Genomic DNA, 461,373 nt, shown 5'->3' with positions numbered 1-461,373 from the left:
TAATTAACACACTTGTAATCATCGTCTTAAACGCCTTTTAAAAGTGCTAAGTTACAGACAGTCAATTGTTAAATAATTATGAACTTTTAGTAATTCCGCTCACAATACACTCCAATTTAAATCTTTGTCAATCATTTATAGTCACACACAATGCTTAAATTGAGGTTGCATGACATCAAAAGGGGCTACGATTATATGCTAGCGTTGGCAGAAAAATCGTTGCCTGGATGTTGTAAACAGGCACAGTTTAAAGTTTAAAAACGCAATTTTATTTATACTTACATAATCATTTGATTCTCTAAAATAACTGGGTTAACGGCACCCAGTCACTCAAATCAAGCAATTAGAATATTAATTAAACAGCTAGCTTTGTTCAGTAGCCGACAAGCGCCTTTTCAACCAAAATGATTCAAGATGACTGACCTTGACTTTTAATGACTTTAATGGTGTTATGCTTGTGTTATTTATGTAAGCACTGAGTTAAGAAAATAAACTGTGTGAACGATTTTAATCAGTGTCACATATTCAAGAGAAGTCGCCAAAATATCTAGAACAGGAAAGTATTCATGCAAATGAAATTTAAGTTACCTTTACTTGCGTTAGCCGTGAGTACAGTATTAATCGCTTGTTCTACCAAGCAAACTGACAATGACGCTCAATTAACAGCGAACAAATCAGAAGTTAAAGCCTATGCTCGCTTTGTACCAGAGCGCCGAGATGACTTTGCGTGGGAAAATGACCGCGTAGCCTTTCGCGTTTACGGCCCCGCGGCTCCACTTAAAGGACATTCAAGTGGTGTAGATGCCTGGTTTAAAAAAGTAGACTATTCGATTATCGATAAATGGTACGAAAACTATGTGAATGGTATTTCATACCATGAAGATCGTGGTGAGGGTTATGACCCGTATCATACCGGAATTAGTCGTGGTGTCGGTGGTACAGCTATTTGGTTAGATGGACAAGCCTATACTGCTCACAGTTTCAAACGCTACAAGGTAATAGAAAGTGGTAATGACAAAGTTGCTTTTGAACTGGAATATGAATGGTACACCCCACTTGGAATAGTGAAAGAGATAAAAACGATTTCATTGCCAATGGGGACGCAATTATTCCAAGTCGATTCCGTTTTTACACTTGACGGTAAACCTAGTGCCCTACCCATCGCGATTGGTGTTGCCACACATGACGAAAAAGCCAAAGTGTCTTACAACAAAGAAAAAGGACGTATTTCTGCTTGGGAGGTAATTGATGATTTGGGAGTCGGTACAGGCGCGTTACTCGATCCTTCTAAGGTTGAAGATATTAAACATCTTCCAAGCGACGTTAAAGACGAAAGCCACATTTGGATGTTTACCACAACGGACCAGCAAGGGAGATTATCATACAAAGCAGGATTTGCTTGGGAAGGCGCGGGTAAAATTACGAACAGTCAAGCCTGGCAAAAGTATTTAGATAACGTCAACAATTAAACGGTATAGCAGACCTGCCCTCGGGCAGGTTTTATTAGATAATAATGAGAAGCAAAAAAATGGAAAAAGTCGCATTTGTTATGACCTTACTACCAGGATTTGAGGCTGAATATGAAAAACGACATGATGAAATTTGGCCTGAGTTGGTAACAGCCTTAAAAGAGGCAGGCGTGTCAGACTACTCGATATTTTTAGAAAAAGAATCGAACAAGCTATTTGCTGTGCTAAAACGAACATCAAATCACAAAATGGACGAATTACCACTTGAGCCAATCGTAAAGAAATGGTGGGCATATATGGCTGACATTATGGAAACCAATGAAGATAACTCGCCAGTAGTTAACTCAATTCCGTGTGTTTTTCATCTAAATTAACAACTGTGAATTTGTCTTTTCTGTTTTAGAACCAAAAATTACTCTATCAATTTACTTCAAAGACTTAAACAAAGAAGATATTACGCCTGCTTCACTATCTTTAAAAGCGCAATGCGTTGAGTAGATAGTAGATGGCCCCATCTAGGTGTTTAATAAATAGTAAACCTCAACACTATTGTCTGTATCCGTCAATCACAGAATTAGTGCACAATTAAATTCCAATTGCAGACTGAGGTTCCTCTATACAGGCTATTTTTTGATGTATTAACTCGTTCTATTATTTTAATTTTAAACTAGATCGTTATTGTTTTACTTCAATCACATGTTTACCTGGTGCTAAGATTGCTATCGTGATTGGGCCTAGCTGTTTAGGTATTTGTTTACCGTCAAGGTAAATAGTATCGCCTATCGATTGTGTCGCTTTTCCCTGTTTATTAGTATGCGTTTTAAAGAATTCAGTGGGTATTTCAACCTGCGCTTGCGTATTAGGTGGTACAAGAATATCCAACACCATACCATTTTCGGTCCGTTGCCATTTTGAGCGAATTAAGCCATGCTCAGATGCAAAAGAACCTTCAACATAAGATAAGTGTTCAGTGACCAAGGGAGCAATACGAATGGTTTTATATCCCGCAGTCAATGGACTGATCCCAACTAAGCGATCATATAACCACTGGCCAATAGCACCATAAGCGTAATGATTGAGCGATCCTGCTTTGTCGGCATAACCTTTATCAAAGGTAAAACCATCCCAACGCTCCCACATGGTGGTTGCGCCCTGTGACACTGAATATAACCAAGATGGATAGGTCTGTTTAAACACTAGGTCAAAGGCGATATCAGCACGGCCGATTTTGTCTAATACCGGAGCGATTAAAGGAGTACCTAAAAAACCGGTACGTAAATGACCTTTAGCGGCATCAAAAGTCGCTAATAAATGAGGCACAGATTTTTCGGTCATCATGGGATCTAACAAGTCAAAACCAATGGCTAACAAGTAAGCAGTCTGAGCTTGTTCGCCTACTTTTAAACGGCCATTATCGGCAAAGAAGTGTTGCTGAAAGTTAGCTTTGATTTCAGCCAATAACTGAGTATATTTTGCAACATCGGCTTCTTTACCTAATACTTTGGCGCTGTTGAGGGTTAACTCGACCGAACGGGCGTAAAAAGCTGTGGATATTAAACTATTGTCGGTTTCACCTCGGCGTGAGTCTTCACGGGTAGAATAAGGTTGCAGCCAGTCACCCACGGTCCACATTACGCTAACACCGTCTTTCAGTTGGGTTTGATGATATTTGATCCAACGGGTCATCATTTCATAATTGTCAGCAAGAATATTCTTGTCGCCTGTGCGCCAATAAACGTCCCACGGAATAGTAACTGCTGCGTCTGACCAACCTGCTTGGGCTATGTCGCCCACTTCATTGGGCACAACAACGGGTATACCATGATTTTCAAATTGTTCTTCACGAATCGATTGCAACCAAGCTGACCACAAAGCGTGTACATCAGCTATGTATAAAGAAGTTGGAGCAAAGGCTAAGGCATCACCTGTCCAACCCAAACGTTCGCTGCGTTGCGGACAATCAAGAGGCACGTCAAAAAAGTTGCCTTTTAGCCCCCATTCAATATTCGATTGTAGTTGGTTTAACTCTTGGTTTGAGCTGGTAAAGGTGCCGGTCAGCGCGAAGTCAGTATGTTGTACCACTCCGCTAACCCAATCTAGTTGTGGCTCAAAAGCGGAGTCAAATCCACTGATTTCAACAAAACGAAAGCCATGAAAAGTAAACTGCGGTTGCCACTCAATCACACCATCTTGTTTAGCGGTATAAAAATCTAATTGTTTGGCACTGCCTAAGTTTTTGGTAAATAACGATCCGTCTTCATTTACCCCTTCACCAAAACGTAAGTTGAGTGTTTGACCTTTTTTCATAGGGACTTTGATTTTAGGCACACCAACCATGTTTTGACCTAAATCAAAGATGGTTTTACCGTCAACTTGGTTTACCCATAAGGCGGGTAATAACTGTTTGTTTTTAGCCGTAAAGTGGCGTTTAGGCTGTAATAATACATCTGTGTCTAAGTCAGTGGTTTTCACCCCAGACCAGCTTGAGCTGTTGTATCCCACTTGATGCCATACCCTGCCCTCTTTAGTTAGCTGGTAATTAGCATCATAACGCTCACCGTCATATAGACCAGCTGTGCGTATTGGCCCATTTTGTGTTGCTTGCCAATTATCGTTGGTTAGCACGGTTTGTTTGCTGCCATCAGTATATTCAATTTCCAGTTGAGCCAATACTTTTGGCGTTAGCTCTAACTTTTTATGCCAATGACGTTTTGGTCCAAAACGGCCGGCATACCAACCTTCAGCCAGTTGAATACCAAAAGCATTGTTACCCTGTTCTAGCTGCGCGGTTACATCATAAGTTAAGGTCTCAATACGTTTTTTATAAGGGGTATAACCCGGCGTTAAAATATCATCACCAATTTTATGACCATTTATAAAGGCTTCAAAAACCCCCTTAGCGGTGATGTATAAACGCGCTTGTTTAATTGGTTTATCAGTTAAAAATTCGGTACGTAAATGTTGTGGCACATGAATACGAGTATCAAAATTATTGAGCTTGATAGGCTTATCCGAGTCAACCTCAATCCACTGGGCTTGCCAATCTTTGTTGTTTAATAAACCAAGTTCAAAAAGGGCAGTATCACTCCACTTGGATGCTTGATTGTTCTGATCCCAAAAGCGCACTTGCCAATAGACTTTTTGTCTTGAAGTCAATTCTTCACCTTGATAGTCAACAAAGGTGCTTTGATTACTGGGTACAGTCTGGCTATCCCATAAGTCAGGATTATGGGGTAATAACTCTGGTGTCGTTGCCACCACAATTTGGTATTGGCTTTGTTGATTAACTTTTCCATTACCAGTGTTATGAGTAGGAAGTTGCCATGAAAAATTCGGTTTTGCGTCATAAAATCCCAGCGGATTAACAAAACCTTCGTTGATCTTTAAAGTATGAGGTTTTAACCGAAGCGATTGTGCAGCACTGGCACTAGTCCCATCATTTTCAAGTAAGCCACAGGCTTGCAGTGTTAACATAAAACTTATTACCGCGCCTAAACAAGCGAAGTTTTTTATTACGGTTTTCATAGGATCACTTTACTAATTGATTGAATTGTCGTTGTTTGTTTATACACTTGCCTACTTATTTAGCTTTAAGCATCCAATCGCCACCAATAATTTCAAACTTCAGAAATTTGTCGTCTTCACCGGCAAATTTGATAGCTGCATGTTGATCCGTTTGTGATCCAGTTGCTTGGTACACCAGATCACCATTTAGGCTCACGGAACTAATGACAAAGTACTCTTTGGGAATACCAACCACAGCGTTTGTACCTACTGGTGAAGATAACGCTAGGTTAATTTCACTATTCGTTCGGGTAATTTCAAAATCAATATCCCCTTGCACGCTAGGAACCAGTTGCTTAACCCGCTTCATGTGCGCCATATTGGGTAGTATTTGGAATGTTTTCCACGCCACAGATGTGGGTTTAATACCTGCAATATATTGGCTTAATACAGTACTCGGGGCATTCCAAGCATGATTTTCTGTACCCCCTTTAGGTAAATATTCAGCCAAGGTAGATAAAGCAGGGTTATCCACTTGCAAGCCATAGCGGGATTTCATTCGGGTTAACGCATCATCATAACGGCCAGCTTTGGCCATTGCGTTATACACCATCCATTCAAAGTGGGGACTGGCAAATTGATTTGGAATTAATACATTATCGACGATTTGTTGATATTGCTCTGGCTTTGCTAAATCAAATAAAATCGCGATAGCGTTCGCGCGATCGTCTTTGAATTTTTTAGGATTACTGCTGAAAAAACCATCTTGCCAGAATGTTTCTTGGTAGGCCTGTTTCAGCTCATCAATACGTTGGTTATAAAACGCCATGTGAGTGTCGTCACCTATCGCCACCGCTATTTTACGAGCGGCTACTAACGCGCTGTAATATAATGCATTGTGAATTGCATCATAATCCACAGTTTCCTGTGGGCCCCAATCGGTCCAACGCCAGTGACCATTTCTGAGTACGATCAAACCGTTTTCTTGTTTTTTCCATAACGATAAATATCTATGTACAAATGGGTATGCGTATTTAACTGTGTCTAGATCACCGGTATTGAAATAATAATGCCAAACCCCTTGCTCAATAAATTGCAAGCTTTGCGCGGGTAATTCACGAAAACGACCTGGTCCTAAACCAGCAAACACACCATCTTCAGTGTCACTAAAGGCCATAGTGACTTTAATGGCTTTTTTGAGTAAATCACGACCGGGTTTGTCCATTGAGTAAAATAAATAGCTGGCTTGGTCGGCCACATCGCCAATCCACAAACCACGTTCTCTATCCGGTGTATCCATGAAGTTATCACGGGCACAAATGTACAAAGTATTTTCAGCCATTTGCCAGATACGTGAATACCATTCATCGTCAGACTCAAAATGCCCGGGGGTTGAACCCACACCAGTCCAACGGTATTTTAACCCGTGAACTTTTATCCCTTTTGGTATGGTATATTCGATAACACGAGCGTTCATCCAAGACAAAGATTCAAACTGCTGTCGACCTTGTTTGGTGGTGTAATAAGTTTGAATAGTGTTTAAGCGCATATTTGATTTCACATGAAGCTTTAATCCAGCATCAGCTTCAATATCAAAGTAAGGGGTGACATTCTTATTAAAATCTAACTTACATTTGAATATTTTACCGTCACTGATGAACGGAAATTTAGACGCTGGGTAATTGCTACAATTGGCTAATCCAAAGTCATTTAAAATTGGGATTTCACTTGGAAATAATTGATTAAAAGGCTCGCGTGGAGGGCGATGCAAACTCTTTGCTGTTTCCCAGCTAGTGTCGTTATAACCTGGCATATACCAAGCATCAACACTCCAATCGTTCATGTCTTTTCGAGCATCATAATTAACACTCCATGCAGCAACACGCCTGTGCTTTTCTTTCTCAACAGGTTGATAAGCATTGTGCTCTTTGGCTTTCCAAGATGCGTCAGAAATAATGGTTTGTTCACCAACCTTAGCTTGAAAAATAAAACCTGCGACTCTAGCCGAGATATGCGTGCCTTTATCGCCATTGGCGCCGTAATACCAACCTAATGCGGCAATCGTGTTTTTACCCGGTTTTAAATATTTGCTGATATTGACGCTATCATAATATTTATGAGAGGCGAGCGGGAAGTAATCCACTCGAGGTGAGGCTTTTACCGGTGACGGACCGCCGGTATAACTACCTTCAAACACCACCATCTCACCATTGATCCACAACCAATATTTAGTATCGGCACTGATATAAGCAATGACCTTTTGCTCATTATCATTGCTGTTGAAATCGTTAAGTTCAACTTCTTTTCGCAGCGCCACCCACGTATTGGGATTACCAATTTTTTGTGGTGTCCAAATCCACTCAGCCTGCCAATTAACAGCACCAGCAGTAATTGGTATAAACCCAATTAAAGGCAAAAAAAGGAATAATAAGGTTTGTATTTTTTTCATGGTTTACCTATTAATACTGTTAATTAAGCGCACCGGACCTAATAACCCAGAAGTTTGTAATATTTTTGATTTATCAGTTTTAAAGAAGTTATATCCAGTAAAGGTCACTCGCGCGCTTTTAGGTGGTTTTTGGTTAGCCTTTAACCAAGCAACGGTATCGCCCACCATGCTATAACCGCTAGTGTCGGGTAGTGCTTCGTCACCAATTAAACGATTCACCCAAGTATTTGTAATCGCCACTTCTAATTGATTATCCCCCGCCACCAGCGCGCTGCTCACATCTAAAGCAAAAGGTGGTTTCCACAAGGTACCTAATTTTTTACCATTCACTGTGACTTCGGCTACTTGCTGTACTTCGCCTAAATCTAGATAGATAGGTTGATTACTTGCTACTTGAGCTTGGCTAATGGTAAAGGTTTTCGCATAGTTGGCAGTGCCCGAATAGTGTTTAATACCCTCTTCAGCGCGAGCGGTCCAATCTTGTAAGTTATTAAAAGTGACAACTCCAGGCCCTGCCCACGCTGGATCAAATTCGACTTTCCAAGGGCCAGTTAATTCACTTACCTGTGCTTCGTTGTCACTGTTTTGGTATATGTCTTTAACCAGTTTTGAGTGCGTGCCGTTGTAGATTGGTGTTTTATTATCACGACGGAGCAAAATAAAACGACTCGCGTAAGGTTCAAGGGCTAAATCAAAGGTAATACGATTGCCTTCTCGACGATAATTTTGGATTTGCTCAATGGTGCCATCGGTATTATTCCAAATTTCAGGAATACCTTTACTTTCACTTTCGCTTTCATCATCACGAATATCGACTGTGATTTGTCTAAACTCAGGCTTTTCACTATGGAAGAAATATAAATCGTTACCATCAACACGGCGTTTAGCAAACACTTCCACCGATTCATCGTCTATCAACAACGCGGGTTGGAGTTTCAACTGCGTAATCGTTTCTTCAAGACTAGCGTTACTCACAACCCCTTTTTGGTATACTTTGATGGTATTTGGAGTTTCAGCCCAAAGCTCATCTGCAATTTGTTTAAATTCAGTTTTATTTTTCCACTCACTATATCCAATCACCTCTTTGGGTTTGTTACCAATAACAGTTGCACCAGCGGCCACTAAGGCCTGTAAACGTTTTAAAGTTTTAACGTGCAAGTAATCCGTTCTGGTTAAATACAAGGCTTTATAGCGTGTACCCTCGGGTAGCACTAACCAGCCATCTTTTACGCTGAGTCGATTCAGTAATACATCTGTGTTAGTAAAGTCATAACCAAAACCAGCGGGTATTTTAACATTGCTGCCACCACGCACTGGCGCTACATCGCCCAAATGCACTAAAAGATCAGCGTCTGGTACGCCTTGTTGTAATAAATACGAGCCCCGTGCTAAATACTTAAACCACTCAGAGCCCCCGTTATTCCACCAAGTTTGAGTACGATCAAAGTGTGAGCCGATCGAGTCCATGGTCATGCCCGGTTTAATATGGTTATTGGGTTGATGAGCAAATCGGTGGAACATGGTTTCGTTTATACCCCGTGCCCACATATGATCACCATGATGTTTATAATAATACGGGTGACCTTTCCAGCCTAAACCGGTTGAGGTAAATGATTCGGCGGAAATGATTTTTTTACCGTATATATGACCCGATGAAATAGCAGCACTGGTGCGGCCATGATAAATTCTATTATTGGGTAAATTAGATTTAACCCAAAACTCACCCATTAAGCGGTCAGCTTTACCTCCAGAGGCCAACTCATCAAAGGGCCCCCAGCCATACGGTTCGATGTAAGACTCTAAACCATATTTATTGGCTAATCGGGTAAATTCACCAAAATAGTTTTCAACCATAAGATCTGACAAGTGCTGGCGAAACTCTTGTAATATGGCGCCTGAATGTTCAGGCGATTCGATGACGCGGCCTGTCAATAATGGTAGCCAAGGTATAAAATCATAATCAAATTTTACTTTAAAACTTTGATCTACATCTTTGGTCCAGTTTTGTCCACCTACTTCATAACTGTCGATTTCAGTGGTTTTAAGTGAGTTAATGCCTTGTTCTCTGGCTTTTTTAACGAGTTTCCCAACGTACTGATCAAAGTGAAATTGCAGCGCTTTCGCGTCAAATTTATCAACCTCTAAGCCTTCACCTTCTACGGTTGCTGGCACGTTAAAAGCCCCTGTACTGGTGTAGCCAAAACGCAGAATTCGCCAATCACCTTTTGGCAATGTAATCCCGTTTTGAGACAACTGCCCACGATTTAACACCAAAACATCTTTTGCTTGGGTAATGGCTTGCGAAGGCACTTCCGGGCTGAGACTTAAACGTCCACGCTCCATAGCATTCATAGAAAACCAATCATCAAATCTTGGAATTGACCATAAATCAAATCGTTTAAGGGTTATCGGTTTATCAAATACCAAGCGAAAATACTTGGCTTTAAAGCCTTCGGTTTTGTCATTCACTAATTGAGGACTAAAGGCCCATAACCGGGCACCTGGCCTAGGACGTCTTAACTTTTCAACCACAGTGGTAAAATTAACGCCATCATCAGAAATTTGTAGCGCGGCGTCACCATGTCGATTAGGCGTTTCAATGTGTAAACTGCGCAGTGCGGTTGGCTCATCAAGCTCAACTTGCACCCAATAGTCATTTTCTTTATTTGGATTAAATGTAAGCACGCTATCCCAATCATTATCGCTGAGTAAGGCTGCATCTAATTTAGGATCTGAAACCGTTACTTTTGCATTAGCAAAGGCGTTACTTTGGTTATATTGGTTAGCAGGAAGCGCAATAACCGCCACGTCTCGATAATACTGCTCATAATAACCCGGCTGTGACGGTAACACCTTAGTACCATCTTGCTTTATTTGCACTGCTTGCTCTGACCAAGTAATACGTTTCATCGACATTTCAGGTGTTACCCAAGGTCCACCACTTGACGTCCAACCGTCAGCATTATGAATACCAAATTCGATATCGTTTTTTTCAGCTTCCGCTGCGGCATGCACTAAGGTGTTTAGAAATTCATCGGTATTAAATCGAACGGGCCCTCTTGATGAGTAGGGCATATTGCGACGATGAACATGAAAAAAAATAGCTCCACCAATACCTGCTTCTTTCATTGCTTTAAAATCTTCAGTAAAACCTAGTTTACTGAGGTTTCCATTCATGGCATGCATCCAGGTTTTAGGTAAGTACTCTGCTGCTGGGTTTTCAAAGTTTTGCGGGGAAATAGTATCTACGTTTGCCCTTTCGTTTACATTCGCGTTTGCACTAGTCAAGCTGACTATTAGAAACATTGAGGCCGTTGAAACAGCTTGTATTTTAGTTACCATCTTTTTATTACCGTAGAATATAGGTTTATAATCTTTAAATGGTGTCAATCCCACATCACTTCATCATGAATAGTTCCATAGAGTCAGCCATTTTTCTGGAAATTTGATACCTCATCCCTAGTTGTTCGATATCAATGTTTCCTAACTCAACAAAACAATAACAACCACCTATAGTCATTTGCAATCATGTAATTGTCAAATATAATCGCGAGATAGTCACTAGCCATAGATGACTAACGTAAATTTGTGAAAACACATTAGAAATGCCGCCAAAAGTTATAGTTCGCATGACGTTTTGAAGGTTCATCAAATTAGGAATATTTATGCAACTTAGCAACCGCGCTCAAGGTTTGAACCTCGCAGGCATTGTAAAAGCACTATTTACGCTCACAGTTTTTACAAGTCTGGTATCTGCTTCGGTGAGAGGAGCTCAATTATTAAGGGCATTAGCATGTTAATTACAAAAAATAAAAAAACTTGGCTGCGTTCACTTACATCGGTTATAAGTATAAAAGATGTGTTAATGGTCAGTGTATGCTCATTGAGTTTCAATACATTGAGTTTTGCATCGCCAAATCAAACAACAGAATTTGAACGACCTTCAATATGGGTTAAAAACTCAGAACGAGCTGCTATTTTAGAAAAAATACAAAGCGAGCCATGGGCACAATCTTTATTTGAAGAGCTTAAACATCGGGCTGACTCGGTTGCGGTTGAGGGCAATAAAAAACGCCGTAAAAGCCTACAAGAATTGCCTTTAGTTTGGTCTAAAAATAAATCTTTGCCACCTACCTTACCCACCTTTCGTCATAAAGAAGGCGGGAGCAAAGAACAATTAACTCAAGTGGTTAAAACCCTGCAAGACGGTGTGGATTGTGGCGTGTTGTATTATTTAACTCAACAAACAAAATATGCGACTTGTGGCGCGGACATTTTGTTTACGTATATTAACGCCCTCAAACAAATGAAAGTACATAAAGAAGGGGCAATGAATTCAGGTTGGATGTTCCCTACCGATCATTTATATGAAGCCCGGGTAATTGGCGCTCAGTTGCCCATTATTTATGATTTTGTTTTCCCTTACTTAACCTCAGGCGGTCAGGTGTATGACTTAGCCTCAGATAAACTGACAGATTTCAACTTTAGCGCTGCTCAAGAGGTGTTTGGGACATATGTATGGTTGGCGTTAAACAAAGGTTTATTGGACTCAAACTGGCCAGTATTAGAATCATCAAGCTTAGTACATAATATTTTAGCCCTCGATGATAGGCAACAAATCAAAAAATACATTCCTTACTACACCCATATCGACACTAAAAACCAAGCATCGCTAAAAACGGTCACTAAGCACTTCGTTAATGAAGGGGATATTTGGCCTGAATCATTCCAATATTCTCGCCATGTTGCTGGTTTTACCGTTTATTTGATGACCTTATTAGATCGTTACGATCCATCGTTAAAATTAGGTGCAAAATACCCGAATATTCCAGGGGCGTTTACCTCGTACTACAATTTAGAGTATCCAAACGACGAATCCCCTTATATTGGTGATGGCCACCGTACTTATAAAATTGATTATGCCGATTTAGAAAATTCCTTGTTGTTAGCCAAGTTAAATAATAACCAGCAACAACAAGAATATTTTACTACTTATTTGTCATCTAGCATCAAAAGCGGCTTATATGACCGTGGCCATCTTCATAGCCGTTCTTACGGCGCAAGCCCCTACTTTACGCCATTGCAGTTATTATGGTCGGTGAATAAAATTCGAAGTGAAACTGATATTGACGTGACCCCAGAACGACCTCGCACCCTGCGTTTAGAATACGCCGGGATGAATATTCAGCGTAATATCAGCAATGTTAACCCAATCAAAAATAGCTTAATGGCCTTTGTTGCCGGCGGCTCTTATATTCACGGCCATGCCTCGGGTATGGATATGGAATTATATGGCCAAGGCCATGTTCTGGGTGTTGACGGGGGTAAAGGTACTTACCGAACAGACATACATGAGAACTACTACCGTTTGTTTTCGGCCCATAACACGGTTATTAGTAATGGTGCTTCTGCCTCAAAAGGCGACTGGATAAACCTAGGTATTAATCGGGTGAAATCTGAACTAATGGAGCCAGCAGCAGGAGATGCCGGTGTATCACCTAAGCATTCATTTTCAACATCGTCGTTTTTTGATGAGTTTAACCTAGTAGCGCCAGCTCAACATGAAAGAACCCTAGCGTTAATTAAGCTTGATGAAACCAAAGGTTATTACCTTGATATCTTCAGAGCGAAAAGTGACACATCAAATCAGTACCACGACTATGTTTATCATAACATTGGCGATGAGCTAACCATCACCTCAAACCAGCAAGCTGTTAATTTAGAGCCTGATCAAGATCGCTATCAAGACTCTGCTAAATTGGAATGGATAACCACAGGACAACGAGGCTATAGACACCCAGGTTGGCACTTTTTTGAAGATGTAAAAACTAAAAGTAGCTCTGCTCAGCAATACGAAGCGACCTTCACTGCGAGTAAGTTAGGTGATAAAAGCATTTCTATGCGGGCGTTAATTCCTGCTGGACTCGACATTGAAATTAGCCAAGTAAAAGCGCCAAAAGCTTATGGTGGTTCAGCGCCTTATAATAAAAAACCCTTACCCACCTTTTTATTACGCCATCGAGGCGAAGCTTGGGATAACCCCTATGTAGTTGCCTACGAGTCGATTACTGAAGGTGAAAGTTACGCAGTACAATCCGTTGAACGCATTCTGGTTGACGGCTTATTTAAAGGCGTAAAAGTAGATATTAAGCTCAGTGGTAAGGCATTAACCCAATACATTTTAGTCCAAGAAAAAAACGATGATCATTACCAAGATAAAAATCTAGGGATCGACTTTACAGGTCGTTTTGCGATTATCACGCTAGATGATAAGCAGCAACTAACAGAGATGTACTTAGGTAACGGCAGCTACGTGCAGTATAAACAACACAAAGTAACAGCCAAACCGCCTACCAACAGCGCTTATAAGAGGTTCTAACCAGCCTCTTTTTCTAATAAGGTAACCATTGAGCATCAATTTAAAAACCGGAGTGAATATTCGCCAGCGACATATAATGATGACTTTCTAAACGGTAAGCTCACATTTGCGCTGGTGTTAATCCCTCAACTAAATTGTGACCCGTAAAATTAGGCACTTTTAAGGTTTTTCCTGTAAAAATCGCTACTTCTAACCATGCTTTAACCGCTTATTCATTTTTAGAATCGGCTAGATTGGGGGCGCTAGGTGAATAACTGGTAATGCCCATGCCCTGCTCTTTTGCTCTTTGCACTATCAATTCAGGCTTCTTGCCACACTTAGTTTGTACTGGATTCCACATTTCAACCCCAGTATAGCCAAGGGCTTTAGCAGCATTGATACGCTTCAAAAGATAAAATATCCATTGTATCTGCAGTTGTATTGCTAGTTTTGAGCATGGCACACGAAACCACGCCAGCGCCAGCAATACCGGCGACAATTGAACGACTAATAAATTTACGTCTATTCACTATAATATACCTTCATTCATTAACTTGACGGCATAGTCCGCCGCACGTGCTGTTATTGCCATATAGGTCAATGAAGGGTTTTGCGTCGCACAAGACGACATACACGCACCGTCAGTCACAAATAAGTTTGCAACGTCATGAGATTGAGCCCACTTGTTTAATACTGAAGTTTTAGGATCTGCTCCCATGCAGGCACCGCCCATTTCATGAGTTCTATTTCCTACTGTAATATGTTTATCATTAGGCGTTTCAATAATTTTAATTTTATTACAGCCACCAACTTCTAATATTTCCTTAATATCTTTAGCCGCTTGTTTGATCATTTTACGTTCATTGTCACGAATCTGTGCATCAATATGTAGTTGAGGGATGCCCCAAGCGTCTTTTTTCGTTGGATGTAAACTTGCTTGGTTTTCGTAGTAAGGTAAAATCTCACCATACATAAACGCTCTAAAGTACCAAGGCTTAGGCTGGTTAGCTTGAGCTTTTACTTCTGCGCCGATGCCAATTTTTTTCGCGGTTGTTCCACTATTTGGTCTACCTGCGGCAACGGTTTGATAGCCGTAGCCTCGAGTAAAATCGACATCGTCAGTCTTGTCTTGACGATAATTAGGAATATAAGTACCAATTGGTCGCCGTCCGTAACTGAACTTATCTTCCAAGCCCGGTACTTCGCCCATACCAACCGCGCCTGTGAAGTGATCCATAATATAATGCCCGACTGCACCACTTGAATTAGCCATCCCATTTGGAAAGGTCTTAGACTTTGAATTCAATAATATTTGAACTGAGCCTAAAGCTGACGCGCATAAAAAAACCACGCGTGCTTTGTAACTGCGCTTCTCTTTTGTGTGGGCATCTACAATAGTAACTCCACTGGCTTTACCTGTTGCTTCGTTGTAATCAATGGAAGAAGCAATAGCGTCAGTAACTATGGTCAAGTTGCCGGTTTTTCTAGCTGCCGGTAATGTTGCTGATAAAGAGCTAAAATAAGCACCAAAAGTACAACCTCGTGCACAATAAGCGCGCGCTTGACACTGAGTTCTTCCTAACTCATGTTGTTCTTTTGATGGTTGTGTCAGATTGGCTGAACGCCCTATAATCAGGTGCCTATCGCTGTATTTTTTAGCCATATTATTTGAGATGAATTGTTCAGCACTACTCATTTCCCAAGGTTTTTGAAAGACACCATCGGGTACTGAGTCAAGTCCATCTTTATTGCCAGCAACGCCAATAAATTCTTCAACATAATCATACCAAGGGGCTAAGTCATCATAGCCAATTGGCCAAGGTACACCATGACCATCTTTAGCATTAGCTTCAAAGTCTTTCTTGCCCCAACGTAATACTTGTCTGCCCCAGGTCAAAGAACGACCACCAAGCTGATAACCGCGCGTCCACATAAAAGGGCGCTCTTTAGGAAAAGAGTATGGGTATTCAGAGTCATCAGAATAAAATTGAATAGAATCAGACTGTAACACTTTTTTCTTTGCGATTAGCTGCGAATATCGCCCTTGCTCTTTTAAGGTTTCAGGGGCAAAACCAAGATTATCAAGCTGCCAAGGCGCTTTCATGTCATTGTATTTTGGACTTGGATGATCAAGATGGCGACCACGTTCAATAACCAAGGTTTTAAAGCCTTTTTCACAAAACTCTTTGGCTGCCCAACCGCCAGTAATACCAGAGCCAACCACTATCACATCAAAAATTTGCTCGGTGTTGGACGTTGTAACTTGTTCGCTACTCTTATTAACGGTTTGACTCATAAGTAACCTCGCTTTTTAATTGCATCTAACTCTGTTTTGCTGAGATCACCGCGATAGCCACCTGGAATTAAAACAAAATCAGGATTTGCGTGTTCAGAAGTATAATAAACATGAAAAATCATTTCTTTAAGATGACGGTAACTCGCAGACAAGTCAGTTTCCTGATTAACAAAAGCTGTTTTGTCCAACTCAGTTATTAACTGCTGTCTTTGTTGCAAAGATAATTGATGATAAGCACCTTGATAAGTTGCTTTAGCGATCACTTTAATTTGTTGGATAATACTTGTGTACTGCTGTTTTGTTTTAGAGCCTGCCCATGTCACCATTAACCCGTCTAACACAGAAGCAACATTAGCATCTGTCGCGCCAGGCGTATCTGTTTTTGGGATCATAATTTCAGCAACATCCGACAACACTGTTAACGCATCTGCATCAAAAAATTGACCATTATTAACCACTTTATGCATATCTATCTTTTTATTGAAGATAGATGCTAATAAAGGTGCAGACACAATATAAGCAGTAGCGCCGATAAACACTCTTCTCGTTATTGTTTTAGTAAGTATGCATTTATTCCTGCTATATTTTTAGTAAACGGCCTGCAAATGTCGTAGGCATATAGAGCTTTACATTGATATCCGTTATTACGGGACCGGCTCGATACAAGCTCACAGCTACCCTATTAATCAGCCTGACCATTACGTAAACATTTCTAATTGGCATTTCATCGATTATTTCTCCACAGTTAACGAATAGCTTCCGGCAGTGTACAAATTGCTAACTTCATTCGGTAACGTGACGACAGCGGTACTATTGTTTGGAACAACAAACTCCCATTTCACGGTATTGTCTTCCCTCCACCAACGACTTTGAATCGTTCCGTAACCGCTTTTATATGAGACATCAACAGAATCTAGTCCCTTAGCAAATACAGGTCTAAGTTCGAAATCCTGATACCCTACGCTGTCTTGCTGCAAACGAATGCCGCCTAAACCTTCATAAAACCAACCATCATAACCGCTGTGGAAAGGATGATTTAGAGAGCGGCCGGGGGAATTTCGACGCTCTAGATCTAAGCTAGGATCAATCACGCCTTTTCGTTCCCACAAGGTAGTGGCATTTAAATGGTCAAATTGCCATTGGTAGCCCGGGTAACCCTCTGCGGTAAAAATATTAAATGCGGTATCACCATATCCGTAATCACTTAATGACTTATACAAATAGGTCTGCCCTAGTGCGCCTACAGAGCCATGACCATTCCAATTTTCAAGCACATCTTGATTCAAGCCGTCTGCAACTTTTTGACGCAATTCAACAGGGGTTAGCTCAAATTGTATTGCCATAGCGCCTGCTGTTTGACTACCATAGCTCCCCGTTTTGGGGTCATAAAACTCTTTGTGATATTGCTGGCTAATAGAGGAAAACAACTGACCAAAATGCTTAGCTTGTTGAGGTTTGTTTAATAACCTAGATATCTTAGCCATTAAATTTGCTGAATGAGCAAATAGTGCTGAGGTTGTTTTGACTGGTAACGTGTATTCTGAGTTACAGCGTTTACGCTCCATACCGGGCTCACGTACAGGATCACACCAATCACCATAACTATAACGATCATCACGTATTAAGGCATTATCCAGAATCGCCTCTCCTGCAGTCATATACTCCATCATACTTTCATATTGGGACGCTAATAACTGTAAGTCACCATAGTGTCGATAATGCTCCCACGCTATCATCACTTCTGCAGCCGCCCAATCAAACTTACCACCATGACTACGCTTACCCGGGACAACCGCTGGTGCAACATGGTCAGATGTTTTAAAGTCCCCTAAATACTTATTCCAAAAATTCTGCATATTATAGTTGTAGTTACCGGTGATCAGCGCTGCATGAGCATCACCTGTCCAACCTGCTCGTTCGCGAATAGGGCAATCCATTGGCACGGCCATCAAGTTACTTTCATAACTCCATAAAGCCATATCATGAATACGATTGATCAAAGCGCTGGCGCTTTTAAACTGCCCCACTTGGGCCACATCACTTCTGACTAAATGCGCGGTCACAGCATCAAGCGCTGGCGCGGTGTCTAAACCGGTAATTTCGATATACCGAAAACCGTGCCAAGTAAAAGTAGGACGCCACGTTTTAGCATCATTACCCGAAGCAACATAGCTATCGACTTGTTTTAATAGCGGCGCGCCCCCGCCTGATTTTTGGCTGATATTTCCATCTATGTCAGCCCATTCGGCATAACGTAAAGAAATAGTTTGATGTTGTTGCAAACCAAGCTTATCTAAATGCAAAGTGGGCACTCCAGTAAAGTTCTGACCAAAATCGAGTACCCAAACTTTATCTTTTGGTTGATAAAGTTTTTTAGCTGTCATTTTCACATTTGCTCTAATAGGCGGTAAGAGTTGGGGTTCGAGCGCCTTAGTTGGCCACTCATCCAATACTTTAACGGGTTCCCATGATCCATCTTCGCTCATTTTGCTATTGCTATTCCAAGCTTTTACTATTTTATTTGCGTCAAAAAACTCCCCCGAAAAAAGCCCCTCTTTCAACACGGGAGATGGATGACTTAACCAATGTTTGTCTGACACAACAACTTGTTTGGAGCCGTCTTCAAAGCTAAGCTCTAGTTGCGCAATAAATTTAGGTTGTCCATAAGCTAATGATTTAGAAGGCTGATTATTTGGTTGGGCGTCTGGGTTAGGCCATTTACTAAATGCAATATTTTCGGCATACCAACCACTACCAAGATGCACACCAATACGATTTACGCCACCAGATAGTAGTGATACGACATCATCTGTATTGTATAAAATGCGCTTGTCGTAATCGGTTTGGCCTGGATCAGCCAAGCGGTCATCCACCTTGTTTCCATTAATAAAAATCTCGTAGTAACCTGCTGCGGTGCTATGCAAACGCGCTTTTACTACTTTTTTATCATTTGGAATGACAAAGGTATGATGAAATAAACTAGCGCTAGCTTGAGCCGCCAATTGCTCTAATACTCTTTGTTGTGTTTGCTGTTTACTCTTAGATAGTTTATCACTAACACTTTCATGTAAATTAGCCGCAAATAACATCCAGTTTGTAACAGATGTTGTCACTTCACTTACAAACGGCTTTTCAACTTGTATCCATTTAGCTTGCCAATCACTATTATTGATTAAGCCCATTTCCCACTTTTCAGCCTCGCTCCACGCATGTGCCTGCTCATTGCTATTGCTCCAAACTCTTACTCGCCAAAATACTGTTTGGCCACTACTGAGTGCTTTTCCTTGATACGCAATATTGAGCGATTGTCTTGCTTTTACCTTTGTGCTATCCCATAAATCTGGCTTATCGGCACTTAATAATTCCTTCGAACTGGCAACTTGTATTTGGTAAGCCTGTTGTGCACCCACATTTGCATGCCAAGATAATCTTGGTGTTAAGTTATGTACATTAAACGGCGCATCAACACCTTCGACCAATAATTGTGAGGGGGGCGGTACTTTTTTGTCTGAATAATTGCTTGCCAAATCGTTTGAGCACGCCCCCATTAATATGCAAAGTAAAGCAATAGACATTGTTTTTTTCATAAATTTTTGACCTAATTTTTTATCATTGAAGACACATAAATAGTGGGTTAAAAGGCTCATGGTATTGTGCGTATTTCTATTTTTTGTACAGCAAACGAACCCATTTCAGAGACTATTTGAATAGTTGAAGTTTTATCGTCTTCACTAAGGATTTTAGCGGTTTGCCAGTCACTCCAAATGATCATATTTGACTCTTGATATTTGTGTTTATTAGATAGGTAAACTTTCATTCCTTCAGGATTCAGCCCCTTCACACTAGACGCTGTGGGATGAATACTGTTATCCCACCAACCTCCGTTTGCTGTGGATATTCTGGCTCTGGGATAGGCGGCAATAAACATTTCTTCAGCATTATTGCGCTTGTCTATAATTCCGATACGAAATTCATATCGAGTTGCCTTTGGCTGAGGAACCTTGACGGCAATACGCGTTTTTTCGGGTGAGGCATGAGCTAAATTGTGACGATTGAAGTTAAATAAAAGCAAATCGAATGCGGACGAATTTGGCCTCTTACTAAAAATCCCATCAATACGATTACCTTCAATCGATGGTAATCCCGACACAGTATTATTATACAAGTCGTTACCTACCATTGGCAATAAGGCGTATTGCGTTAGCGCTTCAGCTGCATAATCACCATTTCGACCTGTTCCCCATTGGAATATTTCTTTGATATTTTTGTTGAGCATCAACTTAGCTAACATGGCAAAAAATGCTGAACCATGTGATGTGCTTACGCTGACAAACCCTGCCCGCTGCATTTCTGAAATGAGTTTAAATTCGTGAATTTCTAAACTAGCATTTGTATTCCAATCAGGATGTTGCTGTATAGGTGCAAAATCGTGTTTATAAACATGCTGCATGTCTAATTCTTTGGATTTATGAATATGTGGATAATAAGATATGGCCACAAAATCGTAGGGGACATTATTTGCTTTAGCCCAGGCAATAAAGTGCGGAGCATAGGCATCTTCAGTATTGCCAGTATAATCTACGTAACGCCCTTTAAAAGAGGCCTCTCTAAAATGCGCGCCAACTCTAGCAGTGGGTAAAACGCTATGTAGCGCACTCACGGTATTTTGGTAATGATCAAAAAACTGTTGCCGTGTCCCTACCCAGTGTTGTGGTCGCGTATCTATTTCTGAGCCTACGCGAAAACGCCATGTTAAGACTTTCTCTTTACCGTATTTTTTTACTAGGTGTTTGCTTAAGTCGACTATAAATTTATGCCAAGCTTTAGAGTCATTTGGCGGTAAACCATTCCCATAAACACTGTTCGCATCTTTTAGTAAATAATCGCTTCCATTAGGCTTTTCGACAAACGTTAAGCCTCGTTGAAACGCCCATGGTGGATTATCTAACACTATCTGAAAGATATCCCATCCATTGTTTATCCAGTTGTCGATTCTATTGGTGACTTTATCAAAGTCATAAACAAAATTTTGCCCGTCCCATTTGTACGCATCACCGTTTATGTCTTTGGACGCCCATCCTCCCAACATTCTAACGGTATTTACTTGTGGTTTTTGGCCAAAGTCAGCTGGTTTGGAGTTTGGTGAAGCTTTATCGGTTCTTACTGCGACATCAAAAAAATTGTATATTGTTCCTATTCTATTGTTTTCATCACTAAAGTCAGCTTGCAATGTGATAGCCGTCGGCTCTGAGCTTTGTCTGCCCTCACAGTGAGTAAAACCGCTAATAACGCTTAGCAATAGAAAAATAAACACTTTATGTTTCATAATAATTTAGCCTTACGGATTGCTACTTTTGCAGACCCGTATTCACCAGCATTCTTTCTGCTATTTAATAACATGGTATCCATTGCGCTCTTATTTTCTTTTTACGTCTTGAACTATTATCAACTTATGCCCAGTTGCCCTTGACTCGGACTCGTTAACAATAAGAAACAATCTAGCAACAAAGTTGTCACCCCCCAGCTTATTATCAAAACAGATTAATTTAAAGCATATTACGTCAAAAAATTAAATTTGTAACGCCATCAGTCATCACATGGGTTAATAATTTGCCGTATTAGCAACTTAAATTGGATATGGAAGAGTGATTATTGTCAGCCTGTGTTGATTAAATTTTTAGCCAAACAGGTAGTCGAAAACTAATCGACTTATTGTGAATTACCTATGGTTCGTAATCTTCGACAAGCTAAAATTTAAAGCCTATATGTAGCCACAACAAGAATGTGAAACAACCAATGATTTATTTTGAGTTTATTTGCTCTAAAATGTCTGCTATTGTTATTGGATAGTTAAATAGGTGTAATATCTTTGAACTGGATATCGGAATTAAGTATCTGGGTAGGGCTTTCATGCTCAATAAGCGAACTAAGCGCCAAGATCGTCATCTTTAGCCAAGCCTAAGAGCCATCAAAATGAATTTATCGACTAAAATTTATCATAAACTTGAAACATCTCTACAATACCAATTGATGGTAGTGATGCTCGTACTCACTACTTTAACAATTATCAGTGCTTGCACCAGCAACACTGTCCCCCAAAGTTTAACCACATCAAAACCTAATATATTGTTTATTTTAGCTGACGACCATCGGTGGGATATGTTGGGCAAATACCACCCTATCGTTAAAACCCCTAATTTGGATGAGTTAGCTGATAAAGGCACACTATTTAAAAATGCTTTTGTAACAACCCCTATTTGCGCTACAAGTAGAGTCAGCATATTGACGGGGCTAACTGAACGAACTCACGACTTTACTTTTGGACGCCCTAAAACCGGTATAGAAGAGTCTGCAAATATGTACCCGGCAGTGTTAAAACGAGGTGGTTATCTTTCTGCGTTTGTTGGTAAATATGAAATAGGGCTTTCTGGAAAAGACAAAGATAGGTTTGATTTTTTTAAACCTTTGTTGCAATCAAAAACAGAACAGTATCAGGGTAAAAGCATGCCGCAAACATATTATATTGCGGAATTGGCGAAGGATTTCATTGAACAATCAAAAGACTCAAATAAACCTTGGACCATGTCAGTTAATTTTTGGAATCCTCACGCCCACGATGCAGATTTAGAAGACCAGTACCATTACCCAGAAGAATTTGAAACCATGTATGCAGACGTCACCATACCACCTGCGAAGTTTTCAGATGATGCTACCTTCCAAGCTCTACCTGAGTTTTTGAAACGCTCCATTGGCCGTGAACGATGGCAGTGGCGTTACGATACGCCTGAAAAATATCAAAGAATGGTGAAACGTTATTACCGCGCAATTAGCGCGGTTGATAAAGCAGTGGGCATGATCTATCAAAAATTAGAAGAAACAGGTATGGCCGATAACACCGTAATTATTTATATGGGTGATAACGGTTACAACCTTAACGAGCGCCAATTAGCTGGTAAGTGGTTTGGCTGGGAAGAAGATCTACGAATACCGCTAATTATCTATGATCCAAGAAACAAAAATGAACACATTCCTGAAGCGGAAAAAATGGCGTTAAATATTGACATTGCTTCCACTATTGTTGATTTAGCTGGCCTTGATGCTCCGTCAAGTTACCAAGGTAAAAGTTTGCTTCCACTGTTAAGTGAACCCAATGAAATTGATTGGCGAGAAGAATTCTTCTTTGAACACATGTACCAACCTAGAAGAACCTTTATCCCCCCTACCGTTGGTTTGCGAACTGAGAAATGGAAATATATAGACTTCTATAAAAATGGATTTCAGCAACTGTATGATTTAGAAAAAGATCCGCAAGAAGAATTCAACCTTATCGATTCTATACAACATAAAGATGTGGTAACAGAACTGAGTCAAAAGGTTGACCAATATATCAAAACCTATGAACAGCAAAGAACTCAAGAAGTAAAACAAAGAAATAACTTTATCAATATTCGCAATCAAGCCGAGCCTAAATATGGACAGTAGCAATAATATTAGACAAGTATCTAATACAAAAACGTTGATGACATAGGCAGCAATGCAAGCAAAGTAAATTATTTCGATAAACAAATAAAAGTGAAACACGACAACGAGACATATTATGCAAAACCTCAGTAAAACGTTAGCAATATTACCCTTAACAGTTAGTTTGTTATTAGCTGGATGCGACAATGAGCAATCAACCACTAGATTAAATAAGGACGAACCATCTCAAACTAGCACTAGTATTTCCGCTCAAACTATTCCTGCATCGGCTAAAAATATTGCCGACCGAGCAGCTCAATGGCAAATCGAGCAATTAGGTAACTTAAGTTACATTCCAGAATCACATAGAGCGAAATCTGAAAATGCAAAATTTTGGATCCAAGCAGCTTTTTATATTGGTTTAACTCGCTGGACAGAAACAACGAAAAATCAATCGCTTCTAGAGTTTATGAAAAATATGGCCAAACAAGAAGATTATGAATTGTTGTTAGATCGCCCCTATCACGCAGATGACCATACAATAGCCCAAACCTACCTATGGTTAGCAGAACAAACAGATAATATGGATGCAATCAAACCTACTCAAGCAGTATTCGATATGATTTTGGCCAACAAGCCACAAGTAGGTTTGGAAATGTTAGACGAAACCGCTTCTGGCTCAGGAAAAGTTCACTTAGAAGGTAACTGTCAACTTCGCTGGTGCTGGGCAGATGCACTATTTATGGCACCTCGCGCATGGTTGCAAATGACCAATATTACTGGCGACCCTAAATATTTTGAATATGCAGATAAAGAATTCTGGGCCAGTGCTGACTATTTATTTTCTGACAAATACGGATTGTTTTTCCGAGATAGTCGTTATTTTGATTTGAAGAGTGACAATGGCGAACCGGTCTTTTGGGGACGTGGGAATGGTTGGGTGTTTGCTGCGATTCCGTTAATCATTGATGAATTACCTGACGATCACCCATCTAAACCTCGCTACATTGAATTATATAAAAAGAATGCAGCGGGGTTACTTAAGTTACAGACAAAAGAAGGTTATTGGCCGGCTTCGTTGATGGATCCGAACAAGGTGAAAACTCCGGAAGTCAGTGGCACTGGGTTTATCACATTTGGGTTAGCCTGGGGGGTTAATAATGGCATCTTAACTGATGAAAAAACAAAACAAGTCGTTGAGAAAGGTTGGGCTGCGATAGAAAAAGCGGTCGCAGCAAATGGCCGAGTAAACTGGGTACAACACGTAGGTAAATCACCTGATCCGGTAAAAGAGACAGATTCACAACTTTATGGTGTCGGAGCCGTATTACTAGCAGCATCTGAAATGATTAATTGGGAAAAATAGTGCGTAGCAAATTAACGCTATGTGGATTAACGGTGCTTATCGCATTGGCTGCCAACGGATGTGGTTCTGCTTCTAACACGTACACCAATCAGACGATAGTTGGTACGCCACAAACGATAGTCAGAACCTCACAACAAATACAGCAATCTGCTCAATCACTTGGGCAGAAAGTTGCTCAGTGGCAAATTAAACAGCTTGAAGATGACAATTATGATTATCTAGCTGAGCGATATCACAACAGTTCGTCAAATCCATTGGGATGGATCCAAGCCGCATTTTATATAGGCTTAACACGCTGGGTTGAAACCGTGAATGACAGAAACGCTTTCGCTCATATTGAAAAAATGGCGCAAGAACAAGATTATCAATTGTTGTTAAAGCGACCTATGCACGCTGATGACCATGCCATAGGTCAAACGTTTTTATGGTTAACAGAACAAACAGGTAATCAAGAAGCGTACAAACCGACCAAAAAGATGTTTGACAAAATATTGGCCGCCCCTCCCAAAGTGAGTTTGGAAATGATCGATGAACAACCGCGACGTCGGGGCTTTGAAGGAGCATGCCAAGACCGATGGTGTTGGTCTGACGCCTTGTTTATGGCGCCACGGACTTGGTTAAAACTTAGTAATATTACCGGCGATAACAGATATTTCGATTACGCTGACAAAGAATATTGGGCCACAGTTGACTATTTATTTTCAGAAAAACACGGCTTATTCTTTCGTGATAGTCGTTATTTCGATAAAAAAAGTGACAATGGCAAACCAGTATTCTGGAGTCGAGGAAATGGTTGGGTTTTTGCAGGTTTACCATTAATTATTGATGACTTATCCAAAGAACACCCTTCTCGCCAACGCTATATCGAACTGTATAAACGTTATGCTGCGGCTTTACAAGCTATCCAAAAACCTAATGGTTATTGGTCGCCTTCACTACTTGATCCTAATAAGGTGAAAACTCCGGAAACGAGTGGCACGGCATTTATCATCTTCGGCTTAGCATGGGGTGTTAATAATGGAATCCTTACTGACGCTAAGTACAAAACATCAGTGTTAAAAGGCTGGCAAGCGATAGAAAAAGCGACCCAAGCCAATGGCAAGGTCAATTGGGTACAACAAGTAGGTAAGTCACCCGATCCGGTTTCAGAGCATGAAACTCAATTTTACGGTGCAGGAGCTGTATTGCTTGCCGCATCAGAAATGACGAAGTGGAAAGAAGAGCAATAGATATCAATCAGCATGAGGAAATCTGCCATGGCAAAGCAAGTTAAGTATATATTTTTTGTGATGGCAGTTTTAATGCTATCGATGAGTCTGTCAATTCATGTAAATGCCTCACAAAAACAACCTAATGTAGTCATTTTTTTAATCGATGATTTACGTGTAGATCTAGGTACTTACGGTAATAAACATGTGATTAGTCCTAATATTGACGAGTTAGCAAAGCAAGGAGTGAAATTTACTCGAGCTTATGCACAACAAGCTATTTGCGGTCCCTCCCGTGTTAGCATAATGACTGGGCTGCGCCCCGAAACCACAGGTCTATATAGTATAGATAAAGCGGGGCGTCTAAGACCCAATCAGCCGAATATCGTCTCGATGCCCCAGTTATTTAAAGAAAACGGCTATCAAACAATTAGTATTGGAAAAGTTTACCACAGTGTTACCGACGATCAGGAAAACTGGACTACTCACATAAAAAAACTCGATAACTTTTATGCCAATGACGGAAATAAAGAAAGGAAATTTGCCTATGAAGCTGGAGAAGTCGAGGATGATTTTTATAAAGATGGCAAAGTAGCTAACGATGCAATTGCGACGTTAAATAAAGTAAAAGACGATAAGTTCTTGATGGTAGTTGGATTTAGTAAACCGCATTTACCTTTTAATGCGCCTAAAAAATATTGGGATTTGTACGACCGAAATGAATTTACTGTACCTAGTCGAAAAAAGCCTGACAACATGTTCCGTTTAGCCTTAACTAATTGGAATGAATTAAGAATGTACGGCGGCATTCCAAAAGACGGTGATGTTAGTGACGAATTAACCAAGACATTGATCCATGCTTATTACGCGTCAGTAAGTTATATGGATGCGCAAGTGGGTAAAGTAATGCAAGCGCTTGACGACCTAAAACTGCGCGACAATACAATGATAGTGTTTATGAGTGATCATGGTTACAAACTTGGTGAATATGGTGCTTGGAACAAACACACTAATATGGAACTAGATACGCGCGTACCATTAATTATCAGTCGCGAAACCGCACATAAAAATCGTAAAGCCAACGTCACGTCTGCCGCGCTAATTGAAAATATTGATATATTCCCAACCATCGCCGAGGTCGCAGGGCTCTCGCCCCCAAAAACGGATGGCAAAAGCCTCACCACCTTATTAGATAATCCAGGCATGTCATGGGATAAGGCTGCTTATAGTCTATTTACACGCGGTAAAAAACTTATGGGTATTAGTGTGACAGATGGAATCTGGCGATATACTGAATGGCGAAATGCTGATAGCCAGGAAGTTTTGTTTAAAGAGTTATATCTCCATGAAGATAGTCTTGTAACGTTTGAAAATGTTGCGGGACAAACAAAATATAAACTCGTGGAACAGAATTTAAAAAATTTGTTAGATGAGAATTTCCCCACCCATGCGCCCTCTTTTCATAATAAGCCAAAGTTAGCAAATAATGCTGCTTCGCCTACGACAAAAAACGATTAAAAACTTTAATTACGTGGGAACGATGGGTAATCAAATTAAAGAAAAGCTTAATGATTTTGGCAAATTGCCTTTTTGTTATCATTAAGCTTTTAACTCTAATTTAGCGCGAATATTTAAAACGTATAGCTAGCAAAGATTTGATACTGTCGGCCCGAATAACGAACTCGATGTATCGCATCTTCGTTTCCACCAATAAAGTCATACTCTTGGCGGTTGTTGAGGTTGAACGCATTCAGGTTCAGCTTCAAGTTTTCACTCCATTTATAGGCTAAAGCTGCATCTAAACGTCCACCAGATGTTTGTGACCGAGCATCACTACCAAGAAAATTCGGATCACCGCCACCAGCACTCAGGAGTTTCTCATCTTGCCAATTGTAAGAAAAGCGAATTGAAATCCCGTCGTTTTCCCAATACGTGATGATATTATACGAACGTGGTGCTATGCGTGTCATAGGAGGAGCATCGTCACCCTCATCTGTTTTAACGTAAGTGTAGTTAAATACACCACCAAATCCATTCCAAGGATAAGGCAAAAAGTCGAGGTTTTGTTGTATTGCCAATTCATAACCGTTTACGTCAATCGTTGCATCAATATTTGGATATTCTTGAATTACAACTTCACGATTTTGTGTAATTTCGCCTGTTTGGGGATCTGTGAAAGAGCCTGCTTCCTGACAAATAAAGCCACCATCTGGTTGATCTATTCGTTCGAGTTGTCCAACGAGACCATCAAATTGTGCTTCTGCTCCAACAGGGCAAACAGTTTGTCTGTCACCAAACAAATTGGTTATTTCTTTTTTAAAGTAACCGAAAGAAATAGCGCTTCCTTCTCGATTGTACCATTCTAGAGATATGTCATAACTTTTTGATGTGTAAGGTTTTACATCGCTCCTAGGGTTCTCTATGGTGACTCTGTTGGGTGTAGAGTTGATAGTGCCGCTCGGTGTTTGGGCGCGCAAATTAGGCCGTACCAATCCTTCTGCATAAGCGGTTCTTAATATCAGGTCTTCTTGAAGTTCCAACGAGATATTGAGTGAAGGAAGCGTATGTTTATATTCATTGCTAGTAATGAATGGTACGTCCTCTCCCTCAACAAAGCCTGAACCTATAAGATCATTTTTCGTCTGAACATGTCGAACGCCCAAATTACCTGAATAAAAGATACCCGCTAATTCACCTTCAAAATCTGCCATGACATAGGCTGCATTAATCTGCTGTTCAACTGAAAAGTTGTTAGTGTAAAATTGGTTGAGACCGTTAGCGGTACGAATTAACCAGCCAGTATCACCTGCAAACTCAGCCCCTTCTGGTATATCCCTATCAGTTTGCAGCATAGTTCTTAGGTTTTCAGAATCAAGCACTCGCCAACCATTGTTAATCCCGTAATAGCCAGGAAAGTCGCCATTAAAATATTCAGCTTGACTATCTGATGTAAGCGAATCTAGAAAGATGGTGTCCTCCGACAGCCCTTCGGTATTTATCCCGCCAGCGCCAATTCTGAAGTCATCGTTTATTAACTCCTCATTAGACTGACGAACCCCAAATTTAACAGACGAAAGTTTAGCGACATCAGTACCAAAATCGATATAGCGTCTAAAGTTGGCTTCAAAGCTATTAAAGTCTCGTTCAGGACGGTCAACACGACCATTTATATAAAGTCGAACGTCTCTTCCACCATTCACAGATTTATCTAAACGAGTGTCGAAATTTGAAAGCGGAACACTGCTCCAATCGCCTGAATAGGTAAACGTATCCCAACCTTGTAAGGTAGATGATGCTTCGCCTAAGTTACCGTTGCCAGTGTTGATGGTACCTGTAATTCCTGTGGGTTCAAAACCATTATTATTTGCCGATGTAAGATGACGTATATCAATCCCTTCATTGATAAATTGGTTACTTGAACTAGATGCGCTGATTGTACTATCGATTAACCAGTCATCGCTTACGTAATCACCATATAAAAAAATTCCTTTTGCTTCTTCAGTGTAAGAAAACAGTCGATTGGCAGGCGCCCACGTAACGTTAGTTAATTCAACTTGATCAACCGTGTAAATTGGCGAACCATCTTCGGCATCATTTAAACGTACAGGGTTACCAAGCAACTCTACAGATTGCATTACTTCGCCAGCATTAGGACCTCTGGTATAACGTGAATCGAGTTGAGAACGAATGGAAAAATTGACATCTTCCATATTGCTCTCGTCAAGAACACGTTTGGTATACAAAATATTCGCACCGAGTTTAATACTCTCGCTTGCCTGCCACTCGATATTACCAGTAGCAGATATTCTATCTCCGCGTGCATTTTCAGTAATCTGCCTAGCGCGAACTGGTGCATAAATACTCGCATTCTCTTCTAACCCATGTCTTTCGATAAACTCAGCAACATTTGCGACATCTTCGTTTACAAAGGCACGATCGTCCCAGTTCGCCGTATCACGACGGAAATTTTGTTCTGAGCCAGCAACTTTAACAGCTACAGCTAATTTGTCTTTTATTAGGTGTTTACTACCTGAAAATCTAAACTCATTGTCCCAGGATTGTGCGAGCTCTTCATAGCGAGACCCGAGACTCAAAGTATAACGTCCATCCGGCTTTCCTAATGCGCGCTGTAGTGTTTTATCAACCACACCAGCAATACCACCTTCTTGAATATCTGCTGTTGGACTTTTTATGACAGTAATACCATCAAAGACACTTGCTTCGAACGAACCAAAAGGATTCGTACTTCCCACTAGATCAGAAGAACGACTAGGTGTTGCAAAAGATTGCCCTTCAGCAGTAGTGAGTACGAATCCACTACCTAAGCCTCGTAAGCTTATCTCAGAATTTCGTTGCGCATCTTCGGTATTCAATTGTACACCCGGCAGCAATTGCAGCGCTTCACCTAAATCTAAAGCGGGGAGAGAATCGATATCGGTAGCAGATATAGCATCTACTATTGAGCTTGCATTTCGTTTGACATTTAATGCATTTTCTAGAGAACTTCTTACACCAGTAACTTCAATGATTTCAGTGTCATCTTTTAAATCTGCTTGCAAGGCGGCATTAACCTCTTGGGCAATAATTGAAGGAGAACTAACTGATAACAATGCTCCAGTGAAACTGGTAGCGAGTATTGAACGTTTGCAACTAACTTGATTAAACAATATTTTTTTCATCATAAACCCCTAAAATCCTAATGGTTGGGTTAATAAAATTATGTGTTTTATTTCACATATCTTTTGTAGCTGTAGCCAAAAGATGTTTAATAAATATCAATGCTTAATTATCATACTTAAGCAATCACAATTAATCACCAAAGCACTCACCATCAATCATTTGGCGGCATTATGCGCCGAAAAAAACTTTAAGCAACAAAAATGTTAACGTTTTGTTTGTATTTTTTTACAAGTTAAAACTTAGCCTATGAAAAGCGTATAGCCAAGCGAACAAACTGGCTAAAAACACCACCAGCATTGACGTACAAGAAGTTTAATAAATTGATACTCAGCGATAATTTTGAGGAAGCTAACTCGAAGTTGGCGCGAAGTTCATGCAATACCAAAAATTTTTCTAAAAAATCAATAACAAACCGACTGACCCAAAACGATCCATTAAGATTGTTATTGAAATGTTATGATTATTTAAATTAATTTGTTACCATAACTACGTTTTATAGCGTTAAGACACTAATATTCACTGCTAAAGTTATCTGAATATTTGTTTTAGCATCACTAACACCGCAATTAATGACCTATATTGATTTGATATGACATGTACTTTTGATAATAGTGGACTGTATTGCGTATCGTTTATTTTTAAAACAGAGTAAAAACTATGTCTATAACAAACAAACGCAGCCCTCTGCTCAAATGCTTATTACTGTTGACATCAACCATTGGAATGTCAATTCACAGCGTGAAAGCAGAGGTAACGTTAGAAAGCCAAGTAAAAATTACTGATCAAGGATTGCACTTTGACGGTCAAAAAGTGGGTTTTAATGCTCCGAATAATGGAACAGAAGTGTACGATTATCATTTTGGTAAAAACATTTCAGCTCATGGTGATAGCGTTAAAACATTTAAACACTATGTCTTTGTTACCTGGTACCGAGGTGGTAAAGATGACCGGCATGTCATGTTGTCCCGATATAACACTCAAACAGGCTCAGTGAAAACCATTGAATTTCCACATCGTCATACTGGTTTTAGAGGAGACTGGTGGATTGGTGAATCTCATAACACCATCGGTTTAGCAGTAAGCCCAATAAATGGCACCATTCATATGGTTTATGATATGCATGCCTATGACAACAACAAATTTGATGGCAAATTTGAGAACGATTACTTTCGTTATAGCTATTCGGTTCCTGGAGCAGCTGAGGTGGCAGACGAAGATTTTACACTTGAGCAGTTTGTAGAAGATACCAGCGACATCAGCCAGACAGACGTAAACACAGGATATGTTGATTATAAACATCTTGTGATGACCGGAGACTTAGCCGATAGAGATAACTTTTCAGCATTGACTTACCCTAAGTTTTTCGAGACCAAAGACGGTACGTTACTGCTTTATATGCGCTGGGGTGGAAATAATAACGGTGCTTATTATTTTAATCGTTATGACGCAACCGCACAAAAGTGGTCAACGTTCACTCCGTTCAACCATAAAAATCAAAAGACAACACATGGAAATGCCTATAACTGGGGATTATATGGCAACATGAAATACGTAAATGGCAAGCTGCGAGTAGGTTTCCAACAACGAAGCAATGACAACAACGATCGATACCTATATCAAAATGGTGTTTATTACGCTTATTCAGATCATCCAGAGGGATTCGGAGATTGGAAAAATCATAAAGGCGAACCAATGACATGGCCTTTGGTTAACTCTGACGAAATTAAAGTATTTGAGCCAGGTGATTATATATCTCACCAAGAACCAAACTCAGTTTATATTGTTGGCAGCTTTGATTGGACAGTAACCGAAAAAGGTGATGTGCATATTATAAGTCTCGTGCGCTCAACTGACCGCAATCGCCCAGACTACGAACAAGTTTATATCCACTCTTACAAACCAGCTGGAGCAGAAGAGTTCATTATTGATACAGACTTTGTTGGTGCATCCAATATCTACACAGCTGGTGACAATATTTATATTATCGGCCTGAAAAATGGTCGCCCTTTTGTCGAAAAGGCAGTTGGAGGTTCAAGTGATTTCGAGCGAGTTTATGAGCAAACTGAGGGACCAGTATTTGACCATGGTACGGTTTATGTAAAAAACGGGAAAGTTTATTACTACTTGATGGAAAGTACTTCGGGCAGTGCAATGCCACTCCATGTACAAGTCATTGATTTAGATATTGAAGCGGATGCTACTCGTCCACATGTTTCATTTCCGCAATCATCAATGTCCGTTGAACAAGGTTATGAAAAATTAGCCATCACGATTGATGCATCGAGTCCTGTTGAAGGTCGTACAATTGAGTCGGTTACTTTGTACATCAATGATGAATTAGTGCGTGTAGATGATACTCCATCATATTTATTCGGTCACGGCTCCAAGCCACATGAAACCGGAGCCATGGGGTGGCGAGAAGATCACGCGCCAAACCCAAATCCTTTAGGTCCGGGTGTACACACGTTTAAAGCGGTTGCCCTTGATAGTGAAGGTCAAACCGCTACCGCGTATATGCGGTTAACAGTCAACTCAACTGTACCAACAGTTTCTTTTCCGCAATCATCAATGACAGTTGAGCTTGGATATGAACAACTAGGCTTTACAATCGATGCTCAGCCGTCGAGTGAAGATCGAACCATCGAATCTGTTACTTTATATCTTAACGGTGAGCTAGTCCGTGAAGATACTTCAGTGCCATTTAACTTTGGACATCAACATAAGCCACATGAAACAGGCGCTATGGGTTGGATTAGCTGCGACCAAGATCCTGTGCCTAGCCCATGCCATACTCCAAACCCTAATCCGCTTGGAGAAGGCGAGCACACTTTCACCGCTGTAGCACTTGATAGCGCGGGTGAAACCAGTGAAGCAACTATGAAACTTATAGTCAATGGCTTACCAAAACCGCCTATTGTCTCATTTCCACAAGATGTTTACGAAATGACAGAAGGATATGAAAAATTCGGTTTAACATTGAGTGCGGAATCACCTGTTGTAGGTCGGTCGATAGTATCAGTAACTCTTTATCGAAATGGCGAAATTGTGCGTGTCGATACACGTCCAGTATGGAACTTTGGACATGCTTATGCACCATACGAATTAGGCGCTATGGGCTGGATTAGCTGCGATCAAGATCCTATTCCAAACCCGTGTCATGAACCAAACCCTAACCCTTTACTTGCCGGAGTGCATACCTTTACTGCTGTCGCTGTTGATAGTGAAGGATTAGAAGGTGAAGCAAGCATGACATTAATTGTTAATCCTTCTCCGGTTCCCACTATAACGTTCAATGAATCTGACATTTCTCTGCCTGGGGGTTATGACAGCTTCTCATTATCTGTTGACGTCACTACCACCGAAGAAACCGATGAAGTGATAAGCGTAGGTTTATACATTGATGGCGCTCTTATCCGTGAGCTATATGAAGCCCCCTATGTATGGGGCGGTGAATTGTACAATAGTGAATTATTAAATCTGTCTCAAGGTTCCCATATAGCTAGAGCGGTTGTTATGGACAGTGAAGGACGGACAAACGAAGCATCTTTGAATTTTGAAGTTGGCCTTTTCGGTGACTTAAATAACGACGGAGACGTCGATAAATTCGATATGCGAGCATTTACCATTAAAGTTAGAAACGGAGAAATAACGAATTTAAATTTCGACTTTAATAACGATGGCGCAGTAAACAGTCGCGACGTTAGGGGCTTCACTAGCTTGTGTTCACGCGCTCGATGTAAAGTAAAACCCGATGCATAACAGACTGATACAAACTGACGTAAAAATGCAGTAAAAGTTTAAACAAGCAAATTGGGTCGATGATTGAACAGGTTTAAAGATTAGTCTCAACCAAATTGACGATAACTGAATCAAAAACCCGCAATAAATATGAAAAGGTTTAAAAAATGAAATTTTTAATATTGATATTTTCCCTAACGTTAACGATTAACGCTAATGCCGGATTAATTAGCTCAGAGACTGACCAAGCAAGTTATAATATAGGTGACACCGTCATAGTTGACGTTTTTGTTAATCACATAAATCCTTCACTTGATTTTCTAGAGTTAGATTTTAATTTCAATGATTCGCAACTAGCGTTTGTTGAGAATAGCTGGCTTGACTCTGCTGACATATTTAACTTTGGTGCGTTTGCTGATGCTTTTACCTTTTTACCAGATACGCTTATTATTCAAGCCTCTTTTTTAAACGGAATTACCGATGTCGTTGGTACGTCATTTCAATTAGGAGAATTGCAGTTTACCGCATTAACGAATATCGATACGCCATTATTTAGTGCTGCAATTGTTACTGCTCAAGATGTGGACTTTAATGATGTTGAAGCTCAAATCGAAGTGCCTGAGCCGGCAGGAATTGCACTGTTTTCAATTGCGGCTTTGTTATTAATACGTAGACGCCATTTAAGCATGTAGCACTCAAGATTGATAACTGCATAATTCGACAGCAAAGGCATACACCTGAACCTATGTGTATGCCTTTTCGCTTTTATCTGAACTTGAATTTTCCAGCTAAAATTCGCTGCGACTTCGCAACAATTAATAACGCTAAGAACCGAAGGGAAAGCCATGATAGTTAAGCACGTTTCACTCTCTATTTTTTTATTAGGTCTACTATGTACATCCGGAATAAAATACGCTGAAAGCAAGATAGAAAAGAACTTTTTTGCCGAAAATGGTTGGGGGGAAGGAGTAGCCGTTGTACAACACCCAGCGGGAGAACATCACAATGGTATTACCTATATTGCCTACCAAGGTGCACTTGAAGACCCCTACGTAGCGGCATACGACCACAATAAACATGAATGGATTGGTCCGTTTAAAGCAGGCTCTAGCATATTAGGTAAAGATCCTAATAAAAAAATAGACAGTCATGGCAAGCCAACCCTTATTATTGATAATGCCGGTTATATTCATATATTTTATGGAGGCCACGGCGGTGTTGAAGCGCTACATGGCAAAAACCCGCTCGGAGAAGGAACTCATTCTGGAGAAAACAAGCATTCCGTATCAAAGAAACCTTTGGATATTTCGCGCTGGGAAGACCTAGACAACATCACTCCGTTCGGAACTTATAACCAAGCAATAAAAATGGATAACGGTGATATCTATCTGTTTTATCGACATGGTGCACATCGAAGTAATTGGGTTTATCAAAAATCAAGCGACAATGGACGCACTTTTGACGAACCTATTTCCTTTTTACAATCTAAACGTCGCGCTGACGATATTGGAAGTGACAGCTGGTATGCTTATGTATCCAAAGGTTTAGATAATGAAATAGTAGTTGGTTTCGACTATCACTATTGTTGGGATAGAGACGCGCCTCGCAATAATCGCGGTGGACATTCAACCGAGAGAAAAAACTTATATTTTGCAAAATTTAACCCTAAAAAAAATACGTGGAGCAATGTTAAAGGTGAATCACTAACGATACCTATCACTAAAGAAGTAGCTGATGAGAAAGCCCTCGCTATTAATACTGGTGATTTATGGACATTTAACGGTTCAACTAAAGTGGACAAACAAGGCAATCCACATATTGCTGCATACATTGGAGAAGATATTGGCTGGCAAATCGGTGGTCCCAAACATGCCTCTCACTTCACATGGGATGGACAAAAATGGATCGGTAAGTTTAAAAGCGGTTTACCTATTGGACGCGGTGATTTTTTAACTGATGGTGATAATGTGCGCTTTTTATTAAGTGGTATTGACCCAGTAATAAACAAGACAAAAGTGGGTTGGTGGGAAAGTCATGATTCGGGGGTAACCTTCAAAAAAGGAGAGGAATTACTACACTTTGGTGATTATCTTGGCACATCTGAGGAACAAGAACTCAAACGTCCTAAATCATTAAGTAATCTCGATAGCCCGGGTTCAGCCGCAAGCTCATTTATTCGAAATGCCCATGCCGATGCTAGGCTAATTGTGGCAGAGAAACCAAAGAACAGTAATTGGCGTCGTATGTATTTGATTGGCGATAACGGACCGATAGTGAGAGTTTATGAGGAAAAATAGCGAGCTATATTTGTTCTTCAATATTTGTTTAAAGAAACAAGTAAGCTCGCTCTATACTTATTAGTTTGAACCGCGCGCACAGCAATAAGCTCTTTTCGTGTCGTGTATTTAACCAGTAAAATGTAAGCGAAGCTATCTAGTCTAATCGATTAGCTGGATTTACAGGTGCGACAGTCTCATAGCTGGCATTGGCATCATCAGTCATTCTTATCGCATCAAGATACAAATAGTGGTCGTTTTTCATCACACTTAGATCGCCGTTAAAGTACATTCCCCAAGATGGATAAATACCTTTGTCATCGTTATAGCCGAATTGGATTTTGTGTTTATTTAACACCTTACTGCCATCAACCCATAGTTCAACGAGCCCGTTTTTTTCCTCGGAATAATCCACTTTGACATGAAGAACAAAATCAACCCATCTATCCAGATAATCAATTTTTTTACCTGGAATTTCAAAATACTCTGTGCCGTCACCATTCCTTGTGGGGCTCAATTCGTGAGGATCCCATTTCCAGTTTCCACGCAAGCCTTCTTTGGAAAGAGTTAAACTAAATGGTGGGTTACGCGAATGCTCTTTTAGGCGTTTATCGGCACTACCATGAATTTGAAAAAACAACCAAGGGTTTAGCTCATCTTTAGTGCCTTCAGTCGGAAAATAAACACTAAATCCATACCAAGCTTCAGCGCCCTTCACTTTTTGTGTTTTATAGCCATGAAACATGGCCTTTCGGTCGACGTTATCGATTGTATTTTTGTCACCGTTAAAGGCTTCTGGACGCTGGTGATACCATACAAGTTTGGCCGCGAGATTACCTTCACGTACAATTTCACGTTCTAAACTAAAAGAGTGGTTGCCTTGAAGTTGATTAAACATGAAGTTTTTTTCCAAATTAGCAATCAAACCCGGCGTAAAGCCTCGTGGAGATGCCGCATTCCAACCACCACTCTCAAATGATTCATAAATCAAGGGCATATAATTCTGAGTTTCAGTATGCTGCTTTGTGTCTGCATCTTTACTAAAACCATCGTTTGAATTAATTTTATTGTTATCGTTACCACACGCCGCTAATAAGCAAGCGAGTAAAACATTAAGACACTTCATTTTTAACATGCAAATTTTCTCTTGTTTAATTACTCTAGAAGCCTCAAAAAAATGAAATTTAGTCTATAAGAGGCGTTCTAAAAGTACCTTCGTGCCACAAATACAAACGTTGTGAAGCGCCCTTTTTAAGGTTCAATACTACAGCAACTGTGTCGCCTAAACGGTTTTTAACCGCTTCCATTTGGATACGAACATTTTCTAATTTCAAATGTTTTTTTGTTACGTGCCAATCCCGGCCGTTGTCACTCTCAGCCTCTGCAAATATCGTTTTGCCATTGCTGTCTTTGTAAACAACTAGCGCCATTGGCGACTCATTCGAATTGTCTAATATTTCAAGGTTAACAATTTCAACATCATTACTGTCGCGCAAAGTTCTGTTAACCGTTTCAGGTATCGGAAGACTGTGAATCCATTTACCATTTTTAAAGGCAGTCATTCGCCATTCGCGAAAATCATCTGTAAGTGCCTCATAAGCGACCGCGGGAGTGCCGCCTTTCAATATGATTGGTTTAGTATTAAATGGGGTTTCTTCACGCCTAGTTGAATCAAATGCTAATGTTTTAGCATTCGCTTGTTTTAATGTGATGGGTAAACTCAACACTTCATTTTGTGCGTTATAGAAGTTACCACTTTCAGTATCTAGCTTCATGAAGTAAGCGTTAACCCTTCCATAATTCGTTTTATTATGAACTTCGTTAAAGTTACATTCATGCCATAGAAAACTAATGGCAATTTCAGTATCTGAGATCGCGACAGGATTGATATAAAAGGTATCTACATTGATCGGGGTATCTTGCTGTGGGGTTGGCCAAGTAATAATGACCGGGTCTTCAAAATGTTGCTGACCATTCTTCATTTTATAATAAACCCAAGGAGACTTATGGGTACCAGCTCGAGTAAACAAATATATGTCTCCATTTCCCATTTTATAGCTTTTCGTATACGAGGCAAACGGAGAGATATCGTTCACGTAAACGAAACTGCTTATGTCATAAGGTTTTTCAGACATCACATGCAACATTCTGCCACCAGCATGAGGAGTATCAATAGAAAGCGGATTTAGTCCGTCTTCTCTCTCACCGCCGTGACCGCCGTAGACAATATGCAAATGGCCGTTGCTATCTAGTTCAATAATAGGACGACCGTGACTATCGATTTTTCTGTCCCCCTTGGACAGCGTGCTTTTTGCTGCTCTGTTAGGACCGTGCCATTGATGAGTATTGAGGTTGTAACTGGCAATATAAGGGTCGGTTAAATGGCCTTGATAAGTAATATACACAGTATCACCCACCACTGTATGCCAGCCTCGATGAGGGTTTCCTGGCAAATTTTCGGTAAAGTAGCCATGTGGTAGTGCTGGCATATTGTCGGGTAATGGAGTTTTAGGTCCCAAATTTTCCGAAGATAATCCGTAGATTTGATTAAATGTTCTGCCTTGCCTAAAAGAATCGTAGATTACTTGATATTCAGGATACTGTCCGTACATGTATTGATCGATACGCCAGCGCCAATAATCACTACTTTCTAGATCATTCGAATCTATCTGCCCGTGCAATGTCGAAAATACGTTATCTTTCTCCGAATATTTTTCGATTAGCATTTTCCGTTTTTCTAAAAAGTCATGCTTAGCCGTATCTTCTTTGAGGGTATGGTTAGAAACACATCCAGCACACACAAGACTCAACGACACTAGCAGAGGCGCTAAAACAGGGATGGTGGATTTATAAAACCCATAACCAAATAATTGGTTAGCAAACTTCATAGCAAACTTCTCCTTCGCCTCTGTTCAGCATTAAGTGATTTGCTAAAACGTTAAGAGACAACAAACAATCGAACATCACCTCAGATTACACCAAAACCAATACACTTTAAACATTAACAATCATTTCAAGTCACACAAAAATGAACCTATGATCATGAAAAATAAATTTCCACTTTATAATTTCCTATTGGAGTGAAATTTGGAAAGTAATTGGCTGTCTGCTGATGCATTTTATTTGCAGTGTGTCGAGGCTGCGTTAAAGCAAATATGGGCTATCACACACGCCGCATTAGGTTTATTTCAGTATGCGTTTATGCTCAGTAGTCTGTAATCGATAAATATGTATAAACTAGTGGGGCACCAAAAAGCAGTATATGTCTGCTTCTTGGTTTGTTAACGACGCTATTTAACTAAGTTAGCATCTTGCATATTACGTTTTACAGGTCCATTGTCTCCTAGCAAATATAATTTATGCCAATTACTCCCCTTTTGTTTTTCCGCCACAATCAACCGAGCGTCAGGGTGCGCATTATCAATAATGGCAGTTAACGCCCAGTTGGCACCTTCGCGTCTTAATAATTCTTTCCTTTTATTAAACGATTTGCCGCCATCAGCACTAGTAAAATAGGCAATCACCCCATCCTCTTGTTGTTGATAACCGAGTGCAAATGTCACTTCGTTTGCGGAATTAAAGAAAAAGTCACCACGAGTATCAGTATTATCGTCACGGGACTGGGGATTAACGTAATTGCCGCCTACCCACTCGTTCCCAGTCCAACGAAAATAGCTAGTCTGTTTAGGACCCCCTGTTTTTTGTCCCAAATCTTTCCCAATGTTAGTGGCAATATGAGGATAACCTTCGTTATCTATATGTGCAGAGCCGTTAAAAGTCCAATCGTCCCCAGTCCTAGCAACTAGAGTTTGATCATTAGCAACTTCCCGAGTAACCGGGAGGTTCACGTTTTCGTTTTTAATATTGTGCCAAGACCCTTGTTGGGTATCAAAAACCATGTAATAAGCATCATGACGTTCTGTTGTATGTCCTCTGCCATTAATACCTGCACCGTTATTCCAGCAAACATGGTAATCATAAGACACAATGATATCGTCACCTTCTCCTTTGCTTACCCAAGCGTACCAACTATCGTCGGCCTTAATATCATCACGTTTTTTATGTTTTAAGAAAGATATTGGCGCATCAAATGTCCGGCCATGATCGGTAGACTTTTGATAAACCCAATCACTGCGGTGAGCTCCGTGGCGATAAAAGAGATAGATATCACCGTTATCCATTTTAACCGCTTGATTATAGGTACCAAAAGCTGGAATGGTGTCTAACTCTTGCCACTGACTAATGTCACCTGGATTTTTTGTCACCACATGTTTATTGCGACCGTAATGATGATTTCCCAAAAGATTTTTACCGTGCTCAGGCGTGCCTCCGTGACCACCAAAAAAGACATGAATGTAACCAAGATCATCGATTAACATAGTAGGTTTACCGTGGTTATCGATTTTAGGACGAGATGGATCCTTACCCATTTCGCTAACTCCCGCTTTAAATGGACCGTACCACTCACCTGTTTCGTGGTTATACGAAGCCACATAAGGATCTTCTAAGGGCCCTTGATAAGATACGTACGTAATGCCATTTGCGTGCACGCCGGCGGGATGCTGAACAATAGCGAGTGGGTTCCCAAAAGCATTATCAGCAAAATAATCTACTTTTTGCGTTGTGATATTATTGGTCGTTGTTTGATTACTGCATGCTGCAAGCAAACCACAACTCATAGCAAAAAACACGAACCTAAAATTCGAAATCATCGTTTTCATAGTAATTTTCTCATAGACTGTTACACCTCTTATTTCTTAATTGAGCGCGTGCTCAACTGTTATTGCAATACTGTGCGTTTATTCACTGGATACCAACTCTTTAGCTTTTCAGACAATCGAGCCACCACATCTGGATGAGCGCTGGCTAAGTTGTTCGTTTCGTGTTCATCCTCTAACAAGTTGTACAAACGCGGCCCTGACAACACATCCTCGTGATATTTCTGATAACTCACGTTTTTGCCGTCATAACTTAAAATTAGTTTCCATTTATCTTCGATCACCCAGCGATACAACAAGGTAGATTCAGGATCGTTTAGATCGTCCATATCATGAGCAAAACCTTCACCAAAAATCTTAACACGGACAATCGGGCTCTCGTTTTTCATGTTGGAAAATAAATTTTCACCGGGCAAATCGTTAGGAACCTCTATTCCTGCAGCGCCTAAAATGGTGGGAACGATATCAATGCTACTGACAACTTCAGTTCGCATTTGTGCGTTTAATTGGCTTGGTAACGAAAACATTATTGGTGTACGAACACCGCTTTCTCCCGGACTTTGTTTTGAGCGAGGTAAAAATCGTCCGGTTTGAGTAGGATTAGCTACCCACCCATTATCTGAAACATACACAATTAGGGTATTGTCTTTCAGACCTTTCTTTTCAAGATGATCAAATAGCTGCCCATTGGTTTCATCAAACCATTCAATCATCGCATAATATTTAGCTATCGATATAGGTAGCCCTTTGTTTTCATACTTTTTCAAAATACGCTGGGGGGGGTTGTGGGGGGCATGAGGCATATAAGGCGCATACCAAACAAAAAATGGTTTGTTCGCAGCACTTGATTCATCGATAAAGTCTGTAATTGTGTTAACCCCCTCACGACCTATCTTGAGCCCATCATCACCATGACGCCCACCTTCTTCGGGAAACCCTCTGGTCATTCCTTGATCAAATCCTCCACGCTGAAAACTTCCTTCCCACCATTTGCCCGTTTGTAAAGACACATACCCTTTGGTCTTAAGCAATTGGGGCAAAGTCGCCACGTGATCAATTTTTGCGATGATTTGAGCGCGCTGTGTTTCATATAATTCGCCACCCTTCCCACCTGGTAATTCACGAGAAGGATCGTTACCGGTAATGCCATGCTGAAAAGCATAATAGCCAGTAGCAATTGTAGCCAGAGATGGTCGACATAGTGACGTAGGTACATAACCTCGCTTAAAGGTCACTCCCTCACCGGCTAAGTTGTCCAATGAAGGAGTGTTAATGATGTCATGCCCCATAAACCCATAATCATTCCAAGCATGATCATCAGATAAAATTAATAAAATGTTAGGCAGTGCGGCATTATTATCGAGCGAATTTACTTCATCAACTGCTTCAGTCTTTGCATTGCTACAAGCTACAACTGAAGCAAGAACAAAGAGTACCAATGTCAACTTTCGTTTATTGACTGCAAATTTGTATTTATTTAATTTCCATAAAAAAAACATGCTTACTCCTGATATTCATTTCTTCCATAAGCTCGTTTTACAATATTTATATATAGCTCTTGGTGTATTGTGATTAATAGTCAACTAATGAAAATCTACAGTTGAATATTCCCGGTTATTTGATAAGTTCCAGGCCCTAAATTAGTAAGCTTATTTAGAGCTGTACTTTTTTCATTTAACGCCATAGTTAAATTACTAACTTGGGGCAACACAAAATCTGCTGTTGTGTTTTTAGGCACGATTACATTCATGATTAGTTGCTCATTTTTAATAGTCCAATCAACCTTAACCTCTCCTTGGGGAGTGATGTATCCGCCTTTTGCTTGGCTTAATTCATGGCCAAACTGAGGGGCAATTCGGATATGTGAGAAGCCAGGTTTTGCTGGCGTTATGCCCAATATTCCCTCATAAAACCAGCGAGACACAGTGCCATAAGCATAGTGATTTAGTGAGTTCATTCCTTGCGGGTTAAAACCATCTTCGAGTGAATACGAATTCCAACGCTCCCATGTCGTAGTAGCGCCGTTATTAATTGAGTAAAACCAAGAAGGGTATGATTCTTTAAATAGCAATTCATAGATGACATCACTGCGACCGGCATCCTGTAGCACTTTGGTTAATAAAGGCGTACCTAAAAATCCCGTACGTAAATGAGAATCGGCTTCTCGGATTAGTTCTATCAACTTCTCTAAAGCAAGGTCACGCTTTTCCACTGGAAATAAATCATAAGCTAAACCTAATAAATAAGTGGTTTGTGTAGGTATTGCGTCTTCTTTTTTAAGATTTAACTGCTGATCAAAAAACTGGGCCATAAACGCAGCTTTAATTTTGCTATGTAACTTAGTTAACGCAGCCACATCGCCACTCTTATTTAACACTTTTGCTGCTTTAAGAGTTAACTCTGTGGAATGTGCAAAATATGCAGTTCCTATGAGACTAAAATCAGTATTACCACGATTACCATTGTCACCTTCTTTTAAATTTTGAGGAAAAGGCTGTAACCAATCACCAAAAGTATTCATATTAGAAATCAGGTTTTCACTTTTCTTTTCATGGTAACCGACCCAAGCTTTCATCATTTCGAAGTTGTCTGACAGGATAGCTTCATCACCTGTTGCGGTGTAAAGTTCCCATGGAATAATCGTTACTGCATCTCCCCAACCTGAAGATGCAAAGTTAATCCACTCAACGAAAGGAACGTATAACGGTATTTTTCCGTCAGGCCCCTGCTCTTCACGAATGCTTTGTAACCATGCGGACCAGAAACCATAAACATCTGCCATATACATGGAAGGAGTAACGAATACTTGTGCATCACCAGTCCACCCTAAACGCTCATCCCGCTGTGGACAATCTAATGGAATGTCGAAAAAGTTACTTCTCATGCCCCAAATAATATTTTCAGATAGCTTATTTAACTTAGCATGCGAACTTTTAAAGCTAGCATGTATATTCACATCAGAATGCTGAATCATTGCTGTAGCCCAGTCTTTGCTGGGAGTTTGCTTAGCATCCAAACCAGAAATTTCTATATAACGATAGCCGTGATAGGTAAAAGTTGGCTGGTATTCAATCACCCCGGTTTTACTAGGAAGGAAGTAGTTAGTCGATTCAGCACTACGGTAATTGTCGGTATAAAACTCCCCCTTGTGTAACGCTTCTGCATAACGCACCTTTACTTCTTGTCCGGCTACAACAGGTATATTAAGCTTCGGCACTCCCACCATATTTTGACCAAAATCAAATATAACCACCCCGTCTTGGCTACTAACAATATCTTGAATTGGTAACTCTTCTGTTATGCGGATCGGTGCATGTCGCTTAGGGGTAATAGAAACGTTATTATCTAAAGGTTCTTCAATTGCATCTGACCATGCCTCATGCTGAAAATTTGCACTTGTCCATCCTTCCATTTCAAGAGCTTGGTCGTATCGCTCGCCGTCGTAAATACTGGCGAATCGAATAGGACCTGACTGTGAAGCCGACCAACTGCTATCTGTAACGACTACCTGACGAGAACCATCTGCATAGATTATTTCCAGTTGTGCTAACAATCGTGCCGGTAGCCTATGATCTTTGTCGGTAAATTTATACACACGGCCAGCGTACCAACCACCAGCGATACTGGCTGCAATAACATTGTCACCCAACTTTAAGCTATCAGTAAGATCATAGGTCAGAGATTCGATACGTTTAGCGTAAGGCGTCCAACCTGGGGTCATTACATCTTCGGTTGATACTTCAGTTCCATTAACGTAAGGCTTAAACAATCCTTTTGAGGTTATATATAAACGTGCTTGTTTAACGTTGTCTTTAACTTTGAAAACTTTACGCAAATACTGAGGTGTCGCCAATGTAGATTGGGATGGTTTTTTGGTTAAATTGGTGTCAGCGTGTCCAATCCATTTTGCTTGCCAATCTTGATTATCAAGCAGGCCTAACTCTATTGATTGAGGCTCACTCCATGAGGATGATCTATCTTGCTCATCCCAAATTCGAACTCGCCAAACAATTTGTTGACGAGATGACAAACGCTTACCTAAATATCTAATCCAAGACGTTTGGCTCGATTCAATTTTTTGGCTATCCCATAATGTGTCATTGTTTGCAAAATCATCCGCATTAAACGCAACTTGAATTTGGTAAGCTGTCTGGAATTTTACATTAGAGTCTTGTCCAATTTTCCAAGAAAAACGAGGCTGTTGTTCGTAATAACCAATAGGATTTACAAAGCCTTCTCCAACCTCAAGAGAGCTAGGAGCGCTCAATGAAAAAATATCTGCTCCATTTACTTCTAAACGTGATTCAACTTTTCCTGATTCACAAGCAACAATTAGAAACAAAGTAAAAATGGCACATAGTGTCATTGGTTTACTCACTGTATTTCGTCTTTCAGACATAAGTACTCCACTTAAAAATAAAACATAAGAAGCCAGCGTAATTCTCGCTCATTATTTATTGTTGCTGTTCACCAATACGAGGTTTTGTATTTCACTTTCTTGATAGCCAATTCTTTGTGCGACGATTTTAAGCCTCGCCATTTTGGGTAAAACAAAAGGCTGCTGATAGAGCTTCCATGCCACTGGTTCGTAATTATTTTCGATGATTTTGTAACTTATCGACGCTCCTTCTGTCGTACTCGAAAGGTAAGCTTTACCCTGCTGAATGTTGAGTACCGGATCGGCCGTCTTTGGCTGAACTTTGCTTCCTTGCCACAATGTAGTTATCAACTCTCTTTCTGACATAAGTGGGTTATCACCGACCTCGGCTAGCCATCTATCCATTTCACTACTTAAGCGATTTAACACTTTTGCATAAGCTGGATTACTAGCTAAGTTATTCAATTCATGTGGATCATTCAAAGTGTCAAATAATTCATTTTGTTGTTTTGACGGCCTAAACCATTGCGCTTGATGGGGAGTCAACTTTTTCGCTTTTTGCAGTCTCAACAACTCTTGCATAGTGGGTATTTTTTCTCGGTAGACGACCGGTAAATAATAAGCTTGTTCAGGTCGGTAATTACGTATGTATTTGAAGCGCTTATTTTTTACAGCTCTTATTACATCGGTGAAACCATCAAATCGGTCCGCTGCCGCATGTATATATTCGCGCTGCTTTGAGCCATTTTGCATAAAGCTCTGGCCATGCATGTGACTGGGAGTTTCCATACCAGCTAATTTTAGAGTGGTGGGTGCAAAATCTATAAAGCTAACTAATTGGTCATCTGTTTCTCCAGCTCGTTTTAAATTAGGAAAGCGGACGATAAGTGGCACTTTCAGCCCACTGTCGTAAATCAAGCGTTTCTGGCGAGGTAATGGGCCCCCATGATCGGAATAGAAAAAAATAATCGTGCTATCTAAAAGCCCATCTTGCTTCAACTGCTCAAGCACCGCACCGACTTGGCGGTCAGTTTCTGCCAAATTATTATACATTTTCCATAAATCCCTTCTTACTAGAGGTGTATCTGGTAAATAAGGGGGAATAGGAAAATCTAAATTTTCTGAGATGTGAAGCGGAGTATCTATTTGACCCGTTTTTTGATTTGGATTTGTAGACAATGTTGCAATACGCTCGGGATTATCAGCAAAATAATGCCTAGACTCAATTTCCCGAATACCATAAGGCTCAAACAATCCCGACTCATGAGTAGTAGTAAAATTTACCACTGCAAAAAATGGTTTATCTGCTGGACGATTACGCCAATGTGCGTAAACACCGCTTTCATCCCAAGCATTTTTGGGCGCTTCAAATTGATAATCGGTTTTATAATTGTTGGTGGTGTAATAGCCCAACTCTCGCATATATTGGCTAAGCATCTTAGCTTCTGGTGGCGGCACAGCTGCATACGAAGGTAAGCCCGTCTCATCCGTGTTTGAGGTGGTTCGCATGTGATTAGCGCCAACAGCAGAGGGATACATTCCTAACGCTAGGGCAGCTCGACTCGGTGCACACACTCCAGAAGTAGAATAAACATTGACGTATTTTACTCCTTCTTTTGCAAGCCAACTAATATTAGGAGTGCTTATGGTGTTATCGCCATAATCAGGCAATATAGGGCTCATATCTTCTAACACCAGCCACAATATATTTGGTTTTTTCTCATCCTTACCTTTTTCTGTTGCCGCAACGGGGTTTATACATACAAAGGCTAAATGCAAGCAGCTTAGTAATATAGTAAGGGACTTCATCATACTAAAATTCATAAAAACTCTTTACCAAAAAAGTTAGACTTACTAGCTAACACAAATCGTATTTATCTTGCGATAAAATGCCTAGCACACTTCAACTTCACTCAAAATATCAATGTTTAAATTAATAAAAATCGGTGACTATAATAACAACTGAAAAATCATTTACAATCACTTTACGTCATTTTCACTTTATTTTAATTTACAAACAATCATTTAAAACACTCCTTTTACTCACCTTCTCTTATGGATTGTATCTACTACCACATAGCCAAATCTCAGCAGAACAATTCGCAAACTTCATGCTTTAGCTAAAAAATAGATTTAGTAAAGAGGCTTAATACATAATATTAATATAGTTCGAAATTTTTATGTGCTCTCCAGTTTACTTAGTATCAACACCATTTTTCACCAGTATTTTCAACGAAAAAGATAATTAGAATGAGTTGAGATAAAGGCGTTTTTCTAACCTAGAAGAGCTAACAAAATTAACCTATCCGGTGACGCTACAACCGAAATGCGCGCGCGTCATGGGCTATTGACGTCTATATGAACTCAATAAGGTTTGGATTAAAGACGACTCAACTTAGAGAAACGACTAAACAGAAGCATCGCGATGAATTACTTCTAACAGTAGCAAAACGGCCGAGAGTTACCAGATAGTGTCATGCCATAGTCAGTGACAAAATTTGATAAAGCGGCTTTTACCTTTATTAGTAAATTAATGAATACTTCCTATGAAAAAATAGCAGCAAACATTTTCAATCATAACTAAAACAATCATTCACCTTTAGTATGTTAAAAAGACACATTTTTAGTGTTTCCTTTTAACCTCAGTTAAATAAATGTTATTTATTGATTTTTTGTTAACATTTTTTAGTGTTAAATTTCAATAACTTAAAAAATCTATTGATTTTTTCTGACCAAATAAAGACCTAAAATGACCGAAAGTGCTTCAATTGTATTTTTTAATCTGCTATTCTTCTTTACAATTCATTTACGTTTGGTTTCTTTTCGAAGAAATTTATAACTATTTGAAAACAATAATCTCCGAAGCTGAGGAAAAACACATGCGACACAGCAAGACACAAATCACAACAAGCAATTTGAAAAATAGATTCTTAATAGCTGGTTCTTCGGCCATATTGATGGCGGTTAGTTCACCAACGGTTATTGCACAGCAGGTTAATGACGCGCTAAATAATAGCGGGCAACAACAAGAAAACCTTGAGGTAATCGAAGTGTCAGGCGTACGTGCCTCTTTGGAGAATGCACTTAATGTTAAGCGCGAAGCTCCTTCTATTGTCGATGCAATATCAGCAACTGATATTGATGCTTTACCGGCATTGGATCTAGGTGAAGCGCTACAAGCGATACCAGGAATCCAATTAGAACGGTCAGGTGAAGGGCGTCAATCTGAGATTAGCTTGCGTGGTTTAAGTGGTGGTTTTGTTAAAACCACTGCATTTGGTCAAAGTTTCGCGACGCCAAGTCGGAGTAGCAGTGCAGAAGGCGCAGCAAATCCATTTTCTGCATTCGAAGCCGGTATTTTTGATGGCGTTACCGTTGTCAAAACGCCAACAGCCGATATGCAAGCAGGGGGAATTGCAGGTATCGTCGATAAACAACTACAACAAGCCTTATCCAAACCGAGCGGTAAATATTCCGTTAGTGTCGGTGGCCGTTACGAAGAACTAACGAGTAAATGGGATCCGTCATTTAAAGTATCGGGTACTCAACATATTATTGAAGACAAATTGGCGGTAGCTTTTAAATTTGCTGGCTCTGGACAAACTTTCCGTCGCGATACAGCCAACTTTGTTAACTACGAAACACTTGGTTTAGAGCATCCTCGAGGTGGTACCCGTGGCACTAACTCAGACACTATCGACGCCTATAAAGAAAAATGGGGGATTGCTGATGACGCCGAAGTGCGTGGTGTAGCTGAATCAAGAAACGTATCCGAATTTAGCGATGGAGATCGTATTTCTTTCCATGGCAATATCGAATGGAAGCCCGTTGATTATCTAAAGTTAGGTGCTCATCTACTCTATACCAAACGTAACCTCGATAGTGGGACTAAGCAAGATGGTGGTTACTTTTCTGGTATGAACGCTAGAAACGCTAATAACAATGACATGTTCCATAAAATCGAACCCGATATGGATACCGCACCTTTTCTTTATGACGTAAATAGTGCTGGCAATGATGTATATGGCGTTTCTAAAGTTCATATTACCGATGGGAGTTGGCAAATCACTAACCGTGAAACAACGTTTTTGGAAGAATCTAAAGGCTTGATGCTTTATGGTGATTATTTGGTTGATGATTGGAAGCTTGATGGTGTGATTAGTCACTCTGAATCAACTAACCAATTTATGAATATAGGTTTAGATTTCAGAATCCAAGGACATCACAGCCCGACTCAGCGGGTGAATGGTGTGAATGGTGACGTTATCCCCACGGGCATTGATGTTACAATTGATACCGCGGGTGGCAATATGGCTCATGCGATGACATCTGGTACTGGTTGGGAAGATATCAATTGGGGGACAGGTTGGGTTCCAACCAACAATTTAAGCGCAAACTGTATTTCAAATCGAAGTGAGGTTAATGACAATCGGAAAATTGCGTTTTGTTTAACGGGTCGTATTGATGAACCTAAACGTGAATACTCCAGCGGCGAATTTAATGCCTTGCGATATACGGATTTTGGTTTTGGCGATACGTTACGTTTTGACAGTATTAAATTTGGTGGCCGTTACACTAAAGAAGTATTAGAGAATCGAGATCAACAATTAACAGCAGCAGGCGCAAATGTTGCCAATATTACTCAAGATACTTTAGTCGGCAATCCTTTGCTATCTGGCGGTCAATCTAGCTATTTCAACGGACATTATCCTGGTGCATTTGGTGCAGATGGTGGTTGGTTAACCGTAGATAATGCAGCCTTTGCAGCTGACCTTCAAGACGGTTTAGCGCCAATTGATGGCGCGATCATTGCTGACCCTTCAGGTTTTTATGAGAGATTTGTAGGTCCCCACCCGCAACGTTATGCAACAAATTTTTCTGCTGAGCAAAATATCATCGCGTTATATGCAATGACTAATTTTTCTGGTGAATTAGGCTCCGTTCCTTATACAGGTAATATTGGAGGGCGTTATATTAGAACTGATAACACCTTTGATGGACAAGTTCGCGATAGAAACAACGAGTTAGGAGATATTCTTTTACCTACTACAGTTAAGCACGACTATGATCATTTCTTACCTTCAGCGAACATTAGCTTTGAAGTGCACGAAGATGTAATAATACGTGCTGGATATTCTCAAGGTATTGTGCGTCCAAACTTGCGTATTATGACACCTTCAACCGACTTACGAAGTAATGATACTACTGCAACGATTAACTTACCTAGTGCTCTTGTTGAACCATATGATGCGGACAACTATGACCTATCGGTAGAATGGTACAACCGTGAGGGAAGTGCTATCTCTGTTGGCATATTCAAAAAGAATATATCTAACTTCTTTGGTAATGCAGTTGAAGTCTGCCCCGAAGGTGACCCGCTTATCACCAATATTTTAGGAAGTGATATCACGCGCAATGATATAGGTAATGGTGATTTTACCTGTACTCAAAACGAACAGACATCTACTCTCGATGGTGAATTGGTTAATCGCGACGTAACAGTTAATCAAAGAATGAATGCACCAGCAGAAATTCAATTAACCGGTGTTGAATTTGCAATTCAGCAAAAGCTAGACTTCTTGCCCTACCCTTGGAATGGATTTGGTGGTGTATTTAACTACACCTATATCGACCAAGATTCTGATGACGACGTAAATGACGATATCAATCGTTTATATAAAGTAGCACCAGAATCATTCAATATTATTGGTTACTATGAAAACGATGGATTTTCGCTGCGTGTAGCCTATAACTGGAAGGATGATTCACTACTAAGAGCAACTAACACCTACTTAGGGTTATTGCCACGTGTACAAAAAGCATCTGGTCGCTTAGATGCTGTGGCTGCTTACAAAGTTAATAGTAATCTCAAAGTATTCTTACGCGGTTACAACCTAACTGACGAACAACGTGTAGAACATTGGGGATTTGATGAAAAAGCTGTTGCTCGTGTTGATTACACTGGAAAAGTATACGAGTTAAGTGTGAATTACACTTTTTAATTTCTTGTGAGGAAAGTTGGAGGCTGGTGAGCCTCCATAAGCATAAGCCCAAGAGAGGTTTTGATAACTTTCTTGGGCTTTTTTTATGTATCGAAAATGAGAGGTTAGCCAAATCCGACAGACGGCTTTGTATGTATAGCCACTGTTCAGTGTTTTAGAGTTGAGTAAATGTTTTGTGTTGACTTGCTTGTCAAAATTCGCTCAATCTGATTTTTGGTAGTAAGATCGATTTACGGGTTTCTTAGAGGGAGTTTTCAAAGTGCGTAACCTGATTACTGCTGCAAGTGTTGTGTTTGTTGCCACAATGTGTGGCTTCGCACTTGTCTACGTATTAAGTGAGATTTACTTAAGTGACGTAACCTACAACTCTACATTCGACTACTCCATACCCGATGATGCTGGCAGTATCGAACATGGCCGATATATCGCGCGCACACGAGGCTGCTTTGGCTGCCATGGTCAGCAGTTAGAAGGCATGAACTTTGATAAGCAATGGGATTGGCCAGAGAGAGCAATCGCACCAAATCTAGCACACTTAGCAAAGGTTAATAATGCCGCAACATTGGAGATGGCAATTCGACAGGGTATCGGGTCAAATGGCAAGGCAATGGTCTCCATGCCCTCCTATAACTTCACCCGTTTGTCTGACAAAGACACCGCGGCATTGATTGCGTTTCTGCGATCAGCACCAGTCGTTGAGAAGGACTTACCGCCACCCAAATTGGGTTGGCGGACGCGTTGGGATTTAGTTGTCGGTAATCAAACCCACTATGCATGGTGGGCCGAACTAGTGCCATTGCTAAGTCTAGACAGCAAACTAGAGCCAGAACTCGCTCATGGAGAGTACCTTGCTATGACCATGTGCAATGAGTGTCACGGTCTGGATCTGCGCGGCTTTCAATTTTCTGGAGAATATGTGCCAGACTTGGCCATTATCGCGAATGTGGAGTTCGACGAGTTTGAACGCATAGTGAGAACAGGTCGTGGATTTAATGGACGACATCTAGGGTTGATGACGTTAGTAGCTGCAGATCGGTTTTCAACCTTAACAGATTTCGATATTAAATCGCTTCACCTGTATTTGTCTTCGTTGCAAGGCCAGCCCGTTTCTTCGCCTGTATTTTGGCGACAGTAGAAGAGACCTCATCAGATAGCGGTAGGTCAACACGTAAGTACCTTCGGACAGTCGCTTAATCGCTCGTTACTGACCTTCAGAAATAGCCCAAACCTGGGCTTATAATATATTAGTTACTAGACTTACTTGTGCCCTATTTCTTCCCATGATTACATCCTAAACGTTATGTCTAAATTTCAAATCAGAGGTATTACTTTAAAGCTCAACTCTGCTCTGTGCATCAACTAGGGAGCTTAGCTTTGGCTAGCGGCTCATTTAACTTGGGATTACAATTTGGAACTGAATTACTTCTATAGAAATTCTTGAACAGTTCACCAGCCTTTCCTAGATAACGAGCTTAATAGGTTTCAAATCCGTTGTTTTAAACGAACGTTAAACCTCATTAATCTTTTATTTAGGGCACTAAAAGTTTTACTTAGACAACTGGCAATGTTTAGACGTGGACTCTGATTGAGGAAATAAATGCAGAAAATTGCGAATCTGTAGTATGGAAAATTGTTCTTTAAAACTAAAACGCTTCGTGCTGACTATTAACATCAAATCATCACGAAGCTATAGAATTAAAAAAAGACTAAACAATCTTTAATTACAATGTTTTACAGCGAGTTAGCGCCTCTAAATAATAGTAATCGCCATAATTAAGAGATGCGTTTAAGTCTAAATCTTTAGGATAATTACCAGTTGCCTGTTTCAGTAAAAAATGACCATTTTCACCTTTGCCAGCTAAATAATCAGGTGAAGCTAAACTGCGTAACATCTTTATTGCCGCTTTTTGATAGCGCTGAGCTTCATCTTTATCAACATAATCCGACAACTCTAACAATGCACTGGCTAATAACGACGCAGCGGAAGAATCACGATAATTTGTTATTGATGGTTCATCCGGCGCATCGTAATCAAAATAAGGCACTAAATCGTCTGGCATATTTTTATGGGTTAACACATAATTGACGATATTTTTAGCATGTTTTAAGAATTTTTCGTCTTTGGTGTAACGGTATACCGTCGTGTAACCGTACGCCCCCCAAGCTTGCCCTCTCGACCATGACGAGTCATCAGCTATTCCTTGAAAAGTTTGCTTACCGATTGGCAATCCAGTGTCACGGCTATAATTGACTAAATGATATGAACTGTAATCTGGTCTAAAGTGGTGTTCCATCGTAACCGTAGCGTGGCTAACAGCGGCATTATAAAAACTTTTATCTCCACTTAATAAAGAGGCATTAAATAGCAACTCCAAGTTCATCATGTTATCGATGATGACCGGAAACTCCCACGTTCCCCAACTCCAAGAATATGTCACCCCAATATTAGGATTAAAGCGTTCCATTAGGGTTTTAGCCGAGCTTACTAAGACAGGCTCGTAAGCTTTATCGCCAACTAACCGCAAACCGTTACCAAAGCTATTGTTCATGATGAAGCCAATATCATGAGTTTTACGATTAAATTGCATTTTTTCTAAAGCGTTAGTCCAAGTCTTAGCCGTTTTTAGCCAACTAGCATCTTCGGTGTGTTCATATATATACCAAAAACTCCCGGCGACAAAACCACTAGTCCACCCCATAGGATTGGTATATTTCACCTCGTCTTCACTAAAAGATGTAGGGATCTTTGTTGGGTCAGTATAGGCTTTTCTAAAATCATCAAGTTGTTCTTCAGCTTTATCTAAGGCGGCATTGCAAAAAGCCACATTATTTTGCGGCCATGCGACATTAGTAGCGTTGGTGTTCGCGAGTGAATAACTCGTAGCACTCACGGTCAATGCTAAAGAAGCAGATATCGATAGGAAAACTTTATTCAATCGAGTTGACATATTGAAACCTTCTAAAAGTGTAAAGTGTGGATACAAAGGCGACTACTAAAGCTAACGACTCAGATTAATCTTTGTATTTTTCAAATAATTCAAAAAATTCCCTAGTTAATTTAGGGTATTGAGCGGCTAAATTATTTGACTCATCTGGGTCTTGAACGATGTCAAATAGCTGCATATCACCTTCAACTGTATAACGTACAGCTTTCCAATTGCCTCTTCGAGCCGCTTGAAAGGTATCACCGATAACCCCTGAATTAGGGTCTCCGACTTGCTTTGCAAACTCCCAATATAAAATACGTTCCTCCATTTTTTCAGGAGAATCATTTAACAGACCAGCAATTGACACACCGTTAGTGCGTACGCGTGGAACAATATTCAAATTAACCTCAGCAATATCGGCGAAGGTAGGCAAAACATCTGCAAACAACCAAGGAGTTTGGTCGACTCTTGCTTTTTTAATTTTAGCTGGCCATTGCACTAACATAGGTACGTGAATTCCACCATCATATAAGTCACGCTTTTGACCTTTATAAGGTGCCGATGCCTTAAAAAACTCAGGATCAGCTCCACCTTCATCGTGAGGCCCGTTGTCAGATGTAAATATAATTAAGGTATTTTCTAATTGTCCTTGCTCTTCTAATACCGCCGTTATACGACCAACATATTCATCTAGAGCCGTTACCATTCCGGCTAACGTAGCGTTAGGTTTGTCTACAGGCTCTGGATAATAAGCTGCATACTTGTCAGCGGGCACCCCTCCCTTCATACCGGTATAAGGGGTTTCCGCTAATTCATATTGCTTACTATATTTTTCAGGTACTGCTAATTCAGCATGGGGAGATGAAAATGTGAGCATTACAAAAAACGGATTTTTTCGTTCTTGCTTGATGTAACTAATTGCTTCTTCGGTAAATAATTCTTGGGCATAGGCACCTTTGCGCCCGCCTTCGTTTTCTGTTATCCGAATTTTTTTACCATCACGCCACATTATCTGAGGATATTGTCTATGCCCCTCCAAAATAGAGTACATTCCGTACCAAGTATCAAACCCCATAGCTAAAGGATCTGTTACTCCCATTTGCTGTCCGATGGAGTATTTACCAAATAATGCAGTGTCATAATCAGCATATTTAAGGACATGCGCTAGTGTGATATCCATGTGAGACAATTCTACAGTGTTAGAATTATTACTCATGTAACGACCATCTCGACCGGTAAATAAAGAAACCCGAGAAGGAGAACAAACAGTATTTCCCGCATATGCTTGATCAAAACGAATACCGTTATTGGCCATTTTATCTAAATTAGGAGTTTTAATTGGAGTATTGCCATAAGCGCCAATTTGGTTAAAGCCTAGATCATCAGTAAGGATAAAAATAATATTTGGTTTATCTGCTGCATAACTCATTGTTGCCGCGCTAACACTTAGCAGTACAGTAGATACCCCTCCCAACAATTTTCGACGTGCATTTTTAAATCTCATTTTTATTTCCAATTTTAGTCCAGCAATAATAATGACAGCTATTACTCATAACAATAAAGTACATTTAGAGTACAAGTTGATAACAATTTGCACCTATATTAACTGAATATACTCGCCACAAGAAGACTTATTGTGATTTTTTTTGACTATTTATGACAGGTAATTGAAATTTTATAAGAATTGAGATTGAGGCAATACATTTATTGCGCTTTATTCGTAGTTAGCAACATCATTAACTCATGCACCTTAATAAAAAAACAACACGAGATGGTTAATCACGAAATGCAATAACTAAAGTGAACCAGCATCTTAGAACAAAATAGGTAAAGCAGACTAATGTAAATAAAAAGTAAATTATACCCACCTATTACTTATTCATATATAATCACATCAAATCACTTTAACTCACCTTTAATAGATATGAAAAATTTGAATAAACGTTTCCTGTCCATTTCTATTTCTTGCCTTTTAGTACCATCTACGATTATGGCCGCGGATATTTTCAAGGCAGATAAGCATTTTACTGCTGCAGAATATAAGCTCGCCAAACAAGGTTATTTGGAAGCGACTAAAATTGGTAATCCCCACGCTTTTTATCAACTAGGAAATATGTATCAAAAGGGTCTAGGCGTTGACAAAGATCCACTACTTGCACTGATATATATTTCAATGGCCGCGGACTATGGCTTAGATAATGCGCAAACAACTTTGACAAATATGCTAGCCGCTTTGAGTGATGAACAGAGACAAACGATACAAGAAGTATTAAGCAATAATTCTAATTCAAACCGTAAAGAGCTTATTCAGCAAACGTACTTCCCTGTGATTAAGCAAGAAACGTTAAATACTAAAATTAGCTTTGAAGGCCAAGAGCGATTAGATACACAATATTTTGCTGACGATTACCAGCAGGATTTTGAAGAGAATGGAGCAGGCCAATTTACCGATGAGTTTGGAGATGATGAATCAGATGATTTTTACACATTAATATCGACTCCCAAAAAACCATATTTAATTGTTGATCATGATGTCGCCATTGATGGTTCAAAACGTAATATTACAGATGTACAAAAAGTGGGAAATTCACGCTCGTTGTTAAATGAATACTCATTATTCCCCACATTAAAACCAACGTTTCAATCGCAATCTGTTGAGTTTGTACATCGTGTTTTTATGGGAGCTGCGGTATACAATAAATTCACCTTAATTGAAGAAGATGAAGCCTTATACGCCAGTATATATCGTCGCTATAAAAAACTAAAAAGCGGAAAAAGTCTAAATGACCAGTACCAATTTGCAATGACTCTTCAAAATTTTCCTTGGCTTGAACAAGAACGAGGAGAAGTAGCGAACCGCATGTTATTCTTAGCTAAACAAGGCCATCCTGGCGCCATGTTTGAATATGGTTACATGTTATTAAGAGAACAAAACGATATTCAAGAAGCCATTAAGTGGATTGGTGTAGCCAGTACATACGGTCTAGCCCGTGCCGAATATAGATTGGGTAAACTACTTACAACTAGCCCTTGGGTAAATTACGACGAAAAGAAAGCGCTATTTTGGTTTGAATCTGCGGTTGAAAAAAATCATGTGCCGGCAGCATTGAAGGCCGCTGAATTAAAATTGACAGCTAATGATAAATCGCTCCATGACGTCAACGGCGCAATAAAATTACTGAACAAAATTGAAGCCAAGCAACATACTAATCCTGAGTTTTACTATCTATTGGCCTTATCCCATAGAAACCGAGAAAACCGCGATTACACTCAGGTAATAAGCAACTTAGAAAAAGCTATATTCATGGGATCAAATGCCAATTGGGACGTGACAGAATGGCAAAATATACTAGCTAAACTCACTGAAGGTACGGTATATATTATTGAAGATGATTAATAAAATTACGCTTTTTATAACTCAGTAATCATAATATTGCGAAAATACACAAGATTGTCAGTTTTGCCGCTTTCCCGTAATTTTTTACTTCCGTGATGCTGCAAACCTATGAAACCCTCTGTGTGTTTAGTATCAGTAATATGCGTCGTCAACACCCCATTTACAAACACTTTTATATCACTATCAATGGCTTCTATTCGATATTTGTTCCACTGAAGGTGTTTGTAGGCATTTGCCATTTCTTCAGACCATTCGGGTAGATAGTTATGTTTAAAATCTTCATCAGGCTCAGAGCGAGTAGGGTGTAATGGATGTAACCATTTTCGCCCTGCTTGATGATATATTCCCCCACTCCACTTACGTTCACTTGGATCTATTTCGGCTTGTAAACCTTCAGCTTCAAATCCATTGCCTTTTACTTTAGCGCGGCCGCGAAACATAAACCCGGAATTACTATATTCTTGTACATCAGGCATTAATACTTCGCCTTCTAGAATAAAGTTTTTGTAGGTCTTTTTAGTGACATAAAACCAGTTCGCAGTGGAGATCAACTCTAATACATCGCCTACCATGCGGGCACTACCGTAATCGTAGATATTAGTAAACTGAGTTAGCTCTGGATCTAATAAACTCTGAGGCTGCGGCTTGCTCAAGCTTGTGCAACTCGCTAGTAGAAAAGTCGCACCCCATAAAATTAGAAAATTTTTCATTTACACTCCAAAACAAGCGCGCATCGACTGCAATTTTTATAAGGTCTACTTTTCGTTATCTTTTGCCAAATAAGCATAAGTTGCAGTTACAAAATAAATTAATGTCGGCACAATTAACCAAGTAGTAATCGTCTCTATGTCTTTATTAATATAGGACATTCCTCCCATATACAAACAAGCTAAAAGCGCAGTCCAAGATATATACTTAGCGATTGTCGCGATAAGAGGAGTATTTTCGACTGAATCTTTAAGTTCCGGTGCCTGAGCTAGAAAAGCGACTTCAGCAGCTTTACGTTCACTTTCGCTCTGTTCGGCTACTTCCGCTTGTGCATAGGTTTGTTTTGCTCCCATAGTGGACGCCAAACCAATATATAACAGGGTCGAAAATATCCATAGCGGAACTAAGATAAAGAATAAATGTAATAAGCCTGATTGCTCTACTAAAATGCCTACAATCATAGAAACAATCCAAGTAGCAAATGCGGCGACGTTTGTGGTGTTACCTTTGAAGAACGACCAATATCGAGTAAAGCCAATTCTAGGAAATATCCAGTGTTCGGTTACAATTATCGCGCCAACTGGAGCCAAAAGTAATCCCATATAGCCTACAAACCCTAACAAGCCCGAAAACACAAATGGTGAACAGGCAATAATCGTGGTAATAATACCCACTACGATAGTGACTTTGGTTCGCCCCCATGTGTGATTTAACGAACTAAACGCCAGCCCTGCACGGTAAATAGTTGGGTTAGAGGTTGTCCATCCGGCAATAATAACCGCTAAAATACCTGATGCACCTAATGCTGTGTAGGCTACTGAACCAGGGTCAATCGCTGTGATGCTCGTGTTAAGAATAATGGCTGCCCCTGCTCCCATAATTCCGGCGCATACCCACGCCATATAGTGACCAATAAACATACCTAACGCAGAAAAATAGCCATATTTAGGGCTCTTCGCAAAGCGCAACAATGTCATGTCGCCAAGGCTACCGTGCATGGCCAAATTAGCCACCCATGCAAATGCGATGACATGCCAAATTCCAATTTCGCCTTCAGTGTCTTGCCAAATCGATTCACTTGCTACTTTTAAAAAGTCATTAAAGCTTCCAATACCATCTACCCCAGCTGTGGCGGCTATCGTAGTTGGCAACATCACAAGTGCTCCAATAAAAAACATCAATATCATCCAAGGCGCGCACACTTCGGCAAATGCAGCAAGTTTTTTAAAGCCTTTCACTGCCATATACACAACCACTGCACCGACACCTAATACCACTAAGACAAAGCGCAAATCAGAAGGGAAATAACCAACTTGATCTTCAATACCAAACAGTATTCTAACCGCTGAGGCTGACACGGTAATCATCGCCCCAGCCAGCACACAAAACAAGATACCATTGACCACGCTATATAACTTGATAGTGCCTGGGCCTGCGATTTTTTCCAAATAAGCGTACAAGGTTAAGCGGGTATCGGTAGCGATAGGCGCGGTTATTAATCCCCATGTTAACACCGCCAACAAATTACCAAACAATAAGCCAACTAATACATCCGCGGCACCAACTCCCCAAGATACAAATAAAGCGCCAATGACAAATTCGGTCCCAGCTACGTGTTCACCAGCATAACTTGCTGCGAACGTCTTAGGTCCTTGTAATTGTTTGGGAGTAACCGGTTTAGTTTCAAATTCTTCTGCTGTCGACATCTTGCCTCCGAAATATCGACAATTTGTTTTTCACAGAACAAAATAATCGACATCAATACTTATTATTCTTGTAATATTTAAAAGCAGCAATGAAACATAGGTTTCGTTGCTGCTTAACTTGTAGCCTATTCTATTTTTTAAACGATGCCTGAACCGTTACCGCCACTATTTGGACGCTCCACGCCCGCTTGCTTGCGGTAGCCTGACTTACGGTATACTGCAATGGGATCAATCGCCCCACCTTTGCGCAACCTTGCCATTTCTAAAATAGGTGACACGTCTGTGGTAAACGCTTTTTTAAGTGTATTGCTACACATTAATGCATCGTTACCTGTTTGGTATTCAGTCAATTTTTCACGATCTACGATTAGCGCTGCAACAAACGAGCGCTGTACGCTAGCGGCCGAATTAACTAAACTTTCAATCGGGTCTGTTACATTGTGTGACTGATCCAACATATAATTAGGACCAAATCCCTCTTGCTTGCGGTACTCAGCATCTACTAATTCATTAAAGATCAAGAATTGCTGGTACGGATGCAAACTACCACTATCTAGGTCATCATCCCCATATTTTGAATCATTGAAGTGGAAGCCACCTAATTTCTTAAATTGAATTAACCGCGAAACGATCATTTCTATGTTAACGTTTGGCGCATGGTGACCTAAATCAACTAAAGATTTAGCCTGAGGTCCCAATTCCATTGCTGCTAATATGTTACTGCCCCAATCTTGGATGATGGTTGAATAAAATGCAGGCTCAAACATTTTGTGTTCGATATGCAATTCCCAATCTGACGGTAAACCCGCATAGATTTTTTTCATGCTTTCCAAATAACGCTCGAAAGCATGTTGAAAATGCTGCTGACCGGGATGGTTAGAACCATCACCTACCCAGACAGTTAGCGTTTTTGAGCCCAACGCTTTGCCATATTCGATACAATCTAAGTTGTGTTGAATCGCTAAGTCCCGAGAAGCTTGGTTAGTGTTACTTAAGCTACCGTACTTAAAACTATGTTCTTGACCAGCTTGATCTTGAAAAGTATTCGAATTTATCGAATCCCACTTTAACCCTAAACTGTCAGATGTTTGTTTAAGCTCAGAAAAATCATCAACTTTATCCCAAGGGAAATGTGGAGAAACACGCTCTGTACACTGCGACAAATCGTTGATAACAGCACTATCTTCTAGTTTTTCCCAAATGTTGCGCGGCTCGCCCTCACCTGGAAATCGAGCAAAACGCGTCCCACCAGTGCCAGTTCCCCATGAAGGAACGGCAATTTGGAATTCTTGCGCTTTGCTTGTGATGTCTTCAATGTTAATACCATCGCGCGCTAACTTGTTTCCTAGCGCTTGATAATCTTCGTTTAAGTTGGCTTCTAATTTTGCATTTTCTTCTGCAATTAGCCCTTTATCGATACGTTGGGTCATAATATTTCCTAATTCGTTCTTATCTTAGCGTAAGAAAGCTTCGTGCAAACCACCGTCCACACTTATAATTTGGCCAGTTGTTTTACTTAATTGACCAGAAATCAATAGGTAAGCAGCCTCTGCTTGATCTGCTGGTGTTATTGGTTGTTTTGTTAATGTACGTTGAGCGTAGAACATCGCTAATTTATCTCTGAGTTCGTCATCTGAATCTGACTCAGAATAATCAACATCGTATTTGCTTAACGATGCAATTACTCTGTCACGAGGAAACATCGTACTTCCTTTTACTACCGTTGCCGGTGCAAGACCATTGACGTTTACTAAAGGCGACAATTCCACGGCTAACTCGCGAACTAAATGATTAGCTGCTGCTTTAGATGTGTCATAAGCAAGTGAACCTTTTTTAGCGACTGCAGCATTAACACTAGTCGTTAATACAAAGGATCCTTGAAGACCTTGAGCTTGCCAAATTTCATTGGCTTCTGTACCAACTATATAGCCTCCCTTCACATTGACTGCAAAACTCATATCAAACATTTGGTCATTTGTCATACCTGATTGACCTGGCGCTAAAAATACACCAGCTGTGATAATCACGTTGTCAATTCCACCGTAAGCTAGAATGACTTGTTCAAACATCTTTTGTACGCTTTCTCGATCGGTGATATTAACTTCTAGAGCAATAGCCGGACCACAACCAGAAATCCCCGTACCAGCAACCCCGATACCTTGTCCGTAAATTGCAGTAAGTTCATCAGCTGTTTTTTGTGCTGCATCATGGCGTAAATCGGCACACACTACATGAGCACCTTCTTTAGCCACTCTAAACGCAGTTTCTTTGCCTATACCGTCACCTGCACCAATAACAACAACGACATTACGTGCCAGTGGGGCTTCTTTAGGCATCCGCTGTAATTTTGCTTCTTCCAATGCCCAATACTCGATATCAAAAGCTTCTTGTTGAGGTAAGGCAGTGTACTCACTTATTGCTTCTGCTCCGCGCATAACTTCAATTGCACAGTTATAGAATTCAGTAGTAACACGAGATTCACTTTTATTCTTACCCCAACCAATAATACCTACGCCAGGAATCAAAATAACGGTAGGACTTGGATCCCGCATAGAAGGAGAATCTTCACGTTTACAATTATTGTAATACTCTGCATATTCAACACGGTATTGCTCAATTCCGGCATTTAATTTTTTAACAAGTGCATCAAAATCATCCGTCTTTGGATTATAATCAACATACAAAGGTTGAATTTTAGTGCGAAGGAAATGATCTGGACAAGAGGTACCTAATTTGGCTAAACGAGGAGCATCTACGCTGTTGACAAACCGTAAGGCTGTTTCATCTGACTGTACGGTAGCAATAAATTTGACTTTATTAGATAAAACACCACGAGCAACCGGTAAAAACTTAGTTAATAAATCTGTTCGCTCTTTCTCAGATAAACTTTCTACTTTAGCTCCACCAAAGGTTTGTTCTCCTTTGTCGTGTTCTTCAATATATCGAGCTGCCGTTTCAATCACCCACAGCGATGTTTCGTAGCAACTCTTGCTTTCAGAATTCCAGTTTGTATGTCCATGTTGACCTAACAAAATGCCCACACTATCAGGTTTTTGTGCATATGCTTCTTCGCATACTTTAGCGGCTTCCCAACCTGGGCGCATCCATGGCACATATGCCAATTTACCGCCCCATACTTTTTCTGTTAAAGCTTCTTGGTCTTTACAAGATGCAATAGCAATTACCGCATTTGGATGTAAATGATCGACATGTTTATCTGCAATCATGGAGTGTAATGGTGTGTCTATTGAAGAGGCTCTGGGGTTTAAACAAAAGTTACAATGCTTGTACATGCCAATCATGGCATCTTCTCCAGCCTGCTTGTAACCTTTATCTTCTCGAGCTTGGTAAGTTGCATCTAAAGCGTTTAATTTACCTTGATACAATGATGAAAAATTCTCTACTTTTGCGGTCCGCAAATCGCCACCGGAACCTTTTACCCATAATACTTCTACTTCTTCACCGGTTAGTGGATCTTTTTCCATCAGTTTTGCAGAGGTATTGCCTCCTCCGGTGTTAGTGATACGTTGATCTGCCCCTAATATATTCGAACGATATACTAGATTTTCAATAGGCGATAATTTGTCGGCAACCGCATCTTCCCAACTATAATTAACGTGTTTAAATTCACTCTTTTTACTTGCCATCTTTTTTTTAACTCCGGTGATTGATGCAATAATCGCACTTAGGTCAAAGTTGTTAATTTAATTTTACATCTTTGTGAAACACAGTCAAGCAAATTCAATCATATTCACTCAAAAATAAATCACTGTACTTATCATCCACTTCAGAAACCCAGTTAACCATTTGAAAAATTTAATTAAATATAACTTTTATAAGTTATTTAACTCAACTTAGTTAAAAATTTCACTGAACAAAAATCAATGAATTATACGAATAGAATAAAATTTAATGCTGAAACTTTGATTGTTAGCGATACAATTTGATTAAAAACGCTTTAATATTGCTATTTTAAAGAGTGTTGTGGTGTATATCCGGAAATCATCAATGAAAAACAAGATGTTGGTTGTAATGATGTAGATTGGGCGTGTGCAAAAACTAGCACTACCGACCTGTGGACCGGGTCATAGACAGCGGTAGTGCTGAACACGAATACGCAAATTGCAGCCACATTCTAGGATCAATATAAAGTGCATAGTAGTAATTAAAAGATCTGAATGAAATTGGTGCGTCCGAGTAGACTCGAACTACCGACCTTTGGACCGGGTCATAGAAAGCGGTAGTGCTGAGCACGAATACGCAAATTGGAGCCATATAAAAGGATCAATATAAAGTAGATGATTCGAATAAATTGGTGCCATATAAAAGGATCAATATAAAATAGATGATTCGAATAAATTGGTGCGTCCGAGTAGACTCGAACTACCGACCCCTACCATGTCAAGAGAACGCACATAGTAATCTGAAATATCCCTTTGTAACCCAACGTTAAATCATTTCACCTAAAACCCTTTATTTTATTGACCTAAATGCCTATTATTTGTATGTGGTCGCTGACTGGTGTTATCTGTCGTTGGTGGTCACACCAAAATATTGTGCGACACCCGTGCGACATTAAAAATAGGAAACGTGCGACATGGCAACTTTAAAGGCAAAGTTAACTGATTCATTGTTGAAGAATATAGATCCTGAAATAAGGCGGATTAGCGATACTGAGGTGAAAGGGTTTCACCTCAGGTTGGGGAAACCTAAGCCCGATGGTACCCGTTCGGGTGCTTACTATCTTTACTACAGAATCGGGGGCCGTGAAGGATTTGAGCGCAATTATAAGATAGCTAGCCTTGATGAAAAAAACATTACACCAGCTAGAGCCCGAGACGATGCGAAAATTTTACAAGGACGTATAAAAACAGGTGTTGACGTTTTCGCAGAACGTGAAGCCAGAGAGAAAGAATCAGCAGCACAAAAAAAGCTCGCTGACATGGCTGAATTAGAGCAAGCAAAGCAAGATTCTGAAACCGTCGAGTATCTATTATTAGAGTTCACAGAGCGGTACCTAAAACGCGAGCGTAAACGTCCTGAGAGCGCAATCAGCATATTCAACAATGATGTTATTCCACAGATAGGCAAAGTCCCTCTATCGAGCGTTACTAGCCGTTTAATTCTCAATGACTGCATCGATTTAATTGTAGATAGAGGCCACAAGCCACACGCACGTAAAACCCTAGCCCTAATCAAACAAGCATTTCAGTTTGGCGTTGATAGAGGCTTGATAGAAATTAACCCTATAGCTAATACTTCGGTGACATCAAACACCGGCAAAGAGATTGCCCGCGATCGCTATTTAGACGATGACGAGTTGAAGCAACTATTTATAGACTTGCCAAAAGTCGGGATCTCAAGGCAAGTTCAGTTAGTAATAGAATTGCTCTGCTTGACTGGATGCAGAGTTCAGGAGTTGACCCTTGCCGAATGGTCGCATATCGACTTTGAAAAACGTATGTGGTACTTCCCGCCTGAGAACACCAAGAGCCGCCGCGGTGAAGAAAAGCCGCACTATGTGCCAACCAATGACGAAATCATTAAACGACTTAAAGAGCTATCAGTTCAGTTTGATTTTTTAGGCAGCAAGTATATTTTCCCTTCGGTAACGAATAGAACCGGCTTACCTGGCACACAGCCCATTGATAAGCGCAGCGTTGCCCGGGCTATCAAACGCCATATTAGGCCTGATGACGTTGACGAACCTAAAGGCAGGTTTATCAATGTTGCTGCATTCACGCCGCACGACTTTAGAAGAACGCTGCAGACGCACCTATCAAAAATGAAGGTCGACACCATTGTCACTGAAAAATTACTCAACCATGAGCTAGCAGGAATGATGAGAGTGTATAACCAGCACGATTACATGGAAGAACGCAGGGAAGCGTTAGAGTTATGGGCTAACAAAATTAAGGAATTGACCGCATGACCAATTTAAATAAAGCTAGGAAGTATGAAGATAAATGGAATTCTAAATCAATCTCTGGTGGCCTTGTCGACTCATTTAAATTTACAGACCAGCAAACGATAAACTTAAGTAAAATAGTAAAATTTGATTGCGCTGACCGCTTGATTAAGCAAACTGAAAAAATTATTGAAGCTAAATTAGCTAATGACGATATTCCAAGAATCAATAGAGCAAGCGAGACCAAAAAGTCATTAGAATTAGTCAATGGTCATTTATTGAACGCTATGAAGTATTTGAATGAACTAGATCCATTATCCGCAGAAGCTTTGCCCGTGCATATTTTTCTTGCTGAAAAAAATGAACACGGATATGCAGATCAACAATTATTAAATGAATCACCGCTGCGGAATTTAACCGTTTTAATTGCTGGTATTGAAAAATCCATGAGCACACTAACAGGATATGCGAGAAAAGATGAAATTAGCTTCTTGATTGTAGAGGTCGCAAAAATATTTCGTTCGCATGGACTGAAAGCTGCCTATACACCAGAAAGTAAATTCCATAGGTTTTTAATCGAATGCCTAGCTTCGATAGGTATTGAGAAAAAAAACATATCTGACAAAATTAAAGAGTTATTAGACCAAGGGTAAAGTTGCTGAAAAGAATAACTTTACCCGTTATTTATCCCCCCACACACAAACTAATATATTTCCAGCGATTAACGCTAACCACTAATTACTGGAGATATACCGATGTCATACTTAACCACTATCGAACTAGCAGCACAGCTTAAAATTTCAGAAGTCACGCTTAGACAGTCAAGAGTTACCGGCAAGTTATTGGGAGCGAAAGCGCCCAGATATTTAAAGCTAGGGAGACAGGTACGATACTTGAGCTCTGATATTGAGCAATGGATTAATGAAACCAATCAAGAGGAGGCAGCGTAAATGAAAAAAGCCGCCACCCAAACGAGCAACGACCTTAGACCTGAGAATCAAAAGGTTAAACTAAATTTAATTCCATATAAAGAAGAAATTTGCCTTGTTGAGTTTTTGAATCGAGGTAGTGCAGGAATGTTTCAAAAAGAAGCAGACTGGGCCTATGGTGAATCGTGCTTACATACGATGGTAAGTAACTTTCGCCAGCACGGGATTTTGTTTGACAGAAAGCCTAACCCGATTACCCACAGGCACGGAGGCAAAGCAACCTATACCCGCTATAGATTGCTAGATGATGTATCAATCGAGCGAGCAATATTCCGGGTTAATAAATTGCGCTCTCAGCGTGGTTTAGAGCCGTTAAAAGGATTACCTCCCTACTCCATTTATAGCCAAGCAGCATAGCCCTTCGGGGCTATTTGGGGGACTTGATGGCTAAACCTCAACCATTTGCAGGCATACCAAACAGAGTGATAGATCATCCAGATTTCAACAAGTTGTCTGGTAATGAAATACGCTTACTCCTTTGGTTTGCCTATCAATATAAAGGTAAAAACAACGGTAAATTGTGTGCTGTATGGTCTCAAGTAAAACATAGAGGTTTCAAATCTCAAACAACACTAAGTAACGCAATAAAAGGTTTAAGGCAAAAAGGGTTTATTGAATTAGCTAAAGGAAACTCGCTCACCCAAACAGGCAGGACTCCAAATTATTACGCTGTAACTTGGGAAAAGGTTGACGAGATAAGAGGCTTTGAAATGGATATACAGCCAACACGAACAGCATTGCGAACTTTTATCGACCATATAGACAATGCTAAACGTTAAATTTTCCATGCTCCAGTTTCTGGAGTGTAAAGGCTTTTTATACTCCAGTTTCTGGAGGATGCGAAACTTTTATACTCCAGTTTCTGGAGGATGCAGAAAAAACCAAATTTAGGAAAAACAATGACTTATCAATTTATCAACCAATCTCGCATACTCCAGTTTCTGGAGACCTTAATAGTAAGCCATACATACAGGTTTAAAGAGTGTTTTAATTCGTTCATAAAACCATTAAAAAGAGGCTTGAAAGGAACGAGCGCGAAAAACAAAGTTCACAATACAGTGAACAAAAGTACACAAGGTACTGAACTTAAGAAGAATAGTCAGAAACGACTAGGTTTTAGTCAAATACGACTATTGTCAAAAGATTGCTACTTACCCAGCTTTTTCCAACAAGCATCTTTAACCCATTCTGAAAAACCTAGCTTCGGAATTTTATCCTTTGTGTTGGGATCTGGATTGTCTGGCAATTGTTCGCTGATAGCCTCAATCAGATTGTCCTCAAAACGGATATTTTTACGTACTGAACCTTTGCGTTCATCTGACCTTTTAACTTTTTTTTCCGATTCTTCTTGCATTGGGTGTGTACCACTATTATATTGTAAGGGTGTGTACCACAGTTTACAACAAGATGACGATCTTGCATAACTTTAAATTGGAGAACGATATGAACAATCTAGATAAAGCCAGCATTAAATTGGGTAAAGCACATAGCATTTTAATGATGATGTCTTCCCACTATCAAACAGGTGATCAAGAATTGCTAAACGGTGATATGGATTTAATCGCCTGTACCGTTGGAGATTTAGTAGATGATGCTAAAAAGCTAATTACAGAAAATGGTCACACTGACTCACCATTAATCCAAAATAACCCAACAATCCAAACCAGCGGAATGTAAAAGGAGATATGACCATGGCAAGACGTAAAGCTTTAAGATCAGTTAAAGAACTAAGATTTATGGACACAGCTACAATGAATGTTGATAAGTCTTTAGCAATTCTTAATTTAACAGGCCCCAAGGTATTGGAAGAGTTAGGCAATAGCAACGCAGCTAAAGACTACAGAAATGCAATGTGGGCTGTAACGGACCTATTATTTGAAATTCAAAAAGCGGCTGATGATATGGCCGGTGAACCAATCGAGTATGCAGATACATTAGAAGAGTTCCAAGCTGCGGAACGAGCGGAAAAAGCAGCTCAAGAACAAGAATTGAGTAACTAAAATCAGAAAGCAGTCAATCAGCCGGATTAATTTCCGGCTTTTTTTATGCGCTAAAAACAACGCTATACCCCAAGCCACAACGGCACACAAACCCCTTTAAAATCATAAACTTAAGCGATTTACAGACCTTTTCAAATGGGTTATATTGAAATTGCTCACTACTTTTAACAGTTTTGGGCAACTTTCTAGTTTTAAACGTGGATAGCTCTAAAAGCCAAGATTCCATTAGTATAGACCTGCGAGACGTAGGCGAGTACAGATTGAAAGGGGTTTCTGAATATCTTTTTCCCTTTCTGTCTTATTCCCTAGTCAGTTGCCCGATTTTTTATCAATTGGAATACTAGACTATGAAAAAACTACTAGAACTACGCTCTACAAAAGCTGAACTGCACAAGCAGATGAAAGCAATCGTTACAACTGCAGAAACAGAAAAGCGCTCATTAACTAATAATGAGTCAACCAAGTTTGAAGAACTGCAAAAGCAAATTACCAACCTAAATCAAAAAATTGAATGTGAAGAAGTTTTGGCAGACAACGAACGTTCACTTATCACGGGCGAAACGCCAGAAAGTAAAATCGACAAGCCAAGCAATGAAGAACTAAGAGCTTTTGTTCAAACAGGTGATCAACGAAGCCTAAGTGCTGGTACGAACGCTGACGGTGGTTACACTGTTATTCCGGCCATTGATAAAGAAATTACAAAGGTTTTAAAAGAAACTTCAGTTTTTCGCCAAAACGCAACGACTAAAACCATCTCTACTGAAAAGTATGAAAAGTTGGTTAGCGTTGGCGGCACAAGTGCTACGTGGGCCGATGAAGGCGATACACGAAGCGAAACGAACACCAGCCAACTAGAAAAGGTACAAATAGCCGTACATTCTCTATATGCCTACCCTAAAACAACCCAAGAGCTTTTAGATTGGTCTGACTTCGATGTATCAGGCTGGTTAAGTTCAGAGGTGGCAGACGAAACCGGACTAAAAGAAGAAGCAGCATTTTGGACTGGAGACGGCAGCAAAAAGCCTAAAGGTCTTTTAACTTACACGCGCGATTCCGCAAATGACGCTAGCCGAACTTTTGGGGAATTACAGGAAATTGAGTCCTCTGCAACCGGAGTGATTGACGGAGACGATTTAATTACCTTATCTCACACACTAAGAACCGCATATCGAATGGCAGCAAAATTCTATATGAATGATGCAATGTTAGAGAAGGTTCGCAAGCTAAAAGACAATGATGACAATTACCTTTTTAGAGCTGGAATCGTAGAGGGAGCACCAGACACCCTACTAGGCAAACCCATCGTTATCGCTGAAGAAATGTCAGACGACTTAATAGGCTATGGCGACTTAGCCCGAGCTTATTACGTTATTGACCACACTAGCGGCACACGAATGATTCGCGACAATATTACATTGCCAGGCTGGGTTAAGATGCTAACAACTCGATATGTTGGTGGTGGATTGGTTGACTCAAACGCATTCAAATTCTTAGTACCAAAAGCAGCATAAATAATTAGGGGCGTTTCAAGCCCCTTTTTTATCGAGGTTTATATGAATCAAATTGAAATCAGAGCAGCAGCAGACCTAAGCCTTAAGGGTAAAAAAATCATAGGGAGACCTGTTGTTTACAACTCCCCCTCTCAAGACTTAGGTGGTTTTGTTGAAGTCATTAAAGCAGGCGCTTTCGGTAACAGCTTAACCAACGATATTCGCGCTTTAGTCGAACATGACCATAAATTAATACTTGGCAGAACGGCCGCAGGAACCATGGAAATCAAAGAAGATGATCAGGGTTTGCTTGTTGAGATTGACCCGCCAAACATACAAGCAGCCAGAGACTTAATGACGAGTATCGAGCGCAAAGATATTAGCGGCATGAGTTTTGGCTTTACCGTCAATCCTGAGGGCGCACAGTGGGACTTTGAACAAACGCCAGCCCTTAGAACAGTGACAAGCGCTAACTTGTTAGAAGTTACAATAACGGGAATGCCAGCATACCAAGCAACAAATGTTGAGGTGGCCATGCGCTCACTTCAAGAAAAGCAAAAATCAAATGACATTGACTTGATGCTTGCTAGATTGGAGATGATGAGATTATGAACTTACTAAAAATGTTTAAACGCAGCGAGCCGGTAACCGATACCTACGAATTGCTTAAATCACTGGGCATAGGCTCACCCACTGCCAGCGGGCAACACGTTAACAGTGAAGTGGCGCAAACCCTACCCGCAGTATATTGCGCAGTTTCAACCATTGCCGAATCGGTGGCAAGCTTACCAATCCACGTTTACAGACGAACCGATGAAGGTAAACAGCGACAAGGTAGACACCACGTTGAACGCTTATTGAATCAGGCGCCAAACGCTTACCAAACTGCTTATGACTTTAAAATGGGTTTGCTAAGATCCGTTTTACTTCGCGGCAATGGATACGCTCACATCACATTCGATGGTACGGGCAAGCCTAGCGCTTTACATTTACTGCATCCCGAATCAATACAAGTGGAGTTACTTTCTACTGGGCGACTTGGTTACAAACACACGAACGCTAAGGGTAAGCAGTTCAAGTATCTGCAGGATGAAATATTGCATATTCGCTACCACTCAGATGATGGAATATTAGGTAAAAGCCCTATTCAAGTTTGCCGAGAAAGCATAGGTCTAGGATTGGCTCAGCAAGAGCATGGAGCCAGCCAGTTTAAGAATGGTATGCGAGTTTCAGGCGTATTAGAAACGGACGGGAAACTCACTGATGATCAATTTAAAGCACTATCTGAAATGTTCGATAAGTACAAAGGCTCAGCAAACAGTAATAAACCATTATTACTGGAAGGTGGCTTAAAGTGGAATCAAATTGGCTTAGCTAACAACGATGCGCAATGGCTAGAATCTAGATTGTTTACCATCTCTGATGTAGCCCGAATGTTTAAGATTAGCCCTATCTTTCTAATGGACTATTCTAACAGCACATATAGCAATTTCAGTGAAGCAAGTAGAGCATTCCTTACTCAGACGCTTAGGCCATGGCTCAGCAATATACAAGAAGGTTTAGCAAGCCGCCTCATTAGTGATAGTAACAGAGCTAACACCATCATCGAGTTTGAAACTAAAGACCTGCTAAGAGCCACAGCAGAAGACAGGTTCAGCGTGTATGACATAGCCATTAGAAATGGAGTAATGAATCCAAATGAATGCAGAGCAGCAGAGAACATGCCACCGAGAGAAGGTGGTGAACAATACAGCCAAAGTTGGATGCAGCAAGACCAGGCACAAACAGAATCAACAGAACAAGAGACGGATTAGGTATCACTTCGGTGCATAGGGTACGGGGGTATTTTAAGGACTAGAGTCCTAGTTTACCAGTACCGCCGCCCAGTTTAATTTACCCACCGTCAGTTGAAAATTTGAGACATAAACATGTAGGAATGGGACATGACACAATCAAAAACAGCAATTGAGAAGTTACTCGAAGGTACACACAGAAAAGACAGAGAAACGCCCAAGCTCAGTGTTGAAGGGGCTTATAGCTTTCCCCACTGCCCGAAACACCTTAAAGGTGAACATCGTAAAATATGGGGTGAAGTGAACAAGGCAATGACACAATACAAGCTTATTACCACGGCAGATAAACCACTTTTAGAACAATATTGCTTTCTTTTGGCAAAGCTTAGAGGTGATTCTGACGGCTTCACAGCGTCTTTACACGCCCAATTAAGAGGATTGGCATCAGACTTATGTTTAACGCCTGAGAGTCGAGCTAAAGCGAAATTAGAGCAAAAAGACCCAGACCAATTAATGATCGACAAGTATGGACTTTAATCAATTCATTATATCCTCCATAATGAAGTTTCATTGAACGAATACAAATAAAATGGAATTGATATGGATGTGAGTGAAAATATAAAAGGCGCAATAGAGTGCGATGAAGTATTAACCATTAAATATAATGGTGGCAGTAAGCCAGGTTCGGTGCGCCAAGTTCTTCCGTTACAAATACTTGAAGATGGAAAGGTACGAGCTAAATGTCTTGTAACAAACAGAGCAAAAGTATTCCTAATCGATAAAATTGAAATTGTTGATCATGAATTACGTAACAGCGAGCAATCTTGGGAAAATACGAAGGTAAAATTTTACTCAAATATTGAAGAAGTTTACTTTGAGTTTAAAAATAAATTGGAGGCTCTAGGTTGGCATGTTGTTTATGAAAATGAATTGGAAAACGGTAATGCGCTGCATGTTTATGATAGATTTAAAAATGGGAATTTAAAAAAATCTCCCGCTGGGACGTTAAGTTTCTCAGAATATGTGATTGAGTACGACGATGAAACTGGCAAACCTTATTTAACAAGTAAAAAACGTAAAATTCCTTACACTTTTTATGCACCAAATGGAGATGGAACAAGACTCTCTTCACTGGCTAAATGTGTAGATAGATTTATAGCAGGAGCTATAGAAGAAGCACCAAATAATAAATAGAATAACCAAAGTTCATCCAGTTAATTTGGTCGTTTATCATTTTATGGTCAGAATAGTTTGTATATTATCCTTAATAGAAAACAAATCATTATGAATCATGAAGAAGCTAAGAAATTTGTAAATAGCAAGGAATATTCCGGCCGCTATTTAAGTATGGTGAATTAAGCCAAAGAGACTGTTAAATTGAAGAACTATAGCCCCGACCCAGAAATAATATTTTCATCACTTGAAATCCAAAAGTTTATCAAATCGTGCAAAAATGCGATTGAAGGACTAAAAGCTAATCCATCTGACAAAAGAAAGCTTTTGCTTATGCAATTTTCTTTAAGGGTTTTGTACAACACTAGCGCTTCTATTCAATTATCAACTGCAAATCATAATGGTGCGGTGGCTTGTCTCATGCGGCCCACTTTCGAATTATTATGCAGAGGGCTTTGGTTAAATCTATGCGCCACAGACTATCAGATAGATTATTTTATTAGAAAGGATAAGTTGACAGCAAAAAAACAATTCGGCGAAACAGGCAAAGCTAAAGAGATGAATTTAGGTAGATTAGCCAAGGAAGTTGACAACCGAATGGGCCAATATGGTTTTCCGAATAAACTATTTGATATTTTTGAACAAAACAAAACAGTTTTTAATAGTTTAACTCATGGAGGTTTGGTGTTGTTGAACAACACTTTTGATGGGCAATATGTAACTAATTCATTCAGCAAAGAAGACGTATTGCGCCAATGTTATTTTCAATTATTAATGTCCGCTTCCTCTACAAGCTCGCTATTGAACGCTTTCAAAAATTTTGATGAAGCAGAAAAAATCATTTTTAAATTCAATCCAATTCACGACACCTTACGCGAAACGATAGAACTCCAGGAAACTTTTACCTCTAATTAACTGCACTAGCACTTAAACTCATACATAAATATATTACTATATACAGAAAAAAAACAAGTGCGACATCAGTGCGACACACAAAGCTTAACAAATGATTAGGTTAGTATTTACTATGGCTGAATGCCCTTTAAAGTGGTGCGTCCGAGTGAACTCGAATCACCGACCCCTACCATGTCAAGGTAGTGCTCTAACCAACTGAGCTACGGACGCACTGTATAAAGATGCTTAACACGAATGTCTCAAGCGGCGCGTATAATAACGATGCTTTTCGCTATCTTCAAGGAGTTTTTCAGCTTTGTTGCCACAAATGCACAATTTTTCCCCATAACGCCGAGTTCCGCGGAAATTTAGGAGTGCCAGCGAGTGAATTTTCCGTAGCAGCGCCGAGTTATGCATTTTGTGTCACTTTTGTAATATTGAAACCTTCCTCTGATGTTGGCGCTACAAAATATTTTGTAACCTGCTCAAACATATCTGCTGTATCAGTTGCAGCTCTTTCTGGCTGCTCTTTGCGTCTTTTTCCAATCTGTTTTAGGCAGACTTCATTTGGCAAGTCGATGTATATCAAATTATGTGGCGCTTCGATCTCGGAGAAAATACTCCGAAACCAATTTCTTTGCGAAAGAGTGTTTGCCGGAAAATCCATAACCACATTAGTTCCCGCAGACAGTATGGATTGAACAAGTTTTTTAATCTGCGGCTTAAGTAGATTTGAATATTCAATATAATCATTTAGCGATGAAATTCTATTTGCATAAAGCGACGAAAGCCATTCATCTTCTGAAAGCAATACTGCGTTACTTTCCTGCGCGATTTCAGCAGCTCTTGTAGACTTTCCTGAACCCATTTTTCCACAGAAAAAAGTCAAAGATCCTTTGTTCATAGTTTCTCTCTACTTTGATGCATAACAGTTAAAAGTTAAAGGGTTTCACTTTATTTGCTACGTCTTGATCTTGGGTTAAATTAGCAAATGCCTCCCCTAACCTGTCACTTTGCTGAATCACTGTCTGCCAATATTCGATACGTTGTTGAGCAGGCATTGTTTCGAAATCTTTGCGGTCGGGAATTTTTTGATAAGGTAAAGAAGCGACAAACTCATCCGATGGAACGGCCATCACCACTTTGTCATAGCTGCTTTTGTGAGGTAAACGTCGCTTCAATGATTTATCAAACCAACCTGGAATCGGCTTAGGATAAAAATGTGGATAAAATACCAAGCCATCATGGGGTCCGAAGTTTAAATCAAAATGATAGTCTATGATGCCGCCGTCTCGATACATGCCTTTAGGCGCTCCATTTATATTCGATACACCTTCAATCACTAGCGGAATAGAACCTGAGGCCATTAATGCTTGTGCTAAGTTGCGTTTTGACAACGGCACGTAACGAGTTGGCATTTTATTAGGATCAGATATCTGTAGTTCACTTGTAGGGGAAGCAAAAACATAGCGTTCATAAAATCGTTGCAAAAAGCGCCGCTGTACCGCGTTAGCACCTGCACTGGCTAAAAGGCCGGTTAATTGCAACGGTTTAGCTTCAAACTGCGTGAGTCCTTTACATCGCGCGACAATGAAATGCGCTTTAATAATAGGATTGTGAATAATTTCCTCAACCCCATTATCCCCTAATACATAGTCTAATAATTCTAAACCAGATAGGGTGATTTCTTTGGCTGTGGGCTTGTCGCTGTATTCTGTGTGTGAATAACGATCTGCTAAACGGTTAATTGCAGCTAAGGGATCTTGTTGGGCAAAACACGCAAATCTAAACGCTCCAGCTGAAGAACCAATAACCTGCAGCGGTGTTTTACGCTGAGCAAAAAAGGTAGAAAAGACATACCTATCTAACCCTGCTAACACGAACCACTTCGGCCCGCCAGAAGCACCTAACATGTAATCAAACATGTGTTGTTTTAGACCATGCTGCTGAATTTCCTTCAAAGCAGTTGGACCTGCATATAAATCAAGTACTTGCACTAACTTTAAACCCATAAAATAATTGAAGTTTAATGTACCAATCAATAAGTTATTTGCAAGTATCAGAAATATTTTAGTTTTTAATAGTTATCTACAAGCACCTAGGTTAAGTGTTTTCCTCAAACAAGGCACATACCGCGCCAGCAGGATCTTGGATAATAATGTAGCGACTCGTTGAACCATATGACTTCACTTTCGATAATAATTGACCTCCGCGAGCTTGAGTCTGCGCAATGGAGTCATCTAAATTAGCCACTTTAAAATAAAGCAGCCACTGCGCAGGGAGGCCTGCATTGCTGTCTTTTGCATGACAAATCCCCACAACATCCTGATTATTACTTGGTAACTGCATGGAAAAATCTTCATAATCTCCCATGTTGATGGAATTAGCTTGCCAACCTATAACTTGTGCATAAAAATCTTTTACATCCTCTGCGTTTTTAACAGTAAGGTCGCTCCAAACCACTGAACCTACGGGTGCTGTAGACATATTCATTCACCTTAACTTAAAACGGTTTAATTTTAACCAAAAATGTCACTTGATGGATTTCTGGACAGCGAAATATAACCCATATATTTCAACAAGTTAAGTGACATATAAAGTTTCCTCAACAAGGTTATCCACAGAAACAGTGGATAACATTTAATAAAGCGACTTTCACACTAACACTTGACTTACAGCTTAGCTAACGCAAAATAAAAGACCAATTAAAAAGGAATGCAAATGGCCACTCAGACATTAGCTGCTCTGCCTGACACTTATACAATCCATAGCCTTCCGTTACACGCTCAGATCCCTTCTCAAATGTTTAATGCGTCTTCGTATTTATCGTTGGTGTGTATTATGACGCAAATAGGTAATGTACTGGTGACTGCCAAAATCAGTAGATTTGTTGTATCTAATTTTGAAACCGATAACTTTCTGATTAAACAAAACGATATTGATTCTGCCGCTAATGCGCGTGAAAATCACGGCTATAAAGTTGTATTCTAATGCGCCTTTTCAATCGACTACTAGACAATCCAGAACTCACTGAGCATAAACGTAAAATTGATATTTTGAGCCCCGTTAGCGGCAGTATCAATTTACTTGATTCAGCCAGTAACCTGTTATTCAAACAACGATTATTTGGTGAAGGAGTGGTTATCGCGCCAACCGGCTTTCAAATATTGGCACCATTTGACGCAATCGTTTTAGAAATAAGTGAAACGGCCCACCGAGTGCGCTTAAAAGACAGACATGGATTGAAACTACAGATCCATTGCGGTTGGGGTGCACAAAATCTAAATGGTGAAGGATTTAAACGAAAAGTTGTTGTTGGCCAAAAACTTAAACTAGGACAACCCATATTAGATTTTGACGCTCGTAAATTGAAACTCGCATTAGAGGATAACGCTTTTTACATAACCCTTCTCAATAGTGATAAAGTAAAAGGGCTTATAGTTAATCCTCGTAAGGTTACGGCATGTGAAGATCCTGTATTTTCTGTGTTGATCTAAACTTTAAGGATTGGTACAACATCGTTTACTTGGCAATGACATTATTAAGCCTTTAATAATAATCATTTATTTTCATTTCATAATTAACAAACAAGAACCATTTTTATGACTCAAATGTTCGGCATCAAAAATTGCGATACCATTAAAAAAGCCAAAAAGTGGCTGGAAGAGAACAAAATAGAATTCACTTTCCACGATTACCGTGTCGACGGTTTAGAACGTGATTGGCTTGAAAAAACAGAATCTCAGTTGGGTTGGCAAAAATTGCTAAATCAACGAGGAACGACTTTTCGTCAGTTACCAGATGAACAAAAACAAGATTTAAATCGGGAAAAAGCCATCGAATTGATGCTGGCATCTCCTGCCATGATAAAACGTCCAGTGTTAATCCATGATGATAAATACATTTTAGGTTTCAAGCCGGCAGATTATGAAGTGGTTTTTAACTAATGATGGACTCAATTGCACTGACTAAAGAACTGATAAATCGTAAATCCGTCACCCCTGAAGATGCTGGTTGCCAACAGCTAATGGCTGATATTTTAGCTCCCTTGGGTTTTGATATAGAATCAATGGTTTTTGACGACACCACCAATATGTGGGCAAGAAAAGGCAAACAAGGTCCGCTATTTTGTTTTGCCGGACACACTGACGTAGTACCATCAGGCCCTGCCGAAAAGTGGCAAACACCGCCTTTTGAAGCAACCCAAATTGGCGAATATTTGCATGGCCGAGGTGCCGCAGATATGAAAGGAAGTTTGGCTGCTATGTTGGTGGCGACTCATCGTTTTGTAACAGCTCACCCAAATCATAATGGTGGCATCGCGTTCCTTATTACCAGCGATGAAGAAGGACCATTTATTAATGGCACAACCAAGGTTATTGATACCCTCGAAGCCCGCAATGAAAAAATTGACTGGTGTTTAGTAGGCGAACCGTCAAGTACCGAAGTAGTTGGCGATGTGGTTAAAAATGGTAGACGGGGATCACTTACAGGCGATCTAATTGTGAAAGGAATACAGGGTCACGTAGCCTATCCTCATTTAGCTAAAAATCCCATTCATATTGCTTCACCAGCGCTTGCGGAACTGGCTAAAACTCACTGGGACGATGGCAATCGATATTTCCCCCCCACCAGCTTTCAGGTATCTAATATCAATGGTGGCACGGGTGCCGGCAACGTCATACCAGGTGAACTTCATGTGTGTTTCAACTTTCGATTCTCAACCGAAGTTACCGACAAACAATTAATAGAAAGAGTGTATGAAGTTCTCGATCGTCACGGATTAGATTACGACATTAAATGGACGTTTAACGGACAACCTTTCCTAACGGATCAAGGCCCTTTAGTTGAAGCTACGCAGCAAGCCATAAAGGCAGTAACAGGCAAAGATACCGAGTTATCCACTGCTGGTGGCACTTCAGACGGTCGATTCATAGCGCCAACAGGAGCTCAAGTGATTGAACTAGGTCCGGTAAACGCAACTATTCATAAAATAGACGAAAAAGTGAAATCTGCTGATCTGGAAATACTCACAGATATTTATCACGATATATTATGTCGACTGCTCCTCTAATGCCTGCAACAAAAATGTCTGCACCGAGCTGGATGGGCTTAACTGATGCCCATATCCAGTCAATCGGTAAACATCACGGCTTAGTTGCCGATGTAAAAACAGCGTTTGAAGCTATGCAGTTAGCTGCACAAAAAGACGGCATTGACATTCAGTTGGCTAGTAGCTTCCGCAGTTTTGACCGCCAATTAGCTATTTGGCAAAAGAAGTGGTTAGGAACCTTGCCAATAAATGATATCCATAGCCACCCCATAAATACCTCTGAGTACACTGAATTAGAAAAGATACATGCCATTATGACCTGGTCGGCTCTTCCAGGAGCAAGCCGTCACCATTGGGGAACAGACTTGGATGTATACGATAAAAAGGCCATTGAACGCTGCGGGCAGCCCTTGCAGTTGGTGAGTGCTGAATATGAACTAGCCGGCCCATGTTATGAACTGCATTGCTGGCTTGAAGAAAATGCAGATAACTTTGGCTTTTATCGTCCCTATAAAACCTACAATGGTGGAGTTGCCCCCGAAGCATGGCATTTAAGTTATGCCCCAATCTCGAAGTCAATCATTAATCAACTAGAACTGAGTCAACTCGCCAATCAACTCGCCAGTGTCAATATTGGTGGAAAGCAAACTATCTTAAGGCACTTAGACAAGCTATTTGAGCGTTATACATTAAATGGAATAATACAATGAATATATGGCTGATAGTGACCTTGTTGATTGCTTTAGGCTTGGTTGTAGGCAATATTTTATTACTGAAAATGAGTGCTAAAATGACATTCGAAAAAACCAAAGCAAAACCAGAAGATGAAATTCTAGATTCCAAACCTATTGATAAAAAGCAAACCAAAATAAAAGAACCAGAAGATACAAACAAGCCTTAATTGGAGTACTGAGCGGTGCGGATAACTCTTCTTGCCAATCGAGATTTAGCCAGCAACATGGCAATAAACTTATTACTTCAACAACTCCCTGAACATCATTATTGTATTTTTCTGTCTGCAAAAGTGGGTAAATTAGACAATGTCCCTGAACCACTGAAAAACTTGGCCTTTATCGAGCAAACCTTGTTTAATCAAATTGTTTTTCCAGTGCTTGCAAGCCAACAACACTGCAAAGCCAAGATTTCAACGCCACCAGCTCGACAATCAAGCCGATTTAAGAGTTTTCAACAAATGGCTCATGACTCAGTGCCGGTCAGTGATATTAAAGACATTAATAGCCTGGCAGGAATTCAACGCATTGCAGAGCAAAAACCTGAACTGATCATTTCAATTCGATTTGGTCAAATATTAAAAGATCCCATAATCAGCATTCCTAGCTTAGGTGTCATAAATCTTCATTCGGGTAAATTACCGGATTATAGAGGGGTAATGGCCACATTTTGGGCAATGTTAGATAACAAAGAGGAAATAGGCACAAGCTTACATTTTATAGATTCATGCCAGATAGACGCAGGAAAAATCATTTCTTCGACTCAACAAAAAGTGAATTATAGTCAGTCTTATTTACTCAACGTTTTAGCCTTATATCCACAAGGTGTGAATAACATTGTATCTGCGGTCAACAGATTGAACCGCGGCGAGACGTTGGACACAAGAAGTATGGATCTCGCGTCGGGTAACTACTATAGTTTTCCAGACTCAACAACCCTTAATCAGTTTATTGAACAAGGAAAACAACTCATTAACTATGATGAAATCCCTTCAATCATTGAAAAATATCTGTAGTGCCGCTCAACTAAATTAAGTGAATAACATTTTACTTTTGAATATTGCAAATCTTGCCTATCAGAAAACGCTTAAACGTCACCAAGGTTAAAAAGGCGTCCCTAAGTTATGCCCTTTACTCATATACAAATCATCATATTTTAAGCCACCATTTCCATAAGGTTGTTTTTTAGGACCGGTATTACAGTTCATTAAAAAATGCGTTAAAGGCAACTCCCGTTGCATTCGGAAGGTGGCATCACTATACACTTTTTGCTGTTGAGGGAACTCATCACCGCCCTTTACATAAACATCGTAGCTTTGACCGCCATCGCGGCTTTTACTGTTATTAACCACATACCATATTTCATACCATACTCCGGGCACTAGAGGTTTGGCGTCTTTTCCTGTGCTGTTATTTTGAGTATTAGCGTATCCGTCCTGAGTCTTAACCATTAAGGCACCAGTATTTTTATGGCCGTTTGATTCTATTTTATCGGTTACCCTCAAGGTTGCTTCAAATGCATTGTAATCGTTTAACTCAATACCTTCTGGAGTCATATTGCTAATACCAAATGCGTGGTTATTGGGGAAGGACTCCACATTTATGCGGGTATAAAACGTATAGGTGTCCCCCACCTTGACCGTTTGGGGAAGAGCAGCATAAGTTAACGCCTTTCGATTGCCAACGATTCCCTCAGCCGCCGGTTTTTTAATTAAATAGAAATTGCTTTTACTGGCAAAGTCTTCCTTACGGCGTTCGCTAATTTGTGGGGAATGAATTTTTGGTGAAGTGTCGTTTTTGGTATCCGCTTTAGTCCATTTATCTAAACTGTTGGCCGCTTCAAAGTTATCTATCAGTATCCAATCTGTCGCCCGAGCCTTATTTGCAGTAAAAATACTTAACGTCACTGACAAAATGAGTAAACTAAATTTAAGCACACTCATGAATTCACCTGCAAAACTAACTGGATATGATGTTTTTTTAAGAATCATTATAGAAACCTCATGGATAAGATCACTTTAAACGATGCACCAACTAGTGGGCTCTTTGCAACGTTAACCGATTCTTTGACTATAACGCAAAATCATTTTATTTTGTTAGTAAACCAATGCCACTGCTTTCATCGCAACATGATATTGCACATCGAATAAAAGCAGTGTTGTTAAGCAAATTTCAGCGCTACATGAAAATCAATCTAAATTCCATGCTAGCTGAAATTCAATATTTTATTAAAAGGTTAAAACATACATTTGGCTTGTATCAAACTTACCTTTCAATCCATCTAAGTATATTGATTGGATTGCATTTACTCCAACTATGTTAGTAGTGCTCAACAAAGGCTCCATCTGTTTCGAAAATCCCCCCCAAGCCTCCGCGTAGCGCAGCATAAACCCTTTCCCACCCCACTCTTTCATGCGTTTATTGACTTGCGTTGGCGCAAAAAAGAACTCTCCATGCAACTCGCCGGCGTAAGACTTTGCTTGTGATTCAACATCGGTAACACCAATATAAATCATCTTTTGCAAACTAGCGGCTAAATGAGCTTGAATATCCAATAGCAATGGTTTGTTTCCAGAAAAGTCTAATACGATAGTTTGCGCATTTTTATCTAGCGAGGAAAATTCTTGGTAATCGAGTACCTGATCGTAACAAGACGTCTTTTCGGTAAATGCTTTGTTGTTTGCAGATGTAAGACCCACAACTTTGTAATTTAATCCGCGATTCTTACAATGATGCTTCAAAAGATAAGCAGCTCCGTATGCAGTTTTACTGGATGCACTAGTTAACACAATGGTCGCAGTATCAGAGGTTGCAATTTCGCCGACAAAATCATCCAACACAAAAGACGTCATGAATAATGGACGAAAGTTGAGTTGCCAATCTTCTTTATTAGGGTCATACGCTGGATCTGCATTGCAACGCACATATTGGTCGTAAACGCTGGAAATACTTTTGCGTAAAGGGCTAACATCGTAAAAATCATTGGATGTTACTTTTCCTGCGGTAATCACTAAATGCGTAGCAAAAGGTAAATACCCAAAAACTTTTTCTCCGACAACGAGATCTGGACTATTTGAATACTCGACTGTAGCGAAGCCCCATATGGGCATAATACCAAAGCCATCCTGCGCTGGGAAAAATCCCCAATACCCCATTTTTTCACCAAATAACGCATAAGTAATGTTGTTGGCCGAAAAGCCAAAAGAATCAACTTTAAGAACCACTTCGTTCGTTTCTAACGAATCTGTATCAATTGAACTACTTACAACATCGAGTTTACTGAGATCGGATTTATTGGTTTGGATCTGTTGAAGATTGAAGACTGACATTTAGCATTCCCCTAACACTTGAAGTTATTATTAACGTTAATAATAACGCTAAGCTGCTAACAGATTTATCATCCTTTTGAATAGAAGAGAATAACACCCCAAAATATTTAAATCATTTAGCATAATGAGCTACCAAGCATCTAAATTGTCAAAAGATTGATGCACTAGAGGGACAAACCAACTTTCAAATAACTTCACCTTTTGCCACTCGAAATTCTGCGCAGGCGCGACCAAATACAAGGAGTACGGACTAGGGTAACTAAATTCTAGCAAAGCCAATAATGAACCGTTTTGTAAGTGATCTGCCACTAAACTTTTGTTCACCAGTGTAAACCCACGCCCAGCCACTGCATTTTCAATTAACAGAACTGAATTGCTTGCACGAATTGACGGTGTTAACCCATGTATGTCCGCTGCATAGGTTTGACATAAGGTTTCAAAAACAGTCGCCACATCCGGACTAGTATCTTCAATCCAAGGCAATTGAAATACCACGTTCGGGTTATTTATTTGCTGTTGCGCAATAACGTCGGGGCTTGCCACTAGAATAAGTTGATCGTTAACTAGTTTCTTCTCAGCGAGGCCTTTATATCCGCCCTGCCCCATTCGTATGGCTAAATCAATATCGCCGCGATTAAAGTCGACTAAATCATTACTTGGCGCTAATTGAACCATCAGCTCAGGATGTAATTTTTGAAACTGGAGTAATCGCGGTAATAACCAAAGTGAAGTAAAAGAGTGAATGGTGGAAATTCTCAATATATTAGGGTTTGCATCGCCTGAAATGACTTTTAAGCCTGTTTTGAACTGGGAAAACCCTTGTTGAACATAGGGAAGTAATAATTCACCGGCATGAGTCAACTGAGTTTGTCGATTCGAACGTTCAAACAACCTTTGCTCCAAAAAGCTTTCCAGTAACTTTATCTGCTGACTGACTGCTGCCTGGGTTACAAATAATTTTTCCGCGGCTAATTTAAAACTTGATAACTCTGCCGCCACCATAAAAAAATGCAGAGATTTAAGTGGTGGAAGATTTTCTCGCATAATTAGGGACTTCCCTTCAACTCAAACTCAATTAAGTTTTTCTTAATCATAGTTAATTTTTAATCGTTTGTTCAAGTTGTATTTCAACACTAATCTAACCTTGAAACATCCACTAAAAAAAGGAATCAACATGAAAAACTTAATCTTAATAACTCTAGTTCTATTGAGTTTAAATCTAAATGCGAAAAATAGCGAACAACTAGAAACTAAGTATTCAAACCAAGGATACCCTTACAAAATGTTAATTGACCGCTCAGATTCAATAAAGATTTTATTTACTGAAAAAAGTGAAAGCGTTCGTTGTGCAGTGCGCTTTAATCAAGGTGATATAGAGCAACAAACAACTTATTTAGATGTGAATAAAACAGACTTTAAAAAACAGCCGTTAGTTAGCTGTTTACCAAGGTTCCAAGCTAAAGCTTGGTTGAAACGAACTTTCGAGTGATTAATAGGTTTTATACTGATAGCAAAATCACTAAATATAAATATCTAAGTGCTTTCTTCCCTGTTCATCTACGGATGGAAGTTCAGGGTCTACGGCCTCTTGATCTTTTGCCTGCTTTTCAGCTTTTTGTTCCTTTTGGCTTTTTTTATCCGACTTGCTTTCTTCTTTATCATCAGAAGATTTTTTAAAATACTTTTCCCGCGCGTCTCTCTCCTCGGTGTTCAGCTCCTTTTCTTCGTCATTCAATTCACGAAGTTTCGCCTCTTTTTCGACTTGTTTAACTTTGAGCTCATCTTTTTCAATGGCCACTTTACCTTCACGGGGTAAAACAGAAAAAATCAAATCACTCGTCATAGGATTTACTCACTCTATTTTCAACTGAAAATGAATTTTGTAGGTATATACCCACAAACCATGCATTTGCGCATTTATTTAGCTATCGTATTGATTTTGACTTACTTTAACACTTTTCGTTCAATATTTGAGCTAGATTGCGAAATTGCATGATGCTAATGCCTTTTAGTTTTAACTAATACAATCTTAAATTATCACTTTTAGGTGTTTGTACTTGCATTATCTTTGTGGTTTGGATAATGTTCTGCGCATCAACACGAGAAACCAAAGCGAACAAGAGAAGCATATGATTTTTTTCACCAATAAAGCACGTCTAAACTGGCATCATCATCATATAGCATAACCTTTCAGGTTCGTGCTGGAAGGTTAATTGTCCTTCCAGTGGTACAGAATTTTTCTAAACCCCCGGAAGGAAACTTCTGGGGGTTTTTCGTTGTTATGGCAACGATTTGAAATTTAACTTTATATTGAGGCAACAACATGAGCGAGAGCAAACGACTACGTATAGCGGTTCAAAAGAAAGGGCGATTAAGTGATGAAAGTATTGGATTGCTTAAAGCTATTGGCATTAAATTACAAATACGTGATCGCCTTTTAATCGCTCATTCTACCAATCAACCGATTGATCTATTATTGGTGCGTGATGACGATATCCCAGGTTTGGTTATGGATGGCGTGGTCGATTTAGGCTTTATTGGCGAAAATGAACTTGAAGAAAAAATGCTAGAGCGCCAACAATCAGGTAAACCTCACGAATTTAAAACCTTACGTCGTTTAGATTACGGTGGTTGCCAATTATCCATTGCCGTTCCTACCGAATTTGATTATCAGGGGTTAGAGTCCATTAACGGTTTAAAAGTAGCAACGACTTATCCTTTTCTTTTAGAGCGGTTCTTCAAAAACAATAACATTGATGCTCAGTCAGTTATGTTAACCGGCTCTGTGGAAGTTGCCCCCCGAGCAGGTGTAGCAGATGCGATTTGTGATCTAGTATCCACAGGCGCAACACTGGAAGCAAACGGTTTACGTGAAGAAGCGGTAATTTTCAAATCTAAGGCTGTGTTAATTCAACGTGCTGGCGAACTAACAGATGATAAACAAGCGTTAATTAATCGTCTGTTACCTCGAGTCGATGGCGTTATGCAGGCCAAAGAAAGCAAATATATTATGTTGCATGCGCCTAAGGCTTATTTAGAGCAAGTGAAAAGCTTGTTACCGGGCGCTGAAAACCCAACGGTTTTGCCGTTAGCAAACAATGACGATACGGTTGCAATTCACGTGGTTAGTTCAGAGACACTTTTCTGGGAAACGATGGAAAAGCTGAAGTCACTCGGTTGCAGCTCAATATTAGTTATGCCAATCGAAAAAATGATGGGCTAAACATATGACCACGCAGATTCAAAACTGGGCAAATTTGTCAGATTCTCAAAAACAAAATATTTTGAGTCGCCCAGCTCAGGCTGACAACGAAAAATTGACTAAAATTGTTAGTGATATTTTACAGCAGGTAAAAGAGCGCGGTGATGACGCTGTCCGAGAATTAACCGAGCAGTTTGATGGCATTCGATTAACGAAATTGCGTCTGAGCAATGAAAGCCTAATCAATGCCGCGAACGAGATCAGCGATAACGTGCGAACTGCCATCGATTTAGCATATGCAAATATCAAGGCGTTTCATCAAGCTCAGTTTCCTACTGATGTAAAAATAGAAACTCAGCCAGGCGTGCTGTGTGAGCTTAAACATTCAGCCATTGATTCGGTTGGTTTATATATTCCCGGTGGGAGCGCACCATTGCCATCAACAGTGCTTATGTTAGGCGCCACGGCTCAAGTTGCCGGTTGTGAACGCAAAGTGTTATGCACTCCCCCCGATGCGAAAGGCAATATCGCCGCAGAAATTCGCTATGCAGCACAACTGTGCGGCATTGATGAGATATATTTAATTGGTGGTGCCCAGGCGGTCGCAGCTATGGCATTTGGCACTGATTCTATCACTAAAGTGGATAAAATCTTCGGCCCCGGCAATAGTTTCGTTACCGAGGCTAAACAACAAGTTAGTACTAAATCAGATGGTGCTGCTATTGATATGCCTGCCGGTCCTTCTGAAGTTTTAGTGATTGCAGATGAATCAGCGGACCCAAACTTTGTTGCCTCAGATTTGCTTTCGCAAGCAGAACATGGTGCTGACTCGCAAGCGGTTTTGGTAAGCAATAGCCAAACATTGATAGAAGCGGTGCAATTAGCCGTAGAAAAACAATTGCAGCAGTTATCTCGCAAGGAAATTGCCGCAAAAGCGATGCAACATGGGCGATATATATTAACCTCTGACGTTAACGAATCAATTTTGGTCAGCAATCAATATGCACCTGAGCACTTAATTGTACAGGTCGAAAACGCTCGGGATTTATTACCGAAGCTAAAATATGCCGGTTCTATTTTTATCGGTAAGTGGTCTCCTGAATCTGCAGGCGATTACGCTAGTGGGACGAATCACGTATTACCCACTTACGGATACTCTAGAAATTACTCAAGCTTAGGTTTGGCAGATTTCATGCGTCGTTACACGGTTCAAGAACTCAGTTACCAAGGGCTTTCCAATATTGGTAATGCAATTATGGACCTTGCCGAAGCAGAGGGGCTTGATGCCCATAAACGTGCGGTTTCAATTCGTTTAAATGGAGATAGCGTATGAGCAATTTAGTCGAAAAGCTACTCTGCGATAACGTAAGAAGCTTGAAACCTTATGAATCTGCGCGCCGGTTATTTGCAGCAGGTTCGGGGGAAGTTCAACAAACGTGGCTAAATGCTAACGAATCCCCCTTTGCAAACAATTACGATGTCGATAGTGAACGCTTTAATCGATACCCAGATTGCCAACCCACCAGCGTTATTAATTCCTATGCAGCGTATTCAAAAGTGGCGGCAGAAAACACCTTGGTTAGCCGAGGTGCCGATGAGGGTATTGAATTGCTAATTAGAGCCTTCTGTACCCCTGCAAAAGATGCCATTTTAATTTGTCCTCCAACCTACGGTATGTATGCAATCAGCGCAGAAACATTTAATGTAGGCGTGCACAAAGCACCACTAAACGATGATTTTAGTTTGGACGTAGAAAGTATTTGCGCACACAAAGACAAAGTAAAATTAGTCTTTATTTGTTCACCTAACAACCCTACGGGGACGAGTGTTGATTCAGCACAATTACAGCAAGTTGTTGAACATTTTGCAGATTCAGCCTTAGTGGTGGTAGATGAAGCTTATATTGAATTTGATTGGCACAGCACTTGGGCAAACAAGCTAGCTACTTATCCAAACTTGGTAATCTTGCGAACGCTCTCAAAAGCCTTTGCGCTAGCCGGTATACGATGTGGCTTTACCTTAGCGGCTCCAGCGGTGATACAAGCATTGTTAAAAGTCATTGCCCCGTACCCGATTCCAGAACCTGTCGCGCAGATTGCTAAACAAGCGTTACAGACACCAGGTATCGACAGAATGAAGCTGCAGGTAAGTGAATTAAATGCGCAAAGAGCGTTACTTAAAGAACGTTTGATGAGCATTCCAAGTGTTGAATTAGTTGGCGACGATAAAGCGAATTTCATTTTGTTCCGATGCGAACAAAAACAAGAACTTATGCAGTATTTAGTTGATAATCACACTTTAATTCGTGACCAATCAAAACAAATAAATCTACAAAACTGTCTGCGCATAACCGTTGGCACAGCTGAGCAAAATCAACAGCTAATGGATTTAATCTTTTCATTTTTCAAAAAACAGGAATCGGCACAATGAGCGCCCTACCGATTTTATTTATAGACAGAGACGGCACATTAGTAGAAGAACCCCCTATTGATAAGCAACTCGATCGTTTAGACAAATTAGTTTTCGAGCCGAATGTAATACCTGTGCTGTTGAAACTACAACATGCTGGTTATCGTTTAGTCATGGTTTCAAATCAAGATGGTTTAGGAACTGATTCGTTCCCACAAGCAGATTTTGATGCTCCTCATAATATGATGATGGATATTTTTTCTTCACAAGGTGTGATTTTTGATGATGTGTTAATTTGTCCGCACTTTGAAGAGCAACAATGTAGCTGTCGTAAACCCAAACTTGGTTTAGTAAAAGACTATCTGCAGCAGGGTAAAGTCGATTTTAGTCGCTCTTTGGTCATTGGTGACCGACAAACTGATATTGGCTTAGCTGATAACATGGGTTTAAAATCTCAGTTGTATAATCGCGAATCAAATAATTGGTTGGCAATTGAAAAAAGTATTTTAAGCTCAAGCAGAACAGCGACTGTGACGCGAAATACATCGGAAACGCAAATTAGCGTATTTGTTGATTTAGATAGCACGGCCAAGTCTACTATCGATACCGGATTAGGCTTTTTTGATCATATGCTCGATCAAATATCGACTCACGGTGGTTTTGAATTACGTTTATCAGTCAATGGCGATTTGCACATTGATGATCATCATAGTGTTGAAGATACGGCGTTAGCCTTAGGTGAAGCAATTAAGAAAGCGCTAGGCGACAAACGCGGCATCGGTCGTTTTGGTTTTGCGCTACCTATGGATGAATGTCGTGCTGAATGTATCATGGATATTTCTAATCGACCTCACTTGAAGTTTGAAGCCGAGTTCAGTCGCGATACAGTTGGTGAAATGGCAACTGAAATGGTGCCACATTTTTTCTATTCCATAGCCCAAGCAATGGGATTATCTCTGCATTTATCCACCACAGAAGGTAATGCTCATCATCAAGTAGAAAGCCTGTTTAAAGTGTTCGGGCGAGCATTGCGTCAAGCGATTACCAAACAAGGTGATATGCTACCCAGTAGTAAGGGAGCATTATAAGCATGTCAGTGGCAAGTTCTTCACAAAACACCGTTATTATTAATACTGGGTGTGCAAATATCTCTTCGGTAAAATTTGCACTGCAAAGGTTGACGCAAAATGTAACAGTATCGGATGATCCAGCTATTATCGGTGCTGCAGACAAACTTATTTTGCCTGGTGTTGGTAGTGCTAATGCGGCGATGGAAAGCATTGCAAACAAGCAACTAGCTAGTTGCATTCAATCTCTGACTCAACCTGTTTTGGGGGTTTGTTTAGGGATGCAATTAATGGTTACCGATTCCCAGGAAAAAGCCCATCAAAGCGACCTTGGAAATACCCCTTGCTTAAATTTAATACCTGGGCAAGTAAAACGCATGCAAGTAGGTGATTTACGCTTACCTCATATGGGTTGGAATACGGTGGACGCAGTTGAACAAAACTCAATATTTAAAGGAATTCCGCAAGGAACTTATTTTTATTTTGTACACAGCTTTGCGGTAGATGTTTACTCCCATACTTTGGCTGCTAGCCAATACGGAATGCCTTTTTCTGCGGCAATACATAGAGACAACTTTTATGGTGTGCAATTCCACCCAGAACGTTCTGGAGATGCCGGAGCTACCCTACTGGAGAACTTTTTAAACTTATGATTATTCCAGCAATAGATTTAATTGACGGTGCGGTTGTGCGTTTATATCAAGGCGATTACGATCAAAAAACCCAATACAAACTTGATCCTGTTGACGTTGTTCATAGCTACGCTGATCAAGGGGCAAAATGGTTGCATATTGTCGATTTAACTGGCGCAAAAGATACAAGCAAACGTCAACTCGAATTAATCAAGCGTATGGTTGATACTCAACGTATGCAGTTTCAAGCCGGTGGTGGTATTCGTTCTGAAGCGGATGTTGCGCAACTGCTGGAAATTGGAGTTAAACGCATTGTAATTGGCTCATTAGCAGTTAAACAACCAGCAGTAGTTAAACAGTGGGTGACTAAATATGGACCAGAAGCCATTGTTTTAGCATTAGACGTCAATATCGATGAAAACGGCAATAAATTTATTGCCACCCACGGTTGGCAAGAAAGCTCTGGAGTTGCACTAGAAGGGTTGCTAGATGACTTTTTAAGTGTCGGAGCCAAACATGTGTTGTGCACTGACATCAGTCGAGACGGCACCCTACAAGGGGCCAATCACCAGTTATATACAGAAATGAAACAGCGTTTCCCAAATGTAATTTGGCAGGCTTCTGGTGGTATAGGTTCATTGGCAGACATTGAAGCATTAAAACCTAGTCATGTTGATGGTGTGATCTTAGGGCGAGCGCTTTTAGAAGGTAAGTTTACCCTTAAGGAGGCTATCCAATGTTGGCAAGGAGAATAATTCCCTGTTTAGATGTCCGAGATGGCAAAGTAGTCAAAGGTGTTAAGTTTCGCAATCACGAAATAATTGGTGACATAGTGCCATTAGCTGAGCAGTACGCACAGCAAGGTGCCGATGAGTTAGTATTTTATGATATTACCGCATCCAGTGACCAACGAGTTGTCGATAAAAGTTGGGTAAGCCGAATAGCACAAGTAATAGACATTCCGTTTTGCGTGGCTGGAGGCATCAAATCAGTAGAAGATGCGGGACGTATTTTAGAAATGGGAGCGGATAAAATATCTGTCAACTCCCCCGCTCTAGCCGATCCAGAATTGATCACACGATTACATGATACCTATGGTCAGCAATGTGTTGTTATCGGTATTGACAGTTACTTCAATGAACAAAGCCAACAATACGAAGTTTATCAATTTACCGGTGACGAAAAGCGCACGCAAAATACTGGACGCTTAACAGCTGACTGGGTAGAAGAAGTGCAACAACGCGGCGCAGGTGAAATTGTGCTTAACTGTATGAATCAAGATGGTGTTCGTCAAGGATATGATATCGCGCAATTAAGCCTTGTGCGTAAGGTCTGTAAAGTGCCATTAATTGCCTCTGGCGGTGCAGGTGAAAAACACCATTTTTACGATGTTTTCAAACAAGCCGATGTTGATGGTGCTTTAGCTGCCTCAGTTTTCCATAAAGGCATTATCCCAATTCCAGAATTAAAAGACTTTTTACGTGCACAAGGCGTGGTCATTCGCGAAGATTTTGTGCAAATGACACCCTAGCAGCGCAACTGAAAAAACAGAGAACTCGATGATTATCAATCAACAAACAATAGACCAGTTAAGCTGGGATAAAATGCAAGGTTTAATCCCATGCATTGTGCAAAACGCAGTAAGTGGCAAAGTATTAATGCAAGGTTATATGGACCAAGCGGCGGTGATGACAACTTTAGATAGTGGTCACGTCACATTTTTTAGTCGCTCAAAACAGCGCTTATGGACCAAGGGGGAAACTTCCGGCCATACTTTGGACTTAGTAGAATTAACTGCTGATTGTGACAAAGATTCAATCCTCGCTTTGGTAACACCAAACGGGCCCACGTGTCATTTAGGTACAGAATCTTGCTGGGCATCCAGCGAAAGTGCAGACTTTACCTTCATTGCCGAACTTGAAACCATCTTGGCGGCAAGAAAAACAGCCGATCCCGAGTCCAGTTATACTGCGAGCTTGTACAACAAAGGCATTAAACGTATTGCCCAGAAAGTTGGCGAAGAAGGCGTTGAAACAGCCCTAGCTGCAACAGTCAAAGATTTGCAAGAATTGAAAAATGAATCCGCAGACTTACTCTATCATTTAATTGTTTTATTACATGCTTCGGATCTGTCATTGAGCGATGTGGTTGACATCTTGAAGTCTCGCCACAACAAAAAATAAGTATAGTGTATGGCTTGGCATCACATTGCCAAGCCAAACACAGTTTTATCTCTACATATCCCGCGTTTCTGCCGCCAAATCTCGCGTCTTTAAAGTTCAAGTTATTTTATCTACTTGTTGTTAGAATAATCTCCTAACAGCTTTGAGTTTCATCCAAATGAAAGGACGACTAAATCATGCAAACTTCTCGTGCCACTTTGATATTTAGTGCTGCTTTAATCATTAGTAGCGCAATTTTAGGCTATTTCTTAGAACAATCTGTTGAGCGCTTTCGAGCCTTCGAACGTACTATCACAGTAAAAGGCTTATCAGAACATGAAGTACCTGCCGACACTGCCATTTGGCCTATTCAATATAGTGTGATCAGTGATGATCTAGCGGATTTGTACAAGCAACTCGAAATTCAACAAAGCATCGTTGAGCAGTTTTTATTAGAAAATAATTTTTCAGAAGAAGAGATAAGCGCATCAACTCCCACGATTAATGACAAAAAAGCGCAAAACTACGGAAGCTACAATCCCAATGATACTCGCTTTACTGCAAACCAAACATTCACTGTGTACAGTGAAAAGATTGACACTGTGCTGCAAGCACAAACCAAGTTATTAGAGTTAGGTAAACGAGGCCTAGTGCTTAATGGCAATAGTTATGAAAACCAAACTCAGTTTTTGTATTCGGGATTAAATCAAATAAAGCCTAATATGATTGAGGATGCCACTCAAAAAGCCCGTGAAGTAGCCGAAAAATTTGCGGCTGACAGCAATAGCCAATTAGGAAAAATAAAGCAAGCCAGACAAGGTCAGTTTAGTATTTCCGATAGGGACAGTAATACACCACATATTAAACAAGTAAGGGTGGTTTCCACCATTGAGTATTACTTAATAGATTAATGCCAATTTAATTGTTTTCGTCAAATCTAATAAGGGGTATTCACAATGCGCACAATTGGTTTAATCGGCGGTATGAGCTGGGAATCAACTGTAAGTTATTACCAAGTGATTAATCGACAAGTAAAATTGCGTTTAGGTGGTTTTCATTCTGCAAAACTCATCCTGCACAGTGTTGATTTTGCACAAATTGAACGCTTACAACATCTGCAAAAGTGGCAAGAATTGGCTGAACTTCTAGCCGATGCAGCTCGTGGACTTGAACTGGCGGGGGCTGAATGTGTAGTGATTTGTACCAATACTATGCATAAAGTCGCTGATAAGGTTGAACAAGCGACAAAACTCCCGCTTATACATATTGCCGACGCAACGGCGAAAGAGTTGGTCTCAGACAAGATCCAAAAAGTAGGATTATTGGGTACAAGCTTTACGATGGAACAAGATTTTTATCGCCAAAGAATACAAGACAAATTCGCAATCGAGGCATTAATCCCTGAACAATCAGATAGAGATTTTGTGCATCAAGTCATTTACGATGAACTATGCTTGGGAAAAATTAACTCATCGTCACGAAAAAACTACCTTAATATTATACAAAAGATGTATCAACAAGGTGCACAAGCAATTATTCTAGGTTGCACTGAGATTGCGCTTTTAATCAATCAAAATGATACTGACATTCCGCTCTACAACACCACGGATATTCATGCTTTAGCTGCTGTGGATTTTTCCTTAAATAATTAGCTTTTGCCATCTAACTAGTCACATTTAACTCGCTACTTTTACGACATAAATATTTACATACTAAGTTTGAACTATGAAATTCACGGTTATCTAATAAGACAATCAGTAGTATTACAACGGACTATCACTTAGGAATATGATGATGATAAAACAAAAGTTAGTGGGTGTATGTAAGCAGAATTGGGGATTCTTACTGTTTATTTTTCTCATGTTTGCATCACGAAGTAGTTTAGCCGATTGGTATCATGTGCCTTCTGGTTCGATGTTACCCACCATCGAAGTAGGTGATCGCATTTTAGTTAACAAAATGGCCTATCGCATAGAATTACCCTTTACAGATATCCCTTTAATTCAAACAGGCGCACCAGAACGAGGGGATATAGTAACTTTTAACTCGAAAGTTGCACAAGAAAGATTGGTAAAACGCATTGTAGGAATACCCGGAGATCATATTTCAATGGTCAATAACCAATTAATAATTAACGGCCGAATATTAGCCTATACAAGTCAACAACAACGGGATTTTTATCAAGAAGATCTATTGGGCAAAAAACATTTGGTGCAATTTGTAGCCGTTCCTCACAGTAAAGACAATTTTAACAATATTGAAATTCCAGTGGGGTACTATTTTGTGATGGGTGACAACCGTAATAACAGTGTTGACTCCCGTTATATTGGCTTAGTTAGTGAACAGGAATTACAAGGTAAAGCCACAAAAGTGATCGCCTCTTTTGATAAAGATAATTATTATCTACCCAAAACAAACAGAAATTTATTAAATTTAAATTAATATAAATCAATGAGTTATAAATTATTTTTATTTTTTTAAATTTTTTTCATTGAAAATCTATTCCTCCACCACATATTTATATTGTCGACGCCGAAAGGGTCGACAAATAAAAACGCCGCCGAATACTCGGGGCACAATTTGAAAATTTAAACATATTGCTTAATAGCGAGGATATGACTATGCGTAACATCGACTTATCACCACTTTATCGTTCTTTTATTGGTTTTGATCACTTAGCATCTATGATTGATGCCGCTTCACAAAGTGAAAAACAAACAACCTACCCTCCATACAATATCGAGTTGTTAGAAGAAGACAAGTATCGAATTACTATGGCAGTGGCAGGATTTTCCCAAGAAAATATAACCATTGAGACTCAGGAAAATACCTTGAAAGTCTCTGGTACGCTGCCAGGAAAAGAAAGCGATCGTAAGTTCCTTCACAAAGGTATTTCCGAGCGAAATTTCGAAAGAAAATTTCAACTTGGAGATCACGTGAAAGTATTAACAGCGGATATGCAAAATGGTCTGCTGCATATAGAACTCGAACGCGTGATTCCTGAAGCGAAAAAGCCTAGAAAAATTGAAATAGGTAGCAAAACTAACAACTATATAGAAAATAAACCTGAATAGTTAGTTACTATTGATAATTTAAAACGGCGTCCTCGGACGCCGTTTTTTGTCTTCTTCACCAATAAAAACCTGATGACTTTTGTATCAATTAATATAACGCCAGGATATTCAGTACTGACGCACCAACAAGTGATGCAAACGTCATTAACATGCCCCACAACCGTTGCCAACTAACGCCAGTGTGATGACGCAATCCGTAGGCATGAATTATTCGACCTAGTAATAATAATGAACCTATTGCATGAAGAATAAGATGATTACCTTGATTAAGCTCTGCCACCAACAACAAAACAAGTATTAAAGGTACATATTCAGCAAAGTTACCATGTGCTCTGATGATACCTAGGAAATGGCTATCACCACCATCACCTAAACTTACTTTGCGACCTCGCCGCTGTTTTATTACTAAGATAGAAAGATAAAAGAAAGTTATCCCTAAAAGACCAGCGTAAAAAGCTGTTATCGGTGTGCTCATATCGCATCCTAAATTAAAAAGCCCACAATATTGTGGGCTTTAGTCTAAACTATTTGCATAGAGTTTCCAGTGCGGGATTACCCTAACTTTTCAGCTAACTGGCTACTTACCGTTTCAACTGCTTGGGTACCATCGATTTTAATGTATTCACAGTTGCCCGCCTGGGCTTCAGTTGAATAATAATCAATTAACGGCTTAGTCTGTTCATGATAAACAGTCAAACGTTTACGTACAGTTTGCTCTTCATCATCAGGTCGTATAACGAGTTCTTCACCCGTCACATCGTCCTTACCTTCGTTTTTTGGCGGATTATATGAAACATGATAAACACGGCCTGAACCAGGGTGAACACGTCGACCAGCCATTCTTTCGACGATTACATCATCAGCTACATCAAATTCGATACAAAAATCGACTTTAATACCTGCTTGCTTCATGGCATCGGCTTGCGGAATAGTGCGAGGAAAGCCGTCCAATAAAAAGCCGCGTTCGCAATCCGGTTGGGTAATACGTTCCTTTACTAACCCTATTATCAGTTCATCGGAAACAAGTTTCCCTTCATCCATGACTTTTTTTGCAGCAAGACCAAGCTCGGTACCTGCTTTTATAGCTGCTCTGAGCATATCGCCTGTAGAGATCTGTGGAATCCCATACTTACCCATTAGAAACTGGGCTTGTGTGCCTTTGCCAGCACCAGGCGCGCCTAGTAGAATAATGCGCATGCCGTGTCCTCTCATAGTTAAAATTCAATCCAACCGCAACTTTACACATTCATTTGCTGGTATACAAGAATATCAAAGCAGACTCCCCCTAAAGTCTTATAAAAATTAGATATAAGTATGTAAATTTTTCAATTGCTTCTAGTTCCGGGAGCTAAATGGTTGAATTTTAACCTTTTGCTTCAATTAGTTTGAGCCAATGCGGCAATACACCAATTTGCGCAATAGTCAGTTTAATACAAACGAGGATTGGCACTGCTAGTAACACGCCTAGGATCCCCCATAACCACCCCAACATCAGTAACCATAGAATAATAACCAAGGGATTTACTTGCATATTACGTCCTAAAATCGCCGGAGTAATAAATTGTGACTCAACAATATTCAAAATTAAAAACACAGCACTTGGCATTAAAGCGATTAACTCAAAGCCAAATTGCACGGTACCAGCCAAGCACAAAATAATCAGACTGATGAGAGAGCCTACATAAGGTACAAAATTGAGCAAAGCCACTAAGGAGCCCCACAGCAATGCATCTTGAACGCCTAAAAAATGTAGGATAGCGGCGGTAGATAATCCTAACGCAGAGTTGATGATACTAATCGTCACTATATACTTCGATAACGTTTGTTGAATTTTAGTCACTAAAAACACGGTTCGTTTTTTGTTTTTAACAATTGGGAAATCTTCTATAAAAACGGTAAACAAAGACGGTCCAAAAATGAGTAAAAATAAAATCAATATAAGACTTGCCAGAAGCTGACCGATAAACGTTGGTGTCGCTCCTAAAACAGACAGCAACATCTCGATGCTGCCTTGTTTAATATGTTCTTTAACTACATTTTGTTCAAGGTTTGGAGTGGGTTCGGGTGTTTCTTCTTCAAACCAGCCAAAAAAACTAAAACCACTCTTTTCGTTATTTTCATCGACTTGTTTTTTAGCAAGGGTTTCGTGTTTTGAAAACGCTTCACTCATACTGTCAATCTGTTCACTCAATTGAACAGAAAGCTTTGGAACTAACTGTGCCCATTTTTGTGCAGGTTCAGCAAGTTGCGCTCCTAAAAAGCTAAAAGGAGCCACTAACATCACTAGCAGCACAACTGCAGAGATGGGACGCGGAATATGTACTTTTTTAAACAGAGTGACCAAAGGACTCAACAATAACGCTGTTAACACTGTAAAAACCAAAGGGATCAATAAAGATTGCGCAAAATATAGCGTATAAAATACGGCTAATATTAACAGCCAATGCAACGATTTCACCGCCGTTGGTGTTGTTAAATTTGTGCCTCCATCAGGAGCTTGTTGACTACTAGTAATATTGTCAGACACTGTTCAACCTTGGTTATTTTTATTTGTCACTTAGAATAGTGCGGCGAATAGAATTTTACCATCTATTCATTGGCAACTAATCCCGTGTAATGCCTTTCTAATCCTTCAAACATAAAAAATCCGATGAGAAACTCTCACCGGATTTTTCAAACGCTTACTATTCTAGAAAACCAAGCAAACGCATTTAGCTTGCTTGCACTTTATCTAAAATTTACTTGGCTAGATCAATCAATAGCTTATTCAAGTTTTGGACAAAACTCGCAGGGTCTTTAAGACTTCCCTGCTCTGACAACGCAGCTTGATCGTATAACACATCAACCCATTGCCCAAACTGACCTTCATCCTGTAAATCAGCAAGTAATTTCACCAATTGATGCTCGGGATTCAATTCAAAATGATATTTTGCTTCAGGTACAGGTTGTCCCGCAGCCTGCATCAGTTTAATCATTTGCGTAGACATACCCTGCTCATCAGTTACGATACAAGCAGGCGAATCAGTTAGTCGATGAGTAAATTTAACGTCAACGACTTTATCGCCTAGAGCAGTTTTCACGCGTTCTAATACGCCTTCAACTTCTTTTTCAGCTTGCTCTTGTTCTTTTTTGCTTTCTTCATCTTCTAAATCACCAAGATCAAGTGCACCACGTGCTACAGACTGGAATGATTTTTCATTGAATTCAGTTAAATGAGACATCAACCATTCATCAATGCGATCACCCATTAACAGTACTTCAATTCCTTTTTTACGGAAAATCTCTAAGTGTGGGCTAGATTTAGCTGCTTGGTAACTATCTGCAGTAATGAAGTATATTTTTTCCTGACCTTCTTTCATGCGGCCAATATAGTCTTCCAATGATACTGTTTGCGCATCACTGTCATTGTGAGTGGATGCAAAGCGCAGCAAACCAGCAATTTTTTCTTTGTTTGCATGATCTTCTGCAGGGCCTTCTTTTAAGACACTACCAAACTCTTTCCAGAATAACTGATATTTTTCAGCATCATTTTTAGCCAGACGCTCAAGCATTTGCAGAACGCGTTTTGTACAACCTTGACGAATAGCCTGAGTTATTTTGTTATCTTGCAGAATTTCACGAGAAACATTTAGAGGTAAATCGTTTGAATCTAACAAGCCTTTAACGAAACGCAGGTAAACTGGCATAAACTGTTCTGCGTCATCCATAATGAATACACGTTGAACATATAATTTTAAGCCATGATTCTGATCGCGGTTCCACATATCAAACGGCGCTTTTGAAGGAATATACAGTAAACTGGTGTATTCAGTTTTACCTTCAACTTTGTTGTGGGAATGCAGTAAAGGATCGGTGAAATCGTGAGAAACATGTTTATAGAACTCGTTATATTCTTCATCACTTATTTCTGACTTATCTCGAGTCCACAGTGCGCTGGCTTTATTGACGGCTTCCCATTCTCCAGGTTGAGCAGGAATTTTTTCGCCATCAGGGCCTTCAGACTCTGCAACTTCTTCTTTCCACATTTTAACTGGAATACCAATGTGTTCAGAGTACTTAGTAACGATTGAGCGTAGTCGCCAGTCATCCGCATACTCTTTTTCTTCATCGCGCAAATGCAGAATGATTTCCGTCCCGCGATCTGCCTTTTCGATATCTTTAACAGTAAATTCGCCTTCACCGGCAGATTGCCATTCAACACCTTTATCTGCACTGTCACCTGCCGCACGGCTGCGTACAATGACGTTATCAGCAACGATAAAAGCAGAATAGAAACCAACTCCGAATTGACCAATTAGCTGCGAGTCTTTTGACTGGTCTCCAGATAAATTATTAAAGAACTCTTTGGTACCAGATTTGGCGATTGTACCAAGATGTTCAATAACGTCTTCTTTGTTCATTCCAATTCCATTGTCTGAAATTGTAATGGTTCCGGCTTCTTTATCTGCACTGAGCTTAACGCAAAGATCACTGTCATTTTCATATAATGAAGGATCAGAAAGTACTTTAAATCTCAATTTATCTGCAGCATCAGCAGCATTTGAAACCAATTCACGAAGGAATATTTCTTTGTTGGAATAAAGTGAATGAATCATCAATTGAAGTAATTGCTTTACTTCAGTTTGAAAACCATGAGTTTCTTGGTGAGCTGTTTCAGCCATAAACAAATTTCTCCTATAAACCGTTTTGCTTCTAGGCTTAGGAGATAAGGTCGTTTACTTTCTTTTCAAGCAAACAAAACAATTTATTATCAATAATTATTAAAAAATTAGAACGAAGATTTAAAAATTGGATGCTATTTGCGCAATTAAAGTAAACTGTTCAAACGCGGGTGGTGTTAAGTAAAGTGATTAATTTAAATAACTCTTCTGCCGGTAAATGCGTGCATCAAAGTATTACCGTCTACATACTCAAGTTCTCCGCCTACAGGCATTCCATGCGCCAACCGTGTGGCAGAAATTTCATTGGATTTGCACATTTGAGCGATAAAGTGAGCTGTAGCCTCACCTTCCACTGTAGGGTTTGTGGCTAAAATAACCTCTTTAAATTTGTTTGATTTGAGTAAAACTTCAAGCTCATTCAAGCCAATTTCATTAGGTCCAATTCCATCAATAGGTGACAAATGCCCCATTAAAACAAAATAGCGTCCTTTAAACTCTGAGGTTTGCTCAACAGCAAGTACGTCTTGCGGAGACTCAACAATACACAGTTGTCCAGACTCTTCTCGAGCAGGATCACTGCAAATTGAACACAAGCTAGCTTCTGTAAAGGTTCGACAAGACTGACAGTGTTGGATGTGCTCCATCGCATTATGCAGTACTTGACTCAGTTGCAAAGCCCCTTCTCTATTACGCTCTAACAAATGAAACGCCATACGCTGAGCACTCTTCTTACCTACGCCGGGTAAGTGAGTTAATGCGTCTATCAGTTCAGTAATGAGGGGGCTATATTGCATCTATTTCTTCTTAAAACGGCATCTTGAAGCCAGGAGGTAGGGGCATTCCCCCTGTTACATCACCCATTTTCTCTTTAGTTGTTTCTTGAACACGACGTACAGCATCATTAATCGCAGCGGCAACAAGATCTTCAATCATCTCTTTATCGTCTTCCATTAAAGATGGATCGATATCTACTCGTCTGACATTATGATTACAAGTCATGGTAACTTTAACTAGGCCAGCACCAGATTCTCCGGTGACTTCAATTGTCGCTAATTCTTCCTGTGATTTTTGCATGCGCTCTTGCATTTGCTGCGCTTGCTTCATGATATTACCCATACCACCTTTAAACATAACACTCTCTCTTTATTGGTAAATTAAATTAGCGAGGCTTGATACTAGACTCTATCACCTGCGCAGAAAATATATTTTTAATCCTATTTATTTCAGGATTCGTTTCAGCAACATTTTTTGCATGCTGCATTCTTACCTGATTAATGGTTTGCTGCACTGCAAATGGTGTACTTATTGGCTGACAATGCTCAATACGTAATTCAATTTGTTGCTGAAAAAGTTCACTTAAAGCCTGTTGTAACTGACTTCTAGCTGTATCAGTATCTAAATGTAGTTTCGAATCTAACAACTTCAAGGTCACAAGGTTATCATTTTTTTCATAAGACGAGTGCAGCGCTAATTGCTTAGTTAACGCGGTGACCTGCATTTGTTCGATTAATTGACTCCAAGTATCTAACTGACTGGAATGTATTACCTTTTCGCCATTTTCTAGAAATGCTGGCACGTCAAAATCCACATTCACTTCTACAGGTTCATTAAGATGAGCCATTGGATCGAACTCTTCTTGTATTTCCTCGTCATTTACAGCGACTTGCTCAGTGTCTGTAATACTTTGTGAATTTGCTGCAGTTTCACGTAGCCAGGGTGGAGTATCCTGATTGTGTTGTTGTTCAGCATAATCACTATCAATACTAGCTTGTGATTTTGCATCTTCGTCTGCTAAAACGTCAGGGCTAACCGCCTGTTCGGATAAATCAATATGGCTATCAGAATCAGATTCTATTGGAATAATTTCGTTGCTAGGGTTAAATTGCGTCTCTGAGTTTTCAGAATTTGTAATTTGTGTACCAATCTGATTTTGAGCATCTATTTCTTGTTCTGAAATATCTTGGCTTTTTTCAATGACTGCAGAGTCTTCAATTATATTATTTGACTGAGGCTTGAAGCGCGAAGGTAGAAAATCATCTGTAGACTTTACTTCCTTTTTCTCTTCTTCATCCGAAGCCACTTCTAACTTAGAAAGTCTATCTTTTAGAGCAATGAGACTTTCAGTTGCTGATAACGAATTAGTCTGAACAGCAATATCATTGTGGCTTAGTTCAGTTGGCGAAATCTGTTGTTCCGCCTTAGGTAAATTATTAACTTCATTTGTATCTGAATTTTGAGCAGTGTTGTCCGCATGGAAATCTGCTAAATTGCTCTGCTGTTCAAAATATTCCTGATGGTAAACATCGGAATTTTCGTAATTTTGTTGGTTCTCATGGTTCTTCTGAGAATCCATATCTACAGGATTTTGAGCAACATTATCAACCTTAGTTGCTTGGATTTCCTGATGTAAATCATTTGCATTTGAACGTTCAGAACCTCTTGCTTGGGCTCCCACTAAGGAATTGGCTTGACGGATAATATCACTTTGTTGTTCAACAAGAGTTTGTTCTATTTCGTTTCCATTAAACTCAGCTTTTTCAACCGTTTTTTTTTCTCCAGTATCACTATGAATGGGAATCGATGATGTACTGGCTTTTGTGGTCAAACTGTTAGTTTCATCAATCGTCAAAGAAATCGGCGAAGGGTTGAATGCTAACATACGTAAAAGCGTCATTTCTAAACCTATGCGAGCATCTGCAGCATGGCTTATGTCTTTTTTGCCCTGCAAGGCAATTTGATACGCTAATTGAACTTGCTCAGGCGGCATCATTTTAGCTAATTGGTATACAGCCCGTGCTGCTACGGTTTCGAGCTTACAAGCTTCTGGTACGAATTGAGTCAGAGCAACTTGATGTAGCAAACTCATTAGCTCTGATAACACCTGTTCATAATTTACTGATTGTTGCGACATTGTTTCTATTTGCGCCATGACTTGTGCCGGCTCATTACTAAAAACAGTATGCAGTAGTTTGATTATTTGGCCTTTATCCATTAGGCCTAGCATATCGGTAACTATGACATTTGATACTTTGCCATCACCTTGAGCGATGGCTTGATCTGTCAAACTTAAAGCATCTCTCATGCTTCCTTGCGCAGCTCGAGCCAATTGCGATAATGCCTGAGGCTCGCTAAAGATATTCTCTTCTTTAAGTATATAACTTAACTGCTGAGTAATTTGATCCCGTGATAACGCTTTTAAATTGAACTGTAAACAACGAGACAGTATGGTCACAGGTAATTTTTGTGGATCGGTGGTTGCGAGCAAAAACTTCACATGTGGAGGCGGCTCTTCAAGGGTTTTTAAAAGTGCATTGAAGCTATGTTTAGACAACATATGCACTTCATCTATTAAATAAACCTTAAACTGTCCACGTGTTGGTTTGTATTGAACATTGTCGAGAAGCTCGCGCGTATCTTCAACTTTTGTTCTTGATGCTGCATCAATTTCCAACAGATCAACAAAACTGCCATTTTCAATATCCAAGCAAGTATGACACTTACCACAAGGATTAGCGCTTAAACCAGTTTCACAATTTAAGCTTTTAGAAAATATTCGTGCAATTGTTGTTTTACCAACTCCTCGCGTCCCCGTAAACAGGTAAGCGTGATGCAGTCTATTATTATCTAATGCGTTTGAGATCGCTGTAACAACGTGCTCTTGGCCAACCAATTCAGAAAATCGATTAGGACGCCATTTACGAGCAAGTACCTGATAAGCCATTAGACGTTATTCACCATCAAAATCGCATAAAGCATGACATTGAACGCCATGCTCATTTAGTTTAGCTTCGCCACCCAAGTCAGGAAGAGAAATGATAAAGCCAGCATGTTCAACTATTCCACCAAGTTTTCTAATCAAATTGGCAGTAGCAACCATAGTCCCGCCTGTAGCGAGCAGATCATCTATCATCAATACTTTTTCACCAGGCTTAATTGCATCAGAATGAATTTCTAACGTATCCATCCCATATTCCAGTTCGTATGATTCAGAAATGGTTTCCCGAGGTAACTTATTCGGCTTACGAACCGGAATAAAGCCTATCCCCATTTCTATTGCTAGAGGCGCGCCAAACAAGAACCCTCTAGCTTCAGTTCCAGCAATTTTATCAAATTTTAGTGGTGCAAACTTTTCTAGTAGTAAAGCAATACTGCTTGAAAAAGCGGTATGGTCTTCCAATACTGAGGTAACATCACGGAACAAAATTCCTGGTTTTGGATAATCAGGGACGGTTTTAACGATTGATTTTATATATTCAGCTGACACAGACTTCCTCTTAGTGGCTCGCTTAATTATTGGGATTAAAGGTAAAACGTTAGCCAACCAGCGATAGCAGGTAAAAGAGGAAGTGCCAATAAGACAACAAGGGCCACTAATAAATATGTCCAGCTAAAAGGGTCTTTTTCAAAACTATGATCTTGCATTTTAAAACTCCAATAAATCCTATTTTAGAAGCGCCAAATAGTAATGCAAACAAGCTAAAATTAATAGGCTTAATCAGCTTTGATCGACAATTGTTACCTTTAAAGTAAGCTGCCAGTTAATATTCTCATCACTTATTAGAAATAGTATGAACAATTTTTAAACATAGATGGAAAAACAGATTACTTTAAGCCAATGGTAGCGTTAAATTTAGATTCCACGGGCTGAAGCCCGCGCTACGGAGTTGTAAATGCATTTTCTCTCACATGGGGGTGAAGGAGGCTGTTCTTAGTTGCGCAGCAACGTTAGCCGACTGAACGACTCGCATGGATGCGAGGCTGGACGAAGCACCAGGGACGGTTAACACCTAGATGCCTATTACATGAACAGCTATTGCATGACACTCGCTGGGTTAGGTTTCTCTGCGGGATATTTCTTGCGCGGTAGCGTTTAGAAGGAATGCTACCTATCTCGATGCTCATAAAGGTGCTTCGTTAGGTAAATCAACATTCCACGGGCTGAAGCCCGTGCTACAGGTTTGCGCGTTTCTTTGTTCTCACATGGGGGTAAGCGAGGATGTTTTAGGAACGCAGTTCCGCCCGAGTGCACGACCGACATGGATGTCAGGCTGGAGGTAGCCACATGGATGTGTGACACCTAGCAGTTTATTACAGGGACAGGCATTGCATAACACACCGATGGGTTAGGTTTCCCTGTTAATAGTTCTTGCGCGGCAGCGCTTAGAAGGAATGCTACCTATCTCGATGCTCATAAAGGTGCTTCGTTAGGTAAATCGCAGGCATAAAAAAAGGCTACCTAAATAGGTAGCCTTTCTTCTAATGGGAGTCCCGTTCCGGCAAGGGACAATGTGCTACTCTCACATGGGGGTGAAAACGGGGCTCTCTGGAGCATCGCTCCAGCCGTTTGAACGACTCAAGCTGTGCTTGAGGCTGGGAATCCACTTTGTGACGGTTGACTGCGGAGTAGATTTCGCGCGGCAGCGCTTTAGAGTAAGGGCTATCCACAACATGTATTTCATATTGTCTATGTTTTAAAGTCACAAATGCAAAAAAGGGCTACCCTTTCGGATAGCCCTTTCTCTAAATGGGAGTCTGGCGATGTGCTACTCTCACATGGGGAAACCCCACACTACCATCGCCGCTAACACGTTTCACTTCTGAGTTCGAGATGGGATCAGGTGGTACCGTGTCGCTAAGGTCGCCAGACATAAATCGTGCAAACTCATCTTTTCAAGATGACATTTGCGCAAGATGACTATCATTACCTACATTCGTTTAGGTATGTCCTCACCTTGTTAATAAACATGTCGTTTTTAACAAACTTGGAAGCTGTGTAATCAAAGAGTCTGCGTACTCTGTGCTCTATCGAGCTAATTTTGTGTTGTCTTGTCACTCTTACAACACCATGCTTCTTACGAAGACATTTGGGTGTTGTATGGTTAAGCCTCACGGGCAATTAGTACAGGTTAGCTTAACGCCTCACAACGCTTCCACATCCTGCCTATCTACGTCGTAGTCTTCAACAACCCTTTAGGACAGTTAAACTGTCAGGGATGACTCATCTTGGGGCTCGCTTCCCGCTTAGATGCTTTCAGCGGTTATCGATTCCGAACGTAGCTACCGGGCAATGCCATTGGCATGACAACCCGAACACCAGCGGTTCGTCCACTCCGGTCCTCTCGTACTAGGAGCAGCTCCCCTCAATCATCCAACGCCCACACCAGATAGGGACCGAACTGTCTCACGACGTTCTAAACCCAGCTCGCGTACCACTTTAAATGGCGAACAGCCATACCCTTGGGACCGACTTCAGCCCCAGGATGTGATGAGCCGACATCGAGGTGCCAAACACCGCCGTCGATATGAACTCTTGGGCGGTATCAGCCTGTTATCCCCGGAGTACCTTTTATCCGTTGAGCGATGGCCCTTCCATACAGAACCACCGGATCACTATGACCTACTTTCGTACCTGCTCGACGTGTCTGTCTCGCAGTTAAGCTAGCTTATGCCATTGCACTAACCTCACGATGTCCGACCGTGATTAGCTAACCTTCGTGCTCCTCCGTTACTCTTTGGGAGGAGACCGCCCCAGTCAAACTACCCACCAGACACTGTCCACAATCCCGATAAGGGACCAATGTTAGAACATCAAATATACAAGGGTGGTATTTCAAAGGCGGCTCCACACAATCTAGCGACTGTGCTTCAAAGCCTCCCACCTATTCTACACATGTAGATTCAATGTTCAGTGCCAAGCTGTAGTAAAGGTTCACGGGGTCTTTCCGTCTAGGTGCGGGTACACAGCATCTTCACTGCGATTTCAATTTCACTGAGTCTCGGGTGGAGACAGCGTGGCCATGATTACGCCATTCGTGCAGGTCGGAACTTACCCGACAAGGAATTTCGCTACCTTAGGACCGTTATAGTTACGGCCGCCGTTTACCGGGGCTTCGATCAAGAGCTTCGCTTGCGCTAACCCCATCAATTAACCTTCCGGCACCGGGCAGGCGTCACACCGTATACGTCATCTTTCGATTTAGCACAGTGCTGTGTTTTTAATAAACAGTTCCAGCCACCTTTTCACTGCGGCCCTCGTTCGCTTAGGAAGCAAGTTCCATCACAAACAAGGGCGTACCTTCTCCCGAAGTTACGGTACGATTTTGCCGAGTTCCTTCACCCGAGTTCTCTCAAGCGCCTTAGTATTCTCTACCTGACCACCTGTGTCGGTTTGGGGTACGGTTCGATATACCATAAGTTTAGAGGATTTTCCTGGAAGCATGGCATCAACAACTTCGTCACCTTTGGTGACTCGTCTCGTGTCTCAGGTTAGTGTTGAACCGGATTTACCTAATTCAACGCCCTACGCACTTTCACTTGGATAACCAACACCAAGCTTGCCTAGCCTTCTCCGTCCCCCCTTCACTGATATACCAAGTACGGAAATATTAATCCGTTTCCCATCGACTACGCATCTCTGCCTCGCCTTAGGGGCCGACTTACCCTGCCCTGATTAGCATGGGACAGGAAACCTTGGTCTTCCGGCGTGGGGGTTTTTCACCCCCATTATCGTTACTCATGTCAGCATTCGCACTTGTGATATGTCCAGCAAGCCTCACAGCTTACCTTCAGCCACTTACACAACGCTCCCCTACCATGTTTACAAAGTAAACATCCGCAGCTTCGGTATATTGCTTAGCCCCGTTACATCTTCCGCGCAGGCCGACTCGACTAGTGAGCTATTACGCTTTCTTTAAAGGGTGGCTGCTTCTAAGCCAACCTCCTAGCTGTCTTAGCCTTCCCACACATCGTTTCCCACTTAGCAATATTTTGGGACCTTAGCTGGCGGTCTGGGTTGTTTCCCTCTTCACGACGGACGTTAGCACCCGCCGTGTGTCTCCCGGATATCACTCATTGGTATTCGGAGTTTGCAAAGGGTTGGTAAGTCGGGATGACCCCCTAGCCTTAACAGTGCTCTACCCCCAATGGTGTTCGTCCGAGGCGCTACCTAAATAGCTTTCGGGGAGAACCAGCTATCTCCCGGTTTGATTGGCCTTTCACCCCCAGCCACAGGTCATCCCCTGACTTTTCAACGTCAGTGGGTTCGGTCCTCCAGTTGATGTTACTCAACCTTCAACCTGCCCATGGCTAGATCACCGGGTTTCGGGTCTATACCTTGCAACTAAACGGGCAGTTAACCCTCGCTTTCACTACGGCTTCCCTATACGGTTAACCTTGCTACAAAATATAAGTCGCTGACCCATTATACAAAAGGTACGCAGTCACAGAACAAGTCTGCTCCCACTGCTTGTACGTATACGGTTTCAGGTTCTATTTCACTCCCCTCACAGGGGTTCTTTTCGCCTTTCCCTCACGGTACTGGTTCACTATCGGTCAGTTAGGAGTATTTAGCCTTGGAGGATGGTCCCCCCATCTTCAGTCAGGATAACACGTGTCCCGACCTACTTAATATGGCAAAAATAACGCTTAGTGTACGGGACTATCACCCTGTACCGTTGTGCTTTCCAACACATTCCACTACGTCATAATTACTCGGCTGCTCCCCGTTCGCTCGCCGCTACTAGGGGAATCTCAATTGATTTCTTTTCCTAAGGGTACTTAGATGTTTCAGTTCCCCTCGTTTGCCTCTACAACCTATGTATTCAGTTGCAGATAGTGCATAAATGCACTGGGTTCCCCCATTCGGACATCTGTGGCTCAAATGCGTTTTGTCAACTCACCACAGCTTTTCGCAGACTTACACGTCCTTCATCGCCTCTAACTGCCTAGGCATCCACCGTATACGCTTAGTCACTTAACCATACAACCCCAAACACCTTCGTTATCCCGTTAAAGACATGAATGATTAACGGTTACCTTGGTTTGATTTGCGCCTTTTTATTCACAAATCATAGGTGCTCATTAAAGAGCTCGTGTATGCGTGACAAGTACTAATCACAAAATCAGATAGAGTACGCTCGAAGATTGCTCTTCAATTATTACTCTTTATTTTTGATTACTTTTATCAGCTTTCCAAATTGTTAAAGAACATTGACTTGGCGCTTCGCGCCGCGTCTTAAGGTTTAAAAAACCCTAATCAATAACTTTTATTGATTAGGACTCTTGCCTATTCTTCACATTAACAACAAAACAATCTGTGTGAACACTGCATCACAAAAGTGATACCTATAGTGTAAGGAGGTGATCCAACCCCAGGTTCCCCTAGGGTTACCTTGTTACGACTTCACCCCAGTCATGAAACACAAAGTGGTAATCGTCCTCCCGAAGGTTAGACTAACTACTTCTTTTGCATCCCACTCCCATGGTGTGACGGGCGGTGTGTACAAGGCCCGGGAACGTATTCACCGCAACATTCTGATTTGCGATTACTAGCGATTCCGACTTCATGGAGTCGAGTTGCAGACTCCAATCCGGACTACGACGAGCTTTAAGGGATCCGCTTACTCTCGCAAGTTCGCTTCCCTCTGTACTCGCCATTGTAGCACGTGTGTAGCCCTACTCGTAAGGGCCATGATGACTTGACGTCGTCCCCACCTTCCTCCGGTTTGTCACCGGCAGTCTCCTTAGAGTGCCCAACTAAATGCTGGCAACTAAGGACAAGGGTTGCGCTCGTTGCGGGACTTAACCCAACATCTCACGACACGAGCTGACGACAGCCATGCAGCACCTGTCTCAGAATTCCCGAAGGCACTGAGGCATCTCTGCCAAATTTTCTGGATGTCAAGAGTAGGTAAGGTTCTTCGCGTTGCATCGAATTAAACCACATGCTCCACCGCTTGTGCGGGCCCCGTCAAATTCATTTGAGTTTTAACCTTGCGGCCGTACTCCCCAGGCGGTCTACTTAGCGCGTTAGCTTCGCTACTCACGTATATAATACACAAACAGCTAGTAGACAGCGTTTACGGTGTGGACTACCAGGGTATCTAATCCTGTTCGCTACCCACACTTTCGCACATGAGCGTCAGTCTTTGGCCAGGGAGTCGCCTTCGCCACTGATGTTCCTCCAGATATCTACGCATTTCACCGCTACACCTGGAATTCCACTCCCCTCTCCAAGACTCTAGTCTGCCAGTTCTAAATGCTATTCCCAGGTTGAGCCCGGGGCTTTCACATCTAGCTTAACAAACCGCCTGCGTGCGCTTTACGCCCAGTAATTCCGATTAACGCTCGCACCCTCCGTATTACCGCGGCTGCTGGCACGGAGTTAGCCGGTGCTTCTTCTGTTGCTAACGTCATAGCTAGCAGGTATTAACTACTAACCTTTCCTCACAACTGAAAGTGCTTTACAACCCGAAGGCCTTCTTCACACACGCGGCATGGCTGCATCAGGGTTTCCCCCATTGTGCAATATTCCCCACTGCTGCCTCCCGTAGGAGTCTGGACCGTGTCTCAGTTCCAGTGTGGCTGATCTTCCTCTCAGAACAGCTAGAGATCGTCGCCTTGGTGAGCCTTTACCTCACCAACTAGCTAATCTCACTTAGGCCACTCTTTGCGCGAGAGCCCGAAAGCCCCCTTTGGTCCGTAGACGTTATGCGGTATTAGCTATCGTTTCCAATAGTTATCCCCCACACAAAGGCATGTTCCTAAGTATTACTCACCCGTCCGCCACTCGTCATCTTCTAGCAAGCTAGAAATGTTACCGTTCGACTTGCATGTGTTAGGCCTGCCGCCAGCGTTCAATCTGAGCCATGATCAAACTCTTCAATTAAACTTCTTTCGAAATATGAACTTTTTTTGGTAAGCACTCTTATAATGAGTGCCCACACAGATTGTCTTGTTGCAAATTGTTAAAGAACGTTCAGTGTCGTTACCCGAAGGTTTTTAACACTAGGTCACTGCCTCTTGGCGTTACCTTTAAAATCTTTCTGCTTAGTGAGTCCGTTAGGTCTCTCTCAAGCGGGAGGCGTATTATACACTTCCGGTATTTGATGTCAACGTTTTTATTTAGTTTTTTTGAATTTATTTCAAATCGCTAAATCGTCTCCATCCCGCTTCACACTTGCCTTGCGGCTTGCTCTTAATATTCTTATAAAGGCTATTAAGAAGAGACATTCTTTAAAGTTTGTCCCGAAGCGAGGCGCGCATTCTACAGACCATAATCCGAAGATCAAGTACTTTTTTAATGTTTTCGTAATTTAACCTATATTTATAGTTATCAGTAATTAAATAGCGCTGAATATAGAGCGATAACTATAACGCAATAGCTTTTAGCGTAATTTTTGAGAGCTGTTTAAATTTATTTATAAAAATCAACCATCAATCGTACATGGAACAATCAATCCTCTGTCAGCATTTTTAACAACTTTTGATTCGTCTTTTATCTAGCGATTAAAATTATTATATATATCAGTACGCTATATAGGGGGAATGTTTCTTGCTTGAATACAAAGTCTAATTTACGACCACATCAAAAATAAAAGACGTTTTGATGGTGTAAAGATTAGATTTGGCCATCTTGGTCAAGTTACCAAACCAAAGAAGTTTGGAAAACGTTTCTAAACGTAGGCAGTAAAACGCTGCTCATAATTATAAAACAATAAAGGAAGATTCTATGTTACGCAAACAGCTAACAGTGCTCGGAACCGGGTGCTTTTTGGCGATGTCTGTGCATAGTGCTTTGGCATTATCTAATTCAGACCGCAGTTTACTCACTTTAGATGGTTCAACCTCTCATAATTTAAAAACAACCTCTAGGTACATTATTCAGTTAAAAGACCAACCCGCCATTAGTGGAGTCAAATCAACTGGCATCCCGTTAAAAGCAGATGGTGTCTTGAACACAGCAAAATATGATGCCAACTCTGTCGCTTCAATTACGTATCGCAATAAACTAGTTAACAAACAAAGACAGGTAATGAGTAGTGTTGGTGTAACTGAAGCAATTTACACCTATGAGCATGCGTTCAATGGTTTTGCGGCAGTTTTAACAGAAACACAAATTGCTAAACTAAAAAGTAATCCAGAAGTTTTGAACATATGGCCAGATGAAGTAAGACATATGGATACATCAAACACTCCTAGTTTTTTAGGATTGACAGCGCCTGGTGGACTTCATACTTTAGGCAATAAAGGCGAAAACATGATTATTGGGGTAGTAGATTCCGGTGTATGGCCAGAAAACCCCAGTTTAGATGACGCCGGTTTTGACCCTATCCAGGAGACACGACCTGAATGGCCAGCTCCTGAGGATGCTTGTGATGTAGGTACTGATCCACTGTTTAGTTGTAATAACAAATTAATCGGTGCACGTTATTTTAATTCAGGCTTCGCACCTGAATCTATCTTACCTGGTGAATTTGATTCCCCTAGAGATGCCGACGGTCACGGTACACATACCATAACTACAGCGGGCGGGAATGAAAATGTCTCAGCAAAAATTTTAGGATTAGATGTCGGTACAGTAACAGGTATGGCGCCAAGAGCTCGTGTCGCTGCCTATAAAGTTTGTTGGAATGGCAGTGCGGAAGGTAATAGCGGATGTTTCCCAACTGATTCTGTAGCGGCTATTGATGCTGCAGTTGCGGATGGTGTAGATGTTATTAACTATTCTATCAGTGGAAGTACAACGACCTTAGTCGATCCCGTTCATGTTGCATTTTTCAATGCAGCTCAAGGCGGAGTATTTAGTTCACTTTCTGCTGGTAACTCTGGCCCTGGCGCACAAACTGTTGCCCATAATGTTCCATGGGTAACGACAGTTGGCGCATCAACATACGATGGAGATGCAGAGGTTGTAGGGAAATCTCTTAATGTGAGTTATGGCGATACGAATGACGCATATTATTCATTAGGTGGTTCAATTACTTCTCCAATTCCTGACGAAGGTCTTAGTGGTCAATTGGTAGCGACATCTCCAGTATTCATGTGTGACGAAGATCCAGATATTTTTACTGGTAATAATCCAATTACAAATGCTGAAGAAATTGACGGAAATATCGCTTTAATTTCCAGAGGTTCATGTGCATTTTCAGAAAAAATTCTATATGCACAAGAAGCCGGCGCAATCGGGGTGGTTGTTTATTCAACTGCTGAAGCGATCGTCATGGGCGGTGAAAGCACTGGAATCAATATTCCTGGTGTGATGATCTCTAATTCTGATGGATTGGAATTAGTAGATTTAGTAGATGAAATGGTGGTAAGTGTTACCTTAACCAATGATGGTATTTCTGGTGGCATAATTCCACAAATTGGCAATCAGATGGCCGGCTTCTCTTCACGTGGTGAAAGTCTAGCAACAGCAGATATCATTAAACCTGATATCACAGCCCCGGGACAGCAGATTCTAGCGGGGACTTCCGGTTCTCAAATCGACAGCGGACAGATGGGTGAAAGCTATGCTTATCTAAGTGGTACTTCAATGTCATCACCGCACATTGCTGGTTTAGCTACCTTAGTTAGAGAAGCTCATCCGACATGGAGTCCTGCTGCGGTCAAATCAGCTATAATGACGACTGCAAGACAAAACCTAACTAAAGAAGATGGTTTAACTGCTGCTGATCCATTTGATTATGGAGCAGGTCATGTTGATCCTAATTCAGCGGTTGATCCTGGTCTTGTTTACGATGCTAATTTTAATGACTACTATGCGTTTTTATGTGGTCAAGGTGAACAAGCATTCGTAGAATCAGATTACTTCCCAGGTGCTTGTGCAGCATTAGAGGGTGCTGGTTTCCCAACTGATGCCAGTGATCTCAATCTTGCTTCCATTGCAATTGAACAACTAGCAGACACGCAAACCATTACACGTTATGTGACTAATGTAAGTGACTCTGATAGCTACGTTGCTACAGTTAACGCTCCAGAAGGTGTTGATGTCACTGTAAGTGTTTACGATTTTGCCACAGGAACAATTGTTGATTCAGATACTATGAGCTTCAACGATAGTGGTCTGGGTATTTATCAGTTGACCTTTACTAAAAATGACAGTGCAGTAGAGGATGAATGGGTATTTGGTGATATAACATGGAGTGATGGAAGTCACGATGTTCGCAGTCCAATCGCTATAAAACCAACAGCTCCACTTAGAGTTATCGCTCCTGAGACTGTAAACATGACTACTACAAGTTCTGTTGCACGGGTCACATTATCAGCGGAAATGGGTTATAACGGCAGATTGTATGCTGAAGGAATTGGCCTAGATACTGCTGATGTATTTGTAGATACCGTTTATCAGGATGCTGACCAAGAATTCGCTTTCAATGAAGGTAGTTTAGGTTTTTACTTTGTAGACGTGCCAGAAGGTACTCGCATAGCTAAATTCGCCCTTTATGACGAAGATCAAGCCACTGCTGATGTTGATTTGGACTTATATGTTTATGCTTGTCCAGGTTTTAGCTGTTCAGAAGTTGGCTCTAGTTTAACCGCTACATCGAATGAATCTGTTGTCTTAATTGATCCTGAGCCTTTAGCTAATCTAGGAAATAGTGACATTTATGTCGTGTTTGTACACGGTTATTCATTGGGTGGCGAAGACAGTGTTCTCGCTCCATTACACGTCTGGACTGTCGATGAGTCTGGTACTAAAAAAATGACTGTTAGAGCATCTTCACGAGCTGTTAATGGTCGTACAAGTAACGTTTATGTCGGTATGTATGGACTGCAAAGTGGTGAAAACTATGTTGGTGGTGTCATATATAAAGATGAAAACGGAGATGAAAATGCACTAACTGTTCTTGATGTTGAAGCTCAATAATTAGTTAGTTATTTCAAAAATTAAAAAAGCCCGCAATCGCGGGCTTTTTTTATGACCCTAACCCGCCCTAAATAGCGTTGACACTTTTCAAATTTAATTTGCAGAATGTAATGCAATTAATGACTAAACATTCTCAAAAAGTCTGTTTAAGCGATTATGAATTAGCTATTCAATAACAAATAGAAAAAGGTCAGCTTACTTATAAATAGACATAGGATAAATACCGAATATAAGTACACTGCCAGATTAATTGAGTTTCGTTAGCATGCACGGTTAAACTGGTCTAAAGAAACCACTGTATTTCAATTGGCCATTTAGTCATGTCCCAATCAAAATCACATCAAATACTGGAACAATGAATTAAGGATTTAAGACTGAAGTAACAAATAACCAGCTTCAAGCTTTGTTATCCAACCCAATAAAAAACAATTGATAACCCATAATCGTATTTTTGCTGCCAGCGACAAAGAGTGCGTATCATAAAACACCAAGTATTGAAGTTCATCAACCAAATTGAGGTGTGAAATATTGCTCAAATCAATATCAGCACTTAATTTAAAGAGTACCTTATAAAAAGTTTGGTGACCGTCTGATATGATTATTTCCAATAAATCTGCTGCAGAGCAGTTTAACGGTATCCAAAAAATGAATATTTGCTGTTAAAGATTAAAGATGTAGGAAAGGCGCAAAAAAAACTTGAAGAATAAGTGCGGGTTAGCCATAAAAAAGACCCCCAGTCTTCGGATTTTTCAACTATTGGGGGTCACATCTAAAGTTCTATTTTGTGTTTAAATTACTATATTACCAACCCATACTACGCACGAGTCAGAGATAACAATTTATGGTCTGGTGTAATGCACACTTTTGCCATTAGAAGGTTGCAAATACCTATCACGCAGTTTTGTCTGACGAGATGTCATTTCAACTAACTCACCATTAATGATAACAACTTCAGCACCCTCAGCAACTTCCATCGGATCGCCAGACCAAACCACCACATCAGCTTGTTTGCCTTTGCTCAGACTACCAACTTTGTCGTCTATACCAAATATCTTGGCTGGGTTAATTGTTAACGCGGCAAGGCCTGCATCCCAAGGTAAGCCGTGAGAAACAGCATTTCCAGCATGTTGCTTGGCTAAACGAATATTGTGGGTGTTCATACCAATAGCAATAATTACACCGGCCTTTTGCAAGCGACCAGCGTTTTCCATTGTTGCAGCTAATTGGTCGAATTCGTACGGTAAATTCGATTCAGGATTCAAAATAACAGCAATATCTGCTTGCGCTAATTGTTCAGCCACTTTCCAACCTTCAGTTGCATATAGAACTACAACATCTAGTTTAGGATGACGTTTTTTCAACGCTATCACTTGCAACAAATCCGCTTCACGATGAGCCGCGATCATTAGTGGAATATCGCCTTTTATAACAGGTATTAAGGCGATTGCATCATCAAGACTGCTTATACCGTACCACGGGGATTGAGGATTGAACGTTTTACCATCGACATAGCTTGCCTCATCTAAAGCTCGTTCCAAAGCTACCCATAACGCAGCTCGACTGCCGCCGCTGTTATTTGCAGCGCCATTGTCGACACCAGTAGAGACAAAAGCGGACTTTTTCATTAGTGCTGAACTGCCCTGACCAAGGGTAATAATTGCACCTTGTCCAGTAAACAATTGTCCAGTTCTGTTCATGCTTGTCGCTGCTGAGGTAATTCCTTCAATTCGAGATATAGCCATTAACGAAGAATTAGGGTTAAGTGCATAAGATACGTCATACGCAGCACCGGTTTTGCTAATCGCATTGTCAGAAGAACTGCTGTCTACTGTTCCTGCAGAGGAACTTACTTCTACCAATCCCAAAGACGTATAGGCACCAATCAGACCAGGTGTGACTACTTTGCCTTTACCATCAATAATCTCATAGCCGGTCAACGCAGGAGTTTCGGTTAAAATCGTCTGAATTTTACCTTCACTAATTAATACGGTAGCGTTGGTTAATGTGCCCTGCTCTGTCATGGTGTGAACTGTGGCATCAACAATCGCAATATTTTTTGCTATCGCATTATTATTAAAAATGCTAGCAACGGAAACCGCCAACACAGCTAAAGAAAGTAATTTACTTAAGTTAATCATTTGCTGTCTCCTTCACCTGGTTGTCCTAATTCAAAATCACTTACCGGCCAACTACTTGGATCGTTACGATCAAAAGCAAGGGCTCCATCAATGTATACGTTGACGGTTTTAGCATAAGTAGAAAACGGATCTGTACTCCATAGTACTAAATCGGCGTTTTTACCTACTTCCAATGAACCTGTTTGATCAAATATTCCTAATGATTTAGCAGGATTTGCAGATAGCCACTGCCACGCATCAGCTTGTGAGATCTCAATTCCAACTCGCTTACCATTTCCCCAGGCCTTAGCTGCTTCTTGGTTTAAACGTTGAATGCCTTTGTCGTCATCAGAATGCACTATGGCGCAGGCCCCAGCAGCATGGACCATAGGGATATTCTCTTGAATACCATCATAAGCTTCCATCTTAAAGCCCCACCAGTCAGCCCACATTGAAGAACAAACATTGTTTTCTTTTAAACGATCCGCAATTTTGTAAGATTCAACGGCATGATGAAAAGAACCAATTTGATAGTTAAACTCTTTCATTACATCCAGCATTGTGCCCATGTCATCAGCACGATAACAATGCATATGAACGATGATTTCACCATCCAACACACCAGCTAAGGTTTCTAACTTTAAATCCCTTTTTGGAACTTTAGGATCCTTACCTTGATCGTACTCTGCATAATATCGATCCCATTTATTTTTATAGTCTTGTGCATCTGCCCAAGCTTGTCGATACCCTGCTACGTTACCCATTCGTGTGCCGGGCCCACCTTTTTTGCCATATACACGTTTTGGATTTTCTCCACAGGCCATCTTGATGCCGTAGGGAGCTCCTGGAAACTTCATATCTTGAATCACTCGATTGGGCACATTTTTAACGGTTACCGATCTGCCCCCCACTAAATTGGCAGAGCCTGGCAATATTTGTAAACTGGTGACACCTCCAATAAGCGCTCGATGAAAACCAGGATCCTGTGGCCATATTGAATGTTCCGCCCAAGCTTGGGCTGTTACTGGATTAGTCATTTCATTGCCATCAGAATGAGAAGCTGTATCGGGTGTGGCATAAACGCCTAAATGGCTATGTACATCAATAATCCCAGGGGTAACCCATTGCCCTTTACCATCAATGGTTTTAGTTCCATCTGGCGCACTAACTGATTTTCCTATCGCCTTAATTTTACCATCGCTTATAAATACGGAACCGGATTCAATGTAACCACCAACACCGTCGAGAATATGCACATTTGTAATTAAAGTCGGTTCACTGTCCATCGCTTGATAAGTACTAGGGAATGGATTTTTATTCAGGGTAACTGGCGGTTCTTTTTCTGGTTGTTCTGCATCACAACTAGCTAATAACACGCTAGCCAAAACGCTTAGGGAGACCCCTGCGTAGGTAGATAGTATTTTCATGATTTCCTGCCAAAAAGTAAGTTCGTTTATTGTTGTTTTTATCGATAACGGATGGTCAAACCCTGCCCAGCTTTTATTGTTAATCCAAATAAAATCTAGAACATAGAAAGCAGAGCGAGTTTTCTTAGAATTAAATATACCAGTTGTTGAAGATACTGCAATTAACCTGCCTGAAGTTCATCCCAAGGAACTTCACATTCACCTAGATTTGTGGCGATGAATGCAGATTGATCTGCAATGGTAACTGTTATATCCATTGTTCTTTCAATTAATTCAGTAAGTTGACATATGTGTTGCCAATCAAATCTATAGAATTTTGCATTTAGCTGTTTAAATTTTGTGGCTGATTGCTGCCACCACACATCAGACTTAGTATTAAAACTATAAACAATCACATTAGAGGCCAAACGAGTAGCTTTTTTAATTCTTTCTGCGTCAGGCTCACCAATTTCTATCCATAAACTTATGTCATCATTTGGCTGTTTCACCCAAATGTCCGGCTCTGCGGTTTCGCTTAATCCTTTGGTTAATTCCAGTCCATCTTGAGCATGAATACAAAAAGCAACAATTCTAGCCATCATCCGCTGCGTTGTTTCAGATGGGTGTTGTGCCACTATTAAACTCAAATTATCATAATGATGCCTGTCCATGTCAGCCAACGAAATACGAAACTTATAAATTGTCGGCTTCAATGCCATTTCAAATCACCTATAATAATTGTTGTTAAAAAATATCTTTTAGCTAAAAACATCACTGTCTTGATAGTGCTGCAGAACAGACACAATATCGGCTGATTTAGTCATTGACCGAATACGCATAAACAAGCTTTCAGCTTCTGGATATTGCACTTTTAAATAGCCTAACCATTGTTTTATACGGTTCGGATAATAACGACCTTTATCACCAAATATTTCATATCCTGAATAGCTTAACAGTAGTGCTTTAACCTGTTCCCACGTCATCTTACTAGCATCCTGTCGTATAACTTGAGCTAAATTAGGCAAAGCTAACGCACCTCGTCCCAACATAATGTCCTGGCACTCAGAACGCTGCTGACAAAGGATTGCATCTGCCTTCGACCAAATTTCACCGTTAGCAATAATAGGGATCTGCGTTTGTTGGCGTATTTTGGCAATCCACTCCCAATAAGCAGGCGGTTTATATCCTTCAGTTTTGGTTCGCGCATGAATCGCTAAACTGCTGGCCCCTGCGGCTTCAATAGCCTGAGCATTTTCAATCGCTAAAGATTTATCTTCAAAACCTAAGCGCATTTTGGCTGTCACTTGGTGTTGTTGAGGAACCGCCTCACGCACTGCCAAAACGATTTTATAAAGAGCTTCAGGCTCTTTTAAAAGTACTGCTCCGCCTTTACTTTTATTGACAGTCTTGGCGGGACAGCCAAAATTCAAATCCACACCATGAGAACCTAATTCAATCGCTCTAACCGCATTTTCCGCCAGCCAATCAGGTTCTTGCCCTAACAGTTGCACCTTTACTGGCACACCTGAAGGTGTTAATCCATGGTGATGTAATTCAGGGCATAGACGATAGAATACTTTAGTCGGTAAAAGTTGATCTACCACACGCACGAATTCAGTTACACACGAGTCAAATCCGCCGACTTGAGTCAACATATCGCGCATTAGATGATCAACCACGCCTTCCATAGGCGCTAACACAATTTTCATTTCAATTAATTAAATTTTAGGGAAACAGAAAGTGGCGGATTGTAGCAAAAATGGCGCTTTTATGATCTGTTATTTGGTACTTTATTACGTTGATTTTCACGCTTTTGAGTATTTAATAATATATTTATTTTTTGCTCATCATCAGCACTCCCCCAGATTAAAATTTCTTCTAGGCTACGGTTACATCCCAAGCAAACATCATGTTGGTCTAAACAACAATTTCGAATACAAGGAGAACTGATGTTTTTGGATTGTAATTTCATTACTCTTATTTGGTCACTACAGTTTTCCGAAATGCCTCAATTTCCTCTTTTGAATAAGGACTGTTAACGCGCTTTGTAGAGGCTGGATGACTTTGTAGGCTAACCCCTAGCCTAAAAGGCCTCGCTGGCCTTATTGGTCTTGTGCTAAAACCACCTCCACAATTTGGACAAACATTCAGCAATACAGAATCGACGCAGCTCTGACAAAAAGTACATTCGTAAGTACAGATACAGGCTTCGGTGCTCTCAGGGGGTAAATCTTTATCACACCACTCACAATTTGGCCTAAGTTCAAGCATGGTTGTCTCCTGTTAATCTTTTACAACAGTTGGCTGTTGATTTTCTTGTTTTAATTCGGATTCAGAAACCCAGTTAAACGAATAAGGATCAAAATGTAATTCGATAGTCGGCTTTATAATGGCAAAGTATGGTGATATATCAAAGTCCTTAGGTACAAAAAGTGTGTGGTGCCTAGATTGGAAAAAATGATTTATTTTAGATCTGACAAGCGTACTTTGAGGCCGTGTAATTTTTTGTGGCAAAATGGGGTAACCAATTGATTGAAATGCTTGTGCCAATAATGAAGAACAAATTGCTCTAGTCGGATCTCCGCTCCCCAGAGACAACATATTCCGCCTCCACCCCACAGGTACCGGCGGAGTTTGGATTAAATAACGAGCTAAATCGAGAATATTTTTGGTATCGTATTGATGCCCAATTCTTTGTCTCGCATAGTCTACAATTTTGTCAATATCCTGTTGATTGAGACTGACTGGCCGACAAATTCTTGTCCCTTGATCCACATATTCCTGTAAATTTACCACCCTGACACCCTCCACAACATCAGCTTCGAGTAAATGGACTTTAGCAATATCTGGATTTTCAATACCGTATTGGTCGCTTATGCATAGCGTCGCGTGTGACCAAGTAGACTGAGTTAAATATTTAATTGCGGTGCTCACCCTACTTACACCATCAATCAACAGCACATCGCCTTTTTTGAGGGTTTTTAATAAAGCATCAGGCTCGCAAGTGGTCTCACTACGATAGGTTGGGCTAGGCTTTTGTAGAAAGTGCGCTATTTTATTGCCTATCCAATTCAATGGATTCAATGCTATTTTCCAATAAATTCGAATTGCACCTAATATGCTACAGCATAGATATTTGTGCAAATTAGCAATTGGATACACATCAGATGTCCCATTGACCTTTTAGATCCTGTCATCCTGGATGCTGATAGCGTGGACAGCCATGAAAAATGTCAGCCACTTTACCTATTATTTTTCAGACATAAAAAAACCGCACTAAAAAGTGCGGTTTTTCTAATTGGCGTCCCCAAGGGGATTCGAACCCCTGTTACCGCCGTGAAAGGGCGGTGTCCTAGGCCTCTAGACGATGGGGACAAAAAATCTTCCTTCGGAAACATGTTTCCGAGATTTTTTGTAAGGTGAGTCGAGCCTGCGAGAGGAACGACATTATAGAATAGTGAACTACCCTATAACTATAACGAGCCTTACAAAAACAATTTTCTATCACTACTATTTACTTAATTCGCCCAGGAGTGTGAATTAAGCGTTCCTTGTTGCCGTTACCGACCACCGAGTACATCCTATACTCTATTCAAAATGGCGTCCCCAAGGGGATTCGAACCCCTGTTACCGCCGTGAAAGGGCGGTGTCCTAGGCCTCTAGACGATGGGGACAGAAATTTTGCCTATCGAAGCAAGCTTCGATAAATTTCTGTAAGGCGAGTCGAGCCTGCGAGAGGAGCGACATTATTGGATGGTGAACCACCCTACAACTTAAAACGCCTTACAAAACAAATTCTTGTCATATCTAATGCTTACTGGCCTAGGTGGTAGTAAACAATCCATGATATTGGTGGAGCTAGGCGGGATCGAACCGCCGACCTCTTGCATGCCATGCAAGCGCTCTCCCAGCTGAGCTATAGCCCCGTGCTTTATGTCACTAGTGGCTAAGCTGTTTTAGCTAGCTACCATTCCTTGACAGCGGGGCGCATTCTAGGCATCAGACCTTTTCATGTCAACGATTTTTTTATGATTTTTTTATGATTTCTCTCTGTTTGCTATATAAATGAGCGCTTTGTCGATTCGTTGAGCAATTTGTTCAGGTTTTAACAGATTTAGAGTGACGTCTAGTGACGGCGAATTCCCTGCCCCTGTAACGGCCACACGCAACGGCATGCCGACTTTACCCATTCCAATCTCTAATTCTTGCGCAGTGTCATTAATTGCGTTCTGAATTGATACAGGCGTCCAGTCATCAATATTAGATAATTTTTCTTTTACTAATAACAACGCTTCTTTAGCAACTGGCCGTAAATGTTTTTTCGCGGCATTGGCGTCGAACTCTTCATACTCTTCATAAAAATATCGACTAATCTGTGCCAACTCTACCAAGTTTTTTACACGATCGGCTTGCGCTTCAATAACAGCTTCAAGTTTAGGTCCATTAGACAAGTCTATGTTCTGTTGTTCAAAATGCCATCTAGCGTGTTCAGCTACTTCATTCGCAGGAAGCGTTTTAATGTAATGTTGGTTCAACCAAATAAGCTTTTCAGTATTAAATGCAGAAGCTGATTGGCCGATTGAATCTAAATCAAATAATTCAATCATTTCCTGTTTAGAGAATATTTCTTGGTCACCATGAGACCAACCTAAACGAACAAGGTAATTCAACAGGGCTTGAGGTAGATAACCATCATCTCTGTATTGCATAACACCCACGGCACCATGTCGTTTTGATAATTTTTTTCCATCATCTCCTAAAATCATCGATACGTGAGCATATTCGGGCACAGGTGCGTCCAATGCTTTTAAGATGTTAATTTGACGAGGCGTATTATTAATATGATCTTCGCCACGTACCACATGAGAAATTCCCATATCCCAATCATCTACTACTACGCAAAAATTGTAAGTGGGGGTTCCATCACTGCGCTGAATAATCAAATCATCTAATTCAGCATTGGCAATTTCGATCTTTCCTCGTATATGGTCGTTGATGACCACTTTACCTTCGAGTGGATTTTTAAAGCGAATAGCAAAAGGTTGTCCTTCAGGATGATCCGTTCTATCTCGCCATGTTCCAGGATAACGAGGCTTTTCTCCCGCGGCCATTTGCTTTTCGCGAATATCGTCTAATTCCGCTGAGCTCATAAAACACTTATAAGCTTTCCCCTCGCTGAGCAACTGTTCGATCAATTCTTTATAGCGATCAAATCGTTTAGTTTGATAATAAGGTCCGTCATCGTAATCCAAACCTAACCAATCCATTCCTTCCAAAATGGCATCGATAGCCGACTGGGTAGAACGCTCAATGTCAGTATCTTCAATCCGTAAGACAAACTTACCTCCTTTACTCTTGGCATATAACCATGAGTAAAGTGCAGTTCTGGCACCTCCTACATGTAAATAACCGGTGGGACTAGGGGCAAATCGGGTGATCACGGACATTATTGTTTCCTTTTTAATTAAGTGCGCGAAGTTTACCAGTCTACGTAGACTAAAAAAAACCAATTTTAGAAACTAATAAGTGATAAATGAGATTTTTAAGCCATTTTGTACATTAAACGCACGGCAAAACTACGTAATGGATAGAAAATCGCCATTTAAACAATATTTTTATAGTTTAGGGTTGACAGTCTAAGTCGCATATCTATAATAGCGCTCCACTTGCCAAGCACAGCAAGTAAAAAAGAAAATTGGACGCTTAGCTCAGTTGGGAGAGCATCGCCCTTACAAGGCGAGGGTCACTGGTTCAAGCCCAGTAGCGTCCACCAATTTTCTACAATGTTTCAAAGTTTAAATGGACGCTTAGCTCAGTTGAAAAAAGAGCAAGCATCACCGCCTTTTACAAAAGAATGGCGAGGATCAGTGGTTCAGCACAGTAAGAAAGAAAATATGGACGCTTAGCTCAGTTGGGAGAGCATCGCCCTTACAAGGCGAGGGTCACTGGTTCAAGCCCAGTAGCGTCCACCACCCTTTCTCTATTTCTCTATTTCTCTATTTCTCTATTTCTCTATTTCTCTATTTCTCTATTTCTCTATTTACAAATTTAAATCAACAGTACCTTAGTTCAAGCTTTACATAGCCGTTCAGCTGCTGAATTACTCCTTTGGGGAATCTATTGGCATTGCCTCCCCTGCTCTGTGATTAAATCCTTTTGCAACAAATCATGTTATTTCCTTGATTCACCTCCAAAGATTTCGCTTAAGAAAACAAAAAGCCCTTATTAAATTGCCGTAAAGTACGATAACCTAAGTATCTGTTTGCAAATTTACTCGCTTATGAATCCCCAAATATCGAAAGAGACAAAAGTACTAGTCGTTGATGATCAAGTTTTAGCAAAAGGATATATGAAATATTCCTTAGAAGAACTCGGCTTTAATAACATTACTTATGTGGATAGAGCTCAACATGCATTGAATAAAATCAGGCATGAGCACTACGATCTTATAATTTGCTCATACAACTTAAAGAAAGATCACGATGGTTATCACCTTTACGATCAGCTAAAACATAATGGCGAGCTAGAACCAAGCACCGCATTTATTTTTATCAGTGCTGACACCACCTCTGATTTAGTTCACAGCATTGTCGAGTTGCAACCCGATGACTTTCTGGCCAAGCCCTTTACAGTAAATGATTTGGATAGACGCTTAACAAAAGTGTTAGTGAGAAAACGAGCGTTAAAAAAAGTCTATCGTTTTATGGGTAAAGGTCAGCTTTCCAAAGCACTGGCTGAAGTTGAATTATTTTTATCCGAGCCCAAAAACGCTGAGTTTTTTCCTCTGGCCCTTAAAACCAAAGGAGAGTTACTATTAGCCTGCGGTCACTTTGAGCAAGCAAAAGAGTTTTATCAAGCAATAATCAATGTGCAATCGTTCACGTGGGCGCAGTTAGGCTTAGTAAACGCCCATATTCGACTCAATGAAGATGATGATGCGGAAAAGTTAGTCCTGGAATTAGCCTTTAAATCCGATTCGCAATTAGCCGCATACGATTTATTATCAGCTCTGCATATCAAACAAAAAGATTTTGATGTCGCTCTCGAGTGCGTTGTGATGGCAACTGAAATCTCACCTCGAAACATCAGACGCCACAAAACCGCCTTGGATTTATCGCGCATTACCCATGACTACGAAACCCAATTTGATGCCGCCAAAAAGATTGTACGTTTTGCTAAAGATTCCATTCACGATAAGCCAGAAAACTATCTAAACGTTGCGCGAGCCGGTATTGACTTTGCCATGACAGCAGATGAAAGTGAAACCTACAACTTACTTAAACAAGCTAATGAATATGTAAAACAATTCAAGTCTGCATTCCCCAAAGCGGAACTACATGACCAAATTAAAGTGATTGATGCCCGATTACTTTATTTACAAGATGAAAAAGAAAATGCCAAAGCCCTGCTTGATCAGCTTGCAGAAGAAAACTGGGAATTAGAAAGTATGGATGCCCTGTTAGACAAAGCCAAAGCGTTTCATGAGTTAGGACTTTACGAAAAATCAAGCAACATCATGGATGTGATCGAACAACGTTGTAAGAAGGACGAAAAGCAAGGCAGTTTATTTTTACACTATGTTAGACAAGAGAAACTGGAACGATCCACTATTAAACAAACTCCCAAAGAGCTTAACAATTCAGCAGTCGCTTTTTACAGACGGGGGGATCTTGAAGATGCCTTACGAGTTTTCAGACAAGCCTTTACGGTTATGCCAAAAAATATCGCTATTGCATTAAATTTACTACAAGCCATTACCATGAATGAAAATACCAATAGAGCTGACCTTTCAATTCAAAAACTTATCGATAATTGTATTAGGGTGATAGAAAACGGCGAACTAAATGATGAACAGTTTGAGCGTTATCAAAAGGTAAGAGAGATGCTGCACGAGAGTGCCTAATCCAGCATTCTATTTACCACCAACAAGCTATAAATTCATGCCGTTTGCTAGAAAACCAGGATTAAGTTAACCAGCTTTTCTGATAAACTACCTGAACATTTTATCTGTGCAGCAGCAATATGCGTTCACGAAGAATACCAATTGATCCCGATACCCCAGTCAACTGGCTGGTCCTCAAGCAACTTTGGCCTTATTTATTGGAGTTTAAACAACGAGTTTTACTCGCGTTTCTTTGTTTAGTTGCAGCTAAAGTAGCCAGTGTTGGGCTTCCCTTCGTACTGAAACACACTGTGGATAGTCTAAACTCAAAAACCGAGCAATTAATTCTAGCGCCTATTGCACTGATCATCGCCTATGGCACATTGCGCCTTGCCAACGTTTTGTTTGGTGAAATAAGAGATACCCTTTTTGGCAGAGTTACAGAAAGAGCGATGCGCAGAGTCGGTTTACGTGTGTTTGAGCATCTGCATAGCCTCGACTTAGATTTTCACCTCAATAGGCAAACAGGCGGACTCACCAGAGACATAGAAAGAGGCACTAGCGGAATAAGTTTCCTAATGCGCTTTATGGTATTCAATATTGGGCCAACGCTAATAGAAATAGCCATGGTGGTAGGTTTGTTGTTCTATAATTACGGCTTTAACTTCGCCATAGTCATTCTATTGTCAGTAGTGTTCTACGTGATATTTTCCATGAAAGCCACTGACTGGCGCACCAAATATGTTCGTGAAGTGAACCTTGCTGATTCCAGCACCAATACACGAGCCATTGATAGCCTGCTGAATTATGAAACGGTAAAATATTTCAATAACGAAGCGTATGAAGCTGAGCGATATGATAAGGACTTAGCTGGTTGGGAAAGTGCCAGACGTAAAAATAGATTATCACTGTTTGCACTAAATGGTGGACAGGCATTGATCATTGCCATCGCAATGACAGCCATGATGGCAATGGCTGCATATGGTGTTGCAGATGGCGTTATGACAATTGGTGACTTTGTTCTAATAAACGCATTCACTATGCAGATATTTATGCCGTTAAATTTTTTGGGATTTGTGTACCGTGAAATTAGAGGCTCACTGGCAAATATCGAAAATTTATTTGCTCTGCTTGGAAAGTCCCCCGAAGTTAAAAATAATCATAAAGACAGTGATTTAAAGGTATCTGGAGCACAAATAACCTTTTCCAACGTTGGGTTTTGTTATAACAATGATCGTCCTATTCTGAATAATTTATCATTCAGTATAGATGCAGGGAAAAAAATCGCCGTTGTGGGTGAAAGCGGTGCAGGAAAATCAACGATAGTTAAGCTATTGTTTCGTTTCTACGATGTAACAACGGGAAAAATACTGATTGATAATCAAGATATCAGTCAAGTGTCACAACAGTCCTTGAGAAAAGCCATTGGTATAGTGCCGCAGGATACCGTTTTATTTAACGACAGCATATTTGAAAACGTGCGATACGGTCGACCGACAGCCTCAGATGACGAAGTTCAACAAGCCATTGATTTAGCCCATTTAAGAAAATTTGTAGACAGCTTACCCAAAGGTGCTGAGACCCAAGTAGGTGAGCGTGGACTTAAACTATCTGGTGGCGAAAAACAGCGGATAGCAATCGCTAGAACTATACTTAAAAAACCACCTATTCTAGTCTTTGACGAAGCCACTTCATCATTAGACAGTCAGTCAGAAAAAGCAATCTTAGACGCCATCAAAGAAGTCTCGCAGGGACACACAAGTGTCGTGATTGCCCATCGTCTTTCAACCATTATTGACGCAGATAAAATTGTAGTGGTTGATAATGGAGCTGTAGTAGAACAAGGTACACATTCCGAGCTTTTAAACCAAAATGGCTTATATAAGAAGCTTTGGGATACTCAGCAAAACTCAGAACACCACGATTAGAATGAAGCGCCCTAATGTTTGATCCAACAGTTATAAAACAAGCAGTAAACCAAACAATGCCATTTGGTAAATACGCAGGACGAAAACTGCTGCACTTACCTGAGCCTTATTTGGTGTGGTTTCACCAAAAAGGATTTCCAGAAGGAAAACTGGGGGAGCAATTGGCTTTGATGTATGAAATAAAACTCAACGGATTAGAGTCTATGCTTGCACCTTTATTAGATGAAAACCAGTAGTTGAAATCAATTCGATTCGAGAGTTTCCCATGAGAACAGGCAGAAGTGGTAGCAAACAACCTAGCGCCATTGATGATAATTTATTGGCTATTCACCAGCGTATTGGCGAAAAACTATTGCAGTTTCCCGAGTTGATTCAATTGGTTGAAGAAAAGCTAGAATCACGATTTAAAGCAGGATTAATTTATCGCGGAGTATATTTAGATTGGTGGTCAATACTGGAACTTAAAAATAACATGCCCAGTTTGGTTTCGCAGCTTTGTACTGTGAATGAACAAATGAATAAATTACGACGCCACTCCCCTTTTGTTGGTATTTTGTCGGAAAGCGAGCGAGAGGAATTTTTCAGTCAATTGGAAAGCAAAAAACAATAGCTAATTTTTCAAGCTGGATCAAAAAAGGCGCTTTCAAGCGCCTTTCTGTAGTATCTAATCGAATTAACGACGTAGACCTAAACGTTTGATAAGATCTTGATAACGCTCTACGTTTTTACCTTTAAGGTAATCAAGTAACTTACGACGTTGACTAACCATACGTAACAAACCACGACGAGAGTGGTGGTCTTTCTTATGATCAGCAAAGTGACCTTGCAATTTATTGATATTGTTTGTCAATAAAGCAACTTGTACTTCAGGTGAACCTGTATCGCCTTCTTTAACACCAAAGTCAGCAATGATTTGTGCAGTTTCTTGAGTAGTTAGTGACATATTTTTCTCCAAATTAAATAAAGACTCGCCGATCACTAATTCAGCGGAGTCGAAAGAGCGCGTATTATAGCGATGCCGGCATTTTTATCAAGGTAAATTACGTATAAATACGGATTGCAGGAATATCTTCCGGTATTTTTAATTGTTGCATGGAAATTTGTATCTTTTTTGTTTTACATTAAGCTAAGGATTATGAGTTCTGCATAAGTCGTACAAGTTGTGCGGCAAACACTACAAAGGAATGTCATGCCAAATTACGAAAAGAACGCTTCAAGACTGATAAGTTTCCTAGTGATTATGGCAATTGTATTCACTGTAGTTCTTACATGGAATGCTCAGAAGCCTTCCGATGATGCCCAATACAAAATGGGCAGTGTGGATATATCCGCATCCAATATACGGACCCACCTATCAAAAATAGCGGAATATCCCCATTTCACAGGTTCAATTGAGCACACCAACGTACGAGAATATATTGTTAATGAGTTAGAAGAGCTTGATTTAGAGGTCGAAGTGCAAACTACGTTAGCACTGTCGTCAAAATATTTCGTTGCATCAAACGTGGCAAACATTATCGCGAAGATTCCGGCCACAACCCAGCCTGGGGGAAATAAAGGTTTAGCATTAATGTCCCATTACGATTCCGCTAATGGATATTCTCCTGGTGCAAGTGATGCTGGTAGCGGTGTGTCGACTATTCTTGAGTCAATCCGAGCTTTTTTAGAAAGTGGATTACCCCACAGTAATGATATTTATATTATTTTTACCGATGCAGAAGAACAAGGTTTACTTGGCGCACTAGGTTTTGTAACTGAACACCCAATAGCAGATAAAATTGGCTTAATCCTAAACTTTGAAGCGCGAGGTTCCGGTGGCGCAAGCTTTACGTTACTAGAAACCAATCAGGGAAATAAAAAATTAGTTAAAGAATTAGCTGCTGCAAAGCTTTTTTATCCAACGGCCAACTCTTTAATGTATAGCATCTATAAAATGCTGCCAAATGACACAGATCTCACTGTATTTAGACAACGAGCAGACATCAACGGCGTAAATTTTGCGTTTATTGATGATCACTTCGATTACCATTCAGCCCAAGATACCCCCGACCGATTAGATGCGTCTAGTTTAAATCACCAAATTAGTTATCTATCAGCTCTACTGCCTTACTTTTCCAACGCGGATTTAGAAAAACTCAAGTCAGAAAAAGATGTGGTGTACTTTAATTTTGCCAACATTGCACTTTATGATTATCCATTTTCGTGGGTACTCCCCATGAGTATTCTAGTAGCTTTGGTGTTTTTGATGATGACCATATCTGCAATTAAGAAAAAACAACTTAAAGCTAAATCTATATTGATTGCTACTATTCCACTCATTTTAAGTCTTCTAATTGCCGTTTGCATTGGAGTAGCCGGTTGGCATGGTTTGTTATGGATTTATCCGCAATTCAATGACATCCCACAGGGTTTTCCTTACGGCGGCCACTACATTTTAGCTACCGCAATCTTGCTTACAATGGCTTTAAATATTTGGACATACCAAATATTGACCAAGAAGTTTCCTAGCATAAAGGTAGTTGAGTGGTATATACCGATTATTGCAATGTGGATTGGCATCAATATTTTGATAGCCATTTTTCTAACCGGTGCAGGTTTTTTTATAATTTTAGCGGTTACTCCTCTTGCAATCTTTGGCAACATTCTGCGCTACAGAACCACTGCAAATAGAAAAGCAATAACCTACACACTTTTCAGTTTACCTGGATTAGTCATAATATCGCCTTTGATACCCGTTTTTGTAGTGGGTCTAGGGCTTTCGAATTTAGCTATTGCGACAGTTATGAGTACTCTATTACTGATGACGTTATTGCCAATATTATTTGTCGTAAAAGGTATTCGAAGCGTTCAGTTGTTTTGCTTAGCTGGGGCATTCATTAGTTTTGTAGGTATATATTTGGACGCAGACTATTCAGTTGAACGAAAAAAACCAAGCAGTGTCAATTACGTTTATGATACCGAATCAAAACACGCCATGTTATATTCCTATAACCTGCTTTTAGACAGTTTTGTGCAACAATTCTTCGCCGAAAACGACACCAACACAAGCCTTTTAAATGATTTAATCTCCTTTAGAGCGAGTCGTTCTACTCATTATGTAACTGCCACAACAGCACTTGATATTCCTCCCTCGAATGTAACCGTAAGTAGCTCAGTAGATGAAAATGATGTAATCCACTTAGTATTGACAGTCGAACCGAATCGTCCGATTAACTCAATTGAAATAATAAGCGATGAACCTATAGATATTTTTGGTTTAGCAATTAACCATAAAGCATTCGAAATAAAGAACAGCAGAAAACGAGACAATTTTGTGATGTATTACGTTGTGACGGATCAGCAACCGATTGAAATAACGATCGATTATCGCCCACAAACGCTTCCAGCAACATTACGATTAGTGGAAATCAGTCGAGATTTACCAAAACAATTGGCGCAATTTACACCGAGAGCCGAAAATATAATGCCATCGCCTTTTAGAATTACCGATGCGGTTATGATTAGCCAGCCCATCAAGCAAAAATAATTGTCCACTGAAAACAAAAAACTCAGGTTAAACTGCGGTAAATTTGCAGTCTCTCCTGAGTCTTAATTTATATAAACGTTTAATTCTAACGAAGAGGAAACTATCTTACGACTAAGCGTTTAGGTGCAATCTGTTGATTATCATCAATGAAACCAACCCCTAGAAACAAATCATTTGAATAAACTCTAACTTGAGAGTCAAGTGGAAAAGATACAGCTTGTTTAGCGTTAACTGGATTGCCATTACAAAAGTAACTTGCTCGTTCGGCTTCTAATTCAACTTCTGGCAACGTCTTAACCGGCGAATCCATTGCCAATAACAATGCATCTAACGCTACAAAACTGCTGTCATCCATTATATCTAATTCATTATCATCAATGCTCTTACGCATCGCTAACAGCTCATCTAAAGTAATAACTTTATCTGCCGGGTAATCGGCCACATTAGAGCGGTGTAAACGGCTTACAAACGCGCCACACCCTAATAGTTGCCCAATATCGTCCACCAAAGATCGAATATAAGTGCCTTTACTACAGTGCACTATCATATCGATTTTATTATCTTCAATCTTTTCGATTTGCAAAGAATAGATAGTAATTTTGCGTGCTTCTCTGGGTACTTCAATACCCTGTCTTGCATAAGAGTAAAGGGGTTTACCTTGATACTTTAAAGCAGAAAACATCGAAGGTACTTGATCAGATGTACCAACAAAGCTCAAACAGGCCTCTTCAATTTGCCCATTAGTAACCTCTACGGGTTTACTTTCAACAACCTCACCATCTGCATCAGAAGTTGTAGTACGTACTCCTAATGTTGCCGTTACTGAATAGGTTTTATCGGCATCAAGTAGAAACTGAGAAAACTTAGTAGCCTCCCCCAAACAAATAGGCAACATGCCTGTTGCCAAGGGATCTAACGCGCCGGTATGCCCAGCTTTTGCAGCATTGAAACACCGTTTAACCTTCTGAAGAGCATCATTGGAAGATAATCCCAAGGGTTTATCGAGCAATAACATGCCGTCAATCCCACGACCTTTACGCTTTCTAGCCATTAATTATTTTCGTCCGTTTCCTGATCTTCTTTATCTAAGTCACGACCTGCTTTCAACGCGCGCTCTTTATCGTCATTTAATGTTTGTGACACTAAAGTCGAAATACGAATACCTTCGGTAATTGAAGTATCTTGATAAAACTTTAATGCAGGTACCGCACGCATACGCATACGCTTGGCTAACAAAGTGCGAATAAAGCCTTTGTTATCTTCCATTATTTGATTGAATAACTTCAGTTTTTCTTCATCAGTCTCAAAAAATGTCACATAGACTTTTGCATGGGCTAAATCTCGAGAGACATCAACGCCAGACACAGTCACCATGCCTAAACGTGGGTCACGATTTTTAAATTCGTTTTGGAAAATGCTGGCCACTTCTTTGTGGATTTGCTGTCCAACTCGTTCAGTGCGGGAAAATTCTCTAGCCATACTGACACTCCTAAATTCCAGTCAAAAACGGAGGCTTAAGCCCCCGTTTTAAATTAAATTGAAACGCGAGGGTTAAATTTCGCGTTTTACTTCTACGGTTTCGAATACTTCGATTTGGTCACCGACCTTAACATCGTTGTAGTTCTTCACGCCGATACCACATTCCATACCGTTACGCACTTCTTGTACGTCGTCTTTGAAGCGGCGAAGTGATTCAAGTTCACCTTCATAAATAACCACATTTTCACGAAGAACACGGATAGGTGCACTACGTTTAATGTTACCTTCGGTTACCATACAACCGGCGATTGCACCAATTTTCGGTGATTTAAATACATCACGTACTTCAGCCAAACCAATAATTTGTTGTTTGAACTCAGGCGCAAGCATACCGCTCATTGCTTGTTTAACTTCATCTATCAGGTCATAAATAACACTGTAGTAGCGTAAGTCGATTTCTTCAGCTTCAATAATACGTCTTGCAGTAGCATCGGCACGAACGTTAAAGCCAACCACAATGGCGCTTGAGGCTGCAGCTAAACTAGCATCAGTTTCAGTAATACCACCAACACCGCTACCTACAATAATGACTTTTACTTCATCAGTAGATAGTTTAGTTAACGATTCTGAAATTGCTTCTACAGAACCCTGAACGTCAGCTTTTAATACAACATTAAGTTCGCTAACATCACCAGCTTCCATATTGGCAAACATGTTTTCAAGTTTAGCTTTTTGTTGTTTAGCTAATTTCAAATCACGTTGCTTAGTGTGACGCTTACTTGCAACTTCACGAGCTTTACGCTCATCTTGCACAACTAAGGCATCTTCACCTGCAATAGGAACACCAGACAAACCTAGCACTTCTACTGGAGTTGAAGGACCGGCAACCGTTACTTCATGACCATTTTCGTCGCGCATCGCACGAACTCGACCGTATTCAATACCACAAAGCAAGATATCACCCGCTTTTAACTCACCTTCTTGTACAAGCACAGAAGCAACTGGTCCACGACCTTTATCAAGGCGAGATTCAATCACGATACCCTTTGCTGGGCCTGTTGGTACGGCTTGTAAATCTAGTAGTTCAGCTTGCAACGAAATCGCTTCTAGAAGCTCATCGATGCCCATACCTGTTTTCGCAGATACGTTTACGAATTGGTGTTCACCACCCCATTCTTCTGAAATAACTTCAAGTTGCGATAATTCAGTCTTAACACGATCTGGGTCGGCTGCTTCTTTATCCATTTTGTTAACCGCAACAATCAAAGGTACGCCAGCAGCTTTTGCATGCTGAACCGCTTCTTTTGTTTGTGGCATTACGCCATCGTCTGCGGCAACAACCAAGATAACGATATCTGTTGCGACTGCTCCACGAGCACGCATTGCAGTAAACGCGGCGTGTCCAGGGGTATCTAAAAATGCAATACGACCATTATCTGTTTCAACACTGTAGGCACCAATGTGCTGGGTAATTCCACCAGCTTCACCATCGGCAACTTTCGCTCTTCGGATATAATCCAACAAAGACGTTTTACCGTGATCAACGTGACCCATAATAGTCACCACTGGCGCTCTGTTTTCTTTATCGCCAGAAGCCTTACCAGCTAACAATTCATCTTCTAATGCGTTGTCATTCACCAACTCGTATTTATGACCCATTTCTTCAACTACTAGTACAGCAGTGTCTTGGTCTAATACTTGGTTAATGGTAACCATCTCACCCATTTTCATCATCGCTTTGATAACTTCTGTGGCTTTAACGGCCATCTTGCTGGCAAGTTCGCCAACATTGATAGTTTCACCAATACGAACAATACGTTCTACAGGTTGCGCTGGTTTATTAAAGCCGTGCTTAAGATCGGCACCAGCATTCTTTTTCGATTTTTTACGACGACGAGAACCGCGCTCGACTTGTGCATCTTCTTCATCTTCAGCTTCTTGAGCGTAACGGTTAGAGTGCAAATGCACTTCTTCAGCTTCCTGCTTTTTACGACGCTCTTCTTCTTCTTTCCAACGACGCTCATTTTCTTCTGCTAAGCGTTTTGCTTCTTCAGCCGCTTTTTTCGCATCTTCTTCAAGTTTGCGCTGAGCTTCGTCTTCCTGAAGTTTACGAATGCGTTCAGCTTCAAGTCTTGCTTCTTCTTGCGCTGCTTTTTCTTCCGGTGATAACTGCACTTCTTCTTTTTGACGAGCAGCAGCATCCTTTTTCGCTTGTTCTATTCTTGCCGCTTTCTCAGCTTCCGCTTTAGCTTTAGCTTCTGCGGCTTTGATTGCTTTTTCTTCAGCGGCTTTTTTCGCTTCTTCAGCTGCTTTACGCTCTGCTTCAAGTTTTTCCTGCGCTTCTTGCGCTTTACGCTTAGCTTCTTCTTCGGCTAAACGCGCTTCTTCGACATCAGTACGTTTAACGTATGTGCGCTTTTTACGCACTTCAACTTTAACAGCTTTCGACTTACCCACACTTAACGTACTGGTAGTCTTGCGTTGCAAGGTCATGCGCTTTGGTCCTTCAGAACCATTGCCACCGTGAGATTTGCTCAAATGATCAAGCAATTGACGCTTTTCATCTTCAGTGATCATATCACCTACTTTTTTAGTCAAACCTGCGTCTGCAAACTGCTGAACTAAGCGATCAACTTGAGTTCCTATGTCGGTGGCTAGTTTTTCGATGGAGACTTCTGCCATATAGCTGTATTCCTCTTGTTGATCTTACTTATTCTTCACTAAACCAAACGATGTTACGTGCAGCCATTATTAGCTGTCCGGCTTTTTCTTCGTCTAGTTCTTCTATATCACTTATTTCATCAGTACCTTGTTCGGCTAGACCTTCAAGGTCTGTAATTCCTCGACTTGCTAGTACGTAGGCCACATGGCGCTCCATACCTTCGAGGTTTAGCAATTCTTCTTTTGGCTCAGAAGCTTCTAATGACTCTTCATTTGCCAATGCTTGGGTAGTCAGTGCAGCTCTCGCTCTACCACGAAGTTCCTCAACCATATCTTCATCGAAACCTTCGATGGCTAGTAATTCATTAGCAGGAACATACGCAATTTCTTCTACAGTTGTGAAGCCTTCATCCACTAAAACAGCGGCGAAATCTTCATCAATATCAAGGCTATTAATAAATACCCCTAATACTTTTGAGTTCTCTTCTTCGTGCTTAGAGTTCAGGTCTTCAACGGTCATGACATTTAATGTCCATCCCGTTAACTGACTGGCTAAACGTACGTTTTGACCGCTACGACCAATTGCCTGCGCTAGGTTGTCGGCTTCAACAGCCACATCCATGGAGCCCGCATCTTCGTCAACAACGATTGAAGCCACTTCAGCAGGTGCCATTGCGTTGATTACGAATTGAGCTGGATTTTCATCCCATAATACGATGTCAACACGTTCACCACCAAGTTCACCAGAAACCGCTTGAACCCGAGATCCACGCATTCCTACGCAAGCACCAACAGGGTCTAAACGTTTGTCGTTAGTTTTCACCGCAATTTTAGCCCGTGAACCTGGATCACGAGCAGCAGCTTTAATTTCTAAAGTCTCTTCTGCAATCTCAGGTACTTCTATACGGAACAACTCAACCAACATATCTGGGTGAGTTCGGCTAATAAACAACTGTGCTCCACGAGCTTCAGGACGAATTACGTATAACAATCCACGTACTCGGTCACCCGGACGGAAAGTTTCACGAGGTAGCATATCGTCACGATAAATAACGCCTTCAGCGTTATTACCTAAATCGACAATTACATTGTCGCGATTGACTTTTTTCACTGTACCAGTAACCAAATCACCCACACGGTCTTCGTATTCAGCGATCATTTGTGCACGTTCGGCTTCCCGTACTTTTTGCACGATTACCTGTTTGGCGGTTTGAGTAGTGATACGGTCAAATTTAATAGACTCAATTTGGTCTTCTATAAACTCACCCAATTGAATTTCAGGTTCATCTACTTGGGCTGCAGAGAACGTAATTTCTGCATACGGGTTTTCTTGTACCTGATCATCAGGAATAACTAACCAGCGACGAAAAGTATCAAAATCACCAGTTTCACGGTCGATGTTAACTCGTACTTCAATTTCGCCTTCATTTTTCTTTTTAGTAGCGCTGGCAATAGCATATTCTAATGCCTCAAAGATCTTCTCTTTGGGAACCTGCTTTTCATTTGAAACGGCTTCCGCCACTAACAAAATTTCTTTATTCATCGTTGCCTCACTGATTGCTTCCCTAAGAAAGCGCTAATATGAATCTTTCTTAAAATGTTGGAACCAAATTACCTTTTTCGATATTTGCCACGGCTAAAACGTATTCTTGACCATCAACTTCTACCGTTAAATTTCCATTGTCGACACTCAACAATGTACCTTTAAAGTTTCTTCTATCGTTCATTGGCATACGTAAGCGTACTGTCACAACCTCTCCAATACACTGCTGATAATGTGCTTCTTTAAAAAGCGGTCTATCCATGCCAGGAGACGACACTTCCAAATTGTATTCAGTAGTGATGGGATCTTCCACATCTAACACTGCGCTAACTTGTAAACTTACGTCAGCACAATTATCTACTGTAATACCATCTGGATGGTCGATATAAACACGCAATGTTGAGTGTTTTCCTGCACGAACAAATTCAATTCCCACGAGCTCAAAGCCAATGGCTTCCACTGGTGCAACTAACATGTCCGTCAGTTTTTGTTCAAGTTGTGACAAAAATAAAGCTCCAAATACGAAAAAAGGGCGAAAAGCCCAGATAAAGTAAACCAATAATAACAACAAAAAGCCCCGTACAAGCGGGGCTTTTTGTTTCTGGACCCTAACCCACTATCCAACTTTAATGGACTGCTTAACAAACTGAGCGCGAGACGCTAAACAGAAGTTGTGCGGACCGTCGAATAAGTGGTCGCAAGAATCGACTCACCAATAAGGTAATCTTAGAAAAATCAGTGTCTTTTCTTGCAGTTTCTTAGCTAGTTAAACCAACTAATCGAGACGTTACTATCCAATTCAGAGGGAGCCCGTCTCAAAAGATGGGCATAGTATACGGACGTACGCCTTGACATGCAAGGTAAAGAATATAATGGGTTACTTAAACATCATTCTAATCGGTGATAAAAATTAGATATCTGCAACCCTAGGCTATTTAAATTTTGCACGGTTATTATTCAATAACCATTATCTCACTACATAAACCTAATCTCATCATGCCAAGTCACTTAAACAAACATTTAAGTTATGTTGATTAATTGAGGACAGCGACAAAACGTGACGTTTGACTATGCTTCTAAACTCCTCATTAGTTGTAAGATCATCAAATACCGAGGTCAAATCCATAATTGCATCGGCTAGTTGTAGCGGAAAGTCAGCGTGCTTCTGTGCTAATGCAAGTAAAGTCTCAGCGATTGGATCAACTAACTCTTGTTGCTCTTTGTAACGTTTTCCAACAAATAAACACCAAGCTGCGATAGGAACACATAGTAATGATATGCTTCTTTCTTCTTTGATGTTGTCTCGAATTGCATTGAGAATTCGAAAAGGTAGTTTTTGCGAACCATCCCACGCTATCTGTGCCAGCAGATGACGAATATGTTTATTATGATAACGATTGATAATATCGTCTGCATACTGATCTAAATCCATAGCATCAGAGTTACCTATTGAAGGTAATATCTCTTGGGAAAGTAATTTTCTAATAAACTGTTCTATTGGCGCTATACAAATCGCCGAATAAACGGTTTCCAGTCCGCACAGAGTTCCAAGGTAAGCTAGAGTCGAATGCGTACCGTTTAATACCCGTAGCTTTGCTCTTTCGTACTTGTGAACATCGTCAGTAAATGTCACACCCACCTTGTCCCAGACTGGTCGAGGTCCACTGAACTTATCTTCAACTACCCATTGGCTAAAGGACTCACGCTGTATTGGCCATGCGTCCTCAACGCCGATTTTACCTTTGGTTGTTGCTCTTAGTTCGTCATTTGTGGCAGGTGTAATACTGTCTACCATAGTGTTGGGAAAACAAATATTTTGCGCTATCCAGTTAGCTAATGGTGTTGAAACCTCTGCAGCAAAAGTCATCACCGCTTTGGCCAGCTTATCACCATTATCAGATACATTGTCGCAACTTATAATGGTCAGTTGTGCATTTTGTTGGGCAAAACGTACCTTTAATGCTGCGACTAACAAACCGATCGCTGAAATAGGCGCTTCGGGGTTAGCCAAATCATGTTTGATATCGGTATTCTGCCAATCAAGTTCGCCCTTATTGCTCAGGCAATAGCCTTTTTCTGTAACGGTTAACGAAATAATATGCGTATTGGGATCGGTCATAGCATCCATCACTTGCTTACGCTGCTCACCCAAAACAAAAATTTGATTAAAGGCCCCTATAATCTGGACATAAGGTGAGTCGTCCAACACCATCAGTGAATATAGGTTATCTTGATCTTTCAACTTATCTCGTAGATCTTTACTACGTAACGATACCCCATCAATTTTCCAGTTTCCGCCTTGCGCAGACATAGCTAAATCAGTGTAAACAGCTTGATGAGCTCGATGAAATGCTCCTGGGCCTAAATGCACAATACCGCGCGCAGTTGTTTCCAGGTCATATTCTGGTTGACGAATCTCTTTGGGTAAAGAACGTAATACTTGTCGATCTAATCCTGACATCAAATTAGCCTTATAATGTGTAAGCTTTGTAGCTAGGTTGTATGTTAAATCTACTGCCAATTACGCAGCTTCATCTTTACTTAAATGGTGTTATGAAACCAAGGTTGTTAGATAACGGCAATCGATTCTTCGCGGGACATCATGTCTCGCAGTTTCCGATGGAAAGGCCCGTGCATCGTCATTAAACTCCAGGGGATTGAAGAAAAAAGCAGATTTAATCACTTGGTATGTGAATCCTAACATAACTTCTACGATATGTTGAAACCATCAAGCAGGACCAACCACTTGGAAATACAGGTATTCCAACCGTAAAATAAACCAGCGAATTGTTGCCTAAATTAATTATAAACTATTGGCCGTTGACATCTCTGTTCGATTGATAAAAGCCCTACTTTATTGTGATTACTACAACACTAATTTCAGCTGATGGATTATCATTCCTCCCCAACCCATACAAATCTAAACGATAATAGATATCATTTGCATTAGCGTGTTTATTTGTTTTAGAATAAAAAAACACATCATTTTCTCAAAACAACTAAGGAATATTAATGCGCGACACATCCCAACTTAAACCGAAGATAAAACCATTAGCTGCAATAGACAAAAGACGCTTGGGATCAAGTGCTCTAATGGCCGCGTTAACATTCGGTTCAACTCTCGTTTATGCTGAAGACACTGACACTTGTAAAATTGAAGGGAAAAGTGAAGTTGAATGTGCAAAAGAAGCTGAATCTTTAGAAAAAATTAAAGTACACGGTGTTCGTCACTCTATTTATAATGTGAAAAAGTCAGGTGACGTACGAAGAGTCATTGATCTCGCCGATACCCCACAAACCATAACGGTATTAACAAAAGACCAAATTTTAGAATCCGGTCGCACTGATCTAGAACAAATACTGTCAACCCAAGCAGGAGTTACCTTAGGTACAGGCGAAAATGGTAATGCCTTTGGGGATAGGTATGTAATTCGTGGACATGAAGCTCGCAGTGATGTATTCGTTGACGGATTACGCGATCCTGGAATGACTACCCGTGAAAGTTTTGCTACCGACCAAATTGAAATCACTAAAGGCCCCAGCGCTACGTTTGCTGGACGCGGTTCTTCAGGTGGTGCGGTTAATAGTATTACTAAAAAAGCAGATCCTTCATATAATTTTGGCCGTGTAGATGCTGCAATAGGAACGGATGAATATCATCGAATTACTATCGATACTAATATGGCTGTTTCTGAGAATTTAGCGTTTCGGATTAACGGTTTAGATGCTTATGAAGATGCACCTGGCCGCGAAGGTATCGTGAGAAATCGCGAAGGTTTATTACTTTCAACGACTTATTTGCCTACTGACAAATTGTCTTTCAGTGCAGACGCCTATTATATGCAGGCGGAAGACGTACCTGATCTCGGCAGTTATTTTGATAGAGTGGCTAGAGAGCCAGTTTCCGATATTCCAGTTTACGCTCAATCAGAAGACTTTTTAGATAGTGAAGTATACGCGCTAACATTATTCACAAACTACGAAATTAATGACCAATGGCGTATTTATAATGCCACTCGTGTAGGTAAAACCGAGAATGGCTACCTAACGACTGGCGCTAGCGGCAGCACACGAGACGAAACAGATCCTGAAGCGCCTAATGCAGACACTATTACCTTAAGTACGCACCAAGGTAATCAAGAAGTCGATTATGTTGCCAGTCAATTTAATCTATTTTGGAACACTAAATTATTAGGCGTAAATCACAAAGTCGTGTTCGGATTTGAGTATTCAGATGAGTCAGTGGACAACGGTGTTTATAATATTACCTACGGTAACGAAGGTAATTGCTTAGTGAATGGTCGAAATGGCGTCAGCAGCGGATATTGCGCGCTGGACGGAAATGGAAACGTGGTCAGCGATGTAAGTAACTTAATGAATCGTAGCTATGTTGAAGGTGACTCAGATGCAGTGTTCGACATACAAACCACAGCGTTTTACGTAATGGATAACATTGAACTTAATAAGCAATGGGAACTGTTTATAGGTCTACGCCAAGATAGCTTTGACTATAGTAACGATACAAACAGCCGCAGCGGAGAACAACTATTTGCCTATTCGGATGATCTAACTAACGGACATATCGGTTTGGTTTATCAACTGGATGAAGACATTAATTTTTATTCTACATACAGCACTGCTACCAATATTAACGGTGGTGAATCCGATTTAGGTGCCAACTGCGGATATGGTGGCCTTTGCGGCACACCAGATCAAGCACAACAATCCGACCCTGAACGAATTGAAAATATTGAAGTGGGTACAAAATGGCAATTTATGGATGATGAATTGCTAGCTACAGCCGCCATTTTTCAGATAACCAAAAGTGACGTAATGGAAAGTGTAGGCGATGCTTATTCCAGTCTAGGTTCGTTAAATACAGGGAAAAACCGAGTAAAAGGGATAGAGTTTGGCTTAACGGGTGAGATTACTGAGCAACTTAGCGTTCAATTTAGTGCGGCATTTATGGATTCAGAAGTCTTGGAATCATTTAATGACGAGAATATTGGTCGCGCTTTGAGTAACTTTGCGGATAACAGTTATTACGTGCAATTGCGTTATCAGCCTACAGAGAGTTTCGTAGTAGGTGGAGATTACACCTACAAAAGTGAAATGTATGGTGGACAACCAGACACGGCAGCTGGCTACGATGATGACATAGGAGCTTACTCAATAGTAGTGCCATCCTACAGTGTGGTTAATTTGTTTGCTAACTACTACGTTTCTGAAGATCTGACGTTACGTTTAAATGTGGGTAATCTACTGGATGAAGAGTACTGGACAGCAGCATATCGCTCAGGTTCTTTCATGTATATTGGTGACGGCAGAAGCGTTCGTGCTGGTTTAACCTACGAATTTTAATTAAGAAGGAAATAACAATGGTTGTGATTGAACAACTTCTATCTCAAGGTGAGGTGAATGTTTACCGTCAAGTGCTAAATGAATTGCAATGGCAAGACGGCGGAACTACAGCTAAAGGAATGGCAAGTTCAGTAAAACACAACACCCAAGCAGATCCCGAAGATGCAAATGTGCGCCAATTGGTTAATAGCCTCTTAGCGCGCATGGGCGAAACCCCAGAATTGGTTTCTGCTGCCCTTCCCCAACATATTTTCCCGCCTTGTTTTAATCGTTATGAGAGGCAACAACAATACGGTTTTCATGTTGATGCTGCCATTATGCGGATCCCAAACAGTCAAACAGTGATGCGCAGTGATTTGTCGATGACGTTATTCTTAAGTGACCCCAAAGAATATGAAGGTGGCGAATTAATCATTACAACCGAGTTCGGTGAACAAGCAGTGAAATTACAAGCTGGTGATGCGGTGTTATATCCCTCAAGCAGTTTACATAAAGTGACGCAGGTAACGAAAGGTGTAAGGCTAGCAGCAATCACTTGGATACAAAGTATGGTAGCTGACGTGAGCTTACGCCAGTCTCTTTATCAGCTAGATAGGACCATCCAAGTATTAATGCAAAATGACACTATCAATCGTGCAGAATTAGATAGTTTACACAACGTTTACCACAATCTTATTCGACAAAATGCGCAAATTTAAGGGCTTGTAAATAGCCCTTAAATTAGTCTAATTTTTTACTAATGAAAACGAATAGAAAGCGAACGAGTAGCTAAGTAACTAATTTAATTTACTTTATTTTAACAATTCCGTTTTGTACGAAATTCAAACAAACGCAGGTATATATTTTTTACCGAGAATTCTTGCGCTTCTGAGCCCTTGTATGTATTCTAATCGTTACACTACCGTAAAGTGTCATAATAAAAAGAGAGTAAACTCTCAAAAAGGACTCTGGGTTATGCAAGGAAATAGAGCGTTTGTAATTTCTCCACAAAAAGACGATATTAGCAAAAAACGGCATTGTAAATTAAACCATTTTTTAGACCTCGTTGATGCATGTGGTTTTGACTTGCAGGTTGGTAGCTTTTGCCCCAAATCTGATTATATTGCGTCCTTCGACGTTATATTTGTTGATTGTAAGTCAATTAACAAAAGTTCAATTCAGCAAGTTCCGGTTCTAAAATATAAAAACCTAATCAAAATTATTTTCTTTAATTCAACGAATAATTTGGACTTCGAAATTGCTGCCATCAAGCAAGGGGTCACCGGTATATTTTACGCTGACGACAAATTAGAAAATGTCATAAAAGGCATTAACACCATTAAACAAGACAGGAAATGGTTTCGCAGAAATGCGCTAGAATTGTTAATTAACGAAATGTTAAATGATGCCAATTTTTCCAATGAAATAGTCGATAGAAGTCAAACAGGATTCTGGCAGCAGTCATTAACCAAACGCGAACAAACTATTGTCAAATACATAAGCCAAGGTGCTCAAAACCAAGAAATAGCTGACCAACTTCACATAAGCGTCAATACAGTGAAAACTCACATTTATAGTATTTTTAGAAAAACTAATTGCAGAAACAGAGTGGAGCTAATTACTTGGTCTAGGCAAACAACAGAAACAGCCTGCTAGGCTGTTTCATTTGTTCATTTAACTTTAACGGGCGGCGGCTCGCAAATTTAAGATATGAATAACTAGGCTCGCGCTTTCCAAACCCCTTTATCAATGCCTTTTAACACCAACTCAGAAATTGCCTTTTCAATGCTTTGTTGAACACAGGTAAACATAGGTTCATTGGTAGTATAACCTGCTTCAATTTCCGCTAAACGTTTATAACTGATATAACGGAATAGACCAGCTCGAATCTCTTTGCTGAGTACTTTTTTACTTGTTGATACTGACACTAAGACTTGTCCTGTGCGAACATCAATCGCCCTCATGTAAACGGAGATTTGATCCTCTCTAAATAATTCAGACGCATTAATCCCAAAATACTCCGCGCCAAACCCACCTGTCTTAATGTTAGAGTCATAACTAATTATTCCTCCCTCAATGATAATTTTAGCCGTGGTTAATGGTGGTAATTCGGTACTTTCATTTGTGTTGTTATCCCCTTGTATCGCCGCCCTTACGATTTTCCTTTCGGTTAAAATATTCTGCAAGCCTTCCCGCTCCACCGGTAAAAACCAATCCGTTTCACTTAGTGCCTGCATTAAAATAGAGGTTGCACCTTGAGTAACAGCGGTACTAAATGAGCTGGCGCCAGTGCTTGGTTTATATTGCCCTGTTTGGTCTCTGAACGCGTAAACGGAAACGGGTATAGAACCAAAAGGTTTAGGTAAGCCTTTAAGCTCTTTCAAGGTGGCTGAATCTTCGATTACTATTGCCTGTTCAGTGCCAGGCGGAATGATATTTTTGAAGGAGCTACAACCAGTTAATAATAGTGCGATTAATACAACATAATACTTCATATTATCCGAACCTTGGAATTTCGACGATTGTTATCTCATCAGTTATTATATTGGTAATTTCTACAACAATACTGTCAGGATTGCTGGTTATTAATTCAACTTGAAATTCACCGCTCATAAAAATGGAGTCTTCAGAAAAAATACTTTCGATGGGATCGCCATTCTCGTCATAACTCACTTCACCGAATGCCAAATCGGTAACTTCCCGCACGATCCTATTGATATATGCGCGTTCTAACGAATCTTGCAAACTTTCAGCGTATGTCCGTTCACTACTTGATGCGGTATGGGTATTTTGTGCATTTGCTTTACTTAGCAGGTAACTGCCATTTAATGGACTGCCGCCGAAACTTGGATTAATCGGTTCGTAAACTAATTCGGTCGCTAATATTGGTGAGGAGAATACCCCCACGAGAAAAGTAATATTAAGTATTTTATTTTTTTTCATATTTTCACCATTCATCATCAGCAAGGTCAGGGTTATCTTGAGTCGTGCCTGCTCGAGATAAAGCATCGACTAATAAAACAACCGCAACTTCAACTCGTTGCTTGATTGGGGTTTGTCTGCGCCCCATATAAGTTTGATAAATTGTTTTGTTATCAAACTGCACTGTTAATTTTGTCCCTGCCTGTGGAACAATAATTTCTTTAATTTGAACATTTTGGCCAAATGTATTGGGGATATCACGCCAATATTTACCAAACTCATTAGCAAACTCATGACCTTGGCGACTGATTGTATTGTCTAGTAATAGACCACTTAGCGCGAAGTCATCGGCCATGACGTAATCAGATTTGAAAATTGTTAGACTAACAATTAACAAGGTTCGGCTTATTAAGGTGACTATTTTTTTTGACAGTAGTGTTACCACGTTTTTATTTATCAACTGTATTTGTATAGAAAAACCAGCGTAATTTAGCGCATAACAGTAGGGGGAATTATCCCCCTATTGTTAGTCTAACTATTACAGCTGAGTAATTGAGGCAACATTATAATCACCTACTTGACTGACGGAAATACTACCTCCCGTACCACTCATACTGCCAGTTACCAGGTTATCATTACCGACTTGAGAAATAGACAGACTCATACCGTCACCAGTAATTGTCATAGCCAATGCTTCCTCACCAACGATCCAGTTGTCATTACCCTCTTGTAATATATCAATAGAATTGTCAGAACCATCAATCAGTAAATCCAACACGTTTAGATCACCAGATTGGGCAACATCTAATGTATTTAAATGACTATCATTGCTGCCACCGAGACGAATTACCGCATCATTTTGATTACCCATTTGTTCAGCATTGATTGTGTTTGCGTCTGCGTAATAACCACTCACTCCATCTTCGCCAACACCAGCTTCGGCTAACAGCGTATTTTCATCACCTTGCTGCGAAATAGAAACTTCATTGTCGAAACCGTCGAAGTTAACTGTGCTGGCAAGGTTAAGATCACCATTTTGGAAGACCGAAAAGTCATTAGATCCGCCTATAGAACCTGTGTAACCAATATTTCCATAACCAATTTGAGTAATCTCGTAATCGCTACTGTCTCCAAGATTATCTATATTCGCTTCATTAAGGGTACCCATTTGAGTGACTTCTGCACTTGAACCATCACCTTCAAATATACCCAATTCAGCATAGTTATCATCACCTGATTGTTCAAAATCTATAGTATTGTCGTCACCATAAACATAGCCGTAGATACGGTTATAATCACCATCAGATTCTAGTCTAACGTCATTGTCATTACCTGTGATTTCAGCGATATCGGCAACGTTATAATAACCGCCTTGATATACCTCAACTTCGTTTCCGTCCCCTACAAGGGTTCTAATATATGATTCTTGCCAATCTTCAGTTTGAGTAATTTCAACTTCGTTATCAAAACCTGTTATAGAGTTATTCGCCCAGTTACCACCATCGCCTTGGTCAACAACTAAAAGGTTACCATCACCTGTAATATCATTAATTGAACGATTGAAAATAAAGCCAAATGGACCACCATCGCCCATTTGCGAAATTTCTACTTCATTGAAACTTCCTTCGATAACGATTTCAGCGTCATTCTCAATGCCATTTTGATAGAGTTCTACGGCATTTTCATCTCCGGTGATTACACCGTAAATGATATTACCGTCACCAAATTGTTCAGCGTCGACCATGTTTGCATCACCCACTATGGTGACATCAAGGCCATTAAAGTCGCCTTCTTGCATTAACAAAGCTTCATTACCCACTGCATTACCAACAGGGGCTGATTGGGTTAAATTAATGACATTACCGACGGCCGCAATCATGAAATCAGATTGCACGGAAGGGTTATCATCTTTAATTGCGGTTTGTGCATTAGCAATGCTAACTTGCCCAGCTAGTACTGCTAAAATAATAGAACTGGCTACTGTCGTTTTTCTAAACTTCATTTTATTCTCCATGAGTAATTGCAAACACCTTTACTTCTTATATTGGGTAATGTTTACAACCATATCGTTACCAATTTGATGAACAATGAAACTTTGCTCACCTAATTGGTTTATATTTGCCAAATTAAAATCACCTTGTTGCACAACTTCTAGCAAGTTTTCATCACCGCTTTGCACTAAATCAACGTAGTTTCCAACGCCTATTTGTGTGATGTCAGCATAGTTGCCATTACCATGCTGTGTAACATTTATGAGATTTGAAGAATTGGCAGCCTGAATTATATGTGTTGTGTTGTGTACGCCGTATTGGTCAATCACTAACATGCTTTGCGATGCGTTGGAATTGACGGTACGAGCAAGACTTAAAGTCAGAGGAGAGTCTATTAGGTCTAGAGAGTCTTGTTGTGAAAAGCACGCAAAGGATGAAATGAATAAAGCGCTTCCTAAAAACACAGATCCCAAATTTTTGAGGGAGTGAACACTCCATTGTCTGTGATTCTTATTGATAGGGCTTCCAATCATCTATTACTACTCCTTTAACACTACAATTTCGGCTCTGAAACCTGCGATTGACTTTAAACCCAACTCACTACTCAGTGCTATAGCCCTAAAGTTGTATTTATATTTACTTTAAAATTCAAATAGTTAGATGCATTCCAAACTTGACCAAATCAGCCTGTTAGCACTTTAGTGCTAGTAAAATGCATAAGCTTTAAATTGGCAGGTGACAGTTACCTTTTTGAAACTAACCCTTTAGTACTAGTATTATAAAATCGCCCAATATTCTTACCAAAAAAGTTGTATTTTTACCGTTTTTGATGGAAAAGCCATATTGAATAGCGTTAATGTGACTGAGTTGTGTAAATGTAAGACTCATTGTTTTGTTGTTTGGAGAATCTGTAACCGTCGCTTAGCCAATAGCTAAGTTTGTTTGTGTTTATTTAGGATTCTTTAATTATGAAAGCCAAACTTTCTGCGATCACACTGGCGCTGCTACCAGCGCTGGCTGCTACAAATGTGCATGCTGCAAATAGCCATGCATATAAATCAGATTCAGTAATTGTTGTCTATAAAGACGGCGTTTCTGCGAGCCAAAAGAAATCGGCAAGAGCCGGAGTTGCTGCACGTATAACAGATTTAAACAGAGATGAAATTGACGACCGTTTTTCTCATCTAATGAATGGTCGAATAGCGAAATTAAAACTAGCCGGTAAATCAGTTAAATCCGCACTCGAAACACTTAGGGCTAACCCAGCCGTTTTATACGCTGAACCAAACTACATTATAAGTAAAGCCGCACTTATTCCAGACGATCCCGACTTTGGTTCATTGTGGGGATTAAATAATACCGGACAAAGCGGCGGCATAGAAGATGCTGATATCGATGCCCCTGAGGCTTGGGATATTACCACCGGAGATAGCAGTATCGTAATCGGTGTTATTGATACTGGTGTTGATTATTTACATGAAGATCTAACCGATAATATGTGGATGAATCCAGGCGAAATCGCCGATGATGGTATCGATAACGACGGCAATGGCTATGTCGACGATATATATGGTATTGATACGGTTAATGGCGATTCTGATCCTATGGATGATCAAGGACATGGTTCACACGTATCAGGAACCATTGGTGCAACCGGTAATAATGGTGTTGGTGTAGTTGGTGTTAACCACGAAGTGTCAATTGCTGGATGTAAATTCCTTGCTGCAGACGGATTTGGTGAAACCGCAGGTGCGATCGAGTGTATCGATTATTTTGTTTCTCTTAAAGATGCAGGTGTAAACGTACGTGCACTTAACAATAGTTGGGGCGGCGGTCCTTTCAGCCAAGCATTAAAAGATTCAATTACAGCCGCAGGTGATGCCGACATTTTATTTGTGGCCGCGGCGGGTAACGATGGTACAGACAATGATATCACCCCACACTACCCTTCGAATTATGATAACGATAATATTCTAGCAGTGGCAAGTGTTAACCGTACAGATGGCGATTCTGGCTATTCTTATGGTTTAACTTCCGTTGATATGGCCGCGCCAGGCAGTGCAATTTTATCCACTACACCAGGTAATGGATATTCCAGTTATTCAGGCACATCAATGGCCACGCCACATGTTGCCGGAGCTGCTGCATTAGTGTGGTCTTTAAATCCTGATTTAACGGCCCTTGAAATGAAAGAGTTGTTAATGACCACTGGTGACGATAATGCAGTCATGCAAGGACGAACCGTAACAGGCAAGCGCCTCAATGTTCACCAAGCACTATTAGATGCAGATCCTACTCCAGGCTTTAAATTTAGTGTCAGCCCAGTGAATCTAGAAATCACCGCAGGCGAAAGTGCAATATATACTTTCGAAGTCGGTAGTATTTCTGATTGGGAAGGCGAAGTTAGCCTATCTCTTACTGATACTTCCGGTTTAGGTGTGTTATCGGCTACCACTGTTGAACCAGGTGACACCTTCACCCTCACAGTTGACACCTTAGACGATACTCCTTATGGCGATTATGAATTTACGGTAACTGGTACCAGTGGCGACATTGTTAAAGAGAAAACCTTAGGTTTATTTGTATTCCCTCAAGGCCTAAACGATTTCGTATACAGTAATAACACTTCCATACCAACTCTTCCTAACGAAGAAGATCCAGATGATATTGGTATTGATTCTGTTATAACTATTGCAGATCCATTGACAGTGTTTGGCACCAGTACGTTTGTGAATATCAGCCACACCTATAGAGGAGATTTAGTCCTAACACTCACCTCGCCTGCAGGAACATCTACTGTATTGACTGCCAATACCGGCGGCAGTGAAGATGACATTGTAGAGAGCTTCGAATCTAGTGCATTTGATGGTGAAGTAGCTACTGGTGACTGGACCTTGAATGTCTTAGACATTTATAACGGCGACAACGGCACACTTAACAGTTGGGAATTAACCATTACTGGTGTCGGAGAAGTTGCAATAGCGCCACCAGTTGCAGCCTTCAGTTATGAATCCGATGGTTTACAAGCGACCTTTACAAATGAAAGTACTGATGTAAATAATGACATCGTAAGCTACCTTTGGGACTTTGGTGATGGCAGCACATCGGTAGATGTAAATCCTGTCCACATATTCCCAGCAACGGGCAGTTATGAGGTTTCGTTGACGACTACTGACTCAGAAGGTCAATCCGATACGGTAGTGCAATCTGTAGCTGTTTCCAGTGTTGATATCGAGTTAGAAGTAGATAGATCTTATATGTCACGCTTCGGGAATTTGCGTATCGACCTGTCTTACACTGGTTCTAGCGCAGATATGGTAGATGTCTATCGAAATGGTGTGCTATTAGAAACGGTAGAGAATACCGGTGTGTATCGTGACAGAGAACGTAGAGTCTCAGGCACTACCTTTGTTTACATGATCTGTGATGAAACCACGGCATGTTCTGAAGAGGTCACGGTTTCGTTTTAACCATTAATTAAGTCAACTATAAGCCCCGTTTTCGGGGCTTTTTTACATATGTAGATTAATAAAGCAGGGTAATTTACCCACCTTAACAAACCTAAAGGTCCTGAAGTATACTCATCCCAGCTTGCCAAATTAGCTGGACAGACATAAGCGTGAGGACTATTTTAAAAATGAACTTGAAGCGTTCTGCTGGGAGCCTTTTAAGCAGTTTGATACCAAGCCAAGTCCCAATTGTTCCACTCAAGACCATGGCAATAATTAATGGAAGCCAATCCCAAAAAGCGAACCCTATCGCTCCAAACACCAACGCTTTAAGACAGTGTTGAAATGTCATACAGGTTGAAAATGTTGCTGTAAAACGCAGTTTGTCATAATTATTCATGTACATGTAACTGCCGACTAGCGGACCACTTGCGCCAACAAACATCGACAAAAACGTTGTTACAATCCCGGCAATTATTCTTCCTAATGTAGAAGTCTCTTTGATCGTCGGAGTGGTTGCCCACAATAAATATATGACAAATACCCCTAACAATAACTTCATTAATGTTAGCGGTAATTGGGTGACCACAAATGAAGCTGAAAAAGCGCCTATAACTGCACCTAACGAAAAATAAAGCAGCATTTTTCGGTCAAGATATCGGTAGGTTAATATTGCTCTATTAGCATTTGAGCCGAGTTGCACTAAACCATGAACCGGTATGACGGCAGACATCGGCATAATAGCCGCCATCACTACTAACAAAAAAAGCCCCCCACCCGCACCAAAACCGGCGGTGACAAACGAAGTAAAACCCGCGACTATTATTAGTAGTACGCAAAGTGTGGGCGTTAAAAAATCGTTAGCAATAAAATCCATATGTTATTTCACCACAATGAATACCATGAAGATGGATTACTAAACTAATTAATCTGCGCTGCATGAATTAATGTTAAAACTCTTCAGTATCAATTTCTAATTGCGTCGCAACCGGATAACGGCCACCAGCAATCTTACTTGGTTCAAAAATCTTCTCTAGTTTAATTAGCTCTTCTGGTGTTAGGACGATTTTAGAGGCTCGCATATTTTCCTTTAAATGAGCTATTTGTGTAGTGCCTGGAATGGGCAACACATGTGGTCCTTGGTGCAATAACCAGGCGAGACTTAATTGCGATAGAGTGCATTCATGTTCTTCAGCGATAGTCCGTAATTGCTCAAGTAGATTCAAATTTTTCGATAAGTTTTCTGATTGAAAACGAGGCATGTTTTTTCGAATATCATTGTCTAAAAAACCACTCGAATCGGTAATATCACCACTTAAAAATCCTCGCGCTAAAGGTGAAAATGCCACAAAGGCCGTTCCTAATTCTAAACAGGTTTCTAAACAGGCTATTTCAGGGTTGCGGGTCCACAATGAGTATTCGGCTTGTAGCGCTGAAATAGGATGTTCTGCATGGGCTTTTCTTAGGGTGACGGCTGATACTTCAGACAAACCAATCCCTTTTATTTTACCTTCGGTAACTAAACGAGAAAGTTCTCCAACACTTTCTTCAATGGGAATACTTTTATCCCAGCGGTGCAAATAGTATAAATCCAACACATCAGTTTGCAGACTTAAAAGAGACTGCTCAATAGTTTCCCTTATTGCTTTAGGGCTACCATCAATTATTCGCTTGCCATTGATTCCCCGCATACCACATTTACTGGCCAAGAAAATTCGTTCACGATGAGGTTTAAGCACCTTACCTACCAGCTTTTCATTATTGCCAAAACCGTAGAGAGCTGCGGTATCAAAATGAGTAACTCCTAGCTCTAGGGCTTTTTCTAATAATCCTATAGCTTCAGTTTCCGCTGGCGGAGTACCATATGCATGACTTAAATTCATGCACCCTAAACCAATTTCAGATACCCAAGTCCCTACTATACTTCGTTGTTTCATATACCCGTTTTAACTCCATATAATTTCTGTATTTAGTCGATTTCCTCAATTAAACAACAGATAATTTCGACTCACCACCAAACCAAGAATACCTTGATGCATCAATCTTCATACAATATCAACAGATAGACGAAATGATGTTGAATTTGAGCAACTCTTAAACGTTTGCCAGTAGTGATTAAAAGTAAAATATCCCAGTCTAGTTTTCTTTAAAAATTAGCAAGCTTCTCTTTGTTTAAGGCATTTATAACAGAGTCGCGTTTAAGCATTTTTTCGGTGTGATGGGCTAAATTGGGTAAAGTTGCTAAGCTAAACTCGCAGCGCTGCAATCTTGAAATAATCCAAAAGATATAGGCATCCACCGCACTCCATTGTTCTCCATACCACCAATTTCCTGCCGCTAATCTTTGCTCTACCCAAGCCAATGAATCCATTAGCGCCTCAAGCGCTTTTGCTTTCACGCTCGGCATGCCGTTTTCATCTGCAAAAAATGCGGGGATACAAAATCGAGTGACCAACGGATGTATAGTGGATGAACAAAAACATAGATCGGATATTTGTTGATATTCTGCTAAGCCAGAATCCACCTTAGGCAACAGATTAGCTTCAGGGAATCGTTCGCTAATATATTTTATAATCATTGGATTTTCAGTCAAAACCTGACTTTCAACGGCCAGAGCTGGGACTTTTGATTTTGGATTGATTTGCTTAAATTCCGCTGATTTGTGCTCTGCTTTCATTAAGTTCACCCAATGAATATCGTATTTTGCCTTCGCCTCTTCTAACAAAATCAAAGACACTCTCGAGCAACTTCCTGGCATCGCAAATAACGTTATCTCAGACATATATTACCTATGTTAATCAGACTTAGAATTGCAATTATCAGATGATGATAATTACACGCATTTAATTGCCCCGCAGTTATTGTGAAATGGCTGTGTATGTAATAGATATTTACCAGCCTCTTGGCAATAAAACATGACTAAACATACCTATAATCTAAACTGCTTGGTAACCCCTCAAAACCAGGTCTATAACAAAGCGTCAACTCAGACTTTTCGCCTTTTTGTAAGAACCAAGCAATTTGAGATTGTTGGTTTTACCGATTTCAGATAGTGCCTCGGCAACAATCGGATCATCAATATTACCGTCGAAATCAATAAAAAAATGGTACTTACCAAATGTTTTCCGTGTGGGACGAGAAATTATTGAGGTTAGATTGATATTTCGTTTAGAAAACGAAAGTAAAACTTCCCCCAAATATCCGGGATGATCATGGTCATCAAGGACGATCAGGCTGGTTTTATCGGCTTCTTCTGGTGTAGGTTGTACCGTTTTTGACATGACTAGAAATCGGGTTTGATTATTTTTATAGTCGTTAACTTCCTCAACCACCAATGGAAAATCACTTTTGCGGTAAGAGGTTGATGGAACAATAGCCGCACTCGGTATTTCTGAGTCTTTAAATCGATTTAACGATTCAATATTACTATCTGTGGTGACAATTTTTGCATTGCTAAGCCCATCTAAAAACTCAAAACATTGTCCACGAGCAACAAACTGCACGTACAATTGTTGAATGTCAGATAACGCATTAGCATTACTGATCATAGAAAACTTGATGGGCAGTATAATCTCGCTGACCACATGTAAGTCAGCAGCAATGAGTTCATCAAGAACAAGTGCGATAAAGCCTTCCGAAAAGTTTTCGATGGGAATAATACCAATATCACAGCTATTACCGATTTCTGCGAGCGTACCCACAATCGTTGGAAAATACTCCACTTGATAGATATCAGATTGATTGGCGGTATAAATACCTGTGGCCATGTCACAGAATGTGCCTGGAGGGCCTAAAGTCGCTATTTTTTTCATAACATCTTGTTCTTAATACAAGAAACCGATTGTACACGTTCCGGATACGTCGCAACAGTAGCTGATAAACTTTTAGCTGCCGAATAGGCGATTTAAGCAGGAAATTTTAGTGAAGGAATCTCATCTAAGTTGTATTTAGGATTAATAGTAACCCGATATCCGCATTTGTTTATCAACCAAGTCTTGACTTTGTTTTAACGCAGACTCTACTGTAAGTTCTTTTTTCAACGCTTTTTCTAGCAACATACCAACTTGATCTCCCATTGATGTAAATTCAGCAATAGGTACAAATTGTACTCCCAAATAAGGACTGGGCTGGAACGTAGAATGATACAAATCGATGTTATTGATGGTGTCAATTACGACAGGCGCAAAGGGTGCAGCTTGCAAATATTCAGGTTTTTTATATATTGACTTGCGAGTCCCTTGGGGAATGGATTGCCAACCATATTTTGCAGCGACTAACTGAATGTATTCGGCCGAAGTGGCCCACTGTGCAAACTTAAGGGCCGCATCCTTATTTGACGCAGAACTTGGTATTGCTAACGACCACGTCCATAACCAATTAGAACCATTCTTATATTTAGCTATGGGAGCATTGGCCATTTGGATATTTTGGCTAAACGTCGACTGAGTCGAATTAACCAAAGAACTCGCGGCAATTGAGGCATCAACCCAAATAGCACATTTTCCTTTTAGGAATAAATCTAGGTTTTCAATATAATTATTTTCCACAGCATTGGGGGGACCAAATTTGGTAAGCAAATCCACATACATAGAAACTGCGTTGTGCCACTCTTTCGACTCAATTTGAGGACGCCAATTTAAGTCAAACCAACTACCTCCATAGCTATTTACCATAGTAGTGATCAATGCCAGATTTGAACCCCAACCACCTTTACCTCGCAGACAAATACCGTAAATACCTTTTTCAGGTGCATTTAGTTTATTGGCAAATTCATATATTTGATTAAACGTAGGCTGTTTTGGCATAACAATATCAGCTTGTTTAAATAAGTCTGAACGGTAATAGGTTACCGAGGACTCAGCATAAAAAGGCAGGGCAAAAAGTTGTTTGTCTACAGAGACATCGTTTTTCACACTATCAACTATGTCGTCTAAACCATATTCTTCAGGCAATGAATCGATCGGCGCAATCCAGCCATTTTTTGCCCAGATGGGTATTTCATAAGAACCAATGGTCATAACATCAAACTGCCCTGCAGAAATAGCTAGATCAGTTAACAACCTCTTGCGTAACACACCTTCATCTAACACTTTCCATTCAAGTTGCACATCAGGATTATCCAACTCGAAATGAGAAGAAAGGTCTTTTAAAATCAGCATGTCAGCATTATTCACCGTACCTATCACTAATTTTTGATTTTGAAGATCCTTATCTATCTCTTTAGGTGAAGACGAAAAACCATGCCTGGCCAAAATATTGGCAAATCGACCATCAGCAATCATCGATGCTAAACCTTGATTAAATAAATTCACCCACCTCTGTGCATTCGAATTACTTTTTGTAAAGGCTATATGAAACTCTTTGTCTACAAGTGGAGGGTAAACAAATTCTAATTTTCCAATCATATGAGGACGGTGCGACACGATTAGATGACCAGCGCTGTATTTATCGATTAGCGCAAAATCAATGCGTCGGGCGAACAACTTATCAATATTGATTAAATTATTTGAGACGTATTGCTTACTTAGAAAATGAGTTTGGTCAACCAAGTGTTCAGAAGCGCTTCCGCGAACCAAACCAAAATGGTATTTACTCAAGCCTTGCAATGTTTCATTGACACTATTATTTTTATCAATCACAACAGAAGTTGCAGTATCTTTGCGTTTTAAAAGGCCAATGACATCCCCTGGGAAAGGAGCAGAATATAAAAAAGTCTGAGAAAGAGTATCACTGAAATAAACCGGCAAAATTCCATCGACCTTGCCTTCAGCAGCAAGTTTCTGAGCCCTCGCTGCAGGATAATAAACAAACTCAACATGAACGTCTTTTCTTGCGAATGCTTCAGTAACAATTTGATGCACGTAGCCTTGATTGGGTAAGTTTATTCCAAGGTAAGGTTCGTGTTCTTGTGCAGCTAGCAATAATAGTTCTTTAGCTCCTGCCACGCTCATAAAGAATAGACACAACACACAGCTGACCTTAAAAATCTTAAGATACAAAAAGGAAAGATATGTACGTTGCATGCTCTTCAATTAGGATGACTCCTTTTATCCATCAACACAAAATTTAATATTCAATTTAAAGTATATTTTGTCCCTGTTCCGGGTCCCTTGCCGAATTAGCTTGTTCACGAATAGTATCTGCATCACTACTCAAATCATCTATATGTTCTGTCCCTTGCTCTTCGCTTTCTATTCTAGTAGATAGAGATTGATTATCCAATTTACTTTCCTGTTTTTTCAAACGCTTATTGGTTTTTTGGCCACTCTGCTGGCTTTCTTGAGATTCGGAAATCACCTGCTCTGCGCCGATTAATTTAACACCTTCAGGAAAAATAACTTCTCGTGCATCATCGGGCATACTAATACCCGCTTTTTCAAACTCACTTAATATGGTTCTCATCAATAACGACGATACTTTTAACAAACTGTGTTGATGCGTATTAATCCAAAAATACACTTTAAGGTTAATTGTTGAAGAGGCTAGATTATCCACTAAAACTTGGGGTTCGGGATCATCTAACACTGCTTCGGTGATTTGCAACACTGTCATTGCTAACTTTTGCGCATCTACAACACTTGAATCATAACCAACACCAATAACAAAGTTGCCTCGTGAATTAGGGTTAGCACTCACATTTCTTATGACATTTTTATAAACTGTCGAATTGGGTATTTGAATATGATCTCCGTCAAAATCTAATAGTGTGGTTGCTCTAGCGGTTACCTGTTTTACCACTCCAATTCGGTTATCAACTTCAATAATATCGCCTATTTTAAATGGCTTTTGAATACTCAATAACAAACTAGAAATAAAGTTTTCAGCGATATCTTTAAATGCAAAACCGATGATTAAACCAACCACTCCTGTGCCACTTAAAATTGCCACAGCGAATTCACTCAAACCTGCGAAACGCAGAAAGATATAAGTTCCCAACAGAATAATAAGTAATTGAAAAATTCGACGAATGACTACTCTGATAAGTAAACTAGAACTCATGTATGAAAGAGGCTTGAGCATTAACTCTGAGATATAACGAGACGAGAGATAGAAAACGATAAAAATTGCCAAACCAAAAATCACCGAGGGCAATCCTTGCAGGAATTCTAGCCAATAGGACTGAATTTCATCCCAGATAACATTTGATTCTTCTACGATTGTTGGAGGTGGACCAAGATCGCTTTGCGCGTGGAGCTGTGGACACACTACAGCGAATAAGAATAAAGCCCTGTAAGCCCATATTTTTAGCATAAAAAATTCACACCCCATTAAAAAATGAACTCAAATAGGACTCTACACTACGTCCTTCTCGTGTGTATGAACAACATATTCAATACCGATAAGCCATGGTTTTAAAAAGCACTAATTGTTGTTGTCAGTAAAAGCACGAGCTAAATAGCGATAAGTTTTCCTAAATATATCAATTCTACTCACTTATTGAGCAAATCAATCAGTTACAAAAAGCTAAGAAAATACACTTTGCAGCTGTTGTAGACTAATTGGCTTGAGCAATGAATTGCTTATACCGTGACTCCTTAACTCTTCAGCACTGACTTCTTCGCCACTGATAATAATGAGATCACAATTAGGCTGAATTCGACTAATTTCTGTCGCTAAATTTAGGCCATTGCCATCAGGCAGATTTTTATCCAGTAGAATATGACTGTATAACTCATTCTGCGCGATCAGTTTTAAACAGGTTTCACAGGAACTGGCACTCTGCGCATTGATGCCAAGACTATCAAGCAAAAGCACGATTAATTCAGCAGAATCTGCATCATCTTCTACCACTAATACTGTTGATAACGTCTGCTTTGAACTTGATGTTAGATTAGCGATTTCAGTTTTTAATTTAGTCCCTTGCGCATTGTGCTTCAAATATTTAGCAATCGATTGATACAGTAAACTTTGATCGATCGGCTTACCAATAATGTTGTCAAAGCCCAACGCGGTAAGTTCGATGTCTACGCCTTTCATATTGGCCGCAGTTAATGCTAATACAGGCTTGGAAAAACCGTAATTTCGTATTTCAACAATCGCTTTACGTCCATCCATGACTGGCATATGAATGTCCATTACCACTAAATCAAACGCGCTGTCAGGCTGTTTAATAGCCTCTAAAGCCTGACTTCCATCTGCTGCGAAAAACACTTCTAAGCCAAATGAGCGACACATTTCACCGACTAACTGTCTTATATCAAGCAAATCATCAACAATGAGTATTTTCCCGCGCAGTGGTGCATATTGTTCAGTGGCCACTAAATCAGAGACTTTCACGTTTAAAGGCTTAAGGTTTTCCCTAAACTGTTTAGGAAGCTTTAGACTAACGGTAAATTCACTGCCCTTACCCAATTCTGAAGTAACATTTATCTCGCCTTCCATCCGTCTAATTAATTCGGTGGCAATCGCGAGACCCAGCCCAGCTCCCTGCTCTCTTTTTAGCGTTACATCTTCGAGTTGCTGAAAAGGAATAAAAATAACGTCGATTTCACTCTCAGCAATACCAATACCGGTATCACACACTATGAATCGAATTTGTTCAGGATGCTCAGGATCAAAATCAACGGTAAGGGATACCTCTCCAGAATCAGTAAATTTAATCCCATTGAACAATAAATTGATGATAACTTGGCGAAGACGAGTCGGATCAGCATTTATGAATTCAGGCACTTGAGGTGACGAATAAAATTTAAGACTCAACCCTTTTTCATTGGCTGGCATTTGCATTAGCGTCAATATGTCACCAACAAAACTGCTTAGCATCACATCTGCAGGTTTTAGTTGCAGTTTTCCTGCCGCGATTTTCGATAAATCAAGAATGTCATTAAGTAGACTAAGTAAGTGCTGCCCATTATTTAGAATTGTTGATAATTCTTTTTGTGCATCTTTGGCTTTGTCACCGTTTAATAACAGTTCGGTATAGCCCAAAATAGAAGTCAGTGGGGTTCGCAATTCATGGCTCAAATGGGCTATAAACCTGTCTTTAGAACGACTTTCAATCTCCGCGTCTAAACTTTGCTGCCGTGCTTTTTCAATCTCACCTCGAGAAATCGCATAGCGGATCGCTCGAGTAAATCTAGCGTTGGTTATATCTCCCTTAACTAAAAAATCAGCGGCCCCCGCTTTCAATGCTAATCTGTCGAGATCGTCATCCGACTGTCCAGTTAGCATGATAATCGGAACATGAGATCCTAGTGCTTGGGCCTTATCTAAAACGTCGATACCTGTATAGGCACCAAGATGATAGTCGAGTAAACAAATCTCATGATCATTACGTTTTAATTGCTCTAATGCATCTTCTAAGTTTGTCACCCAATCGATCTCGAATCGATGACGGTCGAGTTTTTCCAATTGATCGTGCGTTAGAATATAATCATCTTCGTCATCTTCCACGATCAAAATTCGCGCTGATTTCACATCCATATTAATCAATCACCTTGGTCAATTACTCTTTGTTCTCGGGTAATTCTACAATTTCGACCCAATATTTTCCGAGTGCCTTCATTACTTCCACTAGACCTTCAAAATTAACCGGTTTAGTGATGTAAGAAGCAGCCCCTAAACCATATCCTTTGATTTTGTCTTCTTCTTCTTTAGAAGTCGTTAAAATAACCACAGGAATACTTCTTAAATCTGGATCAGCTTTGATTTCTGCCAGCGCCTCGCGACCATCTTTGCGAGGCATGTTCAAGTCGAGCAGAATTAAACCGGGTCGAGGGTACATCTCCTTATCAGCATATTTCCCCACGCGCTTTAAGTAGTGCATTAACTCTACGCCGTCTTCCACACACTTAAGACTATTCAACACTCGACTTTCGTTCAAAGCATCTTGTGCTAACAATCGGTCATCATCATCGTCATCTGCCATTAAGATTATTAATGACTTTTTATTTGAATAAGGCATTTACTTCCTTTCTTATTTATTTCTTAAATTAAATTTTGTTAAGTACAGCATCGGTAGGTAATTTAATCACAAAAGTCGACCCTTTACCCAATTCACTGGTCGCAGAGATAGTCCCGCCATGTCGCTCAACAATGCGTCGACATACCGCTAGACCTATCCCTGTTCCTTTATATTCATTTCGCCCATGTAATCGCTGAAATGGAACAAATATTTTTTCTGCAAATTCGTTTTCAAAACCCACACCGTTGTCGCTTAAAATAAAGACATGCATATCGCCACTGGATTTACCATCAACGCCTGCACTCTGTTCAAGTTGGTATTGCAACTCAATCACCGGAGCAACATCTGGTTTTCTAAATTTAATCGCATTTGACAATAAATTTAAAAACAATTGGTTCATCTGACTGGGATCACCTTTTATTACAGGTAATTCAGAGACGATAAGCTTGGTTTTGCTTTCTTCAATAGCGATTTCCAAATCACCTTCAATCGCCGAAATTACAGTCGACATTTCGACATCAGTAAAATCTTTACCTCGGGTGGATACCCGAGAAAACTCGAGTAAATCGCTAATTAAATTAGACATACGCTCAGCCGCATTCTTCATGCGATTTAGATAGTCCGCCCCTTTTTCTCCGAGTTGCTCAGAATAATCGGAATGCAGCCTATCGCCAAAGGCACGAATTTTACGTAATGGCTCTTGTAAATCATGAGAAGCGACAAAAGCGAAATCTTCCAGCTCTCTATTGCTGCGAGCAAGCTCTTCTGAATAAACCGTTAACTTTTCTGTTCGCTCATCCACTTTCAGCGCGAGGTTTTGATTTTGTTTTTCCAATGAATTTCTGAATTTTTCTTCACTTACCAAATTTAATCTAGCTAACACAATTAAACCGAGTAGCAATAATGCGCTGGTTATAGCGGAAGTAAAGAAAGTAAACACAGATTCTTTTTCAGAGCGATTTAATTTGCTGTACAAAAAATTCCGATAGGTCAGTTCATTGTCAATTATTTGCGAAAACAACTGGTCTAGATCTTTGGTCAATTCGTTACCCTCACCTCCCTTGACCAGCCGAATTGCCGAACGCTCTTTATCCGCTTGGGCAAGCAAAACGGTCTTCTCCATTTCTTCCATTTTCATTTCAGTAAGCCTAATTATTTCGTCGATCAAGGCTCTTTGACCCACAATTTCAACTTCAACTACACGAACTTTTTCAATCTGATCAGACAGTTGTTTTACTGAATTAATATAAGGTGCAAGGTATTCTTCAATTTCGGTTAATAGATATCCCCGTTGACTGCTTTCAGCGGCAAGTATCATCAGATGTAACTCATCAAGCACTAAAATAACATTACCTGTATTAGTCAAACTTTCTTGGACTTTAGCCAGGTCTTTGGTAGTTTTCACCGCTAAATAAGCGTTAACACTGATTACCCCCAATACAATGATAGTGACGGTAAACCAGGTAAAAACAGTATTGCCAAATAAACGTCGTTGTTTCATATATTCTCACTCTATGACTAAACTAAGGTGAAACAACGACGTTATTCGCCAATGTTTTTATGGGAATTACTTATTGCTTGGAGCTTGTCGCTACAGTCTTGACAAGCAGTAATAATTTTATTCAATGCATCAAGCGCTTTATCACGCGGTAAATCATTCTCTAGTACTAATTTGACTAACTCGGCATTCATTGAAATCCGGTTTAAAGGTCCTCTCGCGTCATGAATCATGGTACGGATATCGAGATTTTCATTACTTGTTATCGTCATTGAAATTCCTATTACTATTACTCTTCAAAATCACCGTAGGCGTGAAGACGGTTATAAAGCGTTTTTGTGCTGATTCCGAGCATTTCGGCAGCAAGGGTTTTACTACCATTAACCTTTTCAAGGGTCGCCCGTATCAATTCTTTTTCAACATTTTCGATAGTTTGCCCAGCTGAAATTTGATTCGACGCTTTTTTATTAGAAGCGAACGGTGAAGCAAAGCTGCTCGGTAAATCAATATTTGATGACTCAGGATCACTCATAATGAAAGCCCGATGCACGGCGTGGCGAAGTTCTCTTACATTACCTGGCCAATCATATTCTGATAATCGTTTTAATTGAGCTTCATTCCAAGCAAAAGATGTTCCATTTTCCGCATTAAGCTCTTCAAGAAACGCTTGCGCTAACAAAGGGATGTCTTCTTTTCGCTCTCGTAGGGTGGGAATATCAATTGGGAACACAGCTAAGCGGAAATAGATGTCTTCCCGTAATACTTTGCTTTCAGCCAATTCACTAATATTTCTATTGGTCGCGGAAACCACTCGACAATTGACGTCGATTTCTTTAGTGCCTCCCAATCGCGTTACTCGTTTAGATTCTAAAACCCGCAATAAGTTGGGCTGCATATCAATAGGCATTTCAGTGACTTCATCTAGAAAAAGCGTGCCATTTTCCGCTCGCTCAAACACCCCCTCTTTACGTCCAACGGCGCCGGTAAACGCACCTTTTTCGTGACCAAATAATTCACTACCGATCAGTTCTTTAGATAAAGCCCCACAGTTGGTAGCCACTAAGGGCCCCTCGCAATCACTAGCTGAATGGATGGCTTGAGCGACTACTTCTTTACCTACACCACTTTCTCCCATCAACATAACGTTGGCATTAGTTTTAGCCACTCTCTCAATCATTAAATACAGCTCTTTCATTATTGCTGATTCACCGATCAAGCAACCGAAGTGCAAAGAATTGTTTTGTTTTTTAGCTGTTTTTTTAGTTTTGCGATTCAACACTTGTTCGATGTCTTCACGCTGTAATGGCTTAACTAGATAATTAACATTAGGGCCGCATAAGCCTGCCAACATACCTTTTACCGAAGGGTGTCCAGTAATTAAAGTGATAAAGGTTTGCTTTGTGCTGTTTAAGTTCAATTCGTCAATTAAGTGTAGTCCGCTGCCGTCAGGCAACATAAAGTCTAGTAAAATATGATCAAAATGTTGATGCTCAAGCCATTGTCTGGCTTCTTTTAAAGAGCCAGCTACAGATACTTCATGGCCCAGAAATTCAATAATTTGATAGGCAACATCTGTAAACTCGCTATCATCATCAACCAATAATACTTTTAACACGTCATCGTCCTTTAAAAATCAGTATGTTGAAACAACATAAATTTGTTACGAAGTTGAGAAACATCACTTAACTATTTGCAATTCTTATTCTTATTGTTCCTGAACTCGTTTTTTCAATCTTCAGAATATGCTTCCATTTTTAGTTCATAATAGCCGGATTGACCATTAACCTTGCATTTTTTAGTACCAACCTATCATCAAAAAATTAAACGACATCATTGTTTTAGTAACGTTTTATCGACGAATAAGTGTCCACTCAAAGCTCACTAAGCCAAATAATTCGTGCAAATTTTTCACACTATTGAAAATTTTACTCATGACAGATTCACTTTGAATAAGTAATCTCAGTCAAATTAACACGCCCCTAGGATATTAGACTTTAGACTCCACCGAACTATTAACACTAACTGGCTTAGCCTATCCGTCTTGGTGCGCAAGTTGCAATGCTCAATTTGTAAAGCGCATAAAAATGATGGTTTCGATTTCTAGCATTCCACAGCCAAATTAAACCCATTGCGAAAATAATCCGAAGTTTCAGTCTATCACGTTGATTAGGTCAATCACATGTAGATTGCAGTCGACAGGCTCACTGGCCACTTACGATTAAAATTTCGTACAACCGTCTCTTGACACATAAAGACAAGGTGTATTTATAGGTGAAAAGATTAGCTGGCATATCCATTCTGATAGCAGACGATAATGCGCTGACGTTGGAAGCTTTAAAACGTCTACTCGAGCTGTCAGGTGCAACCGTATTGGCGGTTGAAAATGGAGAACAAGTGCTAACACAACTGCACATCAGTCCCAATAGGTTTGACGTGCTTTTAATTGATATCAATATGCCTGTGATGGACGGTTTAACCGCCACCAAAAAAATTCGACAAGACCGTCGATTCGATGAGCTACCGATTATTGCCGCGACCGCCGATCACTTACCTGAAGATCAATTGAATTATTACCAAATAGGTATGAACGGGCACCTAGCTAAGCCCATTAGTTTGCACAAGTTATGTGAGGCTATTCTGGCGGTTTTGGATAAGCAACCTACTGATCTGGATAAAGCTGTGACTTGCCCTGGTTCTTTGTCTGACATTGAACTAAAACAGCAAGTGCTCGAGCGCTTTGGTCATAATCAAGAGTTAGTGGTAAATTTAATACCACTGTACGCGCAAGAATTTATTCAACAATTCGATGTGCTAAAAAGCACTAAAGATATTAACCAAATAGGTACAGCTCTGCATGCCTTAAAAGGAATATCTGGCACAATAGGAGCAAATGATGTTTACAATTACGTGAATACATTTCATGAGTCAGTGAAAAAGAATCAACTGCACGATGCTCAACTAGCGAAGATGTTAGAAACGCTTCCTAAACTCCATGCTTCCAATCTACAGCGCTTGCAGAATTTGTTCGTACCCACTGAAAACAATCTGCCTTCACAAGAAACTCGCGAGTCCAAATTGCAACCTCAGCAACGTAAAAAGATCATTCAGTTTTTACAGCAAAATGATCTCACTATCATTCAATATGTTGATAAATTGCAACAGCAGTACCCTAACGAAAATGAGTTAATAACAGTCAAGAAATATATAGACCAGTTAAAATTTGAACCCGCATTAAACTTCTTACTAAATCAATCAGGCCATGGTCAACAGGGTAAAACTAATGACAAATAAACAGGTAGGTTTTGGCAACATTTCAAATCGAACACCGATAATGCTGATAGCCGATGATCAGCCTCTTGTGGTCAGACAGATTTACGAAGTATTTCAAAATGACTTCCATATTTTTATGGCAAGTGATGGGGTTAAGTGCGTTGAAATGGCAAATGAATTGCTCCCAGATATAATTTTGCTTGATATCAATATGCCGCACTTGGATGGCTTTCAGGCCTGTGAAAAAATTAAGGAAAATGTGCTAACTTCACACATTCCGGTCATTTTTATCACCTCTAATATTGATGAAGCCGACGAAGTCAGAGGTTTTGAGGTAGGCGGAGTAGACTTTATCCGCAAACCCATAAATACCACCATTACTTGGGCCAGAGTACAGAGTCACGCGCAGCTAAAACGTCAATCGGATCTGTTACGCAGACTGGCTTTAATAGACGGTTTAACTGGGGTAAGTAATCGTTATCAATTCGATGAGCAGTTAACAACTGACTGGTTATCTTGTGCTCGGGAGCAAACGCCACTAGCACTGCTGATGATAGATGCAGATAACTTCAAACATTTGAATGACAGCTATGGTCACCAGGCCGGAGACAAATTTTTGAAAATATTGGCGCAAAAAATAACCTCCTGTGCACATCGCCCCGATGACTTAGTCGCGCGATATGGCGGAGAGGAGTTCGCTTGTATTCTTCCCAATACAGATCATGCTGGCGCATTAAAAGTGGCCGAAGATATTCGCAAGATTGTTGAAAAAACGGCCATGTCGTTACGCAAAGATGAAGATAAAAAAATAGCCGTAAAAACCACAGTCAGTATCGGTATGCACTGCTTAATACCGAATAGAAACGATAAACCAACAATTTTAATTAAAAGTGCTGACCAGGCTCTTTATCGAGCAAAGGCACTAGGCAAAAACCAAGTCTGCGTATTCGATAATAGGGTAGCGGAATTCGCTTCAACGAAATAAGTAAAGGACAAACCCTGACTACGAAAAATTAGAAAACATGGTTGGATTTAAAATGGTGCTGGGCATATCCCCTGTACTTTTTTACCTGTTGTCGGATGTTCAAACTCTATGCTTTCAGCATGTAACATTAGTCTGTTAGCAGCTTTGTAACTGTCACAAGTACCGTATAAATCACAACCTAAAATGGGGTGCGCAAGATATTCACTGTGAATCCGTAGTTGATGGGTTCTGCCCGTTTGAGGACGATAACGAACACGAGTTGCGTATGGACTGTTTAGTCGTTCCAGAACACTGTAATTAGTCACCGCTTCTTTACCGTGAATAGAACAGATTTTGACTTTAGGAAACAGGTTTGGATCCTTGGCTATAGGTTGACTAATTTGGCCAGTATTCTGATTAAGGTGGCCTTGGAGTAAACTAATATAGGATTTTTGCACAGTACGCATTTGAAATTGCTTAGCCAGATGGGAATTAGCTTGTTTATTCAAAGCAACTACCATAATACCGGATGTACCTAGATCCAAGCGGTGAACCATAGTGGCCCAACTAAACTCTTGAACTAAACGAAAATGGACCGAATCGTAATTCAGCGGGTTTTTACCCGATAACGAAAGCAAACCACTGGGTTTATTAATCAACAAAATAGACGCATCTTGATAAAGTATGTTTATCTTTTCTAGGCATTTTGGTGCCACAAAAGTATCGACGATGATATTATTCACAGCCTATACCTTGACTAAAGATGATTTACTTTTCATCAACAAAGTCACGCCACGAACGCAATACTTGGGTGAAATCTTCTAATCCACAACCAGATATGGATTCTTGATCATATAACTCAGTTCCCTCCGGCAGCTCATCAGGTCCATCCATATCCAAATCTTTTGATCTAACTTCTACTTCGTAATAATCGATTCGCAGATTGATCTCTTTACCGGCTAGCACATACTCCTTAATCTGACGCTTTTCTAATCTGTCGATTGCAACAAAAATGTCCTCTATTTTATGCTGGCTTGTTCCCAGTTCTTCAGAAAACCACCGGGAAAATGCTTCATGTCCCATTTCAAATTGGGCCACTGGAATACCTTGCAGATTACGTATAAATTGATAGTTCATGGATACCTTATGGAAGGTTTTGCGGCGGGTTAACATAAACCTCACCTTTTTGTTCAAGATGCGTCAAATAAACTCGCACATCAAATTCGATTTGGTGGTAATTGGGCAACATATGGCAACAAAGTTGATAAAAAGCTTTGTTATGTTCTTTTTGCTTCAAATGCGCTAATTCATGTACCACTATCATGTTGAGAAATTCAGTCGGGGTATGCTTAAATAACGTACTGATTCGAATTTCATTTTTACTTTTAAGCTTTCCCCCTTGTACACGGGAAACAAAACTGTGCAAACCTAGGGCGTTATCAACCACATGAATCTTCTTATCAAACACTACCTTACTCAGAGGTTGTGATTTCTTAAGATATTGATTTTTTAATGCGATGACATATTCACGCAAAGCATTATCGTTAGGTATGCTATGCACTAGCGGATATTTTTTCAGCAGATAGTCAGTTAAACGATTTGAGTCTAACAATTCGGTAATTTGCTGTTGTAAGTCAAGAGAATAAGCCGATAAATATTTAAGAGACGACACAGCACCGCATTCGTAAAGCAAAGATTGACAAGTTTACCCCGCCTAAAATCGATAGTCATCTAACAACCACGACTTTGTTGACATAAAATATTAACCGATCGCAAGCTGTGTTTCTGGAAACCTGAGACGCTTTGTTCTTGGACTAGCGAGAAAATACGCTAATGTTAATGGTCCTAACCGCCCCATAAACATCAATAAAATAATGATTAGCTCGCCTACGCCTGATAACGAACCCGTTAACCCTCTGGATAACCCTACCGTGCCAAGTGCAGATACCGCTTCGAACACCACATCTAAAAATGGGGCATCTTCACTGAGTGTTAAAATAAAGATAGCGATCCATGTTGTACCAACGGAAATCATGGTTAAGGCAAGCGCCTTATAGACGGTTTCTTTCGCGACTTCTCGATTATATAAAGTGATCCCTTTGTCTCTTCGAAGATAACTATATGTAGCCATAATTAGTACAATAAAAGTGACAACTTTAATACCACTTGCGGTACTTAAAGAGCCTCCGCCAATAAACATAAGAAGCAGCATTAAAGCGCTTGTACTTTCTTCCAAATTCTCTATCGAAAGTGTATTAAAGCCTGCAGTTCTAGGTGACACAGCTTGAAACCAGGCTGCTAACCACTTACCGCCATCGCTCAATGGCTGTAATGTTTGTGGGTTATTATATTCAATGACATATATAGCAAACAGTGCGAAGCCATTAATAATGACTGTCCCCAAAATCATTGTTTTACTGTAAGGGGTCATCGCGCTCCACGACTTTGACTTGAGTGCATCCATCCAAACGGTAAAACCTAGACCACCAGCGATAAATAGACCAGTAATGGTTAAGTTAATAGTTGGATCTTCCACGTAATGCATCAAACTATTGGATGCCAGAGCAAAACCCGCATTATTAAAAGCACTAATGGTATAAAAAAAGCCGTGAAATAAGCTTGCCTGCAACCCTAAGTCTTCATACCAATACACAGATAAAATGACAAAACCTATGAGTTCAACAAGCAGTGAAAAAAACAACACTGATTTAGCCACACTGAACAAAGTTGAAGTATTGGTTTGATTGAATGCTTCTTTAACGACCACCCGCTGCATAAAACCAATTTTTCCTCCAAGGGCAATAAGCGTGACAACAGCGAATGTCATCAATCCGATGCCTCCGCATTGAATTAATAAAGCAATAACGGTTTGACCAAATAATGTAAAAACACTGCCAGTATCCACTACGACTAAGCCGGTTACGGTTACTGCTGAAGTCGCAGTAAACAAACTCTGCTCCCAACTAATAGAAGAGACGGTGGCTATGGGTAACTTTAATAATAACGAACCAAGAACAATCAATAAAGCAAAACTACCGGCTAACACAAAAGGTGGTGCTGCATTAATTTGTTTTGCGGATTTAGTTTTTCGCTCAATTGGAGCCTGCGAGGGATGCCAAAGTAGCATGCAAGTTACCCCAACTTTGGTGCTATATGTTTAAGGGCAGCACGTTTACCACAAAGCAGTAGAGTATCTTCCGCTTTAACCGTAAAGTCACAAGCAATACGTGTAAAAGTTTTACCTTGTCTTTTTATTAATAATGTATCTATTGCGCCTTTAGTATCTACTAATAATTTACTCAGTGGAGAACCATGTAATTGTGGTTTGATATTAATTTCAACCACATAGAGACCATCACCTAACGCAATATAGTCGTTGACCATTGGATAGTTCAAGGCTTGTGCGACCCGCACTCCCATTTCCTCCTCGGGATGTACGATTCTAGATACCCCTAATTTAGATATGATAGTGTGATGGGCTTTTGTGCCAGCTTTAACCCAAAGGTTTTTAACCCCTATATTCTTTAAGCTTAAGGTACACAAAACACTCGATTGCATATCTTCACCAATGGCAACTAATACTGTATCACTGTTTTTTAGATCTAGCTCTGATAAGGCATTTTCATCTGTACAATCACAGATAACAACTTGGGTTAGATAATCTGAATACATTTCAGCAACTTTAACGTCACTATCTACGCCTGTGACAGTGTGTCCTAAATGGATCAGTTCCTGACAAGCCGAAATACCAAAACGGCCTAAGCCTATAACAGTAAAATGCGCCATGTTGCTTACTCCAAAAATCTAGCAAAGTACAAGAATTAAACCTATTGACCTGCCAAAAGAATTTAATCACCAATAAAGCGGTAACCTAGTCCAGGCTCGGTTTTTATAAAGTAGGGATCTTCAGCATCATCGCCCAGTTTTTTTCGTAACTGGGTGATGAGCACTCTTAAGTAATGGACATCGTCTGCATGTGACGCTCCCCAAATGTCGACTAATAATTTCTTTTGATTGACGAGTACATTGGGATGGATGGCCAACTTAACTAACAATTGGTGCTCTTTTTTGGTAAGTTGTACCGCTTTCTGGCCTTTAAGAACAAGAGGCTCCCCAGTTTTTATGATCAATTTATCGAATCGCAGTTCTGATGGCATGGCTTCATACTTAATATCACGTAACAATACTTTAATGCGTGAAATTAACTCTCTAATGCCGAAAGGTTTACTTAAATAATCATTGGCACCTGCGTCTAATAACCTTACTTTTTCGGCTTCCTGATCTCTGGCTGTTAACACCAATACAGGGATATCACTGGTTTCTCGGACTTTTTTCAAAACGGCTCGCCCATCCAGATCTGGTAAACCTAAATCTAAAATAATAAGACTAGGTTTTTCTTGATTAAATAGACTCAAGCCCGAGGTTGCGGTATATGAACCAATATATTCAAGATTCTCAGCAGCCAATGAAATCGAGATGAAATCATGGATTTTATCCTCATCATCTATTAATAAAATCTTAGGCTTAAGCATTATCGTCTCCATTTGGCAGCAGTAATTCGATGGTACAACCCTGTTCACAGTCGACAACAGCAATATGACCACCATGTGCTTCCATTATGCCTTTAGACACACTCAAGCCAATACCACTGCCTCCTTTACCTGCATCACCAATGCGACTTGAGTAAAATGCATCAAATATCTTAAAACGCTGTTCAGGCTCTATCCCTTGGCCTTTATCCTTTACTAGAATACGAGTAAATTGTTGGACACTATTTACTTCGATTTCAACATTTTGCGCTTTGGGTGAGTATTTTAGAGCGTTATCTACGACGTTATAAACGGCTTGTTCGATAAGGGCATCCTGAATGTCCACCATTTTCAATTCGTTTTTTTTGCTGATCAACAAACGCTTATCGGAGAACCGCTGTTCAAGGCGTTTAATCACAGGCCAAATTGACTGGCGAACGAATATCCAATTAAAGGCGTTGTTTTTTAAACGTGTTAACTGCAATAAGTTTTCAACGTAATTGTGTAAACGATGGCTCTCATCAATGGCACTGTTGATAAGGGTGTTTTGCTCTTGTTGACTAATCTTGTGTTGATATTCTTGAAAGGTACTGAGTGAGCCAATAATACTGGCAAGTGGCGTCCTTAAGTCGTGCGACACTGACAACAAAATATTGGAGCGGATTTCGGCCTGCTTAAGAGCTTCACTTTTTTTACGATAACGAATCGAAAATTCACTAGTCAATACGGCGACAGAAATGAAGATGATGGAGTTCATAATATCCTCCAATTCAAACATATGCAGTGAATACAAAGGAGAGGTAAAAAAGTAGTTATAAATCAGCGCACATAATATGCCCGCGATAGCGGTAGCGCTTCGACTAGATGTAACCGAAACTAAAACCACCGCCAATTGCAAAAGAAGTAATACACCACTTTTCGGTAAAATGGCAGCAGGCAATAATAAAGCGAGGATGGAAAAAATACACACTATGCCTAGAGAAAAAGCATAGGCAAACATTTTATTTTTAATTAATTTTTCGAACATTCGCTACGTGCCAATTTTAAATAATGATTGCATTCTAACGATGCGGATGAAAAAGACGCGTTAAATTTACATAAAATTTAATCTTCCAAACTGTATCAGTTTTTTATTTTATCAAGTACCTGATATGTATGCGTAATTTCACTAAAAAAGATCTCAAATAATTGAGTCCTTGAATGTTGAGGCGAGAACGCTATTCTAAATTTTGTGAGAAATGATTTTTGTCTGCTTTTCCCCTACTTGTTAAACGAACTGTTCACAAATTAATAGTAAAAAACACTTTTCATCCTTTGATTTTGTCCAAAGCGACTCTGCTACCCCGCTCCCCCAACAACATCAACACTCAAGTAACCGCTTCAGGCACATCTGTAAGACGATTACTTTCACTCAGTGAAGTTTGCCAAACACCGTTGTCATTCTTTCCAGCTTTCAAGCAAACTTCCCAACCAATCGAGGAGGTTGATGCTATTCTCGCCCTCATAAAACTTAACGCTTTATCAAATACGACATGCAATTAAACTACGCGGCTAATCCAACAGTGTGAAAGTTAATCCTGCCCGCTCAGTTAATCGCTTTATCAAGGGTTCTCCCATAACCGTTGCAGTGGTCCAAAATCCACCCGCCTTTTCTGCTTTGCTGATGTCTTGAGCCAAGCATAAACCGGCTTGCACCAACATCTTGGCAGTTGATCCATAACCGGGATCTTTATCACCCGTCACTTTCACTGTTAGCCTCTGGCCAGCATCAGTTTTTCCTATAAAGCGCAGATCGAAAAAGCCACTGTTTTGCTGTTTCACACTTGGACCTTCACCTGGTTTTGGCAATATTTTTTCAATTAGGTACCCGCTAGGTGGCAAAGTAATGGCTAAAGGAAAAATGCGCATGCCTAGGCCAATTGCCGATGCTGTTATGTGCGACCCAAAGCCCTTACCTATGCGTATGACTTCGTCATATTTAAACTTCTCCCCAAAAGCTTTGCCGTTGAGTTCATTTGAGCGGTGAACAATTTTGGTATTAATCACAGCCATTACAAACGGGGCAACCCAAGCATCAAAATCTTCATCGTATACCGCCGTTTGCACGTCACGCTGTACAGCACTGAAGCCATGCTCTTTTGAACATAAAAAATACGGATCTTTCAATCCTTTGCTTAACTCAGCGTCCGTTGATGCTTCTTTAAACATATTGATACCACTTGCAAAAGTGCCACCGGAGCCTGCCCCCTTCATTTGATATACCGCCATTTTTACGGTGGTACAAGGTGCGCAATAAACTTTTTGAGCTTGCTGTTGAAGGTAAAAGTTACCCAGATCTAAAGGAATAGAGTCAAAACCGCAGCAATGAACAATCCGTGCTCCACTGGCTTTGGCAGTAGCTTCGTGTAGATTAATCATTTTGCGGATCCATTGTGGCTCACCTGTTAAATCTACGTAGTCGGTGCCAGATTCTGCGCACACTTTTACCAAGCTTGAGCCATACAGTGCGTAAGGTCCAACAGTAGAAATAATGACTTTGCTTTGTTCCGCCATATATCGCAGTAACATTTCATCGTCAGAGTCGGCAATAATCGTCGGAATATTTTGCTTAAGAGATTTAACAACTGAATTAAGCTTTGATTGAGAACGCCCTGCAGCAGCCCAGGCGATTTCGCCTTCTGGGTATTGAGCGACCATATATTGGCAGAGAATTTGGCCAACAAAACTTGTCGCACCAAAAATAACAATATCGTATTGAGTAGACACTATAAACCCCTTTGAAATTAGACAATTTACTTGAGTAAACATGCTTCCTTGCACAAGCGGTTATTTCCCCCAACGGAAACTGCCATAGCAATATTGTTGATTCGATTATCCGAATACACAGGCACTAAAGTGCGCTGAACTCCAATCCATTGTATTGATTGCCAACGACAACGTCTAATCAATGTGAAAATTTATTTCCAAAGGTTTTATTTCTAGCGCAGTGTTGGATAAAGTCGTAAGTTAATGGGCACAACATTGCTGCAAGTTAGGAAAGTGGATTAAATCACAACGCTTAAATTGAAGTACCAGTGGTGTTGGTTTGAGGTGTTTTGTTTAAAACGAATTAGTGGCAGGCATATATTTTGATATTCAAATAACACAAACAAAAAAGGCCTCGAATAATCGAGGCCTTGAATGTGGTCTAGCTTACTTTCACGCTCTTCTAATAAACGTAAATCTGCGCGCGTGGTTTCACTAGTTGAACGATAACGGCCTTATTTGTGCAACGAATTCTGTTTTTAATTTCGCTAGTATTATCCAAGCTTTACTAGCAATGCTCAGCTAAAAAGCGTACTAACAGTATTGTAAGGTTTTCCCGTCGCGATTTATTAGGCCAAACGGCATAATAGCCTAAAGGTTTAAGTTTCCATTCTGGCAGCACATGTATCAAATCACCTTTTTTAATATCCTCGGCTACAATATGCTCTGGCAAATAAGCTAAGCCTAAATGATTTTTGGCAAAGGTCGCCAAAGCCTCAGCACTGTTCACACTAAAACGATTATTTTCTGTGATGGAGACTTTTTCGCCAGTGGCTGATTCAAATTCTACAGAGCTAGTACGAATATCAAAACGTATCCAGTCCCAGCTTATTAAATCTGATGGGTGAGTTGGCGTTGCCCGAGTTGCCACATACTCTTTGCTAGCGACCAATAAACGTCTACCGTCATATAGTTTACGGGCTATCATAGTGCTATCTTGCAACCATCCCACTCGAATGCTCATATCAATCCCTTCATTCAAAATGTCGACTATGTGATCGGTGAACATCAAAGAAAGGGAGACTTTAGGGTATTGTTTAGCGAATTCGGCAATGGCAGTTGAAATCGTCGAAGAAGTGAGAAACGCTGGTAGAGATATCCGCAATGTCCCAATGTGCTGCTGTGAAAGTGCATTCAACTCGTTTAAACCTGCCTCTGCACTTTTTAACATTTCTAACGCATGAGCATAAAACTTGCTGCCTTCGTTAGTCAGTACAAGTTTGCGAGTTGATCTATATAACAGAGTCACGCCTAAGTATTTCTCCAGATCTGCCACGGTTTGACTGGTTCTTGACGGAGCCAAATTTAACGTTTTGGCTGCTCTACGAAAAGATCCTTCGTCTACCACTCTGGCAAAAACAGCCATGTGTCTTAAGTAATTAATCATTGTTCTGTTTTTAGGGATTATAAAATCTAATTATTGCACATATTCAATACAATCAGTAAGTACTAAGATCATCCTGAGTTCAACAAACAACGCTACAAAATGAAATGTTCATTCAAAGCGACCACAATCACTACAGGATAAAAGATGAAAAACATTAAAAGCACATTAGCCATTAGCATTGCAGTTGCATTGATAGCGCCATCGATAGCTCAAGCAGGGGGTTTTTATGGCACGGCCCAATTGGGTGCAAGTCAACAAATAAATGAGTCACAAGCTTACGGAAACAATATAGCAGTAGACGCAGACTTCCCTGCTGAATTTGATACAGGAAACGGCACAGTAGGCAACATAGGTATCGGTTACATAATCAACCAACAGTTTCGAGTTGAAGGACGTATTGGTTATCGAGAAAGTAGTTTCGACCAACAACGTTTTGGTACAGGGGCTCGCGAAGGTGAAGAATATATCTTGAATGGTGAAATCGAAAGCTTCACTTATACCATAGAAGCGTTTTACGACTTTGCTAACAGCACCCCTTTCACTCCCTATGTTAAAGCGGGTTTAGGAATAGCTGATAATAGTTATTCGGCTAAGCTAGGGGGCGCTGGCGTAGCCGCATTTGACCCATTTGATGGCACAACTGATGGTTTTTACGATGCTTACCCTGATGGCGAATCAACAGAGTTTTCTTGGAACCTAGGTTTGGGTGTTAATTACCAATTAACCGAATCAGCTCTAGTTTACACTGAATACCAGTACACCTCTTTAGGCCACGTCATGACGGGGCAAGATTCATTTACAGATGGTTTTATGATCGATGATTTAGCTACCAATGAACTATCAATCGGTGTTCGAATTAACTTTTAATTAGGAGAAAATAGTGAAATCAATCAATAAACTAATATTAAGTGTCGCTATGTTTGCCTCGCCAATATTTGCCATTGCCGAAGTGATTGAAGTAGCCAGTTTCACTCTGAATAACGATGTAACCTATCAAGAGTTTTCGGTAATTGATAAGAGAGTAGAGATAGAACATGTAAGTAAACAACCTGGCTTTATTTCGAGAAAAAAAGCCAAAGGTGAAAACGGTGAATGGTTAGTTCTGGTCCATTGGCAATCATTAAAAGATGCTGATGCTTCGATGAATAGTTTTATGCAATCGAAAGCAGCTAACACATTCATGTCAAAAATTGATACATCATCCATGATCATGAAACGTTACACTAAATAATTTGGATACTAAAATATCATTTGGGGTAAGGCTACATTGAGTAGTTCTGCGTTGAGCAAATTGCTGTTATTCAGGCTATAGTAATTAGAGCTATGGATTGTCTAGGAAAGCTGGAAAGTCAAAAAAAATTTTAGAATCTACGGGCGATATAATATAAAACCCCATTTAGATCTAAATTGAATATTTGTAGCAGTTCATACTCGATATACCACTTGAAATTGTAAATACTAAAAGTGCCCTATTGAATCCCCAAAAGCGCTTCTAAATACAAGATAAAGCTCATTAGACATAATTTGTTGCCCCCCTGTTTTATGGTCTTGCTTTTATATTTATACAGACTATCATCTCAAATCAATTTTGAGGAAATCATGTTAAATAATATCAGCAACAAAATTTTAAAGAGTTACGTACCCACCTTTCCAATCTAAGCCGAGTGTACCCCTACACTCGGCATATTTTCAGTGTCTATTAAATAATTTTATTGTTCGTTAAAAGTCAGCTCGGTTGGAGATTTAGTCGTGCTTATGCATTTTATCAGGTCATACAAAACCTTAATTTGTCGTTCAAATTCTAAGCTTCAGAAAACTGAATACAAAACACTCATGGATCCTATTCGATTGTGCTGGTTGTTGGGTCGCCTAGAGTTTTGTGCTAATCAAACCTCACGTTTAGAAAATAGAGTTCGTATTGGAAGCAACGTTATTTTGAAAAACCTTGCTACGGAAGAATCGTTAGAGTTACGAGTAGTAAATTTGGAAAATGCCAATTTGACTCAAGGTCTTGTACCTTTTACCTCAGCAATAGGCGCATCTTTGTTGGGGTTACGGTGTGGTGACGTGGCACAAGTAAATACCCCTTACGGGTCATTAAGGTGGCAAGTTTTATCTGTCAATAACTATTATGCGGATAAAAATGATTAGGAGTATCTCAATAGGGATATATCAGAGAAAACGGTGGAAAATTGCTTAAGAGCTAGTCCAACGCAGTAAAGGTTAAGTACTTTTTATTGATAGTTTAAGAATTCTATTTTTATCAAAATTTAACTTAAGATATTTGAAGAGATTTTGAAAATGCAACCGAATATTATTATTTCTAGAACTGATTTAGCAGCAGTTGAACACTTACTGGAGCGCACTAAACTTTCAGATGATTGTGCTCTCGCGATTGAGAATGAACTTGATCGAGCAATTATCGTTTCGCTTAATGAGCTGCCTAAAAATGTGGTCGCTCTTGGTTGTAAGGTTAGCTTTGAAATTTTAGACACGCAGAAAAGGTTTATTAAAACTTTATGTTTACCGACAGAAACGCATTTATTTGAAGACCCAATTTCTGTTCTTACCCCAATAGGAACTGCCTTACTAGGATTAACTAAAGGACAGTGTATTAAGTGGCAAACACAGAAGGGAATGAGGACAGTACAAGTCAATAAAATAAAGCATATATTGCCGGATATTTATGGGCAGCAGCGGCATATCAACGGGTTTCAAACCGTTCGTGCTGATTTCCAATAGGAGTGACAAAAGTGATACTATTTTAGCATTAGTTTGTTGTAAATTGATGAGTTTCAACGTGCCTTAGATTGGATATAGAAATCAATGGGGTAAATCGCTGCCCCATTGATTAAATACACTCGACTAGAATGTTTTTAATCATAAAGTACCACCCAACAAAGCTTGGTTTAAGCATCTGAAATTTCAGAAAAAATGGGCTTAATTTATATCACTGGAAGTATTACTATTGAGTGTTATGAGTAAAATACTGAATTGGCGGAGTAGTAAACAACAAGCAACAAACTAATATAAAGTTTAGCTAATGAAAATCGGGGGATTAAGTGCAACTTTGCATTAGTGTTAACATACAACTTTGCATTAGTTACAATATAATAATATATAATTATTAGTCTGTGTACCTAATGATATCCCCTTGCTCTACTGCTAACATTGAAAATAACTAAACCACAATTAAATATAATGATGGCAACTAATTATTCCCTCGATGATTTACGTTATTTTTGCTTAATAGTAAAATTAGGCAGTTTTAAAAAAGCATCAGAAACTCTTGCTCTATCATTATCGACCTTAAGTCGGAGAATACGTTTATTAGAGCAATCTCTACAGTTGACTCTACTTAATCGAGATTCTCATCGAGTGACGTTAACACACTCGGGGGAGTTATATTATGCGCGTTACTATAAGTTATTTGATGAACTTGACTGTATAAAACAAGAGTTATCTGAGGATAGACAACAAGCTAAAGGAAAAATTAAAATTTCCGCCCCTATCTATGTAGGCAAACACTTTTTAAGTACTATCTTCTGTGATTTTTTACAACAATATCCAGAAATTCAATTAGATTTACGTTTCTCAAATGAATTAATAGATATTGAAAAGCAAGGCATTGATATTGCTTTTAGAACAAGAAATCCATCCATCGATAATTGGGTTGTTAGGCAGCTTAAGCTTACCCATAATGTGTTATGTTGCCATGCAAATATATTTCCTCATTCCATTACCCATCCCGAGCAATTAGAAGATCAAGCAAAAGTGACGTGCATAGGCTTAGTTCCATGGCGATTAAAAAATAAAGTGACTAATGAGGAGTACAATTTTCAGCCTAAAAAACAAATTCGACTTGAGGTTAATGAAATTCATATGCTGAGATGTGCAGTAGAACTTGGTATCGGAATTAGCTATATGCCTGATTACTTAGCATTGCCATTAATTGAGTCAGGAAAATTTCAGCGTGTTCTTCCTGATTGGCAAAGTAAAGAGCAATCCTTTTCAATGCTCTACCGTGACCGGAAACATATTCCTTACCGCGTGAGACTACTTATAGAACATACATTGCAACACTTCTCTTAACGCGTTGCAGTGTATGATTAAAATGAGTTACATAAAAACAACGGGGGATGCTTCTGAGTTAAGAATGGCAACAATGCTCCAAGCTGCAATAGCATAATCACCAAATTGAATCGACCCGTTGCACCACCTGCAATATATAATTTAGTGTTATTGTCTGATGCCCTTTTTATTGCTCTGCTATATAAATCCTGATCTACAAATGCAGCCGTAGATAAAATAATAAAATGTGATCCTCCTCCTAATATTACGGTACAATCAACGACTGATTGAGGTGATGCGGCTTCTGCAACAAATTCAGGCTTTAAAGCCAAAAGGTCATGAATATCAGTACAGGGAATACAGTTAAAATACTCAGCAAATTTTTGAGTTGTAGTAGGATTTCTTCCTAACACAGCAATTAGCCCACATTCAGAAAGATCGCCATTTTTTTATTGATTCAGCGATAGTTTGACATCCTATCAGCGCTAATTTTTTTCATTTTTATGGCTCCTATTATTCGATAATTAAGCGCAATGCAAGGTAACGCGAGACCATGCATGTTTTTAATATGTGTAAACAAATTTGATGCAGTTACACTTAATAGCTAAACCTCAACACTATGACACCTAGAAAAGCAGCAGTTAATCCCCAAAGTTCCTGACGACTAAAAGACTCTTTTAAAACGATACGAGAATAAAGCAGAATAATTAAAATGTTCATTCCTGAAATTGCAGAAACTAACCCTGTATTACCTATTTCAAAAGCCGATATTATTGCCACCATGCCGGCGACATTTGTTAAACCAATAAGTAAACCACAGATAAATGTTTTTACTTCTGACCAATTAGGCAAAGGTATATTTTGATGACTACTCTCTCTTTTGCGTTTTACCAACCAACTTATTGCAAAAAGAAAACTACCAAGACCAAACATTGAGGTTAACGTGGCGAATATATCAGCACCAAGTAGTGTCGATTGTTTACCTAATAAATCATTAAATGCAAAGAATAGTGCCGCTAGCAATCCCCACTGTGCACCTTGCAGGTTATTTAATGAAATATCATTTGAATAGCGGATAATATAAAGACCAACAAAAATGATAGAGAAACCAAACAATTGTAAAGTTGTTAAGCTTTCTTGCCATAATAGAAAAGCAAATATAAGTACAAACAAAGGGGTTAAACCGGATAAAATGCTAATAAGAGAAGCCTTTCCAATAGAAAAACCTTTATGTAAGAAAGCATTCGCCGCAAAAGAACCTAAACCCAATGCAAAACCAACAGTAATATCTGCCCACCCATACCATTGTTGATCTAATAAAATGACACCTGTAAGGCTCGTTATAAAACCTATGAAAAAAACACCGAATAATAATAAATTACGATTTATTTCTTTCTGTGATGTCCATTGATACATTATTCCTCTAACACCAAAAAAAAACGTAGCAAGTAATGCAAAAACTATCCACATAACGAAATGTTCCCCTTAAGAATTGAAATGAAATAGTTTTTCTAAGTATCGCTTGCGCCATACTTGATTGGGAAAACTAAAAAAAGAGCTTATTAACAAGCATTAAAGATAAGTATATTGACTTCATAAATAATATATATAAGCAATGATGAGATGTTAGATCCCATAAATGAAACCTAGGTGTGACATTTAAATTAATGAGTTAACACAGAAAGCTTACCGCCTGTGTAACATACATAAATCACAGTAAGGCCTAGGTTAACCAAATTTTTCTGACTCAAAAGTAATGTATAATTATCAAACCAATGCCATCTAATCATGAAAATCGATAATTGTGCATAGAGTTTAATTTTTAAGCTTGAAGTTAATATTTAAACTGTTAGATTAACCCTATGAAAATATTTATAGCTGCACCAAATTATATCACTTTCTTAGGGAGCTTTGCCCTAAAGTTCCAGTCTTAAAGGGGCGCTGTCGCGCCCAGGTATCTACATAGATACATAAATTCAATTTCATAAATTATAACCCTAAAAATATTTCGTCGATTGATTGAAATAGTCTTTAGCGTTTTTAAATTTTATGTCGCTTTTTCACGTTAGTTATTCATTAAACATTAATATGGGAGGTGCGTGTCTATTGAGCTTTTAATTTATTAATTTTGCAAACTACAAGTACAACTTTGATTTATTAATAGGAGATAAAATGTCTAGAAATGAAAAGAAAGAACCAAAATTATCGTTAAAAGAAAAGCGAAAATTGAAAAAAGAAGCGGCCGCTGAGGGCGTTTTTAAACCACGTAAAAGAAAAGGTAAATAGATTAAATAAATTTACCTAAAATATAGTTAATTGAGGATGCTCGAAGCTTAATTTTCTTCTGTTTACAATGAGAGTTACGTCAAATTAAATTAAGACAAGGTTTTGGGTATCCTCGAATTTCTATTCGAGGATTTTACATTGAACCAATAAATCGATGCGAGAGTTAATTAGAGACAGTCAAAATCCCTCAATTAACAGTAAAAGTGTTGTCGCTAAGCTAGAAGCAGAAAAAGTAAACCTAATTAACTCTATTAAAGCCGGCATAGATCCCAAGTTAGTTGCAGATTCATTGGCAGAGGTCTCGGTCAGGTTAGAAGAAGCCAAACTCAAGCAAGTTGCGCCCTCATTAAAGGAAGTTAATAACAACAGTATAGCGGATAAATTTCGACGCTATATTGATGAGCTTACTACTGATGATTTGTCAAACGAGGCTAAAATTGCAATACGCTCTTTGGTGGAAAAGCTAGAGTTAAAGGCTAATGGTGACGTTGATTTGGTGCTAAACCCTTTTGGCTTAGCAAAAAAAAGACCCGCTATAAATAGCGAGTCTATTCGTATGGTTGCGGGAGCGTGCAACACTAGGAATATACCGTTCATTATTGAGAACATTATCGAACGACAGCAAAAAACATGATTCAAAATTAGTTTAGAACTATTGGTCAAGACTGTAACTATTTTTAGCGTAATTGGTGAACAGATAGACACGTTAAATTGCTACAAACGAAAACGTCGGTAAAAGAATTCATTAGGCTAACGTTTCCTCTAAAGTCACTTTTTAATTTCAATTGTTTCATTGCACAATGAGATATACCTCCCCCTGTACTAAACTCACCTCAATAACTCTCATTTTCCAGAAACCGGTGATTGTGTAGGTATTTAGTTAAACTACGAGCACATTAAAATATTTTGTTGACCTTTAATCATGATTTTTTACCCAATCGCAACTACTTGAAAAGATGCCTGCCCATGTATTTATTTATGTATTTCTTCACAACATGATTGCCAGTTTTTTAATCTCTTCATTCCAGCTCTGAAATGGCTTGAGTGAATATCACCTTGAGCAGTTCTAGGTTCAGATGCACACCAGCAATGTTAGCGTCAATCCAATCTTTCTGAGAAATCTTTGGCCACGTTACATGGAAGCCGAGAGTAAACAACAGCTCCTCGAAAAAGAAGCGCAGAACTCTGCCATTCCCTTCACGAAATGGGTGAAGTAAATTTAACTCACAAAACAAATCTGCGACCTTTTCAACGAGGTCTTCATTGTCCTGATAATCAGCTAACGCAGGAATCGTTTTAAATAATTTAATAGCTTCAGGCTCAATGCGTGTCCAAGTACAAAAACGCGTGTCACCTTTGGAAATATCAACATCTCTTGGCTTACCCGCCCACGCATATAAATCTTGGAACATGTGGTGATGAAGGTACTTTAAATGTTCGAATGAAAAATCAGCAAGTGATTGTTTGGTGGGTTCGTAGGTTCGATACCGTTCAGCGGTAAATTCAGCTTCAGCTTCTTCAAGCTTTTCTGAATCCCTAATATCAAGAAGGTTAATTAAAACGTCAGAGCCGGGGTAGCAATATTTATCATAGGCTACCCCGTATTTATCTCGCATATTTGCGTTTTAACTCTGAAATGCTTTTGCCTTCACTGCTCTTTTTCAGTGACAAACCCTCATAGCTTAAACTGACCTTAAAGTTATCCATATTAGGCGTAAACTTGGTCTTGCGGTCATTGCTAGTTTTAGAAACTGTGGTAGCCATAAAGCCTCCTGTATTTCTGTTAATTTTACCTTAACAAGCGCTAAATTGCCATTCAGCTTAAATACGTGAGCAATGTGGCTACTCCGCTAGAAACTCATGAATGCATAGGTATTTACCTAGATTAAGAACGCATTAATATTTTTTATCAGCCTAGAGTAAAAATTATAGGCCTCAATTTTCACTACCTTAAAATATGCCTGTCCATGTATTACATTCATCACAAAACATTTTCTGCACGTAAAGCGATTTTAATAAAAGAAATCAGGCGGCAAGATGATTCACTCAAGTTTGAGTGAGCCAAAAAAGCTTTAGAGAACTGCATTGCTATTCCAAGTTAATTTAATGTCATTAGAGTGAAGGCGTATCTCCGCGAAAATCGCAAGCTGATTCAAATACTGATTCGCAACTGATGTTATACGTGACGCCAAATAAAAGCTCTTCTATACTAAACGCGTCTTGGTTCACTTTGTTAACCTCTAATGTAAATGAATAGTTCTCGCCTGGCTTGAGAAGGAAATGGTGATCTTCTATTACTAAAGTGTTGTCCAGCGTTCCGATTGATGCCCTGCCGTCATCAAAAATTCTCTTGTAATTTAGAACGCCATCATAAGACACTGTTAATTTATCAATAAGAGCAGTTCCTAATCCAATATTTTGAAGCGTAAGCTATATTGTGCCTGAACTGTCAAGGGTTCGTGCGTTTTGCAGCAACCCAACAATTACAGGAGTTTCAAGCCTCCGTTTGTCCTTAAATTCAATGTATCCAAACAAGCCTGTCGTAATCAAAACGCAGGCGGCTATTATTAGTGAAGATATTTCCAAGATAAGTGCGGTTCGTTTTTCCATATTGATAAAACTCCGATTTCAAATTTAAGGTAAATAATTACTTTAGTACTGAGAAACGAATAAATAGAAACAATAATAAATAGGACAGCCACAAACTAGACTACCAGGAAAACCAAATAAACTATGCTTTAGTATGCTAAATTCAAGGAGTGAATGATGCCACTGGCTAGGAAACGACAAATTTGCCTTGCAGATACCCCTTATTATCACTGTGTATCTCGCTGTGTTCGGCGTGCCTTTTTGTGTGGTGAAGATAAACTAACGGGGAAAAGCTATGAGCATCGCCGTCAGTGGGTAGAAGACAGGTTGTTGTTTTTAACAACCGTATTTGCCATCGAAGTCTGTGCCTATGCGGTGATGAGCAATCACACCCATGTGGTGTTACATGTGAATTCAGCCAAAGTAAAAAACTGGTCGGGTAAAGAAATTGCGCAGCGCTGGCACAAGCTTCACAAAGGCACCTTGCTTTCACAAAAGCTAACCTCAAAAGAAGCTCCGGTGTTCACCGAAGCTGAGCTCATCACACTGCAATCCACCTTGGCAGTCTATCGAAGTAGATTAACCGATATTAGCTGGTTCATGCGCGAATTAAATGAGCCTATTGCTAGACAAGCCAACCAAGAAGATAACTGTACAGGTCACTTTTGGGAAGGACGATTCAAATCACAAGCACTCTTAGATGAGCATGCCTTAACGGCCTGTATGGTGTATGTGGATTTAAACCCCATACGCGCCAAAATGGCTAGCACACCCGAATCCTCCAAACATACCAGTGTAAGACGCCGTATTCACGATTTTAAAAAAGGCTATCAACCATCGACTTTACTGCCTTTTGTTGGCAATCCAATACAGCCACAACCGCCAGGGTTAATGTTCGATTTGATTGACTATCTCAAATTGGTTGACTTATCCGGTCGCATCATTGTTCCTAACAAGCGAGGGGCAATTGATATGAATGATTCCCCCATATTGCAGCGCTTAGGATCGGATGAACAGATGTGGCAAGATATGTTTTTAACCTTTGAAACCACCTTTAGCGTGGCTGCTGGGCAATCAGGCACCCTAAAACGGTACAAGCGAAAGCGGCGGCAAAAGAGCTCTATCTGCTAACGCCGCAAACCAATAATTTATCACTCCACCTGTTTATTACACCAATAGACAAGGCCCCCCTTGCGCTAAATTCACCTCAATGACGATGAATCGTCACATATGAATGAATTCTAGAAGTATTTACCAACAATGGAAGACCACTAACACCCTTTCATTATCTTCAACAAAAATTATAGGCCATTATCACCACAATTTTAAAAGATGCCTGTCCATGTAATCCATAACCAATAACTGAAGACTACTAACACCCCTGTGTTATCTTCAACAAAAATTATAAACCACTATCACCACAGCCTTAAAAGATGCCTGTCCATTTAATTCATTCAGTGACAAACCCTCACATTCAGTGACAAACCCTCATAGCTTAAACTGACCTTAAAGTTATCCATATTAGGCGTAAACTTGGTCTTGCGGTCATTGCTAGTTTTAGCAACTGTGATAGCCATAAAGCCTCCTGTATTTCTGTTAACTTTACCTTAACAAGCGCTAAATTGCCATTCAGCTTAATTACGGGAGCAATGTGGTTACCCCGCTAGAAACTCATGAATGCATAGGTATTTACCTAGATTAAGAACGCATTAATATTTTTTATCAGCCTAGAGTAAAAATTATAGACCTCAATTTTCACTACCTTAAAATATGCCTGTCCATGTATTATGTCCATGTGTTACATTTTTATATTCCACAATCAATTTGGCAGGTTATTAACTACCCATAAAATCTTATCAGCCTCATAACTATACGTCACTGCTAGAACTTTCTCTTCAATAATTCCGGTAAAAAAGATTTCCTCAATATAACTGCTCGAATTTCTTTTATCAGTTCCAACGAGAGCGATATAAGACAGTTCCTCGTTCAGAATATAGAATATCGGCTCATCCTTATCAAAAGAGGCTAACAGGTCATAAGAGTCATCTTCGAAACTGAGAATGGGAATTGTGTACGGTGGAAACTTGGTTTGTTTTTTCGCATTATCTATTAATTCAGCCTCTCCCTTTCCAAGAGTATAAATAGACATGTAGTGCTGGTTTTTCTCCCACAAAAACATCATCATTTTGCTCGCTCCAGCACTAATTGATGAAGGTGTTCCTTTAAATATAGGTAGAGAAACTGCTGGATAGTTAGAGTACGAAATATCAATTAATGTTAATTCTAAACTCAGATCATCAATCGGTACTCCCACCTGAACATACTTTTCTATTTCGGTCGCAAGTGAATGCCTAAAGATGTTAACAATGATGATTATAGCTATAAAAATCTTATTTATATTATTCACTTAATGTCTCCAAAGTATCATACAAACGATCAAAGTTATCGTAACGATCCAACACTCTATTAACTTTTGATGGTAAAGAATTTTTAATTCTTCGCATTGCTGGATCACTATAAATAAGTTGCATAGCGTTTGTAACTGATTCACCTGCAAAAATAGCTTGCTTACTCATAACTTTGTACCTATATACACGTTCTATATGCCACCGAGCCCGTTGGTTAGCTTTTGAGTCTAACCCAGTATAAAAATTCTTAACAGAAGCATCAATCAAATACCCGAACATAATAAGTTGGTCTTTATTCATTCCTTCGATCGCTGAATTAAAAGCAACTTTATCCTCAATCAGTTGCCCCATTTGTCTTATGTTAATAACCAGATTGATCAAACTTCCAAAGTCGCTTTTCGATAATTTGTATTCTTTCATAAACATTTCTTGTGCTTTAGTTAAGTCTTCACTTTTAGAACCAATAATGCCCGAACCATTGCTGGCAGACATCTCACTTACATTTACTTTATTGCCAGACCTATCCCTGTAATTGGAAGGCTCTTGCTTCCCAATATTCTTAGTTACCTCACCTGAATCAGAATTTAATCCTTTAACTGTGCCATTTTCTGCCCCACTAGCTACGCCAGCTTTGACAATACTTTTGACCTTATATTCAACTCCTTCGGCTGTTATAAATACATTTCCATTAGAATCTACTTCTAGTTTCTCAAATATTTTATCTGATATATCTTCAGCCTTCTGAATATCCGTTTGGGTATATTGTTCGGTAGTCGCGTTTGCACTTTCCCCGATATACCCAGTCGGATCCGTCCCCGCCATCGGATTATTCATAATATACGAATAAGGGTTAATACTCTGGCTGCTTTCAGGCATTTGAATGAAGGGGTCTACCGACATAAAGCGGCCAAGGTTATAAATAAATATAAATAAATAGGACAGCCACAAACTAGACTACCAGGAAAACCAAATAAACTATGCTTTAGTATGCTAAATTCAAGGAGTGAATGATGCCACTGGCTAGGAAACGACAAATTTGCCTTGCAGATACCCCTTATTATCACTGTGTATCTCGCTGTGTTCGGCGTGCCTTTTTGTGTGGTGAAGATAAACTAACGGGGAAAAGCTATGAGCATCGCCGTCAGTGGGTAGAAGACAGGTTGTTGTTTTTAACAACCGTATTTGCCATCGAAGTCTGTGCCTATGCGGTGATGAGCAATCACACCCATGTGGTGTTACATGTGAATTCAGCCAAAGTAAAAAACTGGTCGGGTAAAGAAATTGCGCAGCGCTGGCACAAGCTTCACAAAGGCACCTTGCTTTCACAAAAGCTAACCTCAAAAGAAGCTCCGGTGTTCACCGAAGCTGAGCTCATCACACTGCAATCCACCTTGGCAGTCTATCGAAGTAGATTAACCGATATTAGCTGGTTCATGCGCGAATTAAATGAGCCTATTGCTAGACAAGCCAACCAAGAAGATAACTGTACAGGTCACTTTTGGGAAGGACGATTCAAATCACAGGCACTGTTAGATGAGCATGCATTAGCAGCTTGTATGGTTTACGTGGATTTAAACCCGATACGAGCAAAAATGGCAACAACCCCAGAGTCTTCTAATCACACCAGTATTCAACGTCGTATTCACGATTTCAAAAAAGGGTATCAGCCATCTACTTTAATGCCCTTTGTTGGTAATCCACGCCATCCACAACCGCAAGGATTAACATTCGATTTAATCGAATACCTGAAATTGGTTGACCTATCCGGTCGCATCATTGTTCCTAACAAACGAGGGGCAATTGATATGAGTGAATCGCCCATATTGCAGCGCTTAGGATTGGATGAACACATGTGGCAGGATATGTTTCTAACGTTTGAAACTAATTTTAGTGTGGCTGCTGGACAAACAGACACTTTAAAGCGCTACAAGCGAAAACGGCGGCAAAAGAGTTCTATCGGCTAACGCCGCAAACCAATAATTTATCACTCCACCTGTTTATTAAACCAATGGCAATCGCCCTTGCGCTAAATTCACTTAAATGGCGATAAATCGCCACAAATAAATAATTTCCAGATGTATTTACCAATAACTGAAGACCACTTACACCCCTGCATTATCTTCAACAAAAATTATAGGCCACTATCACCACAGCCTTAAAAGATGCCTGTCCATATATTTTATATTCACTATTACTTCTCAATCTCCACTTAGAAAATAAGTTGCTAATTTGTTTTCTACTTCTTCATCCAAGGTGAAATATTCTATTGCTATCGGATTAGTCATACTTACCTTAAACCCAGCCCCACCATCAATAAACGTTTGAACACAATAGCCTTCAGATGATTTCCCTGCAATAAATTTCGATGGAACCCCTGCGTTTTCCATCATATGCGAAAAGTGAAATGTCTCTTTATTAAAATCGGCCGCCAACAAAAAAACTCCTTTTCCTCCAGTTTCAAATTCATATTCTATTGAAAGTAAATTAAACAGAATACTATTGACAGTAACTCTTCCATATCTACTGTCAAAGTCTTCATATGCCAATTCGAATTGACTCACCTTCTGAAGGTCATCTTTAAAAACGTTGAATGCATCAACAAAATTAACTTTCTCTTTACAACTCGCATTCGTAAGGAGACTCATAAAACATAGAGTTATTGCAATTATATATTGTTTCATGTTTTCACCCTATTTTTTTCATTGGGTCTTTTCCTGTGGCTAAATATGCAGCACCAAATGCCTTTCTACGCCCATATACTAATACAGGAACATTGCTAGTAACTTTATATAGATGATTATATTTATACGCATTACCTTCAATAGTAATTCTTCTTGCATTAGGAGCTGCCGATATTAAAATCATGGCTGCTCCATTACCTTTTATAGGAAGTGGAGGTTCTACAAATTCTGAAATGTTCTTTGATAGCCCGCCATCAGTGCCTTGCGGGACGTTATAGTTTGCATTACCATGTCTAAACGTTCCATCATTGTTCATATAAATAACGATACCATATTCTGTTGAAGGGTTCGCTTTCCTCATCAAGTCAGCTGTGTTGTTTAATACTTGTCTTGCTGAATTATATACTTTATAAAATTCGTCATTGTCCAAAAGTGGGTGGTCAGACTCTTGATTGTTAAAATCTTCAGACAATTGTGAGCCTGCTGGATCTAACTCTCCCCCCGCATTAGTCACATATCTATTCGGCTTAACTTTCATATAATCATCACTTGATTGACGGTTGCTATTCGTTTTACCTATTTTATCAGTATTTCCCCCTGTTCCAGAATCAGAATTTAATCCTCTACCTGTGCCATTTTCAGCACCAGCAGTGACGCCAGCTTTGACAATACTTTTGACCTTATATTCAACTCCTTCGGCAGTGATAAATACATTTCCATTAGAATCTACTTCTAGTTTCTCAAATATTTTATCTGATATATCTTCAGCCTTCTGAGTATCAGTTTGGGTATATTGCTCGGTAGTCGCGTTTGCACTTTCCCCGATATACCCCGTAGGATCTGTCCCTGCCATCGGATTATTCATAATATACGAATAGGGATTGATACTCTGGCTGCTTTCCGGCATCTGGATGAAGGGGTCTACCGACATAAAGCGGCCGAGGTTATAATCGTACACTCGACCGTTCATATGAATAAGCTGCTGTTCGACTAACTGTTCGTGTCCGGTATATCCGCGATATTGGCCGTCCCATGAGCTTAAAGAATCCAAGATAGAGCCGGTTCCGGCATCGATGGGTTTTCCAAATATTCCATGGGCGCGATAGCGCAGAACGACCGGTGAACTGGTTCTGCCTTTTAACAAGGTGCTGGGGCTGCCCAATCTGTCAACTAAGCTGTGTACCACACCTGCTGGATAAAGTCGTAAGTTAATGGGCACAACATTGCTGCAAGTTAGGAAAGTGGATTAAATCACAACGCTTAAATTGAAGTACCAGTGGTGTTGGTTTGAAGTTATTTGTTTAAAACGAATTAGTGGCAGGCATATATTTTGATATTCAAATAACACAAACAAAAAAGGCCTCGAATAATCGAGGCCTTGAATGTGGTTGCGGGAGCAGGATTTGAACCTACGACCTTCGGGTTATGAGCCCGACGAGCTACCAGACTGCTCCATCCCGCGCTTGAAACTGGTTTGATTGGGTAGTTGTTTTGTTTCTCTTCCCTCTCAAGTGGTGCGTATTATACATAGCCATTTACGCTGTGCAAGCAAGATATGCAAAAAATGCAATAAAACTTTAATATTTCAGACCGTTCGGTCAAAAATAACACAAAAGGCTTGATTTACGTACGATTTGACCACTATTGCTGATAAAAATTAATTAAATAAATCCATTTTTTCTGCAAGTTTAAAATCTAATTCACTGATCCCACCCACATCATGGGTGGTTAATTCAACATCTACCTTGTTATAGACATTGAACCATTCAGGGTGATGATTTAATTTTTCAGCCCAAATCGCAACTTGAGACATCCAACCAAACGCACGAATAAAACTTTTAAACTTAAAAGTCTTGATTAGTTTAGTACCATTTACTTGCCACTTTTGTTCTTCACTTTTACCTTCATTGATATCTAAAAGTGCATCTATGATTTGTTGTTGTGTATATTTTTCAGCCATGACCAAGTGTCCTTATTAAAAACGAGCTACCAGTGTTGAAAAAAACCGCAAAGATTAAAAGGGTTTAGTGAAAAAAGTATCGAGATTTTTTGGAAGGGGTTATTTACAAAAAATCCCCGAACTAGGTCGGGGATTTTAAATAAACATATTTAAGCTTAGAACTCGATTGCTAATCTAGCGTAAATTTGTCGACCACGTGGATCATGTACTTTGGAGTCAAAACCACTGTTTGTGAACAATTGAGGAGGCTCTTCGTCCATCAAGTTAATACCACCAATAGATAGTACATAACTCATGTCAGACTCTAACATTGTTCCCAAATCAAGATTGTATTGAGCATCAACCGTTACGTGACTGTCTACTTCGTAAAAACTATTAGTCGCACATACACCGCCAGTTGCTAAGGTGCCATCGCTACAGTTTTGATCATCATCATAGCCGCTGATGTAACGAACAAATACGTTAGCTGCGTGAACGCCTGTATTCCAATGTAATCCTAGATTCATACGTAATTCAGGTGAAGATACGCCAATATTATTAAAGTTACGTCTGCCTGCACCATCAATTTCACCAGCCTGGGGATCATTCAAGTCATACTTGGTAATAAAGGTTGCATTAATTGAAGGCGTAAAGGTACCCGCGTTTTCTGTTTCTATCTTGTAGCTACTGACAAAATCTAATCCAGAGGTCTTTAACGAGCTAGCGTTAACATAAGTATTATTAACTTGTAAAACAGGACCAGTTAAAGGGTCTCCGGCGCGAACAACGCGGTCAGGATTCGTAGGCTCAGCATTTAGTACCGCCTGAGCGTTCTCTTGAATAATTAGATTATCAAACTCGAAACTCCAATAATCTACCTCGATTGATAAGTCATCAATAGGTTCAAAAGAAACACCTAAGTTATAAGCAGTCGATTCTTCAGGCGTGAGATCTTCATTACCCGAAGTACGGACAGCTGCGAATGCCTGTGCTTCTTGCACCGGGTCGATCAACTGTTGTAAAGACGTCGCACCACCATTTCTTAAAAATACAGTTGGCGCTCTGAACGATGTTGATACAGATGCGCGTAACGACAAGGTCTCACTAGCCCGATAAGAAAAAGCTAGTTTTGGATCTAAAGTATCACCTATAGAACCGCCGTAATCTTCGTAACGCAAGGCTATTTGAATATCAAGATTTTCGCTAACGGGTAAAGCTAATTCGCCAAACACAGCCCACACATCTAAAGAGCCTTCAAAGTCAGGGTTACCAATTACAAACGTAAAACTGTCTTGGTTAGCCAAAGAATCATAATCTTGAGATAGTTTTTCTTCTCTATATTGCATTCCTAGCGCAACTCCAGCTGCACCACCTTCTAAATCAAATGCTTCGAATGAAGCAAAGCCTTCAAACACTTCTAAATCAGCTTTTGAATCAATCGATTCTTCACCGGTAAATGAATCAACCACATACTGAGAGTTAGGTGCTGTAGTGAAAGAATTAGCGAATGGATTAAAGTATTCACAGTCCCCTTCCCCTGGCGTTCCAGTAAGTGGATTACACTGACTTCCGCCTAACCCATTTAACGCTAAGTTAAACTCTGTATTTAACACATCAGGTACTTTAAATAGGAAGTCATTGACGGCGCGGGTATAACTCACTTCCCAGAAACCATTTTCTAACTCACCTTGCAAAGCAGTATTAAATCTAAAGGTATCTGATTCAGTTTGCGCGGGATCTCCATCGAAACCATTACCTTCGGCACGTCCAAAGAAAGCAACTGGCGCACCGAATGGGTTTTGCGGATGGTCAGCAGGTACGATAGGTGAAGTTAATATAGGGAAGCTTGGCGCTCCACCACGCTCGGCACGGTTTCTTGCGTAACCAAATTCGGTGGTCCACATAATTTCGTCCGTTAGCTGATAAGTACTTTGTGCATAAATATTAGTACGAGACTCATCTGCAACATATGAATAATAAGGACCAAAGTCGAATCCACATAAACCAATTTCAAGCCCAGGAATAGTTCCACTAGGAGCACGTAAATCAGGGTAGCCACCAAACTCTTCGCAACCATAGGGGTCAATAATAGGTAAGGTTCCTACCCCTGGAATGGTTAAAAAATACGAACCAGGGTTACCTAAAGCACTGGTATCATCTTGAGGACGACTAAGACGACGGTCGCTAATAAATAAAGGGGAACGATTGGTATAACTGACCGCAGCCATGATATTCCCTTTATCACCGTTAGCTCCCCACAAGCCTTGCATCACGTATTCTTTATTATCGCCATGAGCACCATCTTGGTAATCAAAGCTCATCATCGCGCCTTCATAATTGCGTTTAGTAATGAAGTTAACAACACCGGCTACAGCATCAGATCCGTAAAGCGCTGAGGCACCGTCCTTAACTACTTCCATTCGATTTATTGCTATCATCGGCACCAATGAACTGGTATCAACAAAGTTCAACCCTTCATTAGTTGGTTGAGAATTTACAACCTGACGACGATTATTCAGCAGTACCAATGTTGAAGCGACCCCAAGACCACGTAAATTGATATTAGAGGTACCTGCTGTTGCATTTTGGGTAAAAGCATCGGGATTATTTTCAGAGCCCGAGTTAATGGTGAGGGTTTGCGTAATATCTGCGATATTTTTAGCACCGATGGCGTCTATTGCTACGCTATCGATTACCGCTAAAGGTGATGGTGATTCAAAATTTTCGGAACGTCTTACAAAGCTTCCGGTGACCATTATTAGTTCTACTTCTTCATTAGCTTGTTGCTCCTGTGCAACAGCCACTTGAGGCATCGCTAAAAATTGCGTAGAGACTATTGCCGCTATCGCGCTAATACGAGTCTTGATTTTCATTGAGTGTCCCCTAAATCAATGTGAGCAGCAGCGGTCTAAGCAACATCTAATAGCAATGTGATAAAACCAACACTCTCACTTGATAGTTTTTAATTTTTGTTTTGGGCTAGCGATTTCCCGCAGCCTCCCACAAATAGTAGGGGGATAATCGCTCCATGTAAATTTACTGTTACTTATATGTTAACATTTGCTAAATATATGGCCCTACCAGTCGATAGACAGGTAGACCAGATACTACTGAACTAGAAGCATCAGAAACTTTCCAATCATGGCCGGTTTTTCTCTGTTTTCAATTTCTACTTGGGTGTTAAACCTATATAGAACGCCTGTGGGTTTAACCGTCTTAGATTCCAATGAGACGTGATACCGAATCCGATCATTCACTCTGACTGGCTCTAAAAAACGTAGCGTATCGATACCATAATTCAGCAAAGTTTGCGTTGCAGAGTTCAATTCAATTAATTGATAAAATGCATTTGGCATTAACGCCGTTGACAATAATCCGTGGGCAATAGGCACCCCAAACGGACTCTCTTTTTCACACCGGGTTTTATCCACATGTATCCATTGATGATCATTTGTTGAATCGGCAAATTTATTAATTGTTTCTTGATCAATAGTAATCCAATTAGTCTCGCCTAAATTATCGCCTTCTACTAAATCTATTAAAGCTTTTGACATGTATCACCTTCATTTATTTACATTAATTAACAAATATTTTAAATCTTACCAACCTAACCACTATTAATGAAATGAATGTTATGTATAATGTTCTATCATGATTTTTAATAAATTATCCATCTTGGTTATGTGAAATTTAAATATAGGATCCATATGAATTTAAATCGAATTGACTTGAATTTGTTTGCTGTTTTTGATGCGATTTATACCGCTGGCAGTCTTACCAAAGCAGCAGATGTTTTATGTATTACCCAACCAGCCGTTAGTAACTCCCTTGCTCGATTGCGGGATATGTTGAATGACCCATTGTTCGTGCGTACGGGTCATAGTATGACCCCTACTCCAGTCGCTCAAAATATTATTGGACCTGCTAGGGATGCACTCTCATTGTTAAGAAAAAGTGTGCAAGACAGCCATACTTTTAATCCTGAAACAGCTGAAAAAACCTTTCACTTTGCCACCCGAGATCTTTTTGAAGCGAGTTTAATGCCCAGGCTACTTGCCAATTTGCAAACCAGAGCCCCTAAAATAGCAATAACGAATTTTGAACTGTCTCGAAATGCGGTCGTGTCCGCGATGGCAAGTGGTAGTTTAGATTTCTTTGCTGACTCATCAACCTTCACTGATCCACACTTGTGCAAACATCAATTTGCCCAAGATAGATTTGTGGTGATGGCACGGAAAAATCACCCAGATTTGCGTAATGGTATTGATTTAGAAACATTTTTGCGACTCGGCCAAGTCAATGTATCCCATCGACGCAGCGATCCCGGCCCAATTGAATTAGCATTAGACAAAATTGGTAAACGACGCAAAATAGTATTGCGTGGCCAACATTTTTTGACTATTCCCAGTATCATAGTAAAAACAGATTTGATTGCGTGTATTCCCTATCACCTCGCAAAACACTATGACCTGTCATTTTATGAAATGCCCTTTGAAGTTCCATTGGTAGAACACTATCTGTATTGGCACGTAAGCGCAGATCATGACCATGCGCACATTTGGATGCGGGAACAGATTTTAGAAGTGGCCCGCCAATTTAACCACCACTAATACACACTTGACTAGATTCCAACTCCCTAAAAACTACGGGAGTTGGATTGTTAAATTTGGGATTTCCCCGCATATTCTCGTGACATCCCTTATCATTGGCAATGTATAAGGCTCTATACCTTAGTATCAACAGTTAGATTTTAACTGGTGTAAAACCCGCGTTTAATCAACCCCGTCAAACGCAGACACAACAATTAATTTTATTTACTGAGGAATTTAGCCATGTTGAAAATTGTTAAAACTTCTATCGCCATCGCAGCCACGTCTTTAATATTAACGGGAACCGCCCAAGCAGATATTAACGATGCTTTGCAGAACATTTGCACTATTGTAAAAACCGATGATAAGGGTGAGCTTCGTAAGAAGATGAAAAAAGTGCAGTCAGATTACAGACTAAAATTAAAAGATTATTACGCCGGTGTGTCCTGTGGCGGGAACAGTCTAATACGCACAGCCATGTTAAGTGATGCTGTTGAAACGGGCACATTAATGGTTAAAAAAATGCCAAAATCTGATTTAACTACTCCTGAAAAGGACGGTAAAACATTACAAGCTTGGATAGCAGAAAATGGCTTAGATGCCTCACCTATTTCTGCCGTGATCAAAGATCGCATCTAAAGACTTTTTATAAAGAACTAAACCAGTTCAACATGGTAAGTAGACGTGCGCTGTCTACATCCTCGGAAAACAGCCTCATTTGAGGCTGTTTTTCGTTATTAGTAACGGATTTATTAAGCTCAAATTTTTAATCCAAAACTCAAGTTATTGCCGTCTGAAGATCGAAATAATTTTCGCTAGATATACACACCTCAAAAAAGTAAAAATGCGTTTTCACAGACTTTTAAAATTAAATATTAATCATATATATCAGTATTTTAGGCAATCTCACCTACTTTATGGTATAGCTTCAAATACCTAAGTATCAAGGCGCAGATTTTAATGTGCCGTGAAATCGTTTTTAATTAATCCCGTCAAAACGTGAACCAAAAATTTTAACTACTGAGGAATTTAACCATGTTGAAAATTGTTAAAACTTCTATCGCCATCGCAGCCACTTCTTTGTTACTTACGGGTACAGCCCAAGCAGATATTAATGATGCTTTGCAAAATATTTGCACCATCGTGAAAACTGATGACAAAGGTGAGCTTCGCAAGAAGATGAAAAAAGTACAATCTGACTACAGATTAAAATTAAAAGACTATTACACAGGTGTATCCTGCGACGGAAACAGCCTAATCCGCACAGCAATGTTAAGTGACGCCATTGAAACGGGTACGCTTATGGTGAAAAAAATGCCAAAGTCAGACCTAACCTCTCCAGAGAGTGATGGAAAAACATTGCAAGCATGGATAGCAGAGAATGGCTTAGATGCTTCTCCTATCTCAGCGGTGATTAAAGATCGCATCTAAGGACTTTACTTAGAACTGAACCAGTTCAACATGGTAAGTAGGCAGGGCGCTGCCTACGTCCTCGGGAAACAGCCTCTTTTGAGGCTGTTTTTCGTTTAATCAAACAAAATATGAATATTGATAAACAACGTTACATACTAGTAATAGCGTCTATAGCCCAAGGCTGACTAACCTAAAAAACGTTCAATTTGCTCATTTACCTGTTGAGGATATTGGTGATGCAACCAGTGATTTGCATTCTCAAACCTAACCACTTTTAGATTGGGCACATAATCATCTAAACCATTTAATATCTCAGGAACAAACGCTAAATCACGAATCCCCCACAGCACTAATGTTGGTACATTGATTCTTATATTAGGGATCTTCATCTTTTGTGTATCTTTAACAGGCCCAGAAGCATGCCCATTAGTATTAACTGGTGCTAACTGAGGCATGACTCGATAGTAATTTAACATTGCATCTAAAACCCCAGAGATTTGCCAACTTTGTTGGTATTCCAATATTTCTGCAGGGGTCAAAGCAGAATTACCATTTTCATCCAAGAACATATCTTTTAAAAAGCGAAAATCATCTTCTGATACTTTTTCAATCGCATCAGATGCAATAAGTTGATGTATGTAGCCGCTTTTTTCTCGTTGCACTTGATTACTTATCATTTCACGGGTAAAAGTGCTCGGGTGAGCTGCGTTTAAAATCACTAAACTGGAAAACAAATCTGCATGAAAAGCCACAAGTGGCCAGGCGATTGCCCCACCCCAATCGTGGGCAATAAGTGAAACAGGCTGTCCTGCAGCAACAAAAGTTACAAACCTACTCAACACTTCGACTAAATTAGTAACTTGATAAAATTCTATATCGTTTGGCTTAGATGATTGATTATAACCCGGAAGATCAGGGGCAATCACTCGGTAGTGTTTACAGAAGTGGGTTATTTGATTTCGCCAGGTTCGCCAATTTTCTGGAAAACCGTGTAAAAATATCAGAGTTCCCTTGGGAGCGTCACAATCACACATTTCTACATAATGAATGTAGCAGTCATCAATTTGGGCGAGTTTACTTTGCATAGACGTATCCAAAATTTTGCTTAGTTCAGAGTAAATAAAAAAGCGGATGAAATATCATCCGCTTTTATCAAACATAAACCTGTGTAGTCTAACCAAGTTTACTATTAGTCAATCATGAAATAATCAACTGGCATGCTCATTAAGTTTTCAGAGCCGGTTTCTATTGCCGAAGCATGAGAACGCGTGCGTGAAAGTAATCGAGCAAAGTAGAAACCAGCAGTTTTCAGTTTTGCTTCGTAGAACGCAACTTCTGAAGTTCCTTCATCTAACTTTTGCTGGGCAACGACAGCCATTTTAAGCCATAGGTAGCCAACAATAATGTAGCCAGAATACATTAAGTAGTCCACAGACGCTGCGCCCACTTCATCAGGATTTCCGGCTGCACGTTTGGCTATTTCCTGAGTCATTTGAGACCACTCATCAATGTGTGATTCAATTGCATTAGACCAAGCATTAAATTGTGATTTATCTCTTACACTCAAGCAATATTCTTGAACTTCCTTAATAAAGGTTTTCAGCAATTCGCCATTGGAACCAAGAATTTTACGCCCCAACAAATCGATAGCTTGAATACCGGTCGTTCCTTCATACATAGTACAGATTCGAGTATCACGGGCTAGTTGCTCCATTCCCCACTCTTTGATGAATCCGTGTCCGCCATATACTTGCATACCATAACTGGTTGTCTCTTGAGCGGTTTCCGTTAAGAAAGCCTTAACAATCGGTGTTAATAAAGCAAGCTTAGCTTCAGCTACTTGTTTTTCTTCTTCATTTTCACTGTATAGAGTGATATCCACCATTTGCATACAGTAAATTGCCAGAGCGCGATTGCCCTCAGCAAAGGCTTTTTGGGTCAACAACATACGACGAACATCTGGATGAACGATAATTGGATCTGCAGGACCTTCTGGATTAACTGGACCTTTTGTAGAACGGAACTGCAATCTATCTTTGGCGTAGGCTAATGCACCTTGGAACGCAGCTTCGGTGCCAGCTAGACCTTCCAAACCAGTACCGATTCTAGCGGTGTTCATAAAGGTGAACATGCAGTTCAAACCGCGGTTTGGAGGACCAATTAGATATCCCTTAGCGTTATCAAAGTTGATAACACAAGTGGCACTGGCTTTGATCCCCATTTTGTGTTCAATAGAACCACATGCAACGTTATTGCGGTCAAGAACTTCACTTTGCTCATTTACGTTGAACTTAGGCACAACGAAAAGAGAAATACCTTTCGTTCCTGCAGGCGCATCTGGTAAACGGGCTAGAACGATATGCACAATGTTTTCAGAAAAATCATGCTCACCGGCAGAAATAAATATTTTAGTTCCAGTCAGGCTATAAGTACCATCATCATTTGGTACAGCTTTGGTTTTCAACATCCCCAAATCTGAACCACAATGGGACTCAGTCAAACACATAGTCCCTGTCCAACGACCTTCAATAAGAGGTGGCAAGAAAGTTTGTTTCTGTTCGTCGGTACCGTGACTAGTAATTGTAGCGATACACCCCTGACTCAAGCCAGGATACATAGCCCACGAATGGTTTGCACCAGATGTCCACTCAGCAATAGCTGAGGCCAATGAGTACGGTAATGCTTGACCACCGTATTCCACTGGGTGGGTCATCGAAGGCCAACCACCCTCGCAATAGGTTTTGTATGCTTCTTTGAAACCAGGAGGGGTTGTGACATTACCGTCTTCCCACTTACACCCAACTTCATCACCAATTGCATTAATTGGTGCTAAAACATTTTCTGTAAACTTTGCCGCTTCGGCGGTAATAGCTTCGACCATTTCAGGGTTTGCATCTTCAAAACCTAATTTTTCATAATGCTTTTCGAAACCAAGCAGTTCGTTCATAACGAACAAGGTATCACGTACCGGAGATTTATAATTTTGCATATTTTTTACTACCTTTATTATTCTTTAATACACTTCAAATAAGCCGGCCGCGCCCATTCCGCCGCCTATACACATGGTGCAAACTACGTATTTCGCACCTCTACGCTTACCTTCAATCAACGCATGTCCAACCATACGTGCGCCACTCATTCCGTAAGGGTGACCAATCGACACAGCGCCGCCATTTACATTCAGTAATTCAGCAGGAATGCCAAGGGTTTTCTGGCAATAAAGCACTTGCACGGCAAATGCTTCATTCAATTCCCAAAGGCCAATATCTTCTATTTTCAAACCATGTTGCTTCAGCAGTTTGGGGATAGCGAAAACGGGACCAATACCCATTTCATCTGGTTCACAACCAGCCACAGCAATTCCTCTATACGCGCCAAGGGGGGTAAGGTTTAATTGCTCAGCTAATTTACTGTCCATCATAACGCTGGCTGATGCACCGTCAGATAGTTGGCTAGCATTACCCGCAGTAATACAACCACCTTCAATGACCGGTTTAAGGCTATTTAGTCCCTCTAGGGTAGTCTCAGCTCGGTTTCCCTCATCCTTAGTCAGAGTCACCTCTTCTAGGCTCTGCTCTTTTGTTTCTTTGTTGACGACAACTTTTGTTGCTGTAACTGGCACTATTTCATCATCAAACTTACCGGCTTGTTGTGCCGCTGCAGTGCGCATTTGACTTTGATAGGCATATTCATCTTGTTCATCACGGCCAATACCATAACGATTAGCAACCACTTCTGCGGTTTGTAACATTGGCATATAGATATCTTTGTGTTTGGCAACTAAGGCTTTGTCTACCGCACGATACATATTCATTTTGTCGTTCTGAACTAAACTGATTGAGTCCAATCCACCGGCAACCATAACGGGCACATTATCGGTGATAATGTGTTTTGCCGCAGTTGCAATAGCGTACATACCTGAACTACATTGGCGATCTAACGTCATGCCACCAACAGTAACGGGTAAGCCACCAGCAAGGGCACCTAAACGACCAATATTCATTCCACCAGAACCCTGAGTAAGGGCACTACCTAAAATAACGTCATCGACACTTGCTGGATCAATACCCGCTTTTTTAACCGCTGCGCTAATTGCGTGACCAGCCAAACTCGGCGCTTCTAGATTATTAAAGGCACCGCGATAAGCTCTGCCAATTGGTGTACGTGCTGTTGAAACAATAACTGCTTCTTTCATAATCAATCCTTAAATTCTTTACAATGTTTATAGTTCTTTACTTACGGAAGTCAGAAAATCGCTTGCCTTGTTCAGCCAATTTTTTCAGCAAAGGCGCTGGTTCAAACCACGCTTTCCCGTATTCACCCAACTCATCACGATATTTACACATCGCGGCATACACTTTATCTAAACCAATTTCATCAGCGTATTGCATTGGGCCACCACGATGGACAGGGAATCCGTATCCATATACATAAATAACGTCGATATCACTGGATTTGGCAGCAATGCCCTCTTCCAAAATATGTGCACCTTCGTTAATTAATGTGAAAATACATCTCTCAAGTATTTCTTGATCACTATGCTGACGTTGCTCCACGCCTAAACGCTCAGCTTCTTGTTTAGCAATTTCTGCTACGTCGGGATCCAAAATGGGCTTTCTGTTACCCTGCTCATAAAGATAAACACCTTTACCCACTTTTAACCCTACACGACCGTCTTCAACCAAACGATCGGCTACTACGGCATAACTAGGATCATGAGCAATATGTTCTTGTCGAGATTGACGAACAAAATAACCTATGTCTAGACCTGCCATGTCGCCCATAGTGAATGGCCCCATAGGCAATCCAAAATCATAAATGACTTTATCTACATGCTCTGGGGAAGCGCCCTCTAACATCATTCGGTTAGATTCACGTCCGTAAGGTTCAATCATGCGGTTGCCGACAAAACCAAAACAAACGCCAACCAATACCGCAACTTTGCGAATTTTCTTAGCTAATTGCATACTCGTTTTGATTACATCAGCCGAGGTTTTTTCACCCTTAACCACTTCTAGCAGTTTCATCACGTTTGCCGGACTGAAAAAGTGCAAACCAATCACGTCTTCAGGTCTCGATGTACAAGCGGCTATTTCATTCACATCCAAAGTAGAGGTATTGGATGCCAAAATAGCACCTGGTTTACACACGGCATCAAGTTGAGTGAAAACTTGCTTTTTCACGTCCATCTTTTCAAATACAGCTTCGATTACTAGATCAACATCCGCTAGACCAGCATATTCAGTGGTGCCTTGTAGCAAGGCCATACGAGCTTCAACGTCTTGTTGACTGAGCTTGCCTTTTTTCGCAGAGTTTTCGTAGTTACGACGAATAACGCCTAGCCCTTTATCAAGAGCCTCTTGCTTAAGTTCAAGCATAACCACAGGGATACCAGCATTGGCAAAATTCATTGCGATCCCGCCACCCATGGTGCCAGCACCAATAATACCGACCTTTTTAATTTCTCGAACTGGGGTGTTTTTGTCGAAATCAGAAACGTGTCCTGCAGCTCTTTCCGCAAAGAAAAAATGCTGTTGAGCTCTTGCTTGTGGAGATTTCATGCACTCCATAAACAATTCGCCTTCTTTTTCGAGGCCTTTTTCTAAAGGCAAACTAACGGCGGCCTCGACGGCTTGAATACATCTTTCTGGAGAGAAAAATCCGCGGGCTTGTTTGGCAATACCTTGACGATATTGAGCAAACAACTCTGCCGGAGCAGTCGCTGGGTCGATTTCAATATCTTTCACTCGTTTAATTGAACAACCGTCTTTAATCAGAGCAGTGATAAATGCGAGACTTTCGTTTAGTAAGTTGGCTGGCTGCTCAACAATTAAGTCAAAAACTCCAGTCACTGCGGATGCTTTAACCGGTTTACCAGAAACTATCATGTCCAATGCTTTTGCCACGCCGGCTAAACGAGGTAAACGCTGAGTACCACCTGCACCAGGCAGAATTCCTAGGTTAACTTCTGGCAAGCCAATTTTATTATCTGCAAAAGTAATTCTGTAATGACAGGCCAAAGCGACTTCCAGTCCACCACCAAAAGCTGGACCATTTAACACTGCAATGATTGGCTTGTTAGCATTCTCAATCAAATCCAGTACTACCGGTAACAACGGCTCCATGTCTCCTGAGGAAAATTCACTGATATCTGCCCCGCCAGAAAATAATCCTAACTGAGAGGAAATGGCAATTGCTTTGATACTTGAATCGTCCAAGGCCCTTTTTATTTCATCAATTAGTCCTACACGTACCGACTTCGATAATGCATTAACAGGCGGGTTTTGCATCATAACTAAGGCAATCTCACCTTGATTTTGACTTACTACAGCAGCAGATTGTTCAGTGCTCATAAAATCCTCAATTTAAAGATTAATAATTCATTAGAACGCTGATACTAGGCCAGCCCACTCAATCATCCAAATTTATTGATTTTATAATTGCAAATAAATGAAATTGATATATCTGATAGCGGTTGATTTTGTTGATTATAAGGCTAACTGCCCGTAAACAGGGAATTCTTAGATATTGACTTTCGGTTTTGCATCTGATTTTCTAGATACATAGCTTTACATACCGTTAACACAAAAACGTTATTTATCCCTTAGAAAATTAGTTGGTTACAACTCACTTTTGCAGTTAAACACCAACGATACTTCATCCAAGAAGTAAGGTTTGATGGGCTGTAAATATTATTTAAACCATTTTAAAAGAAGGTACATTTTTTGGACTCACTTCTCGATTTTAGCGGCCAAGTGGCCATGATAACAGGAGCTGCCAGTGGATTTGGTCGTTTACTTTCACAGGGCTTGGCAGCTAGGGGTTGTAACTTAGTCATTAGTGACATCAACAGTGAAGAACTTGCGAATACGGTTTCATCCCTTAAATTGGGAGAAAACAAAGTAATATCAATGCTTTGTGATGTAAGCAAAGAAGATCAAGTTAAGGCGATGGTTGATGCTGCAATTGAAAATTTCGGCAGACTCGACATCGGCGTCAACAACGCAGGAATCGCCCATCACTTAACGCCTCTGCATAAAATAGATCAAGCGACAATGGACAGCCAAATGGCGGTAAATGTAAATGGTGTCCTGTTTGGCATGAAGTATCAAATTGAAGCCATGTTAAAACAAGGTTCTGGTCATATTTTGAACCTAAGTTCAATGGCCGGAATCGGTGGTGCTCCAAAAGGAGCAGCTTATGCAGCTGCCAAACATGCGGTGGTAGGTCTAACTCGCACTGCTGCGGTGGAATATGCCAAAAAGGGCATACGCGCAAACGCTATCTGCCCTTTTTATAGTCCGACCAATATCTTAGCGTTAGACGGTTTTGATTCACCAGAAAATCAACAACGCTTAGCACAAGGATCACCGATGCGACGATTGGGCCAACCTCAGGAAATAGTCAACACTATGATACTGATTTTATCTCCTGGAAACTCATATATGAGCGGTCAAACCATCGCGATTGATGGTGCCGTCAGCGCTTGGTAAAAGTAGCGTCAGCGCTTGGTAAAAGTAGCGTCAGCGCTTGGCAACAAATAGCCTAAGCACTTAATAAACATAGCGTCAACGTTTGATGAAAATAGCGTTGACGCCCGGTAAATCAGCGTCATAGCTTGGGGCATTGATTCAATTTTTTAGTAAAAAGCAAACGCTGAACTTTCCGAAAAATAATTTCTCGATTTTAATCACAATCTAGTTAGCTTAATAGGAGCTGATACATGAAAGGACTAATGATGAATACGCAATTGATGATATCGTCAATATTGCGTCATGCTGAAAAAAACTTCCCCACTCGTGAAATAGTATCTGTTACCGCAGACAATCCACGACATCGATATACCTACGCAGATTTTGCCAAACGCACCCGCCAATTAGCCAATGCTTTGGAATCAATGGGAGTTAAATTTGGAGATCGCGTAGGTACATTAGCGTGGAATGATTATCGGCACCTAGAACTTTACTATGCTATTTCTGGCACTGGCATGGTTTGCCATATGATTAATCCAAAACTTTTCCCTGAGCAAGTCAATTACATTATCAACCACGCAGAAGATAAAGTGTTGTTTGTTGATGTATTAGTAATGCCATTAGTTGAAGCCTTGCAGAATCATCTCAAAAGTGTTGAAAAAATTGTGGTGTTGACCGACCGACAACATATGCCAGAAACGACTATTAAAAATGTTATCTGTTACGAGGAGCTCATAGCGCAATTTGATGACAACTATCAATGGCCAGAGTTTGATGAAAATACCGCTGCGGGTATGTGTTACACCTCAGGTACCACAGGTAACCCTAAAGGCGTAGTGTACAGCCACCGTTCAACGGTACTGCACGCCTATGCAGGCTCCTTACCTGATGCAACATGCGCGTCTAGTAACAGCGTTACCCTCCCCATAGTGCCGATGTTCCATGTAAATGCTTGGGGTATTCCCTATGCTGGTGTGATGGTTGGAAGTAAGCTAGTAATGCCGGGGCCTAAAATGGCTGACGGAGAAACATTACAATCCCTAATTGAAAACGAAGGCGTTACCCTCAGCTCTGGTGTCCCCACAATATGGATGGCGTTGTTAGAGTACTTAGATAAAACCGGCAAAAAGATACCCACTTTGAAGTGTGTCACTGCTGGCGGTGCGGCTTGTCCTAGAGGTATCATTGAACGCTTCAAACATGATTATCAAACAGAAGTAAAACAAGGTTGGGGCATGACGGAAATGAGCCCACTAGGTACCTTATTTACCTTAATGCCGGGCATGGAAAACCTCTCCGATGAAGAAGATACTGAACTTCGACTCAAACAAGGTAAAACCGTATTTGGCGTTGAAATGAAAATAGTCGATGACGAAAACAATGAGTTACCTTGGGACGGAGTAGCATTTGGGGCCCTAAAAGTGAAAGGACCGTGGATTGCAACCGGCTACTACGGCATGTCACAAACCCCTGGAGACGATGACTGCCCAGTTGATGAAGATGGTTGGATGAATACCGGTGACGTTGCGACTATAGATCCACAAGGATATTTGCAAATAACCGATAGAACCAAAGATGTGATTAAGTCTGGAGGTGAGTGGATAAGTTCTATCGACATTGAAAATGCCGCTGCAAGTCACCCACAGATAGCCGAAGCGGCGGCAATAGGACGTTACCATCCTAAATGGACAGAACGACCTCTTCTAGTGGTGGTTCAAAATGAAAACGCCAACTTAAGCCGCGATGATGTCATTGATTATTTGAAAGACAAAATCCACAAATGGTCGCTTCCTGAAGATGTTGTATTTGCCAACGAACTTCCGCATACAGCCACCGGAAAACTCAATAAATTGGCATTAAGAGACAACTACAAAGACTACGAATTTCCTCATTAAGCCACTATAAAACGGTATATCATGAAGCAAAGTCTGCTTTGTGATATGCCGCCATCAGGTATAAGTACTCATACCGATGTATCAAGCAATGACTTCCTTTCACCTTCTAAATCACTTTAAATTGAGCTATTAACCGTTTTTTATTCGTTAAAGGCCTTTCCCAGAATGAAAGTATTTACAGTCTCCTTCCTGCTCGTGATTTTTTCATGGTCAGCGAATGCTTCGATCATAGGCACACAAGTCGCTTGTGACATAGAACCTTCAATTTTGTGGGAATGTGATAACAGAATTTCAGTTGCTCAAGAGAACAATAGCGAATTTAATATCCTGTTGATGGGTAACGCGTACTTCAGTGTTAATTTTGAAAGCGACTCATTACTGATCAGTAATCTTCAGAGCAATTTACAGTTGAGAGCAAACGAATTACTGAGCTTTTCTTTGCTGCCTAACCTGTTCTCTGCAAGTGATTTTGATCTCATTACCGCGGTGGTGGGATTTGATGCGTCAGACATTGATTTTGACGGTGAACTCCTAGCGTTTAATTTACATAATACTCGTTGGTCATCGCAAGATTACATATTATTGAACTTCACTAACAATGCAGCAGCAGTGTCAAACGCACCGACTGTTTTACTGTTTTTAATTGGTGTGATAGCGCTTAGAAGTCGCTTACGCACAAGGCAAAAGAGTCTGCTACGTAAAACCACCTAAAACAGCATTCTAAAATTGAAAAAGGGAGAATTCAAATTTGCCAAAAATACTATTTTTTTTGATGTCTATTTTTCTGGCAAATATCGTTTTTGCCACCAAGGCAAAGGCTGATATCAATTCAACTTTGATGAATATATGCACTATCGTGGTTTCCGATGATTCATCAGACTTACGAAATAAAATCGAGGAAGTTAACAAACATTACCGACTAAAGCTGCGACATTATTATAATAGTATTAGTTGTGATGGGCAGAGTTTAATTAGAGCAGCCATAATCAATGATGCCTACCAAACGGCTGAGCTATTAATCAAAAAATTACCAAAATTGAATTTACGTTTGCCAGAATCCGATGGTAAAACATTACAACAATGGATCGATGACAAAAATTTGAGTGACTCCCCCATTGCGATCACTTTATCAAACAAAATCTAAGCGCTATCTTGCAAGTTTTTTAACGTTTCTAAAACCATTTGAGTCGCTTGGGCTTTTTTAAGATCATGCACCCTCGGATATTCTTCTTCTAGCATAGCCAACACCGACATCATGCCCCAATGATAGCCAGAAGATAACACTAAATAGGCAAAATCATTGTGTTTATTTTGCGCTTTTATATCGCTAATTTGAGGTGATAACTTGGATACTTCGTTGCCATAAAGTTCTACGTTTTCAAACTTATTTACTTCAAAAAATAACGATTGATAAGCATCGGTCTGCTGATAGGCGTGACTGTAAACTAATGCATCAAATTGTACATATTGTTGATTAAGCAAAATTTGGAATGCTTTATCACCATTTCGAGCATGCGCTTGTAACCCATTCAGGCTTTTCAATAAAGGCGTATTAAACGAGCGCCAAGCTACTGAGTTACGATATCCTAGGTAAGGGCTATTCAGCCCCCCTACTTTGCCATCACACAACTCTTCACGTATGCCTGGCGATAGGTCGTCGGCGAGTTCAATCTGGCGGGCGTAGCCTTTCGCGTAACTAATACTAAATAGACGATAAGCAAGTTGTGAAACGTCGGCCAAAACATCTTGTTGTTGTTCGGCCGTAAATAAGTTTTCCTGTTCGGCTAGCGTCTTCATCGCCTCGGTAAAAATCGGTTGATTGCGATTATAGGAGTTATCGAGGGTACTGTGGTCTATATCTGCAGAGCACGAATAAGCGATTAAGAGCGCATTCCAATCGGCTAGATTGGTTGCTCTCACATGCACCATAGCTGTAAAAAGATTAACATGTACAAACTGCTCAGCATCATTGAATAACTGATTGTGCTCATCGAGCTCTTGTAATTCGGCTAGGGTAAAGACTCTTTTAGCCGAGCAACCAGTGAGTAATATAATCACTGATAACAATAAAACCAGAAATTGACGCACAGATGTATACATGAATAAATGAGGCCTCAAAGAAATGAGGCCGCAGTGTATTATTTCACTTGCAGGGATTCAAGTATGATGTTTAATCACTTTCCCTGGCTGGCATAGTTAAAGCTTCTAAGGGCGTAGCGCCATTTTACCTTTAACTTCGCGCCCTAGTACTTTATTCAGTGCTTCGTGCGCTCGTTCCAATGGCAAAGTCTCATCAACAATAACTTTGACCTTTCCTTGTAAGTACCAGCTAAGTAGCTCTTTCATGTTGTCTTGGAAATCCTTGGGTTGGTGCTGGGTAAACGATCCCCAAAATACGCCAACCACTGAATATCCTTTCACCAAGGCTAGATTCACCGGAAATTCAGGGATAGTGCCACCAGCAAAACCAACTACCAGCAAACGACCATTCCAACCCATGCTTCTTGAACATGCGTGGAAGGTATCCCCACCAACACATTCATAAACCACGTCAGCACCTTTTCCGCCAGTTGCTTCTTTGAGTGCGGTTTTAAGGTCTTTTTCGGTGTAGTTAATCAGAATGTCTGCACCATTTTGTTTAGCGATATCCAGCTTTTCTTGCGTTGAACAAACGGCAATGACTTTAGCTCCCATCGCTTTGCCTATTTGCACAGCAGCCAAGCCCGTACCTCCAGCGGCACCAGTAACAACTAAGGTTTCACCAGGCTGAATATTGGCTCGCTGTTTCAAAGCATGATGAGCAGTAGCGTGAGCTGTTACTAAAGCGGCACCTTCTTCGTCAGGAATTTCGTCAGGTAAAGGTAAAACATGAGTAGCAGGAACAGCCACTTTTTCAGCATAACCACCTAAGGTGCACAGCGCGATAACGCGGCTCCCCACTTTTAGATGTGAGACTCCCTCACCGATTTCACTGATCACCCCTGCAACTTCGCCACCGGGAATAAATGGAAAGTCAGGTTTGCTCTGATACAGCCCCTGAACTAATAATCCATCTGGAAAGTTCACCCCAGATGCTTTGATATCAACAATAACCTGTCCCTTTCCAGCTTTTGGATCAGGTACATCTTGATAACTTAATTTTTCTACGCTGGCGAATTCCTTACATACTATTGCTTTCATTGATGTTCCTCGATTAATTCTACTGCCATTTTGGCCAACGGCGGCACCATAGCCCCTACTTTGCTGGCTTGTTCATTTGACGCGTTACCTTCTAATGCTCGCTTGGCGACACCTTGTGCTATCGCAGCTAACCGGAAAAAGCTAAAGGCGAGATAGAAAGGCCAATTATCAATTTTTGCTAAGCCTGCACGTTGACAATACCAACTGACAAATTCTTCCTCGCTAGGAATCCCCAAAGCTTGCCTATCAACGCCTCCCAAACCACTGGAATGGCCGATGTGTGCAGGTAAACGTAATTGCATACATTGATAAGCTAAATCAGCCAAGGGGTGTCCTAGGGTGGATAATTCCCAGTCCAAGACGGCAATGATCTGCGCCGATGTTTTCGAAAACATTAAGTTATCTAGACGATAGTCGCCATGCACTAAAGACACCTTTCCATCATCGGCTGGGATATTTTGCTGCAACCAACTAATCAGCTTATCCATATCGGGTATGCTATCTATTTCGGATAATTTGTATTGCTTAGACCAGCGACTGAGTTGCCTATCAAAGTAATTTCCAGGTTTACCGTAATCACTAAGGCCAACACTGTCCACGTCTACGGCATGCAAATCAGCCAACACTTGGCTCATTTGCTGATACATAGCATTACGTTTTTCGTTACTGTCAATCTCAGGCAGGGCACTATTCCAGTACACTGCCCCGTCAACATACTCCATCACATAAAACATACTGCCAATGATGCTAGTGTCTTCGCACAGGTGATAAACCTTGGCAACAGGCACCTTAGTATCTTGCAGTGCGTAAATTACTCTAAACTCGCGATCTACAGCGTGCGCTGATTTGAGTAATTTCCCCGGCGGTTGCCGTCTTAAGACATAATTAGCATCCCCAGCCGTAATCTTGAATGTGGGATTAGATTGCCCGCCGCTAAATTTCTCAGCACTAAACGCACCCGTAAAATCTGTTACGTGAGTGCGGAAGTAAGCCTCTAACGCTTTCATATCAAGTTGCTTCACTGGATCTGGTTTTGTCACTTTAACCTCGATAAATAATCTAAATTACAAACTATTAGGTAAATAAAAACGACCTAAACGCTATTTTTTTGATGTACCAACGTGATCTTTAATTAAGTTACGTCCCAATTGCATCATATGCACCTGATCAGGCCCGTCAGCAAGTTTGATTGTTCGCGCATAGGCGTAAATAGCTGAGAGTACAAAGTCTTGACTGGTACCTGCTGCGCCATGCATTTGAATCGATTGATCGATAACGCGACAAGCCATGTTAGGCGCAACGATTTTGATCGCAGCAATGATATCTCGTGATACTTTGTTACCGTAACGATCCATTTTGTCAGCCGCTTTTAAAGTAAGCAATCTGGCCTGCTCGATGTCACAGTGCATTTGTGCAATAGATTCTCTAACGGATTGTTGCTTGCTCAGAGGCTGACCAAAGGCAATGCGCTCTTCTACTCTTTCACAGGCTAAATCTAGTGCCCGTTGAGCGCAGCCAATTAAACGCATACAGTGGTGGATTCTGCCTGGCCCTAAGCGCCCTTGTGCAATGGCAAAGCCTTCACCTTCACCAACTAATAAGTTGCTTGCTGGCACTCGTACATTTTCAAACAGCACTTCGGCATGCCCAATAGGCTCATCATAAAAACCCATGGCTTTCATCGGACGCACAACGGTTACACCGGCAGTGTCCATCGGCACCAATATTTGCGATTGCTGTCTGTGACGTTCCGCTGTGGTATCAGTTTTACCCATAACCACCATGATTTTACAGTTAGTGTTCATAGCGCCACTGGTATACCACTTACGACCGTTAATCACATACTCATCACCATCGCGGACTATCGATGTTTCAATATTCGTAGCATCACTAGATGCAACAGCAGGTTCAGTCATTGCAAATGCGCTGCGAATTTCGCCATTAAGCAAAGGCTCTAACCACTGTTTTTTATGAGCCTCACTACCATACTTAGACAATACTTCCATATTGCCGGTATCAGGAGCACTGCAGTTAAAAACTTCAGGACTCCACAACACGCGTCCCATAGCTTCGCATAAAGGGGCATACTCTAAATTGGTTAAACCCGCACCGTAAGGTAAATATTCTTCAGGTAAAAACAAATTCCACAAATTCGCAGCCTTAGCTTTTTCTTTTAACTCGTGCATTAATGCAGGAGTCGTCCAACGCTGTGGATTATTTTCAACAAGCTCTATGTATTCTTGCTCTATGGGATAGATATTTTCGTCCATAAACTGGTTAAGACGGTCAAGTAAAGCTTGGGTTTTTGGAGAGTAATCAAAGTGCATGAAATGTATCCTCTGTTTTAGAATACAAAAATAGTAGAGTGATTAGTTGTATAAGTTTAATTAATTATTCGAATACTTTTGTATTAGTAATAGATATAAGCTGAATCTAATTTTAAACACCCTATCCTTAAGCACTGATTTTATTGGGTTGTAGAGCATGACAAAATATTCATTAAAGGTAAAATCAATAACAAATAATTTACATTTTATCTAAAATTAGCTTTTCGGCTTACGGCAGATTGACACATCTGCCTACTTTATGACCACATTCAAATATGGCGCGCTTAAAATAGAAGGGAATATATGAGGGGAAGTAAAAAGCAGATTACTATTTTTACAGGTTAACCTCCCCCGCTTAATAACAGTCATTGCTTAGGTATTTCAGCCATTATTACAATGCTAAATTAAGTACACCTTAAGTACTTTAAAATTAACATAGCCGTTTATTATTTTCATCGAGGATCTGTTGACCATCTTCTTTATAGTAAGGTCCTGCAGGCCAATTTTCTAGTAGCGCTAGGACTGCTTCACTCGGGCGACATAACTTAACACCTTTTGGACTGCACACTATTGGACGATTTACTAATACTGGGAACTTCAGCATGGCCGCTAAAATTGTCTCATCAGCTACACTTTCATCGAGTAAGCCAAGTTCTTTAGCTGGCGATTTACTCGTTCTTAAGGCTTCACGGGGAGTTAAATTGGCCGCAGCGAACAACCCCAACAATTGACTGTTTGTCCACCCTTGGGTTAGATAATCAATAATGATAGGTTGATATCCTGCATCCTCAATGATCTTAAGCACATTCCTCGAGGTTCCGCATTCTGGGTTGTGATATATAACTATCATATTAATCCTTAGAATTGAAAACTCAAAACCTGAGTGAATTGAGTTTACGTAAAACATTCGTTTATGCGAAAACGCTACTCGGCGAGCCACTCTTTAACTTGAGTACTGTTGGGAATTGAACCAGAGTGAACTAACTCCTCTTCCATCACTACCGCTGGCGTACTCATTACACCGTAAGCCATAATCACCCGAGGATCGGTTTCTTTTGTGACATCAATCGCCACATTTAACTCTTTTGCGTACTTTTCAAATAACTCTGCAGTTTTAATACATTTAGAACAACCCGTACCTAATACTTTTATATGTTTCATAAATCACCTCACAATAAAAAAGAAAATGCGTTAAATATCCAACCCACAATAGAAAATGATACTAACAACATGATAAAAACAATCGCCAATAAGCGCCATTGCATCACTTGTTTAAGCAAAATAAATTCAGGAAAGCTCGCAGCAACCGTACTCATACAAAAGGCCAATGTTGTGCCTATCGGTAAGCCATTAACAATCAAACTCTCCATAATGGGTATAACGCCAGTCGCATTTGAATACAGCGGAATCCCTAATAATACTGCCGCTGGAACAGACCACCACTGGCCATTTCCAAGATGTTGTTCAATCCAACCATCTGGCACAAAACCATGCAGTGCAGCACCTAGACCAACACCTATTATTACCCATTTCCACACTCGACCAAATATTTCGAGGGCTTCATCTTTAGCGAATTGATGCCTTTGTGAGAAGGGGATTTTAGTGGGTGCTGACGTTACCGTTGAATTCACAGAAGTGGGTTTATTTTGCCCCTTGTGGAGAGCTTCAGCGGCAAAGGATTGTAACCAGCGCTCGGCTTTAATACTGTCTAAAAAGAAACCTCCAACAATCCCAACGGTTATGCCAGTCACAACGTAAATTAAGGTAAACTTCCAACCAAGCAAACTCATCAACAACAATACCGCAACTTCATTCACCAATGGCGAGGTCAGCAGAAAAGCCATCGTAATCCCGACTGGAATGCCGGCAGAGGTAAAACCAAGAAATACCGGGATACTTGAACAAGAACAAAACGGTGTTATCGCACCAAAAGCTGAACCAAGCATGTAACCCACGCCTTTATTCTTACCAGCAAGGTAATCCCTCACACGCTCAACTTTCATTGAAGCGCGTAACAACGCAATGACGTAAATCATGACAATCAATAAAACGAATATCTTACTAACGTCTTCAACAAAAAAATGAACTGCGTCACCCAACTTTGACTCGGGGGTCAACTTCAATAAAGAATAGGCTATCCAATCAGCTAGTTGAGTGAACACGGCGAACATTTTTCATCCTCCAAACGGTTATTCTGTAAACCAATGACGAGTTCGATTTGCAAACCAAACTAATGACAACATAACGGGTACCTCTACCAGCACACCAACGACAGTTGCTAAAGCAGCCCCTGAATGTAAACCAAACAACGAAATTGCAACCGCAACAGCCAGTTCAAAAAAGTTTGAGGTACCTATCATACAAGCTGGTGCCGCGACGTTATGGGGCAGCTTCATTTTCTTTGCAATAAAATAAGCAATCGCAAAAATACCGTAAGTTTGAATCAACAGCGGAATCGCAATTAATACGATAGCTTCGGGTTTCGCCAAAATCGTTTCCGACTGAAAAGCAAATAACAAAGTCACTGTGGCTAACAAGCCAATGATCGACCAAGGTTTCATCGTTGCAAGAAACTGTTCTAATTTAGAATGGTCATCTGATTTATCTAATTTTTTACGAGTAATCACGCCTGCGACTAGAGGAATTAATACATACAAAACAACCGATAGAAACAGGGTATCCCAAGGTACTGTAATATCCGTTACACCCAACAATAATCCGGCAATAGGCGCAAATGCGAATATCATAATAATGTCATTTAAAGAGACCTGCACCAAAGTATAATTAGCGTCACCTTTGATCAGTTGACTCCAAACAAACACCATCGCGGTACAAGGAGCCACACCGAGTAAGATCATGCCTGCGATATATTCCGTTGCGGTTTGAGGATCGACCCAATCGGCGAATATTCCTTTAAAGAACAACCAGCCTAAAAATGCCATAGAAAAAGGCTTAATTAACCAATTGACCACAAGCGTAAGTACTAATCCTTTTGGTTTTTTCCCTACATCTTTAATTGATGAAAAGTCAATTTGTACCATCATTGGATAAATCATTAGCCAAATTAAAACGGCAATAACAATATTGACATGGGCATACTCAAAACTTGCAATCACCGCAAATGCATCCGGTGCGATACTGCCAGCGAAAATACCCACGATTATAGCCAGACCAACCCAAACAGATAAGAAACGCTCAAACAATCCCATGTGGTTTCTCCTTTTATATTGAACGTTGATTTACTCGCTGGCTTAATTGCTCAGCAGATTCAACACGTTCAGAATAGCGATCAACAAAATAATCTTTATTGTTACGTAGCAATAAGGTGAACTTCATTAGCTCTTCCATCACATCGACAATTCGATTGTAATAAGCGGAAGGCTTCATTCGATCGTTTTCATCAAACTCCAAATACGCTTTAGCCACGCTTGATTGATTAGGAATCGTCACCATGCGCATCCAGCGGCCTAAAACCCGTAGCTGATTAACCACATTGAACGATTGCGAGCCTCCACATACTTGCATCACCGCGAGGGTCTTACCTTGGGTAGGACGGACACCGCCAATATTCAATGGCACCCAATCAATTTGGCTTTTAAAGATGCTAGTCATAGAGCCATGACGCTCTGGAGAACACCATACCTGCCCCTCTGACCACATCATAAGTTCACGCAATTCTTTAACCTTGGGATGAAGTTCATCTTCAGTATCTGTTTGCGGTAAACCCTCAGGATTAAATATTTTCACATCGGCACCGAAATGAATCAGTAAACGTGCACATTCTTCTACAACCAATCGACTAAATGCTCGCTTACGCATCGATCCATGTAAAAGTAAAATACGCGGTGCGTGTTCTAACGGTTCGGTAATGCATTTTTCAAATGTAGGTTTATCTAAACTCTGCTCTTCAATATTCGCTAATGACATGTCCCGTAGCATATTTAGTGTGCTCCTAATTCAGCTAAGGCAACTTTCAATTGGTCTGGATTAAGATCCTTTTTGGCCAATATTTGCAATTGCTTAACCCGAGCGGTGATTTCTTCAATGCAATGTTTAAAAGAGGTGGCTATCTCTTGTTCCGTGCCTTGCACCTTTGACGGGTCAGTCAGTCCCCAATGCACTTTCAGAGAATTCCCAAACCACAAGGGGCAAGCTTCACCGGCGGCTGAATCACAGACAGTGACCACCACATCGGCATCAAATTGTTCAAAATCATCCCAAGATTGACTCTTGAGTCCCTGCACCGAAATTCCAGCTTCTTGCAGATATTTGATAGATAAAGGGTGTACCTGCCCTGCTGGTTGACTGCCAGCACTTTGAGCCACAATCACATCACCTGCTAACTGATTAGTGATTGCTTCTGAGAGAATACTTCTACATCGATTATGAGTACAAATATATAAAATTTTCATCGTTGAACCTCGGTTAACAACAGTTATATTGAGCATTAGGAGAAGCTTTAAGTCGTTTAAAAGCCGTTTCGAAATAGGATTGGTTATGAAAAGTAGATTCTGTAATCACTTTGTTTACCCAGTCGGGTAATTCTGGATGAAGACGGTAATACACCCACTTCCCTCTTCTTTCATCCTGCAAAATGCAACATTTACGCAGCTCAGCTAAGTGACGGGAAATTTTAGGTTGGTCGAGGCAAAGTGCCTCCATGAGATCACATACGCACAACTCGCCAGACTCAGCTATCAACATTAAGGATTTAAGTCGAGTATCGTCAGAAAGACATTTAAAAACTTGTAAAGGACTCATAAACACATTCGATTATTCATATATGTGATTAATCATATATGTGAAATTTCATATGTCAAATATTATATAGGTGAGTGATGTAATAAATGTCGCAGGAGTCGCCACTGTTATTAAAATTAATTTTTAAACGGCATAAATTAGGTCGCAATTTTAGCGGTTTAATTTATCCCCTATTAATCTTGATGTTACCTTTGCTTGATAGGTATATTTTGATGCCTAAAATGGTTAATAGAAGTAATAAAATGAGACCCGAAAATCCCAAAATTTGATTGAATTCTTTAAACGGAGTCCATTGTAAATAGTGAATTTTATACAGGGTGTTTATTAACTTGGTGTCACCACCACTTTGACTTAAGGTTAAGCGATTCCAATTAAGATTCACTTCAACCCCAGTGTTTGTTTTTGCTTTATAACCGTCACTCGACACTACATTTCCATAACGTTGTGGATTATGCAAAACAGCATCATTTACCAGCGTATGCAATTCAGATTGTTCGGAAAGCGTTTTAGGTAGATAGGAATCTGGATCTAGATGCTCAAATCCCTGTGCTGTTTTGACCAGTAAATGATGTCCTAGTATCGTCTTAACAACTCTTGCTTCTATCCAATTAGTTGAATTTGGGATGACAAATGATTGCTCCAATGGGTAAGTTTTAATCGCTAACTGTTCATATGCATCTTGATAACCTGGCTTTATAAAAAATATGAGCCCCGTAATTACCCAACCAATCATAGGTAAAACTAATAGCAACCCTAGGACTTTATGCACTCTTCTACTTTTCATTTAAAACACAACCCAAGCACACACCACATGTGACAAAATTTAAATTAAAGGGATTAATCAATGCTCGTTTAGCAAAGATAGTAAAAGTCATTTTACCATCACTTTGACAATTATGACGGCTAAGTACATGAAAAATAAAAATTACTGAGTATCAATTTGTGTAACGTCAAAAAATTCAGGATAACCATAAAAAAAGCCGGCAATAGCCGGCTTATACAGTAAATATAAAATAAGTATTTAGATTGGCGAACCTGGAGGAAGCGGTTTCACTTCAAAGTTACCTTTCCAGTCACCTGTTGCCATAAACCAGTCTAACTGTTTAGCCATTACTTTATTTTGGCCATAACGAGAGTTCTTTTTCAACCAACTATGTAAGTCCATCAAGCCAGCTAATAAAGCCCCTTGAGCTTCTGGGGCGATATCTTCAGCTTGCATAGCTTGAATGACACTATTGAGCACTACATAATCTACCCGTTGTTTAACATCAGCAGCAAATTTACTCGGCTTTTGTTGTAAAGTAGCCGCGAATAATTTTTCTAATAAAACAGGGATTGTTAGTTGATCACGACTATTAATAGGACGCGCAGCGAGACGGTTTAATCTCTCAGCTGTTAGCATTAAGCTCAAGGTATAACCCGCTCCTGATTCTGCGGCACTGATAGGATCAAAACTCAAACCATTACGACCATTGAAGCTTTCACGGGTATTAGACTCGCCAAGGCTTTTAGGTGTAATCAAAGAACTAATGTTCTCAGGTATATGTAAAAACTTCGGCGAAAGCGTTTCGATCATGGCATCTAACGCGGCCATCTGCTTGCTTTGTTCAACAAACGACACACCCTTGGGCTGACTATAATCGCCTTTACTTTCGTAAGCGTAGTTTAAACCACCAATAAGTTTAGCCACTGCATCCAATTGATAACGATGCAAGTAATAAACAGGTACTAAGGTTTCTTGCAATGAAGCTAAAGTTGTACCTTCTGGAATAGAATTAATCCCAAATTGTGATAATGCAACTTTACGCACCTCGATCAGATTGTGCAGCTCTTCTACCGGATCTTTACCGTTATCCCATAAGTGACCAATTGGGCTAATGGCGTGACTAGGTCTGGCATCACGATCGCTGATATAGAGCAAACCTGAAGTGAGCGCGGTTTGAATCGTATTTTGTAAATAATCGGCTTCATCAGCATTATCTGGCAAATCTTGATAACCGTAAGCGATCACATGGTCATCCCATTTTCCCATACCTACTGCGTACGCATCGGAAATATCAACTTTGCCATCTTTTACCGTCACAGTAGGATGAGGATAATCCATTACCGACTCGCGACCATAGGCACTGGCTGCGAAGTTATGAGCGATACCTAGCGTATGGCCAACTTCATGGGCAGATAATTGTCTGATTCTGGCTAACGCCATTTCTTTTTGCGCTTCAATGCTGCTATCGCTTTGTTTAAACGGACTGGTTAAACCTAAGGCGATAAGATAATCCTGACGGACGCGCAAAGAACCAAGGGTAACCTGCCCCTTTATAATCTCACCCGTACGTGGATCACGCACTGACATTCCGTAAGACCATCCGCGTGTTGCTCTGTGCACCCAGTTAATGACGTTGTATCTTACGTCCATTGGATCCGCGTCTTCAGGTAACATTTTCACTTGAAACGCGTTTTTATAACCTATTTTAGTAAAGGCTTGATCCCACCACATAGCACCTTCATACAAGGCACTTCTGACCGGCTCTGGCACACCTGGATCTAAATAATAGATAATAGGCTCAACTGCTTCACTTACTGCTGCTTTTGGATCTTTCTTAAACAAACGGTGGCGAGTTATTAAGCTTTGTTCCATCGATGCTTCGATAGGAACTGAATAATCCTGATAGGTCATCTTGTTAAAACCGGAATTAGGGCTGAATGCCCGCGGTTTATAATTATCATCAGGTAATCTGATCAAAGAATGGTGTAAATGCACAGTAACACTATCTGGAGAAGGGGTTACTTGCTGCAAGTATTTGCCTGGATTGGTGCCACCAAAAGTGACTAATGATTCCATTTCGGTATTATCAACAAAGGATTTTGTGCGCGGCATATACACTGCACTGCGCTTCGAGTCGACTTTGAAGCTGCCCTGCTTAGCACGAGTTAGGCGCTGGGAAATACCATGGATATCAGACAAAAGGAAATCAGTATAATCGACTAAAACGGCGCCATCTTGCTGTGCAACAACCGTAAAACCAGCAATGACAGAGTCAGCAAAAGCCTCATCAATACTAGCAGCCTCGGCAGCATTATCGGTTGTAGAACGAAACATGGTATTTAACTGTTTTAGCAAAACTTTGTCACCAAAGCGCTCAAAAACCACTAAACGAGTTTTACCAAGCTGGAGTCTGTCTAGGCCGATATCATTCGAGCCTATGCCTTGTGGCAAACTACTTTGGAACAATACTTGTTGCCCAAAGTTTTCAATTTGTAAATACAACTTCCCACTATCTTGTTCATAATAGACGGTGTAAAACCCCTCCTTTGATTGCATTCCACTGGTAAAGTCATTTATCGACTTACTCTGGGAAAACGCAACTGATGAAAATAACATCAAGCAAATAACTACGTATTTTTTCACACCTGTCTCCTAAATTTTTAGTTTATTACCTGATAGAAATAAGCCCAATCCATGCTTAATACATGAGGATATTCATACTATCTTAAGGTTAATATTATAATTATGATTAGTCTGTTTCAGGCTATGCCGATTATCACAAAACAAGTACACTATGCACTCGCTAATTCTACATAAGGACTATTATGCTTTCCTCTACTCAACTTAACACCATGCTTAACCTTCAAGCCAAAATGAATCAAAAGGTTAATGCTCAGTGGTTAACTGCCGGATATCAATACCTTAGAGCTGCAATGATAGAGGCGGTCGAGGGGATTGAACATCATGGTTGGAAATGGTGGAAAGCGCAGCAAAAAGACCTACCCCAGTTGCAAATGGAATTAGTGGACATTTGGCACTTTGCTCTTTCCGCAATCATTATCGACTTTGATGGCAACATAGAGTCCTCTGCCGAAACCATTGCAAGTGAATTGAATAGTGGTGTCCAGTCAGTTACGTTCGACGGCAAAGAATATGCGTTTAATGACCAAGATATTTTAGAAAATTTGGAACTAATGGCGGGTTTATGTGCAGCAAAACGATTTTCTGTGCCTCTATTCATCAAAATTGTCGAACAAGCGGAAATGGATTCGGATGAACTTTACCGTCAGTACGTTGGTAAAAACGTGCTTAACTTCTTTCGACAAGATAATGGGTATAAAGACGGTAGTTATTTGAAAGTTTGGCTAGGTCGTGAAGACAATGAACACTTAGTGGAAGTGTTAAACGAACTCGATATTACCCTTCACAATTACAGTGATTGTGTATATCAAGGACTGCAAAAACGTTACCCAAACTAAAACGCATTTAGTGATAAGTTACAGTGTTGCGAGTTGACGAGTAAAGCAGAAGTACAAAGATATGAAAAACAAAGTTACTCAAGCATCGGTGGTTGAAGATGAATCGGTGCTGGTGAATAAACCGAATGGCACTGGATTTTCACGGATATTCAAGGCTACTCAGTGTTCTTTTCGTGGATTTAGCGCAGCATGGCAACATGAGTCAGCATTTCGCCAAGAACTAATTTTGGTAATGGTCATGCTGCCCTTTGCTTTTGTTTTATCCTCTTCAACAGTCCATCTAATGGCGCTTATTGGTACATTACTATTTGTGTTGTTTGCAGAAATTATTAACTCAGCCATTGAAGCGCTCGCGGATGCCGTTACGCTAGAAAATAACATTTTGATTGGACGTGCTAAAGATATGGGATCCTCCGCAGTTTTTATCGCATTGACCATATTAACCTTAGTATGGCTGGAAGCCATTTGGCGTTTTTTTAGCTAATTGAAAAGCGCTTTATAGTTTTGCCACTGGCCAATTGATTTGTGGTGAATAGGTTTACGTACTTGTGCCGCACTTAAAGTATTGATAGTTCCTTTGCCATCAATGGCAGTCACACAAGACGCCTGCCATTCAAGTCCCATATGGTTGAGTACGTTTTTAATGACTTGTTTTGGCTCAGCGGCTAAATTTTCGTAAGTAATGGTGAGGATTCTGTTGGGTATCAACGCCTCCCAGAACTGCATTTGTTGCTGATAGAAACTGACATATTTATCAAACTCCTCAATATCACAAAAATATGGTTCGTTTTCGTAGAAATAGTTTTTATAAATCGATAGCGAAACATCTTTAATCTGCCGAGTAATATGAATCACTTTTGCGTTCGGGAAAAGTTGATAAATTAGACCGATATTTTGAAAATTTGCCGGTAACTTATTAATGATAAAAGCTTCATTTAAACCAATTTTTATCAATTTTAAATAATGTTCTGATACCTTTGAGGTATCAAACTCGCTTAGCTTGCTAGCTAATTCAGGATAACTCAACTGCGTCATTTTCTCTAAAAAAGGCACACTATATTGACTTAGATATGCCTGTTCACCGCAGCTATTTATGTCACTGTGCTGACATAGCATTTGCTCCAACAATGTAGAGCCTGTGCGGGGCAATCCTAGGATAAAAACCGGGGTAACCGCATATGTATTGTCATTTGATTTCTTTTGCGCAAATGCAACCTGTTGATAGCTGTCAGAAAGTGTCGAAAAAAATGCTGACATCTGCTCCGTTCTATAAGGACACAATGTTAACTGATATGCATTGGCCATTTGCAGGTGTTCTATGGCTTTGGGGTAATTTTTCAGTTTGTCATATGCCTGACCTAGTGCGTAATCAAGTAGCATTCGTTGCTGTGATGCAGGTGTGGAACTGGCGTAGCTAGACATCAATAATGCCCATTCATCTGGATTTAAGGGTGTCACTTGTGTGCGAATTAAATCGAGCCATCCATAGGCTGAAAATTCTGGATCTGCAGAACGAATTTGTGACCAAAGCAGTGGCAGCGCTTGCGTATTTTGTGCAGTGGCAATGTAGTGTTGTATCAATGCTGCCAGCACAGCTTTGTTTTGCGAACAATTTTCATAAGCGTAACGTAATACAGTCTGAGCATCCTCAGTGGCATGTACAATACCGAAAGCATCTGCTAGCTCTAACAGTGGCTCAGGTTGTTTATCTAATAAATGACAGGCTTTTTGCAGTAAATTGATAGCCTGATCATATTGCAACGCCGCTTTAGCGACTTTGCCTAAGCCGAGATACCCTGCCCCGTTATTTGGATCATTTTTCAGTGACTGAACAAATATCTTCTGCGCATTGAGCAAATCACCTTTGGCTAAATAGTCATTTCCTATTCGAATTTGATTATTCAATATTTCTCTCGCATTTCTATCGCACTTCTCAAAAAAAAAGCCTTGTCTACTGACAAGGCTTTCATACTTCCGCTTAGATTAGAAGTTGTAGGTTGCTTTTAAGTAATAAAAACCACCATTGAATCCCATAGGAGAAGTTTCGTAATAAACGCCACCCCATGTGTTATTCGCAATGCCTTGGTCAGCAGGAATATTGATTTTTTCAGCATCCTGATCAAACAAGTTTTGCGCACCAGCAGATAGAGTAATTGCATCATTCACGAAATAACTCGCTTCAAAATCAACCGTAACGGCTGAATCAGCAGTAATTGCCGTTGCATCATAATCTACATGCACACCTTGATATTCACCATAGTAATTCAAACGTGTAAACATGCTGAAGCTATCCCACCCTTGAGACCAGGTAAGAGTTGCTCTGTGGTTTGGTAAGTCTTCTTCAATACGCTTAACTTTAAACTCACCAGTAATGTCAGAATATCTATCAACTTCAGTGTCATTCCAGTTATAGGCTAAAGCAAACGTGGTATTTCCATCAAAAAGACTGGTAGTGTAATTCGCTACAACATCTATACCTTGAGTGGTTGTATCAAAGTCATTGGTAAAGAAGCTAACTTGCGCCAAACCATCGACATTTTGTACACCAGCATCTTTGAGTACGGCTTTATCTTCATCAGAAAGATTGATTTTATCTGATTGGCTAATACGATCCTCAACTTGAATATTGTAGTAGTCAACAGTCAAGAAAACGCTACCAACCTGATAAATCATACCAAAGGTGAAACTTTGTGATTCTTCTGGCTCTAGCTCAGTACCACCAAGTTGCACAGAAATTGGATTCGTTGGTGGCAACAAAGCTGAATCAACTAGTACACCACTGTCGAGGTTGGTTTGAACGTTACTAACGTTCGCCTGACCCACTGTAGGAGCACGGAAACCTGTGCTTACAGAACCACGGAATGAAAGGTCATCGGTTGCATGCAGTTGCGCTGAGATCTTATAATTGGTAGTCGAACCAAAGGTATCATAATCTTCGTAGCGTAACGCATAGCCCATCAAGAACGCTTCTGTGAAAGGTACTTCAGCATCTACGTATAAAGCTGCACTGCGTCGAGTTGAAACCCCTTGATCAGAAGGTTTAAATCCAGGGAAACCATTGGAGCCAACACTGAAGCCTTGAGAGAAAAGATCACCAGCAACAAAAGACGCTTCGTCACCCGCAACCACTTCAAATGACTCTTCTCGCCATTCAAGACCACCGGCAAGGTTAATCTCGCTATATAAGTCTGCATCAATCAATTTGACCAAATCCAAATTGAATGTTTTTTCTAGCTGAATATATTTACCTGGAGAGAAGTCACGGGGAGTATCAGGACCAAGAGAGGCGTTTAAGGTGTTATAAATGAAAAACTGCGATTCATTTCGACCAACCGCACCACTCACATCATATAAAACACCTTCAGCGAAACCTTCTTTAAATTCGCCTTTAGTACCAATAGTTAATGAAGTATCGGTAATATTTCCACCGAAGTTTGGCGTAAATCCTGCCGGAAACATTTGATTAAACGAGAAACAATTCGCTGCAGTAAGAGAATCTAACGCACCTTGATCAGGTAAACCGTTATCACCTAATTCAACCACTGGGCAATTTAATTGTTGTTCTAGACCATCTAAAGAACCGACTAAAACAGTCGCTGGTGCAGCATCCCAAGCAGCTTGACCGGTAGGGTCATCATCGCCAGGGCGATAAGAAGGCGTGCCATCTAAGTTACGTACTATGCCGCCATAAACGCCAGGACGAGTTGTGGGGTTACGATAGTAAAAACCCCCTCTCACGTCTCGTTCGGAATAGTTACCAAACATGTAAAATTCTTTGTCATTACCTAAATCTAAGCCAACATTACCAAAGATAGTAATATCATCATTTATTTCAGGCGAACCCCATATTTGTGCAGGATCTTCAACGGTCAAACCAGCATCAGCAAACGCTGCGGCATCTGGGCGTTGTACACTGCGACTCGTAGCATCAGAGTTTTTGTATTGAAAGCTCAAATTTGCAAAGCCATCATCAGTAAATGGCATACCTACGTTACCAGAAATTTCTGTTGTAGTGCCATCACCTTCATAATATTCACCGTGGCGAACAACCAATGAACCACCTTCTGAATCATCTTTGAGCACAAAGTTCATTACACCGGCAATTGCATCAGAACCATATTGTGCCGCAGCACCATCTCTTAACACTTCGACCTGTTTTAACGCAATACTTGGAATAACCGAAATATCTGGACCTTGAGCCCCATCGTTAATCCCACCACCTAAGAAAGCAATTACCGAAGAACGGTGACGACGCTTACCATTTAACAAAACTAAGGTGCTATCTGCAGACAAGCCTCTTAAATTCGCAGGACGTACTAAAGATGCCGCATCGCTGATAGGGTTAGTATGCACGTTAAGTGAAGGCACTGTACCTTTAAGTATTTCTAACATATCGGTATTACCCGCTTTTGTTAGCTCATCAGAACCAATAATATCAATTGGTACTGGAGAATCACCAACAGAACGTGGTGCCGCGCGGCTACCAACTACCGCTATTTTTTCAACGTTTGCATTTTTGTCTGTGGACTCTTGAGCCATCAGCGGTGCGGTCATTGTCAAAGACAATGCAGCTGTTGCTGACAATCCCATTTTGATCCCCATAGAGAGTTTAGAAAAGTTATTCTTCATGTGTTGTTCCCATAATTAAATGTTTGGTTTTTCCGTCCATTGTTCGACGTAATCATGCGATTCAGTTAAGTCCTTATTGGCGCACCGATACTGAAATCGTCATGTTGGATAAGCTATTTTTTGATGTATAAGAATTTTTATAGCCTAATCACAGTTTTATTTATAGTTGGGTATGCCTAATTTATCAACCTATTTTGCTAAAAAAACGTTACAAAATAGTAAGTTACTTATTACAAACCAACACTTAATCGGGGCAATTTATATACCCAAACATCAATAACAATCGTTTGCATAGATTTAACTAGTTGTTTTATATTGATTTTTCACATTTGAAATCTTAATTTTCAAGATAAATTTGAAATTTATAATCGAAATTTTGTTTTGTAAAAATCGAAAAAAAATTACCGAAAAAGTTAAAACGAAAAATTCAGCTCGCCGAAATTTGATTAAAATATCAGCAAGTTCCAGATTGATAAGCCAGAAATAAAAAAAGCCCCGCAAAAAGCGGGGCATAAAATGTCCAGATTTTCTGGAAAATTGGGGAGAAGCGTTTCACAAGTCACAATCGGGAAAGTAACCCAGTTCTGGATGGAATCTATTGAATTCCAACTAGAGAGTGTTACTGATTGTGTAACCCAACAAAACAATTCAGTGATAGTTTACTCTTTACTGTGTAATTCGTCATACCATCTACCTTATAATTAGTGTCAAATATCGCATAACTAACTGAATTTAGTCTGCAAATGAAAAATATCATCGATTGTAATAACGCAAAAATAACAGTTATGGGTAGAATCCTGAGGTTAGATGAAGGAATCGCGTTTAGTTATCCAGGTGTAAGCATTTCATTCAATGTGCAGGCTAAAAATGTCGAATTAGTCGCTAAATGTAGCGTTGGTAAAGGCAGAATAGATGTGATCATCAATAACACCCTTAGCAAACAGCTTGTTATTGCGAAAACACCTAAAACGTTCCGCATATTTTCGGCAAAACATAAACAAAATGTCAAAATTGAATTACTTAATCGGGGGGAGTCTTGGCACGGTGTTATTAATTTAATCTCATTACTCATACAAGATGGTGAACTTATTGAACCGCCCCAACTTCCTGATAGAAAGTTGATATTCATAGGTGATTCTATTGTGACAGGCGCATTAATGGAGCGACATCCTAATGCGAAAAAAGGACCTCAATTGGCCAATGCTTATCAATCTTTTGGTATGCAATTAGGACGTTTACTCAAAGCTCAAGTGCATCTTATTGGGTTTGGTGGCCGAGGACTAATCCAAGGTTCAAACATGCTAGCGAGTGAAGCCCAATTACCAGAGATTTTTCCACTGACAATACCCGTGCCTCCCTATACCCAAAAGTGGCCAGTTGATGCCTACATACCAGACGGCATTTTCATTTGTTTGGGGACAAATGATTTTTATACCAATACGCCTGACCTGAGTATTTTTAAACGAACTTATGCCCTTGGTGTAAAACACTTATTGAATTTATATCCTGATGTTCAAATCATGATTTCAGAAGGACCCATGTTATGCGACACCTCTGAAAATGAAGTCAAAAAACGAATCTTAATCCAATCTTTAAAAGATCTTGTGGATGAGCTAAAGGAGCCACAACTGGATTATTTAGCCTGTATTAATTGTAAAGGAGACAATTTTGATCCTCACCCAACCCTAGCCCAACACACTCAGTTAGCGAGGCATTTTGTGCCGTTAATACAGCAATCGTTAAGATGGCCGGAAAATTAATATACGCCTGCAAAAAAGGCTGCAATATGCAGCCTTTTGTCGCGATATTACCAATTATACATCGTAAGTAGTGGAAGCAGTATCACCGCCTCTACCAGTCCAATTTGTATGGAAAAATTCTCCGCGAGGTTTATCTTTACGCTCATAAGTGTGCGCACCGAAATAGTCGCGTTGGGCCTGCAACAGATTAGCAGGTAAGTTTTCCGTACGATATCCGTCAAAATAGCTCAGTGCAGACGACAAACAAGGCACTGCCACACCTTGCATTGCTGAAGTTGCAACCACTTCACGCCAGCCTTGTTGAGCCTTGGCAACCACTTGATTGAAATAATCATCTAGCAATAAATTATCCAAATTAGGGTTATTATCGTAAGCGGCTTTAATGTTATCCAAAAATACTGAACGAATAATACATCCTTCACGCCACATCATCGCAATACTGCCATAATCGAGATTCCATTTATATTCTTTGGCTGCCTCTTGCAGTACCGCAAACCCTTGTGCATAAGAGACTATTTTTGAAGCAAGCAATGCTTGGCGTAAGCTTTCAAGGAAAGCCACCTTATCGCCGGTAAATTCTGCTTTTGGTCCAGATATGGTCTTAGCAGCCTGTACTCGTTGATCTTTTATTGCAGAGAGACAACGAGCAAAAACAGCTTCACCTATTAGGGTTAGAGGAACACCTAAGTGCAAGGCCGTAATACCGGTCCATTTACCCGTTCCCTTTTGCCCTGCGGTATCCAAAATACTATTAACCAGCGCTTCACCATTTTCTTTGTAACCTAAAATATCAGCGGTGATTTCTGTCAGGTAACTTGATAATTCAGTTTCATTCCACTGTTTAAAGACAGCTTGCATTTCGTCGGTACTCATTCCCAACAAATCTTGCATTAAAATGAAGCCCTCGCAAATGATTTGCATATCACCATATTCAATGCCGTTATGTACCATTTTTACAAAGTGACCCGCTCCACCTTCACCAACCCAATCACAACATGGAATTGATAGCTCGCCATTTTCGTCTTTAACTTTCGCTGAAATAGCTTGAAAAATAGGTTTCACATGAGGCCATGCTTCAGGATTTCCACCGGGCATAATTGAAGGACCAAGCAACGCGCCTTCTTCTCCACCTGACACGCCCGTCCCTACATACAACAAACCTTTGTCCGTTAACATAGCGGTACGACGATTAGAATCTTCAAACTGGCTGTTTCCACCATCAATGATAATGTCACCTTTATCCAAATGTGGAATGAGCTGTTGTATAAAATCATCTACTGGCTGACCAGATTTAACCATTAGCATAATCTTGCGAGGCGAACTCAATGATGCAACTAGTGACTCAATAGAGTCGGCACCACGAATCGTTTTATCTTTCGCTCGGGTCGCGAGAAAATTTTCCACTTTGCTATACGAGCGGTTATAAGCCGTGACCGTAAACCCTTTACTGGCCATATTTAAAATTAGGTTTTCGCCCATTACGGCTAAGCCTACTACGGCTATGTCAGAAAGTGTTTTCATATGATTCCTCGTTGAATTTGGTGGTCAATCCACAGCGGATGATAAGTGGCATTGACGTTACATGATGACAAAAAGTGCGCGTAATTTACAGGAATATGGGGAATATTTATAGCTCGATACTTAATCAGATAGTAAAAATAAACGGATTTACTCTTTTTTCTTATAACTAGACTTTATAAGACGCAAATTTTATCCTGTTAAATAAATCAAACCCTATGGATTATTATGAAGTTTCGAATCTCTTTTATCTGTTCTTTAATGCTAATTTCATTGGCGATAAACGCGGCCCAGACTCAGCCACAAATCGAATCTAAAATCGTTGACACATTAAATCAACAACTTCCACAAGCGCAAGCCCTGTTAATTGAGTCGGTTAACATCAATAGCGGCACCATGAACTTTAGCGGTGTTAAAAAAGTTGGAATGTTATTTAAAAATGAATTAGAACAACTCGGATTTGAAACCCAGTGGCAAGACGGTGCTGAATTTGGACGAGCTGGACATTTGATTGCACGCTATGGAACAAAAGGTCCGAAAATTCTAATGATCGGTCACCTAGATACGGTATTTGCTAAGACAGATGCATTTCAAACCTACCAAGCTTTAACTGACAATAAAGCTTCAGGCCCTGGTGTCACAGATATGAAAGGCGGAGACGTTATTATTATTGAAGTGATGCGCGCCCTTAAACACCTAGGACTGCTTGATGATGTAAGTATTCAGATTGTCATGACTGGCGACGAAGAACGCAGCGGTAAACCCTTATCCGCCTCAAAAGCGGCAATTATCAACGCTGCTAAATGGGCAGATATCGCTCTTGGGTTCGAAGATGGTGATGGCAATATAGAAACCGCAGTGGTTGCCCGTAGAGGTTCGGTTGATTGGCAACTAGATGTAACCGGACGGCCAGCCCATTCCTCGCAAATATTTAGCCAAAAGGTGGGCTTTGGCGCTATTTTTGAAGGTGCTCGTATCCTAGATACATTTCGTCAGGAGTTAGCCAACCTTGGTGATTTAACCTTCAATCCAGGGGTTATCTTAGGCGGTACCGAAGTAAACTTCGAAGATGAAACTGCCAGTGGCACAACATTTGGTAAAAATAACGTAGTAGCTCAGCATCTAATAGTAAAAGGTGGAATAAGAGCATTGACTCAAGATGAGTTGAATACCGCAAAAACCACTATGCATAAGATTGTAAAACAAAACTTACTGCATACCAGCGCCACGCTAGTGATTGGTGAAGGCTATCCACCTATGGCTCCAACTCAGCAGAATTATCAATTGTTGCAATGGTATAGTGATATCAGTGAATCCCTCGGTTACGGTAAAGTGGCAGCCGTCAACCCGCGTAACGCAGGGGCCGCTGATATTTCATTCGCCGCAGAGCACGTAGACATGGCCCTTGATGGTTTAGGTTTAATGGGAACCGGCGGTCATACAAAAGGCGAGATTGCTGATATGACGAGCTTCGCGAAGAATATGCACAAGGCGGCGTTGTTGATTTATCGGATTAGCCAACAATATCCTACAGATTAACCACAATAACAAAAAAAGCCTGAATACCGTGAGTTCAGGCTTTTTTTCACATAAATGTTTTTTTAAGCCCAAGTAACGTTATAAACGTCTTTTAGATAGCGCACAAAATTCTCATCATCACACAAGTTTTTGCCTGCGGTGTCAGATATTTTTGCGACAGGTTTACCATTTACTTTAACCAGCTTCATCACCATATTTAGAGGTTCAACCCCGTCCACATCATTTGATAAAAAGGTCCCTATACCAAAAGATGTGCGAATGCGTCCGCGAAAATGCAGAAATAGCTCGACCATTTTTTCAAAGTTCAGGGCATCACTGAAAATTACCGTTTTTGTTTTCGGATCGAGTTTCAGATCTGAATACATTTTTATCGCTTTTTCACCGAATTCAAAAGGACAGCCTGAGTCTTGTCGCAATCCCTCGAACAACTTTGCAAAATACAAATCAAAATCTCGGACAAATGCGTCCATACCAATAATATCAGTTAGGGCGTAACCTAGTTGTCCGCGAAACTCTTTCACCCAGCATTCTAACGTATGCTTTTGGGAGTGTGCTAATTGCACGCCTACCTGTTGCGATAGCATAAATATTTCATGTGCCATAGTACCTATGGGATTAACCCCTAACTCTTTAGCAATGTGCATGTTAGAAGTGCCAATAAAAAATTCAGGCAATTGCTTGTTTAGCATATCAACTACGGTTAATTGAGTTTCATAGCTAAATCTACGGCGAGTCCCAAAATCAGCTAAGGTTAAGCCGCTGAGGTCATGTTTCTGGTGTTGCTCTTTTAACCAATCAATTTTTTTAAATAAAGGTTTTCGCACATCTTGATATGACTTATTCGGATAATTACGGCGGTTATACACTTCAGCGACCGTCGATAAAACTGGCATTTCAAAATTATGAATATGCATTAGTGGGCCACGGGCACTTATCGACAATTGCTCATTTTCTTCGGTAATGTACAAAAATCGACTCTGAAAGGACCACATTCGCGCCCATTCTATGAAATCTTTGGTATACCAAGGTGTCTTTTCCAACCAGCGAATTTGATCATCTGTAAATTTAAGGCCGTCCAGTTTTTGCAACTCTTGCTGGATTTCAGCTTTGTAAGGTCTCAAGTCCACATCACTGCGCATAAAAAAACGATATTCGGCTTCTTCAATATAGGGATATTGATGCATAAAGCACTGCCACATATTCATTTTATAATAGTCATTATCTAAGAGGGAAAAATTGAGGTTTTTCCGAAATAAAGAATTGCGCTTAACTGACGCTTTCGAAAAGTTCACTAACCAGCACTCCGATTAGCTAACCATTTTTTTAGCTCATGACTATTTTGCAAAATAGTGATCCCTTGGCTTTGCATTAACTCTATTTTCTCAGTGACCCCTTGCGGAGTAATACCACGACACGCAGCTAAATTGAGGACAACATCAAAACGCTGGGAAGCTTGCAATTGTAAGGCCGTGGTGGCGACACAATAATCTGTCGCTAAGCCACCAACAATCACAGTATCGACATTATTAAACACTAAATATTCAATGATCCCCGTTGATAATTTTTCCGCGAGGTCATGATAACAAGCGCCATACGGATGTAAGTCTGGTGCCACACCTTTCCAAACAAAAAAATCGTATTCAGTGGCCGTTGGTAAGCCATCCAAAAGCTCAAATCCTTTGGTTCCAGGACGACAATGCATTTTGAAAGTGCAATCAGTATTGGCGTGATCAAGCGGTTTAAATTGCTCTTCATCTTTGTCGACTCGGAACAAAGCCTGTTCACAATGTGCATCACTGGAGCCAATTATTAAATCTGCTAATGCATTTTGAGCAAGGAGTTCAGGAACAATTTGATCGCCCTCATTGACTGGCAGTTCATCTGGGCAAAGAGGTGTAAAACCTTTTTGTGGATCCACATTAATTGACGCTATTTTAGATTTCATTAACACCTTTTTCCTGAAATTTAATACCGCATTTACGCTGTATACATTTACACAACATTTTGAGTTTTATGATTATAATTTTTAATGGTTTTTACTACACTTTTCGCCAAAGTTATGGCTCAATAGTAAGGCGTTAACCCTTACTCTAATTCGTCATAACAATTGTTTTTACTGGAACCCTACATATGAACATAGCGATTTTTGGTGCGGCATTTAACCCTCCCACTTTAGGGCATCAAGACGCAGTAGAATACATCGCTTCACAACAACCGACATTCGACAGCATATTATTAATTCCCTCATATGCTCATGCTTTCTCAAAAAAAATGCTCTCTTATGAACACAGAGTGGCAATGTTACACCTATTCGCACAACAACTTAATGAACCTAAGATTGAAGTATTCCCGGTTGAAGATCAACTAAGTGATGGTACCAACCCAATTTACACCTTTGATTTATTAACCTACTTGCAAGCAGAATACTTTCCTGATGCAAAACTCACATTCGTCATGGGACCTGATAATCAAATAAATTGGCACAAGTTTTATAAATCCCAAGAAGTTTCAGATAAGTGGGAAATATTGGTAGTACCTGAACGTGTAGCTATACGCTCAACTGCGGTGCGTAACAATCTCATAAACCACCAAGACATTGATAAGCAAGTCCCCAAAGAGGTCGCTCAATATATCAATGAACACGGGTTGTATTTAACCGAACAAGTTTAATAGTGCTTTGTTTATTGCTTAATCACCCCGCGAGTGCGCTGCAGAAATACTTTTTCAAGAACCTTGAGTTTATCTTCTCGCACCTGTGATGTGGCGGAAATCTTATCGGAGATTTTTAACCATTGTGAGTTTTTATCCGTTAAATTAGGCCATGCAGGCAGATTATCTCCGTTCGGGTTGTGAGATTTTATAAAGTTGTACCAGTATTGACGCATTTTGTTTAATACAGGCACATTGTCTGGCCTAAATAAGAAGTATGTCTCCGCAGCGTGATTCGCACCATTGGGGTATTGCTGCGCATCACTCACATAATCAAAAAAATATCTATAACCAGCTTGCCCTATTCGATTCATGCTTTGTGAGGTGATTTTCGCGGCTATCACATACCTCAAATCACCAAACAAATGCTGATAAGGCAGCGCTTGAATAGAAGGCGTTGTTAATCCATAAAATTTTTCCGCCTGTGCCTTTTGATTCCCCATCAATGACAATAAGTGCTCTGCTGGGACGCCAGAATAAGGATACACGCTACCATCAAAACTATTCCCGCCACTGATATAGGGAACATCATGTTGTTTGCCTTGCATAAACATTATCGCAGGCTCTTCTGGCAACGTTTTTCCATCGACAATGGGGACATGAAAGCCATCAATTGCAGAAACTAATTTATCAGCCGGCAGTGCATAGAGTGACGCTGAATTTATACTATCTTGCGCTGCATTTAACGCGCGCATTGCAATTTTATCGGAAATTGTTTGTGCATCAGGACTGCCAGCTAGTTCAATAACAGATGACACTCTAGGAAGTGGCCAAGCGCCGTATCCACTTTGCGCTATAGCGCCTTGGAATAATCCGCGACTTTCCTGATTGACCATAAGCATTTGAATCGCCATGCCGCCAGCGGAGCCGCCCGCAATAGTAACTCGATTGGGATCGCCACCAAATGCACCAATATTGGTTTTAATCCACTTCAGCGCAGCGACCATATCCATCACGCTGAAGTTATTTCCATCAGGCAAGTCCAAGGCACCTGGAGCAAATATTCCCAGCGCCCCTAACCTATAATTAAAGGTGACCAATATAATCCCATTATCGGTCCAGTTTTTATGACTATCAGGCTTAATATTCCCCGAACCGGCAACATAACCTCCGCCGTGAATCCAGACCAGAACAGGTAAAGATGTTTCACTCAAATTGGTTGGGGGTTCTGGGGTGAAAATATTCAGGGTTAGACAGTTTTCGCTTTGGGTTAAATTACCATTTCGTTGCGGACAAGCTGGCCCAAATTGATCAGCAACAAGGGGGCCCGCAAAACTTTCAGGCGCTACAGGAGGTCGCCAACGCAGCGCATCAACCGGCGCCTTTGCATAAGGAATGCCTTTGAATTGGATACTCTGATCTTGCTTAATCCCGGTAACAAAACCCTGTGGTATTTGTTTTACCAAAGTATCCTGAGCGTACCCATTAAAGGTGCATACGAGCAACATTAATATGCTTACTGCCTTTAAATAAGCTATTTTAAAGCGTTCCAAATTATTCAATTTAACATCCTAATTTAAACCATTAAATTTTCTGTTGGGCAACCCAGTCTTTCGTCAACTCTTCTAGTAAATCGAGGGGTAAACTGCCGTTTTTAAGAATTTGATCATGAAATTTACGCACATCGAATTGTTCGCCCAATTCGGTCTGAGCATATTGCCGCAACTGCATAATTTTTAGCTCACCAATTTTGTAAGATAACGCCTGTCCTGGCCAACTAATATAGCGGTCAATTTGGCCAATCACTTCGTTCATACTCAGCGCTGTATTTCTTGCCAAATAATCGATAGCTTGCTGGCGAGTCCAGCCTTTGGCATGGATACCGGTATCCACCACTAAGCGACATGCGCGCCACGCTTCGAACGTCAAGCGACCAAAGTCACTAATTGGATCCTGATAAAAGCCCATCTCCTTGCCTAAACGTTCTGAGTACAAGCCCCAACCTTCACCATATGCGGAGTGATAAAGTTTTTTTCTAAAATTGGCCATATCAATTTCTTGTGCAATGGAGCTTTGGAAATGATGACCGGGTTCTGCTTCGTGGAATGTCAGCGCCTCTAAAGTGTAAAGAGGTTGGCTTTTTAAATCTTTGGTATCTAAAAAGTATGTACCAGATGTAGTGCCACTGCCATCAGAGGAAACATAATAGGCTCCGCCGTTGGGACTGGATTTAATGTCGAATGTAGTGCGCGGTAACACACTAAACCACTTCGGTAATTGGCCCGCCATCTTACGTGTGATGTAGCTGGCTTTTTCTACCATGTCCAGTGCTGTATCAGTGTAGAATTTCTCGTCTGTTCGCAAGTAATGTATAAATTCACTGAAACTGCCTTGAAAGCCTACTTTTGCAATGATGCTTTGCATTTCAGATCTGATCCGGGCCACTTCTTCTAAGCCAATTTGATGGATTTCTTCAGCGCTTAAATCTGTTGTGGTGTAGTACTCGATTAGATATTTATAGTATTGAGCACCGTTATCAACGCTGCTAATACCCGCAGTTTTGCGACAATTAGGCATGTATTGTTGAGTAAAAAAATCATAGAACTTTTGGTACTCGGGTATGACAGTTTGCATGATCAGGCGTTTAGCTTGTTGCTGGTATTTGTGTTTATCTTGAGCAGAAATACGCGCAGGAATAGTCGCAAATGGAGCCCAAAAAACACTGTCTTCAACATTGTTTACAATATGTTTGCTGATAGATTTATCATAGTTTTTAAAGGTTTCGCAGTAATGCACATAACCTTTGCTGACGGCCTCAGACAAATCACTTAAAAACGTTTGATTATAACGAGGAAAGTCGGCCAAACTAAGCAAATAATTATCATAGTCTTCAGCGCTTAAAAACGACATATTTGCTGGTGCGCCGGCAAAATAGCTGTGATATCCAGCGTAATAATTTAATGGAAAATAGCGATCTAGTTGCTGATAGGTTTTGGCTTCGGCTTGTCTTTCATAAGAAAATAACTTGTAAGTTACCTGATTATTTTCTGACAATTGCGATACATCAATTCTGGCTAAACGTTGAATCAAGGTTTGGTTAAACTTTTCTCTTCTATGCCGTCCTTTTTCAGACATATCGGGTAATTTGCCATTCGTTCTAAACGCATCAGGATCGTTTCTAAAAAACACTTTTTCCTGATTTTCATGTTGCCAATGATCATCCAGTAATTGTTGAAAAAGCTCGGTGTTATCTGTTTTGGCAGCGTGAGCGAACACAGAGACACAAGTCATTGTGATTAAGAAAAAAATGCCTTGATAAGAAATTGGTACTGACATGCTAACTCCTATTATTCAGCAAACAGTGAAAAGGTCTTTTAAAACGCTAACGGTAGCATTCAGTTTGTTCACGATTTTAATTATTTTAAATCAAATACAGAGCAAGTCTGGCACTTAGCACTTCTATTTAGATTAAGTGTTTGCCATTGCATAGACATTGCGTCAAATAACATCAGTTTATTGCTTAATGTTTGTCCGAAATCGACTAATATCTTGAGTGTTTCTAATGCCTGCATGGCACCAATAACGCCCACCAGAGGAGACAATACCCCTGCCTCGCTGCAACTTAATTGCTGCTCTCCAAAATGTCTGCTCAAACATCCGTAACAGGCACTATGTTTGGCCGGTTGCATACTAAATATTTGCCCTTCCATGCGAATAGCCGCACCTGAAACTAGCGGTTTATTTGCTTTTAAACAGGCCAAATTCAATTGATTTCGAGTCGCTAAATTATCACAGCAATCCACTACAATATGATGATTTTTTATTATCTTATCTAATGCTGAAGTATCTAAACGGCGTTCAATTACAGTAATATTTGTACTGCTATTTAACATCGCTAATTTGCGTTTTGCAGATGTGCACTTGTTCTCGCCAATATTGGATTCATTATGCAGTATCTGTCTTTGCAAATTAGATTCATCGACAATGTCATCATCAACTAAGGTAATCCCTGCCACACCACTTGCCACTATATATTGAGCTGCGGCACAACCTAAACCTCCCACTCCTATTAACAGCACTTTTTTGGATAATAGTAACTCTTGTTTTTCCAAGTCAAATCCGGACAACATGATATGCCGGCTATAGCGCATTGCTTGTGAGTGAGTTAATTGAGCGGGTTCTTTTGTATCACTCATTTCCCTTGAATTCCCTGTTGAATCGACTGACGATAAGCGCTCAAAGCGGGAATACTTGCAATCACAAAGGTAGCCGCACAGACAATCCCAATAATGACTAGAGAACGGGTGCCTAAAATAGTATTTTCAATAAATAGACCGTACTCGGCGCTTAGCCAGGACGCGCCATATTGAAAACCACCCCAAACAACCACTAATGCAATCAAACTTGCACATAAACTCAGTAATAATGCTTCAATTTGGATCAGCAAAAACACCACCCACGAATGGGCACCTATCGCCCGCAACACAGCCATTTCTTGACGTCGTTCGCGCACAGTGGTGAGCAACATAGTGGCAAGTCCAAGTAACGATGAAAACAAAATAAGCACCGAAATAAACAACAAGAGACTTTCGACACTACCGACTAATTGCCATAACTCAGCAAAGGCCACGCCGGGAATGATCGCTAACATAGGTTCTTGTTTATAGGTATTGATTGAACGTTGCAATTGAAAAATTTGCATCTTCGAATTGAGGCCAATGAACATTGCTGTCACGCTATCTACAGCTATATTAACTGGTTGTCCTGATTCGATTTTATGCTGTATTTCATCTATTTTTGCTTCACTCATATGCGCAACTTCCAGGCCACTCATACTGACGTGAATAGTTCTATCAACCGGCGTACCTGTTGGTGCGAGTATACCCGTGATAGTAAATGGCGAGTGTACATGCTTGCTGAAACTCACGTCAGCTAAGCCATGGGACATCGCGATTTCATCGCCTAATTTATAATTGAGTTTACGAGCAACTTCTGAACCAATGACAGCATCAAATGTTGACTCAAATGATGTTCCGCTATTGATGACTAAGGGCTGTTTATTGCCGTACTGAAAATGCTTAAAATATTGATTATTAGTGCCCAACACCCTATACCCTCGATGGGAGTCACCTAAAGCCACTGGAATAATCCACTTCACACTAGGTAGTTTCGATAAAGATTGATAACTATCCCAGGAAACACTATTGGTTGGGCTGCCAATACGAAACACCGAATATAACAATAAATTTGACTGTCCCGTTGGTGCACCGACAATTAAATCAACACCAGAGATAGTGCGACCAAAACTGGCTTTCGCCTGCACTCTTAAATGTTCCACGCTGAGCAATAAAGACACGCTAACAATAATCGATAGCATAGTCAGTAATACTGCTGGTAAGCGATGTTTTAGGCTGCGTGCAGCAATACTAATTATCATTCAACCACCTCTTGAGCATGGTTAATCTCTGCTAGTTTTAAATGCTGATCGAAGTAGTTTGCTAAACTAAGATCATGGCTTACAAACAGCAAAGTAAACCGATACTGCTTAGCACATGCTAATAGTAATTTGATGAAACCATCTCGCGCTGACGTATCTAGGGCGGAGGTGGGTTCGTCGACAACTAACAGTTCAGGCTGGTTGATCAAAGCTCGAGCAATGGCCACCCGTTGTTGTTGCCCAACACTAAGTTGATTGGCGGGTTTTTGCAGTAATTCAGTGGCTAAATTCAACTGACTACAAAGATTTATAATACTTGAAGTTGGAGCAAACTTTCGGCCCTTGCCAAAATAAGCGGCGACCTCAATATTTTGCTTCACCGTTAAATACGGAATGAGGTTAAATTGTTGAAATACCACCCCAATATGCAACGCGCGGAAACGGTCCCGCTTTCTTTCCGATAATTCAGAAAAAGTTTGCCCCAAGATCGATATTTTGCCACTAGTTGGGACCAAGGTGCCACAGATCAGATTCAATAACGTACTCTTCCCCGAGCCGGACTCCCCAGAGATAAACACCGAACGTCCTTGGTCCACATGCCACTTTTTTATATCAATTGCATTCTTTGGCGAGTCGATTTTAAATCTAGTCGTTTGATTGGGATAACCAAAAGTGACGTTTTCGAATTCGATGGCTGTCGGAGTATTTGTCATAACACCTTTTTACAATCGGAAAAATACAGCGTTAACTTTATCTCGACAGCCGGATAGAAACAAATGCTTATTTGTTGAAAGTGTTCACATTTTTCAATTTAATCCAGTCCCGCCACTATCCCTTATCGATCACAAGCGCTAAAGCACCGAATAACCCCGAAAACTCACCTAATCCTGGACGTTGAATAATATGCTGTAAATCGATTTCTTTAGGAAAAACCACATATCCACTTAAAGATTCTTCAGTGTATTTAATCACTCTATCTAATAAACCTGGTTTGGCCATTACGCCACCACCAAAAATAATTCGTTCTGGACTGTAACTAATCGTAAGGTTGTGGGCTAACTTTGCCAACACTTGCCCTTGCACGTCCCAGGCTCGGTGATCATCAGCCAAAGTTTCCGCAGGCGTGCCCCAAATATCACTCATCGCCTTGCCTGAAGCCAGCCCTTCAACACAATTCCCATGAAAAGGACAGACACCTTTAATTCCCTCTGGCGCAGGAATTAGCATATGGCCCAACTCAGGATGCACCAAACCTTTTAAGGTTTCTCCGTTGATAACAATACCGACACCAACACCAGTGCCAACGGTCACGTAGACAGAAACAGATGTATGTTTTGCCGCACCCCATTTACATTCAGCAAGCGCCGCGGCATTCACATCAGTGTCAATAACCACGTTACAGTTTAAAGCGCTTTGCAGTTGCCCGACTATTGGCGTGTTCGACCATGACGGTTTTGGGGTTTTAGTAATATATCCATAAGTCTTTGATTGAGGTTGAAGATCTATCGGACCAAAACTGGCCAAGCCGAGCTGGCTAAAGTGATAACCTGCTTCTTGTTGCTGTTTAAAGAATGTAATCGTTTCACCAATAGTGTATTCCGGAGTGCGAGTATCGATGCGTCTACTGACCAAAACTTTCCGTTCTTTATCGATAATTGCACAGTTGAATTTAGTACCGCCACCTTCTATCGCTGCAAAATATGTATTCATTTTCTAAATCTCAATTTTATTAACTCATGTTGTTAAAACCTAGCTAAACCAGTAAATGTTAACCTCTGACTTACGACCTAATCCCGCTACAGCGCCACTTAAATTATGACTCTATGATTAAGCTATCGGGTTAATTTAAGCCCTAGCTTGATTTTCGTATCAGACCTTTGCAAATAACTGTTTAGTTAGTTCACAAACGCAATTTAAGCAACTTTACTGTAACGTTTAAGTTAAATCCATTAAATTCTTAACAAATGTTATTTATTTGTTATTGATAATGCTTTTATCACGCTGTATCATCAATAAAATAAAATCTTAATCGAATTAGAAAGATATCTTATCAGGGTAATTTATGAACCTAGAAATTGAGAGTAAACGCTCGTTAAAACGAATCTTAGACAGTATTGATCTGACTTCGATGAGCAAAGCTGACCAACAATTATTTGAGCAACGATTGCACAATCACTTTCCCAAATTATTTACGCTTTTTCTAGAAACTTATGGCCATCGTTATGACGTTTTCTATTATCTTCAAGAGCTTATAGTTTGCCTTGCTAAAGGCTTTGGCGAACGCTCTAGGGCGTTAAAACAAAAAGACAAACAACGTCTTGCAGATCCATTGTGGTATAAAAATGAAAATATGCTTGGCATGGCGTGCTACGTAGACTTATTTGCTCAAGACCTTCAAGATTTACAAGCAAAAATACCCTATCTAAAATCATTAGGGATAACCTACCTTCACTTGATGCCGCTATATGATTCTCCAAAAGGGGATAGTGACGGTGGCTACGCTGTATCCGATTATCGCAAAGTTAATCAGAAGTTAGGCACCACTAAAGATTTAATCGCACTGGCAAAGGCCTTGAATAAAGAAGGTATAAGCTTAGTATTGGATTTTGTGTTTAACCATACGTCAGATGAACACAAATGGGCGTTGGCGGCGAAACAAGGTGATCCTGAATTCCAAGATTTTTATTATATGTTCGATGACCGCACAATTCCCGACCAGTACGAACATAATTTACGAGAAATCTTTCCTCAGGTTCGACGCGGTAACTACACCTGGAATGAAGATGCGCAGAAATGGGTATGGACTACTTTCAATAATTTCCAATGGGATCTAAATTACTCCAATCCTGCGGTTTTTAATGGGATAACCTCAGAAATGTTATTTCTTGCCAACTTAGGTTGCGAAGCATTGCGTTTAGATGCCCTCGCCTTCATTTGGAAAGAAATGGGCACAACCTGTGAAAATCAAGATAAAGCACACAAATTAATTCAAGCTTTCAATAGCTGTTTGCAAATATCAGCGCCAGCGGTGGTGTTTAAATCTGAAGCAATTGTGCACCCAGACGAAGTGCTCAAGTACATTGATCCTGAAGAATGTCAGTTGTCTTATAATCCTTTGTTAATGGCGTTATTGTGGAATAGCCTTGCCACGCGCAAGACCAATTTACTGACCCAGTCAATGCAAAAGAGTTTCAGTATTTCACCCAAATGTAGTTGGGTAAATTATGTGCGCTGTCATGATGATATTGGTTGGACTTTTGATGACAAAGTGGCTGAACATTTAGGAATTGATGGTCACAATCATAGACAATTTTTAAACCAATTTTACACCGGACGATTCGACGGTAGTTTCGCCAAAGGAGTCGCATTTGGCGAGAACCCAAGCACCGGAGACTGCAGAGTCTGTGGTTCAATGGCATCATTGGCAGGTTTAGAGCAAGGTATCGAACTCAACGATCAGGAACTGATTCAAAATGCGCTTGCCCGAATTCAATTAATCAATGCAGTTATCTTGTCAATTGGTGGTATTCCATTGCTTTACTCAGGGGATGAAATTGGCTTATTAAATGATTACAGTTATCGCCTTGATGAGAGTAAATTGCATGATGCACGATGGGTCAACCGTATTGCACTTACTGAGCAGGCAATAAACGACTCGCAAAATCCTAAGTCAACGTCTTATACAGTATCCAAAGAACTGCAAAATTTAATTGCATTACGCAAAAACTTACCGGTATTAGGGGATGCAAATACTCAAATATTAGACAATCAAAACCCACATGTGTTTGCTTACACACGATACTCTGATGAAGGCGAGGTTTTGCTAGCTATTAACAATTTCAGTGAGCATCCGCAGCTAATCGACTCAGAAATTTTACAGCAGCTTGACGGCAGTAAATATCAAGATCATATTTCTAAAAACACCTTAAGCCATGCTCAAAATGGCATTCAACTCGCAGGCTATCAAGTGATGTGGTTGACCGCCAAATAGCAGTCTTTTTGTTGTACTAGGAATTGTCACTAGTAAATCATTAACAGTTGCTCGGCAAACTACCTTGCCGAGCCAATTTATATGCTAAGTTAGCTCGGTTTGCAGCTGCCTCTGACCACCAATTTGGTTTCTAACACCACATTTTCATTGGTTTTGCCATCCAATAGCAAAGTAGCCGCCACTCGGCCTTTTTCGATACTCTGTTGACACACTGTGGTTAATGCAGGTTCTGATCTAGCAGACTCAGGGATATCATCAAACCCCGTAATACTGAGCTCGTCTGGCACCTTAATATTCAATTCCCTAGCAACACGAATTGCAGCCAAAGCGATAATATCACTCATACACAACAATACCGTCGGACGTGGGTTCATCGTTAACGCTTCACGGGCAGCAATTTCTGCCAACTCAGCATCATTAATAGGAATATGCCACATTGAAGCCGCTGCAATATGGCAGTTTATTTTCTCTGCTGCTTTTCGGTAACCGGCTAATCTGGCATGGGATACTTCTTGTGAGTCTTCATTTAGATCGGCCTCGGTGAGGCGACATACTCTGTCAGTATCAATTAAACGAAGTCCTAAAATAGCGACTCGCTCGTTTTCATCTCGAATAGCATATTCAGCAATTGTGAATGCGCCATTTTGGTTGTCGATATTAACAGATGCCGTCTCTTTATATTCAGAATCAACAACCACCACAGGTTTACCCGTTTTTAGAATAAACTCAAAAGAACGTGGATCGATAGCACCATACAAAATGAAACCATCAGGTAAAGATTCAGCCCCTCGCTGTTGATCCGCATCAGCATGACTAGATAGCAGCAACATATGTTTATTGCGTTCCACTAAGACTTCCGCAATCCCCTGCAAGAGTTGATTGGCCACGGGATCTGACAGACTGTATTTAAGTGAATCGAGCAGCATTACACCTATCACGTCTGATTCGCCTCGACGCAAAGTACGAGCGGCTAAATTGGGGCCATGGTAGCCCAAATCAGCGGCTTCAAGTAGAATGCGCTCGCGCAATTTTGCTGATAATTGATCTGGTCGGTTAAATGCATTGGAAACAGTCGCGGTTGATACGCCCAACGCCTCAGCAACTTGCTTAAGATTCAACTTTTTTGCTCTTCCCACTTAACTTTCCCCTTGCAAACGACCCACACCAAATTATCGACAATGTTTAATTAGACAGCTTCTTAATCGATATCTTAAATTTAAGAAGTATCTTAATAAATCCTTAACAATCTTAAAGGTTATTCAGATTAAAGCTACTTTAATCCATTTTTTCAATTGTTTTTATTCAAAAGAAAAACAATTAAATCGCTAAATTGAGCGCAATCATGTCTTTACCTATGTTCGACATACAATTAGTTTCACTATCTTAAGCATTAAGTTAGTGAAAAATCGACCGCTAAATCTAACCAAAGAAGAACGGTTTGCTCGATAACAGCCGCTAAATCGTCGGAATTAGATTAGAAAGTGCCGGGTTTAACCCTATTCACTTGTAAATTTCCAGTTAATAAATGCTGGAATTCAAACTCTTAAACCATTAAGATTAAACTAACAAAACATTAACAAACATCAATCAGCCGCTAATTTGCGGTTGTTTTTAGAATCGAAAGAGAACCTTATGTCGCAATACAGTAAACAAAAACCAACCTTGTCCTTTTGGCAAATATGGAACATGAGCTTCGGGTTCTTAGGCATTCAATATGGTTTTGGTTTACAGCAGGCCAATTTAAGCCCTATTTTTCGATATCACGGCGCTGTGGAATCGGAATTACCTATATTATGGTTAGCTGGGCCAATTACCGGATTGCTAATTCAACCGTTAATCGGCGCGCTAAGTGATGGTACTTGGACACGTTTTGGTCGACGTAAGCCGTTCTTTTTAATCGGCGCATTGGTAGGCAGTATTGCGGTTATGTTCATGCCTTACGTGCCCTATCTCTGGATGGCGGTTGGCTTGTTTTGGATTTTAGATGCAGGTATGAATACAGCTATGGAGCCCTATCGTGCCCTGGTGGGAGATAAACTCAACACTCCCCAGCGTACTGTAGGTTATGCGGTTCAGACTTTTATGGTGGCGGCCGGTCAAATACTTGCCGGATTAATGCCATTGATAATGCTGGCGGTTGGGGTTTCAGGTATCTCTGAAGAAGGCGCAGTCAATTCAATTCCTGACGTGGTGAAATATTCTTTTGTGATTGGTGTAATTGCCATGCTTACCACTATGACCTGGACAGCCATCACCACTAAAGAAGATCCTCCTGAAAATCTACAGCAAATTTTAGCCGAACGTAAAAATAAGAATGTCATGCTCAGCGCTGTTAAGGATATTGTCAGCGCAGTCAAAACAATGCCTAAAGAAGTTAAAAATCTATGGTGGGTTAAATTCTTTTCTTGGTATGGCTTACCCTTAATGTGGCAATATCTTGGATTGTCTATTGCACGCCATAGCTTCAATGCGCCAGGCCCTGAATCTGAACTTTTTGCAGAAGGTGTCGCCAGAGGCGGTGTTGCATTAACCGTAATGAACATTACCACTTTGTGTATGTCATTCTTAGTCCCATCCATTGTGCACAAGTTAGGTAAGAAAAATACTTATGCGTTGTTGTTAGGATTGGCAGGAATCGGTTTTGTCTCAATGCTTTTTACCACCAACTTATATTTAATTTATGCAGCAATGGTATTGGTAGGGATGGGATGGGCAGGCATCATGACCATGCCTTTCATTATTGTCACAGATTCTGTTCCAGCTAAACAAATCGGTGTATACATGGGACTAGTTAATGCCTTTATCTGTTTACCGCAAATATTCAGCATGTTCACTGTGGGCCTTTTTTATGACTCATTATTACAAAGTGATCCGCGCAATGCGCTGGTATTGTGTGGTATTTGTATGTTGATTGCAGCTTATTTTGCAACGCGCTTGAAAGATCAATCAATGGACATGGGGACTGATGAAGTATTCGAATCTGAAGCTACAGCCAGAACAATGACCGAGCGATAGCAAACCTATAAGCTACAGATAAGTACGATTCACAATTGCATAATTTGCGATAGAATTTAAATGATTTGCTTACGAATGTGAGGGATAAACATTAACTTACCCTCACACACACTCTCATTTTTATAACCTTTGAAAATGTGTGCTGAGGTAGATAAAAAACCTAGTTAGCAACAAACTTTTTTAATTTCATCCAATGAACACGTAATGACACTGACATTTTCATAACCGACTCTTGCCAACTGCTCAGCTCCAAGCGCAGCCCGTAGCGAAGACGCACAATGCAAATAAATAGGACGTTTGGGGTCTTTCTCAAGCTCTAACATTTTTACTTCTAGCAGTCCTCTAGGAACATTAATGGCCCCACTGGCTGATCCAGCTTCGAATTCAGCGGGTTCACGCACATCGATAATGATTCCATTATTTTGCTTTTTTTCCGCATTCGCTTCTTCAGCGGTTAACATGCGCACATTCTGTCGCGCTTCCTGCAATAAAGTAGGGATAGTTTTGAGCATGGCTCCTCCTATTAAAATCTCCATTCAATGGTCCCAAATGACCATCGAAAAGTCTCACAATTTTATTCAAAATGTTGAGATGTGAGTATTTTCTTTTTCTCGTTCAACTAAAGGCGGCAACATATTAGCCGCTCTATCAGTTTCGGCTGCACTTTTTTCACTAGATTGATAAAGATTAGGCTGCTGTTGCACATAGGCTAATTTATCAATCATACTCTGATTTACTAGCCTAATACCTTTTGCACTTATACGAAAGCCACGTTTTCTATCCTCTTGCATATTTAGGCCTATTTTCAGACCCGCAGGAATATGGCAATCATTATCAATTATGCAACGAGTTAACACCGCGTTTTTGCCTATTTTAACATTTGGTAAAATAACCGCATCGATCACATTCGCACCTTCATCAACAGTTACATTACTGCACAACAAAGAGCCACTTATGCTACAAACTTGAAGCGTTGTGCCATTTGCCAATAGTGAATTTTTTATTCTAGCTGAACGTCCAAGTTCATCACTGATTATCTGCGTAGGCGCATTACAACTAGGGTTACTCCAAATAGGCCAGTTAACATCATTCACTTTTGCCGCAGGATTAGCCGCCAATAACGCCATATTAGCTTGCCAATAAGCGTCAATCGTTCCAACATCCTTCCAATAGGCGGTTGTGTCACCGTCGTTTGCATGAAAGCGAAATGCTTGTATATGAAATTGTTGAATAATATTGGGAATAATATCCTTACCAAAATCGTGATTTGACGCAAGGTCCTTAGCATCTTTTTCCAACTGTTGAACAAGAAAATCAGTATTAAATACATAGTTGCCCATGGAGGCTAGCACCTTACCAGGGGAGTCTTGTAAACTTGGTGGATTGCTAGGTTTTTCTTCGAATGAGGTTACTCTATCTTTGCTGTCGACGTTCATCACTCCAAATTGACCTGCAGCTTCATTTTTAGACACTTCAATACATGACACTGTCATATCAGCCTTTGAACGAACATGCTCGGTCAGTAATGTACGATAATCCATTTTGTAGATATGATCGCCTGATAACACCAAGATGAATTTTGCTTTGGTAGACTTCAAAAATTCTAATTTTTGATAAAGTGCGTTAGCAGTACCAGTATACCAGTCGGCATTAATTTGCTGTGACGCGGGCATAATCTCTAAGAAAGTGTTAAAACCCCGTTGATAGTTAGCCCAACCATTCACCAAATGACGTATCAGACTTTGTGCTTTATATTGAGTCACTACACCAATTTTTTTCAGTCCCGAATTGGCACAGTTGGAAAGGGGAAAATCAATAATTCGATGGTTACAACCGAATTCCAACGCAGGTTTGGCTCTTGATTGCGTCAACTCGTGTAATCGACTGCCTTGGCCGCCCGCTAAGAGGACAACATAGGTGTCATCGAGCACTTGATTTATATTTAATTGCTGCGTCATCGACATGGTTTACCTCACATTTAAATGTAATAGGACGAAACCCTGTCCTAGTTATAATTAAAGCAGTTTTTTATCAAATTAGTATTGATCCTAGTCAATATGAGAACAAAAAATGTGAAATTTTTTATACAATTTAAATTATCTATAAACCACGGCCATTTACTATTTAACAGGCGTAAAAAACACTTAACTTTGTGAGGCTTAATTAAGTGATTTTTTAATTTGTGTTTTAATCATGTCAAACCTGGCAGGCATATCACGGTTGTGTTTTTTAACTAAATATAAGGTTTCAGCGACAACATTATCGATATCCAGTATTTTCAATCGTTCTGCCGATTCAAAGTTATCCACTGTGCTGCGTGGCAAAACAGTGAACCCAAGGCCTTGGGAAATGGGCAGCAAAATTTGATGTATTTGATTCACGTAACCTTTGGTTTTTATTTTACGTACATCTAAATTGCTCAGAACCGCTTCATCACAATGAGCTAGATACAAACGCAAATAGTGGTCAATATCTGGATGACGAATTAAACCCAATTCCATTACCTCAGAAGCCAAATTATCCACGTCTACTGTTTTAGAGCTTGGAAAAACCAAGACCAACTCTTCCCTACCAATGACTTCACTTGAAAAAAGCAATGGGTCAGGTTTCTCAGTAACAATACCTAAATCGGTTTGGCCTTGGCTAATTTGCTCTAATATACGATTATTAGGTGCCGCTTCTAAATGAATGACTAAATTTTCGTATTGTGTTTGTAACTCAATAAACCCCGCATAAAGTAAGGTAGCTAACGAGCCTGAACAAGAAAGCGCGCATTTGCCAGATGTCTTTTCATTAGCCCCTAGATTCTCGAGCAAGTGAGATTCTTGTTGTTGGGCGGTGAGAATATATTTGTATAACAATTCGCCTGATAAGGTTACATCAAAAGATTTTTTCTGCCTTTTAATCAACTGATAACCGCAGGCTTGTTCTAACTTATTGATATGTTGACTCACACCTGGCTGAGTCATGTGCAAAATCTCAGCAGTGCGAGTGAAATGACGGTTTTCAAATAAAGTTTTAAACGTGTTTAACCAAACAGGATTTAAAATCATAATTTTTTGTTATCAAAATAATAATTATTGATAATTTAACACAATCAAAAATACTTTGTAGTATGAATCCCATATTAAAACTAACTACGGAGTCATCACCAATGATACCTAACAAACAATATCCACGTTCCTTCTCTCATATAGGAATTTCCGTTCCAGATCTGGAAAAGGCCGTCGAGTTTTATACCCAAACTTTAGGGTGGTATCTGATTATGGAGCCAACAGAAATATTAGAAGACACTAGTCCTATCGGCGAAATGTGTACGGATGTTTTTGGTGCGGGATGGAAGAGCTTCAAAATAGCCCACTTGTCCACGGGTGACCGAGTAGGTGTGGAGATTTTTGAATTTAAAGATCAACAAAACCCAGATAATAACTTTGAATACTGGAAAACGGGTATATTCCATTTTTGTGTTCAAGACCCAGATGTAGAAGGATTAGCCGATAAAATTGTTGCCGCAGGTGGCAAGAAACGCATGCCTAAACCACGTTACTACTACCCTGGTGAAAAGCCATACCGGATGATCTATATGGAAGACCCGTTCGGAAATATTCTAGAAATTTACAGCCACAGCTACGAATTAATTTACTCTAGCGGCGCATATAACTAGCGCTCCTATTTCACTAAAACGCAAATAAACAGTAGCCTAGTAAAAACGGCAAACGTATTGGTTGCCGTTACTTTATGCTAGTTTGTTAATCGCCTATTGGATGTCAAAGCGATCGGCAGTCATCACCTTTGACCAAGCCTTAACAAAATCGTCTACAAATTGCTGTTTAGCATCATCAGAAGCATAGGCTTCAGACACGGCACGTAACTCTGAATTAGAACCAAACACCAGATCAACAGGTGTTGCCGTCCACTTTAGTTCACCTGACGCCCAATCTCTGCCTTCATACAATCCCGCTTGGTCTTTAGACTTCGCCCACTTGGTAGACATATCTAATAGATTCACGAAAAAATCATTATTCAAACTATCAGTATTGTCAGTAAGCACACCGTGTTTACTTAGGTCGGCATTGGCACCTAAGGTTCGCATGCCCCCCACCAACACTGTCATTTCAGGCACCGTTAGATTTAATGTATTGGCTCTATCTACTAACATCACTGCCGGTGAATAAGCTGCACCTTTTGCGTAATAGTTTCTAAAGCCGTCTGCAGTTGACTCAAGAACCGTAAAGGATTCTACGTCTGTTTGAGCTTGAGTCGCATCGACTCTACCTGCGTAAAATGGCACTTCGACTTTAAAACCTGCATTTTCGGCCGCTTTTTCAATTGCCGCCCCACCACCTAAAACAATGACATCAGCCAAGGATACTTTCTTACCTCGTTTCAATTTTTTATTGAACTCTGTTTGGACTGACTCTAAAGTGGCTAAAACCCGTGCCAATTCCTGTGGATTATTAACATCCCAGTCTTTTTGCGGTGCAAGTCGAACACGTGAACCGTTTGCCCCACCGCGCATATCAGTTGCTCGATAACTCGCAGCGGAGGCCCAAGCAGTTCTCACTAAATCAGCAATGGATAAATCAGTATCGAGTATTGCCGCTTTGAGTTTTCTAACATCCCTATCACTAATTACTTTGTAATCCATTTCTGGCAATGGATCTTGCCAAATTAAATCGACTTTGGGCGCATCTTCACCAACATATCGTGACCTCGGTCCCATATCACGGTGGGTCAATTTGAACCAAGCTTTAGAAAATGCCATTTCAAACTCTTTAGGATCTTCATGAAAACGCTTCGCAATTTTCCGATAAATAGGGTCAAATTTTAACGACAAGTCGGTGGTAAACATGATTGGTGCATGACGTTTAGAAGCATCATGAGCATCCGGCACTAAGTTTGCGCCAGCATTATCTTTAGGGATCCACTGAGTCGCACCTGCGGGACTTTTGGTTTTTACCCACTCGAAAGCAAATAAATTATCTAAATATTGACTTGTCCAAGCTGTTGGATTGACCGACCATGCCCCTTCCAAACCGCTGGTGATAGTGTCTTCAGAATGGCCTTTGCCACATTTGTTTTTCCAACCAAAGCCTTGTTCTTCGACGCCCGCAGCAGCCGGCTCTGCATCCAAACATTCTTCTGGTTTGTGCGCTCCATGGGCTTTACCAAATGTATGTCCACCAGCAATAAGCGCCACTGTCTCCTCGTCATTCATTGCCATGCGACCAAAGGTTTCTCTGATATCTTTTGCTGCAAGTAAGGGATCAGGATTACCATTAGGTCCTTCTGGGTTGACATAAATAAGTCCCATCTGTACTGCTGCAAGGGGCTTTTGAAGCTCTCTATCACCACTATAACGCTCGTCTGCTAACCAGCTTTTTTCTGGTCCCCAGAACACCATATCAGGCTCCCAATCATCATCGCGACCGCCCGCAAAACCGTAAATTGTGAAACCCATTGATTCCATCGCAACATTGCCGGTTAATACCATAAGATCAGCCCAAGAAATTTTACGTCCGTATTTTTGTTTAATTGGCCATAATAAGCGCCTCGCTTTGTCTAAACTTACATTGTCCGGCCAACTATTCAGCGGTTCGAATCGTTGTTGTCCACCTGCGCCGCCCCCTCTGCCATCAGACAATCGATAGGTCCCAGTGCTATGCCAAGCCATGCGCACGAAAAAAGGCCCATAATGTCCATAGTCTGCTGGCCACCAAGGTTGGGAGTCTGTTAAAACAGCTTTAATGTCTTTTCTTACAGCATCAAGATCTAATGTTTCGAATGCTTCTGCATAATTAAAATCATTCCCATAAGGGTTTGATCGCGGATCTTGTTGGCGTAATGGTTGCAAATTGAGTTTATCGGGCCACCAAAAATGCATATTTTTTTGAGTTTCAGCGGCAGTTACTGAATGAATTGCCACCGCCGGTAGAAAGGCAAGTGAAATAGCAGCAAAAAGAGGAACAGTACGTTTAAACATTGTTAAGTCCTGTAATAGGTTTGTATGAGTTCACACAAACTATAGACCTAAAATGAAAACATCAGCTGCGTTTAGCTATTGGAAAATTAGATTACCCTAATCTAATTTAACAATTAATTAACGCAGGCATTAAATCGCAACATAATCAAACAATTAGATATCAACACATTGAAATTATTTAAATCAACGACAGACTTGCAGTAGGCTACTTTTATCAATTAGATTAGCAATATCTTGAGGATAAAAGGATTTATCCATTTCACACTATGAAACGAAGAAAGAAGGGCGTTTTTACTCGGCTAAAATTTCATAGGTATCTAGCATGGGTAATTGCAATACATCAGCTTTTGCCTTTACAAACAAACTTGGATGCATGGCTGAATATTCAGCTTAAAATCTATTTTCTTTTAGTCGAGTAGAAACCGATTAATTAGACCTTAAAGTGCCTCATCATTCTCTTCACCGGTGCGAATACGAATGGCTTGGGCAACTGGGGTGACAAAAATTTTACCGTCGCCAATTTTACCGGTAGCAGCCACTTCCATAATCGCTTCGATACAACGTTCTACATCAGAGTCAGTTACCACTAGTTCAATTTTAACCTTAGGTAAAAAATCCACACTGTACTCAGCGCCGCGATAGGTTTCTTTGTGACCTTTTTGTCTTCCATAACCTTTTACCTCTGTGACTGTAAGGCCAGTGACACCAACCTCCGTCAGTGCAGCTCTAACATCATCAATTTTAAAAGGTTTAATTATAGCTTCAATTTTTTTCATTCAATTTCCCAAATTGTTAAACAAAGGCTCACGTTTAAAAATGGTATACGATTTCCATCAGTTTATACATCTAGTTTTTTCAATACACCGCATTCACCAATAGAATGTCCCGCCGAACAAGAGGAGGCAATTTCAGTTAATACGACTTTTAAATTTGTTAATTCGTCAATGCGTACTGAAACTTCATTGATGTGGTGGTTAACCATTTGATTGACTGATTCACAGCTTCTGTCTGGCTCTTCCCGTAAAGCAATTAATTGCTGGATTTCATTTATAGAGATACCTAACGAACGACATTGACGAATAAACGTTAACTGTTTTAGTGCAGAGGTATCATAGTCGCGATAGTTACTGGCACTGCGCAACGGTTGCTTCAGTAAACCTTGTTTTTCGTAAAAGCGAATTGTCTGAACAGAACAACCAGACTTGGTAGCGAGCATACCTATTTTCATTTTTAGCATCGAAACCTTGACTCTATAGTAGATATAGACTTTACACTGCAATGCTTCAGTCATCAATATGGAAATAAATTGTTATGGGTTACACTGATCACGCAAAACCATTTGTTCTTGAAAAAATTGCGCTAGCTGAACAGGCGAGAAAAAACGGAAATGAACAAAAAGCATTTGGCTTTTTGGAAGACGCGCACGTCATTGGACAAAAATCCACGTACTTACATTGTCTAGTTCATTACTTAATGCTAAAACAAGGTTTTAGTAAGCTAAATTTAATGGAAATCGTTGGCCAAGCATTCCGATTAATCGGCGCTTTTACAAAAACACGTATTGGCTTATTACCGACGGGCAATACTGGTGGTGTGAATGTCAGTCCATTCAAAGCTATGCCGATATCAGCTGACAACCAAAAAATAATAAAAGCAATTGAACGACAAATACAACATTAGGAAACAGAGAATTCCCCATGGGTAAGAGCGATCAGCACGTAAACAGCCACCAGCATGCACATAGCCATCATCACGGGCATTCTCATATGCATGCTCACCAACATACGGCATCCAATCGTATTGGCTGGGCATTCTTTTTAAATGTCACTTTTACCATTATAGAGTTTATTGGTGGATGGTTAACCAATAGCACCGCGATCATGGCAGACGCGGTCCATGATCTAGGTGACAGTTTAGCGATTGGCACAGCCTGGTGGTTGAATAAATTAGGTGAGAAAGATGCAAATCAGGTTTTCACCTATGGCTTCAAACGCTTTTCGTTATTGGGTGCATTGATCAATAGTTTGATACTGATTGTCGGTTCAGTGTGGATAATGTTTGAAGCAATTCCAAGACTGAGTAACCCCGAAATGCCGCAGGCAGAAGGTATGTTTGCTTTAGCCATTTTCGGTATTTTAGTGAATGGTTATGCTGCTTATAAATTAAGTGACGGCGAGACTTTAAACGAACGCGTGTTGAACTGGCATTTAATCGAAGACGTTTTAGGCTGGGTAGCCGTGCTAATTGTGTCTGTGGTGTTGATGTTTAAACCTTGGCCAATTTTAGATCCCATTTTATCCATTGCATTTACGCTATTTATTCTCATCAATGTATTAAAAAATTTAAAAATCACCTTAGTACTTTTTCTGCAGGCAACACCAGACAATACAACCAGGGATGCTGTGAAAAGTATTCTATTATCTCCCAGTAGTGTTGATGATGTTCACCACCTGCACATTTGGTCCTTAGATGGCGAGCAACATGTCATGACAGCACATTTAGTGTTAAATGAACAAATTGGCATTCAATTAATGAAAGATTTAAAAGCCGATCTAAATGCACAATTAGCCCCCTTTAACCTCGCGCACACCACAATAGAGTTTGAGTTTTCAGATGAAAGCTGTCGTGATAGTAAAGCCTAACATAGAACCATTTATCAACAACAGTTGCCGAAATTCCATTAGTCTATTTACCTTCTAGGGGACAATTTCGTTATCACCAATACCAGAGGTAGAATAAATTCCTTTTGATGGAATGCCTCCTTTGGTATTTGCATAAAATACTTCTTGACGTTTTTCTATTGCATTGAGGATATTTTCTACGGTTTTCCCCTCTAAAATACCGGAAAGCATATCGATAATCTCGTGGGGATTAACCTTAGCAGCGTCCGTGGTAAAATAGGTGGGTACTCGAGAACCAATCACATCTGTATTTTCAGTATTTCCGATTTCGCTGCGGACTTCATCTAAATAAGCCATTGATGTACACGCCTGGAAAAACAATACACGATATTTATCAGGGTCAAACTGATCACTTGCTACCATCTCTTTTAAATCATGTTCAGTATCCATTTCAACACCATTTTTTTTGGCTTCTTGATAGCGAGTGCCTCTTCCTGCAGCAGCCATAGCCGCATCAATTCCGATTCTAAAATTTTCTAAAGGAGATGCTTTTTCATCAAAATCTGGACCGCTCCCGTATCGAGCATGACCGTTATAAAGGGTAATTTCCGATGATGAAAGTCCAGCTCCAAACGCACTAGCGGCTCCTACTCCAGGTTCAATTAGGTGTACCCAGACACGAATATCTCTTGTTTCAAAACTGCCATCACTTTTAGGGAAGCGAATAGGAGTGCGTAGTGCCCAAAACTCATCTGAATTTATTCCTAACAAAGCCAGAGCAAATCCACGAGCTGTCAGCCAGTCACGAAATATACGAGCAGAGGCTGTACCACTATCTTCGCCGCTATCCTTGCGTTTATTATCAATATCGACAAATGAGGTATTAACACCTGCATGACCAAAGGCAACCGTCACGTCTAAGCGGTTGTCGGCTAACAATCTGCTGTAATCAAACACATGCTCATGACGCTGATCAACAGCTGGCGCGACCTGATCTAAAAGAATAATTGCATCCTTATCGCACTTATCCAAATCATCACTTAAATATCTCGAACGGAATTGGCTGATAGCTAAACGAGTTTCATCTCCATAGCTACCATCTACGCGATGTAAAGGTAGATCGAATCCCATATCATCCAACGCTCTTTGCACCTTAGATACTGCACCATGAATACCGTTTTGTTGGCTACTTAATGCCTCAATCTGACCATTAGCAATTTTTGTGAGTTGCGGGTCATTTGCAAAGCGCGGGTTATTCAATACAACTAGCGGCGAGTTTTGTTCACTTGGTTTACGTTGTACAGAATGGCTATATCCACTGCTCCCCCCTTTACTTTGTTGAACCACATGAGTCAATTCATGGGCTAACAAATGCATACTATTAGGTTGATTGGCTTGGTAAGCCCCTTGATTAAAAACAATATGATTGGCATAGGTAAATGCTTTAGCTTTTATACCTTTTGCCGCTTGATTGGCCTCACTATTAGTATGTATCCTCACTCCATCAAACGAGCGATTAAAGCGGCTAGAGAAAAATCGGTTCTCTGCTGTAGACAACGGATTACCTCTGCCATTCAAGCCATTAACATAGGAACTTAAGTGACTGGGTTGCTGGTTACCATTATGAGCCGTGTTTGAATTTTCAGTCTTGGCAGAGGCTCGCGGAGATTGAAGCCTTGAAATATAACTAACCTTACCACGATTGCCGCTCATCACTTGATTGGCAATCGCATCTGCCTCTTGTTCATAGGCATCATTGGCCGGCCCCACGGTTAACTTTGTTTGAAGTGTTAATGTCTCTTCTTGCTGTTGTTCACAGTGTTCGCATTTTCGCTGTATCGGGCTGCTTGGCAAGGGAGAACTGACCAACCTTCCCCATAAGGGATTCATTGGCGTTACCCCTGCGCGTTCAGTAGCGTCTTGTTTCGCTGATGTATGCTCAGCCGAATTGGCAGCATGAAATGCCTCAGCAGGCTTTTTTGCTGCTCGTCTTGCGGATATTTCACACTGATTAGCAACACTTGACTGAGCTTTCAGCATAGCTTTCACCTAATTTTGACTAATTAAGATTTAACAACAATTTTTTATCCATGTTCTTTTCCGCTAACGTTGGCGTGCGGGCTTTAATTGTCGCCATTCGTGTTGCTAGCCCTGCTTCTTGCAATACTTTTTTTAACGCCCTAGCTTGCTTATCTGCGGTTTTTACCGATGCCGCTGAATCATCTTTACTGACTAATTCGATGGTTTTTATTTGGGTTGAGCTTTCAGTTAAATTTTTTATTTCCTTCTCTAATGCTGCATCGCGAATTACCTCGTTATTATCGTCAAACCTAACCACGCGGGCTAAATCTCCCGGTACCACACCGATGATTAGACTCGGCGTTATTATAACGAAGGTGATCACCGGACAATTGCTCGGAAATGAAGTGCGTTGACTCGCCATAATAGAATGATTTGGCGAGTCACTTAGGTTAAGCAACTCAGCTATAACTTCATTCTGACGTTTAGTTTGATCCACATTCGGTTTATATTCGAAATTGCCGTGGGCAACAACAATAGGTTTAATGCTGGAATAAAATGAAATTGCACTACCATTATTTAGAAGTTCCCGTAAGGCAATATTTGTGCTCAAGTGTGACTGCCAATTGTTCATAAACAATTGACGAGAACTCGCTTCAGGCTGATTAGTGTCCCAGTAAAATTGCAACGAATTAAGCTCATAATAAGCGGCTTGGTTACTTCCAACCCCAGTATCAAAATCAATTAGAATTTGATCTAATGCAGTTCTTTGCGCTTCATCGACTTGTTGGCCGGGAATGATTTCAATATCAAAGTCCGAGGATGTGACTAGATACATTTGATGGCACTGCGTAGCACTTAACAGTACAGAGGCTTTTTGACACTCACCAAACATGCCTCTAGGTATGGTTAACGTGTCCATATTTTCATCAGGCTCATCCGTCGCTATTCCCAACGTGTTAACAATAGTGTTGGTTTGCTCACGGGTAATTTGCGCGTTATCCTTATCTTCTGAGGGGTGAATGGCACCAGCATGAGTAATGATATAATTCCCAGCTTCCAGCCAAATATCTTTTAAGTTAGCAACTTGATGCTCTGAAATGAAATCACCTGTGCCCTTTTTAAACAGTGGCTGCACATTTAATTTTTTATCATTGTTACTATCAAATACACTGTCTAAGGTGATATTTGAACCCGGCACATATTTCGATACAAATTGGTTAATCCTAATCAGTACTTCTTCAGGATTAGACGTCAGAACATGGTATACAGTATGACAATCAGTTGCTATTTGTTGCTGCTGTTGCTGAACAAAATACACTATAGCGCCATCTCTTTCGCCGGCATTTAGAGACGACGGTAGTGTTTGTTTCACCACGACTGGAATTCCTGTGGCAAAATTGCTCACATCATCAAGTACCGCGTTAGTACTATTGACTCGAGAAGTAGCAATCGCATCCCCTTCACTCACCACGTCACCAGCACTTGCAATAGCGGCTATTAACACTTGCGCCTGACTGGTTACTGCACTCTTCCATGCTTCTTGTAAGGCTTTATGAGCAGTATTTATCACCGCTGAACTGGCTGAGAACTGCACATCAACGACAGGTTTTGCATTGGCGATTGTCCTTTCGAACGTCCGTTCCATTGACGCTAGTAGCTTTTCTGTATCCGCATCGGCGGCAACTTCCACAAGATAGATCTGGTATAGTCGCGTTTCCTGAAACACCTCTGGAATAGATCCTCCTTCACATGCTTTAGTCCGTCTTCGATGGAATAAAACCCACGGATATTGTCCCTTAACCACAAGTTCGTTGGGAACTTTTTCCGGTGGCGGGAATAAGAGATGACTGGCAGTTTCGACAAATCCTTGATTATTCAGAGCGCCTGCGATTTGGTTTAATGCAAGCAATGACTTGTTGTAAAAAAGATTACCTGGGATTAACACCCTTTCATCAGGTACAAATTTACCTGACAAAAAGTTACCTTGTGTCGGCGTTCCATTTACAACCGTGCTGATTTGACCGACTACTTCACATTCACCTGCAGCATTCCATATTTGCGAATAGGTCATATCAACTAAATCAGAGTTACCAAAAAGTGAGGGGCTAGGTATGTTAATCACAATATTTGAACCGAACTCAGTGGTTTCTCGACTTAATATAATATCGTCATTGAGGTTAGCGCCCGTCACTTGATTTATAGGTGTTCCGTCAAGTGTTGTGGTGTATTGCAATGTGCTGTTGCCCACAAACCGGCCATTTAATTTTTTGGTTTCATTGCGCTGGGAAATAGTTTCGATAATCACCTGCCCAGTGATGTTCAGCTCAATAATGATATCCAGAGCAACATCGCGATCGTTGCCTGTGTAGCGCAAGCTCATCTCCATTATAAAGCGCGCAGACACTTGCGCCCTAGCACCTGAGTTTAGGGAAAATACATCTTTATCAGATTGCATCTGTCCCCATAAATTCATGTCTGCATTTACTTTTTGACCTTCAAATGTGGTCGAAGCAGAATTTTCGGTTGCCAAATAAAAAGCTAATTTGTTGTCACTATTTTCGGCTCTAGCAGCACCGGTCATGTCTTTACCAAAATCAAATTGCTGAGCAGATAAGATAGTGTCGCTGGCATTAAGGTTAGACCTCTTTGAAGCAGAATGTAAAACCATTTCATCACGGATACTATTTTTGTCCAAAGTGCCTTTAAAGGCATCCGCAACTAAGTGCAACATCATGCCAAGACCAGCATCGGATGAGTCAATGTGCGCTTGAAATCCAGGTTGAATTTGCGCTTGTTCTAAGAGGTTAATCTGCCCCTCAGGAACCAATATATCGACCTCTTGAATATTTGCAGCATTATCCAGACCAGAGAGCAGACATATGCGCTGCATATGTTGTGCTTCCTCTAAAGCATGATGAACAAAGTCTTCGCGAACTGCGCAAAAGCGCAAATCTACGCCCTTGCCCATTAATTGATAAACTTGCTGATTAATCGATAAGTCAGAGTCTGCTACCACTGGCAAATAACCAGCACTGGGTAATTCAACAATGCCGCAATCAATTAATAATTGTTGGCTTATTTGACTACTTCCTACCGCTTGCAACCTGTCGATGCTAACCCGCAATGCATCCACATCTAAAGTGGTAATACTGACTTGCGATTCTATACTGGCTTTGGGTAATTTTTCAATTTGGGTAAGCTTTGCAGACATGTCCGTGTAGTAAGACAACAAACGTTGCATGTCTGCTGCGGCGCTTTTAAGTAAGGCTTTTTCATCCGCACAGGGATCATGGGTAACGGGGGGATCAAGGGGATCAAAACTGCCTAGGCAATCCCTCAATTGACATTGGAATTGTAATATCTGTGCCAGATAAATTTGCCAGTTGCGCATGCCCATTCTAGCCGCCCAATATTGCTGAGCCGGAGGTACTATGCGCTCACGGCGAACGCCCCAAGCATCTAAGAACACCACTGTATCACCAATTTTTGATAACATGCCAATGGCGATACCTTCGCCACTTAATCCTTCGGCTCCCAAACACCAAGTCGCGGCGTTGAGTCCTTGTTGGCTGATAAGTGATGAAATGGCATTCTTTTCTTGCTCGAAATAAGCACTCACAGTACGTGAGCGAAGATGTTTTTGGGCCAAGCTAACATGAGTGGAACTTTTAAGTGCTTCAGTTAATGTAAGGGGCACAGCTCGAATACTTAAGCCTTCAACAATATGAGTGCGCTGGGTACTGCTTATGCACGCCTCCGAGCATAATTTACCGTAAACGTCTTCTTCACCGCAGTAGGCTTCTAAATGATACAAAACAATCAAATACAATTCTTGATTGGCAAGTACGTTGTTTGAACCTGTATCGGATTTGCGCAACTCACAGGTTTTAAAGTCACTGCTAATGAACTCACTGGATTTAGCCTTTGCCGTGGATGTATTTTGAGTTTGAACCAGCAATTGGCCTAACCCAACTTCGATATCCTGACTTAACACCAACGCTCTGCCTTGCCAGTCATATCCGAGCCCAGCGCTGATCGCTATCTGTTGGCCAGAAGCAAGGGTACAGTCAAAGCCATTTACAATACCACCACCGGCTGCCTGATTGGACAAACGTATTTGGTTCAACAATGCAGCTTGTTCTAATTGCAGATCAGGAGCACGTAGAAACTTACCATCAAAATAATTTAAACGAGTGAGTGAACTAGAACTGTCAATAACATTGTGTCCGCTAGCGTTGGCCTGTCCAGCGGCATTACTCGATATTTTACTACTCACATTGGAAGGTTTAAGACTACTCATGATCCGCTCCTTGTTTTAAACATGTAGATAAAATCATTGCCCTGATAAGCGCTACCTGCAGGGCTGTCGATGCCTCCTGCTAAAGGGATGCGATTACGCCCTAAAATCGGCGTCTCTCCCGTCCCTTTAACAATCAATCTCACAAGCACACCAGCTGGGGCATCACGCAGTTCTATCTGCAAACGATTTTCCGTACTTTGGTAAGAAACACGTTTGATATCGCAGTTCACCCAACCATCTCGAGTATCAAAAGCCGTCACACTAATTCCTTTAACGTCGACACTGGCTTTCATTAAGGGGGAACCAACAACTGTCATATTGATAAACTCGCTGTCTTGCATAGCAACGCTTTGTGAATCAATTCGAGGACCACCAGCATCATCTTCTGGCGTCGCAGAAATATTAGCGACTGACTCCTGTGTTGGATGGCAACTACCGCACAATAAGTCTTGAATAGTTGTGGTAGGCAATATATAGGGCCGCACAAATGGATCGACTTCCCCCTCTATCAGTTGCCACCCTTGTTCGTCTTTATGCAACCTTAAACCATGTAAATTTGCTAACAGCACTTTGCAAGGTGGTGGCTGAGGAAAACTGCCAAATTGGCTACTGCCAACGCTACTTTGTGGTCTGATATCAATGCCATCTAACACCGCAAAATGATTAAACCAATGTTGGCACAGCGCAGCTTTATCGCTGGGTTCAGCTGCCAGTATCTGTGCTTTGGCTTGCAAAACATCCGCGTCACTTTCTAAAATGATTCCGTCATCATCTTCTCTGGCCTCAACCAAACCAAATAGTAAATTCAAGCGATAATAGTCAGTGCTTGCAGACTGCTGATACCCACCTGGTGACAAATACACTTTGACAGTCTCGACAACCCGAGAATAAGCCGTTGAGGTGCTGCTTGCATCACAGCTTTCGCTCAGTGCCGGCACTTGGCGACTTAAACAGCCATGAAATTCCAAGGTCACATGGGCGTCAAATATCACGTCACCGCTTTCTTCATCCACAGTGACGACCTGTTGCAGTGCAACCTCGTCTTGATTGGCTTGATACCAGGCAGCTAAATTTAAGCACGCAGCCTGTTCTAAAAGTAATTCTCGGCCTGCGGCATCCATGGCCAAACCAGAGGTAACTTTTACTTCTCCCAAGAACCGGGTTTGCTCAGAATCTTCACTATCCGCTTGCGGCAAACTCACATCTAGGCCCCACACAACGCCCTGCCCGTGCAACCAAGCATTGTGATACCACATTTTGCCACGATGGTAGGCATCTAAAGTTTGAAAATCGTCGACCCCTAGGAGCATGCCAAAATGCACATACAGAGATCGAAACGGATCCACTGGCAACATTTGGTTAGATAAACCAGCAGTGCCAGATGTTTGATTCACTAATGCTTCTGCGCTCACAATATTTCTCCAATAATCCTTATGATGGGTTCACTTCTCTGAAGGCCTTGCCGGTTTTTTCAAACTCTTTGCGAACAGCCATAATGAAGTGCTCTTGTTGTATATCTTGTTGCTGTTGCGCTGCAGAAAAAGCAGCAGCAACGGCAGCATTTCTAATTTCTCCACCGACCAACGGAAATAAAGAGGCCAGTTGAGTAAAATTCACATCTGCGTTTAAGGGCGCAGTTTGTGGAACATGACAACGCCATAAGTGTTCCCTATCGGTCACATTGGGCTCACGAAAATCCACGATAAAATCAAGTCGACGAATGAACGCCACATCGATGTTATTTCTAAAATTCGTGGCTAAAATTGTCATCCCGTCATACGCCTCTAAACGGGTTAACAAATAAGCCGTTTCAAGATTTGCATATCGGTCGTGGGAATCTGTTACCTCTGTTCGTCTGCCAAAAATGGCATCCGCCTCATCAAACAATAAAACCGCCTGAGACTGCTCGGCAAAACTAAAGACTTTTGCCAAGTTTTTTTCGGTTTCTCCAATCCACTTAGAGACCACGGCTGCCAAATCGACAACCAGCAAATCAACCTGCAGTTCATTTGCCAATACTTCAGCAGATAGGGTTTTTCCAGTACCGGGGACACCAGAAAAAAGCATCCGTACTCCTTTAGCTCCTCTTCGGTTTTGCAAAAACTGCCATTCATCTAACACCTTGTATTGTAATTTCAAACGACCAATGGCTTCTCGAAGCTGCTGTAATTTAGTCTCTGGTAACACTAAATCTGACCATCCTAACCTCGGCGTCACTCGTTTAATTCCTTGCGGTAACAGCGCGCCAGAATACTGCTTAAATGCATGACTAATGTCGCTCAGTGAGTGTTTTTTTTGTGTTGATTGATGTAATGAACGCCAACTTTTGACCCGCTGCATTGCGTGATAAGGATCAAGTGGAAACCAAGAGGCAAGCTGTCCAGCGTCAGATGCAAACTCGGGTAACAACGTCTGCCACATAAGCAAAAGTTCGTTGTGTTCAAGGCGTTGCACGGGAAGATCTAGTTTAATACAGCCAGATTCGATGATATTGATATTGCTAGTTGCGCAAATGATCACACAAGGACAAAATTGATTGAGCACACCTAAATGCAATGCGGTGGTGCTGCGTTGACTGTCGTAAAGTAAAATAGGGACAGCAGCAGACAATACACAATGACATGCCAATTGTTTATATTCTTGCTGGCTAAATTGGTCGTTAAGTTGCACCACTACGGATTTACGCTTTGTTTCTTCTAGTAATGCTAATGCGCGGTTCAAACTGACTAAATTATCCATATCTTGAATCATAATATGGGATTCAAGTGAGTTCGAAATACACAGCTTTGCATCTTCAACAATCGCCGTTTGTAACCACTTAGACAATCCCAGGAAACAACTCTGGATATTCAAAGCAGGCGTCTGTAAAAAGCAAGACTTTCCGGTATTTATTGCATACCAAGTATTGGCGTTAACCATAATTGATTGGGTGAAAATTGGCGCTTGATCTGCTATTTCCACAATCCCAAGGTCGAACAAAACCGACTCATTTAAACAATTACACAAAGATTCTCGGAGTGGCTGATCAGTGCACACCAATTTTGCTAACAGTGCAGCTGTGGGATAAGGCTGTTGCCGCGGGTGTAAAGAACAAAACAGATTTGCAAAACCTTCATGTTCTTGTGCCATTCCACCTAGTACTAACAACTGTATTTCCAATTGCGAAAGATTCAAGCCAAGGACTAGACGAGACAAAGCACTTTGTGCGGAAGTTGTTTCAGATGCATTTGAGTGAGCTTGTTGCACGCTTTTTTTGTAATCGTCGATGGACTGCAAATAGCTATGCAAAAAGTCCACTCCAGATTGAATGTAGGTATCATCTTTACTAAAATTCACCTCTAACAACTGAATTAAGTTATTGGTGAGAAATACTACTTGTTCTAGCACAGGGCCTCTGCACTCGGCCGATGGCTCAGTACCAAGAACAGAATCAAATAAAGGAACAGGTTGCTTAGCGACGCCCGCTAAATAATGTAATGAGTCATTCATAATAAAACTTCACTACGTAACCTAACCATGGCACATAATCAGGATTCAAATCTAAACCTGCAGCACGGATTTGCGTATCAATCGCATCCATTTCAAATACAATGTTTACCCAACCGGCTTGATACTCTATCCGTGCATTACGCTGACATAACCAGTCAAATGTCTTGCTCACGTTGTTGTTCAAAGGTTTAGTTAAGCTTGTGTATATTGCTAATTTAATTTTCTCGGCAAAGATTTGATAGTCAGCCTTATCCTCAGTGCTGATAGCACAATCATCATCTAGAGTAGGCTCAAACACCATTAATTCACCACTGAATACGTTAAGCGCAGGATCGAATGTCCCTTGTGGCTGTAGATATTGGCCCAATAGGTTTAATTGCTGAATAAGTGGGTAAGGTTTATCCACTAAAGTGGCTAATTGTTGTTGCCATTTTGGCTGTTTAAGAATATTCAATACATACAAAATTCCAGCAAAGCTGCTTAACAGCGCCACTTTTTCTGCACTTAGCACGGAAATAGGTTCTGCCTGACGAAAAACAGTGAAATTATTGTCATTCTGCTGTCTAGTCGCTTGCAGGCTATTTGGTTGGTTATGTTGGTGGTTGAAAGGAAATGCGGTGGAAACGACTCCAGCCACCGTTTTAATTTCCTCAACTAATTGCATCACGTAGGCAGTTAAACTCTGATTATTGGAAATAACCTTACGAACACCACTACCCGACCATTCCGATAAAACGCCGGAAAATAGTAAACACTTAATATCATCCACATTCAGTTTTGTTATTTTATTAAGGTCAATTCCTGAATGTCCGTTATTTAACTGCATGCTTAAGTAACCTTTGATCCATTCAGGCAACAGTGTAATTTCATCAATACGACGATTACTCTGTGACGCCAAATAGCGGCGAAAGGTAACAACAAGGCCTGACCAATTAATCTCTACATGGGTGTTGATATGCGCTGTAATAGACACCCAATTTGGCGTAAATTCTAACAATCCATCAATCAGTTTCAGGGCATCATCAAACTCAATAATTCTTCGTGCAATTAAAATCTCTAGTCGGCCCTCAACAGCGAGTCCAATTAACACCGCTTTGAGCAGAGTTGGTTGCCTAATTAGATAGGCCAGCCATTGTGATTTCGCTTCTTGCAGGTTTAGGCTAGATTGAGAGACAATCCCCATTTGATGCCATGCCCAAACATGACTAAGTTGTTGCGCTGCCAAATCAATAGCAACGGATTTAAGGGCTTCAACTTTTGAGCGATAATGAATCCATTTTTTAGCGTCAGCAGTTGCAAATAACTTCTGTAAAGATGATTCAAGCTCGATTAGCCAACATTCAAATATCTCAACATCAGTTTTGCTGTTATCAAAATCGATGGGCAGATACCAATTGCGAATACAGATTATATCTCTTTGTGAATATCCACTGTGCAATAACGCCAAATCAACGTACTCACGTAATAATTGTTCGGTGAGGTAATCTAATCTCGCCTTGTAAGTGCGTTGAGAGGCGCTTAACTGATAACGACGCAATACTTGATTGATTTGAATGTCCATCAGCCAACCCTCGAGTCAAAACCCACTTGACTATTACCGATTATGGTTCCAGATTTGGCCTGCCCCAACACATCAGTTGTACCCAGAATCGATTTGCCAATTTGCAATTGTCCAAATCCTGAACTTTGACCAACCACCGAAGACATACCTAAATGCAAGCCAGTTCCCACCCTCATACCTGAGTCAACGGAACATATATCGAAAACCGTATGCGCTGGACGATGAACCTCTAAAATATGTTCAATTACAGCACGCTTTTCTTCATCTAGAATTAGCGGCACAATGACGCTGAATTTATGGGCGTGCAGTGCTATTGCATCAGAATAGCTAAAGGACGATTGTACATCTGCTGCATTCGAATCTTGTTCATTGATAACACTGGTAGTATCAGCCTCCCCTAATTTTCCGCCAATCCGAAAGCCCGCGCCAAGAATCGAGTTTGCCGCTAGGGAATCATCTTCACCGACAAATGCACCACCTAAACCGCGCACCTGATAATGCTCAATAATGGTGATATCACGCTGTAAATAAATTTCGATAAAACGCTTTAATCCAGCGACAGTACCGCGATATTTAAATAGCCACATTGCGTGTTTAATGATCTGTCTTTGGGTTGTTTCAGGCCAACGATTGTCAAGCTCTATTCCAAGTAAACTGCTAAGCCAAGGCAATACAGATATTGGTGAGCAAAGTGGATCGAGTAAACAATGGCGCGTATCCGAACGTTGTTCAAGTTCATCAAAATTAGTGTTTAATAAGGTTAAATATCGATGTAAAAAGTCACTTGCAGCCCCTTGCTCTGAAAAAACACGGGGTAAACGTCGTAATAAATCCAGCGCAGGATATTCCACCCGAATATTTTTGATCTTAGGTGATGCATGTGATTTTCCAAAGAGATCGATGACTAACCAAAGATAGCGCCCTGGCGGCGCATTAACCGGTGCTTCATAGGTCCGCCAAGGTTCGTCGCTAAACGACCAAGGTAATTCTCGGTTTTGACTACGTCTATGCAATTTTTGACTAACTAACACTTCATTTACCGCTAATTTAGATGGCAGCGGCGGCGTTAGATCAGGTCTGGTTAATTCATACTCTCCAATATTTTGTGGTGCAGTGGCGTCTACTTGGGGACCATTTAAATGTTCATCACTAACAATGTAACCCAGTTTTATAGAGGTCCCAACTGGCAAACAGGCATCAATGAATATCCTACCCCAGCGACGCTGCATTTCATTATTATCGAGCCTAAAACACACTATGCGACCTTGGCTGCTATATTGAGTTTTGGCCACAGTTGCATACATCAACCCTTTAGCAGACCAATAAACCACTTTGCCAAAGGGGTCTAATGCAATGCCCCGTCCGTCATAATAAGGAGCTTGCAGGTGAGGCATTTGCGCAATACTGTTGGGAGTGATTCTAAACCGCTGAAAATCAGCATTTGGCGCGCCAGACACAACAATCATATTATCGTCAGTAGCTAAAATATCACTGGCAAATGGGACGTCAATTAATTCATTTTCGCCATCTATCGCCCATAGCACCGCAGACTCCTCGCCTGCGCCTAATAATACGAAGATGCGGCCATCTGTATCGACTGTCACACTATTGATAGCTAAATCACTGACATCATTGGGAAACTTAAGATCCATTTCAATTGGCATACTAGTGGCGTCAAATCTGACTAAGCTAGTAGATTGATTGAGCTGATTGCCCATATCCGGGGGTGTCACAGGCGACACAACAACAAATACTTGTTGGCCGTCACCACGAATGACACTGGGGGTGCCGTCGAGATGAACACTGCGCAATAATGTATTGTCAATTAGATCAAATATTAAGATCCGCTGATTGCCGCTATCAGCAATAAATAGTCGTCCTTTTTTATCCACAGCAAGACCGATAGGAAGACTTAAATCAGATTGCACTTGCTGACCAACAAATTCACCATAAACCTGTTGCGATCTATGAAACAGAGATTTAGCCAAACTTGGCTGGCGCTTTTCAGTCCATAATAATTTATTAATCCCATTGTCTTCAGGAACCGAATGATAAAGACGACACCAAGGGTCAAACGTCAGACCTGCGGGTTTCACTTTAAAAGCATGGGAATCGTGCAAGTGTTGATGATGCCAGGCCAACTGAACGATTTGTTGTTGTATATCCACACTGGTATTTTCGTGAGCGACACGCATCCACTGATCAACACCGGCAATCATGGCAAACTGAGACATCAGCACACTTCCTTAATCACTGGCACAGGCACAGCTATGGCATCAGATTCAGTGGGCGATATAATCTCTCCAGGGCTGAGCGTAATGGGGCCGTTTTCAACAGTGATAGCAATTAATTCCGGTACCTCATTCTTTTGCAGCGTAACAGTATTCGGAATTTCATTGCCTGCAGAATCCCACCCAACCAATTCCAAACCTTCTAAATATTCGACCCCTTCGACTTGATGGGCTGCGGCTTCCAATTCAGCGTTATGCACTCGACGTCCCAGCGGCCAACCATGCCCGCCTGGTCCATAAGGGGGTAAGGGGGCTAGAAATTGACGCAATGCCAGTTCCACCCAATGGCGAACGGCATCAATACCGAAGCCATTTTTCACTTTGACTCCCACAGCAATGGCAACCGGCACATACTTAGGCGGCAACACATATATTTCCGTGGTGATTAAACGTCTCGCATCTAAAAATCGACAGACACTACGAAGCTGATTCTTGTTAGGAAGTGGCGCATTAGGATTGTGTTTATCTTCTTTTGGCCACACCACCACACTAACAACACCGGCAGATTCTAATTGTGGTAGTTGAGGATGATAACGGGGTAAAACTTCAGCACGAGCCAAATCCGCACCAGGTGCCTGCAGCGCTAATTCTTTAAAATCTGAACGGGTGACAGCTCGATTGCGTCTGCGCAGCTCACTGGGGATCCGCTCTAAAGCGGCTTCCAAGGTTTCTGCATCTGTACCGCCATAAGCATTAAGGGGATTACTCACTTTAACTAGCGGATTAGCAACAAGTTTGTTAATTGCTGCGGCCGCCACATTACCTACTCTGCCACCTCCGTAACGATATTGAATCACTCTTACCCGCTGACCTATTTGCACAACGGCTCCGTTAATACCTGTGCCAAAACGGATTTGTCCACCTTGCTTATCCAGCATAAAATGCCGATCACTTTCAGTGCTTGCATAAAAGCCTTCAACTTCGTGCCAGTCGGTCCAGCCTTGGGGCTCTTCAACTTGCAATCTAACTGAGTTGGCCAATACCTGTTGATGATTTAGTGCATAAACTTGATTAGGTTGGCCGTTTCCGGTGCCAATAAATTCAGACTTCCCTTGAACCGCTTGTTCAGCCAATGTGGTATTAGCGCCAATAAAGGTAATTTTACCAATGGCAGTGTCATCATTGCGAAAAGCACGCAACCAACAAATAACCCGAGATTGTGTATCGTCATCCAAAATGGGGGGGAAATCGCCAACGCCCTGCATGTTGACATCATCGAGTTGATACACCGACATATTTTGCTGTTCAGTGGGCATTTGCAAACGAACGACGCCTTCTTTTTCTAATCCGTTGGTGGTATCTCCTTGTATCTGCAACGGATAATAGATAGGTTTATTTTGACTATTAATTCGTCCCGTAGATATTTGCCAACTAACCGGACTCCCCGTAGCTTGCATCCCTTCGCCAGGACAACGAAAACGTAGTGCAAAATCGGCACTATGGTGATCAAGATCGTCCTCTAATCTAATCTCAGGAATGAAACCGATATTGAGTAAAAGAGGCGCTTTGGGATGCGCCAATAAATTTTGTTTAATCAATTCTGTTTCTGTGGCTTTTTCTGCCAATATGGCCACCCACAAAATCCCATCAACTGAGCTATTCATATCCCTGGAAAGTCCAGGCTCATCCTGCCAAATCGTTTCGGTGTGATAGGGCTGGGTTGCACTTGCATCAACACTTGCCGCTGCCTGTTGATAGAAAATACCTTCTTCGCTATCTTCATCAGGAACTTGATCGATTACCTTGAGCACACCTAGGGCAGATACCGGTAAAACATGTACTTCTTGCAAGGTGGTAAATTTCAGATCACCAGCGCTAGCTTGACTCGCTAGCTTGGCAGCAACACCTTGCGGTTCTTTTGTTGATAAAGACAGCATTGCGGTGGCTGGATACGCACTTTTTAATGGAATTTGTAACAGTCGCAAAAATTCCATTTTGGTGGAATCGGGTATTTGATTAAAACGATAGAGCAGATTTTCAGTCAAATAAGAGAATAATTCGATCAGAGCAATCCCTGGATCGCTAGGGTTATGATCCGTCCATTCGGGCGCGTAGACCGGGATACGTGCTATCAATTCATCACGGATTTGCTGATATGATCGGTCGTCTAAAATCGGTTTATTTAGGCTCATCCTTAGCTACTCCAGATAAAAGGGAAATACAAGATTTTCACGACTTCCGTCCTGAACATGAGAATATCGAATGCTGATCATTGCGACAGAGGGATCTTCGCCACCATTCACTTTGACTTCTTCGAGCTTTATTCTTGGTTCCCAACGGCTAAGAGCTCGTTCAATATCCCGCTGTATCCCAGACCAAGTAGCAGAATTATTCGGTTGCATTAAGTAACGTCGTAAACCACAGCCAAAATTAGGTCGCATAATTCGCTCCATAGGCTCAGTCTGCAAAATCATCCAAATTGACTGTCGCACTTTTTCAGCACCTTCAACATAAGCGATAGTTTTATCTGCTTGGCTAGGTTGGACTGGAAATGCCCAGCCCTTGCCTAAAAATGCCTTCAGTGGGGACGACTGGGTCATGCAGCCTCCTTGTTCAATTCAACTTTTTCAAAGTACACTAAGCCACTATCAGGAGTGGGCAGTATCCCCGCTAATTCAGGGTGTTTTACGTCTTGATACTCCGTTTGCATAGCGATAAAAATGCCCGCCAGTTCATTCAAACTGAGACTGCTTAAACCTGGGCTATCGCCACCATTTTTGATGTCAGCTCGCATGTCGTCACTGGCATTGATGCCGTTGGCTATCATTAATCCTAAGTCGTTAGCCAAAACCCCTTCATCCACGTAGGTTTTTTCGTTATCTTTTCCTTTATTTACAGTGATACTGAAATTCGGTTGATTAAATTTAGCTTCCAAATCGGGACCTTCAATGGCCACCTGAACCGCTAAATCAGCCGTAAATTCGGTCATCAGTTCGACATGAGCATCAATCGAGGCATTAAAATCTGCGCCAAAAGAACCGTCAAAATTCAAGCTGCCCACCAAGCCCGCATCAAACTGAAATGAGGGTGGAATACAAAATTTTAGTTTTAGCAAAAACCATAAATTGAAAATGAATAGCAAAATAGGTAAAAACAGACGGAATAAAAACATCGCAACAATGAAAAAAAGAAAAATCGAGAAGAAACAGATTTGCTGACCCGCGCGAGTTAACGGCTCTCCGCCTTGGGGCATATCCATACTATCAGTGGCAAAGTTAAGGGACGACTCCGCTGGAGCTATAATCCGAGCACTTGCTCCTCGCCCTGCAGGGGCATTATTGACTTGATTACGAATAGCCGGTAAGTCAGGTAATTTGATATTTACCGGTCGATGGCTAGTGCCATCTAGATCAAAATGAGCAGCAATTTTATAACCTTCGGTTGCTTCACTCCAAATTACATCACCGCAACAGTCAGTGTGGTTTTTCTGAATGGGGAATTGACTATGGTGTCGACGCACAAAACAACGTATTTCATATAGATCAGCGTCATCAAACCTTGGATTATTGTTGCTATCAACATCAGCTAAACTAGTTGGTATAACGCCAAACCAAAGGGTTTTGCCATTGGCAGAGTGATTAGGATTAGTTGGATCAGCGATAAGCGGATACATGGGAATTACCTGTTCTGTAATCTGCTCAGGTGTTTCTTCAATTGGGAGCCAGTTTCCCACGCCTTTTAAATCACTGGACTTCCAACCTTGTAGTTCAATTTTAATGTCGCCGCTTTGGCTCAATTGGTCTAACTGTCCATTGGTGTCTTGCAGCTTTTCAGTGAGTTTTTCAGCCGTACCAGACTGCAAACCAGAAAATAATCGCGCGCTTTTGGTTTTTAACAGTCCACTAATATCGCTGCTCTGTTGAGATTCTTGCAACTGTGCTGTTTTTACTTGCATATTGACTTTATTGAGGTCATTTTGCAGTTGGCTGCGTTGCTGTAATAAGGTCTCAACTTTGCCTTTTAGTTCCGGTGTGATAACTGGCACACGACGACGAACCACAAATCCTGCTTCACACACTTTGTTACGCTCGACTTGCGGGAACCCAGCCACATCACAATGCAATTCACACACCACAACATAAAAACGGCTATGGGTATCTAGGTAAAGTTTCAAAGGAGTGTGAGACTGCGCGCGCTCTATGGGAGTAATCACCTGATTAGGATCAGCACTAAAAGGTTGAACAAAGTCTTCACTATTAAAGCGCAATGAGTGCTGCGGTTCATTGACAAGATTGTTCGCAAAATTAGCATCCGCATATTTCTGAATAATAGGAGCAGAAAAGCGGTTTAAAGCCGTCTTGGTGACCGCGTAACCACCTAAAGAAGAAGGACGATACCACGGACCAACCAATTTCCAAGGATGCTCTGATGTATTTAACATGGCAGAGTTACCATAAGTTACCTACCCCAGGAGTATAAGAAGGTGACACTACAGCGGCACTGGCGATGAGCGTTGTACAATTGATAATACCGTCAAAATTAGCCACTGGTGCGTGCACGTTAAACGCCGCAGCGTTCAATTCAACCGTAGAATTAGCGGTAATTTCGATGGCACCAGACGCTGAAAATTCGATTTTATGACCTCCTGAATGTGTCAACGTTATGGCACTCGATGCCTCATCCAATATCAGTTCATGCCCACCTGCGGTTTTTAATGTAATTTTGGCTGCTCCTTGACTATCATCAAATTTAAGTTCACTTCCCGAGCGGGTTTTTAAAGTACGAATGTTGTTTGCATCTTCAGCTTGTTCCGGTGGCACAGCCGCACCGTTCCAACAAGAACCGATAATATATGGTCGACGTAAATTACCTGCCTCAAACGCAACGACCACTTGAGAATCTACTTCAGGCATAATTTGTAAACCTTGATCATCATCCGCATAAGGTGTAGTCAACGTACTCCAAGCTTCAACATTTGAATCACTCAACCAAGGAAAACTGACTAACACTCTTCCCAAATTTTGAGGATCAACAAGATTTACCACTATCGCCGGATAAACACCGAAATAGCGTTGTCTGCCGCCATCAGGCGCATATTGATTTGTCATCTGCCACTCCTTAAATGCATGTTGTATCCTCAATTGAAAATTGTATAAATAAATCCATCTCGCTAATTAATATATGCTCGTTGAGCTTCAAAATGAGTTTGATGCCCCTCCGCCAAGGTGAATAATTGCTCCAGCTTAGTCACGTAATAACCATCTCCAGAAAACGGTGTTCCAATTTGCTCTAAAGTAATAGAGCTACCGACTACTAAATCTGCAACACCTACCGATATGGCATTGACAGTTACAAATTGCCGCGCCCTGCGTTGCATCTCAGCTATCGCCCAAACTGAAGCCTCTTCAGCTTGCAAGGGCACTTCCATTACGCGTTTGCTAATCCGTTCACCAAAGGCATTTTTCAAGATACTGACACCTGAACGCCCTGCTCCGATTTCGCTGCTAATGGCATCTTCATCTACCCACTCATCGATGGGTTGTTTTTGTGTAGCGTCATATCCAGCGACGTGCACTTTTGTTTTTTGATGGGCTAAATCTGCACTTACCCGTACCTGCATCAAATCTGTGCCTCGAATTAACGTCAAACTAGTGCCACTGCGCTTATCTCGCGTTTTAAAATGTAAGGTTTCAGCATCTACCCATACTTCTGCTTGCAGTAAACGGGCGCGCTCCCGCAAAAATGCAAGATCGCTCATATTGCACTGCTGAATTTGGTTATAAGTAGGTCCATCCGCATCCACCTCAATTTGTAAACCATGTTGGTTGGCGATTTCCTCGACAATTTGTTGATCACTCATTTCTTCGTAGGTTTTTGAGATACGAGTCATACGCAAATCCATCAATCTATCTTCCGCGCAAAAACTAAATTCTGGCTCTTGTCCTTCTTCAAAATGGATTTCCAACGCACTGATATAGCCATTAAAAATCAATCGCTGCCGGCTACCTGCACCAATGGCTACTTTCACCTGTTTGCCGAAATCCAAATAACGTCCATCTAAATACAACAAACTCTCTGCTCTTTGCCCTGCCATTGGTCCAATTGCGGTAAACCTTGCTTCAAGGGTTTTGAGTCCGTCTAGCCCCTCTTTTACACTCATGTACACCACATCTCGAATCAGTTCATTGATGTCTTCACCATCCACGTTAAATGCTGGTTTGGCGTTAAAAAATAGCGAGTCAGTCATCCAAACCTTCTGCTTTAGTTCGTTGTGATTTACTAAATTGACGTTTAATCGCTGCTTCTATTTTTTGTTGTTCTAGATAGCGCATATCCGTTTCTTGTTTACCTTGCTCACGCTCAGGTTGAACAACCACTTCAGTTACAATGCGCTCAATATAGGCGGTCATTTCATTACTCCATTACATAGACATGCACTCGATTGGCCCGAACTTGAACTCCCCTTTGACCCAGAATCAATTGCTTGTCGCTGAGTATCTTTGTGAGGTAAAGCCACCCAAGCCGGAGTCGAGGCGTTAGAACTAAAAGGGACATCTCGCGTATTGCGAGCAATGGAACTATCACGGTCTGTGTACACTTTCATAAGGCTTTGAGTTTGCGACACGCCAAATAAAGGCTCTAATGGAATGCCTTGACCATAGGTGATCGCTCTTTGATCGATAACTTCTGAGAGAACAGCAGATTCATCTGATGCTTTTGTAACACCTGTATTGTGTGCTCGAACCAGAGGGGTACGGGTAATAGACGCATTGTTATCAGTTGCAATGGCGAGATCTCGATCGGCCAAACTAACAGAACTGAACAAATCGCTATTGATACCAAATGCAGACACACTCATTTGGGTTTGCTGTTGATTCTTTTGAAATTTAACGGCATTAATCGTTGCACCAATACCACCGAGACTAGACATTGCTTTGCCCGCAGAATCAGCATCGCCTTTGTTATTTGCAGAAACCATAGAGCCGGCAATATCTGACTCTGAGGAATTGGACAAATTTAAAGCCGAAGATGCTTTTTGGTTAACATCTGAATCGGCATTTACACCACTACTAACACCGATACCAGGACTACTATCTGAGGCTGAATTAAACGCAACCTGACTGCCGGCGGCAAGATTTCCCCCTCCATTTGAGCCAGTATCCAAGCCTCGCCATGCGGCTGGGTCTACTCCCATTCTGGCTGCGAACTCAGCGCCCATTTCCCCCTCTAACGCTAAACCCACTTTTGCTCCAGCGGATAAGCCGATACCGGCACTAACACCTATACCAGCGCTAATACCTATGCCTGCAGAGACACCTAATCCCGCCCCCATACTCACACCTGCAGAGAAGCCTAAATTAGTTCCAGCTCCTGGTAATGCAGACTTCGCTCCTGGACTTTTTGCATTGCCAGTACCGCGATTTGCAGGCTTAAAAACGATTGTCGGGTCTTGCTCTTTTATACTTAAATTAACCTTTGCTCTTAACGGATACCCGTTAGCTGCAAAGTGCTCCAGACTGACATCAATACTGTCAGCAATACCAACGACGGTAAGGTCTCCCCAGCTGAATTTAAGTTTAGGAGGCGGATCAGGATTGTTTTCTGGTGTGGATATAAATTGTTCTAATTGTTTGGTTTTTTGACGCACCGAAACAGGCGCATTTTGACTGCCTTCATCGGCAGTATCAAAAACAAGTTCCATGCTAAGGACACGAGAGCTATTCCCCGTTTGTTGACGCACCTGTTTGGCTGCTGAACGACCGCCTTCAATTTGATTGGTAATGCGTATTTTTAATGAGGACGGATTAAATTGCACAGGAAAAGCTTCACCATCTTCGGTTTCCGCTTCATCAGCCAAGACCTTTTGTAATGTTGCTTTTACTAAATTACTCACTAATACAATCCTTATATTGTTATCACAATGTTTAAAACACTAATCAATTAACATCCGTAAACCTTCATGGGCTAAGTGCAGTTCCTCTAATGCAACATCACCGCTTTTTGCATTGAGACTGGGGCCACTGACTTTAGTGGGCAATGCCCGGTCAAAAGCCCAAGTAGCAATAATTGGCGCATCTTTGGACGTGTTTTTTCGATGACCATAGACCTTAATAATGCCGTCATACCGAGTAACCGGCAGGCTACCTCCCACCACCGATTGAATCCATTCCCAAACATCTGTGGCAAGTTTGTTATCGCTGTTATAAAACATGCCTCTTTTGAGCACTAGATTTTGATATTTGGCGTAACCAACTTGCTGGATTACACCATCATTTCGTCCACCTTCTTGAATCTGTTGCACGTCCATTTGTATTTCTAAACCGCTGCATTCAGCGAAGCCTCCATCTCCCAACACATCTTTACCGCTGCTATTTGCACTTGGCGAAAGATTGCTCCCAGATTCAATATTTGCAGCTTTAATTAAGCTAATTTCAAAATTGAAATTTGACAGTAGAAATCGTGTTTCCATTATTTGCTCACCATTCTCAAAGACCCATCGGCTTCACGGATAAACTGTAAAACGATGTATTCCAAGGGCTCTGCTGGAGCAACTCCAATATGCGCAACTAACCTCCCCGAATCGATAATTTGAGCGTTATTTAAGGTTTCATCACAACGTACAAAATAGGCCTGCTCAGGAGCTGCCCCCTGAAAGGCGCCGGCAATAAACAGTTGTTTCAAAAAACTCTCTAGTTTGAACTTCACATCTAGCCATAACGCTGGGGTATTGGGTTCGAATACCACCCACTGCATCTGTTGTAACAGCACCCTTTTCAACATCACCATTAGTCTGACCACACTGAGTTGCCTCCATTGGCGCTGCTGACTAATGGTTCTTGCGCCACTTAGCCAAATGCCGTCGCGCTGCTGCACAAAGACGTTGATACCTATTGGATGCAACTGATTATGAAAATCTTCGGAGACGTTAATTTGTAAAGAAAATACCGATTTAGCTAGTCGATTCGCAGGACCATGGGTCAATCCATGCTGTAATTCACTTGCCGCGATAACGCCAGCTGCCACCGCAGAAGGATTAATAATCTTAGGTGTACCGCCAACTTGGCCATCGGGATTGTATTGATTCACTTTTAACCAAGGATGATATGCGGCGCAATATTCACAGTTGAACTTAGACCGCCACTGCAATATTTGTTGCGGTGTCTGCTCTGGTGGTACGTCTAGTAACACCACAAACTCTTTCAATTGACTGGCGAAATAAACGAGCTGTTGTTGCAGCGCTATTATGAGTTCTCGGTCTTGATGATCTTGCGGATCTAAGCGTAATTTAGGTAATGAAGGGAGCGCTTTGTCAACTTCCAGCAACTCAGTTTCCACTTCAAAACAAGGAGCGAAATCTGCGCCAGACAACAATTCAGGCTGAAGATTATGATCTACCTTGTCAAAAGACTCAGGCGCATATAAATCTGGTACTGCCAATAGTGAGCAATCAACTAGGTTCGCTAAACAATGTACTCCGCTGCCAAAATGCTCATCGCCAGGCACCCAACTCGTATCAAAGAAATCTGCGTGATCTATATCCTGATAACGATCTTCTCCACCACTAAACAAACAAGGATTGACGCTTAGTTGCTGCGCACTGCTTAGCGAGTCTAAGTTTTGACTAAAGGGATCCAAGGTCACTGGAACAAGCTCAGTTAACAACCAGTCAAGTTGCGGATCGACTAAATTCGACTCAGTCAATAAAACCCGTCCTAGAAAACGCGGATGACTAGGGCTGAATGCTAGTTTTATAAATTCTTCGGTTATTCCTGTTGCACTATCAATAATACTAAATTGACCTTCTACCCATTCAATTTTCGTGGGTTTACTAGGTAACGGAGCAGTACTGAAATCCAGTTTCCAAAATTCCGATGCAGCGAGGGTATTGCCTTGCCATTTGATTTGCTTGATAAAGCGATATTCTGAGAATTGCTCCTCAGGATGATGAGCATCATCATTAAGCAAGCGTAATAAACATCCACTTTCCAACCCCTGAGTTGCCGCAAAACACACTGAAGTGGTGTCACTGATGTCCCTTAAAAACTCAATAGGAGTAAAAGAAATGCCTGCCGCGGCCTTGAGTTGATTTCCCCAAATACCTTCGTTCTTTGCACTTAAACCTATGGCTAAACCATCAGCGCTCAGGTTATGAATTTGGCAAGATGCCACTGCATCAGCATTCACGATGTTGTCTGCATATTCATGGACAATCCGGCAGATGTAGGCCTCTTGACCACCTTGTTCGAAGAAATTTGCAACTGCGTAAACCAATCTTGCTGGGGATTCAAAGCCGCCATAAAGACGTCTGAACTGCTCCCAACTACTCACTTTTACAGCGACGGTTCTATCTCTAACTAACCAATTATTGGCAATTTTTTGCAAATCGAGTTCTTCATCAGAAGTAATTTGATGACGCCTTGACGGTCCCTTAGGAGCAACGCCCACAAAAGCGCACACATCCATTTTTACCTGACCCAGTTGACGCTGAGTTCGATCTGCTATGGAGATGATATTAGGTGCACCAAGTACCATGCCTAACGCCATTGAATTGCTCCTAAATTACCAACCAATTAACTGTATTTACAGCCTTCACAGACTAAGCTAAGTTCTTCCATCGCCACTTCTCCGCCCCCTTTAGCGGCCAACGAGGGTCCAGTCCATTTTTTCGGTTGAGCTTTGCGAAGCTCCCAACTGGCTACAGCTTCTCTTGCTTCATCCAATAGGGTAATCACCACTAATCGCGGTTCATGAGCTCCTGCGCTGACATTACTCAACCATTCCCATAAGGAAGTAGAACCAATTAAGCCTCGTTTTAAAGTGACGTCATCCACTTTGAAAGTATTGGCAATTTTGCGCACAGTATTGACTTTTTCATTACCATTTCGGTACTCGGCATAACTCACCTCTACCCCTAAACCACTGACATCAGAAAACCCACCGACTAACTCGGATTCCTGTCCATCATTGAGTGATACTAAAAAATTAAAGGCGCTGTAGGGATCTTCTCTAAATGTCGCCATAACAATAGTCCTCTTGTAAATTAGTTAGCTTGCATCAGCTGTATATTGTCCAATCCGGAAAATCACAAACTCCGCAGGTTTTACTGGTGCAATCCCAATTAAACAAACCAAACGACCGTTATCTAAATCGTTTTGAGTCATAGTGGTGCGGTCACAGCGAACAAAAAATGCATCTTCTGGTTTTGCTCCTAGTAGCGCGCCATCGCGCCATAAAACCAGCAGAAAATCTTCCACCATGCGCCGAATGTTGTCCCAAAGAATCCGGTTATTTGGCTCAAACACAGCCCATTGACTGCTTTGATCAATTGAGTTTTCAATGAAGATAAATAAGCGACGTACATTGACGTACTTCCACTCAGGGTCAGAGCTCATGGTGCGCGCGCCCCACACTCTAAAGCCACGCCCTTCGAAATAACGTAAAGCATTGATGCCTTCAGGATTAATTACTTCGTTACGGGGTTTGTTAATATTCAACTCGAACCGAGTCAAACCACGAATCACTTCATTAGCAGGTGCTTTATGCACTCCTCGTTCAATATCATTGCGGGCATAAATGCCAGTTATAAATCCGCAAGGAGGCAATGCAATCTGTCTAGGGGGGGTACCCTGTGAAAAACGTTCATTGGGATCAAAGATATTGATCCACGGGTAATATAAAGCGGCATATTTACTGTCAAATTGCGCACGAAAATCACGTATTTCGTTTAATGAACTATTGATGGGTCCATCAACAACTGCAATTCGATAACGCTCTCGTTCTGCGTGAGACACTAAACTTTGCGCGGCAACCCGACTCAATAAAGGTGAGCCCATATCCCCAGAGTCAGGCAAGGCAACAATGGCAATATCTTCCACTTCGGCTAACGCTTCTAAACCGGTTGCCTTAAGACTAGCATCATCAGGATCCGCTGCACTTCCGGTTAAATCGTCAGGACTGACCATCACGCCATCATTACCACCTTCGAATCGATAGCCGTAAATATCATCAGCGCCATCAGGACCGCGGAGATCAGCGGCTAATTGGGCCGCTGCAATCTCATTACCAGCGGTAGGCTCCCAATTAAACCAAAATGGGCAATTGGGATCTTCAGGATTTGTAATATCAAAAATTCGCCCTAAGTATCGTTTTTGCGCCGGGTCAGTGGCAAGCTCAGCATACTCACTAATCTGACTTCCAATGGTCACTTGAATACGTAATTGGATCAGTTGCACTACGTCAGTATCGACAAGTGCCGTAGTGCTACCATCAGCAGCAGAAATAAAAGTTTGTTGACCGTCAGAATCAATACTGACTACCCTTAGCGTATCTATATCCAGCGGTTGATTACTCACAGGCGCGGGTAAATCTGCCTCAGCGGTTACCTCGACGACCGCCCCATTTTGTACACCTCGCACTTGTACTAAACCTAAATCATCATTTTCATAGGCGATATTTTTACTTCGGGTAACCAATACTTTGACAAACATATTGCCCATTTCACCTGGCCATCTGGCCTGTAAAATCGCATCAGAATTGCCGCTAATAGGAACAGCCGCGCGGCCAATCCCCCAGGCATCTGCTGCAGTATCAAAATCGCTTGAATCGGCCCCTGTATTTGCTGCAAAAACACGAGAAACGTACAAACGCTTCCCGCCGTTCTCAAAAAATGCTCTGGCACTGTGGGCAAGATAAGGCAATCGTGGCGCAATTGTACCGCCGTCATCTATTTGAATGTTTTCTAACGCGCCATAGACTCGTTCAAATTCAGTAAAGCTAGTTATCAGTCTTGGTTCGCAACTTGTTGGTCCTTGTATCCCTTGCTCTCGATAACAAACCGGCCCCCATTTCGCCATTCCGGCAAAACCTGTGGTGCTGGTTGGTACACCTTCGATTGATTTTGATCGAAAGCTAACTTCCTCTACAAAGACGCCTGGGGCTAGATATTCTGGCATGGCTCTTGTGCTCCTTTACTATCGGCTAATCCGATGATTAATTCGTTTATACAATTTAGAATTTCGCTTAAATGAACATGTAGGCGTTCTTTAAGGTGGATTGAAAACAATGTCGCTGACGTCATGACTAGACAACATCTGACTCAATTGAAAAGATATAGACACTGAACTTTGTGACGCCACGTAGTCAGTAGGAATGACTTCTCCCGAACTAACAGGATCACTTGCTTGTGGATCGGTGACGACTTCAATAGGCAAATCCCAATAAGGGTCTAGGTTGTTGGCAGCCGGCTGCGCAATAGGGGTAACTCTGGCGTAAACCATTAATTCAAATGAAACCCTTTGATTAAGGCTTTCATCAGGCACCGCATTGGGCGGAATAAGTATTAAAAACTCTCCGCGATCATCTCCCCTAGCTCGCGCTAAAACCGTGTTTGAATCTAACGGCGAACGCAACTCAATAATACTCCATCGCAGGGGCGAATCATTAAACATGACTTTGCCCCGTAAACCAGTAGTACGACCATTGATTGGATATCCAGCGCCAGGGTACATTACCGGTCGTCGCTGCCGTGACTGCAAATAATCTTCTGGCTGCGCCGACTCTATGCCCAAAATTTGTTGCAGGGTTAACACTGATATTGATAATCTGCGGGGCACATAGCGACGATATGCATCAAAAATTCGAATTTGAATTGCGCTGCTCAAATCAGCGCGGTAGGCCAATGAAAATCGTCCAGATGGATGCCTTAATAATTGAGTATCTGAGGGTTGCTCCACATCGATATTCACCGCAAAGGGTAAATCATCGCGGGTTAGCGCATCGACCGGCAAAATACCGAGTAACAGCCGTTTATTGACAGCAATTGCTGAATTAAATAATGCGATTGTCATGGCTGCACCACTTCACTGGTGAGCTTTTGAGTCGCAAGTCCAACTTCTCGTAGCGGCTCTTGTCGGCGGCCGTGCATAACTAGCATTTTGGCCATATATGGCACACATAGTTTATAGTCCACAGGAAGTGAATCAAAAATTCGCATTAAGTCTTCGGTAGACAAATCCTCTAAACTAATTTGTATACTATCGTTGGGCGCCCAATTCGTGACGGGGTCAAGCATGGGCCCAGTTAGCAAAGGATTATCTTCTAAACACTGCATGGTTCTGCCAAGAATTCGATATTCTTGATCCGCTGTAATTCCCCATGGAATCATCAAAAAGTGAAACTCAAGAGGCAAGTAGGCTCTGCCTTTAGCCATTGCTTTTCCTGAATATGCAGCCCTACTGGTACTATTGAAATCAACTCGATATAAGAACAGCGCGAGACAAGGTGGTGTGATAAGCGGGTTATCTTCTAGATTTAAATCTTCAGTTCTCGCGAGCACAACAGTCGTATCAGTGGTACTCGAACCACCGGGGATAGGTTGCTGTTGATCAAAGCAGTGTGTTAAAAACCGAACCAAACTACTTCCGACTGCTGCTACAGATGCAAAGTCAGCCATTTCAGTACACTCGTAAACATTGACTCATCCATTTATCAATTAACCTACTTTTAATCTGAGTGACTTATCTGACAACCATTTTTCGATACATCAAAGCAAACATGATCGGCAAAAACACTCAATTAATCCGGACGCCATTTACGCCACAATTCAAACTGATATATTTAAATATCTAATTCTTATTTATGAGCTACAAAACGTTTCAGAAATTTGCAATTTGAGAATGATCGATCTCTAAAATTGAGCGCTTTATAAGTGCATTTCAGCTACGTTATTGCACGTTATCAACTGCGAGATAAAAACAGGAAGGAATACAAGACGTCCTATATCTTAAACGGTAAACCACTACTTATTGATGGAACATTCCAACGCCCCAACTGTTTAAATTTTAGGCAAAAACAAACCAATTGCAATACCAAAAACGATTTTTTAGATCAATTTTTAAACAGTACCAGTGTATCAAATAATCGACATATGTCGGTAAGCCTCGCCGTTATTGAGCTGTCATTGGAAATAATGATCAAAGAATTGAAATTAACTTGGATGAAAAAATTTTGCTATTGAGGTGGAAAGTCATTTTAGTCATAAATTCTGAAAAATGCGTCCTATATCGGCAACACCTATGGTTCCTAATTAGCAACGATTCAAGCCTTAAAACAAGGCCTATAATTCATCGTTAATCTGACGAAGTACGAAAGATAAGAAGATTCACACTAAAAAATAACGTCCAATTTGGATTTAATCGATTAGTGTGAATGTTTGCCAATTATTTAATGAAATATTAACGAAAACGTAAGTTGTGCTTTGATAGTTCAGCCACTGAACTGCACCCCATTAATCGCATGTCTCGTTCAATTTCCGCTTTCATTAATTGCAAAGCTCGCTCTACACCACCTTGTCCCGCAGCGGCAAGGGCATACAAGTACAAACGTCCAACACCCACGGCTTTGGCACCTAAAGATAACGCTTTGAGTACATGGGTACCTCTTTGCACACCACTGTCGAACATGACATCAATTTTATCGCCGACTGCTTCTACAATTTCAGCTAAATGATCAAATGAACTGCGTGAGCCATCGAGCTGACGGCCTCCGTGATTGGAAATAACAATACCTGTACAACCAATATCCACTGCTTTAAGGGCATCCTCAACGCTCATAATACCTTTTAAGCAAAACTGGCCATCCCAGAACTTCACCATTTCAGCAACATCATCCCAGTTCATAGAAGGGTCGAGCATATTGGTAAAGTAATCACCGATGGAGCTTGCGCCTCCTCCCATATCAACGTGCTCGTCCAATTGTGGTAATGAAAACTTTTCATGAGTGAGGTAGTTGATTCCCCACATAGGTTTAGTGGCAAATTGCCAAAGGCCTGACAAGTTTAATTTGAATGGAATTGAAAAGCCGGTACGCAGATCTCGTTCACGATTACCGCCGGTTATAGAATCTACGGTTAACATCATGACTTCAATTTTAGACGCTTTGGCGCGTTCCATCATGGCTCTATTCAAACCACGATCTTTATGAAAATAAAATTGATAAATTTGCGGTGTATCATATTGTTTTGCGATTTCTTCCATACTGACAGTTCCCAAGGAAGATACACCAAACATAGTGCCAAATTTCGCCGCTGATGCCGCGACAGCTCGTTCTCCTTGATGATGAAAAAGTCTTTGCAATGCAGTAGGTGAACAATAAATTGGTAACTCAAGTGTTTGTCCCATTACCTCTACCCGTAAATCAATATCTTTTACGCCAGTAAGTACCCGAGGTACTAAATCACATTGATTGAATGCTTCAGAATTACGTCTTAATGTGACCTCATCGTCAGCCCCTCCGTCAATATAATTAAAAATAGGCCCAGGCAAACGTTTTCTAGCTAAGGTACGGAAGTCGTGAAAGTTATGGCAATGACTTAGTCGCATATAAGCTTTCCAGTTATATTAATTGTATTTTGAGTGGGTATTTATATTAAACGATGCGGGAACTTGTTGCATTGTGATGTCAGGGACGTTTTTTCTCCAACTCATTACGATTATTCATTGCTCAGGACAACGCTAGAAAATTAATTGCCCCACTCCTTAGTGTTTTAGCGATCCCAAATCCCCCATCATTTCGATAAAAATGAATTAAAACGGTGAAGCTTTGCACCAATAAAATCCATTGAGTCAGAAACAAAAAACATAACTCATTGATAATAATGAATTAATTTTATGGCTTATATTTTGCTTCGTTAAAAATGTAACTCAACGAAGAGTCTACGGTCACAATATTCGAACAAAGGCGTTCAACTTCCTATGCACTGTATAGGAATTTGAACGTTTTTTTTTGCCCGTAGAAAATCTCGAGCCAGAGCAATTGGCATGAGAAACAACACACAAATTTGATCACTAATTTTACGAGGGTACTTATGGCTTATTTACTTCCTGCAGAATTCGTCACCAAAATGGTGGATGCCGGCGAATCGAAAATCTTTATGTCTACCCGCGATACGCTCATTCGCGGATACATGGCCGGAGCAATATTAGCGCTTGCGGCCGTTTTTGCAATTACCATTGCGGTGCAAACAGGCATGTTTCTACTGGGTGCAATTTTATTCCCTGTGGGATTTTGTATGTTGTATCTAATGGGATTTGACCTATTAACCGGAGTATTTGTACTTTGCCCTCTCGCATGGCTCGATAAACGTCCGGGCGTAACCATAAAAGGTATATTGCGAAATTGGGGACTAGTGTTTTTAGGTAACTTTGCTGGCGCCTTAACAGTGGCGTTTATGATGGCATTTATTTTTACCTATGGTTTTAATGTTGATCCTGGCGCAATTGGCACCAAGGTAGCGTCAATTGGTGAGGCTCGAACTTTAGGATATGCTGAATATGGCACAGCGGGTTGGTTTACCATATTTATCCGCGGCATGTTATGTAATTGGATGGTTTCGTTAGGTGTCGTAGGCGCTATGATTTCTACCCACGTGAGTGGCAAAGTCATTGCTATGTGGATGCCGATCTTTTTGTTCTTTTTTATGGGCTTCGAGCATTCAGTAGTCAACATGTTTCTATTCCCATTTAGCCTAATACTTGGCGGCGATTTTTCAATTATGGATTACCTATTTTGGAATGAAATTCCAACTGCCGCAGGGAACCTTGTAGGTGGTTTAGCCTTTACAGGTTTAACGCTTTACACCACTCATGTTCGTACTGGCTCTAAAAGAAACCTAAACAAGGTTGCTCCTGAGACTATCGCATCTGGTACTGTCGCAACAAATGCAGCTAACTAAAATTGTTAACGGTCAGTACTCAAGTGCTGGCCGTAAACCTAGCAATCAGGACTTTTGTGGAATTGCGACTCCCACACAATTGCAAATTCAGCTTAATGGATTAGCCATTGCAGTAGCGGATGGTATAAGTACTAGTGATGTCAGTCACATTGCCAGTCAAGCTGCCGTTAACAGCTTTATTCATGATTATTACTCAACCTCTGATGCTTGGTCGGTTGAGACCTCGGCAAAACGGGTCATAACCTCCATCAATGCTTGGTTGTTTGCACACAGCAAACAAAGTGAATATCCATACGAGCCCGATAAAGGTTATGTATGTACTTTTGCTGCTGTGGTAGTTAAAAGTTCGACTGCACATATTTTCAATGTGGGTGATTCACGGATTTACCTATGCCGTCAAGGTGCAATAGAACAACTCACTAATGACCACCAGCAAATTGCCGCTGAAGGACAGCGCTATCTCAGCCGCGCCTTAGGCATGGCCGATAGCATCGAAATTGATCATCAACAGATTGGCTTGATAGCCGGTGATATTTTGCTGCTGTGCACTGATGGTTTCCATGACTTTATTGATGCCAGCGTTGTATTAGCGCAATTAGCAAGCCATGGGTTAGTAAACGATGGGTTAGCTGAGCGTTTAGTCAATACTGCACTAGAAAACGGTAGTCACGACAATATCACCGTGCAGTTGCTGCAAATACAAGAACTTAGCAATGAAACAAGCAGTCCAGTCAGCAATTTAGTGGAACAAATGCCACTTCCTCCGCCATTGCATCCAGGTTGCCAATTTGATGGGTTTAATGTTGTTCGGCAATTACATTATTCCGCCCGCAGTCACGTTTATCTCGTTAATGATATCGATACTGGGCAGCCCCTTGTTTTGAAAACCCCTTCTGTGGATTTACAGGATGATGATGGCTATTTAGAACGGTTTTGTTTGGAAGAGTGGATATCTCGTCGTATTCACAATGTACACGTGTTAAAAGCCCCTAGCATTGACCGCCCAAAAAACTATCTATATACACTATCAGAATTTGTTGAAGGTCAATCTCTACAACAATGGTTAACCGACAACCCAAACCCTGATTTGGCCACGGTCAGAGATATAATTGAACAGGTAGGACGGGGCTTACAAGCTTTCCATCGCTTAGAGATGCTACACCAAGATATACGTCCTGAAAATATTATGATTGATCAAAATGGTACAGTTAAAATCATCGATTTTGGCTCTACCATGGTGGCAGGCATTGAAGAGCTTGACCACAAACAACTCAAACTCGCTTTTCCTGGCACCGCCCTGTACATGGCCCCAGAATATTTTTTAGGTGAGGTGGGAACCCAACGCTCTGATTTATTTTCATTAGCGGTATTAACCTATTACATGCTAAGTGGCCGCTATCCATATGAGACTCACGTCGCCAAAACACGTACTTTTGCTCAACAGCGTAAGTTAAATTATCAATCGGTTTTAGATGCTCATAGACATATACCTAGCTGGGTAGATGCAAGCTTACGTAAGGCATTGCAAGTAGACCCATACAAACGCTACGACGCGCTGTCTGAGTTTATCCACGATTTACGGCACCCTAACCCACAGTTTTTACAACAAAATAAAGCGCCGCTATTGGAACGTAGTCCGCTGCTTTTTTGGCAATGGTTAAGTGCGCTACTTGCAATATTAAACATCTATTTATTCTATCTGTTAAATAATTGAGGGCATTACAATGAAAAGTCGCGAAGAAGTCACAACCGCAATATTAATAAACAAAGTGAAAAACGGCATATCTTGGCAACAAGTAGCCGATGCAATAGGTAAATCTAAAGAATGGACAACAGCAGGTTGTTTAGGGCAAATGACATTCACAGCTGAACAAGCGCAAATAATTGGCAGTCTGTTTGATTTAGATGAGAATGCCGTCGCTTGGCTACAAGTAGTGCCATACAAAGGTTCTTTGCCTGAAACCGTGCCAACTGACCCATTAATTTATCGTTTTTATGAGTTGGTCAACGTTTATGGCACTACAATTAAGTCGTTGATACACGAGGAATTTGGTGACGGAATTATGAGCGCCATAGACTTTTCAATGGATATCCAAAGGGAAAACAATCCTGCAGGAGATAGAGTTAATATCGTCCTCTCAGGAAAGTTCTTACCCTACAAATCTTACTAACACGCTTGCTTAGTTCAGGGTGGCTAAGTTAGTCGCTAGTTGCTGTGCGTCGAACACCTTGTTTGGATTGCTCGGTTTTTCATTGCCCATTTTGATGACGAGCGTGGCACTGATTTTATCAGCTACTCGTTCTGAGATTATAGTGCCTCCCTGATAATTAGATGCGTTTGTAATCGTACAGCCTAAAACCCCACAGCTAGAGGTCGCTGTTGGGTTTGCTGTCATATCGGGCACCACTGTCTTTACTTCTTTGGTTTCAACATCAGTATCGCTTTGAATGATTTCAAACCAGACAAAACCCTTAGCCATGGTCAGGTTCGCTGCATGCAGCAAAGCGTAGTCTCTGGCGGTAACGCTATCAGTCTTTGCGTTGCCACTAAATATGATTTGATATTGATCGTCACTGAGTTTTTTGTCGCTGAAACCTAATTCACCGTATGCTTCGGCCGCCACAAATGGTGTTGGCTGAACCGTTGCACACCCTGCTAACAGGAGACTACAAAACGTCAGTAACAGCGCTGCACTGGTGGTTAACTTAGAGGAAATGGTTTTTGTGTTCATAAGCAATCCTTATCGGTATTTTCACAACGTCACCTTGAATTCATCTTCAAAACAAGGTGTTTAAGTTTGTATACTTTAAGGATGCTAAATCCAATTAACGTGCCATTTTTAATATGAGCTTTACTCTCTCACAGCCCTTGTATTCCGGTTTATGCTAAATGCAGGTGAAGTGTATTTAGGTGTTTTTTACACATACACCGGTAAATAATGCTCTATTTGTATTTATGCCAAACAGATGTAACTCGCCAACATTTGAATAGTCCAGATACTTTCGCTCTTAGAATTTAAATATAATCAATGAAAGGCTGGCGATACAGTCGTTTACCTAGCGACTGATAAAGTGCATTTGCCAGTGCTGGAAAAATAGGTGGAAATGGCGGTTCTCCAAGCCCTGTGGGATCAATCAAACTATCGACAAAGTGCACGTCAATTTTAGCCGGTGTTTCATCCATACGAATGATCCGATAGCGGTCAAAGTTTTGTTTATCGGGTTTACCATCGGTAAAGGTCATTTCACCATACATGGCATTTCCGATCCCATCGATTACTGCGCCCTCAACCATATTCTTTGCGCTATCTAGATTGACAACAATGCCACAATCAATCGCGCTGGTGACACTCTCTACCCTCGCCTTGTCAGTGGATTGCGCCATCGTAATAACGTGTGCGGCATAGGAGTTGTGGCAAAAATATGCTGCTACCCCTTTGTTAATATTGTTGCTTAATGTGTCCCATCCTGACTTTGCTCTAACTAAATTCAACACACCTGCGTAACGAACTGGATCGTAATCGTTATTTTCTCCCACAGGGTTAGATTTTGCTTTTTCCAACAAGGCCAAACGGAAATCAATGGGATCTGTATTAGCTGCTTCAGCGACTTCATCTAGAAAAGATTGTTCCGCACTGGCCATAAAATTAGAGCCTGGCGCTCTGAATGCACCTACTGTTATATTCGAATCAACGGCTGTACCTTGCGCTAAATAATTAGGCACTGCACCTGCAGGAAAACGGTTGGGATGAACACAGTGCTCAGGCACACCAGAACCTTGTACGTGATAAGCGACCAGTTGATCACTTTCGTCCAAAGCAGCACGTAACTTAATCGTATACGTGGGACGGTAAATGCCCATTGTCATGTCATCTTCACGTGCATAGATTAACTTTATAGGCGCTTTGACTTGTTTGGAAATTAACGCCGCTTCAACCACATAATGACAATATGCACGCCGTCCAAAGCCTCCGCCCATTCTTGTCATTTCTATTTCAATTTTTTCAGCTGGAACTTGCAACCTTTGCTGTAAGGTCTTCTTGATAAAGACGGGCCCTTGCAATGGGCCTGCGACTTTGACCTTTTGATCTGTCACATGTGCAAAAAAATTCATCGGTTCTAAGGTGTTATGAGCTAAATAAGGAGCAAAGTATTCCCTTTCAATCACCTTAGAGGCTGAGGAAAATGCAGCATCCGGATCGCCATCTTGACGCAAAATCTGCATATTATTAGTGAAACTCGCGTTCACCGCTTTTTCATGTAAAGAAGTACTTTCAAGGCCACCTGGCACTTTTACATCCATGATATTGCCGAAATTATCTACCTTTTCAGTTTTGTCAGATAAGTTTCGCCATTGGGTTTGTAATGCTTTTTTGGCATTCATAACCTGCCATGTGCTTCGACCGACAATGGCTACGAGTTTTGGAAACGCCGTACCGTCAAAATAATTTTTGACGTAATCTGCAGGTAACGAGGTTATTGCAAAGACGTTTACAATTCCTGGCATGTTAACAATACTTGATTCATCAAAGGATTCGAGTTCTTGGCCAAAAGCAGGTGGATGCACAATCATCGCAATCAGCATATTGTCAGCGCAATAATCGATACCGAACAGAGGCTTACCTGAAACAATTTGTTCACCTACGAGATTTTTTTGAGACCCGCCTATCAGTGAGAAATCCTTGTTTTTTTTGAGTTCAACATTTTTCGGCACTGCAAGTTGTGCCGCACTCGATGCCACTTCAGCATAAGTTATCTCTCGCCTACTAGATTGATGTATTAAGCGACCTTTATCCGTATTTATGGAATTAACCGGCACTTGCCAATGATTTGCCGCGGCTTGTTTTAACATTTCCCGAGCACTGGCTCCTGCCATTCGTAAACTCTGCCAAGCCCCTCGTATGGATTGACTCCCCCCGGAAAATTGTTTTTCATATCTAGATTCATTATACGGCGCTTGAACCGCTGACACTGAACGCCAATCCACGTCCAACTCGTCGGCTAAAATCATCGGCATCGAGGTCATCAGATTTTGTCCAAACTCGGGATTAGGTACTGAAGCGGTAACGCTACCATCGGTATTGATGGTTAAATAGGCATTTAATTCAAATTCATGATTGCCTTCACCTTGGGAGGTTGTTTCGCTGGCAAAGCTTGGGGCGAACCAACTAAAATTCAGCATCAAACCGCCTCCCACCGCCAAGCTGGCCTTCAAAAATGTGCGGCGTTCTGAGCCTTTGCCTAATTCCGCAGTCTGTGTTTTGCTTTGTTCACTCATCACGATTCCCTTTGCGCTTTGGCCGCAGTTTTAATTGCCGCTTTAATACGATAGTAAGTGGCGCATCGGCACACATTGCCCTTCATACCTGCTTCAATCGCTGCATCATCGGGATTTGGGTTACTATTGAGTAATGCTGTTGCCGACATAATTTGTCCTGGCTGACAATAACCACATTGGGCAACATCGTGTTCAATCCATGCTTTTTGTACCGGATGATCTGCATGTTCAGATAAACCCTCAATTGTGGTAATCAAATTATCCCCCACAGCAGAGACGGGCAACTGACATGATTTCACTGCATTGCCATTTAAATGCACAGTACAAGCACCGCACATAGCAATCCCACAACCATATTTAGTACCAACAAGCTGCAAATTATCACGTAATACCCACAATAAGGGGGTAGTTGGATCTATATCTAGCTGATGTTGTTGATTATTAATATTGAGCGTTAGGCTTGCCATACCAACGATTCCTTAATTATTTGTAAATACTAAAGCCAAATTAACAAAATGTTTGTTTACTCTTTCCAGCTTAGACGTAAAAACGCCCCCTTGCATGATAAGCATAGCTGAATAACCGTTTAATCAGTCAGCTAGGATGCTAGGCTGCTAAAAGATAGGGTAAAAACAAACAAAATAAGGTTAAACCAGCGCTTAAACCTATTAACATCAAAACATTAGACAATGATAGTAATCTTACACTGGGCTGATGAGACTCAGTTGGCTTAGTGATAAAAGTCATCAAATAGCCGACCAAGATGGTGGTCAAAAAACCGGTTAAATTCCACCAAAACCAAAATATAGGACTTTCAAATAGCCATAACCCCATGTTCACCAATACCCCTGCGGCTAGCCCCGTATTAGCTGCATAAGAGGCTATTTTTTTACTGTAAATACCAAGTAAGAAAATGGCTAAAACTGGGCCATAAAATACCGAACCAATTTTATTTATGGCTTCAATAATTGTCGGTGCAATATCGCCGGCAATGAACGACAGAAATAGGGTCACTAACCCCCAACCGATCCCAGCTAAGCGGGCGTATTGAACATAGCTTTCATTGCTTGGTTGATGTTTAAACAAACGACACAAGTCTTCAACAGATACCGCGGCTAAGCTATTTACAGCAGAACTTAAGGAAGACATGGCAGCAGCCATAATAGCCACGACTAACAATCCGATAATGCCACTAGGCAAATAGTTAATAATAAAAATTGGCATCATCCAATCCGGATTGTCTGCTGGAATTTGCGCTTGCAAAGAAGGTGTTGTCATAACCAGAGCACCAATAACCAAGCCAGCAGCGCAATACACTAGGGTAATTGGAAAACGACAAACCGCCACTGTTAACATCATTTTACGCAGATCGCCCAAATTATGCGCTGACAACGAACGTTGCGCTTCGGATTGATCACAACCATAGTAAGATGCATAAAGCACTAAACCACCGAACAGCATAGGCAACAAACCAAAGTCGTTACCCGCTAGACCAAATTGATCTGGTTTTACTGCGACTAATCGCTCAGGCTCTATAATTGCCAACGCTTGCGTCATCCCACCAACGTGATCGACAGCGACCCAAAGACAAGTAATTGCACCACCAAAAATCAATATCATTTGCAGCGCATCACCATAAACAACAGCCTTCATCCCCCCCATGGACGAATAAACTAAGGTAATCACACCAATTAACACAATACTATGCCACTGCTCCATCCCCATTGTGCCTTGCAAAATAAGTGAAATTGCGTAGATCATAATGGCCGTTGCCACTGAGCGACTTAGTTGGAAAACTAAACTGATGAGCAATCGGGTGGAACGAGAAAAGCGTCTTTCAAGGTATTCGTATACACTCACAACACCCGACTTATGTAATGAGGGTAACAATCGCCATAGCATTAACGCGACCGCAGCGGGCAGCGCCAATTCATAAGACAACCAAATTAAGCCACCTCCTTCTCGCAAGCCGACAAAAGCCGGAGCTGAGATAAAGCTAACCGCTGAAAGTTGCGTTGCCATAACCGATAACGACAAAGCCGGCCATGGAATGCTTCGTCCGCCTAAAAAGTAATCATCTCTACTTTTCTGTTGACGGAAAAATAACCCCATCAACAACAAGCCTAGCAAATACATCCCCACAATCGAGTAATCGAGCAACGCCAAAATATTTCTCCCTAAAGTTTTTTAGTTAGCACTAGCTAGGACAGTTTTATCTACCATATCAAGGATTTGGCGAATATTGAAATACACCAGAGTGCGCGTTTGCTAGATTGACGATTAGTTAAGGTGTAATCTAACTGAATTGGCAAAATATTTTTTTAAAAGCCAAATGTCCACACGCGACTTGTTGGAGTACTCGTCATAAATTTCAACGATACACTCATTTTAATGATGAGCTTAACCGCTTGCAGGGATAACAAATGCACACTTTGCAACTTCCGTTAATCACAGTGGCAAACAAAAAGTCACTGCTAAACTCGATATTAGTCACCACAATATTATTGTTTTCAATTTTTCTCGGTGGATGTCAAGACCATAAAACAGGTCTTGCGTTAGGCACCCTAGAGCGGAACAGAATAGCTCACACAGCCACTGTTAATGAGGTGGTCACTCGATTACCTATTGCTCAAGGAACTTTGGTAAAAAAAGGCGATGTACTGGTGCAATTAGATGATCGTCAACAACGAGCCTCAGTGGCTAAAGCAGAGGCGTCTGTAGCAGAAGCTCAAGCAAATTTAGACAAACTTAGAAATGGAGCACGCCCAGAAGAAGTTGCCTCTGCCAGTGCAAAATTAGAAGGTGCACAAGCGGCATTAACCGAAAGTGAATCAGCTTACCTTAGAGCTAAAAACCTGATTTCCCAAAAGTTAGTCAGTCAGGCAAACGTCGATCAGGCGCGCGCCACTAGGGATGCAAATGTTGCGGCTGTGCACGAAGCAGAAGAAGCCTTACTTTTGCTTACTAATGGTACACGTCCAGAAGATTTAGAAATGGGCAAAGCTAACTTGGCCATAATGCAAGCCGCACTGGCCAGTGAAATCAAAAAACTAGAAGATTTAACCATTGTTGCCACTCGGGATGGTCGACTCGATAACCTGCCTTGGAATTTAGGTGAGAGAGTCACCATGGGCAGTCCCGTTGCTATTGTGCTGGCGGGTGAAGCGCCCTATGCGCGCATTTATGTGCCAGAACCCTATCGCGTAAAAATAAAAGCTGGCGATACTTTACCAATTCACGTGGATGGCCTATCAGAGACGATCAATGGCACAGTGCGCTGGATTTCGATAGAAGCGGCATTCACGCCCTATTATGCATTAAATCAAGAAGAACGAGCACGTTTGATGTATTTAGCAGAAGTACAATTACCCGTTGAATACGCAGATCTTCCCAATGGTATTGCTGTACAAGTTGAACTTCCATGACGATGAAAGCGTCTCCTGAGTGGGTTATACAGGCGAAACAATTAAGTCGTCATTTTGGCGATTTAAAAGCGATTGATCAGCTCGATCTTAATGTGGAAAAAAGCACTATTTACGGTTTTTTAGGGCCAAATGGTTGTGGCAAAACCACCGCAATTAGAATGCTAACAGGATTATTAAAACCGACCTCAGGAGAAGTAAGAGTATTGGGCTTGGAGCTGCCACATAATGCCGAAAAACTGCGCTTAAAAATGGGCTACATGACGCAAAAGTTTTCTTTATATAACAATCTAACCGTTAAAGAAAATCTGCAGTTTATTGCCAAAATATACGGCATTTCTGGTTTGCCGCAAAAACAACGGATTAGTGAATTGTTATCTGTTTATGGTTTGGATCAAAAGCAACAACAGTTAGCAGGAAATTTAAGTGGTGGACAACGTCAACGCCTAGCGCTGGCGGCTGCAACATTACATAAACCGCAATTACTCTTTTTAGATGAGCCAACGTCTGCAGTTGATCCTCAGAACCGTCGTGAATTTTGGGAGCAGTTGTTTGATTTGTGTGAACAAGGCACCAGTATTTTAGTCTCAACCCATTATATGGATGAAGCAGAACGCTGCCATAAACTGGCCATATTAGAAAATGGTCTGAAGCGCGCAGATGGTAGCCCTGAAGCGTTAATGAACGACATGGCAGCGCATGTGGTAGAAATAGAAGCAGCAGGTATCCGTCAATTAAAACAACAAATCATAGCACTCCCCAATGTTATCACCGCCGCTCAATTAGGCGCGAGACTGCGCGTATTGGTAAGTGATTCAGTGAATGATGCCCGCGGTTATTTACAGCAACACACGGGAATTGCGAATGACAAACTCAACTTGGTACGCCCAAGTTTGGAAGATGTGTTTATTACCTGCACGGGTGGTGGCAGACAATGATTACTAGCCTGTATCGCATCCAAGCTATATTCTTTAAAGAGTTGACGCAATTAAAACGCGACAAAATGACCTTTGGGATGGTGATAATGATTCCATTGGTGCAGTTGTTGTTATTTGGTTACGCCATTAATACCAATGTTAGACATATTCCAGTGGCGCTAGTTGACCATAGCCAGACAGCCTTGAGCAGAGCTTTAGTACAAACCGTTTCAGCAACTCAAGTGGTCGAATTTACCGAGCAGTACGATGACATTGACAGTGCGCAAAAGGCCATGGAACGCACAGAGGTACGGGCTATTTTATTTATTCCTCATGACGTTAGTCAGCGTTTAGCCCGTAGTGCTAGTATTGGTTTTGGGTTACCCGCCTCAAGTGATGAGGAAACGAGCCGCCCAGTCGCGCAATGGGTGGTAGACGGTTCAGACACCATGATTGCCAGTTCAATCAAAAGTTTACGTTCCATGCCCTTGGTTGAATTGCTGCGCCGGCCGGTCAATCGTTCAACGCCAACCTTTGAAGTAACCTTGTTTTATAACCCTGAACAACGGACAGCGGTCAATATAGTGCCAGGCTTGCTAGGGATTATCCTCACCATGACCATGATTATGTTCACCTCTGCAGCCATTGTTAGAGAGAGTGAGCATGGCAATATGGAAATGTTAATCACCACGCCAATTAAACCCATCGAATTAATGCTAGGTAAAATTATTCCCTACATTTTTATCGGTTTGGTGCAAGTGGTGATCATTTTAGGCTTAGGATATTATGTTTTTGACGTGCCAGTAAACGGCGGATTACTGCCTTTATTTGGTGTCACTCTTTTGTTTATTGCAGCAAGTCTAGTGCTTGGGCTGGTCATCTCAACCATTGCCGTCAATCAATTGCAATCAATGCAAATGACCATATTCATCTTACTGCCTTCCATATTGCTATCAGGGTTCATGTTTCCTTATGAAGGCATGCCAGAAACGGCGCAATACATTGCCGAAGCGTTACCCGCCACGCATTTTATGCGACTAATTCGTGGGGTTATCCTCAAAGATGTGGAATTTACTGACATGACCTTTGATGTTTATTGGTTATTACTTTTTACCTTATTGGGGCTGCTAATTGCGTCATTACGGTTTAAGAAAAACTTAGACTAACCGCCTTTGCAAAATGACTTAGACCTAACAAGACCCGCTATTTAAAAACGAAATCAACCTTATTTGCTGTCTGATTTGGACGGGCTTTGCGGCGCTGAACGCTCACCCTCCCCCTCATTTTGTGATAAGGAAACCGGAATCGGCTTGCTCGCTTCCCCTGAATACAAACTCAAATGAGGGAATGGAATTTCTATGCCGTTTGCATCGAATACTTGCTTGATTTGTTGATACATTTGGTTTTTTAACAGCAAGAAGTTTTCTCTTTTAGTCCAAACTGAAAATTGAATATCAATTGAGGAAGAACCAAAACCTAGCAGAATAAATAGTGGAGCAGGCTCACTCAAGCATAGCGGATTTTTGTCCGCTAGCTCGGCCAATATTATTTTCACCTGTTCAATGTCTTCTTTGTACGCAATACCCACTTTGAGATCAGCTCGACGAATTGGAAATCGGGTTAACGTGGTCACTTGAGCTTTGATCATGGACTCATTTGGCACTCGAACAAACAGGTTATCGTAGGTGCGGATTTTGACGGAAAGCAAATCAATCGATATGACCTCTCCGGTTGTTTCATCCACGCGAATAACATCACCAATAGAAAACGGCCGCTCCATCATCAAAAAGAGTCCGCTAATCAGGTTAGACGCAGATGTTTGAGAAGCAAAACCAATCGCCACACTCAAAATACCGGCTGCCCCTAACACCACACTGAGATCAAAGCCGAGCTCTCTCAAAGCAGAAATAAACATTAACACCATGACACCGTAAAAAATACCACGGCGTAAAAGCACTTGACCGTGTTTTGTCATGTTTGCGACGTTAAAACGAGCAACTAAATTACTCAAAGACTTGGCTAATAAATACCCCAAGACTAATATAATTATGGCTTTTACCACGTCAAATGCGGGCAACATATCTGAAAAAATCGTGCTTTCACTTAGTTCTTTCATCGGATTCAATTCTCGGGTTTAAGCTAATTAATTAAGCTTGCAATAGAAGACAAAAAAGACGACTTTTTACTCAACTCACGGGATTCAGACACCAATTCCATTAACTGGATCTTATCTGGAGGGGAATGACGAACATGTGAAACCGATTTGGTATGCTCTAAACGCTGCATAATAGAAACTTGGTCTGTCCAAAACTCGCCGTCCTGATTAACATATAATTTAAGTGCTGGAACTGGCAAATTTAATTTATCAATAGTTAAAGGTTTTTCTTGGGCATTTTTAATTGTCACCATGGTTGTCGCACGATGAGAACGTTTTTCCAAGCGTTTAATATCCATTTTTGCATCTGTATATTTTGAATAACACAGGTCCCCTTCCATTGTAGAAGGCCCAAACCAGGAATCAGATGGTCGCCAAAATGGAATATCAGCCATTGGTAACGGATGGTTTGGTATTAAGATAGTCATCCACAATGGCGTACTGACAAAAACGTTGATCTGTTCTTCTGGTAAAACCACCAGTGGTCGGCTCGGCCTTACCACCATTGCCCTATCGGCCAGTGAGGGTTCAATCAACAGCGTATCGCTAGTATTTTCCAGCAAATAACGCGAAAACTCGACATCCTCAAAGCTTTCATTTGAAATTGATTTATCTGTAGAAATAGGTAAATCAATTTCAGCGGTCGTTTCGTGGTTCCATATTGTCCACTCACCTTGACCACGCTTTATGGCAATTAAACGTTCTCTAATTCGCCAACATTTTGTCTCTGAAAGTGCGAATGTAAACTCTCCCCACCAAGGTAATTGTTTTTTCATAATAGCTACTTTACGTTACCCTTTATTTTCGTGGGGCTGAATTAATCCAAGATAATTCAGTTTACTGCTAAAAACGATTTACTCAAAATTGTATTGTTTGATTTAGTGTCGGAATCGTTGCCTGCCAACCGACTTTTTTGAACGCCGCTTGCAATGTTTGTTTCGCTTTATCCTCACCATGAACTAGAAATAGTTGTGGTTTTTTAGTGGTGAACCCTTGCGCCCATTGGATTAACTGAGTTTGACTCGCATGGGCTGAAAAGCCTCCCATAGTATGAATTTGTGCTTTGACGGCAATATTTTCCCCCGCTATTTTATAGGTTTTAGCACCATCAACCAACGCCCGGCCTGGCGTGCCAATCGCTTGAAACCCAACAAAGATTACATGGGACTGATTACGCCATAAGTTATGTTTAAGGTGGTGACGTATTCTGCCGCCATTACACATGCCACTGCCAGCAATAAAAATCGCACCTCTGTCAATTTGATTCAACGCCATAGACTCTTCAGTGCTGCTTGAGTAGCGCAGCGCAGGCAGAAATTTATGTAAACTTTGTTGATTGTTTTCCCCTCCCATAGCGGAACGATCTTGTTCATTGAAAATGTTCTGATAACGGTGATAAATTTCCGTTACCGCAATAGCCATTGGACTGTCTAAAAATACCGCTTGTTGCCTTAACTTGCCTTTTTGATACAACTCGCCGAGTCGAAATATAATTTCTTGAGTCCTGCCCACAGCGAACGAGGGAATTAAAATATTGCCACCATTTTCAGAAGCCTCTTCAATCACATCTTCAAACTCTTGCAACGTCTCTTCCATAGAGCGATGGTCTCGGTCACCATAAGTGGATTCCAGCAACAAAACATCAGCCGAATCAACTAATTCGGGATCGTTTAACAAAGCAGCTTGTGAGTTTCCAAGATCACCGGAAAATACTAATTTTTTAGGACCTCCCTGCTCGTCTATAAATACTTCGACAATAGCGGATCCGAGAATGTGACCGGCATCTAGAAAATGAACAGTCACATTCTCGGCTACATCTCGTTTTTGGTGGTAACTAATGCCAATACAGACATCTAAAGTGGTTTCCACATCTTGCAAATTATAGAGTGGCTCAATTTCCTCTTTACCGGCACGGCGTCGACGTTTGTTTTCCCATTCAACATCGCGCTGCTGTAATGATGCAGCATCTTTGAGCAACACTTCGATCAACTCTTTAGTTGCCGAAGTCATATAAATTGGACAGCTTAAACCTTGAGAAACGAGCAATGGCAAACGACCAGAATGGTCTAAATGCGCATGGGAAAGCACCACTGCATCCAGCTGACTGACATCAAAAGGTAAAGGTTTTAAGTTAGCCTCTTCCTCTTCGCGTCTACCCTGGAATAAACCGCAATCCAGTAAAACCTTGCTATTGCCGGTTTGTAGCAAATACATAGATCCTGTTACGCCTTCGATAGCACCATAAAAAGTCAGTTTAGCCATGATTCTCTCCGTTATTATTGTGCAGCTAGGTCATCCACCTCAGATGTCGCAGGCGCAGCAGAGCTTGCTAGTTTAAGTTGTAACCCGTGAATTCGAGTCAAAGCTTTAAACCACTGTTGTACAAATCGTAATATTTCAGCCAAACAATCTATTGATTCAGACATTTGCGCGACAGAAATGTGCGCCCGCGTGCCCTCAACGATTAGCTCAGCCTTAAACTTGTCATGTTCAATTTGAAGTTGATTGAAATGTGTTGCCAATGATTCAGCATTTTGTGATTCACCTGAACGGCTAATATCAATAAAGGTCTGTACCCGCTCAGCGTACTGTATGAAATGTTGATCCGTTGATTTACTGGCTGAATAGTCCCGCGTTTGCATTTGCTGAGCTAATCGTTCAATGGATACTGCGCAACTCAAAAAATATTGATCGATACGCATTAAAGTGGCGAGATCTTCGATAGTATCCTGGCCTAACGCTTCAGTCTGAATATTCACAATAAAACGCGACACTTCCGATGAAAGGGATTTTATAACGTTAAGTTCATGGATTAATTCGTGACTATGAGCGGAGTTTGGCGTGATTGATTTACCATAAAGGACAGCGATTTTGTCGGCAACTGAGAGATTCTCCAATAGTAGTGCATTCACTGCTAATACTGGTGTTTGTGCAATGGTTTTATCTAGATACTGAGGATGGGAAGCTTTTTCTTCCCAGCTAAGAAAACGTGCTTCTAAAAACTTGGCTAAGCGATCGTTAAAGGGATATACCAACAATACGCCGAGTATATTAAACACACTATGAAATAGCGCTAATGAAATGGCCGGATCAGCGCTAAGTTCTAAACTATTGGTGATAACCTCGATTAAATAGAACAAAACAGGTAACAGTAACAGCGCTACGATCGCCGTTGCGCCATTAAAAATGACCTGTGCAGCCGCCACCCTTTTAGCATTCGATGTAGCGCCAATCGCAGCCAACAACGCAGTAGATGTAGTGCCAATATTAGCGCCAATAACCATTGCTCCGGCGGCATAAATCCCTACCATTCCGCTTGATGCTGCGGTGATAGTCAGTGCAATTGATGCACTTGAGCTCTGGGTCAAAACGGTCATCACTATGCCGACCAACAAAAAGAGCAAAATACCGCTAATACCCTCAGCTGAAATTTTACTAATGTCTAAAGTCAGAACAATACCTTCAAACGCACCTTTTAGCGTATCGATACCAATAAAAAACAATCCAAAGCCAACTAATGCAATACCAAATGAGGCGGCCTTTCCTTGCTGTTTAATCAGCTTCAATAACATTCCAAAACCAATCATAGGTAATGCAAATGCATTAATATTAAGATTAAAACCAATTAGCGCGACTAACCAGCCAGTCATCGTTGTACCGATATTAGCGCCGTATATAATCCCTAACGCCTGTCGCATGGTAATAAGACCGGCATTAACGAATCCTAAAGATGCTACTGTTACAGCACTAGAGGATTGCACTACTGCAGTCATAAAACAGCCAGAGTAGATCCCCCGTAAGGGTGTACTGCTCCAATGTGAAAGCAGCTTTCTTAATGACGTTCCCGCCGCAAGTTTTAACCCATCAGTCATCATGCCAATGGCTAACAAAAACAGACCTAAGCCGCCAAAAATTGTCCCTGCCAACACTACTGATTCCACTAAACACCTATCCTTTCGCTAAGCTTTTCAAGCAATTAAAGACTATTTAAAGCATAGTCATTGATTTAAAAAATTCTGCAAATAATCAGTTTATTTATGCTTTCATTGACGTTATTTGGCTTCATTAACTAACGCTTTTTCAGCGCCGGTAAAATATTGAACAGTTGTGCAAGCCACGACATCACCAAGTACATTTACTGAGGTTCTACACATATCTAAGATACGGTCGACCCCAAGTATCAATGCTATTCCCGCTGCGGGTATGCCAACACCTTCAAGTACCATACTTAAGATGATGATTCCGGCACCTGGGGTTGCTGGTGATCCAATTGATGCTGCAACTGACATTGTTACTATGTAAAGGTAACTGGAAAGGCTCAAGTCGACTTGGAAAACCTGCGCCAAAAACACGGTCGCGACGCCTTGATACATAGCGGTCCCAGTCATATTGATTGTTGCGCCTAATGGAATGAGGAAACGAGCTATTTCTGGATTAACATGCAGCTTATCTTCAGTAACTTGTAAACTAATTGGCATCACGGCAGCCGAACTACTGGTTGAAAAAGCCAGCAATAATAATTCTTTGACGTTACTAAAAAACTCACGAAACGACTGTGTCATCGTTAACTTAGCTACCATGAAATACATTACAGCTACAATTATCAGGCCCAGTACCACAGTAGCTACATACACCGCCATGCCGGCCAACACATCAATTCCTAAATTAGCCACTAATCGAGTAATTAAACCAAAGACCGCAATAGGCGCTAATAACATCGCCCAAGATACAATCCGTAAGCTCACTTCTTGCAATGCCCCCATTAAATCAAACAGAGGTTTTGATTGTTGTACAGGGATCGACAGCATGGCAGCCCCTAACAAAGCGGCAAATAAAATTACCTGCAACATTTCCCCAGAGGCCATAGATGCTAGCGGATTTTTAGGAATCAACGCAGACACTTTTTCGGGTAACTCAGACATAGCAGGAAAACCTTGCACCGTAGAGTTAGCGGCTGTTGAACCAACGTCCACTAACATTCTTGCGTCAACAAACTGTCCGGGTTGAATATTTAGTGCCAAAGTGATGCCAACTGTCGCCGCCACGGCGGTGGAAATCACAATAAAGATGAGGGCAATAAGACCATTCTTTTTAATCGCCGCGGGATTATTATTAGCCGCTAACCCACGCACAATCGATGCAACCACGAGAGGCACAACGATCATTTGAATAACAGCCAAAAACACTTGGCCCGGTAACGCTAGCCAAGCAGTAATGGTTTTCACTGTATTGGGTGCGATTAAATCTAAATCTGGTCCTAGGAGCACGCCAAAAATCACTCCCAAGAACAGAGCAATCAGAACTTTTAGCCATAATCTGCCATTGATCAAGCGGTCAAAGTGATCTGCCAAATTTTTAAGTGAACCGCTAAATATCTGAGTCATATTTACTGTCGAACAATGAGCACATCAACAGTCAATCGAGTTAGAATTTTCTCTGCCGTATTACCGATTAATAAACCTTTAATCCCCTTACGTCCTACGTTGCCTAACACCACCAGATTTGCTTTCATTTTGCTGGCAACTGAGGGTATCAACACATGTGGCGAACCGGCCTCAATTTTCACTGAATATTCCGTGAAAACATCCATTTCCTCGGCAATTTTTTCTAGTTTGGCTTTTGATAATTTACCTTTCTTGAGCATAACTTCACCCGGTTCAGTAATATCAAATTCCTGTTTAATCCGTGGGATTGGAATCACACCTAAAAGCGACACATCTGCAGATAACTGGTTTGCAAGCTGAGCAGAAGTAGTAAGCACTTTATCATTCAATTCTTTTTGCGCGGGGGTTCTGGTGAAAATATCAACGGTTCCTAACAATTTAAGTTGTCCGCGCCAGCGATTATCACCACATAGTAGGACGCTAGATTTAATTGGACCTTTAAGCGCGGCTTTGATCAGTGAAAAGTCCAATAATTCACGACCTAATTGGGGTCTGTGCAGGAATGTAGTATCGAATTTATTGCTGCTTAGGGTTTTGAAAAGTACTTCTTCTCGCTCAGATGCCGACTTAACTATTTCAAGGAGGATCGTCGATTTGCAAGCATCTTTCACTTCGTTGTTTATTAGGGTAGTTAACGCTTCTGCATTAGAATCTAGCACATTGCTTACGATATAAAGCACAGTGATACTTTCAGGTGCAAATTTTAATGCTTTATCCAACATTGGCTTGACGCTTTCTTCCCTTTCAACAACAACTAAAATGTGTTTCATAAACATTCCTCGATTTAAAATTTATTGATTAGCCTTCATAGAGTTATAGTACAAATACTATCTAATCTAAACCTAAGCATAGTTTAAATCTGCGCCAATTAACTGATCCACATCAAGGACCATTGAATTAAAGGAAGGAAATTTGGACTCTCTGTGATCAGAAGATCAGGTTTACGGATGAATGGTCAAAAAAGGGGAATCTTTGCTTGAGGGTAACTGGGCTGTTGTGGTAATTATTTACTTTGGTTTTTGGGGGGATGAATAGTAATTGCTGATTGCGATGACTTTTAACTTTCTCTGCAAGGCTTTTGTAAAATTGCACCCTTGATACACAGTGAAATATTCTCAGAGTGTATCAAGGGTGAATCTTACAACTTTAAAATGTCCTCTAAACTTTAGGCAATTCTAGTACGAGGCTTAGAGCCAACAAACGCGATGATAGTCGCAATGCTAAACGGCACTACCCTTTCCAAGAAATCCCCTGGTGTACTGGGTAACATGTAAAAGGTAACCGCTAATACAAACCCCGTTATCATCGCCAATAATGTTGCTTTAGGATTAATATCTCGATTACATAAACGCACAATAATTATTGGTCCAAAAGACGCGCCTAGCGCTACCCATGCAAAAATGGCTCTGCTAAATATCGCCTCAGGCATATACAAAGTCACTAACACTGAAAAAACAACGACCAACAAAATACTTAATCGTGAAATGGTCAATGAAGAAAAGCGAGAACGTTTTTCTAACCCCAAATCATGGGCTACCACAGATGCACTAACTAATAACTGACTGTCAGCAGTAGACATGATGGCAGACAGCACTGCGGCAGTAATAACACCTGCAACTATAGGGTGGAACAATTCGGTTGTTAGTACAAAAAACAGGTTTTCTGGATTATCTAATTGCATTTGTAATGCAAGTCCTGCAAGTCCAACGATCACCACTCCCAAATCGACGATAAGAAACCAGGCTGCGGCAATACGTCGCCCTGTCTTAATTGATTTTTCATCGCGCAATGCCATAAAGCGCAATAACATATGGGGTTGCCCCATAGAGGATACCGAAACGCTGAGATTACCAATAATGACACCTGCGGCTAATAAGGCAACATTCCCTCCAGTTAAACTGAGTTGTTCTGGCGTAGCAACCTCAATTAAGGTGGTGACAAAATCGATAGGGCCACCTAGTGCGACAACCGCGGCAATTGGCAGCGCTAATGTGGCGATTGCCATAATCGAGCCTTGCAGTGCATCGGTCATACTTACCGCCCAAAAACCGCCCAGCACAGTGTAAATAAAGATAATCAATGCACCAATTAATACGCTTTCGGTCATTGGCATATCAAAAGTCGCAGAAAACATATTACCCGCACCTTGGAATTGAGCTGCAACATACAAAGTAAAAGAAACGAGTATGATTATCGATGCGGTCACCACGATTAGCTTTTTAATCTGGCCGTTACTGCCAAAACTTAAGAAGTCGGTTACAGTTAAATCTTTTTGTTCAAGACTAGTGCGATAAAGCCTAGGAGCGAACCAATACCAGGATATGAACATCCCTAAAATACTTCCCAAGGCTAGCCAAATACCAGATATGCCTAGCACCATTACTACGCCACTAAAGCCAAGCAGTTTCCAAGCTGAAGAAGAACTAGCTGAGTAACTCACTGCGGCAACAAAAGGGCCTAATCCCCGTCCACCTAAGAAAAAATCATCACTGTTCTTAACACGACGCTGTGCCCAAAAACCGATACCCAACAAGACTAATTTATATACAACTAGTACGACTAAAATATAACTTTGATTAGACACTGTTTACTGCTCCAGTATGCTTCGTATAATTGTATTGGGAATATAACTGTTATCCCATTCTTTACCCGGTGCCCGACTAAACCCACCAGTACGCAAAATAACCAAGTCCATGGATGGAATGATATACATCACTTGATTGCCGCTGCCGTCAAACATAAAGAGGTCGTCAGCCAAATAAGGTTCGCTGTGGATAACCCCAAAGCCTGTGGCTGCACCTACTTGTGCCCATGAACGTTTAGGAAAGTAGGGTTTCCCCAACCAAATATGTAATCCCATGGCAGGATTAGCAGGTGACGGCTCTAAATAGTCTTCCATCCAGTTTTCTGAAAACAACGATTGGCCATCTATTTCCCCACCGTTTAAAAGTAGTATCCCCATTCGCAACCAAGACTCTGAAGGCAATAACAAACAACAGCCACTGTGAGCGACACCTTGAGGGCGGTTGAGCATCACCTCTCCACCTTGCGCGTGAATAGGTTTAATCAGTGACTCAGACAAGTATTGGCCATAGGGTTGCCCCGTTGCCCGCTTGATTATTATCGCAATTAAATCAGACACCGCTTGGCTATAGTCATACTTGGTACCGGGTTCAGCAACCACTTCATAATCATTGATTATCACATCATCTGAATATCCTGAAATATAGGAACGCGTAAAATTGCTAAATGGGCTCATATCCAAGGTGTAGTACTTTTCAAATCCAGCTGCCATATGCAGTAAATTACGGATGCTGATGGTGGCTTTTTCCGTGCCTTGCCACTCAGTTATATAGGTTGATGCAGGTTCATCTAAACCAGCAATAAAACCATCTTTAATCGCTCTTGAAACCACTAAAGAGGCGACCATTTTTGCCATACTTTTGCCAACGATTAATGAGTTTTCATCCAGTCCCTGATAGTGCTCACGAAAACGTAATTTACCTTTATGCCAAATTAGCAAAGAAGTGCTGCGGCGCTCAGCAGCATATTCGCTCACTTGAGCAAGGGCTTCAGCGGGAATACTGCCCTCTCCTTCATTGACCACATCAAATAACTGCTGTGCATCACCAGCAACCATATATTCAGAGCCAGCCCAACCGGATTGAGGTAAAACCCCGTTACCAGTAGCAATCAGGTAATAACGCTTCCAAAAAAGAGGGTCTTTTAAATATAAAACACCGCCTACCAACATCACCAATGCTAAAAAGCCAATGAAAATCTTACCTATTGTCTTGCCCATATACTTTCTCCTGTCATCTATTTAGATGATATATATTCAAGATAATCAATTACTTGGTTTCGTTTTACTGGGTCCGATAAATCCGTTTGCTGATTCATTAAATTATCAGGGACAAAGTCTTTACCGTGAGATAAGAATTCAGATAAGTTGGCTCTGGACCAAAATAATCCGCCTTCCCCAGCACTGACCATGGCTGTTGAATAACGACCATATCCCTGCACGGTACCAGCTTGACGGTTAAACACTCCAACCAGATTTGGCCCTAATAAATGCTCTTTACTTTCAACGGCGTTATGACATTGAGTACACCATGACGCTGAGCTCTTAGCTGCGGTTAAACTTTCTGTTGTAGGGAAAATCTCGGTACGAGGACGAGCAGGTATTAGCACTTCTTTTGATTCGACTAACACTGTCTCAGTTGCTTTAGCAACATGCCAAGGTGGCAGCACTTTAAACGCAAAGTAAGGTAGGTACATAAAGAACAAAATGAAGATGCTCAATACCGGGATATAAACCAAGCGTTTATGCTTAGCCCAACAAAACAATGCCAACGCAATAAGGTAATACATGGGTACAAGCACATAGGTACCAAAAGCGGCAATAGGATGGATAGAAGGTGGCTTAGGTAAATTAACCAATAAGTGCACTATGATAAGGATGGCAACTGCCACACCAGGTTTGACATGTTTACGTAAATGAGTGAACAAATACACAAATACAATGCCAGAAAATAACGCGGATGCCACATTACTAAATGCAGAATGCATGTAACCTGAGGTACTCCATGACCAATCTAAAAAATGCGGTAAGGGAAACACGCCTAACACTTTAGTCACTTCATCTTTAGCCCACGCTTGGCCTAAACCATACAACATGGCAAAAAACATAAAAATGAAGAACAGCGAAATGGCCGTTGTTGAAACCGAAGAAAAGGCATTTTTCAAACGCGTTGTGATCGATGCGCCAGGTCGTAAAAGCCAAATTAAAAACAGCACTAGGACCAATACGAACAAAGTAGCACCAATGCTAAGGTGAGCATGATGAATCGCATCCCGTTCAGCACTGCCACGAATGAGTCGCGGAGATACGCCTGACCACCACTGATGCCAAGCAAATAATACGTAAAACAACACTGAACAACACAAGCCTAGTTGTTCTAAAAAACCACCGAGTTTACTTTTATTATTCATAACTCACCCTGCTGATAAAATTTATTATTTTTATTCATATCTTTTACAATCACTATCGGTTGATATTTATTCTAAGACCTACACTTGGGTAATGCCCTAAAGAATTTAAACATTTACTTCCTTGTTATTGACGCACAACAAGGGCGTTTTTATTGCTTTTTTCTATGTTAGGAAATCCTGCTTCCTCTACTCTACTTGAGTAATCGCTTTGATGACTGAATTGGGTATAAAGGCATCATCAAAGTCAAATCGGACTGCGCCTACTCGAACAATTACTAACTGTTTTGACGGCACGATATAAACCCGTTGCCCACCAAAACCATCAAAAAAGACTAGGTCATCGGTTAAATAAGGAGCTGAGTGGATGACGCCAAACTTATCAGTAGGACGATAAGTACGCATAGGTTTGAACGGACTGCCTAACCAAGTTAAATAGCCATAATTAGGATTACTATTAGAAGCTTGGGTAGTTTTGTTGATCCATTCTTTTGAGATAACTTGCTGATCGTTAACCATACCTTGATTGAGTATCAACAAACCAACAGCAAGTAAATCCACAGGTTTGGCAATTAAACAACAAAAGCCATGGACGCTACCATTTTCTCGATCTAGCCAAAGATCGGCAGAACTATTGGCTACTTTCGACCAGAGGTGCTGCTCAAGGTAAGATGCATACTTTTCTCCAGTGGCAGCTTCAATCACATCAATTAATAATTGCGGATTAGAGTTGTTATATTCAAACATTGTACCCGGCGCTCTAATTTGTTCTAACGAGCGAGCTACGGCAGAAATATCTTCACTGTACATTAATTTAGTACTGTGGGCGAAAATGCTATTGTCGATTGATAATGGCGGCAATGCCAAGCCTGAGTCCATGGTTAATAGATGTTCAATGGTAATTTGGCCATATGGCATATCAATCCATTGTCCAATGTATTTTGAAACAGGATCTTGAACCGATTCAATATCGCCCCGCTCTACTGCAATCCCCACCGCCAATGCCACAATTGACTTGTGGATTGAAAAGGTTTGCATATAACTATCTTCACTTTCACCTTGCCAAAACTTTTGCGCAACTAACTCACCGTTATGCCACACCAAAAACGCGCTACTGCCCATTTTTTCGGCGTAACTTAAGGATTCGGTAAAGCGAGTTTGTTGTTCACTTAGAGCCAAAGGTGAAATGCTAAGAGGATCTGGATTAGCTTTAGCTGCCATCGTTACCACAGGACTGAACCAATCAGTATCATGGATAGTATCAACACCTTCTAAGCTATTAACACGGCTGATATAAGTGTAATTCAGGCCAAATAATACGAGCAAAATTAGCAACAGGAAAGCAACTACATAAGCTAATTTTTTAATAACATTCTGCATACAAAAACCATCTCCAACAGATTTTTCAAATGGTCACTCTAGTTATCAACAAACCGGCTTTTGATGACCGGCTTGCGATAACTATACAGCGAGTTTCGCTATTTATCGTCAGAGATTAAAAACGGTATTCTGCAGAAACACCGATTCGACGTTGGTTACCCCAAGTTGGGACGATAGACACGAAAAATGCGCTAGGAATGTAGAATGCGTTTGATACATATTCTTCATCTGTTGCATTTTTAACCCACAACTCTGCAGACCAATTCTCACCGGTCACACCACCACGTAGATTAAGTAATCTTCTAGAAGGCAAAGTGGCAATATTCGCTTCTGACATGTATTGCTCAGATTGACCAGTAAGGTCAGCACGTACGAAATATTCTAGATTGTCGTTAAACTCACCATCATACTGGGCACCGATATTCCATTGTGTATCAGAACTTCTTGGTAATGAATTTCCTCCGATATCACCATTGGCCGCACACACGATGTCATCACAAATTGCAGCTCGGGCTAAACGCTGAGAGATAGTTCCATCATCGTATTTAGCATTATTAAGTGCTAATCCGGCATTAACCGTAATGGCATCAGTTAGTGCATATGTAACATCCATTTCTAAACCTTTGGATGTTGCAGAGCCTAAATTACCAACAATAGAGGTCGTGAAAAAGCCGCCATTAATTGCCGCCTGACTCACTTGTAGTTCAGTCCAATCAATATAATAAACGGCAGCGTTGATTCGAAGATCGCCATCTAAAATAGTATTTTTTGAACCAATTTCGTAAGTGGTGTTTTCATCTGCTTGATACACTTTTTCGGAGTCTTCTAGGCCACCGCTAATTTCAGGGTTCAAGCCACCAGATTTAACACCTTGTGCAGCTGAAAAGTAAACGAGTTGGTTCTTGTTAATACTATAATCTGCTGTGAAACGAGGTGTAAAATAACTGTCTTCATAATCATCAGCTGTAGACTCATCGATATATGTGATGTTCTGCTTTTTAGTTTCGTCGGTATAACGACCTTCCACTGCTAACACTAATTTATCATCCATCAATGGTACGGCAACTCGTCCAAATAATGCGGTTGCTTCAGTAATGGTGATATTATTGTTGCGGCTGTCCGGATCCAAAGAATCTTCGGTAATTGGGTCTAAATTATCAGTATAAAGAGGAGCATAATAACCTGTTTGTCCTGTGTCTCTATCTTCACCATCGGAAGAATACACACCGAACATAGCATACACACCATTGTCAGCAGTGTATTCAGCTCTCAACTCATGAGAATCATAGTCAAAGCCACCTACAGGTAAAACGGTAAATGCATTCAGGAATGCTGGAATACCAAAAGGTGTCAAATCGGTGCCGGTAAGGGGCGATCTATCAGAAATACCCGCACTCATGGTTTCACCTTGAATATTGGCAAATTGATATGAAACGCTAAAGTTATTGGTCAGCTCGGCTGAAATCGAAGCTCTAAAAATTTCAGTTTCGGAGTCTAAAGCATAGGTTCTAGGGTCAATCAAAAAACCGGTTTCGGTATCAGTACCAAATTCAAGGGGGGTATCAGGCAACTCACCACAATAACCTCGAACTGGACCACCAAATAAACTACCACCACAATTATAATCACCAATTTCTAAACGAGATTGTGCTTTACCCTCAGTAAAAGAGTCAAAAGAATGATAGGCCATTTCAATATCAACAGTTTCGGTAGGTTTTGCCACTAAAGAAATGCTGTAGGTCTTTTTATCCCAACCACCCAAGCTATCATCAGTACCTGGACTGACACCGGCTTGTGCTGCTGGATGTGAATTTGTCCAATCACCATCATAGTCACTGTTGGTGAAATTGAATTTAACGGCTAGCTTGTCTTCAATGATTGGCACGCTAATGTTACCGGTAATATCACGACGACCGCCATCACCTACCACCAAACCGACTTCACCAGTCAGGCCGCCTAAATCAGCTTTAGAAGTAATGTAATTAATAGCCCCCATGAATGAGTTTGCACCATATAATGCGCCTTGGGGTCCTTTTACGACTTCGATACGTTCCATGTCCATTGCACCTAAATCAAGTGCATAATTTCTAGGGATATACACGCCGTCAACGAAGGTGGAAACGTTTTGTTCAAGTTGGTCTACGGAAAATTGGCTTGCACCACGAATAATGGGAGTACCGTAACCGCCATTGGAATAATCTTCAAAAGACAAACCAGGTGTAGACATGGCGACATCTTCTAGTTCTTCGATGCTTCGTTTGGCAATGTCTTCGGCACTAAACGCACTGATTGCTAAAGGCACATCTTGAATAGATTCGACAGCTTTTCGTGAAGTAACCATGATGACTTCAAGACCGCTCTCATCGTTTGTAACTTCTTGTGCGTTTGCTTGTGAAACAACTGATGAGCTCATCACAGAAGCAATGGCTAAAGATAAGGCTGTAACTTTAAATGTTATACTCATATTAGATCCCCGGTGCAGATATTTATTATTATAATTAGTAATTTAATTTAATTTGCGCCTCTTAAATGAAGCACTAAGTTATTACACAGCTTAGCCAAAATGCTCAATAATGACCCAACCACAGAATGACATTAACATATAACATTATAACCTACAAACATTTGTTTTAGCCTAATAATCCCCCCTGCAATTTGATATTTATCAATCAGTTACGAGTTCAAAATGAAATATTTTGTGGAAACTGAAAACCTCATAAAACGAGTAAAAAACACTTTTAATAATAATCTTAGAATAATTTAAAAAGTAAGCAATTGATAAGACAGGAAAATAAAAGGTGATATTATCAACAAATAAGTTTAATCAATCCCTCCCCTTAAATTGTTTCCCCAACAACATCTAATAACAAGAAGTTTGATTCAGTGGATTGGTAATTGATTTTAGTAATATAGAGGTGCCGAACAGCAAACAACAAAAATTTATAAAAACACTTTTTATAGCATTTAAAAGACAATAAAAACCGCGGGGCTAAAGCCTCCACCTACAAGAATGACCGAATAAAATGCATCACCGCTTTTTTGTAGCATGGCCTTTAGGCCATGGACAGCAAACAACAACCGCGGGGCTAAAGCCTCCACCTACAAGAATGACCGAGTAAAATGCATCACCGCTTTTTTGTAGCATGGCCTTTAGGCTATAGAAGGTATCTAAACCGCCACCTGTAGCATGGCCTTTAGGCCATGGACACCGAACAACAAACGCGGGGCTAAAGCCACCACCTACAAGAATGACCGAATAAAATGCATCACCGCTTTTTTGTAGCATGGCCTTTAGGCCATAGAAGGTATCTAAACCGCCACCTGTAGCATGGCCTTTAGGCCATGGACACCGAACAACAACCGCGGGGCTAAAGCCACCGCCTACACGAATGACCGAATAAAATGCATCACCGCTTTTTTGTAGCATGGCCTTTAGGCCATAGAAGGTATCTAAACCGCCACCTGTAGCATGGCCTTTAGGCCATGGACACCGAACAACAAACGCGGGGCTAAAGCCTCCACCTACAAGAATCACCGAGTAAAATGCATCACCGCTTTTTTTGTAGCATGGCCTTTAGGCCATAGAAGGTATCTAAACCGCCACCTGTAGCATGGTCTTTAGGCCATGGACACCGAACAACAACCGCGGGGCTAAAGCCACCGCCTACACGAATGACCGAATAAAATGCATCACCGCTTTTTTGTAGCATGGCCTTTAGGCCATGCACACCGAACAACAACCGCGGGGGCTAAACTCGGTAACATAGTATTTGGAATGATTTTGAACAAAAAGGTGACCCAACGGTATCTTTCAGTTCAATAAAGTAAGGATATTTTTAGATGGAAAATGCCTGAGAATCAAGCAGGATAAGGGGAGCAGATTAATTGGTCGGTGTGAGAGGATTTGAACCTCCGACCCCTGACACCCCATGACAGTGCGCTACCAAGCTGCGCTACACACCGACCGAGCTGCGCAGTTTACTTATTTTTCGACACTTTGCAACGGCAAATATCGTTTGAGTGGCCAACTGGTGGGTGTTTGAGCGTTTTTTTTGGATTTTTGTTGCTGGAATGAGAGCTATTTGTAAGTGGTGTTTAAAAAACGTTCAAAAAACCCCGTTCGAAAACGGGGTCTTTGATCTTAATATTTTGCAAAAGACTAAGTCATTAGTTCTTTAGCCACTGCTTTATAAGCTGCTTGATTAACTTTCCGTCCACCAGCTTAAAATTCTGTGGAGCATTGGGCAGTCTATTTCGACCATCCTGCACGACCAATAACCCGTCGGGTAAATTCGCTCCTAAGCTTAATGATGTAATTTCTAAACCGTCAGTTTCAGAGACACCGTCTATTCCAGCAGTTAAATCCATATCAATCCGAAAACTGCCTAAATAACGATTATTCTGATCCAGTGCAAATACGCCGAAGCTGTTGTTTCCTTGACTAGATGCGACTAAATAACGTTTCCCATCCATGTTGTAAATGCCCATTCCCTCAACATCAGCAACAAAGTTACTAGAGGTGGTAGCGATTAACCTAGCTCCTGCTTTAGTTGGACGTGCGCTAATCTGCCAAACCCCAGTGGATTCTTCACCATAGTAGAGTTGCTGATTAGTATCATCGGCAACACAGCCTTCAGGTTGACTTGGTACTCGAAATTCCCTGATTAATTTGGCTCCAACCTCATTGTTGTTTGGCATTAATAAATACTGCTGAAAACGTCCATCGGTGTCATTTATAAAAACATGGTATTGGTCTTCTTGCTGATACATACACAGGCCATAAACATCCGCTAAATCCGTTTTAATATCAGACAAAAATGACATTTCACCGCTATCATGTTGCAATGCAAACAAGCTAATGCTGTTAGTGGTGCGATTACTGGCCGCGGCTAAATCGAAAGTTCGGTTACCTAATTTAAAACCATACCGAATATCCACATTATTCACTCTGCCTACATTGAGTTCCTGAAGTAAATTACCTTGCAAGTCATATAACATCATGCCCTGCTTTTTATTGGTACCTAGTATGCGACTTTGTTCTGGCGCGGCGGAGTTTATCCAAATTGCCGGATCATCAGCGGCATCACCAAATACCTGCATAGGTTCTGTTTGTGCAAATGGTGTAACGCTGCCAAATTCAGATGCTTGGATTTCTCTGTTTGTAGTTGAGATATTCAGTTGTGCTCGAGAATACGCTGAACTTTGATCATCAAAAATCCCTAATACCAAGTTCGATGATTGCAATACACCATTGCTTGTTTCTGGCTTATCGGCACCGGTTAACGGAATAAAATGAGCATTTGCGTTATTCCCAGCCTCGACATGCCAGACTCCTTGTTGATCCGGAGCGCTAACCAAAATATCGCCATTATGTAATACATCAACATGGCTTACTTCCCCTTCCATTGGCCCAAAAGGACTCACCGCAATCACAAGTTCACGAACCAATTCAGCTTCAGGATCTGCTGGGTAGCGCCAAAGACCAATATTCTCTTCAGCCAAATATACAATACCGGCTTCGTCATCAGCTGCACAACTTTTGGTTTGTAGAGTGCCGATAAATTCATGGACAGGCACATCAACCAAGGTTTGATTTTTGGCATCAACCACTATTCGTTGTTCCACTACTCCTTTGGCATCAGCTATGAAAACTGACAAATGCCCTTGCGGCATTTGATACCAGCAAAGAGCTTCTACTTGTCCTTCGGGTTGCGATAACCTAGACATCAATGATAGTTGCTGAGTTTGCCAGTCCAAACCTAACACTAGGATTTGTTGCAAGTTATTATCTGTAGTGGTAATTAATCCGTATTCTTTATTGTCTATCTGGATATTGTCACGCCAGTCAAGCATTTCCATGTTACCGGAAAAAGTACTAAGCAACTGACCTTGGTCATCAAGTAATAGAATGCCTTTAGTCTCACTGGTCAATAACCAATATCGCTTTTCATCATGCATAATGGGCAGCGCAGATTTACCCGCAAGATTATTAACTGAATCGCTAAATAAAGGGGTAATCTGATTTATCGGGGCACTTGATTTTGACGTTGTTTGACAGGCACTTAGAATGCAACACGCGGCAATCCACAGGTAAATTGATTTCATCTTTATTCCTTATCCATGCTGTAGTGATAGAGACGCTCGCCAGCGGCACTGATGAATTGAATTAGCATGTTGCTGTCTCCCACCGAAACAGTTAAAAATCCGGCTTCGCTTTTTGCGTACTGTGTGAACACTCGCTGTTGAACCGGACGCAGTTCAGAACCCGCGCCAGATACAAAATGTTCAACCAGTTTTCCCGCTGGGCGATTATGTTGTAAATCATGTTCGTGACCAGCGAAATAAGCATCTACTTTATATTTTTCAAATATAGGTTCTAAAACCTGCTGAATCCCTTCTGTTTTGCCAAATCGTTTACCGCTGGAATATAGAGGATGATGACCAATCACAATATTCCATTTGGCTGTTGAGTTAGCTAATTGTTGTTCAATCCAACGTAATTGTTTTGCACCATCTGGTTTTTGTGTTTCGGCATATTTAGCGCGATTTTTGTATTCCGGATTAAGTGGATTGGTATCAATAAATAACACTAACATTTCAGTGTTTTTACCTACCTTAAAGGTTTTAGCATAATACGCAGATGGAAACTCCCAACGTCGACTGCGTTTTGAGTAATCAATTTGCGCTTGCCAATTTCCACGGTAATCATGATTGCCTAACGTAGGATACCAATCTTCAAATAAATTAGGTCCATGGTATATCTGTTCAAATGAGGTTTGCCAATATGGATCATCAACCGAAGCCACACCATTTGAGTAAAAGTTGTCACCGGTGGTGGCAATAAATTCGCCGTCGATTTGCTGCATGACCACATCCATCATATCAGCCACAGGTTGCTGCTGATAATGCCCATTGCGGCCCCAATCACCTAACACCAAAAAGCTAAAGCTATCTTTTGGCGTTGCTAAGGCTTGCACATGGTGTTTCTTATAAAAGTTTTGATCGTGAACCTGCTTACTGAAGGCCGCAAACGAGGTGACACTTAAAACGACTAATATTACATATCTAATAAACATTGTTATTCCAAACTACGAGATGAGATAAACCAGCACAAAATACTGAGGCTCGTTTAACTTAGGTCGTGATACGACGGTATAAAAGCTCAGTAGCGAACATTTAACAAATGTTCGCTACCTTAAGGCTATAACATCCAACTAAATCCAAGTTCAAAGGTACGACCGTACTCTTCGTATTGTGCATTAACACTGCGTTGGTCAAAATAGTTGTAGAAACCTTCGTCAGTAATATTTATCGCGTTAAAATACAGATACATATTTTGCTCAATAAAGTACTTACTAGTGAAGTCTAATTGCTGATGATTGTCTTCCATGCGAATCAGATCACCGTCAATTTCTTCTAAGTTTTCACTTTTGTATGTCATGGTTAAACGCAAACTAACCAAGTTGCTTTCATAACCTACGGTGAAATTACCAATTTTGTCAGACTGATTAGGCAATGATGTTTCAAAGCGTTCACCGTCTAATAAGGTTATTGCTTCGGAGCTTGAGAACGTCCCATTGGCGGATAGCAAGAGGCCATTATCGAAGGCTTTTACCCAAGAAAGTTCGACACCGCTGACCTTAGCAGACTCACCATTAATGGGTTGCATGACTTCGTCAAACCCATCCCATTCAGGTAAATCAGCAACGTCGGCAACGATCACAAAATTATCGATATTTTTATAAAAATACCCTGCTGACAGCACCCCAATATCACCAGGGTAATACTCTAAGGTTAAATCAAAGTTATCCGATTCAAACGGATTAAGTTCTGGATTACCAACTTCAGCTTCGCGCTCAGTAATGAACACGCCTTCATCTTCTTCTGTTTTAGATTCAATGATTTGGTACGCAGCTGCATCTTCAAATTTAGGCCGAGAAATGGTTTGTGTAAAAGCCGCTCGAGCAATTAGTTTTTCGGTAAATTCATAACGCATATTCAAACTTGGCAAAAGATGATCGTAACTTCTTTCACTATTCCAAGGTGTATTAACGACTTCTTCAACGTCAGTTTGCTCATTTTCGATTAACTCTACGCGCATACCTGAGGTATTGAAATCCGTATCCTCGTATCTGACCCCAGCCACTAGGGTCAATTTTTGCCATTCATAACGACCCATAATATAAGCCGCAAAAATATCTTCGTTACTCACATATGACGCCCCATTGGACTCAACTTCTGAATCAAGTTCCGCTAATTCGAAGCCCGCACCATTTTGGTTGAAGTAGTTACGTAGCCCTGCACGGTCTAAACCTGGTCCAAAACTGCCTAATCCCCAATCAGGCTGCGCGGCTGCGAACATAGTGGGATCTATGCCATCAAAATCACCGTCATAGATGAAAATATCAGCTTCTGTGGTTTTTTCACGAGCACGATATTTTGCGCCAAACTTCAATTCAAATGACCCCTCTTGCAAGTCAAACATGCGGGTGAAATCCGCTTTGAGCATAGTTTCAGTGTCTTCTGCTAGGCTCTTTTCCAAGCTCACTTCATCTAGCTCATAATTGGCCAAATCCATCGCTGCAGCATCTTGAGTTATTTGCGGGATCTGCCCTTGCATATCCGAATCGATTGCCATATTTTCACCCACAAAGGTGTAATACAACGCTTGCGGATCATCCTCATCGGCTTTTGAATAACCCAATTGATATTCAACCAACCAATCATCTAAATGATGTTCGGCACCGGCTGAAATAGATAAAATCGTTTGGGTTTCTTCACGGTCTTTGCTCCCTCGTTCTATCTCGGAGTCTTCTCCATCGAACGTAAAGGTATTCGCCATCCGGTATTCGTCATCAGCGAAACGGCTATAAAGAGTGCGTAAATAGTAACGATTGTTGAAATCAGGACGGAAATCCAAGTTGACAGCAGCACCGATGCGCTCCCTTGAAATGCTGTAGTAACGTTGTTCTATCTCATCATCACCGTTGGATTCAATGTTGTCAGAGCCAAAATCACGCTTTGCATATGACAGTGCCGCAGCAACACCAAATACGTCATCAAATACGTTGGTCACACTGCCTGATATTTTTGGACTTGTTTCGTCTCGCAACTGGTTTTGACTGGCCTGTACATTAATACTGGCGCTCGTGCCTTGGCGGTCAAAAGCGCTTAAGCTTTTCACTTCAATTGACCCACCGATAGCGTCTGCATCCATATCAGAGGTAACTGATTTTGACACCTCTAATCCTTGAATAAGCTCAGAGGGGATCACATCCAACGCAACAGAGCGCACACCACCTTCAGGAGAAGGCACATTGACACCATTGATGGTCACATTATTAAGATTGGGATCAATACCTCGAATACCGACAAAACGTCCCTCCCCTTGATCACGTTCAATGGATAAACCTGGTAAACGTTGCAATGCTTCAGCGGCATTCTGGTCTGGGAATTGGCCAATCGCATCTGCCGATACAATCGACTTAATGCTGTCAGCGACGCGCTGCAAATTGATCGCGCTTGCCTGCCCTGCTCGCTGTCCATAGACAATCACGTTTTCTAACTCTTTAGCTGGCGCAGCCAAGCTAATATCTTGCTGTAGAATTTTTCCACCACTGATAATCACTGGCACTTCAATTGTTGGAGTACCTAGGTATTTCACCACTAAGGTGTAGTTACCTTCAGGCAAATTTGCGAAACGAAAACTTCCGTCTCGCTTGGAAACGGTGCTTTGTCCCAATTCTTTGATATTGACTTCAGCCCCTTGAATATAGCTAGTCTGGCTTTTGTCAGTGAGTAAACCTTGAATTCCGCCTTCATCAGCTAAAGCAGATTGACAGGAAAGTGCCGCGAAGCACGCCAAGGCTAAAGTGGTTTTTATCATTTTCATTGTAAGGTCTCTGGTTGCAAACTAAGGTTTAAATGTGTTGGCGCGACAACCTAATGAGCAGCAATGACATTTTTATGACAGGTAACCAAATAGTTTCAGCGGTTGCTTGCTAAAACCACCAATTTACCTAGCACTTATAAGCTCCATGAGCTTATTTGACCTCCCAGCGACCTCCGGTTTTAAACGGTCTGTTTTGAAATTAACTGAAAACAAAGCTAACCACCTTCATTAATTTGTCATTTTACTGAGCCAATATGACCCCTAAGCTGGTTTGAAACTATGTCAGCATAAAAACCAACAGCATCAACCGAGTATTACCATGAACTTTTCTTTACTAGCCCGCCATCAACGATTGTTCTCTGTCACATGTGCATCATTGACACTTTCGTTAACCTTGAGCATTGGTTTAGGGCAAGCCAAACCCATTGCCGATATTTCATGGCTAGATATTATTGGCGAAGGCAGTGTCGCGCTGCTTTCCTTGTTATGGATTTTTTTCCTGTTAGTCAGCCGCCCGCCGGGTAGAGTCACTTCGGCATTGGTATTAGGACTGAGCTGTTTTCTATTTTCTGCCAACTTGGACTTAATAGACGAGTTTATGTCCTATCAAAATGCCGCAAGCATATTAAGTATGGTGGAATCGGTTCCAGCTGGAATTGGCATGTTTATTATGAGTTACGCGTTATTCCAATGGCATAAAGAACAGTTAGTCCTCAATAAACAATTGCAAAAACGCGAATCAGCGTTACGTCAACATCACCAAGTGGATTTCATTACAGCGCTGTATAGCGCAGACTATATGCGCACGCAAATCGACTCACAATTGCAAAACAATCACAATCCTGAGTTTTCAGTTGTGATGCTAGATATCGACAACTTCGATGTATTTAATCGCCAATTTGGCCATATTCAAGGTGACCAACTTCTGCGTGAGCTAGCAGATTTAATCTTAATGAACTTGCGTGCTACTGACCTAGCCTGTCGCTATGCAGGTGACCGATTTATATTATTGTTGCCTAACACTAATTTGCAGAGTGCAGAAAAAATAGCCGGCCAAATCAAAAAAGCCATAGCGAGTATCGCGTTTAAGCCATGTCAGTCAGGGGAGTCAGTTTACCACCAGCTCAGTTTTGTTGCAGAGTCGGCAATTTTAGGCGACGTAACAGAAAGCCTACTGCGACGCCTTAACCAACGGTTGGAAAGGTTCAAGCAAGATCAAAGGAGTACACCGAAACAAAGCGGGCTGAATCAGGGTGGACAGGCACATGGATGAAAACCGCTTTTTTTATGTTGATGATAAAGTTATACCTGCCCACCAATTGGCAGCTAGCATTTTGGACTTCAGTCGTTCCAGAGACGTCAATAAACACAAGCTGTTGCGTGGCACAGGCATATTTAATCAAGATTTAGTGTCAGATAGAAAGCTCAGTGCGCTACAATTGCTGCAACTTATGGGCAATGCGCAATCATTAACTCCAGGACACGATTGTGGTTTTTTATTAGGCAAACGTATGTTTCCGGGCAATTATGGGGCGATTTCCAATGCATTGATGCACAGTCGTAATTTAGCTGATGCATTCACTGTGTTGGCCGTACTTAGAAGTCAGATTTGCCCTTTTTTAGACACTAAACACTATGCTTCGCAGCAACGTCACTACGTATTGATTACCGATGCGATTGGATGTGGAGAGCGCTTTCAATTTATCGCAGAGCTGTATTGCACGGCACTGGTTTCAGCCGTTAAATTAATTCTCGGTCAGCGCATCCCATTTCAGTTTAACTTTCCATTTCCACGGCCTAAATATATTCAAGAGTACGAGGTTCATTTAGGCCATAGACTGAACTTTTCTCAACCCGCGATGAGTATTAGCTTCGATAAAAAATGGCTGGCGAGCTTGTGTATAAATCGCAGCGATAGCTTAAAACGCCATGCTTTGCGTCAGTGCAAGATGGTTTCGATGCCAAGCAAAGGATTTATAGAAGCGGTGCGTACCACAATATCAAAACATTCTGATTGTGGCTTACAAAAAGCAGCCGAGAAATTTTGTATGAGTCCTGCAACGTTTAAACGCAAGCTCAAACAGCATGGTTACACCTTTCAGCAAATTCATGATGAAGTAGGCAAACAAGAAGCAATCTACCTACTCCAAGTTCAACAACTCAGTAACGAAGAAACGGCTCACTTGATGCAGTTTAGTGATATTCCTAATTTCCGGCGTTCAGTCAAACGTTGGACGGGGTTAACGCCTAGCCAACTCAGAACGACGACTGAAAATCCACTCTACTGAGTTTAGTAACCCCAACCTCTAAGACTTGTCGTCTGCACTAATGCGACTAGCAATAGCTCCATCTTGATTACGATATTTCGCATCAGCTCTACTGCTGTAGGGTTTTTCTGCAAAATCAGACAACACTTCAAAACTGATGGCACCAATTTTCATTTTTGGTTTTAACGCCAATGGTAGTTTACCGCTATTGAAAAACTCCAATACGATATTGCCTGACCAGCCCGGATCTATGCGATGTGCGGTAACGTGAACCATCAATCCCAAGCGTGCAAGGGAAGAACGTCCATCTAACCAGCCAACAATATTGGCCGGTAGCGTCACAGATTCATACGTCACCGCTAATGCCAATTCACCCGGGTGCAGGAAAAAGGACTTATCATCAGGGACAATAATTTCATCGCTCATAACTGTGTTCATGGCTTCTTGAACTTCAGCTTTAGGACCACTGAGATCAATAAAAGGTGCTGTGTGATCTTCAAAAACCCGAAATTTATTACCTAATCGGATATCCACGGTTACACCACTGATTTCAGAATAATCAGGTTCAGGAGAAATCGAAATTTTGCCTTCTTTTATGTATTGAAAAATATCTTTATCACATAACCGCATGAAATTTTCTCTGTAAGTGTACCGCTTGATCCGCGGCTTTTAATTTAAAGCTCAATTCGCGCACATTATGATCGCCTAGGTGCGGTTGTTCAATGTTTTTCAACAATTGGGATTGAATCATCACTTTTTAAAATTTGGCTGTAGGCTAATTGTTGTGACATTTTTTTAGCGGCATGCAAATACGCCTGTGCCAAATCACCATTAGGTTGTTCAAGTATTAACGGTAAACCGTTGTCAGCATGCTCTCGGATTTGAATATCTAATGGTAACTGACCAAGTAATTCCAAGCTTTGCTGTTCAGCTAATTTTTGCCCGCCACCACTGGCGAACACAAACTCTTTATTGCCGCATTTACGGCATTGGTAATAGCTCATATTCTCAATAATACCTAAAACAGGAATACTCACTTTGTTAAACATCGCGATACCTTTTTTGGCGTCAGCCAAGGCTATGTCCTGTGGTGTCGTAACCACTATTGCAGCAGTTAAAGGCACCATTTGCGCCATAGTCAACTGAATATCGCCGGTGCCTGGAGGCATATCAACAATCAAATAATCCAGTTCAGGCCATAGGGTTTCGTTAAGGATTTGCTGTAACGCTTTACTTGCCATAGGACCACGCCAAACCGTCGCATCATCACTGGGCACTAGATAACCAATCGAATTGGCCACCACCCCGTTACAGTTGATTGGGATCATATGTTTATTATCTTCGCTTTGCGGTCTTTGCTCAGGATTACCCAACATAATCGGCACAGATGGACCATAAATATCGGCATCTAATATGCCAACCGTTGCACCTTGCGCTTGTAACGCAAAGGCCAGGTTCACTGCCGTTGTAGACTTACCAACGCCACCTTTACCAGAGGCCACTGCAATAATATTTTTAATCTTTTGTAGGCGTTTGACTTTGGTTTTTTTGGCCGCAATATCGCAGCTTAATTGCACGTGATTGGAATCTAACCCAAGTTCGTCGATAGCGCCCATAATGAGTGAAAAATCCTGTTCACAGGCAAATGGGAAACAAAATTGCAATTTTTGCCCTTGCTGAGACAAACAATCCGTTATTTGCGATTCAGACAAGCTCAACATTTGTCCAATAAGCTGACAAATTTGCGTTATCTGGGGTTGATTAAACAGGGTATTCGACAAAGGTGACTCCTTTTGATGCAATTTATGTGATTTTATGCTGTTTTACTAATGCAATAACGCTGCATTTTCGTTACCATTTGCGTCCTTTTTTCAACTAATCAAGACTCGTAATCAAACATGCCAAATCAGCCACGTAAAATACTCGTCACCAGTGCCTTACCTTATGCCAATGGTTCTATCCATCTAGGCCATTTACTGGAACACATTCAAACTGATATATGGACACGTTATCAACGAATGCGAGGCAACCAATGCTACAGTGTTTGTGCAGATGATGCACACGGTACGCCGGTAATGTTAAAAGCTCAGGAGTTAGGGATTACCCCTGAACAAATGGTCGCGCAAACTCGAGCAGAACATCACCAAGATCTGCTTGATTTTCACATCGAATACGATAATTACTATGTGACCCACTCTGAAGAAAACAAAGAATTATGTGAAGAAATCTATAATCGCTTGAATTCTGCCGGCTACATCAGCAAACGTACTATCAGCCAATTGTATGATCCGGAAAAGAAAATGTTCTTGCCAGATCGTTTCATCAAAGGTACTTGCCCTTCGTGTAAAGCCGAAAATCAAAATGGCGATAGCTGCGACGTATGCAGTGCGACCTACAGCCCCACGGAAGTTATCAATCCGCGCTCTGTAGTATCCGGTGCAACTCCTATCTTGAAAGATTCAGAACATTATTTTTTCGATTTGCCAAAATTTGAAGATATGCTCAAAGAGTGGCTCGTCAGTGGTGCGCTGCAAGAAGAAATCGCCAATAAACTCAAAGAGTGGTTTGACGAAGGATTGCAACAGTGGGATATCAGTCGAGACGCGCCTTATTTCGGTTTTGAGATACCTGGCGCACCGAACAAGTTTTTCTATGTTTGGGTTGATGCTCCAGTAGGTTACATGGCGAGCTTCAAAAATTATTGTAATCAACATGATATTGATTTTGATAGTTTCTGGAATGCAGACTCAGATGCTGAGCTATATCATTTCATCGGCAAAGACATTACATATTTCCATTGTTTGTTCTGGCCCGCCATGCTTGAAGGTGCAGGTCTACGCAAACCAACGGGTGTTAACGTCCACGGTTTTGTCACGGTAAATGGCGCAAAAATGTCTAAATCCACGGGTACCTTTATTAAAGGACGCACCTATTTAGATCATTTGAATCCAGAGTATTTACGTTATTACTACGCCTCTAAATTAAGTGACGGCGTCACTGATATCGATTTAAATTTGGAAGATTTTGCGCAGAAAGTAAATTCTGACTTAGTCGGTAAAGTAGTGAATATTGCCAGTCGTTGCGCCGGATTCATCACCAAACGTTTTGACGCTACATTATCGGATAACGTCATTGAGCCTGAATTGCTTGCACAATTTAAACAAGCCTCTGATGACATTGCCAACATGTATGAAAAGCGCCAATACAACAGAGCTATCCGTGAAATCATGGCTTTGGCAGATAAAGCCAATCAATTCATTGATGCGCAAGCTCCTTGGGTGACCATCAAAGAAGAAGGTAAAGAGCAATATACTCACGATGTTTGTTCATTGGGAATCAACTTGTTCCGTATATTGGTTGTTTATCTTAAACCTGTATTACCAAAACTGGCTGAGCAAGCTGAAGCCTTCCTAAACGATGAACTTGATTGGGACAGTGCGCAACGTGACTTGGGTAAACATAAAATAAACAAGTTTAAAGCCTTGATGCAACGTGTTGATATGGACAAGGTTAACGCGATTATAGAAGACTCAAAAGAAAACCTTGAGCCTAAGAAGGTCGCAGCTCCCGCGTCGGAATCGGCCACCGATGGCCCACTTAGCAAAGATCCAATTGGTGAAACGATTAGCTTTGATGACTTTGCAAAAGTCGACCTACGTATAGCTAAAATAGCCAAAGCTGAACACGTTGAAGGTGCAGATAAATTACTGCGTCTGCAATTGGATCTAGGCGGAGAAACTAAACAGGTGTTCGCCGGCATTAAATCAGCCTATCAACCGGAAGACCTTGAAGGTAAGTTAACCGTAATGGTGGCAAATTTAGCCCCCCGTAAAATGCGTTTTGGTTTGTCAGAGGGAATGGTTTTAGCGGCTGGACCGGGTGGAAAAGATCTGTGGATCATGGAACCCCATGAAGGAGCACAACCTGGTATGAAAGTTAAATAATAGCTTCACTAACCTAACAACTGATCCACTATTAGGCGTTCATATTATGAACGCCTTTTTATTTGCCTAAAACAGACTTAACAACAGTACTTCAGCTATTGCAGTTAACGACTATTTTTTTGCATTGAGGTGCGAACGCTAGCACCTACCGTTGAGAACTTTGGTGAGGGTTTCCATTTTGGTTTAATTAAGGAAAGTGGAATCACACGCTTTTTGGCGACTATCACGTAAATACTCGAAAATATTGGCAAATATTTACGACAGAACGATTCTATTCCTGAAAAAAGCCGTGATTTACGCTTAAACATCAAACTCGAAAATACCAACTGATGTTGCTCAATGGTTTCAAAACCAAGCAAATGCAGCCAGTCATTTATTCGCATACTGCTAAAAAAGCGAGCTTCCCGTAAAATCTTATTTGATTTAAACGGAAGATAACGCAAAATCCCAGCCAAACTAAATGGATTGAAGCCCACTATCACCACGTGGCCATTGGGAATTAATGTTCGATCAATTTCTCTTAAAATTTGATGGGGATCTCTGGAAAAGTCCAGTTCATGGGCTAGCAAAAAAGCGTCGACGCTGTTTTCGCTAAAAGGCAGCTCATGGCTATCTGCGATAACTTGGTTACCTTTTATAGGTTGATGTTGCTCTACGCATTTTCGATTCACCACATTAACAATATGTTTGATTGCACATTCTGATAAATCGATTTGGCTGCTCAAACAGCCCACCTTAACTAAATGATAGCCAAAAAAACGCCTGCTACATGCTTCTAAGCTGGTTTCCACATGTTCTTTCATGGGCTCCCCAACAGGCAAAGCTTGCCAGGAAGTGGGATAAATCGGTTTTTTAGAGATTAAAGCAGGCTTCATATTGTCCAAACAATTGCGCAGCTACCAACAACTACATATAGTACAACACTAGCGAAGTGACACAAGCAAGGTAATTATGTCTCAAACAAAACAAACTCAGTCAATCCTATCGGTATTTCCTATCCCGGCGTTCACAGATAACTATATTTGGTGTGTACACAATGGCGTGAATTGCTGGGTGGTTGATCCTGGAGATGCATCACCAGTTTTAGATTATATTCAATCGACAAATTTAACCCTAAAAGGGATATTGGTGACCCACCATCACAATGATCATACCGGTGGCATTTTGGCCCTTTTAAAACACGCACCAGAGATTCCCGTGTTGGGACCAGACTATGGTAATATTCAAGGCTTGACCAAAAGATTGAAGGAAGGCGATTCAGTAGTGCTCGATTCCTTGGATCTTGAATTGGCGATTTTAGAGGTACCAGGGCACACCTTGGACCATATCGCGTTTTATGGTCAAAATATGCTGTTTTGTGGAGATACCTTATTTTCAGCGGGTTGCGGCAGACTTTTCGAAGGCACACCACAACAAATGCATGAATCTTTAGAGAAATTAATGAAACTCCCAGCACAAACTAAGGTCTATTGTACCCACGAATATACTTTAGCTAATGTGAATTTTGCGCTAAATGTAGAACCTGAAAACCAAGCTCTACACGCCTATTCAGATTGGGCAAAACATCAAAGAAGTCAGGGGCTACCTACTCTGCCTTCAAATATCGAACAACAAAAAGCGATAAATCCGTTTTTACGTGCGCAACAGGATGAAATAAAACATAATGCAGAACAATTTGTTGGCAAGAAGTTATCCAACGAAACAGACGTTTTCGCTGCAATCAGGCAGTGGAAAGACAATTTTTAGTGGAGCCAATGATAAGGGTCAAACAGGGTTTTTCAACACCGCAATGAAAATCACCTCTTTTTCGTTGCTAATGGTATTAACGGGTTGCCAAACATATATGGCGGACTCCCATGCCCAAAGCGAAACTCATCAAGAACAACTGATTGCCGAACAAATCAATAACAGCTGTGAACAGAAACACGCTTTAGCTGATGAGCTTTTTGATTGCACCTCCGCATCTCAGGGCACTATTCCTGTTACTCACCCTACAGAAATAGTAGAAATTACAGTTGAGCCAGACAATTACGTAGAATTACCTGATGATGAAATTGCTGATATCAACGAGTCAACTCAGAGCCCTGAAAACCTTTGGCTTAGAATTAAACAACAGTTAACTTTCCCGATCCCAGATAATGATCGTTTAAAGGCACAAAAAAATTGGTATCTGAAGCACCCTGAATATATGCAGCGAGTCGCAACTCGAGCCAAGCCTTTCATGCACTACATTGTTGAGCAAATTGAAAAGAATCAACTTCCCCTTGAGTTAGCTTTTTTGCCCATAGTAGAAAGCGCATTTGATCCTTTTGCCTATTCCCATGGACGTGCTGCAGGCATGTGGCAGTTTATTCCAGGTACTGGAAAACGTTTTGGCATGAAACAAACTTGGTGGTATGACGGAAGACGCGATGTAGTTGCATCAACTGAGGGCGCAATTGCCTATCTGACCTACTTAAATAATATGTTTGATGGCGACTGGCTACATGCGTTGGCAGCATACAATTCAGGTGAAGGTAGAGTCAGAAGTGCGATTAGACGGAATAAAAAAGCCGGAAAACCTACTGACTTCTGGTCGTTAGATTTACCTCGCGAAACCCGAGCATATGTGCCTAAATTATTAGCTCTTAGCAGCATTTTAAAAGATGCAGATGATGACAATATTGCGTGGACAGCCATTCCAAATAAACCTTTTGTTGAAGTGGTAGACGTGGAGTCACAAATCGATCTTGCGTTAGCGGCAGACCTTGCGGGATTAACCCTCAAAGAACTTCATTCCCTGAATGCTGGCTTCAATCGTTGGGCAACGGATCCTGATGGCCCTCACAGATTATTATTGCCTGTTGAAAGCGTTGACAATTTTGAGATTGCGCTAAATAAAATAGAAGAAAATGAACGTCTTAACTGGGTTAGGCATAAAATCAAAAGTGGTGACAGTTTATTAAAATTAGCCAAACAATATCATACCACCGTTGGCGTGATCCAAGGTGTGAATGATATGCAAGGCAACCTGATCCGGGTCGGAGATTATATTTTGGTGCCGGTTTCACTAAAATCTCTGGATTCATATTCCCTTTCACAAGAGCAGCGGCTGGCAACTACTCAATCTAAACCTCGCGGAAGTTACTCTTTAAATCACAAAGTAAAAAGTGGTGATACCTTTTGGGATTTAAGCCGCGAATATAAGGTCGACATGCGTAGTTTGGCCAAATGGAACGGTATGGCTCCCACCGATCCCTTAATGCCAGGTAAAAACTTGGTTATTTGGGTTAAACAAGCGTCTGAATCGCAACGTAAAGATGCGGTAATGCGCACGTTAACCTACACCGTTAAAAAAGGTGATTCATTAGCTCGAATTGCGAATAAATTTAAAGTGAATCTGGTCGATTTAAAACGTTGGAATCAAGATAAACTGCGTAAATATTTGCAGCCTGGACAGAAGATAAAAGTCTATGTTGACGTTACTCGTACCTAACAAGTCAAAGTTAACTAAGGTAAAGGAATGATCGATGCTGGGGTTTAATCGCAAAAATCTAAGCAAAAGCCATGAGGGTCCTTGGCTTTTGCTCGATTTATTTATGCTAGGATTATTATTCATTAATCTTATCTGGATTATTTTTGACTCCTTATACAGCACCGAAATCGTCAAACAATCATTAGCTTATGTATCGGAATCCTTAGTCACTGGCTATGCCCCTGTGCACAATAACTTCCTGTTGATAGATTTAGCCTTTGTCGCGGTATTCCTTAGTGAATTTTGCTTACGCTGGATAGTTGCAGTGGTAAAAAAGACCTACTTGAGATGGTATTTTTTCCCATTTATTCACTTTTACGATTTGGTTGGCTGTATCCCACTTGGTGCTGCTCGAATATTCCGTTTTTTACGGATATTTTCAATTCTTCATCGCCTGCATAAATATGAAATTATTGACCTTAGGCGCACAGCTTTGTTTCGCTTTATCGCATTTTATTATGAAGTTTTTGTAGAAGAGCTGTCTGATCGCATTGTTGTCAAAGTATTATCGGATGCGCAAAAAGATATCGCTGCAGGTTCTCCCCTAGTAGAAGATATTACTCAAAATGTAATCGCATCTCGACTGCCGGTGATATCCAGATGGACAGCATCAGTATTGAGTCATATTGGTGAGTCTATTGAACATAACGAACATGGCCAGTCCGTAAGACAACATGTGAACAAAAGTGTTGGTAAAGCAGTTAGAGGCAATCCGCATATTTCAACCTTAAAACTGGTTCCAGTGTTAGGTTCAACCATTGAGCGCACCTTAGAGTCCGCGGTGACAGACATTGTCACCCAATCAATCGTTAATCTGCTCAAAGACATGACCCCAGAAAAAATCGACGATTTTGTAAAACATGGGATTGGTCGATTTTCAAGTGAAGATGAAGCGTTAGATGATGAGGTATTAGCCGTGGTAAATGAATGTATCGAGCTGATAAAAAGTCATGTTTCGCAGCAGCGCTGGAAAACCGAATTTGAGCAAGAATCAACTGTCACAGCTGCAGTTGTTGAACAAAACAATCCACAAAATCCTCCGCAAATCTAGCGGGGAGGTTTATCCTGCGCTTTTTTGATATTTTTCATGGCCTGAAGGCCATGCTACAGATTAATTGCACCCTGTAGATGGGGGATTTATCCCCTACATCGCTGGCAACATCATCCATGACCTAAGGGCCATGCTACAAAAAAGCGGTGATGCATTTTATTCGATGATTCGTGTAGGCGGTGGCTTTAGCCCCGCGGTTGTTGTTCGGTGCTCATGGCCTAAGGGCCATGCTACAGATTAATTGCACCCTGTAGGTGGGGGATTTATCCCCTGCAACGCTAGCAACAGCATTCATGGCCTAAAGGCCATGCTACAGATTAATTGCCCCTGTAGGTGGGGGATTTATCCCCTACAACACTGGCAACATCATCCATGGCCTAAAGGCCATGCTACAGATTAATTGCACCCTGTAGGTGGGGGATTTATCCCCTGCAACGCTAGCATCGTCATTCATGGCCTAAAGGCCATGCTACAGATTAATTGCACCCTGTAGGTGGGAGATTTATCCCCTACAACACTGGCAACATCATCCATAGCCTAAAGGCCATGCTACAGATTAATTGCACCCTGTAGGTGGGAGATTTATCCCCTACAACACTGGCAACATCATCCATGGCCTAAAGGCCATGCTACAGATTAATTGCCCCTGTAGGTGGGGGATTTATCCCCTACAACGCTGGCAACATTATTCATGGCCTAAAAGGCCATGCTAGGGATTAGATTTTTCGCCAAATGGTGCCGTTGGCGCTGTCTTCTAACACCACCCCCATCGCCGTTAGCGCATCACGAGCAGTATCGGCCGCTGCCCAATCTTTTTCGGCTCTGGCATCGTTACGGGCTTTAATTAATCCTTCGATTACCGAAACCTCATCGCCTTGAGCGGCGCCACCTTGCAAATAGGCCACAGGATCCATTTGTAAAAATCCTAAGATGTCTCCTAATTTCAACAAAATACCGGCTAGATCTGATTTTTCTTGGCCCTTGCTTTTGTTGATATCTTTCACCAAGTCAAACATCACAGCGAAGGCTTCTGGTGTATTGAAATCATCATCCATGGCCGCTTCAAAACGCTGTAAATAAGTACCTTTTTGCATATCCACGTCATGGTTAGGCTGACTATCACGCAAAGCAGTATATAGACGTTCCAACGCCGATTTAGCTTGCTTGATGTTGTCCTCAGAATAACTTAGCTGACTGCGATAATGGGCAGACATCAAGAAATAACGCAGGGTTTCAGCATCATAATCTTTTAAAACATCTCGCAAGGTGAAAAAGTTGCCTAGGGATTTAGACATTTTTTCTGAATCCACCTGTACCATTCCTGTATGCATCCAGTAATTCACATAAGGAGTGTCAAATGCACAGCAAGATTGTGCCACTTCATTTTCATGGTGAGGGAAGATCAAATCAGAACCACCACCGTGAATATCAAAGTGCGTGCCTAAATGTTTGCTATTCATGGCCGAACATTCAATGTGCCAACCAGGACGACCTTGCCCCCAAGGAGAATCCCAATAAGGTTCACCGGGTTTAACTGTTTTCCACAATACGAAGTCTAGAGGGTCAGTTTTATCAGCTGACACCTCTACTCGCTCACCGGCATTAAGCTGATCTAAATCTTGTCGACTCAATTTGCCATATTGCTCGTAGGTACTCACATCAAACAACACATCACCACTAGGCGCTTGATATGCATGTCCTTTAGCAATTAATCGTTCAATTACGTCGATAATTTCAGGAATATGAGTGGTAACACGCGGCTCGACATCAGGCTCTAGCAAATTAATTGCAGCAAAATCTTCATGCATCAAAGCAATGGTGCGCTGAGTTAACTGCTCAGGGGTTTCGCCGTTTTGATTGGCTCTTTGGATAATTTTGTCATCCACATCTGTAATGTTTCGAACATAATTCACCTCGTAGCCTTTGTGGCGCAGGTAGCGCACCATTAGATCGAAACTCAGATAAGTACGAGCATGTCCCATATGGCAAACGTCATAAACCGTAATCCCACAGACATACAAACCCACTTTGCCAGCCACTAATGGCTTAAAAGTCTCTTTTTGTCGAGTGAGGGTATTGTATATTTGTTGCATTATATTGGTTCCATTGGTTATCTTTATAAATAATTGCGCGATTCTAGCACCGACTCATGTCGACATAAACCAGCGTGTTAGCAAAAATTAACACAAATTATTATTCCAAAGTGACAGCAACAGCTGAAATATTTTTATGATTGCGATACACTACTTAGCTGAACAAATTTAAATTCACTACTTTATCCACAGGAACCCTTGATGGTAAAACTACATACAAACTATGGCGTAATCGTACTTAACCTTTTTGAAGATAAAGCACCGAAGACGGTTGAGAACTTTTTAAGCTATGTAAAAGATGGATTTTACGACAACACAATATTTCATCGCGTCATAGATGGATTTATGATCCAAGGCGGTGGATTTGAGCCAGGAATGGACCAAAAAGATCCAAATGAGCCTATTCAAAATGAAGCGAATAACGGTGTAGCAAATAACACTGGTACTATTGCTATGGCTCGCACCAATGATCCACATTCAGCGACTGCGCAATTCTTCATAAACCTTAAAGACAATAGCTTCCTAAACTTTCGCAGTGAATCAATGGAAGGTTGGGGATACTGTGCATTTGGTGAAGTAGTTGAAGGCATGGATATCGTGAACAAAATTAAAGGGGTTAAAACATCCCGTCACGGAATGCATGATGATGTACCTGTTGAAGACGTCGTTATTCAAAAAGCTGAGATAACCGATTAATAACATTAAAAAGGCTGATTTTAATCAGCCTTTTTTGTTTTCCTTATGAAACCATATACTTACTTTATTTCAGACTTGCATTTAAGTGCTCAGCGTCCTGACATTACCGCGTGTTTGGCGTCTTTTTTGAGTGACCAAGCCTTAGGGGCTGATGCTTTATATGTCCTTGGCGATTTGTTCGAATATTGGATTGGCGACGACGATCGCAATGAATTTAGCGAACATGTAGCAAGCTTATTTAAGCAGTTTTCACAAACCGGCGTACCCATCTATTTTATACACGGAAACCGTGATTTCTTAATTCGAGAAAAATTTGCGCGCAGAGCAGGCATGACAATTTTAAACCAACAACATGTCATCAATCTGTATGGAACTTCGACTCTGTTGATGCATGGTGACGAACTCTGTACGTTAGATCTCGCCTACCAAAAATTTCGGAAAAAGGCCCGTGGTTGGTGGTGGCCAAGAATGATTTTAAGCTTGCCGTTATGGGTTCGCAGAAAAATTGCCGAAAAAGGACGAAAAACCAGCCAACAAAATCAGCAAAAACTTAGCATGGAAATAATGGATGTGACTTCCGCAGAGGTGGTTAACTATATGCAGGAATATAATGTCCAGCAATTGATCCACGGTCATACCCATCGTCCCGCCATTCATCAATTAGAAGTCAATAGTAAGCCAGCTCTTCGAATTGTGTTAGGTGATTGGTACGATCAAGGTAGTATGCTAAAAATCACTCCTAAATCCATTGATTTGATCAGCGCAGATTTAACAACTCCACCGTAGGTGACGGATTTATCCCCTACAACGCTGGCAACACCATTTATGGCCTAAAGGCCATGCTATAAACTCCCCTCCTGTAGGTGGGGGATTTATCCCCTACAACGCTGGCATCGGCATTTATGGCCTGAAGGCCATGCTACAAATTCCCCTCCTGTAGGTGGGGGATTTATCCCCTACAACACTCGCAACACCATTTATGGCCTAAAGGCCATGCTATAAACTCCCCTCCTGTAGGTGGGGGATTTATCCCCTACAACGCTGGCGGCATCATTCATGGCCTGAAGGCCATGCTACAAATTCCCTTCCTGTAGCTGGGGGATTTATCCCCTACAACGTTGGCAACACCATTTATGGCCTAAAGGCCATGCTACAAATTCCCCCCCTATAGGTGGAGGATTTATCCCCTACAACGCTGGCAACACCATTTATGGCCTGAAGGCCATGCTACAAATTCCCTTCCTGTAGCTGGGGTATTTATCCCCTACAACGCTGGCAATATTATTCATGGCTAAAGCACAAAATTATTTGTTTTGAGCTTGTTACTCTTAAATTATGTACCGTTTATCTAACAACTATGTAATTTAGATTCAATTATAGGTAGAGTAACGCGGTTAATATTGATTAAATTATTTTATAAAATTTCAGTACTGGTTTCATAGACATGAGAGTACTGAATACAGCGTTTCATGTAGCTTTGGATTTTGATGTATACATCATAAAGCGAAAAATTGAGGATTTATGAAAAAAACACTTATAGCGGCCAGCATAGCGAGCGTATTTATTTTAAGCGCATGTAATAAGTCTGCAGATACACCTGCCCCAAAACAAGATGTGGCAGCCACAACGCCAACAACAAAGGCTGAATTAGGCGACTTTGGTATTGAGCTGGATGCAAGAGATGAATCAGTTAAACCCGGTGACGACTTTTTCCGTTACGCAGGTGGTACTTGGTACGATAACTTTGTAATCCCTAGTGACAAAGTTCGCTATGGTGCCTTTACAAAATTAGCTGAGCGCAGTGAAAAGCAAATTAAAACTATCATTGATGAATTAGCAAATACTAGCAATAGCGAAGAATTGACGTCGGAAGAACAATTAATTGCCAATTTCTATAAAGCTTACATGGACACTGAAGCGGCAAATGCCAAAGGCATCGCAGCCATTTCTCCAGTGCTAGAAAGTATCAGTAGTATTTCAGATAAAACCCAACTAACCGCCATGTTTGGCCGTGCTTGGCTCGACGGTTCGGCAAGCCCGATCTATGGTGGAATGTGGTTTAATCGCCTCAATCCAGATCAATACCAAATGTCTGTGGGTGTTGGTGGCTTGGGACTTCCTGACCGTTCATACTATTTAGAAGATAGCGAACGTTTTATAGAAATACGTGAAGCATACGTTGCGCACATTGAAGAGATGTTGAATTTTGCAAAAGTCGAAGATGCAGCACAAAAAGCCAAAGGCATCTTAGCCTTAGAAACCAAAATCGCTGAAGCGCAATGGCCTCGCGAAAAACGTCGCGATCGAGATTTGACACTCAACCAAATTGAACGGCAACAACTGTCAACCGATTACCCTGGCTTTGACTGGGATACCTATTTTGCAGAAACTGAATACAAGGTTCCGCATTTAAATATGTCACAGCCTGAACCGATCAAAAAAGCCATTGAATTAGTCAATAGTGAACCCCTCTCTGTTTGGAAAGATTATATGACTTATCATACGATCACCAACCAAGCTGAGTTGCTATCTGACGAAATTTTCAGTGCTAACTTTGAGTTTTATGGCAAAACATTAAATGGTCAGCAAGAACCTCGTCCTCGTTGGAAACGTGCTATAGCGCAAATGTCAGGTACCCAATCCCTTGGATTTGCTATTGGTAAAACTTACGTCGAAAAGCATTTTCCAGCCAGTTCTAAAGCACAAATGGCCGAACTGGTTGAAAACCTCAGAACCGCCTTGGGCGAACGTATCGATAGTTTGCAATGGATGGGGGATGAAACCAAGAAAAACGCACACGCTAAGTTAGCGTCTTTTCGTCCCAAAATTGGCTACCCTGATGAATGGCAAAGTTTCAATGGTCTAGAAATTAAGCCTGATGACCTAATTGGCAATGTACAACGTATTCGTAAGTTTTTTAGGGATGATAGCGCAGCTCAAGAACTTGAAAAAACAGATCGTGAACGCTGGGGCATGTCACCTCAACAAGTAAACGCGTATTACAATAGTTCGTTCAACGAAATTGTTTTCCCTGCGGCAATTCTGCAACCACCATTTTTTGATCCCAATGCTGATCCAGCGGTAAATTATGGCGGCATAGGGGCAGTAATAGGCCACGAAATGGGTCATGGGTTTGATGATCAGGGCTCTAAATCGGATGAAAATGGTATTCAGCGTAATTGGTGGACCGATGAAGATCGTGCCGCATTTGAAGCTAGAACCGATGCGTTAGCTGCCCAATATGATGGTTATGAGCCAATTGCAGGCAGTCATGTAAATGGTCGTCTGACTCTGGGTGAAAATATCGGTGATGTAGGCGGTTTAGCAATGGCCTATCATGCATATAAATTAAGTTTAAATGGCAAAGAAGCACCGGTAATTGATGGTGTTACTGGCGATCAGCGTTTCTTCTTAGCTTGGGCTCAAGTCTGGCGTGAAAAACGTACTGAACAAAGTCTGATGTCACAGCTTAAATCTGACCCCCATGCTCCGGCGCGATACAGAACTGTTGCCCCTCGTAACCATGACGCTTGGTACAAAGCATTTAACGTTCAACCGGGTGATGCACTTTATTTGGCACCTGAAGAACGCGTACGTATCTGGTAATAATGATTAAAACAGCAAGCGCAAGCATTAGCGCTTGCTGTTTTTATTTAATTCAAATTATCCAAATGTTAAACCCAGCGATGCCAGCACTTTTGCTTTAGTATTGATATCGTTTGAAGCTTCTTTCACAAAATTAACTTGCTCTAAATTTTCTTGCGAAATATTACTCACATTTAAAATACTATCGTTAACTTCCTGAGAGACCAATCTTTGCTGTTCAGCAGCTGTGGAAATCTGAAATGCGAGCCCTGATATCTCAGAAATTTGCTGATAAACGCCCTCAATTAACTCTCGCGACTGCCTAGTATCAGCAACACATTCGATTGCAGCATCTTTACCTTCATTCATGGATTTAGCCCAAGTAAGTAAAGTGGATTGAATTTCATTAATTGAAGTTTGAATTTGTTCGGTAGCCGAATGGGTTCGACTCGATAAAGCACGCACTTCATCGGCAACTACCGCAAAACCGCGACCATGCTCACCAGCTCTTGCCGCTTCAATAGCCGCATTTAGCGCGAGTAAATTGGTTTGATCGGCAATACCTTGAATTTCACTCATCACGTTGCCAATGCGCTGCGCCTCTTCAGCCAGTTGGCCCGAAGCATTTGCAGAGCTTTCCACATCTTCAGCCAACTGCGACACTTTGTGCATTGTTTCGGTCATTGCTTTAGTGGCATTTTCACAACCTTGATTAGCACTTTCAATTTTTTGTGAAGTTAAGGTAATGTTGTTTGCCACCTCGCTAATCGAAGCGCCCATTTGCTCGATTGCAGCGGATACTTGATGTACTTCAGCCGTTTCTTTTTCAACACCTTCGGTCGCTCGTTCAGCTGCAGATTTTAGCTCGACGACAACGTTGTATAAAGATGCAGAACTATCTATTACCCGTCCGATGATAGTTCGTATTGCCCCCTGATGCATTTTTGCGGGGAAATCAGCAACACTGACAATGCCCGTACCTGAAAAAACAAATCGAGAGACACTGTCATAATCTTGCTGAGATTTTTTAAGATAGTTTGGCAAACTAAAGATTTCACTTTTGAATACCAAATAAGGTAAGCCCACCAGTAACAAAGCAAAATAAGGCATAAACATTGTTGCACCTAAAATAGCGGCCGCTAAGAGTAAAAATATAGCGTGTTTAATCCCCCAATTTAACGCCCATTTACGTTCGGCCTTCTCGCCTTTATTCAATTTAGAGTAAAGAGCTTCTGCACGTTTACGATATTCAGGTTGCAGAAAACGACGGACCGATTGAAAACCTTTTAAATCGCCATTTTCATAGACCGGAGTGACATAAGCATCAACCCAATAATAGCGACCATCTTGGCAACGATTTTTCACCGCCCCACGCCAAGGTTGCTTGGCTTTTAGTTTTTCCCATAAATCTGCAAATGCCGCTTTAGGCATATCAGGATGTCTTACGATATTGTGATTTTTGCCAACGATTTCGTCTCTGGTAAACCCAGCTACCTCACAAAACTTGTCGTTTGAGTAGGTTACTACGCCGCGAAGATCTGTAACAGATACCAACTCTTCATCTACCCCAAAAGTGACTTCTTGGTCGACAATATTCTGATTGCGTTTACCCATTAACTCGACTCCATTTATTCCATTAAATTCAACAAAACAAGATGTTGAAATACAAGATAATTATAATTATAAATTACTTTTGCTAATAGCTCACTGCATTTAGAACAATATGTTAGTGCTCCAAGTATAGACTGAGTTTGAATGTTATCGGCGTAAGTCTCCAATCTATAACCCAATTAATTGGATAATTTAATACAAAAAAGACAAGCCGAAGCTTGTCTTTGTCTTTTGACCTTTGAATTTATATAGGCGTTTAGCTTTCTCTGATTAGATAATCAAAGGCTGATAAAGAGGCTTTTGACCCCTCTCCCATTGCGATGACAATTTGCTTATAAGGCACGGTTGTCACATCCCCAGCAGCAAAAATACCAGGCTCAGAGGTTGCACACTTGTGATCTATCACCACTTCACCAAATTTACTAAGTTCAACCACATCTTTTAAGAATGCGCTATTAGGCACTAAACCAATTTGAACAAATACACCGGCTAAAGCTTGTTGCTTTATTTCCCCGCTAACTCTGTCTTCATATTCAAGGCCGACTACTTTGCCATTTTCTGACAATATCTGTTTAGTAGCGACGTTTTTGATAATCGTTATTTTACTATTAGCTTCGGCTTTTTCCACCAACACTTTGTCTGCTTTTAAGTCAGGTAAAAATTCGAAAACAGTGACATGGTCAACCATACCAGCTAAATCGATAGCAGCTTCGATACCAGAGTTACCTCCTCCAACTACCGCCACATCCTTGCCTTTAAAAAATGGTCCATCACAGTGCGGACAATAGGCCACGCCGGAACCCACATTTTCTTTTTCGCCAGGGACTCCCAGTTCACGCCATTTTGCACCAGTAGCAATAATCACTGTTTTAGTTTCAATAATTTCACCACTGGATAAATGGATTTTCTTGGTTTTCCCTTTCTCAATTTTATCAACACGTAAAAATTCTTTGATATTGACTTCGTAATCGTTCAGGTGCGCCAATAAATTACCGGTTAGCTCTGTACCTGTAGTTTTGGGAACGGAAATTAAATTTTCGATTCCCACAGTGTCTTTAACCTGACCACCTATTCGATCGGCAATCATAGTGACGTTCAAGCCTTTTCGAGCAGAATAAATCGCTGCGGCAACCCCAGCAGGTCCGCCACCAATAACAGTCACATCTTGAAGTGGTAAGGCTTCGTTATCATCGCCACCCACAATATAAGGGTAACGTTGGATTAATTTGTCGACCAACTGTGCGGTATCAATTTTACCATTGGCAAATAACTCGCCATTTAAATAAACACTAGGAACACCTTGAATGTTGCGCTGCTCAATCAATTCTGGAAACAAGCCGCCATCAAGCATTTCAGTACTTATAGTGTTATTCAATAATGCAAATTGATTTAACGATTGCACAACATCCGGACAGTTGTGGCAACTTAACGAAATAAAGACTTCAAAGTGCAAATCGTCTTTCACTTTCTGTACCATGCTTTGCAAGGTTTTATCGAGTTTAAGATCCGTTCCAGAAGATTGTAAAATGGCTAATATAAGTGAGTTAAACTCATGCCCACTGGGAATGCCTGAAAACGAGATACCGTTGTTTTTACCGTTTACTTCTAAATAGAATGTAATTGGGCTACGTAAATTAACATCCCGCTCAATCAATGTCAGATTGTCTGAAACTGAGCATAATGATGTTAAAAATTGGACTAATTCTTGACGTTTTTCGTGCTCACCAGTTTGTAGAACTAGTGCCACGCTGTTAGTCATATTTTTGGTATACGATTTTAGAGCATTTAAAATATCGTTATTTAACATAGTGTTACCTTTTTACTGCAAATAAACTGGTGAAAAAAATGGCGGGTAGAAGCATTAACCTCCTATAACCCGCCAATTTACGTGGATTGTTTTAAATCTAGATTTTACCCACTAAATCCAAGCTAGGAGTTAAGGTTGCTTGACCTTGTTCCCAAGCGGCTGGACATACTTCACCGTCGTTTTCACGTACGTATTGAGCTGCTTTAACGTTACGAACCATATCTTTTGCGTTACGGCCGATGCCGCCAGCGTGAATGTGCGCTACTTGGATAACGCCATCAGGGTCAACCAAGAATGTGCCACGATGTGCCATATGATCTTCTTCGATCATGACATCAAATCCGCGAGTAATGGTGCCAGTTTGGTCGCCAATCATTGGGAAGTTGATTTTACCAATGGCGTCTGAAGAATCGTGCCATGCTTTGTGAGAGAAATGCGTGTCAGTTGATACTGCATATACTTCTACACCAAGACCTTGAAGCTCTTCGTAATGTGAAGCCATATCTTCAAGTTCAGTAGGACATACGAAAGTAAAGTCAGCAGGATAGAACAAGAAGATGCCCCACTTTCCTTTAACACTTTCAGACGTTACTTCAACGAACTCGCCGTTATGAAATGCTTGTGCTTTAAATTCTGGGATAGTTTTTCCGATCTGAGCCATGTTTGTATTCCTCTAAAATAATAAATTGCTTTAAATAGTGTTTGCTTAAAAAGCGTGCTTGCTTTCGACGGGGAGAATAATAGTTCGAATCAACGTGCAGTTAAATTTAATTAAATCTATACTTATCTTCTATTTTTTAGAACCATGAAAGTAGCGTGTTTTCTGTTTGCTACTGATACAATCAAGCTAATTAGAATTAATTTGAATTTATGTTCAATTTTTTGGAACAATGATTATGGTTTCTTTAAAACAATTAAAATACGCACTGGCAATTGATAAAACCCGCCATTTTAAAAAAGCGGCAGAAGCCTGCAACGTTTCACAGTCGGCATTAAGTACGGCTATTAATGAATTGGAAAAGCAACTCGGCTTGCAAGTTTTTGAACGCAACAATAAACAAGTATTAGTGACCGCCGATGGCGAGATCATACTTGCCAAAGCAAAACGTATTAAGCTAGAGATGGATGAGCTAATGCAATTAGCGCAAACCAACAAAATGCCTCTATCTCGTTCCATGACCTTGGGCGTAATCCCTACCATTGGGCCTTATATGTTACCCAAAGTACTTCCAGAGGTGCGCAAGCAATATCCCGACTTCAAGCTACAAATCGTAGAAGAGCAATCCCATGTACTTGTGGATTTAGTGCGTAATGGTGACATCGATGCTGCTGTGCTTGCTCTACCCTATCCCGTCGATGGCTTGATGACCTTTCCATTTTGGGAAGAAGACTTTTACTGGGTCAGTCACAAAGATGAAAGCCCGAGTCAAATGAATGAAATAACCAGTGAAGAAATGGAAATAGAGAAATTAATGTTGTTAAAAGATGGGCACTGTTTAAAGGATCACGCATTAGTGGCCTGCAGCCTGCAGAATAAAAAGCAGCAGTCGGATTTTGACTCGGCCAGCCTGCATACCATAGTTCAAATGGTCGCCGGAAAACTAGGTACAACCTTAGTGCCGCAAATGGCATTAGACCAGCTTATTCACAACCAATCAGAACTGCGCGCGATCCACTTAAACGAGCCAGGGCCCCATCGCACCATAGCGCTAATCATCAGACCAAACTATGTGAGAACTTCTGAGTTAAGTATTTTAAAGGACATTTTTCAACAGCAGCTTACACAGAAGTGTGATTCAAAATAATAGAATTAGTTTATTAATTTAATCAAATTTAAAGAATCCAATGAATAGGTCAAGATAACGACCTAGTCCAAACAAGGTGATAAATATGAAAACTTTAATAAATAACGTTAAATCAATCTTTACTACAAAAGCGGCCATCAACAGCACTAAAAATTGTAATTATTCAAATAATTACTACGGTGATCAAATTTGCGGCGCGAAATCGAACTCTGCGCAGTCAATAAATTAAACGACTATTCATTACGCCACAAGCACGCCACTATGGAAGCGGAATTCACTATCATCAGATAAAATTAATTCCGCTTCTTTTTGTTTAAACCACTCCACTCTTTGTTCAATGCCTTGTAGTGAAATTTTATCCGCTAAGCTCAGGTAATCCTGAAAGTGCCGAGCTTCGGAGCGCAATAAAGAGATATAAAAGGTCTCTAGTTCTGCGTCTAAAAATGGCGCTAACTTAGCAAAACGTTCACAACTTCTAGCCTCAATGAATGCGCCACAAATTAGGGTATCTGTTAGCTTGGCAGGTTCATGGGTACGGACACCTTTCATCATGCCACGGGCATACCGAGAAGCCGTTAAATTACTATATTCAATACCACGGCTTTGCATAATGTCCCACACCTGCTGAAAATGGTGCAGTTCTTCTTTGATCAACATAACCATTTTATTTATCAGCTCATCACCGTGGGCAAAGTTGGATTTGCTGATCAATTTTTTTGACAAGTTAACATGGTCTTTAAAGTTTCCATCTCCCACTTTGCGATAAACAAAGTCTTCGAATGGCTTTAACCAAGCCAACAACGCGTCTCCACTTTCTTTATCCACTGCATAACGACGCAACAACAGCATTGCAGTTTGCGCGGCTTTAAGCTCACAATTTGCATGATCCACTAATAAAATTGGCAGATTCTCGGCCTTGATGGCCTCGTCTATCCATGATTTAGGGGTTTCACATCTAAGGAAAGAATTAATTGGAGAAAGTAGTTCAGATATATTCAAGAAAGCGTTCCAGTGTTGGTTAAAAATTAAAGATGAATACTAGGCAGCATGCGCTCATGCAGAATTCGGGTAATCGTAATGCCATAATCGGTTATTTTAAAATAAATAACGTGTTTTCCTTCCCTACAAAATCGATACCCCACCCTAATATGGTCACATGAAATTGCCAGTTTAGAAGAGTTCGCAAGCTCATTAAAAGCTGAGAATAAACTATCAATATATTGATCGGCTTTAACGAGACCCCAATGCTCAAAAGAGTAAACCCAAATTGATTCCAAATCTTGCTCTGCTTTTGGAGAAAGCCAAAACTCAGGCATACTTGGCGGCCATTTTCGCTTTAAACTCGTTAGCGTTGAGAGGCTTGGCTTCTCCGCTTTGCTCCCCTTCTATAAGCGCTTTTCGTATCGCATCATTGTAGCTATTAAGCTCTTGGTCTTGACGCAGTAATGTCCGGATGTATTCGCTATCATTTGTAAAACGTCCAGACTGGATTTGGTTTTTAATCCACTCATCCTGTTGCTCTGTAACGGTAATAGTTTTGCGTATTGTTGACATGCCCCCTCCGGAAATATGAAATATTCATACTATTGATGAAATTATAGTTATTTTCTGCTCTTTATACCAACAGGATTGTTAAAAATGGTAGTAGTTTATTGGCGTTGTTGTTTTTTTGGCTCGAGGTTTAAACGGATCATTATTTTTGCAGCTGTATAAAATAGTATGAATAGGAACCATAACATTGGTAGAGTATTATCATTAGAAAGCTTCAATTCTCGTTTAGCTTTATAATAAGTGTACGGCTCAATAAACCATTGAATGTGGAATATTCAGTATTTTATAAATGGTTGCACACTTAATCTTTCAGCTCACAATTCCTATGCTCTACTAATTATATTGACAGGATTTCAGCCTTGATGGCTTCATTTTTCCAGCGTTGGGGGAGTGTCATATCTAAAAATTTATGATGGGGATCAACAACGCTAGAAAACGAATAAAACCACGACAAGTAAATTGGTATATATCACTCAGAGCAGCATTTTTACTGTAATTGCTCTGCCAAATAATCCACTAATAGCCTCACTTTTGGCGATAAATGGCGGTTTTGAGGATAAATAGCCCAAATTCCCTCATCTGGCTCTCGATAATGGTCCAATAAGGTGATCAATTCTCCACTTTGCAGGTGTTCTTGCACATAATAATCGGGTAATTGTACTATGCCCAAGCCTTTTAATGCCGCATCAACAAGTCCGAAGCCGCTGTTGTAGCGGATTTTACCAGTCACTCGAATGTTCTTTTCTTTGTCTGATTGTTTAAAACGCCAATAATCCAAGGTTCCTAAAAGACAATTGTGTTTACTCAATTCTGACAAGGAATGCGGTATGCCGTTTTTATCAAGGTAGGATGATGAAGCGCAAACATAGTTGGTCCGCGTTCCTAGTCTTTTCGCCATCATCGATGAATCACTTAATTTACCAATACGAATAGCTAAATCATATCCACCTTCAACCAAATCCAAGTTTTGATTGGTTAGAAATGCATTTACCTCAATGCCACTGTATTGCTCCATGAAACTATTCACCAGCGGTAATATTTGTTGTTCACCATAAGTAACCGGGGCAGTTAGCTTTACCTTACCTTGAGGTTTCGATTGCAAGTTTGTTATGGCGCGTTCGGCGGCCTCTAACCCATCAAGCACGCTGCGGCAATGTTGATAAAAAACTCGCCCTTCTTCCGTTAAGGACACTTTGCGTGTCGTACGATAAAACAATTTTATATTCAGTCGCTTTTCTAATGCGCTTATTTGTCGGCTTACTTGGGCAGTAGAAATAGCCATTTTTTTTGACGCTTGGGTAAAGCTCTCGCTTTCCGCAACGTAGACGAACTCGCTAATCCCTTCCCACTGCATAATTATTACCACCTCGTAAAAGTGAATTCACAAAACAGCATATTATCATCTTATTAGGAATAACTATAATAACCTCATAACCTACATACAGGGTGAACAACCACAAAGTGAGAATAACTATGTCAGATAAATTTATTAAGTCCAAAACCGCCGTTGCTTGGGGGCCAAATCAGCCACTATCCATCGAAGAGGTAGATGTCATGCTGCCACGCAAAGGTGAAGTACTCATCAGGGTTATTGCTTCTGGGGTCTGCCATACCGATGCATTTACCTTATCAGGCGATGATCCAGAAGGTATTTTCCCAGCGATTTTAGGTCACGAAGGTGGCGGTATTGTAGAACAAATCGGTGAAGGGGTAACTAGTGTAGAAGTGGGAGACCATGTTATCCCCCTTTACACACCAGAGTGTGGTGAATGTAAATTCTGTCTGTCCGGAAAAACAAATCTATGCCAAAAGATTCGTGAAACCCAAGGTAAAGGTTTGATGCCCGATGGCACCACTCGCTTTTACAAAGATGGCAATCCAATTTTCCATTACATGGGCTGCTCAACATTTTCTGAATACACGGTATTACCTGAAATATCCTTGGCAAAAGTCAACAAAAGCGCAGCACTGGACGAAGTTTGTTTACTCGGTTGTGGGGTGACAACGGGTATCGGGGCGGTCATGAACACCGCTAAAGTTGAAGAAGGGGCTACTGTTGCCATCTTTGGTTTAGGAGGTATTGGATTGTCTGCAGTTATTGGCGCGACTATGGCAAAAGCGGGTCGCATTATTGCCATTGATATTAACGAAAGTAAGTTTGAACTAGCGAAAAAACTGGGCGCAACAGATTGTATTAATCCAAAGAACTACGATAAACCTATTCAAGATGTCATTGTAGAACTAACCGATGGTGGTGTGGATTACTCATTTGAGTGCGTTGGTAACGTAAACCTAATGCGCTCTGCTTTAGAGTGTTGCCACAAAGGTTGGGGTGAATCGGTAGTCATTGGTGTGGCCGGTGCAGGACAAGAGATATCCACTCGCCCATTCCAACTTGTGACTGGACGTGTTTGGCGTGGTTCTGCGTTTGGTGGAGTTAAAGGTCGCTCTGAATTACCCGACTACGTTGAACGTTATCTAGCGGGTGAGTTTAAATTGAGTGACTTTATTACCCACACTATGCCTCTGGAAAACATTAATGACGCATTTGACTTGATGCATCAAGGCAAGAGTATTCGAACCGTCATTCTTTTCGATCAGTAAACTCCATTCTATTGCCCAAAATCACATTGATTTTGGGCCGTTCATATAGGTATTCCAATGACAATAGAAAATATAAGTGCCAATAAAAGCTTTGGTGGTTGGCACAAACAATATAGTCACCAATCGCAGGCATTAAATTGCACTATGCGATTTGCTATCTACTTACCGCCACAAGTATCAAGTGGACTAAAAGTGCCGGTATTATATTGGCTATCGGGCTTAACCTGTAGCGATGAAAATTTCATGCAAAAAGCTGGCGCTCAACGCATCGCCGCCGAATTAGGTATCGCTATTGTGGCACCAGACACTAGCCCTCGCGGTGAAGATGTGGCAGATGATGAAGGTTACGATTTAGGACAAGGTGCAGGCTTTTACATCAATGCGACACAAGCCCCATGGAACCGTCATTATCAGATGTACGATTACGTGGTTAAAGAATTACCGAACCTGATTGAAGCGACCTTTCCTGTATCAGATAAGCGTGCAATTAGTGGTCATTCTATGGGTGGCCATGGTGCACTTAGCATAGCCATGTTAAACCCAACACGTTATAGCTCAATGTCGGCATTTAGCCCTATTTGTAACCCTATCGCTGCACCTTGGGGGCAAAAAGCCTTTACTGCTTATTTGGGTAAAGATAAAAACACATGGAAAAATCATGATGCCAGTGAGTTGATGCGACAAGCTGTTTATAAGGTACCAGCAAAAGTTGATCAAGGCCGCGCTGATGATTTTTTAAATGAGCAATTAAAGCCCGAAATGTTAGAAGCATCCGCGAAGGTTAATGATTATCCGCTGGATTTGAGACTTCATGATGGTTATGACCATAGCTATTACTTTATCTCAAGTTTCATTGAAGAGCACCTGCGCTTTCATGCAACCTATTTAAATACATAGTCTTTGTTGTGTGATTAGCCCACACTGCTATCGATTGTTAGCAGTAAGTTGTGCCTTAAAAACGACTTAGCGCTTATTATAATTGTTGATAACAAGCCTGCTGTATTGTGTTATCGAAGACAATTAACTCTTTGGATAGCGACGAAAACGTGAGGGGAAATCTATCCCCCCTCTCCTACTGAACTATCAAATTGTCATATAGAATATAGTTTTACGGGTTGGTTAAGAGCAAAAATCTTTTCACACCTAAAGTGGATTGGGGGTTATTCCAACCACTCTAACTTCTGCAATGGATAACCTAAATACCACTTTGCGCGCTCTAAAATAATACTTGTTTTGAGTTTTTGTATGCCCAATTTGGGGTTGCCATTCACCGTATCGCATATCTCATTCAATTTTTGAGTATCAGAGCAGCAAGTAAAACAGATGTAATCGATGTCCCCGGTTATTCGTAGGCAATCCATAAATTCGGGTATCTCGTTAATGGCCTCTTCAAACCTTTGTCTGGCCTTAGGATTATTAGATTCTAAGGTGAATTCAATATAAGCCAATACGTTTTTAGCAATGCGATTTAAATCCAAATCAGTATAAAAGCCATTAAAGTATCCTGCTTCCTTAAGTGCTTTGGTGCGCTGAAAACAGGCGCTGTTCGACAACCCCACACGCTCACTGAGCTCTTGATTAGAAATATCCGCCTGCGTGTGAACAATCGTTATTATTTTTCTATTGATCTGATCTAGCTTGATGCTTTTCTTACTGCTCATTGGTAGCCCATATTAAGTTAAAAAAACGATTGTTTTGTGAAAACGGCCTTATGCTAAAGATTATCCGCTTGTGTGCTGTGTCTTCAACAGAAAATTTTCATCGTTAAGTAATATACTATGAATTCAAATAAATAAGAAAATTGCCAACCGAAGCATAATGGGAACCAACACCATGTCTAAGCGCACAACTACTGAGTTTGTAAAAAGTACCCCCGTCAATAATCAACGTCTAAGTAAAATTGCAGCCGCTATAATGTTGCCAAGCTCCTTGATGCTTTCAATGTCTTCCTCTGTTGTTACAGCGCAAGAACAAGAAATGCTTGAAACCGATATCGAAAAAATGGTTGTTACCGCCCGTGGGCGTGTTGAAAACATCCAAAATATCCCTGAGTCGATTACCTCATTTAATGCTGAACAAATTGAACGGGCTGGCATAAAAAACTTTCGTGATGTTGCCGATCTCACTCCAAACCTTAGCCAGCTAGACAACTTTCGTCCGGGTTTGGCTCGCATTCAAATTCGAGGATTGATTACTCCTCAGGTCGGTGATGCCCCGTTAGCTTTTGTCGTTGATGGTATTACAGCCTCAGATTTAGAGTTCATGAATCAACAATTGTTTGATATTGAACGAATCGAAGTACTGCGCGGCGCCCAAGGTGCGCTCTATGGACGAGGTGCGATTGGCGGTGCAGTAAACATTACTACTCGCAGACCAACCAACGATTTTGAGGCGAAAGTCACTACATCTATCGCCAGCGGTAACGATTTCCGCGTTTCTGGTGTTGCCTCAGGAGCCGTAGTCGAAGATCAAGTTTACTTTAGAGTCGGCGCTTATAGACGAGATTATGATGGACAACTAGACAATACTTTCTTGAACCAAAAAGTGGATTTTCATGAAGAGAATTCGGTTTTTGGTAAATTGAGTATCGATGTTTCCGACGACTCAACTTTAGATTTAAATGCTCGTTTGACGAACACAGAATCCGGTATTGGTTACTATCAAGCAGTTGATGCCAACACTGTGGAAGATTTCTCAATACAGGTTGAACACAATGTGCCCGGCTTAGATACCCGTGATTTAGCCGAGTTTAGCGCGCGCTTTTCACATGAATTTGAAGCTTCAACCCTTGAATTAGTTGCCGGTTATAGTGAATCGGATCAAAACGGATTTTCTGATGGCGACTATTCCAATAAAGAAAGTGATTTTGACGGCTTTTACTTTGCCGGCGCCCAAGAAAATATATTGAAAGTAGAATCCACTACCTTTGAAGCACGTCTAAAATCTAATGGTGACACCCGACTGCGTTGGGCTGTAGCCGCGTTTTCCCAAGAGCGCACCCGCAACAGCGAATTTAATAGCTATGACGATTTAGCCGGCAATCAACCACAAACCCGCGCAGATTTTGACGAGAGTCTAATCGTTTTTAGTATTTTAGATGATAACACCAGTAGCGCTTGGGCTTTATCTACCCAGTTAAATTACGATTTAACTGATAAGTTGGAATTAACAGCGGCAATGCGTTATGACACCGACGACAGAGAATCCTTTGATCCTCGCTACGTTGAAGATACCTTCGAGAAAAAAACCTTTTCTGAGCTGCAACCAAAATTCTCTGCAGCCTACCAAATGACCCCTGATACCCTTCTTTATGGTGGTTACTCACGGGGCTTTCGTAGTGGCGGTTTTAACGAACCCCATCCTGATATTAGCCGTACATTCGATAAAGAAATATCTGATAGTTTTGAAGTCGGCTTTAAAACGAGTGTACTAGACGGCAACGGTACCTTTAACTTTGCATTGTTTCGCATTGATCAACAAGATGCGCAAATTACCCGATTCAATGGTGAGACCTTTACCTTAGAAAACATCTCTGTTGACGATGTGACCACTCAAGGTATTGAGTTTGAGTTATCAGTTCAGGCCAGCGAAAATTTAACCTTTATGGCCAATGGCGGAATTATTGACTCTGACATAAAAACGTTTGTTGAACGCCCTGAATTAGTAGGCTCTTCACTGCCACACGTAGCTGATTACAACCTCAACTTGGTCACTGAGTATCAATATGAAATGTCGTCAGACATAGATTTATTTTTACGCGCCGAATTGAACCATAACGGTCCGAGAATATTTACTTTTGATATCCCCGATATTGAATCATCCAAACAAACCTTTATCAATTTAAGAGCGACCTTCGAAGCCGATGTGTGGTCGGTAATGGCTTATGCAGATAACCTAACCGATGAGCGTCAAATAGAAGATTTAGTCTTGTTAGACAATAGTGTTGTGTCCATGGGGCGTTTCCCCAACATAGGCTCTAGTTTTGGTGTTCAACTCGACTATAACTTCTAAATGATTCAATTTTCATGAGCCCTTATTTAAGGGCTCTTTGTTAGATAGTCTACACAACTATGAGTTTTCACTATGAAGCCGGAATTAAATGAATTTTCCGCGGTAAGGATTACGGATAGCCAACTTGTCCCCTGGCCTCGTGTTGCTGCCGTTGGTGCAATGGTCGCGTTCTCATTACCTACTTTTATTACAGGTCTAGAGGTCTATCAGGCCCTTGAACCAATACAAACACTGCTTGCATTGTTTATAGGCTCACTGATTATCTTCGCCATTGGTGGCGTAATGGGGGTCATTGGCGCTAAAACTCGTATGAGTTCTTATTTACTGGTGCGTATCGCGTTTGGAGACAAAGGCGCAAGCATAGTTAATATCGCTTTTGCCATATCACTACTGGGTTGGTTTGGGGTGAATATTAATTTGTTTGGCGATGCTGTGTCGCGCCTTGCCTTAGATGTCTTTGCGCTCAATATCGCACCTTTAACCCTCGCTATTATGGCCAGTTTTTGTATGACGTTGACTACGGTAATTGGGTTTAGAGCGATTAATTGGCTAGCTACAATAATGGTTCCTGTGTTGGCCGGTGTGACCTTCCTACTGGCGTATTCCGCGCTGAGTGAAAAATCATTTGAACAAATTTTAGCAACCGAAAAAGCAGCTACCTTGTCACTCGGTGATGGTATTTCAGCGGTAGTAGGCGCAATCATCATTGGCGCTATTATTTTACCGGATATCACCCGTTTTGTTAAACACTGGTCTAATGCGATTTATATCGCGTTTATCGCCTATGTTGTTGTGCAAATGGCGGTAATGGGTGCAGCGGGACTAGCCGGCGCATCTTCGGGACATGCAAACATATTGGATATTATGATTGATTTGGGCTTAGGCATTGGCGCATCCATTATCGTCATTGCAGGAAGTTGGGTGCTCAATTCTTTGAATTTGTACAGTGCTGTGCTTAGCACAACCGCGACCTTCCCTAGGTTAAACGCAACTTGGGTGACTATTGGCTTAGGCTTAGTTGGCGTTTTTGTTGCTTTGTTAAACCTGCTCGACAACTTTATTACCTTTATCTTTTACCTATCGATTATTTTTGTGCCTGTAGCTGGGATCATCATTATGGATTACTTGGTCATTCGCCCCCATGCATACAACATTGACTCTCTTAACAACAATCGAACGATAGCGCCCAAAGGATTTATTGCTTGGTTGATTAGCGCCGTTTTTGCTGTATTAAGTACCGAAAATGTAATTCCCTCACCTTCGGGAATAGCAGCCATTGATGCTATTTTTCTTGCTGGCATTGTATACACCACATTATCTTGGAATGAACGTCGTTCCAATCATCGAACACAAAGCTAGAGGCAAACACAATGAGAATTGGAATAGATGTAGGCGGCACTCATACTGATGCCGTAATTATGCAAGGTGACAATGTACTGGCATCCACTAAAGCCCTGACTTCAGCAGACGTGATTTCTGGAATTACCAATGCGCTGGATGTTATTTTAAACGACAGCGGTATTTCGCAGAATGAAATCGAAACCGTCATGATTGGCACAACCCAATTTACCAATGCCATTATTGAACGACGTGAACTAGCACAGGTAGCGGCCGTAAGAATTGGCTTACCCTCAGGTAACGGCATGCCCCCCATGTTGGACTGGCCTCAAGATCTAAAAGACGCCCTTGATAGCGAATATTATATGCTACATGGTGGCTATTTATATGATGGTTGGTCGTTGGCCGATATCGATCAACAAGAAATCAGCAACATGATTAACAGCATGCTCAAAAGCGGCGTTAAAAATATTGCCATAGCGTCTGCGTTTTCACCGATAAATTCGGCCCCAGAAGAACAAGTCGCCAACGAAATTCGTAAAGCGATACCCGATGCGAAAATAACCCTATCTCATAGTTTTGGTCGTTTGGGTTTAATGGAAAGAGAAAATGCGGCAATTTTAAATACCACGTTATTACCTTTCGCCGACAAAGTGGTTAGCTCATTTTTAGGAGCTCTGAAAAAACGCGACCTGCATTGTCCGGTATACATTAGCCAAAACGACGGCACCTTAATGAGCGCTGATTTCGTGCGTTCCTACCCTGCCCTAACATTTGCATCAGGGCCGACTAACTCGCTACGGGGCGCTTATAAATTAACCGGTTTAAAAGATGCCATTGTAGTTGATATTGGCGGTACCACTTCTGATATTGGTGTTTTACAGAATGGATTCCCCCGAGAATCAAACGTCATTATTAAAGTTGGCGGCGTGCGGACTAATTTTAGAATGCCCGATATTTTAGCGATTGGCTTAGGCGGCGGCAGCATAGTATCCGACGACGGCACTGCTATTGGCCCCCATTCAGTTGGTCACAAACTGGTTACCGAAGCGTTAGTTTTCGGGGGCAACACGCTCACTACCAGTGATATTTTAGTGGCTAGTGGTGGTGCAAATATTGGCGACAAAACAAAAGTAGCGCATATCTCACCGCAAACTATTCGTCAGGCCAAGAAGACCTTACATTCGATGCTTGATAACAATATCGACATGATGAAACCCGGTGGAAAATCTATGCCAGTGATACTGGTCGGTGGTGGCGCTATCTTGGTGACCGAGGGATTAGAAGCTGCGTCCGATATTCATCGACCTGAACATGCTGGTGTGGCTAATGCCATTGGAGCCGCAATTGCGCAAATTGGTGGTGAAGCAGAACAGATGGTGTCTTATCGCACCTTGCCACGTGAAGAGGCGATAAAACAAGTGACTAAAGATGCCATGCAACGTGCAATAGATGCAGGCGCGGCAGCAGATACGTTACGCACCGTTGATATCGAAGAAACCCCCGTACCTTATATGGATGAGTCTAGTACCTGTATTCGGGTTAAAGTAATAGGTGAATTAGCTGCCTTACCGACCAATACTTCTGAACGTATACAAGAGTCCACATTATGAAAATTGAACAAAAACATTTAGAAGATTTAGCCCTAGGTTCTGTTTTTTTAGCAACAGGAGGCGGCGGTGATCCCTATGTTCCCCGTTTAATCGCTGAGCAGGCAATTAAGCAATTTGGCGCGGTAGAGGTAATTCAGCCGAGCGAACTCGGCGACGATGCCTATGTGGTAGCGATAGGTGCTGTAGGCGCGCCTACGGTTAGCCTTGAGTTACTTCCTTCGGTTGAAGATGCAGCAAACACCTTAGCTGCTTTTGAAAAGCACGTTGGCAGAACCGTTGATGCGGTTGCTTCTTTTGAAATCGGTGGCGGCAATTCATTGATTCCGATTGTTGCCGCAGCTGGTAGAGGCTTAGCGGTTATCGACGGCGACGGTATGGGCCGAGCCTTACCAGAAGCGCAAATGATGAGTTATGCTATTGCTGGTGTGAAACCCACGCCATCAGTTGCTTATGACTACGCCGGCAATGTGGCGACATTCTCGACCAATAGCACCGAGGTGTATGAACGCCATATCCGCAGTCTAGCTATGGCTGCTGGCGGCATGATTACCGCAGCTGAACATCCAATGACCGGTCGTCAGTTAAAAGATTCAATTATTCCAGGGACCTTGTCTTTTTCCATTAAACTTGGTCAAACTCTGCGGGAAAATCGCGGTTTAGCCACCGAGATGCTTGCTCCTTTACAGGCACTGTTTAACGATTCAATCTACGGTGAATGTCGCTTAATTTTTACTGGAAAAGTGATTGATAAAGCCACTCGAATTGTTGGCGGCTACGATATTGGTGAAGCCACCATTGAATCTTTTGATAATAACGACTTACCGCTTACAGTTAGTATTAAGAATGAATACTTATTGGCTCGCAAAGGCGAAAAAGTGGTTGCGACCGTGCCTGATTTAATTGTCATTGTTGATTATGAAACCTCGACACCAATCAACGCAGAACGTTTACGCTACGGTCAACGAGTGGCGGTATTTGCAGTAGGCTGCCCCCAGTTCTATCGTTCTGAAAAGGCCCTTAAAGCGGTGTCGCCTCGCTGCTTCGGTTTTGATTTAGACTATGTTGCATTAGAAGATATTAAATAGCCGTAGGTAGCGTTTTTCAGCGCAGCCAATAGACAAAAAAGCCGTTAGTTGCTTAACAACTAACGGCTTAATCACCACCAGCAACCATCTAGTAGATGTTGCAATCTAAACCATATAATTTAGTTACCGTAGCCAGCAGGCATCAAAAATTCCCAAACAGAGCTTTCGCTGCCTCGTTCGCATGGTATTTCAATCACAACAGGACCTTCTTTGGAATCAATCACGGCTTGTTCAAGCAATGCTTTGAAGTGCTCTGGTGAATCGGACTTATAAGCCTTTGCACCGAAGCTTTCCACCAACTTCACAAAATCAGGGTTAGTTAACTCTGAGCCAACCACATTACCATCGAAGAAGTTGATCTGATCTCGTCTTACGTTGCCGTATGCATTGTTATTAAACAGTAGAATAATGAGTCCAATTTTAAACTGTACAGCCGTTGCTAATTCTTGCACCCCAAACATGAAACCACCATCACCGGCAATAGACATGACCACTTTATCTGGATTCGCTACCTTTACCCCCATTCCCGTTTGAATACCATGCCCAAGGTTGCCTTGATACCCACAAGTGACAAGGTGACGAGGCTCATATACTGGAAATCCTAACCAAGAGGTAAAACCAACCTGTGAAATCTCTTCAACAATATAACCATCTCTGGGCATAACCTCACGAATGATGTTTAGATAGGTCATTTGCGGTTGCACTTTTTGGATTTCTTGCCAACTCTGGGCTTTAACCTGTTCGAAGTGTGCTTCTTTCGATGCTCGTGGAGTGATATCTTTTTCAAGTACATTTAGCAATGCCTGGGTTGCAAGGGTCGCATCGGCAACAATCGAAACATCTCCCCGTAACCGAGTAAGTTGAGTAGGATCTATATCTATCCGTACTAATTTGCAGGTTGCTACCCCAGTTTGCCAACGAAACGCTGGTAATTCCATTCTCGATCCAATGCCAATCATCACATCAACTTCTGGATAGAGTTTATAGCCTGCCGCACAATTAAAACCATAAGGAGAATCATCACTAACGATGCCTCGCCCTCCGCGGAATGAGACCACAGGAGCTTGCAATAACTTTGCTAGTTGCAGAATTTCATCTTTTGCATCAACAGCACCACTACCTACCATAATCATAGGATTTTTTGCTTTACCTAACATTTCAGCCGCGGCTTTAATTTTACTTTCAAGGGGCTCATAAGCAGGGCTAGGTATAGCAGGAAAGTTCACATCGACAGTGGCTTTTTGTCCAAAAATATCCATAGGCACTTCAATTGCGACTGGACGTTGGCGTCCCGACGTCAGTTGTGTAAAAGCATTAGACATGGTTGCAGGTGCATCGACTGAATGATTGATGCGAGCCGCCCATTTGGTCAGTACTTTTAAGATCCCAAGTTGGTCATCAAGCTCATGTAGCATGCCGTGTCCAATGCCGACAAATTCGCTGGGAACTTCTCCGGTAATACACAACACAGGAGTGTTATGTGCAGTACATAACGCGGCGGTGGAATTGAGCACCCCTGGCCCAGGAACTACACAATAAACGCCTACACGACCAGTGGATTTGGCATAGCCATAAGCCATGTAACCAGCGCCCTGTTCGTGGCGAGTTACAACCAATTTAATTTTGTCTTGATAGCGGCTTAGGGCATCAAAAAAAGCATAGGTTTGCGCGCCAGGAATACCAAAAATTGTATCCACACCGTTTTTTATCAAATATTGGATAATCGCGTCTGAGCAAGTAATCTGTGTCATAGTCAAATAAATTCCGTTGATGTTTATGGTCTAATAATGAATCTTTAAGGGATAATTGAGATGGTTTTATATCCATCTTTCATATTTTTTTGCACTTATTTCCATCAGCTTTAGCCCTGCCCTGCACAGCAGGACAAGGGATGTTAAAACTGAGCTTTATGCCGATAAGCGATGGTAAAAATAGATAAGCGTAAAGGTAGTTAATATAACTACCCCGCACAGACTCCAAATTTTCATAAAGAGGCTGGGCTGTAGCGCTTTAGGTACTTGATCACTCCACATAGCGCGGTGGTTTAAGTAAGCCAAAATAGGGCTAATAACAAAGACAATCACAGAAGTGATATCGATAAATGTTGCGAAGGACTTCAGCATCGTTGCCAATATAAGGATCGCTGCGATACAAAGCAGAATCATCGCGATGTTATAATTGCGTTTTGAATCAAGCTTTAACTCTGGACGCCCAACCCCGCTATCAAGTATTCCAACTAACACCCGCGTCATACCATCGACAACCGCAAACAGCGTTGAAAACATCACGAAAATCGCGATAGTTGCAATTAGTGGAAAACTCCACGGACCTATTGTTTGCGTAAATAGCTCCATAAGTTGTCTAGAAAAACCTGAATTACTCACTTCAATTGCAACATCACTGTTGTGCATCAAGCCGGTACCTAACACCAAAAAGCAAAGCGCCAATAACACGCTCATCACATAACCCACATTAAAATCTAAACGGGCTTCTTTGGGGGTTGGTAATTTACCGGTATCTTCTGCTCGAGCACAGGTCCAAAGGGATTGTGTCACCGAACCATCCGTTGGTGATGGCATAAAGCCAATCAAAGCAACAACATAAAGTACAACTGAGGAATCAATCGCCGGAATGGCAAACTCTGAAGGAGACCAATCGATTTTTTGTGAAACCAGTACCACAGTGATAATAATCAACAGGGTAAAACAAGAAACAACATACTTGGTTAGCTTTTCCAATAAGCTGTAATGTCCGCTACATAAAAATAAAGCGATAACCGATAAAAGTACACTTACACCCAAAACCGGATTTACTGAAAAACTAAAAGCGGCTTGGAATAAACCTAGGGTGAAAAGCGCTATGGCCCCCACCACAAAAACCATGCTGAAGATTTCTGCAAACGCATAAATACCAAAAATCCACCAGCCAGCGGTTCGATAGCTAGTAATCAGATTTTTGCCCGTAGATGCCGCGAATTCACCACCAAAGCGCAGGGCTGGATATTTCACCAAACAGGCTAAAATAATGATAAATGTTAGACCTAAGCCATAATCAGCTCCAGCCCGAGTGGACTGAACTAAGTGAGAGACTCCCACTGCAGCAGCCGCGTATAAAATACCCGGCCCCAACACGCTAAAAAACGAGCTTGATTTACCTTTCATATTTACTTTCTCTTTTATTATTATTAAGTGAAGCTATTAAATATATTGAAACATTTGCTCGTTAAAGCTTTATACGATTATTAACCAATCAAATGGTACCTAAAATCAACTCTCCTACTGTTTACTAGTTGTCCATTTCAATTATGCTTTTGAGAGCATTTTTAAGTACACTAGTTTGTTCTGGATTTAACTTACTTAGCATATGGTCTTCATGTTCTGCTGCTACAGCCAACAATGACTTTTGCAGAGCCATGCCCTCATCGGTAAGAGCAAGCTTATCTTCCTCTATCGTCAGTGCACCTTTTTCAATTAGTGTATCTACTGATTCACTTAAATCATTCAATGGCTGCATTGCTAAAATAGACAGTGTTTTCAGGGTATGTACTGGAGCACTAGATAATATGGTCATAACTCGCCATTGCTCTGGTGTCACATCACAGCCATCAATTAGTTTTGGATATAAATCTTGACGGTATTTAGAAATAGCAGAATTTAGTAAATATAACAAATAGTTATCTAAAAATTCGTTACCTGTCTCTGCTTCATTCTTTTGAACATTGCCGCTGGGATGCTGGGAGGTGATTGCATAACTACCTCTAGAAAATGCTAAAGGTGTTAACGAATCATCATGATTGTATTGGATTACTTCACCAACGATGATCAGGTGATCGCCACCTTCGTAAACATTCCAGGTTTTACACTCAAACTGGGCACCACAACCGGCCAGCAGAGGTGCTCCACCTAAACCTTTGGAAAAAGATACATCTTTAAATTTATCTTCTCCTCTTCCGGCAAACCGATTCGAAGTTTCAACTTGATTTTCACTTAATACGTTAATCGCAAAATATTCGGCTTTTTCAAAAATTGTTTTACTAAACGCGCCTTTATCAATGCTCCACAATACTAATGCAGGGTCAATTGATACACTGTTAAAACTGCTTGCAGTGCAACCAATCGGAGCGCCGTTTTCATCAACCGTAGTTATCACTGTCACCCCTGTTGGGAATTGACCTAGCGCCGTTCGAAAATCTCTTTTATCAAACTTAGTATTACTCATATTTTTATCCTAGCATTTTGTTCTTATTAGGCTTTAACGGCCAGCTTTATGTGCAGGTAGAGTACCTATACCCCAGTGAGCTTTCGGATATTCACTAATTATCACACGAATATTTTCTTCAGGCGCACCGATAGAATCCATTACAGCTTCAGCAACCGCTTTGATTAATGCTTCTTTTTGCTCTACTGAGCGACCTTCCATCATATTTACATTTACAATTGGCATAGTTCTCTCCGTCCTCTATAACCTATTCCATTCTAAAACCTGTTTTCAATTGTGCCTTACTCAACACTTTTACCTGTTTTAGAAAACTAAAAGGTTTTAAATATCAATAACTAATCGCTCACACTTAGCACGAGAACAACATAAAGCAATCTGGTCGTTGTCTTCTTTCTCTTCGTCAGTTAAAAAGTGATCTCGATGATCTGGAATGCCCTCGATAACATCAGTAATGCATGTGCCGCAGACACCTTCTTCACAAGACATGGCGACTTTTACACCTACTTTTCGAAGGGCTTTGGCGATCGTTTCTTCGCTACCTACAGTGACGGTAATATCACTTTGTTCACAGTAGACTTCGAAGCTGTCACCGGATGTATCAACATCTGCACTGAAGTACTCAAAGTGAACATGCTCGCTTGGATAATTTTGTTCTTTTGCACTATTTATCACCCAATCCATAAAGCCCGTTGGCCCACAAACATAGATGTGCGTGCCTGGCTGGAAATCGCCAAAGGTATCTTTTGGAGAAAACAATTGAGATTTATCTTGGTCATCGTAATGAAAACAAACCCGATCACCAAAAGCCGATACTAGCTCATCTTCGAATGCACCAGCCCCTTTAGTGCGCGTGCAATAATGAAGTTCGAATTCTTTGTTTTCTTTCAACAGTTCGTACGCCATCGCAATCATTGGTGTAATACCAATTCCGCCACCGGCAAGAATGCTTTTCTTAGCATCTTTATTAAGTGGAAAATGATTACGCGGTGGGCTAATTTTTATATGTTGTTGCTCGCTAAATTCAGCATGAATTTTAGCCGAACCGCCTCTAGAATTAGGGTCATTTAACACGCCAATTCGATAAGACTCGCTCGATGCTGGATCATTACATAAAGAGTATTGACGTATCAGATCATCACCACAGTGAACATCAATATGAGCGCCAGCCGAAAACGCAGGTAGCGGCTGTCCATTGGCACTTGCCAAATCCATCACTGCAATACCCGCACCTTGTTCAGTGCGTGACGTTATTACAACGTCGATTAATTCATTATCCACAAGATTCTCCTCATCATGCTTAACGCATGTATATGCCGCCGTTAATATCCCAAGTCGCGCCAGTGACTGTATTCGCTTCATCGGCTGCCAACATCACAACCACTGAACCGATAAATTCAGGGTTACTCATGGCCTTAACGGGGATCATGTTATTAATAATATGTTCAAGTTTATCTGCGGGTACTTTGTCTCTAACAGATGGCACATCTACCGGACCTGGTGCAATTGCATTTACCGTCACACCTTTGTCAGCAAATTGTCTGGCAAAGATTTTGGTTAACGTTGTAATTCCAGCCTTTGATGCGGCGTAATGGGCACCGGATGCGGTGCCCCCCATTTGTCCAGCCAAAGAGGCTAAATTGATAATTCGGCCAAAACTTTGGTCTGCAAAATATTGCCCAAACACTTGGCTACCAATAAAGTTGCCACGTAAATTAATGTCTAGCACTTGGCTAAATTCTTCTGGACTGATCTCCATCAACGGCGTAGTTGGTGTCATCGCTGCATTATTAACTAACACATCGCAATGCCCAAAAGTGTCAAGGGTAAACGCTAAACCTTCACAAAAATCTTGTTTGCTCATGACATCAAGCTTAGTCGCAACTGCCACTTCGCCTGTGGGGTCGAGTACCTTAGCAGCTTGGGCCGCCAGCGACCCATTAACGTCACTGACCACCACCGAATAACCCGCTTTGATGAGAGACTCGCAAATCACATAGCCTAACCCTTGCGCAGCACCGGTGACCAAAGCCACTTTTTTATTGGAACTCATAATGTCCCCTTAAAACAAGTAACTGACAGTCGTCAGATGCTGGCTTGATTTCATGACTTTAACGATCTTTTCAGCAATTTTGAAACTGCCGCCGTCACGGACTAATTTGAATTGCAAATTAGCCGGATAGCAACGTACGCCGTTTTTGTTATTTTCATACAAACTATAGGCACAACGCACTCTCACAAAGCCATCAATATCGTCAAGTATGCGGAAGCGTGACATAGTACGTACGGTTTTTTCACCTAATTGCGTTGAAATAGCATCACCGCTAGTTAAACGTTCAATACGCAACTTACGCATTTCATCATCGTCGTATGCTACATTGAGGGTATTCGCGTAATCTGTAGCGTTATGATCTACCGGAACAATATACAAACCGGACTCAAGCCATAAATCTAACCACTGTTGGTATTCTTTGTTATCGAGCATGTCTGCTTCAATATTCAAGAAGGCAGTTACATCGGCTAATAATTGGGTATCTAATTTCATTTTATCGATCCTTATTTTCCGCTTTCCACAGACATCATCTTCTTATATTTCTGATACGCAGCACGCATGCCAGTTTCAGAACAAACAGCCCCTTTAACATTGCCATCAGCAGAGGTAGATAATTTGGACAAACCGCGATTAATCATGATCCAGCCATCTGTTCCAGCAATAGAACCAGCTTGAACACGTTCCCATGCTTCACCATCATCAGGTGTACCGAACCCCATTGGCCCTTGGAAATGCTCATGTAAACGCATGCGCTTCTGATTAAAGGCTTCAGGAGCACCTTTGCCACCTATGGCGATATGGTGAATTTCAGTTTCATTAGCACTAATTGGCACAAGATTACGGAAAAACGCCATTGAACAAGCAATATTCGGGAACAGATTCAAATTAAACCCGCTACCACCGACCGCTCTAACTAGACGACGTACTTCTTCGTCAGAATGACCTTCATCAGCTAAACTCTTAGCCAAGTCTGCGTAACGCTCGGGAATCGGCTCATCTAAATTTTCTTCTAGATCGACCAACTCAGGGATCATCACCATCACGCTATGACCATTTCCTAAATCTTCGACATAACCTTCACCGTCTAGGAAATCAAAAACTTCAGCAGCCTCTTCATCAACAGATGCTATAAATGACTTATGTACTATGGGGAAGTGATAGGCATCAGTGGTGTTTTCTAGTTGAATCTTCCAGTTTCCAGGGAATCTGAATCGATGATCACCAAGGGTTTTAAGTGGATAACCGCCGCCTTGTTTAACAAATAAGTCGATCCATTTTTTAGCGCCGCCTAAATGCTCATCTAGCGATTCTAAATCGTCTTTCAAGGTTGCAAAAACCATCCCGTTATAGGATTCGGTACGTACTTTAACTAAACCAAATTCAGCTTTATCAAGGATATTTTCGTATTCTTCAGGTTTAGGCAATGCACGTAGACTACCATCTAAACCGTATCCCCAACCATGATATGGACAGGTGAAAGCTTTGGTTTTACCGGTTTTACCTTCGCACACAGTTGCGCCACGGTGACGACAACGATTCAACATCACGTGAATATTGTTTTTACGATCACGTACTACGATAACCGGTTGGCGACCTATTGAAGCTGTCTTATATGAACCCGATTCTGGTACTTCACTTTCGTGAGCAACCCAAACCCAAGTGTTATTAAATATCTTGTCTAATTCTTCATCGAAAATTTCTGGGTTAGAGTACAAAGACTTATGCACTCTATCTTCCAGTACCAAATCAGCAGTACTGTTTAGGTTTTTTACTTTAATTTCTGTATTCATGAGAAGTCCTATTCTGGCACTGGCAATGCCGCGCTGTTATCCCATGGCTGAGCCATAGGACGGCTGAATTTATTTTCAGTAACAAAGTGAGAAATTTGACAAGCCTGTTCGGATAAAACGAAAGTTGCTTTAATTTGCGCGCAACTTAATTGTGAACGACCATCAATAAAATCTGAAGGCTGCACCAACAGCCAAGTCCCAGTAGCTTTGTCACCGTCAATCGTGATGGTTTCATTACCCAAAAAATGCACGTTCAGGTTAAAATGACCTGGTGAGGTAGCATATTTTGCAAACATGTTTTCGATTGCATCAATGCCCTCATAGCGCCCAAATGTTTTGGCATAGCGCTGGCCCTTACCTTCCCAAATGGCATCGTCTGTAAACAAAGCCATCAGATTTTTAAGTTCAAAACCAGGCGCTAAATCATCGCAAAGTCGCATGTATTGATTCATGCAGGCACTCACTCGTTTTTCGCTTTCTAAAACAGAGAGTCGTTGCTGCAATGCTTCTAATTGTTGTAATGAAATCATATTTTGTATTCCAAAAATTTAGCTTGGAACAACAAGTTCACGACCAATACGTGCTTCTACTTTGCAGTATTTCCACAAGCTGTAAGTGCCGTCACCCACAGGTGTTGAGCGGAAGAAATCACAACCAGCAATAACAGTTTCGAGGTCTGGAACATCTGCCATAATATAGGCAGTCCAAGGGGCGGAAGCGGAAGGACCGACTTGAATTCGATCATCATCCATAATACCAAGCACGTTGACGCCCGGCAGATCAGATATGCCCTTCATCATTGCACTAAAAGCTTGCCAAACATCACCCATGACCTCTTTTGTAGAGTCCATGAAATTTTGATTAACACCGATACAAAACAATACTCGATGGGAAGTTGATTCACTCATAACGTTTTCCTCCAATAGGGTTTAACATTTTTTAATAATTAATTTTTTAAATTCTGAATTTACAAATAACCAGGAAATGGTGGGTGTCCAAACATAATAGCCCCAGCATTTTGATAGGTAACCTCACCCATAAAGGCGTGTTGTGTTACTAAATGAGCATCTCTTAAACAACGAGATAACGGATGATCTAAATAAGCGCCCTGCATACCAGATAATTGATAAGCAATGCGTGTGGCTTCAGCACACTCTCTAGCCACATTAGTGGTTGCTAAGCGAATTAGACTGATTTGATCTTTGCTTGGTTCGTCCCCCTGCATAATCACATCCCACACTTCATCAGTTGCTTCATAAAAGAACGCGCGAGAAGAACGCACTTTGGCTTCCGCTTTAGCAATATCTATTTGTGCATAATGACGCTCCCCTAAATTAGGGGCGCCAGTAACTGATTTTCTATTTTTGGCCGAGTTAACAACCACATCAATGGCATCTCGAGCAATACCTAAAGCGGTTACCGATAACACCTGCGCGGCAAATGACAATGAAGGATATTTGAAAAACGGCGTGTCGACTGTGGGTGTGCCGCCACGTACAAAGGTCCATTCCTCAGGAACAAACACGTCTTCTACAATCAGATCAAAACTACCCGTTCCAATCATGCCGTGCACATTCCAGGTTTTTTCGATTTTGACTTTATCAGCCGGCATTACCGCCATTTTTGGTAATTTACTGCCATCATCAGGCATCACACCGACGCCGAGTAGAGATGCGCCCATACAACCGCTAGCAAATTGCCAACGGCCATTTACAATGTAACCACCTTTTACTTTTTTGGCTTTTTGTGGCGGGAAGATGCCACCAGCAAAAACTATATCAGCGGAATCCTTCCACACCTCTTTGAGTGTATCCATTGGTAAAGCCGCAAGATACGCAGGGTTCATTCCAAAGCTGGCAACCCAACCTGCAGAACCATCTGCTGTTGAGATAGTTTCAATTGCTTTTAAAAACTCGCTTGGGGTTTTACCACTGCCACCAAAACTTTCTGGTACGAAGGAGCGGTAAATTCCAATATCTTTGAATTGTTCAACAACATCATTTGAAATAAAACGTTGCTCTTCGAACTCAGCTCTACGTGAGCGAATATCACTTAGCAGTGCATTTACTTTTTCTTCTCCGCCCCACTGGGTCATATCCATTGAATTTTTATACATCGTTTTTCTCCACACATTCAGTGTTAATGTTATTCGAACAGCTTAATTTTTTAGCAATTTCGCATATGAGTTCATCATTTCCCTTGGCTCCTACAAGCTGCATACCTACAGGCTTTCCCAACTCATTTTTAAGTGGGATGGTAATGGCTGGATGCCCAGATAAATTGAATGGTCTAGTTAAAAAGCTGATATTAAGATCGTTTTTACCTTCTAACCCATCCACTCGTTTGAGAGGAAATGAGGGAAGTGTTGGCAGTACAAGGGCATCAACTCCTTTTAAAGCGTCATCCACTTGTTGACTGAAATGCGCTCTGACAACTTCAGCTTCTGAGGCGATATTGGGATTTATCTGACTTGCCGCTAGTAATCTCGATTCAATATCACTACCCAGTTTTCCGGTATTGAGTAAATGACCGAAGGTTTGCCACATCTCAAAATTCATTAATTTCAATGCGGCATCAAAGGCATCATTTAAACCCGCTAAAGTAGTCGTGCGTAATTCAATAAAACTCTGGTTTAAAGCCTTATCGACTAACTGGTTTATTAGGCTGTCAGCCGCAACATCCAACCGCGCCAATTTAATTGGTCTATCAATAGAAATTGGCGCAAAAGTTGGGTCTATGCACTGCATTCCTTTAATCAAATCTTCTGCTGAAAACGCCAAAGGACCAACACAATCTAAGGTTGACTCAGCAGGCACTACCCCCTTACGACTAACTCGACCAAAGGTAGGTTTAAAACCAAATACACCGCAACACGCGGCTGGCACTCTAATTGAACCACCGGTATCAGTGCCGATACTGAAATCCACTGTCATTTCAGCAACTGCAACGGCACATCCACTCGATGATCCGCCAGGGATATATTCTGGATACAGATAGTTAACCGGAGTCCCCAAATAAGAGTTAACACCCGTCATGCCATATGCCAACTCGTGCATATTTAGTTTTCCGACTAATTTCACACCAGATGCCAACATAGTCGCCACAACATCAGCATGTTTAGTGGCGCTAGTATTGTGACTAAATGCTTTACTGCCGGCCTCAGTCACAAAACCAGCTACATCGATATTATCTTTGATACCCGCAACCAATTGGGTATTTGTGCCAATTTCAAATTTTTTGGTAAATACACACATCGTAAATATTGCCTTGGTTTCGAATACTAATGTTTAAAGACTAATTTAAATTACATGATTATTCAAGTAAATATTAATGTAATTATTCTATTAATAATTAAGCAAAAATAATCATTTGTAAAACAGCTTCGTTACTTTTTTCGAGCGAATACAGAATAAAAAACAGATGACTAGCCAGTAGATATTTACTGGCTAGGATAGTTACTATCAGCGAACCTTTAATTGGAAAACGATCGCCGCTGCTATCAATAGAGGTATAGCAAAGACCGCAAAATTGAGCTCCATACTAAAACCATAGGTTATTAATAAACCGCCTACGTATGGGCCAATGACAGCACCAAATCGTCCTAGACCCAAAGCCCACCCGATCCCAGTTGCCCTGACTTCAGTTGGATACATCTTTGCCGATGTGGAATAGAGGCCAACGTACGCGCCAAGCAATAAAAACCCGATAATAAACAATAAGATGAATAAATTCATAAACTCAAACAAGAACCCAAACGAGAGCATCGCTAGGCCAGATATTGAGAGAAAAATCGTAATCAATTTAGTTAAACCGAAGTTAGCGGCAAACCAACCCAGAAGAAGCGAGCCTATAACCCCTCCTCCATTTAACGCCACTGCCGAAAATACGCTATCAGATTCGCTTAAGCCTTCGTTAATCACCAACTTTGGTAACCAACTTAGTAAAAAATATAAGGAGATAAAAACGCACAAAAAGGTTAACCATAACTGTATGGTTTTAGTTCGAAAGGTAGGACTCAATAAACTTAAAACACTGGCTTTGTTAATTGCATAGTTATTATCAACGACAAATTCACTTATGGTGCTGCGGTTCATTTTGGTTAATAACAGATTAACTTTGTTTAACGCACTGTCAGTCCCTTGGGTTTTTAAAAACTGTAGTGACTCAGGTACGAAACAATACACTACAACGGCCATTACTAAGGTAACCAAACCAAGACTAAAAAACACAATTTCCCAACCATAGGTAGGTAGAATTGGAACGACAATAATCCCGCCAATAGTGGCCCCCAAAGGGAAGCCAGCGGAAATAATTGCGACACTAAAACTGCGATATTTAGTAGGCGTATATTCAGATGTAAGGGCGGTAACATTGGCCAGCATGGCCCCGACCCCAAGACCTGTAATTGTGCGCAAAACAACTAATTGCCAAAATGCGCTGACTAACCCTGTTAAAAACATAGATATGCCAATTGCAATAACACTGGCAATCAACATTTTTCGTCTGCCAATTTTATCCGCGTATGGCGCAATTATCATTGCGCCTAACATCATACCTGCGAGTGTCACACTAAACACCAAGCCTAAATTAGTAGGATTAATATTCAGTTGTTCACTAACACGCTGTGCGACAAAGGACATTGAGGTGATATCGAATCCGTCTAATATCATCAACAAAAATGAAATGAACACGACGAGAATTTGAGTTAAAGATAACTTTCCATCATCCAAAATGTGCTCAAATGTTTGTATAGATTGACCTTCTTTCATACGTTGCTCTTTATTGGCAATTGAGTTCACTTTTTACTAACTACGCTATTACCGGTACAGCAATTAAACTTGCAGTAAGTAGAGGCGCAGTAAGCAAAGAGAAGTATTTGACAGGGTCAAATGCTTCTCTTGTTTTATTGAAGTTGCTTAATTTGCTTAGTAAAAGCTATATCTGAAAGAGGCATACCATTGACGGCCGCGATCTCTGATGATCTCAGTAGTACCTACATTAGACTCATAACCTGCGGTGATATATTTTTCATCGGTTAAGTTCTTAAGCCCAAAGTCCACACCGTAAGTTTCATCTGGTGAACGCCATAAAACTGTCAAATCAACAATGGTGACTTCTGGTGTAATGATGCCATCAGTGTTGTCTGGGTTATTGAAATATTCAGTATGGTAATTTGCACTCAGTCTCGCAGTGACAAGAGAACCATTTTCAAATTCAACATCGCGAGCCAAACTAATGTTACCTGACCATTCTGGAACATGATCAAACTTACTATCAACCGTCACAACAGCTGCCAACGGAGGCTCAACGTCAATATTTGTAAATTTAGCGTCTGTGTATCCTACCGCGGCTTCAATAAACCAGTAGTCAGCAAAAGCTAATTTAGATTCAAGTTCAAATCCTGAAATCTCAGCGCTACCCACATTCGCTTCAAAGAAACCGACAAAACCAGGGTTTTGGGTTCTTACTTGAATATCAGTGTAATCCATTTGGAAAACAGCACCATTGACTGAGAAAGGTTTGTCACTGCTGTCATATTTAAAACCAAGTTCATATGATTCTACATACTCTGGACCGAACGACGGAACCGTATCTAACGCTGGGAATATACGTTGTACAAAACCACCCGAACGGAAACCTTCAGTGTAAGATGTATACACCATTAGCTCGTCTGTTGCTTTGTACGCTAGGTTTACCATAGGCGTGGTTTCTTGCACATCGATTGAATTTAGGCCAAGAGGTAAAAGTAGAAAACCAGGCTCAAGACCAATATTGCTGCTCAATACAACTTGAGTGGGATCGAAGGTTTTTTCTTCATCGGAGTATCTGACACCCACGGTTAAGTCTAACTTTTCAGTAAAACTATAAGTTGCCTGGGCATAAATCGCGGAACTTGTTGTGGTGAAGTCATTATCACTGTCAAAGTTAGCAATCGCGAAATCGTTGATATTACGGTTATTACCTTCCTCATCAAAATAATACAAACCCGTTATCCAGTTCAATTTCTCGTCTTCAGTTGAACCCATTAATTGAATTTCTTGGGTAAACTGCGAGGCTTCAAATGAATCATAAAAATGCACCACTGTTAACGGCGATGCATCCGCATCTCTAGCAAACTCAGCATCTAAATCACGATAAGCGGTAATGGATTTTAACTGTAGGTTGTCATTGATGTCCCAGGTTACTTGTAAATTCGCTCCCCAAGAGGTGGTGTCTGAGTAGGTTGGTGCGGTGCCAAGATTGACCCCTTCAGTAGCATATTGGTTGTTGTAACAAATAGGATCAGTAGAAGTAATACCCGCTGGGTAACCACAACTTTCAGCTTGTAATACATTGTTGTAAAAACCTGCGAAAGAACCATCAACTAAGGTACCTGCATCAGCAATTTCGAATGCGGGACCATTCTCGTTTTCTGTGCTGTGGTCAAGAATCAAACTCACTTCTACATCATCCGATGCTTCCCACAGAAGCGAACCACGAAATGCCAACATGTCATCGTCACCCAGATCACCGCCGGCTGGTCGACTAACGTAGCCATCTTGGGTTGCACTTAATGCCGAAAAATTACCGAACAAATTATCAGTAAGTGCACCGTTAACTGATACTTTCAGTTTCGCTAACGAATCAGTACCAATAGTGGCATCAACATAACCTTCAAAATCTTCTGTTGGCTTTTTGCTGTATAAGGCAACAGCTCCACCCACACTGTTTCGACCAAAAAGAGTTCCTTGTGGGCCTCGAAGCACTTCAACTCGGTCAACATCGAGTAAGTCCACGGTAGCGCCAACAGTTCGAGCGATGTAAACGCCGTCTACATAAAATCCAACACCGTTATCGATAGTGCCTAAAAAATCACGTTGACCAACACCACGAATATAAACCGTGGCAACAGATGATGAACCACCAGCACCAGGACTATTCTGATAAGTCAGGTTAGGAGTAACACCGCCTATTTCCGATACATTCTCAATTCCTCGAGCTTCTAGGCCGTCACCTGAAAAAGCGGTCAATGACAAAGGAGCTTCTTGCAAACTTTCTTCACGCTTTCTGGCTGTAACTTGAATCTTTTCCATCATTGCACCAATACCAGACTTATTGTCGGCAGCAGTTTCGTCTTCTTGGGCATGTACGGGGGTGATAGCAATAGCAGATACTACAGCTAAAGAAACAGGGAGGCGCGCATTAAATATCGATCGAGTTATTTTATTTAGCTTGCAATTAAGTGACATATTTGTGCTCCGTTGATTATGTTCTAGTTATTCTGCTTATAATTTGTATGAGTTATTACGTTACATGTCAAGTAAAAATTCAACGATACTTGTTTTAATTTTAAACGGATCTTTGATTTTTTAAAAAATATGATTGTATTTTACGTTTTTTATCAAGTAATATTGCGAGCATTATTGTGTTAAATTTGTTTATAACTTGTTGAAAATATGAAAAAAAATACGGATAAATTAAATAAATTCAAACCTGCTTCAGAGAGTTTTGAATTCCAGCAATACCCATTTTATTGGCTAATGAGAGTAGGCAGTGCTTATTCCATGCGAATGGAAAAATCCCTTAAGAAACAGGGTATTAACCTTACCGCCTGGCGTATACTTATGATATTGCGAGAAATGGGAACCTTGAGTGTTAGTGAAGTTGCTACCCACGCTGTAGCAAAAACACCGACGATTACCAGAGCCACTTATAATCTCCAAGAAAAAGAGCTTGTTATTATCCGCACTAGCAAAAATGACGGAAGAGTCTCTATTGTTGAGTTAACTGAAAAAGGTAAAACCGTCATTGCCAATATCATCGAAAACTCACAAAAATTGTTCGACAACATTTATGATGGTTTCACAGCTCAACAAATCGAGACGTTTAACAGCACTCTTCAGAAACTCTTCCTTAATCTAGACGAAGCTTAGTTAAACTCGCTTTTACCATTACACTGTCGGTTAACCGCACATATCAATGTGCAGTTAACCAACGGGTTAACTGGTTCACTTCTTAGGCTAATTCACACTTTCTTCGGCCAACTTATCATGGGCTCGTTTGATGACGTACGCGCGTATCGCTTCAGCATCACTTTCTTCCAGAACTTGCTTAAATGACACCATGCCTTTCGATGATAATGCACCACCGAGCACGACACTTTTCCAAGCTTCTTTGTTCAAGTTGAAAGGGCTGTAACGTAAATCAGGCAAAACACCACCAGACACTACTGTATCTCCATGACAATTGAAACAAAATTGTTGATAGGTTGCTCTACCGTGATCCACGATATCTTTTGAAGCGGTTTGTGGCGGAGGATTAAGCTCCCGTTTTACCACGGTTAAGGGAGGAAGTTGTTGGTCTCCTTCAAGCTTAAATACTAATACCCTATTTACTTTATTGGCAGCAGAGTCTGCCACAGCTTCACCAAGCAATAACGGCATAATACCACCCCACCCTGCCAATATCGCAACATATTGTTGGCCGTCTATTGCGTAGGTGACGGGTGCTGCAACAATCCCGGTTTGTGCATTGAACGACCATAACTGTTCACCAGTTTTGGCATTGTACGCATTAAAATTGCCTATTCCGTTACCTTGAAATAGTAACCCACCCGCTGTAGACAACGCGCCACCATTCCAAGAAACGGTATGCTCAACAGACCAAGCAGCTTGTTGTTTAACCGGATCCCACGCCAATAAATAGCCCTTTAACATGGCTTTAATGGCTTTGCGAATATTCACGTCCTCTGGCATTGCTCCGGCGACCCCATCAATACCAAGGTTCACCCCAATAGGATTATGCTGAAAATTTGGATCGCTTTGAAAATTAAACGGCAGATCCATGGCTGGAATGTACACTAACCCCGTATCAGGACTGTAACTCATCGAATGCCAGCTATGTCCACCAAATGGACTTGGTAAGCCCATAAAGTTTTGTTGTTTATAGTGAGCACCTTCCACCACTGCCGGCCTTCCTGTTTCCTTATCGACGTGGGTTGCCCAACTGACGTTAACAAAAGGCTCTGCAGACAACAGCTCACCGGTTTGCCGATCCAATACATAGAAAAAGCCATTTTTAGGCGCTTGCATAATCACTTTACGTAATTTGCCTTCAATTTCTATATCAGCCAATACCATTTGTTGTGCTGCGGTGTAATCCCAACTGTCACCAGGTGTTGTTTGGTAGTGCCAAACATACTCTCCGGTGTCTGGACGAACCGCGACTATCGACGATAGAAAAAGATTATCGCCTCCTTGTGGACTGCGAATATTTTGATTCCAAGGAGAGCCATTACCTACACCTATGTACAGTAAATCGAGTTCAGGATCATACGACATTGAATCCCAAACTGTTCCGCCACCACCTAGCTTCCACCATTCACCTGTCCAGGTTTTTGCCGCCATTTCTAAAATAGGGTTTTCAAATGGCTTCGCTGGATCACCGGGCACAGTGTAGAATCGCCAATTCTGTGCACCCGTTTGTGCGTCATAGGCCGACACAAATCCACGTACGCCAAACTCGCCACCACCATTGCCAATAATAACATTGCCTTTCACTACTCGAGGAGCTCCAGTAATGGAGTAAGGTATGTCGGTTGGCGTGGTTTGTACTTCCCAAACAAGCGTTCCGTCTTTGGCATTTACCGCCACAAGCCTGCCATCAAGTGTGCCCGCGTAAACTTTATCACCATATACTGCTACGCCACGATTAACCACGTCACAACATAAGTTTACTGCCCACTCAGGTGGCACTTTAGGGTCATATTTCCACAATAAACTACCAGTTTTAGCATCTAGAGCGTATATACGACTCCAGTTTCCGGTAATATACATAACGCCATCGACAACTATGGGGGTGGCTTCTAAACCGCGTGTTCCCTCTAGATCAAAATCCCATTGCAAACCTAGTTTCGCAATATTGTTAAGGTTTATCTCGGCTAAAGAACTGTAACGTTGTTCTTTGTAGGTGCCGCCATGGGACAACCAATTCTGTGGTTCAGAATCGGCATTGACTAATCTCTCATCTGTTAACCCAACCGTTAACTGACTTTGAGACTCTGCTTTGCGCTGGGGTGTTGGTTGAATTTCTTGTTTTGGACTATCGCAACCGTAAATGCTAATAGTGCTGATCATTAGTAAACATATTTTTATTGTTGATGAGTATTTTTTAAGTAATACGCTACTCATATAGGCCCCTTTAAATGAGATTCTTATTATTAGTAGCAAAACAGTAAATGATTAATTTACTACCCACTATCCCAATTCGCGCTCAACTATCCGATTTTGATAACAATTGACAGCAAAGAAACAATGGCGTAAAAAAAACAGGACGAATAAAAGAAGAAAACATATGAAGCCAATTTTGCCCTTGAATCAGTTTTCTCGGTTTTCGTCGAAAAATGTAGATGAAACCCTAAGAGATGTGACTAATATTTTTTGTCCTCACCAGTTTGAGCTATTAGGCAATGCTGGTTCATTTTCAGCGCAAGTTAATGAGGCTAAATTTGCACATTCAGCACTTGTCTATATTACCTATGGTACCGCAGTCACCATTAAAACTGAGCAATTAGGCAGTTGTTTTCTCATTCAAGTTCCGTGGCAAGGCCGTGCTGAGGTAGCGGTGAAAGACCAGAAAACCCTTGTTCAACCAGGTATTGCCAGTGTTGTGTCACCAAACCAAGCCATGAACATGCGTTGGTCAAATGATTGTAGCTTCTTTACTGTTCGATTAGACAAGCAAAAAGTCGAACAAACACTGACTCAATTATTAGGTCATGAACTGCAAGCGCCATTAATCTTTGATGCTAAATTTGATCTAAATACATATGAAGGTAAAAGTTGGATGAATGCCGTCAATTTTGCCAGACGTCAGTTAGAACTTCCGCTGTCCCCTATGGTTGCTGCTCCCTTATTACAGCAAATTGAAGACACCCTATGTTTAATGTTACTGCAACTGCCGCATCATAACTATCGGGATAGATTGCGCGGTGGGAGCGATAACGTGACACCAAGGTCAGTCAAACGTGCTAGAGACTACATACACGACAACATCCATCTTGATATTTCTCTTGAACAACTGGCCATGGTGACTGGGGTTGTGCCCTCTACCTTGAACAAACATTTTAGCCATTTCATTGGACAGTCACCGATGAAATATGTACGTGGACAAAAATTATTAGCGGTACATGAGGTATTACGCTCTTCGGATCAGGATGTAAATGTGACTGATGTAGCCATAAAATATGGTTTTAACCATTTAGGCAGATTCGCTCATTATTATAAATTACGATTTGGCGAACGGCCCTCAGACACTTTGAATAAGTCTAAGGGATAAGATTGTAACGACCCTTATTTCTGCGGGTAATGGAATACTGGATAAAATGCCGATAGGCAACAGAATAAGGATAGCCTAAGAAACTTAAGCTATCCTTACAACGACTATTAAATGACTGTGTTGTGCTTTAGGCGATGCCTAGAGTTTACTCACTTTTATGGTTTGCACTGATGTGTACTCTTCTAGCCCCAACTGGCCAAATTCAACTCCAAGACCCGATTGTTTGACACCACCAAAAGGAGCATCAGGTTGAACGTTGCCGTGTTCGTTAATCCATACCGAACCAGTCTCCAAGCGTGATGCAAGAGAATGGGCTAATTCAGTGTCAGATGACCAAATTGAGCCACCAAGACCAAATTGATTATCGTTGGCCATTTTGATCGCCTCATCAATATTTGAATACTTAATAACGGGGATCACTGGTCCAAATTGTTCTTCATCAACTAAACGAGAACCATTAGATATATCAGCAATAATGGTAGGTGGGAAAAAGTACCCCTCTCCTTCTCTTACCTTGCCACCAGCCAAAAGTGTGGCGCCATTGGCAATGGCATCTTCGGTAAGCTCAATCACTTTATCTAATTGTGCTTTATTTTGTACAGGACCAAATTCAATCCCTTCTTCCATGCCGTTACCAACTTTCACCTTATTAGCCAGCTCAACTAGTGCATTGCAAACATCTTCGTAAATAGATTCATGCACATATAGACGTTTTAGACAGGCACAGGTTTGACCATTATTGTGGAAACAGGACAAAAACAAGTTATGCGCAATAGCGTTAACATCCACGTCAGGTAAAACAATACCGGCGTCATTGCCCCCTAATTCCAGCGTTAAACGCTTTAGGTTGCTAGAAGCTAAACTCATTATTTTTTTACCTGTAGGTGTAGAACCAGTGAATACTATTTTATTGATGTCTGGATGAGCTGAAATGGCATTGCCAACATCTGCATCACCGGTAATAACGTTGAGCACACCCGGCGGCAAAACCGTATTGGCTAATTCCACAAATCGCATAGTAGCAACAGGCGTTAGAGGTGAGGGTTTGATTATCACGGTATTACCGGTTTTTAACGCAGGGATCACATGCCAAATAGCGATCAGTAATGGCCAGTTCCACGGTGTGATGGATGCCACTACACCTAATGGTTTTCTATGTACTTCGATTCTGGCCTCGTCATTATCTTGTATCACTTGCAGCGGCGAAGAAAAACTGCAGGTAGCTTGAATCCAGGCCATAGAACCACCCACTTCCATGCCTGATCCTATCCCACCAAAACCATTAAACGGCTTGCCATTTTCCTGCGTAATCAATGCCATAATTTCCGGCATATGACTTTCAAGTAAGCCAACCAAAGCATTCATTTTTTCAATTCTGGCTTCTTCTGGTAGCTGACTCCAACTAGGAAACGCATTTTTTGCTGCAACAACAGCCTCATTAACTGTGCTTTCATCGCCTAAAGCACAAGTTGCAAACGGCACGCCTAAAGCAGGGTTAATAACATCGAAAGTCTTCCCAGATGTGTAGCTTTTCCCATTTATCGTCATGTTAAATTGTTGCATATATTTATCCTTATTATTTTTATCAAGCAAAATCAGATGTTCTCAATACGTCAAGCTACCTGATCTTGGAAAATAAATAAACATTAAATTTCACGTTATATTTCACCTTAATAGTTACGATTCTTTTCAACATTTAACAAATTACCTAGATTTTTTATTACTAAACATACCGCTAAGCGTCAGAAATGAAGGCGTAAAAAATCACTAGCAAGTCAATTTAAAAACCCTAGTCTATCGATTATTTATTTAAAAATGCCTCATAAGAATGTGAGGACTTAGCAGCGAACTGAGACACGATAAAAGCTGACTGACAACCCATGGCACAAACTAAACACAGTTTCTGCAACTTTTACTCTATGTCGTGAATATATTGCAGGTAATTAACAGAAAAATGCCCGTGTCCCCTTATACATCGCAATCCATTAACTGGAATAAGGCTTGCTTAGTTCTATGGGTGTCACACCAGTATGAAGATACTGAGTGCAAAAACGCTTATGAGGAAATCATAAATAAACACCAATTAAGGAGAATTAGATGGCGATTGTTAAATGGGCTACAGCAAAATACGACGGGCTTGGAAAAGACGGTAAAGGCCACGTTTCAATGGAATCAGGTGCTTTACATGATCATCCCTACGGATTTAATACTCGATTTGAGGATAAGAACGGTACTAATCCAGAAGAACAGATCGCAGCGGCCCACGCATCATGCTTCACCATGGCACTTTCTATGGGGTTATCAGAACAAGGATACAAGAAAGGTAGATTGGAAACTAAGGCCGCTATCACCTTAGTAAAAGACGATGACGGATTTTCTGTCACCAAATCAGAAATAACTTTAGATGCTCAAGTACCTGGCATGAGCGGAGCAGATTTTGAAAAGGCGGCGGTTGAGGCAAAGTTAAACTGCCCGATATCAAAATTATTAGCCTGTGATGTAACCTTGGATATTACTTCGTTTCAGGGCAATTAATTCGTCTCATTTGATCATAAAAAAGGTAGCCCCCTTGGGCTACCTTTTTTTTACTTGGTTGGCATCAAGCAAACTTCTCTTATGTCACAACGGGGATTTGCTGAAATAGCATAAAGTACCGCATCTGCAACATCACTAGGAGCTAATTTATCAGGCTTGGCTTCATCAAAGAATGGCGTATTAACCATACCTGGGCAAATAGTCGTACAGCGCCCGTTCCATTCAGCCATTTCCGCCGCTAGATTTTGCCCAAATCCGTAAGCAAACCATTTAGAAGCACCGTATACTGAGCCTTTGAGGGTGATTTTACCTGCAATCGAACTAGTAATGATAAAGTGTCCTTGAGTTTTTCGTAAATAAGGTAAACTTGTTTTGGCTGTAAATAATAAGGCATTAATATTTACATCCAACATTGTTTTCCAGTCCTGTGGATCGCCTTTTTCAATGCCCGCGGCCTTAGAGCCAGTGCCTGCATTGGCAAAGACCACATCTAAGCGCCCAAATTTTTCAATTGCTTGGGAAACCACAGCTTCAATTTCTGAAAGATTAGTGACATCGGCTTTAACAGGCAAAACTCGTTCTTTTCCCAAGTTTTCAGCAATATCATTTAATTTATCGATACTTCGCGCGGTTATCACTGCCTTATGACCAGCTTTAACCACTTTTTCAGTGGTTGCAGCACCGATGCCACTAGACGCTCCGGTAATCAATACCACTTTTTCTTCGCTCATACAGTTACTCCTTAATTTCAGTCAACCTTAACTTACTAATTGTTCAGTAATCGCTTCGATGAAAGCAGGGATATCATTCGGGTTTCGACTGGTGATTAGTTTACCATCCACCACAACCTTGCCATCTTGCCAGTTTGCTTGTGCATTTTTTAGATCGGTTTTAATGCTGGGATAAGAAGTGACTTTTTTGCCTTTAATAATATCAGCCTCAGCCAGTAGCCAAGGTCCGTGGCAAATAGCAGCAATTGCCTTAATTTGAATTTCATCATTGGCTGATTTAATGAAATCAACGACTTTAGCATCGGTACGAAGAATATCTGGATTGATTTGCCCGCCCGGAATAATAACTGCGTCATAGTCTTCAAGATTGGTTTGCTCAATTTGTTTGTCGACTTTAATCGTTTCGCCCCAATCTTTTTCGTTCCACCCGCGTATTGTCTGACTACCGTTAATTGAAATGACGTGGGTTATTGCTCCCCTTGCTTCGAGCTCGTTTTTGGGGTCTAGCAATTCACTTTGTTCAAAACCATCAGTTGCAATAATGGCAAGTGTTTTGGTGTTTAACATTGTATTGTTTGACATATTTCCTCCAATTACTTTGTCTAATTATCAAACAAAGATTCCGCCGTTAACACAGAAGCTCTGCCGAATAAAAGCATGAAGGTGCAACAGCCATACCAAAACAAAACGTTCTGCCTATCCCAGTAAAAACAATGGGTTGGAGAAACAATAACAGCTAGCAGAGAATCACAAGCAGGTTATTTCTGTCGATTAGTAGACAACCTTTGTAAGATTTTCACGATCTTAGGTTAATCGACAAGTTCAGCAAAAAGTCTATTAGACTTGATAACTGAGGGAGCAATTTATTCTTATAGATTAGGCTAATAATCCCCTTAATAATCACTAATGTTGTTTAACTCTTCAATTTTCCGTACCGAGTGGTATAATAAGCCTCCAATAATTTTCCTAGGTGGTTATCATGACAAGCGGTCGTAAACGAGAATTTGACGCTGACAAAGCGCTAGATGCCGCCATGCATGTTTTTTGGCAAAAAGGTTACGTTGGTGCATCACTAATGGACTTAATTGATAGTATGGGCATCAGCAAACCAAGCATGTATCGTGCATTTGGCAATAAGGAATCATTGTTCGTCAAAACCACTCAACGTTATATTGAAACGAAGATGAAAACACACCTCAAACTATTATTTGAGGAAGGTATTCCGCTGAAACAACGACTTAAAAACCACATGATGTCTATTGTGGATATGCAGTGCAGTTCCGAACAGGCCAAGGGTTGCTATTTAGTGTTATGCCAATCTGAATTGGTAAGTGGCGTGATCCCTAAAGAGGCAGAACAAATCCTGATTGAAGCCGAAGCAATGCCAATGCAACTTTACACTGATTTGTTTAACAACGATCCAGAAGCCATCAAATTAGGTTTAAATCACAGTGCACACACCAACAGTCTTAGCCTGTATACAATGTTAAAAGGAACAGCTTCAATGGCACGTTCAGGCATCAGCAAGGCAGAGCTTGAACGCTCAATAGATAACATTCTTACGGGAATAGGTCTGCATTAATCAGATAAGTCTAAGCGACCCATTAATTCATCTAGGTGGTTTATTTCAACGTCAGGTTCAATTCCCCAAGGGTCAAAGACCGCACTTTCACTACGTTTTACCCACGCTGCCTTTAGACCATGTGATTTAGCTCCTATTACGTCAAATGGATTGCTTGAGATTAACCACGTACACTCAGATTTAGCGTCAATTCTATCTAATAAATGTTGGTATATTGCTGGATTGGGTTTAAAGGTATTTATTTCATCGGCAGTTACCACCTCACTGAAATAATCGGAAATATTGGCATTGTTAAGCAGCCCATGAACCGAATTTGACTCACCATTGGAAAATGCAATTAATCGATATTTTTGGGCCAATTTGGGTAATGCAGTTTCAACATCACTGAACGCCGGTAAAAAACTATAACTATCTAAAAGTTGCTGTTTTTGGGTTTCTGTCAAACTGACTTTCAATGAATCACAAGTGAAATTCAATGCATCTTTGGTACAAACAGAAAAGTGCACATAACGCTGCATCAGTCCTCGTCTAAATGAATACTCTAATTGCTTCGATCGCCAAGTATCAGAAAATATCTGAGCTTGATTTCCAACCAAATCAGTTAGTAAATCCAGCACACCTTGGGTGTCTATCAAAGTACCGTAAACATCAAATGCGATATTAATTTTCATTCTTTCCTGCCAGTTTTTTAGTGAATGATTTAGCCACTTAAATCTATTTAGGACTACAAGGTAAAACCCATAAATAAACAATCTACGAATCTGTGTTGACTTTATCGTACCGGTCGGTACAATGCAAACCAATTGAATTGTACCAATCGGTACAAAAAGTACTGATAGGTAGAAACATTCTAGATTAGCATTCATTTAATCACTAAAGCTGAGATGAATGAGCACTAAAATTAACCATAATTGAAGGAAATAACATGACTACATTAACTATCCATACAATTGAATCCGCGCCAGCAGACAGTAAACCATTATTGGAAAATTCGGTAAAAGGATTTGGCATGTTGCCTAACCTGCACGCTGTATTAGCAAGTTCTCCGCAAACACTAGAGGCTTACCAGCGTTTACATCAATTATTCATGGACACTTCTTTTGATGCTGAAGAACTGACTGTTGTTTGGCAGGCTATTAATGTAGAGCACGGTTGTAGCTATTGCGTACCTGCCCACACCTTTATTGCAAACTCAATGAAAGTATCATCTGTTTTAACTGAAGCTTTGCGTAATCAAGAACCTATGCCTACTGCTAAGTTACAAGCGTTGTTTGATACAACCATCACCATTGTGCGTAATCGTGGAATTGTATCTCAAGCAGATTTAGACAAATTCTACGCCGCGGGTTACGGTGAACAGCAAGTGTTAGAAATTATATTGGCTTTGTCTCAAAAAGTGATTAGTAATTACACTAACCATATCGCAAGCACGCCAGTAGACAAACCTTTTGAAAAATTTGCTTGGTCTAAAAAAGCGTAATTTAAAATAGTAGATTTCACGATAGGAGTGATGACAATGGACAAACAATACACACCACCGGACATTTGGACTCATGATGCTGAAAGTGGCGGTAAATGGGCAAGTATCAATCGCCCAGTGTCAGGCGCGACACACGAAAAAGCACTGCCCCTTGGTAAACATCCATTACAGCTATACTCAATGGGTACACCCAATGGTCAAAAAATCACTATCATGTTGGAAGAGTTGTTAGCATTAGGCAAAGATGCCGAATACGATGCGCATATGATCAAGATCGGTGAGGGTGATCAATTTTCATCTGGTTTTGTGGCACTCAACCCTAACTCCAAAATACCAGTGTTGGTAGATCACTCCTATGATGAAGCCTTGCCAATTTTTGAATCAGCTTCCATTTTAGTGTACTTAGCAGAAAAATTTGACGTTTTACTGCCTAAAGAAATTGTAAAACGTACCCATGTGATGAATTGGTTATTATGGTTGCATGGCTCTGCGCCCTATTTAGGTGGCGGTTTTGGACATTTCTATAGCTATGCTCCAGAGAGATACGAATATCCGATCAATCGTTTTACGATGGAAATCAAACGACAATTAGATGTGTTAGATAAACAACTCGCAAACAATGAGTTTCTCGCTGGAGATGAATTAAGTATTGCCGATATAGCGACTTGGCCTTGGTATGGCAATCTTGTATTAGGCAACCTCTACGATGCCAAAGATTTCCTACAAGTCGACGATTATAAGCACGTACAACGTTGGGCAAAGGCTATGTTAACGCGCCCTTCCGTTCAGCGTGGCCGTATTGTAAATCGTAACTGGGGGGAAGCTTGGGAACAGCTTGAAAACCGTCACAGTGCTGAAGATATAGATAACGTCTTAAAGTTACAACCCGCGTAATAGTCCACCTAATAAACGCGAACTGTTCTAAGGCCAAACAAGGTGAAAATTGTTTGGCCTTTTTAATGCTGTTTGTTTTAAGCAATGATAATGGCACCATTAGGTTTTATTAAAATACCTTGGATCTCACTGACATCGCGAAGAACCACATTGCAAAAATAGATTTAAAATTTATGTCTAAATGAATTAAGCGCGAGCCTGTCAGTCAAAAAAACTATTCAATAAAAAGTCTCACAATATACCGTCACCTGAGGTTTTGAAAAGAATAGAAGTTTAGTCAATGCTTGAAAAGCGCTTAGCTAATACCTATTTAACAATCAATACGATTTTTAAAAGATACTCATGCTGCCTATTTTATTACCGTTGTTAGTCGGTGCTGTAATCATTGCCTTCATCATAGGCAAACCCTATTGGCGTGAATTCAAACGAAAAAGAATGAATCGTGTGCCATTCCCAAAGGCATGGCGAAAAGTCCTGCAGCAACGAATGCCCTATTTCAGAAAAATGCCTGCGGACTTACAATTGCAGCTAAAACAGCACATCCAAGTGTTTTTATCGGAAAAAAACTTTGTCGGTTGCAATGGTGTTGTTATTACCGATGAAATTAGAGTTACTATTGCTGCCCAAGCCTGTTTACTTTTACTCAACCGGAAAACTGACTATTATCCGAAACTGCGAACTATTTTAGTCTATCCAAGTGCTTTCGCTAAACAACAGCAAAGTAGAAGTTCAGACGGCGTGCACTTCACTCAAAATGTCGCTATGTCCGGAGAATCTTGGGGATTTGGGAAAATTGTATTGTCGTGGCAAGATACCCTTGATGGAGCATATTTACCTGATGATGGCCACAATGTGGTGATTCATGAATTTGCACATCAACTAGACCAAGAGGACGGTTTAGCCGACGGCGCGCCAATTTTAGGTAAAGATCAAAATTATGCAAGTTGGGCCGATGTTTTTTCTGATCAATTTGAACAATTGAAACAGCATGCTAAAACTGGAACCCATTCAATTTTTGATTACTATGGGGCCACCAATCCCGCCGAATTTTTTGCAGTGGCAAGCGAAGTGTTTTTTGAAAAATCCAAGCAACTTAAGCATGAACATCCAAAGCTTTATCAACAATTAAGATTGTTCTATCGTGTTGATCCTAGCCTTTGGTAAACAATATGGTTCTAGCTTCTTTATAATTGTTATTTGATCATTAAAAAACACAAAATGAGTCAAATAAACAGGCCGACGAGTGACAATCACATTGCTTTTTGCTGTTGTAAATCGAGAGAGTCGTAAAGTCCGATACCTTTGAGCAGTCGTCCTAAAATGTCAGCACCTGTCACTATTCTCTTTTGATCTGCCCAAAGAAGTATAAGATCTTGCTTAAGGGGTGCATCTGAGTGTAGATCTTCTTCGGCTTTCATTAATGTTAGTACCGCACCAAGCCGTGTTTTAGGATCTTCTAGAATCACCGGTTTATAACAATACAAAAATGGGTCAATTACCTTGCCATCCGCACAAAATACACTGCGTAAATAGGCATCGGAATCAAGTACAAAAACAGGATAGTTATCACTATTGGTGACCACAATCCACTGATGTGCAATGGATGACAATTTATGGGCAAATTGTTTTTGCATCAGTTCAGGAGCGAGGTCACCTGCGAAAAAAACAGGCTTATGCTCGACAATATCAGCACAAATAATACTTTGTTCAGATAGCACTTCCCCTTCTTCAGATACCGGCACATCATCAAGGGCAAGAAAATTAAGTGCGCCAATTCCTTCGATAACATCAACGTCTGAATCCTCTGCATCAATATGTTTATGCAATAATTGACGCAGTTCACGTTCACGAAAGTACTGAACACTTTCTTTACCGAGCCATAAATCAAGAATCAACGCGCTTGGCTTAGCAATAATATATAAAACGAACTGGTAAACACGTAAAACGGGCGTCAACATCGATGCCATTCGTAATGCATTTCTGGAAAAATACGCCTGCGGTGCTATTTCTCCCCCAATTGTAATGACAACAGTGCTAAACAGAAAGGCGACAAGACCTGCCATCACAGAATTAGACAGAAGTGTTAGCAGTACGTTGATACCAACATTCCCCCACAGAATCGTTGTTAGCAAAAAATTGGAATCTTTACGTAAGCACAAAATTGTTGCCGCAGCGGTATTACCGTTAGCTACCTCAATCTCAAGACGCAAACGACTGATGCTAAAGTAGGCAAGGTTTAAACCTGAAAAAATAGCCGATTGTACCAAGCAAAAAATAATTCCGAACCAGATTAGATAGTCCATTGTTTGGCACCTTAATATCTACATAGCGGATAATTTCAGTATAACCTCTTAGTACTAAAGCTGAAGCTGTGTTCAACAGTATTTATACTGTTTATCAACCCCAAAACACTGTTAACTGCCCTTTCCATCGATTCTTCATAAAATGATCAGCTGATCTTCAAGTTTGCCAATTGCCATTAACCTAATCTAGTTAGGTGATTTCAACACAATAAAATTTTTAACTTAACCAAATAAGGAAAGCAAAAATGCAAACTACTGAAGAATTTGCAGGTCAAGTGGTTACCGATGTGAGCGCCACTTTGTCGGGTGTAATGACAAGTTTAGGTCATAAATTGGGATTATATGAAGCTATGGCTTACTCAGGGCCATATACTTCCATAAGCCTTTCAGAAAAACTTGGATTGGCAGAACGTTATGTTCGGGAGTGGCTTAATAACCAAGTGGCTGGACAATATATTGTTTATGACAAGACGAATAAAACCTATCAACTTCCCGATGCACATGTACCAGTTCTCGCAGACCCTGAGAGTCCTGTTTTTTTAGTACCTGCCCTTGAAGTTGCAGCGTCTCTTTGGCATGACGAAGACTTACTTAAAAATGTATTTAAAACAGGTGAAGGCATTTCATGGGGTGCTCATCATCATCGTTTATTCTGTGGCAGCGAATCACTTTTCCGACCAGGTTATAAGTCTTTTTTAATAAATGATTGGTTGTCGGCAATGGATGGCGTCATTACCAAGTTGCAAGAAGGTGCTTTGGTTGCTGATGTTGGCTGTGGCCATGGTGCATCAACAATAGTCATGGCGAATGCATTTCGTCAATCGAAGTTCTATGGCTTTGATAACCATTTGGAATCTATCAAAACAGCAACGGATAGAGCTTCATCTGAGCCTGCTCAGTCCAATACGTTTTTTGAAACTATCGATGCTCAGTCATATCCATCAATCGGGTTTGATTTGATTTGTTTCATGGATTGTTTACATGATATGGGTGACCCTGTTGGCGCGGCTCAACACGCATTAAAATCACTAAAACCTGGGGCCAGTTTGTTGTTAGTTGAACCGGCTGCAGGTGATGCTGTAGAAGAAAATATTAATCCAGTCAGTCGCTTGTACTACGCCGCATCAACGGCAGTGTGCACTCCCTGTTCACTTTCTCAAGATGTAGGGCTGGCTTTAGGTGCGCAAGCTGGCCAAAAACGTTTGTCAGAAGTCCTTGAAGAAGCCGGTTTTGTGAATGTGAAAAAAATCGCTGACACGCCATTTAATATTGTTATTCAAGCAAATCGTCCGGATTAAACAGTAAAAATGGCGAAAACTAAAATTCCCAAAAACCTTAACTCCCGTCCCATTATTGCGCTGCATGGGACGGCGAACACAGGACAGCAGTGGCAGTCCTTGCGAAAAGCGTATTCTGGCTATCGTGAGGTTATCTCGCCTAATCTACCGGGTTACGGCTGTCAGTTCAGCCCACCTAGTGTGGGGTTGACGGCCCGTTTGCAACCTATGTTGAACGACTTTATTCAGTTAAATCACCCTGTCCATTTAGTAGGGCATTCGTTTGGTGGTGCACTCGCGTTGCGACTAGCTGAAATCTTCCCCAATAAGTGTTTGAGTGTCACAGTCTATGAACCAACATCACTTGACGTATTTCGCCAAGCAACAGATCAAAAGGGGGTTCAATTGTTAAATGAAATACAGACTCTGGCAACCAAGGTTACCAATGCCTCACCTTTGCAGGCCATGGCATTATTCATTAACTTTTGGATGGGTAAGGGACATTGGCAAAGTTTACGAAGTGACGCTCAACAACAGCTTGCTCAATATGCAACGATTACCGCCCAAGACTTTAAAGATGGCTTATTTGAAGTTGAATATCCATCTGAATATCAACCTTACTCAGGTCCTGTAAGGCTGATATTTGGTGATAAAACAGTGGAGATAGCAAAACACATGAGTCATCTACTGGCGGGGAAACTGCCAAATGCTTCTCTGCTTCAGTTAAATGGTTTAGGGCATATGGGGCCTATCCAGAATCCGGCTGCAGTCAACCAAGCAATTATGCAGCATGTTGAGGGAATTCATCGCAATTAACATTTTATAGGTTATGCTTGTTCAGTGCCTGATTTATCCGTTCGCGAGTGACTCCTTGGGTAAATGGAAGTACCCTAAAAAAATAATCATGGGCCAGATCTGGCCTTTTCTTTTTGGCTCTAGCAGCCCAGAAAGCGGCTTCTTTTTCATGTCCAGCTAACGAATTAGCCACTGTTGCTAAAATATCCATCAAAAATAAAGCGCCGGGTTGCCTAACCGCATGATTAGCCCATATTCGCGCATTTTCATAATCTCCAGAAGAAATATATGAGAATGCCCTAACACCATAAAATCCATATAAAAACGGATCTAATGGGCTGAGCTCTATAGCTTGGGAAGCATCTTGCTTTGCATCGTTAGCATTATTAGACATCACAGAAGCTAAGCCATGGGAATAATACGCTTGCGCAAAATTGGGGTTAATTGAAAGCGAACGTTCTAGCCAAGGCAAACTATCTTCAGGCCCCTCACTCAACCAAAAACAACGGCCCATGGCAAAATTAGCAAATGCATCTAGGGGATCAAGTTCAATGCTTCGCTGCGCACTTCTTTTCGCCTCAACGGCTTCAAGAACTGGATCGCATCCAGAATATCGATTAAATACATTTTGATACTGACAACTCGACAAACCTGCGTAAGCCCTAGAGAACATAGGTTCTAATTTAATTGCCCGAGTAAACAAGCTAATGGCTTTCTCATTATCTAGCTGGGTAAAACGATAGAGGTGAGCCATGCCTAAATGATACGCCGCCCAAGCATCCAAATTTTCAATCGGTGAAAGTTGTGCAATTTGCGCTTCATTAGTCGATATTTGTACCTCTAATGTTGCCACGGCTTTATTGACAATATCTGTACGCATTTGATGAATATCATCTAGCTTGCCTTCTATTCGCTCAATCCAAATCACGTCTTGGCTTAGCAAATTACTCAGCTCTATGGTCAACGTCAGTTTTTTGTTCACCCTTTCTATGCAACCTGAAAGACAATATTTTGCCCCCGTATGTGAAACTATGGTGTCACTTTGAACATCGGAACTAAATTGAAATGAACTTGCCCTGGAGATAACTTTCAACCAACGCAAACGTGATAAACCTAAAATGATGTCGATTACAAATCCTTCAGGCAATATGGCGAATTCATTTGAAGATTGAATACAGGTAAAGGGCAATACAATAATCGATGGTTTGCGGTCTTGAATGGAGGCAGTGTCTATTTCTTGCTGATGTGGCTTTACAGAATCAGTCGCTAGTTCAGTTTGAAAATCTAAGGTGGAAATATCCCCGACAAAACGAAATCCGCGACCGTGTATTGTTTTTATCAGTTTTTGGGCGGAACCATCATCACCGATGGCCTTTCTGGTAGATTTAATGCGGCTTGATACCACCGAGTCTGACAGTGGTTTACCTTGCCAAATTAAGTCAATAAGTTGATCTTTACTTAAAACTCTATGGCGATTTTCGATTAACACTTGCAGTAAACAGAATACCTGTGGCTCAACGGCAATCACAACGTCTCTGCACCTGAGTTCTACTTTTTCAGTATCTAATTGATAGTCATTAAATTGATAGATCATCCCCCTCTCCTTAGGTTCGCCGATTTACTAATTATAATCCATAAATATTAGCCAATGGTTTTAATCTATTGGGGTAGAAAAAGAATGCCCAATGACTCCTAATCGCGCTGAAATTTAACATTGATTTAGGATAAATAAAGCCTGTTCAATAGACAAATAAAAGCAGCTAGCGTATCTGATTCGTAACTCTATTGCTCACATAATCAATATCCAGTCACTTTGATTAGATTCAACTTACCCTAAACTGCGTAGTGAAAATTGAAAATTGAGTGTTGGGAATACTAAAAATCCGTGGATACATTCAATCAATACACGCAGCTATCTATTACACTTTTAAGTAAGCCAATATCACGTTAGATAAAATTATGCAGAAATGGAATTTTAAACATCAAGCTTGTTCGATATTCAGTATAGCCAGCCTTTTGAGCATCATGCTAAGCCAATCTAGTTTAGCAAGTTCCACACAGACAATTGCGCAAACCGAACAGACTGTGCCAGGGGATAATGGCCAATTTAATATCTTTTTAGGTGCGACAATTAATTCTTTCAACGAGGTGGTATTTACTAGTCGTTTAATTAATACCAGCGAAGGTGAAAACGATGATACTGGAATTTATCGAATGTTTGTGCCCCGAACCCTTGGTCCAGTGGTGCTGACGCTTGAAGAGGTTGTAAGAGAAAATCAATTTCTGACCGTTGGTGATCGCTCGTTTCATCTCAACGATCTGTATATTTCGAGCGCTTTTAAAATTACCAATACGCCAGCTCCAAGTTACTCAGCAGCTGGCGATTTTACGAATTTGGCCTTGATGTTACCTTTGGTGCCGGGTTCTAACGACCTGGGTAATTCAATTATTGCTGTTGAATCAGTAAACTCCTTTGTTCTTGTTGCCGAGGCAGGCGCTACTGTCCCATCATCTAATGGAGAATACCGTGAATTTAATATCGCTAGTTTAGCTGGGATTAGCAGCAACAATAACGTCATATTTTTTTCCGCATTAAACAATACTGAAAATGACACACTAGACAATACAGCGTACTTTAAACGTTTTAACGACAACTCAATTGTCGAACTTGTCCGTAAAGGTGATCCCGCAAATGGTGGGGTTTTAACCCACCCTGCCGGGCTACAAACTAACGATTATGGCGACGGAGTATTTTCCGGTTTAAATGACTCAGAAGACGACTATAACAATTCAGGTTTATATAAAGTTTCCGGCACCAGCTACTCCCTTGTTGTCCATGAAGGTGACATAGCTCCCACCGGTGAAATAGAAAATCGCTATTTTTCTGAATTATATGATGCTCGCATTAATAATCATCAGCAAATAGGCTTTAAGGCGTTGTTACGAGATGAAAACGGTTTAGCCAACGGCTCAGGATTGTTCTTAGCCGACACCTTATCAACCAAAATGATTTTACTAAAAGGGCAAACAACCCCCGATGGCACTGCCACATACGGCGACTTACTTAGCCGCTTTTCAGCTAAACCACGTGCCGCTTTGAACGATTTAGGGCAATTTGCGCTAATCGTCGATTTATTAACAGAAACTTCGCAAATTGACGGGGTGTTTAGAGCATCAGAAACAGAGGTGATCGAAATAGCAAGAAAACACATGAGCTATGAAGACGGCACTTTGCGAAACTTTAAAGATCCGGCAATAAACAATAATGGCTTAGTGGTATTTCAGGCCGATTTAGCTTTAGAAGAAGTGTTCGATGATGAAGGCCCTTATTTACGCACCGAAGATATTTTGATTATCACTGATGGTATTCATTATGAAACCATAGAACGTGAAGGACGAGAACATAACGGTAAAGTTATCAGTGAGATTTTTTTTAATAATAATCCTGTTGGTCCAGCGAATGGTTTAAGCGATACAGGTACAGTGGCATACAAAGTAAGATATGAGGATGGTCATCAAGGGATTCTTGCTTGGACACCGGATTTTGGTTGGCGAACCGATGTTGAAGAAGGAGACTGGGATGATGTGTCACGTTGGCATTTTGGAGGCTTACCTGACCAATTTACCGATGTGATTATCAATCCTGAACAGAATATCGACATACTAGGTCCCATTGCCGACACAACAATCAAATCACTTACTTTAGGTGGCAGTGCCGGCAGTGTTCATATTACTCTGCAAGATAGTATTTTGAGCGTGACTGAAGGTTTGACAGTGCATATTGGTTCAAGCATTTTTGGACAAGGTAGCTTAGATTCAGTGGTGTTAAATGAAGGTCTAATAGAGGTATTAGCAAATCAATCGTTAACGATATCCGCTGAGACGACCAACAAAGGAGTGATTACCGTTAATGGGGCAAGTAATTTACATTTTCTCTCGAGTTTTATAGGAAAAGAAATGATTCAAGGTGATGGCACCGTCACTTTTAATGGCGATATACAGTTAGCTGATGAGCCAAGCCTATTGACCATTCAAGGCAACATGAATTTAACTGAAAATAGTTCACTTCACATAGAAATTGAAGGAGCAGAACGAGGAGTAAGTTATACATCAATAGATGTTGGTGCAATTGCCACGTTGGCAGGAACACTGCAAGTAAGCTTGTCGGATAACCTCAGTTTAAATAGTGGCGACACCTTCGAATTGCTGTTGGCAGAACAGATTTCAGGTGAGTTTGATAACCTAGTCGTTGCTGATTTAAGCGAACAAGGCTTACAAATTTCCATCAACCAAACGGCCTCTAAGCTAGAATTAGTGGTAACTCAGGATGCCGATGATGTCGAAACAGATACAAGCTCTGGAAGTGGTGCGATAAATATAGGCTTGCTTATATTATTGCTGCTCCCCTTAATAAGAAATGCTGTTAGCAACAAAAAACTTGAGCAGGCTTAAACTAAATTTATTGATTAATTTAGTGATTGAAACCCAACAACATCATCAATCAACTCAAAACCCGTCATACGTATTATCGATCCTCAAATATATGTATTGTCGATGACAAACGATTTATTTGATAGCGAATGTACTGTTGCAAAACAACGCTATTCAACTAATGTATAATATTGTTTGTCTGGAATTTCGCTATTCTGTCTGAATCAAAAACAAGTACCTAACGTTAAAAGTTAACGTGTATGGAGTTCTTATCAGCCGCAAACGCTTTTTTACTGTGTTCATGTTTCCGTTGTTGTTAATTTAATAAAAAGCATGTTGTGCTGTCCATTCTTATTTATGTAGTGATAAAATCGCCGCATTCATACTTACACTTAATACCCCATAACATATTTGCCCTTAAGTAATAGTATAATTATTGAGCACAAAATTAATGCTGTCGAGAATCCCCATACTTATTCGTAAATACAGGGAATTCATATCATAGCCAACCTTTTAGATTTACCTTAGTTGCACAAAGATAAAAATTTTTATGAAAATACCGCGCTCATTACCGTTACGCATTTTAATCATAGTGCCCTTTACATGTTTGCTTATCATTGCAACTGTTGTTTTCGCTGCGGTGTCATACAACAATAATCGCGCAGTTGCGTTGGAAATGGCCCACGCCTTCAATGAGTTAATTACTCAACATGTCGAAAATTATATTAATAATATGACAGAAATGATGCCTGCTTTGGTATTAAATAATGCACAAGCATTAAAAAAGGGGGTTCTTTCCAGCGATAAACCAATTCACAATTCTCCTTGGCTACTTAGTCAATTACGCCAGTCTGATCAGCTTAACTTTGTTACCTTAGCTTTTAATGATGGACGTTACATCGCGGCCTCCAGACCACCTCTAAATAGCAACTCCTTAGAAATTGCCACAAACATATTGAATAGTGATGGCCACCTGCAAGGCTTTTCAATAAATGATCAAGACTTGCCAAATAAACAGACTAAAGACATTGGTCCCTACGACCCGCGACTACGGCCGTTTATGCGTTGTGCGGTAACCCAAACCAAAATACCTTGTTGGGGCAATGTTTATCAGTATCTCGAAGGGGAAAAATACGCGATTAGTTTCTCGCAAGCAGTTACCAATAAACAAGGCGAGGTAATTGCCGTTGCCGCCGTTGACTTTAGCTTAGAGCGCCTAAATGAATATATAAATAAACTCAAATTAAATAACGACAGTATCGCCATCTTGTTTGAACAAGACGGCACTCTACTTGCCTCTTCTAGCCAGCATTATTTGCTAGCCGATCCGCAAAAAAATACACGTTTTACGCTGAGTAACCACCCTAGCACTGTTTTAAAAAAGTTGGCGACATATCAGCATTACCAATCTTCAGAACAACTTATCGAGATACAAGGTCGCGATTACCTTTTAACACTGAAAGATATTCAACTAGGTTATGGAAAAGTATGGCAATTAGCTGTTTTACAACCTCTTGACGTGACCATTTCAGTGATTCAAGGTAAGACCTCAAACACGATTATTCTGATGATAGTGACCTTATTGTCCATGGTTGCGCTAGGAGCAGCACTAACTAAACTGATTGCCAAACCAATAGAAAATATAAGTAATATGGCCCTAGACGGAGCCTTGAGTGAATTACAAAAAGCGCCTTTTCAACAAAGTTTTATACCGGAAGTTCGAGGCTTGTCGGCAAGCTTAGCTCGTTTGGCAGGAGCTCAACTCCAATCGATAGCTGAGCTTGAACAACGGGTGGCTGAACGCACCATAGAACTAGAAAACGCAAATGCAAGATTACTCGCGCTTTCTCAGCGAGATCCTCTGACCGGCATTGCTAATCGAAGAGTTTTCGATGAAACCTATGCACTTCAATGGGCCTTGGCGTTGCGTCAACAAACCCCTTTGGCAATTATTTTATGTGATGTTGATCAGTTTAAAGCGTTCAACGACAACTATGGTCATCAACATGGTGATTCCGCTCTGATTCGAGTGGCAACTTGTATTCTAAAGCAAATTCAACGTCCTACCGACTTACTTGCCCGTTACGGTGGCGAAGAATTTATATTGGTATTGCCGCAAACTGATGAAAAAGGCGCGTGGGAAATAGCAGAAAAAATTCGCCAAGCAGTAATTACAGAAAACATTCCGCGCGATGATCTACAGGACCATCCGTATATTACTTTAAGTGTGGGCTACGCATCTATGGTTCCAGCAGCTGAGGACAATTTGGAAATGTTAATTAGTCGAGCTGATAAACAACTCTATCTTGCGAAACAAAACGGCCGTAATCAAAGTCAGCCAGAGCCTCAACTTTCTAAGTAGATGTGAATGGGATTCTTTGAAACTCACATTAGCCAACGCCATCAACTTATCACAATCAAGACAATAGCCGCGATCAATTGTTTTTTGGTTCATTCTAATATGTGTAAATATTGAATAAGATAATTCGTTATTATCCAGCATATGATATTGGCCACTTCAATATCAACAAGGGAAGTTCATGAAACACTTTACACAAACACCTCTGCTCTGCAAGTTAGTTTTATTGAGCTTTGTCCCACCTCACTTATGCAAAGTCACTTAGTAATGATGCAGCGAGCTGTAAAGAATTAATCTTTGAATCTGACGGCAAAAAAATGTCAGGTTTAATTTATCAAGCTGCCGGCAAAGGGCCTCAACCAAGCGTACTTTTATTACATAGCTGTTTTGGCAACGACACAACTAAATTAAAGTAAAGTCGCTGGAGTAGCGACTTTACTTGAATCAAAACGTGTTGCGTTATTATGATAATTTGGCGAGGGTAAACTTAGTATCTTCTGAGCGCAGTAAATAAAGGGCGAAACACGCTGCCCACATAGGCCATGCAGCAAAAAACAATAAGTTATTGAAGGCATCAAAATACTGCCCCATTGCAGATAAAGTTGAGCCGCCATGGAGTAAGAAAATAAGTCCGTACGTCAAACGTTTTTTCACACCGGCTAAAAAAGCGAACACTAAAATAAGCTGTAATGCGCCTAGCACATAAGCCATAGTTTCTCCCATCCCCGGTATAGAATAAAAATGCTCAAAAATTTTGATACTGTGTCCTGGATTGACAAATTTATCTAATGTCCAAACAAACATGACGAGGAAAACCCCTAGTCTTAGTGATAAAAGAGACCACTGTAAGCGGCTCCGAATTTCGTTAGGAAGTACTTCACTCATTTAAATTCCTTAGTAGCACAGTTGATTTTGATATTGTTAAACGTCTTTTATCGACGCAGTTATTGGCGTAGGTAAGATTTAAGCCCCCTCTACTGCCATCGACCTGAGAACAGGAATAACATCAGACCGAGTTTTCTAATTTTTCTTTCAGGTTTTTTAAATTCAATATAGCTTTCACGCTAAGTAGTGGATTTTTAGAGACCAATAACGGCAATTGGATTTTGTATAACGCCAATTTATAAATGGGTATTTGCCAATGGGATTAGGAAATTAGTCTCTTATAGGGCAACCTAAGGCATAATTATTTTTCATATATATGACTAAATTTCCAATTATTTGGAATAAGTGTGCAATAAAAATCGGCGGCGCTAGGTCTCTAGGCTCAGAGTGATTAATTATAGGAACAGCAATGGTAACCAAATCACAGCAGTTGTTAGTCGGTGTTAGTTTGATTATGACCTATCCCGTTGCAGCTCAAGAAAATAATATTGAACATGTAATAGTGACAGGCGAAGTGCAGCCCGCCCTTGTTTTATCGCCTAAAAATGCAGTCATCGATGGCCCATTTGGGAAAGATAAAAACTTAACGGAAATCGCTCGCTCAGTGTCTTCAATTTCTGCTGATATGCTAGAGCAACTGTCTATTGATGATTTGCAAGACGTGCTGACGTTAGTGCCAAACACCTACTCAGCAAGTGGCTTTGGCGCACCGAGTCTACCCACAATTCGTGGTCAATTAGGGGAATTATTCCAACAAGGAATGCGACGTCAAGCAGGTAACAACGGCTTTGGTATTCCACTGTCTTTTAACAGCGTGGGACAAATTGATGTAGTAAAAGGAGCTCCCTCTGTCATTTTAGGGACAAGTCAACGAAACGGTGGTTTTGTTAACCTAAACAACAAAGTCGCTTCTTTATCAGGGACGGATATCAAATTTCAGGCCAATGCAGGCAGTTGGCAACACTATCGCGCTCAGTTAGATATAAATACAGCCATTGAAGAAGGCAAAAGTGGGATTCGCGTGAGTGCCGAGTATATCGATAACGATAGCTACTTCGACTATAGCGGATTTCAGAGTGAAGATTTATTCGTGACATTACGCCTGCTCCCCGATGACAAATCGAGCTGGGATATCAGTTTCGAATATTATGACGTGGATTTCACTGATAATGCAGGAATTAACCGGCCTACTCAGAACTTAATCGACAATGGCCTGTATATTACCGGTCAAGGGGTGCAACCAAACGGCTCACTAATTCCCGGTGCATTTGCGGTTGTATCGCCAACCGGCGAAGTGGAGATTCCCCGCAGCACAGTACTAACCGATCCAGATAATATCAATACGGCACAAACCTATGTTTTTCATAGTACTTACCAGCGAGAGTTAAATTCAATTCATAGCTTAACTAACCGTAGTTATTTTCAATATTTAGAGCGCGAAGAAATCGCACAAAACAGCTTTGTCGAAATTATCGATGGTGCCAAAACAGCTCAAAACCGACTTGAAATAAATTCAATTTGGCAGGCTGAACAACAAACAACTTGGGGCATTGATATTCGTTACAACGATGTTTTGGGATACAGTCAATTTACCACAGAAGCTGACTTGCCGATTGATTTGTTGGGCACGATTGAACAGCGTCGAATTCCGCTGACAGATGCGCAAAAATCTCGATTAGTTGAGTTACGACCAGGGGTATTTGTGTCTCCCGGCGCCAACTACGATGTAGATGGAGATGGCGTAAATGACTTTTCATTATCTGACACCACAGACTCCACAACTTGGCAAACAGGGTTGTTTGCTGAACAGGAAAGTGACTGGAACGACCGCTTTAGCACTACCCTTGGTATTCGCGCCGATCATTACAATGTTGAGGCCAGAGATGCTTTGCCGCCACAAGGACAAATTGCAGCTCAAGATACATTCTCTAAATGGTTATACTCAGGTTCAGCTTCTGCGCGTTTCAAATTAACCGATTCTGTGGTGACCTATGCGACATACAGTTATAACGAAGCAACCTCAAACAGCATGGGCGGCGGCACAGTATTAGGTGCAGATAACAAAATCAGTCCACTGAACTTTGCAACCGAAAACACGTTGTACGAATTGGGTATGAAATACTCTCCTGCCGACACACCTTGGTATGCAGATGCGTCAATCTTCGAACAAACTCGCAGTTTACGCAATCGCGACGGCAGCAACACAGGCATTATCGCTGACGGCTTCGAAGCCCAAGTATTTTATCAAGGACGTGCGTTATGGGCCAACCTAGGATATAGCTATTTAGATGCTCGATATGATAATTCTGCCAGTGCACAAGACTCTCAGCAAGTGGCTGATGCATTTGACAACTCTCGTCCTGACATCATTCAAGGCACGGGTATAGGTGCACCTAACTTTGCCGGTTTTGCAGCTTCAAACCAACGAGTACAAGGTATTCCACAGCAGACAATTTCGGCCAGTGCAGGCTATCAGATATTGGATAACTGGGATGTCTCAGGTTCGGCGATTTACACTAAAAGTTACCCTCTGGATTACCTTGCTAGCGTACTTATACGGGATCAAATAACCATTAACATTAACACTAATATTGCTCTTTCTGAACAATCGAATTTGCGCTTCGAAGTGCGTAATTTAACCAACGAAAAGAATTGGCGTCCGGTATTTGAGGGCGGCTATTTTGGATCAACTCTAGTTTTCCCTGAACTTCCGAGAAATGTTCAGTTAACCTACACATACAATTTTAAGGCTTAAACCCAACATGAACAGTAAACGTTTAATATTGGTCATAGTAATTGCAGCATTAATCGCCAGCTTTTTTATCTTTGATCTTAACCAATACCTAACCCTAGAAAGCTTAAAGAGCAATCAACAATCATTGGCTGGATACATTGAAGCTAACTGGTTAGTGGCATTTTTTGGCTACTTAATTATATACGCTGTGGCAACGGCCTTGAGTGTACCAGGCGCAGCCATTCTGACGCTAGGTGCAGGCGCATTATTTGGGTTTGGTTGGGGTTTGTTACTTGCCTCATTCGCGTCAAGTATTGGCGCAACCTTAGCATTTTTAGCATCTCGCTTTTTATTGCGTGATTGGGTTAAAAGTACCTTTTCGAAAAAGCTTGAGTCAATCGACAAAGGGATCGAAAAAGACGGTGCGTTTTACCTACTTAGTTTGCGCTTAGTTCCCATATTTCCTTTCTTTATCATTAATTTAGTAATGGGTGTTACCAGTATCAAAACCTGGACTTATTATTGGGTTAGCCAAATAGGCATGTTGATTGGAACCGCGGTCTACGTTAACGCAGGTACACAGTTAGTCGAAATTAATCAATTGTCTGACATCATTTCTGGTGATTTGATTTTATCCTTCGTGCTATTGGGTATCTTCCCTATTCTCGCTAAATTCATGCTCAGTGCATTGCAACAACGTCGTGTCTATAAGGGCTGGAAAAAACCCAAAAAATTCGATCGCAACCTAGTTGTTATTGGAGCAGGTTCAGCCGGTTTGGTTACCGCTTATATTGCTGCAGCAATCAAAGCAAAAGTAACCTTAGTTGAGCGTCATAAAATGGGTGGTGACTGTCTGAATACCGGTTGTGTGCCATCTAAAAGTTTATTACATGCTAGTAAATTAGCCCACATTCACCACACCTCGCAAAATGCAGGCGTAACCTATGATGCGCCAAAAGTAGATTTTAAAGCGGTGATGAACAAAGTACATAGCGTGATTAAATCTATTGAGCCTCATGATTCTGTTGAACGCTACGAATCCTTGGGCGTGAATGTAGCCATTGGTAATGCCACCATTGTTTCTCCGTGGCAGGTTGATATTCAAACCGAAGATGGCGTGCAATCCCTGACCACCCGCAATATTGTTATTGCTACCGGAGCTCGTGCATTTGTGCCTGATATCCCAGGTTTAAAAGATATTGACTACTTAACTGCAGATAATCTTTGGGAGATTCAAGAACAACCTAAACGCATGATAGTGCTTGGTGGAGGTCCAATTGGTTGTGAATTATCACAAGCGTTTGGTCGCTTAGGCACCCATGTGACACAAATAGAACGTGGCGAGCAGGTATTAAGTAAAGAAGATCCAGATGCAGCCAAGCATTTACAAATTCAGCTTGAAAAAGACGGTATCGATTTACGCCTCAACACGAGCGCAATGGCGGTGGAAACCACCAGCGAAGGCAATGTGTTAGTTGTTGAGTACGAAGGTAAAGAAGAACGTATTCCGTTTGATAAAATTTTAGTCGCTGTTGGTCGCCAAGCGAACTTAACCGGTTTTGGTTTAGAGAAACTTGGTATCGAAACAGACCGTACTATTATCACCAATGACTTTTTACAAACCAAGTACCCTAATATTCTGGCCGCTGGAGATGTTGCAGGTCCTTATCAATTCACTCACACTGCGAGCCATCAAGCTTGGTATGCAGCAGTGAATGCGTTGTTCAGACCTTTTAAAATCTTTAAAGTGGATTACAGCGTTATCCCTTGGGCGACCTTCGCTGAGCCAGAAATTGCCACAGTAGGTCTAAATGAAGTAGCCGCTAAGCAAAAAGGTATTCAAGTAGAAGTGACTCGGTATGACATTGGTGGGCTAGATCGGGCACTGGCTGATGATCACGCCCGCGGTTTTGTTAAAGTGTTAACCAAACCTGGGAAAGACAAAATACTCGGTGCAACCATAGTAGGGGCAAATGCAGGCGAACTATTAGCCGAATTCGTTTTAGCCATGAAACATGGTTTAGGATTGAATAAACTATTAGGTACGATCCATATTTACCCAACGATGGCTGAAGCCAATAAAAACGTGGCCGGCAACTGGAAGAAAAATAACGCACCGCAAAAACTATTGGCATTTGTTGAACGTTTTCACGCTTGGCGACGTAAATAAATGGGTATCCGGCGTTTTTGAATTGTTGCAAAGCAAATATCTAACTTGCTAGTTAGCATGCCTGCGCCCTACCAATGTTTTAAGGTAATAATAACGTTGCGATTAACCTAGTGGTTAATCGCTGCGAATTTCTTCTTTTTGACGCATTTTTATGAATGATAGTTTAACGGAAAATAATATGTTCACGTCTTTAAGTAAAATTAAAAACATCGTTATCAACAGTGTTATGGCAAGTGTATTATTTGCTGTTTTAGTGTGTGCAAAATCCTACGCTGCTGACTTCGATCATGGTTTTGACAACTACAACCAATTATTAGCGCACGTTGTGCAAGTCTCCGATGACAAAAAGCAAACCCGAGTAAAATACCAACAATTGGTTCTCAAAAAAGATGCGTTAGAACGAGCTTTAAGTGCGTTTTCAAGTGTAACTAAGAGCCAATATGATGGTTGGAATGAGCAACAACAACTGAGTTTTTTAATCAACGCTTACAACGGTTACACTTTAAAGTTAATTGTTGATAACTGGGAGCAATTTAAACAAGGCGACGCTCAATCCATTCGTGACTTAGGTTCATTTTTTAGCTCCCCCTGGAGTAAGAAATTTTTTAATCTGTTGGATAAAAAGCACAATTTAGACGACATTGAGCATGAAATGATTCGTCAGTGGTTTAAAGAGCCCCGTATTCATGCGGCATTAGTTTGTGCTGCAGTATCATGCCCTCCCCTTCGCAATGAAGCTTTTACAGCAGATAACCTCAACGCTCAACTTGATAGTCAAATGCACTTATTTTTAGCGGATAATAGTCGTAACGAAATCATCGTAAAAGGACAACAAGGTGAAGCATCGCTTTCTTCAATTTTCCAATGGTACCGTGAAGATTTTGAAAAAGGACAGCAAGGATTTAGCTCATTATACGACGTCCTTAATATGTATAGTGACGCATTAGTGGACAGTGATAGCAACGCACAAATCCAGCGTGATATCATTAAAAAAGGCAACTATCCCATCACATTTAAAGATTATGACTGGCGATTGAATGATGTGGCGAACTTTTAACGTGGCAGTAACAACGTCTATGATGAGCAGAGCTACCCTGCCAATAACAATGCTATTGCTTGTGTTGAGTAGCGTAATGCCGTTTGCCCATGGGCAAGAAACTCAGCGTGCAACCGCGACCATAGTGACCACTAGCCCAGAATGGCAAAAAACCTTAACTGAAGCTAAAGGCCAGACCGTGTATTTTTACGCATGGGGTGGCTCAAAGCCAATCAATGACTATCTGCGCTGGGCAGCGCGGGAAATTGCCAGTCGTTACAAGATCCGTCTGCGCCACGTTAAAGTTGCGGATATTAGCGAAGCCGTGAGCCGTTTAAAAGCCGAGTCAGGCAACCAAAGTGCCATCGACTTGCTTTGGATAAACGGCGAAAATTTCAGTTACTTAAAACAACAACAGTTGTTACTCGGTAATTTGTGGTCAACCATTCCCAATAGTGCAATGCTGGCCACCGAACAACTTTCGTTACAGAGTGATTTTGGTGTAGCCATAGAAGAATTTGAAGTACCTTGGGGCGTAGGCCAGTACAACATTATTGCCAATCAGAATATCTTTGCACTTAACAGTGCTGACAAACAGAACTTAAACTTCACACCGGCAAGTATTCTGCAAGCTGCTAAACAACACCCTGGCCGACTTAGTTATCCAAGACCGCCAGAGTTCCATGGCACAACATTTTTGAAGCAACTTATAGTGGCTCTTAGCAACAACGATAAACGATTATTTGAATTCGCAACCCCAGAAGCCCAAACAAAACTACTCCCCCTGCTGTGGGAATATTTAGACCAATTGCATCCATTAATCTGGCAACAAGGTCGTGCCTTTCCGAGTTCAAACACCGAGCAACTTTTGCTGTTTCAACAAAACAAATTGGATATGGCCGTCAGTTTCAATCCAAATCAATTAAACAAAGAGCAGCAGGAAAAGCGCATATCGGTCTCGGCACAACGTTTATATTTCACTCAAGGCGCTATTACTAACAGCCACAATTTGGCTATTCCAAAGGGCGCACAAAGCCCATCAGGGGCAAAGGTTGTGATCAACTTCTTATTAAGTGAAGAAGCACAGAATCAAAAATTACATGGCAGTTGGGGTGATCCTGCGGTGATTAGGCCGTTATTAGATCCCGCATCAACGCTCCCCTCGCAACAAGAACTGCATAGCTCATGGCAACAAGTTATTGAAGATCAATGGCAACAAAAATACGGCGCTTAACGCTTAGTACCGGCTGGTTGATTGTTACATTAGTGGCAGGACTTCCCCTATTTGGAATCATCGTCGGTATATGGCCTTCAGTCGCTATATCTTGGAATGATATAGCGCGTTTTTTTGCATACAACGGCTTAGCATCTACGGTATTAAGCACGCTGGCGTTATCGTTACTTGCTCCTTTATTGGCGCTTTACATTGCGTTTATGGTGTACAGTCAATATCGTTTTAACCCTCGTTGGCAAGCGCTAGAAAAGCGACTCGCCCCGCTATTATCGTTACCTCATTTAGCCGTTGCCTTGGGTTTAGTTTATTTATTTAGTTCTGGTGGTATGCTGTGGTCCTCCCTTTGGGGAGTATTTGGCTATTACCCACCACAATGGCTAGGTTTACCACACAAAAGCTTAGTCACAATGTTGTTCGCAATCAGTATTAAAGAAGTTCCATTCTTTTTATTAATATTCAGTGCCTTAGGCCGTCAGTTAGCGATTAAAAATTGGTTGTTACAAGGCAGAGCTCTAGGACACAGCGAAAGTGCTAGTTGGTGGCTGTTGGTATTTCCTATCATCTTAAAACAATCACGTTTAGCGTTGCTCGCCGCTATGGCCTATTCCTTGTCCGTGTTAGATATAAGTTTATTGGTAGGCCCTAATATTCCGGAACTTTATGCTGTCGTGCTATATAACTGGCAGACCGGTTTTACTGCTGAACAACAAACCTTGGCTTTTGTTGGTAATCTTGTACTTTTAGTTTTGTTAGCTCTTTTAATTGTCGGCATTTATCTGCATGAATGGTGGGCAGTCAAACGTTTACGCAATCACGCAGTAAAAGGAACTAATTTAAAAATCGTTCGAATTAGCCGTCTATTTACCCATTGGTTAGGTTTTTTTAGTCTGTTAACCCTTGCTATTTTAGTGACTTTTTTGGTCTGGTCGTTAGGCTGGAACAATCAAGGAACAATTAACACCTTAAGCAGCGTAAATTGGTCTTTCAGATTATGGCAAGACGAATGGTTTTTTATGCAAGGGCCGTTATTGAACAGCCTCTACATTGCTTTATTAAGTGGTGTCATAGGTGTGTTCATGGCAATTTTAGCCTTGGAGCTACAACGTCAAAGCACAGTTTATTTGCCCGATTATATTTGGTTAATGGCGATTCTTTTACCGCAACTGGGCATGGTATATGGTTGGCAAATATCACATACAGCTTTGAATGGCGGTTATCATAGCGGTTGGATAATCCTGTCACACCTGCCCTTCACCTTTGCTTATAGCTACCTTGTGTTGCGCGGCCCGTTTCAGAGTCTGGATCGCCATTTTGAATTAGTCGCCGCCAGCTTTGGATACAATTACTGGCAACAATTTTGGAAAATTCGCATGATGTTGCTGCGACCCGCAATGTTAAGTGCTCTAGCGATCGCTTTTTCCGTCAGTGTTGCCCAATATATTCCAACTTTAATGATCGGAGCCGGCCGCGTGACCACAATCACTACTGAAGCGGTTGCGATAGCCTCTGGTAACGAACAAAATATCACTGCGATCTATATGTTAGTTCAAGCTTCATTGCCTTTTATTGCCTTTTTTACCGCCAGTATAATGGCACAACGTGTCCGGGGAAGTTTCGATGTTACACATTAGCCACTGTAAAATTTTTATGGAAAACGGATGCATCGAACTTCCAGAAATACGCCTTAAAAACGGCGAGTTGTTGGTATTGACTGGCCCAAGTGGTATGGGAAAATCTACTTTTTTGCACTGGCTGTTAGGAGACACACCAGAGCATGCTAAAGTCAGTGGTGATATAACCTTGAACGATGTGCAGCTTAACGCTGTCAAGATAGAACAGCGCCGTATAGGTTTGTTGATGCAAGATGTACATCTATTCCCTCATTTAACCGTGCTAGATAACATTTGTTTTGCTCTACCTAAGCATCCAACAAACCAACCCCCTAATAAATTAAATAAGCATCAACGTCGTGACCTAGCTTTAGCCATGCTAAATAAAATTGATATGGGTTACGTCGCCAAGCATTACGTTGAACAACTAAGTGGTGGCGAACGCTCAAGAGTGGGGTTAGTAAGAGCACTGGCAAATGAGCCAAAAGCACTGCTAATGGACGAACCTTTTGCAGCACTGGATCCGAAAACCAGCGCCCAAGTGAGTCAATGGGCATTTGCGCAACTTCAAACTCGAGGAGTGCCAACTATTATGGTCAGTCACGACCTAGATAATATTCCTGCACAAGCCCAACACTTAGACTTAGCTGATTTTTATCGCAGTCTATAATAATAAATTCACTTTTAAAAAAATGATAAGCCATTCATAAGTGAAAACCACTAATAACAAGGTAAACCATGATTGACCCTCTATTAAATCGGCTTTTGAAAAAACCTCTTTGTTGCCTAGCGAAACGGCTAATTAAATGGGGTATTACTGCAGACTCAGTAACCTTTGTGGGTTTTATAGTTGGAATGTTAGCGATACCGGCGATTATGTTCGAGCACTATTATGTGGCATTAAGTTTAATTTTGTTAAACCGATTAGGAGATGGATTGGACGGCGCTATCGCCAGAGAAACGGCCCCTTCTGACGCCGGTGGTTTTTTAGATATTACCTTAGATTTTATTTTTTATTCTGCCATTGTTTTTGCATTTGTATGTGTCAATCCACTGGAAAATGCAATTGCTGGCAGTTTTCTAATGTTGTCTTTTATGGCCACTGGGGGGAGCTTTTTAGCCTTTGCCATTATGGCTAGCAAACATGGCATCGACAGTCCTAACTATCCACAAAAAAGCTTACATTATATGGGTGGCCTAGCAGAGGGTTTTGAAACGATTTTGGTCTTGTGTCTATTTTGTTTGTTGCCCACTCATTTTGTACTGATCGCCAGTGTGTTTGCGGTCATTTGCTGGTTAACGGCAATTATTCGCATCTGGGTAGGTTATAACACTTTGCTAGCAACCAAAGATTAATCACTATGGTTGCTAGGTTTATCCCGAAAAGGCATTAACAGCACAGTTCCAATACCTGTATTGCTAGACTCATTGGGGTAGTCTTTTAATCCCAATTTTAGCCCATCGTCTCCTGCTTCGGCTTGTTTAGTGTAACTATTAAAAAGACGGTCCCAGATAGACAAACAGAAGCCATAGTTGCTATCAGTCTCTTTCACTACCTGGCTATGATGAATACGATGCATGGCTTGGGTAACCACCAATTTACGCAAAGGCCATTCTAACCAACTGGGCAATTTAATATTGCTGTGATTAAAAATCGCACTTCCATTGAGCAATATCTCAAAGATTAAAATCGCCTCAACCGGCACGCCTAAGATTAAAATCCCCAGAGCCTTAACCAATAAACTTAGGGCTATTTCAATCGGGTGAAAACGCAATCCAGTAGAAGCATCTAAATGGGGATCGGCATGGTGAACTTTGTGTAAACGCCATAAAATAGGCACTCGATGGAATAAACGGTGCTGCCAGTAAATCAAACAATCTAGCATAATCACGGCCAGCGAAATCACCAACCAATCGGGCATACTTAGAATATTAAGTAAACCAAATTGCATGTTATCAGCGAAAATAGCGACAACTGCCAGCCCGGCAGGAACGAATAGCCGCCCCACAAGTGCACCACAGAACACCAAAAAAAAGTTGCTGAGCCATCTTTTCGATCGCGCTACAGGAGATACCCGATTGGGCAATATCGCCTCCCACAACATCATGATCACTAAGACCGTTAAAAAGCTACCCATTCGCAGCCATGCTTCATTTTGCATATTGATTCAATACCATTGTTAAACAGATTTCAAAACTAAGTCTAAAACAATTACTGACCGTACCTATTTGTTCATATATCATAAGGCTATAAAACATGGATATTACAATAAGATCGGAGTACTCACTATGAAGACCTTGGTTAGCCTCATTAGCTTTCTCGCTATTTTACTTGTTGCACTACCTGGCCCGTTATACAAATATGGAATTTTAGAGCTCGGTCCAGCTTTTACAGCATTGCGCTACGGAGTTTTCGCCGGTGTTGGGGCAATTATTCTGATTTTAATTCAAGTGATTTTTTTACGTAAAAACATCAGTTGGGCAAGTGTAACAGTATCTGCTGTTTTGGCATTAGTTGCCGTTGGTTTACCCCTTAGCATTATGAATAAAGCTAAATCTGTACCTCCGATTCATGATATTTCAACTGATCTTAGCAATCCTCCTCAATTTATCGCCATAGCAGACTTACGTGCAGATGCGCCTAATCCAGTTGAGTACGCCGGTGAAGAAACGGCTAAACAACAACGAGAAGCCTACCCGCAATTAACCCCTCAAACATTCTCTCAGCCTAGTTTGCAAGTCTTCAGTGCTACAGAAGCTGCCATTAAAGATTTAGGTTGGGAATTGGTTAATGCTGACAAAACATTAGGTATTATTGAAGCAACAGATACTACAGCCTGGTTTGGCTTCAAAGATGATGTGGTTGTTCGCATTGCTAGTAAAGGACCAGACACCATTGTTGATATCCGCAGCAAATCCCGTGTTGGTAGAAGTGATCTCGGCAAAAATGCTGAGCGAATTGAACAACTCATCGCTACAATCAAGAGTCATCTATAAAACAAATTAAGCCCTCAATATTTCATTTAGATAAAATATTGAGGCTTTTTGTGACGACCAAGATTCCACTAAAACCAAAGAAAAATATATTCTTTCTTATATGCTGTACAATTCTATGTATATAAAGTTTGAAACCTTGCGCTGTGGTTACCTATTTTGGATTTAATTAGATAAACATGAGACGATTTTTAAAGTCAATACAATCGAGGTTAGTGTTACTCATTTTTTTGGTTGCTCTTCCGGGGATATTGGCTCTTGTTTATATGTCAATCCTTGAGCGCGAGCATGCAATTCATGAGGCCCAAGAGGAAGCACTAAAAACGATAGATATCACCACAAATTTTCAATCTTTGTTGATTAAAAGAACTGAGAAATTTTTAAAGCACCTAGCGACATTTAGCGCGGTGTTAACGCCAGATTCAGCTGAATGTAGCGCGTTGTTAGCCGATATAGTAAAAATTAAAGATACCTACATAAACATTGGTGTACCAAACGCTAGTGGGGAGTTGGTATGTAACGCTAAACCACTCAAGCAACCGATAAATGTCGCTGACCGTGCTTATATCCAACAAGCGATGGCAAATAAACAATTTTCGATTGGTGAATATCAAGTAGATAGAGCAGCGAAAGTAGCCAGTATTAACTTTGCGTATCCCGTCTTAAATCCGCAAAATAATGATGTCATTGGAGCTGCGGTAGCCGTGCTCTCGCTTGATTGGTGGAGTAAACAACTTTCCGATTCTCGTTTACCGCCAAATTCAGTAGCGTACATAACGGATCATGAACAAAAAATACTGGCCGCCTTTCCTGCTGATGCTAACTTACTGGGTTCGGACATTTCAATTATTCAAGGTAATCTTCAAAAATACGATTCTACTTTTAAGGTCGATAACCAACAGCGAATTTTTGTTAAAAAGCCACTATTCAATGATAGTGAAGTTATTAATATTCTCGTCGGTATTCCTTTCGGAGAAGAGCTTAACGCGATCAATTCACGTTTAATCATCACTGGTATTGTGCTACTTCTGATTGTATTTTTAATGATTATCATCGCCAGTTGGGGTATTCAAAAGACTTTAGTTATCCCTTTAAGAAACCTGTTGCAATCAACAAAAGATTTAGAGTTGGGTAAAGATATCGCCGATATACCTGAGCAAGGTTCATCTGAGCTTATAGAATTGCAACACCGCTTTATGCTGATGGCCAAAACTCGCTTAAACGCTGAAAGACAACTGCAAGAAAGTCAACAATCCCTATTAAAAAGTGAAAAAGAGTTTTCTGAACACATAAAGAATACCCCACTTGGCTGCATTTCTTGGGATAAAAACCTTATTTGTACTAAGTGGAACAAATCTGCAGAAAATATATTTGGTTATACTGCGAATGAGGCAATAGGTAGACATGCCTCAGATCTTATTTTGCTACCCGAATTAGAAGAAGAACTCATCAATGTTTATCAGTTACTGCTAGATCAAAAAGGAGGCAGATGTAATACCAATGAGAACTTCACTAAAAACCGCAACGTTATAATTTGTGAATGGCACAGTACACCAATCTTAAATGAATTCGGTACTGTTATTGGCGTAACTTCGCTGGTCCAAGATGTGACCAAAAATAAGCAGATTGAAGAACAGCTCAAGTTAGCTGCCAGTGTTTTCTCCCATGCCCGCGAAGGCATCATCATCACCGATATTAAGGGAGATATAATCGACGTCAATCAAACCTTCGTCAATATAACAGGGTATTCACGAGAAGAAGTTTTAGGTAAAAATCCAAGCATTCTAAAATCAGATAAACAATCTGCAGATTTCTATCAAAAGCTGTGGAAAGCAATTTCAGAATACGGTTTTTGGTGCGGAGAAATCTGGAATAAACGTAAGAATAATGATGTTTATGCCCAACTGCTAACCATTAGCGCCGTAAATGATGCCAATGGTAATGTAAAAAATTATGTGGCCATATTTACCGATATTTCCGAGTTTAAAGAGCAGCAAAATAAACTTGAGCACATGGCCCATTACGATGTTTTAACTAACCTCCCCAATCGCACACTATTGGCAGACCGGTTAAAGCAGGCAATTTCCCAAAGCAAACGCAATCAGAGATTATTGGCTGTCGTATTTTTGGATTTGGATGGGTTTAAAGAAGTAAACGATACCCATGGGCACAGTTTAGGTGATGACTTGTTAGTGGTTATTGCATCTCGACTAAAAGAGGCCATGCGAGATTGCGACACATTATCACGCTTCGGTGGTGATGAATTTGTTGCCGTATTAGCAGATTTGGAGCAATTACAAGATTTCCAACCGATCATAAACCGGATGTTAAAAGCCGCTTGCGTACCAGTAACTTTAGGCAATATCACCCTAAAAGTCTCAGCAAGTATAGGTGTTACTTTGTACCCTGCCGACCAGACCGACGCCGACCAACTTATTCGTCATGCTGACCAAGCAATGTATTTGGCCAAGCAAAAAGGCAAAAACTGCTACCACCTATTTGATATCAAATCTGAAGATGCTATCAAGGTGCGTCATGAAAGGTTACAAAATATTCGAACCGCGTTAGACAACCGCGAGTTTGTGCTGTTTTACCAGCCTAAAGTAAATATGAGAACCGGAGAAGTTATTGGCGCCGAAGCATTAATTCGTTGGCAGCATCCTGAACTAGGACTACTGTCTCCGGCGGAGTTTTTACCTTTCATTGAGAACCATCAGCTGAGCATAGACGTTGGCGAATGGGTAATTGAGGAAGCGTTACAGCAAATAGGTAAATGGCAAAAAGATGATCTTGTGATCCCTGTTAGCGTCAACATTGGTGCACTGCAGATTCAGCAGAATAATTTTGCTGAGCGGCTAGCAAAGCTACTACTTGCCTATCCTGATATTGCACCCAACTTATTACAACTAGAAGTCTTAGAGACCAGTGCTTTAGAAGATCTGTTAGATGCGTCAGAGACCATGAAAAACTGTATAAATTTAGGGGTGAGTTTTGCGATTGATGACTTTGGAACCGGTTATTCTTCACTCACTTATTTAAGAAGATTACCTGCCAACTTAATCAAAATAGATCAAATCTTTGTGCGAGACATGTTAATCGATCCTGACGACAGAGCCATAGTCGCGGGTATAGTCGCCCTGGCTAAATCTTTCAATCGGAATGTTATTGCCGAAGGAGTAGAGACTGTTGCCCACGGCGTTACGTTACTTCAACTTGGTTGTGACCTAGCACAAGGTTATGGTATTGCCCGACCAATGCCAGCTCAGGATATAGTTGCATGGACGGCGCAATGGAATACTGAGCAAATATGGCAAACATGGGTAACTGACAATAAAAGCTAACAAAGACTTCAGTAGAGCTAAAATCGAAACTCGATTTTAGCTCTACTGGTAGATTTAGCCGGTTCTTAGGGTTTTCTAGCCAGAAAAATAGTATGCCTGCTTCCCTTACCTTGCCGCGCTCTCACTACACGGGTATCAACATCAAAACCAGCATCTTTTAAACGCACGCTGAACAGATAATCAGGACCTGCAGACCAAACCGCTAGCATCCCCTTAGGTCGTAATACCTGATAGATATCTTGAATTCCCTGTATTGAATAAATCCAATTATTATTGGCATGAGTAAGCCCTTCAGGACCATTATCAACATCCAGTAAAATAGCATCAAAGGTCGGTTTATTAGTTGATAACAGCGCTTTAACATCGCCCACTACCACTTTAGTGCGAGGATCATCGAGTGGACGCTTAGCACATTCTCCTAATGGCCCCTGATTCCAGACAACCACTTCAGGAACTAATTCAGCTACCGTAACTTGTGCTGACAAGGGTACAGCTTTTAGGGCTTCTGCGAGTGTGTACCCCATGCCTAACCCACCCACTAATACTTGAGCATCATCAACTGACTTTAAATAAGCACAGCCTAGCTTAGAAAGCTCTTTCTCTGAATTATAGACTCGACTATTCATCAGTTCGCCACGAATACCTGACAAACGTATTGAAAATTCATCACCTCGTTGCGATAGTTTCATTTCACCGCCACCATTAGGGATATTGGCAGTGCCTAACTGGGTCCATGGGATCATGAATTGCCCTTAAAAAAATATTCTGAAAACAAACCCACAGATTAACATAATTATACGGTTAACTAATTACAACAATGCTGCTTGTAAACAATTAATGCATTCCAGCTAATTCCCAGTTAAATTAATACATAATCAATTGATTAAGTATTTGTTATGGATTTGTCTAAAATAGTAGGCAAATTATTGAGAACTTTAATAAGAGAACTAAATGAATAAACCGCGAATTAAAAAAATTGCGCAAGCAAGTGTCATATTACCTTTGTCGATATCTTTTGTTTTAGCTTGTTCAAACAATAGTATGCAAGATGATTCTAGTAGTCCTGTCTCATCCGTTGCTAATGTTCCTGCAACCAAATTTGATTTATCTAATTGGAAAATTACCGTGCCGGTGGACATCGACAACAATGGCAAAATTGATGAAATCGACGTGGCTGAAATGCAAACCTATGTTCACCCTGATTTTTTCTATTTAGATGAAAATGGCGGCATGGTTTTCGCGACTCCGAATAAAGCAATCACCACTGCTTCATCAAGTAATACGCGTAGCGAACTACGCCAAACCTTCCGAGGTGTAAATAAAAAAATTAAGACTAAAGCTCCGGGAAATAACTTTGCTTTGGCAGCCCATCCTTTAGCCTCTAAATTTGCTGCTATTGGCAGTAAAGTAGATGCAACACTAAAAGTAGATCATGTAGCCCTGCGGGCCAAAAACCCCGACACTCCTGCTGCATTTTCAGTGGTAGTGGGTCAAATTCATGCGGTGAAAGATGACAAGGTAATCGCTAAAAATCAAGGTTTTGGCTGGGGTAATGAACCGATAAAAATCTATTTTAAAAAGTGGCCAAATCATCAAAAAGGCTCTGTTTTTTGGAATTATGAGCGCAACTTGGCAAAAACTGATCCGAATCGCACCGATATTGCCTATCCAGTATGGGGAAATACTTGGGAAAACCCAAATGAACCTGGAAATACTGGCATCGCATTAGGAGAAGAATTTAGCTATAGCATCAATGTGTACGAAAATACCATGTACCTAACCTTTAGCGCAGAAGGCAAAGACGATGTTAAATACGAGATAAACCTCGCTAATAATATTGACGCTTACGGAAAGATTGACCCGAAAGATAATCCACTAGGTTATGCTGGTGACTCTCATTACTTTAAAGCCGGAGCGTATAACCAATGCAGCACAAAAGACCAAGCAGGCACTCTTTGGTATGCAGGATGTTTAGGAACTGGGGATTGGCAAACGGACAAAATGAATGGTGACTATACCCAAGTGACTTTTAGTAAGCTGACATTAAGTTCACCGGAAGCCCGTTAAACGAGAGTGAGTCCAATAGTTACCTCCGCGGTGCACAAGGTGCAGTGGGGCAAGCGCATGTTTCAGTAACCGGAAACATGCGCTAAAACCTAACGAAAATACGGTTAATTAAGAAAGTCTTCTAAAAACCACGCTGACAATTCATGTCGACCTTGTAAGTTGCTTTTCGAATATAAGCTAGAGGCTTGTTGCCTAACAGTGGCCTCTTTCGTGTCCCTAACGGAGGCAATTTCTTTTAAGCTTAAACCTTTTAAAATAAGTATCGCTACCTGCTGCTCTCCAACTGTCAAACCCCAGTCATTAAACTGCGCCTGAATAACCTGAGCATAATGTTTACGTTCGCTAGCGATTTCTCCGCTGAGCGTCTGAATTTGTATATTGGCATCTTTAAGTTTTGTCGCTAAGCGGTTTAATGATCTAGAACGTAACCGCAAATCATGGATGAGAAGTAAAGCTGCAATGGCCGAAACAATAACAATTATGCTTTCCCCTAACACATGCCAAATAGGCACATTTAATTGTATATCAACAAAGACATCCATCGCATTGAGTATCATGATGGTAATTAGCACTAAAATGATAATTCGATCTTTCATTTACTCTCCAACTCTCTAAATTTAATACCAATTCCGGTTATATCGAACATATGTTCGATGCCAAGTCCTACATGTGTTTATTGTTCCATAACCGATTAACATCAATAATTTGCGCACTGACCTAACCAGTAAGCAGCGCAAAATAATGTTTTATCTATCAGCAATCCCAAAACCACTTTTCATATTATTTTTTATTTGGCCTTCATCTATTTTTGCCGCGCAGTTGACACTCAATGATGTATTAAATGCTGCGTTAGAGATTCACCAACAGGATAACAAACAAAATCTGTTAAAGGGTAAAATTGAACAACCTTCTGATTCTTGGTTTGCTAGTCCTCCTACGGTTGGACTTTTATATATGCACAACCAGCAAAGCCTAGGTTCTAAAGAAACAGAAATCAGTTTGAACTTAGCAATTAAATCACGTTTACAAACTGACATTGACCAGCAATTAAAAAGTACTGCTCCCTTAATTCAGCGCCATGCGTTGCAACAACAAGCGCTATTCTTATCTGGGCTGATCCGCTTCACAATTTGGGAATATAAACTCGAATATGTTTACCGTGAACAAGCGCAGCAAAAACTCAAAGTGCTAAATAGGTTACTAAGCCATTACGAACAACTCGAACAAGCTGGTAACACCCCTTCATACCTAACCTTACTCGTAAAACAAGAACGTATTCAGGTTCAACTCGCTTTGTTAACACATCAAAATAGAACCCAAACCTTATTGGCACAATACACTGAGCTTACTGGTTTACATGCACTACCCGATAATACCAATGAAACCGTCTACAATAAAAATCTAGATGTGCTTAACATGCATCCTGACGTGCAGGCATTAGATGCAATTTGGCAGTTAAATATTGCCCTACTTAATGGGGCTTCAAATCATGCTAAACCTTGGAACCTTTCAATTTTTGCTAAGCAGAACGAAACCGCAGGGATCACTGACAAGCAAATAGGCCTAGGCGTTGAAATCCCTTTGTCGGTAGGCAACAACTATACAGCTACTCAGTATAACGAATTTATAGCCGCTCAATCTCAATACGCGATGGAAAAGAAACAGACGCAGCAACTAATTCGGCAATCCATCAGCGATGCAGCCGCCCAGCTGGAAATTAGTAAAGCACGGCAAACACTGCTTAATCAATCTTTGCAGATAACCCAGAAACTACAGCCAACCTTAGATAAATTGCTGACATCCAATATAACCGATCAAGAGTGGATCTTAAGAAGGACGCTAGAGATTGTCGAAATTCAAGGGCAATACGCCATAAATCAAATTAATTTGGCCAAAAATATAGCCACCCTTAATCAAGCAGCAGGAAAATCTTTATGAAAGGTTTCGTAAAATCCATCTTTATTGCCACCAGTTTACTGGTTATCACTTCCACTTCGGCAGAACAGTTTAGTCTTGATGTAAAAGATCTCAACAATTTAGCGCTGCAGACAAAACGGGTAGAACAAATAAATGAATATGCAGGTCGCCCTACTCTGGGTGAAGTGTCAGAATTGCCGGGGCAAGCTTACACTGTCCGTTCACCTTTAACGGCTCAGCAAGTACAATTTCTGCACCCTGTAGGCACTAAGCTCAATATTGGAGTGGATTTTGTTGAACTAAGTGGTCCGGAAGTACATCACTATTATAGCCAGTATCAGGTAAAAAAATCGTTGTTTGAACTTACTCAGCAACAGTATGAAAAAAATAGAAAATTATTTGCTCAGTCTGCTATCTCTCAACAGGCCTGGCTTGACATCACTCACGCCTATTTCGCAGCTAAGCTAGAGTATGATGAAGTGCAGCACTTTTTTGAGTTAGTTGCCCGCTTTAATGACGAAACAGAAACGTTAACCTTAAAAACACCAATCAAGGGCGTAGTGCAATACACTAGATTTGAATCGCTGACAGAAGGCAGCGTAATTGCTAGGGTCACTCCTTTAGAAAGCATCAGGTTGAGTTTTAATATTACTAACAAGGAAGCAAAAAACCTGGCTTACTTATCCGCATCAAACTCTCAGTGTAAGTTAAACATAAGTAGTATCGAACTTGTTGCCGCGGGACTTTCTAGCAAGGTTTGGAGCGACCCCTTGCACGCTGAATGTCCTTACAATTTAGGGCAGAACTTGTCAGTCACGCCATTTTATACGCAGCACGCTTATTTAGTTCCCAAACAATCGGTTTTTTCGATGAACGGAGCCCAGTTTGTATTTGTGAAATCAGGTAATCAATTAACCGCAGTTAAAGTCACGCTCGTTAGCAGTGCTGCTGAAAATTATACAGTCACTAGTCAAGAATCACTTATTAACAGTCATCTACTCATCAGCTCCGTGAGCGCTGCTCAAGGTATACTGCTCGGGCTGGGGGAATGAATAATGTTATCTAATTTGATTCGATTATCCCTTAGCCAGCGGATTTTCATTCTACTAATGGCGGTAGGAGTCATGCTCACCGGCATTGTCTCGTGGATGAATATCCCTATAGACGCGTTCCCTGACATTTCGCCTACCCAAGTTAAAGTAATACTGAAAGCGCCAGGAATGACAGCTGAGGAAATAGAAGCGCAGGTGACTCTCCTCGTAGAGACAGAGTTATTGGGGATCCCTGACCAACAAGTATTGCGATCGACCACCAAGTACGCAATTACCGACATTACCCTTGATTTTGTTGAGGGCACTGATATTTACTGGGCTAGACAACAAGTGGCGGAACGCCTAAACAATATTTGGACTTCGCTGCCCGCAGATCTTGAAGGCGGTATTGCACCGATGAGTACACCTTTGAGTGAAATGTTTATGTTTTCACTGGAAAATCCGCAGCTAAGTTTACTTGAACGCAGACAAATACTGGAGTGGGAGATTCGGCCCTTACTTAGAACCATAGATGGTGTCGCCGACGTAAATATATTGGGTGGCTTTGCGAAAACTTATCAGATCACACCAGATCCGGTAAAGCTAGCAACTTTAGGCTTAACCTTAAACCAATTAGCTCAACAGATTCAAGCAAACAATTTGAACGGGAATATTGGTCGTTTAGATATAGGTAACGACGCGCTAATTATTCGTGGTGAAGGACGCATAGATACCTTAGATCAACTTCGAGACATGGGAATCAGTAACCGTCTTCAACAGTCTATTAGATTATCTGATGTGGCGGATGTTAGCGTGGGTCATTTAACCCGTTATGGTTCTGTTACCCGCAATGGTGAAGAAACCACTGAAGCCATCGTTATATCGCTGAAAAATGCCAATACGGCAAGAGTAATAGAAGGCGTTAGTGAAAAGTTAAAACAAATTGAAAAGAGCCTACCTACTGGCTCACAAATAAACGTTTTTTATAATCGTAAGAACTTAATCGACACAGCAATAGGAACCATTCAAGAAGCATTATTGATTGCCGTGATATTGGTGATTATTGTGTTAACTTTGTTTTTAGGAAATATTCGAGCCGCACTAGTTGTATCCATGATCTTACCCCTTGCCGCGTTGAGCACATTTTGGCTGATGAATAGTGTCAATATGTCGGCCAATTTAATGAGCCTAGGCGGTCTGGTTATCGCAATCGGTATGCTTGTAGATGCTTCCGTAGTCGTCGTCGAAAATGTTGTTAATCAGCTAAGTAAAAAAAACCACTTACCCAAGTTACATCTGGTTTTTCGAGCCTGTAAAGATGTTGCCGTACCCGTGGTTTCCGGCACAATCATAGTGATAATAGTGTTTTCGCCTTTACTGACACTGACCGGTTTGGAAGGTAAATTGTTTAAGCCCGTGGCGATGACGATTGTATTTGCGATGTTTTGTGCACTGCTGTTATCACTAACCGTTATTCCAGCACTGGCCTCAATATTAATTAAACAACATGATTCCGCTGAGCCTAGTTTTGTAACCACACTCAAAGCCAATTATCGCACCACCTTATCTAAAACGTTAGCCCGCCCTGCTCCGCTAATTATCGGCATACTGTTAGCATTAATCGCTAGTGCCGTGCAGTTCGTATATTTAGGTAAAACCTTTATGCCTGTGCTCGATGAAGGCGACATAATTGTACAGCTTGAAAAAACGCCAAACATAACGTTAACGGCTTCCACGGAACTGGATATACAAATTCAAAATGCATTGCTTGAACAGGTGCCTGAAATAAGCCAAATCGTCGCCAGAGTCGGTGCCGACGAAATAGGTTTGGATCCAATGAGCTTGAATGAAACAGATGTTTTTATGGAATTAATCCCACCAGCACAATGGCGATTCAGTTCTAAATCAGAATTAGTCGACGCCATTCGAGATGTGCTAAAACAGTTTCCCGGTATTAACTTTGGATTCACCCAACCTATTCAAATGCGAGTTTCAGAAATGCTTACTGGCAGCACAGGAGATGTAACCATTAAGGTGTTTGGACAGGATTTAACCGAGTTAGCTAAATTGGCCTCACGTATCTCCGAAATAACTAAGTCCACTGCGGGGAGTGTTGATGTCAATACTGCGGTCACCGAAGGAGGTGAGTTTTTAAATATTCGTCTCAAACCAGAAATTGCGCAGCGCTATGCCATGAGCATTACCGAATTGTCGAGTTATTTACGTTCACAATTCGAAACTGTTGCAATATCAGAAATAATTCAGGGCAAACGTAAAACCCCTGTCGTATTCGCTACTTCTGCTAGCTCTGCAATGCGTCCAGGCACATTACTCGAGATCAAAAACAATCTAATTTTGTTACCAGATGCTAGCTTAGTACCTCTGCATGAAATCGCTGAAATAAGCTTTAAGCAAGGACCTATTTTAGTTGAACGAGAAAACAGTAATCGTTTTTCAGTGGTAACCACCAACGTGTCTGGGCGCGATATAGTGGGTTTTGTCGAAGAGTTAAAAAAGACCCTTGCCAACACACTGGAACTGCCGTCTGGTTACGTACTTAGTTTTGGTGGTGAGTTCGAAAACCAACAACGAGCCACCAATAACCTTATGATGGTTGTGCCCATTTCATTACTGCTGATTTTAATCATCCTGTTTACTACTTTTGGTTCGTTAGCAAAATCTGCACTTATTTTAGTAAATATCCCCTTTGCCGTGATGGGCGGAATTTTCGCTTTATTTATTAGTGGCCAATATTTGTCAGTTCCCGCATCGGTGGGCTTTATCGCTTTATTGGGAATTGCCGTATTAAATGGGGTGGTAATGGTAAGCTACTTTGAACAAACAAAAATGGAGATTAGCGACACTCTCATCCGCATTATTGATGGAGCAACTCGACGTTTAAGACCAGTATTGATGACAGCGATGACTGCCATGTTTGGGCTAGCTCCACTAGTCTTCGCATCAGGTCCTGGCGCAGAAATTCAAAAACCACTAGCCATTGTTGTGATTGGAGGCTTATTTACCTCTACCCTAACCACTTTGTATTTATTACCAGTGTTGTATAATTGGATGGAGCGTCGAAATGCAAAAACAAAATAATATTCAATTACTTATAGCGATTGTGCCACAACAATTAAAGGATAATTTAGTAGATACTTTAATTGGTTTAGAGGCCTTATCGGGTTTTAGCTTAAGCAAAATTCAAGGCTATAGTCGTGAGAATCATCAATACAATATTCAAGAACAAGTTGAAGGCTATAGGGATTTCTATCGATTTGAACTATTGCATAACCCAGCCCACTACCAAGAACTGTTAGCACATATTAAACAAGTTTGTGCAAACAGCCATATCCGCTTTTGGTGTGTTCCTGTTATTGATGGCGGGACTTTATAGAAAGCAGTAGAAAAAACACTTTTTCATATCAAGCATTGCCGGTGGTCAAAAACACGTTATGAATAATCGTTGGAATGTAGATTTAATTTTTTAATGTTGGCTAGAAAATTTAAGTAGCTGTTTAGCAGTTAATGGTTTACTAAAATAAAATCCTTGCACCAAATCACAACCTAAATCTTTCAAAATAGTAAGTTGTGGCTCCGTTTCTACACCTTCGGCAACCACAGTTAGCCCGAGGCTATTTGCCATGGCAATGGTCGCTTTAACTAAGTCACAATCTGACTTGTTTAATGTGATCCCATGAATAAAACTGCGGTCTATTTTAAGAACATTAAAAGGATACTGCCTTAAATAACTTAATGATGAATATCCCGTCCCGAAATCGTCTTGAGATAATTTAATTCCTAAAGCACTGATTTCAGCAATGGATTCATGAATGTAAGATTGACCATTCATTAACACCCCTTCGGTAATTTCAAGCTCTAAACATTCTGCACTAATTTGCGTAACCTCTAATGCCTTTTTAAGGCTCGAGAGTAACCCCTGCTCTCGAAATTGACGAGGTGACAAATTAATTGCCATTGTATAAAACTGTTGATCGCAAATTTGCCAATGTTTTAAAAAAGCTAGAGCTTGATTGATCACAAACTCACCGACAGGCACAATTAATCCAGTATGTTCGGCAATTGGAATAAACTCGTCGGGTGTGACCTCGCCCAATGACGGGTTATGCCAGCGCAGCAATGCTTCTGCACCCACAATTGCATTATTGTTTATCTCGAATTTAGGCTGATAATACACTTCAAACTCACCACGCTCGAGAGCAACATGCATCTGCTCTTCGATTGCAAAACGGCGTTGCATAACCTTATTCATTTCGCTGGTAAAAAATGAAAAAGTATTCCTTCCCAATGCTTTAGCTTGGTACATTGCCGTATCGGCGTTGCGCAATAAATCAGATGCGCTATTGCCGTTTTCTGGGTAAACGGCTATGCCAATACTTAACGTTAAAATTAATTCTCTTCCAGCTAACTGGAATGGCTTTCTAAAGGTTTTTAGTAAGTTCTCAGCAATGGCTAACGCATCATTTGGTTCAGCTAAACCTTTCAATAAAACGATAAATTCATCACCACCTAAACGCCCAACGGTGTCTTCTTTTCGTACAACTTGTTTTAATCGGTTGGCAGCACTGATTAATAGTTTGTCACCGATTTCATGACCCAAAGAGTCGTTTACTTTTTTAAAGTCATCTAAGTCAATAAAAATGACCACGGCTTTTTGATCGTTTCGTTTAGCTTCAATGAGAATTTGAGACAAACGGTCGAGGGCTAAAAAACGATTAGGCAATAAAGTAAGGCTATCAAAATAGGCTTGATGACGAATTAATTCTGCCGATTTATGCTGTTCAGTAATATCGCGTATAACAACCATTACCTGTTTATATTCGCTCAGATAGGCCAACCTTGCTTCAAAATATGAAATGCCCTGTGGCATAGTGAGATCATATTCAAAGCTAATCATCTCCCGCTGTTCTATGACTTTTTCAATGTACGTCTGAAACTTGCTGGTAACTTCCTCAGGCATAACATCCGCCATGTTTTTGCCAATAAATTGCTGAGGAGAAACGTAGAGATTTTCTTGTTTACTGGCATGATAATCAATAATGGTCCCGTCTTTTTGCATCAAAAAGAATAGATCTGGAATAGCTTCAAAAATGGTTTCTAGCATGTGTTCTTTGAACAATGCCTGGGCTTCAGCTTTTCTGATATCCGTCAGATCAATATCAACACAGTACATTTGTTTATTACCGTATTGATTGGTGAACATTACATGGCTTGAAAACACCGATACTTCGGCGCCACTTTTATGCTGCAAGGTAATCTCGGCCGCCGGAATCTCGACACCTTGATTGAGCCAATTTCCATGGGCCTCAACCACTCCTTCTCGCATATAGGGTGGAATGATTAAGTCTTCTAATTTTTGTCCGGTCGCTTCTTGCTTGGAATAACCATAAAGTACCTCACTGCCTTCATTCCAATAGATAACTCTGCGATCATCATCATAGCCTTGCACAGAAATCACTTTAACGGCGTCAAACAAATGGTGAAGCGGATCATTGAGCTCATATTGATGAGACAATGTTTTGCTTATTTTGCCTGTTTTGTTTGAACTCATTTTCGCGAATATTCCCAATTACACAGCTTTCCCCTAATAGTAGAACGAAACAATTAAATTAACACTAATAAAGCCAAAGCATTTCATTGGGATTGTTGAAAATTGTGTAGCTTAAATCGCGCAAAACTCAGTTTGTCATATCCTTTATTTACTCCGCCGCGAGAAGGCTACCAAGCACGTAAACCAGAGGCGCATTCCAGTTAATTGCTACTTCATTACTTGCGTAGCTGCACCAGTCATCAACATAGCTACCAGCAGCAAAGTTGTTTGCATAATCGCATTTATCTTGTTGTCCTGGTTGTGGCCCTCCCGCAAGCATGCCGGGTACAGGTTTGTCGATTTTGTCACCGGCAGAAATACGGTGATGAGGATTTTGTGGGCTGATGTCACCAAACCCGGTTAAAAAAGAATAGCCTGTGGGATTGCGACCGAATACAAAATTGAGATTACCTTGGGCAACTTGACGATACTTTTCGTCGCCGGTAATTCGAAATGCGTTCAGCAACATAATCGCTTTATTTAAAACAACCGAATTACTTCCCCAAACATAATCGTCTGAGTTCATCGCCACACCGTAACCATTATTTTCATATATTTGTAAACTTGCTTCAGCGTAGTCAATCAGCTGAGATTGCAGCTTTTGAAAATCGATAGACGTTAAAGACGGCTTCCCTTCTCTGACAAGGCTAAAGTAACCCAACGCTGCCACATTGCTCCAATCGGGCTCTTTAAGAGGTTTGTTGTATTGTTGAAATGCGTGCAAATACTTTGCATTCTTTGTGGCTAAAAACAACTCTGCTCCAGCCCATGCAAATTCATCTGAAAAATCATTATCACCATATTCACCGCTGCTGACATCTGCAGGTTGTTGATATACGTAATTCGGATGGGCCATCGCCCAACGCCATGCTTTTTGCGCACTTGCTAACCATGTATCCAACTGTTCTGGATTCTCTGAAAACAACGGACGTAAAATTCGACTCGCTGCTGCAAGCGTGGCTGCGTAATCCAGTGCTGCGGATGTTGAGAAACCAATTACATAACGATCTGCGTTGTCATCTGCCGGCATATCTTTACCCGGCCACTGCAAGGTAGTGAGTTTATGATAAACCGCACCTTCATCATTTTGCATAGTATGCAGCCACTCAAGGTTCCACATAAGTTCATCAACAATATCGGGAAGCTGATTATTAGACTCAGGAATCGCCAAAGCAAGATTGTGGTAATAATTAGGATTATCAGCATAGGCGGCTAACAAAGTATAAGTTGCGATACTGGCATTCACGGTATATTTACCGTAGTCACCTGCGTCATACCACCCCTTCGGTGAACTGATGGTACTGAAGGCGGGTTGACTAGGACTGGCAGCAGAAGGATGCACAATGACGTTTTGATCAAGGTGACCTGCTTGGCGTTGAAATTTGCCTGCATAGGGTTCTGTTAAGGCCATTCCAGCGCGATTAAAATAAAAATATTTCAATGCTGCCTTATGTGCCAGTTGATTAATCTGGCTATCAATTTTTATTTGCCGTGAGAGTTCAACGCCTTCACCAACTTGCTTAATCGTTAAGCTATAAGTACCGGGTTGAGAAAATTCCGAAAAATCAGCAAATTTAAACTTATCAGGCCCTTGCGCTGACCAGCTTTTGGACTCGCTCAATGGGCCATCAAACACAGTGTCACCACGCAAATTTTGTAACCTAAACGATGTCTCTTGGGTGTTTGGCACAATTGCACCTTTTTCACCCTTTACAAAATATCCCAGTTGATTAATCTGAATTACTTGGTCGGGCTGCTGTGTTGCTATTGCATTGGCGGGCTGAGGGGGGATATCGGCTGTTTTACAGCCAATTAAAACCGAAGTTACGGTGTAACAGATTAAACTAGACAACAGTGTTTTTTGATTAAATTTAAGCATTTAGTCCCCTTAATTAATAGGCGATAAAATAAATTCATTACAAGTAAAAAGGTTTTATTCAAGCCTCTTCAAAAAAATGAATCAACCGCAATTAAAGCCTAAATACAAATCGTTGGCATTTTGGCTTTCCTAAAACAAGATATGGAAGAATGAAGTAATAACGAAATTTATACCAGAGCGCTTCTTTGCTTTTTCTTAAAATGCGATTCCGAAAAAACCTATTTCATTGGCAGGCTGATTAAATCCAGGTGAAAAATTGATACGCCATTGGCGCTAGAAATGATGAGAATATCGCAGCAATGATCAATGCAACTGAACTAAATGCGGTATCCTCAGAAGAGTGTTTTACAGTGGCGGAAGTGCCAATAGCATGTGAGAGACTTCCTACGATAATTCCTCTTTGCACAGACTCGTTTACGCCCAACAATTTGAAGATTGGGTAGAAAAGAATAGCGCCTGTTAATCCTGCGAATAACCCTAAAACAATCACGATTGAAGTTTGTCCGTTTAGACTCCCGCTAATCTCAAGGGCAATGGGTGTGGTGATGGATTTAACTAAAAGGGATGCTAAAAGAGGTGCAGGAGCATCAAACAACCAAGCAACAAAGCCGGTAAATAGCACTGCCAATGAACAGCTTGCTAAACACGACAGTAAAATAAACTTCATGTTGGAGCGAATCTGCGGTAGCTGTTCATATAACGGATAAGCAAAGGCTACCACTGCGGCTTGCATAAAGTAGTTTATCCAATTGGTTTGCGCGTAATAAGTTTCAAAGGGAACGTCCAACACTAAAAGAATAGCAATAATGGCAATCATACTGATCAATAAAGAATTTAAAAAAGGAATTTTGATTCGATGTAAAAAGTACACCGATAGTAAATAAACCACTAGGGTTAGTGCTATCCACATTATTGATGTTCCTTAGCCTTGAGTTGTTTAAATAGCAAACTCAATATTACCGCGACAACAATATTAGACGCTATTGTACAGGCCAATATTAATCCTATTTGCTGGTACATTAGCTCAAAGTAATTCATTAATCCGACAGCAATAGGAATGAAAAACAACAACATGTGTTTTAGCATTAATTTAGCACCGTCTTCCATCAATCGAACCGGAATAACGCCAACTGATAAGCAAAAAAATAATAACAACATTCCGATGATACTGCCCGGTAAGGAAATGCCAGACAAAGCTTGAAGGGTTATTCCTACCCACAAAAACAAAAAAATGATGGCGATGGAAAAGAAAACCTTAAGAATCGTACTTAACACGCTGATTTAATGCCATTTAATAGTAGATTTACAAATAATACCAGATTGCGGCCTCAATTCTGCGTAAAGTATAAAATTTAATGTTGATGAAATGCCTTAAAAAGCATAACAGAAGATAAAGACAGAAATCGCCCATTGCTGCCAAATCCAAATTACCCTGGCACTAAACACTTTTCTAATAACCAGCCCATTTTTGCAACAATTGTTGTTCTTTCTCCTGATTATTCCAATATACCTTATAGGTGAATCTCAATTCTTGGTTAACACCAAAATGGCAAAACTAATTATTACTTTTGGTCACCTATATAGCCAAATGAGATAACGTTGGCTTAAAATCAGCATTTGAATAGATGAAAGATAGTGGTATATTTTTATGTATTCATGAATTTACTTCATAGAAATTAATCACAATATGTTGGATCGCAATCATCTCACTATTATTAAGGCTGTTGCTGAGACAGGTACCGTTACCCAAGCAGCCTCGCAGTTGTGTTTAACTCAGTCAGCACTTAGTCACGCCATTAAGAAAGTTGAGCTTCACTATCAAGTACAAGTTTGGCAAAAAGAAGGCCGAAAGCTACGCCTTACCCAAGCAGGTAACCAATTACTTAACCTTGCCAACCGTTTGCTGCCACAGTTTGAATATGCAGAACAACAACTTGAACAAATAGCCCATGGCAAAAAAGGCATATTACGCATTGGAATGGAATGCCACCCTTGTTATCAATGGTTGTTGAAAACTGTCAAACCTTTTTTGGCTCAGTGTGAAGGAGTAGATGTAGATGTACGGCAAAAATTTCAGTTCGGCGGTTTAAGTGCTTTATTGGGCTATGAGATAGATTTATTGATTACACCCGATCCCTTATTCCACCATAATGTGCGCTATACGCCGGTATTCGATTACGAACACGCTCTGGTCGTTTCAGGACAATCTCCCTTAGCTGAATTGCAACAACTTAATCCTGAGGATTTAAGCGAACAAACCTTAATTACTTACCCGGTGGAAGCCAGTCGCCTGGATATTTTCAGCCATTTTTTGACCCCCGCAGGTGCCAGCGTTAAACAGCATAAAATTATTGAGAATACTGAGATAATGCTGCAAATGGTAGCCGCAAATCGAGGCGTTGCAGCGCTACCGCGATGGTTAATTGAAGAATACCAACAGCATATGGATATAAAGCCAATATCATTGATCAGTCCGACTGCCAAAAATGGTATTCAGAAATCGATACACTTGGGTATTCGAGAAAATGAAACGCCACCAGAGTATTTGAATAGATTTATGGAATTATCCAAACGAGTGAAAGTAACCTAAACCGAGTTGGTCGAACAAGTAGCGTTTGCAGAAAAATCATCGCAAAATAACGGCATTTCAATCAACCTGAAAATTTACATAAATCCTTTAACCTTGAGTGTTACTTCCCCCATTTTTTTACAGATCGGCGAAATTTCGTCCGGCAAAATCTAAATAGCCCGATCTTCGCACCCTAAAAAATACCATCATCTGTACTTTTTCAGATAACTATGCGGAATATTTACAATAAACATCACCTAAATACGATTATTTGCCGTAAAACTAAACAAATCAGTTGACGAAAAATCGTTTGTAAAAGAAACTGTTGTTAACATTTTGTTATTAATTGGTTATTTTAAAATTAATGACGGTACAAAAAGCCACCAAAGGAGTCGTATCTTGGTACTAAATCACTTATGGGGTATTTATACTCACCCAAAAGAAGAATGGCATGCAATTGACGAAAGGCATGAAAGCTACTTCTACAGTCTGAGTCACATATGCATCATTTCACTCATTCCTGCTATTTTGAGTTATTACTCTTCCTATCATTTGGGCTGGAGTATTGGTGTTGGAGAAGTCATTAAATTAGATCAGATGTCTGCCGCATCTTTGGGTATAGGCATGTATTTTGGCTTAATTGCAGGGGTCATTGCCCTGGCTATTATCATTTATGAACTTGCCAAAGTGTTCGATTCTAACCCGAGTTATACACAGTCGTTAGAACTAGCTGCGTATACTGCAACTCCGCTATTTATGTGTGGATTTGCAGCGTTTTATCCTGCGCTTTGGTTTGTTATGGTGGTAGCTTTTATCGGTATCTCCTACTCTATTTACTTGTTGTATTCAGGTGTGCCCATCATGTTGCACATACCTGAAGATAAAGGTTTTATATATTCTAGTGCGGTGGTTACCGGTGGCCTTATTCTTCTTGTAGTACTGATGGTAGGTTCGGTGCTGTTGTGGAGTGTAATCGGCGACCCCGTATTTACTCACTAAATTTTAAACGCTCATAAAAAAACCGCGAAACCTTTACAGTTACGCGGTTTTTTATTTTCTATGACTAATTAACAGCTATTGCTAATTAAAGCGCGTCAGAATTCTCTGCAAGATACTTAGCAACACCTTCTGGAGATGCATCCATACCTTTTTTACCTTCTTGCCAGCCTGCAGGACAAACTTCACCGTGCTCTTCATGGAAGTTCAAAGCGTCAACCATGCGCAACATTTCGTCAACGTTACGGCCTAGTGGCAAGTCGTTCACGACTTGGTGACGTACGTTACCTTCAGCATCGATTAAGAAAGAACCACGGAAAGCAACGCCCGCGTCAGGATGCTCTACATCATACGCTTGGCAAATTTCATGTTTAGTATCAGCTACCAAAGTATATTTCACTGGACCAATACCGCCTTGATTAACTGGGGTATTACGCCATGCGTTATGGCTAAATTGTGAATCGATTGAAACACCGATAACTTCTACGCCACGCTTAGTAAATTCTTCATAACGTTTATCAAACGCGATCAACTCTGACGGGCAAACGAAAGTGAAATCTAAAGGATAGAAAAAGATAACGGCTTTTTTACCTTTAATATTTTCGCTAAGGGTGAAACTATCAACAATCTCTCCGCTTCCAAGAACTGCTGCTGCAGTGAAATCTGGTGCTGGACGACCAACTAGTACACTCATTTTTTTCTCCATTTATTAGTGAAAGCATTTATAAACGCAAATGCATGTTCGATTAACGATTTAAAAACCTTGTAAGCACAATATAAGACTAGAATAATAAAACCCAAGGAAAACAATAAACTTTTTTTAATTAAATCGACAAAAAACAGTATTCACGATTCTATCCCCTGCTATCAATCACTTTTTAAAACAATGTATAACAAATAAGCAAATTAGCTATTGAAAAAGATACAAATAACAACTATTATCATTTGCATGAAGATTGAGGTGTAATTAAATGTACGTTTGTTTGTGTCACGGCATTACTGATAAAGCTATTGCAAAAGCTGTCCGCGAGGACGGTATTGGAAGCACTCGAGAATTGCGCGCCAAATTTGGTGTCGGCAGCCAGTGCGGTCGTTGTATACAAATGGCACAAGATATCATTGACACAACTATTATCGATGAAAGCCTGTTCAAAGAAGTCAGTTAAAACAAATTTAAATCACAAAAAAGGAGCATTACGCTCCTTTTTTAGTTTTTAATCTAGCTTAAAATAAAACTTAGCTTTCTTTGTCTTGCTCAGCATTTTTTTCTGCAGTCTGTTTAATCAAAGGCTGCAATTCACCCTGCTGAAACATTTCCATTATAATGTCACACCCGCCAACTAGCTCGCCATCAACCCATAACTGTGGGAATGTTGGCCAATCTGCATATTTTGGTAATTCGGCACGAATGTCAGGGTTTTGCAAAATATCAACATACGCAAATTGCTCTCCACAAGACATTAGGGCTTGAGAAGCCTGTGAAGAAAAACCGCAACTTGGCAGCTTCGGAGACCCTTTCATATACAATAAGATTGGGTTTTCATTAATTTGTTGTTTGATTTTCTCTACAGTGTCCATTTTACCACTCTCTAAATTAAGTTAATTTGAATATGGGTGTTAGTTTACCTGTTTCAAGCGCTGCTTTCCAAAAGGTTTGCTAAATTACGCAGATTTGTCACAATCATTGGAAATACTTGAATAAATGCAAATTCATAAATAATCTAACGACTTCGTAAAAAGTATTTGTAATTCGGGTTGATAATTAGCATCTTATCCCCAGATCATCATTTATAAATCATAGTATTACAGTAGAATGAAAGCCTTTATTGAGGCTTTACATTCTAAAAATTCACGCTAGCATTTAGCCTGACAGTAATTTAATAACGCTAAGCTCACATTAATGGAGAATTTACATGGCTTTTGAACTACCCCCGTTACCATATGAAAGAAACGCTCTAGAACCGCATATTTCTTCTGAAACTCTTGATTACCACTATGGTAAGCATCACGCTACTTATGTAACTAAACTAAACGGTTTAGTTGAAGGTACGGCAATGGCAGATATGTCATTGGAAGATGTGGTTAAGCAATCAGACGGCGGTGTATTTAACAATGCTGCACAAATCTGGAACCACACATTTTACTGGAATAGCCTAAGCCCTAATGGCGGCGGCGAACCAACTGGTGCGTTAGCTGATGCTATCACTGCCAAATGGGGTTCTTTTGACGACTTCAAAGCAGCCTTCAACGACAAAGCGGTAAATAACTTTGGATCAAGCTGGACTTGGTTAGTAAAAACTGCTGACGGCAGCCTAGACATCGTTAACACTAGCAATGCTGGTACTCCAATCACTGAAGAAGGTGTAACACCGCTTATCACAGTTGATTTATGGGAACACGCATACTATATCGATTACCGTAATGTTCGTCCTAACTACTTAGGTGGTTTTTGGGCATTAGTTAATTGGGAATTTGCGGCAGCGAATTTCGCATAAGTTTTAGTTTAAAAGCTAAATCAAAAAAACCAGTCAAATGACTGGTTTTTTTATATTCAAAGATAATCTCAGGGCTAAAGCACCCGACTACAAATTTATCGTTAAATCACATTGAATAACAACCTGTAGCACGGCCTTCAGACCCTGGATTTATTGGCTTCATGCAGATCGAAAGCACCCACCCACAGATTCATCGTTAAATCACATTGAATAACAACCTGTAGCACGGCCTTCAGACCCTGGATTTATTGGCTTCATGCAGGTCGAAAGCACCCACCCACAAATTTATCGTTAAATCACATTGAATAACAACCTGTATCACGGCCTTCAGGCCGTGGATTTAATAGTTTTTACGCAGTTAAAAAACCTCGCCTACAAGGTGGCTGCCAAGCGAGTTCCTTGATTGATAGCGCGTTTTGCGTCTAATTCTGCTGCTACATCTGCGCCACCTATCAAGTGATATGGTTTATTAAGTCCATCGGCTAATTCGCGCAGCGGATCTTGGCCTGCGCAAATAATCACGTTATCGACATCTAAAACTTGAACTTCATCGTTTACTTTAATGTGTAAACCTTGATCATCAATTTTCAAATATTCTACACCGGCTACCATATGCACACCTTTGGCTAACAAACCTGCACGATGAGCCCAACCTGTGGTTTTACCTAAATTAGCACCGACTTTAGTGGTTTTACGCTGCAGTAAATAGATTTCTCTGCCAGAGGCACTAGGTTGAGGTGTCACTCCCTCTACGCCGGCTCGTGCATTAAAAGTCATGTCGATTCCCCACTCTTTCATAAAAGCAGGAATATTTTGACTGGTAGATTCCCCTTTATGGGCTAAATATTCAGATACATCAAAACCAATGCCACCAGCGCCAATCACCGCTACCGAATTGCCCACCGGTTTCTTATCACGAATAACATCTAAATAACTTAGAACCTTGGAGTGTTCCACACCAGGAATTTGAGGGGTTCTAGGTTTAATACCAGTAGCAATCAATACTTCGTCAAAGTCACCGCTATTTAATAGCTCAGCATCTACCCGAGTATTCAATTTCACCTCAACGTGATGCAGCTCTAATTGTTTTGAAAAGTAGCGAAGGGTTTCATAAAACTCTTCTTTTCCTGGTATTTGTTTAGCAATATTGAACTGCCCGCCAATTTCACTGGCACTATCAAATAAGGTTACCTTATGACCTCGTTCGGCAAGGGAAACTGCAGCTGCCAATCCGGCCGGTCCCGCACCAACAACGGCCATATTTTTAATCACATCTGCTGCGACTATATTAAGCTCAGTTTCATGACACGCTCTAGGGTTTACCAAACAACTTGTATCTTTACCTTCAAATACATGATCTAAGCAGGCTTGGTTACAACCAATACAGGTATTGATTTCATCGGCGCGATTCTCCATGGCTTTGACAACAAAATCGGCATCCGCTAGAAACGGTCTAGCCATAGAAACCATATCCGCATCGCCGCGAGCTAGCACCTCTTCTGCAACCTCGGGCGTATTAATTCGATTAGAAGTAATCACTGGAATATTTAGCGCGCGGCGAAACTTTGCAGTTACCCATGTAAATGCTGCACGAGGAACTTTAGTGGCAATGGTGGGAATTCGCGCTTCATGCCAACCGATACCAGTATTAATGATGGTTGCGCCGGCTTTTTCTACCGCAAGGCCCAACTCCACAACTTCTTCGTAAGTTGAACCACCCTCCACTAAATCGAGCATGGATAGTCGATAAATAATAATAAAGTGTTCACCCACAGCTTCTCTAACACGTCTAACCACCTCAATGGGAAGACGGATTCTATTGCTGTACTCTCCGCCCCACTCATCATCACGGTGATTGGTTCGGCTAGCTATAAATTGATTTAAGAAATAGCCTTCAGAGCCCATTATTTCGACCCCGTCATAACCGGCTTTTTGTGCTTGTTTGGCGGTGAATACAAAGTCGTCGATTTGCTGTTGGATTCCAGCTTCATCTAACGCTTTGGGTTTAAATGGATTAATTGGCGCTTGAACCGCCGAGGGAGCAACGAGCTTGGGATTATACGCATAACGTCCTGTATGCAGTATTTGCATACATATTTTACCGCCTTCAGCGTGCACAGCATCAGTGATAAATTTATGTTCGGCTATACGTTTATCACTATCGAGTAAATTAGTTTTCGCATGGGTTGCTCCTACTTCATTTGGTCCAAACCCGCCGGTGACAATCAAGCCAACACCGCCTTTTGCCCGTTCTCTGAAAAAGGCAGCCATACGAACATGGCCATTTTCGGCCTCTTCAAGCCCCGTATGCATTGAGCCCATGATGACTCGGTTCCTTAGCGATGTGAAACCCAAATCAAGGGGTCTAAATAAATTCGGATAAGGTGCACTAACTTTTAAATCTGCGGTCATTGTTTTTTGGTCCTGTATTAAATTTATTTGTTGGTCATCATCGAGCTTTTATCCAGAAGCTCGGCATATTGCGGCATGCGTTTTTGCTGTTGCGATGCCATGGCTTCTTGAATATCAGGCATTTGGAACATGCCAGACTGCCATGTCGCCATATAGGTAAGACTGTCTTGAACACTGTGATCTCGGGTGTAATTAATCATCTCTTTACATCCGGCAACGGCCATAGGTGAATTCATGGCGATCTTTTGCGCGATTTTCATCACAGCGTCTAGCATCGATTCTTGATCTTCAAATACTTTATTGACAAAACCTTGGGCCATCGCCTCTTCAGCACTCCAATTTCTGCCGGTAAATGCCAGCTCTCTAACTAAACCTTGAGGAATTAAATGCGGTAGACGTTGCAAAGTACCAACATCGGCGGTCATGCCAATTTCAGTTTCTTTGATAGTGAAATAGGTGTCTTGGGTGCAATAACGGCAATCTGCGGCGCAAATCATATCCACAGCGCCACCAATAACCCCACCTTGGGCTGCAACTAATACCGGCATTCTTACTTGCTCAAGGGCATTAAATGAATCTTGCAACTCCAACACTGAACGTCTTAGTCGTTCAGCTCTTCGGGCAGGTTCTCCGCTAAAATCTTTGGCCATTTGGGTAAATACTGACAAATCCATACCCGCACTAAAGTGCTTTCCTAAAGCGGAAATAACAATCACTCTCGCTGCCGACTCATGATCTATTCGTCGGACAGTTTCTGGTAATTCATGCCAAAATTCGGGGATCATGCTGTTAAGTTGCTCTGGTCGAGACAGCTGTATGTGCGCAATATGATTTTCTATTGATACAGTTAACGTGGTTAATTGTGAAAAATCTAAATTTGTATTTGAGTTTTCCAAAACGATTTTCTCCAAGATGGTACACAGGTAATAAGTAAAGCACGCCTACCTAATTGAGGCTGTTTAGTTAGCTTATGCGTACCTATAAATTGGATGAATTCCTCAAAGGAACGCTTAAACTTACCTTATCTAGACAATGTCAAGATAAGGTAAGATGTTGACGCTGTCAAGATCTATGATAAAGTGCACGAATGACCGATAAAAAGCCTCTCAAAGCCCGTTATCACCACGGTGATTTGCGCACAAGCCTTATACTTACCGCCTCCTCAATGCTCAAGGCGCAGGGAGTAGAGAGCTTGTCATTACGTAAACTAGCTGATCAGGTTGGTGTTTCGCGCACAGCGCCTTATCACCATTTCAAAGATAAAAATGAGCTTTTATGCGCGATAGCGGAACAAGGTTTTAGCCATTGGAAGTTACAACTGGATGAAATATTTGAAAATCCGAATTTAAATGAAAAACAGAAATTAAGGGCATTTATTCACGGCTATATTAGTTATGCTGCTGAAAATCCAGAGTTGTATGATTTAATGTTCGGTAGAACAATATGGAAACAAAACAGCGCTACTGATTCGTTGAAAGACATCGCCTACCCAACATTTCAATTTCAAGTGAAAATGACCCGTGATTGGCAACACAAGGGATTATTACCGGCTAGTTTAGATACGCTGCGCTTATCCCAAGTTACTTGGGGGACTATTCATGGTATTGCAAGATTATTAATCGATGGAATTTATGCAAACGCCAGTCATATTGATGAGATGTGTGAAACAGCTTTACAAATGTTTGTATTAAACAGCCAAGATAGTGATTAATTATAGTTACAATTGGTACTGCTGTTTTATCATATCGGCCGCTTTTTCAGCGATCATGATAGTCGGAGCATTGGTGTTACCACCTATTAAACTTGGCATCACTGACGCATCAACCACACGCAGGCCTGTTATTCCCTTCACTTTTAGCTGACTATCTACCACCGTCATGGGATCTTCAGTGTTGCCCATTTTACAAGTACCAATGGGATGATAAATGGTCTCTGCCCGTTTACGTAGATAAGCTAATATTTCTTCATCTGATTGTGCAGCAATACCTGGCCCGATTTCACGGGAACCGTACTGATTAAATTCACTCGTTGCCAATAATTCACGGGCTTTGCGAACGCCATCAATCATTACAGCTATATCATCTGGATGGCTTAAATAATTTGGGTCGATAATCGCCGGAGCCAATGGATCTGATGATGCCAACCTTATTTCACCTACGCTTTTAGGATATAAACAACAAACATGGACGCCATAACCATATCCAAAAGCGGTGCTACGACCATGATTCAATAAAATTGCTGGTAAAAAATGATATTGCAGATCGGGACGGTCGGTAGCATATTTGGATTTAGCAAACCCACCTGCCTCGGCAATGTTCGATGTCATTAATCCTTTACGTCCAAATAAATATTGAAATACTGATTTGATATACATAGGTAATGACGGCAGCGCTACAGCGTAACTTTCTCTGGCTTCACATCGCTGCTGGACGATAGCATCCAAATGATCTTGTAAATTCTGCCCGACACCAGGTAAATCAACGTTAACCTTTATGCCATGTTCAGCCAGATGCGCTTTAGGGCCAATTCCAGATAACATGAGTATTTGCGGGCTATTGATAGCTCCGCCACAAAGCAGCACTTCTTGCTTCGCGTTAAGCTGTATCAATTTGTCTTTTAAATGTAATTTAACTCCAGTAGCAACACCATCATCAACAACAATATGTTCCACTTGTGCATGGGTGAGCACGGTTAAGTTAGAGCGTTGTAAAGCTGGTTGCAAATAGCCTTTTGCACTAGAACATCGTTGCCCATTTACTTGAGTTACTTGATAAAAACCTAAACCTTCCCGTTCTTCTCCGTTGAAGTCTTGTAGAATTGGCATGCCCACTTGTGCGGCGCTTTTAACAAAAGATTGGGATAATTTGTTGGTGTGGCGTAGGTCATTAACATGCAACAACCCCTGATTGCCATGATTGTCACTGGCACCGTGTTGTTGCCGTTCAGATTTAATAAAATAAGGTTTAACTGACTGCCAATCCCACCCTTGAGCGCCTTGGGCTTGCCAGTCATCGTAGTCTTTCTGATCACCGCGTATATAACACATTGCGTTTATCGAACTAGAACCGCCTAAGGTTCTACCACGAGGCCAATATAATTCTCGATTGTCTAGGTTAACCTGTGACGCGGTATTATAATTCCAGCCGACATTTTTAATTCTTGAAAGCAATGACAAACCAAAGGGAATATGGATCAAAGGATTGGAGTCTTTTCCACCCGCTTCAAGCAGACAGACCTGAACATTGGGATTTTCACTTAGCCGAGAAGCCAATGTGGATCCAGCCGAACCTGCGCCAATAATAATAAAATCAAATTGGGTCTGTTTTAATTCATGCATGTCGGCTTCTACTTCAAAGGTTTTTTTGTTAGTTACAACTACGAATAAATAGTTACTTAAGTTCACAAAGCTAGTCAACTGCTCTGATGTCATACCAGTCAGTTTACCAAAAAATAAAATGGGTTGTTACTTTAATGTACAAATGAAATGAAATAAATAACGCCAAACTTGACATTAAAAGCCTCTCACCTTCACACTTAGTGCTGGATAATGATGAATAAGTTAACAACTACGTGGCAGAAACACTTAGAAAACGGTTTTCACTAAAACTCAATAAGTTCATTGCTAAATGGATGATCAAGCTAGGCAAAATAAGCCATGTAGATTATACCGTCGAAGAGTTAAATGATTTGGCAAGGCCACATTTTCCGCAACACCTAGACGTCGACGTCCCTGTGGGTAAAGGCACATTTACCATTCTTGAGACAGAAATAGACATTCCACGCAATAGTAATACCGTAAAGGTACAGCTTTATTCAAGCTTAGATATTGATGCGGTTAGCAATCCACTTTATCGCGCGCATTTGCTAATTGTATTGGATATGACACCCAAATATGATGCTGAAAATAAGACTGTGACTATCGACTCACTAGAATTGGATTCAATTAGGTTGATTAATGACGAATATGCGTTACTTAATGATTCGAAGCAACTTCTCGATCTAGTAATGCCTAGAAGCGTACAAAATTTAATATCTGGTACCTTCAAATCGGCTTTAGGCTTAATGACTGCGGGAAGTTCAGATATTGCCTCTGATTACTTGCGATTATATTTATCAGGAAGCAAACAACGGGTATTGGATTACCACAAACCGCAGATTATTAAGTTACTAGATGAAACAAAACACAACCCAGAATTTGTCTATAAACTGGACGAAAACGATTGGCAAGAAGCTTTGTTCATCCAACATGGCCAATCAGTTTGTGTAGAGCAACGTTGTGTCAGGTTTAAATTCTAAGCAGACTTTTTAGCTGTATTTTCTGACTCCAAGTGGTCGTGATCGGCTTCTTCATCATAGACCTCATCATCCACAATAGACAAGTCGGTTTGACGCACACGTTCACCAATATCGTCAATGTTCAAAGACGGATCATCAATACACCTTTCCAACATCTCAAAAGCTTCGGTGAAATAAACAGATAAAGTCTCCAAAGATTTTACGTTTTTATCACAGCAAACAATCCCCACATTTGCAGTTCCTGCATAGGTAATTAAAGTGATATTTACGCCTCCACCAGAGGTCATCGTTGAAATGGGATAACAGGCCAATAATTTGCTGTCTTTTAAATAGCGCACATCTGTTGGGCCAGGCACATTGGAAATTAGAATATTGGCGATAGGACGCACAAAGTCAGACAGCCGCAACATTTCAAATATCAATGAGTAAGACTGTATTAGCACAGTGTAATAACTGAATGCTAAGGGTCTGGAGCGCTTTGCCGCGCGTTTTACAATACGATGATTCTCGATGATTTGGCGCAAGCGTAAATAAGGATCATTTTTACCGTGAGCCAAGCGCACAGGCACGATAGCTATTTTGTTCCCCGCGGCCTGATCACCAGGTTTTCGCAGGTTGATTGGCATATTAGTATAGAGCGCTTTTTTGAAAGTGTGTCCTCTATCCATTAAAAATCGATGAACCCCAATATCAAAACAGCAGAGTAAAATTTCATTGGCAGATGCTCTGGCACGCTTACTCAAACCTCTAACTCGAGCAAAGTTTAAGTCTACCGTGGACACCACTCGACCTTTCTTAACTTGGCCAGTTAATATGGTTTTAGTGCCAGAAAAAGGCAAAGGCATGTAGGTTGAGTTGATGCGGGTTAGCTTCATCAATAGACGCAAAACGATATAGAGTAAGTCAAACACCACCATAAACAGTTCAAATGCGCCACCAAATACTAAGGTGAAAATACCTAGCTTACGGCGTTTGCGGCTTCGTCTTTGTGCCGCCCAAACCGGAATAAATGTTTCCGTGTTCTTTTCCGCCAGATAGCCAGCTTGGAACCAACGAATTAACGTTGCCCCATCACCATACAGATGATGGACTTTGGCATAAATCGCATATTCTTTATTCTTATTGTCAGTAATAAAGTGGTACTGCCAAAGAGGTTTATCACGATCCAGCCATTCTTCATGCAATTTGGCAACAAATTTATGCAGCGCTTCTTTGTCATTAACGTCGTCAACCACATGGTACTTGACGTGATAATCCATATCTAACTTGTCAATTTCATTGAGGCCGATAGGAAAACCCATAAACGTTTTAACCGTGCCATTGAAGGGACTAACGCCTTTATCGAATTGCTTCACCTCATTACACAGGTTTTCAACGTATTGTGGGGAGGCATCTTCTGGCATTTCCAAAAGCTGTAAACTTGCGACATGTTTTGGATTATCTTCAGACTCAGTAATCCAAAATGTTTTGTCGAGAAATGAAAGTTTTTTACTCAATCTCAATATTCCTTAAACGTACGGATTCTTAGGAAACGCCTAACCCACTGACCAAAGTTTGGGTAGCAATTGCTTCTTGTAAATGATGCAATTCCCCAGGTGGCAGGTTTATATAGGGCAATACAGCAAATAGAATGGTCGCTAGTCCCTTATACAAATGCGTCTCATCGCTGATATTTTGACCTTTTAATGCATAATAGTTCGCTGATTGAGTAAAGACTAGACCAACCAGCTCGACAATTTGAATTCCTTGGTGAAAAGTGGCTTTTAAACTGCTATTTTGAATAAACGACTTAATTAATTTTTCTATACTCCTTTCTTGCGAGAGGATAAGCAGTTTGAACTTCTTGGCAACCGTCGGATAATTTTCAGCAAGATTAGCTTGATTATGAAACAGAAATTGAAAATGATGGCCTTTTTCTAAAATTACGTATAGAAAATAAAAAAACTCTTCAATACTTAAATCTTTGTTGGTAGCAGAATTAAATGCTGTATCTATTTGATTTTTATATAAATCAAATAACGCGGCCACTATCATTTCCTTGCCTTTGAAATGATAATATAAATTACCGGGGCTAATATCTAATTCAACCGCAATATCAACACTACTGACATTACTCTCCCCGTGTTGGTTAAATAAATCCAACGAAGTGACTAGTATTTTCTCTGCCGTTTTCATAGTGATCAACCAAAGTTAGTCGAACGATTTACTCTTTCTTGCCAATACGATAATTAAATTACGCTAGGATATGCGGTAGCGTATAAAAATATGACAAAATTAATAATACCCATCATTTCATAACCCGTTGTGAACATACAAGAGCTACGAATGAAATAACGCTTTATTTATTTGTATCATGCTTTCGGTAAATTATGTTTACTTTCTGGTCATTAATATTATTATTTATCCACAGCATAGCAAATATCAAGACTGGTAATTGCGCAGTTCAATAATATAGTAGAGCGAAAATGGTTCCTGTTTCGCCAATCCAAATCCAGAGGCAATCCCATTGATAAGAGTGCTATTTAATAAAAAAGGTGGAGTAGGCAAATCCAGTTTAACCGTCAATCTAGCGGCCATTTCAGCTCACCACGGTTTTAAAACCTTATTGGTAGATTTAGATACCCAATGTAACAGTACAGCCTATCTAGACGCCATTAAAAAAGACGATGATTGCACTATTGCCAATCTATTTGAACAAACCATTACATTTCATTTGCACCGCAAACCAGCGAAGGAATTTTGTCAGCCAACAAAAGTAACAAACTTGGACATTATTGCCGGTTCAGCACGTTTGTCGGAATTAGAAAGTGAATTAGACAGTAGGCATAAAATCTATAAGTTAAAAGAAGCACTAGAAACGCTTAGCACTGAGTATGATCGCATCTACATTGATACCGCGCCCGCGCTTAACTTCTATAGTCTATCAGCTCTCATTGCCGCTTCCCGCTGCTTGATACCTATAGATTGTGATGATTTTGCCAGACAAGGCTTGTACAGTTTGCAGCAAAAAATCGCCGAAATAAGAGAAGATCATAACCCTGATTTAGAAATCGAAGGTATTATTGCCAACCAGTTTATGAGTAACGCCAATCTGCCAAAACAAATCATCAATGAATTAATCGAAGAAAATTATCCAGTCTTAGCTGAGTACGTTTCCCAATCAGTTAAAATGCGCGAATCTCATCAGGCTAAGTCCCCACTTATAGAAATGGCCCCAAAACACAAGCTAACCCTATCTCTGGTAGGTATATTTGAATTAATCGAAAAGACCAAATAAGTAGAATCGGAATCTGTATTAAATTAAGTAAAGTTGCATAAATCCGGCAATCATACCCAGCACAGCACCAACCACAATTAATTTCCATTCGTCAGCTTGGTAAGCAGGACGCAATACACCTTCGAACTCTTCTGGGGTTAACAATTGCATTCTAGCGCATAGATCATCGCCAACTCTCAGTGCATCATTGGCATATTCATAGGCGTACTGTAAATATTTATCAGAACTGTCAAAAATCAACTGCACAGCTAACGCTTTCATTCGGTAATACTGCTTAGAGCCAACACCCAACGCAAAATAAGGTTGGGCAATAGCAACATATCGTTCAATAGCATCGTTTACATGTAATTCTATCAGTTCGAGTAACTGCTCTGATCCCGAACCATGGAGCACAATTTCTGTAATATTTTTCGAATTAATAAGCTTTTTTTCAATAATTTCAGAGTAAACTTCTGAGACTTCTTTTTGACGTTTTAAAAACATTCCTTGGAATGTGATTCCAAATAACCGAATTGGTTGTTTAGGCTCGAATATTATCTTAATTGCGATCCAATTGGTTGCATAACCCACAATCAAGCCGCCCAAAGGTAATATCCACCAACTCTGAAACCAATACCAGAAGGCCATAGTGGGTAACCCGAATAAGAAACCGAAATAGAGCCCTGAACGTTCAATAAATGGAAATTCTTTTTCACCAGATTTAAGAAATATTTCGTTGATTAGTTCAGGTTCATTGACTAAATGACTCACCACTAACTCTTTGATATCGAGAATTTCTTCCACATTATGTTGGAAATCATCGATCATTTTAGTGACCATATTAGGAATGTCAGCTTCAACGCGCTTGTAAACCAAATTTTTGGCTTGTACAGGCATGGATGCCCATATTTGAGGAGCAGACTCCTGCATCACTTGATTAATCACTTTGCGCAAAACTTGTTTAAGTCGGCGTTGTATAGAGGCTGTCATTTTGTCAGCCTCAATTCTTCCTGCAAGTTCCTGCACACTGAGCAACTTGCCTAAAACCAGTTCCACTTCAATTTCAGCCATTTCCTGGCGTTTCATAGGAATGAGTCCCTGCCAGCCGAAAAACGGACGGATACCAATAAATTCTATTGGATAAAACATCATTTTGACTGCTAGAAAGTTAGTTGCCCAACCAACAATCCCGCTGGTAATAGGAATCAACAACAGCAAGTAATTTTCTAAAATCCATTGCATAAGTGGCGTGGATGCCTTTAATTTATTAAAAAGGAATAAATAACAATTTAATCCGTGAACTCACTCTACAAAAAAGCAAATTAATAGTCACAGCTAAGTAACGGGCTTACTACCCTACTCCATCAGGCTAAACTTTGCGATTACAATGGTCAATCAAATTTGTGCCATTGACAGCAAATTATACATTCTCAAACAAAATCTCTTTGTAAAATAGTTGAAACGCCCAATTCTGCTAAATTGGGTAGCACTTTCTAAAAACTTAAGTTATTAATAATCTCACACTAAAGGATACTATTAATTGGTTAACCATAGTGTTAGCGTTTAGTAATACTAATGTTAACGTTTAGCAACAATAGCGTGGTGTTATAGATTCGAAAATTAGGGTTTGAATTGAACGAATTTACAGACCCTTATGTTTAAAAGTTGTATTTAATTAAACTAGGTGGTCCAAATGGCGTACCGTGATTCGCTTACTGATTTAGAAGCTGCAATTAATCATGCAGATAGTTATGAAGAATATAAGGAAGCTTGCCAAGAACATGATGAATTGTCTGGCGCGGAAGAATGGAAGGCAAAGGATACCTGTAAGGAATATGACTATCGTCTAATTCGTAAACGGGTTCAACGAATTAAGTTGGCGCGTTCTCGTGGTGATGCATTAGGCTTGATGTCCATTTTACACGAAGGTATTCATGGCAATTTAGGCAATATTGCTAATCCTGCGATGAAAAACCACAGTAAAATAGGTACCAAGTATTTAATTCAAGAATTTATCGATCAAGTATGTGAGTCATTAGATTTTATATACCATGCAAACGAGTCTGAAATCGACTTTTACGAAAAATTGTCATTTTTTGATGAAACAGCCCATGCCTTTGGCAAAAGTTGCTTAATGTTAAGCGGCGGTGCTGGGCTTGGATTTTTTCATGGTGGTGTCGTTAAATCACTTACTGAGCATGACTTGCTGCCAGATGTAATTTCAGGCGCTAGCGCCGGCTCTATCATCGCAAGTCTTATTGCCACCCGTACCAACGAAGAACTCAAAGTCGCCTTAGAGCCACAAAATATCTACGAAAACTTTAGTAATTGGAGAATTTGGCAAGGTTTTGGTCAAAATAGTTTAATGGATAGCACCAACTTAGAAAATGCATTCATTGAACTCTTTGATTTGATGACATTTGAAGAAGCTTTCAAGAAAACTGGACGACATGTGACTGTTACCGTGTCGCCATCTGATTTGCACCAGTATTCACGTCTGCTCAATGCTAAAACGTCACCTAACGCAATTATTACCCAAGCGGTTAGAGCATCCTGTGCCATTCCATTGGTATTTAGTCCAGTGCAATTAAAAGCGAAACAAGCAGATGGCAAGATTGTTCCATACATACCTAACCGACGTTTTGCAGATGGCTCATTGATGGCTGACATGCCATTTAAACAACTCGCCCGCTTATATGGGGTAAACCATAGTATTGTTAGTCAAACTAATCCCTTAGCCGTACCTTTTTTATCTCGGGACAAAAAAGATAGTCGAGGAATAGGAGCCTTAACTTGGCGCCACTTAGCTAACATTACCAAATTGAATAGTATTTACGCATTTGATGTTTTAGAAGGTATGACTTCTCATAAAGGCGCAAAACTGGGAATTCACAAGTTGCGTTCAATCATAGATCAGCAGTATGTAGGTGATATCAATATTTTACCTAAACGAGGATTCGCAAGTTTAAAACATATCTTAGCCAATCCGTCGTTACGCAGTATTGAAAAACTAATTTCAAGTGCAGAAAGAGCAACCTGGCCACAAATAGATCGGATCAAACGTGATACCCAAATTAGCAAAACATTCGGGAAATACTTGAAGTTGCTTAAAGCCAGAGAAGAACGAGTATTGACTCAACACAATGGATTGAGCTTAGTCAACAACTCTAAATCGGCGTAAACACAGTGGTAGAAGGAAGAACAAAACAGTTGTTCGCGGATTATGGCTGAAAGAATGTAAAAATTTGGCACATCTGAACTCTCATTTGTGCCAAGTAAATTCTGTTGCAAACAGCATAGGTGTTTAATCGCAAATGCATTTGTTTGTGGAATGAGTAACAAGAAAGCGAGAAAATGCGCTTAAGTACAACATGTCGTCAGCACTTCTTTAAAAAGCCACTAGTCAGCTTTGGTGGTAAAGACAATGCCGCTTATACAACGCGTATGTCCTATACAAAGACATCAAATTCAACTGAGCAGTGTGTAAGATCCAGAGCAAATCACCACAACGCCAACTCATCTCAACTTGTCGCAAGTTTGTTATAATCTGGCGTTATAGATTGATGGTCATCAAGACCGAGTAGTTATTCTACTATTCTTTATCTGCAGCCGGCTTTTTAGCTGCTGGTTTACGAGTTCTTGTCGTCGTTGACGTTGTCTTTGCTGGCGTTTTAGCTGCATCTGAGGCAGGTTTAGCACTAGCAGTCTTTTTAACGGCAGGTTTACGTGTAGTAGCAGTTTTAGCGGCAGTTGTCTTAGTGCTCGCTTTAGCAGCAGGTGTTGCCGTTGATTTTGCAGCACTTTGTTCAGCTGCTTTTTTCTGAGCAAGTTTTGCGACAACATCAATTAGGTTATCAACTTTGTTAGAGAGTATTTCTAGTTGAATTTCGCGACTATGACTTTGCATGCCCAATTTCGCCTTGAACATATCAATTTTGCTTTTTAACATCGACTTCCCCTTAAATATTGGGCTGTGTTCTAGTTTAGCTTTGATTTCCGCTTCTACCGATTCACCGCGTATAATCAGGTCCTGTACTAAAGCATTGCCGTCTGTATAGAGTTTGTCCAGTGCATCTGTGGATTTATTTAAACTTTCCCCATATGCGCCAACACTAGCTAACCAGGATTTACGCCCAGTTTCTTCAACAGATTTTATCGCTTTCATAACTCCCCCGACTTAATTATCCAAGTACATATATAATGTGTTCAGGTACTGTAGACCTTAATTAAGGCCTACAGACAATCCTGAACTTGATAACATTACTTAGCAGCTAATTTTGCAACAGCGTCAGTTAATGCATCAATTTTTGCAGAAAGTTCTTCTACTTTGTCTTCTGAACTTGAAGAATCTAAACCTAGTTTTTTACGAACTTCAGTTACACGTTCTTCAACATTAGTTTTAGCTTTGATTTTAGCTTTAGCTTCAGTTTCTAAAACTTCACCTTTTTCAACTAACTCTTCAAATACTTTACCTGCTTCAGATGTCAACTTCTCATATTGACCTTGAGCTTCATCGAAACTCTTACCGTAAGCACCTAAACCAGCTAACCAGATTTTACGTGCAAAATCTTCAGCGTCTGAAACTTTACTTTTGATTGCGTCTAATTTAGTCATGATTATTTCCTCGATTTGTTGACTGTGAACAAGATTAACGATCTAAATTAGAAAGCGCATACTAAAGTCCTAAAATAATAAAAATTAATTTAGGACTTTAATGCAAAGCATTGATTTATGGTATTTTTAAATTACCAAGTGAAGTCAGAAAGGTTTACATTTTATGCAAACTTTTGCCAACTAGATAACGCGGTGATTTGAATGTCTAATAACAGAGGTTACAAAAAAATTGATTTAATCGACTAAGTCATTGGGCATTTCAGCACGAATTTCATGCCAAATTTTGCCAGACTCGATACCATACTCACGAACGACAGAAGCAACGCCTGCAAAATCACCAGTATCGGCCAACTCCATCAACTTTTGATAATAGTTGCGAGATAACTCTCGGGATTTGGGACAAGAAAAATAGTAGCCTCCAATTCGCGAGTATAGACCTCTAAAACCATTCATCATTAACACATATACTTTATTACCAGAGGCAAACGCCATGTCGTGATTAATGCGATAGTCATACAAAGCAAATGCGGCACCATCTTCAGGAATGTCTGGGAAGCCTTTGAGGATTTCCTTAACTCGCTGTGCATCATTTTTAATTGCACCACGAATAAACACAGCGCTTAAATTTGTTCTCGCGGCTAATAAGTGATCGACTAACTCAGAAATCCCGTCTTGGTCTAATCGAGCCAATGTTTCAAGGATGTTTAGACCTGAGGTTTCCCAAAAATTATTTACTTTAGTCGGTTTACCATGTTGAATTGTCAGCCAGCCATCTCGAGCTAGTCTTTGCAATACTTCACGTAACGTTGTGCGAGTCACACCAATAAGTTCTGACAACTCTCTTTCTGCTGGTAAGATCGTCCCAGGCGGAAATCGTCCACTCCATATTGACTCAACAATATATTCTTCTGCAAATCCAGCTGGACTTTGTGCCTTGTAAATCATGCAACGGCTCTCTTATTATCGTTTTAATGTCATGTTGATAACTGATTGTACCAGATGAATTTTATATGGAACAATGAAAGTTTAACAGCATGTTAAATATTTAATAGACTTTATCAGTCGCAAAGCTGCACAATATCTGTTCAAATAGAATCAATTCACTGATTAACAACAGATTTACCTTGCATTTATTGCCCTGACCTTTTAAAAATGAAGACATAAATAAATGCAATCGCACTTAAAGTCGATGAGTAAAAGGATTCCCATATGCAAGTTTCTATGACTCAAGCCATTTACAAAAACTTTTTAGGCCATGCTCCTGATTGGTACAAACAAGTTATTGTTGGATTTTTAATCTTAAACCCAATTCTATTTTACTTTGTTAGTACCTATATAGCTGGCTGGGTTTTAGTTCTGGAGTTTATATTCACCTTGGCAATGGCATTAAAATGCTACCCATTGCAACCAGGGGGGTTACTGCTGATCGAAGCCCTCTTCATTGGAATGACATCGCCTTCCCACATGTACCATGAGATAACCGTTAATATTAGTGTGGTGTTATTACTGGTATTTATGGTTGCGGGTATTTATTTTATGAAAGACTTGCTGTTGTATTTGTTTACTAAGCTCTTGATTAAAATAGAAAATAAACGAGCGTTATCGTTAGCTTTTATTATCGCATCGGCGTTTTTGTCGGCGTTCTTAGACGCCTTAACAGTTATCGCGGTCATTATTGCTGTGGGGTTAGGCTTCTACAGCATTTACCATAAGGTCGCCTCAGGAAAAGATTTCAACAATGATCACGATCATTCAAGTGACGACGAAATAGGCCAACCAAGCCGCGATGATTTAGAGAATTTCCGCGCCTTTCTTCGCAACCTAATGATGCATGCAGCTATAGGTACTGCCTTAGGTGGAGTGATGACTATGGTTGGTGAACCGCAGAATTTAATCATTGCAGAAAAAGCATCTTGGGGCTTTGGTGAGTTTTTTGTGCGCATGTCTCCTGTGACAATTCCGGTGTTCTTCTCGGGACTGATTACCGCTTATGTAGTGGAAAAGTTTGGATGGTTTGGATATGGCGCCAAGTTGCCCCCTGTTGTGCGAGGCATATTAAGTGATTACAACACGCAAATGGACAAACAACGCACCAAGTTAGATACTGCTCGACTTTTTACTCAGGCATTAATTGGTATTTGGTTGATCATTGGTCTTGCACTGCATTTAGCAGAAGTGGGATTAATTGGTCTTTCGGTCATCGTTTTAGCGACGACCATGTGTGGTGTGATTGAAGAGCATTCAATTGGTAAGGCGTTTGAAGAAGCGCTTCCTTTTACTGCGCTGCTGTGTGTCTTTTTTGGCGTTGTGGCGGTAATCATAGATCAAGGTCTGTTTACGCCGGTCATTAACTATGTTCTGACCTTTGAGGGTAAAACACAAATGGTGATGTTTTACTTAGCCAATGGGTTGTTGTCTATGGTGAGTGACAATGTGTTTGTTGGCTCGGTATATATAACCGAAGTCACCACTGCATTAAAAAATGGCCAAATTACCCGTGACCAATTTGATCTATTAGCCGTTGCGATTAACACAGGTACGAATTTACCCAGTGTTGCGACCCCCAATGGACAAGCTGCATTTTTATTCTTATTAACCTCTGCCATCGCGCCGTTATTGCGATTATCTTACGGTACTATGGTTTATATGGCATTCCCATTTACGATTGTCTTAACCTTAGTAGGATTGGCTGCGACTTATTTTGGATTGCAGGAATTAACAGACGTTTTATATGATTTGCACTGGATAAATCACCATGTTCCAGATGCAGAAGTTGGCGCAGCTAGCGCCCACTAATAATTAGGTTAATTTAATAAACATGAATGTATTTGTATTCTTTGGCGACATGGCTTCAACACGATGGGCTTGGTTGACATTGTTGCTATCTGCTTTAGGCTTAATTGTGGCAGCTCTATTTTTTCAATATGGGTTAGATTTAAAGCCGTGCATTATGTGCATATATCAACGAACAGCAGTGTTTGGCCTGCTGTTCGCTGGGCTACTCCCTACCCTAAGAAATAATCTCATAACACGATTCATAGGTTTTGTGACTTGGGGGGTCTCTGCGATTTGGGGAATGTTTATCGCCATTGAACATGTGGGGATACAGAACGAATCAAATCCATTTTTTGTTTCCTGTGAAATTGTTCCCAATTTCCCAGCTTTCTTGCCGCTGCACAATTGGCTACCCAATATGTTTGCCGCTACTGGTGATTGTGGCAATATTGATTGGGAATTTATGAATATGAGTATGCCTGAATGGATGATTGTTGTATTTGCAATTTATACAGCGGTTTTTTCTATTGTATTATTTAGCCGACTATTTACCCGTAGAAGTTTTTAGCCGAAACAACTTGAAATCGATTAACTAGCTAGTTAATCGATTTCGTTTAATGGCCAAATAACGATGTGGTCTTCAAACTTACTTTCATCAACGTCCCGATCAAAAACAGTTTTACCACGCACAGACATGCCAGCTTTGTGCATCTCTGACTTTTTATTCTTATGCAATAATGGATGCCAACTCGGAAGCCCCTTTCCCTCGTTAAGTCTGCGATAACTGCAACTTGGCGGCATATAGGCAAGTTGATGAAGGTTATCTTGGGATAGAGTGACACATTCAGGTACCAGCTCATCACGGTCGGCATATTGGGTGCACGCGCAAGTTTTGGTATTCAAAAAACTGCAAACGACATTGGTAAAATGCAGCTCTTCGGTGGCAGCTTGTTGCCCATCTGTTTGCGAAGCATCTTCATCGATGATTTTGTGTAAGCAACATTTAGCGCAACCATCACAAATGGCCTCCCACTCCTGACGGTTCATTTGCTTCAACGATTTAGTTTGCCAAAAATTTGCTTCTAAACTCATTTTTCACCCTGCACTTTGCTATTAACGCTAAAATGTTTATCCAAACGTAAACACAATTCATCATTCGCAAATAGAGGGCCTACACCTTTTGGTGTGCCTGTCAGCACAATATCACCTGGTAACAGAGTGAATACCTCACTTATTTGTGACAACAACGAATAAACGCCCCACATCATTAAAGATGTGTCGCCTTGCTGTTTCAGTTGTTGATTAACCTCTAAACTGAAACTTAAAGCTTGAAGATCAGCTACATTGTGTATTTCAGTGAACCCTGATACTGGACAGGCACCATCAAAGGATTTAGCTCGCTCCCAAGGTAAACCTTTTGATTTTAATTTGCTCTGCAAATCTCGCAAGGTTAAGTCTAGTGCTAGTCCCACTCCCCAGATAGCGGATTGACAATCGCTCTGTGATGCATTTTTGAGTGGCGATTTAATCAGAATCGCTATCTCTAATTCATTGTGACAACTTCCCAGCGTATCGGCTGGTAAGGTCACCCCTGCATTTACATCACATAAACTTGTGGAAGGTTTCATAAATAACAAAGGGGTATCAGGAACTTCATTGTTAAGCTCTTTGACGTGATCAACGTAATTACGTCCCACGCACACCACCTTCCCAACCGGCAGTTGGATGGGCTGGCCATTAATATCTTTGTGAAAATACTCCATCTAAGAACCCTTTTTAATTCGATCGGCAAGATAACTCACAGCGCTTCCAAAGTATGTCGAGCGATTCCAACGCATTAATGTATGGAAATTCGAGTAAACTAAATAGATTCGGCCATTTTCATCATCTGGCATGATCAACGAAGCTTGCAAGTCGACCTTTGGCAAATCAGAGCCGTCATAACGCCTAACCCCCAATGCCTGCCATGCGCTTAAAGATTGCATTTTAGACTTAGTTAAACCTGCAAGAGCCAAATCAAAACCTTTAGGAATGCGAACTTGTCTGCCCCAAGTAATACTGTCATCCCAACCTTCTTTGCTTAAGTAATTGGCAATTGATGCAAATACGTCCGCGGGGTTACCCCAAATATCTTTTTTACCATCTTTATCATAATCAACCGCATAAGTTAGGAAGGATGAAGGGATGAATTGGCTTTGCCCCATTGCACCAGCCCAAGATCCCACAAACTGTTGTTTTTGAATGTGACCTTGCTGCAGGATAGTCAAAGCTGCGAACAATTGTTTTTTAAAGAAGGATTCACGACGACCTTCATAAGCCAAAGTAGACAATGCGGAGATAACAGAGTAATTCCCCATAATCTTTCCAAAATTACTTTCATTTCCCCAAAGGGCCACTATGAAGCGCGGTTGCACACCATATTCTTTGCCTATTTTGTTTAATATTTGTTGGTGTTTACGGTACAAATCGATGGCTTGTTGCACTTTCCAATCAGGGACTCGGGTGCGTAAATATTTATCTAAGGTGATTTTAGATTCTGGTTGATTCTTATCTGCCTTAATGGCTCTTTTATAGAACGTTATGTCGGCAAACGCCTGATCTACAAATTGTGCATCGAAACCTTCCGATATCGCTTCACTTTTAAGCTGTTCGACATAACCTGCGTAATCTTTTTCGTTTTTCTGAGCGTGTAGCGGGAAACTCAACAGCAGAATTGAAACTAAAATGCAGCTCCCATTCATTAGTCTTTTCATTTCGATGTCTGTCCTTTATTTTCTTTATTTTTATCTTGTGTTTGCTTATGGGCTTTTAACAAATCTTCATTAGGTGGAGGAAGTTGCAAGTAAAATCCATTTAAATTTAGTTCGTTGGTTAATTTATGTATATCCACTTGAGCCAATTTTTGACGCTTTTGCAGGGCTAAAATCATCACAAATGTGGGTTTACCGAAAGTTGCCATAAGCTGTTCGGGCACATCATCAAAATTGTCTTTTTTTAAGACATAGAGATACGTTTGTTGCTTTTTATTACTTTTGTATACATATACAAGCATTAGTTCAGCTCCCCATATTTGGCGACTATTTTAAGCACTTGGTCTCCCAAAAGATCCCCTCTCCAGCCCTGAATCAAATCAGGTTTCAACCCCATCTCTCGCAATTCATCTTGTTTGTGCCAATGATATTTTAACAATTGTTGTATTTGTTTTTTTGATCCCAGGACTTCAACGGGTATCTCAAGTTCATCCGCTTTTAGCTGGCAAAGAGCTCTCAATTCAGCAGAGGCTTTTTTAAATCCTTTGTGCGTCATCAACCTTTCTACAGGCGATGGGTATATCTCAACCGGTGCAATCTTCGCTTCTTCAACCAAACTGAGTAATGCATCTGAGTGAATCCGAGCTTCTTGAGGAGTCATGCCATCAATGGCAAAAATAGCCCCTTTATGGCTAGGCAGAGTGCGTGCAATTTCTACTAAATTGGATTCACGCACAACAAAGTTTAATGCCAAGTCACGCAAACGCGCTTGCTCAATTCGCCATTTCGCTAAGGTTTTCAGTAAATACAGAGATATGCCCGATAGTTTCCAACTGTTCTTAATATTAAGATAGGCAAGTTCTGCAGGGAGATTAATGGATTTTTTCAATGCCAATTGCTGCATTTCTTGGTAAATCCATTCCGTGCGGCCTAAAGCAGCGATTTGTTCGCTCAACTGAGGGTAAATTTGCAACAAATAGAGTACGTCATTCGCTGCATATTGGCATTGCTGTTCGCTCAGCGGACGAGCAATCCAATCGGTTCGCGATTCACCTTTATCAAGTTTAATATCTAACATCAGCTCAATCAGATTTGCATAGCCCAATGTCGCTCCCATATTCAACAAGCATGCAGCAAATTGACTATCAAAAATAGGCGTCGGTATCACATTCAAACTATGCCAAAACGTTTCTAAATCTTCAGAGCAAGAATGCAAGACTTTGACCACATCAGGGTTAGCTAGAAGGTCCACCAGAGGCGATAAATCTTCAATCTCCAATGGATCCACAAGGGCCAGAGTAATGCCATCATAAATTTGGATTAAGCCCAATCTAGGGTACAAAGTTCTCGTTCTAACAAACTCCGTATCAACGGCTATTGCAGATGCTTTATTGGCTTGAACACAAAAGGAGTGTAATGCTTCGAACGTAGTTATTAGGGTATATTGCATATGAAAAGATGGACACCTAGAAAATAAAAAAACCGACATGAGTCGGCTCTTCAATTTAAATAAAATCAGTAGATGATTTCGTTTAAGCTAATCGCGCAACTCTTTGCGGAGTATCTTACCAACATTTGTCTTGGGAAGCTCGTCTCTAAATTCAACAAATTTTGGTACTTTGTAGCCGGTTAAATTTTTACGACAATGATCGATCAATATTTTCTCGGTCAATTCATCTGAATTTCGAACAACAAAGAGTTTAACCGCTTCGCCTGATGATTCACTAGGCACACCAACAGCCGCCACTTCGACCACTTGATCGTGCATCGCTGCGACTTCCTCAATCTCATTAGGAAACACATTGAAGCCAGATACCAAAATCATATCTTTCTTGCGATCGACAATATAGAAGTAACCTTGTTCGTCAACGGTGGCGATGTCCCCCGTTAATAACCAGCCATCTTTGATAACCTCATCTGTCGCTTCGGGGCGGTTCAAGTAGCCTTTCATTACCTGAGGACCTTTAACATACATTTCCCCAGGCTCCCCCATAGGAACTTCATTGCCATCATCGTCACATAACTTGATATCCGTAGAAGATACGGGCATACCAATTGACCCTTTATAACTTTCAAGCTGTGGTGGGTTAACGGTAACAACAGGGCTACATTCGGTTAAACCATAGCCTTCCAAAAGTACCTTTCCAGTGACTTTTTCCCACTTCTCAGCCACTGAACGTTGCACTGCCATACCACCACCTAAAGCAAACTTTAAACCCGAGAAGTCCAGCTCACTAAATTCTGGTGTATTAAGAAGACCATTAAATAAAGTATTCACACCTGTTATTACGGTACAGTGATGTTGTGCCATTTCTTTTACAAAACCGACCATATCTCGTGGATTGGTTATCAGTAAACTTGGACAGCCAAATTTAACAAAAGTCAAACAGTTAGCCTGCAAGGCAAAAATATGGTAAAGCGGTAAAGCCGTCACCACCAACTCTTTACCTGGCTCGATAACGGTTTCCAATACTGAAGAAATTTGCTCTAAGTTTGCCACCATATTACGGTGAGTAAGCATTGCCCCTTTAGATACACCTGTAGTGCCGCCGGTGTATTGTAGAAAAGCGATGTCGTCACTGCTTATTTCTGGTCTGGTGTAGGTAAGAGAAGCACCTTTTTTAATTGCAGATGTGAAGTTTTCGGTATTCGCGATAGTAAAACTCGGCACCATTTTTTTAATGTATTTTACCGCAAAATTCATTATCCAGCGTTTGGGGGCTGGGAACATATCTGCTACTTGGGTCAGCAGTACTTTTTTCACATTAGTTTGTTCAATCACTTGAGCTAAAGTACTTGCAAAATTTTCAATAATAACAATAGCTTTGGTGTTTGAGTCGTTTAACTGATGTTTTAGCTCACGAGCGGTATAAAGTGGATTAACATTTACTACCGTTAATCCGGCACGCAATATTCCAAATAATGCAATAGGGTATTGAATAACGTTAGGCATCATAATGGCGACTGGATCACCTTTCTTTAATCCCTCGTTTTGTAAATAAGCAGCAAATTGAGCAGATAACTTATCTAACTCAGCAAAGCTTATGCTGTGTCCCATATTGATAAATGCAGTGTTGTTAGCGTAAGTCGATACTGATTGCTCAAATATATCTACTATTGAAGAATAACGCTCTGGGTCGATTTCTGCAGGAATTTTAGGGTCGTAGTGTTTTAACCAAATTTTGTCCACTTTGCCTCCAGGGCTTATGCTTCTCAATACGATTACACGATGTTAACCAATGAACATTTAAATTAATACAGGTAAGACCTGATTGTAGCTTAATTTTAGTGATTTAATGGATTAAGTGCTAGGAAATCCAGCAATTTTTTAGCAATGTCGGCGGGATTATCCATATGTAAGTGATGTCCCCCCTCACAAGTTACATGGGTTAAATTTGGCACCCAATCAAACCTTTCTTTGACTTTTTCACGCATGACTTCGTACCCCGTAGTGCCCATTATTGCTAATGTCGGTGCTTGGATATTTTGCATAAAGTGTCTAGCTTGCTCATCTGTCACTCGAATTGACGAGAGCGTACGAAGCCTTCTATCGGTGCGAAAACGAAGCTCGCCATTTTGCTCAATTAAATTGCGATTAACCAACAATGTTGCCGCATCTTCAGTTAAGTCCCCAGCTAATGCTCTGGCTTTAATTACGGCTTCGTAGCTTTTGGGATGTTGCGGCTCTCTAGCTTGCAATTTTAATCTGCTTTCTATGGCCTCACGCATTTGTGACGGACTACTTTGCGCATTTTTTGAAAGAGGACCAAAGGATTCAATCGTGATGTAATGGGAAACAAATTCAGGAAAACTGCTAGCGTACATCGAACCGACGATCCCTCCCATTGAGTGCCCCAGTAAAATGAACTTTTTATACCCTTGACTTAAAATTAACTCATGCAAGTCGTGGACAAAATCAATTTGGTGATAATGAGCGTCAGCACTGCGATGGCTGGAGAGTCCATGCCCAGCAAAATCAATTGCGACCAAATGGTAATCGTTCAGATATTTGGCTAAAGGAATAAAGCTCGCGGCATTGTCTAACCAACCATGCAAAGCAATAATTAGGGGTTTATCGGTGTGTCCATTTGCAAGACCTGCTAACTCTAAGTTAGGTAAAGAGAACCTGACATCATGCATTTTAGTATCCTGTTGAGCGTTTTTTATAAACAAAAAAAGCGGCAATTACATGCCGCTTTTTAACACTTTATTGCCGTCACCGGAAATTATCCGCCGTGATACTCAGCTATTTTGATTAGTTATAATCCTATAAAAATCAGCCTTTAAGGCTCTTTATCAACTGGCCCTATACCATTATTACGCGTAGCTGAACGGGTACTTTGTTGACGGTTAGGTTGAGTCGCTCGACTGGGAGTTGTTGCGCCGCCAGAGGGACTATCACTATTACGACGTATAATAACGCGTTGGTGATAAGGTCGGTATGGCCATCCCCAGTATGGATTATATGGCCACATGCTCAAGCTACTCACATTCACTTGCTCTATTTCTTTCCAAAGATGGTATCCAGATGATTTAAGGGTCGGAAAAACATATTTGTGCTCACCTACCATGCCTTCCTCGGAACCAGTAATTTTTCCGGTAAAGGTAACGCTACGACCTTTTTCAAAGACCACTGGATCGATAAATCCATCAATATAGACCCGAAACCGGCCCATGCTTTGATTTGAGACTCGAGGGCGAGCATAAGAACGCAATGGAAAATCGACCATTTCGATCATGGTTGCATCAGGTAAGTTTTCGACTTTAGCAATCACTCCCCCCCAACGAACAGTCTTGCCAATATTACTTTCGGGATTACTTGTAACCTGCTGATATTCTACTAAGTTTGCTTCATCTTCCACCTGAATACTGTCAGGTATGACAGAACAGCCAGCCATCAGTACTACTGAACAAAACACCGCAATTTTCGCTAACATGAGAATCCTCTCTACCGCTAAATTTTAACTTGCTAAACTTTTACCTTAATAAACTCTTAACTGATTAGATAGTTCACCAATTAGACTATTTACTTACTAAAACATGAATCCACTAATTAACGCTATAGAATCGTTTAGATATGTTGCTAATACTAACACCTATTGCCAATAACACGTTGCGTTATTGGCTGAATCAACATAGTTTCGGGATATAAAATCATCATAATCCGTTGTTCAGCATAACAAATACGCGAAAAATTTTACACCAAAGTGATCATTTTATTCGAGCCTAATTGGATAAGATTAAACGAAGGTATCAATTCCCAGTAACGATTGGATTTCACTACGTTGACTTTCTTTGGCAAGAGATTGATAGGCGTCTATTGCCTGGCGAGCACTAAAATCTTGAGGTTGTGATGCACTATTTTTTTGTTCTCGAAAACGTTCGGCTTGTGCATATGCTTCAGGGGAATTTTGACGCGTAACAACCTGCTGACGTGGCAACTGAGTGTCACGTCTTTGATTTTGCTGCTCTTGTGCTTCCGCTTGTTTTTGCGGCTCACGGGCAGTGGGAGTAATAGTTAGTTGATTTTGCGCGGCAACTAACGAAGATTCAATTTCCACTTAGCTAAACTATTGCATCCTTTTTAGGTGTCAAACCAAAATTAACTGCAATAATCATGCACAAGATACGAACTATCGCGTCAAACCAATCTAATCCAGTTAAAACCACTATTCTCTACCAGGCAACTTTTTCCAGGTCACCTTGTCTCGCAAATAAACCGGTTGAATATTCTCTGCGTCGCTAAAATTGCCCTGCGCGATAGCATCTATAGCTAATGGGATCATTGCACTACTTGATGGAAAAAGAATGGATGGCTGACCGACCTGCTCGACGATTTGCTGGAAAGCTTTATAGGCAGTCCACCCCGTACCGCATAATACATCCGGTATTTCGGTTAAGCCTTCAAGCACAGATTCCGGCCCTAGCACCTGCTCTTCTTCGATTAAACGGGCTAGGTTATTTTCATTGCGAAATAATGCGAAATAGACTTCATCCATGCGAGCATCTATCGCTACAGCAACCAACTTGGCCTGAGATTCATCAATCGCTTGTTGCGCCATTGCAGCTAAAGTAGAGATACCAACAACCGGCTTTTCAGTTCCCAACGCCAAACCTTGAATAATACCTGTTGAAATACGCACGCCAGTAAAACTACCTGGACCACGACCAAACACGAGATAGTCGATAGCCGATAATGTTTGATTATTTCGTTGTAATAATTGCTCGACCATCGGAAGCAGTTTTTGGCTATGTTGTTGAGGGCAAACTTCAAATATTGAATCGGTTTTTTGATCTACAAAAATGGCTGCAGAGCAGGCTTCAGTGGCTGTATCTATCGCAAGTATTTTCATCAATTCACAGGCCTTCAGAGGTATGTAATTCAGTTAAAAAATCAACCGCCACCGACAAGTCTCGAGTGCGCTTCATGGGCGGTAAACTGGCTAAAAAGGTTTTTGCGTAGTCTTTCGTGATTAGGCGATTATCGCAGATCACCAAAACCCCCTTGTCTTTTTCATCACGAATTAACCGCCCAGCCCCTTGTTTGAGGGAAATAACCGCTTGGGGGATCTGGATTTGTGCAAAAGGATTGGCACCTGACTTTCGACAATCTTCAATTCGAGCCTGCAGAAGTGGATCATCTGGGGCGGCGAAGGGTAATTTATCAATCATTACGCAGGTTAAATCATCACCACGCACATCAACTCCTTCCCAAAATGCTCCCGTGCCTAAAAGTACGGCTTGTTTATTGGTTACATACTCGTCTAGTAACGCACGCTTGGTTGTGGTGCCTTGCACTAATATTGGGTTATCAATATATTCAGGCAAGCTTTGGGCAATGATTTTCAGCATCGCATGGGAAGTAAATAACAGGAAACAACGGCCTTTGCTCGCCTTAATTAAGGTCACTGCTACTTCCAATAAATTCTGTCGCATCTCACGGCTGCTAGGCTCTGGTAAATATCGAGGTACACACAAAATAGCTTGTTTTTGGTAATCGAATGGACTGTCCAAGGCTAATGTTTTTGCATTATCTAAGCCCATTAAACGCTGAAAATGGGCAAAACCGCCATCCACCATCAAAGTTGCAGAGGTAAACACCCAGCTTCTTTTCGGTTCTTCTATAAAATCAGCAAAGCGCTTAGCGATACTAAGTGGGGTTAAATGCAGCACAATGTGCTTAGGTGTGGTTTCGTACCATAAACTCACACCTTTTTGATTTACATCGTTTAAAACAGCCAGTTTGGATTTGGCGTGAGTTACCCTTTCAAACAAAGTATCAAGTTCTTTTTCTCGACCCAGATGAATTTTAACCACTTCGTAAAGTACCGTCAGTGATTCGTCCAATTTATTGATTTGCGCTTCGACCTCTGGGCGTTTTAGCATTTGTCGCCAATTGCCCCGCTCTGGAGTGACTGGAAACAAAATACGCAAGTCAGCCGCAATCAAACGACACTTCTCAGCAACTTTTACTAGTTGTTCGGCATCTTTTAGTTGAGTACGTTTTATAATCTCAATGTCTCGCGCTAAATCATGTATTTGTCGACTTGAGAGAGCTTCACCAAAGTATTCGCTGGCAATATCGGGTATTTGATGAGCTTCATCAAATACCACCACATCAGCTTCCGGAATTAGCTCACCAAAGCCTGTGTCTTTTAAAGCCATATCTGCAAAAAACAAATGATGATTCACCACCACTATATCGGCGTCCATTGCTTTGTTTCGCGCTTTGACTAAATAACAATCTTCATAATCTGGACAATCTCGACCTAAACAATTATCAACTGTAGAAGTCACCAAAGGTAATACTCTGGCATTCTCAGACAGTGACTTTAAATCTCCCATATCACCGGTTTTAGTGGTAGACGCCCACTGTCTAACTTGGGTTAATTCATCCAGGGTTTCCCGCTCCAATAAGGTACTGTTGCCACTATGCTGACCTAACCGATGTAAACAAAGATAATTTGAACGGCCCTTAAGCAGCGCTGCCTGACGATTACTGCCTAAGGCTTTTTTAAGTAACGGTAGGTCACGGTGAAACAACTGCTCTTGAAGATTTTTTGTACCCGTTGAGATTATTGCTTTTTTGTTACTGATCATTGCTGGGGCTAAGTATGCAAAGGTTTTACCTGTTCCCGTACCAGCCTCGACAATTAGCGGAACTTGATCGTCAATACATTGTTCAATGGCTTCAGACATTGCAATTTGCGATGCACGTGGGCTAAACCCAGCAATTGCCGTAGATAAAACCCCATCTTCGGCAAACAATTCTGATGTTTTAATCATGCACCCTTGCCTGTCTTTTACTGTCACAAATTAGTATCACTATCGTTATCCGTTATTCGCAAATTCTTAGCTTGTCCCGCAGCGCGAGAAATTGGCGGTGAGTATGCCAAAAAAAAAAGCAAGCATTGTTAGAGGAAGATAGCCATTGCTTAGCCTTGTGATATAAATATTGTTTAAAAAATTGCCCCAAAAAAGACACTCCGCACCAAAGGTGTATTTAAAAACAGACGCATTTATTGCAATCACGCTCAAAAACAACGCCATTCGCAAACAATATTGTTATTAATCAAATAGATAAATTAGTGGCACGAATTAAGCAATATCTCAAGAAATAGACAAATTATTAATTTATTCATCACAAAACAGAAAGATTTCTCTGTTATTAATGATGGAAACGACAGGTGAAAACCCAATTGTTTCAAGTGGCACACAGTAAGGAGTTCGATTATGTTATTCTGGTTAATCTTAGCGACTATTGTCACCTTGGTGGCAATTTTCAAACCTGCCGATTTATCTAGCAAGTTAATGTCAGCTGTAATTTCTGCTATATGTTATATCGGTATCTTTTTATTCGTGACAATGACGTTTGCTCGGTCACTTAAGAAAGAAACTGCACTTTAAAATGGACTAAAGGAAACACAATGAAAACAATCAATCAAAAACTCGTACTAGCAATATTTTTAGCTAGCTTAGGCTTAGCGGGATGTTCAGAAGCTCAGAAAGAATCTGCTAGCGATACTAAAGCTGAAATGACTGAAGAAATGGAAGACATGAAAGAAGAGTCTGCTGATTATCTTGACGATGTTAAAGATGAAGCCGGTGATATGATGGATTCAGCAAGCGAAAAAGCATCAGAAATGAAAGATGACGCACAAGATAAAGCCTCTGAAATGATGGAAGATGCTGGCGACGAAATAGAAGACATGAAAGAAGCTAGCGCTGATAAGCTAAAAGAAGCTTGTATCAAAATGAAAGAAAAAACAGGTGGTGACGTATCAGATTGTAATTAATTACAATCGGGTGTCTTTAAAATGAGACACTTTATGTTATCCCAAAAAAAGAGCGATTTTTCGCTCTTTTTTGTTTATTCAGCAGCCTAAATAAGCTTGTATCTTTTCAAGCTATCGACTGATTTTCGTATTGAATATTTTTCACTAATTAGCACTGAAAATCGAAATCTGAAACAGTGCTTCAATTCAACTCTGCTGGTTTTCTGTGTTTTGTCCCCTGCTCATAGGCATAGATGAGCTGTATTAACTTAGGTTCATTGTACATTCTGCCTAAAAACTGAAGCCCTGTGGGTAAGTTTTCCGAAGTGAACCCCATTGGAACCGTAAACGCCGGCTGCCCTGTGTGTGGACTAATAACTTGACTGTTGTCACCCATGTAATCTTCCTCAAAACGACTGATAAGAGCGGCTTTGTTATTCCAAGAAGGATAAATTAGCGCATCTAGATTTAAGTCGTTCATCACCTTCTCAATACCTTGCCTAAACGCTATGCGCAGTGGATCAGAATAAGCACTTCCGCATTCAACATTGGACTCACCATAACGACCGCTTACAGCAAGGTTTGCTTTTAATCTCGCTTTTGCAAACTCTGAGGTGGAGCCAACTGCGATAATATCTTCTAAGCGCTCCAGGGTGTCACTTTTCACATAGGTTGCTAAGAACTGCTCTACATCTTGTTGGAATTCTGCACACCATTGATTGGCTTTTAAACTATCAAAATTAGGGATCTCAACTGGATCAACGATTGTTGCCCCTAGCCTCTGTAAATCTCGAAGGGACTGTTGGAATAAGGCTAAAATTTCAGGATCAAGGCCGTCATCACTAAGTTGATTCAACACACCTATGCGTGCTCCACTCAACCCATCTTCGTTTAAATACGACAAATAACTAGCCGGCATCTTACCGTCCGAATGGGCCGTGATCGGATCATGCTCATCGTAGCCAGCAATTACGTCTAATATGCGAACAGCGTCTTCGGTTGTTCTGGCCATTGGGCCAACAACATCATTGCGCAGAAACAAAGGCACTATGGCACTGCGTGACACTAAGCCAATGGTGGTTCTTAAGCCCACTAGCGCTGCATGGGAAGAAGGTCCTCGAATAGAATTACCCGTATCGGTACCTAAACCAACAGTTGCAAAATTAGCGGCAATAGCAGCAGCTGTTCCGCCACTAGATCCTGCTGGAACATAATCTTGGTTATACGCGTTACGAGTGATTCCACTGGTAGAGCTTTCGGTATGTTTTGGACTAAATGCCCACTCCGCCATATTCGTTTTCGCTAAAACAATAGCCCCCGCGTCAACGAGTTTTTGAATGATAAAAGCATTCTGATTGGGAATGTAATCGACTAACGCAAGAGAGCCTGCGGTGGTGGGTAAATTAGCGGTATTGATATTATCCTTCACCAAAATAGGAATGCCGTGTAACGGGCGAAGCTTTCCTGTTTGTATAAACTCTTTATCTAAGGCTGCGGCAATCATTAGCGCATCGTTATTGACCACACTAATAGCATTAATTTTATCATTATGCTGGGCGATTCGTTTTAGGTACGTCTTAACTAAGTCTTGGCTATTGTACTCGCCATTTTTATAGTCTTGGTGAATTTGGGCAATAGTCAGCTCTGTGAGATCAATCTCTTTTGCCGATGTTCTATGTTGCTGGCACCCTTGCAAATATGCGACAAAAATCGATAACAGTATAAATTTAGTGGGTAACGCAGTTAATTTGAGCATTTAAGGGCCAGTCAGTAAAAATGAAAAAGGTGGCCTGAGCAAAGTTTCAGAGAATGTTCGCCATATGTTTAATCGCCCGCAAACGATGCATTTAATGCCAACATAACTGAACACTCGTAGTACAAGACCTTGTATTATGACAGAATAAAACACCTATTAACGCTATTCAATAGGGTCATATGGACAGACATCTTTTCAATCAAAGAAGTATGCTAATAATATGAAAAAATATATATTTGCAATAGCTCTTAGTTTGATAAGTATGGTTACGAAAGTAAATTGTAATGAGAAGATTAGTTTTGTTAATACATTTAAATTTCTTAAAGTTAATCTTCAGAAAATACGCCAATTCGAATTAGCAATAGGAAAGTACAGCGCTGTATCACTCCATCGCCATGGGTAACGAGTAGATATAAAAACCTATCAGAACATCAACCCGCTTCACTGTGATTCATTTTTTATCCACAGCGAAGCTCATTTAAAGAATAAAATGTCTGTTTACAAAAATGGCTTCAGTAACCGCGTTTTTTCCAAAATTGAATCTCGCCATCGGCATACTCTTCTAAAACGGTAAATGTTTTTTCAGCCACGATTTTGCCGTCACACTCAATTACCATACGCCAGTCCCCGACTTTGTCGTCAATAGGAGCCCATAAAGTATCACCTAAATAGAACTCCCAGTTATTGTTTCGCACATAAACATCACCGCTAAACGGTTCCATAACATTGCCTTTTTTATCTGGGATATTTGGATGATAAATAGTGAAATCTAACCGTAATCCTTTGCCTTTTTTAACTTCCAATATAAAACCAAATTCCACATCTAAAGTGGCTGGGATTTTGGTGGTAAAGTTGCGAATCGATGGTAATTCTTTACTGTTGTTGTCCCACCCTTCATAGAGACCATAACTGGTCATTTCAAATTGCGCTTTATGTTTCGCCATTACTGCTAATCTCTTGAATGCTATTAGGGGGCTTTATTTTTAATTAGTGGGCCTTGAGCAAATTACTGACACGTTTAAAATGTTCATGTTTGGCATCCTTCAACCACCCAAAAACCACCATTTCCACTGAAAGCAAATTACAACCAGCTGCGATTAATTGCTGCTTGGCTAATTCCCGATCGGATTCATAACGAGAAGCAGTAGCGTCCCACGCAATGGAAACTGTATAGTTCGCCTTGAGAGCATCAATGGCAGTTTGATATAAACAAACGTGGGATTCAGCCCCTAAGAGCAACAAATTTGGCTTGTCACTTGATGATCGGATGTGATCAAGATGCGCGACTAAATCCTTTTGCCCAAAAGCAGAGAATGCGGTCTTGGTAAAGTTATGTTGTACATAAGGCTGCAACAATTCGTGGGTTTCACCTAAGCCTTTGGGATATTGCTCTACGCCCGTAATGGGAATTTGAAATATCTGAGCAGTTGCCAGTAAAGTAAGACTGCGACGCAACATCATTTGGTGATTACTCATTTGAGCAAACAATTTTTGTTGTATATCGACCATTAACACTTGCGTTGTTTCGGGTTTAATTTTTTCAATTGACATAAATTTGATATCCCCATGGTGCTATTGTCAGTTCGGAATCTTGCTTAAACACTAAACTTTTATTTTCGAAAAAAGAATCGTACTCACCTAAAAACAAACTTCCAGTGAAATTCACTTGCAGCGAGTGACTTGATAAATTTAATACGACAAAAATTTTACTATTTTTATCGGTCCGCACAAAACTGAATATTCTTTCTGGCTCAGAATTAGCGACGTGAATCATCCGCGCGCCCCACTGGGCATTATGTAGCGCGGAATGTGATTTTTTAAGTTGAATTAATCGTTGATATAAATCACCAATGTGATGTTCCTGCTGCAGTGAATCGGGTCTCTTTCAAAAAACGCTAAACGTTTTGTTTCACCGGCTTCTTGTCCATTGTGAATAAGTGGCATACCTTCACCAATAACCGACAGCACAATAGCGGCTTCTAGGCCATCTTGAAATTGCTCTTGCTGAGTACCATCCCATGCATTCTTATCATGGTTACTGACAAACGTCATTCGATGTGCTTCAGCTGGATAGGATTTTTCGTTCCAAGAGTAGTATTTAAAAAGTTTACTAATAGGTAAACCATTGCACGTAATACCATGCATGATTTCATTCCAACTCCACGCATAGGTCATATCAAAGGCATTTTGATGTAGATCTTTGGATTCCCACTCAGCTAACATAAAGATCGGTTTAATGGTCTCTAAATCAGCCCTAACAGCTGCCCAGAAATCATTTGGAATAAAACCGGCCACATCACACCGAAATCCATCAATGTCGGCCACCTCAACCCAATAGCGCATCGCTTTGGCTATATACTCACGTAATTCAATACTTTGATAATCAAAGTCAATGACATCATTCCAATCCCACCAAGGTGTTGGCGTAAAATCGCCCTTATAATCCCGAGCGTACCACTCTGGATGATCTTCAACGAGATGATTATCCCAAGCAGAATGATTGCATACCCAATCTATAATAACCTTGAAACCAAATGAATGGGCGGTTTTGACAAAATCTTGAAATGCGCTCAAATCACCAAATTCTGGATTCACACCATAATAGTCTTGCACCGCATAAGGACTCCCTAGTGTGCCCTTACGATTTTTAACTCCAATAGGATGAATTGGCATAATCCACAAAATGTCGACACCTAAGGATTTTAAACGTGGGAAGTGTGATTGGGCTGCATTGAAAGTGCCCACAGAGGTGAATTGGCGGGTGTTAATTTGGTATATAATTGCGTCTTTAGCCCAGACTGGACTGACAATTTGCACATAGTTTTTAGGGGTATGATCCATTTTCAAAAAGTCCTTTTTGTTAGCTAAAACTGTTTAAATTAACTGCCTTTCTCCATGATACAGATTAAATTGCGTCGCTTTGATAAATCCAATCAGTGCAATATCCAATTCTTTACATAAATCTACGGCCAAACTGGTCGGTGCGCCAACCGCAATAATCATACTAATACCAGCTCTAGCTGATTTTTGCACCATTTCGAAACTCACCCTACCGCTCAATAGCACCGC

At 40.8% G+C, this 461,373-nt stretch carries 375 protein-coding genes, 8 tRNA genes, 3 rRNA genes, 1 pseudogene and 1 other annotated feature (1 of these 388 running past the window's edge); of the genes and pseudogenes, 145 read left to right on the top strand and 242 right to left on the bottom strand.

All coding sequences use genetic code 11. The features are described 5' to 3' along the window. Positions 1 to 566 precede the first annotated feature (566 nt). Both VUI23_RS08910 and rhaM read left to right on the top strand, forming a co-directional pair. On the top strand, positions 567 to 1,469 hold the full coding sequence (locus VUI23_RS08910; RefSeq protein WP_342807900.1) for a DUF4861 family protein: 903 nt from the start codon (positions 567 to 569) through the stop codon (positions 1,467 to 1,469). A 44-nt stretch (positions 1,470 to 1,513) separates the two neighbouring features. Next, on the top strand, positions 1,514 to 1,843 hold the full coding sequence (rhaM, locus tag VUI23_RS08905; protein WP_342807898.1) for an L-rhamnose mutarotase: 330 nt from the start codon (positions 1,514 to 1,516) through the stop codon (positions 1,841 to 1,843). 301 nt (positions 1,844 to 2,144) lie between these two features. Here the strand turns inward: rhaM and VUI23_RS08900 are convergent, their stop codons facing one another. Genes VUI23_RS08900 through VUI23_RS08890 form a run of 3 tightly spaced genes read right to left on the bottom strand, consistent with a single transcriptional unit; the run spans position 2,145 to position 10,764 of the window. Continuing rightward, positions 2,145 to 4,994, bottom strand: coding sequence for a family 78 glycoside hydrolase catalytic domain (locus tag VUI23_RS08900; RefSeq protein WP_342807896.1), 2,850 nt, complete (start codon positions 4,992 to 4,994; stop codon positions 2,145 to 2,147). Between the two features lie 55 nt (positions 4,995 to 5,049). Next, positions 5,050 to 7,422 carry an alpha-L-rhamnosidase C-terminal domain-containing protein gene (locus VUI23_RS08895; protein WP_342807894.1) on the bottom strand — a complete coding sequence of 791 codons (2,373 nt, stop codon included), beginning with the start codon at positions 7,420 to 7,422 and terminating at the stop codon, positions 5,050 to 5,052. 3 nt (positions 7,423 to 7,425) lie between these two features. Next, positions 7,426 to 10,764 carry a glycosyl hydrolase gene (locus VUI23_RS08890; protein ID WP_342807893.1) on the bottom strand — a complete coding sequence of 1,113 codons (3,339 nt, stop codon included), beginning with the start codon at positions 10,762 to 10,764 and terminating at the stop codon, positions 7,426 to 7,428. 451 nt (positions 10,765 to 11,215) lie between these two features. On the opposite strand from VUI23_RS08890, the gene VUI23_RS08885 reads away from it, so the two are divergent. Further along, positions 11,216 to 13,801: a heparinase II/III family protein gene (locus VUI23_RS08885; RefSeq protein WP_342807891.1), complete on the top strand. Its 2,586-nt coding sequence runs from the start codon at positions 11,216 to 11,218 to the stop codon at positions 13,799 to 13,801. Between the two features lie 208 nt (positions 13,802 to 14,009). On the opposite strand, the gene VUI23_RS08880 is transcribed toward VUI23_RS08885, so the two are convergent. From VUI23_RS08880 to VUI23_RS08855, 6 genes are all read right to left on the bottom strand, one after another. Next, the gene (locus VUI23_RS08880; protein WP_342807889.1) at positions 14,010 to 14,189 is read right to left on the bottom strand and encodes a hypothetical protein; all 180 of its coding nucleotides are present in this window, start codon (positions 14,187 to 14,189) and stop codon (positions 14,010 to 14,012) included. Further along, positions 14,167 to 14,310, bottom strand: coding sequence for a hypothetical protein (locus VUI23_RS08875; protein WP_342807887.1), 144 nt, complete (start codon positions 14,308 to 14,310; stop codon positions 14,167 to 14,169). The genes VUI23_RS08880 and VUI23_RS08875 overlap by 23 nt, the downstream gene beginning before the upstream one ends. After that, positions 14,310 to 16,076 (bottom strand): GMC family oxidoreductase, encoded by a 1,767-nt coding sequence (locus VUI23_RS08870; RefSeq protein WP_342807885.1) that lies wholly within the window; start codon positions 16,074 to 16,076, stop codon positions 14,310 to 14,312. Before VUI23_RS08870 ends, VUI23_RS08875 begins: the two co-directional genes overlap by 1 nt. Beyond that, on the bottom strand, positions 16,073 to 16,615 hold the full coding sequence (locus VUI23_RS08865) for a gluconate 2-dehydrogenase subunit 3 family protein (protein ID WP_342807884.1): 543 nt from the start codon (positions 16,613 to 16,615) through the stop codon (positions 16,073 to 16,075). The genes VUI23_RS08870 and VUI23_RS08865 overlap by 4 nt, the downstream gene beginning before the upstream one ends. A 192-nt stretch (positions 16,616 to 16,807) precedes the next feature. Continuing rightward, positions 16,808 to 19,663 carry a family 78 glycoside hydrolase catalytic domain gene (locus VUI23_RS08860; RefSeq protein WP_342807882.1) on the bottom strand — a complete coding sequence of 952 codons (2,856 nt, stop codon included), beginning with the start codon at positions 19,661 to 19,663 and terminating at the stop codon, positions 16,808 to 16,810. A gap of 56 nt (positions 19,664 to 19,719) precedes the next feature. Then, positions 19,720 to 21,402 carry a hypothetical protein gene (locus VUI23_RS08855; RefSeq protein WP_342807880.1) on the bottom strand — a complete coding sequence of 561 codons (1,683 nt, stop codon included), beginning with the start codon at positions 21,400 to 21,402 and terminating at the stop codon, positions 19,720 to 19,722. Between the two features lie 647 nt (positions 21,403 to 22,049). On the opposite strand from VUI23_RS08855, the gene VUI23_RS08850 reads away from it, so the two are divergent. The 4 genes from VUI23_RS08850 (at position 22,050) to VUI23_RS08835 (ending at position 27,629) form a co-directional block, all read left to right on the top strand. Next, positions 22,050 to 23,558, top strand: coding sequence for a sulfatase (locus VUI23_RS08850; RefSeq protein ID WP_342807878.1), 1,509 nt, complete (start codon positions 22,050 to 22,052; stop codon positions 23,556 to 23,558). 115 nt (positions 23,559 to 23,673) lie between these two features. After that, positions 23,674 to 24,903 carry a glycoside hydrolase family 88 protein gene (locus VUI23_RS08845; RefSeq protein ID WP_342807876.1) on the top strand — a complete coding sequence of 410 codons (1,230 nt, stop codon included), beginning with the start codon at positions 23,674 to 23,676 and terminating at the stop codon, positions 24,901 to 24,903. Further along, positions 24,903 to 26,132, top strand: a complete 1,230-nt coding sequence (locus VUI23_RS08840) for a glycoside hydrolase family 88 protein (RefSeq protein ID WP_342807874.1) — start codon at positions 24,903 to 24,905, stop codon at positions 26,130 to 26,132. Before VUI23_RS08845 ends, VUI23_RS08840 begins: the two co-directional genes overlap by 1 nt. Positions 26,133 to 26,159: 27 nt before the next feature. Next, the gene (locus VUI23_RS08835; RefSeq protein WP_342807872.1) at positions 26,160 to 27,629 is read left to right on the top strand and encodes a sulfatase; all 1,470 of its coding nucleotides are present in this window, start codon (positions 26,160 to 26,162) and stop codon (positions 27,627 to 27,629) included. A 113-nt stretch (positions 27,630 to 27,742) separates the two neighbouring features. Here VUI23_RS08835 and VUI23_RS08830 read toward each other — a convergent pair whose 3' ends face one another. Further along, a complete protein-coding gene (locus VUI23_RS08830; protein WP_342807870.1) occupies positions 27,743 to 30,793 on the bottom strand; it encodes a TonB-dependent receptor in 3,051 nt (1,016 codons plus the stop codon). A gap of 655 nt (positions 30,794 to 31,448) precedes the next feature. Between VUI23_RS08830 and VUI23_RS08825 the strand changes: the two genes are divergently transcribed. From VUI23_RS08825 to VUI23_RS08815, 3 genes are all read left to right on the top strand, one after another. Further along, entirely contained in the window at positions 31,449 to 34,550 is a 3,102-nt protein-coding gene (locus tag VUI23_RS08825; RefSeq protein ID WP_342807869.1) for a BNR-4 repeat-containing protein, read from the top strand. 146 nt (positions 34,551 to 34,696) lie between these two features. Continuing rightward, entirely contained in the window at positions 34,697 to 35,221 is a 525-nt protein-coding gene (locus tag VUI23_RS08820; protein WP_342807867.1) for a PEP-CTERM sorting domain-containing protein, read from the top strand. Positions 35,222 to 35,374: 153 nt separating this feature from the next. After that, positions 35,375 to 36,826: a BNR-4 repeat-containing protein gene (locus VUI23_RS08815; RefSeq protein WP_342807865.1), complete on the top strand. Its 1,452-nt coding sequence runs from the start codon at positions 35,375 to 35,377 to the stop codon at positions 36,824 to 36,826. A 136-nt stretch (positions 36,827 to 36,962) separates the two neighbouring features. Here VUI23_RS08815 and VUI23_RS08810 read toward each other — a convergent pair whose 3' ends face one another. Together VUI23_RS08810 and VUI23_RS08805 are read right to left on the bottom strand one after the other, a co-directional pair. Beyond that, positions 36,963 to 37,940, bottom strand: a complete 978-nt coding sequence (locus VUI23_RS08810; protein ID WP_342807863.1) for a heparin lyase I family protein — start codon at positions 37,938 to 37,940, stop codon at positions 36,963 to 36,965. Between the two features lie 49 nt (positions 37,941 to 37,989). Then, a complete protein-coding gene (locus tag VUI23_RS08805; protein WP_342807861.1) occupies positions 37,990 to 39,693 on the bottom strand; it encodes a BNR-4 repeat-containing protein in 1,704 nt (567 codons plus the stop codon). A 199-nt stretch (positions 39,694 to 39,892) separates the two neighbouring features. Between VUI23_RS08805 and VUI23_RS08800 the strand changes: the two genes are divergently transcribed. Then, positions 39,893 to 40,024: a hypothetical protein gene (locus VUI23_RS08800; protein ID WP_342807859.1), complete on the top strand. Its 132-nt coding sequence runs from the start codon at positions 39,893 to 39,895 to the stop codon at positions 40,022 to 40,024. Between the two features lie 71 nt (positions 40,025 to 40,095). Here the strand turns inward: VUI23_RS08800 and VUI23_RS08795 are convergent, their stop codons facing one another. The 4 genes from VUI23_RS08795 to VUI23_RS08780 all read right to left on the bottom strand — a co-directional run bounded on the left by VUI23_RS08795 (position 40,096) and on the right by VUI23_RS08780 (position 47,725). Further along, entirely contained in the window at positions 40,096 to 41,526 is a 1,431-nt protein-coding gene (locus tag VUI23_RS08795; RefSeq protein WP_342807857.1) for a BNR-4 repeat-containing protein, read from the bottom strand. A 59-nt stretch (positions 41,527 to 41,585) separates the two neighbouring features. Beyond that, entirely contained in the window at positions 41,586 to 43,022 is a 1,437-nt protein-coding gene (locus tag VUI23_RS08790; RefSeq protein ID WP_342807854.1) for a sulfatase, read from the bottom strand. A gap of 95 nt (positions 43,023 to 43,117) precedes the next feature. After that, positions 43,118 to 45,922, bottom strand: a complete 2,805-nt coding sequence (locus tag VUI23_RS08785; protein ID WP_342807852.1) for a family 78 glycoside hydrolase catalytic domain — start codon at positions 45,920 to 45,922, stop codon at positions 43,118 to 43,120. A 51-nt stretch (positions 45,923 to 45,973) separates the two neighbouring features. Continuing rightward, on the bottom strand, positions 45,974 to 47,725 hold the full coding sequence (locus VUI23_RS08780) for a sulfatase (protein WP_342807850.1): 1,752 nt from the start codon (positions 47,723 to 47,725) through the stop codon (positions 45,974 to 45,976). 1,055 nt (positions 47,726 to 48,780) lie between these two features. Between VUI23_RS08780 and VUI23_RS08775 the strand changes: the two genes are divergently transcribed. Both VUI23_RS08775 and VUI23_RS08770 read left to right on the top strand, forming a co-directional pair. Continuing rightward, positions 48,781 to 51,903 carry a TonB-dependent receptor gene (locus VUI23_RS08775; protein WP_342807848.1) on the top strand — a complete coding sequence of 1,041 codons (3,123 nt, stop codon included), beginning with the start codon at positions 48,781 to 48,783 and terminating at the stop codon, positions 51,901 to 51,903. A gap of 259 nt (positions 51,904 to 52,162) precedes the next feature. After that, on the top strand, positions 52,163 to 53,038 hold the full coding sequence (locus VUI23_RS08770) for a cytochrome c (protein ID WP_342807846.1): 876 nt from the start codon (positions 52,163 to 52,165) through the stop codon (positions 53,036 to 53,038). Positions 53,039 to 53,624: 586 nt separating this feature from the next. Here VUI23_RS08770 and VUI23_RS08765 read toward each other — a convergent pair. Further along, positions 53,625 to 54,851 carry a glycoside hydrolase family 88 protein gene (locus tag VUI23_RS08765; protein ID WP_342807844.1) on the bottom strand — a complete coding sequence of 409 codons (1,227 nt, stop codon included), beginning with the start codon at positions 54,849 to 54,851 and terminating at the stop codon, positions 53,625 to 53,627. A gap of 64 nt (positions 54,852 to 54,915) precedes the next feature. Beyond that, positions 54,916 to 56,334, bottom strand: coding sequence for a sulfatase-like hydrolase/transferase (locus VUI23_RS08760; RefSeq protein WP_342807842.1), 1,419 nt, complete (start codon positions 56,332 to 56,334; stop codon positions 54,916 to 54,918). Between the two features lie 429 nt (positions 56,335 to 56,763). Between VUI23_RS08760 and VUI23_RS08755 the strand changes: the two genes are divergently transcribed. Continuing rightward, the gene (locus VUI23_RS08755; protein WP_342807840.1) at positions 56,764 to 58,227 is read left to right on the top strand and encodes a sel1 repeat family protein; all 1,464 of its coding nucleotides are present in this window, start codon (positions 56,764 to 56,766) and stop codon (positions 58,225 to 58,227) included. 14 nt (positions 58,228 to 58,241) lie between these two features. Here the strand turns inward: VUI23_RS08755 and VUI23_RS08750 are convergent, their stop codons facing one another. The 4 genes from VUI23_RS08750 to VUI23_RS08735 all read right to left on the bottom strand — a co-directional run bounded on the left by VUI23_RS08750 (position 58,242) and on the right by VUI23_RS08735 (position 64,288). After that, positions 58,242 to 58,937, bottom strand: a complete 696-nt coding sequence (locus VUI23_RS08750; protein ID WP_342807838.1) for a DUF1080 domain-containing protein — start codon at positions 58,935 to 58,937, stop codon at positions 58,242 to 58,244. A gap of 45 nt (positions 58,938 to 58,982) precedes the next feature. After that, a complete protein-coding gene (locus VUI23_RS08745; RefSeq protein WP_342807836.1) occupies positions 58,983 to 60,641 on the bottom strand; it encodes a nucleoside transporter in 1,659 nt (552 codons plus the stop codon). Between the two features lie 137 nt (positions 60,642 to 60,778). Further along, a complete protein-coding gene (gene rhaI / locus VUI23_RS08740) occupies positions 60,779 to 62,071 on the bottom strand; it encodes an L-rhamnose catabolism isomerase (protein WP_342807834.1) in 1,293 nt (430 codons plus the stop codon). A gap of 24 nt (positions 62,072 to 62,095) precedes the next feature. Then, complete coding sequence (locus VUI23_RS08735; RefSeq protein WP_342807832.1) at positions 62,096 to 64,288, bottom strand: bifunctional rhamnulose-1-phosphate aldolase/short-chain dehydrogenase; 2,193 nt, start codon at positions 64,286 to 64,288, stop codon at positions 62,096 to 62,098. A 950-nt stretch (positions 64,289 to 65,238) separates the two neighbouring features. Between VUI23_RS08735 and VUI23_RS08730 the strand changes: the two genes are divergently transcribed. The 5 genes from VUI23_RS08730 to VUI23_RS08710 all read left to right on the top strand — a co-directional run bounded on the left by VUI23_RS08730 (position 65,239) and on the right by VUI23_RS08710 (position 68,317). Further along, a complete protein-coding gene (locus VUI23_RS08730) occupies positions 65,239 to 66,573 on the top strand; it encodes a site-specific integrase (RefSeq protein ID WP_342807830.1) in 1,335 nt (444 codons plus the stop codon). Continuing rightward, positions 66,570 to 67,202, top strand: a complete 633-nt coding sequence (locus VUI23_RS08725) for a hypothetical protein (RefSeq protein ID WP_342807828.1) — start codon at positions 66,570 to 66,572, stop codon at positions 67,200 to 67,202. The genes VUI23_RS08730 and VUI23_RS08725 overlap by 4 nt, the downstream gene beginning before the upstream one ends. A 102-nt stretch (positions 67,203 to 67,304) precedes the next feature. Then, complete coding sequence (locus VUI23_RS08720) at positions 67,305 to 67,499, top strand: helix-turn-helix domain-containing protein (RefSeq protein WP_008843960.1); 195 nt, start codon at positions 67,305 to 67,307, stop codon at positions 67,497 to 67,499. Further along, entirely contained in the window at positions 67,500 to 67,895 is a 396-nt protein-coding gene (locus tag VUI23_RS08715; protein ID WP_342807826.1) for a hypothetical protein, read from the top strand. Between the two features lie 26 nt (positions 67,896 to 67,921). Further along, complete coding sequence (locus tag VUI23_RS08710) at positions 67,922 to 68,317, top strand: hypothetical protein (protein ID WP_342807824.1); 396 nt, start codon at positions 67,922 to 67,924, stop codon at positions 68,315 to 68,317. A gap of 368 nt (positions 68,318 to 68,685) precedes the next feature. Here the strand turns inward: VUI23_RS08710 and VUI23_RS08705 are convergent, their stop codons facing one another. Beyond that, positions 68,686 to 68,892 (bottom strand): DUF3950 domain-containing protein, encoded by a 207-nt coding sequence (locus VUI23_RS08705; protein ID WP_342807822.1) that lies wholly within the window; start codon positions 68,890 to 68,892, stop codon positions 68,686 to 68,688. An 89-nt stretch (positions 68,893 to 68,981) separates the two neighbouring features. On the opposite strand from VUI23_RS08705, the gene VUI23_RS08700 reads away from it, so the two are divergent. The 8 genes from VUI23_RS08700 (at position 68,982) to VUI23_RS08665 (ending at position 74,909) form a co-directional block, all read left to right on the top strand. Further along, positions 68,982 to 69,215 (top strand): hypothetical protein, encoded by a 234-nt coding sequence (locus VUI23_RS08700; protein ID WP_342807820.1) that lies wholly within the window; start codon positions 68,982 to 68,984, stop codon positions 69,213 to 69,215. A 14-nt stretch (positions 69,216 to 69,229) separates the two neighbouring features. Next, entirely contained in the window at positions 69,230 to 69,538 is a 309-nt protein-coding gene (locus tag VUI23_RS08695; protein WP_342807818.1) for a hypothetical protein, read from the top strand. A gap of 347 nt (positions 69,539 to 69,885) precedes the next feature. Beyond that, positions 69,886 to 71,049 (top strand): phage major capsid protein, encoded by a 1,164-nt coding sequence (locus VUI23_RS08690; RefSeq protein ID WP_342807816.1) that lies wholly within the window; start codon positions 69,886 to 69,888, stop codon positions 71,047 to 71,049. 42 nt (positions 71,050 to 71,091) lie between these two features. Further along, positions 71,092 to 71,640 carry an HK97 family phage prohead protease gene (locus VUI23_RS08685; protein ID WP_008843952.1) on the top strand — a complete coding sequence of 183 codons (549 nt, stop codon included), beginning with the start codon at positions 71,092 to 71,094 and terminating at the stop codon, positions 71,638 to 71,640. Next, the gene (locus VUI23_RS08680) at positions 71,637 to 72,842 is read left to right on the top strand and encodes a phage portal protein (protein ID WP_342807814.1); all 1,206 of its coding nucleotides are present in this window, start codon (positions 71,637 to 71,639) and stop codon (positions 72,840 to 72,842) included. Before VUI23_RS08685 ends, VUI23_RS08680 begins: the two co-directional genes overlap by 4 nt. A 129-nt stretch (positions 72,843 to 72,971) precedes the next feature. Then, positions 72,972 to 73,358 (top strand): hypothetical protein, encoded by a 387-nt coding sequence (locus VUI23_RS08675; protein ID WP_342807812.1) that lies wholly within the window; start codon positions 72,972 to 72,974, stop codon positions 73,356 to 73,358. 63 nt (positions 73,359 to 73,421) lie between these two features. Beyond that, a complete protein-coding gene (locus VUI23_RS08670) occupies positions 73,422 to 74,015 on the top strand; it encodes a hypothetical protein (RefSeq protein WP_342807810.1) in 594 nt (197 codons plus the stop codon). Between the two features lie 183 nt (positions 74,016 to 74,198). After that, positions 74,199 to 74,909 carry a hypothetical protein gene (locus tag VUI23_RS08665; RefSeq protein ID WP_040522286.1) on the top strand — a complete coding sequence of 237 codons (711 nt, stop codon included), beginning with the start codon at positions 74,199 to 74,201 and terminating at the stop codon, positions 74,907 to 74,909. Positions 74,910 to 75,042: 133 nt separating this feature from the next. On the opposite strand, the gene VUI23_RS08660 is transcribed toward VUI23_RS08665, so the two are convergent. The 4 genes from VUI23_RS08660 to VUI23_RS08645 all read right to left on the bottom strand — a co-directional run bounded on the left by VUI23_RS08660 (position 75,043) and on the right by VUI23_RS08645 (position 77,375). Further along, positions 75,043 to 75,119 (bottom strand) — tRNA-Val (locus VUI23_RS08660). Between the two features lie 178 nt (positions 75,120 to 75,297). Then, positions 75,298 to 75,792, bottom strand: a complete 495-nt coding sequence (locus VUI23_RS08655) for an ATP-binding protein (RefSeq protein WP_216047314.1) — start codon at positions 75,790 to 75,792, stop codon at positions 75,298 to 75,300. Between the two features lie 28 nt (positions 75,793 to 75,820). Beyond that, positions 75,821 to 76,885, bottom strand: coding sequence for a patatin-like phospholipase family protein (locus tag VUI23_RS08650; RefSeq protein WP_303501090.1), 1,065 nt, complete (start codon positions 76,883 to 76,885; stop codon positions 75,821 to 75,823). A 106-nt stretch (positions 76,886 to 76,991) separates the two neighbouring features. Beyond that, positions 76,992 to 77,375 carry a VOC family protein gene (locus VUI23_RS08645; protein WP_342807808.1) on the bottom strand — a complete coding sequence of 128 codons (384 nt, stop codon included), beginning with the start codon at positions 77,373 to 77,375 and terminating at the stop codon, positions 76,992 to 76,994. Positions 77,376 to 77,609: 234 nt separating this feature from the next. Between VUI23_RS08645 and VUI23_RS08640 the strand changes: the two genes are divergently transcribed. The 7 genes from VUI23_RS08640 (at position 77,610) to VUI23_RS08610 (ending at position 81,688) form a co-directional block, all read left to right on the top strand. Next, the gene (locus tag VUI23_RS08640; protein ID WP_342807806.1) at positions 77,610 to 77,879 is read left to right on the top strand and encodes a hypothetical protein; all 270 of its coding nucleotides are present in this window, start codon (positions 77,610 to 77,612) and stop codon (positions 77,877 to 77,879) included. Continuing rightward, positions 77,879 to 78,385 (top strand): PTS glucose transporter subunit IIA, encoded by a 507-nt coding sequence (locus VUI23_RS08635; protein ID WP_216047318.1) that lies wholly within the window; start codon positions 77,879 to 77,881, stop codon positions 78,383 to 78,385. Before VUI23_RS08640 ends, VUI23_RS08635 begins: the two co-directional genes overlap by 1 nt. A gap of 105 nt (positions 78,386 to 78,490) precedes the next feature. Then, positions 78,491 to 78,835, top strand: coding sequence for an ArsC family reductase (locus tag VUI23_RS08630; RefSeq protein WP_342807804.1), 345 nt, complete (start codon positions 78,491 to 78,493; stop codon positions 78,833 to 78,835). Continuing rightward, complete coding sequence (gene dapE / locus VUI23_RS08625) at positions 78,835 to 79,962, top strand: succinyl-diaminopimelate desuccinylase (protein WP_342807802.1); 1,128 nt, start codon at positions 78,835 to 78,837, stop codon at positions 79,960 to 79,962. Before VUI23_RS08630 ends, dapE begins: the two co-directional genes overlap by 1 nt. Beyond that, positions 79,944 to 80,651: a M15 family metallopeptidase gene (locus VUI23_RS08620; protein ID WP_342807800.1), complete on the top strand. Its 708-nt coding sequence runs from the start codon at positions 79,944 to 79,946 to the stop codon at positions 80,649 to 80,651. The genes dapE and VUI23_RS08620 overlap by 19 nt, the downstream gene beginning before the upstream one ends. Then, positions 80,648 to 80,842, top strand: coding sequence for a DUF2897 family protein (locus tag VUI23_RS08615; protein ID WP_216047321.1), 195 nt, complete (start codon positions 80,648 to 80,650; stop codon positions 80,840 to 80,842). The genes VUI23_RS08620 and VUI23_RS08615 overlap by 4 nt, the downstream gene beginning before the upstream one ends. 15 nt (positions 80,843 to 80,857) lie before the next feature. Then, positions 80,858 to 81,688 carry a formyl transferase gene (locus VUI23_RS08610; RefSeq protein ID WP_216047322.1) on the top strand — a complete coding sequence of 277 codons (831 nt, stop codon included), beginning with the start codon at positions 80,858 to 80,860 and terminating at the stop codon, positions 81,686 to 81,688. An 87-nt stretch (positions 81,689 to 81,775) separates the two neighbouring features. Here VUI23_RS08610 and VUI23_RS08605 read toward each other — a convergent pair whose 3' ends face one another. The 3 genes from VUI23_RS08605 to VUI23_RS08595 form a co-directional block, all read right to left on the bottom strand. Then, positions 81,776 to 82,615, bottom strand: a complete 840-nt coding sequence (locus VUI23_RS08605; protein WP_342807798.1) for a hypothetical protein — start codon at positions 82,613 to 82,615, stop codon at positions 81,776 to 81,778. Between the two features lie 285 nt (positions 82,616 to 82,900). Continuing rightward, positions 82,901 to 84,001, bottom strand: a complete 1,101-nt coding sequence (locus VUI23_RS08600; protein WP_342807796.1) for a DUF2855 family protein — start codon at positions 83,999 to 84,001, stop codon at positions 82,901 to 82,903. 129 nt (positions 84,002 to 84,130) lie between these two features. Continuing rightward, entirely contained in the window at positions 84,131 to 85,045 is a 915-nt protein-coding gene (locus VUI23_RS08595; RefSeq protein ID WP_342807794.1) for a LysR substrate-binding domain-containing protein, read from the bottom strand. 130 nt (positions 85,046 to 85,175) lie between these two features. On the opposite strand from VUI23_RS08595, the gene VUI23_RS08590 reads away from it, so the two are divergent. Beyond that, positions 85,176 to 85,490, top strand: a complete 315-nt coding sequence (locus VUI23_RS08590; protein WP_216047326.1) for a hypothetical protein — start codon at positions 85,176 to 85,178, stop codon at positions 85,488 to 85,490. Between the two features lie 30 nt (positions 85,491 to 85,520). Here VUI23_RS08590 and VUI23_RS08585 read toward each other — a convergent pair whose 3' ends face one another. Next, positions 85,521 to 85,844 (bottom strand): hypothetical protein, encoded by a 324-nt coding sequence (locus VUI23_RS08585; protein ID WP_216047327.1) that lies wholly within the window; start codon positions 85,842 to 85,844, stop codon positions 85,521 to 85,523. Between the two features lie 318 nt (positions 85,845 to 86,162). Then, positions 86,163 to 86,276 (top strand) — a sequence feature (His leader region). Positions 86,277 to 86,324: 48 nt separating this feature from the next. On the opposite strand from VUI23_RS08585, the gene hisG reads away from it, so the two are divergent. From hisG to VUI23_RS08525, 12 genes are all read left to right on the top strand, one after another. Then, positions 86,325 to 87,224, top strand: a complete 900-nt coding sequence (gene hisG / locus VUI23_RS08580) for an ATP phosphoribosyltransferase (protein ID WP_216047328.1) — start codon at positions 86,325 to 86,327, stop codon at positions 87,222 to 87,224. Between the two features lie 16 nt (positions 87,225 to 87,240). Continuing rightward, positions 87,241 to 88,536 carry a histidinol dehydrogenase gene (hisD, locus tag VUI23_RS08575; protein WP_342808265.1) on the top strand — a complete coding sequence of 432 codons (1,296 nt, stop codon included), beginning with the start codon at positions 87,241 to 87,243 and terminating at the stop codon, positions 88,534 to 88,536. Further along, positions 88,533 to 89,633, top strand: coding sequence for a histidinol-phosphate transaminase (gene hisC / locus VUI23_RS08570; protein ID WP_303501079.1), 1,101 nt, complete (start codon positions 88,533 to 88,535; stop codon positions 89,631 to 89,633). Before hisD ends, hisC begins: the two co-directional genes overlap by 4 nt. Continuing rightward, positions 89,630 to 90,700, top strand: coding sequence for a bifunctional histidinol-phosphatase/imidazoleglycerol-phosphate dehydratase HisB (gene hisB / locus VUI23_RS08565; protein WP_216047330.1), 1,071 nt, complete (start codon positions 89,630 to 89,632; stop codon positions 90,698 to 90,700). The genes hisC and hisB overlap by 4 nt, the downstream gene beginning before the upstream one ends. 2 nt (positions 90,701 to 90,702) lie before the next feature. Beyond that, a complete protein-coding gene (gene hisH / locus VUI23_RS08560; protein ID WP_216047331.1) occupies positions 90,703 to 91,332 on the top strand; it encodes an imidazole glycerol phosphate synthase subunit HisH in 630 nt (209 codons plus the stop codon). After that, positions 91,329 to 92,066 carry a 1-(5-phosphoribosyl)-5-[(5-phosphoribosylamino)methylideneamino]imidazole-4-carboxamide isomerase gene (hisA, locus tag VUI23_RS08555; protein WP_303501076.1) on the top strand — a complete coding sequence of 246 codons (738 nt, stop codon included), beginning with the start codon at positions 91,329 to 91,331 and terminating at the stop codon, positions 92,064 to 92,066. Before hisH ends, hisA begins: the two co-directional genes overlap by 4 nt. Next, a complete protein-coding gene (gene hisF / locus VUI23_RS08550) occupies positions 92,048 to 92,842 on the top strand; it encodes an imidazole glycerol phosphate synthase subunit HisF (protein WP_216047333.1) in 795 nt (264 codons plus the stop codon). Before hisA ends, hisF begins: the two co-directional genes overlap by 19 nt. 28 nt (positions 92,843 to 92,870) lie before the next feature. Then, positions 92,871 to 93,494, top strand: coding sequence for a bifunctional phosphoribosyl-AMP cyclohydrolase/phosphoribosyl-ATP diphosphatase HisIE (gene hisIE / locus VUI23_RS08545; RefSeq protein ID WP_342807792.1), 624 nt, complete (start codon positions 92,871 to 92,873; stop codon positions 93,492 to 93,494). Positions 93,495 to 93,670: 176 nt separating this feature from the next. After that, positions 93,671 to 94,384 carry an SIMPL domain-containing protein gene (locus VUI23_RS08540; protein WP_216047335.1) on the top strand — a complete coding sequence of 238 codons (714 nt, stop codon included), beginning with the start codon at positions 93,671 to 93,673 and terminating at the stop codon, positions 94,382 to 94,384. 45 nt (positions 94,385 to 94,429) lie between these two features. After that, positions 94,430 to 95,125, top strand: a complete 696-nt coding sequence (locus tag VUI23_RS08535) for an aspartate/glutamate racemase family protein (protein ID WP_342807790.1) — start codon at positions 94,430 to 94,432, stop codon at positions 95,123 to 95,125. Between the two features lie 142 nt (positions 95,126 to 95,267). Next, complete coding sequence (gene lepB, locus VUI23_RS08530; protein WP_216047337.1) at positions 95,268 to 95,915, top strand: signal peptidase I; 648 nt, start codon at positions 95,268 to 95,270, stop codon at positions 95,913 to 95,915. 179 nt (positions 95,916 to 96,094) lie between these two features. Next, positions 96,095 to 96,547, top strand: a complete 453-nt coding sequence (locus VUI23_RS08525) for an Hsp20 family protein (RefSeq protein WP_216047338.1) — start codon at positions 96,095 to 96,097, stop codon at positions 96,545 to 96,547. 88 nt (positions 96,548 to 96,635) lie between these two features. Here the strand turns inward: VUI23_RS08525 and VUI23_RS08520 are convergent, their stop codons facing one another. The 12 genes from VUI23_RS08520 to VUI23_RS08465 all read right to left on the bottom strand — a co-directional run bounded on the left by VUI23_RS08520 (position 96,636) and on the right by VUI23_RS08465 (position 111,874). Continuing rightward, positions 96,636 to 97,022, bottom strand: a complete 387-nt coding sequence (locus VUI23_RS08520; protein WP_303501072.1) for an MAPEG family protein — start codon at positions 97,020 to 97,022, stop codon at positions 96,636 to 96,638. A gap of 77 nt (positions 97,023 to 97,099) precedes the next feature. Then, positions 97,100 to 97,744 carry an adenylate kinase gene (gene adk / locus VUI23_RS08515; RefSeq protein WP_342807788.1) on the bottom strand — a complete coding sequence of 215 codons (645 nt, stop codon included), beginning with the start codon at positions 97,742 to 97,744 and terminating at the stop codon, positions 97,100 to 97,102. 166 nt (positions 97,745 to 97,910) lie between these two features. Continuing rightward, positions 97,911 to 99,074 carry an AI-2E family transporter gene (locus tag VUI23_RS08510; protein WP_342807786.1) on the bottom strand — a complete coding sequence of 388 codons (1,164 nt, stop codon included), beginning with the start codon at positions 99,072 to 99,074 and terminating at the stop codon, positions 97,911 to 97,913. Between the two features lie 211 nt (positions 99,075 to 99,285). Continuing rightward, positions 99,286 to 101,208, bottom strand: coding sequence for a molecular chaperone HtpG (gene htpG / locus VUI23_RS08505; protein WP_342807784.1), 1,923 nt, complete (start codon positions 101,206 to 101,208; stop codon positions 99,286 to 99,288). A gap of 194 nt (positions 101,209 to 101,402) precedes the next feature. Continuing rightward, positions 101,403 to 102,002 carry a recombination mediator RecR gene (gene recR / locus VUI23_RS08500; protein ID WP_342807783.1) on the bottom strand — a complete coding sequence of 200 codons (600 nt, stop codon included), beginning with the start codon at positions 102,000 to 102,002 and terminating at the stop codon, positions 101,403 to 101,405. A gap of 10 nt (positions 102,003 to 102,012) precedes the next feature. Next, positions 102,013 to 102,339, bottom strand: coding sequence for a YbaB/EbfC family nucleoid-associated protein (locus tag VUI23_RS08495; RefSeq protein ID WP_216047343.1), 327 nt, complete (start codon positions 102,337 to 102,339; stop codon positions 102,013 to 102,015). Between the two features lie 28 nt (positions 102,340 to 102,367). Further along, positions 102,368 to 104,929: a DNA polymerase III subunit gamma/tau gene (gene dnaX / locus VUI23_RS08490; protein ID WP_342807782.1), complete on the bottom strand. Its 2,562-nt coding sequence runs from the start codon at positions 104,927 to 104,929 to the stop codon at positions 102,368 to 102,370. Between the two features lie 6 nt (positions 104,930 to 104,935). Further along, positions 104,936 to 105,472: an adenine phosphoribosyltransferase gene (gene apt / locus VUI23_RS08485; RefSeq protein WP_216047345.1), complete on the bottom strand. Its 537-nt coding sequence runs from the start codon at positions 105,470 to 105,472 to the stop codon at positions 104,936 to 104,938. Positions 105,473 to 105,507: 35 nt separating this feature from the next. Next, positions 105,508 to 105,630: a hypothetical protein gene (locus tag VUI23_RS08480; protein WP_289847863.1), complete on the bottom strand. Its 123-nt coding sequence runs from the start codon at positions 105,628 to 105,630 to the stop codon at positions 105,508 to 105,510. Positions 105,631 to 106,738: 1,108 nt separating this feature from the next. Then, a 5S ribosomal RNA gene (rrf, locus tag VUI23_RS08475) occupies positions 106,739 to 106,854 on the bottom strand. A 229-nt stretch (positions 106,855 to 107,083) separates the two neighbouring features. After that, positions 107,084 to 109,966: ribosomal RNA gene (locus VUI23_RS08470) — 23S ribosomal RNA — on the bottom strand. 373 nt (positions 109,967 to 110,339) lie between these two features. Further along, positions 110,340 to 111,874: ribosomal RNA gene (locus VUI23_RS08465) — 16S ribosomal RNA — on the bottom strand. Together the 16S, 23S and 5S rRNA genes form the textbook arrangement of a ribosomal RNA operon. Positions 111,875 to 112,717: 843 nt before the next feature. On the opposite strand from VUI23_RS08465, the gene VUI23_RS08460 reads away from it, so the two are divergent. After that, positions 112,718 to 115,858, top strand: coding sequence for a S8 family serine peptidase (locus VUI23_RS08460; protein WP_342807780.1), 3,141 nt, complete (start codon positions 112,718 to 112,720; stop codon positions 115,856 to 115,858). An 839-nt stretch (positions 115,859 to 116,697) separates the two neighbouring features. On the opposite strand, the gene VUI23_RS08455 is transcribed toward VUI23_RS08460, so the two are convergent. From VUI23_RS08455 to gltX, 11 genes are all read right to left on the bottom strand, one after another. Next, positions 116,698 to 117,996 carry an amidohydrolase family protein gene (locus VUI23_RS08455; protein WP_342807778.1) on the bottom strand — a complete coding sequence of 433 codons (1,299 nt, stop codon included), beginning with the start codon at positions 117,994 to 117,996 and terminating at the stop codon, positions 116,698 to 116,700. After that, positions 117,993 to 119,402: an amidohydrolase gene (locus VUI23_RS08450; RefSeq protein ID WP_342807777.1), complete on the bottom strand. Its 1,410-nt coding sequence runs from the start codon at positions 119,400 to 119,402 to the stop codon at positions 117,993 to 117,995. The genes VUI23_RS08455 and VUI23_RS08450 overlap by 4 nt, the downstream gene beginning before the upstream one ends. Before the next feature lie 161 nt (positions 119,403 to 119,563). Continuing rightward, positions 119,564 to 120,100, bottom strand: a complete 537-nt coding sequence (locus VUI23_RS08445) for a YaeQ family protein (RefSeq protein ID WP_342807776.1) — start codon at positions 120,098 to 120,100, stop codon at positions 119,564 to 119,566. A gap of 39 nt (positions 120,101 to 120,139) precedes the next feature. After that, a complete protein-coding gene (gene dusC, locus VUI23_RS08440; protein WP_216048750.1) occupies positions 120,140 to 121,090 on the bottom strand; it encodes a tRNA dihydrouridine(16) synthase DusC in 951 nt (316 codons plus the stop codon). Positions 121,091 to 121,149: 59 nt separating this feature from the next. Beyond that, a complete protein-coding gene (locus VUI23_RS08435; RefSeq protein ID WP_216048749.1) occupies positions 121,150 to 121,353 on the bottom strand; it encodes a DUF1289 domain-containing protein in 204 nt (67 codons plus the stop codon). A 5-nt stretch (positions 121,354 to 121,358) separates the two neighbouring features. After that, entirely contained in the window at positions 121,359 to 121,652 is a 294-nt protein-coding gene (locus tag VUI23_RS08430) for a DUF1272 domain-containing protein (protein ID WP_216048748.1), read from the bottom strand. 12 nt (positions 121,653 to 121,664) lie between these two features. Then, positions 121,665 to 122,465 (bottom strand): YiiX/YebB-like N1pC/P60 family cysteine hydrolase, encoded by an 801-nt coding sequence (locus VUI23_RS08425; protein ID WP_216048747.1) that lies wholly within the window; start codon positions 122,463 to 122,465, stop codon positions 121,665 to 121,667. A gap of 215 nt (positions 122,466 to 122,680) precedes the next feature. Next, a tRNA-Glu gene (locus VUI23_RS08420) sits at positions 122,681 to 122,756 on the bottom strand. Positions 122,757 to 122,979: 223 nt separating this feature from the next. Then, a tRNA-Glu gene (locus VUI23_RS08415) sits at positions 122,980 to 123,055 on the bottom strand. 176 nt (positions 123,056 to 123,231) lie between these two features. Continuing rightward, positions 123,232 to 123,307: transfer RNA gene (locus VUI23_RS08410), tRNA-Ala, on the bottom strand. A 111-nt stretch (positions 123,308 to 123,418) separates the two neighbouring features. After that, on the bottom strand, positions 123,419 to 124,828 hold the full coding sequence (gene gltX, locus VUI23_RS08405; RefSeq protein ID WP_216048746.1) for a glutamate--tRNA ligase: 1,410 nt from the start codon (positions 124,826 to 124,828) through the stop codon (positions 123,419 to 123,421). Between the two features lie 250 nt (positions 124,829 to 125,078). On the opposite strand from gltX, the gene VUI23_RS08400 reads away from it, so the two are divergent. The 6 genes from VUI23_RS08400 (at position 125,079) to VUI23_RS08375 (ending at position 129,801) form a co-directional block, all read left to right on the top strand. Further along, positions 125,079 to 125,154, top strand: a tRNA-Val gene (locus VUI23_RS08400). A gap of 123 nt (positions 125,155 to 125,277) precedes the next feature. Beyond that, positions 125,278 to 125,353: transfer RNA gene (locus VUI23_RS08395), tRNA-Val, on the top strand. A gap of 308 nt (positions 125,354 to 125,661) precedes the next feature. Then, positions 125,662 to 127,284: a response regulator gene (locus VUI23_RS08390; protein WP_342807774.1), complete on the top strand. Its 1,623-nt coding sequence runs from the start codon at positions 125,662 to 125,664 to the stop codon at positions 127,282 to 127,284. A gap of 119 nt (positions 127,285 to 127,403) precedes the next feature. Further along, entirely contained in the window at positions 127,404 to 129,191 is a 1,788-nt protein-coding gene (locus VUI23_RS08385; RefSeq protein ID WP_342807772.1) for an ABC transporter ATP-binding protein/permease, read from the top strand. A gap of 14 nt (positions 129,192 to 129,205) precedes the next feature. Continuing rightward, a complete protein-coding gene (locus VUI23_RS08380) occupies positions 129,206 to 129,427 on the top strand; it encodes a DUF3820 family protein (protein WP_216047420.1) in 222 nt (73 codons plus the stop codon). Between the two features lie 29 nt (positions 129,428 to 129,456). Continuing rightward, positions 129,457 to 129,801: a hypothetical protein gene (locus tag VUI23_RS08375; protein ID WP_216047419.1), complete on the top strand. Its 345-nt coding sequence runs from the start codon at positions 129,457 to 129,459 to the stop codon at positions 129,799 to 129,801. A gap of 63 nt (positions 129,802 to 129,864) precedes the next feature. On the opposite strand, the gene rpsO is transcribed toward VUI23_RS08375, so the two are convergent. Continuing rightward, positions 129,865 to 130,134 (bottom strand): 30S ribosomal protein S15, encoded by a 270-nt coding sequence (rpsO, locus tag VUI23_RS08370; protein WP_216047418.1) that lies wholly within the window; start codon positions 130,132 to 130,134, stop codon positions 129,865 to 129,867. Between the two features lie 246 nt (positions 130,135 to 130,380). Between rpsO and VUI23_RS08365 the strand changes: the two genes are divergently transcribed. Continuing rightward, positions 130,381 to 132,717 carry a M28 family peptidase gene (locus VUI23_RS08365; RefSeq protein ID WP_342807770.1) on the top strand — a complete coding sequence of 779 codons (2,337 nt, stop codon included), beginning with the start codon at positions 130,381 to 130,383 and terminating at the stop codon, positions 132,715 to 132,717. A gap of 100 nt (positions 132,718 to 132,817) precedes the next feature. Here the strand turns inward: VUI23_RS08365 and truB are convergent, their stop codons facing one another. The 6 genes from truB to VUI23_RS08335 form a co-directional block, all read right to left on the bottom strand. Next, positions 132,818 to 133,768: a tRNA pseudouridine(55) synthase TruB gene (truB, locus tag VUI23_RS08360; protein WP_342807768.1), complete on the bottom strand. Its 951-nt coding sequence runs from the start codon at positions 133,766 to 133,768 to the stop codon at positions 132,818 to 132,820. Next, on the bottom strand, positions 133,768 to 134,196 hold the full coding sequence (gene rbfA, locus VUI23_RS08355) for a 30S ribosome-binding factor RbfA (protein WP_216047415.1): 429 nt from the start codon (positions 134,194 to 134,196) through the stop codon (positions 133,768 to 133,770). Before rbfA ends, truB begins: the two co-directional genes overlap by 1 nt. Positions 134,197 to 134,268: 72 nt before the next feature. Beyond that, positions 134,269 to 136,878: a translation initiation factor IF-2 gene (infB, locus tag VUI23_RS08350; RefSeq protein ID WP_216047414.1), complete on the bottom strand. Its 2,610-nt coding sequence runs from the start codon at positions 136,876 to 136,878 to the stop codon at positions 134,269 to 134,271. A 28-nt stretch (positions 136,879 to 136,906) separates the two neighbouring features. Then, complete coding sequence (gene nusA, locus VUI23_RS08345; RefSeq protein ID WP_216047413.1) at positions 136,907 to 138,400, bottom strand: transcription termination factor NusA; 1,494 nt, start codon at positions 138,398 to 138,400, stop codon at positions 136,907 to 136,909. Between the two features lie 49 nt (positions 138,401 to 138,449). After that, positions 138,450 to 138,905, bottom strand: coding sequence for a ribosome maturation factor RimP (rimP, locus tag VUI23_RS08340; protein ID WP_216047412.1), 456 nt, complete (start codon positions 138,903 to 138,905; stop codon positions 138,450 to 138,452). 489 nt (positions 138,906 to 139,394) lie between these two features. Further along, the gene (locus VUI23_RS08335; RefSeq protein ID WP_342807766.1) at positions 139,395 to 140,861 is read right to left on the bottom strand and encodes a mannitol dehydrogenase family protein; all 1,467 of its coding nucleotides are present in this window, start codon (positions 140,859 to 140,861) and stop codon (positions 139,395 to 139,397) included. A gap of 551 nt (positions 140,862 to 141,412) precedes the next feature. Here VUI23_RS08335 and VUI23_RS08330 point away from each other — a divergent pair. The 3 genes from VUI23_RS08330 (at position 141,413) to VUI23_RS08320 (ending at position 145,396) form a co-directional block, all read left to right on the top strand. Continuing rightward, on the top strand, positions 141,413 to 143,761 hold the full coding sequence (locus VUI23_RS08330) for a TonB-dependent receptor (protein WP_342807764.1): 2,349 nt from the start codon (positions 141,413 to 141,415) through the stop codon (positions 143,759 to 143,761). A gap of 17 nt (positions 143,762 to 143,778) precedes the next feature. Next, on the top strand, positions 143,779 to 144,459 hold the full coding sequence (locus VUI23_RS08325; RefSeq protein ID WP_216047409.1) for a Fe2+-dependent dioxygenase: 681 nt from the start codon (positions 143,779 to 143,781) through the stop codon (positions 144,457 to 144,459). A gap of 256 nt (positions 144,460 to 144,715) precedes the next feature. Then, positions 144,716 to 145,396 carry a response regulator transcription factor gene (locus tag VUI23_RS08320; protein WP_216047408.1) on the top strand — a complete coding sequence of 227 codons (681 nt, stop codon included), beginning with the start codon at positions 144,716 to 144,718 and terminating at the stop codon, positions 145,394 to 145,396. A 62-nt stretch (positions 145,397 to 145,458) separates the two neighbouring features. Here VUI23_RS08320 and VUI23_RS08315 read toward each other — a convergent pair whose 3' ends face one another. The 5 genes from VUI23_RS08315 to VUI23_RS08295 all read right to left on the bottom strand — a co-directional run bounded on the left by VUI23_RS08315 (position 145,459) and on the right by VUI23_RS08295 (position 149,186). Beyond that, entirely contained in the window at positions 145,459 to 146,235 is a 777-nt protein-coding gene (locus VUI23_RS08315; protein WP_216047407.1) for a CsgG/HfaB family protein, read from the bottom strand. Between the two features lies 1 nt (position 146,236). Continuing rightward, complete coding sequence (locus tag VUI23_RS08310; protein ID WP_342807762.1) at positions 146,237 to 146,683, bottom strand: curli assembly protein CsgF; 447 nt, start codon at positions 146,681 to 146,683, stop codon at positions 146,237 to 146,239. Positions 146,684 to 146,687: 4 nt separating this feature from the next. Continuing rightward, positions 146,688 to 147,017 carry a curli production assembly/transport protein CsgE gene (locus VUI23_RS08305; RefSeq protein ID WP_216047406.1) on the bottom strand — a complete coding sequence of 110 codons (330 nt, stop codon included), beginning with the start codon at positions 147,015 to 147,017 and terminating at the stop codon, positions 146,688 to 146,690. Between the two features lie 183 nt (positions 147,018 to 147,200). Beyond that, a complete protein-coding gene (locus tag VUI23_RS08300) occupies positions 147,201 to 148,664 on the bottom strand; it encodes a curlin (protein ID WP_342807760.1) in 1,464 nt (487 codons plus the stop codon). 30 nt (positions 148,665 to 148,694) lie between these two features. Continuing rightward, on the bottom strand, positions 148,695 to 149,186 hold the full coding sequence (locus VUI23_RS08295) for a curlin subunit CsgB (RefSeq protein WP_342807758.1): 492 nt from the start codon (positions 149,184 to 149,186) through the stop codon (positions 148,695 to 148,697). Between the two features lie 435 nt (positions 149,187 to 149,621). Here VUI23_RS08295 and VUI23_RS08290 point away from each other — a divergent pair, with 435 nt between their 5' ends. Next, the gene (locus VUI23_RS08290) at positions 149,622 to 152,123 is read left to right on the top strand and encodes a S8 family serine peptidase (protein ID WP_216047403.1); all 2,502 of its coding nucleotides are present in this window, start codon (positions 149,622 to 149,624) and stop codon (positions 152,121 to 152,123) included. Between the two features lie 91 nt (positions 152,124 to 152,214). Here VUI23_RS08290 and VUI23_RS08285 read toward each other — a convergent pair whose 3' ends face one another. The 11 genes from VUI23_RS08285 to VUI23_RS08235 form a co-directional block, all read right to left on the bottom strand. Beyond that, on the bottom strand, positions 152,215 to 152,979 hold the full coding sequence (locus tag VUI23_RS08285) for a sulfite exporter TauE/SafE family protein (protein ID WP_342807756.1): 765 nt from the start codon (positions 152,977 to 152,979) through the stop codon (positions 152,215 to 152,217). A gap of 73 nt (positions 152,980 to 153,052) precedes the next feature. Then, positions 153,053 to 154,039, bottom strand: coding sequence for an aldo/keto reductase (locus VUI23_RS08280; RefSeq protein WP_216047401.1), 987 nt, complete (start codon positions 154,037 to 154,039; stop codon positions 153,053 to 153,055). A gap of 209 nt (positions 154,040 to 154,248) precedes the next feature. Next, a complete protein-coding gene (locus tag VUI23_RS08275; protein WP_303499653.1) occupies positions 154,249 to 154,884 on the bottom strand; it encodes a glutathione S-transferase family protein in 636 nt (211 codons plus the stop codon). Positions 154,885 to 155,083: 199 nt separating this feature from the next. Beyond that, positions 155,084 to 155,914 (bottom strand): prephenate dehydratase domain-containing protein, encoded by an 831-nt coding sequence (locus VUI23_RS08270; protein WP_216047399.1) that lies wholly within the window; start codon positions 155,912 to 155,914, stop codon positions 155,084 to 155,086. Between the two features lie 141 nt (positions 155,915 to 156,055). After that, positions 156,056 to 158,071: an extracellular solute-binding protein gene (locus VUI23_RS08265; RefSeq protein ID WP_342807754.1), complete on the bottom strand. Its 2,016-nt coding sequence runs from the start codon at positions 158,069 to 158,071 to the stop codon at positions 156,056 to 156,058. Positions 158,072 to 158,180: 109 nt separating this feature from the next. After that, positions 158,181 to 159,353 carry a mechanosensitive ion channel family protein gene (locus tag VUI23_RS08260; protein ID WP_216047398.1) on the bottom strand — a complete coding sequence of 391 codons (1,173 nt, stop codon included), beginning with the start codon at positions 159,351 to 159,353 and terminating at the stop codon, positions 158,181 to 158,183. Positions 159,354 to 159,566: 213 nt separating this feature from the next. Then, the gene (locus VUI23_RS08255) at positions 159,567 to 161,525 is read right to left on the bottom strand and encodes a hybrid sensor histidine kinase/response regulator (RefSeq protein WP_216047397.1); all 1,959 of its coding nucleotides are present in this window, start codon (positions 161,523 to 161,525) and stop codon (positions 159,567 to 159,569) included. 22 nt (positions 161,526 to 161,547) lie between these two features. Further along, the gene (locus tag VUI23_RS08250) at positions 161,548 to 162,006 is read right to left on the bottom strand and encodes a response regulator (protein ID WP_216047396.1); all 459 of its coding nucleotides are present in this window, start codon (positions 162,004 to 162,006) and stop codon (positions 161,548 to 161,550) included. A 28-nt stretch (positions 162,007 to 162,034) separates the two neighbouring features. Continuing rightward, positions 162,035 to 163,507 (bottom strand): ATP-binding protein, encoded by a 1,473-nt coding sequence (locus VUI23_RS08245; RefSeq protein WP_342807752.1) that lies wholly within the window; start codon positions 163,505 to 163,507, stop codon positions 162,035 to 162,037. Positions 163,508 to 163,548: 41 nt separating this feature from the next. Continuing rightward, positions 163,549 to 163,776: a histidine kinase gene (locus tag VUI23_RS08240; RefSeq protein WP_216047394.1), complete on the bottom strand. Its 228-nt coding sequence runs from the start codon at positions 163,774 to 163,776 to the stop codon at positions 163,549 to 163,551. Between the two features lie 17 nt (positions 163,777 to 163,793). Continuing rightward, a complete protein-coding gene (locus VUI23_RS08235) occupies positions 163,794 to 165,119 on the bottom strand; it encodes a sigma-54 dependent transcriptional regulator (protein ID WP_216047393.1) in 1,326 nt (441 codons plus the stop codon). 656 nt (positions 165,120 to 165,775) lie between these two features. Between VUI23_RS08235 and VUI23_RS08230 the strand changes: the two genes are divergently transcribed. Together VUI23_RS08230 and VUI23_RS08225 are read left to right on the top strand one after the other, a co-directional pair. Further along, positions 165,776 to 166,795, top strand: coding sequence for a response regulator (locus tag VUI23_RS08230; RefSeq protein WP_342807750.1), 1,020 nt, complete (start codon positions 165,776 to 165,778; stop codon positions 166,793 to 166,795). Beyond that, positions 166,785 to 167,759, top strand: a complete 975-nt coding sequence (locus VUI23_RS08225) for a diguanylate cyclase (protein ID WP_342807748.1) — start codon at positions 166,785 to 166,787, stop codon at positions 167,757 to 167,759. The genes VUI23_RS08230 and VUI23_RS08225 overlap by 11 nt, the downstream gene beginning before the upstream one ends. Positions 167,760 to 167,806: 47 nt before the next feature. On the opposite strand, the gene VUI23_RS08220 is transcribed toward VUI23_RS08225, so the two are convergent. The 9 genes from VUI23_RS08220 to VUI23_RS08180 form a co-directional block, all read right to left on the bottom strand. Next, positions 167,807 to 168,481, bottom strand: coding sequence for an RluA family pseudouridine synthase (locus VUI23_RS08220; protein ID WP_216047390.1), 675 nt, complete (start codon positions 168,479 to 168,481; stop codon positions 167,807 to 167,809). A 25-nt stretch (positions 168,482 to 168,506) separates the two neighbouring features. Continuing rightward, the gene (locus VUI23_RS08215; RefSeq protein WP_252728884.1) at positions 168,507 to 168,911 is read right to left on the bottom strand and encodes a YacL family protein; all 405 of its coding nucleotides are present in this window, start codon (positions 168,909 to 168,911) and stop codon (positions 168,507 to 168,509) included. After that, on the bottom strand, positions 168,883 to 169,410 hold the full coding sequence (locus VUI23_RS08210; protein ID WP_216047389.1) for a M48 family metallopeptidase: 528 nt from the start codon (positions 169,408 to 169,410) through the stop codon (positions 168,883 to 168,885). The genes VUI23_RS08215 and VUI23_RS08210 overlap by 29 nt, the downstream gene beginning before the upstream one ends. 90 nt (positions 169,411 to 169,500) lie before the next feature. After that, positions 169,501 to 170,865, bottom strand: coding sequence for a TrkH family potassium uptake protein (locus tag VUI23_RS08205; protein ID WP_342807746.1), 1,365 nt, complete (start codon positions 170,863 to 170,865; stop codon positions 169,501 to 169,503). Positions 170,866 to 170,870: 5 nt separating this feature from the next. Continuing rightward, positions 170,871 to 171,524 (bottom strand): TrkA family potassium uptake protein, encoded by a 654-nt coding sequence (locus tag VUI23_RS08200; protein WP_216047387.1) that lies wholly within the window; start codon positions 171,522 to 171,524, stop codon positions 170,871 to 170,873. A 62-nt stretch (positions 171,525 to 171,586) separates the two neighbouring features. Then, on the bottom strand, positions 171,587 to 172,270 hold the full coding sequence (locus tag VUI23_RS08195) for a response regulator transcription factor (RefSeq protein ID WP_216047386.1): 684 nt from the start codon (positions 172,268 to 172,270) through the stop codon (positions 171,587 to 171,589). After that, positions 172,263 to 173,294 (bottom strand): ATP-binding protein, encoded by a 1,032-nt coding sequence (locus VUI23_RS08190; RefSeq protein ID WP_342807744.1) that lies wholly within the window; start codon positions 173,292 to 173,294, stop codon positions 172,263 to 172,265. Before VUI23_RS08190 ends, VUI23_RS08195 begins: the two co-directional genes overlap by 8 nt. 524 nt (positions 173,295 to 173,818) lie before the next feature. Further along, positions 173,819 to 175,033: a saccharopine dehydrogenase NADP-binding domain-containing protein gene (locus tag VUI23_RS08185; RefSeq protein ID WP_342807742.1), complete on the bottom strand. Its 1,215-nt coding sequence runs from the start codon at positions 175,031 to 175,033 to the stop codon at positions 173,819 to 173,821. 547 nt (positions 175,034 to 175,580) lie between these two features. Next, a complete protein-coding gene (locus VUI23_RS08180) occupies positions 175,581 to 176,459 on the bottom strand; it encodes a LysR family transcriptional regulator (RefSeq protein ID WP_342807740.1) in 879 nt (292 codons plus the stop codon). Positions 176,460 to 176,603: 144 nt separating this feature from the next. On the opposite strand from VUI23_RS08180, the gene VUI23_RS08175 reads away from it, so the two are divergent. From VUI23_RS08175 to VUI23_RS08155, 5 genes are all read left to right on the top strand, one after another. After that, entirely contained in the window at positions 176,604 to 177,326 is a 723-nt protein-coding gene (locus tag VUI23_RS08175; protein ID WP_342807738.1) for an outer membrane beta-barrel protein, read from the top strand. A gap of 13 nt (positions 177,327 to 177,339) precedes the next feature. Beyond that, a complete protein-coding gene (locus tag VUI23_RS08170) occupies positions 177,340 to 177,690 on the top strand; it encodes a hypothetical protein (RefSeq protein WP_342807736.1) in 351 nt (116 codons plus the stop codon). A gap of 524 nt (positions 177,691 to 178,214) precedes the next feature. Next, positions 178,215 to 178,610, top strand: a complete 396-nt coding sequence (locus VUI23_RS08165; protein WP_342807734.1) for a GreA/GreB family elongation factor — start codon at positions 178,215 to 178,217, stop codon at positions 178,608 to 178,610. A gap of 150 nt (positions 178,611 to 178,760) precedes the next feature. After that, the gene (locus VUI23_RS08160; protein WP_342807732.1) at positions 178,761 to 179,201 is read left to right on the top strand and encodes a GreA/GreB family elongation factor; all 441 of its coding nucleotides are present in this window, start codon (positions 178,761 to 178,763) and stop codon (positions 179,199 to 179,201) included. 429 nt (positions 179,202 to 179,630) lie between these two features. Beyond that, positions 179,631 to 180,551 (top strand): LysR family transcriptional regulator, encoded by a 921-nt coding sequence (locus tag VUI23_RS08155; protein WP_342807730.1) that lies wholly within the window; start codon positions 179,631 to 179,633, stop codon positions 180,549 to 180,551. Positions 180,552 to 180,568: 17 nt separating this feature from the next. On the opposite strand, the gene VUI23_RS08150 is transcribed toward VUI23_RS08155, so the two are convergent. Both VUI23_RS08150 and VUI23_RS08145 read right to left on the bottom strand, forming a co-directional pair. Then, positions 180,569 to 180,943, bottom strand: coding sequence for a hypothetical protein (locus tag VUI23_RS08150; RefSeq protein ID WP_342807728.1), 375 nt, complete (start codon positions 180,941 to 180,943; stop codon positions 180,569 to 180,571). 184 nt (positions 180,944 to 181,127) lie between these two features. Further along, a complete protein-coding gene (locus VUI23_RS08145) occupies positions 181,128 to 182,000 on the bottom strand; it encodes a DMT family transporter (RefSeq protein WP_342807726.1) in 873 nt (290 codons plus the stop codon). A 970-nt stretch (positions 182,001 to 182,970) separates the two neighbouring features. Between VUI23_RS08145 and VUI23_RS08140 the strand changes: the two genes are divergently transcribed. Beyond that, positions 182,971 to 183,450 carry a hypothetical protein gene (locus tag VUI23_RS08140; protein ID WP_342807724.1) on the top strand — a complete coding sequence of 160 codons (480 nt, stop codon included), beginning with the start codon at positions 182,971 to 182,973 and terminating at the stop codon, positions 183,448 to 183,450. A gap of 385 nt (positions 183,451 to 183,835) precedes the next feature. On the opposite strand, the gene VUI23_RS08135 is transcribed toward VUI23_RS08140, so the two are convergent. Together VUI23_RS08135 and VUI23_RS08130 are read right to left on the bottom strand one after the other, a co-directional pair. Next, entirely contained in the window at positions 183,836 to 184,432 is a 597-nt protein-coding gene (locus VUI23_RS08135) for a Fic family protein (RefSeq protein ID WP_342807722.1), read from the bottom strand. Further along, the gene (locus VUI23_RS08130) at positions 184,422 to 184,580 is read right to left on the bottom strand and encodes a hypothetical protein (protein WP_216047382.1); all 159 of its coding nucleotides are present in this window, start codon (positions 184,578 to 184,580) and stop codon (positions 184,422 to 184,424) included. The genes VUI23_RS08135 and VUI23_RS08130 overlap by 11 nt, the downstream gene beginning before the upstream one ends. Before the next feature lie 1,002 nt (positions 184,581 to 185,582). On the opposite strand from VUI23_RS08130, the gene VUI23_RS08125 reads away from it, so the two are divergent. After that, positions 185,583 to 186,536 (top strand): transposase, encoded by a 954-nt coding sequence (locus VUI23_RS08125; protein ID WP_342808263.1) that lies wholly within the window; start codon positions 185,583 to 185,585, stop codon positions 186,534 to 186,536. Positions 186,537 to 187,224: 688 nt separating this feature from the next. On the opposite strand, the gene VUI23_RS08120 is transcribed toward VUI23_RS08125, so the two are convergent. Beyond that, positions 187,225 to 187,812 (bottom strand): hypothetical protein, encoded by a 588-nt coding sequence (locus VUI23_RS08120; RefSeq protein ID WP_342807720.1) that lies wholly within the window; start codon positions 187,810 to 187,812, stop codon positions 187,225 to 187,227. After that, complete coding sequence (locus VUI23_RS08115) at positions 187,805 to 188,713, bottom strand: hypothetical protein (protein ID WP_342807718.1); 909 nt, start codon at positions 188,711 to 188,713, stop codon at positions 187,805 to 187,807. The genes VUI23_RS08120 and VUI23_RS08115 overlap by 8 nt, the downstream gene beginning before the upstream one ends. Before the next feature lie 110 nt (positions 188,714 to 188,823). Between VUI23_RS08115 and VUI23_RS08110 the strand changes: the two genes are divergently transcribed. Then, on the top strand, positions 188,824 to 189,777 hold the full coding sequence (locus tag VUI23_RS08110) for a transposase (protein ID WP_342808261.1): 954 nt from the start codon (positions 188,824 to 188,826) through the stop codon (positions 189,775 to 189,777). A gap of 234 nt (positions 189,778 to 190,011) precedes the next feature. Here VUI23_RS08110 and VUI23_RS08105 read toward each other — a convergent pair whose 3' ends face one another. The 6 genes from VUI23_RS08105 to VUI23_RS08080 all read right to left on the bottom strand — a co-directional run bounded on the left by VUI23_RS08105 (position 190,012) and on the right by VUI23_RS08080 (position 195,987). Further along, entirely contained in the window at positions 190,012 to 190,494 is a 483-nt protein-coding gene (locus tag VUI23_RS08105) for a hypothetical protein (protein ID WP_342807716.1), read from the bottom strand. Between the two features lie 4 nt (positions 190,495 to 190,498). Further along, positions 190,499 to 191,713, bottom strand: coding sequence for an RHS repeat-associated core domain-containing protein (locus VUI23_RS08100; protein ID WP_342807714.1), 1,215 nt, complete (start codon positions 191,711 to 191,713; stop codon positions 190,499 to 190,501). 166 nt (positions 191,714 to 191,879) lie between these two features. Continuing rightward, a tRNA-Met gene (locus tag VUI23_RS08095) sits at positions 191,880 to 191,956 on the bottom strand. Between the two features lie 195 nt (positions 191,957 to 192,151). Further along, the gene (locus VUI23_RS08090) at positions 192,152 to 192,454 is read right to left on the bottom strand and encodes a 4a-hydroxytetrahydrobiopterin dehydratase (protein ID WP_216049536.1); all 303 of its coding nucleotides are present in this window, start codon (positions 192,452 to 192,454) and stop codon (positions 192,152 to 192,154) included. Positions 192,455 to 192,609: 155 nt separating this feature from the next. Further along, positions 192,610 to 195,306 (bottom strand): TonB-dependent receptor, encoded by a 2,697-nt coding sequence (locus VUI23_RS08085; protein WP_342807712.1) that lies wholly within the window; start codon positions 195,304 to 195,306, stop codon positions 192,610 to 192,612. A gap of 234 nt (positions 195,307 to 195,540) precedes the next feature. Further along, on the bottom strand, positions 195,541 to 195,987 hold the full coding sequence (locus tag VUI23_RS08080) for a MaoC family dehydratase (protein WP_342807710.1): 447 nt from the start codon (positions 195,985 to 195,987) through the stop codon (positions 195,541 to 195,543). A 153-nt stretch (positions 195,988 to 196,140) separates the two neighbouring features. Between VUI23_RS08080 and VUI23_RS08075 the strand changes: the two genes are divergently transcribed. The 3 genes from VUI23_RS08075 (at position 196,141) to VUI23_RS08065 (ending at position 198,453) form a co-directional block, all read left to right on the top strand. Further along, complete coding sequence (locus tag VUI23_RS08075) at positions 196,141 to 197,043, top strand: LysR family transcriptional regulator (protein ID WP_216049533.1); 903 nt, start codon at positions 196,141 to 196,143, stop codon at positions 197,041 to 197,043. A 222-nt stretch (positions 197,044 to 197,265) separates the two neighbouring features. Then, positions 197,266 to 197,661: a DUF3718 domain-containing protein gene (locus tag VUI23_RS08070; RefSeq protein WP_216049532.1), complete on the top strand. Its 396-nt coding sequence runs from the start codon at positions 197,266 to 197,268 to the stop codon at positions 197,659 to 197,661. A gap of 396 nt (positions 197,662 to 198,057) precedes the next feature. Beyond that, positions 198,058 to 198,453 carry a DUF3718 domain-containing protein gene (locus tag VUI23_RS08065; protein ID WP_303499675.1) on the top strand — a complete coding sequence of 132 codons (396 nt, stop codon included), beginning with the start codon at positions 198,058 to 198,060 and terminating at the stop codon, positions 198,451 to 198,453. Between the two features lie 167 nt (positions 198,454 to 198,620). Here VUI23_RS08065 and VUI23_RS08060 read toward each other — a convergent pair whose 3' ends face one another. The 4 genes from VUI23_RS08060 to VUI23_RS08045 form a co-directional block, all read right to left on the bottom strand. Then, a complete protein-coding gene (locus VUI23_RS08060) occupies positions 198,621 to 199,520 on the bottom strand; it encodes an alpha/beta hydrolase (RefSeq protein ID WP_303499676.1) in 900 nt (299 codons plus the stop codon). A 104-nt stretch (positions 199,521 to 199,624) separates the two neighbouring features. Then, positions 199,625 to 201,424: an acyl-CoA dehydrogenase C-terminal domain-containing protein gene (locus tag VUI23_RS08055; RefSeq protein ID WP_216049529.1), complete on the bottom strand. Its 1,800-nt coding sequence runs from the start codon at positions 201,422 to 201,424 to the stop codon at positions 199,625 to 199,627. 24 nt (positions 201,425 to 201,448) lie between these two features. Then, positions 201,449 to 202,630: an acetyl-CoA C-acyltransferase gene (locus VUI23_RS08050; RefSeq protein ID WP_216049528.1), complete on the bottom strand. Its 1,182-nt coding sequence runs from the start codon at positions 202,628 to 202,630 to the stop codon at positions 201,449 to 201,451. 37 nt (positions 202,631 to 202,667) lie between these two features. Further along, positions 202,668 to 204,788, bottom strand: coding sequence for a 3-hydroxyacyl-CoA dehydrogenase NAD-binding domain-containing protein (locus VUI23_RS08045; protein WP_216049527.1), 2,121 nt, complete (start codon positions 204,786 to 204,788; stop codon positions 202,668 to 202,670). A 372-nt stretch (positions 204,789 to 205,160) separates the two neighbouring features. On the opposite strand from VUI23_RS08045, the gene VUI23_RS08040 reads away from it, so the two are divergent. The 4 genes from VUI23_RS08040 (at position 205,161) to VUI23_RS08025 (ending at position 208,946) form a co-directional block, all read left to right on the top strand. After that, a complete protein-coding gene (locus tag VUI23_RS08040; protein ID WP_303499678.1) occupies positions 205,161 to 205,928 on the top strand; it encodes a glucose 1-dehydrogenase in 768 nt (255 codons plus the stop codon). 230 nt (positions 205,929 to 206,158) lie between these two features. Beyond that, positions 206,159 to 207,802 (top strand): long-chain-fatty-acid--CoA ligase, encoded by a 1,644-nt coding sequence (locus tag VUI23_RS08035; protein WP_216049525.1) that lies wholly within the window; start codon positions 206,159 to 206,161, stop codon positions 207,800 to 207,802. Positions 207,803 to 207,967: 165 nt separating this feature from the next. Continuing rightward, entirely contained in the window at positions 207,968 to 208,513 is a 546-nt protein-coding gene (locus VUI23_RS08030) for a hypothetical protein (protein WP_216049524.1), read from the top strand. A gap of 37 nt (positions 208,514 to 208,550) precedes the next feature. Then, positions 208,551 to 208,946 (top strand): DUF3718 domain-containing protein, encoded by a 396-nt coding sequence (locus VUI23_RS08025; protein WP_252729330.1) that lies wholly within the window; start codon positions 208,551 to 208,553, stop codon positions 208,944 to 208,946. Here VUI23_RS08025 and VUI23_RS08020 read toward each other — a convergent pair. The 13 genes from VUI23_RS08020 to VUI23_RS07960 form a co-directional block, all read right to left on the bottom strand. Next, positions 208,943 to 209,902: a hypothetical protein gene (locus tag VUI23_RS08020; RefSeq protein ID WP_342807708.1), complete on the bottom strand. Its 960-nt coding sequence runs from the start codon at positions 209,900 to 209,902 to the stop codon at positions 208,943 to 208,945. The two genes, VUI23_RS08025 and VUI23_RS08020, sit on opposite strands and share 4 nt — an antisense overlap. 105 nt (positions 209,903 to 210,007) lie before the next feature. Beyond that, positions 210,008 to 210,982, bottom strand: a complete 975-nt coding sequence (locus VUI23_RS08015) for an NADPH:quinone oxidoreductase family protein (RefSeq protein ID WP_216049522.1) — start codon at positions 210,980 to 210,982, stop codon at positions 210,008 to 210,010. Continuing rightward, positions 210,979 to 211,989 carry a phosphotransferase gene (locus VUI23_RS08010; RefSeq protein ID WP_303499813.1) on the bottom strand — a complete coding sequence of 337 codons (1,011 nt, stop codon included), beginning with the start codon at positions 211,987 to 211,989 and terminating at the stop codon, positions 210,979 to 210,981. Before VUI23_RS08010 ends, VUI23_RS08015 begins: the two co-directional genes overlap by 4 nt. A 93-nt stretch (positions 211,990 to 212,082) precedes the next feature. Beyond that, a complete protein-coding gene (locus VUI23_RS08005; protein WP_216049521.1) occupies positions 212,083 to 213,309 on the bottom strand; it encodes an acyl-CoA dehydrogenase family protein in 1,227 nt (408 codons plus the stop codon). A 430-nt stretch (positions 213,310 to 213,739) separates the two neighbouring features. Then, positions 213,740 to 214,159: an arsenate reductase (glutaredoxin) gene (arsC, locus tag VUI23_RS08000; RefSeq protein WP_342807706.1), complete on the bottom strand. Its 420-nt coding sequence runs from the start codon at positions 214,157 to 214,159 to the stop codon at positions 213,740 to 213,742. A gap of 74 nt (positions 214,160 to 214,233) precedes the next feature. Then, entirely contained in the window at positions 214,234 to 214,470 is a 237-nt protein-coding gene (locus VUI23_RS07995) for a thioredoxin family protein (RefSeq protein WP_342807704.1), read from the bottom strand. A gap of 8 nt (positions 214,471 to 214,478) precedes the next feature. After that, complete coding sequence (locus VUI23_RS07990; RefSeq protein ID WP_342807702.1) at positions 214,479 to 215,480, bottom strand: permease; 1,002 nt, start codon at positions 215,478 to 215,480, stop codon at positions 214,479 to 214,481. Between the two features lie 18 nt (positions 215,481 to 215,498). Beyond that, a complete protein-coding gene (gene arsB / locus VUI23_RS07985) occupies positions 215,499 to 216,518 on the bottom strand; it encodes an ACR3 family arsenite efflux transporter (protein WP_342807700.1) in 1,020 nt (339 codons plus the stop codon). A gap of 13 nt (positions 216,519 to 216,531) precedes the next feature. After that, the gene (gene arsH, locus VUI23_RS07980) at positions 216,532 to 217,248 is read right to left on the bottom strand and encodes an arsenical resistance protein ArsH (RefSeq protein WP_342807697.1); all 717 of its coding nucleotides are present in this window, start codon (positions 217,246 to 217,248) and stop codon (positions 216,532 to 216,534) included. A gap of 2 nt (positions 217,249 to 217,250) precedes the next feature. Beyond that, positions 217,251 to 217,721 carry an arsenate reductase ArsC gene (locus VUI23_RS07975; RefSeq protein WP_342807695.1) on the bottom strand — a complete coding sequence of 157 codons (471 nt, stop codon included), beginning with the start codon at positions 217,719 to 217,721 and terminating at the stop codon, positions 217,251 to 217,253. Positions 217,722 to 217,734: 13 nt separating this feature from the next. Continuing rightward, the gene (locus VUI23_RS07970) at positions 217,735 to 218,070 is read right to left on the bottom strand and encodes a metalloregulator ArsR/SmtB family transcription factor (protein WP_342807694.1); all 336 of its coding nucleotides are present in this window, start codon (positions 218,068 to 218,070) and stop codon (positions 217,735 to 217,737) included. 163 nt (positions 218,071 to 218,233) lie between these two features. Beyond that, positions 218,234 to 218,854 (bottom strand): hypothetical protein, encoded by a 621-nt coding sequence (locus VUI23_RS07965; RefSeq protein ID WP_303499689.1) that lies wholly within the window; start codon positions 218,852 to 218,854, stop codon positions 218,234 to 218,236. Between the two features lie 237 nt (positions 218,855 to 219,091). Further along, the gene (locus VUI23_RS07960) at positions 219,092 to 221,452 is read right to left on the bottom strand and encodes a zinc-dependent metalloprotease (protein ID WP_216049545.1); all 2,361 of its coding nucleotides are present in this window, start codon (positions 221,450 to 221,452) and stop codon (positions 219,092 to 219,094) included. Between the two features lie 209 nt (positions 221,453 to 221,661). On the opposite strand from VUI23_RS07960, the gene VUI23_RS07955 reads away from it, so the two are divergent. Both VUI23_RS07955 and VUI23_RS07950 read left to right on the top strand, forming a co-directional pair. Continuing rightward, positions 221,662 to 222,315 carry a dUTP diphosphatase gene (locus VUI23_RS07955; RefSeq protein ID WP_216049512.1) on the top strand — a complete coding sequence of 218 codons (654 nt, stop codon included), beginning with the start codon at positions 221,662 to 221,664 and terminating at the stop codon, positions 222,313 to 222,315. 61 nt (positions 222,316 to 222,376) lie between these two features. Continuing rightward, positions 222,377 to 222,799, top strand: coding sequence for a diacylglycerol kinase (locus VUI23_RS07950; RefSeq protein ID WP_216049511.1), 423 nt, complete (start codon positions 222,377 to 222,379; stop codon positions 222,797 to 222,799). Here the strand turns inward: VUI23_RS07950 and VUI23_RS07945 are convergent. Together VUI23_RS07945 and VUI23_RS07940 are read right to left on the bottom strand one after the other, a co-directional pair. Then, on the bottom strand, positions 222,796 to 224,220 hold the full coding sequence (locus tag VUI23_RS07945) for a sulfotransferase (protein ID WP_342807692.1): 1,425 nt from the start codon (positions 224,218 to 224,220) through the stop codon (positions 222,796 to 222,798). The two genes, VUI23_RS07950 and VUI23_RS07945, sit on opposite strands and share 4 nt — an antisense overlap. A 78-nt stretch (positions 224,221 to 224,298) precedes the next feature. Then, complete coding sequence (locus tag VUI23_RS07940) at positions 224,299 to 226,944, bottom strand: TonB-dependent receptor (protein WP_342807690.1); 2,646 nt, start codon at positions 226,942 to 226,944, stop codon at positions 224,299 to 224,301. 743 nt (positions 226,945 to 227,687) lie between these two features. Here VUI23_RS07940 and VUI23_RS07935 point away from each other — a divergent pair. Beyond that, positions 227,688 to 228,704 (top strand): GDSL-type esterase/lipase family protein, encoded by a 1,017-nt coding sequence (locus VUI23_RS07935; RefSeq protein ID WP_342807688.1) that lies wholly within the window; start codon positions 227,688 to 227,690, stop codon positions 228,702 to 228,704. A 54-nt stretch (positions 228,705 to 228,758) separates the two neighbouring features. Here the strand turns inward: VUI23_RS07935 and gnd are convergent, their stop codons facing one another. Then, a complete protein-coding gene (gene gnd, locus VUI23_RS07930) occupies positions 228,759 to 230,225 on the bottom strand; it encodes a decarboxylating NADP(+)-dependent phosphogluconate dehydrogenase (protein WP_303499695.1) in 1,467 nt (488 codons plus the stop codon). Between the two features lie 225 nt (positions 230,226 to 230,450). Between gnd and VUI23_RS07925 the strand changes: the two genes are divergently transcribed. Continuing rightward, complete coding sequence (locus VUI23_RS07925; protein WP_342807686.1) at positions 230,451 to 231,761, top strand: M20/M25/M40 family metallo-hydrolase; 1,311 nt, start codon at positions 230,451 to 230,453, stop codon at positions 231,759 to 231,761. 62 nt (positions 231,762 to 231,823) lie between these two features. Here VUI23_RS07925 and pncB read toward each other — a convergent pair whose 3' ends face one another. Next, entirely contained in the window at positions 231,824 to 233,053 is a 1,230-nt protein-coding gene (gene pncB / locus VUI23_RS07920; protein ID WP_342807684.1) for a nicotinate phosphoribosyltransferase, read from the bottom strand. Beyond that, the gene (locus VUI23_RS07915) at positions 233,053 to 233,706 is read right to left on the bottom strand and encodes an isochorismatase family protein (RefSeq protein ID WP_216049504.1); all 654 of its coding nucleotides are present in this window, start codon (positions 233,704 to 233,706) and stop codon (positions 233,053 to 233,055) included. Before VUI23_RS07915 ends, pncB begins: the two co-directional genes overlap by 1 nt. A 185-nt stretch (positions 233,707 to 233,891) precedes the next feature. Between VUI23_RS07915 and VUI23_RS07910 the strand changes: the two genes are divergently transcribed. After that, entirely contained in the window at positions 233,892 to 234,431 is a 540-nt protein-coding gene (locus tag VUI23_RS07910) for a nicotinate-nicotinamide nucleotide adenylyltransferase (protein ID WP_303499698.1), read from the top strand. A gap of 11 nt (positions 234,432 to 234,442) precedes the next feature. Here VUI23_RS07910 and VUI23_RS07905 read toward each other — a convergent pair whose 3' ends face one another. From VUI23_RS07905 to VUI23_RS07880, 6 genes are all read right to left on the bottom strand, one after another. Continuing rightward, positions 234,443 to 235,972, bottom strand: coding sequence for a carboxylesterase family protein (locus tag VUI23_RS07905; protein ID WP_342807682.1), 1,530 nt, complete (start codon positions 235,970 to 235,972; stop codon positions 234,443 to 234,445). 22 nt (positions 235,973 to 235,994) lie between these two features. After that, positions 235,995 to 237,746: a DUF885 domain-containing protein gene (locus VUI23_RS07900; RefSeq protein ID WP_342807680.1), complete on the bottom strand. Its 1,752-nt coding sequence runs from the start codon at positions 237,744 to 237,746 to the stop codon at positions 235,995 to 235,997. Positions 237,747 to 237,826: 80 nt separating this feature from the next. Then, a complete protein-coding gene (gene moeB / locus VUI23_RS07895; RefSeq protein WP_342807678.1) occupies positions 237,827 to 238,606 on the bottom strand; it encodes a molybdopterin-synthase adenylyltransferase MoeB in 780 nt (259 codons plus the stop codon). Beyond that, on the bottom strand, positions 238,603 to 239,847 hold the full coding sequence (locus tag VUI23_RS07890) for an ABC transporter permease (protein ID WP_342807676.1): 1,245 nt from the start codon (positions 239,845 to 239,847) through the stop codon (positions 238,603 to 238,605). The genes moeB and VUI23_RS07890 overlap by 4 nt, the downstream gene beginning before the upstream one ends. Next, entirely contained in the window at positions 239,844 to 240,560 is a 717-nt protein-coding gene (locus tag VUI23_RS07885) for an ABC transporter ATP-binding protein (RefSeq protein WP_342807674.1), read from the bottom strand. Before VUI23_RS07885 ends, VUI23_RS07890 begins: the two co-directional genes overlap by 4 nt. Positions 240,561 to 240,675: 115 nt before the next feature. Next, positions 240,676 to 241,557 (bottom strand): ROK family protein, encoded by an 882-nt coding sequence (locus VUI23_RS07880; RefSeq protein ID WP_342807672.1) that lies wholly within the window; start codon positions 241,555 to 241,557, stop codon positions 240,676 to 240,678. A 352-nt stretch (positions 241,558 to 241,909) separates the two neighbouring features. Here VUI23_RS07880 and VUI23_RS07875 point away from each other — a divergent pair, with 352 nt between their 5' ends. Continuing rightward, the gene (locus tag VUI23_RS07875) at positions 241,910 to 243,838 is read left to right on the top strand and encodes an amylosucrase (protein ID WP_342807670.1); all 1,929 of its coding nucleotides are present in this window, start codon (positions 241,910 to 241,912) and stop codon (positions 243,836 to 243,838) included. Positions 243,839 to 243,927: 89 nt separating this feature from the next. Here the strand turns inward: VUI23_RS07875 and VUI23_RS07870 are convergent, their stop codons facing one another. Next, entirely contained in the window at positions 243,928 to 244,974 is a 1,047-nt protein-coding gene (locus VUI23_RS07870) for a LacI family DNA-binding transcriptional regulator (protein ID WP_342807668.1), read from the bottom strand. A gap of 496 nt (positions 244,975 to 245,470) precedes the next feature. Between VUI23_RS07870 and VUI23_RS07865 the strand changes: the two genes are divergently transcribed. After that, the gene (locus VUI23_RS07865) at positions 245,471 to 246,853 is read left to right on the top strand and encodes an MFS transporter (protein WP_216049494.1); all 1,383 of its coding nucleotides are present in this window, start codon (positions 245,471 to 245,473) and stop codon (positions 246,851 to 246,853) included. Between the two features lie 164 nt (positions 246,854 to 247,017). Here VUI23_RS07865 and VUI23_RS07860 read toward each other — a convergent pair whose 3' ends face one another. The 3 genes from VUI23_RS07860 to VUI23_RS07850 all read right to left on the bottom strand — a co-directional run bounded on the left by VUI23_RS07860 (position 247,018) and on the right by VUI23_RS07850 (position 249,906). Further along, positions 247,018 to 247,365, bottom strand: coding sequence for a rhodanese-like domain-containing protein (locus VUI23_RS07860; protein ID WP_216049493.1), 348 nt, complete (start codon positions 247,363 to 247,365; stop codon positions 247,018 to 247,020). A 66-nt stretch (positions 247,366 to 247,431) separates the two neighbouring features. Continuing rightward, the gene (gene glgC / locus VUI23_RS07855; protein WP_342807666.1) at positions 247,432 to 248,811 is read right to left on the bottom strand and encodes a glucose-1-phosphate adenylyltransferase; all 1,380 of its coding nucleotides are present in this window, start codon (positions 248,809 to 248,811) and stop codon (positions 247,432 to 247,434) included. A 201-nt stretch (positions 248,812 to 249,012) separates the two neighbouring features. Next, positions 249,013 to 249,906: a LysR family transcriptional regulator gene (locus tag VUI23_RS07850; protein ID WP_342807664.1), complete on the bottom strand. Its 894-nt coding sequence runs from the start codon at positions 249,904 to 249,906 to the stop codon at positions 249,013 to 249,015. A gap of 101 nt (positions 249,907 to 250,007) precedes the next feature. Here VUI23_RS07850 and VUI23_RS07845 point away from each other — a divergent pair, with 101 nt between their 5' ends. Next, positions 250,008 to 250,517: a lactoylglutathione lyase family protein gene (locus VUI23_RS07845; RefSeq protein WP_342807662.1), complete on the top strand. Its 510-nt coding sequence runs from the start codon at positions 250,008 to 250,010 to the stop codon at positions 250,515 to 250,517. Between the two features lie 93 nt (positions 250,518 to 250,610). Here the strand turns inward: VUI23_RS07845 and katG are convergent, their stop codons facing one another. The 3 genes from katG to VUI23_RS07830 all read right to left on the bottom strand — a co-directional run bounded on the left by katG (position 250,611) and on the right by VUI23_RS07830 (position 254,064). After that, positions 250,611 to 252,836 (bottom strand): catalase/peroxidase HPI, encoded by a 2,226-nt coding sequence (katG, locus tag VUI23_RS07840; protein WP_342807660.1) that lies wholly within the window; start codon positions 252,834 to 252,836, stop codon positions 250,611 to 250,613. A gap of 437 nt (positions 252,837 to 253,273) precedes the next feature. Next, entirely contained in the window at positions 253,274 to 253,612 is a 339-nt protein-coding gene (locus VUI23_RS07835; protein ID WP_216046979.1) for a P-II family nitrogen regulator, read from the bottom strand. Positions 253,613 to 253,674: 62 nt separating this feature from the next. Continuing rightward, positions 253,675 to 254,064 carry a Cd(II)/Pb(II)-responsive transcriptional regulator gene (locus VUI23_RS07830; protein WP_216047043.1) on the bottom strand — a complete coding sequence of 130 codons (390 nt, stop codon included), beginning with the start codon at positions 254,062 to 254,064 and terminating at the stop codon, positions 253,675 to 253,677. Between the two features lie 83 nt (positions 254,065 to 254,147). Between VUI23_RS07830 and VUI23_RS07825 the strand changes: the two genes are divergently transcribed. After that, entirely contained in the window at positions 254,148 to 254,516 is a 369-nt protein-coding gene (locus tag VUI23_RS07825; RefSeq protein ID WP_216046980.1) for a DUF3703 domain-containing protein, read from the top strand. A gap of 17 nt (positions 254,517 to 254,533) precedes the next feature. Next, positions 254,534 to 255,478 carry a cation diffusion facilitator family transporter gene (locus tag VUI23_RS07820; RefSeq protein WP_342807658.1) on the top strand — a complete coding sequence of 315 codons (945 nt, stop codon included), beginning with the start codon at positions 254,534 to 254,536 and terminating at the stop codon, positions 255,476 to 255,478. 54 nt (positions 255,479 to 255,532) lie between these two features. Here the strand turns inward: VUI23_RS07820 and VUI23_RS07815 are convergent, their stop codons facing one another. From VUI23_RS07815 to VUI23_RS07720, 20 genes are all read right to left on the bottom strand, one after another. Beyond that, entirely contained in the window at positions 255,533 to 257,497 is a 1,965-nt protein-coding gene (locus VUI23_RS07815; RefSeq protein ID WP_342807656.1) for a DUF4157 domain-containing protein, read from the bottom strand. Between the two features lie 19 nt (positions 257,498 to 257,516). Then, positions 257,517 to 261,779: a hypothetical protein gene (locus VUI23_RS07810; RefSeq protein WP_342807654.1), complete on the bottom strand. Its 4,263-nt coding sequence runs from the start codon at positions 261,777 to 261,779 to the stop codon at positions 257,517 to 257,519. Then, positions 261,776 to 263,191 carry a hypothetical protein gene (locus VUI23_RS07805; RefSeq protein WP_342807652.1) on the bottom strand — a complete coding sequence of 472 codons (1,416 nt, stop codon included), beginning with the start codon at positions 263,189 to 263,191 and terminating at the stop codon, positions 261,776 to 261,778. Before VUI23_RS07805 ends, VUI23_RS07810 begins: the two co-directional genes overlap by 4 nt. A gap of 19 nt (positions 263,192 to 263,210) precedes the next feature. Beyond that, the gene (locus tag VUI23_RS07800) at positions 263,211 to 265,268 is read right to left on the bottom strand and encodes an ATP-binding protein (protein WP_342807650.1); all 2,058 of its coding nucleotides are present in this window, start codon (positions 265,266 to 265,268) and stop codon (positions 263,211 to 263,213) included. After that, positions 265,261 to 266,829, bottom strand: coding sequence for a hypothetical protein (locus VUI23_RS07795; RefSeq protein ID WP_342807648.1), 1,569 nt, complete (start codon positions 266,827 to 266,829; stop codon positions 265,261 to 265,263). The genes VUI23_RS07800 and VUI23_RS07795 overlap by 8 nt, the downstream gene beginning before the upstream one ends. Then, positions 266,829 to 269,063 (bottom strand): phage tail protein, encoded by a 2,235-nt coding sequence (locus VUI23_RS07790; protein ID WP_342807646.1) that lies wholly within the window; start codon positions 269,061 to 269,063, stop codon positions 266,829 to 266,831. Before VUI23_RS07790 ends, VUI23_RS07795 begins: the two co-directional genes overlap by 1 nt. Further along, positions 269,063 to 271,252 (bottom strand): putative baseplate assembly protein, encoded by a 2,190-nt coding sequence (locus VUI23_RS07785; RefSeq protein ID WP_342807644.1) that lies wholly within the window; start codon positions 271,250 to 271,252, stop codon positions 269,063 to 269,065. The genes VUI23_RS07790 and VUI23_RS07785 overlap by 1 nt, the downstream gene beginning before the upstream one ends. Positions 271,253 to 271,258: 6 nt before the next feature. Further along, the gene (locus tag VUI23_RS07780) at positions 271,259 to 271,660 is read right to left on the bottom strand and encodes a GPW/gp25 family protein (protein ID WP_216046989.1); all 402 of its coding nucleotides are present in this window, start codon (positions 271,658 to 271,660) and stop codon (positions 271,259 to 271,261) included. Continuing rightward, positions 271,657 to 273,501 carry a hypothetical protein gene (locus VUI23_RS07775; protein WP_342807642.1) on the bottom strand — a complete coding sequence of 615 codons (1,845 nt, stop codon included), beginning with the start codon at positions 273,499 to 273,501 and terminating at the stop codon, positions 271,657 to 271,659. The genes VUI23_RS07780 and VUI23_RS07775 overlap by 4 nt, the downstream gene beginning before the upstream one ends. Positions 273,502 to 273,508: 7 nt before the next feature. After that, positions 273,509 to 274,168, bottom strand: coding sequence for a phage baseplate assembly protein V (locus VUI23_RS07770; RefSeq protein WP_216046991.1), 660 nt, complete (start codon positions 274,166 to 274,168; stop codon positions 273,509 to 273,511). A 62-nt stretch (positions 274,169 to 274,230) separates the two neighbouring features. Continuing rightward, a complete protein-coding gene (locus VUI23_RS07765) occupies positions 274,231 to 275,307 on the bottom strand; it encodes a contractile injection system protein, VgrG/Pvc8 family (protein ID WP_342807640.1) in 1,077 nt (358 codons plus the stop codon). After that, on the bottom strand, positions 275,300 to 275,470 hold the full coding sequence (locus VUI23_RS07760) for a hypothetical protein (RefSeq protein WP_216046993.1): 171 nt from the start codon (positions 275,468 to 275,470) through the stop codon (positions 275,300 to 275,302). Before VUI23_RS07760 ends, VUI23_RS07765 begins: the two co-directional genes overlap by 8 nt. Continuing rightward, entirely contained in the window at positions 275,467 to 276,954 is a 1,488-nt protein-coding gene (locus VUI23_RS07755) for a hypothetical protein (RefSeq protein WP_342807638.1), read from the bottom strand. Before VUI23_RS07755 ends, VUI23_RS07760 begins: the two co-directional genes overlap by 4 nt. A 39-nt stretch (positions 276,955 to 276,993) precedes the next feature. After that, the gene (locus tag VUI23_RS07750; protein ID WP_303499735.1) at positions 276,994 to 277,530 is read right to left on the bottom strand and encodes a phage tail protein; all 537 of its coding nucleotides are present in this window, start codon (positions 277,528 to 277,530) and stop codon (positions 276,994 to 276,996) included. Then, positions 277,530 to 279,605 carry a phage tail sheath C-terminal domain-containing protein gene (locus tag VUI23_RS07745; protein ID WP_342807636.1) on the bottom strand — a complete coding sequence of 692 codons (2,076 nt, stop codon included), beginning with the start codon at positions 279,603 to 279,605 and terminating at the stop codon, positions 277,530 to 277,532. The genes VUI23_RS07750 and VUI23_RS07745 overlap by 1 nt, the downstream gene beginning before the upstream one ends. Before the next feature lie 26 nt (positions 279,606 to 279,631). Continuing rightward, the gene (locus VUI23_RS07740) at positions 279,632 to 280,081 is read right to left on the bottom strand and encodes a phage tail protein (protein ID WP_216046997.1); all 450 of its coding nucleotides are present in this window, start codon (positions 280,079 to 280,081) and stop codon (positions 279,632 to 279,634) included. A gap of 24 nt (positions 280,082 to 280,105) precedes the next feature. After that, the gene (locus VUI23_RS07735; RefSeq protein ID WP_342807634.1) at positions 280,106 to 282,013 is read right to left on the bottom strand and encodes a phage tail sheath subtilisin-like domain-containing protein; all 1,908 of its coding nucleotides are present in this window, start codon (positions 282,011 to 282,013) and stop codon (positions 280,106 to 280,108) included. A gap of 90 nt (positions 282,014 to 282,103) precedes the next feature. Next, positions 282,104 to 282,907 carry a hypothetical protein gene (locus tag VUI23_RS07730; RefSeq protein WP_342807632.1) on the bottom strand — a complete coding sequence of 268 codons (804 nt, stop codon included), beginning with the start codon at positions 282,905 to 282,907 and terminating at the stop codon, positions 282,104 to 282,106. After that, entirely contained in the window at positions 282,904 to 283,512 is a 609-nt protein-coding gene (locus tag VUI23_RS07725) for a DUF4255 domain-containing protein (RefSeq protein WP_342807630.1), read from the bottom strand. Before VUI23_RS07725 ends, VUI23_RS07730 begins: the two co-directional genes overlap by 4 nt. 781 nt (positions 283,513 to 284,293) lie before the next feature. Continuing rightward, positions 284,294 to 285,439: an alpha-hydroxy acid oxidase gene (locus tag VUI23_RS07720; protein ID WP_342807628.1), complete on the bottom strand. Its 1,146-nt coding sequence runs from the start codon at positions 285,437 to 285,439 to the stop codon at positions 284,294 to 284,296. 485 nt (positions 285,440 to 285,924) lie between these two features. Between VUI23_RS07720 and VUI23_RS07715 the strand changes: the two genes are divergently transcribed. From VUI23_RS07715 to cynS, 3 genes are read left to right on the top strand one after another with little or no spacing between them, the layout of a single operon-like run. Further along, entirely contained in the window at positions 285,925 to 286,791 is an 867-nt protein-coding gene (locus VUI23_RS07715) for a formate/nitrite transporter family protein (RefSeq protein ID WP_342807626.1), read from the top strand. Beyond that, positions 286,778 to 288,505, top strand: a complete 1,728-nt coding sequence (locus VUI23_RS07710) for a bifunctional protein-serine/threonine kinase/phosphatase (RefSeq protein WP_342807624.1) — start codon at positions 286,778 to 286,780, stop codon at positions 288,503 to 288,505. Before VUI23_RS07715 ends, VUI23_RS07710 begins: the two co-directional genes overlap by 14 nt. Before the next feature lie 10 nt (positions 288,506 to 288,515). After that, entirely contained in the window at positions 288,516 to 288,962 is a 447-nt protein-coding gene (gene cynS, locus VUI23_RS07705) for a cyanase (protein WP_342807622.1), read from the top strand. A 9-nt stretch (positions 288,963 to 288,971) separates the two neighbouring features. Here cynS and VUI23_RS07700 read toward each other — a convergent pair whose 3' ends face one another. The 4 genes from VUI23_RS07700 to VUI23_RS07685 all read right to left on the bottom strand — a co-directional run bounded on the left by VUI23_RS07700 (position 288,972) and on the right by VUI23_RS07685 (position 294,235). After that, positions 288,972 to 289,523 carry a hypothetical protein gene (locus VUI23_RS07700; RefSeq protein ID WP_342807620.1) on the bottom strand — a complete coding sequence of 184 codons (552 nt, stop codon included), beginning with the start codon at positions 289,521 to 289,523 and terminating at the stop codon, positions 288,972 to 288,974. A 284-nt stretch (positions 289,524 to 289,807) separates the two neighbouring features. Further along, positions 289,808 to 292,069: a molybdopterin cofactor-binding domain-containing protein gene (locus VUI23_RS07695; protein WP_342807618.1), complete on the bottom strand. Its 2,262-nt coding sequence runs from the start codon at positions 292,067 to 292,069 to the stop codon at positions 289,808 to 289,810. After that, entirely contained in the window at positions 292,069 to 292,536 is a 468-nt protein-coding gene (locus tag VUI23_RS07690; RefSeq protein ID WP_216047009.1) for a (2Fe-2S)-binding protein, read from the bottom strand. Before VUI23_RS07690 ends, VUI23_RS07695 begins: the two co-directional genes overlap by 1 nt. 139 nt (positions 292,537 to 292,675) lie before the next feature. Further along, on the bottom strand, positions 292,676 to 294,235 hold the full coding sequence (locus VUI23_RS07685; RefSeq protein WP_216047010.1) for a sodium/solute symporter: 1,560 nt from the start codon (positions 294,233 to 294,235) through the stop codon (positions 292,676 to 292,678). Positions 294,236 to 294,492: 257 nt separating this feature from the next. On the opposite strand from VUI23_RS07685, the gene VUI23_RS07680 reads away from it, so the two are divergent. From VUI23_RS07680 to VUI23_RS07670, 3 genes are read left to right on the top strand one after another with little or no spacing between them, the layout of a single operon-like run. After that, positions 294,493 to 295,494, top strand: a complete 1,002-nt coding sequence (locus tag VUI23_RS07680) for an HlyD family efflux transporter periplasmic adaptor subunit (protein WP_216047011.1) — start codon at positions 294,493 to 294,495, stop codon at positions 295,492 to 295,494. Positions 295,495 to 295,496: 2 nt separating this feature from the next. After that, positions 295,497 to 296,429, top strand: coding sequence for an ABC transporter ATP-binding protein (locus VUI23_RS07675; protein ID WP_216047044.1), 933 nt, complete (start codon positions 295,497 to 295,499; stop codon positions 296,427 to 296,429). Beyond that, positions 296,426 to 297,574 carry an ABC transporter permease gene (locus VUI23_RS07670; protein WP_216047012.1) on the top strand — a complete coding sequence of 383 codons (1,149 nt, stop codon included), beginning with the start codon at positions 296,426 to 296,428 and terminating at the stop codon, positions 297,572 to 297,574. The genes VUI23_RS07675 and VUI23_RS07670 overlap by 4 nt, the downstream gene beginning before the upstream one ends. Positions 297,575 to 297,633: 59 nt before the next feature. Here VUI23_RS07670 and VUI23_RS07665 read toward each other — a convergent pair whose 3' ends face one another. The 17 genes from VUI23_RS07665 to VUI23_RS07585 form a co-directional block, all read right to left on the bottom strand. Then, positions 297,634 to 298,524 (bottom strand): mechanosensitive ion channel family protein, encoded by an 891-nt coding sequence (locus VUI23_RS07665; RefSeq protein ID WP_216047013.1) that lies wholly within the window; start codon positions 298,522 to 298,524, stop codon positions 297,634 to 297,636. A 23-nt stretch (positions 298,525 to 298,547) separates the two neighbouring features. After that, positions 298,548 to 299,339: a DUF432 domain-containing protein gene (locus VUI23_RS07660; protein ID WP_342807616.1), complete on the bottom strand. Its 792-nt coding sequence runs from the start codon at positions 299,337 to 299,339 to the stop codon at positions 298,548 to 298,550. A gap of 82 nt (positions 299,340 to 299,421) precedes the next feature. After that, positions 299,422 to 300,825: an MBL fold metallo-hydrolase gene (locus VUI23_RS07655; RefSeq protein WP_342807614.1), complete on the bottom strand. Its 1,404-nt coding sequence runs from the start codon at positions 300,823 to 300,825 to the stop codon at positions 299,422 to 299,424. Between the two features lie 14 nt (positions 300,826 to 300,839). Next, positions 300,840 to 302,504: a Na/Pi symporter gene (locus VUI23_RS07650; RefSeq protein ID WP_342807612.1), complete on the bottom strand. Its 1,665-nt coding sequence runs from the start codon at positions 302,502 to 302,504 to the stop codon at positions 300,840 to 300,842. Between the two features lie 111 nt (positions 302,505 to 302,615). After that, positions 302,616 to 303,947, bottom strand: coding sequence for a dicarboxylate/amino acid:cation symporter (locus VUI23_RS07645; RefSeq protein ID WP_342807610.1), 1,332 nt, complete (start codon positions 303,945 to 303,947; stop codon positions 302,616 to 302,618). Positions 303,948 to 303,949: 2 nt separating this feature from the next. Beyond that, on the bottom strand, positions 303,950 to 304,777 hold the full coding sequence (locus VUI23_RS07640) for a universal stress protein (protein ID WP_216047018.1): 828 nt from the start codon (positions 304,775 to 304,777) through the stop codon (positions 303,950 to 303,952). A 395-nt stretch (positions 304,778 to 305,172) separates the two neighbouring features. Continuing rightward, positions 305,173 to 306,591: a sodium/proline symporter gene (locus VUI23_RS07635; protein ID WP_342807608.1), complete on the bottom strand. Its 1,419-nt coding sequence runs from the start codon at positions 306,589 to 306,591 to the stop codon at positions 305,173 to 305,175. A 3-nt stretch (positions 306,592 to 306,594) separates the two neighbouring features. Next, a complete protein-coding gene (locus tag VUI23_RS07630; RefSeq protein ID WP_342807606.1) occupies positions 306,595 to 307,809 on the bottom strand; it encodes a serine hydrolase in 1,215 nt (404 codons plus the stop codon). Positions 307,810 to 307,826: 17 nt separating this feature from the next. Then, a complete protein-coding gene (locus VUI23_RS07625) occupies positions 307,827 to 308,999 on the bottom strand; it encodes a hypothetical protein (RefSeq protein WP_342807604.1) in 1,173 nt (390 codons plus the stop codon). A 186-nt stretch (positions 309,000 to 309,185) separates the two neighbouring features. After that, positions 309,186 to 310,376, bottom strand: coding sequence for a serine hydrolase (locus VUI23_RS07620; protein ID WP_342807602.1), 1,191 nt, complete (start codon positions 310,374 to 310,376; stop codon positions 309,186 to 309,188). A gap of 115 nt (positions 310,377 to 310,491) precedes the next feature. Next, complete coding sequence (locus VUI23_RS07615; RefSeq protein WP_342807600.1) at positions 310,492 to 312,840, bottom strand: TonB-dependent receptor; 2,349 nt, start codon at positions 312,838 to 312,840, stop codon at positions 310,492 to 310,494. Between the two features lie 564 nt (positions 312,841 to 313,404). Next, complete coding sequence (locus VUI23_RS07610) at positions 313,405 to 313,911, bottom strand: hypothetical protein (protein WP_342807598.1); 507 nt, start codon at positions 313,909 to 313,911, stop codon at positions 313,405 to 313,407. A 13-nt stretch (positions 313,912 to 313,924) separates the two neighbouring features. Next, positions 313,925 to 314,086 carry a hypothetical protein gene (locus VUI23_RS07605; RefSeq protein ID WP_342807596.1) on the bottom strand — a complete coding sequence of 54 codons (162 nt, stop codon included), beginning with the start codon at positions 314,084 to 314,086 and terminating at the stop codon, positions 313,925 to 313,927. A 176-nt stretch (positions 314,087 to 314,262) separates the two neighbouring features. Next, positions 314,263 to 314,339 (bottom strand) — tRNA-Pro (locus tag VUI23_RS07600). A 204-nt stretch (positions 314,340 to 314,543) separates the two neighbouring features. Next, positions 314,544 to 316,481, bottom strand: coding sequence for a phytase (locus VUI23_RS07595; RefSeq protein ID WP_342807594.1), 1,938 nt, complete (start codon positions 316,479 to 316,481; stop codon positions 314,544 to 314,546). A 2-nt stretch (positions 316,482 to 316,483) separates the two neighbouring features. After that, positions 316,484 to 317,452 carry a tartrate-resistant acid phosphatase type 5 family protein gene (locus VUI23_RS07590; protein WP_342807592.1) on the bottom strand — a complete coding sequence of 323 codons (969 nt, stop codon included), beginning with the start codon at positions 317,450 to 317,452 and terminating at the stop codon, positions 316,484 to 316,486. Between the two features lie 125 nt (positions 317,453 to 317,577). Continuing rightward, complete coding sequence (locus VUI23_RS07585) at positions 317,578 to 320,268, bottom strand: TonB-dependent receptor (RefSeq protein ID WP_303499803.1); 2,691 nt, start codon at positions 320,266 to 320,268, stop codon at positions 317,578 to 317,580. A 319-nt stretch (positions 320,269 to 320,587) separates the two neighbouring features. Here VUI23_RS07585 and VUI23_RS07580 point away from each other — a divergent pair, with 319 nt between their 5' ends. Both VUI23_RS07580 and VUI23_RS07575 read left to right on the top strand, forming a co-directional pair. Continuing rightward, on the top strand, positions 320,588 to 321,541 hold the full coding sequence (locus VUI23_RS07580) for a diguanylate cyclase (RefSeq protein WP_342807590.1): 954 nt from the start codon (positions 320,588 to 320,590) through the stop codon (positions 321,539 to 321,541). Further along, the gene (locus VUI23_RS07575) at positions 321,534 to 322,556 is read left to right on the top strand and encodes an AraC family transcriptional regulator ligand-binding domain-containing protein (RefSeq protein WP_216047032.1); all 1,023 of its coding nucleotides are present in this window, start codon (positions 321,534 to 321,536) and stop codon (positions 322,554 to 322,556) included. Before VUI23_RS07580 ends, VUI23_RS07575 begins: the two co-directional genes overlap by 8 nt. 18 nt (positions 322,557 to 322,574) lie before the next feature. Here the strand turns inward: VUI23_RS07575 and dcd are convergent, their stop codons facing one another. Further along, positions 322,575 to 323,165 (bottom strand): dCTP deaminase, encoded by a 591-nt coding sequence (dcd, locus tag VUI23_RS07570; protein WP_216047033.1) that lies wholly within the window; start codon positions 323,163 to 323,165, stop codon positions 322,575 to 322,577. Between the two features lie 89 nt (positions 323,166 to 323,254). Further along, positions 323,255 to 324,316, bottom strand: coding sequence for an iron-sulfur cluster carrier protein ApbC (gene apbC, locus VUI23_RS07565; RefSeq protein ID WP_342807588.1), 1,062 nt, complete (start codon positions 324,314 to 324,316; stop codon positions 323,255 to 323,257). A gap of 117 nt (positions 324,317 to 324,433) precedes the next feature. Between apbC and metG the strand changes: the two genes are divergently transcribed. Then, positions 324,434 to 326,479, top strand: coding sequence for a methionine--tRNA ligase (gene metG, locus VUI23_RS07560; protein ID WP_342807586.1), 2,046 nt, complete (start codon positions 324,434 to 324,436; stop codon positions 326,477 to 326,479). A 104-nt stretch (positions 326,480 to 326,583) separates the two neighbouring features. Here metG and VUI23_RS07555 read toward each other — a convergent pair whose 3' ends face one another. Then, complete coding sequence (locus VUI23_RS07555) at positions 326,584 to 327,354, bottom strand: methyltransferase domain-containing protein (RefSeq protein WP_216047035.1); 771 nt, start codon at positions 327,352 to 327,354, stop codon at positions 326,584 to 326,586. Positions 327,355 to 327,430: 76 nt separating this feature from the next. Here VUI23_RS07555 and gloB point away from each other — a divergent pair, with 76 nt between their 5' ends. Genes gloB through VUI23_RS07540 form a run of 3 tightly spaced genes read left to right on the top strand, consistent with a single transcriptional unit; the run spans position 327,431 to position 331,044 of the window. Next, positions 327,431 to 328,225, top strand: a complete 795-nt coding sequence (gene gloB, locus VUI23_RS07550; RefSeq protein ID WP_342807585.1) for a hydroxyacylglutathione hydrolase — start codon at positions 327,431 to 327,433, stop codon at positions 328,223 to 328,225. A 43-nt stretch (positions 328,226 to 328,268) separates the two neighbouring features. Further along, positions 328,269 to 329,954: a LysM peptidoglycan-binding domain-containing protein gene (locus VUI23_RS07545; RefSeq protein ID WP_216047046.1), complete on the top strand. Its 1,686-nt coding sequence runs from the start codon at positions 328,269 to 328,271 to the stop codon at positions 329,952 to 329,954. A gap of 34 nt (positions 329,955 to 329,988) precedes the next feature. Next, a complete protein-coding gene (locus VUI23_RS07540; protein WP_342807584.1) occupies positions 329,989 to 331,044 on the top strand; it encodes an ion transporter in 1,056 nt (351 codons plus the stop codon). 716 nt (positions 331,045 to 331,760) lie between these two features. Here VUI23_RS07540 and cysS read toward each other — a convergent pair. After that, on the bottom strand, positions 331,761 to 333,137 hold the full coding sequence (gene cysS, locus VUI23_RS07535; RefSeq protein ID WP_342807583.1) for a cysteine--tRNA ligase: 1,377 nt from the start codon (positions 333,135 to 333,137) through the stop codon (positions 331,761 to 331,763). Between the two features lie 201 nt (positions 333,138 to 333,338). Between cysS and VUI23_RS07530 the strand changes: the two genes are divergently transcribed. The 3 genes from VUI23_RS07530 to VUI23_RS07520 all read left to right on the top strand — a co-directional run bounded on the left by VUI23_RS07530 (position 333,339) and on the right by VUI23_RS07520 (position 337,439). Continuing rightward, positions 333,339 to 333,833: a peptidylprolyl isomerase gene (locus VUI23_RS07530; RefSeq protein ID WP_216047039.1), complete on the top strand. Its 495-nt coding sequence runs from the start codon at positions 333,339 to 333,341 to the stop codon at positions 333,831 to 333,833. A 45-nt stretch (positions 333,834 to 333,878) separates the two neighbouring features. Beyond that, on the top strand, positions 333,879 to 334,619 hold the full coding sequence (lpxH, locus tag VUI23_RS07525; protein WP_342807581.1) for a UDP-2,3-diacylglucosamine diphosphatase: 741 nt from the start codon (positions 333,879 to 333,881) through the stop codon (positions 334,617 to 334,619). A 735-nt stretch (positions 334,620 to 335,354) separates the two neighbouring features. Further along, positions 335,355 to 337,439, top strand: a complete 2,085-nt coding sequence (locus VUI23_RS07520) for a M13 family metallopeptidase (protein ID WP_342807579.1) — start codon at positions 335,355 to 335,357, stop codon at positions 337,437 to 337,439. A 57-nt stretch (positions 337,440 to 337,496) separates the two neighbouring features. Here VUI23_RS07520 and VUI23_RS07515 read toward each other — a convergent pair whose 3' ends face one another. The 3 genes from VUI23_RS07515 to ahpC all read right to left on the bottom strand — a co-directional run bounded on the left by VUI23_RS07515 (position 337,497) and on the right by ahpC (position 341,497). Next, positions 337,497 to 339,032 (bottom strand): PAS domain-containing methyl-accepting chemotaxis protein, encoded by a 1,536-nt coding sequence (locus VUI23_RS07515; protein WP_303500131.1) that lies wholly within the window; start codon positions 339,030 to 339,032, stop codon positions 337,497 to 337,499. Between the two features lie 253 nt (positions 339,033 to 339,285). Further along, the gene (gene ahpF / locus VUI23_RS07510; RefSeq protein WP_342807577.1) at positions 339,286 to 340,836 is read right to left on the bottom strand and encodes an alkyl hydroperoxide reductase subunit F; all 1,551 of its coding nucleotides are present in this window, start codon (positions 340,834 to 340,836) and stop codon (positions 339,286 to 339,288) included. A gap of 97 nt (positions 340,837 to 340,933) precedes the next feature. Next, positions 340,934 to 341,497, bottom strand: a complete 564-nt coding sequence (gene ahpC / locus VUI23_RS07505) for an alkyl hydroperoxide reductase subunit C (RefSeq protein ID WP_216050410.1) — start codon at positions 341,495 to 341,497, stop codon at positions 340,934 to 340,936. A 235-nt stretch (positions 341,498 to 341,732) separates the two neighbouring features. On the opposite strand from ahpC, the gene VUI23_RS07500 reads away from it, so the two are divergent. Then, entirely contained in the window at positions 341,733 to 342,641 is a 909-nt protein-coding gene (locus tag VUI23_RS07500) for a hydrogen peroxide-inducible genes activator (protein WP_216050409.1), read from the top strand. A gap of 240 nt (positions 342,642 to 342,881) precedes the next feature. Here the strand turns inward: VUI23_RS07500 and miaE are convergent, their stop codons facing one another. The 4 genes from miaE to VUI23_RS07480 all read right to left on the bottom strand — a co-directional run bounded on the left by miaE (position 342,882) and on the right by VUI23_RS07480 (position 345,546). Further along, positions 342,882 to 343,640: a tRNA isopentenyl-2-thiomethyl-A-37 hydroxylase MiaE gene (gene miaE / locus VUI23_RS07495; RefSeq protein WP_342807575.1), complete on the bottom strand. Its 759-nt coding sequence runs from the start codon at positions 343,638 to 343,640 to the stop codon at positions 342,882 to 342,884. A gap of 26 nt (positions 343,641 to 343,666) precedes the next feature. Continuing rightward, positions 343,667 to 343,957, bottom strand: coding sequence for a type II toxin-antitoxin system RelE/ParE family toxin (locus VUI23_RS07490; RefSeq protein ID WP_342807573.1), 291 nt, complete (start codon positions 343,955 to 343,957; stop codon positions 343,667 to 343,669). After that, positions 343,950 to 344,195: a type II toxin-antitoxin system ParD family antitoxin gene (locus VUI23_RS07485; RefSeq protein WP_342807571.1), complete on the bottom strand. Its 246-nt coding sequence runs from the start codon at positions 344,193 to 344,195 to the stop codon at positions 343,950 to 343,952. The genes VUI23_RS07490 and VUI23_RS07485 overlap by 8 nt, the downstream gene beginning before the upstream one ends. Positions 344,196 to 344,679: 484 nt before the next feature. Then, entirely contained in the window at positions 344,680 to 345,546 is an 867-nt protein-coding gene (locus VUI23_RS07480) for a LysR substrate-binding domain-containing protein (RefSeq protein WP_342807569.1), read from the bottom strand. Positions 345,547 to 345,665: 119 nt separating this feature from the next. On the opposite strand from VUI23_RS07480, the gene VUI23_RS07475 reads away from it, so the two are divergent. Further along, positions 345,666 to 346,796: an S-(hydroxymethyl)glutathione dehydrogenase/class III alcohol dehydrogenase gene (locus VUI23_RS07475; protein ID WP_342807567.1), complete on the top strand. Its 1,131-nt coding sequence runs from the start codon at positions 345,666 to 345,668 to the stop codon at positions 346,794 to 346,796. A 57-nt stretch (positions 346,797 to 346,853) separates the two neighbouring features. Continuing rightward, positions 346,854 to 347,693: an S-formylglutathione hydrolase gene (fghA, locus tag VUI23_RS07470; protein ID WP_342807565.1), complete on the top strand. Its 840-nt coding sequence runs from the start codon at positions 346,854 to 346,856 to the stop codon at positions 347,691 to 347,693. Positions 347,694 to 347,956: 263 nt separating this feature from the next. On the opposite strand, the gene VUI23_RS07465 is transcribed toward fghA, so the two are convergent. After that, positions 347,957 to 348,457 (bottom strand): Lrp/AsnC family transcriptional regulator, encoded by a 501-nt coding sequence (locus VUI23_RS07465; RefSeq protein WP_216050400.1) that lies wholly within the window; start codon positions 348,455 to 348,457, stop codon positions 347,957 to 347,959. A gap of 172 nt (positions 348,458 to 348,629) precedes the next feature. On the opposite strand from VUI23_RS07465, the gene VUI23_RS07460 reads away from it, so the two are divergent. The 4 genes from VUI23_RS07460 (at position 348,630) to VUI23_RS07445 (ending at position 354,843) form a co-directional block, all read left to right on the top strand. After that, a complete protein-coding gene (locus VUI23_RS07460; RefSeq protein WP_342807563.1) occupies positions 348,630 to 350,807 on the top strand; it encodes a TonB-dependent receptor in 2,178 nt (725 codons plus the stop codon). Positions 350,808 to 350,879: 72 nt separating this feature from the next. Further along, on the top strand, positions 350,880 to 352,166 hold the full coding sequence (locus tag VUI23_RS07455) for a cytosine permease (protein ID WP_342807561.1): 1,287 nt from the start codon (positions 350,880 to 350,882) through the stop codon (positions 352,164 to 352,166). Between the two features lie 11 nt (positions 352,167 to 352,177). Beyond that, the gene (locus VUI23_RS07450; protein ID WP_303500144.1) at positions 352,178 to 353,758 is read left to right on the top strand and encodes a hydantoinase/oxoprolinase family protein; all 1,581 of its coding nucleotides are present in this window, start codon (positions 352,178 to 352,180) and stop codon (positions 353,756 to 353,758) included. Beyond that, the gene (locus tag VUI23_RS07445; RefSeq protein ID WP_342807559.1) at positions 353,755 to 354,843 is read left to right on the top strand and encodes a DUF917 domain-containing protein; all 1,089 of its coding nucleotides are present in this window, start codon (positions 353,755 to 353,757) and stop codon (positions 354,841 to 354,843) included. Before VUI23_RS07450 ends, VUI23_RS07445 begins: the two co-directional genes overlap by 4 nt. A gap of 119 nt (positions 354,844 to 354,962) precedes the next feature. Here VUI23_RS07445 and VUI23_RS07440 read toward each other — a convergent pair whose 3' ends face one another. The 14 genes from VUI23_RS07440 to VUI23_RS07375 form a co-directional block, all read right to left on the bottom strand. Then, positions 354,963 to 356,594, bottom strand: coding sequence for a thiamine pyrophosphate-dependent enzyme (locus VUI23_RS07440; RefSeq protein ID WP_216050395.1), 1,632 nt, complete (start codon positions 356,592 to 356,594; stop codon positions 354,963 to 354,965). 156 nt (positions 356,595 to 356,750) lie between these two features. Beyond that, on the bottom strand, positions 356,751 to 358,004 hold the full coding sequence (locus VUI23_RS07435; RefSeq protein ID WP_216050394.1) for a hypothetical protein: 1,254 nt from the start codon (positions 358,002 to 358,004) through the stop codon (positions 356,751 to 356,753). Positions 358,005 to 358,128: 124 nt separating this feature from the next. After that, positions 358,129 to 359,061: a flavin reductase gene (locus VUI23_RS07430; RefSeq protein WP_342807557.1), complete on the bottom strand. Its 933-nt coding sequence runs from the start codon at positions 359,059 to 359,061 to the stop codon at positions 358,129 to 358,131. A gap of 33 nt (positions 359,062 to 359,094) precedes the next feature. Continuing rightward, entirely contained in the window at positions 359,095 to 359,286 is a 192-nt protein-coding gene (locus tag VUI23_RS07425) for a 2-hydroxymuconate tautomerase (RefSeq protein WP_216050392.1), read from the bottom strand. Positions 359,287 to 359,382: 96 nt separating this feature from the next. Continuing rightward, entirely contained in the window at positions 359,383 to 360,339 is a 957-nt protein-coding gene (locus tag VUI23_RS07420) for a PDR/VanB family oxidoreductase (RefSeq protein ID WP_342807555.1), read from the bottom strand. Between the two features lie 19 nt (positions 360,340 to 360,358). After that, positions 360,359 to 361,111, bottom strand: coding sequence for an SDR family oxidoreductase (locus tag VUI23_RS07415; RefSeq protein WP_216050390.1), 753 nt, complete (start codon positions 361,109 to 361,111; stop codon positions 360,359 to 360,361). 9 nt (positions 361,112 to 361,120) lie between these two features. Then, the gene (locus VUI23_RS07410) at positions 361,121 to 361,603 is read right to left on the bottom strand and encodes an aromatic-ring-hydroxylating dioxygenase subunit beta (protein WP_216050389.1); all 483 of its coding nucleotides are present in this window, start codon (positions 361,601 to 361,603) and stop codon (positions 361,121 to 361,123) included. Between the two features lie 11 nt (positions 361,604 to 361,614). After that, positions 361,615 to 362,901: an aromatic ring-hydroxylating dioxygenase subunit alpha gene (locus VUI23_RS07405; RefSeq protein WP_216050388.1), complete on the bottom strand. Its 1,287-nt coding sequence runs from the start codon at positions 362,899 to 362,901 to the stop codon at positions 361,615 to 361,617. 8 nt (positions 362,902 to 362,909) lie between these two features. Beyond that, entirely contained in the window at positions 362,910 to 363,431 is a 522-nt protein-coding gene (locus VUI23_RS07400) for a nuclear transport factor 2 family protein (protein ID WP_216050387.1), read from the bottom strand. Positions 363,432 to 363,449: 18 nt separating this feature from the next. After that, positions 363,450 to 363,809: an IacB protein gene (locus VUI23_RS07395; protein ID WP_216050386.1), complete on the bottom strand. Its 360-nt coding sequence runs from the start codon at positions 363,807 to 363,809 to the stop codon at positions 363,450 to 363,452. Positions 363,810 to 363,868: 59 nt separating this feature from the next. Continuing rightward, the gene (locus VUI23_RS07390; RefSeq protein ID WP_216050385.1) at positions 363,869 to 365,017 is read right to left on the bottom strand and encodes an acyl-CoA dehydrogenase family protein; all 1,149 of its coding nucleotides are present in this window, start codon (positions 365,015 to 365,017) and stop codon (positions 363,869 to 363,871) included. Then, positions 365,010 to 366,155 (bottom strand): amidase, encoded by a 1,146-nt coding sequence (locus VUI23_RS07385; protein ID WP_216050384.1) that lies wholly within the window; start codon positions 366,153 to 366,155, stop codon positions 365,010 to 365,012. Before VUI23_RS07385 ends, VUI23_RS07390 begins: the two co-directional genes overlap by 8 nt. A 207-nt stretch (positions 366,156 to 366,362) precedes the next feature. Further along, entirely contained in the window at positions 366,363 to 367,670 is a 1,308-nt protein-coding gene (locus tag VUI23_RS07380; protein WP_342807553.1) for an MFS transporter, read from the bottom strand. 156 nt (positions 367,671 to 367,826) lie between these two features. Further along, positions 367,827 to 370,130, bottom strand: a complete 2,304-nt coding sequence (locus VUI23_RS07375; RefSeq protein ID WP_216050382.1) for a TonB-dependent receptor — start codon at positions 370,128 to 370,130, stop codon at positions 367,827 to 367,829. A 207-nt stretch (positions 370,131 to 370,337) separates the two neighbouring features. Here VUI23_RS07375 and VUI23_RS07370 point away from each other — a divergent pair, with 207 nt between their 5' ends. After that, the gene (locus tag VUI23_RS07370) at positions 370,338 to 370,814 is read left to right on the top strand and encodes a MarR family transcriptional regulator (RefSeq protein WP_342807551.1); all 477 of its coding nucleotides are present in this window, start codon (positions 370,338 to 370,340) and stop codon (positions 370,812 to 370,814) included. Positions 370,815 to 370,901: 87 nt separating this feature from the next. On the opposite strand, the gene VUI23_RS07365 is transcribed toward VUI23_RS07370, so the two are convergent. Further along, entirely contained in the window at positions 370,902 to 373,070 is a 2,169-nt protein-coding gene (locus VUI23_RS07365) for a PQQ-dependent dehydrogenase, methanol/ethanol family (protein ID WP_342807549.1), read from the bottom strand. A gap of 163 nt (positions 373,071 to 373,233) precedes the next feature. Here VUI23_RS07365 and VUI23_RS07360 point away from each other — a divergent pair, with 163 nt between their 5' ends. Continuing rightward, complete coding sequence (locus VUI23_RS07360; RefSeq protein ID WP_216050380.1) at positions 373,234 to 374,217, top strand: AraC family transcriptional regulator; 984 nt, start codon at positions 373,234 to 373,236, stop codon at positions 374,215 to 374,217. A 138-nt stretch (positions 374,218 to 374,355) separates the two neighbouring features. Here the strand turns inward: VUI23_RS07360 and VUI23_RS07355 are convergent, their stop codons facing one another. Continuing rightward, on the bottom strand, positions 374,356 to 375,780 hold the full coding sequence (locus VUI23_RS07355; protein ID WP_342807547.1) for an aldehyde dehydrogenase family protein: 1,425 nt from the start codon (positions 375,778 to 375,780) through the stop codon (positions 374,356 to 374,358). Between the two features lie 534 nt (positions 375,781 to 376,314). Here VUI23_RS07355 and VUI23_RS07350 point away from each other — a divergent pair. Beyond that, a complete protein-coding gene (locus tag VUI23_RS07350) occupies positions 376,315 to 376,752 on the top strand; it encodes an OsmC family protein (RefSeq protein ID WP_342807545.1) in 438 nt (145 codons plus the stop codon). 50 nt (positions 376,753 to 376,802) lie between these two features. Here the strand turns inward: VUI23_RS07350 and VUI23_RS07345 are convergent, their stop codons facing one another. Both VUI23_RS07345 and VUI23_RS07340 read right to left on the bottom strand, forming a co-directional pair. Further along, the gene (locus VUI23_RS07345) at positions 376,803 to 377,483 is read right to left on the bottom strand and encodes an SDR family oxidoreductase (RefSeq protein ID WP_216050377.1); all 681 of its coding nucleotides are present in this window, start codon (positions 377,481 to 377,483) and stop codon (positions 376,803 to 376,805) included. Positions 377,484 to 377,510: 27 nt separating this feature from the next. Further along, on the bottom strand, positions 377,511 to 378,065 hold the full coding sequence (locus VUI23_RS07340) for a type 1 glutamine amidotransferase domain-containing protein (RefSeq protein WP_342807542.1): 555 nt from the start codon (positions 378,063 to 378,065) through the stop codon (positions 377,511 to 377,513). A gap of 397 nt (positions 378,066 to 378,462) precedes the next feature. On the opposite strand from VUI23_RS07340, the gene VUI23_RS07335 reads away from it, so the two are divergent. Beyond that, entirely contained in the window at positions 378,463 to 379,065 is a 603-nt protein-coding gene (locus VUI23_RS07335; RefSeq protein WP_303500158.1) for a TetR/AcrR family transcriptional regulator, read from the top strand. Here the strand turns inward: VUI23_RS07335 and VUI23_RS07330 are convergent. After that, positions 379,062 to 379,736, bottom strand: coding sequence for a haloacid dehalogenase type II (locus VUI23_RS07330; protein ID WP_342807540.1), 675 nt, complete (start codon positions 379,734 to 379,736; stop codon positions 379,062 to 379,064). The two genes, VUI23_RS07335 and VUI23_RS07330, sit on opposite strands and share 4 nt — an antisense overlap. 254 nt (positions 379,737 to 379,990) lie before the next feature. On the opposite strand from VUI23_RS07330, the gene VUI23_RS07325 reads away from it, so the two are divergent. From VUI23_RS07325 to VUI23_RS07315, 3 genes are all read left to right on the top strand, one after another. Then, positions 379,991 to 380,545, top strand: coding sequence for a carboxymuconolactone decarboxylase family protein (locus tag VUI23_RS07325; protein WP_303500160.1), 555 nt, complete (start codon positions 379,991 to 379,993; stop codon positions 380,543 to 380,545). Between the two features lie 36 nt (positions 380,546 to 380,581). Beyond that, entirely contained in the window at positions 380,582 to 381,439 is an 858-nt protein-coding gene (yghU, locus tag VUI23_RS07320; RefSeq protein WP_342807538.1) for a glutathione-dependent disulfide-bond oxidoreductase, read from the top strand. A gap of 342 nt (positions 381,440 to 381,781) precedes the next feature. After that, the gene (locus VUI23_RS07315) at positions 381,782 to 382,603 is read left to right on the top strand and encodes a M90 family metallopeptidase (protein ID WP_216050369.1); all 822 of its coding nucleotides are present in this window, start codon (positions 381,782 to 381,784) and stop codon (positions 382,601 to 382,603) included. Between the two features lie 86 nt (positions 382,604 to 382,689). Here the strand turns inward: VUI23_RS07315 and VUI23_RS07310 are convergent, their stop codons facing one another. After that, positions 382,690 to 383,742: a CNNM domain-containing protein gene (locus tag VUI23_RS07310; protein ID WP_342807536.1), complete on the bottom strand. Its 1,053-nt coding sequence runs from the start codon at positions 383,740 to 383,742 to the stop codon at positions 382,690 to 382,692. A 245-nt stretch (positions 383,743 to 383,987) separates the two neighbouring features. On the opposite strand from VUI23_RS07310, the gene VUI23_RS07305 reads away from it, so the two are divergent. Both VUI23_RS07305 and VUI23_RS07300 read left to right on the top strand, forming a co-directional pair. After that, positions 383,988 to 385,040, top strand: coding sequence for a class I SAM-dependent methyltransferase (locus VUI23_RS07305; protein WP_342807534.1), 1,053 nt, complete (start codon positions 383,988 to 383,990; stop codon positions 385,038 to 385,040). Positions 385,041 to 385,049: 9 nt separating this feature from the next. Then, positions 385,050 to 385,835 carry an alpha/beta hydrolase gene (locus VUI23_RS07300; RefSeq protein WP_342807532.1) on the top strand — a complete coding sequence of 262 codons (786 nt, stop codon included), beginning with the start codon at positions 385,050 to 385,052 and terminating at the stop codon, positions 385,833 to 385,835. A gap of 4 nt (positions 385,836 to 385,839) precedes the next feature. Here the strand turns inward: VUI23_RS07300 and VUI23_RS07295 are convergent, their stop codons facing one another. Then, on the bottom strand, positions 385,840 to 387,408 hold the full coding sequence (locus VUI23_RS07295) for a winged helix-turn-helix domain-containing protein (protein WP_342807530.1): 1,569 nt from the start codon (positions 387,406 to 387,408) through the stop codon (positions 385,840 to 385,842). A 365-nt stretch (positions 387,409 to 387,773) separates the two neighbouring features. Here VUI23_RS07295 and VUI23_RS07290 point away from each other — a divergent pair, with 365 nt between their 5' ends. Both VUI23_RS07290 and VUI23_RS07285 read left to right on the top strand, forming a co-directional pair. Continuing rightward, positions 387,774 to 390,266, top strand: a complete 2,493-nt coding sequence (locus VUI23_RS07290) for a hypothetical protein (RefSeq protein WP_342807528.1) — start codon at positions 387,774 to 387,776, stop codon at positions 390,264 to 390,266. Between the two features lie 529 nt (positions 390,267 to 390,795). Next, on the top strand, positions 390,796 to 392,607 hold the full coding sequence (locus VUI23_RS07285) for a sensor domain-containing diguanylate cyclase (RefSeq protein WP_342807527.1): 1,812 nt from the start codon (positions 390,796 to 390,798) through the stop codon (positions 392,605 to 392,607). A gap of 459 nt (positions 392,608 to 393,066) precedes the next feature. Here VUI23_RS07285 and VUI23_RS07280 read toward each other — a convergent pair whose 3' ends face one another. Continuing rightward, positions 393,067 to 393,489, bottom strand: a complete 423-nt coding sequence (locus VUI23_RS07280; protein WP_303500168.1) for a hypothetical protein — start codon at positions 393,487 to 393,489, stop codon at positions 393,067 to 393,069. A 409-nt stretch (positions 393,490 to 393,898) separates the two neighbouring features. On the opposite strand from VUI23_RS07280, the gene VUI23_RS07275 reads away from it, so the two are divergent. The 7 genes from VUI23_RS07275 to VUI23_RS07245 all read left to right on the top strand — a co-directional run bounded on the left by VUI23_RS07275 (position 393,899) and on the right by VUI23_RS07245 (position 403,629). Continuing rightward, positions 393,899 to 396,244 (top strand): TonB-dependent receptor, encoded by a 2,346-nt coding sequence (locus VUI23_RS07275; RefSeq protein WP_342807525.1) that lies wholly within the window; start codon positions 393,899 to 393,901, stop codon positions 396,242 to 396,244. A gap of 7 nt (positions 396,245 to 396,251) precedes the next feature. Next, the gene (locus VUI23_RS07270; protein ID WP_303500170.1) at positions 396,252 to 398,393 is read left to right on the top strand and encodes a bifunctional TVP38/TMEM64 family protein/FAD-dependent oxidoreductase; all 2,142 of its coding nucleotides are present in this window, start codon (positions 396,252 to 396,254) and stop codon (positions 398,391 to 398,393) included. A gap of 178 nt (positions 398,394 to 398,571) precedes the next feature. Continuing rightward, positions 398,572 to 399,450, top strand: coding sequence for a DUF547 domain-containing protein (locus VUI23_RS07265; protein ID WP_342807524.1), 879 nt, complete (start codon positions 398,572 to 398,574; stop codon positions 399,448 to 399,450). A 76-nt stretch (positions 399,451 to 399,526) separates the two neighbouring features. Continuing rightward, positions 399,527 to 400,663 (top strand): ABC transporter substrate-binding protein, encoded by a 1,137-nt coding sequence (locus VUI23_RS07260; protein ID WP_342808259.1) that lies wholly within the window; start codon positions 399,527 to 399,529, stop codon positions 400,661 to 400,663. Next, a complete protein-coding gene (locus VUI23_RS07255) occupies positions 400,639 to 402,294 on the top strand; it encodes an ABC transporter permease (protein WP_342807522.1) in 1,656 nt (551 codons plus the stop codon). Before VUI23_RS07260 ends, VUI23_RS07255 begins: the two co-directional genes overlap by 25 nt. Next, positions 402,281 to 402,943, top strand: coding sequence for an ATP-binding cassette domain-containing protein (locus VUI23_RS07250; RefSeq protein WP_342807520.1), 663 nt, complete (start codon positions 402,281 to 402,283; stop codon positions 402,941 to 402,943). Before VUI23_RS07255 ends, VUI23_RS07250 begins: the two co-directional genes overlap by 14 nt. Before the next feature lie 68 nt (positions 402,944 to 403,011). Next, a complete protein-coding gene (locus VUI23_RS07245) occupies positions 403,012 to 403,629 on the top strand; it encodes a CDP-alcohol phosphatidyltransferase family protein (RefSeq protein ID WP_216050355.1) in 618 nt (205 codons plus the stop codon). Here the strand turns inward: VUI23_RS07245 and VUI23_RS07240 are convergent. Next, entirely contained in the window at positions 403,626 to 404,435 is an 810-nt protein-coding gene (locus VUI23_RS07240) for a sterol desaturase family protein (RefSeq protein ID WP_342807518.1), read from the bottom strand. The two genes, VUI23_RS07245 and VUI23_RS07240, sit on opposite strands and share 4 nt — an antisense overlap. A gap of 127 nt (positions 404,436 to 404,562) precedes the next feature. Between VUI23_RS07240 and VUI23_RS07235 the strand changes: the two genes are divergently transcribed. Both VUI23_RS07235 and VUI23_RS07230 read left to right on the top strand, forming a co-directional pair. Beyond that, the gene (locus tag VUI23_RS07235; RefSeq protein ID WP_342807516.1) at positions 404,563 to 405,270 is read left to right on the top strand and encodes a DUF1499 domain-containing protein; all 708 of its coding nucleotides are present in this window, start codon (positions 404,563 to 404,565) and stop codon (positions 405,268 to 405,270) included. A gap of 263 nt (positions 405,271 to 405,533) precedes the next feature. After that, the gene (locus tag VUI23_RS07230; protein ID WP_342807514.1) at positions 405,534 to 408,608 is read left to right on the top strand and encodes an EAL domain-containing protein; all 3,075 of its coding nucleotides are present in this window, start codon (positions 405,534 to 405,536) and stop codon (positions 408,606 to 408,608) included. 65 nt (positions 408,609 to 408,673) lie between these two features. On the opposite strand, the gene VUI23_RS07225 is transcribed toward VUI23_RS07230, so the two are convergent. Then, complete coding sequence (locus tag VUI23_RS07225) at positions 408,674 to 409,351, bottom strand: MnmC family methyltransferase (protein ID WP_216050352.1); 678 nt, start codon at positions 409,349 to 409,351, stop codon at positions 408,674 to 408,676. A gap of 298 nt (positions 409,352 to 409,649) precedes the next feature. Between VUI23_RS07225 and VUI23_RS07220 the strand changes: the two genes are divergently transcribed. Beyond that, the gene (locus tag VUI23_RS07220; protein ID WP_252729414.1) at positions 409,650 to 410,675 is read left to right on the top strand and encodes a polysaccharide lyase family 7 protein; all 1,026 of its coding nucleotides are present in this window, start codon (positions 409,650 to 409,652) and stop codon (positions 410,673 to 410,675) included. A gap of 104 nt (positions 410,676 to 410,779) precedes the next feature. Here VUI23_RS07220 and VUI23_RS07215 read toward each other — a convergent pair whose 3' ends face one another. Further along, positions 410,780 to 411,271 (bottom strand): LuxR C-terminal-related transcriptional regulator, encoded by a 492-nt coding sequence (locus tag VUI23_RS07215; protein ID WP_216050350.1) that lies wholly within the window; start codon positions 411,269 to 411,271, stop codon positions 410,780 to 410,782. Between the two features lie 145 nt (positions 411,272 to 411,416). On the opposite strand from VUI23_RS07215, the gene VUI23_RS07210 reads away from it, so the two are divergent. Genes VUI23_RS07210 through VUI23_RS07195 form a run of 4 tightly spaced genes read left to right on the top strand, consistent with a single transcriptional unit; the run spans position 411,417 to position 417,017 of the window. Continuing rightward, positions 411,417 to 412,613 carry a hypothetical protein gene (locus tag VUI23_RS07210; protein ID WP_303500177.1) on the top strand — a complete coding sequence of 399 codons (1,197 nt, stop codon included), beginning with the start codon at positions 411,417 to 411,419 and terminating at the stop codon, positions 412,611 to 412,613. Further along, positions 412,610 to 413,644: a hypothetical protein gene (locus tag VUI23_RS07205; protein WP_342807512.1), complete on the top strand. Its 1,035-nt coding sequence runs from the start codon at positions 412,610 to 412,612 to the stop codon at positions 413,642 to 413,644. The genes VUI23_RS07210 and VUI23_RS07205 overlap by 4 nt, the downstream gene beginning before the upstream one ends. A 3-nt stretch (positions 413,645 to 413,647) precedes the next feature. Next, the gene (locus VUI23_RS07200; protein WP_342807510.1) at positions 413,648 to 416,722 is read left to right on the top strand and encodes an efflux RND transporter permease subunit; all 3,075 of its coding nucleotides are present in this window, start codon (positions 413,648 to 413,650) and stop codon (positions 416,720 to 416,722) included. Beyond that, positions 416,706 to 417,017, top strand: coding sequence for a DUF3240 family protein (locus VUI23_RS07195; RefSeq protein WP_216050346.1), 312 nt, complete (start codon positions 416,706 to 416,708; stop codon positions 417,015 to 417,017). The genes VUI23_RS07200 and VUI23_RS07195 overlap by 17 nt, the downstream gene beginning before the upstream one ends. Before the next feature lie 90 nt (positions 417,018 to 417,107). Here the strand turns inward: VUI23_RS07195 and VUI23_RS07190 are convergent, their stop codons facing one another. From VUI23_RS07190 to VUI23_RS07175, 4 genes are all read right to left on the bottom strand, one after another. After that, positions 417,108 to 419,192: an EAL domain-containing protein gene (locus tag VUI23_RS07190; RefSeq protein ID WP_342807508.1), complete on the bottom strand. Its 2,085-nt coding sequence runs from the start codon at positions 419,190 to 419,192 to the stop codon at positions 417,108 to 417,110. A 148-nt stretch (positions 419,193 to 419,340) separates the two neighbouring features. Next, on the bottom strand, positions 419,341 to 421,110 hold the full coding sequence (locus VUI23_RS07185; RefSeq protein ID WP_342807506.1) for a glycoside hydrolase family 9 protein: 1,770 nt from the start codon (positions 421,108 to 421,110) through the stop codon (positions 419,341 to 419,343). A gap of 238 nt (positions 421,111 to 421,348) precedes the next feature. Continuing rightward, complete coding sequence (locus VUI23_RS07180) at positions 421,349 to 422,020, bottom strand: LrgB family protein (RefSeq protein WP_303500181.1); 672 nt, start codon at positions 422,018 to 422,020, stop codon at positions 421,349 to 421,351. Continuing rightward, the gene (locus VUI23_RS07175; RefSeq protein WP_216050342.1) at positions 422,020 to 422,385 is read right to left on the bottom strand and encodes a CidA/LrgA family protein; all 366 of its coding nucleotides are present in this window, start codon (positions 422,383 to 422,385) and stop codon (positions 422,020 to 422,022) included. The genes VUI23_RS07180 and VUI23_RS07175 overlap by 1 nt, the downstream gene beginning before the upstream one ends. Positions 422,386 to 422,797: 412 nt before the next feature. Here VUI23_RS07175 and VUI23_RS07170 point away from each other — a divergent pair, with 412 nt between their 5' ends. Next, positions 422,798 to 423,700, top strand: coding sequence for a LysR family transcriptional regulator (locus VUI23_RS07170; RefSeq protein WP_216050341.1), 903 nt, complete (start codon positions 422,798 to 422,800; stop codon positions 423,698 to 423,700). 378 nt (positions 423,701 to 424,078) lie between these two features. Next, complete coding sequence (locus VUI23_RS07165) at positions 424,079 to 424,678, top strand: Yip1 family protein (protein ID WP_216050340.1); 600 nt, start codon at positions 424,079 to 424,081, stop codon at positions 424,676 to 424,678. An 85-nt stretch (positions 424,679 to 424,763) separates the two neighbouring features. On the opposite strand, the gene VUI23_RS07160 is transcribed toward VUI23_RS07165, so the two are convergent. After that, on the bottom strand, positions 424,764 to 425,369 hold the full coding sequence (locus tag VUI23_RS07160) for a peroxiredoxin C (RefSeq protein ID WP_342807504.1): 606 nt from the start codon (positions 425,367 to 425,369) through the stop codon (positions 424,764 to 424,766). Positions 425,370 to 425,646: 277 nt separating this feature from the next. Between VUI23_RS07160 and VUI23_RS07155 the strand changes: the two genes are divergently transcribed. Next, on the top strand, positions 425,647 to 425,841 hold the full coding sequence (locus VUI23_RS07155; RefSeq protein ID WP_216050338.1) for a bacterioferritin-associated ferredoxin: 195 nt from the start codon (positions 425,647 to 425,649) through the stop codon (positions 425,839 to 425,841). Between the two features lie 70 nt (positions 425,842 to 425,911). On the opposite strand, the gene VUI23_RS07150 is transcribed toward VUI23_RS07155, so the two are convergent. Continuing rightward, complete coding sequence (locus VUI23_RS07150; protein ID WP_216050337.1) at positions 425,912 to 426,253, bottom strand: Grx4 family monothiol glutaredoxin; 342 nt, start codon at positions 426,251 to 426,253, stop codon at positions 425,912 to 425,914. 335 nt (positions 426,254 to 426,588) lie between these two features. Between VUI23_RS07150 and VUI23_RS07145 the strand changes: the two genes are divergently transcribed. Further along, positions 426,589 to 427,170 carry a Fe-Mn family superoxide dismutase gene (locus VUI23_RS07145; RefSeq protein ID WP_216050336.1) on the top strand — a complete coding sequence of 194 codons (582 nt, stop codon included), beginning with the start codon at positions 426,589 to 426,591 and terminating at the stop codon, positions 427,168 to 427,170. Positions 427,171 to 427,542: 372 nt separating this feature from the next. Here VUI23_RS07145 and VUI23_RS07140 read toward each other — a convergent pair whose 3' ends face one another. Both VUI23_RS07140 and VUI23_RS07135 read right to left on the bottom strand, forming a co-directional pair. Further along, complete coding sequence (locus tag VUI23_RS07140) at positions 427,543 to 429,582, bottom strand: NADPH-dependent 2,4-dienoyl-CoA reductase (protein ID WP_342807502.1); 2,040 nt, start codon at positions 429,580 to 429,582, stop codon at positions 427,543 to 427,545. Between the two features lie 23 nt (positions 429,583 to 429,605). Then, positions 429,606 to 430,478, bottom strand: coding sequence for a crotonase/enoyl-CoA hydratase family protein (locus VUI23_RS07135; protein WP_216050334.1), 873 nt, complete (start codon positions 430,476 to 430,478; stop codon positions 429,606 to 429,608). Positions 430,479 to 430,669: 191 nt separating this feature from the next. Between VUI23_RS07135 and VUI23_RS07130 the strand changes: the two genes are divergently transcribed. Continuing rightward, a complete protein-coding gene (locus VUI23_RS07130) occupies positions 430,670 to 431,293 on the top strand; it encodes a TetR/AcrR family transcriptional regulator (RefSeq protein ID WP_303500183.1) in 624 nt (207 codons plus the stop codon). A 6-nt stretch (positions 431,294 to 431,299) separates the two neighbouring features. Here the strand turns inward: VUI23_RS07130 and VUI23_RS07125 are convergent, their stop codons facing one another. Beyond that, entirely contained in the window at positions 431,300 to 432,919 is a 1,620-nt protein-coding gene (locus tag VUI23_RS07125) for a choline dehydrogenase (protein ID WP_342808257.1), read from the bottom strand. A gap of 233 nt (positions 432,920 to 433,152) precedes the next feature. Between VUI23_RS07125 and VUI23_RS07120 the strand changes: the two genes are divergently transcribed. Beyond that, the gene (locus VUI23_RS07120; protein ID WP_216050332.1) at positions 433,153 to 433,878 is read left to right on the top strand and encodes a DUF1439 domain-containing protein; all 726 of its coding nucleotides are present in this window, start codon (positions 433,153 to 433,155) and stop codon (positions 433,876 to 433,878) included. Here VUI23_RS07120 and VUI23_RS07115 read toward each other — a convergent pair. Next, positions 433,875 to 435,374: a wax ester/triacylglycerol synthase domain-containing protein gene (locus VUI23_RS07115; RefSeq protein ID WP_342807500.1), complete on the bottom strand. Its 1,500-nt coding sequence runs from the start codon at positions 435,372 to 435,374 to the stop codon at positions 433,875 to 433,877. The two genes, VUI23_RS07120 and VUI23_RS07115, sit on opposite strands and share 4 nt — an antisense overlap. Positions 435,375 to 435,402: 28 nt before the next feature. After that, on the bottom strand, positions 435,403 to 436,053 hold the full coding sequence (locus tag VUI23_RS07110) for a TetR/AcrR family transcriptional regulator (protein ID WP_216050330.1): 651 nt from the start codon (positions 436,051 to 436,053) through the stop codon (positions 435,403 to 435,405). A 331-nt stretch (positions 436,054 to 436,384) separates the two neighbouring features. Between VUI23_RS07110 and VUI23_RS07105 the strand changes: the two genes are divergently transcribed. Then, entirely contained in the window at positions 436,385 to 437,155 is a 771-nt protein-coding gene (locus VUI23_RS07105; protein ID WP_216050329.1) for a ParA family protein, read from the top strand. 18 nt (positions 437,156 to 437,173) lie between these two features. Here the strand turns inward: VUI23_RS07105 and VUI23_RS07100 are convergent, their stop codons facing one another. Further along, positions 437,174 to 438,376 carry a DUF445 family protein gene (locus tag VUI23_RS07100; protein WP_216050328.1) on the bottom strand — a complete coding sequence of 401 codons (1,203 nt, stop codon included), beginning with the start codon at positions 438,374 to 438,376 and terminating at the stop codon, positions 437,174 to 437,176. 451 nt (positions 438,377 to 438,827) lie between these two features. Here VUI23_RS07100 and VUI23_RS07095 point away from each other — a divergent pair, with 451 nt between their 5' ends. Further along, the gene (locus VUI23_RS07095; RefSeq protein ID WP_342807498.1) at positions 438,828 to 440,315 is read left to right on the top strand and encodes a DUF3336 domain-containing protein; all 1,488 of its coding nucleotides are present in this window, start codon (positions 438,828 to 438,830) and stop codon (positions 440,313 to 440,315) included. A gap of 411 nt (positions 440,316 to 440,726) precedes the next feature. Here the strand turns inward: VUI23_RS07095 and VUI23_RS07090 are convergent, their stop codons facing one another. The 3 genes from VUI23_RS07090 to fadR form a co-directional block, all read right to left on the bottom strand. Then, positions 440,727 to 441,299 (bottom strand): hypothetical protein, encoded by a 573-nt coding sequence (locus VUI23_RS07090; protein WP_216050326.1) that lies wholly within the window; start codon positions 441,297 to 441,299, stop codon positions 440,727 to 440,729. Positions 441,300 to 441,394: 95 nt separating this feature from the next. Further along, on the bottom strand, positions 441,395 to 441,748 hold the full coding sequence (locus VUI23_RS07085; RefSeq protein WP_216050325.1) for a phasin family protein: 354 nt from the start codon (positions 441,746 to 441,748) through the stop codon (positions 441,395 to 441,397). A 234-nt stretch (positions 441,749 to 441,982) separates the two neighbouring features. After that, positions 441,983 to 442,693 carry a fatty acid metabolism transcriptional regulator FadR gene (fadR, locus tag VUI23_RS07080; protein ID WP_216050324.1) on the bottom strand — a complete coding sequence of 237 codons (711 nt, stop codon included), beginning with the start codon at positions 442,691 to 442,693 and terminating at the stop codon, positions 441,983 to 441,985. Positions 442,694 to 442,957: 264 nt separating this feature from the next. On the opposite strand from fadR, the gene nhaB reads away from it, so the two are divergent. Continuing rightward, complete coding sequence (gene nhaB, locus VUI23_RS07075; RefSeq protein ID WP_216050323.1) at positions 442,958 to 444,544, top strand: sodium/proton antiporter NhaB; 1,587 nt, start codon at positions 442,958 to 442,960, stop codon at positions 444,542 to 444,544. Positions 444,545 to 444,566: 22 nt separating this feature from the next. Then, complete coding sequence (gene dsbB / locus VUI23_RS07070) at positions 444,567 to 445,091, top strand: disulfide bond formation protein DsbB (protein ID WP_216050322.1); 525 nt, start codon at positions 444,567 to 444,569, stop codon at positions 445,089 to 445,091. Between the two features lie 32 nt (positions 445,092 to 445,123). Here dsbB and VUI23_RS07065 read toward each other — a convergent pair whose 3' ends face one another. The 11 genes from VUI23_RS07065 to VUI23_RS07015 form a co-directional block, all read right to left on the bottom strand. After that, entirely contained in the window at positions 445,124 to 445,615 is a 492-nt protein-coding gene (locus tag VUI23_RS07065; protein WP_216050321.1) for a YcgN family cysteine cluster protein, read from the bottom strand. Then, complete coding sequence (locus VUI23_RS07060; protein WP_216050320.1) at positions 445,612 to 446,286, bottom strand: fumarylacetoacetate hydrolase family protein; 675 nt, start codon at positions 446,284 to 446,286, stop codon at positions 445,612 to 445,614. Before VUI23_RS07060 ends, VUI23_RS07065 begins: the two co-directional genes overlap by 4 nt. Then, a complete protein-coding gene (locus VUI23_RS07055; RefSeq protein WP_342807496.1) occupies positions 446,287 to 447,276 on the bottom strand; it encodes a lytic murein transglycosylase in 990 nt (329 codons plus the stop codon). Then, positions 447,273 to 447,575: a YcgL domain-containing protein gene (locus VUI23_RS07050; protein ID WP_303500192.1), complete on the bottom strand. Its 303-nt coding sequence runs from the start codon at positions 447,573 to 447,575 to the stop codon at positions 447,273 to 447,275. The genes VUI23_RS07055 and VUI23_RS07050 overlap by 4 nt, the downstream gene beginning before the upstream one ends. Then, positions 447,575 to 448,762 carry a ribonuclease D gene (gene rnd / locus VUI23_RS07045; RefSeq protein WP_342807494.1) on the bottom strand — a complete coding sequence of 396 codons (1,188 nt, stop codon included), beginning with the start codon at positions 448,760 to 448,762 and terminating at the stop codon, positions 447,575 to 447,577. The genes VUI23_RS07050 and rnd overlap by 1 nt, the downstream gene beginning before the upstream one ends. Positions 448,763 to 448,810: 48 nt before the next feature. Then, a complete protein-coding gene (gene fadD, locus VUI23_RS07040) occupies positions 448,811 to 450,463 on the bottom strand; it encodes a long-chain-fatty-acid--CoA ligase FadD (RefSeq protein ID WP_216050316.1) in 1,653 nt (550 codons plus the stop codon). Between the two features lie 95 nt (positions 450,464 to 450,558). Beyond that, the gene (locus VUI23_RS07035; protein ID WP_342807492.1) at positions 450,559 to 451,413 is read right to left on the bottom strand and encodes an alpha/beta hydrolase; all 855 of its coding nucleotides are present in this window, start codon (positions 451,411 to 451,413) and stop codon (positions 450,559 to 450,561) included. A gap of 143 nt (positions 451,414 to 451,556) precedes the next feature. Next, positions 451,557 to 452,210 (bottom strand): Slp family lipoprotein, encoded by a 654-nt coding sequence (locus VUI23_RS07030; protein ID WP_342807490.1) that lies wholly within the window; start codon positions 452,208 to 452,210, stop codon positions 451,557 to 451,559. A 303-nt stretch (positions 452,211 to 452,513) separates the two neighbouring features. Continuing rightward, positions 452,514 to 452,834 (bottom strand): hypothetical protein, encoded by a 321-nt coding sequence (locus tag VUI23_RS07025; RefSeq protein ID WP_216050312.1) that lies wholly within the window; start codon positions 452,832 to 452,834, stop codon positions 452,514 to 452,516. Between the two features lie 108 nt (positions 452,835 to 452,942). After that, positions 452,943 to 453,626, bottom strand: coding sequence for a tRNA (adenosine(37)-N6)-threonylcarbamoyltransferase complex dimerization subunit type 1 TsaB (tsaB, locus tag VUI23_RS07020; RefSeq protein ID WP_342807488.1), 684 nt, complete (start codon positions 453,624 to 453,626; stop codon positions 452,943 to 452,945). A gap of 4 nt (positions 453,627 to 453,630) precedes the next feature. Beyond that, a complete protein-coding gene (locus VUI23_RS07015; protein ID WP_342807486.1) occupies positions 453,631 to 455,559 on the bottom strand; it encodes an ATP-dependent DNA helicase in 1,929 nt (642 codons plus the stop codon). A 447-nt stretch (positions 455,560 to 456,006) separates the two neighbouring features. On the opposite strand from VUI23_RS07015, the gene VUI23_RS07010 reads away from it, so the two are divergent. Further along, positions 456,007 to 456,180: a hypothetical protein gene (locus VUI23_RS07010; RefSeq protein WP_216050309.1), complete on the top strand. Its 174-nt coding sequence runs from the start codon at positions 456,007 to 456,009 to the stop codon at positions 456,178 to 456,180. Positions 456,181 to 456,200: 20 nt separating this feature from the next. Then, the gene (locus VUI23_RS07005; protein ID WP_303500198.1) at positions 456,201 to 456,569 is read left to right on the top strand and encodes a hypothetical protein; all 369 of its coding nucleotides are present in this window, start codon (positions 456,201 to 456,203) and stop codon (positions 456,567 to 456,569) included. A 181-nt stretch (positions 456,570 to 456,750) separates the two neighbouring features. On the opposite strand, the gene VUI23_RS07000 is transcribed toward VUI23_RS07005, so the two are convergent. The 5 genes and pseudogenes from VUI23_RS07000 to fdhD all read right to left on the bottom strand — a co-directional run. Beyond that, positions 456,751 to 458,304, bottom strand: a complete 1,554-nt coding sequence (locus tag VUI23_RS07000; protein ID WP_342807484.1) for an amidase family protein — start codon at positions 458,302 to 458,304, stop codon at positions 456,751 to 456,753. A 512-nt stretch (positions 458,305 to 458,816) separates the two neighbouring features. Then, positions 458,817 to 459,248 (bottom strand): DUF3859 domain-containing protein, encoded by a 432-nt coding sequence (locus VUI23_RS06995; protein ID WP_216050306.1) that lies wholly within the window; start codon positions 459,246 to 459,248, stop codon positions 458,817 to 458,819. Between the two features lie 43 nt (positions 459,249 to 459,291). Continuing rightward, on the bottom strand, positions 459,292 to 459,855 hold the full coding sequence (locus VUI23_RS06990; RefSeq protein ID WP_342807482.1) for an isochorismatase family protein: 564 nt from the start codon (positions 459,853 to 459,855) through the stop codon (positions 459,292 to 459,294). Continuing rightward, positions 459,845 to 461,145, bottom strand: a pseudogene (locus VUI23_RS06985) (alpha-amylase family glycosyl hydrolase). The gene VUI23_RS06990 and the pseudogene VUI23_RS06985 overlap by 11 nt, the downstream one beginning before the upstream one ends. Before the next feature lie 33 nt (positions 461,146 to 461,178). Beyond that, positions 461,179 to 461,373, bottom strand: the final stretch of a protein-coding gene (gene fdhD, locus VUI23_RS06980) for a formate dehydrogenase accessory sulfurtransferase FdhD (protein ID WP_342807480.1). 633 nt of this gene lie beyond the right edge of the window; 195 of the gene's 828 nt are visible here — the last part of the coding sequence; the start codon falls outside the window, past its right edge; it ends in the stop codon at positions 461,179 to 461,181.

Origin of the sequence: Alteromonas sp. M12 (genome assembly GCF_037478005.1) — a bacterium.
Lineage (GTDB): Bacteria > Pseudomonadota > Gammaproteobacteria > Enterobacterales > Alteromonadaceae > Aliiglaciecola > Aliiglaciecola lipolytica_A.
This window is presented reverse-complemented; position numbering and strand designations above follow the sequence as displayed.

Bases quoted from the DNA above. Each gene is read 5' to 3' on its own strand.
- VUI23_RS08090 (WP_216049536.1), bottom strand. From the start codon at position 192,454: ATGGCTGAAAAATATACACAACAACAAATCATAGATGCACTTTTAGAT.
- VUI23_RS08725 (WP_342807828.1), top strand. From the start codon at position 66,570: ATGACCAATTTAAATAAAGCTAGGAAGTATGAAGATAAATGGAATTCT.
- VUI23_RS07970 (WP_342807694.1), bottom strand. From the start codon at position 218,070: ATGAGTCCTTTACAAGTTTTTAAATGTCTTTCTGACGATACTCGACTT.
- hisH (WP_216047331.1), top strand. From the start codon at position 90,703: ATGTCAGTGGCAAGTTCTTCACAAAACACCGTTATTATTAATACTGGG.
- VUI23_RS08655 (WP_216047314.1), bottom strand. From the start codon at position 75,792: ATGAACAAAGGATCTTTGACTTTTTTCTGTGGAAAAATGGGTTCAGGA.
- VUI23_RS07790 (WP_342807646.1), bottom strand. From the start codon at position 269,063: ATGTCTCAGTTTGCCATGATTGCCGGTGTTGATCAGTGGATGCGTGTC.
- VUI23_RS07285 (WP_342807527.1), top strand. From the start codon at position 390,796: ATGAAAATACCGCGCTCATTACCGTTACGCATTTTAATCATAGTGCCC.
- VUI23_RS08010 (WP_303499813.1), bottom strand. From the start codon at position 211,989: ATGAAAGCGTTAGAGGCTTACTTCCGCACTCACGTAACAGATTTTACG.
- VUI23_RS07100 (WP_216050328.1), bottom strand. From the start codon at position 438,376: ATGCAATGGATTTTAGAAAATTACTTGCTGTTGTTGATTCCTATTACC.
- VUI23_RS08595 (WP_342807794.1), bottom strand. From the start codon at position 85,045: ATGCGAGAAAATCTTCCACCACTTAAATCTCTGCATTTTTTTATGGTG.
- VUI23_RS08140 (WP_342807724.1), top strand. From the start codon at position 182,971: ATGCGAGAGTTAATTAGAGACAGTCAAAATCCCTCAATTAACAGTAAA.
- nusA (WP_216047413.1), bottom strand. From the start codon at position 138,400: ATGAATAAAGAAATTTTGTTAGTGGCGGAAGCCGTTTCAAATGAAAAG.
- VUI23_RS08585 (WP_216047327.1), bottom strand. From the start codon at position 85,844: ATGACGAGTGATTTGATTTTTTCTGTTTTACCCCGTGAAGGTAAAGTG.
- VUI23_RS07410 (WP_216050389.1), bottom strand. From the start codon at position 361,603: ATGAAATTAGATACCCAATTATTAGCCGATGTAACTGCCTTCTTGAAT.
- hisIE (WP_342807792.1), top strand. From the start codon at position 92,871: ATGATTATCAATCAACAAACAATAGACCAGTTAAGCTGGGATAAAATG.
- VUI23_RS07745 (WP_342807636.1), bottom strand. From the start codon at position 279,605: ATGGCGTTAGGCATGGTACTTGGTGCACCTAATATCATCTCCATAGCA.
- VUI23_RS08195 (WP_216047386.1), bottom strand. From the start codon at position 172,270: ATGCTTAAGCCTAAGATTTTATTAATAGATGATGAGGATAAAATCCAT.
- VUI23_RS07085 (WP_216050325.1), bottom strand. From the start codon at position 441,748: ATGACTAAATTAGACGCAATCAAAAGTAAAGTTTCAGACGCTGAAGAT.
- VUI23_RS07865 (WP_216049494.1), top strand. From the start codon at position 245,471: ATGTCGCAATACAGTAAACAAAAACCAACCTTGTCCTTTTGGCAAATA.
- VUI23_RS08520 (WP_303501072.1), bottom strand. From the start codon at position 97,022: ATGAGCACACCGATAACAGCTTTTTACGCTGGTCTTTTAGGGATAACT.
- VUI23_RS08695 (WP_342807818.1), top strand. From the start codon at position 69,230: ATGGCAAGACGTAAAGCTTTAAGATCAGTTAAAGAACTAAGATTTATG.
- dusC (WP_216048750.1), bottom strand. From the start codon at position 121,090: ATGAAAATTGTGTTAGCGCCTATGGAAGGCGTGGTTGATCATCTAATG.
- VUI23_RS08730 (WP_342807830.1), top strand. From the start codon at position 65,239: ATGGCAACTTTAAAGGCAAAGTTAACTGATTCATTGTTGAAGAATATA.
- VUI23_RS08535 (WP_342807790.1), top strand. From the start codon at position 94,430: ATGCGCACAATTGGTTTAATCGGCGGTATGAGCTGGGAATCAACTGTA.
- ahpF (WP_342807577.1), bottom strand. From the start codon at position 340,836: ATGTTAAATAACGATATTTTAAATGCTCTAAAATCGTATACCAAAAAT.
- VUI23_RS08245 (WP_342807752.1), bottom strand. From the start codon at position 163,507: ATGAAACAACGACGTTTATTTGGCAATACTGTTTTTACCTGGTTTACC.
- VUI23_RS08480 (WP_289847863.1), bottom strand. From the start codon at position 105,630: ATGCAAGATCATAGTTTTGAAAAAGACCCTTTTAGCTGGACATATTTA.
- VUI23_RS08430 (WP_216048748.1), bottom strand. From the start codon at position 121,652: ATGCTTGAACTTAGGCCAAATTGTGAGTGGTGTGATAAAGATTTACCC.
- VUI23_RS07225 (WP_216050352.1), bottom strand. From the start codon at position 409,351: ATGATCCCATGGACCCAGTTAGGCACTGCCAATATCCCTAATGGTGGC.
- VUI23_RS07630 (WP_342807606.1), bottom strand. From the start codon at position 307,809: ATGGGCAAGACAATAGGTAAGATTTTCATTGGCTTTTTAGCATTGGTG.
- VUI23_RS07390 (WP_216050385.1), bottom strand. From the start codon at position 365,017: ATGTATAAAAATTCAATGGATATGACCCAGTGGGGCGGAGAAGAAAAA.
- VUI23_RS08825 (WP_342807869.1), top strand. From the start codon at position 31,449: ATGTCTATAACAAACAAACGCAGCCCTCTGCTCAAATGCTTATTACTG.
- VUI23_RS07690 (WP_216047009.1), bottom strand. From the start codon at position 292,536: ATGGCAAGCCTAACGCTCAATATTAATAATCAACAACATCAGCTAGAT.
- VUI23_RS07330 (WP_342807540.1), bottom strand. From the start codon at position 379,736: ATGAAAATTAATATCGCATTTGATGTTTACGGTACTTTGATAGACACC.
- VUI23_RS07035 (WP_342807492.1), bottom strand. From the start codon at position 451,413: ATGCATGATGTCAGGTTCTCTTTACCTAACTTAGAGTTAGCAGGTCTT.
- VUI23_RS08375 (WP_216047419.1), top strand. From the start codon at position 129,457: ATGAGAACAGGCAGAAGTGGTAGCAAACAACCTAGCGCCATTGATGAT.
- VUI23_RS08910 (WP_342807900.1), top strand. From the start codon at position 567: ATGCAAATGAAATTTAAGTTACCTTTACTTGCGTTAGCCGTGAGTACA.
- VUI23_RS08590 (WP_216047326.1), top strand. From the start codon at position 85,176: ATGAAAAACTTAATCTTAATAACTCTAGTTCTATTGAGTTTAAATCTA.
- VUI23_RS07465 (WP_216050400.1), bottom strand. From the start codon at position 348,457: ATGAGCAGTAAGAAAAGCATCAAGCTAGATCAGATCAATAGAAAAATA.
- VUI23_RS07430 (WP_342807557.1), bottom strand. From the start codon at position 359,061: ATGAGTAATACTAAGTTTGATAAAAGAGATTTTCGAACGGCGCTAGGT.
- VUI23_RS07460 (WP_342807563.1), top strand. From the start codon at position 348,630: ATGTCTAAGCGCACAACTACTGAGTTTGTAAAAAGTACCCCCGTCAAT.
- VUI23_RS08735 (WP_342807832.1), bottom strand. From the start codon at position 64,288: ATGGCAAGTAAAAAGAGTGAATTTAAACACGTTAATTATAGTTGGGAA.
- VUI23_RS07845 (WP_342807662.1), top strand. From the start codon at position 250,008: ATGATACCTAACAAACAATATCCACGTTCCTTCTCTCATATAGGAATT.
- VUI23_RS07740 (WP_216046997.1), bottom strand. From the start codon at position 280,081: ATGGCGACATTTAGAGAAGATCCCTACAGCGCCTTTAATTTTTTAGTA.
- VUI23_RS07385 (WP_216050384.1), bottom strand. From the start codon at position 366,155: ATGTGTGTATTTACCAAAAAATTTGAAATTGGCACAAATACCCAATTG.
- VUI23_RS08760 (WP_342807842.1), bottom strand. From the start codon at position 56,334: ATGAGATTTAAAAATGCACGTCGAAAATTGTTGGGAGGGGTATCTACT.
- VUI23_RS07515 (WP_303500131.1), bottom strand. From the start codon at position 339,032: ATGGGTAAACGCAATCAGAATATTGTCGACCAAGAAGTCACTTTTGGG.
- rhaI (WP_342807834.1), bottom strand. From the start codon at position 62,071: ATGACCCAACGTATCGATAAAGGGCTAATTGCAGAAGAAAATGCAAAA.
- VUI23_RS07090 (WP_216050326.1), bottom strand. From the start codon at position 441,299: ATGAAAGCGATAAAATCTGTTGAAGAAACTGGGCGTAAATCCTGGTTA.
- gloB (WP_342807585.1), top strand. From the start codon at position 327,431: ATGTCTCAAACAAAACAAACTCAGTCAATCCTATCGGTATTTCCTATC.
- VUI23_RS08145 (WP_342807726.1), bottom strand. From the start codon at position 182,000: ATGTGGATAGTTTTTGCATTACTTGCTACGTTTTTTTTTGGTGTTAGA.
- VUI23_RS08205 (WP_342807746.1), bottom strand. From the start codon at position 170,865: ATGCTACTTTGGCATCCCTCGCAGGCTCCAATTGAGCGAAAAACTAAA.
- VUI23_RS07720 (WP_342807628.1), bottom strand. From the start codon at position 285,439: ATGCGACTAAGTCATTGCCATAACTTTCACGACTTCCGTACCTTAGCT.
- VUI23_RS08135 (WP_342807722.1), bottom strand. From the start codon at position 184,432: ATGCGAGATAAATACGGGGTAGCCTATGATAAATATTGCTACCCCGGC.
- VUI23_RS08495 (WP_216047343.1), bottom strand. From the start codon at position 102,339: ATGTTTAAAGGTGGTATGGGTAATATCATGAAGCAAGCGCAGCAAATG.
- VUI23_RS07190 (WP_342807508.1), bottom strand. From the start codon at position 419,192: ATGAGTTCAAACAAAACAGGCAAAATAAGCAAAACATTGTCTCATCAA.
- VUI23_RS08365 (WP_342807770.1), top strand. From the start codon at position 130,381: ATGCCAAATTACGAAAAGAACGCTTCAAGACTGATAAGTTTCCTAGTG.
- VUI23_RS08890 (WP_342807893.1), bottom strand. From the start codon at position 10,764: ATGGTAACTAAAATACAAGCTGTTTCAACGGCCTCAATGTTTCTAATA.
- VUI23_RS06995 (WP_216050306.1), bottom strand. From the start codon at position 459,248: ATGGCGAAACATAAAGCGCAATTTGAAATGACCAGTTATGGTCTCTAT.
- VUI23_RS07425 (WP_216050392.1), bottom strand. From the start codon at position 359,286: ATGCCAATTGTAAATGTAAATATGATGGAAGGTCGCTCAGTAGAGCAA.
- VUI23_RS07335 (WP_303500158.1), top strand. From the start codon at position 378,463: ATGACAAGCGGTCGTAAACGAGAATTTGACGCTGACAAAGCGCTAGAT.
- VUI23_RS08830 (WP_342807870.1), bottom strand. From the start codon at position 30,793: ATGATGAAAAAAATATTGTTTAATCAAGTTAGTTGCAAACGTTCAATA.
- dcd (WP_216047033.1), bottom strand. From the start codon at position 323,165: ATGCGGTTATGTGATAAAGATATTTTTCAATACATAAAAGAAGGCAAA.
- VUI23_RS08290 (WP_216047403.1), top strand. From the start codon at position 149,622: ATGAAAGCCAAACTTTCTGCGATCACACTGGCGCTGCTACCAGCGCTG.
- VUI23_RS07725 (WP_342807630.1), bottom strand. From the start codon at position 283,512: ATGGCTGACTTTGCATCTGTAGCAGCAGTCGGAAGTAGTTTGGTTCGG.
- recR (WP_342807783.1), bottom strand. From the start codon at position 102,002: ATGCAATATAGCCCCCTCATTACTGAACTGATAGACGCATTAACTCAC.
- VUI23_RS08815 (WP_342807865.1), top strand. From the start codon at position 35,375: ATGATAGTTAAGCACGTTTCACTCTCTATTTTTTTATTAGGTCTACTA.
- arsH (WP_342807697.1), bottom strand. From the start codon at position 217,248: ATGCTACGGGACATGTCATTAGCGAATATTGAAGAGCAGAGTTTAGAT.
- VUI23_RS08285 (WP_342807756.1), bottom strand. From the start codon at position 152,979: ATGGATTTTATTGCTAACGATTTTTTAACGCCCACACTTTGCGTACTA.
- VUI23_RS07065 (WP_216050321.1), bottom strand. From the start codon at position 445,615: ATGAGTTTAGAAGCAAATTTTTGGCAAACTAAATCGTTGAAGCAAATG.
- VUI23_RS08795 (WP_342807857.1), bottom strand. From the start codon at position 41,526: ATGAAAACGATGATTTCGAATTTTAGGTTCGTGTTTTTTGCTATGAGT.
- VUI23_RS07290 (WP_342807528.1), top strand. From the start codon at position 387,774: ATGCAGAAATGGAATTTTAAACATCAAGCTTGTTCGATATTCAGTATA.
- VUI23_RS08035 (WP_216049525.1), top strand. From the start codon at position 206,159: ATGAAAGGACTAATGATGAATACGCAATTGATGATATCGTCAATATTG.
- cynS (WP_342807622.1), top strand. From the start codon at position 288,516: ATGAAAAGTCGCGAAGAAGTCACAACCGCAATATTAATAAACAAAGTG.
- VUI23_RS07670 (WP_216047012.1), top strand. From the start codon at position 296,426: ATGATTACTAGCCTGTATCGCATCCAAGCTATATTCTTTAAAGAGTTG.
- VUI23_RS08085 (WP_342807712.1), bottom strand. From the start codon at position 195,306: ATGAAAATCAAGACTCGTATTAGCGCGATAGCGGCAATAGTCTCTACG.
- lpxH (WP_342807581.1), top strand. From the start codon at position 333,879: ATGAAACCATATACTTACTTTATTTCAGACTTGCATTTAAGTGCTCAG.
- VUI23_RS08215 (WP_252728884.1), bottom strand. From the start codon at position 168,911: ATGTTAACCCGCCGCAAAACCTTCCATAAGGTATCCATGAACTATCAA.
- VUI23_RS07325 (WP_303500160.1), top strand. From the start codon at position 379,991: ATGACTACATTAACTATCCATACAATTGAATCCGCGCCAGCAGACAGT.
- VUI23_RS08240 (WP_216047394.1), bottom strand. From the start codon at position 163,776: ATGACGATAACAAGTAATGAAAATCTCGATATCCGTACCATGATTCAT.
- VUI23_RS07055 (WP_342807496.1), bottom strand. From the start codon at position 447,276: ATGAAAAGACTAATGAATGGGAGCTGCATTTTAGTTTCAATTCTGCTG.
- hisF (WP_216047333.1), top strand. From the start codon at position 92,048: ATGTTGGCAAGGAGAATAATTCCCTGTTTAGATGTCCGAGATGGCAAA.
- VUI23_RS08070 (WP_216049532.1), top strand. From the start codon at position 197,266: ATGTTGAAAATTGTTAAAACTTCTATCGCCATCGCAGCCACGTCTTTA.
- VUI23_RS07775 (WP_342807642.1), bottom strand. From the start codon at position 273,501: ATGTTAAATACATCAGAGCATCCTTGGAAATTGGTTGGTCCGTGGTAT.
- VUI23_RS07530 (WP_216047039.1), top strand. From the start codon at position 333,339: ATGGTAAAACTACATACAAACTATGGCGTAATCGTACTTAACCTTTTT.
- fghA (WP_342807565.1), top strand. From the start codon at position 346,854: ATGACAATAGAAAATATAAGTGCCAATAAAAGCTTTGGTGGTTGGCAC.
- VUI23_RS08105 (WP_342807716.1), bottom strand. From the start codon at position 190,494: ATGAAACAATATATAATTGCAATAACTCTATGTTTTATGAGTCTCCTT.
- VUI23_RS08200 (WP_216047387.1), bottom strand. From the start codon at position 171,524: ATGGCGCATTTTACTGTTATAGGCTTAGGCCGTTTTGGTATTTCGGCT.
- VUI23_RS08820 (WP_342807867.1), top strand. From the start codon at position 34,697: ATGAAATTTTTAATATTGATATTTTCCCTAACGTTAACGATTAACGCT.
- VUI23_RS07220 (WP_252729414.1), top strand. From the start codon at position 409,650: ATGCAAGATGATTCTAGTAGTCCTGTCTCATCCGTTGCTAATGTTCCT.
- VUI23_RS08270 (WP_216047399.1), bottom strand. From the start codon at position 155,914: ATGAAAAAAATAGCGACTTTAGGCCCTCCAGGCACATTCTGTGACATG.
- VUI23_RS07300 (WP_342807532.1), top strand. From the start codon at position 385,050: ATGGCGAAAACTAAAATTCCCAAAAACCTTAACTCCCGTCCCATTATT.
- VUI23_RS08005 (WP_216049521.1), bottom strand. From the start codon at position 213,309: ATGCACTTTGATTACTCTCCAAAAACCCAAGCTTTACTTGACCGTCTT.
- VUI23_RS07400 (WP_216050387.1), bottom strand. From the start codon at position 363,431: ATGATTTCATTACAACAATTAGAAGCATTGCAGCAACGACTCTCTGTT.
- VUI23_RS07605 (WP_342807596.1), bottom strand. From the start codon at position 314,086: ATGCTACAAAAAAGCGGTGATGCATTTTATTCGGTCATTCGTGTAGGC.
- VUI23_RS08390 (WP_342807774.1), top strand. From the start codon at position 125,662: ATGAATCCCCAAATATCGAAAGAGACAAAAGTACTAGTCGTTGATGAT.
- VUI23_RS08870 (WP_342807885.1), bottom strand. From the start codon at position 16,076: ATGAGTCAAACCGTTAATAAGAGTAGCGAACAAGTTACAACGTCCAAC.
- VUI23_RS07450 (WP_303500144.1), top strand. From the start codon at position 352,178: ATGAGAATTGGAATAGATGTAGGCGGCACTCATACTGATGCCGTAATT.
- VUI23_RS07695 (WP_342807618.1), bottom strand. From the start codon at position 292,069: ATGAGTGAACAAAGCAAAACACAGACTGCGGAATTAGGCAAAGGCTCA.
- adk (WP_342807788.1), bottom strand. From the start codon at position 97,744: ATGCGCATTATTCTACTAGGCGCGCCTGGTGCTGGCAAAGGCACACAA.
- VUI23_RS08855 (WP_342807880.1), bottom strand. From the start codon at position 21,402: ATGAAACATAAAGTGTTTATTTTTCTATTGCTAAGCGTTATTAGCGGT.
- VUI23_RS08700 (WP_342807820.1), top strand. From the start codon at position 68,982: ATGAACAATCTAGATAAAGCCAGCATTAAATTGGGTAAAGCACATAGC.
- VUI23_RS08110 (WP_342808261.1), top strand. From the start codon at position 188,824: ATGCCACTGGCTAGGAAACGACAAATTTGCCTTGCAGATACCCCTTAT.
- VUI23_RS07005 (WP_303500198.1), top strand. From the start codon at position 456,201: ATGAAAACAATCAATCAAAAACTCGTACTAGCAATATTTTTAGCTAGC.
- VUI23_RS08675 (WP_342807812.1), top strand. From the start codon at position 72,972: ATGACACAATCAAAAACAGCAATTGAGAAGTTACTCGAAGGTACACAC.
- hisC (WP_303501079.1), top strand. From the start codon at position 88,533: ATGAGCAATTTAGTCGAAAAGCTACTCTGCGATAACGTAAGAAGCTTG.
- VUI23_RS07555 (WP_216047035.1), bottom strand. From the start codon at position 327,354: ATGAAGCCTGCTTTAATCTCTAAAAAACCGATTTATCCCACTTCCTGG.
- VUI23_RS06990 (WP_342807482.1), bottom strand. From the start codon at position 459,855: ATGTCAATTGAAAAAATTAAACCCGAAACAACGCAAGTGTTAATGGTC.
- VUI23_RS07370 (WP_342807551.1), top strand. From the start codon at position 370,338: ATGAAAAAAAATACGGATAAATTAAATAAATTCAAACCTGCTTCAGAG.
- VUI23_RS07995 (WP_342807704.1), bottom strand. From the start codon at position 214,470: ATGAAACATATAAAAGTATTAGGTACGGGTTGTTCTAAATGTATTAAA.
- VUI23_RS07180 (WP_303500181.1), bottom strand. From the start codon at position 422,020: ATGTGGATAGCACTAACCCTAGTGGTTTATTTACTATCGGTGTACTTT.
- VUI23_RS07355 (WP_342807547.1), bottom strand. From the start codon at position 375,780: ATGCAACAATTTAACATGACGATAAATGGGAAAAGCTACACATCTGGG.
- VUI23_RS07700 (WP_342807620.1), bottom strand. From the start codon at position 289,523: ATGAACACAAAAACCATTTCCTCTAAGTTAACCACCAGTGCAGCGCTG.
- VUI23_RS07350 (WP_342807545.1), top strand. From the start codon at position 376,315: ATGGCGATTGTTAAATGGGCTACAGCAAAATACGACGGGCTTGGAAAA.
- VUI23_RS07785 (WP_342807644.1), bottom strand. From the start codon at position 271,252: ATGAGCCTAAATAAACCGATTTTAGACGACCGATCATATCAGCAAATC.
- VUI23_RS08075 (WP_216049533.1), top strand. From the start codon at position 196,141: ATGAATTTAAATCGAATTGACTTGAATTTGTTTGCTGTTTTTGATGCG.
- VUI23_RS07660 (WP_342807616.1), bottom strand. From the start codon at position 299,339: ATGAAAAAACAATTACCTTGGTGGGGAGAGTTTACATTCGCACTTTCA.
- VUI23_RS08320 (WP_216047408.1), top strand. From the start codon at position 144,716: ATGCAAGGAAATAGAGCGTTTGTAATTTCTCCACAAAAAGACGATATT.
- truB (WP_342807768.1), bottom strand. From the start codon at position 133,768: ATGGCTAGAAAGCGTAAAGGTCGTGGGATTGACGGCATGTTATTGCTC.
- VUI23_RS08330 (WP_342807764.1), top strand. From the start codon at position 141,413: ATGCGCGACACATCCCAACTTAAACCGAAGATAAAACCATTAGCTGCA.
- VUI23_RS07200 (WP_342807510.1), top strand. From the start codon at position 413,648: ATGTTATCTAATTTGATTCGATTATCCCTTAGCCAGCGGATTTTCATT.
- VUI23_RS08165 (WP_342807734.1), top strand. From the start codon at position 178,215: ATGCATTTTATCAGGTCATACAAAACCTTAATTTGTCGTTCAAATTCT.
- VUI23_RS08295 (WP_342807758.1), bottom strand. From the start codon at position 149,186: ATGATTGGAAGCCCTATCAATAAGAATCACAGACAATGGAGTGTTCAC.
- VUI23_RS08745 (WP_342807836.1), bottom strand. From the start codon at position 60,641: ATGTCGACAGCAGAAGAATTTGAAACTAAACCGGTTACTCCCAAACAA.
- VUI23_RS07820 (WP_342807658.1), top strand. From the start codon at position 254,534: ATGGGTAAGAGCGATCAGCACGTAAACAGCCACCAGCATGCACATAGC.
- VUI23_RS08045 (WP_216049527.1), bottom strand. From the start codon at position 204,788: ATGAGCACTGAACAATCTGCTGCTGTAGTAAGTCAAAATCAAGGTGAG.
- VUI23_RS07975 (WP_342807695.1), bottom strand. From the start codon at position 217,721: ATGAAAATTTTATATATTTGTACTCATAATCGATGTAGAAGTATTCTC.
- VUI23_RS07910 (WP_303499698.1), top strand. From the start codon at position 233,892: ATGAACATAGCGATTTTTGGTGCGGCATTTAACCCTCCCACTTTAGGG.
- VUI23_RS08455 (WP_342807778.1), bottom strand. From the start codon at position 117,996: ATGATTAACTTAAGTAAATTACTTTCTTTAGCTGTGTTGGCGGTTTCC.
- VUI23_RS08685 (WP_008843952.1), top strand. From the start codon at position 71,092: ATGAATCAAATTGAAATCAGAGCAGCAGCAGACCTAAGCCTTAAGGGT.
- VUI23_RS08305 (WP_216047406.1), bottom strand. From the start codon at position 147,017: ATGGCCGATGACTTCGCGCTAAGTGGTCTATTACTAGACAATACAATC.
- VUI23_RS07925 (WP_342807686.1), top strand. From the start codon at position 230,451: ATGAAGTTTCGAATCTCTTTTATCTGTTCTTTAATGCTAATTTCATTG.
- VUI23_RS08280 (WP_216047401.1), bottom strand. From the start codon at position 154,039: ATGAAACAACGAAGTATAGTAGGGACTTGGGTATCTGAAATTGGTTTA.
- VUI23_RS07125 (WP_342808257.1), bottom strand. From the start codon at position 432,919: ATGCATGAATTAAAACAGACCCAATTTGATTTTATTATTATTGGCGCA.
- VUI23_RS07625 (WP_342807604.1), bottom strand. From the start codon at position 308,999: ATGAATAATAAAAGTAAACTCGGTGGTTTTTTAGAACAACTAGGCTTG.
- VUI23_RS07255 (WP_342807522.1), top strand. From the start codon at position 400,639: ATGGCAACAAAAATACGGCGCTTAACGCTTAGTACCGGCTGGTTGATT.
- VUI23_RS08225 (WP_342807748.1), top strand. From the start codon at position 166,785: ATGACAAATAAACAGGTAGGTTTTGGCAACATTTCAAATCGAACACCG.
- VUI23_RS08380 (WP_216047420.1), top strand. From the start codon at position 129,206: ATGTTTGATCCAACAGTTATAAAACAAGCAGTAAACCAAACAATGCCA.
- VUI23_RS07915 (WP_216049504.1), bottom strand. From the start codon at position 233,706: ATGAAATCTAAAATAGCGTCAATTAATGTGGATCCACAAAAAGGTTTT.
- VUI23_RS07205 (WP_342807512.1), top strand. From the start codon at position 412,610: ATGAAAGGTTTCGTAAAATCCATCTTTATTGCCACCAGTTTACTGGTT.
- VUI23_RS07490 (WP_342807573.1), bottom strand. From the start codon at position 343,957: ATGCCTGAGTTTTGGCTTTCTCCAAAAGCAGAGCAAGATTTGGAATCA.
- VUI23_RS08525 (WP_216047338.1), top strand. From the start codon at position 96,095: ATGCGTAACATCGACTTATCACCACTTTATCGTTCTTTTATTGGTTTT.
- VUI23_RS07590 (WP_342807592.1), bottom strand. From the start codon at position 317,452: ATGTTTATTAGATATGTAATATTAGTCGTTTTAAGTGTCACCTCGTTT.
- dnaX (WP_342807782.1), bottom strand. From the start codon at position 104,929: ATGGCTTATCAGGTACTTGCTCGTAAATGGCGTCCTAATCGATTTTCT.
- cysS (WP_342807583.1), bottom strand. From the start codon at position 333,137: ATGCAACAAATATACAATACCCTCACTCGACAAAAAGAGACTTTTAAG.
- VUI23_RS07545 (WP_216047046.1), top strand. From the start codon at position 328,269: ATGAAAATCACCTCTTTTTCGTTGCTAATGGTATTAACGGGTTGCCAA.
- VUI23_RS07480 (WP_342807569.1), bottom strand. From the start codon at position 345,546: ATGCAGTGGGAAGGGATTAGCGAGTTCGTCTACGTTGCGGAAAGCGAG.
- VUI23_RS07665 (WP_216047013.1), bottom strand. From the start codon at position 298,524: ATGAAAGAACTAAGTGAAAGCACGATTTTTTCAGATATGTTGCCCGCA.
- VUI23_RS07130 (WP_303500183.1), top strand. From the start codon at position 430,670: ATGACCGATAAAAAGCCTCTCAAAGCCCGTTATCACCACGGTGATTTG.
- VUI23_RS07835 (WP_216046979.1), bottom strand. From the start codon at position 253,612: ATGAAAAAAATTGAAGCTATAATTAAACCTTTTAAAATTGATGATGTT.
- VUI23_RS07800 (WP_342807650.1), bottom strand. From the start codon at position 265,268: ATGAATGACTCATTACATTATTTAGCGGGCGTCGCTAAGCAACCTGTT.
- VUI23_RS07140 (WP_342807502.1), bottom strand. From the start codon at position 429,582: ATGACCGCAGATTTAAAAGTTAGTGCACCTTATCCGAATTTATTTAGA.
- VUI23_RS07595 (WP_342807594.1), bottom strand. From the start codon at position 316,481: ATGAAATCAATTTACCTGTGGATTGCCGCGTGTTGCATTCTAAGTGCC.
- VUI23_RS08190 (WP_342807744.1), bottom strand. From the start codon at position 173,294: ATGTTCGAAAAATTAATTAAAAATAAAATGTTTGCCTATGCTTTTTCT.
- VUI23_RS07990 (WP_342807702.1), bottom strand. From the start codon at position 215,480: ATGTTCGCCGTGTTCACTCAACTAGCTGATTGGATAGCCTATTCTTTA.
- VUI23_RS08310 (WP_342807762.1), bottom strand. From the start codon at position 146,683: ATGAAAAAAAATAAAATACTTAATATTACTTTTCTCGTGGGGGTATTC.
- VUI23_RS07960 (WP_216049545.1), bottom strand. From the start codon at position 221,452: ATGTTATTTTCATCAGTTGCGTTTTCCCAGAGTAAGTCGATAAATGAC.
- VUI23_RS08670 (WP_342807810.1), top strand. From the start codon at position 73,422: ATGGATGTGAGTGAAAATATAAAAGGCGCAATAGAGTGCGATGAAGTA.
- VUI23_RS07885 (WP_342807674.1), bottom strand. From the start codon at position 240,560: ATGACAAATACTCCGACAGCCATCGAATTCGAAAACGTCACTTTTGGT.
- VUI23_RS08060 (WP_303499676.1), bottom strand. From the start codon at position 199,520: ATGCAAAGTAAACTCGCCCAAATTGATGACTGCTACATTCATTATGTA.
- VUI23_RS07010 (WP_216050309.1), top strand. From the start codon at position 456,007: ATGTTATTCTGGTTAATCTTAGCGACTATTGTCACCTTGGTGGCAATT.
- VUI23_RS07110 (WP_216050330.1), bottom strand. From the start codon at position 436,053: ATGAAAACGGCAGAGAAAATACTAGTCACTTCGTTGGATTTATTTAAC.
- VUI23_RS07230 (WP_342807514.1), top strand. From the start codon at position 405,534: ATGTCAATCCTTGAGCGCGAGCATGCAATTCATGAGGCCCAAGAGGAA.
- VUI23_RS07150 (WP_216050337.1), bottom strand. From the start codon at position 426,253: ATGGACACTGTAGAGAAAATCAAACAACAAATTAATGAAAACCCAATC.
- VUI23_RS07445 (WP_342807559.1), top strand. From the start codon at position 353,755: ATGAAAATTGAACAAAAACATTTAGAAGATTTAGCCCTAGGTTCTGTT.
- VUI23_RS08750 (WP_342807838.1), bottom strand. From the start codon at position 58,937: ATGAAAAATTTTCTAATTTTATGGGGTGCGACTTTTCTACTAGCGAGT.
- VUI23_RS08325 (WP_216047409.1), top strand. From the start codon at position 143,779: ATGGTTGTGATTGAACAACTTCTATCTCAAGGTGAGGTGAATGTTTAC.
- VUI23_RS08710 (WP_342807824.1), top strand. From the start codon at position 67,922: ATGGCTAAACCTCAACCATTTGCAGGCATACCAAACAGAGTGATAGAT.
- VUI23_RS07815 (WP_342807656.1), bottom strand. From the start codon at position 257,497: ATGCTGAAAGCTCAGTCAAGTGTTGCTAATCAGTGTGAAATATCCGCA.
- VUI23_RS07310 (WP_342807536.1), bottom strand. From the start codon at position 383,742: ATGGACTATCTAATCTGGTTCGGAATTATTTTTTGCTTGGTACAATCG.
- VUI23_RS07710 (WP_342807624.1), top strand. From the start codon at position 286,778: ATGCAGCTAACTAAAATTGTTAACGGTCAGTACTCAAGTGCTGGCCGT.
- VUI23_RS07340 (WP_342807542.1), bottom strand. From the start codon at position 378,065: ATGTCAAACAATACAATGTTAAACACCAAAACACTTGCCATTATTGCA.
- arsB (WP_342807700.1), bottom strand. From the start codon at position 216,518: ATGGGATTGTTTGAGCGTTTCTTATCTGTTTGGGTTGGTCTGGCTATA.
- VUI23_RS07280 (WP_303500168.1), bottom strand. From the start codon at position 393,489: ATGAGTGAAGTACTTCCTAACGAAATTCGGAGCCGCTTACAGTGGTCT.
- VUI23_RS07295 (WP_342807530.1), bottom strand. From the start codon at position 387,408: ATGATCTATCAATTTAATGACTATCAATTAGATACTGAAAAAGTAGAA.
- VUI23_RS08640 (WP_342807806.1), top strand. From the start codon at position 77,610: ATGGCCACTCAGACATTAGCTGCTCTGCCTGACACTTATACAATCCAT.
- VUI23_RS07380 (WP_342807553.1), bottom strand. From the start codon at position 367,670: ATGAAAGAAGGTCAATCTATACAAACATTTGAGCACATTTTGGATGAT.
- VUI23_RS07305 (WP_342807534.1), top strand. From the start codon at position 383,988: ATGCAAACTACTGAAGAATTTGCAGGTCAAGTGGTTACCGATGTGAGC.
- VUI23_RS07825 (WP_216046980.1), top strand. From the start codon at position 254,148: ATGGGTTACACTGATCACGCAAAACCATTTGTTCTTGAAAAAATTGCG.
- VUI23_RS07715 (WP_342807626.1), top strand. From the start codon at position 285,925: ATGGCTTATTTACTTCCTGCAGAATTCGTCACCAAAATGGTGGATGCC.
- VUI23_RS08260 (WP_216047398.1), bottom strand. From the start codon at position 159,353: ATGCTAAAAATATGGGCTTACAGGGCTTTATTCTTATTCGCTGTAGTG.
- VUI23_RS07455 (WP_342807561.1), top strand. From the start codon at position 350,880: ATGAAGCCGGAATTAAATGAATTTTCCGCGGTAAGGATTACGGATAGC.
- VUI23_RS07015 (WP_342807486.1), bottom strand. From the start codon at position 455,559: ATGATTAAAACATCAGAATTGTTTGCCGAAGATGGGGTTTTATCTACG.
- VUI23_RS07620 (WP_342807602.1), bottom strand. From the start codon at position 310,376: ATGCAGAATGTTATTAAAAAATTAGCTTATGTAGTTGCTTTCCTGTTG.
- VUI23_RS07575 (WP_216047032.1), top strand. From the start codon at position 321,534: ATGGATGAAAACCGCTTTTTTTATGTTGATGATAAAGTTATACCTGCC.
- VUI23_RS08115 (WP_342807718.1), bottom strand. From the start codon at position 188,713: ATGTCGGTAGACCCCTTCATTCAAATGCCTGAAAGCAGCCAGAGTATT.
- VUI23_RS08460 (WP_342807780.1), top strand. From the start codon at position 112,718: ATGTTACGCAAACAGCTAACAGTGCTCGGAACCGGGTGCTTTTTGGCG.
- VUI23_RS08080 (WP_342807710.1), bottom strand. From the start codon at position 195,987: ATGTCAAAAGCTTTAATAGATTTAGTAGAAGGCGATAATTTAGGCGAG.
- VUI23_RS07640 (WP_216047018.1), bottom strand. From the start codon at position 304,777: ATGAAACACATTTTAGTTGTTGTTGAAAGGGAAGAAAGCGTCAAGCCA.
- dapE (WP_342807802.1), top strand. From the start codon at position 78,835: ATGATGGACTCAATTGCACTGACTAAAGAACTGATAAATCGTAAATCC.
- VUI23_RS08620 (WP_342807800.1), top strand. From the start codon at position 79,944: ATGTCGACTGCTCCTCTAATGCCTGCAACAAAAATGTCTGCACCGAGC.
- VUI23_RS08835 (WP_342807872.1), top strand. From the start codon at position 26,160: ATGGCAAAGCAAGTTAAGTATATATTTTTTGTGATGGCAGTTTTAATG.
- VUI23_RS08255 (WP_216047397.1), bottom strand. From the start codon at position 161,525: ATGGATGTGAAATCAGCGCGAATTTTGATCGTGGAAGATGACGAAGAT.
- VUI23_RS08335 (WP_342807766.1), bottom strand. From the start codon at position 140,861: ATGTCAGGATTAGATCGACAAGTATTACGTTCTTTACCCAAAGAGATT.
- VUI23_RS07375 (WP_216050382.1), bottom strand. From the start codon at position 370,130: ATGTCACTTAATTGCAAGCTAAATAAAATAACTCGATCGATATTTAAT.
- VUI23_RS07735 (WP_342807634.1), bottom strand. From the start codon at position 282,013: ATGCCAGAATATCTAGCCCCAGGCGTCTTTGTAGAGGAAGTTAGCTTT.
- VUI23_RS07890 (WP_342807676.1), bottom strand. From the start codon at position 239,847: ATGATAATTAGTATTGCTGCACGCAGCCTAAAACATCGCTTACCAGCA.
- VUI23_RS07405 (WP_216050388.1), bottom strand. From the start codon at position 362,901: ATGAATACAGAAATTAAAGTAAAAAACCTAAACAGTACTGCTGATTTG.
- VUI23_RS07240 (WP_342807518.1), bottom strand. From the start codon at position 404,435: ATGCAAAATGAAGCATGGCTGCGAATGGGTAGCTTTTTAACGGTCTTA.
- VUI23_RS07810 (WP_342807654.1), bottom strand. From the start codon at position 261,779: ATGAGTAGTCTTAAACCTTCCAATGTGAGTAGTAAAATATCGAGTAAT.
- yghU (WP_342807538.1), top strand. From the start codon at position 380,582: ATGGACAAACAATACACACCACCGGACATTTGGACTCATGATGCTGAA.
- VUI23_RS07485 (WP_342807571.1), bottom strand. From the start codon at position 344,195: ATGTCAACAATACGCAAAACTATTACCGTTACAGAGCAACAGGATGAG.
- VUI23_RS07540 (WP_342807584.1), top strand. From the start codon at position 329,989: ATGCTGGGGTTTAATCGCAAAAATCTAAGCAAAAGCCATGAGGGTCCT.
- VUI23_RS07615 (WP_342807600.1), bottom strand. From the start codon at position 312,840: ATGAGTATAACATTTAAAGTTACAGCCTTATCTTTAGCCATTGCTTCT.
- katG (WP_342807660.1), bottom strand. From the start codon at position 252,836: ATGTTTAAACGTACTGTTCCTCTTTTTGCTGCTATTTCACTTGCCTTT.
- gnd (WP_303499695.1), bottom strand. From the start codon at position 230,225: ATGAAAACACTTTCTGACATAGCCGTAGTAGGCTTAGCCGTAATGGGC.
- rpsO (WP_216047418.1), bottom strand. From the start codon at position 130,134: ATGTCACTAACTACTCAAGAAACTGCACAAATCATTGCTGACTTTGGT.
- rbfA (WP_216047415.1), bottom strand. From the start codon at position 134,196: ATGGCTAGAGAATTTTCCCGCACTGAACGAGTTGGACAGCAAATCCAC.
- VUI23_RS07365 (WP_342807549.1), bottom strand. From the start codon at position 373,070: ATGAGTAGCGTATTACTTAAAAAATACTCATCAACAATAAAAATATGT.
- VUI23_RS08775 (WP_342807848.1), top strand. From the start codon at position 48,781: ATGCGACACAGCAAGACACAAATCACAACAAGCAATTTGAAAAATAGA.
- VUI23_RS07210 (WP_303500177.1), top strand. From the start codon at position 411,417: ATGTTTTATCTATCAGCAATCCCAAAACCACTTTTCATATTATTTTTT.
- VUI23_RS08250 (WP_216047396.1), bottom strand. From the start codon at position 162,006: ATGCCTTATTCAAATAAAAAGTCATTAATAATCTTAATGGCAGATGAC.
- hisG (WP_216047328.1), top strand. From the start codon at position 86,325: ATGAGCGAGAGCAAACGACTACGTATAGCGGTTCAAAAGAAAGGGCGA.
- VUI23_RS08275 (WP_303499653.1), bottom strand. From the start codon at position 154,884: ATGTCTGAGATAACGTTATTTGCGATGCCAGGAAGTTGCTCGAGAGTG.
- VUI23_RS08680 (WP_342807814.1), top strand. From the start codon at position 71,637: ATGAACTTACTAAAAATGTTTAAACGCAGCGAGCCGGTAACCGATACC.
- VUI23_RS08715 (WP_342807826.1), top strand. From the start codon at position 67,500: ATGAAAAAAGCCGCCACCCAAACGAGCAACGACCTTAGACCTGAGAAT.
- VUI23_RS08860 (WP_342807882.1), bottom strand. From the start codon at position 19,663: ATGAAAAAAACAATGTCTATTGCTTTACTTTGCATATTAATGGGGGCG.
- VUI23_RS07940 (WP_342807690.1), bottom strand. From the start codon at position 226,944: ATGAAGAATAACTTTTCTAAACTCTCTATGGGGATCAAAATGGGATTG.
- VUI23_RS07235 (WP_342807516.1), top strand. From the start codon at position 404,563: ATGAAGACCTTGGTTAGCCTCATTAGCTTTCTCGCTATTTTACTTGTT.
- VUI23_RS07415 (WP_216050390.1), bottom strand. From the start codon at position 361,111: ATGAGTTCCAATAAAAAAGTGGCTTTGGTCACCGGTGCTGCGCAAGGG.
- VUI23_RS07860 (WP_216049493.1), bottom strand. From the start codon at position 247,365: ATGCTCAAAACTATCCCTACTTTATTGCAGGAAGCGCGACAGAATGTG.
- VUI23_RS08900 (WP_342807896.1), bottom strand. From the start codon at position 4,994: ATGAAAACCGTAATAAAAAACTTCGCTTGTTTAGGCGCGGTAATAAGT.
- VUI23_RS07795 (WP_342807648.1), bottom strand. From the start codon at position 266,829: ATGGACATTCAAATCAATCAAGTATTGCGTCGTTATCAGTTAAGCGCC.
- VUI23_RS08125 (WP_342808263.1), top strand. From the start codon at position 185,583: ATGCCACTGGCTAGGAAACGACAAATTTGCCTTGCAGATACCCCTTAT.
- VUI23_RS08175 (WP_342807738.1), top strand. From the start codon at position 176,604: ATGAAAAACATTAAAAGCACATTAGCCATTAGCATTGCAGTTGCATTG.
- VUI23_RS07965 (WP_303499689.1), bottom strand. From the start codon at position 218,854: ATGAAAAGTAGAAGAGTGCATAAAGTCCTAGGGTTGCTATTAGTTTTA.
- VUI23_RS07395 (WP_216050386.1), bottom strand. From the start codon at position 363,809: ATGAGTGAATCAACTTCCCATCGAGTATTGTTTTGTATCGGTGTTAAT.
- VUI23_RS08615 (WP_216047321.1), top strand. From the start codon at position 80,648: ATGAATATATGGCTGATAGTGACCTTGTTGATTGCTTTAGGCTTGGTT.
- VUI23_RS08020 (WP_342807708.1), bottom strand. From the start codon at position 209,902: ATGTATACATCTGTGCGTCAATTTCTGGTTTTATTGTTATCAGTGATT.
- VUI23_RS08705 (WP_342807822.1), bottom strand. From the start codon at position 68,892: ATGCAAGAAGAATCGGAAAAAAAAGTTAAAAGGTCAGATGAACGCAAA.
- VUI23_RS08160 (WP_342807732.1), top strand. From the start codon at position 178,761: ATGCAACCGAATATTATTATTTCTAGAACTGATTTAGCAGCAGTTGAA.
- VUI23_RS08605 (WP_342807798.1), bottom strand. From the start codon at position 82,615: ATGAGTGTGCTTAAATTTAGTTTACTCATTTTGTCAGTGACGTTAAGT.
- htpG (WP_342807784.1), bottom strand. From the start codon at position 101,208: ATGGCTGAAACAGCTCACCAAGAAACTCATGGTTTTCAAACTGAAGTA.
- VUI23_RS07440 (WP_216050395.1), bottom strand. From the start codon at position 356,594: ATGACACAGATTACTTGCTCAGACGCGATTATCCAATATTTGATAAAA.
- VUI23_RS07500 (WP_216050409.1), top strand. From the start codon at position 341,733: ATGGTTTCTTTAAAACAATTAAAATACGCACTGGCAATTGATAAAACC.
- VUI23_RS08055 (WP_216049529.1), bottom strand. From the start codon at position 201,424: ATGCAAAATTATAAATCTCCGGTACGTGATACCTTGTTCGTTATGAAC.
- VUI23_RS08645 (WP_342807808.1), bottom strand. From the start codon at position 77,375: ATGTCTACAGCACCCGTAGGTTCAGTGGTTTGGAGCGACCTTACTGTT.
- VUI23_RS08030 (WP_216049524.1), top strand. From the start codon at position 207,968: ATGAAAGTATTTACAGTCTCCTTCCTGCTCGTGATTTTTTCATGGTCA.
- arsC (WP_342807706.1), bottom strand. From the start codon at position 214,159: ATGATAGTTATATATCACAACCCAGAATGCGGAACCTCGAGGAATGTG.
- VUI23_RS07315 (WP_216050369.1), top strand. From the start codon at position 381,782: ATGCTGCCTATTTTATTACCGTTGTTAGTCGGTGCTGTAATCATTGCC.
- VUI23_RS07275 (WP_342807525.1), top strand. From the start codon at position 393,899: ATGGTAACCAAATCACAGCAGTTGTTAGTCGGTGTTAGTTTGATTATG.
- VUI23_RS07875 (WP_342807670.1), top strand. From the start codon at position 241,910: ATGAACCTAGAAATTGAGAGTAAACGCTCGTTAAAACGAATCTTAGAC.
- rhaM (WP_342807898.1), top strand. From the start codon at position 1,514: ATGAGAAGCAAAAAAATGGAAAAAGTCGCATTTGTTATGACCTTACTA.
- VUI23_RS07345 (WP_216050377.1), bottom strand. From the start codon at position 377,483: ATGAGCGAAGAAAAAGTGGTATTGATTACCGGAGCGTCTAGTGGCATC.
- VUI23_RS07780 (WP_216046989.1), bottom strand. From the start codon at position 271,660: ATGACCCAGTCGTCCCCACTGAAGGCATTTTTAGGCAAGGGCTGGGCA.
- VUI23_RS07655 (WP_342807614.1), bottom strand. From the start codon at position 300,825: ATGGCTAAACTGACTTTTTATGGTGCTATCGAAGGCGTAACAGGATCT.
- VUI23_RS08810 (WP_342807863.1), bottom strand. From the start codon at position 37,940: ATGTTAAAAATGAAGTGTCTTAATGTTTTACTCGCTTGCTTATTAGCG.
- VUI23_RS08785 (WP_342807852.1), bottom strand. From the start codon at position 45,922: ATGTCTGAAAGACGAAATACAGTGAGTAAACCAATGACACTATGTGCC.
- VUI23_RS07675 (WP_216047044.1), top strand. From the start codon at position 295,497: ATGAAAGCGTCTCCTGAGTGGGTTATACAGGCGAAACAATTAAGTCGT.
- VUI23_RS07760 (WP_216046993.1), bottom strand. From the start codon at position 275,470: ATGACCGCCTATATTGAGCGCATTGTAACTGAAGTGGTTGTTCAACCT.
- VUI23_RS07030 (WP_342807490.1), bottom strand. From the start codon at position 452,210: ATGTTAGCGAAAATTGCGGTGTTTTGTTCAGTAGTACTGATGGCTGGC.
- VUI23_RS07850 (WP_342807664.1), bottom strand. From the start codon at position 249,906: ATGATTTTAAATCCTGTTTGGTTAAACACGTTTAAAACTTTATTTGAA.
- VUI23_RS07880 (WP_342807672.1), bottom strand. From the start codon at position 241,557: ATGAATACATATTTTGCAGCGATAGAAGGTGGCGGTACTAAATTCAAC.
- VUI23_RS07935 (WP_342807688.1), top strand. From the start codon at position 227,688: ATGAAAAATATCATCGATTGTAATAACGCAAAAATAACAGTTATGGGT.
- nhaB (WP_216050323.1), top strand. From the start codon at position 442,958: ATGCAAGTTTCTATGACTCAAGCCATTTACAAAAACTTTTTAGGCCAT.
- VUI23_RS08065 (WP_303499675.1), top strand. From the start codon at position 198,058: ATGTTGAAAATTGTTAAAACTTCTATCGCCATCGCAGCCACTTCTTTG.
- VUI23_RS07360 (WP_216050380.1), top strand. From the start codon at position 373,234: ATGAAGCCAATTTTGCCCTTGAATCAGTTTTCTCGGTTTTCGTCGAAA.
- VUI23_RS07215 (WP_216050350.1), bottom strand. From the start codon at position 411,271: ATGAAAGATCGAATTATCATTTTAGTGCTAATTACCATCATGATACTC.
- VUI23_RS08790 (WP_342807854.1), bottom strand. From the start codon at position 43,022: ATGTTTTTTTTATGGAAATTAAATAAATACAAATTTGCAGTCAATAAA.
- VUI23_RS08600 (WP_342807796.1), bottom strand. From the start codon at position 84,001: ATGTCAGTCTTCAATCTTCAACAGATCCAAACCAATAAATCCGATCTC.
- VUI23_RS08050 (WP_216049528.1), bottom strand. From the start codon at position 202,630: ATGAAAGAAGCAGTTATTGTTTCAACAGCACGTACACCAATTGGCAGA.
- VUI23_RS07050 (WP_303500192.1), bottom strand. From the start codon at position 447,575: ATGCTTGTATATGTATACAAAAGTAATAAAAAGCAACAAACGTATCTC.
- VUI23_RS07900 (WP_342807680.1), bottom strand. From the start codon at position 237,746: ATGTCAGTACCAATTTCTTATCAAGGCATTTTTTTCTTAATCACAATG.
- VUI23_RS07585 (WP_303499803.1), bottom strand. From the start codon at position 320,268: ATGAAAATGATAAAAACCACTTTAGCCTTGGCGTGCTTCGCGGCACTT.
- metG (WP_342807586.1), top strand. From the start codon at position 324,434: ATGCCAAATCAGCCACGTAAAATACTCGTCACCAGTGCCTTACCTTAT.
- VUI23_RS08015 (WP_216049522.1), bottom strand. From the start codon at position 210,982: ATGAAAGCAATAGTATGTAAGGAATTCGCCAGCGTAGAAAAATTAAGT.
- VUI23_RS07265 (WP_342807524.1), top strand. From the start codon at position 398,572: ATGTTCACGTCTTTAAGTAAAATTAAAAACATCGTTATCAACAGTGTT.
- VUI23_RS08720 (WP_008843960.1), top strand. From the start codon at position 67,305: ATGTCATACTTAACCACTATCGAACTAGCAGCACAGCTTAAAATTTCA.
- moeB (WP_342807678.1), bottom strand. From the start codon at position 238,606: ATGAGTGATACAAAAGAACCCGCTCAATTAACTCACTCACAAGCAATG.
- VUI23_RS08845 (WP_342807876.1), top strand. From the start codon at position 23,674: ATGCAAAACCTCAGTAAAACGTTAGCAATATTACCCTTAACAGTTAGT.
- rnd (WP_342807494.1), bottom strand. From the start codon at position 448,762: ATGTCGGTTTTTTTATTTTCTAGGTGTCCATCTTTTCATATGCAATAT.
- VUI23_RS07000 (WP_342807484.1), bottom strand. From the start codon at position 458,304: ATGCTCAAATTAACTGCGTTACCCACTAAATTTATACTGTTATCGATT.
- VUI23_RS07765 (WP_342807640.1), bottom strand. From the start codon at position 275,307: ATGACTGACTCGCTATTTTTTAACGCCAAACCAGCATTTAACGTGGAT.
- VUI23_RS07185 (WP_342807506.1), bottom strand. From the start codon at position 421,110: ATGCTTAAATTTAATCAAAAAACACTGTTGTCTAGTTTAATCTGTTAC.
- VUI23_RS08690 (WP_342807816.1), top strand. From the start codon at position 69,886: ATGAAAAAACTACTAGAACTACGCTCTACAAAAGCTGAACTGCACAAG.
- tsaB (WP_342807488.1), bottom strand. From the start codon at position 453,626: ATGAAAATACTTGCGATAGATACAGCCACTGAAGCCTGCTCTGCAGCC.
- VUI23_RS08300 (WP_342807760.1), bottom strand. From the start codon at position 148,664: ATGAAGTTTAGAAAAACGACAGTAGCCAGTTCTATTATTTTAGCAGTA.
- VUI23_RS07770 (WP_216046991.1), bottom strand. From the start codon at position 274,168: ATGACAAATCAATATGCGCCTGATGGCGGCAGACAACGCTATTTCGGT.
- VUI23_RS07955 (WP_216049512.1), top strand. From the start codon at position 221,662: ATGCTTTCCTCTACTCAACTTAACACCATGCTTAACCTTCAAGCCAAA.
- VUI23_RS08315 (WP_216047407.1), bottom strand. From the start codon at position 146,235: ATGAAGTATTATGTTGTATTAATCGCACTATTATTAACTGGTTGTAGC.
- VUI23_RS07475 (WP_342807567.1), top strand. From the start codon at position 345,666: ATGTCAGATAAATTTATTAAGTCCAAAACCGCCGTTGCTTGGGGGCCA.
- VUI23_RS08630 (WP_342807804.1), top strand. From the start codon at position 78,491: ATGACTCAAATGTTCGGCATCAAAAATTGCGATACCATTAAAAAAGCC.
- VUI23_RS07160 (WP_342807504.1), bottom strand. From the start codon at position 425,369: ATGAGTGTACTAGTTGGTCGTCCAGCACCAGATTTCACTGCAGCAGCA.
- infB (WP_216047414.1), bottom strand. From the start codon at position 136,878: ATGGCAGAAGTCTCCATCGAAAAACTAGCCACCGACATAGGAACTCAA.
- VUI23_RS08805 (WP_342807861.1), bottom strand. From the start codon at position 39,693: ATGAAGTTTGCTAACCAATTATTTGGTTATGGGTTTTATAAATCCACC.
- VUI23_RS07680 (WP_216047011.1), top strand. From the start codon at position 294,493: ATGCACACTTTGCAACTTCCGTTAATCACAGTGGCAAACAAAAAGTCA.
- VUI23_RS08130 (WP_216047382.1), bottom strand. From the start codon at position 184,580: ATGGCTACCACAGTTTCTAAAACTAGCAATGACCGCAAGACCAAGTTT.
- VUI23_RS08765 (WP_342807844.1), bottom strand. From the start codon at position 54,851: ATGTCAACTCGATTGAATAAAGTTTTCCTATCGATATCTGCTTCTTTA.
- ahpC (WP_216050410.1), bottom strand. From the start codon at position 341,497: ATGGCTCAGATCGGAAAAACTATCCCAGAATTTAAAGCACAAGCATTT.
- VUI23_RS07580 (WP_342807590.1), top strand. From the start codon at position 320,588: ATGAACTTTTCTTTACTAGCCCGCCATCAACGATTGTTCTCTGTCACA.
- VUI23_RS08445 (WP_342807776.1), bottom strand. From the start codon at position 120,100: ATGGCATTGAAGCCGACAATTTATAAGTTTCGTATTTCGTTGGCTGAC.
- VUI23_RS08180 (WP_342807740.1), bottom strand. From the start codon at position 176,459: ATGATTAATTACTTAAGACACATGGCTGTTTTTGCCAGAGTGGTAGAC.
- VUI23_RS07250 (WP_342807520.1), top strand. From the start codon at position 402,281: ATGTTACACATTAGCCACTGTAAAATTTTTATGGAAAACGGATGCATC.
- VUI23_RS07195 (WP_216050346.1), top strand. From the start codon at position 416,706: ATGCAAAAACAAAATAATATTCAATTACTTATAGCGATTGTGCCACAA.
- VUI23_RS07435 (WP_216050394.1), bottom strand. From the start codon at position 358,004: ATGAAAGGTAAATCAAGCTCGTTTTTTAGCGTGTTGGGGCCGGGTATT.
- VUI23_RS07095 (WP_342807498.1), top strand. From the start codon at position 438,828: ATGGCGTACCGTGATTCGCTTACTGATTTAGAAGCTGCAATTAATCAT.
- VUI23_RS07950 (WP_216049511.1), top strand. From the start codon at position 222,377: ATGAAAAACAAAGTTACTCAAGCATCGGTGGTTGAAGATGAATCGGTG.
- VUI23_RS07170 (WP_216050341.1), top strand. From the start codon at position 422,798: ATGTTGGATCGCAATCATCTCACTATTATTAAGGCTGTTGCTGAGACA.
- VUI23_RS08385 (WP_342807772.1), top strand. From the start codon at position 127,404: ATGCGTTCACGAAGAATACCAATTGATCCCGATACCCCAGTCAACTGG.
- VUI23_RS08435 (WP_216048749.1), bottom strand. From the start codon at position 121,353: ATGAAATTACAATCCAAAAACATCAGTTCTCCTTGTATTCGAAATTGT.
- gltX (WP_216048746.1), bottom strand. From the start codon at position 124,828: ATGTCCGTGATCACCCGATTTGCCCCTAGTCCCACCGGTTATTTACAT.
- VUI23_RS07520 (WP_342807579.1), top strand. From the start codon at position 335,355: ATGAAAAAAACACTTATAGCGGCCAGCATAGCGAGCGTATTTATTTTA.
- VUI23_RS07750 (WP_303499735.1), bottom strand. From the start codon at position 277,530: ATGGAAACACGATTTCTACTGTCAAATTTCAATTTTGAAATTAGCTTA.
- glgC (WP_342807666.1), bottom strand. From the start codon at position 248,811: ATGACGCAGCAATTAAATATAAATCAAGTGCTCGATGACACCTATGTT.
- VUI23_RS08450 (WP_342807777.1), bottom strand. From the start codon at position 119,402: ATGAAAATACTATCTACCTACGCAGGGGTCTCCCTAAGCGTTTTGGCT.
- VUI23_RS07060 (WP_216050320.1), bottom strand. From the start codon at position 446,286: ATGGAGTATTTTCACAAAGATATTAATGGCCAGCCCATCCAACTGCCG.
- VUI23_RS07645 (WP_342807610.1), bottom strand. From the start codon at position 303,947: ATGACTCAGATATTTAGCGGTTCACTTAAAAATTTGGCAGATCACTTT.
- VUI23_RS07245 (WP_216050355.1), top strand. From the start codon at position 403,012: ATGATTGACCCTCTATTAAATCGGCTTTTGAAAAAACCTCTTTGTTGC.
- VUI23_RS07830 (WP_216047043.1), bottom strand. From the start codon at position 254,064: ATGAAAATAGGTATGCTCGCTACCAAGTCTGGTTGTTCTGTTCAGACA.
- VUI23_RS08540 (WP_216047335.1), top strand. From the start codon at position 93,671: ATGCAAACTTCTCGTGCCACTTTGATATTTAGTGCTGCTTTAATCATT.
- VUI23_RS08635 (WP_216047318.1), top strand. From the start codon at position 77,879: ATGCGCCTTTTCAATCGACTACTAGACAATCCAGAACTCACTGAGCAT.
- hisB (WP_216047330.1), top strand. From the start codon at position 89,630: ATGAGCGCCCTACCGATTTTATTTATAGACAGAGACGGCACATTAGTA.
- fadR (WP_216050324.1), bottom strand. From the start codon at position 442,693: ATGATTTACAAGGCACAAAGTCCAGCTGGATTTGCAGAAGAATATATT.
- VUI23_RS07260 (WP_342808259.1), top strand. From the start codon at position 399,527: ATGCCGTTTGCCCATGGGCAAGAAACTCAGCGTGCAACCGCGACCATA.
- VUI23_RS08895 (WP_342807894.1), bottom strand. From the start codon at position 7,422: ATGAAAAAAATACAAACCTTATTATTCCTTTTTTTGCCTTTAATTGGG.
- VUI23_RS08780 (WP_342807850.1), bottom strand. From the start codon at position 47,725: ATGAATTTTAGTATGATGAAGTCCCTTACTATATTACTAAGCTGCTTG.
- VUI23_RS07155 (WP_216050338.1), top strand. From the start codon at position 425,647: ATGTACGTTTGTTTGTGTCACGGCATTACTGATAAAGCTATTGCAAAA.
- VUI23_RS07145 (WP_216050336.1), top strand. From the start codon at position 426,589: ATGGCTTTTGAACTACCCCCGTTACCATATGAAAGAAACGCTCTAGAA.
- VUI23_RS08850 (WP_342807878.1), top strand. From the start codon at position 22,050: ATGAATTTATCGACTAAAATTTATCATAAACTTGAAACATCTCTACAA.
- VUI23_RS07270 (WP_303500170.1), top strand. From the start codon at position 396,252: ATGAACAGTAAACGTTTAATATTGGTCATAGTAATTGCAGCATTAATC.
- VUI23_RS08885 (WP_342807891.1), top strand. From the start codon at position 11,216: ATGTTAATTACAAAAAATAAAAAAACTTGGCTGCGTTCACTTACATCG.
- VUI23_RS07730 (WP_342807632.1), bottom strand. From the start codon at position 282,907: ATGACAATCGCATTATTTAATTCAGCAATTGCTGTCAATAAACGGCTG.
- hisA (WP_303501076.1), top strand. From the start codon at position 91,329: ATGATTATTCCAGCAATAGATTTAATTGACGGTGCGGTTGTGCGTTTA.
- lepB (WP_216047337.1), top strand. From the start codon at position 95,268: ATGATAAAACAAAAGTTAGTGGGTGTATGTAAGCAGAATTGGGGATTC.
- dsbB (WP_216050322.1), top strand. From the start codon at position 444,567: ATGAATGTATTTGTATTCTTTGGCGACATGGCTTCAACACGATGGGCT.